Here is a 426,819-nt window from a genome sequence, read left to right on the forward strand (position 1 = left end):
GGACAGCCTGCCCATCCTCGGCGTGCCCGCCGTGCCAGTCACGCTAGAGACGCTGACGATCATCGCGCCCTACGCGCTCGCGATGGCGCTGGTCGGGCTGATGGAATCGCTCATGACCGCCAAACTCGTCGACGGCATCACCGACACCCACTCCGACAAGACCCGCGAGTCCTGGGGCCAAGGCATCGCCAACATCGTCACCGGCTTCTTCGGCGGCATGGGCGGCTGCGCCATGATCGGCCAAACCATGATCAACGTGAAGTCCGGCGCCCGCACGCGGCTCTCGACGTTCCTCTCCGGCGTGTTCCTGCTGGTACTCGTCGTCAGCCTCGGCCACGTCGTCGCGCTCATCCCCATGGCAGCGCTGGTCGGCGTCATGATCATGGTCGCGGTCGCCACCTTCGACTGGCACAGCATCCAGCCCGCCACACTGCGGCGCATGCCCAAAAGCGAAACCACGGTGATGATCTCGACCGTCGCGGTCACCGTCGCCACCCACAACCTCGCCATCGGCGTCACCGTCGGCGTGCTCGTCGCGATGGTGCTCTTCGCACGCCGCGTCGCCCACCTGGTCACCGTCGACAGCGTGCTCGACCCCGACGGCAGCACCACGATCTACCGCGTCACCGGGCAACTGTTCTTCGCCTCAAGCAACGACCTAGTCTTCCAGTTCGACTACGCCAACGACCCCGGCAACATCATCATCGACCTCTCCGACGCCACCATCTGGGACGCCTCCACCGTCGCCGCGCTCGACGCCATCACCCACAAATACGAGACACGCGGCGCCACCGTCACCATCACCGGCATGGACCACACCAGCCGCGAACGCCACCAAGCCCTCGCCGGAACGCTCTCCAGCGGCCACTGACGGCGTGCGGTCTGGGCGCGGATGGTGTCCAGACGGACGCGACGCGCAGCGTGTGGATCTTGAGGCGTTGTGGTGATACGGATCGCCGAAACGCCTCAAGATCCAGTCTGTGCCGGGCCAGTGTGCGCCGCGTTCCGCTTCGCCCGTGCGATATCGCGTATCGCCGCGCTGCCGTAGCGCTGCCGCGCCTCGCTTGGCGTGACGATCTCGTCGCGCAGCGGCGGACGACCGCGCAGCGCGTTCTCCCACACCGGTCGAATCGACGGGGCGACGATGTCTGCGAGGCGCAGGCGGATCGGCAATGGCCTGGTGGACGCCATGGCCGCCTTCATAGCGGGCACAATCGCCGCGTCGGTCACCCGGCTCTGGTCGAGGCCGCTCAGGCAGCGCATCCAGCGCGGGAGCGTGGCGATGACGGCTGGACTCAACCGGCGGGCAGCCAACGCCACCAACCGATTCGTTGTGTCATACGGCGGATAGAGGATCTGGCGCGCGACACGGTCGGCGTTTTCGGACCAGCACAGCCGCGGCCGTTGCTCGGCGAAGTACTGCCGGACGCCGTCTCTGCTGGTCGGCACCGTGGCGGGGTCGCAGGTCTGCAGTTCGGCGGCGATCACGCAGTCGGCCCAGTAGCGGTCCTCATCGGCCGGGCTGAGCGGACCAGGACCGTACTTCTCGTAGCACTTCAACACGGAGTGCCAGCCGGTCAGGTGAATCCACAGCTGGCTGTCCGGGTCGTTGGCGCTGTACCGCCTGCCGCTGATCGGCTCGCTGCCGGTGGCGCGGGCGTGGACCTTCTGGAGCACCTCGGACGACTCGATCGCGGCACGACTGTCACCGATCGCGACGATGGTGAAGTACGTCAGCGTGCTGTCCAAGCGTCCCATCGGGTCGGTGTAGATGCCCTGAGTGTCGCTGACGGCCGCCGTCAGGAACGGATCGAACGCCTCCACCGCGATGGATCGTTGGAACCCGAGCAGGGCCGTCGGACTGGTCCATACCCGCCACGTGGGTGAGTCCGGCCCGAAGAACCCGTGGTCCTCGCGTGCGCGGTCACCATCGAACGGCCAGCCCCGGTTCGCGAGCATCCGTCGCTCAGACATCCGTCGTCCTCCTCACGCCACGCTGAACGCGCGGCAGATCATCCGGCCGTAGAGTTCGCCGAGCTCCTGCGTCGTCCAGTCATCGGGTTGGTCGAGCAGTGACCGCCCCGCCGCTTCGCAGGAGGACATGAACAGTTCGACCAGCACCGGAAGCTTGTGGTCCAGATCGGTGACGCCCCACCACGCGGTCAGCGCGGGACGCAGCCACTGAGTCGCACTCTCGGCCATCTCCCGCCGTGCCCGCTGGAACTTGTCGGCCACAGCGGGGTCGGGGGCGGCGCTGAACAGCAGTCGCCACGCATCGGGCCAGTCGGCCACAACGTCGAGAAACGCCTGGTAGCCGCGCACGAATACCGCTTCAGGGTCGTCGCCACGCGCGCTGTGCAGCGCGGCGAGCGCGCTGGCGAGCAACCGCTCCCCCTCGCGTTCGACCAGCGCCTCGATCAACGCGACCCGATCCCGGAAGCACGAGTAAACGACCGGACGGGTGACACCGAGGTGCTGGGCGACGGCGCCAATCGTCACGGCACCGACGCCGGACTTGACGGCGATGGCCAGCGCGGCGTCGAGCACCTCGGGACGGCGGCGTTCCGGCCCGAGGTGCGCGGCACGTACCCGCCCTGTCCGCACGGCATCGGTCATGCCATCAACGTTACTACAGAGATGTAGGAATTTCCTTCTCCTCTGTAGTAACATCCTCCCACATTCAGCCCGTTGGCCTGATGACCAGGGAGTTCCGATGCGCCATACCGTCGTCGCCGTACTCACGTTCGCGTTACTCGGCGTATTCGCCGTGCCCGCGAGCGCGGCACCGTCCGCCGGCTACAACGACTGGTCATGCCAACCCTCGGCGGATCATCCACGGCCAGTGGTGCTCATCCACGGTCTCGGCGGCAACGGCCAGGGCAACTGGGGCTATCACGGTCCGAAGCTGGCCGACGCCGGGTACTGCGCCTTCTCGTTCACCTACGGCCAGCAGTTCCCCGGCGCGCCCGGCGGCACCCGGCCGGTGAAGGAGTCCGCACAGGAAGTGGGTGCGTTCATCGAGAAGGTGCTGGCCGCGACCGGCAGCGCCAAGGTCGACCTCGTCGGGCACTCCGAGGGCGGCTTCCTGTCGCTGTACGTGCCGAAGGTCGCGGGCTACGCGCCCCAGGTCAGCACCGTGGTCGCCCTGGCGCCGCCGACTCACGGCACGACGGTCAGCGGGCTGGTCACCGTCGGTCAGTTGCTCGGCGGCCAGGACTTCATCGACCTGCTCACCGAGGGTGTGATGTGCTACGCCTGCAGCGACCTCGTGGTCGGCGGCGAAGCGGTCGGTGAGCTCACCGACGGCCCAATCGCGCAGCAGGGCGTCGACTACACCATCATCGCCACGCGCTACGACGTCATCGTCACGCCCCCATCGACGTCGTTCGTCCCCGAGCCCGGCGTGGACAACCAGTACGTCCAGGACACTTGCGCGCTCGATGCGGTCGGCCACGCGGGTCTCGCCTTCGATCCCACCGTGACGCAGCTGATCACCAACGCACTCGACCCGAGCACCGCGGTCGATGTCCGGTGCGGCTTCGGCCCGCCGGTCTGAACAAGCAACATCCGCGAAGAGGCACCGCGAGGTCCCTGATCAGCACGGCACGAGCGCCGACGCCATCACAACCCCGCTGACCGCCTGGCGCGGATCACCACGGCCGTCGCCACCGACGCGTGCTGTTCGGCGGGGATGAGCTTGCGCATCAGCTCGATGACCTCATCGGAGAACAGCGGGTAGAGCGCGCAGTCGTCGATGCTCAACGGCTGGTGGTCGCGGACGTCGACGTCGACGAAACCGACCCGCTCCAGCTTGTGGACGAAGTCGGCCTCCTCGAGCGCGCCCGCGACGCAGCCCGCCCACGCCGCTGGTTGCGTCAGAATCTCTGGCGGTAGGTCCTCCTGCTCGACGGTCAGGTCCGAGACACACAGCTCGCCGCCCGGACGCAGCACCCGGGCGCATTCAGCCATCACCCGCGTCTTGCGTGGTGACAGGTTGACGACGCCGTTGGAGATGATCACGTCCACGCTGGCGTCAGGCAGCGGTATCGCCTCCAACTCGCCTTCGGTCGGCTCGATGGTGTCCACCCCGGCCTCGCGCGCGGCTTCCTCCGTGCGCTGCAACATCTCGGGCAGGAAGTCCAGCGCGATTACCCGCCCGGTCGACCCGGTACGCCGCGCGGCGAGGATGCTGTCGATCCCGCCGCCACAGCCGAGATCCAAGACGACGTCACCGGGCCGGATCTCGGCATGCCGCAGGTGGTTCGCGACACCGAGCGCGCGCCGGATCGCCGAGTCAGGCACCTGCGCCAGCTCGTCGTCGCTGTAGAGCTTGCGCGCCACCGCCTCCGTGGTCGGCGGGACGTGGCGGTAGGCCGCTCGCACCAGGTCTTTCACCTCGGCCGTGTGCATCAGGTCGCGGGTCATCGCTCCAACTCCTCCAACGTGTGCCGCAGCCGTCGCAGCACGTCATCCGGCACGTCTTCCTCCCCTGCGTCCGCCAGCGTGCGGCGCAGTTCCCGCGCGAACTCCAGCTCGCCGCAGCACCGCCTGCACCGGGCGAGGTGGGTTTCGATCGCGGCTCGCTCCCCCGCGTCGACGACGTCGTCGATGTACTCCCACAGCTGGCGCACCGCCTCAGCGCAACTAATCATCGGGCCCCCTCCCGCAGCAGATCGTGTTCCGTGGCGTAGCGCCACATTTGCTGCTCAAACGCCTTTCTACCCCGGTGCAGCCGCGCCAGCACGGTGCCGAGCGGCGTATCCAGCATCTCGGCGACCTCGCGCGTGCGGAACTCGTGCATGTACACCAGCACGACCGGGATGCGGTATAGCTCGGGCAGCCGCAGCAGCACCTGCCGCACGTCGTCGATGCTGAACTCGGCGAGAAAATCGAGGTGCAGCGAGTCCGAGTACGGGAACGGGTCCTCGTAGGCGATCGTGCGGTACAGCGAGAACTCTTCCAGCGCGTCGAGGTCGACGTCCTCCTGGCTGCGTGCCCTGCCCCGGAGCCGGTCCCGGCAGCAGTTGACCAGGATCCGCACCAGCCACGAGGGTGCCGCCGACTCGTCACGGAGCTGGTCAACGTGCTGGTACGCCTTGAGCAGGCAGTCCTGCACCGCGTCCTCAGCGTCGTCGCCAACGATGCGCCGTGCGATCCGGTACAGCCGGGGCAGTTGCTGACGCGCGACATCGCGGAACAGCGCTACCCGAGCCGCATGAGGCTCCGCCGCGCACACTGCGTCCATGTCCCTTCAGACGTCGGCACACCCCCTCCTTAATGCACTCGTTCGCACATTCCCGCGCACTAGTTTCACTTCGTACCCAAACGGCGCAACTATGCAATAACCCGGCGAACCATGGCCGTCTTTCATCGCAGACACCATTCCTGCGACCGGGAGGCAGCCATGACCACCGCGATCGACACCGAACAGCTCGAAGCCAAGGTGCGCCGGATGTACCGGGACGTCGCCGAGCACCCGGAAGGCGCCTACCACTTCGAAACGGGACGCCCGCTCACCGAACGACTCGGCTATGACCCCGACCTGCTCGACCGGATTCCGCAGGCGGCGCTCGACTCGTTCGCCGGAGTCGGGCACTTCTTCGACCTCGCCGCGCTGACCGACGGCGAGCGGGTCTTCGACCTCGGCAGCGGCTCCGGCACGGATTCGTTCCTCGCGGGCGCGCTGGTCGGGCCAACGGGTCTCGTCGTCGGCGTCGACTTCACCCCGGAACAGCTCAGCAAAGCGCGCCGGCTCGCCAGCGAGGCAGGCGTCGACGACCACGTGCAGTTCCGGCACGGCCGCGTCGACTCACTGCCAGGCCCGGATGGCGGCGCGGACTGCGTGATCTCCAACGGCGTCATCAACCTGATCCCCGACAAGGCGGCGGTGTTCCGCGAGGTCGCCAGGGTCCTGCGCCCCGGAGGCAGGCTGGCGATCGCCGACATCGTCACCGAGCGACAGCTCGCTTCGGAGATCGTATGCGACGTCGACCTCTGGGCGTCCTGCATCGGTGGCGCCGCGCAGGAATCCGCCTACCGGCAGGCGATCGAGGACGCCGGGCTGCGTATCCAGCGGGTGCACAGCAACCCCTACGAGTTCCTGTCCAGCGGTGCCCGCAACGCCACCACCACCTACGGCGTCAAGAGCATCTCCCTGCTCGCGACCAAGTAAGAGGAGTCATCATGTCCACCACCGAAGTGCACCCCAACGGCGTCAACGTCACCCAGCTGGTGCAGACCGTCGAAGCGATCAAGGGCGACCCATCGCTGGCGACGTTCCGGTTCCGCGCCAGCAACACCTGGCTCGGCGGCGGGCGGTCCCGCACCAGCATCGACGGCTTCTGGGGCGCTGGCACGGAAGACTCGTCCCGCACCACGCCGTTCACACTGGACGGCGACGAGCCGCCGGTGCTGCTCGGCGAGAACACCGCGCCCAACGCCGTCGAGACGATCCTGCACGCGCTCGCGTCGTGCCTGGCCGTCGGCATCGCCTACAACGCGGCCGCGCAGGGAATCACGCTGCGTAGCCTGGAGTTCGACCTCGACGGCGAGCTGGACCTGCACGGCTTCCTCGGCTTGTCCAACGAGGTGCGCCCTGGCTACTCCGATGTCTGGGTCACCTGCCGCATCGACTCCGACGCTCCCGCGAAACAGATCGACGACCTGTGCGCCTACGCACAACGGACATCGCCGGTGCTCGACATCCTGCGCAGCCCGGTGAACGTGACCGTGACCAGGGCGTGACGCGGTCGTGGCGGCCACGCTCGGCCGTGGCCGCAGCGTCCTCCAGTGACGCCCCAGCCCCCGCTACGCCATCGCGGGGCTGGGGCTCGTCAGTGGGAACCCGTGGCGCCTGCCGTTTACGCCGATCTCGCGTCGGGTAACACTGCGTGGCCGCGGCAAGCACAGCTCGGCGGTCAGCGTCCCCGATCAGGAGCAGCGTCAGATGCCCGAGAACACGCGGATCGGATTCCTGACCGATCCCGATCTTCCGCAGCAGGTCGCCGACCACCTCGCCGACCGGCTCAACCGCGAGGACGAGCATGGCCGCATCGTGCACGTCGAGGTCGATCCCGTCACCGCGGGGCGCGCCACCAGCACGGAGATCCTGGACGCCGCCAACAACCGGCGCGAGCGGGCAGGCTGGGACTACGCGATCTGCGTGACCGACCTGCCGCTGCGAGCGAACGGCGTCCCCGTTCTCGCTGACATCAGCACGAACCAGCGCAGCGCGGTCGTCTCGCTGCCAGCGCTCGGCGGCACCCAGCCACGCCGACGCTCGCGCCAAGTCATCGCGCAGGTGCTGGACGAACTCACCAATCAGGAGTCGCCGGACTCAGGACCGGGTGGCCGCCACGGCTTGCGCAGCTGGCTGACCGAACTCGTGGGCCCGATCCGGCGAAGCGTCCCTGGCGACGGCATCGACGCGCGCTACGCCACCACCCGCACCCGTGGCCGGTTGCGCCTGCTGTCCGGCATGGTCCGCACCAACCAGCCGTGGCGGCTCATCTTCGGTCTGTCGTCCGCACTCGCGGCTGCCATCGCGACGAGTGCGTTCGGGCTTGCTTCGTCCACGGTGTGGCAGATCGGTGACTCGCTGGCCCCCTGGCGTAAATCAGCGTTCGCGATCGTCGCGGTGGCCGTGCTCGTCAGCTGGCTCATCGCGGGTCACGGGCTCTGGGAACGCAGCACCGCCTCCGCCCTCGACCGGGATCAGGCCTGGCTGTACAACGCATCGACCATCCTCACCCTGAGCGTCGGTGTCGGCCTGCTCTACGTAGGCCTCTTCGTGATCAACCTGGCTCTCGCCGTTTTCCTGGTGAGCGAGGAGGTGCTGGTCAGCACGCTCGGGCACGCGGCGGGCATGACCACCTACGTCAACCTCGCGTGGGGGTTCACCACGATGGGCATCATCGGCGGGGCCTTGGGCTCCAGCCTGGAATCGGACGCGGCCGTGCGCCGGGCCGCCTACGGCTACCGCGAGCAGCAGCGCAGGCGGCAGCCCGAGCCCGGGTAGCCGCCCGCGCTCACGCCGCCGGTCGGTACCAGTTCAGCCGTTACCGCGTCCTGCCCGCCTGGCGAAACGCCGGAGCTGGAACATCCTGGCAACGCCCACCAGCGCGACTAGCAGCGCACCGCCGACCGCCGCGAACAGCAGCGCGATGCCCAGCGGCAAGGTGCCAGACGCGCCCAGGTAGTGCACCGTCACCGACGCCGAGTTCTGCAGGATGAAGATGAGCAGGAACACCAGCACGATGACGGCGACGATCACCGCGATCCAGGCGCCACTGATGCGGGTGGGCATGAGCTTCGCGGGACCGCCGGTGTCCGGCCCGCCGGGGCGTGCGGTCTTCTCCGCCGGAGTCGTTGGCTCAGTTGTACGCGGTTCCGTGTGCTCGGCGCCGGTCTTGCCAGGCGTGTCAGCACGTGTCTCGTTGTCTTTGCTCACGCCCCGATTGTCCCGCCATTGTGCGGGTTTCCGCAGGACGCGCCGTAATACGCACTCGGGTTCACCTCACCGGGGGTATCGAGTGGTACCGCTGTCGGCCAAGCGCGGCCGCACGCCATCAGCGCGCCAGCTCCCGGCACTGTTTCTCCGCCAGCGCGGCGGCGTGGGCGTCCGCCTGCGGCAGCGGCCGGTCGAGGACCGCGTCGTCCAACTCGACGTAGCTGGCAGTGGCATCGAACTCCGGCAGCGCGCCGAACGCCGCCTCGTACGGCGTGGTCGAGGGTGGCGCAGTGTGGCTGAAGTGCACCCGGAACCGCGCGTCCGGCTCGGATAACAGCTGCCGCGCGAGATGCACGACCGAGGCGAGTTCGCGCTCGACGAAGAACCGTCGCACCTCGGACGGCACGCGTGAGCCGTCGAACATGAGCCGCGCCGGGGTGTCGGTGTCGTCGCGGTAGATGCGGCACAACGCGAAGGTCAGGTCGACGTAGCGGACGCCGATGGCGATCGCGCTGCGCAACGTCGAACTGCTCGCCAGCGCGAATCCCCAGATCCCATGCGTGGTGAGGTGGTACCGCATACCGGCATCGACGCCGAGCGCGACGTCGTCGGGCACCGCCGCGAGCAGGTTGCCGACGATGCGCATCTCCTGATCGGCGGTCACCTCGGTGGCGGGGTCGTGCAACTGGGCAAGCGTCAGCCGCGCGCCACGCAGGCTGCGCTCAGGGTCGACGTCGTACTCGCGGCCGAGCTGGACCAGCAGCAACGCGCTGGCGGGGCTGCGCGGGAGGTCCCAGTCCGGCATCGAGGTGCTACGCCGCCCTTCGTCCGAGTAGTGTCCGGAAATATTAAATCCGTGGCCTCGGAATGGCTAGTCGCCACCGCGTCGGCCTCCTACTGTCTGACACCAGGCAGCCCATCCGTCGTAGTGGAGATGATCGCCATGCCAGCCACGTTCGACGCTCTGAAGCGCGTCATCCCCGGGTCGGCGCCGATGGCGCCAGCGACCGGGACGGCGCCGCTGGACATCCCGATCCCGGACGTCACCGACCTTGGTTCGAGCATCCACACGCTCGATCGAGTGCACACCGACATCACCGAATCCGGGCCAGGTGCCGCGCTGCGCACCGCCAGGAGCGCAGCGGCGGACTTCCGGCGGGAGTTCGCAGCCACCGGCACTCCGGCGCACGTGTCCACGCATGACCTGGTGACGCTGCCGTACCCGACGAAGTTCGGACTGTGGCGCGCCCCGGCCTCCCCGGTGCCGTTCCTGTTCATCACCAACCGGATGGTCGTCATCCGGTGGCTGGACAGCGACGGCACACCACGCACCCTGCTGTGGGAACCAAGCGACGTCGAACTCGACAGCAACACGCCGTACTTCGCGACGCTGCGCGATGCCACGCCGGGCGCGGTGCAGAACCAGATCGTGCGGGAGCACACCACCGTCCAGCAGGCACTGGCTCGGGAAGGCATCCGGCAGGAGGACGTCGACTACCTGGCGTTCGACCACCTGCACACCCAGGATGTCCGCAGGCTGATCGGGACGACGACGCCACAGGCCGACATCTCCCCGGAGGCCCCGGTGCCCGCCGCGTTCCCCAACGCGCGGCTGGTGGTGCAGCGCGCGGAACTGCTGGCGATGCGCGACCTGCACCCGATGCAGCGCCCGTGGTACCAGCCGGAGACGTTCGTCGACCTCGACCCGGAGCGGCTGCTGCTGATCGACGGCGACCGGCTCCTCGGCCCCGGTGTCGCGATTGTGCGCACGCCGGGTCACGCCACCGGCAATCAGACGTTGGTGCTCAACACGGGCACTGGCATCTGGGCGATGTCGGAGAACGTCGTCGCGACCGAATGCCTCACCCCGGAGCACAGCACGATCCCCGGCGTCGCGGGGTGGGCGCGCAAGTGGGGCCAGGAAGTCGTCATCAACGCCAACACCATCGAAAGCACCGCGACGCAGTACGACTTCTGCGTGCTGGAGAAGACGCTGGTCGACCGGGCGCAGGCCGACGGGCGGTTCCTGCAGTTCTTCCCGACCAGCGAACTGACGCCCAGCGTGTTCGGCCCGGGCACGCGCCCGACGTTCGAGCATCGCGGCCTGCGCCACGACGCCTGATGCGCGTCTTCATCACCGGCGCGCGCGGGTTCATCGGGCGTGCGCTGGCGGCGCGGCTGCGCGCAAGGGGTGACGACGTCTACGGCGTCGACCTGCACGCCGATCCGGCGTCCGGCGTCGTGGCGGGCGACGTCAGCGAGCCGGGCGAGTGGCAGCGCCACGCTGAGGGCGCGGACCTGGTTATCCACACCGCCGCGATCGTGTCCAACGCGGACGACATGGCCGCCCAGTGGCGGGTCAACGTGCGGGGCACCCGGCATGCGCTGGACGCCGCCGTGCGCGGCGGTGCGAGCCGGTTCGTGCCGCTGTCGTCGGTGCGGGCGTTCTCCGACGTGGGGTTTCCGGACGGTGTCACCGAGGATCATCCGGTACGACCGGATGGAAATCCGTATGTCGGCACGAAGATCGCCTGCGAGCAGGTGGCGTTGCAGGCGCACACCGCAGGCGAGATTCCGGTAACGATCGTGCGGCCCGGCGACGTCTATGGGCCCGGCTCGCGACCGTGGACGGTGCTGCCGGTCGAGCTGATCCGACGCAACCGGTTCGTGCTGCCCGCCATGGGCAACGGCATCTTCAGCCCGGTCTACGTCGACGACCTGGTCAAGGGCGTGCTGCTCGCGGCAGCGAGATCAGATGCGGCCGGTCAGGTGTTCACGATCAGCGGTGGCGCCGGAGTGACCTGCCGGGAGTTCTTCGGCCACTACTACCGGATGCTCGGCAAACCGGGACCGATGGTGGTGCCGACCAGCGCCGCGCTAGCGGCATCCGGGGCCATCGCGGGTGTATCGCGGCTGGCGCGAGTCAGGACCGAGATCAACCCGACGTCGATGCGCTACCTCGCGCGCACCGGCACGTACTCCATCGAGAAGGCCCGCCGCATGCTGGGGTACGAACCCGCGGTCGACGTGGCCGAAGGCATGGCGCGCACCGAACGGTGGCTGCGCCAGGAAGGACTGATCGGGCATGGCTGATCCCCGGGGACTCGTTGTCGCCATCACCGGCGGGGCACGCGGCATCGGCGCGGCGACCGCCGCCACGCTGGCCGAAGCGGGTGCGACGGTCGCGATCGGGGACATCGACGGCGAGGCGGCAGCGGCCACGGCGGCAGAGTTGCCCGGCGCGATCGGGCTCCCCCTCGACGTCACGGATGCCGAGTCGCACCAGCGGTTCCTGGACGCCGTGGCGCAGCGACTCGGAGCCGTCGACGTCCTGGTCGCCAACGCGGGGGTGATGTGGGTCGGGCGGTTCGAAGACGAACCGGTGACAGCGACCCGGCGGATGTTCGCGGTCAACGTCGAGGGCGTCATCAACGGCATGCGGCTCGCGACACCGGCGATGCGGAAGCGCGGTCGCGGACAGATCGTGGTGGTGGCATCGGTAGCCAGCAGGCTCGCGCCTCGGGGCGAGGCCAGTTACGCGGCGACCAAACACGCCGTGCTTGGCTACTGCACGGCGGTACGACAGGAGCTGCACCGATCGGGTGTCGACGTCAGCGTGCTGATGCCGACCGTGGTCGAGACCGACCTCGCTGCGGGCACCAGCAGCGGAATCGTCAAGCGGCTCCCGCCGCGGCACGTGGCGGACGCGGTGCTGTCGCTGGTGAGACGGCCCCGGCCGGAGCTGTATCTGCCGAAGCACGTCGGCGTGAGCATCCGGTTCCTCGATCTGGTGCCCGCACGGCTGCGCGGGTTCTGCCAGCGGCTGCTCGTGGTGGACCAGACGTCGTCCGATCCCGGCACGCGGGAGGATTACCAGCGGCGCTCGCTGGAATGAGCACGCGGGCATAACGCTTGCCGTTATTAACGGATTACGTTATGCTCGTGGGGATGCTGCGGTCATTCGCCGACAAAGACACGGAACGGGTATGGCGTCGTGAACGCACGAAGAAGCTGGACCTCAACACGCAACGTGCGGCGTTGCGGAAACTACTGATGCTCGATGCTGCCGACGTTCTCGATGACCTCAAGGTTCCTCCCGGAAACAGACTCGAAAAGCTGCGCGGCAACCGTGCCGGGCAGTACAGCGTGCGGGTGAACCAGCAATGGCGAATCTGCTTCCGATGGACCGCGGCAGGACCGGAAAGCGTCGAAATCGTTGACTATCACTGAGAGGAGGGAGCATATGCCGACGACCGAGATGCCACCCATACATCCCGGCGAGATCCTGATCGAGGAGTTCCTTACGCCCTTGGAGATCACCCAGCACAGGCTGGCGGTCGAGATCAGCGTGCCACCTCGCCGGATCAACGAGATCGTCCACGGCAAGCGGCGCATCAGCGCTGACACCGCGCTTCGGCTCGCCCGGTACTTCGGGACATCGGAGCGGTTCTGGATCAACCTGCAAAGCCGGTACGACATCGAGGTGGAGCGCGACCGGCTCGGGCCAACCCTCGACGCCATCCGCCCGTTGCCGAACGCCTCGTGACAAGTACGTCATCAGGCAGACTCGCACCATGACCACCGATGAGCTTGCCCTGCGGCACGGCCCGCTGCGGGCGACGGTAGATCCCGTCGGCGCTTCGTTGTGTTCGTTCCGTGCCGACGAGGTGGCGCTGATCCGTGAGCTGCCAGCGACGACACGGCGAGCCATGTACGACGGCGCCATCTTGGCGCCGTGGATCGGACGTCTCGCAGGAGGTACATACACCTTCCAGGGCCGAACCCATCGAGTTCCGATCGACGAGCCCGAGCGCGGAACCGCACTGCACGGACTGGTCGCCACGCGCGCATGGGACGTCGTCCAGCACACCAATACCTCGTTGACGCTGCGCATCCGGCTGGCGCTGCCGACGGGCTATCCGTTCGACCTCGATCTCACGGCGACGTACCTGCTCGACGACCCTGGGCTGCGCGTCGAGCTGCTCGCGGTGAACCGCGGTTCGGACGCCGCGCCATACGGCTGCGCGATCCATCCCTACCTGAGCCCGGGTTCCGGTGGCGTCGACGACTGGTCGCTCCAGCTGCCCAGCGACACCTACCTCCGTATGGATCCGCGGCTGCTGGTGCCCACGCACGAGGCACCCACCAGCGACACACCGTTCGACTTCCGGCAACCCACCCCGCTGGCCGGGCTGGAGATCGACAACACGTTCACGGGCCTCAGCCGCGACGCCGATGGCGTCACCGCGGCGACGGTGCGCAACAGCGGTGGCAGCGGTGTCACGCTGACTTGGGATCGCACGCTGCCGTGGGTCCAGGTCTACACGAGCGATCACCCCTCTCCCGCCGTGCACCGCACCGGAATCGCGATCGAGCCAGCGACCTGCCCACCCAACGCGTTCGTCACCGGACGCGACCTGATCGTGCTCGACCCCGGCGAGCAGCACCTCGCGCGGTGGCATCTCGCCGCGTGCTAGCGCAACCGGCACTTCGAGCCGTCCACCGACGACCGCAACCTCTGACATCGGCGGCCCGTGGACGATCTTGATGCGAAATGGTCGCCATGGCGACCACAACGCCTACACGTACCGGACGGTGGACACGCGAGCACGAAGCGGCGTGGCGCCGAGGCCAGGCAAGCGTCACCCCGCGGCAACCGCCGCGCGGGCCTCAGTCGCATCGGCCGCGGCGAGGGCGGCGTCTGCCAGGCGAGCGCAGTCGGCATCGGTGCGGGCAGCGAGCGCCGCCCGCACCTCGGGGAGCGCCCCCGGCGCCATGGACAGGCTGGTCACGCCCATCCCGACCAGCACAGGAGCCAGGAGCGGATCACTCGCCGCCTCCCCGCACACACCGACCGGCTTGCCTAGCTCACGTCCGGCCTGCGCGGTCGTGCGGACCAGCTCCAGCAACGCGGGCTGCCACGGGTCAAGTAAATCGGCCAGCTCCCCCGCCATCCGATCGACGGCGAGGGTGTACTGACCCAAGTCGTTGGTGCCGATGCTGGCGAAGTCGCACCCGGCGAGTACCTGCCGCGCCCTGATCGCCGCCGCGGGCACCTCCACCATCGTTCCCGCAACCGGCAATCCCAGCGCGTGCGCCTGTTCGGCGAATGCGGCGGCCTCCGCAGGGGTGGAGATCATCGGTGCCATCACCCAGACGTCGGCGTCGTGGCGGTCGCGCGCCTCCGCGATGGCGGCGAGCTGGTCAGCGAGCATGTCGGGAGCGCGACGGGCGAGCCGCCAGCCCCGAACACCCAGCGCGGGGTTGGGTTCCTCCCCGTGGTCGACGAACGCCAGCGGCTTGTCCGCACCCGCGTCCAGCGTGCGCACGACAACCTTGCGCCCGGCGAACGCCGCGAATACCGCGCCGTAACTGTCGGCCTGCTCCGCCACGGTTGGTGCGGTCGTCCGGCTCAGGTACAGGAACTCGGTGCGCAGCAGTCCGACGCCTTCACTGTCCACGTCAGCCGCAGTGGCCAGTTCGGCGGAGGAACCAAGGTTGACGAGCAGCTTCACCGGCGTCCCGTCGGCGGTGCGGCCTGGCCCCGAGCTGGCGGCGACGGCTTGTGCCCGCTCCTGGTCGGCCAGCACGGCGCGCTTCGCCTCGCCGGGATCGGGATCGACGTCCACAGTGCCCGCGCGGCCGTCCACCAGCACCTCGACGTCGTCGGCCAGTTCACGCGACGCCGCACAGGCCACGATCGCGGGTATACCGAGCGACTTCGCCAGGATCGCGGTGTGGCTGGTCGGCCCGCCCTGCTCGGTGACGATCGCCAGCACCTGCTTCGGGTCGAGCGTCGCGGTGTCTGCGGGCGCGAGGTCGGTCGCGAGCAGTACGTACGGATGGCCAGGGTCGGGCAGCCCCGGCATGGGCAGGCCGAGCAGCTCAGCGATGGTGCGGTGGCACAGGTCGTCCAGGTCGGCGGCGCGCTCGGCGAGGTAACCACCCGCTGCTTCCAACGCCGCGCGGAACACGCCGAACCCCTCCGCGACGGCGTGCGGCAGCGACCGGCCACCCGCGAGCGCCTTGCCGACCTGTTTGGCCAGCGCGGGGTCGCGCGGCATCATCGACTGCGCGAGCAGGACGTCGGCAGCAGGGCCGCTCGCGTTCGCGGCCCTGACGTCCAGGTCGGCCGCGACCGCGTCCAGCGCCTCGCGCGCCCGAGCGGTGGCCGCGTCCGGGTCCAGCTCTGCCCCCGTGTCGGGCGGCAGCTCGGGAGGGCTGGCCAGCCGGGCCACCGGCCCAGCCGCGATTCCCGAGCTGACTCCGATTCCGGTCAACCTGCTGCTCATCGGCCTCAGCCTTGCGCGTCGTGGTCCGTGGCGACCATGGTGGCGAGTTCGTCCAGCGCGATGTCCGCGTTCTCGCCTTCGGCGCGCAACACGACCTCATCGCCGCCCTTGGCATCCAGACCGATGACGGACAGGATGCTGCGGGCGTCGACGAACTCGCCGCCGTCCTTCCCGATCAACACCTCGACGGACTGCTGGGCTGCCGCCTGCACGAACAGCGCCGCTGGCCTGGCGTGCAGGCCGACGGACGACCCCACGACGACTCGACGTTCTGGCATGATTGCGCTCCTTTTCGGACGACCTCAGGCCGCGACGGCCTGCGGTGCGGTGGTGCTGGACTCGGCCTGCGCGGCCGGCTCACCGGGGCTGCGGCGGACGTACTTCGCGCCGACGACGACGCCGCAGGTCACGGCGGTGCCGACGAGGATCGCCAGCAGGTAGCCGAACGGATTGCCGATCAGCCCGATCACCCAGATACCGCCGTGCGGGGCCATCAGGGTCGATCCGACCGCCATCGACGTCGCCCCAGCGGCGGCGCCACCGGCCACAGTGGATGGAATAACGCGCAGCGGGTCAGCCGCGGCGAACGGGATCGCGCCCTCGGTAATGAACGACAGGCCGAGCAGCCACGCCGCCTCACCAGCCTGACGCTCCGGCTGGGTGAACAGCTTGCGGCGAATCACCGTGGCCAGCGCCAGCCCGAGCGGCGGCACCATCCCGGCCGCCATGACGGCGGCCATCACGGTGAGGTTGTCCGAGGCAAGCGCGGCGGTGCCGAACAGGTAGGCGACCTTGTTGACCGGGCCACCCAGGTCGAAGCCCATCATCGCGCCGAGCAGCGCGCCGAGCAGGATCGCGTTGACGCCAGCCAGGCCGCTGAGCCAGTCGGTCAGTCCGGACTGAACCGTCGCGATCGGACCGCCCACGACGACAAGCATGGCGAACCCGACAACGAACACCGACAGCAGCGGAATCACCACGACCGGCATGATGCCCGCGACACCGCGCGGCACCTTGATCTGCTTGAGGCCAAGCGTGACCGCACCCGCGAGCAGACCCGCGACGAGACCACCGAGGAACCCCGCGCCGATCGCGACGGCGATCAACCCGCCGACGACGCCGGGCGCGATGCCCATCCGGTCAGCCATGCCGAACGCGATGAACCCGGCAAGGATCGGCACCAGCATGGAGAACGCCTCAGCGCCGAGCTTGAACAACACGCCCGCGAAGCCCGCCTCTGCGAACAGGTTGGACAGTTCACTCACGCCGGGGTACTCGGTGCCCTGGAACGTACCGCCGTTGACGATCGCGGCGATCTCCGCTCCACCGAGTACGAAGGACAGCGCGATGAGGATGCCGCCTGCCGCGACGAACGGGATCATGTAGGACACGCCGGTCATCAGCCACTGCCGTAGCTGGGAGCCGAAACTCAGCGCGACGTGCTGGGTGCGCGCTGGCGACGTTGCGACGGGGGCGGAACCGGCGGCCCCGGATGAGGCGGTGCCAGCGCTAACGGCCGTCGCCGCGCTCTCCGCCGAGGCGGCCGCCTCGGTGATCAGCCCAGCCGCGTCATTGATGGCGCGCTTGACGCTGCCGGTGACGGTGGGCTTGCCCGTGAACCGCTCCTTGTCGCGGACATCGACGTCGGCGGCGAATACCACGGCGTCCGCCTCGGCGATCCGCGCGGCGGTCAGCGGGGTGGCGCCAGCGGCGCCCTGGGTCTCCACGCTGATCTCGTGGCCCGCGGCGTCGGCTGCCTGCTCCAGCGCCTCGGCGGCCATGTAGGTGTGGGCGATGCCGGTGGGGCACGACGTGACTGCGACGAGTTTCATCGTCCCAGCACCTCCTTCTCGATGAGGGTGACGACGGCGTCGGCGTCCGGCGCTGTCCTGAGCGCGTTCTTGAAGCTGTCGTGGACGAGCCTGCGCGCGAGCGAGGCGAGGATCGTCATGTGCTCGTCGCCGTTCGGCGCCGCGATGAGGAACACCAGATCGGCGGGACCATCGGCGGCGCCGAAGTCGACACCGCCCGCGCAGCGGCCGAAGGCGAGGCTGGGCTCGGTGACGTGGGCGGATCGGGCGTGCGGGATGCCGATGCCGCCTTCGATTCCGGTCGGCATCTGCTCCTCGCGGGCGCGGACGTCGGTGAGGAAACCCTCGACGTCGGTGACGCGGCCGTGCTTGGCGAGGCGGGTGGCGAGTGCTGCGGTTGCCTGGTGGCGATCCTCACCGGTGAGGTCAAGGTCAACCAGATCCGCGGTGATCAGGTCAGACATGTGCTGCTCCGTGTTACTTCGTCAGGACCCGTGCCGGGTCGATGGATCGCTGCACCTCGGCCGTGACTCGGTCGAGGTCGTTCGGGGTGGGCATGCTGCTGCCCGGCAGGGTGACGGCGGCCGCGCCCCAGGTGACAGCGGCACGCAGGGCGTGGTCGCCGATGCCGCCCGCCGCGAGGTATCCGGCCAGGGTCGCGTCGCCCGCGCCGACGGTGCTGACGGCTGAGGCGTCGAGGCGTGCGGTGGCGTGCCGCGCGCCAGTCGCGTCCAGCAGGATCGCGCCGTCCGCACCGAGGCTGGCCAGCACCGCGCCCGCGCCGCGATCCCGCAGCACCTGCGCGGCCTTGACGGCGTCACCCAGCGTGCGGATCTCGGCGCCAGCACACGCGGCCAGCTCATCGAGGTTCGGTTTGACCAGGTCAGGACCGGCGGCGAGGCAAGCATCGAGCGCGGCGCCGCTGGTGTCGACGGCGACGCTGGCGCCGAGGGCGTGTGCCCGCTCGGTCAGCCGCGCGTAGATGTCGACCGGCATTCCCGGCGGCAGCGAGCCGCAGCCGGCCACCCAGTCGGTCTCGCCGATGACCGCCTCGGTCGCGGCGTCGAGCATGGCGTCCACTTCGGACGTCGAGAGTCGCGGACCTGGCTCGTTCAGCTTGGTGACGGTACCGTCCGGCTCGGCCAGCGTGAGATTACTGCGGATACCTCCGGTCACCGGGACCTCCCGCAGCGGCACTCCGGTCTCGCGCAGCAGCGCGAGCAGTTCCAGCCCCGCGAAACCGCCGCTGCACAGCACGGCACGGGTCGGGCGGCCGTGCGCGACAAGGGCGCGGGAAACGTTGACGCCCTTGCCGCCCGCGTCGACCGACGTCGTCAGCGCCCGCTGTACCTCGCCCCTGCGCAGCTGGTCGACCTCGACGGTGCGGTCGAGGCTCGGGTTGGCGGTCACGGTGACGATCACGCCCGCACCACCCTCGGACCAGCCGCGGACAGTTCCTCGGCGGCGTCGGCGTCCAACCCGGTGTCGGTGATGAGGACGTCGACGTCGGCGAGCGAGCCGAACCGGGCGAGGCAGTCGTTGCCGACCTTGGTGTGGTCCGCGAGCACCACGACGCGTCGGGCGGCAGCCATCATGGCGCGCTTCACGGCGGCCTCCCCGGTATCCGGGGTGGTCAGTCCGCGCTCGACGGACACACCGTTGGCACCGAGGAACGCGACGTCGACGAAGGTGTCGGCCAGCGCTCGCAGCGCCCAGTCGTCGACGGTGGCCATGGTGCGGCCCCTGATCTTGCCGCCGACCATGAGCACGGTGGTCATCGCGTGGCCCGCCAGCGTGGTTGCGATGAGCGGGGCATTGGTGACCACGGTCAGTTCCCGGTCACCGGGCAGGATCTCAGCGAGCCGGGCGGTGGTGGTGCCCGCGTCGATCAGCACGGCACCCTCATCGGGCAGTTCGGCGAGCGCAGCTTTGCCGATGCGCTCCTTCTCGGTGGTCATGACGGCGTCCCGGGTGGCGACGCCCGGCTCGAAGCCGATCCGCTCCACCGGGATCGCGCCGCCGTGCACCTTGCGCACCACGCCTTGGCGCTCCAGCGCGGTGAGGTCCCGCCGGATGGTCTCGGTGGTGACGTCGAAGTCAGCGGCCAGCGCCGTGACGTCGACCCGGCCCTGGGACCGGGCGCGTTCAGCGATCCGTTGCTGTCGCTCCTCCGCGAACATGTTGTTTCACCACCGTTTCGTGTTGGTTTAATTGGTTATACGTGGCAGCGTGTGGCATGTCAAGGGTCACAATGTGTTGATCTGTGTGGTGATCGGCGCCGGAGACAGCGCCCGCGCGTATTCGTCGACGGGCAGGTCGCGGTACTCGACGTTCTTCCCTGCGACACGGCTGACCTCGGCGGCCAGCTCGGACAGTGTGAACGCTTGGTCTCCACCCAGCTCGTAGACCTTTCCGGCGTGGCCGTCGCCGGTGAGCACGGCGGCAGCGGCAGCGGCGTAGTCCGCGCGGCTCGCCGCACTCACTCTGCCGTCGCCCGCGCTGCCGAACACCGCGCCGTACTCGACGTAGGTCGGGAGCTGTTCGGTGTAGTTCTCCAGGTACCAGCCGTTGCGTAGCAGCGTGACCGGCACCCGCGCGTCGCGCAGGATCTTCTCGGTGTCCTGGTGCTCGGCGGCGAGGCGCATGCCGGAGCGGTCGGCGTTGGCGATGCTGGGTCGCCGAACACGCAGAGGAGATCGTGTCCGGCAGCGACTAGAGCTGGGCTCATCGGCCACCCGCGGATCTTGAGGCTTCGTGGCGATCCGTATCGCCACGAAGCCTCAAGATCACCTGCGGGTCACCTCCCCGCCGGGCCATGGCAGCACACGCGGGCCACTCGCCCCCTATTGACAGAGTGACAACAAGCGCCAATGATGGGTCCACGACCGGTGACACGCGGTGCCCCTCGCGGTCGCCACAGCCAATCCGGCAGGAGCATCTATGGCGAATACGGAACACACGCTGCCCGGCACGCTGGTTGAGGCCTTCCAGCGCACAGCGCGCCACGACCCCGATGCCATCGCCGTGCGCACTCCAGGCGATGGTGTGGCGATTACCTGGCGGGAGTATGCCGCCCAGGTGCGACACATCGCCGCTGGACTGTCCGGGCTCGGCGTCAACAAGGGCGACACCGTCGCGATCATGCTGACCAACCGCCCGGAGTTCCATCTGGTCGACACCGGCGCACTCCACGCGGGCGCGACGCCCTTCTCGATCTACAACACGCTCGCACCGGAGCAGATCAACTACGTGCTGACCGACGCCGGTAGCCGCGTCGTGGTGTGCGAGCAGCAGTTCGTCGAGAAGCTCCGTACAGCGGTACGGGGTACCGCGGTCGAGTACATCGTCTGTGTCGATGACACACCGGAAGGCACCATCGGGCTCGACGAGTTGCCAGCGGACACGACGTTCGACTTCTCCGCCACCTGGCGTTCGGTTCGCCCGGACGACGTGCTCACCATCATCTACACCTCGGGAACGACCGGCTCGCCGAAGGGTGTCGAACTGACCCACGCCAACATGATCGCGTCGGTGGACGCGACCCTCGACACATTGCCGATCAACGCGAACGACCGAGTGGTGTCCTACCTGCCGGACGCACATGTGGCCAACCGCTGGGGCGCGCACTACACGAGCATGGTCACCGGCATGCAGATCACCACGGTCGCTGACCCCAAGCAGATGCTCGGCGCACTGACCGACGTCCGGCCGACGTTCTTCGGGGCAGTGCCGCAGATCTGGTACAAGCTCAAAGCCGCGATCGAAGCGAATCTCGCCGCCGAGGAGAACGACACCAAACGGAAGCTGGCGAACTGGGCCTTGCGCGCCGCGCAACGGCAAGCCCGGTTGTCCGCCACGGGCAGGCCGGTCCCGTTGGCCACGAAGCTGCGGGCACAGCTGGCGGACCGGCTCGTGCTGTCCCGTGTGCGCACGGCACTTGGGCTCGACAAGATTCGCATCGCCGCGTCCGGTGCGGCACCGATCGCGCCAGAGGCCTTGGAGTTCGTGCTCGCCCTCGGTATCCCCGTCTGCGAGCTCTGGGGCATGTCGGAGACGTCCGGTGCGGCGACCATGAACCCAACCGACGGGATCCGGATCGGAACCGTCGGCCCACCGGTCAAGCACATGGACGTGAAGCTGGCCGACGACGGCGAACTACTCGTGCGCGGGCCTCTGGTGATGAAGGGCTACCGCAACAACCCGGAGAAAACAGCCGAAACCATCGACTCCGATGGCTGGCTGCACACCGGTGACATCGCGACGATCGACAACGACGGCTACGTGTCGATTGTGGATCGCAAGAAGGAACTGATCATCAACGCGTCTGGCAAGAACATGTCTCCCGCCAATATCGAAAACGCCGTGAAGGTGGCGAATCCGCTGATCGGCTCGGTCGCCGCGATCGGCGACAACCGGCCGTACGTGGTCGCGCTGGTCACCCTCGATCCGGACGCGGCCGCCGCATATGCCGACGCGCACAGCGTGCCGGACACCACGCCGGCGGCGCTGGCAGCCGATCCGGGCATCAACGCCGCCGTAGCGGCCGCGGTCGAGACCGCCAACAGCACGCTGGCCAGGGTTGAGCAGATCAAGAAGTTCACCGTTCTGCCCGCGATCTGGGAACCGGGCAGCGAGGAACTCACCCCGACGATGAAGCTCAAGCGCAAGCCGATCGAGCAGAAGTACGCGAGCGAGATCGACGCCCTCTACGCCACACGCTGACGCCAATACTCCAGGGAGGCACCCATGCCCGCCGTGTTCACCGACGAGCAGCGCGCGTTCGCCGCTGCCATCGACGAGCTGTGCCAGCGCGAGTGCGGCACGCGCGAGCAACGTGATGCGTTGACCGCCAACGGGAAGGAGGCACACAACGCCGAGTTCTACGCCACGCTCGCCGAACTGGGCTGGCTCGGCGTCGGGCTGCCGGAGGAGGACGGTGGCTCCGGCGGCGGAATCACGGAGCAATGCCTCTTCCTCGAGCGGATGGGCTACGGGCTCGCCCCGATGGGCGGGTGGGTCACTACCGTCGTGGTCGCTGGCCCCTACCTCAAGTTCGGTACGGACGACCAGCGCAAGCGAGCGGTCACGTCGATATCCTCCGGTGGCGTGCACGCGATCTCGATGTCCGAGCCGGAAGCGGGGTCGGATGTCGGCGCGCTGAGCTGCCGCGCCGAACCCGTCGAGGGCGGGTTTCTCGTCAATGGCCAGAAGACGTGGTGCTCCAACGCCCATATCGCCGACAACATCCTGCTGGTCGCGCGCACCGACACCACAGGTGCGAAGCACGAGGGCCTGACCATGTTCGAGGTGCCTGCCGATGCCGACGGACTGACCATTCGGCAGATCGACACGATGGGCAGCAACGAGGTCAACGACCTGTACTTCACCGATTGCTTCGTCCCCGCTGACGCCGTGATCGGCCGGGTGAACCAGGCGTGGCCGCAGCTGATGACCGGCCTCAACGGCGAACGGCTCTATCTGGCCTCCGCGATGCTTGGCAGGGCCAAGCGGGCGTTCGACGACACCGTCGCCTACGTCAAGGAACGGACCCAGTTCGGCAAGCCGGTCGGCACCTTCCAGGCGCTGTCCCAGCGCATCGCCGACCTGGCTACCGAACTCGAGTGCGCCGAGCTGCTGGTGTACTCGGTCGCGGCGGCGGTGGACGCCAAGCCGGAGAAGCTCCTGCCCCGCGAGGCGTCGATGGCCAAGCTGAAGGCGACCGAGACCGCCAAGAAGGTCGCGCTCGAAGGCATGCAGATGATGGGCGGCTACGGCTACGCGACCGAGTACGACATGGAAGCGCACCTGCGAGCGACGGTGGTGTCGACCGTCTACGGCGGCACCAGCGAGATCCAACGAGACATCATCGCCACGACGTTCGGGCTGTGACGATCGCTCGCTACGACGTCCCGCAGCGAGTGGATCTTGAGGCGTTGTGGTGATACGTGTCGCCACAACGCCTCAAGATCCACGCACGCCAGCGCGCGAGCCGCCCGCACCACGTGCCATGCACCGAACCCGTAGGAATCTCGCTCTATCGGGCGTACTCTCTGTCGCGCCACACAATGGCGTTGGCGGATGGAGAGGTGATCAGCATGGCTTCAATGGATCGACGTTCGGTGCTGCGCGGGGCAGCCGTCGCCGCTGGCGGGGCGGTATTGGGTGGCCCGTTCGCCGGGTTCCTCGCGCGCGAAGCGGCAGCGGGCCAGCCACCACATCGGGACCTCCGGCCGGTGCCGGACCTGCGTGACGGGACAGTCCGGTTGTGGCTGCCGGAGGGCTTCCAGTACCGCTCGTTCCACGACAAGGACGGCCCGGTCATCACCCTGGACGACGGCACGACACTGCCCGGCCGCCACGACGGTATGGCCGCGTTCCCAGGACCGGACGGGAATGTCTGGCTGGTCCGTAACCACGAGGTCAATGGGAACAGCCCCGGTGGCGCGTTCGGCCCAGGTGATCCCTACGACGGCGCCGCACTCGGCGGCACGACGACAGTGCTGGTCACGCCGTTCGGCGAGGTGGTCGAGTCGTTCACCAGCATCAACGGCACGATGATGAACTGCTCCGGCGGGCCGATGCCGTGGGGCAGCTGGGTCACCTGCGAGGAGACCATCAACGGCCCCGACGTGGGCCCCGACTTCACCGGAACGCCCAACGTGGACCTCGAGCAGCCGCATGGGTTCATCTTCGACGTGCCAGCGGGCGGGCAATCCGACCGGAAGCCGATCCGCAAGGCTGGCCGGTTCGCGCACGAGGCCGTCGCGTTCGACCCGCACGAAGGCATCCTTTATCTCACCGAGGACAACTTCGCCTTCGCGTCCGGGTTCTACCGCTACATCCCGCCGGAACACCCGATGGACGCGGGCAGGCTGCTCGACGGTGGCAGGCTGCAGATGCTGGCGGTGGCTGGCACCCCGAACGCGGATCTGGCGAAGTCCCAGCGGAAACACGCGACCTTCGACGTCACCTGGGTGGACATCGACGATCCCGACCCCGACTTCCCGTACACGCCCGGCGAACCAGCCCCCACCAGCAACGACGAGGCCATCACCTACGTCGGCGAGCAGGGCAGGGCGCGGGGCGCGGCGTGGTTCTCCCGGCTGGAAGGCTGCGTCTACGACCACGGAATGATCTATTTCTGCTCCACCCAAGGCGGCGGCGAGTCCGAGGGTGGCACTGGACCAACCGGCGGTTACGGCAACGGCCACGGCCAGATCTGGGCGTACAACACCCACGCGGGAACGCTGAAGATGCTCTACGAGTCGCCTGGTGAGGAGAAGCTCGACTTCCCGGACAACGTGACGACGTCCGCGCGCGGCACGCTCGTGCTCTGCGAGGACGGCCCCGGCGACAACTACCTGCGCGGGCTGAACCGGGGAGGGCAGATCTTCGACATCGCGCTCAACCGGTTGCGCAGGAACGACCCGCCACACGAACCCCGTTTCGACGAGGAGTTCGCGGGCACCACGTTCAGCCAGGACGGGCACACGCTCTACGTCAACATCCAGTCCTCCGACGGCGTCACGTTCGCCATCTGGGGACCGTGGCAGAAGATCAGGGTGTAGCCAGAGCGGACCGGGCGCTCAACGCAGAGCGCCCGGTCTCACCTCAGCGTTCACATCTTCTCGGCGCCGTCCTTGATCGCCTCGCGGATACGGGCGTAGGTACCGCAGCGGCAGATGTTGCGGATCTCGTCGATGTCCGCGTCGCTGATCTCGTGGCCCTCGTCGCGGGCCTGCCGCACCTTGGCGACGGCGGCCATGATCTGCCCCGGCTGGCAGTAGCCGCACTGGGCGACGTCGCGCTCCAGCCAGGCTTTCTGCATCGGGTGCAGATCCTCGCCGACGGTGTCCGGCAGCCCCTCGATCGTGGTGATCTCGTCGCCGCCCTTGATGTCGCCGACCCGCACCGAGCACGGGTTGAACGCCTTGCCGTTGATGTGGCTGGTGCACGCCTTGCAGACGTTGATGCCGCAGCCGTACTTCGGCCCGTTGATGCCGAGGACGTCGCGCAGCACCCAGAGCAGCCGCACGTCGGCCTCGATCTTCACGTGGACGCGCTCGCCGTTGACGATGAAAGTGTGTGTACGCACGAATGCTCCTTTAGTACGCGAACTTGAGGCCGTTGGTCGGTGACGGCGGAAGCGGCGGCACGGTCGGCTTGGGCGTGAAGCTGAGCGTGTCGTGGTTGATCGGGAAGCTGGTCGGGACCGTCCCGGTCGCGCGGGCATAGGCGCAGGCGACGGCGGCCATCGCCGACGGGACACCGAGCTCGCCAGCACCGCCCGGCTCCCCCGTGGTCGGCGGCATCACGATGACCCTGGTCTCGAACGGCGCGTTCCAGTGCCGGGTGTAGAAGTAGTCGTCCCAGCTGCCCTCGAGCAGCACGCCGTCGCGCAGGTGCAGGCTGGACGTCAGCGCCTGCGCGATGCCGTCCATGATGCCGCCCTGCATCTGGGCTTGCAGTCCACGCGGGTTGATCGCCAGCCCCGCGTCGACCGCCATGACGACCTTGGTCACGCGCGGACCCGTGACAGCGTTGCGGACATCCCGATTGACCGTCTCATCGCGACAGTCGATTTCGACCAGACACGCTGTAGCGCCCTTGTACTCCTTGTGGACGGTGATCGCCTGCGCCGTTCCCGGCGCCATGTCGCGGCCCCACTCGCCTTCCTGCGCGGCCTTGTCGAGTACCGCACGGACCCGGTCGTCGTCGACGAACTCGCGCCGGAACTCGTACGGGTCCTTGCCCATCTTGTCGGCGATCTGGTCGACAATCAGCTCCTGCGCGGTGCGGACGTCGGGGTTGACCAGGTTGCGCACGCTGCCGGTCGGGAACGTGTCGTAGGTGTAGATCTCCTCGAGGCCATGCGACACCGAGCCGAAGTGGTACGGCACGTTGACCGTCGCGTTGAACACCGGCTTCGCATAGCCTTCCTCGTTGGCCATGCCCATCGACGGCACCGTGCCGACCTTCGCGCTGATGATCTCGCCGAAGCCTTGGGTGTAGTCGGTGGCGACGCTGGTGTGCAACTGCTCGAAGGTGAGCACGTTGCCGCCGGAGACGCTGGCGCGCACGCGCGAGGTGCACATCGGGTGCATCCGGCCCTGACGACACTCGTCGGTGCGGTGCCACATCAGCTTCACCGGCTGGCCCATCTTTCGCGACGCCTCGGTCGCTTCGAGGACGACGTCGTTGAACATGCGGCGACCGAACGCGCCACCGGCCTGCTCGACATGCACGGTCACCGCGTCCAGCGGCAGCCCCAGCTGCTCGGCGACCTGCTCCTGACACAGGATTGGCGCCTGCAACGGCGCCCAGATCTCGGCACGATCGGCACGGACGTCGGTGACAGCCGTGTTGGGTTCCAGCGCGGCGTTGTTGCGGAAGTGGAAGACGAAGTCGCCCTCGACGACCTCGCCGGTGTGAAGCAGGCTGAAGTCCGCCTCGGCCTCCCGCAGCGTGGCGAGCACCGTGTCATCGGACTCGCTGTCGACCGTGCCGGGGTTCCAGGTGACATCGAGCGCGTTGACGGCATCGATGCACTGACCGAACGTCTTCGCGCGCACGGCGATGCCGGTGGCGATCTGGACGACGTGGGTGACGCCGGGCATCTGCCGCACCTGGTCGGCGTTCGCCACCGACCGCGGCGTGCCCTTGATCGTCGGCGGGCGGCAGATCATCGTCGGCAACGCATCGGGGACGGCGCGATCCATGGCGAAGGTCTTGCGCCCGGTGATGGCGGCCAGCGCGTCGATCCGGTTGCGCGGCGTGCCGATGACGGTGAACTCGGACGGGTCCTTGAGCGTCGCCTCGACTTCCGTTGTCCGCTGGCTCGCGGCACGCGCGGTCAGTTCGCCATAGGCGACGGCACGGCCGTCAGGTGCGTACACGACACCGGCGCGCACGGTCAGCCGATCGACGGTGACACCGAGCTGGACCGCGGCGGCGCCCAGCAATCGCTCGCGCGCGATCGCGGCAGCCGTCCGAATCGGCTCGTACATGGAGATGGCGGTGTTGGACGCCGCGGTGAACTGATTGAACAGCAGCTCGGGGCGCGCGTCGGCGAGTGTCACGTTGATCTTGTCGAGGGGTAGTTCCAGTTCCTCGGCGATCAGCATGGCCGCCATCGTGGTGATGCCCTGGCCGCTTTCGGCGCGCGGCATGTCGAACGACGCCGTGCCGTCGGAGTTGATCACGACCGCGATCAGGTTGGACGTCGGTCGCGCCGCCAGCGTCAGCAGGTCGTTGAGATCGTAGATCTCCGATTGTTCCGGCGGTGACGGGATCACGGCATCGGCCGCGCGGGGAGCGGTGGTGGACTGACCAAGATGTGCCGCTACCGCCAAGGTCGGTGCGGCGACCAGATACCCGAGGAACCGGCGGCGGCCGACGTTCCTGGCAGGTTCTTGGGGCGCGTTCTCCGAGCTTGGTTCCTCAGACGAACCACGGTGTTCCATCAAGCTGTCCTCTCGAACGACCCAGGCGGACTCACCCGGGCATGGTGATCGACTTCCGCGATCGGGGGTGCGATGCGATAACGACTCACGTTGGGGCGTGATGACGATCTTGATCTAGATGGCGGCCCATCATGCCGTCGTGAGTTCTATTCGCATCCCCCATTCGGATGAGGATTGATCGAGACAGACCATCAGCGGCGCGGTCGGCGGCCGGATGCGGTCAACGACGCCTTCGCTGCGCTGGGCACCGACACGCCAGCGACCACATTGCAGTCTGGCTCGCCTACCAGCCGGAAACGGCGCTCCCAGGCTCCCCACGCCCAGCGAGGTGTGGCTGCGACTGCTGGAGGCCGACCGCGGCCTCGGATAGCGGCGGAACGCTCGTTGCCTGTTCCACGCTGAAGCTTCACCAAAGCTCATCTGACGGCGCTTCGAATTTGCAGTTGCTTACTTTGCTTCGACTAACTCTCGGGCGAATCCGATGAGATCCGCCATGAGCGCAGCGGAGACATCGCCGGACTGCGGATCGACGCTGAGCAACGCTGAGGACCAGTCACCACCGTCCGGCACAACGATAGCGGCGAATGACGATGACGTCGGATCATTGCGGTAGCGGAACTCGATCACTCGTTCCGCAGCTACAACGTCGTCAAAGTCCACTACGTCGATCTCGACGTCGCCGAACGTTACCGCCTCCACTCCAGACCTACCTCACATCGACGAAACCGCCTGCGACAACTCTTGGTGCAAGTAGTCGAGGAATCCCGACAATCCGTCTGGTATTTTCTGCACTCCAGAATCCTCAACGTCATACGTGGAACCGATAAGCGACCCACCGCTGAGCGATAAACCGTATCACCGACGCGGTTCAGCGCAAATAGTCCACCGCCCCCGTCTGACCCGAAAATCGTAATGCAGTCTTCGACGGCTCCGACGACTGCTGTCGGCTGACCACCCTTCGCTCCGTCAACGACAGCCTGCGCCGAATGGATGAACATTCCATTCCCCGCGTCAGGCAACGTGACCTCGTCAACTCGCGAGTAGAAGCCGATAAGGTCGCGATGGACACTGACAATAGAGAGAGCCTGAACTACCTCATCTCCGCGTTCAGGGGTCGCCTTCGATACGGCGTTCTCTCCAGGCGGGCAGCCGGAACTCGCCTCGAAGTCATTCATCAGAATCGAGGCAAGGTCCGACACTTCATCGATCCAACTATCTAGGCTCTCTCCAGAAGTAGGCACCGCATCCCCTATGATTCGCTTCAACTTGTGTCATCACGGTCACGAGCCCACTCTGGGATCGAACTGCTCAGCTCTACCCAGCATTCCCAGAGACCCAGTCGACCAGTTTCTCGAACTCTGCCACCAGGCGGTCGGCATGCACGTCAGGCAAATATTTCTCACGTGGAGAAGGGTCGACATCAAAGTCAATAGCCGACACCTGAACCTCACCTGAATCCCAGACCGTCAGAAAGAACCCTCTTTCCTCCCTCGCTACATAGACCCCGAATGAGTTCTTTTCCTCTCGCTCCGGAGAGTCGAATATCTCAAGCGTGTATCCTGCTCCTTCGAGGTTAGGTCGCGCCTCGTCGACTCGCGCCTTGAGCGCGCCAAGCAGGGGTCTCCCCTCAGAGGGAACGTGGGCGACAGTCACTACACCGGAGAAAGAACTCTCCACTACAACTCGATCACTAGGAGAGTAGATCCAGAACTCTGGAAATATTTCCATAATCCCCGGCAGGTGAGAAACGGAAAATTCGATCCCCATCGCCACACTTGGAACCGTCAAACTACCCCAAAGGAAAACAAGACTCCTAACACTCGGCATGAACTGCTGAATTATGACGCTCAGCTGGAAGGAGTCCGAATCCATCGAGCCGAGCACAAGCCCATCGGGCACCGCACTCCACTGGATCGTGCCGTCCGAGTTGCGCGGGTAACAGTTAAGACTTTCGCTCTCGTAGTGAAGATGCTGATCCACGTTTAGCAACTCCACCTCCGGCTTCCCAACCCAGATCAGCCGTCGATCACCCTGGTTATCTGCACGAGCGACTCGGACCATGGATCGCGGCAGGAGGTCCGGCCTGGTTCCGTATACACCTTCAAGCGTCACGAACTACCACCGAGAATTCTTGCAACATAGCCTCCTAGAATGCAGATTCAGTCAGATTCCCGCCAGCGCGTTATGGCACGCTGACACAGGGACAATGCGAAGGATCCGAAGTCGTCACCGAGCTTTTCCATGCTCTCGCGGTCCACAACTCCGGGATGCCAAACCACGACCGGATACTCACCTTCTTGATCTACTTGGGAAGAAGCTAGGACAACAAGGCCGTCCATTCCATCGAACATCACAACGATCAAATCGGACGGCATTCGGTACTGACTGCGAGCATCCAACGTTTCCGTTACAGAGCCCAGCAGCTTCTGCCCCATCGCGGTCGTCTGGTACAAGCCGAGAAATTCTTCACCAGCGATATCCCAGGTCCCGATCTCCTCAATCATGCGACGGTACGAGGGAGGAATCCCGACACCCAGATCACGCTCGGCAGCCGCTATTTTCCCTGCGTCACAACCCTCAGCGTGGTTCGCGATGTCATCGTTCCCGCGAACCAGTTCAATCAGTCGCTCGCTCGCCTCGACAGCGTTCATCATCCACCAAATCCTGCCGTTCGATCCTTCCAGTACTGGACCTTCCAGGCATCGAAGGAATCTCGATCACTTCCACTGGGGGCTTCGTGCCCGCCTTCCAGTGCAACTGATGTTTTCCAAAGTGTATCGGGTGCCACCTCAGCAATATCTACAGACCTGAAACTGAGAATCTGCAAGAACGACGCCAGCGCGACCTATCCCCACGAAGACGTGCTACTCGCCGGAATCTTATAAGAAAGCGCCAAAGACTTATCAAAGAACACTACAAGAGAATCTGGTGAGTACGTGAATCCAGACCCCTCAGCCTCAGCCTCCCCTAAAGCAACTACCACTCTTGACTCATTGGAGAATTCAAAGCGATACGACCAAGGCATTTCTGGGCACCCCTCATTAGGCACATGCCAGACTGGAGTGATGTTTTCGATTGATTCCCCGGAAAATACTCTCCAATCGACGTGATCGCTCACGTCGATGGCATCTCCCGGCAAGTCGACATCCAGTTCTTCGGGGGGCCTCAATTCGATCGCCAGTCCTTCATTGACACCATCCATAACCCAAGACAGAACCAACGCGGCGCCGCTTGACATGACCAGCACTACCGCCATGTCGACTTCGTGGACGCGATCTTCCCTGTGACCTTCAGGCCACATATCACCTTGCGGTACCACATAGTGGACCGCCCTCACAGCGTCCCTCACGACAGTGTCCCGCATGGCGGCAAGGTCACCGCCCTCATGGTGCCCGCGCGGCCCATGGCTGAACTAACAACATCCCTAATACCGCCCGAAGTACTGAAACACGTCGTCAGCGTCGAATGTCGCTCCAATTCCACCCGGACCAGCAGGATCCGACATGATGTACCGTGTCACGCTGGAAAGTTCCCATATGTTACCGAAGTCGCAACTGTATCCGCCGGAATGAACCTCCGGCCACTGGGGCGAGGGTTCCGCGCTTCACTGGGGTCTTAGCTGATGATCCCTAGCCTCGGCAGATGACCTCAGACAACAAGACCGACACCACGTCGGCCGCCGCCGATGCCGACACTGAGCAGGCAGCCGCAGCGGTAACCGAGGACGACGCCCAGCACTCCGACGCTCCCGACACCGACATCGCACACGACGACGCCTCGGGGACGAGCGAAGCCGAGGGTGACAGCACCCCGGCTGGTGCGAACGCGACGGGTACCAGCGAGGCGAAAACCGCGGACTTCAGCAGCGTTGGAACGGGAGCGATCGCCGTCGTCAGTGCCGGGCTGGGGCTGGCGTCGATCACCGGCACCTCGCTCGGCGACATGCTGCGCTTCCGCAAGGAGATCATCGGCCAGATCGACCTCCGCTCCAGTGGGGGCGGAGACCAGGTTGAGGTCGCATACGGCGCGCCGTGGGACACGCTCTCGCTGGTCAACGGCGTCTTCGCGCTCCTCGCCGTCATCCTCGGCGGTGCGCTTGTCGCCATCTACGCGGGACGGTCGGACGCTCGGCAGTGGGTGAAGGCCGTCGCACTCGGCGGTGCGCTGCTCGGCGTCATCGGTCTCGGGATCGCGGGCGGCATGTATCTCGACCTGTTCGGTTCGCAGCCCGTACTGCCGCAGGCACCGTCCGTTCCAGGCGCTGGCGGCTGACACCGCGTCACGCGGCCTTGGCAACCTGCCGTCGAGGCCGCGTGACCACGCTGACTAGCGCCGGACGGCGTCCGGCATGCGCCACCACTCGACGCGATGGACGTCGAGTGCCTCGTACCGCCGGTGCTCGAGAGGTTGCGCCCGCAGCGCGTCCCGACTCATGCTGAACATCGAGTCGATCAACGGAGGGACGCGGTGGACGCGGACGGCGCGATAACCCCGGAACGCTACAACTACCCCCATTTCGACGACTACATCGCGGCAGGCGGCGAACTGGCCGACGAGGCCAGGTTCCGCGAGTCCTTCCGCATCGGCGAGCGAGCACCCGACTTCACGCTGCACCGGCTCAACACCGGCGAGCAGATCAGCCTCTCGGCGCTATGGACGTCGAAACCACTGGTGATGGAGTTCGGTTCGTTCACTTGACCGTACTGCTCAGCGGAGGGTCCTCTGCTTGACGACGCGGCCGATCGGCATCCCGAGGCCGAGTGGGTGTTCCTCTACACCAACGAAGCGCATCCCGGTGAGCACGTACCGCATCACGACACGTGGGAGCGCAAACTCGCCAATGCGCGCCTGCTGCGCGACGAGGTCGGCATCGGCCGCCCGATCCTGGTCGACGACCTGACCGGCACGGTGCACAGGGCGTTCGGCGGGATGCCGAACATGACCTGGGTGGTCGACAGGGGCGGGCTCGTCGTCTACAAAGCGAACTGGACCAGCGCCGCCAACATCGAGGGCTTCCTCGAGCGTTACCGGACGGGCCGCAAGTCCGGCTCGGCGCGGGTCGCGATGTCCAGGTACGAGACCGAGCAGATCGAGTTCCGGCGCAGCGACCCCGTCCAGTTCCAGCGGGCGTTGGAGCGCAACGGGCCCAGCGCCGTGACCGAGTTCGACAACGCCCACGCGATCTGGGCTCGACGCGACGAGAGCTGAGCCGGTCACGCTTGCGCGGGCCAGCCGAGCCACGGCCGGCACAACCGCGATCGACACTCGGACGCCATTCTCAGCGGTTTCTTGTCTCCCGCTGGCAGGATGGCGGTATGAAACTGCCCAAGGCCGCGAGCGCGATGAACCGGTCGATGAAGCTGCTCGGCGCCGGTTCCGTCGAGGACCTGGCGATCCGCCAGGCGGCCTGGGTCGCGCGCTGCGTCGGCCGTGGGCACGCGGCGCCGTTGACGCAACAGGATCTCACCGCGCTCGCGGCCGGTTTGCACACCGAGACGTTCGAGCCGGGGGCGGTGATCTTCCAGGCGGGCAGCGCGCCACCAGGGGTATGGATCGTGCGCAACGGCAGGGTGGAACTCTCCGTCGGCTCCGGCCGCAAACGCTCGGTGGTGCAACTACTCGGCCCCGGCGACGTCGACGGCGACATCCAGCATCTGCTTGACATGCCACTCCCCTACACCGCACGGGCGGTCGATGAGGCCACGGTGCTGTTCCTCAGCGCCCAGGACTTCGAGGGGCTGCTCGCGTCCCGGCTGACGATCGCGCGGCGCTGGTTGTCCAGCGTCGCCGAGCGATTGGCGGCAAGCCACGAGCGCATCATCGGCATGCTTGGCCGTTCGCTGACCGCGCAGGTCGCGCAGTTGCTACTGGAGGAGTCCGTGCACGGCTCGATCCCGTTGCCGCAGCGCACCCTGGCCGCCATGCTCGGCGTAGCGCGGCCGTCGCTGAACAAGATCCTCAAGGACTTCGAACGGCGCGGCCTCATCCAGTTGCACTACGGCGGCATCGACGTCACCGATGAAGCGGGCATTCGGACACTGGCCGAGTAGATCACGTTGGACACCGTCACGGAATTGGCACAAGATACCTAATTGATGTCTCATGAAGAATTGGCCGATGACGAGCATTACTGCATCTCGGAAGTGGATCTTTTCCGGGACCTTTCTCGCCGCGAAATCGCCGCCATCGGTGCTCGCGCGCCATTGCGCTCCGTCTCATCGGGGCAGGTGATCTACAACCCGGGGCAGCCGGTGACGGTTCTGTTCATCGTCAAACGCGGCAGGGTGCGGTTGTATCGGACGACGTCCGATGGCCGCAGCGTCACCAACGCGATTCTGGAACCAGGCGCGGTGTTCGGTGAAATGGAACCGCTCGGCCTGCGCATGCGCACCAACTGGGCCGACGCGCTCGAGGCGACCGAGCTGTGCTTGATGAGCCGCAACGACGTCAAGGACCTGCTGTTCACCGACCCACGTATCGCGCAGCGGATCGCGGAATCGCTGTCGGCCCGCATCGACGAGCTTGAGCGACGATTGACCGACCTGACCTGCAAGACGCTCGGCGAGCGGCTGTCAGGCACGTTGTGCTCGCTGGCGAGCAAACGTCCTGCCGAGCCGATCCGGTTGACACATCAGCAGCTCGCCGCGCTGGTGGGCGCGAGCAGGGAGCGCACCACGACGGCGCTGAGCGAACTGGTTCGACACGAGCTGATCGTGGTACGGCGCGGCAAGATCACCATCAAAGACCTGGACGGCCTGCGCCGCTACGCCGACGGCGTCCGCTCCGCGCTCTCGTAGCTGGCATCGGACTCTGCGACCGCGCAGGACACGCCGTCGCAGCGCTGCCGCCACCGCACCACGACGGCGGCGACGAGCGCGAGCACGGACACTACCGCGAGCACCGGCTGCACCGGCGCCCAAATACTGAGCGCACCGGACGCACCGAGCAGCGCGAGGATGATCTTGTTGCAGACCGGGCAGGCCACGGCGAACAGCGCGCCGGTGAGCGAGCCGAGCACGCCCGCGTTCGCCCGCGTCCGCACCGCCCGGCGCGGGATAGCGGCCCATACCCCGGCGAGCACGGCGACCACCGGCAACGCGACGTACTCCCACGACCGCACCGGAACCATCCTGCTGAACAGACCGGTGTCGATGACGTCGGACGGAATGCCGATCGCCAGAGCGGTGAGCACGGCGACGCCGAGGCCCTTTGCCCAGTTCCGGGCGTGATGACCGTGCGGCTGCATGCCTCGCACCCTACCGACGTTCCGGCGACCGGCGGCGCGCCGCTCCACCCGCGTCGAACACCGTGGCGAGCGACGCTTCGATGCCCTCACGCGTATCGCCGAGCCCGACAAGCAGGTTGATAATCAGCGGTTGCAGGGTGCGCACCAGGCCGTGTCCCTCGTGGCCGAACACACCCGTGATCTCCAGCAGCACGTAGCCGTGAGCTGCGCTCCAGATCTGCCCCGCGACGGCGACCGGGTCCTCGGCCTGGATGCGGCCGGACTCCGCCGCCCGTGTCACCGCGTCGACGAGGTGGTTGAACGCGCTGATGCCCTCGCTCACCGACGTTGGGCTGCCCTCGGTGGTGAGGTCGCGTTCCTTGGCACGCCGCGTGCCCGGGGTCGTCAGCCCGAACATCAACCGGTAGAGCTGCGGGTTGTCCAGCGCGAACTGGCGATACGCGATGCCGAGCGCGAGCAGGTCGGCGATGGTGTCGTCGCTGCGCGGCACCCGCGCCAGCTCGGCGTCGAACCGCGCGAAGCCCTCGCGGGTGACCTCGTCGAGCAGCTGCGGCATGCCGCCGAAGTGGGTGTACACGGCCATGGTGGACGCGCCGATGTCAGCGGCGAGCGGGCGTGCCTGCAACGCCTCCGGCCCGCTGGCCTCGAGCTTCTCGACGGCCGCCGCGAGCAGGCGGTCCCGCACGGTGCTCTGCCGCGTTGTCTCACTCACGACGCCCATCGTGCCATAACGGAGTTATCAGTCCTCGCGCCGCGCTATTGACCACTACCCATAACCCTGTTATACCTGTGAATAACAACGTTATGGGAGGACGTCATGGCCAACCCTTACCTCGAAGGCAACTTCGCCCCGATCAGCACCGAACACACCGCGACCGACCTGCCGGTGACCGGCACCATTCCGGAGCATCTCGACGGCAGGTACCTGCGCAACGGGCCGAACCCGATCGGCGAGATCGACCCGCGCACCTACAACTGGTTCCTCGGCGACGGCATGGTGCACGGCATCCGCATCCGCGACGGCAAGGCGGAGTGGTACCGCAACCGATGGGTCCGCAACGGCCCCGTCGCGGACGCCCTCGGCGAACCGCGCCATGGCAGGACATCCACCGGCATGGACCTGGCGACCAACACCAGCGTCATCGGCCACGCGGGACGGACGTTCGCGCTGGTCGAGGGTGGCGGGCCGGTGTTCGAACTGGCCGACGAGCTGGACAGCGTCGGCCCGTGCGACTTCGACGGCACGCTGCCCGGCGCCTACACCGCGCACCCGCAGCGCGATCCGGTCACCGGTGAACTGCACGCGGTGTCGTACTACTTCGGCTGGGGCAACCGGGTGCAGTACACCGTGCTCGACCGCGACGCACGGGTGCGGCGCGCGGTCGACATCGAGGTCAACGGCAGCCCGATGATGCACAACTTCTCGCTGACCGAGAACCACGTGCTGATCTACGACCTGCCGGTCACGTTCGACACCGGCATCGCAGCGGCCGCGTCGGTGCCCCGGTTCCTGCGCGGTGCGGCGCGGCTGACGATGTCCGCGCTCATCGGCAACGTCCGCATCCCCGACCCGATGGCGGCGAAGGCGTCCCAGCGGTTCAAGCCGAACGCTCCACTGCCGTACAGCTGGAACCCGCGCTACCCCGCGCGCATTGGCGTACTTCCCCGCGACGGCCAGTCCCGCGACGTCCGGTGGTTCGACATCGATCCGTGCTACGTCTTCCACCCGGTCAACGCCTACGACGATGGCGACACCATCGTCGTCGAGGTACCGCGCTACGACCGCGTCTTCGACCGCGACCTGCGGGGACCGGGCGACGCGCCGCCGCTGCTTGAGCGGTGGGAGATCGACCTGACGGCTGGCAAAGTGCGCACCGAGCGCATCGACGACGTCATGCAGGAGTTTCCGCGCATCGACGAACGACTGCTCGGCCGCAAACACCGCTACGCCTACACCACCGCGGCGCGGGAGGAGAGCTGGTTCGACAGCGTGGTCAAGCACGACGTCGAGCGTGCGGCGTCCACACTGCACACCTTCGGGGAAGGCACCGAGGTCGGCGAGTTCGTGTTCGTCCCATCCAGTGAGGACGCCACCGAGGACGAGGGCGTGCTGATGGGATTCGTGTATGACAAGGCGTCCGACCACAGCGACCTCACGATGCTCGACGCGGCGACACTGGAGACCGTGGCGAGCATCCACCTGCCGACGCGAGTGCCAGCCGGGTTCCACGGCAACTGGGTTCCCGCGGCCGGATAGGCGGTGCCGCGACCCGCGGTGCTTGGCTACCCTGCTGCTCGCTACGACCGTTGCGCGGGCACCGTGGGGATCAGTTCAACAACATCACTGTGGAGATGCGCCATGCCCTGATCGAACGTTGCTAGACGACCACCCTGCTCACGCGCCAACTGCGCCAGATAGGCGTCAGTCACCTGTCGGTGCCCGATCACGCCCTTCATGTCCACCCTGCGGCAACTAATCTGATCGCACCAGAACTCGTGGCGCTCATCCGCTGAGATCTCCGCGATCAGCGCCTGTGCTGTCTCCGCCGTCTGCCCCTCCCGAATCAGCAGCCGGACAAGACTCCCTTCGGTGATCGGGCACGTCGCGAACCGAGACGTGCCCGCAAGCCATTCCTCGGCGGAATCGTGATGGACGTGATCAGCGACCACCAGCGCGATCAGTACATTCGCGTCCAGCAAGGTCGTCACTACTCATCGTCCTCAAGGGAACGCACGTCCTCGGTCGTGATCACTTTGCCGAGGCGAACTACCGGCAGCCCGGTCTTCGCGCTATGCGACGTCTCAACGGGTAGCCCCTGACCAAGCCCACGCCGCATAAGCTCAGCAACGATGTCGCTGAGCGTCCGAGATGTGTCACGCGCGAGTGACTGTGCCTGCCGATGCAGGTCGTCAGGCAGGTCAATGGTCGTCCGCATGGCCTCATCATAGCATCAGTGCATCATGATGCAGTAGCGTTCGCGATGCGAACCATGTCCCGACGAAAGCGAGCACACCGTGTCAGACCAGGACGCCGAGGCCTTCTACGTCCCGCGCGGCGAGGACGTGTTCCTGTCCACCCGGCACACCGCGGGACCGTGGACGACGGACGCACAGCACCTCGGCCCGCCGTCGGCGTTGCTGGTGCGAGCGCTGGAACAGGTCGCCACCGACCGTGAGATGCAGCTCGCCAGGGTGACCATCGAGATCCTCGGGCCGGTGCCGATCGACGAGCTGACCGTGCGAGCACAGTTGGTCCGGCCGGGCCGCTCGGTGGAACTGCTGAACGCCGAGATGTCCGCCAACGGCAGGGTCGTCGCATCGGCGTCCGGCTGGCGCATCGCGAAGGCGGACTCAACGCCGGTCGAGGCTGGCCAGGCTGATCCGCTGCCGACATGGGACGGCATCGAGCCGATGGGCAGGCCGGACGGCTGGTGCCCCGGCTATATCGACGCGATGGAATGGCGCCCGCTGCACGGCGGCCTGCACGTGCCTGGACCGTCGACCGCGTGGGTGCGGCAGCGCATCCCGCTGGTCGCCGGTGAGAAGCCGACCGGAATGCAGCGCCTTTTCACCGTCGCTGACTCCGGCAACGGGTTGTCGAACCGGCTCAACCCGTCGCAGTGGTGGTTCATCAACACCGACCTGACCGTGCACATCCAGCGCGAGCCGGTCGGCGAGTGGATCGGGCTGGACGCGAACACGGTCATCGGCCCGTCCGGCATCGGCACCGCGTCGAGCGTGTTGCATGACGCCGAAGGCCAGGTCGCCGTCGGCGCGCAGGCGCTGATGGTGCGCCCGCGCTGAGAAGGGTCGCGGGCTCGGGCCGACTGCCGCGGGGCGCAGACCGGTCACCGTCATCGGAGAACCTCAGCAGCTGTCCACCTCACGGAGCAGGGCGATGCGCTCGAACGGGATCGTCACCGGACCGTCGGCCGTGTCCAGCCGGACCGTACCGGTGGGTGCGTCACCGAGCTGGCCGCACCATGCCTGACCGGTGGCGTCACGCACCTCGATCGCACCGCCACCGGAGGAATCTGGCCACCACCCGGTCAGGGTGGCGGCGACGACCAGCATCAGCGCAAGAAGGCTGAGGGCGATGCCGCCGCGAAGCTGCCCCGATTTCCGTGACCGCGCGTTGTCACCGGGCGCGGCCGCCAATGCGGTGCCCCGCACCGGATACGCCACCCGTGCCACCAGGAAAATGGCCGCGCTGCCGAGTACGAACGCCAGCGCGGCCAATGCCGCGGCCAGCCACCGCAGCCATGCCGGCCCATCAAGCTCTCCGTTGGCCCACAGGGCACCACAGAGCCCGATGAACCCAACCACCGCGAGCTGCACGCGCAACCAGCCATGAGCCGAATCCGCGAGCTCGCCGCGGGCACGCTCGTCCGCACCGGATGCGGCCGAGCCCCGTGCGGAATCGGCATCGTCGTGCGGCGACATGCTCCTGTCGTACCCCACCGCGGGTTCTCACGCCAGGCGTACCGATTAGCGAGGGCCGGCACGCCACCCAACTGGCGCACACCGAGCGGTGGCGCTCGCGGCACGCGCCTGTGCCACCTCGCGACGTCAGGCTCTGCCAAGGAACGCCAGCACCGTCGCGGCGAACTCCTCCGGTATCAGATCGATCGCGATGTGCTGCTGGCCTTCCAACACGACGACGCGCGCGTCGGGTAGCGCGTCGGCGACATCCTGGTAGCCCGACCGCATTTCCGGCGGGCTCGCGCCGCCAACCAGCATGAGCACGGGCATCGTCACGCGCGCCGCCGCCTCGACGTCCAGCATGTTCCCCCGACAGGCGCGCGTCTCGCGCAATACCGTGTGCACCGCCGCGATCCGCGCCTGCCACGACGGCAACGCCCGGTACCGTGCGAAGTCGTCCTCCCGGATGCCGACGACCTCGCGGAAGAACACTTCCAGCATCGCCTCGGGCTGACCATCGGCGAGGAGGGCGTCCATACGCGCCCAGGTCTCCTGCGCGATACCCGAGCCGCGCGGGTGCGGCGACGGCCAACCCTCGTACAGCACGAGCTTGCGGATGTTCGGCGTCAGTGTGGCCGCGCCGAAGGCGACGTCACCGCCGTAGGAGTGGCCGAGCACGTCGACAGCGGATCCGCTCGCCTCGGCGATCGCGTCGACGACCGCCGCGACGTCCTCGAACTCCCGCGCGAGGTCGTAGTCGGACGCGTCGCCGCTCGCGCCGCGTCCTCTGCGGTCCATCGCGTGGACGGTCGCGTGCGGCTCGAGGTACGGCAGGATGGTGTGCCACCGCGTGTGGTCGGCGGTGGTGCCGTGCACCAGCAGCAGTGGCGGGCCGTCGCTGGATGTGGTGTAGGCGATCTCGGTGCCGTCAGCCGAGGTCACCGTGGTTGTCGTGGTTTCGTCGGTGTGGGTCATCGTGGGCCTCCTTGTCATCGGACGAACCCAGCGTCGCCCGCGACAGCCCCACCGGCATCGGTAGCGCTACCTATTCGCCGGCCGCAGCAACCCTCGCTCCATCGCGAACAGCGCAGCGGCGGCCCGGCTCGACACGCCGATCTTGGTGTAGATGTGCTGCACGTGGTGCTCCGCCGTGCGCCGCGAGATCACTAGATGCTCAGCGATCCGCGCGTTACTGTGGCCGCGGGCGAGCAGGTCGAGGACCTCGACTTCGCGGTCGCTCAGCCCAGCCGGTCGCTCCGGTTTCGTGGCGGCGCACGGTTGTCCCGCCGCGGCGAGGACGGCGCGCACCGCGTCGGAGTCGAGCGCGCCGTTGCTGGCCTCGGCGGTGAGTTCGGTGGCGGCGCGATCCGGGGCGAGCGCATCGCGGTGCGGGCGCGGTTCGGTCATCGCGTGGTAGGCGTCCGCGGCGGCGAGCACTCGAGCGGGTATGCCCAGTTCCGTTCGTGCGCACCCGCGGTGGTAGCCGGAGCCGTCGAGACGTTCGTGGTGCATCCCGGCCAGCCGGGCGAGCGCGGACAGCCGCTCCGAACCGGCCAGGATTCGCTCCGAGTGGTAGGCATGCAGCCGGACCTGCTCCCACTCCCCCTCGCTCAACGGCCCTGGCTTCTCCCAGATCGCGTCGGACACGGCCACGCGCCCGACGTCGTGCAGCAGCGCGGCCACCTCCAGATCGTTCAGGACGTCTGCGGGCAACCCCAGCTCAGCACCGGCGGTTCGCGCGAGCGCGGCAACGCCGGACGAGTGGCCGTGGGTGTATGGCGTTTTGAGGTCGGCGAGCCTGCCGAACACGGTCGCGACCTCGCGCAGTCGCCACTCGGGCAGTGTCACCGGGCTCGGTTCGGCGTCGAGAACGATGGCGCGAACGTCACCGCTGTTGATCTCGCTGAGCAGGTCATGCGCCCGCGCCGCGAAGTGCTCGGTGAGTTCGGGGTCCAGCATCCCGCCGCTGCGACGTCGTATCTCGGCAACCGCCAGATCCGCGTCGCCCAGGTCGTCGTACAGCACCGCGAGCGCGGTAAGCCGTGCGATGCGCGCGGCGATCGGGATGTCGTCGTTGGCGATGCCGTCTGGAGCGCCACCGCCCTGCCAGAACTCGTACAGGTGATAGACCGCTCGCTGCACCGCGCCCGGAAGCCCGAGTGCCCGAGCGGTGTCGCGGCCGACCTCGCACGTCGCGGTCGTGTACGCCTGCCCGAACCGCTTGCCGCTCGTGAGTTCCGCGATGACGAGCCGAGCACGGTCCAGCGGTGATCGTCCCCGCAGCAATGTCGGCAGCATCGTCGATATCAGGTCGCGTGGGTCGGCGATGTTGGTCCGGGTGGCCGCTGAATTGAGGACGAACTCATCGCCGTAGCGGTGCGCGGTCTCATGCGCGTATCCGGTGCAGCCGACGTGGTGCAGCAACGCCGTGTACAGCGCGGTCTGAACGTCGTCGTCGGAAAGGTCGAGCGACGCGGCGAACCGGACAGCGAGCGCTGCCGAGCGCACGGACTCGCCCGGTGGGAAGCCGAACCCGAGGTCGGCCAGCCGGGACAGTCCCGCGAGCAGGTCAGCCAGCCGCACCGTTCGAGAGTAGGTCAGCCGCCCCACAGAAGCCACACGAAAACGGCGAATCAGTCAAGTCAACCGCGCGAACCACCAGCGCTGACCCGCATCGGGTGGCGGCACTCGATGATCGTCTCCCCGGTGTGCGCACGGGCGGCGTGCGCACACCGAGGGACGACGTCATGCCTGGAGGTCGACCAGACCCGCCAGGGTCGCCCGGTGCCCCTCCGCGGTACCGAAGGCGAGCTGGTCCGCCTTGGCGCGCTTGAGATAGAGGTGCGCTGGGTGTTCCCAGGTCATACCGATCCCGCCGTGCAGCTGGACGCATTCCTCCGCCGCATGCACCGCGGCACCAGAGCAGTACGCCTGGGCCAGCGACGTGGCCACCCGGCGGTCCGGATCACCGTCTGCCGCCGTCGCGGCCGCGTAGCGTGCGGCGGCACGGGCGGACTCCACCTCGACCCACAGGTCGGCCAGCCGGTGCTTGATCGCCTGGAAACCGCCGACGATCCGGCCGAACTGCCTGCGCTCCTTCAGGTACGCCACGGTCGACTCAAGGCACCACTCGGCGACGCCCACCTGCTCGGATGCCAACAGCGCCGCACCGAGTTCGAGTGCGTCGCGCACCGCCGCCGCGCCGTCGGTGGCGTCGATGAGCACCTCGCACGGCGCGTCCATGAATTCGATGTCGGCAAGCCGCCGGGTCATGTCCAGCGACACCACGGACGTCATCGTGACCTCGGAGACGTCGACCAGATGCACCTCGAACCCTGCCTCGGTGGGTACCGGAACGAACAGGATGTCGGCGTCGTGCGCGCCGGCGACGTTGGCCACGCTGCCACGCAGCACGTCCTCTTCGGTCCGCAACACGTCGGAGCCGAACGTCGCCGCACCGGAGCTGAACGGCACCGCCAGCGCGGCCGTCGCCGTCCCGGCAGCCAGTTTCCGCACCAGCTCGGTTTCCCGCGCCCGCAGCGCGATCGATGTCGCGATGACAGCGCTGGTCAGGAACGGCACCGGGGCGGCGAACCGACCCAGCTCCTCAAGCACGACGGCGGCCTCACGCGCGCTCGCGCCCTGGCCTCCCATGTCCTCGGGTACCAGCAGCCCGGCGAGGCCGAGGTCGGTCGCCAGTGTCGGCCACAGCTCGGCGCCGAGGTCGTGATCGCCGTCGTAGGCGGCGATCACGCGGTCGGCGGGGCAACGGTCCGCCAGCAGCGACCGCACACTGTCCCGCAGCGAGTCCTCGACGTCGGTGTAGAGCAGATTGACATCGGCGCTGGTCTCACGGCTCTGCGTGCTCTGGTTCATCGTGGCAGGTCCTTCCACGGGACGTCCTTGTCGTCACGGTGTTCTGGCGGCAGGCCGAGCACCCGCTCGGCGATGATGTTGCGCAGCACCTCGGACGTGCCACCCTCGATCGAGTTGCCCTTGGCGCGCAGGTAGCGGTATCCGGCGTCGCGACCGGTGAACTCCACGATCTCCGGACGTGTCATGGTCCAGTCCGAGTAGCGCAGTCCCTCCTCGCCGAGCAATTCCAGCTCCAGCCCGGACAGTTCCTGCGAGAGCCGCGCGAACACCAGCTTCATCGCGGAGCCCTCCGGCCCCGGCTCGCCACTGGCCAGCTTCTGCTGCAGCCGCTTACCAGTCAGTCGCGCCACCTCGGCTTCGACCCACAACCGCATCAGCCGGTCGTGTGTCCCCGGCGTGCGCACTTCGGGCCGCTTGCGCCAGGTGTCGGCGACGACGCCGATCATGCCACTCTCCCGTGGAGCGGACCCGCCACCGATCGCGACCCGTTCGTTCATCAGCGTGCCCATGGCGACGCGCCAGCCGTCGCCGACCGCGCCGAGCCGGTTCTCGTCCGGGATGCGCACGTCGGTCAGGAAGACCTCGTTGAACTCCGCCTCGCCGGTGATCTGCCGCAGCGGGCGGACGTCGATGCCGGGGTCGGTCATGTCGCACACGAAATACGTCATACCAGCGTGTTTCGGCTGGTCAGGGTCGCTCCGTGCGACCAGGATCGCCCAGCGCGCCTTATGGGCCACCGACGTCCACACCTTCTGGCCGTTGACGACCCAGGTGTCGCCGTCGCGCACCGCACGCGTTGCCAGTGCCGCGAGGTCCGAACCGGCGCCGGGTTCGGAGAACAACTGACACCAGACTTCCTCGCCGGTCCACAGTGGACGCAGGAAGCGCTTCTTCTGCTCATCGGTGCCGAACGCGAGGATCGTCGGCGCGGCCATGCCGAGACCGATGCCGATCCGGCGCGGCTCGTTGTCTGGCGCATCGGCTTTCTCGAGTTCCGCGTCGACAACGGACTGCATGGCGCGCGGCAGCCCCAGACCGCCGAGCCCTTCCGGGTAGTGCACCCACGCCAGCCCGGCATCGAACCGTGCGCGCAGAAACTCCAGCCGGTCCGTGGTGGCCGGATCGTGCGCGGCAAGCAGGTCGGCGACCCGTCGCCGCAGGTCGTCGGCGACCTCGTCGTCACTCATCAGTGCGTTCCCCTTCCTTGCTGGCGCTTCAGCTCGGCTTTGGCCAGCGCGTTCTTGTGCACTTCGTCGGGTCCGTCAGCGAAGCGCAGCGTGCGAATGCCCGCGAACAGCCCGGCGAGCGGGAAGTCCTGGCTCAGCCCGCCAGCGCCGTGAACCTGGATCGCCTTGTCCAGAATCCACTCCACCGTCTGCGGGGTGGCGATCTTGATCGCCTGGATTTCAGTGTGTGCGCCCTTGTTGCCGACCGTGTCCATCAGCCACGCGGTCTTGAGCACCAGCAGCCGCAGCTGTTCCACCCGTACCCGTGCTTCGGCGATCCAGTCGCGGACGACGCCCTGGTCAGCGATCGGCTTGCCGAACGCGACCCGCTCGGCGGCGCGGTCGCACATCAACTCGATCGCGCGTTCGGCCACCCCGATGGATCGCATGCAGTGGTGGATCCTGCCAGGACCGAGCCGCGCCTGGGCGATGGCGAATCCGTCGCCCTCGCCGCCGATCAGGTTCTCGGCGGGCACCCGGACGTCGGTGAAGGTCATCTCGGCGTGGCCGCCATGGTCGGCGTCGTCGTAGCCGAACACGGTCATGCCGCGTTTGATCTCGACGCCGGGAGTGTCGCGCGGCACCAGGATCATCGACTGCTGCCGGTGCCGGTCGGCGGCCGGGTCGGTCTTGCCCATCACGATGAAGATCGCCGCGTCCGGGTTCATCGCCCCGGTGATCCACCATTTCCGTCCATTGAGGACGTAGTGGTCGCCGTCCTGTTCGATGCGGGTGCCGATGTTGGTGGCGTCCGACGATGCGACGTCCGGCTCTGTCATCGCGAACGACGACCGGATCTCGCCACCCAGCAACGGCTCCAGCCACTCCTTGCGCTGCTTCTCGGTGCCGAACATCGACAGCACTTCCATGTTGCCGGTGTCCGGCGCCGAGCAGTTCAGCGCGGGCGGCGCGAGCCTGCTGCGACCGGTGATCTCGGCGAGCGGTGCGTACTGCAGGTTGGTGAGCCCGCCACCCTCATCCCCCGGCAGGAAGAGGTTCCATAGCCCCTGCTCACGGGCCTGTTCCCGCAATTCATGCAGCGCTGGCACCCGCGACCAGGCCCAGCGGTCGTCGGCGGCTTCCAGTTGCTCGGAGAACACCGGCTCGGCCGGGTACACCTTCTCGTGCAGGAAGGTCAGCAGCCGCTCCCGCAGCTCTTCGGTGGTGGCGTCTAGCGCGAAGTCCATCGCCTCTACTCCTTCAGTGCGGCCAGTCCGGCGTCGATCAGGGGCACGACGAGGTCGCCGACGGTGTCGAAGCCCTCGCCGACGGTCTGCCCGTGGGTGTGTCTGTAGTGGATTCCTTCGAGGATCACGGCGATCTTGAAATACGCCAGACCCAGGTAGAAGCCCATGGCGGAGAGGTCCCTGCCGCTGTGGGCCGCGTAGCGGGCAAGTAGCTCATCGGCGTCCGCGAATCCCGGCGCGGTGGCGACGTCGGCCACCGCGTCCCCGGCGTCCAGCTCCGCCATCCGCTGGTACACGAGCAGCAGCGCGATGTCGGTGAGCGGATCGCCCAGGGTGGCCATCTCCCAGTCCAGTACCGCCGTGATCTGGTCATTCTCGTCGACCAGCAGGTTGTCCAGCCGGTAGTCACCGTGCACGATGCCCGGCGCCGACTCGCCGGGCACCGAGGCTGACAACGCGTCGTGCAACCGCTCGGCGCCGGGGAGGTCCCGCACATGCGACGCGTCCAGCTGCTTCTTCCAGCGCCGCACCTGCCTGGCGAGGAAACCCTCCGGCCGGCCGAAGTCGGACAGCCCCACCGAGTCCGGATCGACGTCGTGCAGCGTGGCCAGCGTGTCGATCATGCGAAGCGAGATGGCCCGCGTGCGGTCAGGACCGAGTGGCGCCAACTCGGCGGCGTACCGGTACGGCGTGCCCTCCACCTTGGACATCACGTAGAACGGCGCGCCGATGACGTCGGTGTCGTCGCAGTGCGCGTACGTCATCGGCACCGGAACGTCGGTAGGCCCCAGTGCGGTGATGACCCGATACTCGCGGCCCATGTCGTGTGCCGTCGCCAGCACGTGGCCCAGCGGCGGGCGACGCACGATCCAGGTCGACGTCCCGTCGGTGACCTCGTAGGTCAGGTTCGACTTGCCGCCCGCGATCAGGCTGGCGCGCAGCGGGCCAGTGATCGCGCCGGGACGGACACCGTCGAAAAACTCCTGGAAACCGGCTAGGTCCAACCCTGGTGGCCCGGTGTCCGTCCCCGGCATGATCACTCCACCAGCACCGAGAGGACCTCGGCGACGCACGCGGGTTTGTCGCCACCCTCGATCTCGATGGTCACGCGGACCATGGCTTGCGCGCCGTCGTCGCCGCGCTTGAGTTCGACCAGCTCAGCCCCGGCGCGCACCCGCGAGTCGACCGGCACCGGCGCGGGGAACCGCACCTTGTTGGAGCCGTAGTTCACGCCCATCTTGAGGCCGTCGACCTTGTAGATCTGCCACACCAGCATCGGGATCAGCGACAGCGTCAGATAGCCGTGTGCGATGGTGCTGCCGAACGGCCCCTGTGCGGCCTTCTCCGGGTCGGTGTGGATCCACTGATGGTCCCCGGTCGCCTCGGCGAACAGGTTGATCCGCTCCTGGGTGATGGTGTGCCAGTCGCTGTAACCGAGGTGAGTGCCCACTGCCTTCTCGAGCTCGTCGAGCCCGTTGAACGTCTGCATGCCGCTCCTCTCAGTCGCGCGGTCCGCCGGCGACGTAGATGACCTGGCCGGACACGAATCCGGCCTCCTCGCTGACCAGGAACGACGCCGTCGCGGCGATGTCGGCTGGCTGGCCGACCCGCTGCACCGGGATCTGCGCGGCGGCGCCCTGCTTGAACTCCTCGAACGGCACGCCGACCCGCTCGGCGGTCGCCGCGGTCATCTCGGTCTCGATGAAGCCAGGCGCGATCGCGTTCGCGGTGACGCCGAACTTGCCCAGCTCAACGGCGAGGGTCTTGGTGAAGCCCTGCAGCCCTGCCTTGGCGGACGAATAGTTCACCTGGCCCCGGTTGCCGAGGGCGGAAACGCTGGACAGGTTGACGATGCGGCCGTACTTCGCCTCGGTCATGTGCTTCTGCACCGCGCGGGTCATCAGGAACGAGCCGCGCAGGTGGACGTTCATCACCGCGTCCCAGTCCTCGACGCTCATCTTGAACAGCAGGTTGTCGCGGGTGATCCCGGCGTTGTTGATCAGCACGGTCGGCGCGCCAAGCTCGTTCGCGACCCGCTCGACCGCCTTGTCGACGGCCTGCTCGTCGGAGACGTCGACGCCGACGGCCAGCGCGGTGCCACCCGCGCGCTCGATGTCGGCGACGGCCTGCTTGCAGGCCGACTCGTCAAGGTCGAGCACCGCGACGTTGAAGCCGTCGGAAGCGAGGCGCTTCGCCACCGCGGCACCGATCCCCCGCGCTGCTCCGGTGACGATGGCGGTGCGCTTGGTCTGATCGCTCACGTATGTCTCCTTCTCTCGTGTCCCTGGTTTCAGCTTCCCGGTACGACGGCCAACCGGCCAACGGTGACGCCATCGGCGAGCCGCTGCACGCCGCTGGCCACATCCTCCAGCGCCACGCGCTCGCTCACCAGAGGTGAGACCTTCCCAGCCGCCGCGAGCGCGGTGAGGTCGTCGTGGCACTCGCGCACCGCGTCCGGGTCCTTGCCGGTGTAGAGGCCCCAGTGCAGACCGAGGATGGCGTAGTTCTTGATCAGCGCGTGGTTCAGCGCTGCCGACTGGATCTCACCACCCGCGAAGCCGATGATCACGATGCGGCCCTCGAATGCGATGCACTTCGTGGAACGCCGGTAGGTCTCGCCGCCGACCGGGTCGTAGATGACATCAGCACCCTTACCGTCGGTTTCGCGCTTGACGACGTCGACGAAGTCCTCTGTGTTGCGGTCGACGACGACGTCCGCGCCGAGCTCGCGGGCGACGTCGGCCTTAGCGGGACCACCGACAACGCCGATCACGCGCGCACCCGCGGCCTTGCCGAGCTGCACGGCGGCGCTACCAACACCGCCCGCGGCCGCGTGTACCAGCAGCGTCTCCCCTGCCAGCAGTCCGGCGCGGCGGTGCAGCCCGAACCAGCCGGTCTGGTAGCCGATATAGAACGACCCTGCCTGCGCATCGTCCAGCGCGTCCGGGGCGGGGAACGTCGTCGCGTGTTCCATCAGCGCGTACTCCGCGAACGCGCCCGACGGAATCACCGACGCACCGATGACCCGGTCGCCGGGTGCGAAGCCAGACACCTCGGCGCCGGTCGCCACGACCTCGCCACACAGCTCAACGCCCGGTGTAAACGGCAACGACGGCTTGACCTGGTACTCGCCCCGGCACATCAGGACGTCGGGGAAGTTCGCCGCGGCCCCGCGCACCCGCACCAGCAGCTGGGTCGGCGACGGTTCCGGCTGGTCGACGTCGACCAGCCGGAGCACCTTCTCCGGCTCGCCCAGCTCGGCCACCTGCCATGCCTTCATCGCTGACCTCCCGCGTCGTCGAATCCTCGCTGCAGTTCGCGCATCGCCGCATGCCACTTCTCCGGCTTCGCGGCTCGGTACGCGTAGTACTTGGCCGCCTCGGGGTGCGGCAGGACGAGGAATGATCCGTCCGTCATGCCCTGCCACAGCGAGTCGGCGACCTGTTCCGGGGTGAGCGCGGTGTCCTGGCTGAGCATGTCCTTGAACACGCCCGAGTCGTCCAGCATCTGGGTCTGTACCCCTTGTGGACAGACACAGTGGACGGCGATCCCCCGATGTCCATACGTGACGGAGAGCCACTCCGCGAAAGCGACTGCTCCGTGCTTGGTCACCGAGTACGTCGGGCTGCCGAGCATCGTGAGCAATCCTGCCGCCGACGCGGTCACCACGAAGGTGCCGCCGCCCGACTCCAGCCAGCCGGGCACCAGCCGTCGCGCTGCCCGCACGTGCGCCAGAGTGTTGACCTCGATGGCCTTCGTCCAGTCCGACTCCGGCGCGTCCAGGCCAGCGCCGACGGCCACCCCCGCGTTCGCGCAGTAGACGTCGATCGCGCCGAGGTGGTCACGGGCGGCGTCGATGAGCGCGCCGACGCCGTCGTCGCTCGCGGCGTCACCCGGCACAGCGTGTCCGTCTACTTCGGACGCCACGGTCATTGCGGCGTCGGCGTCGATGTCGTTGACGACGACCCGCGCGCCCTCGGCGGCGAACCGGTGCGCGAACGCGCGGCCGATACCGTGTCCCGCGCCGGTGATGACGACGCCCTTGCCTTGAACATCCATGTCAGACGCCACCGGTGAGGGTGACACCGCCATCGATGACGATCGTCTGGCCGGTGAGCCAGCCCGCGTCCTCCGACAGTAGGAAGGCCACCACGCTGCCGATGTCCTCCGGGACGCCGAGGCGCTTGAGCGGATACGAGGCGGCGACCTCGCTCTCGCGACCCTCGTAGAGCGCGGAGGCGAACTGGGTCTTGACCACGGCGGGTGCGACACCGTTGACGCGGATGTCCGGGCCGAGCTCGACGGCCAGTTCCTCGGTGATGTGGGTGAGCATCGCCTTGCTCGCGCCGTAGAAGCCGATGCCGGGCGCGGGCTTCTGCCCTGCGACCGAGGAGACGTTGACGACCGCGCCGCCGTGTTCGCCGAGCCACGCCTTGTGCGCCTGCTGCGTCCATCCCAGCGCGGAGAGGCAGTTGACCTCGACGATCTTGCGCGCCGCGTCGAGGTCCAGCTCGATCAGCGGACCATAGACCGGGTTGATGCCCGCGTTGTTGACCAGCAGATCCAGGCTGCCGAAGGTCTCGATGGTGCGGCTGATCGCCTCGGCCTGGTGATCGGGGTCGTGTGCCTTGCCCGCGACCGCGATGGCGTTGTCCGCGCCGAGCTTCGCGACCGCCTCGCCGAGGGCCTCCTGCTTGCGCGCGGTGACACACACCTTGGCACCGTCGGCGACCAACCGTTCGGCGATGCCGAGCCCGATACCCCTGCTCGCTCCGGTCACTACCGCGACCTTGTCGCGGAACCTATCGCTGATGGCGTTCGGCATGGGCTGATCGTCCTTCCGTATGGTGCTGGGGACCCACCTGAGCTGCACGGCTAAGCGCTTGCTTAGTGGTAAGCGTTCGCTTAGCATGCCGTAAGAACCGCACGCTCGTCAACACCCCTGACGGAACCATCTGACGGGAGCAACGCCATGCCCCCAGCCGCACGCGAGGACACGACGGAAGGAACGCCGCCCATGGCGGGTGCACAACCCAACGCACGCAGCCGTCTGGTCGACGCCGCGATCGAATCGTTCGCGGCGAAGGGCTTCCACGGCACGACGACGCGCGACATCGCGTCGGCTGCCGGAATGAGCCCCGCCGCGGTGTACGTGCACCACAAGTCCAAGGAAGAGCTGCTGTATCTGATCTCCAAGGAAGGGCACGAGCGGACGTTACGACTGGTCGAGGACGGCATCGCCAGCTCGGCGGACCCGGTGGCGCAGCTGCGGGCTGTCATGCACGCGTTCGCGGCACACCACGCGCGCGGGCACACCGGTGCACGGATCGTGAACTACGAACTGGCCGCGCTCAACGACGAGCATCTCGCGGAGATCAGCGAGTATCGGCGCGCGATCGAGCGACGGATGCGCGACGTGGTGACGGCTGGGGTCACGGCGGGGGTCTTCGCGACGTCGAACCCCAGGATGACGGCGCTGGCGCTGTTGTCGCTTGGCATCGACGTGGCGCGCTGGTACCGCGACGAGGGCGACTGGTCACCAGAAGACATCGGCGACCACTACTGCGAACTGGCACTGCGAATGGTTGGCGCCGCCTCACCCTGACGCCGTGTCCGACACTCAGGACGCCGTGTCCGTCATTCGCGACGCCGTGTCATGCAGTCCCGACGCCGTGTCCCGCACTCACGACGTCATGTTCAACGCTCCGAACGCCGTATTGCGCATTCCCGACGCGGCCTTACTCCGGCTTGCGCGCGACCAACCGCTCGACCAAACCGAGCTTGAACCGCTGCACCCACTCAACGTCAAATCCGTGCGCCCGCACCTTGTGCAGCGGACGGCGCAGGAAATGCTCCCCACCGAGTGGCACCGTGATGAGCTCCACCACCCACTGCACGCCGCGGACCAGGCGTGACGAGCCCTCGACGTGGTCCACCAGGATCACCGTGCCACCTGGCCGCAACACCCGAACCATTTCGTCGACGGCAGCGTCCAGATCAGGGATCGCGCACAGCCCCAAGGTGCACACCACGGTGTCGAACGAGGCGTTGTCGAACGGCAGTTGCTGCGCGTTGGCCTGCCGCAGGTTGACCTCGCACCCGAGTTCGTCGGCTCGGGCACAGGCGAGGTCCAGCATCCGCTCGCTCAGGTCGATGCCGGTCAGCGTGACGTCGTCCGGATAGTGCGGGAGGTTCAGACCGGTGCCAATGGCGACCTCGAGCACCTCGCCGCGCGCCTGCGAGCATGCCCATGCGCGGGAGTCGCCGAACAGCCGCTACTCCCACGCGGTCATCTCCTTGTCGTAGGTGCGCGACTTCTTGTCCCAGTACCGGTGCCACCGAGCGGTGCGTTCCGGTGCGTGCGTCATGGGCGATCGTCCCTTCTGCTTGATTCCGGGCACCCAGCTCATCACCCGGAACGCCCAGGACGCATCAGGGTTTCCCCTGATCTGTCGCCGGCCCCGGATCAGGGACGTCGACCTCGACGCCACGAGTGCACGACACAACGTCGAGACTGCACGACACAACGTCGGGAGTGCAGGACACGGCGCACTGGCCCTGGCCGCGGCACATCGATGCGCGACGGACCTCACCCCAACGCCGGTTGCTTTCGTTCACCCGGATAGTTAAGTTTGGTGAGACGAAATTCAGTCTCCGTCGTGAGGAATGGCCAGCTGATGACCGTGCCAGAGTCGCCAGAGCACGACCACTCCCCGCCGTCGCGGCGCAAGTTCCTGCTGGGCGGTGCGCTCGCGGGCACCGCGGGGGCGGCGGCGCTGGGGATCGGCGGCGCGATGACGGCCTCCGCGGACAATGGCGGCCAGCCGGGCCACAGCGGCAGCCAGTCAGGCCATGCCCACGCCCACGGCGGCGGCGCGAAGGGCCCGACGTTCCGCATGGACAGCAGGGTCGACCACGACGCGAACGGCTTCCACCCCACCGACATCCTGCGGGATTTCGACTACGGCACGACGTCGCGCACCGAGGATGGCCGGGTACTGCGCGAGTGGGACGTCTACGCCACCGACGAAGAGATCGAGGTCGCGCCGGGCGTGACGTTCCCCGCCTGGACGTTCAACGGACGCATCCCCGGTCCCACGCTGCGCTGCACCGAGGGCGACCGGCTACGCGTGCGCTTCCACAACGGCTCGAAGCACCCGCACACCATGCACTTCCACGGCATGCATCCCGCCGAGATGGACGGCATCCCCGGCCTCGGCGCGGGCACGATCGAGCCGGGCGGCAGCACGGTGTACGAGTTCGACGCCGAACCGTTCGGCGTACACCTGTACCACTGCCACGTTGGGCCGTTGGCCGAACACATGGCGCGCGGGCTCTACGGGACGTTCATCGTCGATCCGAAGCAGGGCCGCCCCGAGGCCGACGAGCAGGTCATGGTCATGCACGGCTTCAACACGACGTTCGACGGCGAGGGCAACCAGCTTTACGCCGTCAACGGCATCCCGTTCCACTACATGCACGAGCCGGTGCAGGTGAAGCTAGGCGAGCTGGTGCGGATTTACCTGGTCAACACACTGGAGTACGACCCGATCAACAGTTTCCACGTGCACGGCAACTTCTTCGACTACTACCCCACCGGCACGCGGCTGGAACCGAGCGAGTTCACCGACACGATCATTCAGGGCCAGGGCCAGCGCGGCATCTGCGAGATGCGCTTCAAGTACCCCGGCAAGTACATGTTCCACGCGCACAAGACGGAGTTCGCCGAACTGGGCTGGATGGGTTTCTTCGAGGTGACCGAATGACAACAACGTCTAACCCCGTGCGCACCTGGGGCCCCGCGGTCGCCGTCGTCGCACTGATCGCCCTTGTCCTGACCGCGCTGGCGATCTTCGGCGGCAACACGCTGCCCGACCGCACCGGCCCGCCTGCCGAAGAGTTGGCCGTCGAGCAGACCACCTTGACCCCGGGCACGATCACACTGACAGTGCGCAACACCGGCGCCGATCCCGTGCGGGTCGGACAGGTGTTTGTCAACGACGCCTACGTCGACTTCTCCGGCGGCGACACCGCGATCGACCGGTTCGGCACCGAGAAGCTGCGGCTCGACTACCCGTGGCAGGCCGAGCAGCCGTATCACATCTCGATCCTGACGTCGACGGGCGCGGTGATCGAGCACGAGATCGACGCCGCGGTCGCCACCCCGCAGGCCGACGGCGGCTTCTTCGCGCTGATGACGCTGCTGGGCACGTATGTCGGCATCATCCCGGTGGTGCTGGGGATGCTGTTCCTCCCGACGTTGCGCCGCATCGGCAGCCGGGGCGTGCGGGTGCTGCTCGCGGTCACCGTGGGCCTGCTGGCGTTCCTGGCCATCGACGCCACCCTGGAAGGATTCGAGCTCGCCGAAGAAGCGGGCGGCGCGTTCGGCGGCCCAGCGCTGGTGGTGCTGGGCGCGTTGCTGGCGTTCCTGGCTCTCACCGCGCTGGACCACCGGCTCAGCGGGGGCAACGCCGAACGCACCGGGCTTCGTCTCGCGTTGCTCATCGCCATCGGCATCGGCCTGCACAACCTCGGCGAAGGGCTGGCCATCGGCTCGGCCTACGCCGTCGGAGAACTGGCGCTCGGAGTGACGCTGGTCGTCGGCTTCGCCATCCACAACACCACAGAGGGCCTGGCGATCGTGTCGCCGTTGACGCAACGACGTCCCAGCCTCGTGCGACTGCTCGGGCTCGGCGTGATCGCGGGCGCACCGGCGATCCTCGGCGCACTGATCGGCGGCATGGTCACGAACACCGAGCTGTCCAGCTTCCTGCTCGGCATCGGCGTCGGCGCGATCGCGCAGGTCATCGTGCAGCTCGTGCCCGCGGTGCGGGACAAGGCTGGGCGGTTGCTTGACCCGGCCACGGTCGGCGGCGCGACGGCTGGCTTGCTGGCGATGTACCTGACGGGGCTGCTGGTCACGGCCTGAGCAGCGTCACCACCGCGCTGGCAGCGGTGTCCGCAAGCCGTCCGGGGCGGGGGCGCGCATCGCGACCTCGATGGCGCGATGGCGCGATGCGGCGCCCACCGCCTCCGCGACGAACGCGCGCACCATCGCCGTCCAGTCAGCAGAGCGGCGCAGCATGGCGTGGCCGACGCCGCGCACCTCGAACCGGCCCAGTTCATCGGCGACCGGCCGCGCACGCTCGGCGTAGTCGAACGAGGCGCGTGGCATAGTCCAGCGGTCCCTATTGCCGTGCGCGATCAGCACCGATCGTCCAGCGAGCTGGGCCACCGGCTCGCGCGGCTCGATCCACGGCGCTAGGGCACAGATCGCCGTGACGCCATCGGTGCCCGCGACCCGCAGCGCTGCCCTGGCGCCCATCGAGTGTCCGACAAGCACCACCGGCACGCCGGGGTGAGCACTGCGCACCTCGGCTAGTGCCCAGCGGGCGTCGACAACGGCGTCCTGCACGGGTTCGTTCCAGCCGCGCAGCCGGTTGCGCAGCAGCCACACGGCGGCACCGCTGTCCCCTACCGCGCCGTGCAGCGCCTCGGCGATCGGGACCATTCGCCAGTACGACAGCTGGTGCTCGGACGTCGGGCGGCGGCTCGCGGCCTTGCCGCCATGCAGTACGAGGACCACGGCGGTGGTGGCGGCAGCGTTGGAGGCGGCGGGCAGCACCCGCAGTGACGGCCGGGCGATGACAGACGGACCTTCGGCGGAGACGCGGTGTGTCGACACGTTTCTGATTCGGAGCCGTCAGCCGTCCGGTTGGGTGCACAGTGGTGTCATGACAGGAATGTGCACCATGGCGTTTGCGTTGGCCAGGAGCATGACCACCCCTGCTGAATTCTGGCTTTCGCCGTGACAGTCCCCGACGTCACGACGCCCACGACCGCGGCGGTGCAGCGCAACACGATCCGCACGCTGGTCACGGGGCAAGCGCTCGGCGGGCTCGCCGTGACGTCGGGTGCCGCGGTGGCGGTCCTGCTGGCCGAGCAGATCCTCGGCTCGCCCGCGCTGGCGGGCCTCGCACAGACGGCGCAGGTCGTCGGGGCCGCGGGAGGCGCGTTCGTGCTCGCGCGGCTGATGAGCGCGCGGGGCAGGCGCGTCGGGCTGGTCACCGGCTACGGCATCGGGGCGCTGGGCACGGGGTTGTGCGTGCTCGCCGGCGTCATCTCGTCGTTCACCGCACTGCTGGCGGGCACCTTCGCGCTCGGCTGGGCGACGGCGGCCAACAGCCAAGCCCGCTATGCCGCGACCGACCTGGCCGAGCCGGGCAGCCGGGCTCGCGCGCTCGCCACCGTCGTCTGGGCGACGACGCTCGGCGCGGTCGTCGGACCGAACCTCACCGGCCCAGGCGCCGCGGTGGCACGCTGGTTTGGCTTTCCGGAGATCACCGGCATCTTCGTGCTCGCGTTCGCCGCCGCCGCGGTGGGCACCGGCGTGCTGTGGCTGTTCCTGCGACCGGACCCATTGCTGCTCGCCCGCGAACACGCCGCGGCACGCGGCGAGGACACGACGACGCGCGTCGGCCTGCGGCGGGTGTGGTCGGTGGTGTCCGTACGCCCGCAAGCCCTCGCGGCGATTGTCGCGATCGCGGTGTCACACGGCGTGATGCTCTCGGTGATGGTGATGACCCCGGTGCACATGAACGACGGCGGCGCGGCCCTGACCGTGATCGGGTTCGTCATCAGTGTGCATGTGCTGGGGATGTTCGCGTTCTCGCCAGTGGTCGGCTGGCTGACGGACCGGCTGGGCCGCGCGCCGATGCTGGCGGCGGGGTCGGTACTGCTGCTGGCCGCCGTGACGCTGGCGGGCACCGCGCCCGAGGGCCACTCGGTCGCATTGACCGTGGGGCTGTTCCTGCTCGGGTTGGGGTGGTCGTGCAGCCTGATCGGGGGCTCCGCGCTGTTGGTCGACGTCGTGCCGTTCGCGGAGCGGCCCGCGACCCAGGGCGCGTCCGACCTGGTCATGGGCGTGTTCGCCGCCATAGCGGGCGTCGCGGGCGGCGCGGTCGTCGCGTTCTGGGGCTATGCCGTGCTCAACATCGCCGCGGGCGTGCTGGCATTGGTCGTCCTCGGCGCGGCCGTCGTCGCGCGAGTCCCGACACGTGGATCTTGAGGCGTTCTGGTTGCTATGACGACCATTTCGCCTCAAGATCCACGCCCAGCCAGGCACACGACACCGCCCAGCCAGACGACAACGCCCTCATAGCGCCCGCAAAGCCGACGTCGCGGCGTTGTGGCCGCTCATGCCGTGCACCCCGGCGCCAGGCGGGGTCGCGGCGGAGCACAGGTACACGCCGTTGACACCGGTGCGGTACGGGTCGAGCGCGATTCGGGGGCGCATCACCAGCTGCACCGGGGTGTTCGCGCCCGTGATGATGTCGCCACCGACGTAGTTCGGGTTGTACGCCGCCAGCTGCGGTGCCGACCGCACCGAGACACCCGCGATGCGCTCCCGAACGCCAGGAGCGAACCGTTCGATCTGGCGGATCACCGCCTCCGTGGCGTCGCCCGGATAACCGTGCGGCACGTGCGCGTACGCCCAAATCGGATGGACGTCGCCCGCCGAGCGTCCTGGGTCAGCCAGGTACTGCTGCCCGACCAGCACGAATGGACGTTCCGGCAGCCGTCCATCGTGGATGTCACGTTCGGTCTGCACGATCTCCTCGAGCGTGCCACCGAGGTGCAGCGAGCCTGCCTTCCGGCACGCCTCGTTGCGCCACGGCACGCCCTCGTGCACCGCGAGGTCCACCTTGTACGCCGCGGGCGCGCGCCGGAACCGCCGGTAGGCTCGGCGAATCCGTGCGGGTAGCCGGTCACCGAGGATGTCCGCCGCCGCGCCGGGGGCGACGTCGAGCATCACCACATCGGCGGGCGGCAGCTCATCGATCGATCGCACCCGCACGCCGGTCTCGATCGTGCCGCCGTGCTTGCCGAGGATCGCGGCGAGCGCACGAGTGATAGTGGCCGACCCACCTTCTGGCACCGGCCAGCCGTAGCGGTGCGCGATCGCGACCATCATGAGACCGAGCGACGCCATGGCTGGCTGGGTCAGCGGGTGATACACGTGCGCGGCGGCCCCACCGAACAACGCCCTGGCTCGGTCGGTGCGCCACCGCCGCGCCAGCAGCGTCGCGGACTGCAATGCCCGCGGGCCGAACCGGGCAAGCCGGATCGGATGCTTCGGCAGATGTGCCATCGGCCGAAGCAGGTCCGCTGCGAGATCGTCGAAGCCCTCGGCCAGTGGCTCGAACAACGACCGCCAGGCGTCGCCGTCCGGGCCGAGCCCGGCAACGGTGTCGTCGAGGGAACGCACCAGCACCCCCGCGTCACCGTCGTCGAGCGGATGGGCGAGGTCAACCTCCGGCCAGCGCCACCGCACGCCGTAGCGCTCCAGGTCGAGCGAACGCAGGAACGGCGACCCGATGCCCATCGGGTGTATCGCCGAGCAGTGATCGTGCAGCACTCCCGGCAAGGTCAGCTCCCCGGTGCGGGTGCCGCCACCGATCTCGTCAGCGGCTTCAAGCACCGTCACCGACAGCCCGGCTCCCGCCAGCGTCACGGCGGCGGCGAGCCCATTCGGACCGGAGCCCACCACGATCGCCGTGCTCATGACCACACCACCTCACTGATGCATGCTCGTGGCGAACTGGTGCGCGGCGGCGTCCACGATGTCCTGACCACTCGCGGTGATCTCGCCATTCAGCCACGCCACGATCAGTTCCGCGAGCCCGCCGATGAACAGCAACGCATTGATCTCGTCGCGCGGCGACGGCAGCGCGTCCTCCCCGTAAAGCTCCCTCGCCTGAGTGACGACCAGCTCCGCGAACGTCCGCAGGAGCTGATGCCGCTGCTGTCGCATGGCGTCCGTGCTGGCCGACTCAACCAGCGCCGCCATGCCGATGCGGGGATCGCGCTCGATGACCTCGATAAACGCCGCGATCGCCGCACGTCCCTTCGCCGCGGCGTCGCCGGTGGCCCGCTGCAGCGCGTCGAGGACGACGTCGCGGAGTTGGTCGGCGATCCGATCCAGCACGGCGACGAGTAGATCGTCCCGGTTGCGGAAACTCTCGTAGAAGTAGCGCTCGGTGAGCCGGGCGGTCGCACACACGGCCGTCATCGTGGTGCGCCCGCAACCCTGCGTCCCCAGCAGTTCGAGACCCGCGTCGAGTAGCTGTTCCCTGCGCTGGGCCTTGCGGTCGCTCGCACTTACCCCGCGGTAGGGGCGCGTCGGTGTCGGCACGCCCCCATCTTGACAGACGTCCAATAAGAGTCGATGCTGTTTTATTGACAGTGCGCACTGTCAGATTTGGAGACGCCGATGACCACCGTTCTCGCTCCAAGCCCTCCACATAGCGATCTCGCGCCGATTTCCGGCGACCACGGCCTGCCGGTCGTCGGCTACACCGCCCGGTACATGCGCGATCCGGTGGCGCTGTGGCGGGAACGGTACGAGCGCTATGGACCGGTGTCATGGTTCGGCGCGTTCGGCACGCGGTTCGTATCGCTGCTCGGCCCGGACGCGTGCGGCACCGTACTGGCCAATCGCGACCGCGCGTTCGCCAACGGTGAGAGCTGGCGCCACCTGATCGGACCGTTCTTCGACCGTGGCCTGATGCTGCTCGATTTCGACGAGCACATGGCGCATCGGCGGATCATGCAGCAGGCCTTCACCACACAACGCCTCGCGCGGTACGCCGAAGGACTGAACACCGCAATCGAGGCTGGCCTGGCCGACTGGCGGCCGCGGCCCGACTTCCGGGTGTATCCCGCGACCAAGACGTTGACGCTCGATCTGGCGACAAGCATCTTCATGGGCGGCGCGGAAGGCACCACGCGTTCCCAACTCGACCAGGTGAACAAGGCGTTCATCGACTGTGTGCAAGCGGGCACCGCGATCCTCCGATTCCCGATGCCCGGCGGCCGGTGGCGACGCGGCCTGCGCGGGCGGGTGAACCTGGAACGGTTCCTCCGGCAGTACCTGCCCGCGCGTCGCGCGGGCAACGGAAACGACCTGTTCAGCGCGCTGTGTCAGGCGGAATCGGACGACGGTCAGCGCTTCAGCGACGACGACGTCATCAGCCACATGATCTTCCTGCTGATGGCGGCGCACGACACGTCCACCATCACGATCTCGACGATGATGTCCTATCTCGGCCAGCATCCGGAGTGGCAGCAGCGGTGCCGGGAGGAGTCACTGGCGCTCGACGCCTATCCGGATTACGACCAACTATCGCACCTGGAGTCGCTGGACCTGGTGATGAAGGAAGCCATGCGACTGGTGACACCGTTGCCGACGATGGCGCGCAATGCGGTGAAGGACACCGAAGTACTAGGACATTTCGTACCGAAGGGCTCGTTCGTCGTCGCGACGCCAATCTTCACCCATCACATGCCCGAGTACTGGCCAGAGCCGGAGCGTTTCGACCCTGGCCGGTTCGCGCCGGATCGCCGCGAGGACAAGGTGCATCGCTATGCCTGGCAGCCGTTCGGCGGCGGAGTGCACAAGTGCCTCGGCATGCACTTCTCCACGGTGGAGGTCAAGCTGGTCATGCACCACCTGCTCCGGCGGTTCACCTGGGGCGTTCCGCCGGACTACCACGCCCCGATGGATTACACCTCGCTACCGTTCCCGAAGGACGGCCACCCGGTCGACCTCAGGGCGCGGTGACATCAGGCTCGCGCTCAGCGGGTCGGTCGTTGTTGGCGCCCGACCAGTCCCCTACCGGCGAAAGCCCCGCGTAGGCACGGAGATCACGGGCGGCGCGCAGGCGTCCACTGTGGTCGGTGAAAGCGAACGCGCTCAGGTAGCGGGCGGAGATAGCGTTCGAACCACGCCAGCGTGTAGTAGTCGACCTGCGTGGTGCCGTAGCTGGTGGCGGGCAGGCGCGCCGGGTGGCGTCAGCCAACAGCCTCCTTGCGGCGATCGAGGAGGAGACCAAGGGCGAGGCCGTAAACCAGGTGCAGCACCAGCGTCGCCACCGCGACCTTCGGCGTGACGGCCGTGCCGAACAGCCCCCAGCCCAGGTACGGCAGCCACACCAGCCCCATCACCACCCAGAGCAGCGCCCCGTACCCCGCGGCGATCCGGACGCTGACCTGGCGCACCAGCACGGCGAGCAGTGCACCGGCCACCGCGCCATACCCCAGGTGCGCGACGACGGCGAGCACCAGTCGCACCGGTTCCGGCAGCGTTCCGAAGGTTTCCGCGACCAGCGCGGCAGGGATCGGCTTCGGCATCGGCGCGACACCGATAGCCACCCCAGCGAGCATGAGCGCGCTCATCGCCACCGTGGCGACGGCGCCCCAACCAGCACCCGCGGGAACGCGGGACCAGGTGACGGCACGTCGTCCTGAGTTCGTTGTGATCATGAAGGTCACGCTAAGGCTGTACTTCGATACCGGTTTCCACCGCTTGTGACAGAGATCACCACGGCCGCGAGCGTCGCGGGAACCGAGGGTTGCCGCCCGAACCAGCCACCACGAAGCCGTACCCACGTACCGGATTACCCTGGCCGGTCATGGACACCGCGCCGACCACGCTTCGCTCGGGACAGGTCGCCACCGAGGCGGGCGTCAACCCGCAGACCCTGCGCTACTACGAGCGTCGCGGCCTCATCGCCGAACCCACGCGCAGCCCCGGCGGGCACCGGCTCTACCCGTCCGAGACCGTCATGCTGCTGCGAATCATCAAAGCAGCGCAGCGACTCGGCTTCACGCTCGACGAGGTCGCCGAGTTGATCGACGCGGGCGGCATTGGCCTCAGCCGCGACACTGGCCTACACGCCAGGGCCGAGCAGAAGTTGGCCGACGTCGAACGCCGGATCGCCGACCTCGGCGTCATCCGCGACACCTTGCGGCAGGCACTTGATGCGGGCTGCGACGACCTGACCACCTGCGCGAGCGCGTCCGGCTGCCCACTGCCGTTCACCGACATCACACACTGACGCCAAACCCTCAGCGTCCGCTCTGCGACACTTCCGGGTATGACGACGGCGGAAAACGGCAAGCCGCGCGCCACGACCGGCAGGCGCAGAGGTCGGCCCGGCTACGACCTCGATTCGCTCCTGCGGGTGGCGGCCAAGCTGTTCTACGAGCGCGGCTATGACGGCACCAGCATGGACGAACTGGCCCGTAAGCTCGGCATCACCAAGTCCGCGATCTACCACCACGTCTCAGGCAAAGAGGAGCTGCTGCGGCTCGCCGTCGACCGCGCGCTTGATGGCCTGTTCGCCGTCGCCGAGGAGACCGAACAGCTCGACGGCCGCGCGATCGAGAAGCTGGAACACCTGGTCAGGGGCAGTGTGCTGGTGCTGTCCGACCGGTTGCTGTACGTGACGCTGCTACTGCGCGTGCGCGGCAACACCAAAGTGGAGCGCGCCGCGCTGGCCAAACGGCGGGAGTTTGATCACCTCGTCGCGCGGCTGGTGGCGCAGGCGGAGGCCGAGGGTGACATCCGGCCGGACGTCGACCCGGCGATCACCGCACGCCTGCTGTTCGGCATGGTCAACTCGCTGATCGAGTGGTACAAACCGCGCAACGGGGCCAACAGCGCCGCACTGGCCGATGCCGTGACGAAGGTGGCGTTCGACGGCATCCGGCAGCCGAAAAGGTGACACGAGGGGCGTCCTCGTTGCGTGTGGCGCGAGAAGGCAGCCCTTCGTGGCACCCCGCACCTCAACCCAGCAACTCGCCCACGCCGTCCGCGAACGCCGAGGGGTCCTCCACCTGCGGGTAGTGCCCCAGTTGGGGAAGCTCGACGACGCGGGCGGCGGGCCGCAGCTCACGGAGGCCGTCCAGCACGTTCGTCGTGGCGACCGGATCACGCAGACCCCACAGCAGTCCGAGCTCGCCGTCCCAGTCCCGGATCGCGCCGTGCCAGCGTTCGGCATAACGCACCCGCTCCCGTACGTACGCGCACAGCAGGTGCGCGATCCGGTGCCCATCGGCGTTGCTGACCAGGGCCCACTGCGCGACCGCCTCCTCGGACCGCAGCGGGTGCCCCGGCGAGAACAGCCGTGCGAACTCCCTGCGGAACAACGTGGGATTCGCGAGTGACGCCGCCACCGGGCCGAGCGGACTGAGCAGCACCTTCTGGATCGGCCGCAGGCTTGCCCGCGACACGATCAGCCCGCCGTTGGACAGCACGACCCGCCGCAGTGTGAACGGCAAAGCACTGGCCCGGTCCCGCGCCATCAACTCGGTCGCGACCGACGTGCCCATGTCGTGCGCGACGACGTCGACCTCGCGATGTCCCAGCCGGCCGAGCACCTCGGCGAGGACGTCGGTGTGCTCGAAGATCGTGTACCGATGCGGCCTCGGCTTGTCGGAGAGGCCGAAGCCGAGGAAGTCCAGCGTCAGTGTCGCCCTGTCCAGCCGGTCGAGCACCTGGCGGAAGTCGTAGCCACTGGACGGGTAGCCGTGCAGGAACACGACCACCGACCCGTCGCCGTCGGTCTCGCGCACGAAGATCCGACCGGCGGAGGTCGCCAGCCACCGGCCACCGTCGCGCCAGGAGGCCACGGACTCCGGCATCGCACTGCTCATGGCCGACGACCCTAGCCGCGTGGGTGTCCCTGGATCGAGCGAACCCTACTGGCCAGCGGGTCCAAATCCTTCATGACCGGCGATGCCATGTCGATCATGGGGACATGAACGGTCGTCGCGTCGTCGCCAGGGTCGCGTTCGTCCTGATCTTCATCGTTACGGTGGCGCTGCTGCCTCCGCCCTATCTCTTCGCCAAGCCTGCGACGTCCGTGGACTATCCGGAACGCGCGACGGTGACGCACTTCTCAGGGCTGGCGTTCGACACATGCTCCGCGCCGTCGCTGTCGACCATGCGGAAGTGGCGATCGTCGCGCTATCGGGCGATCGGCATTTACATCGGTGGCGTGACACGCGCGTGCAGTCAGCGCCACCTGAACAAGAACTGGGTGCGTGGCGTCACCGCGATGCGCTGGCGGCTGGTGCCGGTCTACACCGGCAAGCAGGCCCCGTGCCGCAATCACGCGAAGAAGTACCTGATCAAGCCGAAGAAGGCCCGTGCGCAGGGACGACGCGCCGCGAAACACGCGGTCAAGCGATCAGCACGGCTCGGCCTGCTACCCGGCAGCGCGCTGTACCTTGATATCGAGTCGTACCCGACGTCACGTAACCGCTGCCGCAAGGCCGTGCTGCGCTACATCTCGGGCTGGACGACAGCGCTACACAAGCGGGGTTACCTCTCCGGGGTGTACGTCGCCGGTGGCTCCGGCGGCATCCATCTCGCCGGGGCGCACGGCTCGCGTGCCTTCGCGCGGCCCGACGCGATCTGGGTGGCGCAGTGGGACGGCAGCAAGAAGCTTTTCACCATGCCCGGTATCTCGGACAGGTACTGGTCGCACGGCCAGCGCGGCAAGCAGTTCCGTGGCCCGCACCGTGAGAAGCACGGCGGCGTCGCGATGACCATCGACAGCAACCGCTTCCGGGCGCCGGTGGCGACCGTGGCCAGACAGTTCCGTGTCACCAGCTCGGTGCCGCTGAAGGGCCGGAACCATCCCACGAAAAAGTCCGCGATCATCACCACGTATCGGCCAGGCTCGACGGTCGGCGTCGTCTGTCAACGACGCGGTGCCAAAGCTGCCGGCACGCGAGTGTGGAACCTGCTCGCCAACGGCACCTACGTCACGAACCGGTTCGTCAACACCGGCGGCGGGTTCCACAAGGGACTGCCACGCTGCGCCTATCCGTACCAGGTCGCACGCACCGACCGGCTGAACAAGCGCGCCGGTCCCGGCACCCGGCACGCGCTGGCAGGCGTGGTGTACGGCGGCGGGCTGGCCAAAGTCGTCTGCCAGCGGCGCGGTTCGAACGTCTTCGGCGACCGGGTGTGGAACAAGCTGGCCAGCGGTACGTGGGTCAGCGACTACTACCTGGCGACGCCGTCACGGCGGGGATTCAGCAAGCCGATCCGGCGGTGCTGAGCCGTCGCGAGGGAGACGCAGCGCTGGCGTCTCCCTCCCGCCGAACTCACTGCTTGTAGCCGTCCAGGAATCGGCCGATGCGGCGGATGGCTGTCTCCAGCTCGTCGGCCGCCGGCAGCGTGATGATGCGGAAATGGTCCGGCCTGTCCCAGTTGAACCCTGTCCCTTGCACCACGTGGATCTTCTCCCGCAGCAGCAGGTCGTAGACGAACTTCTCGTCGTCGTGGATGCGGTGGACGTCCAGGTCGATGCGGGCGAACGCGTACAGCGCGCCGCGCGGTTTCACGCAGGAAACGCCGGGGATCTCGTTGAGCGCCTGCCATGCTCTGTCCCGCTGCTGGGTAAGCCTGCCGTCCGCCGCGACCAATCCGTCGATGGAGTCGTCACCCAGCGCGGCCTCGATGGCGTGCTGCGCTGGGCCGTTCGGGCATAGCCGCATCCCGGCGAGCATGGTCAGGCCCTCGAGGTAATCCTTGGCGTGGCTGCGCGGGCCGGACACCACCAGCCACCCTGACCGGAACCCGGCGACCCGGTGGCTCTTGGACAGCCCGCTGAACGTCAGACAGACGACATCCGGCGCGATGGCACCGAGATGGTGATGCGTGGCGCCGTCATAGACGATGCGGTCATAGACCTCGTCGGCGAGGATCATCAGGTTGTGCCTGCGCGCCAGCTCCGCGATGCCGCGCAGCAGCTCGTCGGAATAGATCGCTCCGGTCGGGTTGTTCGGGTTGATCACGACGATGGCCTTGGTGCGGTCGGTGATCTTGCTGGCGATGTCGGCGAGGTCGGGCTGCCAGTCGGCCGCCTCATCGCAGCGGTAGTGCACCGCGGTGCCGCCAGCCATCCTCGTCACCGCCGTCCAGAGTGGATAATCCGGGCTCGGCACGAGCAGCTCGTCGCCGCCGTCGACCAGCGCGTGCACCGCCATGGTCGCGAGCTCGGACACGCCGTTGCCGAGGTAGACGTCCTCGGTGCCGATGTCACTGAAGCCGCGCCGCAGGTAGTAGTCGGCGATCGCCTGGCGCGCGGAGAGCAGCCCGCGCGAGTCACCGTAGCCGTGTGACGTCGACAGCGCGCTGGTCATGGCGGTCAGGATGGAATCGGGCACCTCGAAGCCGAACGCGGCCGGATTGCCGGTGTTCAGGCGCAGCACCGAGTGACCCGCCGCTTCCAGCGCGTTGGCCTGCTCGACGACTGGTCCCCTGATCTCGTAGCAGACGCCCGCGAGCTTGCTCGACTGCCTGAACTCCATCTGGCCCTCCATGTCGCTGTCGTGGGGGCAGCTTACTTGGTATTTCCAAGCCACTGCTTGGAAGGTCCAACTTCTCGGCTAGCCTGATGCGTATGTCGCGTCGTAGCTATGCGCACTACTGCCCCGTCGCCCGATCGCTGGACGTCGTCGGCGAGCGCTGGACCCTGCTGATCGTGCGCGAGCTGGCGCTCGGACCGCGCCGCTACACCGACCTGCACGCCGACCTGCCTGGCATCAGCACCGACATGCTCGCGGCGCGACTCAAGGACATGGAGACCAACGGGCTCGTCGTGCGGCGCCGGCTGAGCGTCCCCGTCTGGGTGTACGAGCTGACGCCGCGCGGACACGAGTTGGTGCCGGTACTCGCTGGGCTGGCGCGCTGGGGATCCGAGCTACTCGGCGATGACGCCGACCCTACCGACGCACGGCGGGGGCACTGGTTCGCCATCCCGGTCGCGACCGCGCTCCGCCAAGCCGCCGATGACGCCACCGGCACGGTCCGGGTGCGGGTGGATGACCACGGCTGGTGCCTGCGCATCGGTCCGGACGACGTCACGTTCCTCGAAGAAGACGACGCCGCGGACGTCGACGCCCTGGTGCGCCTCGACACCGCCACCGCAACGGGGCTGGCGCGCGGCGACACCCTGCTGGACAAGGCGATCGCGAACGGCGACGTCCGGATCGAGGGCACATCGGCGCTCGCGGCAGCGCTAGCGGGGTGAGGCCGATGTCGCGTCGGCGTGGACAGCTTCACCGGCCGCACGCGAGCACGCCGCGCGCCGCATGTCGATCAACTTGCCCTGGATTACGACCATCAGAAAGGGACGAATCGAGCATTTGATGCTCCTACACCAGGGCAAGTTGATCGACTTCGCAACGGCGGGCCGATCACGCACCGACTTCGCAATGGCCGCCGCTTCGTCGTTGGTCCCGGAGCACAACGAAGTTTGTGCGTTGATCTCTACTGCTGAGCTGATCACGGTGTCACCATGCGAAGTCGGGCAACCGGCAGAAAGGCACGCGGATGGCACTCTCGCGCACAACCCGGGTCGGCAGCCTCGCGGCGACACTCGCTGTGTTGGCTCAAGCGTCGGTGATGGCAGGGACGGTCTCGCCCGCCGCCGCGACCACATCGGACGAGCCATCCTCGCTGCCCACGGTCGAGTCCGGTGCGCGACCTGGCCCCGACGTCCTCTATGCGCCGCCGCCGGACGCACCGATCCTGGCGAACCACGACCCGCGGTTCGACGCCGAGCCGCTGCTGGTGTCCGGCACCGACGCCTACCGCGACGGCGAGTACCTGTACCAGGACTTCCTCTACGACGACTGCGGCGCCAACTCGGATGGCGCCGGCGCGGATTCGCAATCCGCCTGCGCGGGTGACGTCACCTATCCGACTGACGACGCCAGCTACGGTGACAACGCCGCTGATCTGGTGGAGTTCCGCGTCGCCAGCGAGCGGAAACGAGTCACCTACCGCCTCACCTTCAACACGCTGCTGGCGAAGGACTCCACCATCGCCGCGATCGCCTTCGACGTCGACGGCGATGACGCCACTGGGTCCGCCACGCTGCCGCGCGACCCCGGCGCGCCGTTCCCCGGCACGGACGAAGTGATCACCGCGTGGGGCACCGGTGCGGAGCACACGTCGTTCGCCACCGGCGAGACGACGTCGCTGGACATCCGCACCGACATGTCCGCGAACCAGCTGACCATCACCGTGCCGCGCACGGTCAGCGACCCGAGCGGCACCTGGGAGACCACCGTCGCCACCGGGCTGTATGACACCGACAGCGGCGGTTGGCTCCGGCCGCAACCCAGCTCGGACAACGAAACCCCTGGCGGCGCGGGCCCGATCGACCCCGCGCCGTCGGGCGTGCTCAACCTGGCGTTCCGGTTCAACGAGCCGGTACTGGGCAAGAACACGCCGCCGGACACCCGGCAGGCTGCGGCGATCGCGGCGCACGAACCGACCAGGTTCAGCCATCCGATCGACTTCGACGCGCTCGACGCCGGGGTGCGCCGCGACTCGGTGCCCGAGCACGGCACCACGATCCGGATGTTCCCGAGCAGGCTCGATCTGGGCGAGGGCCGCGATCTCGACGGCGGATTCCCGCAGTACCACGGCCAGCTCCAGCCCTACAGCCTCTACGTGCCGGAGAGCTACCAGCCGGGCGAACCGACCGGGCTCACGCTGGCGCTGCACTCGCTGGGCCAGCGGTACTGGCAGTACAACGGCACCACCGGTGTCCAGCAGATCGGCGAGGCCCGCGACAACATCGTCGCCACCAGCTTCTCGCGCGGCCCTGACGGCTGGTACCAGCACGAGGCCGAGTACGACGTCTTCGAGATGTGGAACGACATCGCGCGCCACTTCACGCTTGACCCGGATAAGGCGGCGATCAGCGGCTACTCGATGGGCGGCTACGCGACGTATCGGCTGGGCACGCTGTATCCGGACCTTTTCGGCACGGCGTTCAGCACCGTCGGGCCGCCCGGCGAAGGCATTTGGCTGCCACCAGCCGCGCCGACCGGTGGAGTCGAGACGCTGACGAACTTGTGGCTGGAGAACGCCCGCAACGTGCCGTATCTCAATGTGGTCGCGGGTGAGGACCAGTTGGTGCCGATCGTCGGGCCGCGGGCGCAGAACCTGGGTGCGCCGGAACACGGCATTCGCGGGTTCGATCAGCTCGGCTACCGGTTCCGGTTCGTCGTCTACCAGCCCGCCGACCACTTCACGCTGGCCGCGCTTGGCTACGACATTCCGATGGCGACGGACTTCCTCGGCGAGGCACGGGTCGACCGCAACCCACACCACGTGACGTTCGCGCGCGTGCCCGCCAGCGACGATCCGCCGCTCGGCCTGGTGCACGACCACGCCTACTGGGTCTCAGGGTTGACGCCTGCGGACACGGCGGAAGGCGCGGGGTGGAACAACGGGTCCGACCTGCCCGCGAAGGGTGTCATCGACGCGTTCAGTCACGGCTTCGGACGCGGCGACGCGCCAAGCACGTCCGGGGCCGACGCTGGTGTTGAGCCACTGCCGTACACCGAGGTGAACCGGTCCTGGGGCGAGCATCCTGACATCCCGGTGGCGAACCGGCTTGAGCTTGAGTTGAGCAACGTCGGCTCCGTCGAATTGGACCTGGCACGCGCGCGGCTCGACGCGCGGGAGCCGTTGACGGTGACGACCACTGCCGACAGTGAGGGCGAGGTGCGGCTGGCCGGGCGGTTCATCCCCGCCACGCGGGTGCTGCGCGATGGCGAGCCGATCGACGCCGACGTCCGCCCGCGCACCGCCACGCTGCCGATCGTCCCGGGCAGCCACACCTACACGCTGCTGCCGCCGGGACGCTGATCCGCGCTAGGCGCCGCGAGGCTCGGCATGGCTACTCGCCGAGGGTCGCGGCGCGTTCGGCCGCGGCCCGCTCCGGACCGACGAAGGGAGCGAGCACGCTGTAGAGCAGGTCGGGAAGCAGCTCGGGAAGGCGGGCGGCGTCGCCTTGGTGCACCCGGTTGTAGATGACCTGGAAGACGGCACCGACGACAGTCTCCGCCGTCAGCTCCGGACCCATCGGCGGCCGCGGCATGCCGCGGGAGGACCGCGCGAGTTGGTCGGTCAGCTCGGCGAGTACCCAGCGCAGGCGATCCCGCGCCGCAGCGCCCGCCGACATGACCTCGACGATGATCATCGCCGCCAGCGCGGGGTCACCGGACAGAAAAACGAGACACCGATCAAGGCAGTTCCGCACGCTCGCGATGTAGTCGTCCCCCGCGCGGTAGGCGGCAACCAGCTGCTCGGTCAGGCATTGGACCGCATCGTCGAACGCCGAGAGAAAGACGTCCTGCTTGTTCGTGAAGTGCTGGTAGAAGCTGCGCCGGGACACCCCCGCACGCTCGATGATGGCCGCCACCGTCGCGTCGCCGTATCCGCTGGCGCTGACGACGGGCGCCACCGCGGCGAGGATGCGCGCCCGCTGGTTACTCGCCACATAGTCAGCGGGCAGCCCGTGCCTTCCCGATGGCAGCTGGTGTGGCTGGCGCGACGTCGTTCCCACGTACCTCGTTGCTTATCCGTGCAGGTCTTTCGGCGTAGAGGCCAAGGCTAAGCAATCGTGACCACCATGGGGGACGCAATGCGAGCAGAGCCACACAAGCAGGGCATCCCGGACCCAGCGCCGTGGTTCCGTCGCGCGATCGACGAGCTACACCGGCGGTGCCGCACGGCGTGCTCGGCGCAGGGGACGTGCGAGGACCGGTTCGCAGCGACGGTGACCGCCCTGATCGCGTGGACAACCGACTACCCGGACGCGGCGCGGCTCTACTGGTGTGATGTAGCGCCACACCACGACACCACAATTGTACAAATGGTGCTAACAGCACGAACTCAACTGCCGCGAGTCATTGTGTGGCAACTTTCGCCATATCGGACAACTACTCTTCACGTGGTCATTATCGAATTCATCGCAGGCGTTGTCCGGCAGCAGATGAACGAAGCGTTACTACATGGCGAACCCAATCTCACCCATCTGGCAGAACGCATCACTCAGTTAGCCCCGATACTAACGTCTACCTGGCGCGAGACGTAATTATCTAGTGCTCGTTGACTTCCAGAAACGTCTATGTTTCTATATGTTTTCCCGAACCGGGAAACGAAAGGGGAAACAGTGAAGAAACCGACCAACATGATCTTCGCGGGACTCGCGGTTGCGGCGAGTTTCGTGCTGATCGCTCCCACCGCCGCGGCCGGCTCCACCACGATTCACCGCGACTCGGCAACCGGCGATCCTTATTCCGGTGCCGTGCACGGCGACCTGATCTCAGCAGCCGTGGAGTTCGAAAGTTCCGCTGGAAACGCGACGTGCGATCAGTCCACGCTGGACGGGTCGGTCAACTCAGATGGCACAGATGCTGACATCGCTGACGCGTCCTACAGTGACAGCAGTGCCTCCGATGGGTCGTGCCCCAACGACCAAGGTGGGCGGACCACCATCACGCCGACCGACCTGCCGTGGAGCGGCGGGAACGTCACGTATGCACCGGAAACCGGTGGCCAGGACGGCACGATCACCATCAACAACGTGTCGGCAGAAGTTGATTCCACCAATTCGTGGGGAATGCAGATCACCTGTCACTTCGTCGGCGCAGGGGCCAATGACAGCGTGACCGGCTCGGTGTACAACCCGGACAACGCGAATCGCCCTGTATCGTCCGTCGATGAGGCCCAAGCGGAACTGTCGCAAGTCGAGCTGACATTGACTAGCGGCGATCTCGGCTGCCCGAGCAGCGCCACGATGACGGCGACGTACTCAATTCTCGGCGAAACCGAATCCGGTTCCGGAACGTTCGATCAGACGCTCTACATCACGAGCTGAGCACCAATTTCCGATCCTTCATGCGATGCGTATGCCGACAGTTGCCCTACCACGGTCAACTGTCGGCATACGCCTGCCGGCCCGGTTATCCGGCGGCCGCGAGGTCTTTCTCGATCCGCTCGCAGGCGGCGAGCAGTGGCGGCACCATGTCCCGCCGTAGTACCTCGGCGCTGGTCCTGCTGGCGTGGGTGGAGACGTTGACGGCGGCGATCACCGCGCCCGACCGGTCCCGCAGCGGCGCGGCGATCGACCGCAGGCCCTCCTCAAGCTCCTGGTCGACCATCGCCCAACCCTGCTGGCGAACCCGCGCCACCTCCTCGCGCAGCCGCTCCGGCGAGGTGATGGTCTGCGAGGTCAACGGCTTCAGCGTTGCCTCGGACAAGTAGGACTCCAGCGCGTCGTCGTCGAGCCCGGCGAGCAGCACGTGCCCCATCGATGTCGCGTACGCGGGAAAACGGGTCCCGACCGTAATGCTGACCGTCATGATGCGCGACACCGCGAACCGCGCGACATAGACAACGTCGGTGCCGTCCAGCACCGACACCGAACTGGACTCACCCACCTCGCCGGACAACCGTTCCAGGTGTGGCTGCGCCACCTCGGGCAGCGTCATGCCCGACAGCACCGCGTAGCCGAGTTCAAGCACCCTCGGTGTGAGCGAGAAGTGCTTGCCGTCGGTGCGGACGTATCCCAGGTCAGCAAGGGTGAGCAAGAAGCGCCGGGCGGCGGCCCGGGTCAGTCCGGTCGACTTCGCGACGTCCGACAGCGTTAGTTGCGGCGCATCGGCATGGAAGGCACGGATCACCGCGAGCCCGCGAGCGAGCGACTGCACGAAATGCACGCCGCGCTCGGACTCGTCGTCAACCATGACCGCTCCTTCCCGCACAGATCTGCTGGCGCCGTGCGGTAACCGGTTCCAGCACGTAACCACGCGAGCCTAACTGGCAGCCGGGTCGCCCAGTTCGGCGAGCGTGTGCTTGGCGATGGCGAACGCGGCGTTCGCCCTGGGTACCCCGGCATAGACGCCGGTCTGCAACAGGACCTCACCGATCTCGTCCGCACTCAGGCCGTTGCGCACCGCGGCTCGCACATGCATCGCCAACTCGTTCTCGCAGCCCAGCGCCGTCAGTACCGCGAGTGTGATGCAGCTCCGCGTCCTGCGGTCCAACCCATCGCGGCCCCACACCGCGCCCCATGCGGCGCGGGTGATGTAGTCCTGAAATGGCTGGGTGAACTCGGTGGTACCCGCGATCGCGCGGTCGACGTGCTCATCGCCGAGCACCTCGCGGCGCACCGCCATTCCGTCAGCATACGAGTCGGTCACGACGCCTCCTTGAGGTGGTCAAGCAGCAACGACGTCACCGCCTCCGGTTGCTCGGCGCTGCCGAGATGCGCGGCGTCATCGACCACCTCGAACCGTGCGCCGGGGACGCCGTCGGCTATGCGCCGGCCATGTTCCGGCGGGGTCGCTGGATCCTCGGCACCCGAGATGACCAGCGTCGGTGTGGTGATGGTGCCCAGGACGTCGAGCAGGTCCATCCGCTCGATCGCGCGGCAGCACCCCGCGTAGCCCTCAGCGGGCGTCGCCGCGACCATCCGCTGGTAGAAGTCGATCCGATCGGGATGCGCCGCGGCGAACTCCGGGGTGAACCACCGGGCGACCACAGCCTCCGCGACCGCGCCGGTCCCGTGCTCGGACACCATGCGCGCCCGCTCGGCCCACATCTCCGGAGGACCGAGTTTCGCGGCCGTGCAGCAGGCCGTCAGACTCGCGATCCGATCAGGACTGTGCGCCGCCAGCCACATGCCGAGCATCCCCCCGAGCGAGAGCCCCACCCAGTGCACCCGTGCCACACCGATGGCGTCCAGCAACTCGACCGCGTCGCCGCCGAGGTCATCAAGGCTGTACGGACCGGGCGGCACCGGGGAGCCGCCGTGCCCCCTGTGGTCGTGGCGCACCACCCGGTACCCGGCGTCGGCCAGCGGGGCGACCTGCGGCTGCCACATCCGCACGTCGCTGCCAAGCGACCCGCTGAGCACGACGACGGAGCCGTCCTCGGGGCCGTCGCTGACGTAGTGCGGTTCCATCAACCCTCCTTACGTGCGTGATGTTGGCGCAGTGCTCGCTGAACGAACACCTGGGCGCTGCCCAGATAACTCGCCGGGTCGAGCAGTTCCGCGATGCGCTCCGCGCTGAGGTATGCGCCGACCACCGCATCCGCCGCCAGCGCGTCGACCAACGACTTCCCAGACGCGCAACACGCACTGACGGCGTCGTGCGCCTTCGCCCTATTGACGCCGTGCTCAGTGACGAGCTCGCTGGTGACCTGTTCGGACAGCGCGAATCCGCCGGTCAGTTCGGCATTGGCGCGCATCCGATCGACGTCGACGTGCAGCCGCTCCAGGCTGGTGCGCAGCCAGCGCACCGCGCTCCCCGTGCCGCGCAGCAGCTCCCGCAGCGGACGCCACTCGGCATGCCAACTTCCGGCTGCCCGCTGGTGTTCGTGGGCGGATGCGCTCAGCAGCGTCGCCACCAGGCCGGGTGCCTGCGCAGCGGCGGCAGCGGCCGATACCGCCGCGATCGGGTTCCGCTTGTGCGGCATCGTGGACGACCCACCGGACCCGTCCGGTCCCGGCTCGGCGACCTCGGCGACCTCGGTCTGCGCGAGGAGGGTGATGTCACGGGCGATCTTGGCGACGGACGCCGACACCCCGCCGAACGCACTCGCGAGGGTGGCGACCCTGCCGCGCTCGGTGTGCCACGGCAGGGCGGGCTCGGTGAGGCCGAGGCGCGCGGCGAGGTGGCTGACCACGTCGGGTCCCCGCTCACCCAGGGCGGCCAACGTACCCGCGGCGCCACCACATTGGACGGCGAAAGTGCCGGACAACGACGCGAGCCGGTCGGCCGCGCTATCCATTCCGGACAGCCAGTTCGCCGCGGTCAGTCCAAAGGTGACGGGCACCGCGTGTTGCAGCAAGGTTCGTCCCGGTTGGACGGCATCGACGTGTTCGCTGGCCAGCCGAGCGAGATGCTCACCACACGCAGTGACGTCCTCCGCCAGCACCGCGACCGCATCCCGGGCGATCAGCATCGCGGCGGTGTCCACGATGTCCTGACTGGTCGCTCCGAAGTGGACGTATCCGGCGGCTTCCCCGCCGACCCGAGCGGTGAGCGCACGCACCAGTGGAGCCGCTGGGTTGCCAACCTCGGTCGCCGCGGTACCGATCTCGGCCGCGTCGTAAAACTCCGCACGGCACTGCGCGGCGATGGCCTCGGCATGCACGGCTGGGATCAGCCCGGCCTCGGCCTCGGCGCGAGCGAGCGCCGCCTCGACGTCCAGCATGGCCCGCAGCCATGCCGCGTCGCCGACCAGCTCGGCCACAGGGCCAGCCGCCAGCACGCCGTCGAACAGTCCATCAGACATCGAAGAATACGGTCTCCCGCTCGCCCTGAATTCGCACGTCGAAGCGGTATCCGTCGTCGGTCCGGGTGGCGATGAGCGTGTCGCGCCGGTTCGCGGGCACCGACGACAACACCGGGTCGTCTGCGTGCTGATCGGCGTGGTCCGGGAAGTAGACGCGGGTGACGACGCGGTGCAGCAGCCCCCGCGCGAACACCGAGACGTCGATGTGTGGGGCTTGACCAGGCACCGCGCCTGGCAGGACGGTGTGGATCGCGTAGCCGCCGTCGCGGGTGTCGCTGCGGCCGAAGCCACGCCACCCTTGCGCCGGTCCGCGCGAGTCGTCCGGGTGGTCGAACCGACCGTCGGGGTCGGCCTGCCAGGTCTCGACCAGCGCGTCGGTTATCACCTCACCTGCGCCGTCAAGGACCCTGCCACGCAGCCAGACCGCGCCTTGCATGTCCTTCGGTACGACGTACGGGCCGTCGTCCCACGTCAGCCCGATGTGCAGAAAGGGACCGACGGTCTGCGACGGCGTCGTCGCCAGGTCAGCCATGGTGGTCCTCCAGGGGAGTGGCGTCCCTGCCGCGCAGCACGATGTCGAACTCGAACGCCAGCGCCCATTCCGGCTGAGTGCGGTCCAAGTCGAATCGCGCGATCAGGCGGGAGCGCGCATGCTCGGGCACCGAGTTGAAAACCGGGTCCTGCCCGAACAGCGGATCGTCCGGGAAATACATCTGGGTGACGAGCCGCTGCGTGAACGACCGGCCGAACAGCGAGAAGTGGATGTGCGCTGGCCGCCAGGCGTTGTCATGGTTGCGCCATGGGTACGCGCCTGGCTTGATGGTGACGAACTCGTAGCGGCCGTCCGCGTCGGTGAGGGTGCGGCCGAGGCCGTCGAAGTTCGGGTCGAGCGGGCTCGGCCAGCGGTCCCCGGTGTGCCGATACCTGCCGCCCGCGTTGGCCTGCCATATCTCGATGAGCGAGTCCGGGATCGGGCGGCCGTCACCGTCGAGCACCCTGCCGTAGACGATGATGCGCTGGCCGATCGGCTCGTCCGCGTGCTGCCGGGTGAGGTCGTGATCCAGTTCGCCGACCCGGCCTGGGCCGAGCAGCGGGCCGGTGACTTCGGTGAGCCGGTGCGGCAGCAGCGTCAGCGGCTGCGTGGGATGCCGCAGCGCGGTGGAGCGGTAGCCCGGCGAGTCAAGCGGCGGGTGGCTGTCAGTATCGCGCCGGTAGCCCACCAGCTGCTCTTGGGTCGTCATCAGGCCTCCAACACCACGGCGAGCCCCTGGCCGACGCCGATGCACAGCGCCGCGAGCCCCCAGCCGCCACCGCGACGTCGCAGCTCGCGCGCAAGCTGGGTGATGACCCGGCCACCGGAAGCGCCGAGCGGGTGGCCGAGGGCGATCGCGCCGCCGTTCACGTTGACGATCTCCGGGTCGAGCTCAGGCCAGTCGGCGAGGCAGGCGAGCGACTGCGCGGCGAATGCCTCGTTCAGCTCGACCGCTGCCAGGTCCGACCAGCCGATACCCGCACGGCGCAACGCCGTCTCGGCGGCCCGCACCGGGCCGATACCGAACTCGTGCGGCTCGACACCCGCCGCTCCCCTGCCCGCGATCCGCGCCAGTGGTGTCGCATCAAGCCGGTCGGCGGCGGCCTGATCGCCCAGCAGCAACGCCGACGCGCCGTCGTTCAGCGGGGACGCGTTGCCCGCCGTCACCGTTCCCTGTGGACGGAACGCGGGCTTGAGCTTGGCGAGCTTGTCCGGCGTGGTATCGGGGCGGACGCCTTCGTCGCGGGTCAGCTCGGTGTCCGGCACCGGGACGACGTGGTCGTCGTAGAAGCCGTTGTCCCACGCCTTCGCCGCGAGCTGGTGGCTGCGCAGCGCGAAGGCATCCTGCCGCTCGCGCGAGATCTGGTACTTCTCGGCGATGATCTCGGTGCCCTCGCCGAGTGAGACGGTCCACTGCTCCGGCATGTCCGGGTTGACCATGCGCCAGCCGAGCGTGGTCGAGTGCAGCGTCTCCGAGCCAGCGGGGAATCCCTTGGCGGGCTTGAGCAACACCCACGGCGCGCGGCTCATCGACTCTACACCGCCCGCGACGGCCAGCGAGGCGTCCCCGACCGCGATAGTGCGGGAGGCGTGCATGACGGCGTCCATGCTGGAGCCACACAGCCGGTTGACCGTGGTGCCCGGCACCGACGTCGGCCAGCCCGCGAGAAGCGCGGCCATACGCGCGACGTTGCGGTTGTCCTCGCCCGCCTGGTTCGCATCGCCGAACACCACCTCATCGACGTCCGCCGGGTCGAAGCCGGTGCGCTCGGCCAGCGCGCGCAGCACGTGCGCGCCGAGATCGTCCGGCCGCACGCCAGCGAGCGCGCCGCCGTAGCGGCCGAACGGCGTGCGCAGCCCGTCGAGGATGTAGACGTCGGTCGCGCTCGATGATTCGGACCTGCGAGCAGTCCTCGGGTCTGATGATTCGGACCTGCGAGCAGTCCTCATGATGACGAAGCCTCCTTGAGTGCTCGCAGCGCCGCGAGCTCGTCGGATGTCGGCGTGGGCGTCGTAGCAAGCTCGTCCGCGACCCGCAGTTCCCACCCGGTCGCCTCCCGCACCTGTTCCACGGTTACGCCAGGATGCACGGCGGTCAAGACCAGCTCGTGGGTATCGGGGTCGGGCCGGAACACGCCGAGGTCGGTGATCACCAACGTCGGACCTGCCCCACGCAGGCCAAGGCGTTCACGCTCGCCGTTGCCCCTGCCGTGCCCGTACGACGTCACGAAGTCGACCTGGTCGACAAAACTGCGTTTGCTCTGCCGCACCACGACGTAGACCTCGTGACAGTTGGCGGCGATCTCCGGCGCGCCGCCCGCGCCAGGCAGCCTGACCTTCGGGTTCGCGTAGTCGTCCCCGATCACCGTGGTGTTGATGTTGCCGAACTTGTCCAGTTGAGCGGCACCGAGGAAGCCGACGTCGATCCGGCCCGGCTGCAGCCAGTAGTTGAACACTTCGGGCACGCCGATCACCGCGTCGGCGGTCTCGGCGAGGATGCCGTCACCGATGGATGCCGGTAGCCAGTCCGGTTTGGACCCCAATGCGCCGGACTCATAGATCAGCACCAGATCCGGTGCGTGCGTGCGGCGTGCCAAGTTCGCGGCGGTGGACGGCAGACCGATGCCGACGAAGCACCGCTGGCCGCCGGACAGCGCCCGCGCTGCCGCGACGGACATCATCTCGTCGGCGGTGTACGTGCTCACGATGCCCGCACCACCTCTCCGCTGCGGACGCGCTCGACCCAGCGTTCGAACTCGTCGCGATCGCGGCTGATGGTGTCCCAAGCCGCGTAGTAGGCGTTGTCGCGTTCGGAGTAGCCCTGCGCGTAGGACGGATGCGCGCCACCGGGCACCTCGGCGACCCGGTCCACGGCCCAGGACGGCAGCACCATCCCGCCGGGGACGGGCTCGAGCTCGTCGACAACCTCCTCCACGGTGACCAGGCTGCGTCGGGCCGCCAGTACGGCCTCCTTCTGCACCCCGACCAGGCCCCACATCTGAACGTTGCCCGCTCGGTCGGCGCGCTGGGCGTGCACGATCGCGACGTCCGGGTTGATCGCGGGCACCGCGGTCAGCGTCTCGCCGGTGAACGGGCAGGTGATCGGCTTGATGGTGTCGGTGACGTTCGGCAGGTCGGTACCGACGTACCCGCGCAGCACCGCGAATGGCAACCCGGATGCGCCAGCTACGTAGCGGTTGGCCATGCCCGCGTGGCTGTGTTCTTCGATCTCCAGCGGCACCGGCCAGCCGTGCTGCACCGCGTCCCGGAACCGATGCAGCGAGCCGACGCCGGGATTGCCACCCCAGGAGAAGATCAGCTTGCGCGCGCAGCCCGCGCCGATGAGCTGGTCATAGACGATATCCGGCGTCATCCGGACCAGGGTCAGCTCACGCCTGCGCTGCCGGATGATCTCGTGCCCCGCCGCGACCGGGATCAGGTGCGTGAACCCTTCCAGCGCGACGACGTCGCCGTCGCGCACCAAGTCCGCGACCGCCGCCGACAACGACGCGATCTCAGCCACTGTGCCACTCCATTCCGCACCCCTCACCTGTCCCACGGGCTGACGATTGTTCGTATGCCGCACGCTTGTTCTTTATATGAACTTATCTGAGCGCGGTGGCAGTCGTCAACCGTTGATGGGATGACTGGCCGGTGGAACCACGAACGGCCAGGTGCGGCGACTCGTGAGTGCTGATCCGTGTTCTAACTCTGATGAGCGCTCACGACACCGCGGCGCAGCGAGTACATCCGATGCGGTCGCCCGTACGCGGCTGCCAACCTTCGCGCGTCAAGACGGCCCGTACCTCAGTGGCGACGGCGCACGGATTCTCGTGCACGTTCTGCCAGCCGTAGATCAACCGCGACCTCCCGGCGAGTTCGGCTGCGTTATCGCGGCGCATGTCTCGGAAAGCCACGCCAGCAGTGGCGTGGTACCGCCTGCCGTCAAGTCGCACCGTGAGCGCCACGCCATAGTTGTCGTAGGTGACGTCCTCCCACAACGTCTTTCCATCCACGACGAACGGGACTTGACGTTGCCCTTCAGGCAAGCCGTGACCCTGCTCTACGTTCGTGGCGTACTCAATCTCCAGCGCGGACATCAATCCACCCCGTACCAGCTCAAGTGCGGATGTGATCGCGTGCCGATGACGCCGAGGCGGGCGAACGCGCACGCAGCCGAGCATGGCAGAGAGCGAAACGCGGGTCCGCGAAACCAAGTCGATCACGAGGTACATCGCTTCTCGGTCCGTTCGCTGCGAGACGGCGAGGTCGACAATCGTGTCGGTGAGCCGCGTACGTGGCGGAGACGTCCGCAGCATCGTGTGCCGCAACGCCCGTGACCGATGTACGCGTACGAGCGGCAATTGCGAAACGGCAGAGGACGTGTAGGGCACGGTGATATCTACCGGATGTTCCTTGATCGACAGGATGCCCCATTCCTCAGCTGCCGTGTGATGGCTAAGCACGGCGTGTCCGCCGCCGTAGAGTAGCGCTGCGCTTATGCGGGAGCGCCGGTTCAAGTCCCCGGTAAATGTCGCGTAGACGCGTGGCAGGACACGCCGCCACCGATCAGCGCGTACGTTGGCCTCGACGTCGCCCCAGCTGTGACCGTACGCGCGCAACTGGTCAATGCGCACGATTCCGTACTGCTCAGAGATGAGACGACGCCAGCTCACGACCTGGTCCGAGGGTAGGTCGTCCTCCGACCATCGTGGGTTGATCGGCATGACCACAAGCGTGGGTAACCAGGGCTGGTCGCGGAACCCGCAGTTGTCAGGTGTGGATATCGGTAACCCTGTGGAAGGTGGGCGATTCCCCGAGGTCGTGAGTGCTGATCCGTGTTCTAACTCTGATCAGCACTCACGACACTGCGGCGCTCACCGCTGCCACTCACGCCGTCCCGACGGCGCCACGCGCACGGTGCAACTCGCGCCCGATGCTTGACTCATTGCGCCGCCGGACCGACGTGTTTCGAATCGTGCGCAGCACACGCCGACACGGGTGCTGATCAGAGAACCCCAGGTCAGCGCCATGGTAGCGAAGACCCCGAGGACAGCAGCGGCACAACAAAGAATCTGTAAAGATACATAACATCGAAACGAACAGCCGCATACTCGCGTAGTTGCGCAATGTTTTGGTGTTAGAACCACAAGATTGTGGCGATACCGTGTGCTTCATCAGGGACCCGCTCACTGAGGAGCCGCCGGTGCACATCGCAGTCCACCAAGGTCCGTCCGGTTCGGACGCCATTGGCACGGTCGCAACGACCGTGACCCGTGCGGCGGACTCGGGCGCAGAGCTAGTCGTGTTTCCCGAGATGTTCACGACCGGCTACCACATCGGCGCTGACATCCTCACGCTCGCCGAGCCCACGGACGGCACTACCGCACGGGCAGTCGCGCGGCTCGCCACCGAACACCGCGTCGCCATCGCCTACGGCTATCCCGAACGCGATGGCGACGCGGTGTTCAACGCCGTACAACTGATCGGTCCCGACGGCGCCCGGCTCGCCAACTACCGCAAGACGCACCTCTACGGCGACCTCGACCGCACCCGGTTCACACCCGGCGAGCGCGTCGTGGTGCAGGCCGAGGTGCACGGGCTGCTGGTCGGGCTGCTGATCTGTTACGACGTCGAGTTCCCCGAGGCCGTCAGGGCGCACGCGCTCGCCGGTACCGATCTCCTGCTGGTGCCGACGGCGCTGATGAGCCCGTACGAGACCGTCGCCGACACGCTGGTCCCGGCACGAGCGTACGAGAGCCAGCTCTACCTCGCCTACGCCAACCACACCGGGCAGGAGGGCACGCTGCGCTACTGCGGCCGCAGCTGCGTCGTCGCACCGACCGGGCAGGTGCTCGCCCGCGGCGGGCACGACGATGACCTCCTACTCGCCGACATCGACCCCGCCCTGCTGCGCGCGTCGCGCGCCGAGAACACCCACCTCGCTGACCGCCGCCCTGAGCTGTACACCGCACTCGCGACCCACGAAGGAGCCGCCGCATGACCTCGGCTATGCCGTCGTCGACCCACCACGCCGAGTCCAGCGCCAAGCCGATCACGATGTTCGGACCTGACTTCCCGTTCGGCTACGACGACTACCTCGCGCACCCAGCTGGCATCGGTTCGGTCCCGTCGCGGCATCACGGCACGGAGGTCGCCGTGATCGGCGGCGGCCTCTCCGGCATCGTCACCGCGTACGAGCTGATGAAGATGGGGCTGCGTCCCGTCATCTATGAGGCCGACCAGATCGGCGGCAGGCTGCGCACGGTGTCCTTCGACGGCTGTCCCGACGACGTCGTCGCCGAGATGGGTGCCATGCGGTTCCCGCCGTCATCCACCGCGCTGTTCCACTACATCGACAAGGTCGGCCTCGACACGACACCGTTTCCCAACCCGCTCACACCGGACACCCCGAGCACCGTCATCGACCTCAAGGGGCGCAGCCACTACGCCGAAGTCCCCGATGATCTGCCGCCGGTGTTCGGCGAGGTCTCGCGGGCGTGGGACCGCGCGCTGGCCGACGGGGCCGAGTTCGAGACGATGCAACAGGCCATCCGCGACCGCGACGTCGCCAGGATCAAGCAGATCTGGAACGAGCTCGTCCCCCGGCTCGACGACCAGACCTTCTACGGCTTCCTCTGCCAGTCGCCCTCGTTCGCCTCGTTCGCGCACCGCGAGATGTTCGGCCAGGTCGGCTTCGGCACCGGCGGCTGGGACACCGACTTCCCGAACTCGATCCTCGAGATCCTGCGGGTCGTCTACACCGGCGCCGACGACGACCACCGCGCGATCGTCGGTGGCAGCCAGCAGCTGCCACTGCGACTGTGGGAACGCTCGCCGGACAAGCTCGTCCACTGGCCCATGGGCACCAGCCTCGCCTCACTGCACGACGGCGCCACCCGGCCCGCCGTCACGCGGATCCACCGCACCGCGGGCAACCGGATCACCATCACCGACGCCGACGGCGGCATCCGCACCTTCGACAGCGCGGTGTTCACCGCGCAGAGCTGGATGCTGCTCTCCAAGATCGTCTGCGACGAGTCGCTGTTCCCGATCGACCACTGGACCGCCATGGAGCGCACCCATTACATGGAGTCGTCCAAGGTCTTCGTGCCCGTCGACCGGCCGTTCTGGCACGACATCGACCCGGAGACCGGCCAGCGGGTGATGAGCATGACGCTGACCGACCGGATGACACGAGGTACCTACCTGCTCGACGCTGGCCCCGACCGGCCAGCGGTGATCTGCCTGTCCTACACCTGGTGCGACGACTCACTGAAGTGGCTGCCGCTGTCGGCCAACGAGCGGGTCGAGGTGATGTTGCAGTCGTTGCGCGAGATCTACCCGAAGGTCGACGTGCGCAGGCACATCATCGGCGATCCCGTGACGATCTCCTGGGAGGCGGAGCCCTACTTCATGGGCGCGTTCAAGGCCAACCTGCCTGGCCACTACCGCTACCAGCGACGGCTGTACACCCACTTCATGCAAGACCAGCTGTCCGAGGAGCACCGCGGCATCTTCCTCGCGGGCGATGACGTGTCCTGGACGGCGGGCTGGGCCGAGGGTGCGGTCCACACCGCGCTCAACGCGGTATGGGGCGTGATGCGTCACTTCGGCGGCCAGACCGACCCGACCAACCCGGGGCCTGGCGACGTATTCGACCAGATCGCCCCGATCGAACTCGGCGATACCACGGAGGCACTCCGATGACCACAGCGGACAACCAGCCGATCGGACCTGTCGACGGGACGCGGGTGCCGCGCTATGCGGGCGAGGCCACCTTCGCCCGGCTGCCACGACTGCCCGACCTGGCCGATGCCGACGCGCTCATCTGGGGCGTGCCGTTCGACTCAGGGGTGAGCTACCGTCCGGGCGCGCGGTTCGGCCCGTCGCACGTCAGGCAGAGCTCGCGGCTGCTGCGCCCATACAACCCCGCGCTCGACGTCTCGCCGTTCGCGCGGCAGCAGGTCGCGGACGCGGGTGACGTCGGGGTGAACCCGTTCAACATCCAAGACGCCATCGGCACCATCGAGTCGGCGGCGCGGGAACTCTCCGGCACCAGCAGGCGACTCGTCACCGTCGGCGGCGACCACACCATCGCACTGCCGCTGCTGCGGGTGGCGCACGAGCGGCACGGCCCGGTCGCGGTGCTGCACTTCGACGCGCACCTCGACACCTGGGACACCTACTTCGGCGAGCCCTACACGCACGGCACGCCGTTCCGCAGGGCGTCTGACGAAGGTCTGATCGACTTCGATCACTCGATGCACGTCGGCATCAGGGGGCCGATCTACGCCAAGCTCGATCTCGACGAGAGTGAGCGGCTCGGCTTCGCGGCCATCAACTGCCGCGACTTCGCCCGCAAGTCCCTCGACGAACTGCTCAACCGGATGCGCGAGCGGCTCGGTAATCGTCCGGTCTACGTGTCGATCGACATCGACGTGCTCGACCCAGGGTTCGCGCCGGGTACCGGCACGCCGGAAGCGGGTGGGCTTTCCAGCCGCGAGCTGCTCGAGACCGTGCGCGCGCTCGACGGCCTGAACGTGGTTGGCGCCGACGTGGTCGAGGTGGCACCCGCCTACGACCATGCCGAGATCACCGGCATCGCCGCCGCCCACGTCGCCTATGAACTGCTCAGCGTCCTGCCGGTGCCGGACCGCTCCGGAAGTTGATCGCCCGCTCTCTACGTCTCCCGCTGATCCCAAGGAAGGACCGCCATGACAGGCACCTGGGTATCGATCCTGCCCCCACTGCTCGCCATAGGCCTCGCGCTCCTGACCCGCCAGATCATCCCCGCGCTGTTCGCGGGTGTCTGGCTAGGAACGTGGCTGCTCACCGACCTCTCGCTGCCCGGCGTCGGCGACGCGCTGCTCGACTCCATCGGCGTGCACGTGCTCGAAGCGCTCACCGACGCGGAGCATATGACGATCATCTTGTTCACCCTGATGATCGGCGGTGTCGTCGGCATCATCCGCCGCAACGGCGGCACCGACGGCATCGTCGGGCTGGTCACCAGGTGGGCGAAGACGCGGCGGCGCGGACAGCTCACCGCGGGCGGCCTCGGCGTCGCGGTGTTCTTCGACGACTACGCCAACACCCTCGTCGTCGGCAACACCATGCGCCCCATCACCGACCGGCTGCGCATCTCCCGCGAGAAGCTGGCCTACATCGTCGACTCGCTGGCGGCGCCAGTCGCCACCATCGCGCTCTTCACCACCTGGATCGGCTTCCAGATCGGCCTGATCGGTGACGCGATGGGCACGATCGGCGTCGACAAGTCCGGGTTCTCGGTCTTTCTCGAGTCGCTGAAGTACGCCTTCTACCCGGTGCTCGCGATCGTGCTGGTGTTCGCCATCGCCGCGACAGGGCGAGACTTCGGCCCCATGGCCCGCGCGGAGCGGCGCGCTGCGGGCGGCGAGGTACTGCGGAAGGGCTCGCAGCTCGGCGGCAGCGACGCGCTGGCAGCGGAGCTGCAGCCGAACGACGACACGCCGCGCAGGCTGGTGAACGCCGTGCTGCCGATCCTGGTGCTTGTCGTGACCACGCTTATCGGGCTGCTGGTCACCGGCGAGGGCGACAACCTGCTCCAGGTGATGGGCGACGGCGACCCGTTCCTCTCGCTGCTGTGGGGATCGCTGCTCGCGGTGATCGTCGCGGCCGTGCTGAGCGTCGGCCAGCGAATCCTGACCATCACGCACACCGTCGACGCCTGGTTCAGCGGCGTCAAGTCGGTGCTCTACGTGGTGATCATCCTGACGCTCGCCTGGGCGCTGTCCTCGCTGGCCGAGCAGCTCGACACCGCAGGGTTCATCGCGGGAGCGCTTGGCGACACGATCCCCGGCTGGAGCCTTCCCGCCATCCTGTTCGTGGTCGCGGCGGCTGTCGCGTTCGCCACCGGCACCAGCTGGGGCACGATGGGAATCCTGACGCCGCTGGCGATCCCGCTGGCGTGGGCCGTGCTCCAGGCGCAGGGCGACGCATCGCCTGCCGGCCACCCGATTCTGTTCGCGTCGGTGGCGACCGTGCTGGCCGGTGCGGTGTTCGGTGACCACTGCTCGCCGATCTCGGACACCACGGTGATCTCCTCGCTCGCCTCACAGTGCGATGTGGTCGACCACGTGAACACGCAGCTGCCCTACGCGCTCTACGCCGCCGTCATCGCGGTCGTCGCCGGCCTCGTGCCGATCGGGCTCGGCCTGCCGTGGTGGCTGGCGTACGCGGTCGCCATCGCCGTGCTGCTCGTCGGTGTGCGACTGCTCGGCACGCGCACGCCGGAACCGGCGGCCACCACCGCCGCGCCAAGCGCACCCGAGGAGGAGCGGGAGTCACTCACGATGTCCCCCTAACGCAGGGCACGACCGCCGCTCGACGTGGTCGCACACCCTCGAGACGCGCGGGCACCGCGGGAGCGATGAACCTCGCTCCCGCGGTGCCCGCGCAGCGCTAGTCCGCTACCTCAGCGCACTCCCCAGGAGTAGGTCTGCTTGCGCAGCCGTAGGTAGACGAACGATTCGGTGCTGACCACACCCGGGATGCTGCGGATGCGTTTGGTGAGCACTTCAAGGAGGTGCTCATCGCTCTCGCACACCACCTCGGCGATGAGATCGAAGCTGCCTGCCGTGATCACGACGTAGTCGACCTCGTCCATCTCCGCGAGCGCGTCGCTGATCGGCTCGAGGTCGCCCGTGGCCTTGATGCCGATCATGGCTTGCCGGGCGAAGCCGACCTCAGTCGGATCGGTGACGGCGACGATCTGGATGACGCCGTTGTCGATCAGCTTCTGCACCCGTTGGCGCACCGCGGCCTCGGACAGCCCGACGGCCTTGCCGATGGCGCCGTAGGCGCGGCGACCATCCTGCTGGAGTTGCTCGATGATCGCCTTGGAGGTGTCGTCGAGTAACCCGTTGTGCTCGTTCTTACCTGACCGGGATGGCATACGAGGCATCCTAAGCATCGCGAACCCGATTCAGAGCCGCTGCCACGCCTCGGTCAGTACCTCACGCAGAATCTCTTCCATCTCATCGAAGTGCGACTGGTCGCAGATCAGCGGCGGCGCCAGCTGCACGACCGGGTCGCCCCTGTCGTCCGCGCGGCAGTACAGCCCCGCGTCGAAGAGCGCCTTGGACAGGAAGCCGCGCAGCAGCCGGTCGGACTCCTCGGCGTCGAACGTCTCCTTGGTGCCTTTGTCCTTGACCAGTTCTATGCCGTAGAAGAAGCCGTCGCCACGGACGTCGCCGACGATCGGCAGGTCACGCAGCTTCTCAAGGGTCGCCCGGAACGCGCCCTCGTTATCGCGGACGTGCTCGAAAACGCGCTCGCGCTCGAAGATGTCCAGGTTGGCCAGCGCCACCGCCGACGACACCGGATGTCCGCCGAAGGTGTAGCCGTGCGCGAACATGACGCCGGTGCGCAGGAACGGCTCCACCAGCCGGTCACTGGCGATCATCGCGCCGAGCGGCGCGTAGCCGGACGTGATGCCCTTGGCGCAGGTGATCATGTCCGGCTGGTAGCCGTAGCGCTCGGCGCCGAAGGTGTGCCCGAGCCTGCCGAATGCGCAGATCACCTCGTCGGAGACCAGCAAGACGTCGTGCTCATCGCAGATCTCGCGCACCCGCTGGAAGTAGCCGGGCGGTGGCGGGAAGCAGCCACCGGCGTTCTGCACCGGCTCGAGAAACACCGCCGCGACGGTGTCCGGGCCTTCCTGCTCGATGGCGATGCCGATCTGGTCGGCGGCCCACCGGCCGAACGCCTCGGGGTCGTCGCCGAAGTGCGGCGCGCGGTAGAAGTTGGTGTTCGGCACGCGGAAGGTGCTGGGCACCAGCGGCTCGAACGGCGCCTTCAGACCGGGCAGGCCGGTGATCGACAGCGCGCCCTGGGTGGTGCCGTGGTAGGCGACAGCGCGGCTGATGACCTTGTGCTTGCCAGGCTTGCCCGTCAGCTTGAAGTACTGCTTCGCGAGCTTCCACGCCGACTCGACTGCCTCGCCACCACCCGAGGTGAAAAAGACCCGGTTGAGGTCGCCCGGCGCGGCGTCGGCCACCCGCTCCGCCAACTCGATGGCGGTCGGGTGGGCATACGACCACAGCGGAAAGAACGCCAGCTCGTTCGCCTGTTTCGCGGCCACCTCGGCGAGTTCGGTGCGGCCGTGGCCGAGCTGGTTGACGAACAGCCCTGCCAGGCCGTCGAGGTACCGCTTACCGTCGACGTCGTAGATGTAGGCCCCCTCGCCGCGCACGATGACGGGCATCGGCGCGTCGGGTCCGTAGTCACCCAACTGCGTGAAGTGCGGCCACAGGTGGCCCTGCGCGGACTTCTGCAGCGTCTCGGAGTCACGGTGATGAAGCGTCATGATCGTCCTGTTCGGTTCGGGGCAGCGTGAATGCCAGTCTGCACCGACGATCTGACGTTGCGCAAGCGATTTCGTTGAGTTTTAGTCTCGACTCTTCTAATTTAGTCGCACTAGAGTTAGAGTTCTGCGTGATTCAACGTCGAGTGATGGGACGACGATGCGAGTGCCTTCCCTGACTTCCCCACCGCAGGTCATGCCTGCCGAGTGGACGCGGCACGAACGCACCTGGATGGCGTTCCCGCCCCCGAACGACACCTTCGGCGAGGACGGCTCGCCATCACTGGCGCATGCCAGGCGGCTGTGGACCGAGGTCGCCAACACGGTCGCGCGCTACGAACCGGTCACCCTCGTCGCGGGCATCGGCCACGGTGCCGCGGCCAAGGCGCTGGTGCGCCCCGACGTGACCGTGGTCGAGCTGCCGCTGGACGACGCCTGGCTGCGTGACAGCGGTCCGACGTTCGTGCGCGACTCGGCCAGCTCGACCGGCGTCACCGCCGTGGACTGGGTGTTCAACGGCTGGGGCGGCCAGGACTGGGCGAGCTGGGAGCGCGACGACCAGCTCGCAAGGCAGGTCGCCGAGCTGGCGGGACATCCGTCGCGGCGATCCCGGCTCACCATGGAGGGTGGCGGGTTCCACGTCGACGGCGAGGGCACCGTGCTGTTCACCGAGACCGTCCAATTGGACCCGGGCCGCAACCCGGGTTGGACCGCCGCCGACGTCGAGGCCGAGGTGCACGCCCGGCTTGGCACCAGCACCGCGATCTGGCTGCCGCGTGGGCTGGCTCGCGACTACGACGAGTTCGGCACTCGCGGCCACGTCGACCTGGTCGCATGCTTCGTGCGGCCCGGCACGGTCGCCGTCCACGTGCAACGCGACCGGGCACACCCGGACTACGAACTCACGCACGAGATCGCCGAGCGGCTGCGCACCAGCACAGACGCGCGCGGGCGCAGGCTGGAGGTCATCGAGATCGCGGCGCCCACGGTGATCGAAGACGGCGACGGCCGACCCGTTGACTACTCGTATATCAACCACTACGTCGCCAACGGTGTCGTCGTGCTGTGCGCCTTCGACGACCCGAACGACTCCGCCGCTGCCGAAGCGCTGAGCGCCGCGTACCCAGATCGGACGGTAGAGCTGGTCGACGCGCGCGGCATCTTCGCGTGCGGCGGCGGCATCCACTGCATCACCCAGCAACAGCCCGCCGTCGGCTGACCGCGCCGACGCCTCACCGGCCAGCGATCCCGCACCCGCCGACAGAACCCGAGGATCCCTGAGGAGAACCATGGAACTGATCACCGCGACCGTCCCCGACTCACCGGCGCGGGTGGACGAGCCCACCCGCGACCCGCTGGTCGTGGGACTGGTACAGACCCGCTGGCACGCCGATCCCGACGAGCACGCCGAGGTACTCGCCGACGGCATCCGCACCGCGGCCCGAGCGGGCGCGCGGGTAGTCTGCCTGCCGGAGCTGACGTTGTCGCGCTACCCGGCCGACACCAAGCCCGACGGTGACGCCGCCGCCACAGCGGAGGACCTGGATTCCGGGCCGACCTACGCCTTCGCCGCGAAAGCGGCGGCTGACGCCGGGGTCGCGGTACACGCCTCGTTGTTCGAGCGTGCGGATGGTCCCAGCGGCCCTGATGGCCTGGGCTACAACACCGCGATCATGGTCGGCCCGGACGGCACGCTGCTCGGCCGTACCCGCAAGCTGCACATCCCGGTCAGCGCCGGATACTACGAGGACCACTATTTCCGTGGCGGACCCGCCGCTGGAGATCCGTATCCCGTCGTCGAGCTGCCCGTCCCCGGCGGCACCCCGGCCCGGTTCGGCCTACCGACCTGCTGGGACCAGTGGTTCCCCGAGGTCGCACGGGCGTACTCGCTCGCGGGCACGGAGATCATCGTCTACCCCACCGCTATCGGCTCCGAGCCCGACCACCCGGACTTCGACACCCAGCCGCTGTGGCGGCAGGTGATCGTCGGCAACGGCATCGCGAACGGCACGTTCATGGTCGTCCCGAATCGGTGGGGCGATGAAGGCACGCTGCGCTTCTACGGCTCGTCGTTCATCTCAGACCCGTATGGCCGGGTGCTGGCCTCCGCGCCGCGCGACGCCGACGCGGTGCTGGTCGCACCGCTCGACCTGGACCAACGCCGCGACTGGCTGACGCTGTTCCCGTTCCTGGAGACCCGCCGCCCTGACACCTACGGCTCGCTGAGCGAGGAGACCTGCGCAGGGTCGAACCAAGCAAGGAGGTCTGACGCATGAAACCCGCTGACTTCCGCCGGGAACTGGAACGGCGGCTCGCCATCATCGAAGACCCCGAGCACCGCGACCCCGCCACCGACAACCTGCCCCGGGGAGACTGGATCGCACTGCTCATCGGTTGCGTCGTGCTGATCGGCGCCGCGCTCGCCTGGGGGTACCCATGGTGAAGCAGGAACCCGACGTCACGACGTCTACCGCGGGCGAGTTCACCGAGCTGCCGGTACTGCCGCACGAGCGGCTCTGGGGATTCTGGCAGTTCACCTCGGTCAACGTCGGGCTGGCGATCGCCACCTGGGCGTTCCTGATCGGCGGCAGCATCGCGCTGTTCGCCGGGGTGACGACAGCGATCGCCGCCACGATCATCGGCAACCTGGTCGGCGTCGTGCTGGTCGCCGTCGGCACCTGCCTGCCGTCCGCGAAGTACGGCATCGAGCAGTACACCGCGCTGCGGTCGGTGCTGGGCAGCAACGGCGTTCGAGCGTTGATCGCGATCCTGGTGCCGCTGTCCGGCGCGGGGTGGAACGCCATTCTGGCTATCATGTTCGGCCGCGCGGTGACCAACGTGCTCAACGCGGTCTTCGACGCGGGCTTCGACCCGAACGGCCCGGTGGTCATCGGCATGTCGCTGCTGGCGCTGCTGGTGTCCTGGGCGGTGCTGTCCCGTGGGCCGGTCTCGCTTGAATGGGTGAACAAGATCGTCGCGCCGGTGCTGGTGGTGATGACGCTGGTCATGCTCGGCGTGATCTTGGCCAACCATTCCTGGTCCGAGCTGATGTCGGCCGAGGCGCTGGCGCCGTTCGGCGACCCGAGGCTCGACTTCGCCATCGCGCTCGAGCTGAGCTTCGCTGTCGCCTTCGCGTGGTGGCCGATCACCGGCAACCTGGCCCGGCTGACCAGGACGCAGCGGGTGTCGTTCTGGCCGAACATGATCGGTTTGTTCGGCGCATCGGTTGTCGCGGGCCTGGTCGGCACGTTCGCCGCGCTGATGATCGGCGACGCCGACCCGACCGCGTGGATGGTGCCGCTCGGCGGTGTCGTGCTCGGCGTGCTCGCGCTACTGTTCGTGGCGTTCGCCAACGTCACCAGCATCGTGGCGCAGACGTACTCCGGCGGTCTTGGGTTGATCCGCGCGGGCGGCTCGGTGGTCCGGCGCATCCCGTGGCCGGTGTTCATCGCGCTGCTGTACACCCCACCGGCGATCGTGGTGTTCTGGCCCGCGACGTTCTACGACAACTTCTTCAAGTTCGTCGCCTGGGTCGGCATGGCGATGGCGCCGCTGACCGCCGTCTACCTGACCGACTTCTTCCTGCTGCGACGCGGCAAACTCATGCTGCGCGAGCTGTACGAGCCGGAGGGCACGTCGCGGTACTCGTTCTGGTGGGGGCTCAACCCGGCCGCGATCATCGCGGTCGCGGCGGGGTCGGTGACCTACGTGCTGCTGCTCGACCCGATCACGTTCGAGTCGCATGCGATCTTCACCTACACCACGGCGTCGCTACCCGCGTTGCTGGTGACGGCGGTGGTGCACGCCGTGCTCACCGTGGTGTGGGTGCGCCCGGCGGGTAAGGGCGGCTATCGCGAGCCCCGTGCCACCCGTTCCCCGGAGCCGGTCGAGGAGGCGGTCGGGTGAGGGCGACGCTGTACTCCAACGGACGGCTGTTCACCGGCGACCCGGAACGACCGACGGCGGAGGCGATGGTCGTGCGGGGTGAGCGCATCGACTACGTCGGCGACAACGGCACCGCGCGCACCCGCGCGGGCACGGACGCACTGGAACTCGATCTGGCCGGCAGGACGGTGCTGCCCGGGTTCGTCGACGGCCACGCGCACGTACTGATGACTGGCGAGGCGCAGCTCAAGGCCCACCTCACCGACGCAGCGGACGTCGCGGAGATCCAGCGCCGCGTCGCCGCGTGGGCCGATACCAATCCGGACGCGCCCCGGGTGCTCGGCAGGGGCTGGCTGTTCGGCGCTGTCCCCGGCGGCAGACCGACCAGGCAGCTGCTTGACGCGGTCGTGCCGGATCGTCCGGTCTACCTCGACGCCAACGACTACCACTCGGTGTGGGTCAATACCGCGGCGCTGGCCGAGCTCGGCGTCACGCGCGACACCCCGGACCCGGTGGGTGGCCGGATCGTGCGGGACACGGATGGCGAGCCGACCGGGCACCTGGAGGAGACCGCAGCGATCGAGATCGTGTGGTCGTTCCTCGCAGAAGCGAGCAGCGACACCGACCGGGACCGCGCGCTCATGGCGGCGGCGCACGCCTATCTGTCGTCCGGTGTGACCTCGGCCGTTGACATGGCGCTTGACGAGCGCAACGTGGCGGCGATGGTGCGCGCCGAGCGGGACGGGCGGCTCGACCTGCGCGTCGTCGGGCACTGGCTGATCCATCCCGGGATCGACCACGGCCCGCAGATCGAGCGGGCCGCCGAGCTGGCGCGCACCCACCGCTCGGAACGGCTCCGCGTCACCGGGGTGAAGTTCATCGTCGACGGCGTCATCGACGGCTGCACCGCCACGATGCTCAAGCCGTACGCCGACGGGAGCAACGCCGACCCCATCTGGACCGCCGACGCGCTCGCGCCAGCGGTCGCGGCGGCCGACGCCGCTGGGCTGCAGGTGGCACTGCACGCCATCGGTGACGGCGCGGTTCGGATGGCGCTGGACGCGCTGGAGCACGCCGCCGCGGTGAACGGGCCGCGACCGAGGCGGCATCGGATCGAGCACCTCGAGTATGTCGATCCCGCCGACGTGCCACGGCTGGCCCAGCTCGGCGTGACCGCGTCCATGCAGCCGGTGCACGCCGATCCGGCGATCAGGGACAACTGGGCGGCGATGCTCGGCGACGAGCGCGCGGAACGCGGCTTCGCCTGGCCGGAGTTCTCCGGCGCGGGAGCGAAGCTCGCGTTCGGCACCGATGCGCCAACGGCCCCGCACCCACCGCTACCGAACATCTACATCGCCACCACCCGCAAATCGGCGCTCGATCCCGAGCTGCCCGCGCGGCAGCCGGACCTCGCGATCCCCGCGCCGGACGCTCTCGTGCATGGCACGGCGGACTCGGCGTGGGCCTGCCGCGCCGAGGACGACGTCGGCAGGCTGCGAGCGGGCCTGCTCGCGGATTTCGTCGTACTCGACCGCGATCCGTTCGACCACGCCGACGGCGCTGCGGAAGCCTTGCTGCGGGCACGGGTACTGCGGACCGTCGTCGGCGGCCGCACCGTCTGCCGCAGCTGAGCGTCTCGACAGTGCTTGGCTGGCGGCGCCTAGTTCCACGACGCCCGGCCACATGATGTCGATCAACTTCCTGCGGCGTGTGACCACGTTTGCGCTCGTTTTATCCGTATCGGTAGTCACAGCGCGCAGGGAGTTGATCAACAAGCGGCAGCCAGCGTGCGTATCGACTAGACGGCCCCAGGCGCGACGCGCGCGGCAAAACGTAGCACTCGATCTCTCGTGGCTCCGTTATTAGTCGTGTAAGTCAATTTCTGCAACGGAATCCCTTGTGATCACGCGCAACGTGTGCCAGAGTCGTCGGCACGTGCCCCGAGTCACAACGACCGCCACGGAATGACCACGACCACAACGCAAACCCCACCGAGACACCGCCGAGGAGTGATCTCCAGTGCCCACGCAGGTTCGCCGGCTCAAGAACTTCATCAACGGGGCCTACGTCGACGCCGCCGACGGCCGGACGTCCGAGATCGTCGACCCGGCCACCGGCCACGTCGTCGCCGAGGCGCCGCTGTCGAGCGCGGACGACGTCGATACCGCGTTCCGTGCGGCCGCGGATGCTTTCGAGAACGGCTGGCGCGACGCCACCCCTGGTGAGCGGCAGATCGCGCTGAACAAGTTCGCCGACGCCGTCGAGGACCGCGCCGACGAGCTGGTCGCCGCCGAAGTCGCCAACTGCGGCAAGCCCGCGCAGATGACAAAGGACGAGGAGATCTTCCAGGTCCTCGACGCGCTGCGGTTCTTCGCGGGCGCGTCCCGCAACCTTGAGGGCAAGGCCGCTGGCGAGTACATGGCGGGCCACACGTCCTGGGTCCGCCGCGAGCCGATCGGCCCGGTCGGCCAGATCACCCCGTGGAACTACCCGATGGCGATGGCCGCGTGGAAGATCGGTCCCGCGCTGGCGGCGGGCAACAGCGTGGTGCTCAAGCCGTCCGACACCACCCCGATGTCCACGCTCCTGCTCGCCGAGATCGCGGCTGAGTTCCTGCCTGCTGGCGTGTTCAACGTCGTCACCGGCGATCGCGACACCGGCAGGGCGCTCGTGGACCACCCGACGCCGAGGCTCATCTCGCTGACCGGCTCCACCCGCGCGGGCAAGGAGATCGCCGAGGCTGGCGCCAAGGACCTCAAGCGCCTCCACCTCGAACTCGGCGGCAAGGCGCCGGTCGTCGTCTTCGACGACGCCGACATCGAGGCCGCGGCCGAAGGGATCGCGGGCGCCGGGTATTTCAACGCGGGTCAGGACTGCACCGCGGCAACGCGTGTGCTCGCCGCGCCAGGGATCCACGACGACCTCGCCGCCGCGCTCGCCGAGCAGGCGCGAAAGACCGTTACCGCTGGCCCGGACAACGCCGACGCGGACTACGGCCCGCTGAACAACCCGAACCAGCTCGCCAGGGTGTCCGGATTCATCGACCGCGCGCCCGACCACGCCAAGATCCTCGCCGGGGGCGAGCGGGTCGGCGACACCGGCTACTTCTACGCGCCCACCGTCGTCGCCGGGCTGCGCCAGGGCGACGAGCTGACCACCGACGAGGTCTTCGGCCCCGTCGTCACCGTGCAACGGTTCGACGACGAGGACACCGCCGTGAACTGGGCTAACTCCGTAGAATACGGGCTGGCCTCCAGCGTCTGGACGCGCGACCATGCCAGGGCGCTGCGGGTGTCGCGGCGGCTCGACTTCGGCTGTGTGTGGATCAACACCCACATCCCGCTCATCGCCGAGATGCCGCACGGCGGCTTCAAACACTCCGGGTACGGCAAGGACCTGTCGGCCTACAGCTTCGAGGAATACACCCGCGTCAAGCACGTCATGAGCTACATCGGCTGATGGGAGACCGCATGACAGCCACAACCGAGGCGCCAGCCACCACGGCTGCGGGCACGCCGAGCCTTCCCGCGCCCGCGATCAGCCTGGCGGGCGTCACCAAGAACTTCCAGTCCGGCCGGGAGAGCTTCACCGCGGTCGGCGGACTCGACCTGGACATCCAGGCTGGCGAGTTCTTCTCGCTGCTCGGCCCATCCGGCTGCGGCAAGACGACGACCATGCGGATGATCGCCGGGTTCGAGGAGCCAACCACCGGCGTGGTGCGGCTCGACGGCACCGACGTCACCGGCGTCGCACCGAACCACCGCGACGTCAACATGGTGTTCCAGAGCTACGCCTTGTTCCCGCACCTGAGTGTGGCCGACAACGTCGCGTTCGGTCTCAAGCGCAAGCGAGTCGGCAAGGCGGAGACCGACCGTCGCGTCGCGGAGATGCTGTCGCTTGTCGAGCTGGGCGATCACGGCTCGCGGAAACCGTCGCAGCTATCCGGCGGGCAGCGGCAGCGAGTGGCACTGGCCCGCGCGCTGGTCAACCAGCCCCGTGCGCTGCTGCTCGACGAACCACTCGCCGCGCTCGACCTCAAACTGCGGCAGGCGATGCAGATGGAGCTCAAGCGCATCCAGCGCGACATCGGCATCACGTTCATCTACGTCACCCACGACCAGGGCGAGGCACTGACGATGTCCGACCGGATCGCGGTGATGAACGGCGGCTACGTGGAACAGCTCGGCACACCGGCCGAGATCTACGAGCGCCCGGCGACGCGATTCGTCGCGGAGTTCATCGGGACGTCGAACCTGCTCACCGGCACCGCCGCGGCCACGACGGCCGACGGCACCGACGTGCGGCTGGACTGCGGCCAGCGCGTGCGCATCGCGGAACGGCTCAGCGAGGGCACCCCGGTCGACATCACGGTGCGTCCGGAGAAGATCCAGCTCAGCACCGCGCCACCGGACGACAGCCTGAGCCGGGTGCGCGGCACGGTGTCCGACACCGTCTACCTGGGCTCGTCCACGCATTACACCGTACGACTCGACACCGACACCGAGATCGTCGTCTTCCAGCAGAACGACCGCGACCTGAGCGCGGCCGATGCCATCGCGGGACGCGGCAGCGAGGTCTGGCTGTCGTGGCGTCCCACCCACTCCTACCTCCTGCCGTCCTAGCACGGCCCCACTCCCCCGAATCCCTGCGCAAGGAGGCCCCACCGTGCGTACCAACACCCTGCTGCGCGGCATGACCCAGGCCCGCTACGGCCGCCGCGACATGCTCAAGCTCTCCGCCATGGCCGCAGCTGGCCTCGGGCTGTCCGCCTGCGGCGTGTCCGGTCAGAAGCAGGAAGCCGTCGCCGCCGACGACTTCTGGCAAGGCAAGAAGGAGACCGGCAGCCTCCGGTTCGCCAACTGGCCGCTCTACATCGACTCGAAGCGGACCCAGCTCAAGCAGTTCACCAAAGAAACCGGCATCAAGGTCGACTACCGCGAGGACGTCCAGGACATCGCGGCGTTCGCGGGCAAGCTGCAGCCGCAGCTCGCCAACGGCGACTCGACCGGCTACGACATGTTCGTGCTGACCAACGGCATCGAGCTGGCGCGTTTCCTCGCCCTGGGCTACCTCGCGCCGCTCGACCATGGGCGGATGCCGAACTTCACCGACAACGTCGGCGATGCGTACCGGAACAACTCCTACGATCCGGGTAACAAGCACACCGCGCCGTACGCCTCCGGGATCACCGGCATCGCCTACAACCCGAAGTACGTCGACCGCGAGATCACCAGCATCGCCGACCTGTGGGACCCGAAGTTCAAGGGCAAGGTCGGCATGATGTCCGACCCGCAAGAGATCGCCAACTTCGGCCTGCTGTTGAACGGCGTCAACCCGGCGGAGTCGACCGAGTCCGATTGGCAGGCCGCCGCCGAGAAGCTGAAGCAGCAGCGCGACGACGGCATCGTGCGCTCCTACTACGCGCAGGACTTCGTGCAGCCGCTGACCAACGGCGACGTCTGGTTGTCGATGGCGTGGTCCGGCGACATCTACCAGCAGAACGCCGAGGCGGGCACCGACCTCAAGTTCGTCGTTCCCGAGGAAGGCGCGACGATCTGGACCGACGTCATGTGCGTCCCCACGACGTCGGAAGCCCCTGTCGACGCGCTGAAGCTGATCGACTTCCTGTACCGGCCGGAGATCGCGGCGGGGCTGACCGAGTACATCACCTACATCACTCCGGTGCCCGAGGCGCAGGAGGTGCTGCGCGAGCAGGCGCAGCAGGCGTCCGGCGGCAAGCGCGAGGACCTTGAGCGCCTCGTCGAGAGCCCGCTGGTGTTCCCGGCGGAGGAGGACTACGCCCGGCTGCACAACTATGTCGCGCTCGAGCCGGGCCAGGAGAAGTCGTTCACGTCGAAGTTCCACGCAGTCACCCAGGCCTGAGCCATGCGACGCAAACTCACTCCGTACCTACTCGCCCTGCCCGGCTGGGCGTGGCTGGCGCTGTTCTTCGTCGTGCCGCTGGCCGGGATGATCTCGCTTTCGCTGACCAGCGGGAACGTGATCACCGGCTTCACCCAGACGTTCAACGTCGGCAACTACGTCGAGGCGATCACGACGTACTCCGAGCAGCTCGTCCGTTCGCTGCTCTACGGCCTCGGGGCCACGCTGATCTGTGTCGCGATCGGCTACCCGGCGGCGTATTGGATCGCGTTCCACGGCGGCAAGCACAAGTCCACGTACCTGCTGCTGATCCTGCTGCCGTTCTTCGTGTCGTTCGTACTGCGGACGATCTCGTGGAAATTCACGCTCAGCGACAACGGCGTCGTGCTCGGCACGCTGAAGACCATCGGGCTGCTGCCAGCGGACTTCTCCGTGCTCAACACCGCGCCCGCCGTCGTCCTCGGGCTCGCGTACAACTTCCTGCCGTTCATGGTGCTGCCGATCTACGCGGTGCTGGAACGGATGGACCATCGCGTCGTCGAGGCCGCCCACGACCTGTACGCCAGCAAGCTGCAGGCGTTCCTGCGTGTCGTGCTGCCGATCTCGCTGCCAGGCGTGTTCGCGGGCGGGCTGATGACGTTCATCCCGACCACCGCCGACTACGTCAACGCCTCGGTGCTCGGTGGCCCTGGCAACACCATGATCGGCAGCATCATCAAGACCCAGTACCTGGTGAACAACGACTACCCGATCGCGGCGGCGATCACCTTCGTGCTCATGGCCGTGCTGCTGATCGGGATCTTCAGCTACGCAAGGGCGCTGGGCACCGAGCGCGTGATGGAGGTGCAGGCGAAGTGACCAGCGGCCTCGACACACCCACCAAGGCCCCCGCCGAGGTGCGGGCCCCAACCCGGCCCCGGCGTCGCGTCGACTGGGGCAAGTGGTTCACCTGGGGCGTGCTCGCGTGGCTGTTCGCGCCAATCACGTTCATGATCGCGTTCAGCTTCAACGACATCCAGGGCAGGCACAACGTCACCTGGGAGGGCTTCACGCTCAAGTGGTACGGCCAGGCGTTCGATCACGCGGATCTCACCCAGGCGTTGCTGTACACGCTGGCGATCGGCGTGCTCACCATGCTGATCGCGGGCACGATCGGCAGCTTGCTCGGGCTCGCGCTCGGCAGGCACCGGTTCCGCGGCCAAGGCACGACCAACCTGGTGATGTTCGCGGCGATCTGCGCGCCGGAGGTCGTGCTCGGCGCGGCGTTGCTGTCGCTGTTCCTGCTGGTCGGCATCGCGACCGGCTTCGTGGCGATCCTGCTCGCGCATGTGATGTTCACGGTGTCGTTCGTGGCGATCACGGTGCGGGCCCGCGTGATCACGCTCGATCCGAACCTCGAAGAGGCCGCGCGCGACCTCGGTGCCGGGGCATGGACGACGTTCCGGCTGGTCACGCTGCCGATGCTGCTGCCGGCGATCATGGCTGGCGGGCTGCTGGCGTTCGCGCTGTCGATCGACGACTACATCATCACGTCATTCGTCGCCGGTGAGGTCACCACGTTCCCGCTGTGGATCTGGGGCGCCACCAGGGTCGGCATTCCGCCGCAGGTCAACGTCATGGGCACGCTGATCTTCGGGGTCGGCGTCACGCTGGCGATCATCAACGTGGTCGTGGCGAAGCGGCGGCGGTCATGACGGCGACATCTGACGCGGCTACCGCCGCCGCTTGGGCTGACGCCGCGCCGGTGCCGTTCTGGCTGGACCCGGATGTCCACGACGTGCCGGAACCCGCGCCCGCACTCAGCACGGACGTGACGGCGGATCTGCTCGTGGTCGGCGGCGGTTTCAGCGGGCTGTGGGCCGCGCTGATCGCCACCGAACGCGAGCCCGACCGCGATGTCGTGCTGATCGAGGCGAACACCGCGGGGTGGGCGGCGTCCGGGCGCAACGGCGGGTTCTGCGCCGCCAGCCTCACCCACGGCTACGGCAACGGCGCAGCTCGCTGGCCCGACGAGATCGCCGAACTGGAACGCCTCGGACGGGTCAATCTGGACCGCATCGAGGCCGACATCGAGCGGCACGGCATCGACTGCGAGTTCGAGCGCACTGGCGAGCTGGTGCTGGCCACCGAGCCGTGGCAGCTCACCGAGCTCACCGAGGAAGCCACGGAGCTGCGGCGGCTCGGCTACGACGTCGAGGTGCTGGACGCCGAGCAGGCGCGGGCACGCGTGGACTCACCGACGTACCTCGGCGGAACGTTCACCAGCGACGCGGTGGCGATGCTGCACCCGGCGAAGCTGGTGTGGGGGTTGCGGGAGGCGTGCCTGCGGCGTGGCGTGCGCATCTTCGAGCGCACCGCGGCGCGGCGCATCCGGCGCGAGTCCGACGGACTGCGGGTGGCGACCGACGGCGGCTCAGTACGTGCTCGCCGCGTGGCCTGGGCGACCGGCGCGTTTCCCGGGCCGCTGCGGCGGTTGCGGCACTACCTCGCCCCGGTCTACGACTACGCGCTGATGACCGAGCAGCTCACCGAAACGCAACTGGCCAGCATCGGCTGGCGGGGCCGCGAGGGGCTGTCCGACGCGGGTAACCAGTTCCACTACTACCGGCTCAGCGCCGACAACCGGATCCTGTGGGGCGGCTACGACGTCATCCATCACTTCGGCGGCGCGATCCGCGATGAGTTCGACCAGCGCCCGGCGACCTTCCAGACGCTGGCCGAGCACTTCTTCGCGACGTTCCCGCAGCTGGCGGGGGTCCGGTTCACGCATCGCTGGGGCGGGGTGATCGACACCTGCAGCCGGTTCAGTCCGTTCTTCGGCACGGCGTACGGCGGTCGGCTCGCCTACGCGGCCGGGTACACCGGGCTGGGCGTGGGCGCCACGCGGTTCGGGGCCGAGGTGATGCTGGACCACCTCGCTGGTGAGGAGACCGAACGCACCCGGCTGGAGATGGTGCGCGGCACGCCGCTGCCGTTCCCGCCGGAGCCGGTGCGCTCGCTCGGCATCGCACTCACGCTGCGCAGCACGGCGGCTGCCGACCGCAACGGCGGCAGGCGGAACCTGTGGCTGCGCACGCTCGACCGTCTTGGCCTCGGCTTCGACAGTTGAGCGGGTGGCCCGGCCGGTGCGCACCAAGCCACCGCACCGGCTGGGTCGCACCGTCCGTGCTCGGCCGTGCGCTGCTGGCTACCCCTGATGCCCCGAGCGCATGCCGGGCGACGCGCCGCTCCAGGGCCGTGCATGATGGGGGCCGTCCGTGCGCACGACAGTGGTTCGAGGAGGCACCTGGATGGACGCGCGCATCGTCGTTGCCGGTGAAGCACTGATCGACCTGATGGTCGGCGACGACCCTCGGCACCCGACGGCGTGCCCCGGCGGCAGCCCCGCCAACACGGCGGTGGCATTGGCCCGCCTGGGTGAACCGGTTGCCTTCGCGGGCCGGTTCGGCGACGACCGGTTCGGCGACATGCTCCTGGCGAATCTCTCCGCCAACAACGTCGACCTTGGCTACGCGGTCGAGGCGAACGAACCGGCGAGCATCGCGGTGGTCACCACCGGCACCGACCGTGGCGCGCGGTACCAGTTCCACGTCACCGGCACCGCGGACTGGGCGTGGCGCGAACACGAGCTGCCGACCCGGCTGCCCGACAGCGTCACCGCCGTGCACGCTGGTTCGCTGGCGATGGCGCTGCCACCCGGCGCGGACGTGCTCGCCCGCTGGTTCGCCGACCAGCGCACGCACCGCGTGACCAGCTTCGACCCGAACATCCGGCCCGCACTGGTCGGTCCGCGCGAGCGGTACGTGCCGTGGCTGGAGTCGGTGGTGGCGACCTGCGACGTCGTCAAGGTCAGCACCGAGGACCTGGCCTGGGCCTACCCCGGCGATGACCCGGAGCGAATCCTGTCCCACTGGCACGCCGAACTCGGCGTCACGCTGGCCGTGCTCACCAAGGGCGGTTCCGGCGCGACGGCGATCGCGGCCGGCAGGACCATCACGCGGCCGGCGACGGTCGTCGACGTCGGGGACACCGTCGGCGCGGGCGACGCCTTCAGCGCGGGGCTGCTGCACTGGCTCGCCGAGCATGACCTGCTCACCCAGCGTGCGCTGCCGCGGTTGACCGACGACGACATCAGCAGCGCCCTGGACTACGCGGCCATGGTCGCCGGCCTCGCGTGCGGCAAGCACGGCGCCGACCCACCCACCCGCGACGAGGTCGACGCGGCCTTCGCGGGCGCATGAGCGACAGCGGCTTGGCCGCTGCCCGCGAGTCGCACCTTCCTCGGCGCGAGTCGCACCTTCCTCGGCGCGAGTTGCACCTTTCCGCCCCGCGAGTCGCACTTTCGTGGGAAGAAATCACAATGCGCACCGTTCGCTGCAACGGCGGAGCGACACGAAGGCACGCCTCGTAGTACGCTTAGTGTGGTCGCAGTTTTGAAGTGTTCGTGTCTGAGGCACGCTCGCGCAGAACTCTTAGGTGCGGGCGTCGCTGTTCTCCTAGTAGGGCAGTCGCCGTCTGGTTTACCGGACCGACCAGGCCACACGGTGTGGTCTGCGAAAATCCCTAACAAGGAGAGTTATGACACAGGGAACCGTGAAGTGGTTCAACTCGGAAAAAGGCTTCGGCTTCATCGCGCGGGAGGATGGACCGGACGTCTTCGTTCACTACTCCGAGATTGATGGATCCGGCTTCCGGAGCCTCGAAGAGAACCAGCAGGTCGAATTCGAGCTGACCCAGGGCGCCAAGGGCCCGCAGGCCAGCCGCGTCAGGGCTCTCTGATAGTCGCCTGCTTCAAGCAACACTGCGCCGCGCACCCGCTCATTCGGGCGGGTGCGCGGCGCAGCATTATGAGGATGGTCTATGACAACATCGCACGACACAACTCAGTCCGGCCCCAGCACAGCTGAGGTGCCGACCGTGTCGTTCAGCCACAGCAAACCAGACGATCAGGTCGATTACGACCAGCTCAACGCGGCGGGAGCCCCAGGGGCCGACGAGCTCCACATGCCGTTCACCGCTCCCCCTGCGCACCTCGCGCCCACTGAGCCGCCGGAACCCCGGTCGCCCTCGTCCCGGTCTTCGTCGGGACGGTCTTCGTCGGGACGGTCTTCGTCCGGACACCAGTCACGGCGCGGTGGCGGCTCACGGCACCAGTCGTCGTCTCGCGCACCGCGCCGACGTCACTGATCCCGTAGCTCGAAGTCCGCGAAGTCGAAGCCGGGGCACACCACACAGCTGACCAGCACGTCGCCACGCGCGTGCGCCCGCTGCCACGTGCCAGCCGGGACGACGACTTGCTGTTCGGCGTTCTGCCACTCAGGGCCGCCGAGCAGCCGGGACTCCGGCTCGGGTTCCAGCCACAGCTCAAGCAGGCCAGGACCATGCCACAGCCACATCTCGTCGGACGCGACAACATGCCAGCGTGAGTCCTGACCATCGGGCAGCAGATAGTGGATCGCGCTGGCCGCATCCCGCCTGCCACGCTGGGTGTCGACCATGTGGTCACTGACCCACGTCCTGCGGTACCAGCCACCCTCTGGATGCGGCACGAGGTCGTGCCGCGCAGCCAGCGGCGGTCGCTGGTCGAATCGCAGGAACGTGCCATCGATGTCCCGGCGCGCATAGCGCACGGCAACGAACTCCTCGCACGCGATGGCGTCGTGCGCGGGTGACTCGTGCGGCCCACTGGACTGCCGCGACTCAAGCAGCACGACATCACCCTCGACGTCACGGCAGGTCTCGTTGGCCACGTCGAGCACCGCGTCGGCGGTGCCAGTGACGCGCGCGAGGCAGTGTTCGTCAAGCCAGCGCGCGGACGGCTGATTACCGGTCACGCGATAGGCGTCGAGCGAGAGCAGATACCGCACTGAGGTCATGACTCGGCATCGTATGCGGCAAGCCAGAACAGCTGCCGCATGACACGTTCGTGGGAACTCGGGTGACCGCGGGTCAAGTCCGCCTGTCGCTGCCACCGATAACCGGATGTCCCCGCAGGTCACAATGCAACTGGATCAAGGAGATTCTCCGGTGACGTCACACGGCAAGAAGGTCATCATCAGCTCGGCGATCGTGGCCGCGATCGCGGCGTTCGTGCTCGGCATCCGCCGGTCCCGCGACGCGGAGACGCCGGCTGAGCGGCACGCCGCCTGAATCGACGCTAGTCCGACGCGGCGCTAGCGAGCGCGCCAGCCTAGGTCCAGAACCGCCTGGGTCAGTTCCTGGTAGCCGGAGCGGACGTCCTCGGTGTAGCGGCTGAGTTGCGAGGCGCGGGCGGAGTCGATCGGTTCCGGTTCGGGGCCAACGTTCACCCACGACAACCGAGCCACGTTGTCGAGCGCCATTCGCCACCACCGCTGCGCCTGGGACATCGCCCGTTGCTCGCGCTCGGTGGCGGCCTCGATCTCCTCGCGGGCCGCCACCGTCGCCGACTCGAGTTCGGCCATGCGCGACCGCTCCCACGCTTGCAGGTCCACAGTGGCCTTCCGCGCGAGACCAGCGATCTCCTTGTAGCGCATCGCGGGCGAGACCTCAGCCGCCGACGCCGCTGCCGACCACTTCGCTGTCACGACTCCTCCTCAGCCACCGCGTACGGGATCATGACCTCCGGCGAGCTATGCGTGGTGCGATCGAAGAACAGCGCCCTGCCCGGCCGTGGTGACCAGTGCACCACCTGACCCGCGCAGAATGGCCCGAGATCGCTGCCCTGCACGTCGAGTGCTGCCAACGCGCCGATGTCCTCGGTGCCGCCGAAGCCGAGGGTGTCCTTCAGCCGCGCCACCGAACGCCACCAACCGAACACGTGCACCCCGTGCGATGGCCCCTGCTTGAGCACCGCACGCAGCACGTCGAGCCCGCTCTGCTTGCCAGGCTCCTTCCGTTCCAGCGTGGGCAGCGCGGCATCGACACCGTAGAGCAGCACGATCCTGCGGGCGCCATCCTCACTCATCGCGGCCTGTACGGCGGCCAGCCGCTCCCCCAGCTCATCGCAGGGAAGCAGCTCGGCCTTGTGCCCCTCCCGCTGCAACTGGTCCGTCAGCCGCGCCACGGCGGGCGCGCATGAGTCGACAAGGCAACACGCGACGAACTCGACCTCGCCCTCGTGGAACTGCCGCGCGAGCGAGCGCGCCGCCGAGTCCAGAATGGACATCGCGGGTCGCTGCGCGGCGCCCAGCACCGCGAGGTTGCGTCCTGGCGCACGGGGCAGCTCGACGCCGAAAGCGATGTCGGAGACCGCGATCGCCTGACCGACCAGCGCACGCGGCTGCCCTCCCTTGGCCAGCTCGGCGTACGCGACGCTGTCGGACAGCACAGGGGCGACGGCACCGTCGAATAGCCGGGGGCTGCCGTGCCCGCTGGCGTAGCGCTCCCACAACGACCGCTGCAATCGCGCGAACACCCCTGGCGAGCTGGCGTCCGGGATGTGCGCGACCCGGTTGCCGTGGGCGACGCCGGAGTCGTGGTTGACCACGGCGTGCCAGCGCGGTGCGGTCACAGCGGCCCGGTTCGTCTCGGTGAGCACCCGCCGCGCCTTGGGCATCGCTATCCGCAGCGTGCACTGCTCGAACACGGCCGGCTTTCCCCAGAACGCCTCGATACCGGCGACGTCCTGACTGGCCAGGATCAGGTGGATCCCCTGCGACCGTCCCCTGCGAGCGATGTCCTCCAGCAACGACGTCGCCAGCGCCGTCACGGTGTCACGTCCTGCGAACAGGTACTGGAACTCGTCGATCACCGCGACGATGCGCGGCCACGTGCCGTTCGGATCGGCCTCGCGCAACTCGGCGAGTGTGGTGACCTCATGCTCCTTCGCGGCGGCCGAGCGGCGACGGAGTTCGTCGGCAAGGAACCGCAGCAGCGCCAGCCCAAACTCCCGGTCGGTGTTGACATTGACGCCGATCAGCCGGGCGTGCGGCAGCCAGCTCTCGTCCTTGCGGCCAGGCGCGAGGCCAGCGAACGACACACCTTCCTTGAAATCGAGCAGGTACAGCGCCAGCTCGTCCGGCGAGTACCGTGCGGCGAGCCCACCGAGCAACGCGTAGAGGAAGTTCGTCTTCCCCGATCCACTCGGACCACCGATGAGCGCGTGTGGCGTGGCATCCCCGATGACGACCTCGACTGGGTCGCCCTCGTCGAACCCGACCGGGGTGCGCAGCTCATCGGTGGAACGTTCCCGCCCAAGCTCGGCCGGCACCAGATCGGTGAAGCCGCGCGGGCCGCCCTGCTTCGCCACCAACGCCCGCGCGATCGCCCCGGATGCCGCGCTGACCTGCGCGCCTGGCAGCGGCGGGTCCAGGTCCACCACGAGGTCGCCGCCGGTCATGCTGCAGACGGCGGTGTGCTCGTCGCGCAGCCGAATGGTCTCCACCGATCCGCCGAGCACGGTCGGCACGTCCACCACGATCAGCGAGATCCCAGCATCCAGCGCCCCGCTCGCGATGCGTTTCAGGTCGCGGCGCTGCTCCGGCTCAAGCTCCTCACCGTTGCCGTAGAGCACCGCGATTCGCCACGGCTCGATGCGCGTGCCCTTCGCCTCCCGCATCGCTCGCAGCGACGGGTGCCCGCCCTGCAGCGCGTCGGCGTGAATCCGCCGAATATGGCCGGAGAACTCGTCGAGCAGGTCGGCAAGCCGTGTCGGGTCGTGCACGGTGACCGCGCTGGTCCTACTCAGCGCGTAGAAGTTCGGCAGCACGGCGGTGAGCTGCCCGATGTCCCACAGGTGCACCCGCACCGCGCCCGGCTCGAACGTGCTCAGCACCCGCATCAGCAATGACTCGACCAGCGCGTCCACCGCATGCCGGGTGCCAGGCGCTGACGTGATCGACAGGTGCGACTCGTCAAGCAGCGGCACCGCGACGTCGAATTCCTCGGCGTCGTCAGCGGTGCCGACCGTGCAGGCGCCGATGCGCCACAGCCCTGGTGCGGTGAGGCCCTTATTGGTGCCGACCCTGCCGAGCCAGCGCCCCGGCGGCTGCCCCGCGGCGCCTGGTGCGCTGGCGGCGACCAGCGACCGCAGCCGCGCGGGCCCGTCCGCCCATTCCTGCCCGAACGCGACGCGCACCTGGTCCAGCCGCTGCCACACGGCGGTGGACACCGGATCTCCTGGTCGAGGCGCCAGCGACGGGTCACATCGTGCGCGATCGCACCCCTCGGTGACGATCGCCCGTTCCAGCTCAAGCGTCGCCAGTTCGAACTCCGCGTCCGCACGCGCGTTGCGCGCCGCGCCCATCACGAAGCCAATCCGCGTGCGCAACTCGTCCAGGGCGGCGAGCACCCTGCCGCGCTGCTGCCGTGCCTTTTTGCCGATCACGCGATCACAACCTCGCCTGGTAAGCGTCCAGCAGGTCACCGGCGTCGGCGATACTGCCGCGCTGCCGGTCCAGCTCGTCCAGCGCGGCGTCGAGCTGCTTCGGCAGCCACGGCTCGCTGTCCGAGTGGGCTAGCTGGGCGTCCCGCATCGCACGGCGGGCCTGCTCAAGCAGCCGAGTGGCGCTGGTGAGCTGAGCGCTGGCGTCGCCGAGCCCTGAGTGGACGGCGGCGAGGGCATGATGAAGGCCGTCGAGCGACATCGGCGCTACAGCCGCGCGGAGTAGGCGTCCGCCGAGGACATGCACGCCTGAATCGTGCTCTGTGTCCCGGTGATGCTCTGTAGTGCCTCGGCGAGCAGGCCGTGCGCCTGGTTCACCTCGTCCTGGGAGGAGCCCGATGTGGCTTCCGCGAGCGACTGCTGGGCTTCCTCCAGCGACTGGGCAGCCTGTTGCAGTGCGGCGATACTGGCGGATGCCTTCTCGTTGGCGAGCGCGATGCCCGCGCGGATCTCCTCGACACCGGCCATAGGGCGTACTCCTCGTCAGCGGGATGAATGGGCGGCCGGGAATACCAAGAAGACCGAGAGTAAGTCGGCTGGCACACTCGCTTCGCTGCCAGCTCGGCCTACTGTCGGTCGGATTGGTATCTACCGACACCATAAACGTAGCGTGATCGCTCGACTCCGGAAAGCTCAGGTTGCCCGCGAACGGCACCATCGGCGGGCCAATTCACGATGCGGTGTAGGTTGACCGCCATGACAGCGCAGACCACGCGAGCGCGACAGCAGGAACGTGTGCTTGTCACCGGGGGTTGTGGCTTCATCGGCCGGGCCACCGTCGCCGCGTTCCGCGAGCGAGGCATTCCCGTCACCGTCGCGGACCGTGAGCAGGCGGTCAAACCGCTCGACGGTGTCCGCTACATTCACGGCGACCTCGCTGACCCCGACGTTCGCGACGCGGCGCTGGGCGACGACACCGTCGGGATCGTGCACCTCGCCGCGCTGACCTCGGTGCTCAAGTCCGTCGACCGGCCGGTGCAGACCTACACCGACAACGTCGCCGTCACCCAGGAACTGCTGGAACTCGCCAGGCAGCGCGGCGTCGAGACGTTCCTGCTCGCCTCGACCAACGCCGTGGTTGGCGACATCGGCACCGGCACCATCACCGACGACCTCCCGCTGCGTCCGCTGACGCCGTACGGCGCGACCAAGGCGGCGTGCGAGATGCTGCTGTCGGGGTACGCGGGCGCCTACGGGATGACGACCTGCGCGCTGCGGTTCACCAACGTCTACGGGCCGGGCATGGGGCACAAGGACAGCTTCGTGCCGAGGATGATGCGGGCGGCGTTGTCCGGCTCGGGCGTCAAGGTCTACGGCGACGGCCAGCAGAAACGCGATCTGGTGCATATCGACGACGTTGTCCGGGCAATCCTGTCCGCATGGGACAGCGGCTACACCGGACGGGCGATCGTCGGCGCGGGCAGGTCGGTGTCGGTGCTGGACATGATCGAGGCGGTCAGGCAAGCGACCGGACGTCCGGTACCCACCGAGCATGTGGCGGCGCCAAGCGGCGAGATGCCCGCCGTGATCGTCGACGTCAGCAGAAGTGCGGAGACCATCGGCTACCGGCCGTCTGTCGGCCTGGTCGACGGCCTGGCGAGCACGTGGGAGTACTTTCGGGAGTCGGTGGCAGCGGCGGAGGGAAAGGCGTGACCATCACGACAGAGGCCGAGAGCGAGCGGCCGGGCGCCCGCGAGGCGCGCAGGGGCCTCGCACCGTACCCGGATGACGTCGACGCGCGCGCTTTCGCGGAGTTCCACAGCCGCTACCAGCGCCCTCGGCTGTCCGACCTGGTCGTGGTGATCGCCGCGTTCAACGAGCAGGATGGCCTCGGCCCGGTGCTCGCCGACATGCCGAAGAAGTGCCGAGGGATGGACGTCGACGTCCTTGTCGTGGTGGACGGCGCCACCGACGAGACCGCCGAGGTAGCCCGCGAACAGGGCGCCTATACCTGCGTGGCCGACACCAACCGTGGCCAGGGCGCCGCGCTGCGGCTCGGCTACCACCTCGCGGCCGCGTGCGGCGCGCGCTACATCGTCACCACCGACGCCGACGGTCAGTACGACAACGCCGAGATGGACACCCTGGTCGGCCCGCTGGTCGACGACCAGGCGGACTTCGTGACCGGCTCGCGCAGGCTCGGCCACGAGGAGTCCGACAACCGGGTGCGCTGGGTCGGCGTGCGGGTGTTCGCGTGGCTGGCGTCGCTGCTGACGCTGCGGAAGATTACCGACACCTCGTTCGGGTTCCGCGCGATGCGCGCCGAGCTGGCCTGCTCGGTGACGCTGACCGAGCCGCAATACCAGGCGTCCGAACTGTTGCTCGGCGTGCTGGCGCGCGGTGCGAGACTGCGGGAACTGCCGATGAGCATGCGGCTGCGCAACAGCGGCGCGAGCAAGAAAGGCAAGAGCCTGCGCTACGGCCTGAACTACGCCAGGGTCATGCTTGGGACGTGGGGCCGGGAGTACGTGCGCCGCGGTTCGCGAAGATGAGCCGATCGAACAGCACGAACTTCACGATGAACATAAACCCGTACGTCGCGAGGTAGACCGCGCCGACGAGGATGGTGCGCCAGCTATGTGAGGCGATGTGCGCCTGCGCCCAACTGTCGGCCAGCGTGGTGACGCCGATGGCGGTCACCGCGGTGACGATCACGATGACGACGTAGGGCAGCGTCTCGCGCTTGCGGTCCGCGCGGCCGCGCTGCTGCCACGCCCAATACCGGTTCAGCAGGTAGTTCGGGATCGCGCCCGCGACGAACGCGATCACGCCGGCCACCATGGCCGCGGCACCGAGCCCGTACGCCGTGAGGATCGCGGCCTCGCTGATCACGGCCGCGATGACCGACGCACCGGTATAGCGGCCCCACAGCAGGAACCGCCGCTTCCGACGCGCCGTCAGTGCCAACTTCGTCATCGCCTCATCCGCCAGGGGTTTCCTTGGTCCGCGGGACGCGCGCCACGCACAGCACCGACTGGCCGAACGGTACCCGGACCCACCGTTCCAGTACCCGCGTCACGGGCACGACGAACCGATCATAGATGGCTACCAGTTTCGGGTTGGGCGCGCCACTGCCACCCTTGCGCACGGCCAGCCACCACACGATCCCACCGAGCAGGTTCACCGGCTTGACGAGCTCCAGATCGAGTCCGGCGCGCCCGACGGCCGCGGCGAGCGTGGACGGAGTGTAGCGCCGCACGTGGCCGACCTTGCGGTCAAACTCGCCATAAAGCTGTTGATAACCCGGCACCCAGAGCACGATGCTGCCGCCCGGCTCGACGACCATGGCAAGCGAGCGCAGCGCACCCGCGTCATCCTCGATGTGTTCCAGGACGTTGATCGCGACGACGGACGATACCGGCTTGCCGATGTCCGGTGTGGTGTCCACATCGAACTGTCGGGCCTCCACCTCGGGACGGTCGGCGAACTTGCGCCCCATCACCTCGACGGCCTCGGGATCGACATCGGTGACGACAAGCCGGTCGAGGCCGGTGAACTGCTCCGCGAACTCACCGAGGCCAGCGCCGATCTCGAGCACGGACGGCCCGCAGTGCTCAGAGATCAAATCGAACTGGTAGCGGCGGTAACGCGGCTGATAGGCGCCGGATTCCTCGACGGACCGCCCGGTGGCATTACTGAAGGCGCCAGATTCTTCCGCCACGCTATACATCTCCTTTACTTATTCTTTTGACCAGGTCACGCCATGGTGATCGGCGCCCGTGCCCCGTTCTTCCCATCGGTCGGCGAAGTCATTAACATCGGCGGCCGAAAATCGATAGCATCGGGCTACCTCAACGGTGCCATGGCTAACGTCGGCAGGACTGCACGGGCTGCCGTAGGCGCCACGCGATCTTTCGGGGAGTGGAGCAATTTTGCGAGTCCTAGTCCTAGGCGGAGACGGCTACCTCGGCTGGCCAACGGCACTACACCTGTCCGACCGTGGTCACGACGTCGGCGTCCTCGACAACCTCGTCCGGCGGAACTACGACGAGGAACTCGGGGTCGACAGCCTTGCCCCGATCGAGACCATCGAGACGCGAATCAAGGCGTGGGAGGAGGTCTCAGGTAAGCGCATCGACTGCTACATCGGTGACCTGCTCGACGCCGACTTCGTCTACCGCACACTGCGAGAGTTCCGCCCCGACGCGGTCGTGCATTTCGCCGAGCAACGCGCGGCGCCATACTCGATGATCGACCGCGAGCACGCCGTCTATACCCAGCACAACAACGTCATCGGCAACCTGAACCTGCTGTTCGCCATCGCCGAGATCAACCCGGACATTCACCTGGTCAAGCTCGGCACCATGGGTGAGTACGGCACGCCCAACATCGACATCGAGGAAGGTTGGCTCGAGGTCGAGCACAAGGGCCGCAAGGACCGCGTGCTCTTCCCGAAGAAGCCGGGCTCGTTCTACCACCTGTCCAAGGTGCACGACTCCCACAACATCGAGTTCACCTGCCGCATCTGGGGCCTGCGGGCCACGGATCTCAACCAAGGCGTCGTCTACGGCCAGCAAACCGACCAGACCATGCTCGACGAGCGACTCGTCACCCGGTTCGACTACGACGACGTCTTCGGCACGGTGCTCAACCGGTTCGTCATCCAGGCGGTGCTCGGCCAGCCACTGACGATCTACGGCAGCGGCGGACAGACCAGGGGCATTATCGACATCCGTGACACAGTCGAGTGCATTCGGCTCGCGGTGGAGAACCCGGCTGAGCGTGGCGAGTTCCGGGTGTTCAACCAGATGACCGAGAGCAAGTCGGTGCACGAGATCGCGGAGACCATCGCGGAGGCATTCCCCGGCCCCGTCCAGATCGACCACCTGGAGAACCCGAGGGTCGAGCAGGCCGAGCACTACTACAACGTCACCCACACCGGCCTCGAGGAACTCGGGCTGAAGCCGCACCTGCTGTCGGATACGTTGATCGAGTCGATGTTCGGCATCGTCGAGGCCAACAAGCACCGGGTCGAAATCGAGAAGATGTATCCGAAGGTGCAGTGGAAACGGATCAAGGAATAGCAACCCACGACGCCGGGCTCGTGTCCGGATCGCAGGAACGTCGCGTGCGCGGCATCCTCGCCAAGCACTGGCTGTTCGCCATTGTGCTTGCCGGGGGTGCCGCGCTGCGCGTTCTGGCATGGCTGGCCTACCAGCCAGCGCTGTTGTACTTCGACTCGTTCCGCTATCTCGACAACCTTGGGGTGCACAACCCGGCTGGCTTGCACCCGATTGGGTACGACCTGCTCGTGCTCGAGCCGTTGCTGTCGGTGGGCGGGCTCGACGTCGTGTCGGCGGTGCAGCACGTCGCTGGTCTCGGCTGTGCGGTTGGCCTGTATGCGCTGGCGCTGCGGCTACGCGCGCCGTCGTGGTTGGCCGCGATCGCGGCGGCCCCGGTGCTGCTCGACGCCTACATCGTGCAGATCGAGCAGATGATCATGTCGGACATCTGGCTGCTGGTCGCGCTGGTCGGGATGCTGTGGCTACTGCTCGGCACGAGGTCCACCAGCGGCGCGCCGAACCCGCGCCGGGCCGCGCTTGCCGGGCTGGTGCTGGGTATCGCGGTGGCGATCAGGATGGTCGCGATCTCGCTCGTCGTGCCCGCGGTGATGTACCTGCTCATCGCGGGCGGGGCGTGGCGCGCCTGGCGTGACCGGGACGCGCTGCGGCTGATCGCGCAACGCACCGGTGCGTTCCTCGTGCTGTTCGCGGTCGTCATCGGCTCGTATGCCGGGTACTTCTACACCCAGACCGGCAAGGTCGGGCTGAGCAACACCTCGGCCAACGTGCTCTACAGCAGGGCCGCCGTCGTGGCGGACTGCGACGAGTTGGACCTCGGCCCGATCCTGCGGCTCGCCTGCCCCGCCGAGCCGATCGGGCACCGGGAGCCGGACTATTACGCGCACCGAGGTGCCGATGAGGAATGGGTGGACAGCTTCCCGTCAGGCACCAACATCCCCCGGGTGCAGCACGAGTTCGGGGTGCACGTGCTCACGTCGCAGCCGCTCGACGTCCTCGGCGCCGTCATCGTCGACTTCCTGAAGGGGTTCCGGCCGGAACGCACCGACGCGCCCAACGACGTCAGCGTGGCGCGATGGCATTTCCAGCGCGAGTACCAGTACTACAACCACAAGGACATCACGGTGGCGTACTCCCGCCAGTACAGCGGTGAGGCGCCATCCGACATTCCCGCGATCGGGTCGTTCCTGCGCTCGTACCAACTCAGCGTCGGCTACACGCCCGGTCCGCTACTCGCCGCGTTCGGGGTGCTCGCCATCGCCGCGATGCTCGGCGCCGGACGCGCCCGCACCAGCGGACTCCGCTCCGCGGCGTTGCTGTCCGTCGGCATGGCGGTGACAATCCTGTTCGCCTCGGCAGCGTTCGAGTTCTCCTGGCGATATCAGCTGCCCGGCGTTGTCCTGCTGCCGATCGCGGGGGTGATCGGCATCGTGGCGTTGTGGGGGCGACGGCGGCACATATGGAACTGACGTGGTCGCGGGGCCTCGCCCGCTGGCAGCTCTGCCCCGTCGCCGGTTCCGCTCGCGGCGGGAGCGCCCCAGACGCACCGCGAGCCGCGTAACCTGCCCATCGTGGTGTCCGTGCTGACCTTCGCCGTCGCCTGGTGGCTCGGCTTGTACCTGCTCGCGCGCGACCGGACGAACCCGGTGCTCGTGCTGGCCGGCGGCGGACTACTGAGTTATGGGGCCGCCATCGCGCTCGACGACCTGCCGTGGACCGGTGCGGTCGCCGAAGTGTTGGTGTGGCTGCCCGCCGTGTTGTGGGCGGTTGTGCTGGCGCGGCTGCTGCGGGACAACCGCGCCGCGCGTGAGCGTGGCGAGTCCGGGAACACCGTGGGTCTCGCCGTCGTCTGCGGGCTGCTCGTCGCTCTCGCGGCCGGGTTGGTGCTGCTCGGGACCGGGTTGCTGCCCAGGGAACTGACGCTGGCATCCATCGGGCTCGACTTGATGCTGCTCGGCGGCTGCGTCGCGGTGTTCGACGCCTTCGACGCCGGCGAGTCGCTGCGCGGCGACATGCTGCGCTCGGCGGCCCTGTCCGGGCTGGCCACCGCACTGTTCGGCGGGCAAGTCGCGGTGGTCATCGCGGTCGTTGGGCCTGATCCTGCGCTGACCGCGCTGTTGTACGGCGTCGTCGCGGGTGCGATAGCCCTGCATGTGCTGACGAGTCCGCTCCACTCCCTGGCCGACCGGGCCGCGCTGGCCGTTCCGGTGCGGCAGGCTCGCGCCGAGCTGCGCGAGGTCGCCGACGCGTTGCCGCGCAAGGCGAACTCCGCGCTCGCCGATATCGACGAGGCCGAGTTCGCCCGACTTACCCGCAGGGCCCTCTCGCATTACGGCGACCTCGGCAAGCTGGTGTCCAGCCCGCTGACCGAACTGCCGGAGATCGACAAGCGGCTCACGGAACGCGGCGCGCCAGACACCCCGTTGGAACGCGCCAAGGAACTCAAGGCCGTGCTGCTCGACGCGATCCGCAGGCTCAAACCGGACGGGCGCGAGTTCGGCACCAGCGAGGAGTGGCGGTACTACAACGCCCTGTACTTCTACTACGTCGTCGGGATCCGGCCGTACAGCATGCGGACCAAGGTGACCGAACTCGATGCGACGTCCCGGCAGGCGCTGACGTGGTTCGCCGACCAGGTGCCAGAGCGGACGCTGCACAACTGGCAATCCGCCGCGGCGCGGCTGGTGGCCGCTGATTTGCGCGCCACGTCGGTGCGTGGCTGACGGCGCGTGCCGTCAGCGCCCTCGCCTGCGACTGCCGCGTGGCTGCCTGCTCGTCGCGTCACCTGACCTGCGGTTTCTCAGCGGTGGCAGTGGTTGGCAGGACTTCGCAGTCCGTTTCGTCGCCGTGGCAGTGCCGCCCTTCCTAGCGTCGGCAACGTCCGATCCACAACGGAAGGGAATCCACCATGACCACCGCAACCACTGACCTGACCACCCCGGCCACCGGACGTCTGCTGCGCACGAGTCTCGTCCTCGACGGTGTCGCGACCGGACTCACCGGTGTGCTGCTCGCTGCGCTGTCGGGGGTGCTCGACACGGTGCTCGGCCCGAGTGCGGCGTTCGTGCTGGGCGTCGGTCTGTTCTTCCTCGCCTATGGCGCCACGGTGTTGGCGATCGGCACCCGGCGCACGATCAACCGCGGCGCGGCGGGTGCCGTCGCGGGCGCGAACCTGCTTTGGACCGTGGTCAGCGTCATCGTCGTCATCGCGGGCATGCTCTCGCTGACCACGCTCGGAGTGGTGACCGCACTAGCGCTGGCCGTCGTCACGACGGTGTTCGCGGAACTGCAGATCACCGGACTGCGCCGTTCCTGACGGCACTGGTATCGCGGCTTGACACGCCGGTACCGGAGCAGACGACGCCGACATAGCGGCGATCTTGAGGCGTTGTGGTCGTCCGAACGACCACAACGCCTCAAGATCGCGAGGGGGCAGGTAGGAGGGCCAGCGTCGGCGCCGACGCCGTTCGAACGCCGCGCGCTACGCTGGGCGGACGCGGTTGAATAGCCCTCGCAGCAGCTTCGCGGGAGGGAAGCCGTCGATCGCGCGCTCGACCTGTTCGACGGCGTTGTTCGGCAGCGACAGCAGGAAGATCTTCCGCCACGCCGACGCGACCTGCTTCGGCAACGGTCCCGTGACGTAGTTGAGCTGGTACCGCTCGAACAGGTCACGCACCTTCGGGGCGATCTCCCCATACCGGTTGCTCGGCAGGTCGGGGAACAGGTGGTGCTCGATCTGGTGCGAGAGGTTGCCGGTCATCAGGTGCATGAACGGACTGCCGGAGATGTTGGCCGAGCCGAGCATCTGCCGCAGATACCACTGGCCACGCGTCTCCCCGACGATGGACGACCGCTCGAAAGTGTCCACACCGTAAGGGAAGTGACCGCACATGATCACCGAGTGGGTCCACAGGTTCCGGACGAGGTTCGCGGTGAAGTTGGCCGTGAGGGTGTGCAGCGCGGACGGCCCGGACAGCAGCGGGTGCACCACGTAGTCCTTGGTGGCCTGCCGCCGGATCTTGCGCAGCACCTGCTTGGCTCGCCTGCGGAAGTCGGGGTCGTCGCGCCGCCCTGCTTGCAGGTTCTTGCCCAGCTCAAGGTCATAGGCCGCGATGCCAAACTCGAAGAAGCAGGCGTTGACGAAGTTCCACAACGGCTGGCCCAGGTAGAACGGGTACCACTTCTGGTCGGACGAGACCCGCATGATGCCGTAGCCGAGATCGTTGTCCTTGCCGATCACGTTCGTGTAGGTGTGGTGGATCTGGTTGTGCGAGTGCTTCCACTGATCCGACGGCGAGACGTTGTCCCACTCCCAGGTGGTCGAGTGGATCTTCGGATCACGCATCCAGTCCCACTGGCCGTGCATGATGTTGTGCCCGATCTCCATGTTTTCCAGAATCTTGGCGATCGACAGCCCAGCCGTGCCCGCCAGCCAGGCGGGCGGGAACAGTGAGAACAGCAGCACCGCACGGCTGCCGAGTTCGAGCTTGCGCTGGGCCTCGATGACGCGGCGGATATAGGCCGCGTCACGCTCTCCCCTGCTGGCGATAACCTGCTCGCGCAGCGCGTCGAGCTCCTTACCGATGTTCTCGATGTCGGCGTCGCTCAGGTGCGCCGTGGGATCGGCGGGATCGGCCACGGGACGAACATCGGGGCGCTCGCTGATTACAGCGGTCATCTGTGTATCTCCTAGAGTTCGATGTCGCAGGTGCCCGCCGCGGCGGACACGCAGGTCTGGATGAGGACGCCGTCGCCGGGCGCCGCCATGGTGATCTCGCCGTTGCGCAGGTCGCGCACCGCGCCGTCGCGCAGCGGCGCGACGCAGCCGAAGCAGATCCCCATCCGGCAGCCGGACGGCATCAGTACCCCCGCGCGCTCGCCAGTGTCGAGCAGCGGAGTGGCACCGTCGGCGTCGACGGTGGTGTCGGTCTTGCTGAAGGTCACCTGGCCGCCCTCGCCGGTGACAATGACGCTCGGGCGGAACCGCTCGGTGTGCAGCTGGTCGACGACGCCAGCATCCGACCAGCGCTGTTCCGCCGCGTCGAGCAGGCCGGTAGGCCCACACGCCCAGGTCTCGCGCTCAGCCCAGTCCGCGACGATGCCGTCCAGCTCGGCGAGATCGAGCATGCCCTCGACGTCGGTGTGCCGTTCGACCAGGCGGATCTGGCGGGTCGCGGCCAGCTGCCGCAGCTCACCCCCGAAGATCACGTCGCTCGACCGCGGCGCGGAATGCACCACGACGACGTCGTCCAGCTCGGTGACGGCGTTGCGCAGCATGCCCATGACCGGGGTGATGCCGCTGCCAGCCGTCAGGAACAACGCCTTGCCCGGCCGAGGGGAGGGCAGGGTGAAGTCGCCCTTCGCCTGGTCGAGCTGGATCAGCGTGTCAGGACGAGCACGGCGAACCAGGTAGTTGCTGACCACGCCGTCGGGCATGGCCTTGACCGTGACCGAAATCCTGCCGTCGGTGCTGTCGGCCCGCGACGTGAGCGAGTACGCCCGCCACTGCCGCACGCCGTCGACGTCGACGCCGATCCGCACGTACTGCCCAGGAACGTGGCCGCGCCAGCCCCCGCCTGGCCGGATGACCAGCGTCACGGCATCGGAGGTCTCGGGGTGGATCTCCTCGATCCTGCCCCGCAGATCGGCCGACGCTCGCAGCGGGCTGATCATGTCCAGGTAGTCCGACGGCAACACCGGGGTCGTGACGAATTCCGCGATTCTCGCCGCCCTCGCGCGCAAGGACGCGAACGCGCCGCGCGTAGGACCTGTCAATACCGCCATGGATCTAGCATGTTCTTTTATTGTGCGTAAAGTCCTGACCTGTCGATGTGAATCCGTAACACAATATTGTTCGCGAGGAACAGTCCATGCGAGACCGGAATGAGTCCGTCGCCAGCCGCGCCATCCAGGACGCCGCTGACCTGGACATCGACGCCACCACCATCACCGCCCTGCGTGAACGACTACCCGCCGTCGCGGACGACGTCGTCGCGGCCATCATGGCCGAGGTTCCCAGCTACGCTGGCGCGCTCACCGGCCGCAGAGGCGCCAACATCCGGCACGCCGTGCAAACCACCCTTGACAACTTCCTCGAACTGGCGGGCGGCACGGCATCACAGGTGGCAGACCTCGGTGCGGGCGCCGACGCGGCCTTCGCACTCGGCAGGGGTGAAGCCGCCAACGGCAGGAGCATGGAGGCACTGCTCGCCGCCTACCGCGTCGGGGCACGGGTCGCCTGGCGCGGCTGGTCAGCGGTCGCTGTCGACTTGGGACTGCACGCCGACACCATGGCCAAGTTCGCCGAGCTGGTCTTCGCCTTCATCGACGAACTGTCCGCGACCAGCGCGGCAGGCCACGCCGACGCGCTGGCCATGCAGGACAGGGCACGGCAGCGCCAGCTAGAACGGCTCGGCAGGAGCCTGCTCGACGGCGCAACCGACGACGTTCTGCTCGCCGACGCCGAGCGGGCGGACTGGACCCCGCCGACCATGCTGGTCGCCGTCCTGGTGGCCGAAGCACGGGCCCACGCGGTGCGGCAGCCGCTCGACCCCGCGACGCTGCTGCTCGCCGAAAACCTGCCCAGCGCGCCGACGACCGAGTCCATGACCGTGCTGCTCGTGCCCGCCGACCAGGACACGACCAGGGCGCACCTGCTGCAACTCCTCCGGGGCATGCACGCGGTCGTTGGCCCCGCCCGGCCGTGGCGAGACGTCAAGGCATCCTTCGCCCGTGCGGTGCGAGCCGTCGAGGTCGTACCGGCCACCGGAGAGCCGATCGACACCGAACGTTGCCTCGTCGAGCTGGTTCTCAACGCGGACAGCGACGCCTACGACGACCTGCGGGAACGGGCACTCGCACCGCTGCGTGAACTCCCGCCGACAACGGTAGCGCGGCTCACCGACACGTTGCGGTCGTGGCTACTGCACCAGGGTCGCAGGGACGCCGTCGCGGAGGACTTGTTCGTGCATCCCCAGACCGTGCGCTACCGGATGGGCCAGCTACGCGAGCACTACGGCGAGGCACTGTCGGACCCGAGGCAGGTGCTTGAGCTGACAGTGGCGCTGGCGTTGCGGCGGTAGACGCGCGCTGGCGTCAGGCGAACGCGGCGTGATGTGCTTAAGCGGCACTCACTCGCTGACGACGTCGAGGACGATCTTGCCGACGGCGGTACGCTCGTCCATGCTCGCCAGTGCGTCGGCCGCCTTGTCCAGCGGATACCGCGCGCCGATGTGCGGGTCGAGCTTGCCGGCCTCGAGCAGCGGCAGCAGGTCGTCCCACTGCTCGCGCAAGTACGCCATGCGGTGCAGGAAGAACTCGCCCCAGGCCACGCCGACGACCGAGATGTTGTTCAGCAGCAGCCGGTTGACCTTCACCGTGGGGATCTCGCCGCCGGTGAAGCCGATGACGAGCATCCGCCCCTCCCGCGCGAGGCTGCGCAGCGAATCGGTGAACCGGTCCCCGCCGACCGGATCGACCACGACGTCGACGCCGCGCCCGCCGGTCAGTTCGGCGACCGCGTCCTTGAAACCGTCAGCGAACACCACGTCGTCCGCGCCCGCCGCCCGCGCGAGGTCGGCCTTGGCTTCGGTGGAGACCACACCGATCACCCGCGCACCGAGGGCCTTCGCGAGCTGGATCGACGCGCTGCCGACACCGCCCGCGGCACCGTGCACCAGCACCGTCTCGCCCTCGCTCAGCGCGGCCCGCCGCCGCAGCGCGAAGTGCGCGGTGAGCACATTCATCGGCAGGGCGGCACCGTGGACGAACCTCATCCGATCCGGTAGTGGAAACACGGCGGCCGGGTCGGCGGCGACAGTCTCGCAAAAGCCACCGAAGCCAACGAACGCCGCGACGCGCTGTCCCGGCGTGAAGCCGCTCGCCTCCGGCGCGGCGCGCACGACACCTCCGACCTCAGAGCCCGGGGTGAACGGCACCGGCGGCTTGATCTGATACAGACCTCTGGTTTGCAGCACGTCGGGGAAGGTGACGCCAGCGGCGTGGACGTCGATCAGGACCTTGTCGTCCTCCGGTGTCGGCGCCGGGACGTCGGCGATCTCGACGGCGCGTGGCCCGTCCAGCGAGGTGATTCGCACTGCGCGCATGAGCATCCTTCCCGAGTGATCTCCGTTGTTCTCCGCCACCGTAGCCGCGCTTTCCCGTGCGTGCGGTGTCGCTGTGACTACGGTGCCGCTGCCTGAGCCGCAACGGTGCGGATCGCGGTAGCGACCCCGTCCGGGCGCTCGTACGGCAGCATGTGCCCCGCGCCTGCGAACAGCACGAACTCCGCGTTCGGCAACTGGTTCGCGATGGCGTGGGCGTGCGACAACGGCGTGAGGCGATCCCTGTCCCCGACGAGCACGGCGGTCGGAACGCCCGCGAAGGCGGCCAGTGCCGCTGCCCTGTCGTGCGTCATGATCGACCGGTTGAACCCTGCCGCGCTGCCGCGGTGCGCCCGCGCGCACTGGTCGACGGCGGCGCGAACGTGCGCGGCGTCCGGACTCTCACCGAAGACGGCCGCGCGCAGGATGACGCGCGAGAGCCGCTTGCTCGGCACCGGCAGCGCGCCGCGCCCGGCGGATCGCGAGCGGTTCGGCGCTGGGCCGGTGGTCGCGGAGTTCGTAGCGACGGGTGGCTTCGTCCCGGCAGACGCCGACCCAGTGCGCCCGCCCGATTTCCGACGAGCGAGACGTCGCCGCCACCGGTCGGCCGCCGCGATCGGGGCGGGCATCCGCGACATCACGTCCTGCATCTGCCCCGACGACGTCGCCACGAACACCGCCCCCGATACCCGTTGCTCGACGACGTCCGGATACCGCTCGGCCAGCGCCATCATCGTCATTCCGCCCATGGAGTGCCCCGCGAGCACGATCCGGCTCTCCGGCACCCGCGCGGCGATCAGCTCAACGACGTCGTCCGCGAGTCGATCGAGCGTGGCCGAGCCGCGCGGGGCGGGATCGGAGTCGCCGTGTCCGCGCAGGTCAAGCGCCAGCACGCGCATCGTGTCCCCCAGCCGCGCGGTGACGTCGTCCCACACCGAACCGGCCTCGGTCCAGCCATGCAGCAGCACCGCGCAGGCGTCGGCGTCAGCCCTGCCGCGCTCGGTCACCGCCAGCGTCACGCCGTCCGACGTCGTGAAGTGCGCATTCGTCATGCGGACCCCTCAACCGAGCGATCCGGTCGGCTTGACCTTGCCGCGCAGCAGGTTGTTCGCGATGGTGCGGCGCTGGATCTCGTCGGTGCCCTCGTAGATGCGGGCCAGTCGCAACTCGCGGTACCAACGCTCGATCGGCAGCTCGCGGGTGTAGCCCATGCCACCATGGATCTGCAACACGCGATCGACGATCTCGTTCGCCTTGGTGGCGCCGTAGAGCTTCGCGATCGACTGCGCGTGCCGCGATGCGACCCCGCCGTCGGTGTCGACCAGCCACGCCGCGTGCAGCACCAGCCACCGCAGCGCCTCGATCTCCACCGACGAGTCCGCGATCATCCACTGGATCGCCTGCCGGTCGGCGATCGGTTTGCCGAACGTCTCGCGGGTGTTGGCGTAGTCGATGCCCATCTCAAGCAGCCGCTCGCACGAGCCGAGCGCGCGGGCGGGGATCAGGTACCTGCCTCGGCCGATCCACTGCATCGCGAGCTGGAAACCGTTGCCGACCTCGCCGAGGATCTGCGAGTCCGGCACCCGGACGTTGTCGAAGATCAGCGCGGCGGGCGCCCATTCACCCATGGTGTCGATCGGCTCGGACTTCCAGCCCATGTCGCGGTCGACAAGGAAGCAGGTCACGCCGCCGTTCGCGCCGCGCTCGGGGTCGGTGACGGCGAAGACCATCGCGAAGTCAGCCTCGTTGCCGCCGGTGATGAACGTCTTCTCGCCGTTGATGATCCAGTCGGTGCCGTCCTTGCGGGCGCTGGTGCGGATCGCCTTGGCGTCCGATCCCGCGCCCGGCTCGGTGATCGCGAAGCACGACTTCCGCTCGCCCGCGATGGTCGGCAGCAGGTAGCACTGCTGCTGTTCCTCGTTGGCGTGGTAGAGGATGTTGTCCGCGTCGCCGCCGAACTGGAACGGCACGAACGTCTTGCCGATCTCCACCATGAGCAGCGCCGTCATGACGGCGGACAGCCCCATCCCGCCATGGGACTCCGGGGTCTGCAGGCCCCAGAAGCCCGCCGCTTTGGCCTTGAGCTGGAGTTCGTCGCGCTCGTCCGCCGTGAGCCCCGGCTGCCCGGCGCGTTCCCTGCGCAGCACTTCCTGCTCAAGCGGCATGACCTCGCGGCGGATGAAGGTGCGCACCCAGTCGCGGATCTCGCGTTCCTCTGTGGTCAGTGAGAAGTCCATTGTGGTCCCCTAGAAGGCGTTGATGCCGGTCAGCGAGCGGCCGATGAGCAGTTTCTGGATCTGGGTGGTGCCCTCGTAGAGGGTGAGCACGCGGGCGTCGCGCAGGAACTTGCTGACCGGGTACTCGTCGATGTAGCCGTACCCACCGAACACCTGGATGGCGAGGTTGGACGCCTTCACGGCGGCCTCGCTGGCGTAGAGCTTGGCCATCGACGCCTCGGTCTTGAACGTTAAGCCGCGCTCGATGTAGTCGGCGACCCGCCAGACCAGTAGTCGTGCGGCGTCGGTCTCGACCGCCATGTCGGCGAGCATCTCCTGCACCAGTTGGAAACTCGCGATCGGCTTGCCGAACTGCTCGCGCTCCTTGGCGTACTTGACGCTGGCCTCCAGCGCAGCGCGGGCCAGCCCAACGCACCCTGCCGCGACCGCCATGCGGCCCTTGTCCAGCGCGAACATGGCGATGCTGAAGCCCTGGCCGCGCTCGCCAAGCCGTGCCGAATCCGGCACCCGCACGCCGTCGAGGGTGAGCTCGGCGGTGGCCTGACCGCGCAGGCCGAGTTTGCCCTTGATCTCAGTACGGCTGAAGCCCTCGGCGTCGGTGGGAGCCAGGAACGCCGTGACACCCTTCGGGCCGGGGCCATCGGTGCGCGCGAAGATCAGCGCGACGTCGGCCCAGGTGCCGTTGGTGATGAACATCTTCTGACCGGTGATGATCCAGTCGTCACCATCCTGTTCGGCGCGGGTGGTGAGGTTGCCCGCGTCGGAGCCGGTACCGGGCTCGGTGAGCCCGAAGCAGGCGAGCGACTCGCCGGAGCAGAGCCTGGGTACCCAGTGTCGCTTTTGCTCCTCGGTGCCGTACTTCACGATCTGCTTCGTCACCAGACCGAGTGACACCGACACGATGCCCCGGATGGCGGTGTCACCCCGGCCGAACTCCTCCATGATCAGACAGTAGCTGAGGTGGTCGCCGCCGGATCCGCCGTACTCCTCGGGCACGGTTAAGCCGAGAAACCCCAGTTCAGCGAGCTGCTTGACGATGCCGATGTCGACCTGCTCGGCGCGGTCCCACTCGGCGACGTTGGGCACGACCTCGCGGTCGACGAAATCGCGCGCGAGCTGCTGGACCGCACGTTGCTCGTCGGTGAGGGACAGATCCACGACTACCTCCAAACGAACACTGTTCGCTAACATAGTGGCACGGGTCGCGGCCCACGACAAGCGAGGGCTGGGTGACGGACACGACGCCCTCGACGTAGGACACGGCGGCGCGAGTGCGACACACGACGTCGGGAACGCGGGACACAGCGTCCGGAACGCGGGACACGATGCATACGATGGGCACCGACCTTCGGAGGACGGATGGGACGGCCAAAGACACCGCTGCTGAGCCTGGCTCGCATGGCGTCAGCCGCGCTCGACATCGTGGACACCGACGGCCTCGACGGGCTCTCGATGCGCAGGCTCGCCACCGTGCTCGGCGTGCAGGTCGCCTCGCTGTACAACCACGTCAGGAACAAGGACGAACTGCTGCACGAGATCGGCAACCAGATCATGTCGCAGGTCGACGTCACCGGGTTCCGCGACGGCGACTGGCGGGAGGGCATCGCGACCTGGGCGCGCTCCTACCGCGCCGCGCTGCGCGCACATCCGAACATGGTGCCGTTCCTCGCGACCGGTCCCGGCAGGCGCGAGACCGCGCTGCAACGCGCTAACGCCGTGCATGGCGGGCTGGTCGCGTCGGGCTGGCCACCCCGGCAGGCCACACTGATCGGTGCGTCGACGAAGTACCTGGTTGTCGGCGCGGCGATGACGTCGTTCGGCAGGGGCTTCGACGACGACGTCCAGGTCTACGTCGACCGCTACCCCCACCTCGGTCAGGCGCACAAACTCCGCGCGCACGCCGATGAGATCGACGACGAGGCGTTCGAGCTCGCGCTGCTGTCCTTCCTCGACGGCCTGGAACGCCGGTTCACCGAGCTGCGCGAGGCGCGCTGAATGACGCTTTCGCCGCACTAAGCGGGGAAAGCGTCATTCACTTCAGGTCAGCACGTGCTCTGTGCTGGCTCGCCCGCCATTCTGGCGTCAAGGAAGGCAAGGACGTCGGCGTTGCCGTGGTAGACGGCGTCGATGTGGCCCATGTCCAGCGTCTGCCACGTCAGCGGCACGCCCGCGGCGCAGTAGTCGTCACGCAGCGCCTTCGCCTGTCCGAACTGGACGAGTTCGTCCCGCGTGGCGTGATACTGCAGCATCGGCACGGCAGGTGGGTTCGTGCCGAGGGTGTTGTCCTCGTAGCGGGCGACCCATTCCGGCTGCAGCAACGGGCTGGTGTGGGTGTAGTCCTGGATGCTCTTTCCCGCGTAGTCGATGAGCAGCCGCAACGTGCAGACGGTCGCCATTTCCGCGAACGCCTGCTTGCCCGCGTCGTTGAGGTACGACTCAAGCTTCAGCTCGGGGTAGGCGTTGTCGAACCCGATCAGCGCGTACGCCATCACGCCGAAGCCCTGCTTGCCGTCGAGATGCAGCGCGAGCTGCACCGGATCGGCGGGGATACCGCCCGCCGCGATGCCGACCAGGTTCAGCCCCGGCGCGTAGTCCGGCTGCAGCTCCCCCGCCCAGGCCGCGGCCCCGCCGCCCTGCGAGTAGCCGCGGAAGGCAACCTTCGCGTCAGCGGACAAACCGGCGTCGGTGAGCCGTTGCGCGGCCCGCACAACGTCGATCATGGCGGCACCCATCGACCTGCCGGTGACGTAGGTGGTGGCAGGCTCGGGCCGGTAACCCTCGTAGTCCGGTACGGCGACGGCGTAGCCATCGCGCAACAGGTCGTTGAGCCCGGACTGTTCGTAGAACGCGCCCGAACTAATCATCGTGGACGGCGCGCACCGGAACGCAGGACCCTGCGTGCCGGGCCCGAAGGCGACGACCGGCGCGGTGGCGGGGTCGACGCCCTCGGGGACGAGCACGGTGCCGGTCATGGCGGTTCGTTCTCCGAGCGCGTCGGTGGACAGGTACATCACCTGCCACGCATCGGCCTGCGCACTCGGCCAACCGACTTCGGACGCCCGCGACCGGATGACGTCGCCCGGCTTGCCGTCGGGCAGCGGAGACGGCGGCAGGTAGAAGTCGTCCTGCGCCGCGGCGTACTGCGGTCGCGCCGGGGTCGCCGCCACCGGAGTCGCGACGGCAGCACTCGCGCACAGCAGCGCCACGAGTACAGCGGCAGCCGCGCGGGCTGGGTGTCGCAATGTTATGGGCACCGCTCAACCTCCGAAATAATGGAATTACCGCATCAGATTGCGACTCTCGCAGAATGGCAACGACACGGCGAGAGTCAATTCCGTGTGATGCCATTCTTTGTCACGACCGGATATATGTGCCGCCATAGCGCATAACGAGGAAACACGGTGACACCGCGAAATCTGCGGCCCGGCAAGTTGGGGATCGGTCGTGGGCGCTTTCCGTGGAACACGTCGTTGTGAGCGTGGGAGACGGCGTCTCGACGGCGGAAGTCACCGACGTTGATCAAGTCCCCGCGTGATGTTGCGCGAGTATGTCCGGATTTTCCGGTTCGCCGAACAACACCACGCGGGGACCTGATCAACACGTGCGTCGGTCACCGCGACCGGATCACCGATCTCGCTCACCGGCCGCGAGCGTTAGACGTCCGCGCGACGCCTGCGCAGTAGCACCAGCAGGGCGCCGGTCGCGATCAGGCCGAGCCCGACACCGACTGGAGCGAGCACCGAGACACCGGTAAGCGCCAGACTGTCACTCGCGGCCGGGGTAACACCACCGACGCTGGTGCCGCCGGTGTCACCCGCACTGGTGCCACCGGTGGCTACGCCGCCCGCACTGGTGCCACCGGACGCCGATCCGCCCGCGCTCGCACCTCCGGTGTCCTCGCCACCCGCAGCGGCACCATCCGCGTCACCATCCGCGTCACCATCCGCGTCACCATCCGCGTCACCCCCGGTGTCTCCACCGGTCTCCGTCCCGCCTGCGGCCTCACCGCCTGCGGCTTCACCACCGGTTGCCGCTCCTCCGTCGGCTTCGCCGCCAGCAGCCGCACCGCCATCGGCCGCACCGCCATCAGCGTCGCCACCGTCAGCCGCACCGCCATCAGCGTCACCGCCATCGGCCGCACCGCCGTCAGCGTCACCGCCATCGGCCGCACCACCGTCAGCGTCACCGCCATCGGCCGCACCACCGTCAGCCGTGCCACCCTCGGCGTCGCCACCCTCGGCGTCGCCGCCATCGGCGTCGCCGCCGTCAGCACCGCCTGCTGCCGCACCGCCGCTCGGCAGGATCTCGAAGTCGGCCAATGTGGCGTCCTGCCCCGCGTCCAGCGTGCATTGCGAGTCGAACGTGCCGAGGCCGGTCTCCGAGCCGTCCGCCGTCCTCGGTGTGAGCGTCAGCAGCAGGTCGCCGACCGTGATCGTCGCCCACCCGGCCTCGGTGAACGTCAACGACGGCGCACTGCCGGACGCGTTCACGTCGAAAGCACCGCTCGCGGGAACGTCGGTCTTCTCGACGTCGACCGGCACCTGGACATCGAGTGTCGCCTCCGGCGCGGCAACGGTGGCATCCGCCAGCCCGCTGCCCTCGATCGTCTTCGCTCCGACGAGGCTCAACCCCTCCGTCGCCGTCTCGGGCACCGTGGCCACCGACTCGACGGCGAACTCCGGCGTCGGCTCACCGACGACGGCGGAGCCGGGCACGTCGGCGTTGATCTCGACCTGCATCGACTGTTCCCCGATGAGCGGGAACGGGCAGGTGTAGCTCAGCGTCAGCGAGGCGGGCTCGGCGACGCCGGTACCCGTTCCGACCGCCAGCGTCGCACCTACCAAACCGGCAGCCGAGGCCGCGGTGATTCCCACGGCCCATTTCTTCGATCGACTACGAAAGTGTGTATTCACGTCGTCTCCGCGCAGACAATGCAGAATGGAGCGGCACCGCGTCCCGGTACCGCTGTTCGGACACATAGAAACCCCGACTCGCGGGAAACCTAGCCCCGCGTATGATCCCGGACAATGCCTCCGAGTAACGGGTACACACTCTTGTCAGCAGAATGCGAAACCGCGCCTCTTCATACGCACGAGACAACAACACGGCTTATGCACGTGCAGAAACCCAGAGTGCTCATTACACTACAACAAGTAGCTGGTCAGTGACCGACCGCGCTGTCGGTTTGTTGGCATCTCATGACCCCCGCCGAACCGGACTGTGAGATCGGCGCAAATTTTTGGCAATCTTCGCACTTTGCCGAGGTGTCCGCGGCGAGTAATTGATTACCCGGCACACCGTCCCTATCGTCGTCCGAGCAAGCTCGTGCTCACTGGCGCCGACCGCAGGGCGCTCTTGTCACAGGGGTGACAGCCATGACCACCAGATTCAACCAGCAGGCGGTAGTGCGACCTGCTGCCACGATCCCGGCCGCACGCAACGCACAGTGGCAGGCCGCCGCGAGCGCGAACGGAGTCCGAACAGGGGTGGCCAAGGAAAGCGCGTCCAGTCAGGACATCCTGTCGTCCATTCCGGCGTCGCAGATCAGGGCGATTCTGCGGCCGGTGGCTGGTCGCATGATCAAGGAGATCATCCAGGAGATCCGTGAGGGCGTGCCCGCCTACGCCCAGCCGCTTGAGGGCAACTTCGGCAAGGTCCTCGTCACCAGCGTCGAGAAGGCGGTGCTGCAGGTCGCCGAGGGCATCGGCAAGACAACCGTCGACACGTCAGCATGGGCGGATTGGTTCCGGCACGTCGGCAGGCTGGAGTTCCTGGAAGGCCGCTCGATGGACGCGATGCAGACCGCGGTCCGCATCGGCACGCGCGTCGGCTGGCGCCACATCCGAGCGGCGGGCGTCGCGGTCGGCACGCCGACGAACACGCTGTTCACGTTCGCCGACGCGCTGTTCCAGTACTCCGACGAGCTCTCAAGCGTGGCCATCGCCGGATACACCGAGGCACAGTCACGGGCCAACGGCACCATGGAGCGCCGCCGCCAGCAACTCCTCAAGCTGCTCCTCTCGCCGGAGCCGACGTCGGCGCAGTCGCTCGCCGACCTGGTGGACGCTACCGACTGGACGCTGCCGGAGCGCGTCGCCGTCGTCGCGCTCGAGTACCGCGAAGACCAGCACCAACTCCCCGCATCCACGCTGGGCAACGACGTCCTCGTTGACTTCGAGAGTGCCGAGCCGTGCCTGGTCGTGTCCGATCCGCAGCGCCAGCTCGCCGGGTTCGAGCTGGAACTGTACGGCCGAAAGGCCGCCGTTGGCCCGATGGTGCCGCCCGCCGACGCGCACCGCTCGCTCGCGGTGGCGCGCCGTGCACTCGCTCTCGCGCAACGCGGGGTGTTGCCCGCCGATGACGTCATCGACTGCTCGCAGCACCTGACGACGCTGGCGTTGTGCGCGGACGAGTTCCTGCTCGCCCAGCTCACCACCCGCGCACTCGAACCATTCGAGGGGTTGACGACGAAACAGCGCACCCGGCTGTTCGAGACGCTGCTGGCCTGGCTCGGCACGCGAGGCGGCATCAACGAGATCGCCGCGCGGCTCGGCGTCCACCCGCAGACCGTGCGATACCGGATGAACCAGGTCAACGACATCCTCGGCGATCGGCTCAACGACTCGGACGAACGTCTCAAGCTGGAGATCGCGCTGCGCGCGACGCACCTCATCCACGACGGCACCCGCCGCTAGGCGGCCAACGCCGCCGGCATGCGAGCAGCACAGATCGAGGTCACCAGCCTCGGCAAGCGGTACGGCCAGGTCACCGCGCTCGACGACGTATCGCTGCGGGTGGGACCGGGCAGCGTACTCGGGGTGCTCGGGCACAACGGCGCGGGTAAAACAACGCTGATCGACATCCTCACCACCCGTATCAGGCCGACGTCCGGCACGGCGACGGTGTGCGGCTGGGACGTGGTCCGGTTCGGCGAGCACGTCCGCAGGCAGATCGGCGTGACCAGCCAGTTCGCCGCCGTGGACGAGTCGATGACCGGCAGGCGGAATCTGCTGCTGTTCGCACGGCTGCTCGGCGCGAAACGGCGGCAGGCGAAGGCGCGGGCGGACGAGCTGCTCGCGACGTTCGGGCTCACCGAGGCCGCCAACCGCAAGGTGGCCACCTACTCGGGCGGGATGCGGCGCAGGCTCGATCTCGCGGTGAGTTTGCTCGGCAAGCCGAAGGTGTTGTTCCTCGACGAGCCGACCACCGGGCTCGATCCGGTCAGCCGCACTGAACTGTGGCGCTCGGTCGCTGGCCTGGCCGCAGCGGGCACCACTGTCGTGCTGACCACGCAGTATCTGGAGGAAGCCGACACCCTCGCAGACGAGGTCATGGTGCTTGCCATGGGCTCGATCGTGGCGCAGGGCAGCCCTGCCGAGCTGAAAGCGGGCATCGGCAGCCGCACCGCGACGGTCACCGTCAGTCCTACCGACGCCGAACGCGCCAGGGACGCACTGCTACGCGCGGGCATGCGGGTGCGCTCCCATGACCACGCGCTCAGCGTCGCGCTCGCGGCGGCCACCGACGTCCCCGCGCTGGTCCGCGCGCTCGACCACGCCGGTATCGCGATCATCGACCTGACCATCACCGAACCGTCGCTGGACGACGTCTACCTCGCGTTGCACGCGGGCGGTGGCGCGTGAGCAGGCACGCCCTACGCACCCGGCACCAGGACGACGATGCGCCGACGCTGGTCATCGCCGTCGATCGAGGCTCACTGCGGCTGGCTCCCGACGACGACTCGTGGGGCGGCGCGGGCTTCCTCACGCAGCTGCGGGTGTTGTCGGGGCGGTCGCTGCGCACCGCGTTCAGCGACTATCGGCTGGTGTTCTTCGGGCTGCTGCAGCCGGTGGTGATCCTGCTGCTGTTCAGCCAGGTGTTCGCGGGCATCGGCGATATGCCGGGCGTGGTCGCGTACGACGGCTACATCAACTACCTGATGCCCGCGACGCTGGTGATGATCGCGATGACGACGGCGATGGGCTCCGGTGCCGCGCTGTTGTCGGAGATCTACACCGGGTGGGTGGGCAGGCTGCGCACCATGCCGATCAACCTCGTCGCGGTGCTGGCCGCCCGCACGGTGTCGGACGCGGTGCGGCTGATCGTGCAGCTCGTCGTGGCGTCGGCGGCGGGGGTGTACGTACTCGGGTTCGAGCCAGGCGGCCTCGCGGGGCTTGCTGGGGCGATCGCGGTGGCCGTCGCGATCGGCTGGGGATTGTCGTGGCTGTTCATCGCGATCGCGACCTGGCAGAGCAAACCGGAGCTGATGCAGGCGGCATCGTTCGTGGTGATGTTCCCGTTGATGTTCTCCTCAAGCGCCTACGTGCCCCTTGAGGCGATGCCGACCTGGATCCGCGTGCTGTCCACCGTGAACCCGCTGACGTACGCCATCGACGCGACCCGCGCGCTCGCGGTGGGGATGCCGGTCGGGGGCGCACTGGTCGCGGCACTGGCTCTGGCGGGGGTGACCGCCGTTCTCGGCGGCACACTAGCCACCCGCGCGTTCCGGGCGGGCTGACAGCGACCTGGCGAAGCGCGAGTCGCACCCTAATCACCGCGAGTCGCACCTTGTTCGGCGCGAGTCGCACCCTGTTCGGCGCGAGTCGCACCCTGTTCGGCGCCCCAGAGCCCAAGTTTCGCGTTCAGCCGCCCCAGTAGTCCGTGCCGTAGTCGCCCGACCAGTCGCGGCCGTAGTTGCCGGACCACTGCCGGCCGTAGTCCCCGGACCACTCGCGATAGTCGTCAGAACGGTCACCGCCACCGGAGGGCTCCGACGTGCGGCGCGGAACCTGGCGCGTCGGCTGTGGCGCGGGCGCAGGCTGCGGCGCAGCGGACGTCGTCCTTGGCACTGGGGTGTCCGGGGCCGCGCGGCCTACCGGGGCCGAACGCCTCGCCGCCGATCGCGTATGGGATGCCACGTCCGCGACGTCGATGCCGATCGCCGATGTCTCCGCAGGGCGCGCGGTCCGCTCCCGTGCGGCCGAACGCCCGTCATCGGAGCCCGCCCTGTCGTCGGTGTCGCCACCAAGCACGTGCCCGACAACGGACGCCCCGCCGACGACGACCAGCAGTCCGGCCGCCAGCCCCGCCATTCCCCTGCGCACGGACACCAGCGCATCAGTGAACAGGAAGTCGTGATCAACCGCGAGCGGACGTCCCTCCCTGGCAAGCAGGTCCGCCACCGGGACGACCCGACGTCGCCGCCCGCCAGGTGGCGACGGCAGGACCCGGCGGATGTGCGTGTCGTCCGGCTCAGGGCGTCGCATCCCGCGTCACCGCGCCGCGATAACGCTGTCGATGCCCTCGCACCGCTCGGCGTCCGCGAACACCTGTCGCAACGCCGGATTCGCGCTCAGCTCCCCCGCGGGACCGGCGCCGGTACTCACCTTGGTGAACACCGTGCCGACCCCCGTCAGCGCCTTCCGCAAGCTCTCCCTGTCACGTACCTCAGCGGCACGCAGCCGCGTCGTCGCGTCGTCGACGGCCGAGCTCAAGTCCTCGATCGTCTCCATAGCCGAGCCGTAGGTCGCCATGCCGCCCCTGACCGGCGGCGTCCCCGCGGTGTGCAGGTCGCTCGCCATGTCGTCGAGTGCGGTGGACACCGTGTCCAGGTAGCCGAGGACGTTCCGCTTGCTCTTGACCGGCTTGGCCGGGTCGATGTCCGGCAGCGCGGACAGCGCCTCGCCGCCAGCACGGATGCTGCCGCACACCTGATCGGCCCATGCGATGGCGCGCTCGTGGCGGGACGGCTCATCGCCGGACGAGCAGGACCCCAGCAGTCCTATCGCGACAGTAATCACAACGGCGTGGCGCAAACGTCGCATCATGATTGATTCCTTTGGCTCTACAACGACATCGAAACGCTACTCGTGCGCGATTCGGTCAAACAAGTTTCCCCAGCGGATCGACAGCCCGATTGTGAGCGCATGACAATTGTTCGTTATCTGATTGTCACGCATAGCCAATCCGACGGCTAATCGCTGCTAAGACAACAAAAAAACGCCGACCCGTGATCACCTTCCGTTGACATCGGATCTGGCGGAACAATAACGTTGCCGTGGTTGGGAAAAAAGGGGAGACGGAATGATCAGGGAATCCTATGCGAAGCACAAAACCGTGTCCTGAGCGTATGAATTCGACGACCCATAACGACTCCCGGTGGGCGGGCACGACACTGCAGGTAGTCGAGGACGAGGCGGCCCGTCTCGTCAAGTCGCTGCCGCGTGAGCACGTCGCGAAATTTCTGCCGACGGTCGGCCAGCTCACCGCCGACATGATCACCGAGATCCAGCGGGCCGTTCCCGCGTACGCGCGGCCGCTCGAAGGATATTTCGGCACGATCATGCGGTCCGGCGTCGAGCAGGCGGTGCGCCGGATGCTCGATTCGGTCGGGGTCGGCGGCAGCCCCAGCAGGGACTGGGCGAACTTGTACCGCAAGATTGGCAAGGTCGAGTTCCACGAGGGCCGCAGCCTCGACTCGCTGCAGACCGCGTACCGGGTCGGCGGCAAGGTCGCGTGGCGCCACATCGCCGACTGGGGCATACGGCATCAGCTGCCGATGCGCACGCTGACCGTGCTCGCCGAAGCCATCTTCGTCTACATCGACGAGATCTCCGCGCTGTCCATTGAGGGCTACACGCGGGCGCAGTCGGAGTCGGAGCGTGTCAAGGACCGCAGGCAGCGCAGGCTGTTGCACGCGCTGCTCAACCCGACCCGCACGGCGCGCGAGTCGCTGGCGACGCTCGCCGACAAGGCGGGCTGGCAGCTGCGAGACGAGGTCGCCGCCGTCGCCCTCCAACCAGCCGACGACCTGCAGGAACTGCCGGTTCCCGACCTACCGGACGATGTCCTGATGGACCTCGACGGTCCGTCGCCGTGCCTGATCACCGCGCAGCCGCAGCAGCATCTGGCACACCTGGCACCGCAGCTCGGCGGCAGGCGTGCGGCCGTGGGGCCGGTCGTGGCCATTGGCGACACCGCGACGTCGCTGCGCCTGGCGCGGCGCTGCCTCGACCTCGTCCTGCGCGGCGTTATCGACGACAACCCGCTGACCTGGACTGAGGATCACCTCGCGACGCTGTGCCTGCTCGGTGACGAGTTCTTGATCTCGGAAATACGAAGCCGCACACTCGCACCGCTGGAGAGGCTGACGTCCAAACAACGGCATCGCACCGCGCAAACCACGCTCGCGTGGCTGGAGACGCGCGGCAGCGTCAGCGATATCGCACAACGGCTGGGAATTCATCCGCAAACCGTCCGTTATCGCATGCGGCAGGTCGACAGCATTTTTGGTGACACCCTCGACGACCCCGACCGCAGGCTCGAACTCGAAATCTCGCTGCGCGCGGATCAAGCATTGCGCGGGCAGCAGCCAACCGAGGCAGAACAGTGTCCAACCTGATGAAAACACCCGCCGCGACAACGCGGTTTTCCGCCGCACTCGACGACGCCAGAACGCATTCGACACATCGCGGAACCGGTCCGGTTCCCTCGCTCCCCCGCGACATCGCGGCGTTGTTGCGGCCCGCGCTGACCGACATCACCGCCACCGTGACGTCCGAGGTGCGGCGTGGCGTACCCGCCTTCGCCGCCGAACGGCACGCCGCTACCGTCAGCGACGCCGCGGAGCGCGCGATCCGGCACTTCGTCGACCGCACCGAGGATCCGCGCACCGACACCGGGGCATTCACCAAGTATTTCCACGAACTCGGCGTCCGCGACCTGCACACCGAACGGCCGATCATCGAACCGCTGCAGGCGGCGTACCGGCTCGGCACCCGGGCAGCGTGGCGCAGCGTGGCGCGGCTGGCCCATGACTCCGGCGTCGCCAGCTCCACGTTGTGCCAGCTCGGCGAGGCGGTGTTCGCCTACATGGACGAACTGAGCGCGTTGTCGCTCGCGGGTCACACCCAGTCGCACGCCCGCCACGCGGACAGCGTCGAGCGCTACCGCAAGGAACTGCTCGTCACCCTGGTCAACGCTGCGCATCCAATCCCAGCTATGACGATCCTCCGGCTCGCGCAAGCCGGGCGCTGGCAGGTGCCCCGGCGGGTCGTCGCCGTCGCGGTCGAACCGAGACCAGACGCCGCGATGCCCCCGACGCATGTCTTCGACAACCGCGTGCTCGCGGATTTCGACACCGCGTCGCCGTTCCTGCTCGTCGGTGAGGACGACCTGGTGGTGCTGAACGAACTGACGGCGGCTGTGCCGGGCAGCCGCGCCGCAGTCGGGCCGCCTGCCGCGCTCAGCGAGACGCGAGAGTCACTGCGGTGGGCACGGCACACGCTGCGGCTCGTACAGTGCGGCATCCTTCCCAACGTCGAGGTCACATGGTTCGACCAGCAGCTGTCGACGTTGTGGATGCTGGACGACCCGATGGTGGTCGCCGAGCTGGCCGGACGGGTGCTCGCTCCGCTCGACGCGATCAGCCGCAGGCAGCGCACCAAGCTCAGCGACACGCTGCTGCTGGCGCTGGAGACGCGGCGCGACGTCGCGCGCATGGCGCAGGTGCTTGGCATTCACCCGCAGACCGTGCGCTACCGGCTCCGGCAACTCGACGGGCTTTTCGGCCGTCAGCTAGCCGAGCGGGAGACGCGCTTCGCGATCGAACTGGCACTGCGCGCGGAACGGACGCTCTGGTCAGCGGATTGAGCCTGGCGTCGGGTAGTGGCACGGTGCCCGGCGGGCGGCACCGCTCAGTGTGGATCATGAGGCGTTGTGGTGATACGTGTCGCCATAATGCCTCAAGATCCACAATAGACAGTCGTCAGTAGCAGCTCGCTCGGGCTGTCAGCGACAGCCCGCCTGGGTGTTCAGCGGCGACTCCGACGTCTCAAGGCCGTTGCGGTACTTCGTGCCCTCGTAGCCCGTCGTGCACGGTAGCGGATCGAAGAACGTCGGCAGGAGGCCGAAGCTCGCGCCGTCCTTGGTGATCACCGTCGACCCTGCCGAGACGACCTCGGGCGTGACGACCAACAACCGCTCCAGCCCGTCCCGCTTGGCGAGCACGACGGTGGAGGTGTCGAGCAGGTTGTGCAGCAGCACGCCGAGAGTGGGACCGCTCTCCTCGAGCAGCCGCTTGACCTGCGCGGCGGCCGACGGCGCCTCGGTGAGCACCGCGCGGAAGTCGCCATCCGCACGCCGCAACTCTGCCGCGACTCGCTTGGCGTTGGCGGCGAACGTCGTGATCGCATCGGACGTCGCCAGCTGCGTGTCCAGCACCGTGCCCGCATCCGCGATGAGGCGTGTCGTCTGCGGCAAGTGCTGCTTGGCCTGTTCGGTGAGGCTGGCGGAGGAGTCGAGCAACGCCTGCATGCCCGGCGCGGTGTCGCGCGTCGCGTCGTACAGCTCGTCGACGACGGTGCGCAGGTCATCGCCCGGTACCGACGTGACCAACTCGTCCAGGTTGAGCAGCACCGTCTCCACCGGCAACGGCGTGCTGGTGTCCGCGCGTTCGATCACCGACCCCTCTGCCAGATACGGCGAGCCGGAACGGCGGGGACGGAGGTCGATGTACTGCTCCCCCGCCGCTGACCGGTTCGCGACGACGGCTTCGACGTCGCTGGGCACTCGCGGCGCGTCATCGCGGATTCGCAGCTCCACCTCGATGCCATCGTCGACGAGCCGCAGCTCACCGACCCGCCCAATCGGCACGCCCCGATAGGTGACCTCCGCGTGGGTGAAGATGCCGCCGGAGTCGGCCATCCGCGCGGTGACCACGTAGCCGTTGCCGCCAACGAGCGTGTCGAGGCCGGCGTAGGTCGCGCCGACGTAGCCGACGCCGACCAGTGCGACGATCGCGAACAGGCTCACCTGGATCCGGACCAGCTTGCTCAGCATCAGCGCCCGCCCTTCGCCGCGTGGTGCTCGATGTAGAGATTGATGTAATCGCCCTTGATCGCGGGCAGCGCCGAGTCGGGGAACGGGAACGTCAGCAGCATCTCCATCGCGGCGGGCAGGTCCTCGCCAGCCTCGGCGAGGTTCCGCAGGGTCGGCTCCAGCGCGCGGAGGTCGGCGACCAGATTGTCCCCGCTGCGGTCGACGGTCTCGACGGCCACATCGGACAGTCGATCCAACGACGTCAGCATGGTGGTCAGCTTCTCGCGCTGGTCCGCGAGCACGGCGATGCCCGGCTCGAGGTCCTCGACCAGCGCGGCGATCTTGTCCTTGCGCTCGGCCAGCCGTGCCGCGAGCTTGTCCGTGCCGTGCAGCGCCTTGGTCAGCACGTCGGAGTTCTTATCGAAGCTGGCGGTGAACGTCTCGATGCGCCGCAGCAGCGAGCGGATCTCCCCGGTATTGCCCGCCATCGCCGCGTTCAGCTCGGTGTTGATGTCCTTGAGCTGCGACACCCCACCGCCATTCAGCACCATCGACAGCGCGCCGAGCACCTCTTCGATCTCGGTGTTGCGGCTGGTCCGTGCGACGTCGATCCGAGCACCATCGGTGAGCGTGCCTCGCGGCTCGTCCGGCGCGGCGAGCTCGACGAACTTCTCGCCGAGCATGCTGGACTGCCGTAGCCGCGCGACGGCGTTGGCAGGCAGTGCGACGTCGCGGTTGAGCAGCATGGTGACCTCGGCGGTACGGCCGTCGGTAGACAGCGCGATCGACTCCACCGTGCCAGCGGCAACGTCGTTGACCCGTACACCGGACTGCGGCACCAGGTCGAGCACGTCGGTGAACTCGGCGGTGACCCGGTACGGGTGCTCGCCGAGATCCGCGCCGCCGGGCAGCGGCACGCCGTACAGGCCGCCGAACGTGCCGCACCCGCTGACCAGCGCCAGCACCATGGCCAGCGCGGCGGCCACGCGGACCGGGCGTGGTGTCGCGACCCGTCGCATCAGTCGTCACCCCCGTTGCCGTTCATGCTGAACTCGTTGAGGTTGATCCTGCTGTCGATCGAGCCGCTGTCCGGGTCGTAGGCGCGTAGCAGTCGCCGCAACGCCCTCGGTGCCTCGTCCAACGCCTCCGCCAGCGAATCCCGCTGCTTGGCGAGCACCTTCGCTGTGCTCACCAGCTTGTCCACATTGGCCTTGACGCTGGCGCGGTTCTCCCGGACAAACGTGTCCACCTTGGCAAGCGCGACAGACAGTTCCTTCATCGCCGCGCTGAAATCCCGCCGTTCGGCCGCGAACACCTCGGATACCGTGGCGAGCAGCTGGCTGAACTCGCGCACGGTGTCGTCGTTCTCCGCCAGCATGGTGGTGAACTTCTGCAATCCGTCGATGGTCTTGAACAGGTCCGATTCGGACCCGGACAGCGTGCGGGCCGCCTTGCCCAATTCGCGGATGGCGTCGCCGAACCGCTCACCGTTGCCGTCGAGCGTGCCCGCCGCGCTCCGCAGCAGCTCGCTGAGCGCGCCGTCACCGTTGGCACCGTCAGGGCCGAGCGCGGTGGTCAGGTCGTCCAGGCTGCTCAGCAACTCGTCGATTTCGACGGGCACCACGGTGCGGTCGACGTCGATCACCGCGTCGTCCGCCATCCGCGGCCCACCGTCGTAGACCGGGGCCAGCTGCACGTACCGGTCGCTGACCAGGCTCGGCGTCACGATCAACGCGCCGGCGTCGGCGGGGATCGCGACGTCGGGATCGAGCGACATCGACACCTTCACCCGCTCCCCCTGCGGCTCGACGTTCTCCACGGTGCCGACGACGACGCCGAGCACCCGGACATCGGACTCCGGGTAGAGCCCGACGGTGCCGGTGAAGTACGCGGTGACGTGCTTCGTGCCACCGCCAACGGCCAGCCAGGTGACGGCGGAGGCGAGCAGCACGACGACCGCGCCGAGCGCCACCCAACGTGTGACGCGTCGGCCTCGCGGCTCGGTCTGGGCGAGACCGACGCCCGTGCGGTCCGGCGCGGCGCGCTCCGGCTCGGTACCCATCAACGACCTCCGGTGCGTTTCGGCGGCATGCAGCTCTCGGGCGCGTCGCCCGCTTCGACGATCAGCCCGCACAGATAGACGTCGATCCACGGGCCGTTGCTGACCGCGTCACCGACCAGCCGGTAGAACGGCCCAGCCAGCCGCAAGCTCTCGTTCAGGTTCGCCTGGTTGCGTTCGAGCACAGTGGCGACGTGCTCCAGCCGCCGCAGCGCGGGACGCAGTTGCCGCTGGTTGTCCCGCACCACGCCATCGAGTTCGCGGGCGAGCGCGCGCGTGCCGTCGAGCAGTCGTCCGATGGCGTCCGCACGCTTGTGGATCTCGCTGAGCAGCGTGCGGCCATCGGTGAGCAGCGCGTCGACATTGCCGCGCTGCTCGGCGAGCGTCGTGGTGATCTCGCTGGTGTTGCGCAGCAGTTTCGCGAGCTGCTCGTCGCGGGACGAGATCGTCTTCGACAGCGAGGAGAGCCCGGACAGCGCGGCCTTGACGTTCTCCGGCGTGGTGGCGTCGAACGTCTCGGTAAGCGTGCCGAACGCCTCCGCCAGCGCGTCGGTGTCGATCGCACCGATGGTCCGCGACAACTCCCCGAAGGCGTCGTTGACGTCATACGGGCTCGACGTCCGCGCCAGCGGGATCGGCTCGTCCGCGCTCAGCTCAGTGGTGCCGAACGGCTCCAGCGCGAGGGTTTTCTGCCCGAGCAGGGTCTTGATCTCGATCGACGCGGTCGTCTTGTCGCCGACCCACGCGTCATCGACCCGGAAGCTGACCAGCACCCGGTCACTCGCTAACGCCACGTCGGTGACCGTGCCGACCTTGACGCCGCCGATGCGGACCTCGTTGTCCGGCTTCAGCCCCGCGGCCTCGGCGAACTCCGCCTGATACACCGTGCCGCCGATGACGGGCAGCCGCTCCCAGTTCAGCGCGGCGGACCCGAGCGTAAGCATCACCACGAGCCCGATCAGGCCCATCCGGACGGGGTTACGTTCCCGGAACGACGTCATCGACCACACCTCGCTACCTCGCGCGAGACGCCGACCGGTGGTCCGCCCGGCGGGCGTTGGGCGTCGGAGACGGCACCGCACAGGTAGAAGTTCAGCCAGGAGCCGTACGACGCGGCCCGGCCGATCCGCGTGTACTTCATCGGCAGATTGCCGAGGAACCGCTCGAACTCCGGCGTGTTGTCCACCAGCGTGCCGGTGAGGTTCCGCAGCTCGCGCACGCTCGCCTTGAGCGGGCCGCGCCCCTTGTGCAGCAACGACGCGGTGGACGACGTCAGCGCGGCCATGCCGTCGATCGCCTCGCCGATGGGTCCCGCATCATCGGCGAGGCCGGAGACCAGACGCCGGGTGGTCGCGATGAGCGAGCCGAGCTTGTCGCCGCGCGCGGTCATCTCGTCGAGCACGATGTTGAGGTTGGTGACCACCCTGCCGATGACCTCGTCCTTGTTGGCCAGGGTGGAGGTGAGTGACGCGGTGTGGCGCAGCACGCTGTCGATCGTGCCGCCTTCGCCTTGCAGCACCTGGACGATGTGGAACGACAGTTGGTTGACCTCCTTCGGGGTCAGTGCCTGGAACAACGGCTTGAAGCCGTTGAACAACGCGGTCAGGTTCAGCGCGGGCCGGGTCCGCTCCAGCGGGATCCGCGCGCCGGGGTCGAGAGGTTCGCCGGTTTCGGCGTGTTCCAGCGCGATGTAGCGCTGCCCGATGAGGTTGCGAAACTTCACCGCGGCCGTCGTGGTGGTGTACAGCGGCCGGTCGGCGTCGATGCTGAACGTGACCTCGGCGTCGCGTCGGTCCACGATGCGGATGTCGTCGACCTCACCGATGCGCACACCTGCCATGCGGATGTCGTCACCGGGGTTGAGCGAGGTGACGTCGGTGAACACCGCCCGGTAGCTGGCCGTGTCGCCGTCGCTCTTGTTGGCGATGGTGATCGCGAGCAGCGCGGTGGCCAGCACGGTGACCACCGTGAACACGATGCCCTTGACCAGCGGCCTGATCACTCCGCGCAGCACGTCGCGCCCTCCCTGTGGGTCAGCATGTGGCACCGGCCCGTCCCCCGGGTGCCGTCTTGGTGCCGAGCTTGATGTGCAGGCCTGGCTCATTCGTGCCAGCGCCAAGCGCTTTGTCGACAAGTGGTTTGAGATCGCTCACCGTGCCGAACAGGCAGGGGAACCGGTGGGAATGCTTGGCGATCAGTTCGAGGATCGGCCTGCTGTTCGCCGCGAGCGCGATCAGGTTCTCCTTGTTGGGCCGCAGGAATCCATCCAGTTCGGACGACGCACCCGCCACGGTCACCAACAGCGCCCGCAGATCCTGTCTGCGTTCGGCGATGGTCGTGGTGGTCGTCGCGGCATCCGCCAGCGCGTCGACGACGTCCGGCCCCGCGATGCCATAGGTGTCCAGCAACTTCGCGAACTTCGCGAGATCCTGTTGCAGTCGCGGTAGATGCGGGTTGAGCTCGGCTAGGTAGTCGTTCAGGTCGACCAGCGTGCCGCCGAGCTGCTCGCCCCTGCCATCGAGTGCCTGCGCGACCGAGCCGAGGCTCGCCGCGAGCTTCTGCGGCTGCACCGCGCGCAGCAGCGGCAGCAGGTCGTTGAGCACCTGCTCCAGCTCGATGGAGACCGCGGAGCGGTCCTGGGTGATGACGTCGCCCGCCGCGAGTGGTTCAGCCCCGGGCGTCTCGGGGATCACGAGGTCGACGAACCGCTGCCCGAACACACTCTTCGGTAACAGCCGCGCGGAAACCCCGGCGGGTAGCTCCGCGAGCCGGTCCGGATCGATGGCCAGCGACAGCTCAGCCCCGCCGTCAACGACCCGGATCTCGCGCACCGAGCCGACGACGACACCGCGTGCCTTGACGTCGGCGCCCTCGGCGAGCTGGGTGCCAACCCGGTCGGCGCGCAGCGTGACCGGCACGGCGTCGGAGAACGCCTTGTCGTAGATCGCCACCGAGAGCCAGCCGAGCAGGCCGAGCACGACGAGGAAGACCACGCCGAGCGCCTGCAGGCCGATGCGTTTCCGTGTCGTGCTCATCCGGCGATCCGCACCGTCGTCGTTGAGCCCCAGATGGCGAGACCGGTGAAAAAATTGAGCACGGCGACGAGCACGATCGCGGTCCGCACCGAGCGGCCGACCGCGACGCCGACCCCGGCGGGCCCGCCGCTGGCGCGGTAGCCGTAGAAGCAGTGCGTCAGGATGATCGCGACGCTGAACACCAGCACCTTGGCGAAGGAGTAGAGCACGTCCTCTGGCGGCAGGAACAGATTGAAGTAGTGGTCGTAGGTGCCAGCCGACTGGCCGTACACCCACACGGTCGTCATCCGCGCGGCGAGGTACGACGTCAGCAGCCCGATCACGTACAGCGGAATGATCGCGACGAACCCGGCGATGATCCGTGACGTCACCAGGTACGGCACGCTGCGGATGCCCATCGCCTCCAACGCGTCGATCTCCTCCGCGATGCGCATCGCGCCGAGCTGCGCGGTGAAGCCGGATCCGACGGTTGCCGACAGCGCGAGCGAGGCGACCAGCGGCGCGATCTCGCGGGTGTTGAAGTACGCGGAGAGGAATCCAGCGAACGCCGACGTCCCGACCTGGTCCAGCGCGGAATAGCCCTGCAAGCCGACGACCGTTCCGGTGAACACCGTCAGGCCCACCATCACGCCGATGGTGCCGCCGATGACGGCGAGCGCGCCGCTGCCGAAGCTGACCTCACCGAGCAGCCGGACGATCTCGCGGGAGTAGTGCCGCAGTGTGAACGGCGTCCACAGCAGCGCCCGCAGGTAGAACAGCAGCTGGTCACCGAGGCGTTCCAGCGCGTTCATGCCTTTCTCGACGGTGAGCCGGTGTCTGCCGACCACCTTGAGCACGGTCATCGACATCGCTCAGGCCCCTTTCGGTGGCACGATCTGCAGGTACACCACGCTGATCACGAAGTTCACGAAGAACAGCAGCAGAAACGTGATGACGACCGACTGGTTGACGACGTCGCCGACGCCCTTGGGGCCGCCGCGCGGGTTGAGGCCCCGGTAGGACGCGACGAGCCCGGCGAGGAACCCGAAGATCACCGCCTTGATCTCGCCCACCCACAGGTCGGGCAGCTGCGCCAGCGCGGAGAAGCTGGCGAGGAACGCGCCTGGCGTGCCGCCTTGGACGATGACGTTGAAGAAGTAGCCACCGCAGACTCCCACCACGCTGACCATGCCGTTGAGCAGCGCGGCGACCAGCATCGTGGCCTGCACTCTCGGCACGACGAGACGTTGGATCGGCGAGACGCCAAGCACCTCCATGGCGTCGATCTCCTCGCGGATGGTGCGCGCGCCGAGATCGGCGCAGATCGCGGAGCCCGCCGCGCCGGAAACGACCAGTGCGGTCACGATGGGGCTGGCCTGCTGGATCACGGCGAGCACGCTGGCCGCGCCGTTGAACGACGACGCACCGATCTGGGCGGTCAGCGAGCCGAGTTGGAGCGTGATCACCGCGCCGAACGGGATGGCGATCAGCGCGGCCGGCACGATCGCGACGCTGGCGACGAACCAGAACTGCTGGATGAACTCCCGCACCTGGAACGGCCGCCGGAACATACCGATGAGGACGTCCAGGCCGAGCGCGAACAGTGTGCCGAACTCGCGCAGCGCGCCCCGGCCAAGTGCCACCGGGCTTGCCTTGCCGCTGACCGTGGTCATCGCCACCGTTCCTCGCCTGGGGAGCCGAGGTTTGGGCCGCCCGCGGGCCCCGCGACGCCGTGAGCGGGCGCGGTTTCAGCGGTGCGCGTCGCGCTGGCCGTGTCGAAGCTGGCGAGCACGCTCCGCCGCGCGGCGTCCGGCAGGGTGGGCAGCATCCGCATCACCCGTTCCCTGCGGCGGCGCACCGCGTCGCGCGGCGGCAGGCCGGGTGTCGGCTCGAGCTGCGGCGCCACACCTCGGACGTCCTCGCCGCTCGCCCCGTCGTTGTGGCCGGCGCGGGCCTGCTCCCGCTCGGCGGCCATGGTGGCGGTGTCCTTCTCCTCGCTCATGCCGATCGGGCCGAACCGACGTCCATTGAGGAACTGCGCCACCACGGGTTCGTCACTGGTCAGCAGCACTTCGCGCGGGCCGAACATGACCAGCTCCCTGCGGAAGAGCATGCCGAGGTTGTCCGGCACCGTGCGGGCGACGGTGATGTTGTGGGTGACGATGAGGATGGTGGCGTCGAGTTGCGCGTTGAGGTCGATCAGCAGCTGGCTCAGGTAGGCGGTGCGCACCGGGTCGAGACCGGAGTCCGGCTCGTCACACAGGATGATCTCCGGTTCCAGCACCAGCGCCCGTGCCAGCCCGGCGCGTTTGCGCATGCCGCCGGAGATTTCACCCGGGAGCTTGTCCTCCGCGCCACCGAGGCCGACCAGCTCCAGTTTCTCCCGCGCGATGCGTCGGACTTCGGACTCCGACTCGCGGGTGTGTTCCCGCAGCGGGAAGCACACGTTGTCCAGCACCGACATCGACCCGAACAGTGCACCGTCCTGGAACAGCACACCGAACAGCCTGCGCAACCGGTACAGCGTGGATTCGCGGCAGTGCACCAGGTCAGTGCCGTCGATCACGACGCTGCCCCGCTCCGGCTTGAGCAGCCCGATCAGGCATTTCAGGAACACCGACTTGCCGGTGCCCGACGGCCCGAGCAGCACGCTGACTTCCCCGGCTGGCAGCGTCAATGAGACGTCCCGCCAGATCGGCGTTCGCCCGAACGACTTGCTCAAGCCCTGGACGGCGACTTCGACGCCCATCGCACCTCCCGCACCTTCAGTAGTCGAGGCATCCGATGCACCGCATCTTCAGCCTCGTGACCAGCTCGTTCTCCGGCCCGGACACCAAGCCGGTCAGCAGCGGGTCGAGATCTTCCTTCGTCCCGCAGCCGGTGAACGGCGGAATCGGATACGTCGATTCCAGGACGCTTTCCTCACCTGGCACGAGACTGACGTCGCCTGCCATTCGGATGACCGCGGGAGACGCCGTTGTGCAGTTCTTGCCAATAGCGAGTGGAACGCCGTCTTGTTTCGCGCCGCGAGCGCCGATACGCAGCGGAATGGTCATGTCCACATGCGACGTCTGATTGAGCAGATCGAGCGTCGCGGTACCCCGCGCCTTGCGTTGCTGAGTGAACTCCGTGGTCGTGGTGACCGGCATGAATCCGAATGCGATGAAATAGCCCTGCGACGGTGGCAGCGTCAGGTCGCCCTCCAACCGGAGCGTGCCTGGCGGCAACGACGGGTCCTCGCTGATCTCGCCGTCGAACCTGCCCGGCCCGATGTCCATATCCGACCGCAGGTTCGGATTGGCGATGGTCGTCGTTCCGTTGACGTGGAACGACACTTTGAGCGCGATGCCCTGCTGCAACGCCACGCGCGCCGGCGACGCCTTGGCCACCGCCGGGCGCTGCCCCGGTGCGGCCGATGCGGACAGCACGGGAACGACGGCAACCACGATCGCAATTCCGGCGACGACGGAAACAATTTTCCTCATCGCGGTCCGCAACTCTCGCCGTGCCATCTAATCGCTTTCCACCCACGTTCAGAAATGAGCCATATCGGCGTTACGGCGGGAACACTATCGAGCCGTTATGCCCGCCACAACGATTCATTTCGGACGGCACAAGGGAGGGCGTTTTTGTTGTCTTTCAAGCACGAGGACGGCGTCCGGTTTTATCGCACCCGGAGCATGGTGAGGGTCAGGTTCGGTGCGGGTGACGTCGGCCGGTCCACGCCTGTGCGCTTTCCGCCGCTCCGCGCGATCAGTCGTCCCGGCTCTGGGTGTGGATCTTGAGGCGTTGTGGTTGTCCGGGCGACCACAACGCCTCAAGATCCACACGTTCGCCACGGAAGTCAGAACTCGCGGCACGCGAACACGGAACTCGGGGCGCGCAACCGGGCAACTCGCGGGCGCCCGGCGCGCCGGTCAGGCGGAGGGCGTGTGCGGGTACGCCGTGCCGTCGACGAGGAGGCGCTTGAGGATCTTGCCGGTGGGGTTGCGCGGCAGTTCGGTGACGAAGTGCACGTCGCGCGGCACCGCGAACCGGGGCAGCCGGTGCCGGATATAACGGCGCACCATCTCGGCGTCCAGCCGCGCGCCCTCGCGCACCACGACGTAGGCCACCAGCCGCTGGCCGTACTCGGCATCCGGCGCGCCGACGACGGCGACCTCCTCGACCTGCGGCAGCAACGCGATCGCTTCTTCCACCGAGCGGGGAAAGACGTTCTCGCCCCCTGAGATGATCATCTCGTCCTGCCTGCCGGACACGAACAGCCTGCCATTGGCGTCGAGGTAGCCGACGTCGCCGGTGTCCATCAGCTTGTTCTCGATGTCCTTCGAGCCACCGTCGGTGTAGCCGTCGAACAGCATCTCGTTGCCGACGAAGATCCGCCCGACCGAGCCGTACGGCACTGGCGTGCCGTCGTCGTCGAGGATGCCGACCCTGGTGCCGAGCGGCGGCGTGCCCGCCGTGGTGGGCGCGGCACGCAGATCGGCAGGATCCGCGATGGTGCCCCACGAGACCTCGGTCGAGCCGTAGAAGTTGTAGAGCACGTCGCCGAAGGCGTCCATGAACTCGGTGACCAGCGCCCCTGACATCGCCGACCCGCTGCTCGCGACGACGCGCAGGCTTGAGGTGTCGTAGCGCTCACGCACATCGGCGGGCAGGTTCATGATCCGCCGTAGCATGATCGGGATCGCGAAGAGTGACGTGACGCGGTGCTCTGCGATCGCGCGCAGGCACGCCTCGGCGTCGAACCGCTCCTGCAGCAGCACGGTCGCCCGCAGCGGGGTGCTGATCTGCAGTGCGGCGAGGCCCCAGGAGTGAAACAGCGGCGCGGCGATGAACATCCGCTCGCCCGTGCGCAACGGCAGCCTGGACAGCATGGCCGCGACCACCCCGAGTCCCTTCGGCGTCGGCCGCCGCGCACCCTTCGGCGTACCGCTGGTGCCGGACGTCATCACCACGAGCGTGCCCGGTCGCCGGGGCGGACGCAGGTCGACGTCACGCGCTTCGCGCAGCAGGTCGTCGATGCCCTCGGTCGCGCTGCCCGATTCCGAGACGCGCAGGGATGTGCTGATCCGCAGCACGTCGCCGGGGAGATACCGCAGCAGCGCGTCGAACTCGTCGTCCGCGATGACGGTGTCCGCGCCATGCTCGGTGATGGCGTCGACCAGCTGCTGCCCAGCCAGCCCGACGTTGAGCAGCAACACGTTCGCGCCGAGCTTGCCGCACGCCAGCAGCGTCTCCACCATCACCGCGTGGTTGCGCGCCAGGATCGCGACCGAGCTGCCGTCGTCGATGCCGTGCGTGCGCAGGCCAGCGGCGAGCCGGGTGGACATCGAATGGACTTCGGCGAAGGTGCGGGTGCCGTGTTCGTCGACCACAGCGATGTCCTGTGGCGAACGCGCGGCGGCACCGATGTAGCCGCCGACGAGCGTGTGGCCCCACTTGCCGACGGCCCTGAGCTGCGCGATTCCCTTGTTCGGCTGGGCGAGCGTCAACACACCGGCCGCGCGCAGCGTGCTCGCGACGCTGAGCTGGAACGTCGCCGCGTCGCCCCGATTGGCGATCACCGATGTGGGGGCGCGATCGAGGAAGTCGCAGATCCGCTGCATGCCGTCCCGCGCCCACGCCCGGACCTCGTTCTTGGACCAGCGGGTGTTGTCGTGGTACAGCCCCGGTTTGAAGAATGACAGCGACACCCTGGTGCGGCCGGGCCCGTCGTCGACGAGGTTGACGGAGCACCAGCTGCCGCTGTCCGGATCATTGGCGAGCGCCAGCTTCTGGCTGTGCCGGTTGAGCACCGTTTGCACCGTGTGCTGAATGCTCTTGCCACCCAGCCCGATAGTGAAGCGGTAGCGGGTGGGCACGTTCGGCTCCGACGACCCGATGCGCTGGCAGTCGGTGATACCCAGGAAGAACCTCGGGTACATCTCCGGATCACCAATCAGTTGCCAGACTTTGACCCGGGGATGGCGCACGAGCGCGTCGAAGACAATACAGTCGGATGGCATCGTTGACACCCACCTTCCCTACCAGCACTTGCCCACGCACCTGGCAACGCCCCATTAAGTGACGCGGGTCAAGAGCCGGTCAAGAGGAGGCCCGCGTTCTTGACCGAACACCATGGCGCGCCGCGCGGTTTTTGTCACGCGACGCACAGCTATCGCGTGTCGGGCCGCGCGGGGCCAGCAGGGTTGACGGCGAGTGCCACGAGGTGATCGGCCGCCGCGACCGCACCCCCGGCCGCACGAAATGAGCGCGCGATCCGGCGAGCCGCGACGCGATAGGTGTCCTCGCTGAGCACGGTGTCGATGGCAGCGCCGATGTGGGACGACGTCGCGCGGGCGAACCGCAGCCGGAGTCCCGCGCCGGAACGCACCACCTGCTCGGCCACGATCGGCTGGTCGTCGCGGATAGGTGCGACGACAAGCGGCACGCCCCGCGCGAGCGACTCGCACACGGTGTTATGGCCCGCGTGGCAGAGCACCGCATCAGCGTGGTCGAGCACCGCGAGCTGCGGTACCGACTCCCGGACCACCACGTTCTCCGGGGCGTCCGCGATAACGCCACCCTGGTCCGCCACGACCGCACGCAGCCACGGACGTTCGGCCAGCGCGGCGACGCACTCGTGGAGGAACCGCTCGCCAGCGGCGGCGTTGACGGTGCCGAGGCTGACGTAGACCAGCGGGCGCGCGATGTCGAACGGCAGCTGACTGTCGGGTTCGGACCGTGTCACCGGGCCGACCAGCCGGGTGGTGGCGCCGATGCTCGCGGTGTCGCCGAGCAGGTCGGCGGTGGTGAAGCCGAGCACGAGGTGTGGCGAGTAGCGCAGGTCGCCGGTCTTGTCCGGGTCGCCGTAGCGAACGCGCAGTTCGGTGAGCCACGCGGCGACCCAATCGCGCACTTTGGGCATCGCGGCGAGCGGGTCGGTGAACTCCGAGGACGTCGTGGCCGACGTCGCCCATGGCAGCCTAAAGCGTTCCGCGACCAGCGCCCCAGCGAACGCCTGCTGATCAGCGACGACGACGTCCGGCTGGTCAACGGCGACGGCGTCCTCGACGGCGGGCACCATCTCGGCGGCGAGCGGCACCAGCACGCGCTCCCATAGGAAACGCAGCGCGTCGAAGCCGCGTTGCGGCGCGGGCCGGGCGACCGCGCCGGGCAGCCGGACATGCCGGATCTTCGCGTCGTCCGGCACGAGCCCGGTGAGCACCTCGGCGTCGGCGACCCACGACACGGCGTGTCCACGCGCCGCGAGTTCCGCGGCGACCCCCGCGGCGGGGTTGATGTGGCCCGCGAACGGCGGGACGACGAACAGGAACCGGCTCACGCGACGTCGGCCGCCAGTCTGCCTGCCGGTTGGCTGGCGGATTCGTGCTGGTGCACCCAGTCGAGCACCAGGTCTCGCACGGTGTGGTGCCGTTCGACGAGCACCGAGTGGTTCTGTCCCTCGATCACCTCCGTTGTGCAGTTCGGCAGCGCGGCTTGCAGCGCGAGCGGGTCATCGCGCTGAAAGCCCTCACTGCCCACAATGGACAGCACGGGCACGGCGAGCGCCCGCAGGTCGTCGCTGGTCAGCAGTGGTCCACGCGGCACGTCGGTGACGATGCTGGTTGCCTGGATGATCAGCGCGGCCGCCTTGGCGAGCCGCGCGTGGTGGCTGCCGAAGGTCTCGGCGAGCCAGGCAAGGTTCTCCTCCGCCGACATCTCCTCGACGACGTTGCCGAGCGTGCGATGCATCCGGTCCGCCCACGCCCGCGTCGCCGGTTCCGACTCGATGGAGACGACACTGGCGACGCGCGCGGCATCACGGGCGGCGAAGCTGAACGCGATCGTTCCGCCGAAGCTGTTGCCGACCAGGTGCACGGGTTGGTCGATGCCCAACGTGTCCAGCAGCGCCGCGAGGTCGTCGACGAAGTCCGTGACCTGGTAGCCGACTCGTGGCCGTTCGGAACGGCCGTGTCCGCGCAGGTCATAGGCCAGCACATCGACGCCAGCGGCGGACAGCGGCGCGGAGAGCGTGAGGTAGAAGCTGGCCAGACTGTCGTAGCCGAGCCCGTGCACGCACACGACGACCGGCGCGGCACCGATGCCGTGCCTAGCCCGCATCAGCTGGAAGTGCGTGCGGATGCCGTTGCACTCCACCATGCCCACGCGCTCAGGCCCCCGTTCCCGCCGCGGCGAGCACGAAGTCGACCAGCGTCCCGATGCGCAGGCCGATGACGTCGTCCAGCTCCTTCTCGGCGAGGAACTCCGCGAGGTTGACGCGCTCGCCGTAGCGTTCGGCGAGCAGCGCGCCGATCTCGACCAGGTCGATGCTCTCCAGGCCGAGGTCCTCGTGAAATGTGGTGTCCGCGGTGACCTCGACGTCGAGGCCGCCGTACTCGTCGAGCACGCGTGCGAGCATCGTGGTGATGTCGGCCAGCACGCTGGCCTCGGTGAGCGGGTGGGTGGTGGTCATGGCGTCTCTCCTGTCGTCGGTGCTTGGGTCGCGTCAGTACGCACGGCGACGGCGTACTGCCTGGCCGGAAGCGCATCTGGGTTGCGGATCACATCGGTACGCACGCGGTATTCGCGCTCCGATGTGGCCAGCGTGAGATCTCGGCCGGCAACGTCGCTGAGCACGGCGGTGTCGGCAGTGTCGGCGGTGACCGCCCGGGCCGCGGCGAGCCGCGCGAGCGCGACCGGCAGCGGATCGGACGTCACGTCGCGGAGCCGGTCCAGCAGGGCCTCCTCGGCCGAGGTCATCGCCTGATGCACGGACAGCGAACCCCCGACGACCTCGATGACCGCGATCAGGCGCTCGCCGACGACAGTGATCTCGTGCGTCTGCGCGACGTGCAGATACTGGTGGCCGCGTGCGCTGGTCACGCTGAGGCAGCCCGCCGTGTCCTGTCGCACTCGCAGTTCGGCGGGGAACAGCGGGCCGTGCCCTGCGTCGGCCACACGTCCGCGCGCCGCGTCCTTGGCGGCGATCCGCGCCAGCAGCCAGCGCCGCCGTTCGGTGGGCGCGAGCCGGTCGTACTCCGCGCGTTCGGCCGCGGCGAGGTACTTGTGCCGCAGGAACTCGCGGGTGGCGAGGCTGGTCCACTCGTCGGCGACCGCCCAGCATGCGCTCTGCCTGGCGGCGAGCGTGTTGTGCTGCGGGAAGCGGTGTATGGCGCAGACCCGTTCACCGCCTTCGATGCGGAAGTCCCGCCATCCGGTCACCGAGATCGCCACGCTGCCACCGACGCTGAGCTGCCCGTCGACGACGATCCACTCGTCACGGCAGTCGGTAACAGCGATCGTGGCATCGACCGTGGTGCCCGGCGCGGGTTCCGGCTGGTGGAAGCGGATGCTCGCGATCTCGGCGGGGAACGCGATGCAGCGCTCGGGACGGCGTTCCACCAGCCACTGACCGATGAGCTGGCCGAAGTTGTCCAGCAGGGCGCCGGGCGGGTCGAGCACGGTGATCTCACCACGCATGCCCTGCTCCGCGATCGCGACCGAGCGGGTGATGCCTTGGAACGCCGGGCCGTGGAACATCCAACGCTCGTCGTAGAGACGTCGCGCGGTGAGCCGCGGGGCCCGCTTGTCTGGCCAGGGGCGCCAGGGGTCCGGGGCCGTGTGGGGCACGGCGTCGTGGCTCGGGGCGAGCACGAGTTCGGCGTCGGCGAAGTCCCCGAGGCTGACGGCGAGCATGATTCGCCCGGTGCCGGTGGCGTCCGGGGTGGCGACCGGCCGCACCGTGACGTCGACGCGGGTCGGCGGTGCGGCAACCAGCCAGCGACGTAGCCGCAGGTTGCGCACCTCGATGACGACGTGGCCTCGTACCGCCGCGAGCGCGGCGTCGAGCATGTGGGCGACCATCGTGGTCGCGGGCAAGACCGGCCTGCGATCCGTCTCGTCCTGCCAGTCCTCCCGCTGCGCCGCCATGCAGTGATCCAGCAAGTACGGCATGGCGGCAGTAGAGACGTCCAATGTGGACCGTATGGGCTCGACTGTTGGCCGCACTGCCTGCGGCGCCGCGATCGGCCGCGGCGTTGCGTGGGGCCGCTGGTCTCGCGGCCCCGCGGCCCGCGCCGCCGTCACGACGTCGGCAACCGCATCGGCGGTGTCCGCAAGCAGGCGTCGTAGATCGTCGAGTGCGGGCAGGCTCGTGCTCAGCTCCCGCAGCCGCACCAGCGGGTCGTCCGCGTCCGCCGGCGTAGCGCGCACCGGCCTGCTCGCCGCGTCGTCCCGTTGTGCCTCGGTCGGGTGCACGGCTGGCCCGGCTGCGTCCCGCGCCAGCACGGCGAAGTCCGGTGCACCGCCTTCGACCCAGACAGCCGCGGCCACCCGACGCAGCTGCGCGATCCCGCTGCGATGCGCGGAGTTCGCCGCGATGGTCAGGTGCGGGCTGCCGCGCAGCGTGTCGTCGATCAGCGAACCGAGCTGACCCGGCCCGACCTGCACGAACACCCGTGTGCCCGCGTCGTGCATCGCACGGATGAGCGGGCTGAACCGCACGGGCTCCAGCAGATGCCGGACGCTCAGCTCCCTGATCGCGGCCGGATCGTCCGGGAACGGCCGCGCGGTCGTCGCGGACCAGACCGGCAGCGAAGCCGTGCGCATCGGCAGGCTCGGCAAGCCGTCCGTGAGGAACGGCCCGAGGTACGGCGCCAGCATCGGTGTGTGGAACCCGGAACGAAACGGCAGCGGCTGGCACAGCACACCGGCGGAGCGCAGGTCCGACATGATGTCGGCGACCTCATCGGACGGTCCACAGATCACCGTCTGACTCGGTGAGTTCTCGTGCGAGATGACCACGCCGTCGCGATCCGTGATCGCGTCGGCAGCACGATCCGGAGCGCAGCCGAGCACCACGAACTCCACGCCAGGTATCCGCAGCGCGTCCAAATCGGAGCGCGCGACCATGCCGTCGAAGTCCGAACGCGACACGATGTCGCCCGCGATCATGGCCTGCCACTCTCCCGCGCTGTGTCCCGCGACGGCATCCGGCCGGACGCCGAGCGCCAGTAGCGCGTCCCGGAGCAAGCCGCCGACGGCGAACACCGACGCGGCATGCCTGCCGACGCTGTGCGCACTCAACTCGGGGACCTCGACGTCGAGCAGGGCGGCGATGTCCTCGACCCGCGGATCGAAGTCCGCCTCGAGTCCGGGGAAGACGAACGCGAGACCGCCGGTCGCGAGCAGCGGTTCCGGCGAGAACCAGATATCCCTGCGCCCGCGCAGCGGTGCGCCCTTGGTGACGATCCTGCGGGCCAGCGCGAGCCGTTCCGGTGTCGGGTCGATGACGCCAAGCCGGGGTCCGGACGCTGGTTCGGCCGCGACTCCCTCGCCCGCGCTCGCCGCATCGATCCGTTCCGCCAGCTCAGCGGTGTTCCGTGCGGCGAGCAGGAGCATCCGTTCGGGTTCCCGCGTGGCCGCGGCTGCCCGCGCGCCGCCGTGTGCTGCGACCGTACGCACTACCACTCCGACGCGGTGTAGACGACGGACGTGTCCTGCCGCGATCCCCACGCGAGCTCGCGCAGCAGGCAGGCGACGCCGTCCTCGGCGTCGATGAGGGTGATGCCGCGCTCGGCGTAGTCGCGGGCGAGTTCGGCGCTGACCATGCCGCCGTGCTCCGCGCCGGGTGCCCACGGCCCCCAGTGGACGGTCACGGTGCGCTCGGCCGCCGTTCCTGACGACGCCGTTCCCAGCGTGTCCAGCGCGTCGTTCGCCGAGGCGTAGTCGGCTTGGCCCCGGTTGCCGAAGGTCGCGGCGATGCTGCCGAACAGCACCGCGAACTTCGGCCGCGTCGGCAGTCGCGCCAGCTCACCGAGCAGCACGGCGGCGCCGTCCACCTTGGTCCCGTACACCCTGGTGAACGAGTCGGGGTCTTTGTCCGCGACCAGTCGGTCTTCGATGACACCCGCCGCGTAGACGACGCCGTCGATACGGCCGTGCTCGGCGTGCACCGCCTTGACCAGGTGACGGATCGACTCGGCGTCGCGGGCGTCGACCGTGTGGTACGTGACCTCGCTTCCTGTCGCGCGCAGCTCCGCCAGCGTCGTCGCGACTTCCCGCTGCGCCAGGATGCGCTTGGCGGCACGGTCGATCTCGGCGGGCGTGGTGTCGTTGGTGGCGAGTGCCGTGCGCAGCGAGGGCAGGTCGGTCGCGGCGGCGATCGCCGGGTCCTCCGGTTCGGTGGGCAGCGCCGTGCGGCCCGCCAGTTCGATGCGGCAGCCGGTCGCGGCAGCCAGGGCGGCGGCGACTCGGGCGGTGATGCCGCGTGCGCCGCCGATCAGCACCACCACCGAGTCAGCGTCGAGGCCCATCGCCCGCACCTCGGCTGCGCCAGCGGGATCGGAGCCGGTCGTGCCGAGCGCGGCCGGCACCAGCCGGAACGCGTGTCTGCCGTGTTCGGAATGCGTCACCACCGGCTCATCGTCGTCGCTGAGCAATTCACCGACGAGACCGCGCGCCAGTTCGTCGCGGTCGGCCTCCCGGTCGAACTCGGCAAGCCGGACCGTGGTGTCCGGATACTCCCGTCGCAATGTGCGGGCGAGTCCACGCAGGCCAGCGGCATGCGGCAGCGGGGTGAAGCCGATCCGCGCCGCGGCGAGCAGCCAGCGGGGTTCGCGGAGCGCGGCCGAGCGGAACAGCGGGTAGGTAGCTGGCAACACCGGGTCGCCCTCCAGCGCGGTGGCATGGAGGGAGATCACGCCATCGACAGTGGTGATCACGTCGCTGACCTCGTCCGCGTCGCCGATCACGAACGGCATCGCACCGCGTGCGGACAACTCGGCGGCCACCTCATCCGCGAGCAGGTCATCGCCACCCGCGATGACGATGTTCGCGCCAACCAGCGCAGTAGGGTCTGCCTCCTCGGCCGCGGCATTGGCGAGGTCGAGCACGTAGCGAGCGGGTGAGCCGACGCGGGGTTCGAGGCGAGCCGCTGCCGAGGCTTCCGCGCGGTGCTCGGTTGGAGCCGGTACGGGGTGCGCCTCCGGCCTCGCGCCGTTCCGCGTGGTGCCCGTGTCGGACGGCGCGAGCACGTCCGCCATCGCCGCCGCCGTTCTGGCTTGCGCGAGTTCCTCGATCCTGTCCGCGAGTTGCACCTTATCCGCGCCGAGTTGAACCTTGTTCGCCGCGAGTTCGCCGTTACGGTGCGCGAGTTCTCCCTTCTGGCCGCCGAGTTCGCCGTTACGGAGCCGCGAGTTCAGCTCACCAGCGATCTCGGTGCGCTTGATCGAATCGACGCTCAGGTCGGCTTCCAGGTCCAGGTCGGGGCTGATCATGTCGACCGGGTAGCCGGTGCGCTGCGCGATCACCTCGATGACCGTGGTCAGCACGTCGACACCCCCAGTGCCGTCGGTGCTGCCAGCGCCATCGGGGCTGGTGGGGAGCGCGGACTCAGCAGAATGCTCGTCCGCCGCGGACTCGGCGTGCGGCTCGGGGGCAGCCGTGACTCGCGGCGAAGCTGACACCGGAAGCGGCGGGACGTCCTGCCGTCCAGACGTGCCGAAGTACGACAACAGCACGTCGCGCTGCGCCGCGATCAGTTCCCTGCTGGTGCGCAGGAAGTCGCTGACAAGGGCATCGTCGTCGTTCGCACCGGGGGATGGAGCCGATTGGGTCACCGTGATGTCCTCGATGGGTCGGGCGGGTGCGAGCCCGCCGGGAACGATCTGGCCGTCGGCCGTGCGAACGGTCGCGCCGTTGACGACCCAGCCCGGCCTGCGCGGCGGTGTCACACCGGAGACATCGCGGGCGTCGCGGCCGGTGAACAGCGGGCCCGTGCGCACCGGCACGCCCGCCACCGCGAGCCGGGCCAGCGCTGTCAGCAAGCCGGAAATCCCGTCATGCCCGGGCGTTTCCAGGCTGACGACGGTGTGCGGGCGGTCCCCAAGGGTCGCCGTGACCAGCCCGGACAACACCCGGCCCTGCCCGGCCTCGACGAACGTCCGGACGCCGTCGGCGTACATCGCGTCGATCTGCTCCGCGAAGCGCACCGGCGCGCTGACCTGCGCGGCCAGCTCCGCCGCGACATCAGCGTCCGCCGGGTACGGCGCGGCCGTGCGGTTCGACCACACCGGACGATCCAGCGCGCCGATGTGGTGCTCGTCGAGCACTGCCGCGAATCGCTCGCCCGCGCCGTCGATGACAGGGCTGTGGAACGCACACGCCACGGGAAGCCGTTTCGCGGCGATGCCCTGGTCATCCAACGCGTCGAGCACGGCGGCCAGTTGCTCAGTGGCACCGGAGATGACGACTTGACCTGGCGCGTTGTCGTTGGCGACGACGACATGGCCGGTCGCGCCCGCCGCGTCGATCGCGCGCCGCGCCTCGGCTGACGTCGTGGACACGGCGGCCATCGCGCCGGGGTCGTCGCCCGCCGCCGAGAGGATCGCCTCAGCCCGTGCCGACGACAACGCCAGCAGTGTGTCGACGTCACACGCGCCCGCCGCCCCCAGCGCCACCAGCTCGCCATAGCTGTGCCCGGCGTAGGAGTCGGCGGTGACACCGAGCGTGCGCAGCAGTTCGTGCGCCGCGAGCCCGGTGATGCCGAGCGCGGGCTGCGCCATCCGGGTGTCGCGCAGCCGTTCGGCCTGCTCGCGCGCGGCGTCCTGGCCGAACGCGGCTGGCGGGAACAGCGCGGCCCGCACGTCGGCGTCGTCCCCAGCGAACCGGTGCAGCTCGGGAAACGCGACGAACAGCTCCGCGAGCATGCCGGGCCGCTGGCTGCCCTGGCCGGGGAACAGCATCGCCAGCGCGCCTTCGGGCGCGCCGTCCGCGCGGAACAGCCCGCGCTCCGGGTCCGACTCGCCGCGCAACGCCGCTCGCAGCAGCTCAGCCAGCTCCGCGATGTCGCGGGCGACGACGGCGATCCGCACCGGCGCGGCATCGACACTGGCCTGCGCGGACACGGTCTTCGCCAGATCTCGCAGCGTCCACGGCTCGCCGTGCTCGCTGTTGGTCTCGATCAGCGTCAGCAGCCGTTCGATCCGGCGGTGCGCTGCCACATCATCGGTGCCGGGGAAGGTGAACAGCTCGGCGGGCCAGCGGTGCAGCCCGTGCCGGTTGTCGCGCGCCGATGGATGCCCGCTGACGACGATGTGGAAGTTGGTGCCGCCGAACCCGAACGCGCTGACCCCCGCGTAGCGCCGTTCCGGCTCGACCAACCACGGTGACGGCGTCTCGTGGAACACGAACGGACTGGTGCCGGAGTCCCAGCCGGGGTTCGGCGCGGCGATGCCACGTGTCGGCGGCTTCACTCCGGTGTAGACGGACATGGCGATCTTGATCAGTCCTGCGAGACCGGCCGCGCACTTGGTGTGGCCGATCTGCGACTTCACCGAGCCGAGCACACAGCTCCCCCGCGCGGCACCGGCCGCGTCGAACATCCCGGTCAGCGTCTCCAACTCGGTGCGGTCGCCGACGACGGTGCCGGTGCCATGCGCCTCGATCAGCCCTACTTCCGCGGGCGAGACACCCGCGACGTGGTACGCCCGATCGAGCGCCCTGCGCTGTCCCTCCGGCCGGGGCGCGGTCAGGCCGAGCGCCTTGCCGTCACTACCGCCACCGACACCCTTGATCACCCCATAGATCCGGTCGCCGTCGCGTTCGGCGTCCCCGAGACGTTTCAGCACCACGCACGACACGCCTTCGGACAGCGCGATCCCATCGGCGGTGGAGTCGAACGGTTTGCACCGACCGGTGGGCGAGAGCGCGCCGACCGACGCGAACAGCAGGAAGTCCTCAATCGCGTTGTGCAGGTCAGCGCTGCCGCACACCATGACGTCGCTGTTTCCCGTCGCCAGCTCCTTGCACGCGGCGTCCACAGTGGCCAGTGACGATGCGCAGGCTGCGTCGATGGTGTAGTTCATGCCGCCGAGGTCGAGCCGGTTGGCGATCCTGCCAGCGACGACACTGCCAAGCCTGCCGGGTAGCGAGTCCTCACCGAGTAGCGGCAGTTGTTCGTCCAGCTCAGGTGGAAGTGTGCCGAGGTAGGACGGCAGCACCATCCGCAACGTCTTGGCGTTGGCGAGGTCGCTGCCGACGGCGGCGGCGAACAGCACGCCGGTGCGCTCCCGATCGATGCGTCCGCCCGCGTCGGCCAGTGCCTGGTCAGCGATACGCAGCGCGATGAGTTGCACCGGTTCGATCGCGGCCAGTGCGGACGGTGGGATCCCGTAAGCGAGTGGGTCGAAGTCCAGGTCCGCGAGGAAGCCACCCCATTTGGATGGCGTCCAGTCGCCGCGCGGCGGATCATCCCGCGTGTCCGGTGCGGCGTAGTAGACGTCGGGGTTCCAGCGCTCACGTGGCACCTCGGTCACCACATCGGCGTTGGCGAGGATCTGCGACCAGAACCCGGCGAGGTCGTCCGCGCCGGGATAGGTGCAGGCCATGCCGACGATGGCGATGTCAAGCGGGTCCGGTTCGGACACTCGCGCGCTCTGGCCGAGGTCGCCACGCAACGTCGCGGCCCTGTCATCGAGGAACGCGGCCGCGCCTGAGGTGACCGAGGCATGCAGCGCGTCGATGGTGGTGACGTCGTCACGCAAGGTCGCGACCTGGCCCGCCATGAACAGACCGAGCTCTCGCTGCTCGGCTTCGTCCACAGTGACCAGCTCGTCGCCCTCACGCCACAGTCCCTTGCTCGCGATACGCAGCCGACCGACGTTGAGCTGCTCCAACCGCTCCCAGGCGTCGCGCTGCTCGACACCGTTCGACGAGAGTTCGTCCACTGTGGCGCGAAAGCTCGTCGTGAACGGGCTGGCCACGCAGCGGGTCGCGTGGCCAGGCGCGGTCTCCAGCAGTTCAGTGTGCTCGGCGGCCAGTACTTGCCGCTGGAACACGGTTCCGACCGCGCCATGCGTGACGGCCTCTTCGGTGAAGAGGTACCCAGTACCGAGCAGCACGCCAACCGCGACACCCTGCCGGGCCAGCGGTGCGGCCAGCGCGGACACCATGGCGGCGGAGCGCTCGTCATGGATGCCGCCCGCGAACAGTACCTGCACGTCATCGCCGGTTCCGGTGCGCTCGATGTGGTCTAGCAACACGCCAAGCTGCGCCTCCCACAGCGCGAAACTCGTCCTCGGCCCAATGTGGCCGCCGCATTCGGAACCTTCGAAGACGAACCCGCGCGCCCCGGCGTCGAGGAATTGCGCGAGCAGGCCGGGCGACGGCACATGCAGGAACGTGGTGATGCCTTCGGCTTCCAGTACACGTGCCTGGTCTGGCCTGCCCCCTGCGATGATCGCGCTGGACGGCCGCACCCGCTTGATGACGTCGAGCTGCGCGTTGCGGACGTCTTGCGGGGCAAAACCAAGGACGCCGACGCCCCATGGTTGTTCACCCAGTTCATCGCGAGTGCGTTCCAGCAGTGCGCTGGTCTGCTCTGCGGTGGACAGCGCGAGCGCGAGCATTGGCAGCCCGCCCTCGGCGGCGACTGCGGCAGCGAATCCAGCCTGATCGCTGACTCGCGTCATCGGCCCCTGAACCACGGGCAACTCGGTGCCGAGCGCGGCCGCCATGGCCGACCCCGCGCCAAGATTCGCGTGCTCGCTGGCGACGTCGTGGATCGCGCAGAGCACCGCACGCACCGCTCTGGCCACGGAGCCGTACGACTCGGCGAACCGGCTGGCGAGGAAGGCATCCTGCCCGACAGGCAGGACTCGGCCGTGTCTGCTGATCAACACCCGGACGCCATCGTCGATGGTGGTGTCCGTGCCGTCGCTGGCAGCGATCGCGGCCCGGACATCGTCCGGCAGGTCGGATTCGGGCAGTAGCGCGAGCTGGGTGTCGAGCACGACGCCCGCGGCGCCGCCCGCGACGGCGGCGGCAGCGGTGTGCGACCCGATGCCACCGCACAGCCACACCGGGACGTCGATGCCCTGCCGTAACAGTTGCTGAAGCAGCACGAACGCGCCCGACTCGCTCACCCTGCCGCCCGATTCGACCCCCTTGGCGATGACGCCGTCCGCGCCGCGGGTCACCGCGGCCACCGCATGCTGCGCCGACGTCACCTCGACGAGCACGAGGTAGCGATCGGGGACGTCGGCGAGCTGCCACGAGGAGTCAGCGCCGAGCACAACGGTGTCGATCCGCTCTGCCTTGTCGCCGAGCAGGTCGAGCACGGCGTCGCAGCTCAGCGCGCAGTCACCGGTCACCCGAATGCCGATGGCGCCACCCGCGGGCAGCGACACCGCCCGCAGCAGGGCGTCCCGTGCGTCACGCCCGCCGTCGCCGAGGTCGACGACACCGAGGCCGCCCGCGCCGCTGACCGCGATCGGTACCCGGCTGCCTGGCATCCCGCACGGGCTCATCCCGAGCAACAGGGTGCGGCGCGGGTCCTTGCCCACTGGCGTCGCGTCGTGTTCCGTCGTCATCAGCGGCCCTCTCGTTGCAGTTCGGTCAGCCATCCCTCGGGATCGGCGGCCTTCTTCGCGTACAGCTGCGCGACATCCGGGTGCGGCAGGATCAGGAACCGTTCGGCGTCGATGCCCTCGAGCGCGATGTCGGCGACCTCAGCGGGGTCGAGGATCGGCCCGAAGTCAGCGACGGCCCGTGCGGCGGGATGCCCTGCGGCGAGCGCGGGCATCAGCAGTCCGGTGTGGACGCCGAGCGGGCACAGCGCGCTCACCGTGACCCCCGAACGGCGGTAGGTCGCGGCGAGCCATTCCGCGAGGCCGACCGCGGCGCTCTTGGTGACCGAGTACGGCGCGTCGCCAGGCAGGCCGAGGAGCCCAGCCGCGGAGGCGGTGATCATGACGTGGCCAGAGCCCCGTGCGGCCATCCCGGGCAACACGGCCTGCGCGAGGTGGACGTGCGCCATGACGTTGACCGACCACGCCGCTGACCAGCGTTCTTGCGGAGCGTGGATGCCCATGCCGACGGCGATCCCCGCGTTCGAGCACAGCAGATCGACCTGCCCGAACTCTCGCTCGCTCGCGGCGATCAGCCCGGCGGCCTGCCGTTGGTCACCGAGATCCGCCCGATGCGCCACGGCGGCGACGCCAAGCTCGCGTATCCGCGCCGCGACATCGGCCGCGGCGGGTCCATCGATATCGGACACCACGATTCCGCGCGGTTTCTCGCGCGCGAATCTCACCGCCAGAGCCGCGCCGATTCCACCACCGGCTCCGGTTATGACCACGGTTTTGTCACGCAGTTTCATCAGACTCCTCCGGGCCACGTCCACAACCGGCACCCGTCGCGACGGCAGTGCGATTTCGATACTGCGGGAAAACTAAGTCGCTGCTCCGAAGGCGTCAAGCGATGGGTCATGAATGCGTTCTCAGCACACGGTTGTCACCAGAGAACTTGTGCGCAGTTGAGCACAATCTCATGGCGTCACGGTCAGTGAAATACCTGATAACAGCCTGTCGACATGCGACGAAACCGAGGAAGGACGGCACTTCCTTGTCGTGTGCGTCCAATCACATATCACTGTTGTGTCCGACGCTGACAAGTTCTCACCCCCGTTTGCCAGACGTCGTTTACGAGCCTTGTACACCGCGGCAGCACGCCGTTAGCTTGCTATTTGGAGATAGCGCGAAATAGCTATTTCCAGGAACTGCCTCCTACGTTGATAAAACGTGACAAATGGCGGGACCGACCTTATTCGACCTTCGACTAAGAAGGAACGGAAGGAAGATTTCGTGAGTAGTAAGAGACGCGCAAAGTTGCTGGCCGCGGGGATCGCCGCGACCGGGTCAGCCGGGCTCGTCGCGGCCACCATGGCCGTCGGCGCAGGCATCAGCTCGGCCGACCCCGTTACCAAGACCGTGGAGTACAACTGCCCGTTCCCGTTGATCGGCGAACAGACCGTCAGCGTCACGATCAACACCGACATGCCGTCCTCGATCGAGGTTGGTGAGCCGACCGGGCAGTTCGACATCGTGTCGACCGCCAACGCGGGCACGACGGCGACGGAAGGCCTCAACCTGGTCGACGCGGAGACCATCGAGGGCACCGCGTCGATGGAGTCGACCGTAGAAGCGCCCGGCATCACGCTGCCGGTGACGGTGCCCAATGAGATCCCGGTGACGCCGGTGCCGGAGAACGGCAACGACCTGATCATCGAGAACATCACGGGCTCGACTCCGTCGCTGACCTTCGAAGAACCGGGCCACGCCACGATTTCGCTCGGCAACATGACGATGACCCTGACGCCGCGTAAGGCGGACGGCAGCGAGACCGGGCTCGGCACGTTCGAGTCGGCCTGCACCGCGGTCGAGGGCCAGGACATGGTGCTGCACGAGTTCGAGATCACCGACAGCGGCGGGACTGACGGCGGCACCGACGACGGTGGCGCTGCCGATGGCGGTACTGACGACGGTGGGACCACCGACGGGGGTACCGACGGCGGCACGGACGACGGTGGCGCTGCTGACGGCACCGACGGTGGAACCGACACCGGTGGCACCGACGACGGCGGTGCCGCTGACGGCACCGACGGAGGTACGGACACCGGAGGGACCGACGGCGGCACCGACGACGGCGGCACCGACGACGGTGGCGCTGCCGACGGCGGCACCACGGACGGTGGCACCGACGACGGCGGTGCGGCTGACGGTGGCGCGGCTGACGGCGGAACCGCCGATGGTGGTGGCGACGACGGCGGGGGCGGCGGCCCCATCGACCTCGCCTTTGACCTGAAGGGCGAGTCGCACATCAAGGCAGCGAACGGGACGGTCCCGCTCAGCGGCAACATCGACGTCCTCTTCAACCTGGCCGAGCAGAAATACACCGCCGACCTGACGCTGGACCCGACGCGAGGCGAGTTCACCATCCTCGGCTTCCTGCAGGCGACGGCAGACATCGAGTTCGAGCAGGTCGGCAAGACCACCGGCACGTTTGACGGCAACACGCTCACCTCGCACTCGGAGGCGTACGTCAAGCTGCCCAGCGTGTCCGCGTGGGGCTTCCCGATCGGTGGTGGCGAGAACTGCCAGACCGTCGAGCCCGCGGTGTTCGACATGACCGGTGAGGGCTTCGACCCGTTCTCCGGCGGCACGCTGTCGACGGACGACTACACGCTGCCCGAGCTGGAGGGCTGCGGCCATCTCAACGACTGGATCAGCGCGTTCACCGCTGGTTCGGGCAACACCATCACCATGGACCTGACGGCGAAGTAAAACCCCGACCGGTCCTTTCGATGGCCCCTGCCACCCGGCAGGGGCCATCGTGCTGTCCGCAGCCGACGCGGCCCGCGCGAGTCGCACCCTAATTGGTGCGAGTCGCACCTTGTTGGACACGATTTGCACCGTGAGGATGCGCGAGTCCCAACGTTGTCGTGCCGCGAGTTCTGCGGTGTGGCGTCGCGAGTTTCTACTTCCGTGCCCCCGAGTTCCTTGCTCCAGTGCGACGGATAGCACCGCGGGTGGCTATATGGACCAGCTCCTCATCGCACGACCCAGCAACAGGTCCTCCGGGCGAGAGCTGGCAACCAAGACGCCAGAACCGGAAAGGGAATGCCACAGCACGGCGCTGAACAAGCGCGGCTAAGGAGACTCGGGACTCACGACGACGGACACCAGTGCGACTCGCGCCAGCTAAGGTGCAACTCGCGCCAGCTAAGGTGCAACTCGCGCCAATCAAGGTGCGACTCGCGCCAATCAAGGTGCGACTCGCGGTCAGACGCGATCGAGGGATTCCGCGGGAGTGGCGGTGTCCGAGGTGCGATCGCCCGCCGCCTCCGCGTCGTCAGCGTCCGCTTCAGACTCGGCACGACGCCGCGCCGGACCGCGCCACCGCGCGGACCACCCGCCGACCTTCGCCTCCACCCGGCGCAACAGCGTCGTCGGCAGGAAGATGAGGTCCGCCGAGATAATCGCCAACGAGAAGAACGGCAGCCCGAGCAGGATCGCGATGCCGATGTGCTCCGCGATCAGGCACGCCAGCACGACGTTCTTGATCGGCCGGTTGAACAGCGTGAACGGGAACGCGACCTGCACGATCACCGTGCCGTAGGTCATCAGCAGGATCGGCAGTCCGTAGGCGGACACCGCGTCGGACAGCGCGGGCCACGGCGTGAAGACGTCGACCTGCAGCGGGTAGTACGCGGCCGTGCCGTCTTGCCAGCGGCTGCCCTGCACCTTGAACCAGCCCGCCGTCGCGTACAGCAGGCATACCTGCACGATGATCACCAGCACCGCGCCGTTGTGCACCAGGTTCGTGGTCATGTCGCAGACCGCGCGCGGCTCGCCGCCGGTGAAGCGGTCCACGATCCACCACACGGCATGCACCGCGAGCAGACCCGCGAAGACCAGCAGCCAGCCGCCGCCGAGCACACCGAACGCCCACGCCGTCAGCGCCGCGAGCGCCAGCACCGACCACAGCAGTACACCGGCGACATCCGGGCGACGGCCACGGCGTCCGCCAGCGCTCCCGCCAGCCCGTCGTCGGAACATCGCGTCCAGCGAGAACCGCTCACCACACCGCACGAACACCAGGTAGATCGCCATCAGGTGCAGCACGTTGTCGCCGCCGTCGCTGATGAAGCCATTGCGGTTCTGCACCGACAGCACGCCGATCATGAACAGCACCGACGCCGTCCGCGTCCGCCAGCCGAGCAACAGCATGAGCGACGCCAGGATCGCGAAGACATAGCTCAGCTCGAACCACCACGCGGAGTCCGACCAGAGCAACACCGTGAACGCGCCGTTGTCCTCGACACGCTGCGCGGCCAGATCCGAACTGAGCGGCCCCTCCGGCCCGTACAGCTCGTGCCGGTTCGGCCACTCCCGCAGCAGGAACCCGAGCCAGGTCCCTGCGACGCCGATGCGGACCACCGCCGTCTGGTAGGTGCCGAGCGCGCTGCGCGTGATGCGCTCGTAGCCCATGGCCAGTGCGGCGTCCCAGCTCCGCTGCGTCTCGGTCATCGCCTACTGCCCTCGGGGAAGTCGTGCTCGCTGACCGGCCACCACGGCAGCACGGTGTAGGAGACGTCGTCGGTCGTGGAGCGGTCGCTCCACGCGGGCTCCGGCACGTAGCTGGTGGCCGACCGGAGTTGCACCTCGGTGATCTCGCCGTCGATGTGGTGGCTCATCCGCATCAACGCGACTCGTTTGAGGTACGACTCGATGATCAGCCCGGTCATCGACGTCGCCTCGTGGTCGGCGTTGTGGGTGTTGGTGAAGGTGCGCCAACCTTTGCGCAGCTGGTTGCGGGTGTGACTGGGCAGCAGATTGCCCCTGGTGCCCGCGACGTCGATGGCGGTGAGGTCGATCCACTCCGAGTTCACCGTGCCCTCATCGGTCTTCACCCGGGCGCGGGCATGCAGCGAACGGTTGACGTGCAGCGGCTCCGGCGCGAACAGCGCCCAGTTCTGCAGCAGCTCGGGCGCCATGTAGTCGTAGATCTCGGTCGCGTACTTCTCGCTGACCACGTTCGACGGGGCGATGTAGAAGAACACGATGCCCGTATGGACGAGGACGGCGGTCGCGACGGCACCCGCGACGGCCGCGACGACCGCGCGGGCACGTCGTGACAGCCCGGCGGGCTCACCCGTCGGCTGGCTCTCCGGCTCCATACGCGCTTCTTTCGTCTCGCGCCCGGTCGTGGCGGGTCAATTCTGCCCGCCACGCCGAACGTCTTCGCGCCCACCCGTCGGGATCAGTCCTCCGCCACGAACGCGACCATGATCGACATGGCCACCGGGTCGGCGTGGTCGGTGTCGTAGCGGCTCACCAACTCGATGGTGTCGCCCCGGTTGACGCGCCCGAGGTCGTCCCCGGTGCAGGTGCTCATCGACTCGATGTGTCCCTGGTACGCCGGGTCGGTGCCGTAACCCGCCTCGGACTCGCACAGCGTCTCCCCCGTCGTCCGGTTGTACGCGGTGATCACCTCGCCACCGTCGTGCAGGTGACCGCCAGCGGCCTTCAGCGTGCCGTCGATGGTCGACGTCCACTCCCACGTCGTCGTCGACTCGCCCGCCGGCACCGGGTGGGTGGAGTCGCCGCAGTTGTTGGCGTCCAGCCAGACCGGCGTCGCCTCGGTCATGCCGCTGGTGTGCGCGGGCACATGGGTCATGGTGACGTCGAAGTACACCGCCTGCGACTCGGGCTTCATGTTCATCAGCTCGACCAGCGTCCAGGTCAGCGGCAGCCAGCCGAGCTTCACGCCGGTTCCTGGTGGCAGCTCACCGCCCGTGCGCTCGTTGCCGGAGGCGAACAGCCTGCGACCCGCGAGCCCGAGCGGTTCGTCGTCACACGTGACGTCGCCGCGAGCGCGGTCGAACAACACCGCGTGATGCAGCATGACGCCGGTGTCGTAGTTGGCGCGGGAGCCGTCGGCATAGGTCAGGTCAGGCTGGATCGCCGTGATGTAGCAGTTCACGCACGGCGGGACGAACGGCACCACGACGTTGGTGTGGGTGCCCATGCCGTGTTCACCGTCCCCGTCGCCGGAGTGTGGCTGGGCGATGAGCGGCCCCACTCGTACCGTGGTCGTGGTCGAGCCGTCCGCGTTGCGCTCTGACGCGAGGATCGTGGCGTCGGGACTGGTGGCGTCGGGACTAGTGGGCGCGGCAGCGGCGGTGCTCGGGGCGACGAGCGCCGCCAACACCAGCAACGCGGCACCCACTCGTGCGAAGATCGACATGGGCACTCCCTCCTGCGCGTTTCGCGCATCGGAAGTTACTCAGCCGCCCGATGCCGGTCCAGGCACCACGAAGCGCAACGGGCAGAACCCGTCATCGGCAACAAATCTTTTATCCGGCATACGTACCTCACCTACGTATTCCTCACGACGTGCGAGGACGACGTGATACGACACCGTGATCACCATGACCAACCTCGTCGCATCTCCTGACGTCCCGAGCGCACGCGCGGGCACCGAGGACGCCGCGCGCACCGGCGAGCAACTGCGCCGAGTGCTGCCTCGCGAGATGGTGCGAGGCTTCCGGCCGCACGCGCGTCGTCTGGCACAGTCCATCATCACCGGCGTCAGACAGTCGGTACCGGAGTACACCGAACCGCTCGACGGCCCATTCGCCGAGGTGCTGATCGCGGCGGCGCAGTCGGTGATCCTGCGCGGCATCGACGCGATCCTGGAACCCAAGACGTCCAGCGACGACTGGACGCCGCTGTTCCGCAGCATCGGCACGATCGAGTGCGGTCAGGGCCGCTCGGTGGACGCGCTGCGAGCCGCCTACCGGGTCGCGGCGTCGGTCACCAAGCAGTACGTGACCAGGTACGCGCGGCACTATGGCGTGGCGACTGAGATGCTGACGTCGTTGAGCGCGATCATCGACGCCCAGTGCGAGCGCCTGTGCGTCCTCGCGGCCGAGGGCCACGCCAACGCGGAGTCGGGGATCTCCGGACAGGCAGCACGCAGGCGGGAGCGCGTGCTGCACCTGCTGCTCGCCGAGCCGGTGCCGGACATCGCCGCCGCCACCGAGGAGGCTCGCACACTCCGCTGGCCGATGCCAGACACGCTCGCCGCCGTGGCGCTGCGCCGCACAGACCACGCCGACACAGCCGACGCGAGCTACGGCGACCTCGGCGAGTCCGTGCTCGCCGACCTGCACGGGCCTCGGCCGTGCCTGCTGGTGGCCGCAGACGACCCGGTGCTCGCCGACCTGCCCCGGCGTCTGCCGGGCTGGCAGGCCGCGATCGGGCCAGCGGCACCGTTGACCGACGTCCGGTCGTCGCTGCACGTCGCGCACCGCGCGCTGGACCTCGCTGAGCGGGGCATGCTGCCCGCGGAACACGTCATCGACTGCGCCGAGCACCGCACCACGCTGATGCTGTTCGCGGACGACCTGCTGATCGACAACCTCGTCGAGCGGCGGCTCGCCCCGCTGGCCCCGCTGACCGAACGGCAGCAGGAACGGCTGCTGGTCACGTTGCAGCAGTGGCTGGCCACGCGCGGGCACGCGGGCGAGATCGCGCAACGACTCGCCATTCACCCGCAAACTGTCCGCTACCGCGTGAACAAACTGCAGCAATTGTTCGGCGAACAATTGACCGATCCGCAATCTCGTTTCGAACTCGCGCTGGCGACCAGGGTGAGGTTGCTTCGGTCTGGCGCCCTTCCCGCGCGGTCCCCGGATTTTGTTGCGGAGTAACGACCTTGCCACCTTCGACTGTTGACGGGCACGAAAAACGACACCCGCCTGGGTATATGCCGGCTTCGGCCGTGTGCTCCAGTTGACCCCCCGAACCGGGCTGCTTACCGTCTGGCGAACGAACTCGTTCACCACAACGAGGCCAGAAATCCACCCACTGATGTCACAACGAGGTGGCAGCCATGGCTCGCGAACAGCGATCCACCGAAATTGCGCCGGACCCGGCCGACAACGTTGTCGCGGGCATCGCGACGTCCCCTGCCATTCCCGCCCCGACCAGATCCGATGGCGAGATCACCTGGCATGACATCACCGCAGCCACCGAGGCACAGGCGCGTGCGACGAGCACGATCGAACGCAGGCGGCAGCGACTGCTCCGACTGCTGCTCACCGAGCAGCCCGCCGCGCGGCAGACGCTGGCCGACCTCGCGCACAGCGCCGACTGGGAGCTGCCGGAGCGCATCGCGGTCATCGCCATCGAGTACCGCGAGGATCAGCACCGGTTTCCCGCCAGCGAGCTTGACCGCGACGTCCTCGCGGACCTGGAGAGCGCGCGGCCTTGTCTCGTCGTCGCCGACCCTGACCCGCACCTCGACGTCCTGCGCGGAGAGTTGCGTGGCCGCACCGCCGCCGTCGGCCCGCTGGTGCCGATCACCGAGGCGCACCGCTCGTTCACCGTCGCGCGCCGCGCGCTCGACCTGGTGCGGCGCGGGCTGCTGCCTGCGTGCGACATCACCGACTGCGAGCAACACCTGTCGACCTTGCTGCTGCACGCCGACGAGTTCCTGCTCGACCAGCTCGTCGAGCACGCACTCCTGCCGCTGGCGGCTCTGACGGCGGAGCAGCGCGATGTGCTGTCGGAGACGCTGCTGGCCTACATGGGCAGCACCGGCGGCGTCACCGAGGTCGCGGAGCGGCTCGGTGTCCACCCACAGACCATCCGCTACCGGCTGGACGAGGCGCACGACCTGTTCGGCCCGCAGCTGGCCGACCCGGACGAACGCCTGATGCTGGAGTTGGCACTGCGGGCCGACCGGGTCGTGCGAGCCTGACCGCGAAGCGCAGGACGGCCAGCACGGGCCCGGCCGCCGGGTGCGTGCCTAGCCTGCCGCGACGAAGCCGAGGCCCTTGCCGGACTCCGAGGTCAACGTAAGCCGGTTCGCCTCGATCTCAACCCGCGGCGAGTTTTCCAACACGGCGAGCACGGACCGCTCGATCCGGTCGCGCGGCTGACCGCAGCTCTTGCGGGTCGTGACGATCTGGCTGAAGGTGAGCTGGTCGCCGTCGCGCTCATACCGCGCGCTCAGCTCGTTGCAGCCCGCGTTGCCGCGCACGCTGCCGTCCTCGCTGAACCGCAGGTGCGCCTTCATCTCACCCGGTGCGCTGGATGCGGCCGCGCCCTCGATGATGGTGTCGAGCTGCCAGCGAGTACCCCGGAGGGACTGGTCCGGCTCGGCGACCTGCCGCTCCACCAGCGTGATCGTGGTGTCGCCGCTGGTCAGCACCAGCTTGTCGCCGTCGCGCTGCCAGCTCGGGCCGCTGGTGAAGAACTCGGCCAGCCAGTCGTCCTGCCGCATCAGCGGCTTGGCGCAGCCCATCTCGGTGCCGCCCATGCCTTCGACGACGAGCCTGCCATCGTCGAGCCGCGCGTCGCCGAACAGTGTGTTGCAGCCCGCGTTGATGGTCACCTCGCCCTCGGCGAAGGTCAGCCGGATCCGGGTGTCTGCGACCAGCGGCCGTTGCTCCCCCGCCTCGGTGACCTCGGTCGACAGAAACTCCTGGCCAACCGGCAGCCGGTCGGGAGCCTCCGATGGCTCCGCGCCGCCCTGGCTGCCGCAACCGCCGATCGCGGCGGTCACGGCGGCCAGCAACGTCATGCTCAGAAACGCCCTCATGCTGCCAGGACGGAACGGCGACGCGCGGGGTTGCCTGTCACGGCCGGACTCAACCATTCAGTGCCTCACACGCCGGCGGGCTCGCTCCGCGCTCCTTGCCACGCGTGCCGGACTCACCCCTTCTTCGCCGCCTTAGCCGCGCGCTTGAACTCGCGCACCTCGCGCAGCGTGTCCGGGTCGATGACGTCGGCGATGCTGCGGCGCGCACCGTCGTCGCCGTAGGCCCCAGCGGCCTCGCGCCAGCCGTCCGGGGTGACGCCGAGCTGTTTGCCGAGCAGCGCGAGGAAGATGCGCGCCTTCTGGTCGCCGTAGCCGGGCAGCGCCTTGAGCCTGCGCAGTACGGTCTTGCCGTCCGGGTCGCCGTCGGTCCACAGTGCGGCGGCGTCGCCGTCGTAGTGCTCGACGATGTACTGACACAACGCCTGGATGCGCTTGGCCATCGAGCCGGGGAAGCGGTGCACGGCAGGCGTCTGCGCGCACAGCGCGGCGAACTCCTCAGGGTCGGCCTCGGCGATGGACCGCGCGTCGAATCGGCCGAACCGGTCCTCGATCTTCTTCGGACCGGCGAAGGCGACCTCCATCGCGACCTGCTGGTCCAAGAGCATGCCGGTGAGCAAGGCCAATGGATCGCGAGACAGCAGTTCGTCCGCGGCCTCATCTTGAGTCAGGGTCAGCTTGGGGCTCATGCCATGCAGCATCTCACGATCGGCGTGGCATGCCGCTCGCACGACCAGGTGGCGCGATAGGTTCGTCGGCGTGCCAACCCCCGTCGTGATCGTCACCGGCTTCCTCGGCTCGGGCAAGACGACGCTGCTCAACCACCTGCTGCACAACGACGACGCCGTCCGAATCGGCGTCATCGTCAACGACTTCGGCAGCGTCAACATCGACGCGATGCTGGTCGCCGGGCAGGTGGACGCCATGGTCTCGCTGGACAACGGCTGCCTGTGCTGCGCCGTGGACGCCAGCGGCATGGACGCCATGCTGACCAAGCTCACCCAGCCGGACAGCGACATCGACGTCATCGTGATCGAGGCGAGCGGGCTTGCCGAGCCGCGTGACCTGCTGCGGCTGGTGCTGGCCAGCGAGGAGGCCGACATCTCCCCCGGCGGCCTGGTCGAGGTCGTCGACGCGGCGGAGTTCGAGGCGACCCGTGCGGAGTATCCGCAGCTCGACCAGCACCTCGCTGTGGCGGACCTCGTGGTGCTGAACAAGATCGACCGGGTGGACGCCGCGGTGCGGGATCGGCTCGTCGACACCGTCCGAGGGCTCAGCGACGGCGCGCCGGTGGTGCCAACCGCGCACGGGCGGATCGACCCGCAGCTGCTGTTCGATCCGCCAGAGCAGCCCCGCCCCGACGACGGTCAGCTCAGCTTCGACGAACTGCTCCGCGAGGACGGCCACGACGACGGCTGCTCGGAGCATCTGCACGCCGCGTTCGAGAGCGTGGAGTTCCGCACCGAGGAGCCACTCGATCCCCGGCAACTGATGGCGCTGCTGTCCAACCGGCCGGGCGGGGTGTACCGGATGAAGGGTTGCGTGCACTTCGGTGTGCCCGGGCATGGACAGAAGTTCTGGCTGCACGTCGTCGGCGGATTCATCCAGGTGAGCCGCGACGATTGGCAGCGCGACGAGCAGCCTCACACCCAGCTCGTCGTCATCGGCGCATCGGTCGACGCGTCCGAGGTGCTGGCACGGCTCCGGGCCTGCGAGGCCGGCGGATCCTGCGCACTCGACGAGCAGAGCATGCTGGGTGTCCTCCGCTATCTGGACGCGTGACTGGCATGGGCGTCACGCCGCCGACGGTGGGGTGTCGTGAAGGAGCCCTGCGCGACACCCGGACGGCAACCAGCCCGCCAGCAGCCACTCGCCGAGTGGCGTCAGGTCAAGCAGCGCCCACGGACGGTCGTCGGTGACGCGAGCTCTCAGGTAACCACCGTGCAGCAGGTCCGCCAGCGCGTCGGCCACCCGCGCGGGCACCTCCGCGCCGTACCGCCGCAGCTCACCGGTGGCGATATCCATGCTGACGTCGCCACGCGCGACCTCGCGCAGTGCGAGAAACAGGTAATGATCGAACAACGGCTGGTCCATCACACATCACCTCGAAAGTCTGTGACCAGCCTGAACGACGTCGGGGGCGCGCGAAGCCGCAAATATACGTATCCGTGCACGTAGATCGAGACGACTTGGGCGGCGTCACAGTCGCGGGGTGCCACCACCGCCGCATGGTTACCCTGAGACCCACCTTGAGACGAACCGCGTGAGGAGCAGCTGTGACCGAGTCGTTCAGTACCGCCGATCTCGTCGACGAGTACGGCCCGTCGCTGCGGGTCTGCGACACCCAGTTCCGCCAGTTCGGCAAGCTCACCGCGTTCTCCGGACGGGTGCGCACTGTCCAGTGTCACCAGGACAACGGTCTGGTCAAGCAGTTGCTCAACAGCCATGGCGACGGCTGCGTGCTCGTCGTGGACGGCGACGGCTCGCTGCACACCGCGCTTACCGGCGACCTGATCGCCAAGGCCGCCGTGGACAACGGCTGGGCGGGGCTGGTGCTCAACGGCGCGGTCCGCGACAGCGCCACGCTCGCGACACTGCCGATCGGAATCAAGGCACTTGGCACCAACCCCCGCAAGAGCGCCAAGGACGCCGAGGGCATCGTCGACGAACCGGTCAGCTTCGGCGGGGTCACGTTCCACCCCGGCGACATGCTCTATTCGGATGAGGACGGCATTGTGCTGCTGGCTAGCGGTGGTTCCTCCGAGTGATCACGCGAGCACGATCGGTTGATGCGCAATTGTGAGGTGTAACACCGCGCTTGGCTGCATGACATAACGGGTAGACGGTAGATGTCAGCGGACTACCGGGAAGCTACAGCCGAGAAGCACGCGCGGAGAGCACCCATGAGCACGATCCACGAGCAGCCAGCCGCCCACACCGACAGCGCGATCGCGCCCGCACCACGCCCGCCGGGCCGCGACGAGTTCCGTACGGACCAGTCGGACGTGCCGTTCGGCATCCCGACCCCGCGCGACGACGAGGACTTCGAACCCACCATCATCCGCGGCCGGGAGTAGCACGCGGAACCACTCGGGAGGGTCGTGTCCCCTGCTCCGGACGCCGTGTCCCCCGTTCTCGACGTCGTATTCCTCACTCCGCGGCGGCGTATGCCTTGATCGCGACGGGCGCTGACGTACCGTTGGCATGATCGTGTCCCGAGCCTTGTGAGGACCCATGAGCGAGCGCGTCAGCACCGAGATCCGTGGCTCCATCGCCTACGTGACGATGACCCGTGGCGAGAAGTACAACGGCCTTGACCTGGAGATGTTCCACGCGCTGGTGGCGGCGGCGAAGCGCATCAAGCGCGACCGCGACGTCCGCGCCGTGATCCTGCAGGGCGAGGGCCCCGCGTTCTGCTCCGGCCTCGACTTCGGCTCCGCGGGCAAGCATCCGGTCAAGTTCGCGTTGAACTTCCTGCGCGTGCCCGGTCGCAAGACCAACCTCTACCAGGAGGTCTGCTGGGCGTGGCGTGAGCTGCCGGTGCCGGTGATCGTCGTGATCCACGGCCGCTGCTACGGCGGCGGGCTGCAACTCGCGCTCGGCGCTGACTTCCGGTTCACCACACCGGACTGCGAATTCTCGATCATGGAGGCCCGCTGGGGCCTCGTTCCCGACATGACCGGTTCAGTCACTCTCCGCGAACTCGTGGGCATGGACGTCGCCATGCGCCTCACCATGACAGGTGAGACCTTCAGCGGCGAGCGCGCCGCCGAACTCGGCCTGGCGACCGAGGTCAGCGATGACCCGCTCAAGGCGGCCGAGGCCTTCGCGGAGGAGCTGACCGCACGCTCCCCAGACGCCATCGCGGCAACGAAGGCCCTGTTCCAACGCACCCGGCACCTCTCGCCGCGCGCCGCGTTCCGCATCGAAAGCCGCTGGCAACGCAGGCTGTTGCGGAGCAAGAACCACAAGATCGCGCGCGCGGCGGGCAAGGCGAAGGAGATCCCGCGGTACGTGCGCAGAACGGTGCGCTAGTACTCACCGACATACCGCAGCGGCACCGTACGCCCGATCGGGCGAGAACCTCCCGATCGCGGGCCGACGTCAGTTCGGTCTCACTAGTTGCCCTCGGGCTGCCGTTCGATCACTATTCGAACGGAGACGAAGTTCGGGGAAGGTGGCACACGATGAGTAACGACGCACGGCGAACGCTGACCGAGCGCGTAACCGGAAACCTCCCCGAGGGGATCGCCGCACTCAGCGAGGACGACAAGCAGTTCCTCGCCGACGCGCTCGGCAACGCGAAGCGGGCGCAGCGCGCCGAACTGGCCGCCGCGACCGAGGAAAGCCTTGGCTACGTGCCCAAACTGCTGCGCCGTCCTGTCCGCAAGGCGGTGGGCCTGTGACCGCCACCGAACGTCCGGAGATCCAGCGCATCGCACGGCTGCTGCGGCTGCGAACCGATCAGCTCGGCTTCCTCACCGACGTCGACGACGCCGACCTGATCGCGTTCCGCGGCCAGCTGACCAGCACGCTGTTCGACGCCAACGCTGGCGTGCTGACCCGGCTCGGCTCTGCCGCGAAGCTACTGCCGTCGCCAGTACTCGCCAAAATCGCCGAGCGCGTGTTCGGGCCGCTGCTCTGTGCCCGCGTCGCGGGCGTGATCGACCCGTCGAAGGCGAGCGAGGTCGCGGCGAAGCTGCCGATCGACTTCCTCACCGACGTCGCCGTCGAGCTGGACCCGCGCCAAGTCGATCAGGTCGTCCGCACCCTGCCTGACGACATGATCGCCGACGTCGCCCGCACGCTCGGGCAACGCGAGGACTGGATCACGCTTGGCCAGTTCGTCGGATTCCTCGACGAGAGCCACCTCACCGCGGCCGTCGACGCCCTCGACGACACGCAGTTGCTGCGCACCGCCTACACCGTCGACGACGTCGCCGCCATCCCCGGTGTGATCGACGTCGTGAGCACCACGCGGCTGTCCGCGCTGTTTACCGCCGCCGCGCGGGAGGACCTCTTCGACGCGCTACTGCGGCTGGCAACCCACCTGCGCGACGACCAACTCGGCCCGCTCGCCGACGCGATCATGGCGGCACGGCGCGGCACACTCAACCGGCTGGTCGCTGCGGCCGCGACCTGCGGGCGCTGGAACGCGCTGCTACCGATGGCCGTCGCGCTGCCCGCCGACGCCAAAGCGGGGATCGCGGAATCGGTCCGCGAACTCGCGCCCGAGGTGCGCGCGGACATCGCCGCGCACGCGACGTCCCTCGGGGTGCGCGACGACCTCGGACCGATCGCGGACGCCCTGGCCGAGCAGGCGGCCTGACTGACACCTCGGCCAGCGGCAGTCGCCGACGCTCCAGAGTTGAGCGCGCCAGGCAACAGGGGCGCTCAGCACTCCCGCGCGCCGTTGCGCCAGACCGCGCAGGTCAGCGGCACCCCTGGCCGGTAGGCCAGGTGTGTGACCGAGGGAGCGTCGAGCACGTGCAGGTCGGCGCGAGCGCCGGGCCGCAGCACGCCGACCGCGCCGTCGCCGGTGTCCGCGCGCAGCGCCTTCGCCCCGCCGCGCGTCGCGGCCCATACCGCCTCCTCCACCGACAGCCCCTGCTGCAGCACGGCCGTGGCCACACAGAACGCCATCGACGTCGTATAAGAGCTGCCGGGATTGGCGTTGCTGGCCAGAGCGACGACCGCGCCCGCGTCCAGCAGCCTGCGCGCGGGCGCGAGCGGCTGCCGGGTGGACAGGTCGCAGGCGGGCAGCAGCGTGGCGACGGTGCCCCCAGCCGCAGAGCCGTCTCGCCAGCTCCCGGCAAGCGCGTCGACGTCGTTGTCACTCAGATAGGTGCAGTGATCGACGCTGGCCGCGCCGTGCCGCACCGCCAGCTCGACACCCGGTCCCTCACACAGTTGGTTGCCGTGCACCCGCAGCCCGAGCCCACGTTCGGCCGCCGCGCGCAGCACCCGTTCGGACTGCGTGGCGTCGAACGCGCCCTTCTCGCAAAAGACGTCGACCCAGCGCACCACCGGAGCGACAGCGACGAGCATGGGCCCGGTGACGGTGGCGAGGTAGTCCTCGGCATCGGCGCCGGGGGGCACGATGTGCGCGCCGAGGAACGTCACCTCGTCGACGTGCTTGGCCGCGATCCGCGCGCACCGGGACTCGTCGTCAACGGTGAGCCCGTAGCCGGTCTTGGTCTCCAGGTACGTCGTGCCCTGTGAGACCGCCTCGCGGACCAGCCTGCGCACCGTCTTCGTCAGCTCCGCGTCAGTAGCCGCCCGGGTGGCGTCAACCGTGTGGGCGATGCCGCCCGCCGAGTAGGCCTGTCCCGCCATGCGCGCCTCAAACTCGGCGGTGCGGTCACCCGCGAAGACAAGGTGGGTGTGCGAGTCGACCCAGCCTGGCAACGCCGCCCGCCCGCCGACGTCGACTCGCGCGTCGGTCGGCTCGGCACGCGCTGCCGGGCCCACCCAGCGGATCCGCTCATCCTCGATGATCACGGCGGCGTCGTGCAGCCTGCCCAGCTCATCGTCGTTGGTGGTGAGTTCACCAATACCGGTGATGAGGGTCGCCGTCACCGCAGCAGCTCCTTGATCTCGGCGGCGAGCTCCACTGCCGGGTTCGCCGCGTGCTTGTGCCTCCCGTCGCGCACCAGCCAGCGCCCGGCAACCATGACATCACGAACATCACTCGCGAAAGCGCTTAACGCGATCCCGGCTGGCTCGCTGCCCGCGGTGCGGGGCGTGTCGGTGGCGATGCGCACCAGGTCAGCCTGCGCACCAGGCGCGATGCTGCCGACGTCTTCCCAGCCCAGCGCGCTGTGACGAGTGCCTGCCGCGAGCAATTCCGCTGGCGAGAACACACCACGCGACTGAGTGGCGAGCCGTTCGTGCATCTCGACACCACGCATCTCCTCGAATGGGTCGATGACAGCGTGCGAGTCGGTGCCGATGCTCAGCGACGCTCCGGCGTTCGCGAGCCTGCGACCCGGCCCGATGCCGTCGCCGAGATCGCGTTCCGTCGTGGGACACAGGCAGACGCCAGCACGCGCCGCGCCGAGCAGCCCGATGTCATCACCACTCGGATGCGTGACATGTACGCCAACGAAGTCCGACGTCACCGCGCCCGCCTCGGCCAGCAGCTGGGTGGGCGTGCGGTGGTGCACCGCGAGGCAGTCGTCATGCTCGCTGGTCTGCTCCGACACGTGTGCGTGCAGCGGCGCGCCATTGGCCTTCGCCCACGCAACCGGCACAGCGAGTTGCTCGACTGGTACCGCCCGCACCGAGTGAATGGCGGCGCCGACCCGCACCAGCGGCGAACCAGGCCGGAACGCCGACAGTCGCTCCGCCCAGGCGTCGGCGTCGCCGTCGCTGTAACGCTGCTGCACACCCCTGGTCGGCGCACCGTCCACACCGGATGCCAGGTAGCAGGTGTCAAGCAGCGTGAGCCGGATGCCTGCGTCGCCCGCGGCGGCGACCAGCGAGTGCGACAACGCGTTTGGGTCCGAATAGGATTTTCCGCCCGGACCGTGGTGCAGGTAATGGAACTCGCCCACACTGGTGAAACCCGCGAGCACCATCTCGGTGAACACCAGCCGCGCCAGCCGGTAGTACGACACCGGGTCCAGCCGCTGCGCCACCGCGTACATCCGCTCACGCCAGGTGAAGAACGTCCCGCCGCCGGCATGAGTGCGGCCGCGCAGCGCCCGGTGAAAGGCGTGCGAGTGGGCGTTGGCGAAGCCGGGCGCGACGAGTCCGGCCAGGACGGTGCCCTTGCGCGGCGCGTCCGGCACGACATCGGTGATGCTGTCACCGTCGACGGTGACAGCCACCGCATCCGCGGGGCCGTCCGGGAGCAGGGCGTGTTCACACCAGTACGTGGTCATGCGGCCTCCGTCTCGCGCACGGCACGCCGCGCCAACGCCTTGGCGTCGACCAGCATGGCGCCCAATGATTCGGACCTGCAAGCAGTCCTCGGGTCTGATGATTCGGACCTGCAAGCAGTCCTCATGCCGCCAGCTCCCGGAGCACATCGGCCAGCGCCTCGACACCAGCCTCGCAGTCATCGTTCTCCGCATGTTCCGCCGGAGAGTGTGAGATGCCGGTTGGGTTGCGGACGTAGAGCATCCCGGTGGGCACGTGCGCGGCAAGCACGCCAGCATCGTGGCCGGCGCCGGTCGGCAGCAACGGCGGCTCCCTCAGCGTCGCCAGCAGCCGGTCGCGCAGGTGCGGGTCGAACGACACAGGTCCCGACCAGGACTCCTCGGTGACCTCGACCTGACACCCCTCGTCGTGTGCCGCGGCACGCGCGGCTTCGGTGATCGCGGCGACGGCCTCCCTGGTCGCATCGGTCGCGGTCGCCCGACTGTCCAACCAGAGGTCCACGCGCATGGGGATCACGTTGGTACCGCCGGGCACGGGCACCAGCCTGCCGACGGTGGCGCGGGTGTCGCGGGGGCCGTGGCCAGCAGCCGCACGTGCGGCGAGCACCGTACGTGAGGCGGGGATCATCGGGTCGTTGCGGTCGGCGACGGCAGCGGTTCCGGCGTGATCGCCGCGCCCGGTGAAGCTGAACCGCCACCGGCCGTGCGGATCGATGCCGGTACCCACCGCGACCGGCGAGCCCGCGTCGATCAGTCCCCTGCCCTGCTCGACGTGCAGCTCGACGAACGTCCCGATCCGGGCGAGCGCGGCGTCGTCCTGCCCGAAGTGCGCCGGATCGAAGCCCGCTTTGGTGGCGGCGTCCGCGAGCGTGGTGCCGTCGCCGTCAGTGAGCCGCAGCGCCCGCTCCGGCGGGATCGCGCCGGTCAGCAGCCGCGAGCCGAGGCAGGGCACACCGAACCGGCCACCCTCCTCCTCAGCGAACACGACGACCGCGATCGGCCTGCGCGGCTGAAACCCCTCCCTGCGCAGCCGCGCCACCGCCACCAGAGCGGACGCGACACCGAGCGGGCCGTCGAACGCGCCACCGCCGGGCACGGAGTCCACGTGGCTGCCGGTGACGACCGCACCGTCCGCCGGGGTTCCCCACCACGCCCAGAGGTTGCCGTTGCGGTCCACATCGACGTCCAGCCCGACGCCTTCAGCCGCCGTCGTGAACCACTCCCGGAGTTCTCGCTCGGCGGAGTCGAACAGATGCCGCGAATAGCCGCCTCGAGTGCGATCCATGCCGATCGTCGAGATCTCCGCCATGCGGTGAACGACGCTCTCCCCGTGTCCGGCCTCGGTCACGGCTGCGTCCCCTCCGGGATGCGCACGCCGCGCTCGTCCGCGACCTGGCGGGCCTCGTCGTAGCCCGCGTCGACATGGCGGATGACGCCCATGCCCGGATCGTTGGTGAGCACCCGCTCCAGCTTCTGGGCGGCCAGCTCGGTGCCGTCCGCGACGCACACCTGCCCGGCGTGGATCGAGCGGCCCATGCCGACACCACCGCCGTGGTGGATCGACACCCAGCTCGCCCCGGACGCCGTGTTGACCAGTGCGTTCAGCAGCGGCCAGTCCGCGATCGCGTCGGAGCCGTCCGCCATCGCCTCGGTCTCCCGGTACGGCGATGCCACCGACCCGCAATCCAGGTGATCGCGGCCGATCACGACAGGGGCGGACAACTCGCCGCTGGCGACCATCTCGTTGAACCGCAGGCCAGCCAGGTGCCGCTCGCCGTAGCCGAGCCAACAGATCCGCGCGGGAAGCCCCTGGTAGGACACCCGCTCCCCCGCCATCCGGATCCAGCGCGCCAACCGCTCGTTGTCGCCGAACAATTCCAGCACCGCCCGGTCGGTGGCGGCGATGTCAGCCGGGTCGCCGGACAGTGCCGCCCACCGGAACGGACCCTTGCCTTCGCAGAACAGTGGCCGGATGTAGGCGGGCACGAAGCCCGGGTAGTCGAACGCCCGGTCGTACCCACCAAGCTGTGCCTCGCCGCGCAGCGAGTTGCCGTAGTCGAACACCTCGGCGCCCGCGTCCAGGAATCCGACCATGGCCTCGACGTGTGCGGCCATCGACTCCCGCGCCCGCTCGGTGAACTCCTCCGGCTTGGCTGCGGCGTAGTCCTGCCAGTCCTCGACGGCGACCCCGCTCGGCAGGTACGAGAGCGGGTCGTGCGCCGAGGTCTGGTCGGTGACGATGTCGACGTCGACGCCCCGGCGCAGCAGCTCGGGCAGCACGTCGGCGGCGTTGCCGACCAGCCCGACGGACAGCGGCGTCCGGTCGCGCTTGGCCTCGGTGACCCTTCGGATGGCGTCGTCGATGTCGCTGGCGACGACGTCGAGATATCGCGTCTCGACGCGGCGGGCGGCCCGGCTGGGGTCGCACTCGATCACCAGCGCGACGCCGTCGTTCATGGTGACGGCCAGCGGCTGCGCGCCGCCCATCCCGCCAAGGCCAGCGGTGACGGTAAGGGTGCCTGCCAGCGACCCGCCGCTGGGCTCATGCCCGTCGCGCTGACGCGACCTGGCGAGTTTCTCCGCGACGGCGGCGAACGTCTCGTAGGTGCCCTGCAGGATGCCCTGCGTTCCGATGTAGATCCAGGAGCCCGCCGTCATCTGGCCGTACATGGTCAGCCCAAGCTCGTCGAGCCGCCGGAACTCCGGCCACGTGGCCCAGTCGGGCACCAGGTTCGAGTTGGCGAGCAGCACGCGGGGTGCCCACTCGTGGGTGCGCAGCACTCCGACGGGCTTGCCCGACTGCACCAGCAGCGTTTCGTCCACGCCGAGCGTGCTGAGTTCCCTTGTCAGCGCGTCGAAGCTAGCCCAGTTGCGGGCTGCCTTGCCGGTGCCGCCGTAGACGACGAGGTCTTCCGGCCGCTCCGCGACCTCGGGGTCGAGGTTGTTGTGCAGCATCCGCAGCGCGGCCTCGGCCTGCCAGTTGCCTGCGGTGAGGGCGCTGCCCCGCGCCGCTCGAATCGTCCTGCTCATGGGGTGTCCTCCTGGGGGTTTCCGGCTGTGGATTGCGGGTGCACCTCTCGCACCAGCGCCGACAGCGCGGGCGAGCGGACAAGGTCTTCGGCCTCGGCGATCTCCGGGGCGAGGTGGCGGTCGGGCCCTGGCCCCGCTACTCGCTCCCGCAGCAGCGCCACCGCGCGGGCCGTCGCGGGCGCGGGGGTCAGCGGGGCGCGCAGGTCGAGCGCGCGTGCCGCCGTCAGGTACTCGACCGCGAGCACGGTGGTCAGGCCGTTGACGGCGCGGCGCAGCTTGCGCGCGGCCGACCAGCCCATCGATACGTGGTCCTCCTGCATCGCGGAGCTGGGGATGGAGTCGACCGACGCGGGGTTGGCTAGCCGTTTCAGCTCCGAGACAACACCCGCCTGGGTGTACTGCGCGATCATGTGCCCGGAATCGACACCGGGGTCATCGGCGAGGAACGGCGGCAGCCCGTGCGAGCGGGCGACGTCGAGCAACCGGTCGGTGCGGCGTTCGGCCATGCTCGCGACGTCGGCGAGCGGGATCGCGAGGAAGTCCAGCACATACGCGATCGGCGCACCGTGGAAGTTGCCGTTGGACTCCACTCGGCCGTCGGCCAGCACCACCGGGTTATCGATGGCCGACGCCAGCTCGCGCTGCGCGACCGTGCGCACGTAGGCGAGGGTGTCGCGGGCGGCACCGTGCACCTGCGGCGCGCAGCGCAACGAGTAGGCGTCCTGCACTCGGTGGCAGTCGGGGCCACGGTGGCTCGCCACGATATCCGAACCGTCGAGCAGCGCGAACAGGTTCGCCGCCGACGTCGCCTGGCCAGGGTGGGGCCGCAGCGCTTGCAGGTCGGCCGCGAACACCCGGTCGGTGCCCAGCGAGGCCTCAACGCTCATCGCGGCGGTCAGGTCGGCGACGTCGAGCAGCCGCGCGAGGTCGACGATGGCCAGCGCGAGCATGCCGAGCATCCCGTCGGTGCCGTTGGTGAGCGCGAGCCCTTCCTTCTCGGCGAGCACGACCGGCTCGATCCCGGCGGCGACCAGCGCGTCGGCGGCTGGCATGACCTCGCCTGCCGCGTCGTAGACGTCGCCCTCACCCATCAGCGCGAGCGCGACGGCGGCGAGTGGGGCGAGATCACCGGAACAGCCGAGCGAGCCGTACTCCGGCACCACCGGCACGATGCCCGCGTTGAGCAACGACGCGAGCGTGTGGGCGGTCTCCGCCCGCGCTCCGGTGTGCCCGGTCGCGAGGGTGCTCAACCGCAGCAGCATCAGCGCGCGTACGACCTCGCGCTCCACCGGATCGCCCGCGCCAGCGGCGTGCGAGCGGATCAGGGACTGCTGCAATCGAGCGCGGTTGTCCGGCGGGATATGCCGGACCGCGAGCGCGCCGAAGCCAGTCGAGACGCCGTACGAGGGTTTCGGGTCGGCCGCGAGCGCGTCGACGTGGCCGCGTGCGGTCTCGATGCGGGTGATCGCGTCATCGGTGAGCGCGACCTGGGCGTTGGACCTGGCAACGCTGGCGACCTGCTCGATGGTCAGCGGGCCAGGTCCGATCAGCAAGGTGTCGCTGTTCATGACGCCATTGCACAGCGCATCGCCGCGTCGTTCACCCCGAGAAAGGGGCAAACTGTCTGGCATCTCAGACAGGACGGCGATGGCCCGGCCTGGGAGGCGCTTGGTCGCTCTGACCGTTGGTGTTCTAGGACGGACGCGTGCGGTCAGTTCGCCCTATTGAATGAACAGCTGTGTGGCCCTATCTCCGCGCGAGTTCGGGCTCCAGCCCCAGCATGTCGAGTAGCTCCTTGCATTCGTCGGCGTTGGACGAGTGGCCTGCCACCGTGATGGCCGCTTTGCCCGCCTGTTCATCGCGGCGCTCGCGCTCGGCCGCCCGCGCCTCGGCCGACCAGCCTTGCTCTTCATCAGAACTTGAATGCCTTGCCCACGTCATGTGTAGCTCTCCCTCCGGCTGGCTGCGGTCGACGGTCGACCACCTTCCGGAATGTGAGCATCATGACACCCACTCAGGTTAGTGCGGCGCCCAGGGGTGCCACTGGCGTCACCTCGCCACCGTTTCTAACGCAGTGTTTGCCCTGGAAGGCAGCTTAGTCACGCTGCGTGACCAAATGGTCGGATGGGGTTCAGTCGGCGTGCTGCGGGGAGCTGGAGTTGGCGCTTCCCTGGCCATGCTCGTCCGATTGACCGCGTTCATGCGATTGACCGCGTTCGTCTGGCTGGTTGCCGCGCTGCTCCGATGCGCCACGGTCCTCTGACGCGCTGCCACGGTCTTCTGACGCGCTGCCACGGTCTTCTGACGCGCTGCCACGGTCGTCCGCGTTGCCCTGGCCCTCGGAGTTGCCGTCACCTTCAGGCGCCTGGCTGCCTTGCCCGGACTCGTGACCGCCGGACTCCTCACCGCCATGGCCGTCCTCCGCGCCGCCTTGCGCGGAGCCGCCCTCAGCGCCCCCTGAACCGCCGTTGTCCTGGCTGCCGCTGTCCGCATCGCCATGGCCGCGCTGCGCGTCCTCAGCGTCATCGTGGCCCCCGCGCGACCCCGTATTCTCCGACTGGTCCCGCGACCCGCCGTCGTCCTCAGTGCCACCGGTGTCGTGCTGCCGGTCCCCGGATGTTGTCCGCGGCGCCCGCTCCTCGTGCCCGGAGCCCGCACCGCCAGCGGCGTCGTCCTGGTCGACCGTAGGCCATTGAGACGACGTCCTGTCGGCGGCGACGTCGTCCGAGAGCCAGGTCATCGCTGGCACCCTGCGCTCGGCATCGTCCGAGGTCGCGGACCGCTGCGTGCTCGTCCGAACGAACGGCGTCCCGCCATCGGACCCGGACGTCCTGTCCTCACCACCAAGCGCGACGCCGCCGTCGCTGGAACCATCGTGCTGCGCGGCGCCATCGCCATCCCCGAGATCCGGCGACGTCGACAGCGCCGGAGCGAACCCGATGATGCCGGTCGCGGCAGCGCCGCAGAGCGCGACAACACCAGCGGCCGTCGCCGCGACCCTGCCCCGTTTGCGCGGCTGTTCACTGGGGCCAACGCCTTCCCGGCGCAGCAACTCAGCGACCGAGATCATCCGCTCAGCATCGCCCATGGCAACGAGATACCTTCCACACGACGTCGATTCCCCCGCCCCGCAGGTGTCTATCACCCGATCGGCGTTGCTGGAACGTGCTCGCAAGGCATGTCACACAGATATCGCAATCTGGTGACGATTTTGCTCACATCGTTACCTCGCTGCGTGTGCGGTCAAGCTCGAACAGTGACGGTCGCGGACCACGTCGTCGCCGGTCAGCGTGGCGCGTACTACTCAGCTGTCGGCTCGCCCTTAGAGCCGCAAATGTGCCGGTTCGTGTGTGACGCTCTCGATGTCATCAGCGGTGACGTCGAGCAGCCGGTGCGCCAAATCGGACAGCGCCCGCGAGGCCGCGAGTTCGTCACCGATCTTGGGGACGTTGACGTCCTCAGGATTCAGCCGCGCGAGGCCGACGCCGACGAGGTTGTCCGTACCCGAGGCATGCAGCCGAGCACGGGCACGGGTGCGCGACTCGTGTTCGTCGATGGTGATCTCGACCGTCCAGTGCTTCTCGTGCATGATGACCTCCTCGTTCGCTGTGTCCCGCTGGTTCCACTGTGCGCCTGAACGGCGCGACCGGCCAGAGCAAGAGGTCCTTTCGGGGTGCTCGACGTTCGAGGAGGTGGTGGTCGAGGCACGCAACCCTGGGAGCGCGAAATTTCCACAGCACACAACAAAAAAGGCGAGCACTCCGGGTGAGTGCTCGCCTTTCCTGCGTGGAGGTGCCGGGAATCGAACCCGGGTCCTCTGTCGCCTCAACAGGGCTTCTCCGTGCGCAGTTCGCTGTGTCTCTACTTGGCCCCACCGGTCACGCGAACAAGCCGATGTGACGGGCCCAGCCGCTGTTCGATGTCCCGCCGAGGTCCGCGGCCGACCTCGGCGGTAAGTCCTCCTAGCTGATGCCGGTTACTGGGCCGGAGGCGCTCCCAGACCGACAGACTCGCGCTCGCTTAGGCAGCGAGGGCGAAGTCGCGCTGACTATTCGTCTTGGCGCTTATAAAGTGCGACGACGCTTAACGGTGGTCTCTCGCCTGCACCGGCACGCTTCCCCTGAATCAACGTCCAGAGTCGAAACCGTTCACCCCCTAGCTAGCGGGTTCACTGCATCCAGGATAACGCCTCGGGCAACCGGGTTTGTTCCCGCACGCGATCAGCTGTCCTCCCACCGGAACACCCGCGACGCCACGAACCCGATCACCACCGTGAACCCGATGAGGATCGCGGCGGGCAGCAGGATGGCGTCGATGCCCTGATCACGGACAAGCACCGCACTCATACCTTCGTTCAGATGCCGCATCGGGAACGCAAGAGACAGCGTCTGCAGCCACTGCGGCACCTGGTCGATCGGGAAGAACGCCCCGGACAGGAATGCCATCGGCAGCACGATCAGGTTCGCGGCGCCGGTGGCGGCTTCCTCGCTCTTGGCGAACGCTCCGACCAGCATCCCGACCGCGAAGAACGACAGCGTGCCGAGGAGCAACAGCGGGATCGCCAGCCACCACGACCCGCTCAATCGGAGGCCGAACACCGGCAACATCGCGACACCGACGAACACCGCGCCCTGCAGCACCGCGATGCCCAGCGACACCGTGACTCTGGCACCGAGGATCGTCATCGGCCGTACCGGCGCGAGGCGAAGCCGGCGGAGCACCTGGTTCTTGCGCCACATCACCAGCGTCAGCGCGGCGCCGAACACCGCGGACATCGACACCGCCCAGGCCAGCAGTCCCGGCGTGAGGAACTGGATCGGGCGCAGCGACTCATCCTCCACCCGCGCCGCGTCCAGCGAGAACTGGGGCGGCTGACCGGTGGCCCGCACGTTGGCGTCGCTCACGACGCCGCGCACCAGCCCAACAACGGTTCCGGCCTGCGTCCGGTCGCTCGCGGCGAACCGCAGCCTGATGTCGTCGCCGCGCTGCGCGACATATGCGGGCAGGTCACCCGCTTTCACCTGCTGTTCCGCCTCGTCCGCGCTGGCGACGTCCACCAGTTCGACGGCGTCGGAGCGCTCCAGCGCGGTGAGCACCGGCCCCTGGCCCACCGCGCCGAGCTTGAGCTGCGACGACCCGCCGTCACCGAATAGCAGACCCAAGATGACCAGGAACATCAGCGGGAACAGGATGGTGAAGAACATCGCCGCTTTGTCCCGGACGAAGCCCTTGAACGCGGCGCGGGACAGGCTGACGAACGGGTGCGCGGCGACCGGACGTGACCTCTCGGTGGCCTCGTCGCGCTGGCGCTCATCGACGGCGGTCATGCCCGATACTCCCTTCCCGTCAGCTCGAGGAAGACGTCTTCCAGCGTCGCCGTGCGCACCTGCAGCCCGCTCAGCGCACCCCGTTCCGCCAACGCGGCGAGCACTGGCGCTGGCGTGCGGGTGGCGATGGTCAACGACGCCTCGTCCTCGACGACGTCGTCCACCCCTGGCAGCGCGCGTGCCTCCGCGACAGCGAAGCCGTCGCGTTCCAGGACGACGTGAGTGGCCGAATCGAGGTCGCGAACCAGCGCCGCCGGGGTGTCCAGCGCGAGAATCTGGCCGTGGTCCATGATCGCCACCCGGTCGCACAGCGCCTCGGCCTCGTCCAGGTAATGCGTGGTGTAGACGATGGTCTTGCCGCGCCCCTTGATCTCGGCCAACACATCCCACAGATTGCGGCGCGACTGCGGATCGAGGCCCGCCGTCGGCTCGTCGAGGAACACGATGTCCGGGTCGTGCACCAACGCGCACGCGATCGACAGCCGTTGCCGCTGCCCACCGGAGAGCTGGTTCTCCCTGGTGTCGGCCTTGTCCCGCAGGCCGACGAGGTCGAGCATCTCCGTCGCCCGGTCGCCGCCGACGCCGTACAGCGCGCCAAACGTCTCGAGTTGCTCGCGCGCACTGAGCTTCTCGAAGAACGCCGACGCCTGGAGTTGCACCCCGATCCTCGGCAGCACCGCGACGTTGCGCGGCCACGGCGACGTGCCCAGCAGCCGCACCGACCCCGCGTCTGGCTCGCGCAGGCCTTCCGCGATCTCCAGCGTCGTCGTTTTGCCCGCGCCGTTCGGACCGAGAATCCCGAAGAACTCCCCCTGCCGCACGGAGAACGACACCCCCGCGACGGCCTTCACGTCGCCATAGCTCATGTGGATGTCATCGACATCGAGCGCGGCGTCCCCTGTTGGTCCCATATGCCCGATCCTGTCGCACTGGCACCACATGTGCACCCAGTTTCGTGAATTTTGCTCGCAGACGCGGACGCGGCGAAGTTGATCAGCTTACCCTGCGCTATTACCAAAAGAACCGGACAAATCGGTCACACAATGGTCACAGCGTGGGGTAAGTTGATCGACTTCGCCGTGCGGGGCGCGCCCACGGCGGCGAAGTCGTCCTTCGCCGCGCCCAGCCGGGCGCTACCGCACCCCAAGCAGCCGCGCCGGGGCGTCGTGCAGCACCGCGCGGAGGAAGGCGTCCCCGAGGCGGTCGTCAGCGGCGGCCCAGGAGGCGATCGCGCGGAGTTGGGTCGCGTACTCGTACGGAATGTTCGGGAAGTCCGTGCCGAGCAGCACGCGGTCGGCGACGTCGGCCAGCCGGGCCGGCCAGTCGGGCGGCAACGGGCTCATCGCCTCGCTGAACGGCGTCCCGACCATCGTGGTGTCGATGTACGTCCTGGGATATCGCGCCACCAGCTCCAGTGCGGCGTCGAACTCCGGCATCCCCGCATGCGCCAGCACCGCGGTCAGTCGGGGATGCCGGGCGAGCACCTTCTCGAAGACGTCCAGCCCGGTGTAGTCGCCGGGGACTGGACCGTGGCCGCAGTGCACCACCACCGGCACCCCGGCCTCGGCGAGCAGACCCCACGCCGGGTCGAGCAGGTCGTCGCGTGGGTCGAACGCGCCAACCTGTATGTGCGACTTGAAGCAACGCGCGCCGGAGTCCAGCGCGGACGCGACGATATCCGCCACACCTGGCTCCGGGTAGAGCGTCGCTGTCGGCACCGCCTCGGGCACCCGCGCGCCGAAGTCCAGTGCCCAGGACGTCAGCCACTCCGCCATGCCCGGCTTGTGCGGATACACCAGCGGCGCGTAGGTCAGCACGCCCAGCGAGCGCAGCACCTCGATCCGCTCGTCCTCCGGCAGCCGGTAGGCGACCGGCCACTTGACGCCGTAGTGCCGGGACGCGTCGTCGAAATACGCCCAGACCTTGCGCATCACCCGGTCAGGCAGGAAGTGCACATGGATGTCGACCAGTCCTGGCAGCCCTAGCGAGCGCACCCAGCCAGGTACGTCGGCATCCGTCGCGGGACCAGTTACGGGGCTGGTCACAAGCAGCTCAGACCTTGCCCTTCGCCGCGCGGCCCACCGCGCGCAGGATCTCGCGCTGAGCGTCACGCTTGGCGATGTCACGGCGCTTGTCGTGGATGCGCTTACCCTTCGCCAGCGCCACCTCGACCTTGACCTTGCCGTCGGAGAAGTACAGCGACAGCGGGATCAGGGACAGCCCAGCTTCCTTGGTCTTGCCGATGAGCTTCTCGATCTCCTGCTTGTGCAGCAGCAGCTTGCGGCGTCGCCGTGGCTCGTGATTGGTCCAGGTGCCCATCTCGTACTCGGGGATGTGCAACCCGCGCAGCCACACCTCGCCGCCCTCGACGTACGCGAACGCGTCGGCGAGCGACGCCCTGCCAGCGCGCAGGCTTTTGACCTCGGTGCCGACCAGCACGATCCCCGCCTCGTAGGTGTCCACGATCGAGTAGTCGTGCCGCGCCCTGCGGTTGGTGACGATCACCTTGCGGCCACGTTCCTTGGACATGTCACCCACTTTACGGGCCAGCGCACACCGGTTTTTGGTCAGTGCCTGACGTAGAGCCGCAGCGTCACGTAGCCGACCAGTGAGGAGATCAGCATCGCCGTGAGCAGCAGAATCGGCGAGATCACGAAGGCGGTGTAGAACGTGCCGGGGAACCGCACGACGTTCTCCAACTGATTCGCGAAGCCGGACGGGAGCAGGACCTGCATACTCAGTAGCCCGGTGATCGCGAGCACCGCGCCAATGGCGCCAGCGACCATCGCTTCCAGCAGGAAGGGCAGCTGCGTATACCAGCGCGTCGCGCCGACCAACCGCATGATGCCAACCTCGGTGCGCCGGGTGTACGCCGAAATCTGAATCATATTCGCGATCAACAGCAACGCGGCGAGCAGCAGCACCAGCGACCCGACGAAGGTGACGTTGCGCAGCACCCGCAGCGAATCGACCAGCCGGTCCACCGTCTCCCCGCCGTCGTGGATCAGCGACACCCCTTGCCGCTCAGCGAAGCCCTTCACGATCGCGGCGGACTGTTCTGGCGATTTCAGCCGTACCTGCAGTGAGGCGGGGATAGCTTCCGGCGACGCCAGTTCGAGCATGGTCGGCTCGTTCTTGAACGCCTTCTTGAACACCTCATACGCCTCGTCCTGGTCCCGATAGACGACGGTGTCGACAGCGGGATTGAGCTCGAGGTCCTGCTTCAGCGACGCACACGGCTGCTGTGTGCAGCTCACGTCCTTCTTGCTGATCTCGTCCGTCAAGAACACCGCCACCTCAAGCTCGTCGAGGTAGTTGTCCTTGGTGAGATCCACCGCCTTGACCACCATCAGCCCGATCCCGAACATAACGAGGGAAATCGCGGTGGTCAGGATCATCGCGACGGTCATGGTGACGTTCCGACGCAGGCCGGTCGAGACCTCACTGAACACGAAGCTGGCGCGCATCTGACGAACTGTCCTTGAGTCGGGGTCGGGGGTTGGGTGGCGGGGTTAGCTCTGCCGGTCGGGATCAGTGATCGTAGCCGTACACACCTCGGGCGTCGTCGCGAATCACTCTGCCGAAGTCGAGCTCGACCACCCTTCTACGCATCGAGTCGACGATCGACTGGTCGTGGGTCGCCATCAGCACCGTCGTGCCCGTCCGGTTGATGCGTTCGAGCAGCAGCATGATGTCTTGGCTGGTATCGGGGTCGAGGTTCCCCGTCGGCTCGTCCGCGAGCAGCATCAGCGGCCGGTTGACGAACGCGCGCGCGATCGCGACACGCTGCTGCTCACCACCGGAGAGCTCCCTCGGCATCCTGTCGGCCTTACCGTCAAGACCAACCAGCTCAAGCACCTCGGGCACGACCTTGCGGATGGTGTGCGCCGGCTTGCCGATCACCTCGAGCGCGAACGCGACGTTCTCGAACACCGTCTTGTTGGTGAGCAGGCGGAAGTCCTGGAAGACGCAGCCAATTGTCTGCCGCAGCCGCGGCACCCGCCTGCGCGGCAGCTTCGCGACGTCGTAGTTGGAGACGTACAGCTTGCCCTTGGTGGGCACCTCTTCGCGCAGCAACAGCCGCAGGAACGTCGACTTGCCCGACCCGGACGGACCGATGACGAACACGAACTCGCCCTTGCCGACGTCGACGGAGACGTTTTCAAGCGCGGGCCGGGTCGAGGTCTTGTAGAGCTTGGTCACGTTCTCTAGCCGGATCACATCGCGGAGCCTACCTCGCTGGGATGTGAAGACGCGGTTGCGTCCAGTGCTCGGTGGCGGTACTCACCCCGCACTCACTCCACGGTGGCGCTCAGCCGATGTGCTCGCTCGCGGCGATCTGCTGCTCCTTGCGCCAGCGGATGCCTGCTTCGAGGAAGCCATCGATGTCGCCATCGAGCACCGGCGTCGGGTTACCGACCTCGTGCTCGGTACGCAGGTCTTTGACCATCTGGTACGGGTGCAGCACATAGGAGCGCATCTGGTTGCCCCAGCTCGACCCGCTGTCCTTGAGCGCGTTCAGCTCCGCGCGGTCTTCCTCTTGCTTACGCGCCAGCAGCTTGGCCTGCAGCACCTTCATAGCGGCGATCTTGTTCTGCAGCTGCGACTTCTCGTTCTGACAGGAGACGACGACGCCGGTGGGCACGTGGGTCAGCCGGACGGCGGAGTCGGTGGTGTTGACGCTCTGCCCGCCAGGCCCCGACGAGCGGAAGACGTCGACCCGGATGTCCTTCTCCGGGATGTCGATGTGGTCGACTTCCTCCACCTCGGGGAGCACCTCGACGTGCGCGAACGACGTCTGGCGCCGGTTCTGGTTGTCGAACGGCGAGATACGCACCAGGCGGTGGGTGCCCTGCTCGACCGAGAGCGTGCCGTAGGCATAGGCCGCGCTGACCTTGAACGTCGCCGACTTGATGCCCGCTTCTTCCGCGTAGGAGATGTCGTAGACCTCGACCGGGTAGTCATGCCGCTCAGCCCAGCGCAGATACATCCGCAGCAGCATCTCCGCCCAGTCCGCGGCATCGACGCCACCTGCCTCGGAACGGATGGTGACGACGGCATTACGGTCGTCGTACTCCCCGGCCAGCAGCGTGCGCACTTCGAGCGCGGCAAGCTCGGATGCGAGCTGGGCGCGCTCGTTATCGGCCTCCACCTTGAGGTCGTCGGATTCCTCCTCGGCGGCAAGCTGGTACATCACAGCGAGGTCATCCAGGCGTTGCCGCAGCTCAGAAACCCTGCGCAACTCGCCCTGCCGGTAGGACAGCCTGCTCGTCACCTGCTGCGCGGCGGCAGGGTCGTCCCACAGGTTGGGGCTCGCAGCCTCCTCCTCGAGCGAAGCGACCTCAGCACGCAGCGCTTCGAGGTCCATCACCGACTCGACCTGGGCCAGCGTGGCAGTTAGGTCCTTGAGCTCTGCTTCGACGTCCGCACTCACAACAGTCAAGGTTACCCGCCGAGGGCGGGCGCTATGTCCCTGGCGTGTCGCTGACCGCTCAGCTCCCGGCGATGGTGTCGATGAACTTCAGGGCAGCCTTGACATGGGACTGCCAGAAGGTCGCGATCGCCGTGTCGGCTGGGTTGTCCGCAGCACGCACGGCCGCCTTGGCCTCGGTGAGTTCCTCGTTGTAGCGCTCGCGCGCTTCGCCGATCAGGTTGTCGCGCTGCTTGGCAGTCAGCTTATCCGCATTGACCACCCGCAACAGCAGCGTGCTGCGGATGTGGTCCGGCCCGGCATCGGTGGTCGCCCAGCGCTTGAACTCCTTCTTGCCTGCCGCCGTGATGATGTACTGCTGGCTGGCACGCGGACCCTGCTTTCCGAGGCGGACGAGGCCACGCTCGGCCAGTGCGGGCAACTCGCGGTACACCTGGCTACGGGTGACGCTGAAAAACGCACCGTAGATCTCGCCAGCGGCCGCGACGAGCTGGCCGCCGGTGGCGGGCCCGTCGTGCAGCAAGCCAAGCAGCGCTGCGGAGGTCGCATTCAGCTCAGTCACACTTCCACGGTGCCATTACCAGCCAATTCTGTCCACTGTGGTCACCTGATCTGTCCACAGTGGCGATCTCTACCCGCCGCTCGCAGCCGGGTGGCGCAGGTCAGCCGCTGCCGCGTCGGCCGCGCGCTGCCCCGGGACGTGGGGGCGATAGCCCGCCGCGACCTGCCGCCGTTCCCGCAAGAGGTGATACAGCGCGACGGCGAAGATCACCGACCCGACGACGTTGGCGACGAAGTGCCACCAGATCCGGTACGTCCACAGGCCAGGACCAGGGTCTAGCAGGCCAAACCACGTCGACAGCCCGATCGCCTGGCTCGCGCCGAGCGCCACCGACAACGTCAGAACCAGGTGCTCGATGCCGTGGATGCCCTGCATCAGCACGCCCATCCTGCCCCACTTACGCGCCTTCGTGGCCAACGCGCGACGAGTGATGAGCACGACGCCGACCAGCCCAGCGAGGAAGATGAAGTTCCCGGTCAGATGCAGGATCTCCATGCCGAGCGACGGCGTGTCCGGCGCGACCTGGCCGAGACCGCTTGCCAGGCCAGTGCCGAGCGGCGTCATCCACGCCTTCTCGTTCGGATGAGCCACCCAATACGCCACCTGGGCGATGTGCTCTTGGATATGGCCGAGTTGCCCGATGATGCCGAGCCCGATGACAGCCACCGAGAGGCGGTACCCCCACGGCCGCACCGGTCCCCGATTGGCGTAGGCAAGCACGCCGACCGCCGCCCACATCGCGACGGCCCACAGCACCAGTCCCGCCGCTCCCGCAGACTCCAACGCGGATGCCGTCGTCATGCCCATGCGCGGTCCCTCACACTTCCGGTCGCGTGCCGGTTCGCACGAGCCCCGAGTTAGCGTTCGTGCGCTGCACGAACACCGATACCGCGTCGTCCGCCGCCCCGCAGGGCGAGACATCCCGATCGAGGCACCGCGTCCCGGCACGCCTGGCTGTTCGGGGCACCCAGGACGCCCGCCTGGCCTCGCGAAATACACCTGGTCGGGTGAGCCTCGGGACGGTGCGGCGGGGGCGGAGTGCTGCACTACCTGATCAAGCCGTTCACCTACGGCGCGTTGTACGACCAGTTGCAGCATTTCGCTGGTCTGCATGAGAAGTTGACCGGGATGTCGGCGGCCGCACAGTCCGACGTGGACCAGGTGTTCGGCGGCAGGCCTGGCGGTGCGTCACCGTTGGCGAAGGGGCTGACGGCAGAGACGGCGGAGCTGGTCGAGGGTGTACTGCGCGCGGCCAACGGCTACCTGTCCGCCGCCGAGTGCGCCACCGAGGCTCAGCTCGCCAGGGTGAGTGCCCGGCGATACCTGGAGCATTTCGTCCACACCGGCCGCGCCGAGGTCCGGCTGCGCTATGGCGGCACCGGCCGCCCTGAGCGCCGCTATCGCTGGACCGCGCAGGCGTAGCGCGCGAACAGACGCAAATGCAGAGCATGCACTTGGTCGCGAATCCGGTCACGTGACACGAAAAACGGCCCTCGGAGAGATTCTCCGAGGGCCGTTTTCCCTGGTAGCGGGGACAGGATTCGAACCTGCGACCTCTGGGTTATGAGCCCAGCGAGCTACCGAGCTGCTCCACCCCGCGTTGTGTTGTGACTACAACTCTACACCCCGGCCTGAACCGGGTCGCAGCCGGGGGTCGGTTCTTCAGCCCGACCCCCGGCCGCGGACGCCTCAGCCAGAGTCCTTGGCGTTGTTGTACTTGTCGCGAGCCGCCTCGAGATCCTGCAGCGCCTCAGCCTCTGCCTGGTAGTCACCCTCGCGACGGGCCTCAAACAACTTCTCAGCGGCCTGCTGCATCTCCTCAGCGGCTTCCTGCATCTGCGCGTTGGCATCGCCACCACTGGGCTCAGCAGGCGCCTCGGGCTCTTCCTGGTCAGGCTGCTCGGCCTGTTGGCCATCGCCATCGATGCTTGGGTCGCCCTCGACCTGCTCGGTGGCGGACTCGCCAGCGCCCTCACCGAGCACTTGCTCCAGCGCCCCCTTGAGCGTGGAGTCGTAGCCGACCCGGCCGCCGTGGTACACCAACACGCGGTTGAGCTGCGGGAACGACGATTCCTGCCCGGTCCGCTCAATGTAGACCGGCTCGACGTAAATCAACCCTTCAGCCACCGGCAGTGTCAGCAAGTTGCCGTAGATCACCCGGGTGTTCTGCTGGGTAAGGATGTTGATCTCACTGCTGACCTCAGACGACGACAGGAAGTCGTTCTGCACCAGCTGCGGACCACGCGTCTGCGTCTCACCCGGCAGTCGGCGCACTGTGATCGTGCCGTAGTTCTCCGGATCGGAACTGGCAGACACGAACGCGGACATGAACTGCCTGCGGAACGGCGTCAGCACACTGGTCAGCTGGAACTGCGGCTCGGCCGAGCTCGGGTTCTGCGGGTCGGCCGCCAGGATGTAGTACGGCGGCTGGTTCGCGTCGCCACCAGCGCCCTGCACCGTCGGGTCTGACGGCACGCTCCAGCGGTCCTCGTTGGAGAAGAACGTCCCCGGATCCGTCACGTGGTACTTCGCCAGCAACTCACGCTGCACCTTGAACAGGTCCTCCGGGTACCGGAAGTGTTCGGCCAGATCGTCGCTGATCTCCGACTTCGGCTTCACGGTGCCGGGGAAGATGTTCCGCCACGCGTCGAGTATTGGGTCCTGCTCATCGAACTCGTACAGGTCCACGGTGCCGTCGTAGGCATCCACGGTGGCCTTCACCGAGTTGCGGATGTAGCTGATCTGGGTGTCCGCGATCCGCGGCAGGCCGGACCGGGTGGTCTCGATCGCCTCACCGAGCTGCGTCTTCTGCGCATACGGGAAGTTCTTCGTCGTGGTGTAACCGTCGACGATCCACTTGATCTTGCCGTCGATCACGGCGGGGTAAGGGTCACCATCGACGGTCAGCCACGGAGCCTTCTTCTCGACACGCTCCTTCGGGTCCCGGTTGTACATGACCTTGGAACCGTCACCGATGACGTCGGAGAAAACGAAGTTCCGCTCGCCGTAGTGCAGGGCGAAGACGGCGCGGTCGAAGATGTTGTCGATCGGCACGCCGCCCTTGCCCTGGTAGCGGTGGGTCTGGGTAGCCGTGTCGTACTCGCCCCGGTACTCGCCGTTCTCCTTCGACGGGCTGCCGACGATCGAATAATCAGTGTTCAGCTCGCCGTAATACACCCGCGGCTGATCGACCTTGATGTCGCCCTCGGTCGTGGTGTCGCTGATCGTGTACTGCGGGTAGCCGCCCTGGCCACCTGCTTGCTCCGAAGCCGCCTGCACGGTGTTGGCCGGCGCGGCGATGAAGCCGTTGCCGTGGGTGAATACCAGGTGCTTGGAGATCCAGTTCTGCTGGTTTTCCGCCAGCGCCGAGGTGTCGATCTCCCGCAGCGCGACGATATAGTCCCGCTTCTTTCCATCGACCGTGTAGCGATCGATGTCGAGTTGCTCGGGGAAACCGTAGAAGTTCCTGCGTTGCTGCTGCTGGGTGAATGTCCGGTTCAGCACGGTCGGATCGAGTAGCCGGACGTTCGGCATCGTAGCCTTGTCGTTGGCGGCTTCCTCGGCCGTCACCTCGGCGGAACCCTCGTAATCGATGTACTTGACGTCGGTCTCCGTCAAGCCATACGCATACTTGGTCTCCGCCATGTTGCGCTCAATCGACTGCGCTTCTTTCTGAATGGCGTTCGGGCTGACCGAGAACCGCTCCAGCAGCGCGGGCCACGCCGAGCCGACCAGAATGCCGGACACAATCAGCAGCACCAACGCGATCGCTGGCAACAGCAAGTTACGCAGCACAATGGCCGCGAAGAACGCGAGTGCGCAGAACACCGCGATGCTCATCAGGATCAGCTTGGCCGGCATCACGGCGTTCAGGTCGGTGTAACTGGCACCCGTGAACAGGTCACTGCGGCCGTCGAGCAAGACGTTGTAGCGATCGAAGAAGTAGTCAACGGCCTTGACGAGGATGAACACACCCGCCAGCACGGCGAGCTGCACCCGCGCGGCAGTCGTGAACTGCCCGCCACGGCCAGCGACACGGATCCCGCCGAACAGGTAATGCGTCGCGGCCGCCGCGACGAACGCCAAACCGAACACGACGAAGCCCCAGCCGATCAGCCAGTTGTAGAACGGCAGATCGAACACGTAGAAACCGGCGTCGTTGCCGAACTCAGGATCGGCACGACCGAAGTCCCCGCCGTTCATGAACAGCTGAATGATGCGCCAATCCGCCTGCGCGGTCGCCCCGGCGATAAGACCGATCAGCGCGGGGATACCGATACCGAACAACCGGACCCTGGCGACGACGGTGGAGCGGTAACGCGCGAGCGGGTCGTCCTCACTAGCAACGGGGACGAACACCGGCCGGTTGCGATAGGCGACCGCCAGGCTGGCCGCCACTGCCCCCGCGACGACGATGCCGACGATGAAGAACAGCGCGACCCTGGTCAGCACCATCGTGCTGTAGACATTCGTGGCCTCGACCTCGCGGTACCACAACCAGTTGACGTACGTGCCAACCACTCTGCTGCCTAGTAACAGCGCCAGCAGTGCGAGACCGCCGACGACCAGCAGGATACGACTACGCCGTGTCAGCTTTGGCATACTGACGGGAGGCCGAGTGGCCACTACACACGCTCCTGAGTTCGCACTTTCGTTGGCCTGGCAGTTGGCGGCCTGCATACCGCAACAAACCGCCCCTGTTCAACTCAACTCTACGGATAGGGTCCGAAGTTCCCGATCTGGGCCGCGAGTTCGCCGCAGAGTAGTCCCTGCCGGACCAGACCGCACGGTGCGGTAGTGACAGGGTGATGGCCCTCGCCTGGCACCATGAAGGTATGGAAGATCCCGATTCCGGTCCGGCCGAACCCGCCGCGCACGACAGCGCGAACACTGCCACGGCGAATCTCGCCACCGTCGCCCGTGAGGTCGACGAGTTCGTCGCCACAGCCGGCTGGGACCAGCCGCCACAGCTCTTCGCGCTGGTACCGACCGCGGATCTGCTCGCGAAACAGCCCGAGCTCGCGGACCGGCTCGACGTCGAGTCGCCGTTGACGCCGGTCGCCCAGGAGTCGCTGCCGGAATCCGACCTCGGCGACTCGCTCGCCAAGATCGCCTGGCCGGAGACGGTTGAAGGCTGCGCCCTCGCACACGAGATCGTCGTGCTACCCCCCGGGGCGGAGTCCGAGCTGGAGGAGGCCGCTGGTGAGTCAGGCGATGTGGAACGTCTTCAGCGCGCAGCCGCCAACCATCCGCAACGCACCGAGGCGCGGCTCGTCGCTGCCGTCTCTCGAGACGGCACCCGCGCCTGCGTGATGCGGCTTCGCGGCAAGAGTGAGAACGCCGAGAGCGAGCCGGTCGACGAGGTCGTCGAGCACCCGGATCTCGCGCCGAACCTGCTCGACGCGCTGGCCGCGACGCTGGAGCCCTAACCGCGCGTTCGCTCGCCGTGGGTGGCTGGCGTCGAGTCCCTCAGCGTGTGGCCGACCGTCTGTGGTGCTCGCGTCAGCTCGCCTCGCAGGTGGGGGCGTTACCACCGTCCGCGATCGTCTCCAACGCATTGACCGCGTCGTCCAGTGTGTCCACCCGCACCAGGCGCATCCCATCCGGCGCGGTGCGCACTGCCTCTGCGCAGTTGTCCTTGGGCACGAGGAAAGTGCTCGCACCATCTTCGTTGGCCGCGACCAGCTTGAACGAGATGCCGCCGATCGGGCCGACCTTGCCATCGTGGGTGATCTCGCCGGTCCCGGCGATGTGCTCACCACCAGTGAGCTGACCTGGGGTTAGCCGGTCGACGATCGCCACCGCGAACATCAGGCCAGCCGATGGCCCGCCGATGTCGGCGAGTTTGATGTCGATCTCGAAGTCGACCTTCGCCGTGTCGGTGAGCAGCAGGCCCATGTAGCCCTGCTCTCTGCCGTCCTTCGCGTCGCCAAGGGTGATGGTCTCACCGCGCGTGACCGAGCCGTCTCGCCGATAGCTCACCGAGATGGTGTCCTCCGGCTTGGTGTCCTCCAGGATCTTGTGCACGTCCTGAGTGCTGTCGACCTTGGTGCCGTCAACCGCGACCAGCACGTCACCTGCTTGCAGCACTTGCGCCGACGGGCCGTCCGCGACGACCTCCTTGGCGATGACCCTCGTCGGGTAGTCGAGGTGACTCAGCGCGGCGACCTCCGCGGCGCTCTGCGAGTCCGCGAACTGCCGCGCGTTCTCCTGCTCGACCTCCTGCTCCGTCTCACCTGGCGGGAAGTACAGCTCACGCGGAGCCAGCGCGTAGCGGCCGCTGATCCACATGCCGAGCCCTTCGACCAGCCGCACGTCGTCGGACAGCGACACCGTGGTTAGCCGCAGCTCACCGCTGGTCTGATACGACTCGGTGCCATCGATATTGATGACCGGCCCACCAGCTGTTGACCCCAGCGTGTCGTAGGTCGGGCCAGGTCCCAGCGCCACGTATGGCACCCGGACGAGCATGCCGACCGCGACGAACACCGCCGCCATGACGACGCTGAGCACGATCGTCCAGCCTCGTCGAGACAAGCCCATGCTGGTGGGGCGCTGGCCCGACTGCCAGACGTCGGCGTCGGTCTGCGCCTGCTCGGAGGATGCCTCCACGCGCGAATTGTCCGGTTCGCTCACAACTGAATGCCCTACTACGTCAGATGGACCGCTGTTCAGACGGCTAGGCCTAGGTTACGGGCAGCCTGTCACGGCGCTCGTGCCGCCTCACCACGTCACCCAGTCGGTTCATCCGCGTACCGTAGAGGTATGAGCGACTTTCCGTTCGGATTCGGTCCGCCTGATCCTGACCGCCGCGGCGAGGGCGAGCCGAACGACAAGCAACAGGGCGGTGCGGACGCGTTCAACCAGCTCGGCCAGATGTTGACCCAGCTTGGCCAGATGCTCAGCCAAGCGGGCAGTTCGTCCGGCCCGGTGAACTACGACCTCGCCAAGCAGATCGCGCTGCAACGGCTCAGCAGCGAGGGCGGCAAGCAGGTCGGCTTCGGCAAGCAGGACACGTCCGGCGAGACGGCGGTGCGCGATGCCGCACACCTCGCGGAGCTGTGGCTGGACACCGCGACAATCCTGCCCGCGGGCGCGACGACGTCGGTGGCGTGGACGGCGCGCGACTGGGTGGAGAAAACCCTGCCGACCTGGCAACGGTTGTGCGACCCCGTCGCCACCCGCGTCTCGTCGGCGTGGACCGACGCCCTCCCTGACGAAGCCAAGCAGGCTGCTGGCCCGCTGCTGTCGATGGTCGGTCAGATGGGCGGCATGATGTTCGGCTCCCAGCTGGGCAACGCCCTAGCACAGCTCGGCTCCGAGGTGCTGACATCGACCGATGTCGGACTCCCGCTCGGCCCGGCAGCGACCTCGGCACTGCTACCGGCCAACATCGAGAAGTTCACCGAGGGTCTTGAGCGGCCGAGCAGCGAGGTGCTGGTCTTCCTCGCCGCACGCGAAGCGGCACACCAACGGTTGTTCGCACACGTGCCGTGGCTGCGGCAGCGCCTGCTCGACACCGTGGAGGAGTTCGCCCACGGCATCTCGGTCGACACCAGCGCCATCGAGGACCTCGCCACCAAGATCGACCCGTCGAACCCATCCAGCATCGAGGAGGTCATGTCCTCCGGCCTGTTGGAGCCGAAGCGCACCGACGAGCAGGAAGCGGCACTGACCCGGTTGGAGACGCTGCTCGCGCTGGTCGAGGGCTGGGTCGACGTCGTCGTCGCCGACGCGATCGGCGAGCGGCTCCCCGGCGCTGACGCGCTCCGCGAGACGCTGCGGCGGCGGCGCGCGACCGGCGGCCCCGCCGAGCAGACGTTCGCCACACTGGTGGGCCTTGAGCTGCGCCCCCGCAGGCTGCGTGCGGCCTCATCGTTGTGGAAGCTCGTCGGCGACCAGCACGGTGCCGAGAAGCGCGATGAGTTGTGGTCGCACCCTGACTTCGTACCGACGACCGCGGACCTAGACGATCCACTCGAGTTCGCCGAGCGGCTTGGCAGCGGCGGCGAGATGGACGACATGGACCCGATCGCCGAGATCAGACGGGCCGAACAACGCGAACGTTCGGAGGATGCCGGCGAGACAGGAATGGCCGGCACTGCCGGTTCGGACGAGGATGACGAGCAGGGCAAGCGGAACGACAGCGGCGACGCGTAGCAGTATCTCGGTACCTCACCCGGCGTCGCCGGGGTCGCCGTCTGACTCGCCTGGCTCGCTGTCGATTCCGGTGATGCCGAGGCCAGCGGCGGCGGAGAGCCCCTCGAGGTAGCCAATGGCCCGCTCGGTCTTCTCGTAGCGACGGCACAGCGCCCAGAAGTCGGCGTTGTGGCTGGGCACGAGCAGATGGGTGAGTTCGTGCACCAGGACGTAGTCAAGCACCCATGACGGCACCTCGCGAAGCCGATCACTCACCCGGATAGTGCCCTGCGTGGGCGTCGCCGACGCCCAGCGGGTGCGCATCGGCGGCACCCAGCGCACGGTCACGGGACTCGCCTTACCGTCCAGATACCGTGCGGACAGCTCGGCGCAGCGCGCGAGCAGCGCGTCGTCGGAGCGACGCGCAGGCGACTTCTTCCGCACTTCGGTGCGATGCAGCCTGCGCTCCATCTCAGCCACCCATTTGCGCTCCTCCGCGGCGCTCATGCGGGCTGGTATCAGCACCACCATGGTGTCCCCGTCGAGGTACGCCGAGACGGTGCGAGTGCGGCGTTTGCTTCGCCGCACCTCGACACGCCTGGCCGGGGCACGCTCGGGGGTTTCGAGCATGGCCAGTTGGTCGGTTGCGCGGTTCTTCCGTTGCGGCACGGACCCACCGTAGAGGCAGCGACCGACAGAAGGGACCCCGTTCGGACAAGGTGCCAGCCAGTGGAACCACTCGCGGGACGAGTTGTCCACATTTCGTTCTTCCCGTTCCCCCACTTCCCGCCATCCGGCGACGCTGCTGGCATGACCGTCGACGACGCCACCTCCACCAGCACGGCACGACCCAGGTTGATCTCGGGAGTCATGGCGCTGCAGCGCAACCACACCGACGTGCAGATAGGCCTCGACCCGCAGCATGGCGTCGTGGTCAACAACCTTCCCCCCGTCGTGGCACGCCTCCTGCGGTCGCTCGACGGTACGGCCACCCTGACCGCCCTCGTGGAACGCGCGGGAACACATGCGCCGGTGCTGCGGCGAGTACTCCGCACGCTGGCCTCGCGAGGGCTGCTCACCGACGCCAGAACCATCCCCGACCGGTCGAGCGTGCAGCGCCAAGCTGTCGCACTGTGGGCGATGCGCACCTGCGTGCCCCACGAGGTCTTCATGCAACGTCTCGAGCAGGCATCGGTCACGGTCAACGGTGAAGGCGGACTAGCCGTGGCCGTCGCGCAGCTCCTCGCGGCGTGCGGGGTGGGACACGTCGCCGCCGAGTCAGCGGGCAAGGTCACCCAATCCGAGATCGGCATGAGCTACCAGTGGGACGACGTCGGCAGGCGAAGACGCGACGCCATCGCCACCGCCGTGAGCAGCGCCAACCCTGCCACGGCGACCACGCCGGTGCCATCGGACCGTGGTCCGGACCTGCTCGTACTCACCGACACACTCGTGCTCCCGCCGCACCGCGTCGACCAGCTGATGGGCGAACGACAACCCCACCTGCCGGCGCGGTTCAGAGACGGAGTCGGCGTGGTAGGACCGCTGGTCCTCCCTGGCAGGACGAGCTGCCTACGTTGCGCTGACCTGCACCGATGCGACCTCGACCGAGCCTGGCCTCGCGTAGCCAACCAGCTGATCGGACGCACTGGCCGAGCCGATCCAGCCAGCACACACGCCACGGCGGCGCTGACAGTCGGGCAAGTCCTGCGTGCCGTGCAGGACGGCGGAGAGCACCCACCGTTGTGGAACGCGACGCTGGAGCTTGATCTGGCAAGTGGGAACGTGACACGACGCACATGGCTGCCGCATCCCCGTTGCACCTGCGGCGCACCACCCGGTTAGCGGTGTCTGCGCTGCCACGGCCGCGCCGTGATCTCCTCTTGTTGGCTGGTGTCAGGCAGAATCGAGGCCATGACCGATACCGCTGCCGACGCTGCCGACGATCGCGGCCTGCCGAGCGGAACCGCAGCCCGTACTGCCAAGCTCGCGAGCCTCCCTCTCGGCTTCGCGGGCCGTGCCATGTCGGGGTGGGGCAGGCGGCTGAGCGGGCAGGGCGCGGACGAGGTCAACGCCGAGATGTCGGCGAAGGCCGCTGAGCAGCTCTTCCAGGTGCTGGGCACGCTCAAGGGCGGCGCGATGAAGTTCGGCCAGGCGCTGAGCGTGTTCGAGGCGGCGGTGCCCGAGGAGTATGCCGCTCCGTATCGGGAGGCGCTGACCAAGCTGCAGTCCGCAGCGCCGCCGATGCCCGCCAACCAGACCCATCGGGTGCTCGACGAACAGCTCGGCTCGGCGTGGCGCACCAGGTTCAGCAGGTTCGACGACGAACCGGCGGCGTCCGCCAGCATCGGACAGGTGCACAGGGCGGTCTGGCATGACGGCCGCGAGGTCGCGGTCAAGGTGCAGTACCCGGGCGCGGACGAGGCGCTGCGGAGCGATCTGCGTCAGCTGATGCGGTTCAGCAGGCTGTTCCAGGCACTCGCGCCGGGCACCGAGGTGAAGCCGCTGCTTGCCGAGTTGTCCGACCGCATGAACGAGGAGCTCGACTACCGGGGCGAAGCCGACTACCAGCGCGCGTTCGCGGCCGAGTTCGACAGCGATCCGCGGGTCGTCGTGCCGAAGGTCGTGGCGAGCGCACCGAAGGTCGTCGTCACCGAGTGGATGACGGGCACGCCGCTCGCGTCGATCATCAACCACGGCGACACCGCCACTCGCAACGAGGCTGGCCGGTTGCTGCTTGAGTTCCACTATTCCTCACCGGAACGGGTTCGGCTGCTGCATTCCGACCCGCATCCCGGCAACTTCATGCTGCGCGACGACGGCAAGCTGTGCGTGATCGACTTCGGCGCCGTCGCCCGGCTGCCGCACGGCATACCGCGCGGGCTTGGCGAGATCACCAGGCTCGCGCTGGACGGCAAGCAAGACGAACTGATGTCGGTGCTACGCGAGCACCGATTCATCACGACGACCAGCGTCAAGGCCGAGGACGTGCTGGCCTATCTCGCGCCGTTCACCGAACCGCTCGCGCACAGAACGTTCACCTTCAGCCGTGACTGGCTGCAAAGCCAAGCGGTGAGGGTCGGCGACGTCGGCAGCAAGGACTTCCGCACCGGGCGGCTGCTGAACCTGCCTGCCGAGTACCTGCTGATCCACCGCACCACGGCAGGCAACACCGGCATCCTGTGCCAGCTCGGCGCTGAGGTGGCGGTACGCGAGATCGCCGAGAAGTGGATCCCCGGATTCGCCGACTGAGCAAGGACTCGACGGTCAGTTATCCACAACATCTGGCCGAGAATGTGCCCGGTGAGCCATCGGCACTCGAAGTTGTCCACAGTTTCCACGATCTGCCCCATTCGCCACCGGATATCGCGATGCTGAATGACATGACGAATTCACATCGCACTCTCCGGATCGCTTCCGGCGCCGTGCGGGACGGCATCGTGACCACAGCCGCACTCCACGACGCCGGGCTGAGCAGAGGCATGATCACCACACGGTGCCGTCCCGGTGGGCCGTGGCAGCGTCTGTTGCCGGGCGTGGTGATGCTGGCGAAAGGACCCCCGACACGGCGGCAGCAGTTGCGAGCGGCAGTCGATTACGCCGGGAAGGACTCGGTCATCACCGGCGAGGACGCACTGACTGCCCACGGACTCAGGTTGACGCCACAGCAGCCGGTGCGGTTGCTTGTGCCCACCAGCAAGCGGCTGTCACCCCGTGAGTTCGTGGTGCCAGAACGCAGCACCCGACTGCCACGGCCGATATTCGTCGACGAGCTCCCCTTCGCGCCACCAGCGCGAGCGGCGATCGATGTCGCACGCGCGGCCCCCGACGTCATGGCGCTGCGATCCGTGCTGGCCATGGTCCTAAACGACGGTTTGTGCACGCCGACCGAGCTGTCCGATGAACTCGACGCGGGTAACCAACGCGGCTCCGCTGCCGTCCGTGCCGCACTGCGCGACTCCGATTTGCTCGCGGCGATGTTCCTGCACGCACAAGCCAACCAGGTGCTGAACTCCGCTCCGCTGCCCCGGCCACGCTGGCACGTCACGATCGCCGACCAGAAACAGCACGTCCTTGGCTACGCGGACGCGTGGTGGGACGAGGTCGGCCTCGCCTGGCAGATCGAGCGAACCAAACTGGCTGGGGACGCACCCGAGCATGGCCATCTACCGCTGACAGCGGCGGGCGTGACCGTGGTGCGCACCAGCTCTGAGCAGGTGCTCGGCGCCGAGCACGACGCGGAAACCCGGGGGCGCATCGTGCGTGCGCTCGCGTCCGCGTTCCTGACCGCCGCGAGATGCGGTAGACGACCTAACGTGCAGGCTATGAGCGAGGCGGTGTCGAACGCGGCATGACCGTAGACAGAAAAGCCGGGGTAGGCCCCGTGCTGGGGCCTACCCCGGTCATGATCAGCGTCGTGCCCGCTCCGCCCGCTCGGCTGCCCAGTGAGACAACCGATCCCAGGCGAGCGCTCTCCGACGACGTCGGTATCTCTTGAAGGCGGCTTCGACCTCCGGGCGACGCGCCGCCGAACATGACTCCAGGTCCCGAATCCGGGACCTGGCGAGGTCCTCCGATAAACCTTGCATGGCGAATGCTCCTTGAAGTGCATGTCGTTCACATCAGGTGGTGACGAACGGAATGGCTGTCAAACGCGATCAGGCGGCGCTGCTTCGCTGTTGGGGCACCGTCGCGTTCTTGCGCGGCCGCCCCCGCGGCCGCTTGCGCGCGATGATGGCGCCCCGGTCGAAGATCTCGCCGCCCCAGACGCCCCAGGGCTCGCCCCGCTCGAGCGCCCCGGCAAGGCAGGCTTCCCGGATCGGGCAGGGTGCGCACAACTGCTTGGCGCGTTCCAGGTCGGCGGGCGACTCCGCGAACCACAAGTCAGGATTCCCCCGGTGGCACGGCAAGACACACGCACTCGCCAGCGCGTCGGCCGATTCCACTGACGACACCAACGCCGCCTCTGGCGTTGAGGCGGTTGCCGTTGACATTCTTCGATCTCCCCTATCTCGTTGCGATGTTGTTGGTGCTTCTACTCGGACCGTCGGTCCGCGAAACCTGCCGCTCACAACACGAAGGCCGCGGACCCAAGTGCGGTTCCGCGGCCTCAAAGGGGCTGATCTTCTGACTTACGTCAGATATCGAGCTCTACGAAGAGACTGCGGAAGACGCGCCTGCTTGGCAACGGTCGGCTTGACGACACGCGCACGGCGGAAGGCCTGGTCAATTCCCCAGAAAACGTCATGACGACGCGCCGACGGCGTGGCCGGAGCGCCACGCTCACCGAGGCTGGACATGCCAATACCCCCGCACAGTGGGGAACCGGGGGCCGCATAGGTCGTCATCAACCTCATCGCTAGCCACCTCCTCACTGGTCGGGTTCTGGTACGGGCGTTCAACCTGATATCCGCAGGTTATTCGCCGCAGCCACATGGGCGCAACGTATTTTTCGAAGATCTCGTCAAATTACCGCTGACCTGCGCTTTCGCGCACAACGGCGAGAACATCGGCACCGAAGCGCTCCAGCTTGGTCGCACCGATTCCGGAGATCGACACCAGCGCTGAGTCGTCGACCGGACGCTGCTCGGCGATCGCGATGAGCGTGGCGTCGGTGAAGACGACATACGCGGGCACCCCTAGCTCGCGGGAGCGCCGCACCCGCCACTCTTTGAGCTGGGCGAGTAGATCCTCGTCGATGTCGGACGGGCAGTTCGCGCACCGGGCGAGCTTGACTTCGAGCGCACCGGTCAACCGGGTGCCACAGATTCGGCACTTCGATACCGAGCGATTTTTGTGCTGCGCGGATTTCGCCACCCGCGCCGCGGGATGATCTTCCGGCACCAGCCCGTAGAGGAACCGGCTGCGCCGCCTGCCGCGCCTGCCGCCGGGGTTGCGCGCCAGCGCCCACGACAACCAGATGTGCTCCCTGGCGCGCGTGACTCCGACGTAGAACAGCCTGCGTTCCTCCTCGATCGCGGCGTCGTCCCCGTCGGCGTGCTGGATCGGCATGGTGCCCTCGGCGAGCCCCACCAGGAACACCGCGTCCCATTCCAGGCCCTTGGCCGAATGCAACGAAGCCAGCGTGACGCCCTCGACCGTGGGTGGATGCTGCGCCGCCGCCCGCTGCTCCAGCTCGCCGACGAATCGGGGCAGCGACGCCTCGCTCGCGTCGGCCACGAACTCCTCGGCCAGCTCGACCAGTGAGTTCAGCGCGTCCCAGCGTTCCTTGGCCGCACCCCCGGACGGCGGCTTGTCGGTCAGCCCGACCCGCGCGAGCAGACCGCGCACCACGGCGGGCAGTTCACCCTCCGGTGGGTCGGCAGCGGCCGTGCGCAGCGCGGCCATGGCCTCGCGCACCTCGCGTCGGGCGAAGAACCGCTCCCCACCCCGGATCAGGTACGAGATACCCGCTTCCGACAGCGCCTGCTCATAGGCCTCCGACTGCGCGTTGACGCGATAGAGCACGGCAATCTCACTCGCGGGCGTGCCCGCGTCGATCAGTTCCTTGGCGCGCCGAGCGACAGCGGCGGCTTCGGCTTGTTCGTCGTCGTACTCGGAAAACCGGGGTTCCGGCCCGTCGGAACGTTGCCCGACCAGCCGCAGTCGCGAGCCCGCCGGCCGCGAGCGGGCTGCCCCGATCACCCGGTTGGCCAGCGACACCACCTGCGGTGTGGAGCGGTAGTCCCGCTCTAGTCGGATCACGGCCGCCTCGGGAAAGCGCCGGGTGAAGTCCAGCAGCGGCGCGGGCGACGCCCCGCCGAACGAGTAAATGGTCTGGTTGGCGTCGCCCACGACGGTGAGGTCGTCACGCTCGCCGAGCCAAGCGTCGAGCAACCGGTGCTGCAGCGGCGTGACGTCTTGGTACTCGTCAACGACGAAGCAGCGGTAGCGGTCGCGGAACTCGTCGGCGACCGAACGGTCCTCCTCGATCGCAGCCGTCGTGTGCAGCAGCAGGTCAGCGAAGTCGAGCACCTGCTGGTCGCTCTTCAGCGCCTCGTACGCGCGGTAGACGTCACGTACCCGCTCAGCGGGCTCGCTGGTGTCCCGGTGCAGTCGCGCGGCGGCGGCTGGGTAGTCGTCAATGCCGATCAGCGACGACTTCGCCCACTCGATCTCGCTGAGCAGGTCGCGCACCACCTCGATCTCGGTGCTAGCGCCGACGCGCTGCGCCGCCCTGCCCGCAAGCCGGAACACGCTCTCGGCGAGCGGCCACGGCCTTCCGCCGATCACGCGCGGCCAGAAGTACTGCAACTGCCGCATCGCGGCAGCATGGAACGTGCGGGCCTGTGCGCCCTCGACGCCGAGCGAGCGCAACCGGGCCCGCATCTCACCTGCCGCGCGGTTGGTGAACGTCACCGCGAGCACCTGGCCAGGGGCGACGTGACCCGCCCTGACCAGGTACGCGATGCGGTGGGTGATGGTGCGTGTCTTGCCAGTGCCCGCCCCGGCGAGCACGCACACCGGGCCCCTCGGCGCCGTCGCGGCGGCGCGCTGCTCCGGGTCGAGTCCGGCGAGGAGATCGGCTGTCGACGTGTCACTACCCACGTCCGCATCCTCGCAGACATCGCCGACAGTGCCGCACGTATCCTGGAGGGCATGGCGGCACCCCAAGACAAAGAGGCCAAGAAGGCCGCGAAGCTGGCGAAGAAGTCCGAGCGCAAGGCCAAGCGCACGCAGCTCTTCCAAGCGTTCTCCATGCAGCGCAAGGAAGACAAGGGACTCATCCCGTGGATGATCGCCGTCTTCCTGGTCACCACTGGCGTGTTTCTCGGCATTGGCTTCCTCATCGGCATGCCGTGGCTCACGCTGCCGCTCGGTATCCTCGCCGGTGCGCTCGGCGCGATGATCACGTTCGGCCGCAGGGTGCAGCGCACCGTGTACGCCAAGGCAGAGGGTCAGCCCGGCGCCGCGGCGTGGGCGCTGGACAACCTGCGCGGCAAGTGGCGGGTCACGCAGACCGTCGCTGCGACGACGCAACTCGACGCGGTGCACCGGGTGCTCGGCGGCCCTGGCGTCATTCTCGTCGCGGAGGGCGCACCGCACCGCATCAAGGGCCTGCTCGCACAGGAGAAGAAGCGCATCGCGCGGCTCATCGGCGACGTGCCGATCTACGACATCGTCATCGGCAACGACGAGGGTCAGGTGCCGCTCCGCAAGCTGCAGCGTCACCTGATGAAGCTGCCTCGGAACCTCAAGGCGAAGCAGGTCGACGCGCTGGAGGCGAAGCTGTCAGCACTGGGTAACAAGGGTGCCGCGATGCCGAAGGGCCCGATGCCACAGGGCGCCAAGATGCGCAACGTTCAGCGGACCATCCGGCGGAAGTAGACCGGCGCAGGCGGGTCTGACGGCGTCCCTCGCACGTCACGCGTACGTCAGGCCCAGCGAAGGCGTCAGCGCATCCGGACGACGATGGTGCCGGTCGCGCGGTCGTGCCAGCCCCGGCCGTCGACGTTGCGCACGGCCGCTGGAATGAGCAAAACCGTGAGTACACAGCGCACCGCGGCGCGCCAGAGTCCGACGGAGTTCGCGCCGTCGAGCCTGCCAACCCGAATACCCAGCAGCGCCATGCCGGGTGTGAAGCCGAAGAACGCCGCCGACGGCACGGTCAGCACCACCCACGCCAGGATCGCCGCCGAGTTGAACGAGCGCATGACCTCGACGTCACCGACGTCCGGCCGCAGGAACAGCGCCGTGATCAGCGAGGCGGCAATGAGGTCGACCGCGAACGCGGCGAACCGCCGAAACCCGCCGGCTACACTGCCCGGCCCCGATTCCGGCAGGCCGAACTTCTCACCGGGCCATTTGGGCGGCGCCTGGGAGTCGTCCGTGTCGGCACCCGTGAGCCACGTCTCTGTCCATCTCGCCACACTCTCAGGGTATGCGGAGTTCGCCGTTATACCGCCAGCTACCCCACAATCAGCAGGTCACACCGGATTTCACTCGTTGAGGCGTAACGGCGGGCCCACCACGCGCGAGTCCGTTAACATCGGCGAAACATACGGGTGACGGTGGGGCAACACCTCGCTCATAGCGTGACGCAGAACCGCGACAACGGGGCGGCGGCGATCCTGCCTGACCGCAGGGCTTCAGTGCCTCGCAAGCGACCGCAACATAAGGAGCAAACAAGCGTGTTCAACTCCCCACAAGAGGTCCTGCGCTTCATTTCCGATGAGGGAGTGAAGTTCGTGGACGTGCGTTTCTGTGACCTTCCCGGCATCATGCAGCACTTCAACGTGCCAGCGTCCTCCTTCGACGAAGATTCGTTCATCGACGGTCTCGCGTTCGACGGCTCATCGGTGCGTGGTTTCCAGGAGATCCACGAGTCGGACATGCTGTTGCTGCCTGACCCCTACACGGCGCGTCTCGACCCGTTCCGGATCGAGAAGACGCTGATCATGAACTTCTTCGTGCATGACCCGTTCACGCGCGAGCCCTACAGCCGTGACCCGCGCAACATCGCGCGCAAGGCTGAGGAGTACCTGTCCGAGTCCGGCATCGCCGACACCGCGTTCTTCGGTCCCGAGGCCGAGTTCTACATCTTCGACTCGGTCCGCTTCGACAGCACGGAACGCGGCACCTTCCACGAGATCGACTCGGTCGAGGGCTGGTGGAACACCGGCCGCGACGAAGAGGGCGGCAACCGTGGTTACAAGACCCGCTACAAGGGCGGCTACTTCCCCGTCCCGCCGGTTGACCACTACGCCGACCTGCGTGACCAGATCTCGCTGAACCTCGCCGACGCCGGTTTCTCCGTCGAGCGTGCCCACCACGAGGTCGGCACCGCTGGCCAGGCCGAGATCAACTACAAGTTCAACACGCTGCTGCACTCCGCCGACGACCTGCAGCTGTTCAAGTACATCGTGAAGAACACGGCCTGGCAGGCTGGCAAGACCGCGACGTTCATGCCGAAGCCGCTCTATGGCGACAACGGCTCTGGTATGCACTGCCACCAGTCGCTGTGGAAGGACGGCCAGCCGCTGTTCTTCGACGAGTCCGGCTACGCGGGCCTGTCCGACACCGCCCGCCACTACATCGGCGGCATCCTGGCCCACGCGCCGACCCTGCTGGCGTTCACCAACCCGACCATCAACTCGTACCACCGGCTCGTGCCGGGCTTCGAGGCCCCGGTCAGCCTGGTGTACTCGCAGCGGAACCGGTCGGCGTGTGTCCGTATCCCGATCACCGGCAACAACGCCAAGGCCAAGCGCATCGAGTTCCGGTGCCCGGACTCCTCGGGTAACCCGTACCTCGCGTTCTCCGCGATGGTCATGGCCGGTCTCGACGGCATCAAGAACAAGATCGAGCCAGCCGACCCGATCGACAAGGACCTCTACGAGCTGCCGCCGGAGGAGCTGGCGAACGTGGCCCAGGTCCCGGCCGACCTCGGTTCGGTGCTCGACAACCTGGAGCGCGACCACGACTTCCTCCTCGAGGGCGGCGTGTTCACCTCCGACGTCGTCGAAACCTGGATCGACTTCAAGCGCGAGCACGAGATCGACCCGATGCGGCTGCGCCCGCACCCGTACGAGTTCGCCCTGTACTACGACTGCTGAGGCAGCCGTGTAGCGAGCGGTAACAACGCTGACTGGGCGGGAGTCACGATGTGGCTCCCGCCCAGTTTTGTGTCGCGGTACCGACGGTCACGCAGCGCCGCGCCTGCTTCGCGCATTCGGCTGGGGTTCAACCCGCCAGCGCGAACCCCGCGCTGCGGAACTGTTCCTCCGGCTCCCCGACCAGCTTGCGCTTGTCCAGGTCCATCAGGCCGAGCACGCATTCCACCTCGGCGGCGACGGTACCGTCGAGCTTACGGATCTCCGAGTACATCTCGAACGTCTTGCTCCCGCCGAAGCTCACGTCGCAGGTGACGTCGACAGTGTCGCCCTCGCGCAGCTCGCGGCGGAACTTCACGCGGGTCTCCAGCAGCACCGGCGCGATGTTGCGATCCGCGAACCCGTTGCCCTCGCCACGCGCCTGATAGAACCACTCCAGCCGCGCGACCTCGGCGTACTGGTGATACACGGCGTGGTTGACGTGGCCCAGGGTGTCCAGTTCGTAGTGCCGCACCTTGATCCGGACCGAAAACTGCTCAGGTTCACTCACCCGGCCACCCTAACCCCGTGCCTCCACTACCCCGTGCACCCAGGTGACGCGCTACACAGGGCAGCCAGCGGCACTCAGGCGTCGTAGAACAGCCGATCCACGACGGCGCGTGCCCTGCGGGCGGTGCGGCGATAGGCGTCCAGGAACTCGCCGGGATCCTCGTCGGCCTCGTAGCCGAGGATGCGCGCCACCGCGACCAATTCCTTTCCCGACGTCGGGATCTGATCCACCGGTTTGCCACGCACCAGCGTCGCGGCGTTGCGCACCTTGGTGGCCAGTAGCCATGCCTCGGTGAGTGCGTCGGCGTCAGCCTGCTCCACCAGCCCAGACTCCGCCAGTGCGGCGAGTGCGTCGAGGGTGGACGTCGTCCGCAGCGTGGGCACCTCGTGCGCGTGCAGCAACTGCAGCAGTTGCGCCGTCCACTCGACGTCGCCGAGCCCGCCGGTGCCCAGCTTGGTGTTGGTGCGCGGATCGGTGCCCCTCGGCAACCGCTCGGTATCGACTCGCGCCTTGATCCGGCGCACCTCCCGCGCCTGCGTCGCTGAGATCCCACCGCCGGGGTACCGCACTGGGTCGATCATCTCGACGAACCGGTCGCACAAGTCGGGATCGCCCGCGACCGGCCGGGCGCGCAGCAGCGCCTGGGCCTCCCAGACCTCACTCCAGCGCTGGTAGTACGCGCGGTAGGACTCCAGCGTCCGCACCAGCGGCCCCTGGCGGCCCTCTGGGCGCAAGTCTGCGTCCACCGTCAGCGGCGGATCCTGGCTGGGCGAACCGAGCAACCTGCTGACCATGCTGGCCACCTCGGTGGCATAGCGGACGGCCTCCCCCTCACTGACGCCCTCGCACGGTTCGCACACGAACAGCACGTCAGCGTCGGAGCCGTAGCCCAATTCGCTGCCGCCGAGCCTGCCCATACCGACCACGGCCACCCTGGCGACATCCTCGCCCTTGCGGCGTTGCGCGACGTCGAGAGTCGCCTGCAGTACGGCGGCCCATACGCTCGACAGCGCCGCGCACACCTCGGGCACCGGCATCAGCCCAAGCAGGTCGGCGCACGCCACGCGGAGCATCTCGTGCCTGCGCAGTGAGCGTGCGGTCGGCACCGCGCTGTGCACGAAGGTGTGCCGCGCGACCGCCTTGCGCAGCGAGACCGCGACCTCGTCCGGGTCCTTGCCGGTCAATTCGGCAGGTTTGCCGAGCAACCGCAGCACCTCGGGTGCGCGCATCAGCAGCTCGGGAATCAGCTTCGACGTCCCGAGCACCGTCGCGAGGTTGTCGACGACGGCACCCTCGTCACGCAGCACCCGCAGATACCATGGGGTTTCCGCCAGCGCCTCGGATACCTTGCGGTAGGCAAGCAGGCCACCATCCGGGTCGGGGGTATCGGCGAATCGGTCCAGCAGCACCGGCAGCAACGTCTGCTGGATCGAGGCGCGCCGCGACATCCCGGAGGTCAACGCCTTGATGTGGTTCAGCGCGCCGTCCGGTGCCGTGTAACCGAGCGCGGCGAGTCTGCGTTTCGCCTCGTCGGTGGTTAGCCGCAGCGCTTCGGTCGGCACCCGCGCCACGGACTCCAACAGCGGACGGTAGAACAACTTCTCGTGCAGCCGCCGGACCGCCTGCATTTTCTTGCGGAACTCGCCGAGCAGCACCTCCCCTGCCGACCGGCCACGCTGCGGTTTCAGGCCGATGGAGCGCGCGAGCCACCGCAGCTCGTCGACGTCGTCCGCATCGGGGAACAGGTGGGTGCGGCGCAGCCGGTGCAGCTGCAGCCGGTGCTCCAAACTCCGCAGGAACCGGTATGCCGACTCCAGCTCAGCGACGTCCGACCTGCCGACGTAACCGCCGCTACCCAGGGCTTCCAGCGCCTCCATGGTCGATGGCGACCGCAGCTCTGGATCCGCCCTGCCATGCACGAGCTGCAGTAACTGCACGGCGAACTCGACGTCCCGCAAGCCGCCGCGACCGAGCTTGAGCTCCCGATCCGCGATGTCGGCCGGCACGTGGTTCTCGACCTTGCGCCGCATGCTCTGCACGTCGACGACGAAATTCTCCCGTTCGGCCGCCGACCACACCAGTGGCGTGACGATCTCGGCGTACTGCGCGCCCAGTTCCTCGTCGCCCGCGACAGGGCGGGCCTTCAGCAACGCCTGGAACTCCCAAGTTCGCGCCCACTTCTTGTAATAGGCCGCGTGGCCGTCAATGGTGCGCACCAACGCGCCCGCCTTGCCCTCCGGCCGGAGCGCGGCGTCCACCTCGAAGCACGACGCGCCGACCAGTCGCATCATCCCGCTCGCTACCCGCGTGGCCAGCGCGTTGTCACCCTCGCCAACAAAGATGATGTCGACGTCGCTGACGTAGTTGAGCTCGCGTCCACCGGTCTTACCCATCGCGATGACGGCCAGGCGGGTGGACCCGTCGTCACCACCGCACTCCAGCCAGGCGACGTCGAGCGCGACACGCAGCACCGCCTCGGCGAGTTCGGTCAGCCAGGTGGTGACCTCGGTGTAGCTGGGCTGGCCGAGGTCGGGCTCAACGAGGAACGCCAGGTCGGCCGCCGCGATCTCCACCAGCAACCCTCGATAGCCCTGCCGCAACGCCCTCACCGCGTCCTTGCCTTGCAGCAGCGATCCATCGTCGCGCAGCGCTTCACGCAACCGTGCTGTGTAGCTTTCAACGCCTGCCCGCGCGGGTTCGACGAGCCCACGCCACGCGCCGGGGTTGCTCACCAGGAAGTCGGAGAGCGTGGTGGAACCACCCAGAATGGCAAGCAGCCGGGCGCGCAGGCCCGCGTCGGTGTGCAGTGCGCTGTTCAGCTCACTCCAGCTCGCCTCATCGACCTCGCGCATGCGTTCGATGCTGAGTAGGGCAGCGTCCGGGTCCGGCACCCGCGAGAGGGCAAGCAGGATAGGCACGCTCGCTTCGACGGGTCCGGTGGTGTTCCACCAGCCCGCCGCGACGAGCTGCTCCTGTGCCCTGTCTCCGGTGAGCCCGAACCGGCCGGGCTTCGGCGCTGCACGGTCCCACGATGTCACCTGCGCCAGCCTAGTTGCTCACGCTGGCCGAACCCTGCTCACCAGGCGGTATCACCCCGATGCGCGCGGATACGCATTCCCCTAATGATGCGTAGCAGTGTGGGTAGCTTCCCCGATGAGGGGTGGTTTGTCGCGGCGCATGCTGAATCTCACGAGGAAAAGAGGTGCGCCATGACTGACCGAGAGATGCAACGACTGTACGACGTCGCCGAGGGAAACCTCCTGTTCCACACCGGCCGCTGGGGCGGGCCTGCCGGGTATCGCTGGCGGGGCCCGGACGGCACCGAAGCCGGCACAGTCCCGCCGTGGCTGGAAGAAGAACTCGACCGGCTCCACGACCTCGGCCTCATCGCGATCGAGACCCGCAGAGGACCGTTCGACCGAGTCGTCACGATCACGTCGCGTGGGCTCAGCGCGCTCCACGTCGCGAACGCCGCCTGACCGTCCTAGCTGAAGCGGTGGTCGATCGCGTCGAGCACCGGCACGTACCCGAGCTTCTGATAGATCGCGTTCGACGTCGGGTTCGAGAGATCAGTGAACAGCACGACGTCGGTGGCACCGTTGTCCAGTGCCCACTGACTCACGGCAGCCGTCACCGCGGCCCCATAGCCGCGCCCCCGATACTCCCTCGGCGTGTAGACCGAACCAACCCGCGACATCCCGTTCCTGGGCACAGACGCAGCCGCATACGAGACCGGCACACCCGACACGCGCCACATGCCGTGTGCGCTGCCTGCCGCGAGCTCGCGGCGCAGGTTCCCTTCCGGCCAGTCCGGATCGGCCGTCGGCATGTGGGCATCCTCGACGAACCCGCGCCGCCACGTCACCAGCAACGGGACATCGGACTCAGTGGCACGCAGCCAGTCGCCCTCGACGGCAGGCGGCCGTAGCGAGTCGAGCCGGTACTGCCGTTGCAGCATCCCTTGCGTGGACCTCTGGCCCGTCGCCGACACCCAGAGTTCGGCGAACCGGTCGGCTTCCGGCCGTGGACCGCTCACTCCACTGACTTCGTACCCGGCATCGGTCAGGAACTCGACCAAAGCCGGCATCGCACGTTCCGGCACGCCGCTCACTCCGATCGGCCATGGCGGCGTACGGAAGGCCGCGCCGATCAGTTCGCCGTCGTCGTGGACTGTGATCAGCAGCGGGCGCCGTGTTCCCGACGACGGAGCCGCCGCGATCTGCCGCAGCACGGTTAACGCAATCGTGTGCCGAACCGGATCGGATTCGTACAGCGTCCCGGCGACGTCCAGGAACTCGGTCACGTCGTCGTAAGTCACGAACTCCATCGTGGAATGATCCGCCCGTGGCGGGCACCGGTCCACCGGATTTCGCGCTCGCCGACGGCGGATGCCCTTACCAAAACGCACCTGAAAAAGACTGAGGCCCCGGGAGAACGGAAAATCGTTCTCAACCGGGGCCTCAGTTAAATGATGTTCGGCGGTGTCCTACTCTCCCACACCCTCGCGAGTGCAGTACCATCGGCGCTGGCAGGCTTAGCTTCCGGGTTCGGAATGGGTCCGGGCGTTTCCCTGCCGCTATAACCGCCGTAACTCTGTCCACCAGCAACAGGGTGTTCTGTGTGTGGTGGCATTCCCCGGAACCGTGTGGTTGGCGGGGAATGAAAGCCTGACGATGTGTGTCGTATTCAGTTTGTGTGGTGTGGTGTTTCAGAGTTGTAGAGTGGATGCGTAGCATGTTTGTGGGCAAGTCCTCGGCCTATTAGTACCAGTCAACTTCACACATTGCTGTGCTTCCATTTCTGGCCTATCAACCCACTGGTCTGGTGGGGGCCTTAACCCATGACGGGTGGGAGACCTCATCTAGGAACAGGCTTCCCGCTTAGATGCTTTCAGCGGTTATCCCTTCCGAACGTAGCTAACCAGCCGTGCCCCTGGTGGGACAACTGGCATACCAGAGGTTCGTCCGTCCCGGTCCTCTCGTACTAGGGACAGCCTTCCGCAAGTCTCCTGCGCGCGCGGCGGATAGGGACCGAACTGTCTCACGACGTTCTAAACCCAGCTCGCGTGCCGCTTTAATGGGCGAACAGCCCAACCCTTGGGACCAACTCCAGCCCCAGGATGCGACGAGCCGACATCGAGGTGCCAAACCATGCCGTCGATATGGACTCTTGGGCAAGATCAGCCTGTTATCCCCGGGGTACCTTTTATCCGTTGAGCGACACCCCTTCCACCAGGTGGTGCCGGATCACTAGTCCCGACTTTCGTCCCTGCTCGACCCGTCGGTCTCACAGTCAAGCTCCCTTGTGCACTTGCACTCAACACCTGATTGCCAACCAGGCTGAGGGAACCTTTGGGCGCCTCCGTTACTCTTTGGGAGGCAACCGCCCCAGTTAAACTACCCACCAGGCACTGTCCCTGAACCAGATCATGGTCCGAGGTTAGATTTCCCATTCGACCAGAGTGGTATTTCAACGATGACTCCACCCACACTAGCGTGTGAGCTTCCCAGTCTCCCACCTATCCTACACAAGCCGAACCGAAAACCAATACCAAGCTATAGTAAAGGTCCCGGGGTCTTTCCGTCCTGCCGCGCGTAACGAGCATCTTTACTCGTAGTGCAATTTCGCCGGGCCTGTGGTTGAGACAGCCGGAAAGTCGTTACGCCATTCGTGCAGGTCGGAACTTACCCGACAAGGAATTTCGCTACCTTAGGATGGTTATAGTTACCACCGCCGTTTACTGGCGCTTAAATTCTCAGCTTCGCCCCGAAGGGCTAACCGGTCCTCTTAACGTTCCAGCACCGGGCAGGCGTCAGTCCGTATACATCGAATTGCTTCTTCGCACGGACCTGTGTTTTTAGTAAACAGTCGCTTTCCGCTGGTCTCTGCGGCCAACCCACGCTCCCACCGCGAGGGTGTTCACGTGTTTTGGCCCCCCTTCTCCCGAAGTTACGGGGGCATTTTGCCGAGTTCCTTAACCACAGTTCACCCGATCGCCTTGGTATTCTCTACCTGACCACCTGTGTCGGTTTGGGGTACGGGCCGCACATGCACTCGCTAGAGGCTTTTCTCGGCAGCATAGGATCACTCACTTCCCCTCATACGGGTACGCATCACGTCTCAGCCCCGTGAGTGGCGGATTTGCCTACCACTCGGCCTACACGCTTACACCAGTCATACCACTTACTGGCGGAGCTACCTTCCTGCGTCACCCCATCACTTGACTACTACAGGATCAGGTCCCACGCTCCACCCCCCACCTTCCCGAAGGAAGTTAAGGGAGCTTCGGGTGGTTAGTCTCACCTGCCTCATCAGGGACGCACACACGCGGGTACGGGAATATCAACCCGTTATCCATCGACTACGCCTGTCGGCCTCGCCTTAGGTCCCGACTTACCCTGGGCGGATTAGCCTGGCCCAGGAACCCTTGGTCATCCGGCGGCAGAGGTTCTCACTCTGCTTTCGCTACTCATGCCTGCATTCTCACTCGACCACCCTCCACCATTAGCTTCCGCCATGGCTTCCCTGGATGATCGACGCTCCCCTACCCATCAACACGACTGCACCCACACCCGAAAGCATGGGCGGATCTCATGTGTCAATGACACAGCTTCGGCGGTGTGCTTAAGCCCCGCTACATTATCGGCGCAGGACCACTTGACCAGTGAGCTATTACGCACTCTTTCAAGGATGGCTGCTTCTAAGCCAACCTCCTGGTTGTCTGGGCAATCCCACATCCTTTTCCACTGAGCACACACTTAGGGGCCTTAGCTGGCGTTCTGGGCTGTTTCCCTCTCGACGACGAAGCTTTTCCCCCGCCGTCTCACTGCCGCACTCTCACACACCCGTATTCGGAGTTTGGTTGACTTCGGTAACCCGGTAAGGCCCCTAGGCCATCCAGTAGCTCTACCCCAGGTGTGAAACATACGACGCTGCACCTAAATGCATTTCGGGGAGAACCAGCTATCACGGAGTTTGATTGGCCTTTCACCCCTACCCACAGCTCATCCCCTCAGTTTTCAACCTAAGTGGGTTCGGGCCTCCACGCCGTCTTACCGGCGCTTCACCCTGGCCATGGGTAGATCACTCCGCTTCGGGTCTAGACCACGCGACTCACACGCCCTATTCAGACTCGCTTTCGCTACGGCTACCCCACACGGGTTAACCTCGCCACGCAGCACTAACTCGCAGGCTCATTCTTCAAAAGGCACGCCATCACCAAACCCGAAAGTTCAGCTCTGACGGCTTGTAAGCACATGGTTTCAGGTACTCTTTCACTCCCCTCCCGGGGTACTTTTCACCTTTCCCTCACGGTACTCGTCCGCTATCGGTCACCAGGAAGTATTTAGGCTTACCGGGTGGTCCCGGCAGATTCACAGCAAATTCCACGAGCTCGCTGCTACTCGGGAACACCAACAAGACATGCCAACACAGTTTTCACGTACGGGACTCTCACCCACTACGGCGCACCATCCCAGGCGCTTCCGCTAACCATGCAACACATCCCAGAGAATGGCAGTCCTCTGACGCTAGGTCCCACAACACCACACACACAACCCCTGCCAGGTATCACATGCATGCGGTTTAGCCTCCTCCGCTTTCGCTCGCCACTACTCACGGAATCACAATTGTTTTCTCTTCCTACGGGTACTGAGATGTTTCACTTCCCCGCGTTCCCTCCACACACCCTATATATTCAGGTGCGGGTAACACTCCATCACGAGTGCTGGGTTACCCCATTCGGACACCCTCGGATCTCAGCTCGGTTGACAGCTCCCCGAGGCTTATCGCAGCCTCCCACGTCCTTCATCGGCTCCTGATGCCCAGGCATCCACCATGTGCTCTTAATAACTTGACCACAAAGATGCTCGCATCCACTCTACAATTCTCAAACACCACACCCAAAACAACACTCACGTGTTGCCTCAGGACCCAACAGTGTGCCTCATCCACAACCACCACCAACCAGCAAACCAGGCCCCTTCCACGCCAACCCCACAACAGGAGGCTCGCAGTACTAAACACCCAGCCACCAACCAGCAGCAGCCCTCACCAGCAGTTCCACAATTCCTCGAGCAACCAGGCAACACCACACTCGGATGTTCCACCCAGCCACCCCACCAACCACAACAGCAGCTGATGGACGTGATGTGCTCCTTAGAAAGGAGGTGATCCAGCCGCACCTTCCGGTACGGCTACCTTGTTACGACTTCGTCCCAATCGCCAGTCCCACCTTCGACCACTCCCTCCCCACAAAGGGGGTTGGGCCATGGGCTTCGGGTGTTACCGACTTTCGTGACGTGACGGGCGGTGTGTACAAGGCCCGGGAACGTATTCACCGCAGCGTTGCTGATCTGCGATTACTAGCGACTCCGACTTCACGCAGTCGAGTTGCAGACTGCGATCCGAACTGAGACCGGCTTTAAGGGATTCGCTCCACCTCACGGTATCGCAACCCTCTGTACCAGCCATTGTAGCATGTGTGAAGCCCTGGACATAAGGGGCATGATGACTTGACGTCATCCCCACCTTCCTCCGAGTTGACCCCGGCAGTCTCCCACGAGTCCCCACCATTACGTGCTGGCAACATAGGATAAGGGTTGCGCTCGTTGCGGGACTTAACCCAACATCTCACGACACGAGCTGACGACAGCCATGCACCACCTGCACACAGGCCACAAGGGAACCGACATCTCTGCCGGAATCCTGTGCATGTCAAGCCCAGGTAAGGTTCTTCGCGTTGCATCGAATTAATCCACATGCTCCGCCGCTTGTGCGTGCCCCCGTCAATTCCTTTGAGTTTTAGCCTTGCGGCCGTACTCCCCAGGCGGGGCGCTTAATGCGTTAGCTACGGCACGGACAACGTGGAATGTCGCCCACACCTAGCGCCCAACGTTTACAGCGTGGACTACCAGGGTATCTAATCCTGTTCGCTCCCCACGCTTTCGCTCCTCAGCGTCAGTATCGGCCCAGAGTCCCGCCTTCGCCACCGGTGTTCCTCCTGATATCTGCGCATTTCACCGCTACACCAGGAATTCCAGACTCCCCTACCGAACTCAAGTCTGCCCGTATCGACCGCACGCTGAAGGTTAAGCCTCCAGTTTCCACGGCCGACGCGACAAACCGCCTACGAGCTCTTTACGCCCAATAATTCCGGACAACGCTCGCACCCTACGTATTACCGCGGCTGCTGGCACGTAGTTAGCCGGTGCTTCTTCTCCAGGTACCGTCACCCCAAAAGGGCTTCGTCCCTGGCGAAAGAGGTTTACAACCCGAAGGCCGTCATCCCTCACGCGGCGTCGCTGCATCAGGCTTGCGCCCATTGTGCAATATTCCCCACTGCTGCCTCCCGTAGGAGTCTGGGCCGTGTCTCAGTCCCAGTGTGGCCGGTCGCCCTCTCAGGCCGGCTACCCGTCGTCGCCTTGGTAGGCCATCACCCCACCAACAAGCTGATAGGCCGCGGGCCCACCCCATACCGCCGGAGCTTTCCACCACCACCCATGCAGGCAATGATGCGTATCCGGTATTAGACCCCGTTTCCAGGGCTTATCCCAAAGTACAGGACAGGTTACCCACGTGTTACTCACCCGTTCGCCACTCATCCACCACCCGAAGATGGCTTCAGCGTTCGACTTGCATGTGTTAAGCACGCCGCCAGCGTTCGTCCTGAGCCAGGATCAAACTCTCCAACAATGAACAAAATTGAAGAGAATCATCGACTCTTAAAAAAAACTCAAAAAAGAACCAACAAAGGTTCAAAAAAATCTACTGGCTTAGTAAACAAAGCACACTGTTGAGTTCTCAAACAACACGCACCGCAAATCACTCTAAGTTTAGAGAAATCCTTGGTAGTTGCTGCCCTTAGCGAAGCCTCAACCCCGGACAGTAGTCTCATCGACTTTATCAGGGGTCTCGGCCCAACCTTGGGCCGTCGCAGTACGTTACCCGGTCCGTCTCGCGGTGTCAACCCGCTCGGCCCGGGTGGGTTCTTGCTGACTGGGTTAAACCCTATCAGCCGTCTCCCTACCGGTCCTTCAGGGGGTCTTTCTCCCCGTCGGCCCGGCGTTCCTGGCGACATGGAGAACATTACACGTCCCCATGATCGCCAAAAACGGGGGGTCCCTTTCTTCGAAAGCGCAGGTCAACGCGGTACGCCCGGCGAGGGGGCGTGTTAGGCCCCCGACGCGAGCAACGCGGCGAGCTCACCGACGGCCCGACGAAGCTCGCGACCGAACGCGTACATCGGCTCCGCGACAGGGCGCGGCGTACTGAGATAGATCGCCAGTCGCTCCGGCAGCAACACGTAGCCGACGCCGATGCACTTGCCACTCGTCGACCCAAAGCCGAAGTACCGGATGTTGACCGACGGTGCGGAACTCGTGCTGAGGTAGTCGTCGCGCATCCGAAGCCACCCCGGCGACTCGTACAGCGCGAACGGCTCGGTCACACCCAACTCCGCCCCACGTCGCTGCTGGATCAGTTGCAGCTCCCACAGGTGTTGCTCGGGCGCCTGTCCGGTCTGGCATTCCTTCGCGCGCGCGACGTGCTTGTCCGCCGCGGCCCGGAACGCGTCGCGACGAGCTACCTCGTCGACGTCGTCGTCGGTCATCGCGGCGACGAACCGTTGCAGCTCGGGCGTGACCACCCGCATCGCCTCGGTCCTGCCCCGCCGGTACTGCCGGGTCGCGATCGACTCGTACGTCGCGCCCTGCAAGCCCTTCGCCCGATAGTGGGCCAATTGGTACGCGCATTGCATGAACGCGTCCGGCGAGACCCCGAGCTTCTTAGCGGTGTTAGCGCCGAAGTCGTCGAAGGACAGCAGGGACGTCGCGGTGTCTGCGGCTTGCGCGGCGAACGACTCCGCCGCCGAGGTGATGTCGGCCCGCAGCGCGTCCGTGAGCGTGAACTCGATCGGCGCGACGGCGGGTTTGCCCTGCGCTACCGCGCCCGACCGCGCCGAGTGGGATTCTGCGGTGTCGTCGAACAGCGCGTCCACGAACCGCAGGACGGTGGTGCCGTCCAGCTCGCAGTGCTCGACATTGATGCCCGCCGTGCCATCAGCGAACACGATGAACGAGACCGCCTTGTCGAACCAGCGGTTGGCGCTGTCACCGTGCAGCAGCTGGTCACAGGTTTGGTGGGCATCGTCAGGCACGAGGTCGTCGAGGCAAACACAGAACAGTGCCCGCTCGACCTCGTCGAGCAACGCGGAGTTGCCAGCATCGGCGGCGAGCAAATCCTGCCTGGTTGCTGCCCACTCAGCCCGCGCCTTGGTGGTGAGGTGTCCCACGGACGTCCCTGACGCGGCCGGTATGGCACCGGCGTCCATCACCGCCCGCATACCGTCCGCGAGTTCGTCGAGCGTGTGTGGTGTGCCCTGCTCGCCGAGGACGTCCATCCGGAACATGTTGCCCCGGTAGAACACCAGGATGTGTCGCTCGGTCGACGGCCCTGGCCACTCGTCGCTGTACGGTGCGCGGACCGTGTCCTGCACCTCACCGGGGATGCGCGTCGTCGAGAACAGGAATTTGTTCTGATCCATCGACTGCGGCACACCGCGTTGCACAATCGGCGGCACGCGTTCCTCATCGAGCAACGACTTGTAGTGCAGCGCGGACGCGATCAGACCCGCCGCCCGTTCGGCTTGACCGGCGGCGACGTCGTTGAACAGAAAGAAGAAGTTCGCGTTGAGCGCGATGCGGTCTCGGCGGCCAAGGTAGCGGTATGGCCAGAAGGTGTCGAGCCAACTGTGTACGCCCTCGGTGGCGTCGTACTCGGCCAACGCGGCGTGCAGGGTGTGCGCCGCGCTGCCCTCTCGCTGGAACTCCTCGACCGCGGCCTTCGTCTCGGCCAGTTCGTCCTCGGTCAGCAGCGGTGTGCACCACTCAAGAAACCGTTCGCAGCTCTCCGCCACGCTCGGCAACGGCACCCTGGGCAGGTCGTCATCGTTGCCGAAGGTCCGGGTGGACAGGTTTTCGCTACCGCTCACGCTCAATCCTCACGTCACTGCTCGGGTACGTCGATGGTGCTGCGCTCCCCGCGTGGCACGGAGAGATAGAGCTGGGCATACAGCCAGCCGTCGGTTTCAAGGCCCTCGGGATCGACGCCGTGCGCCGTCAGTGTGTCGACCATTCGGACCTGCTCATGCTCGTCAGCGAACCGCCGTTGCTTGAACACGCCGTCGACCGGAATGGTGTCGTAACCCAGCCGCGTGAGCATGTCGGCAACCGGGCCGAACGGGAACATCCGGAGCACGAAGTGCGCCAGCCACGGCCTGCGCTCCCCCGCGGCCGTGATGACACGTTCCAGTGTCGTGCCTGTGACATAGCCCAGGCAACCAGTGGAAATCACCAGGTCGGTGCCCGCGATCCTGGCGCGCTGCTGCTCGGTTGGCTCCCGCGACTCCAGGTCGGCGTGGACGTCGGCGTCGAGGAATCCGGCCTCTCGCGCGTAGGCGAGCGCGGGTTGGGCGGCGTCCAGCCCGACGAAGCGGTGCCGATCCAGCCCGCCGCGTGCCCGCACCAACTGGCGGTCCTGCCGCAGCAGCTCAGCGCGCGACACCGACATCACCGCGTCGTCGCAGTACCGGTCGTAGAGCTCGTCCATCGTCAGATCGCAATTCAGCAGCGCGGCGTTGATACCGTACGAACAACCGATATCAACAATCTGACACGTCGTCACCCCACGCGCCTGCCGATAGTCGTCGACTAATTTCGCGAAGTACGGTTTCGCGAGTTGCGGAATGCAGTAATCGAGCTCCCGCAGCGTGCGAAAGTACGCACGGGGATCTGATTGCGCGTAAATGTGATCGAGCGACACTTTCCCGGTGGCGTCGAACCCCACGGACCGGGCCTCCTTCTTAGTCGAGAAGTTGATCGACCCGCACCGCGTGCGCGGCGGCGGCATGGTGTTCCGGCAGCACCCTGCCAAAAAGCTGCTTGGTGCGAGCCGGTGTGCCAATGACTCCGTCGCGCTCACTGTAGGCGAAGATCGCCGTGTGCCGCGCGCGTTCGCCCTGGACAGCGCTCACCCGGTGCAGCGCGTAACGACCCTTGAACAACTGCAGGTCGCCCGGCCGTAGTTCGAGCGTGCGGATCAGGTGTTCGCCGTCGCCAGCGAGGACCGCGTTGACGTCGTCGAAGTTCTCCGACTCCGCTGAGCGGATGTTGGGGCAGTACTCGAAGGTCCCGCCGGCTTGCGACTCCTGGGTGAGCATGGTGACGGTGAACTCGTTGGTGTCGAAGTGCCACGGGTGCTCCTTGCCCGGCGACACGACGTTGAGCACCAGCCCGGCGAGCGGGTCGGCCAGCGGATGGATCTCGGTCAACTCGAAGCAGTCGGCGAGGAACCGCTGGAACAACGTGCTCAAGTAGAGCCGGTGGATGATCGTGTCGGACGGGATGGCGTCCCGCGGCACGAAAGCGTTGCCGCGCTGCATCGGCGTCCTGCCTGGATGGTCGTCCGGCAGGTCGGCGTCGGTGTCGACGTTGTATGCGTTGACCGTCTCCGCGTCGTAGTACGCGCTCGGCGCCATCTCGGCGCCCTCGCTCCGCAGCACGTCGCGCAGCTCCGGCCGGACGAACTCGGCCAGGACACTGCAGCCGTCGTCGCGCAGTTCGTCGCGGATGGTGGCGACGGTCTCGCGCCACCGGTCGCTTCCTGGGTCCGATAACGGGTACCTCTCGGTATTGACCAATTGCTCAACGACCTGAGTTCCCGAAGCGTCCATTCACAGCCCTTTCCGTGGAGCGAATTAACCAGGAAGCTCGCAGCAGATTACCAGAATTAATGCGGCGAAATCAGTGCTTCAAATTGAGCTGTGAGGACGGACACACCGCCGGGATAACGCGGCCGAACAGCGTACCAATCGCGCTGGGACGACACTAGAGGAATGGGGGAATTCATGGCACACGAACAACGCGAAATGTGAAAATCCGCGTTGTTCGCGTACCAGTCGCAGACATCAGACGACAGGAAGCAGCGTCCGCAGCTCGTACGGTGTGACCTCGCTGCGGTAGTTGTCCCATTCGACTCGCTTGTTGCGCAGGAAGAAGTCGTAGACATGCTCGCCAAGCGCGTCCGGCAACAACTCGGAGCGCTCCATCTCGGTCAGCGCCTCACCGAGGTTCTGCGGCAGCTGCTTGTAGCCCGCCGCCCTGCGCTCGGTTTCGCTCAGCGTCCAGATGTTGTCCTCGGCCGCGGGTGGCAGCTCGTAGCCCTCGCTGATGCCCTTCAATCCAGCGGCCAGGATCACCGAGTACGCCAGGTACGGGTTACACGCCGAGTCGAGTGAGCGCAGCTCAACCCGGCGAGAGGATGCCTTGCCCGGCGAGTACATCGGCACCCGCACCAGCGCGGAACGGTTGGCCCTGCCCCAGGACACCGTTGTCGGGGCCTCGCCGCCGACGATCAGCCGTTTGTAGGAGTTCACCCACTGGTTGGTGACACCCGAGATCTCCCGCGCGTGCGCCAGCAGACCCGCGACGAACGCCTTACCCGTCTTGGACAGCTCGTCGGGGTCCTCCGGGTCGTAGAAGGCGTTCTGGTCGCCCTCGAACAGGCTCAGGTGGGTATGCATCCCGGAGCCGGGCTGGTCGGAGAACGGCTTGGGCATGAAGGTGGCCCGCACGCCCTGGGTCAGTGCGACCTCCTTCACCACGTAACGGAACGTCATCACGTTGTCGGCCATGGTCAGCGCATCGGCGTAGCGCAGGTCGATCTCCTGCTGGCCGGGCGCGCCTTCGTGGTGACTGAACTCCACCGAGATGCCCATCGCTTCCAGCGTCTCGATGGCATGCCTGCGGAAGTGTGCCGCGGTGGCGTGGCTGGCCTGGTCGAAGTAGCCGCCGTTGTCGGCGGGGATGGGTGGTGCGCCGTCCGCGGGGGCGTCGGCGAGCAGGAAGAACTCGATCTCCGGGTGCACGTAACAGGTGAAACCGGCCTCACCCGCCTTGGACAGCTGCCTGCGCAGCACATGGCGAGGATCAGCCCAAGACGGCGAGCCGTCCGGCATCGCGATGTCGCAGAACATCCGCGCCGAGTAGTGCCCGCCTTCCGGCGTCTCCCACGGCAGCACCTGGAACGTCGCGGGGTCCGGCTTGGCCACCATGTCCGACTCGTAGACCCTGGCGAAGCCCTCGATGGCGGAACCGTCGAAGCCGATGCCCTCGGTGAAGGCTCCCTCCAGCTCGGCGGGCGCGACAGCCACCGATTTCAGGAACCCGAGCACGTCGGTAAACCACAGCCGGACAAAGCGAATATCGCGTTCTTCAAGCGTGCGCAGCACGAACTCCTGCTGGCGATCCATGCAGGGAGACTAACTGCAACGCACGTGCGCCCGCATGTGACATGCCCTACCGTGACGGCCCGTCTTCGGCGGCGGCCAGCGGCTCATCGCTCGGCGCACGGCGGATGCGCAGCGACATCACCGTGGCAAGCACGCACAATCCACCCGCGCCGTACCAGGCAACGTCGTAGCTGCCGAGTTGGTCGCGCGCCGCGCCAGCGGCGAATGCGGCGATGGCCGCACCGACCTGGTGCGACGCGAACACCCAGCCGAACACGATCGGGCCAGCGGCAGGGCCGAACCAGTGCCGGCACAGCGCGACCGTCGGCGGCACGGTCGCCACCCAATCGAGGCCGTAGAAGATCACGAACGCCCACATGGGTGGTTCCGTCGTCGGGGCGAACAGCTGTGGCAGCAGTACCAGCGCGCCACCGCGCAGCGTGTAGTAGACGCCGAGCAGCAAACGCGGATCCACCCGATCGGTGAGCCAGCCGGACGCGACCGTGCCGACGATGTCGAAGATGCCGACCAGCGCAAGCAGGCTGGCCGCCGTCGTGTAGGGCATACCGTGGTCGTGTGCGGCTGGCACGAAGTGGGTGCCTATCAACCCGTTGGTTGACGCGCCGCAGATCGCGAAGCCACCCGCGAGCAGCAGGAACGTCCGGTTGCGAATGACGTCGGCTAGCACCCGAACCGCTCGTGCCGCGCTGCCGCCTGCCCGCACCGGGGGTTCGTCGTGTGGCGTCGCGCTATCCGGGACGACGTCTGTCGCGCCGTAAGCCGTCGTAGCGACGTCGCGAGGGTGGTCCCGCAGGAAAGCGAGCACGAGCGGGACGACGCCGAGCGCGGCGAGCGCCACCGCGAGCGAGGCCTCCCGCCAGCCGTAGCGGGTCGCGAGCATGGCCACCAGCGGCAGGAACACCAGCTGCCCCGCCGCGCTGCCCGCGGTGAGCAGCCCGCTGACCAGTCCCTTGCGCGCGACGAACCAGCGGCTGGTCAGCGTCGCGACCAGGGTCAGCGCCATCGCGCCTGTCCCCGTGCCGACCAGCACGCCCCAGAGCAGTAGCAACTGCCAGCTCGACGTCATGAACACCGTAAGGCCGCTTCCGGTGCCGACGAGCAGCAGTGCGCACGCGACGACACGGCGCATGCCGAAGCGTTCCATCAGTGCGGCGGCGAACGGCGAGATCAGGCCGTAGAGCACCAGATTGATCGAGACCGCGGCCGAGATCGTGCCGCGCGACCAGCCGTACTCGGCGTGCAGCGGATCGATGAGGACGCTGGGGGCCGCCCGGAATCCTGCCGCCCCGACCAGCGCGATGAAACCAGCGAAGGCCACCAGCCAGGCCCAGTGCGGCCGCCGTCGCATTGCGCGCGGCCGCTGCGAGAGATCGACGAGAGTCACCCGTCCAGGTTCGCCGGGCGGTCACCGCCGTACCAGTGGCAAGATTGCCACTATATGAGAAAATCTTGCCATGGCTCATCGCGTCGCGGTGCTGGCGATCGGGGAGGTCGTCGGCTACGACATGCACATCCCGCCGCAGATCCTGGCCGAAGCGCACCAGGACGGTGTCCCGCTTTACGACGTCAAACTGTGCGGCGTCGACGACCGCCCGGTGCGCGTCAGCGCCGGGTATGAAGCCCAACTCGATCACGGACCGGAGATCCTGGCCGACGCCGACACCGTGATCATTCCTGGCACCCGCACACCGGGACCGAGGCATCGGGGCGTGTTGACCGATGACATCGCGGCCGCGCTCGCCCTGGTCCGGCCCGGCACGCGGGTGATGTCGATCTGCACTGGCGCGTTCGTCCTCGGCGCGGCTGGGCTGCTGGACGGCCGCACAGCCACGACGCATTGGGCGTACGCCGCCGACTTCCGGCGGCTGTATCCGCGGGTCGAGCTACACGAGGACGTGCTGTTCGTTGACGATGGCGACGTGCTCACCTCGGCGGGGCTCGCTGCTGGCGTCGACCTGTGCCTGCACGTGCTGCGCTCCGATCACGGCAGCGAGGTCGCCAATCACGCCGCCCGCTTCTGCGTGGTGCCGCCGTGGCGAGACGGTGGCCAGTCGCAATTCATCGAGGCCCCGCTGCCGCAACAGGGCATCGGCAGCACGGCGGCGACGCGGACCTGGGCGCTCGCTCGGCTCGGCGAACCGCTCACCCTCGGGATGCTCGCAGCGCACGCCATGATGAGCGAGCGCACGTTCAGCAGGCGGTTCCGCGCGGAGACCGGGCTACCGCCGCACGCCTGGTTGACCAGGCAGCGGGTGGACCATGCCCGCAGACTGCTCGAATCCACCGACCTGCCGGTGGATCAGGTCGCGGCGGAAGCGGGCCTCGGCAGCGCGGCGTCGCTGCGCAAACACTTCAGCGCGGTGCTCGGCGTGCCACCGCTGGCATACCGGCGAACGTTCGCCACCGGCGCGTGAGCTGGACGCCAGACCCAGTCGAACGGGCAACGGGCAAGGCCATCGTGCGGTCTGGCCAGCGCGGGTTCAGCCCGAGCAGCGCAGGCCCTTCTTCGGCAACGTGCCGTCGATGAGGTAGTCGATACCTGCCTGATCCACGCACTGTTTGCCCTGCGCGAACACGGTGTGCTGAGTGCCTTCGTAGGTCAGCAGCCTGCCGTCCATCGCGTTCGCGAGTTGCACGCCCGCCTTGTATGGCGTCGCCGGGTCGTTCGTCGTCGAGATGACCAGCACGGGCGGCACACCCTCGACATCGGGCAGGTGCGGTTCGGAGGTGTTCGGCACCGGCCAGAACGCGCACGCGTCGCGGGCATCGCTGATCGGACGGCCGCTGTCAAGGAAAGGCGCGACCTTCGCATAACGGCGTTGTGCTGCGAGGATCTTGTCGCGGTCGGTCACCCTCGGGTCGTCGACGCAGCGGATGGCGGCGAAAGCGTCCTGCGTGCTGGAGTACTCACCGTCCGGGCCACGCTCGTTGTACTGGTCCGCGAGCGCCATCAACGTCTCGCCCCGGCCCCGCCGCAATTCGTTGAGCCCGGTGTTGAGCTTCTCCCACAACTGACGCGAGTACAGCGCCTGCACGGTCGCCGTGGTGGCGTCCTCGAACGACAAGTCCCTGCCGTCGCCGATGGTGACCGGGTTGTCTATCAGTGGCTGAACCAGGTCCTGGTAGCGCTCGGTGGCCTCGCCCTGGTCGTCGTCGAGGGCGCAGTCTTGCCGCTTCCCGCACCACTTGACGAACTCAGCGAAGGCGTCACCGAAACCTTTGCCCTGCGCGACCAGCGAGTCGACGATGTCCTGCTCGGGGTCGAGCGCGCCGTCGAGCACCATGGCGCGCACGTTGTCCGGGAACTGCTCGGCATAGGTGTAGCCGATCCGGGTGCCGTAGGAATAGCCAAGGTAGGTGAGCTTCTCGTCACCGAGCACCGAGCGGAGGACGTCCATGTCCTTGACGACGTCGCGGGTGCCGATATTGGCCAGCATCTCCTCGCCGTGCGTTGTCCGCTTCGCGCACTTGCGCGCGAACGCCCGCTCCTCGGCTTCCTGCTCCTTGACGCCCTGCGGGGTGCCGTCGACCTCGCTGTCATCCGCGCGGTCCGCGTCGCGTTCAGCGTCGGTAAGGCATTCGATGGTGGGGGTGCTCGCGCCGACGCCGCGTGGGTCGAAGCCGACGATGTCGAACCGCTCCCCCAGCTTGCTGATGGTCGGTGAGAACCGCAGGCTGGCGGCGGCCTCCATGCCGGACACCCCTGGGCCGCCGGGGTTGACCAGCAGTGAGCCGATCCGGTCGCCCTGCGCGCGGGTGCGCAGCACACCGACCTCGATGGTCTCCGCGTCCGGGTTCTCGTAGGACAGCGGCACCGAAAGCCGCGCGCACTCCACTTCCTGTGCGGCGAAGGTCTGCTCCGCGATCGCGGTGGTCGCGTACGGCGCGCAGTCGCCCCAGTCCAGTCGCTGCCCGTAGTAGTCCTCGAGACCGTCGGGCACCGGTCCGACGGGCCCAGCTGGCGCGCGCTCGTCGCCCCGAGGGTCGCCGTCTTCGAGGGCGGTACAGGCGGTCGCGGCCACAAGAACGGCGCCGACCAGGGCGAGGAGTTTACGAGAAGAAGGTGGCACGCTGCGATCGTGCCATGAAACGACGGAACCCGAAGGAGTCATATGCCGTTGGACCGGGCGGTGCTTGCCGCCGAGCCGGGAGACTGGGCACGATCCGGTCCCGTCGGTCACGCTGAGCATACGGCGGTTCAGGGATGATGGCAGGCATCAGGCGCAGAGGACGAGGAGACGGTTGAATGGCGCTCGGGCGAGCCCCCATGCGGACGCGGGTAGGCAAACGGCTGCGCAGGATCATCGAACGGCCTGCGAGCGTTGAGCTGACCAAGTACGAGAAGCTGCTGCCCGCCATCGGAGAGCGCGAGGACGACCTGCGGGATCGCTCCGACGATGACCTCGGCCGGGCAGCGCGGGAACTGCGCACCGACGGCGACTTCAGCACCGAGCAGCTGATCGAGTTCTGCGCGCTCGGCAGGGAGGCGGGTCGGCGCGCGCTTGGGGAACGTGCCTTCGACGTCCAGATGCTCGGGGTCATGGGGCTGCTCTCGCAGCACGTGGTGCAGATGGCCACCGGCGAGGGCAAGACGCTGGTCGGTGCGCTCGCCGCGTGCGGGCACGCGCTACAGGACAAGCGCGTGCACCTCATCTCGGTCAACGACTATCTCGCCAAACGCGACGCCGAGTGGATGCGGCCGGTGTTCGAACTGCTGGGAGTGTCCGTCGACTGGGTGGAGCCCGCCACGACGCACGCCGAGCGCAAGGATGCCTACGGCTGCGACGTCACCTACGGCGCGGTCAGCGAGATCGGCTTCGACATGCTCCGCGACCGGCTGGTGACGAAGGCGGATGACCGGGTGCTCCCTCGGCCAGAGGTGGCGATCGTCGACGAGGCCGACTCGGTGCTGGTCGACGAGGCGCGAGTGCCGCTGGTGATGGCGGGCTCGGTAGACGCGGGCGTCGTCGACGAGGAGGTCGCCAAGATCGTCCGGCGACTGCGCCTCGGGCTGCACTACGAGACCGACTCCGACGGCAAGAACGCCTGGCTGACCCCTGCTGGTTCGTCCGTCGTGGAGAAGGCGCTCGGCGGCATCGACCTCTACGACGAGTCCGGCGCCGAACGGCTCGCCGCCGTCAACGTGGCGCTGCATGCGCACGCGCTACTCGCCCGCGACGTCGACTACCTGGTGCGCGACGGCAAGGTGCAGCTCATCAACACATCCAGGGGCCGCGTCGCGGAGCTGCAGCGCTGGCCGGACGGGCTGCAGGCCGCCGTCGAGGCGAAGGAGCAGTTGCCGCCGTCGGATCGCGGCGAAGTGCTCGATTCGATCACGGTGCAGGCGCTCATCGCGCGGTATCCGGTGGTGGCTGGCATGACCGGCACGGCGGTGGCCGTCGCGGAGACGCTACGGGAGTTCTACAAGCTGGAAGTGGCCGTCATCCCGCCGAACACCCCGAACATCCGCGTCGACGAGCCGGACCGGATCTTCACGTCGCCATCGCAGAAGCTGCGCGCGATCGTCGCGGAGATCAGCCAGGTCCACGAGGAGGGCAGGCCGATCCTGGTCGGCACCCAGGACGTCGCGGAATCGGAGGAGCTGGCGGAGAAGCTGACCAAGGCCGGGCTGACCTGCACCGTGCTCAACGCGCGCAACGACGCGGAGGAGGCCGAGATCATCGCCGAGGCGGGCAAGCCGGGCACGATCACGGTTTCCACACAGATGGCGGGCCGTGGCACCGACATCAAGTTGGGCGGCAGCGCGGTCGACGCAGCCGAACGAGACAAAGCGGTCGAGCTGGGCGGGTTGTATGTCATCGGCACCGCGCGGTACCCGAGCAGCCGGCTGGACGACCAGTTGCGGGGCCGTGCGGGACGCCAGGGCGATCCCGGCGGTTCGGTGTTCTTCGCGAGTCTGGAGGACGACCTGGTGATGGCCGGTGCCCCCGACGTACCGGAGGGTCTCGCCGCCGATGACGACGGCGAGATCACCGACCCTGCGGCCCTGCGCCACCTCAACCACGCGCAGCGCGTTGTCGAGGGCGCCAACCAGGAGATTCACCGCAACACCTGGCGCTACACCCGGCTGATCGAGCGGCAGCGCAGCGACCTGCTGACATTCCGCGACGAGGTCCTGCTCACCGACACCGCGGCGGAGCACATGCGGGCAGAGGAGCGGGAACGCTACGACGAGCTCGCCGAGCAGCTGTCCGAGGAGACGCTGGCGCAGATGTGCCGGGAGATCATGCTGTTCCACCTCGACCAGCTGTGGTCCGATCACCTGGCGTTTCTCGCGGACGTGCGAGAGAGCATCCACCTGCGTGCGCTGGGCAAGGAGACGCCGATCGACGAGTTCCACCGCGCGGCGATCCCGGAATTCCACAAGATCATCAACGAGGCGAAGGACAGCGCGGTGAAGACGTTCGCCGACACCGAGGTCACCGATGACGGCGTCGATCTGGCTGGCGCCGGGGTGAAGCGACCGACGTCGACGTGGACGTACCTCGTGCACGACAACCCGTTCGACTCCGACGCCGAGCAGGCGTTGAAGAAGATCCGAGGGACGTTGCGGAAGAAGCGGCGGTAGAAACCGTGGGTGGCCGGTGCAGAATGGGCGCATGGCTCAACTGCGGATGGCGCTGGCTCAGCTCAACCCGACCGTCGGTGATCTGACCGGCAACGCCGACCTGATCGTCGAGGCGACCAGGAAGGCCGCCGACGAAGGCGCGCACGTCGTCGTCACCGGTGAAATGGCGCTGACCGGCTATCCCGTCGAGGATCTTGTGCTGCGCGACACGTTCGTGCGGGCATCAGCGGCGGCGCTTGAGTCACTGGCGACACGGTTGCGGGACGAAGGCTGCGGCGACGTGCTCACCTACGTCAGCTACCTGGACACCGACGACGTCGGCCCGCGCGATGCCGCCGCCGCGCTGTACCAGGGCGAGGTCGTCGCACGGCAATTCAAACACCACCTGCCGAACTACGGCGTGTTCGACGAGTACCGCTACTTCAAACCGGGGCAAACGCTCGACGTCGTCCGGCTGCACGGCATCGACATCGGCATGGTGATCTGCGAGGACATCTGGCAGGACGGCGGCCCGATCGCCGCGCTGGGCGAGGCGGGTGTCGATCTGGTGGTGGTGCCGAACGCTTCGCCCTACGAGCGATCCAAGGACGAGCAGCGACTGCCGCTCGCCGCGCGGCGTGCGGCGGAGGCTGGTGCGCCGCTGGCGTACTGCAACCAGGTCGGCGGCCAGGACGACCTGGTCTTCGACGGCGACTCTTTCGTCGTCGACGCCGACGGCACCGTACTGGCCCGTGCGCCGCAGTTCACCGAGCACCTGCTGATCGTCGACCTCGACCTTCCGGCAGGCACCTCGCACGCCACCGGCGTCTTCGCGGGACTGGACGTCCGCCGCATCGTGCTGTCGGATGCCCAGCTGCGCGTGTACGAGCCACAACCGGCACCACCGCTGGCCGAGCCGTTGTCCGATCCGGCCGAGGTGTGGACGGCACTGGTCATCGGCCTTCGCGACTACGTGCACAAGAACGGCTTCCGTTCGGTGATCTTCGGTTTCTCCGGTGGTATCGACTCCGCCGTGTCGGCCGCGATCGCCGTCGACGCACTCGGCGCGGACGCGGTGCATGGGGTCTCGATGCCGTCGAAGTACTCCTCGGAGCACTCACAGTCCGATGCGTCCGAGCTGGCGCGGCGGCTGGGCTGCCACTTCCGGGTGGAGCCGATCGCCGACATGGTGCAGTCCTACGTCGGTCAGCTGGAATTGTCCGGGCTTGCCGAGGAGAACGTGCAGGCCAGGGTGCGTGGTGTGCTGCTGATGGCACTGTCCAACGCCGAAGGCCACCTGGTGCTTGCCACCGGTAACAAGACCGAGATCGCCGTCGGCTACTCCACGATGTACGGCGACGCCGTCGGCGCGTTCGCCCCGATCAAGGACGTCTTCAAAACACATGTGTGGGAGCTGGCGCGCTGGCGCAACGACGTCGCGGCGCAGCGCGGTGAGACCCCGCCGATCCCGGAGAACTCCATCACCAAGCCGCCGTCGGCGGAGCTGCGCCCGGACCAGCTCGACACCGACTCACTGCCGGATTACTCGCTGCTGGACGACATCCTCGACGACTATGTCGAGGGCGATCGCGGTTTCGCGGACCTGCTGACGCAAGGCTTCGACCCGGCGCTCGTCGACCGAGTCGTGCGGATGGTCGACATCGCGGAGTACAAGCGGCGGCAGTACCCACCAGGGACAAAGATCACGTTCAAGGCGTTCGGGCGGGATCGCAGGCTGCCGCTGACCAACCGCTGGCGCGAGACGCACTGAGGCGCTCCGGTCCCGCCGCTAGCGGGACGCCGCACCTGCATGCGATGTGACCCTCGTCGCACCATTGCTGCACACCGGGTCGTGCGGTGCCACGCTTGGCGTGCACACCCCGCGACTTCGGCCGTCCACTCGCGCAGTCGACCGCACTACGGCGACGAGCGCATACGAGGGGCCACGGCGCGAGCACGGGCAACACCCACTGCCCGGGGACCCGGATCGGGCCCCGAGGAAGGACGGTCGATGATGTCAGCAGGCTCCCCCGGCGCGGAAGAAGCCGCTCCGTACGGCTCCGGCAGCGCACAGCAGTCGAAGCCACCGAAGAAGGTACGGGTCCACCACCTGCGTGAGATGAAGGAACGCGGCGAGGCGTGGCCCATGCTCACCGCCTACGACATGTACACCGCGCAGTTGTTCGACGAGGCCGGCATTCCGGTGCTGCTCGTCGGAGATTCCGCGGCGAACAACGTCTACGGCTACGAGACGTCGATCCCGGTGACGGTCGATGAGCTGTTGCCGCTGGTCCGTGCGGTCACCCGGTCGGTGCAGAGGTCGCTCGTGGTCGCTGACCTGCCGTTCGGGTCGTACCAGCTCTCGCCGGAGCAGGCGCTGGAGACGTCAGTGCGGTTCATGAAGGAAGGCCTCGCACACGCCGTCAAGCTGGAAGGCGGACGAAAGTTCGCGCCGCACGTCGAGGCGCTGACGTCGGCCGGGATTCCCGTGATGGGCCACATCGGCTTCACACCGCAGAGTGAGCACAACCTCGGTGGGTACCGGGTGCAGGGCCGGGGCGAGGCGGGCCAGGAACTGCTCGCCGACGCGCTCGCGCTGCAAGAGGCCGGTGCGTTCGCCGTCGTCATGGAGATGGTGCCCGCCGAGGTCGCGAAGCAGATCACGCATGAACTGACGATTCCGACCGTGGGCATCGGGGCCGGTCCAGACTGCGACGCGCAGGTGCTGGTCTGGCAGGACATGGCCGGGCTGCGGCGCGGCAAGTCACCGCGGTTCGTCAAGCGCTACGCCGACATGGCTGGCGTGCTGTCCGAGGCGGCGGCGACGTTCGCGGCCGAGGTTCAAGCCGGGGAATTCCCAGGACCGGAGCACGCCTTCCACTAAAGCGGCAGGCGCGGTGAGACTCGCCGCGGCTACGGTGAGACTCGCGGGGCGGCGATGGCGGCGGCCAGTTCGCGGTTGGCGTCCACAAGGGACGGTCCGTACCAGGTGAGATAGCGGCCGGAGACCAGCACGTACGGCACGCCAGGGAAGGCATCGGGGCCGTCGGCCTCGGTGAACTCCCACGGCTCGTCCGGCAGCACCAGCAGCTCGGCCTCGCCCCCGTCGAACCGCGCGGCGATCTCATCGCGCTTCGGCCTCGGGTACCGCTCGGCGTGGTCGGCATAGACGTTGGCCACGCCCAGCCGGTGCAGCACGTCGCCGCCGAAGGTGTCGCGGCCGATCACCACCCACGGTTTACGCCACACCGGAACCACGGCATGTACCCGCGGGGGCAGCGTCTCCGACCAGGCGTGTTCGGCATCGACCAGCCATTGCGGCTCATCAACGCCGAACGCCTGGGTGAGCAGCCTCCGCAGCGAGCCGAGCGCGTCGGGCACGGTCGCGGGCGCGGCCATCACCCACACCGGGATGCCGTCGGCGCGCATTCGCTCGACGTCTTCCTTGCGGTTCTCCTCGGAGTTAGCCAGCACCAGATCGGGCCGTAGCGCGAGGACTTCGTCGACTTTCGGGTACTTCGAGCCACCAACCCGGGTCACGTCGAGGTCAACCGGATGGGTGCAGTAGTCGGTGGCACCCACGATGGTGCCGTCAAGACTGACCTCGACCGCCTCGGTCAGGCACGGCACCAGCGACACCACCCGCTCGGGTGTCCCTCGTAGCGGCACCTCTTCGCCAAGATCGTCGATCAAGTGCATCCTGGTCACGGTACCGGCTCCAGGGTGACCGTCCGCGCGGTCGTGTCGACCGCCGTGAGCCGGACGGTGACGCGCTGCCCCTCGGCGAGGTCGGTGCCGTCGCAGCTGGCCAAGACTGGCGGGTCGGAAATCAGCACCTCAACCTGCTCGCCGCCGCCGCGCAGCACCACGGCGTCGAACGTCTCACCGACCCGGTCCGCGAGCACCCACGACTCGACCTGGTCGAGGCAGGCGCGCTCCACCTTGGCGGCGAGCGCGTCGGACGTGCCCATCGCCGACGGCAGTTCAGCCAGCCCGGCGCGGGTCCACTCCGGAACCTCCGTGCCAGCGCAAACGGCGAGGCACACCTCGGTGGCATAGCGGTCGACCAACCGCCTGATCGGTGCCGTGACGTGCGTGTACGGGCCACCGATCCCAGCGTGCGATGACGCGCTGGGTGGCGCACCGTCGAACGTGGTGTAGCCCGCGCCACGCAGCAGTCGGGTGCTGTCGGCGTAGAAGGCCAGCGACTCGGGCCGCGCCGGATCGAGGCCGCTGAGGACATCGGCGACACCGGTGCCGTGCGGCCAGTCGATGCCCAGCGCCTGTGCGGACTCCCGTAACCAGCAGTGCGCGTCCTCGTCCGCCTCGACGACAGTGCGCAGGATGCCCACCCCTGCCTCCAGCATCAGCTCCGCCGCACACATGCCGGTGAGCAGCGAAATCTCGGCGTTGAACGCGTCGATTTCGGTGCGCAGCCGCAGCGCGAGCCGCCAGCCGCCGTTGCCGTCGGAAGTCACCTCCTGTTCGGGCAGTTGCAGCTCGATCGCGCCGCGCTGAGCGGCGAGCCGTCGCCGGAGCGTGCCGAACTCCGGCAGCGTGGCCAGCGAAGGGTGCACCTCACCGCGCGCGACGTCGTTGACGACGCCCTGATAGTCGAACCGGCCAACGGAGCGCACGATCGCTCTGCGGACGTCGATGTCGACTGGGTTGCCCTCGTCGTCGGTGTCGATGGTCCACAGCACGGCCGGGCGGACCTCGCCAGGCAGCAGGCTCGCGGCTCGCTCGGAGAGCACCGGCGGATGCAACGGCACGGTGCCGTCCGGGAGGTAGAGCGTCTGGCCCCTGGCGGTGGCTTCCCGGTCAACGGCGCCGGACGGCGTGACGAACGCGCCGAGGTCAGCGATGGCATACCGAACCCGGTAGCCGTGGGACAGCCGCTCGACGCGCATCGCCTGGTCGAGATCGCGCGCGCCGGGTGGATCGATGGTGACAACGGGAATGTCGGTGGCGTCGTAGCGGTCGCCACTCAACTCGCGGGCGCGTACCACGGCGTCCTCCGCTTCCGCGAGGGTATCGGGAGCGAAGCCGTCTGGCAGATCGAACTCGGCGCGGACGGCGGCGAAGTCCCATCGCCGCCCTGACGTCCGCGCCGGGGGTAGCGGGTCGCTACTCATCCGAATCCCGATTGCCCCATTCCCGGTCGGCTCGGTCGGCCTCCTCGGTGCGTTGCCTGGCGATTTCGAGGGCGCGCCGCGCGGTCGCCTCGTCGGGATAAGGCCCGAGCCGGTCAATCGCCCGGGACACCTCGAGGTGCTCGACCTCACCGGTCTTGGTGTTGTAATACCAACCTTTGTCCGGGTTCGGGTCCTTCTTCTTGCGCCACAGTGCCATACCCCCAGTCTGGCCCAAGAATGGCTGGGAGCACATATGCCAGCGCGGCACACCGCCCAGTTAGCCGCCGTACCGGTAGGGGCGCTCGATCGGGTCACCGGTCGGCCCGAAGTCACCGCCTACGGGCTCCGCGCCACTCGCCGGAGCCGTGCCGGTTGCCGGGCTGGGCCAGTCCATCGCGGCGTCTTCCACCGGATCGGGCATCGGCGTGCCGCGTGCGGGAGTCTCCGGCTCCGCCAGTGAGGCGGGCGGTGGAGACTGCGGGCGCTGCTGCGCGGGAACGGCGTGGCCACCGGGCTGCTCGGCACCAGGCACCGGCTGCCACACGGGTTGCGGACCGATGTTCATCGGGGCCGCGCGTTGCGGCGCTGGCTGCTGCGGCTGTTCCTGCGGTGCGGGTGCCGGTTCGGCGGGAGCCTGCTGCTGCCGCCGCACGCTCCTCTCGGAGACCACCGGGTCGAGGCACGTCACCAGCACCGTGGTCTCCTCTGGCTCGTCAACCCTACGGCCGCTGCGTTCTCGGTAGACGAGCTCACCGTCATCGTCCATCTCGACGGTGTATCCCGCTTCGGCGAGCTGTTCCTCATCCAGGTCGGTGAGCTTCTCCTCGCGGGAGGGCAGCACGCGGTACTTCGGCCATGACAAGTCCCGGTGCATGTGGTGGAACTGCTCGAGCACACTGGCGATCTGCCGCTGCCACGGCAACGGCATGTCCTCTGCGATGGAGCGGGGCAGCACGACGTACTCGGCGGTGACGCCGGGGCCGCCCCTGGCAAGCTGGTCGGCCAGCGGCGTGCTCGACGCGGGCGGCCCGGCATGCCGGGGCAACGGCGCGGCCGCGAACGAGCTGCGCGGGTCCTGCTCCTGTTCCTCGGGCGCTTGCTTGCCCCTCTTGCCAAGGCGTTTCACGGCACCGCTCCTTCCTCACACCCCTGGCCGGACGGCTACCGGCAGCATCTCGGGCTCGCCGAACGTGACGTCCCTGGTGTGCACCGGCACGCCGGACTGCTGCGCTTCGACGATCTGGCCGTCGCCGATGTACATCGCCACGTGGTGGATCGTGCTCGGGTCAGACTCGTCATAGGCCCAGAACAGCAGGTCTCCCGGTTTCGCCTTCTCCACGGGCAGCTTCGCTCCCGCGTGGTACTGGTCGCGAGACACCCGCGGCATGATGATCCCAGCGGACTCGAACGCTCGCATCAGCAAACCGGAGCAGTCGTAGGCGTCCGGCCCTTCCGCGCCCCACACGTACGGTTTGCCGCGCTCACCCATGGCGAACTCGATCGCCTTGGCGGCCGCCTTGCTCGGCGGCAGCGCGAGCCCGACACCCTCACCACAACCCGCCGCGTCGGCGACATCGCCGATGTTCTCGACGAGGTGGACGGCCATGGCTTCCCACCGGTGGTAGCGATCGGGAAAGGCCGAGCGCTCGACCGCCTGCGCGGCATCGCCTGGCCGCATCGCCTGCCAGTTCGGGATCTGCTCAAGGACGTCGTAGAACTTGTTGACCTGGTACGGCGGGTCCGTCACCTCCGAGACCGTGCCCCAGCCCATCGACGGACGCATCTGGAAAATGCCGAGCGAATCGCGGTCGCCGTAGTACAGGTTGCGCAACCCGGACTCGGTCATGCCAGCCTGGATCGCGACCTGCCACGCGCGGGGCGGCAGCTTGCGCTTCTTGCCGATGGACACGATCAGCCCAGCCGTATCGAGCTGGTCCCGGGTCAGGTTGGCGGCGTCGGTCGCGCCGACTCGGGGAGCACCAGGTTGGCTTGGCCCGATCATCGCCTCGCAGCTGACGCGATCGACGTCCATCAGCTGCGCGCGCTCGCCCGCGTTGATCACATTGACCACGGTCGTCGCGGCGACGACAAGGCCGAACACGCTGGCCAGGGCAAAGCTCACCACGATGCCAAGCCGCATGACTCAGGCCGCCTTGCCGTAGTTGGAAACGCGCCAACCCGCGTCGGTCTTGACCACCGTGATGCTCAGCCTCGGGCCGTCTGTGGGCACCTCAGCGGTGACCGAGGCGGTGTAGGACTCGACGACTTTCGGTTCCCCGGTGACCTTGGTCGCCGGGATGTTGTCCGGCTCGACGGACTCCATCACGGGTAGGTACTCCTCCGTGGTGAATGGGGCGAGACCGCGCAGCCATTTCTTGTTCGAGATGCCGTCTGGGTGGGTGACCCATGCCCGCGCCCACTTGCGGACGACCTGGAGCGCGGCGGGCTCCGGGGCTGCCGAGGTGCGGGTCATCGGCGGTTCGGTCAGCCGGGTCTCGGTGAGTTCGGTCGGCTGCGTCGTGGGGACGGCGTCCTCGGTATCGGTCTGGGTGGTACGGGACGCCGCACTTGAGATGCTGCCCTGGTCGACGCCGGGCAGGAGCTTCGGCACCAGGAATCCGATACCGGTCACGATCGCCACGAGGATCATCACCGTCACGATCAGGTGCTTCGGGGAACGCAGCGGCGCGCCCCAGATACGCCGGTACACCGCAGCGCGGCCTCTGTGGGTACGGATCGGCATGCCCGCGTCACCTCACCACGGGGTCGGTGTCACGGATGCCCGCGTCTTGTCGCACCTCGAGCCCGCGCGACGGCCGGTACAGCACGAACACCGGTTTTCCGTTGATGACCTCAGCCTCCGCGCGCCGGGGACCCGAGGTCTCCGTGCGCCAATGCGGTGCGGAATCGACGGTCGAGCGGGCGGTGCCGTGGTCCGGAGCGGGTCCTGACATGCGGGACGGCACGACATAGTGGGAGTCGGAACTGTCGCCGTAGCCAGCGCCGCCGGCGCGCGCCGTGCGCGGGAACGACCCGCTCCGGTGCGTCGTGCCGGCGGACCTGCGTTCGTCCCGCCGCTGGTAGGCGCGATCCGGTGCCGACGCGCCGCCGATGCCGCCCGCCGGATTGAAGCCGAGATGGGCCGGGTTCGGTGTGCCGGACGCGGGCAGTGTCCGCTGTTGCCCACTGCCCGCACCGATGACCTGCGGTGACTGCCGGTCGAGACGTTGCGCCGACGCGGCGATGGTCCGGGCCTCCGGCCGGACCCTGCGGTCGGACATAGTGGCGGTGCCCAGCTGGCCCGGTCGAGCGTCGGCGTCGCTGTCGCTGTTCGCGACGTTGCGCCAGAACTGGTCCTGCTGGGTGTCCTCCTGTGGCTTGCCGCGGAACCGAGAGAACAGTCCCGGCGCGGCAGGCAACGCGGCACCCACTGTTCGGGTCGACATGTCGACCATCTGCCAGAGCCTGCGCACCGGCCTACCGACCACGAACATCAGGATGGTCACCAGCCCAGCCATGGTCATCTGCGTCAGCATCGACAGCGCGCCCGACGCGGCGAAGATGGCGTTGAGCAGCAGGGCATGCACACCAGCGAGTACCGACAGCACAATGAGGTTGAACCCGACGGTGCCAGCCACCTTGGCGACCCTGCGCAGGACGTCGTGATGCAGCAGCGCAACGAGGCCGATCAGCGGCGCGGTGAGCGCGAGCAGCCGGACCAATACCTGAGCGAGTAGCACGGCCGTCTTGGCGAGTAGCTGGAACAACGAGTACACCAGCGCCTGCAGGGTGGCGATGAACCCAGCGCCGGTGCGACTGCCATCCTCGCCGGTGAAATAGCCAGCCGACGGGCCGAGCTCAGCCGCGATGCGCTTGTACTCGGCCTTCTTCTCGTTGATGACCTTCTCGTCACCGTCATCGCCGTTGGCCATCTGTTCCCAGGTGAACGCCTGCGCGTCGAGCAGGTCCCTACCGTGCTCCTCGGCCTCGCTGGCGTCGGCGGAGCCGAACTCACCGCGCAGCCAGTTCTTGTAGACGATCTCGTCGTGCAGATTCGACGGCAGGATGTGGCGCACTACCCTGTCCTCGGACTCATCCACGAACCCGGCCTGGATGTTCGTCGTCGTCTGCACGATGGCCCGGTCGATGGTGTCGAAGTAGCGCAGCAGCGCGAACGACGACGCCGCCAGCCACACCGCAGCGAGTGCGAACAGCGCGCGCTTGCTGACCGAGGGCAGATCACCACGCCAGATGTGGCGGAACATCAGGATCGCCAGCAACAGCGCCGCGAGGCCGAACAGCTGGGCGTAGATGTTGTTGTAGACCTTCTCGGTGCCGGTCTCGATCGCGTCGTAGATTGGGGTGAACAGCCCACCTTCGAGCACCGTGTAGTGCAGCGCGTTGGTCGCGCCGGTGATGGTCTTGCCGATGTTGAACAGCTGGTTGCCCGCCCAGGTGTCCAGCGTGGTGTTGGCGTCGGTGACCCCGGACAGGCCGCCACACTCCGACTCCGGGGTATAGGTGTGCCACACCATGCCCGCATAGCCATAGTCGCTGTACGGGGTTCCCGCCTCGCCGCGAGCTTCCGCGGCGTCGAGTGCGCCGACCATGCCAGTGCCCGGCCGTTCCGGGTTGGGGGCCTCACCGCATTTGGCCGCCGACGCCATGGGAGCACCGATAAGCAGTTGGAACCCGATAATGGCGGCGACGGCCAGCACAACGCGTGATCTCGTCGTACCGGGTCGTCGCAGACGGTGGCGGACGGCCTTGCCTAGACCGACCACCGCGATGATCATCGCGACGATGAGCAGCGCGTTCATGCCGCGTCCCGCCCCGTGCCACGCTTTCGGCCGGATCCGGCACGCTCAGGCTCGGCCTGAGCGTCCTCGCTGAGCCCGAGTTCCCGGTCCGCCGCCAGCTCGAAGTCGATGTCGTCGTCCGGCAACAACGGCTCCTCCAGCGGCGTATCCCCGGACAGCGTGTCCTCCGCTGGCGAGCTGACGGTGCTCCGCGCCGGCGAACCGGAGGTGTCTGCTTGCGGGCTCAAAGCATGCTGCGGCGCCCTCGCCCGCTGGTCGATCCCCGTCTCGTCCAGCTCCCGGTCCTGCTCGTCACCCGCGCGCTGCTTGTCCGCCCCGCTGGAGCCAGCGGCACCCGGCGTGGTGTCCAGCACGTCACGTAGGTGCGCGAGGTGGTCACCGGAGAAGTCCACCCGGATACGCTCGACCCCGCCAGCGCCATCGGCGAAGATGAATTGCCTCGGCTCGCGGTCACGCTCGACGCCGTGCTCGGCACCACGTTCGGCGCCGGGCCGCCTGCCGAGCGCGGCCACCACCTGCTCGTAGCCGACGCCTACCGGAACCTTCAGCAGCCGCAGCGCGTCTTCCTGCGCATTCTCATCGTCGAGCCTCCCGACAAACACCGAGTCCAGCAGCGAGACGAAGCCCTGGATGCGCAGGAAGTCAGCGGGGATCTGTGACGACAGCAACACCCGGACGTTCCACTTCCGGGAGTCACGGGCGAACCGGTTCATCAGCACCCGGCCGGTGGGCACCTCGGAGAGGAAAAAAGCCTCGTCGATCCAGACGCCCTTGCGTTCCTCCTTGGGCCGTTCGTAGACCGAGCGCTGCGTCAGCCAGGCCGCGAGGTTGAGCATTTCAACGCCGAGTGCCTCGGCGTCAGTCCAGTGTTCCCGGCTGACGCCATCCTTGGGCAATGTCAGCCCGGCCATGGTCAGCACGGTGAGGCGGTCGTCGCGGCTGTCCCGGTACGGGTCGGCGTCCGCCTCCGGAATGAGCAGCGACATCCGCTCGCGCATCTCATCGAGGAAGTCCGCGACGACGACGGCGTGCTCGTGGTGTTCGCTGGCGTCGCGGCGCAGCGCATCGATGACCTGGCCCGGATCAGCGTCGTACCGGCCGCCGACGGCGCGGACGGCGCGCAGCAGCACGATTCTGGTCTGCGGCAGCCGGGACACCTCGTACGGCAGGATGCCCGACAGCACATCGAGCACGAGACGACGACGGGTGGCACCAGCCAGCGCTGATTCCCTGCGCCACGCGCGTTCCGGGTCATCCTCGTCGAGGAAGTGCTCCAGCTGCGGCTCGGCGACCACGCGGTATGGGTTGAGGATGCCGGGCTGGGCGTTGAGCAGGTTGATCGGCCGGGCGTACGGCCGTAGTTCCGGCAAGTCACACAGCCGCGACAGCGGACCGGATGGGTCGAGAATGGTCCAGCTCGCACCGGAACGCAGTGTTTTGTAGACGATGCCGCCGCCGAGGAAAGACTTCCCGCCACCGAGGCCGGCGACCATCGCGGTTAGACCCGAGCCATCGCGGATCTCCTGCGCCATCCACGGGTCCCACGCGACGGGACGCCTGGTGGCGGTGCAGGTCTCGCCGAGCAGGATGCCCCTGCGGTCACCCACGTCGGCGGTCGCGGTCGGCACGGCCGCCGCGGCCCAGACCACGGAGCCGCGGCGCTTATAGGCGCCGGAGGCGACCGGTTCGCCGGGGATGAACTCCCTGGCCAGCGCGTACTGCGCCTCGGGGTGTTCGATGGCGATCTTGGGTTTGTACAGCTCGAGCAGTTGCTGCGCCGACCGCAGCGCCTCCCGCTCGGTCGGACCGGACACCGCCAACCGCCACCAGGAGTAGACCCGCGTGGCCAGCGCGGTGAAACCGGTGGTCATCTCGTCATCGATCTCAAGCACCCGGGACGCCTGCCGCGCCAGCGACTGCGGCGGCTCAAGGTCGTGCTCGTCGGTGTAGTGCTTGACCTGCGAGCGGACCTTGTTCATCTGCCTGCTCAGCTCGCCAGCCACCTCTTCTGGGCGGCGAACATAGATCCGGGCGGACCACTCCACCGCGCCCGGCAGCCGGTCGGCGTGCTGCATCCACGGGTCGTCGACCTCGGGGATCTGCAGGCCGTGCATCTGGCCCATGGTCAGCACCGCGACATGGCTGGTGATACCCGCGTTGGAGCCGGTGCGGCCCCGCACGGTCACGGTCGGAGCGTAGGGCTCGGCGTGGAAGTCGGCAGCGTCGGTGAAGCTGGCCAGGTCTTCCGGCTCCCAGTTGGAGCCGGGCACGGCAGGCATGGTCCGCGGCGCTGGCAGACCGAGCGCACACGAGCGGTGCATCAACCAGGACATCTCGGTCGCCTCGGCCGGCCTGCCGTCGAGACCGGCGGCGGACATCACCTGGTCCAGGTGCTCCACCTCGGAGTCGATCGCGGTCAGTTCGGCATCGACCGCCTCGGGCAGCATCTTGCGCAGCAGCGGCGCTGCCCGCTCGACCGCGCGGTCCACCGCGTTACGGGTCTGCACCTGAACGCCGAGATAGACCTCCTTCTCCGCCATCGACCGGCCCATGAGCTGCTGCTGCTCGCCGATCAGGTAGTCGTCGAAAGACAGCGCGCCCTGGGCGTCGGGGAGCCGGTTGTACGCGTTGTGGACGTGCGCCTCGGCCCACATCCGAATCGGGTACGGGCGACTGGTGACCCGCAGGTGCAGCCAGCGACCCTGCAGTTCGGCGTACTGACCCGCGATGGCCGCGATGAGGTCTCTGCGCTGCGAATCGGATCGGAACGACCAGCGCTGGGTCGAGAGCCGGTACCAGGCGTAGATCTCCTGTCCGGTACGCAGCAGATGTCCGTCGATGCTGCGGGCCGCGATCGACGGGATGTACGAGGGCACGGCCTGCTCACCAGGCAGGCGCCGACCCCTCCTGCTGGCACGTACGGTGCGCCCCGCGCTCCCGCCGGAGCCCACCCGCTCCGGCTGGCTGTGGCTTGCGCCGCGACCGAACAACGACTACCTCCTGGCCTGCATAACGCGCTGACGTGCTGGTGCTGGTCCCGGTGGCCGCCCGTTGTCCACGGGCTGCCGCTGCCTGACCGCGCTGTGCGACTCGCGTGGCGCTGTATCGAGCGACGTGCTCGTTCTCGCTCGGTGTGTCCCTTTCGGTCGTGGCCGTTCAGTACGCACCCGCAGCTTGGCCGCGCTCACCGCCCCGCCGTCCCCGGTCTGCTGCTCTCTCGGAGTAGTCAGCTCGCGAAACCACATCGCGAGCACCGAGCCGAGCGGACGCTCGTGGTTGATCCGCGAGGTGATCAACCGGGTCACGCCGATGGTGATGACGAACGCCCACGCCGTGCTGAAGAAGCCGAACGAGATACCGAGCTGCCGCTCAATGGTGAGCACGAGCAGAAAAACGGCGAATCCAACGCCCCACGCCACGTAGCGGGCACGCCAAGGAAACGTGGCCTTGGGCGGGCCGAGCCACACGGCGTCGACGCGGTACACATCGTCGTCAGTGCGGATGCGCAAAGCGGTCCCCGAACCTCAGCCCGTGAACAAGCTGGAAATCCAGGTGCCGACCTCGACCCCGGCCCCGCTCACGGCAAGCCCGATGACAGCGAGCGCGATGACCACACCACCGAGGCGGCGCATCACACCGGCGTTGTCACCTCTGCCGCCACCGAGCCACAACAGCAGTACCGCGACGGTCAGCAGCAACAGCGGAATGACGTTGTTCTGCAGCCAGGTCTGCAACCCTCCTGTCGTGATCTCCCCCTGCTGCGCCAGGGAGGTGAGGGCCATCATCGTGCTCATCGTGTACTCCCGAGTGCGAGGAGTGTTGCCGATCGGAGCATCGCACGTACTCCGTCATTGGTCCAGGTCATCTGTACCGTCACTAAAGGTAGCCTTCTCAACCCGTTCTGTTAAGTATGGTCACGGCCCGTGCCGACCAGGTCGCCTACCGACAGGGGCCAGAACCCATCATGCGGGTAACCACGCCGCGACCCAGCACCACCCTGAGAAACCACCGGAACGGAGCAGCATCGACCCCTGCCAGTGGACCACTCGTGCTGTTTCCTCTCGGTAAGAAGCTCGCTCAGCGAGCGTCGGGCACGACCGCGACGGCGTGGCGCACGCCACCAAAGCCTTGCGGTCGACCACAAGATGTCATCAAGAATTCACCCAAAGTTACGGGCCGCTCGGGCGTGGCGGCCGGTGACACGGACGAGTTGGCGTGTAAGCCGGATCCTGTACCCGGCACGCCTCACGGCATGCCGGGCGGCGACCATCCATCTAGGCCCGCCGTCGCCGACGGGCTCAAGCGGCCTACCCGCGAGCAGGACGGGCCGCCCTCTCGCTCGCGCAGGCGCGTGCAGCGCCCTCTTGGCCTTGCTCCGGGTGGGGTTTACCGAGCCACCCCGGTCACCCGGGGTGCTGGTGGTCTCTTACACCACCGTTTCACCCTTACCGCGTCGCCGCGGCGGTCTGTTTTCTGTGGCACTTTCCCGCGGGTCGCCCCGGGTTGCTGTTAGCAACCACCCTGCCCTGTGGAGTCCGGACTTTCCTCGAGCGGTGCCGAGCACCGCTCGCGGCCGCCCCGCCAACTCGTCCGTGCGTATCCAGGATACCGGGCGGGTCCGGCGGTAACGCCGGCCTGGGGTGTCGCGATGAAGCCCTTCACGGCATATCGAGGTGCGCGGTGTCGTTCACCAGGCGAACCGAGGCGTTGCCGTCAGGGTAGAACTCGACGACAGACAGCGACGCCAGGTCGAGGTGGAGCCGGAACAAGAGCTCCGGGCCAGCCGCAAGACCCATCCGCAGCAACGCCTTGATCGGCGTAACGTGGGAGACCACGACGACATCGCGGCCGCCATACTCGCTGAGGATGTTGTCGCGCGCCCTGCGGACTCGCTGGTGCACCGCTTCGAAGCTCTCCCCAGCCGGCGGCGCGACCGAGGTGTCGCTGATCCAGGCGCGGTGCAGCTCGGGGTCGCGACGGGATGCCTCGCCGAAAGTCAGACCTTCCCACTCACCGAAGTCGGTCTCGATGAGCCCGGTGTGGGTGCGCACTTCACTGCCCAGCAGCGCCGCGACCTCCCGCGCGGTGTCGACAGCACGGTGTAGTGGTGAGGACACCACCGGCAGCGGGCCAGCCGCGTCCTCCCGCGCGCCGACGAACGCCGCTACTCGCTTGGCGGCGGCGGCTGCCTGCCATCTGCCGTGGTCTGTGAGCTCGACATCGCCTCGGCCGGAGTACCGCCGGTCGATCGACATCGGGGTCTGGCCGTGGCGCAGCAGCACCAACCGGGTCGGCGCACCCTGGGCGCCGGTCCACGACGCGGGCACACCTCGATCCGCCTGCCGCGTGCCGGGTGCTGGGTCGCTCACGAAGTCGTCCGTGCCGGTCGCGGCGGCGGTTCCGGACACGGTCTGGCGAGCGGTGCCCGACGCTGACCTGCTGGCAGCGTCATCCGCGCTGGCAGTGTCCTGACTGGCCGGTTCGGGGTCGTCGGACTCCTCGGCGGCCGCGTCCATCGCCTCGTTCGCGAGACGATCGGCATGTGAGTTCTGCGCGCGGGGAATCCAAGTGTAGCTCACCCGGTCGAGTTGCAGTGCCAGGTCACGTGCCTGTCGCGCGAGCGGCTGCAACGCCGCGTTCTTGATCTTCCAGCGACCGCTCATCTGCTCGACGACCAGCTTGGAGTCCATCCGCACCTCGGCGGTGCTCGCGCCCAGCTCGGTGGCGGCGCGCAGGCCTTCGACCAGGCCGGTGTACTCCGCGACGTTATTGGTCGCGATGCCGAGAGCAGCCTTACGCTCGGCGAGTAACTCACCGGTGTCCGCGTCCCGGACCAGCGCACCGTACCCGGCAGGCCCAGGGTTCCCTCGCGAACCGCCGTCCGCCTCGATGATCACCTGCGGCCCCACGCCGCTCCCTCCGTCGTGAATGACGCCTTCCCCGCGTCGGGCGCGGTGCATGACGCTTTCGCCGCACCCAATGCAGTGACAACGTCATTCAGCACACCATGCCTCACAGGCCGGACTCCTCGGTGCGCACGAGAATCGCGCCGCAGTTCTCGCAGGTCACGACGGCGTCCGGGGCGGCGTTCTTGATATCGGACAACGCGGTGTGGTCCAGTTCCAGCTGACAGGTGCCGCAGCGGCGCGACCGCAGTAGTCCTGCGCCGCGCCCCCGTGCGGCACGCACCCTCTCGTACTGCGCGAGCAGGTCGGCCGGCAGCGGCGCGACCAGCCTCGTCCGCTCCTCCTCCTTACCCGCCTGCTGGCTGTCGAGATCGGCCATCGCCTCGTCACGACGCCGCTGGGCCTCGGCGAGTTTGCGTTCGGCTTCGTCGACCTCGGCCGCCGTTCGCTGCTCATCGATCGCGACGGCTTCCCTGCGCTCCATCAACTCAAGCAGATCGTCCTCGAGGGCGCTCTGCCGCCGCTTCAATGTCTCCAGTTCGTGCTCGAGATCGGTCAGCTGCTTGGCCGACACCGACCCGGAAGCCATCAGCGAGCGATCCTTGTCCTCCCTGGCCCGCACCGACTCAATTTCCCGCTCCTGCCGTGTGACCTCGCGATCGAGGTCGGACGCCGAGGTCTGCACCGCGACGAGAGCGTCCCTGCCCGCCCGGAGGTCCTTCTCGATAGCGGCGATCTCTTCCAGCTCGGGCAGCTTCTTGCGCCGGTGCTCGATGCGGCCGAGCTCCGCGTCGACATCGGCCAGTTCGAGCAGTTGCCGTTGTACCTCAGGGTCGACCTTCACTGTGGACTTCCTTCGTGTGTGCTGGTGGGGACGTTCCACGGGTCGGTGCACCGATGGGAGACGTGAACTTCGACCGTACCCGCGTTCACCGCGCCGATGACGCCGGCCGCCTGCTCACACCACGGCCATTCGCTAGCCCAATGGGTGACACCCACAAGAGCGGGTGGCGAGCCTTCCGCGACGGTGACCGCTTCCACATGCTCGCTCGCGGGATGGTGCCGCAGATCGGCGGTAACGTAGGCGTCCACCCCGGCGCCAGCGGCGGCGGACAGAAAGCTGTCACCCGACCCGCCCGACACCGCTACCGTCTTGATCAGACGGTTCGGATCGCCCGCGCCAGACACGCCCGGCACGGTGGCGGGCAACGCTGTACTCACCCGGTCGACGAACGCGGCGAAGGGCTCCGGCTCGGTCAGCACGCCGATACGACCGAGCCCGGTCTCCGGGTTGTCCGCGTGCGGCGCGAGCGGGCGCTCCACCGTCAACCCAATGGCGGCGGCAAGCGCGTCGGACACACCGGGATTGGCGGAGTCGGCGTTGGTGTGCGCACAGAACAGCGCGACGCCGGAACGGATCAGCCGGTGCACCACCCTGCCCTTGCTGGAATCGGCAGGCACACCGTGCACCCCGCGCAGTAGCAGCGGATGGTGCGCCACGATCAGCTGCGCGCCCAAGTCGAGCGCCTCGGTGACCGTCTCGTCAACGACGTCGACGCACACCAGCGCGCGCTCCACCGGTTCGGCGGGGTCACCGCACACCAGGCCGACGGCGTCCCAGGATTCGGCGAGTTCACGCGGGTAAGCGGCGTCGAGTGCCGCGATGACGTCGCCAACGGTCGCAGGTGACATGGCGATGATCCTCGCACAACGCGACGGCCCGGACGTCGAGACGTGGCCGTCGCCCATTTAGGCTAGTGCACGTGCACGTCTCGTTCATCTGTACCGGAAACATCTGCCGCTCGCCCATCGCCGCAGCGGTGTTCCGCAGTCATGTCGAGGACGCGGGCATCGCCGGCAAGGTCAGGGTCACCAGCGCGGGCACGGGGAGCTGGCACATCGGTGAGCCCTGCGACCCGCGCGCCGCGGCGGTGCTGCGAGCGAACGACTACTCGGTCGATCACGTCGCGGCCAGGATCAACGATGAGCACCTGAACGCCGACCTGCTGCTCGCGGCCGATGCGGGCCACCTCGACGTCCTCATCGGGCTCGGCGTGCCACCGGAGCGGGCGCGGCTGTTGCGCTCGTTCGACCCTGACGCCCCGCTCGACGCCGAGGTCCCCGACCCGTACTACGGCGCGGACGGCGGATTCGACGAGGTGCTTGCCATGATCGAGGCCGCGATGCCCCGCCTGCTCGACTGGGTGCGCGAGCGACTGTGACGGGCGCGCGGGACGCCGTGCGGCACCTGCTCGGTGCCGAGCCGACGTCGGTCGGCACTGGCGTAGTGACCCTCGATGACGGCAGGCGCGTGCTGGCCAAGCGCGGTGCGGGCCCCCGCGCGAACGCGGCGGAAGCCGCCGGACTGCGCTGGTTGGCGACCGGCGACGTCCCTGTCCCCGAGGTCTACGCCTACGACGAGGACTGGCTGTTGATGACGTACGTCCCCGCCGCCCAGCCGACGCAGGAGGCGGCGAGGGCGTTCGGACACGGCCTCGCGGCACTGCACTTGCGCGGCGCGCCCGCGTTTGGGTCTCCCCCACCGGACGGGCCGCGCGAGGCGTGGATCGGCCTGGCCCCGATGAACAACACCGAGGAACCCGACTGGCCGACGTTCTACGCCACCCACCGGGTCGAGCCGTACCTGCGGAATGCCACCGACCAGGGGATGCTCGACGCGCGGGAGGCGGGCGTCATCAGCCAGGTGTGTGAGCGCATGGCGGACCTGGCGGGACCCGCCGAGCCGCCCGCGCGGCTGCACGGGGACGCCTGGAGCGGCAACCTGCACTGGGCATCCGACGGCTTGTGGCTGATCGACCCAGCGGCGCACGGCGGCCACAGGGAGACCGACCTCGCCATGATGCGGCTGTTCGGGGCACCGCTACTCGATGTGATCCTGGACTCGTATGCCGAAGCGGCGGCGGAGGCGGGCGCGCCGCTCGCCGACGGCTGGCGGGAGCGCACCGGGCTGCACCAACTGTTCCCGCTGCTGGTCCACACCGTGCTGTTCGGCGGCGGCTACGCGCGGCAAGCCGTCGCGGCGGCCCGCTCGGCGCTCGCGCTGGCTTAACGGGCTCTGCGCGAGTCGTCGCGCGCGAGTGACTTACCGTTGAGGGGTGCGGTTGAAGTTCCTGCTGCGGCCGAACTGGCTCACGTTGACGCTGGTGGTGTTCTTGTTCGCCACCGCGTGCTTCCTGCTGCTCTCGCCATGGCAGTGGGGCCGCCACCACGAACGCGACGCGCAGAACGAGGCCATCGAGCGGTCGCTGTCATCACCGCCGCGCCCGATTGAGCAGGTGCTGCCGGATGGCACGGCGCCCTCGGCGGACACCGTGTGGTCGCGGGTGGAGGTGACCGGGACCTACCTGCCGGACGATGAGGTCGTCGCGCGGTTGCGCAGCGTCAACGGCGAGCCGGCGTTCGAGATCCTGACGCCGCTGCGTACGACGTCCGGCGACGTCGTGCTGATCGACCGTGGCTACGTCGCGCCGAACGACCAGGTCGGCGTCCCGGAGTACGCCCCGCCACCGGACGGCGAGGTCACGGTGGTCGCGCGGGCCCGGACCGACGAGACCGACCCGAAGAGCCGCGACGCGTTCACGCCGAGCGACGCCGAGGCCCCGCACATCTACGCCATCGACTCCTCGGTCGTGGCGGACGAAACCGGGCTGGACCTGCGACCGGGCTATTTCCAGCTCACCCCTGACCAGCCAGGCGTACTGAACCCGCTGCCGTTGCCCCGTGTCGACGCGGGCCCGTTCCTGTCGTACAGCATGCAGTGGATCGCGTTCGGGATCATGGCGCTGGCCGGCTGGTTGTACTTCACGGTTCGGGAGTCGAAACCGGGCGGGGCGCTGCACGACAGCGCGCAACGCGCGGCCAACGAGGGCAGCGACAGCGCTGACGCCCGGCGAACGAAGAAACCCCGTCGCAAGTCGGTCGCCGAGCAGCTCGCCGAGGACGAGGCCGCCGAGCGGCCGCTGTCCGTGCCGGGGCGAGCGGCCGAGCAGCAGCACGACCGCTGAAGCCCGGTCCGGGCCAATCCGCCGCGGCTCAGGCCAGGATGGCGCAACCCGCGCCCCGGCCAGACCCACGCACCTGATGTCAGGTACTCGCCCGCGCCCACGCCTGCAGCATCACCCGCGCGATGGACGAGTTACCCGGCAACCGCAGTACACCCGGCTCTGGCTCGCCCCGCTGCTCCCCGCGCGCGAACGCTGCCCTGATCTCATCCCGGGAGTACCACCGGGCCTCCGCGATCTCGCCGTCCGCGGGCCGCAGCGGCTGGTCGCGGCTTGCCCGCGCGGCGAAACCGAGCATGATCGAGCGCGGGAATGGCCACGGCTGGCTGCCGAGGTAGCGCACGTCGTCGACGTCGACGCCGACCTCCTCGAAGATCTCCCGCCGCACACACGCTTCAAGCGACTCGCCTGCCTCGACGAATCCGGCGAGCACCGAGCGCGCGCCTTCTGGCCAGCTCGCACCGCGCGCCAGCAGCACGTGTTCGCCATTGACGCCGACATCGTCGTGCACAAGGCAGATCACGGCCGGGTCGGTACGCGGGTATTCCTCACGCTGGCAGGATGAGCACCGCGACACCCAGCCGAACTGCACGATGCGGGTCCCGGCCCCGCACTTGGCGCAGAACCGCGCGCGACGATGCCAGTTCCGCAGGGCCAGTGCTGTGGTGAACAGGCCAGCGGCCGCGTCGTCGATCCGGTCGCCGTGCTCGCGCAGCCCGACCCACATCTCGCCATCAGCGACGACCGCCTCCACGATCGCGCCGAACCGGCCGGGCAGCTGGAGCGTCTCACCCTCGGCGACCTCGGCGTCCAGCAACGCCCAATAGTCGCCGTCGTCGGTGCTGCCGAGGAACACCATGCCGTCCGGCGGCTCCTCACCGAACGTCGCCGCGTCCCGCACCGCGAGGCTCGGCGACGTCCGCTCCCCGTCATACGGGACGGGGGTGCGGCCCCGGATGTCCAGCACGACGACCTTCGCCTTCGGCCACCGGGCACGCAGCCGCTCGATGTCGGCGCGCAGTGCCTCCGCACGGTCGACGTCGGAACGCGACAGCGCTGGCACGTCCGACAGCTGGAACGGCGTGCTCACGGCGCCACGACACCGCCGAGCACCGACAAGCCCTTGCCAACCACATCGGGATCGCCAACGACGACGCCGGTGAACCGGGTTGGCGCGAAGAACTCAAGCGCGGCTTCCGCGATCTGCTCCGCGGTCACGTCCGCCAGTCGGCCGGGGTGGGTGGCGAGCCAGTCGGCGTCGAGGCCTGCGCTTGCGAGCGCGGCGAGCTGGCTGGCAAGCCCGACCTGCGAGGACGTCGAGATCAGCAGCGAGCCGATCGCGTACTGCCGCACCGACTCCAGTTCGGCGTCGGTGGGCGGCATGAGGCCGAGCCGTGCCAGCTCGTAACGGGTCTCCAGCAGCGCGGCAGCGGTGACCTCGCTCGCGGTGTCGGCTTGGACGACCAGCGTCGCCGAATCGCCCGCGAAGTCGAAGCTGGACTGGGCGCCGTAGGTGTAGCCCTTGTCCTCCCGGATGTTCTCCACCAGCCGAGAGGAGAAGTACCCGCCGTAGGCGAGGTTGGCCAGTTGCAGCGCGGCGTAACGCGGGTCGGTGCGGCCGATGGCCTGCGCGGACAGCCGCAGCTGCGACTGCACCGAGCCGGGCCGGGCGATCAAGTGCAGATCGCCGCCAGTGACGTCGGGCAGCTCGATCAGCGGCGTCGCGGCGGCATCGGCTGACCAGCCCCGTAGCCCGCGCTCGACGTCATCGATCACGGTGTCCGGGTCGATGTCGCCGACCAGCACCAGCACCGAGCCGCGTGGCAGCACGGCGGCCTGGTGCAGCGCGCGGACGTCCTCCGGCGTCACCTGGGCGACGTCCTCAGCCTGCGGCACCTCGCGGGTGGTTGGATGGTCGCCGTAGCGCCTGCGCTGCAGCGCCTCCCTCGCGATCACGCCCGGCTGGGTGCGGGCCACCGCCAACCGCTCGACGAGGCGTTCCCGCTCACGGGCGACTTCGGTGTCGGCGTAGGCGGCGCCGGTGAGCGCGTCGGCGAGGACGTCGAGCAGCGTCGGCAGCCCACTGGAGAGCGCGCTACCCGAGATGGCGAGGTGTTCCGGGTCGACGACGGTGCCCAGCTCGCCGCCGATCAGCGCCAGCTCGGTGTCGATGGCGACGCGGTCGCGGCTCGCGGTGCCGGTCAGCAGCGTCTCCGCGAGCACCTCGGCGCGGGCGCTGTGCATCGGGTCGGTGCCGCCGAACGGGATGCGCAGCCGCAACTCGACGGTCGGCACTGTCGCCTTGCGCACCGCCAGCACGCGTAGACCGTTGCCGAGTTCAGTGTCCGCGACGCTGAGGTCGGCGACCTTGCGCTGGTCACCCAGTTCGGGTAACGGCCGGGGGCCCTGCGGTGTCCTGCCGATCTCCTCGGCGCTGCGGTGTGCTGCGTTGACGGTCACTGCGCTCCCTCCGACTGGTCCGGTGTGCTCGGCTCGATGGTCAGCACCGCCCGCGCCCCTTCCCGCAGCGCCTTCGCGGCGGCGGAGACGTCGTCAGCTGTTACGGCGCCGATGCGTTCCGGCAGCTCGAACAGCAGCTCCGGCGCGCCGTAGAGTAGTTCGAGCGAACCGTAGCCGAGCGTGCGGGAGACCAGCCGGTCGTGCTCGGCGTACAGGTTCGCGGTCCAGCGCGCGGTGACCTTGGCCAGCTCCTCGGCGTCCGGCGGGGTGGTGACGAGCTTGTCCAGCTCGTCATCGAGCGCTTCTAGCACCTGCTGCTCGCTGACCTCGGCGGGGTGGATGGCGGTAACGGCGAAGGTGTCCGGGTCACGCGCCTCGAACGGCCCGAACAGGCCAGCGCCCGCACTGATGTCGCTGACCAGCGCGTCCGTGTGGACGAGGCGCTGCTGCAGCCGGGAACCGTCGCCGTCCGCGAGCACGCTGGCCAGCACCAGGTTGGCGAGGTAGCCGTCCAGTTCGTTGATCGGGTCAGGCATCCGGTAGCCGACCGCGAGCGCGGGCAGCGGCGCGTGCGGGTCCTGGTGCGTGTCGTGGCGGTCCTCGGTGGGCAGTGGCTCGGCGAACGACCGCCTCGGGGGCGCGGGCCGCGCTGGCACGTCGCCGAAATGCTTGTCGATGAGCTGCTTGGTGCGCTCGATGTCGATATCGCCCGCGACGGTGAGCACCGCGTTGGCGGGCGCGTAGTAGGTGTCGAAGAACTCGGCGCAGTCGTCGACGCTGGCCTGCTCGAGATCGACGAAGTCGCCGTAGCCGTTGTGAGCGTTCGGGAACGTGTCGTAGAGGACCGGCGGCAACAGGATCCACGGGAACCCGCCATATGGCCGGTTCAACACGTTGAGCCGGATTTCCTCTTTGACAACGTCGATCTGGTTCGCGAGGTTTTCCTCGGTGAGCTTCGGCGCCCGCATCCGGTCGGCTTCCAGGAACAGCGCCCGCTCAAGCGCTGCCGACGGCAGCACCTCGAAGTAGTCGGTGTAGTCCGGGTGGGTCGAACCGTTGAAGGTGCCACCGCTGCCCTGGATGTGCCGGAAGTGCGCCAGCTTCTCCAGGCTCTCGCTGCCCTGGAACATCAGATGCTCAAACAGGTGCGCGAACCCGGTGCGCCCTTCCGGCTCGGAACGAAAGCCCACGTCGTAGTGCACGCTCACGCCGACGACGGGAGACGTCGTGTCCGGGGCGAGCACCACGCGCAGACCGTTGTCTGTGACGTAGCGATGGATTTCCGGTGCGGCCATGCCAGCCACTGTATCCGTACCCGCATCACTCTCACGGTCCCCACACGTCTCACCGCGGCAGGTGACAACAGGCCCCATCGCGATGATCGCTATGCTGAAGACCCAGCCGGTCTGCCCCAGGGACGACGACTTCGATGACACCATCGCCGCACGAGCAGCGGCCGGATTCTCCGGCGCACCCCGAACCCGCCTGCGCCGCCAAGTCGCCACGGACACATCTCATCGCCATAGTCGTGACGTGCGCGGCGGTCATCACCCTGCTGGCGACCGGAGTCGCGGTGCTCATCGCCGCGCTATCCACCGACGACGACACCGACACAACGGCGCAGGAGCAGTCCACCCAGGCGCAACCGAATGGGCAGGGATCGGCAGCGGGTGCGCGGCCGCCATCGGAGACGACGCCGAACGTCATGCCGGGCAAGGTGCTCGAGCTCGCCAGCCATCCGCTGTTGCAGTCCAGCGACGTCGGCCTGCCCAACAGGGCCTGCCAGCTACCGCCGTGGGGCACCACGGAGAAAGCGGCACGCGCCTTCTTCCGTTCCGCGACGACCTGTCTCAACGACGCATGGGCGCCACTACTACGGTCGCACAACCTCCCGTTCACCCCGCCCCGGCTGTACTTCCCTGCTGGCGAAACGTTCGACAGTGACTGCGGGCGCATCGAGGTCGGCCTCTCGACGGCTGCCTACTACTGCGAGGGCGAGCTATTCCTGCCGTTCAACGGGCTGCAGATCGACCAGTACGAGGACAGCCCCGGCGTGTACCTCGCACTGATCGCGCATGAGTACGGCCACCACGTGCAGGAGTTGGCCGGGATCATGGACGCGGCCTGGCGCAAGATCTACCGGGTCGGCGAGGACTCCCCCGCTGGCCAGGAGATGTCGCGCCGCAAGGAGCTGCAGGCACAGTGCTTCTCCGGCATGTTCCTCGGTTCGCACGTCAACCGGGGCGGCTCTATTACCCGCGAGATGTACGACCAGGCGTGGCACGACCAGGAAACCAGGGGCGACGACACCTCGGGCGGCCACAAGCATGGCAGCAACGAGAACTACGCGATGTGGTGGCGGGTCGGCGCGCTGGACAACCGCATCTCCGACTGCAACACCTTCAAAGCCAGCACCGGCTCGGTGCGCTGACCGGCTTCCGGCGGCCTTCTTCACCCACGATGTGGTGAGCTGGACCAGCCACCGCAGCGGCTACACCGGCAGGAGGCTGCTTCGCCGGGAGTCGCCACGCATCACAAGCAGGGAGTATGTCGCACCGCCAGCACAGGACAGCGCGACCAACAGCAGCCCGACGGACTGCCGCAGGTTGCTGTGCCCAATCGACGTGTCGGCGCTGTACACGGTCAGTTCACCGGTCCCCTGCTCCTCGGGGAGCACGACCTGGATCCGCTCACCCTTGTTGTGGCCGCACGCACGCAGCCGCGCCTTCTGCTTGCCGCTCGCGTCGGTGAAGGTGACGGTCTCGACCGGCGTCGTCGCCGTGCAATCGGCCGGTTTGACCACCGAAGCGGTCACGATGCGCGCCGGTTCGTCTCTGCCGGAGAACAGGCCCGGTCCAACCCACCAGGCGAACAGCAGCACGATGAATCCGACGAGGCACGCGACAAGGATCGCGCGCACGCGCGGGGTCAGCTGTGCGAGAAGCCTGGCCACACCCTGATCGTCGCAGATCCCACCGACGAATACACGTCCTGCCGCAGCACGTCCGAGGTGGCGTCAACCACCAGACGCGGCACGCGGCTGGACCGATCGGAGCAGCTCTCGCAGGCCGTCGGCGTCAAGCAGGTCGGCAGGGCGCGCGGTGTAGTCATGGCGCACGTAGTGGAAGGCGGCCCGCACCCGCTCGAGCGGGACGTCTCGCAGCGCGGCCCAAGCCACCCGGTACGCGGCAAGCTGCACGGACACCGATGTCATGGCGTCCTCGCCCGGCACAGCGCCGGTCTTCCAGTCGACGACGGTCCATCCGCCATCCTGGTCAGCGAACACCGCGTCCATCCGCCCGCGCAGCGTCATGCCGTCCAGCTCGCACACGAACGGGACCTCGACGTCGTAGGGCGTGCGCTCGGCCCACTCGCTCGCCTCGAACTTGCGCCGCAGCTCCTCGGCATCCGAGTCGTGCTGGGCGTTGGTGTCGGCCGCGCCGGGCAGGTCGTCGAACTCAAGCAACCGGGCACTGCCGAACCGGCGCTCCAGCCAGGCGTGGAACGCGGTGCCCCTGCGGGCGACGGTGTTGGGCGGTTGCGGCAACGGCCTGCGCAGTTTCCGCGCGAGCGCGCTCGGATCAGCCGCCAGCTCGACCAATTGGCTCACCGAGAGCTGCGCGGGCAGGGCGACCTGCTCCGGCTCGGAGCGCGCCCGCGCCCGCTCAGCGAGCAGGACATCGGTGTCCTCGGCCCACCCGTCGGGGTCCTCATCGGTACCCAGACCCTGCTCGGCGTACAGATCGTCCGCGCCGACCCGCTCGTTCGTAGTGGCACCAGCAGCGGAGACCCCCTCGGCGAGGGCGGCGCGCACCAGCTCGGCACCCTCGGTTACGGCCTGCCTGCGCTCACCGAGCGGATCGGCGGGCCAGTGCCCCTCGCGGGCGGTGGCGAGGTACGGGTTGTCACCGTCCGGCTCCGCCGCCCAGTGCACCACCCTGCCCAAACCGGGATCGGACTCAATCAGCTCGGCCAACTCGGTCAGGAATTCAGACGGCCCTGCGGGCTTGGCCCCGGTCTCGCGCCACCAGTGCCCCGAAACCAGCAGCGTCTCCTCTGCTCGGGTCAGCGCGACGTAGCAGAGCCTGCGCTCCTCTGCCGCGTGCCGCTCAGTGAACGCCTCCTTGTGTTCCTTGACGGCATCCAGCATCTCCTTGCGATCCATCCCCGGGCTCACCCGCAGCTCTGGGAGGTCCTCGGCGTCGCCGCGCAGCACAGCGGGCAGCTCGGTCAACGCCGTCAGCCAGCAACCGCCGCGCCGATCACCGGGGAAGACAGAGCGCACCAGGTGCGGCACCGCGACGACCTGCCATTCAAGGCCTTTCGCGGCGTGCACGGTCAGCACCTGCACCCGATCCGCGGCCACCTCGACCTCACCGGGTTCAAGGCCATCCTCGGCGTGCTCCGCGGTGGCGAGGTAGTCCACGAACGACAGCAACGTCGGGTTCGCCGAGCTCTCCGCGAACTCGGTGACGACATCCGCGAAGGCGTCCAACTGCACGCGACCTGTCGGCCCTTGCCGCGCGGTGGCCTCGACGTCAAGCAGCATGGTGCGCTCGATGTCGGCGATCAGCTCAGGCAGCGACTGGTCGATACGACGGCGCAACGCGGCCAGTTCCGCTCCGAGTGTCCTGATCCGCCGGTAGCCCTCCGCCGAGTAGTTCGCCGCGTCGCCGGGGTCGTCCAGCGCGTCAACCAACCCGGCCAGCTCGGCGCGCTCCGGAACGACGATCGCGGTGAGGTCGTCCTGGCTGCCGCCCTTGTCCTCGGCGGACAGCTCCCGCGCCCGTCGCCACAACGCGGCGATGTCAGCGGCGCCGAGGCGCCAGCGTGCGCCAGTCAGCAGCCGCGCGGCAGCCGAGCCGGACATCGGATCGGCCAGCACCCGCAACGTGGCGACCAGATCAGCGACCTCCGGCTCGGCGAGCAGTCCGCCCAGGCCGACGACCTCCACCGGGACGCCGCGTTCCCGCAGCGCGCTCGCGATGGGCGCCATGTCGGCACGACGGCGCACCAGCACCGCCGTCGTCGGCGGGCCGACGTCAGCACTGTCGCTGTCGGTATCCGCATCGGCATCGCCTGGGAACCACCGGGCGGCGATCTCGTCGGCGACCCACTCTCGTTCCGCGGCGACGTCGCTGTGCAGGGCGCACCGGACGTCGCCAGGTGGCGCGCCGTCGCGGGGGCGCAGCTCAGCGGCATCGTCCCGCAACGGCTCGGAGACGGCGTTAGCCAGCGTCAGCACCTCAGGCGGGTTGCGGAAGCTAGTGAGCAGGCCATACTCACGGGCTGGCACCGACGTGCCGCCCTTGACGCACGGGAAATCGGTGGTGAACCGGGGCAGGTTGGCCGCGCTCGCGCCCCGCCAGCCATAGATCGCTTGTACCGGGTCTCCCACCGACGTCACCGGCATCGGCGGTCGACCGCCAGTACCGAACAGCGAGCGCAACAGCACCCGTTGCGCGTGCCCGGTGTCCTGGTACTCGTCCAGCAGCACCGCGCCGTAGCGTTCCCGTTCGATGTCGATGACCTCGGGGTGCTCAGCACCGAGCCGGGCGGCGAGTGCCATCTGGTCCGCGAAGTCCAGCGCACCTTCGGCGCGTTTGCGGCGCTGGTACTCGGCGACCAGCGGTAGCAGCCGCACCCGGAACCGCTGCGCGTCGATCACCTTGACCAGATCCTGCTGCAGCTCCTGCCTGCCGCCCTTGGCGCGCGGAGCGTTCTCGATGAGGCTGGTCAGCTGCTCGGTGTGGGCCTCGAGCCGCTCAGGAGTGAGCAGGTGTTCTCCCAGCTCGCCCGCCAGCTTCAGCACCGACTCCGTGATGGTCATCGGCACGTAGTCGGTCTCGATGTCTTCGTCCCATGTGGACACAACACGGTGGGCGAGCTGCCAGGACGCCGTCTCGGAAAGCAGTCGCGCGCCCGGCTGCACCGGCAACCGCAGCCCGTGCTCGGAGAGCAGTCTGCCCGCGTAGGCGTGGTAGGTCAGCACGGTCGGCTCTCCCGCGGCGATACTGGCCCTGCGCTGCCCACTGGGGTCCAGTTCATCGAGCAGCCGCGACCCGGCGAGCACCCGCAGCCGAGCCCGCACCCGCTCCGCGAGCTGCCGCGCCGCCTTGCGGGTGAAGGTCAAGCCGAGCACGCGTTCCGGGGCGACGATGCCGTTGGCGACCAGCCACACCACACGGGCGGCCATCGTCTCGGTCTTGCCCGCCCCGGCACCAGCGACGACCAGCGCAGGCTCCACCGGCGCGGCGACGACCGCGGCTTGCTCCGGCGTCGGCGGGTGCAGGCCAAGCGCCTCGGCGATGCGTGCGGGGGTGGCGATGGTCGTCATGACGTCACCTGCCTGCCCTCAAGTTGCAGCGGGCAGCACGCGCGGGCAGGGCACCGGCCGCAGTCGGCACTCTCGCGGGCGAGATAGTCGGGGCCGAGGCTGTCCAACGCGGCGGCCTGCACCTCGGCCAGCCACTCCTTGCTGGCGTCGTCGTCCAACGCGTCCTGCCGCAGTTCCTTCGCGGCACCGGTCTTCTTCACCGCGTCGGCGACGTAGACCAGCCTGCCACCGCCGGGCTGCACGCCCGTGCCCGCCGCGCCGAGCCAGACCGCGAGTTGGTACGTCGCGAGCTGTGGATGTTCCGCTGCTTCCGCCTTGGTGACGGCCTTCTTGCTGGTCTTGACGTCGACGATCACCAGCCTGCCATCGCGGTCAGCCTCCAGCCGGTCGATCCTGCCGCGCAGCCGGACACGACGGTCGCCCGCAGGAAGTTCGACGTCGATGTCGCGCTCGACGCCCAACTCGGTCAGCTCGTCCCTGCTGGTGGTCAGCCACGTCAGGAACGCTTCCACCATCTGACTCATCCGGCGCCGTTCGCTGCGGGTGTACCAGGGTGCGCCCACGTCGATCTGCTTCAACGCGACGTCGAGCGCCTCCGCCAGTTCCTCCCTGGTGGCGCCCTCGGCCGCGGACTGCGCGAGCGCGTGAATGACGGTCCCCGCGATGGCGGCGAGCTGCGGCGGATCGGCACCACCGTTGCGTTCAAGCAACCACCGCAACGGACACCGCCGCAGCATGTCCACTGTGGAGGGTGAGACCGAGATCGGCTGATCGTCACCAAGCAGCGGGGCATCGCTGGAGACATCGACGAGGCCGTACCACGAATCCGGGTGCGCGCCAGGTACACCCGCCTCAGCCAGCCGCGCGAGCTGCCGCGCGGCACGACGGCGACGTTCTGGGTCGGTGGTGGCGTCGCACACGGCGGCGCGCAGGTCGCCGACAAGCCGCGACAGCACCAACGGTCGTTCCGGTTCCTGCTGCGTGGGGATACGGCGCGCATCGTCGTCATCACCCGCGACGTCGGCAAGCTCCTCGATGAACCGAGACGGCTGCTCGTCCTCGCCCTCCACCGCGCTGACCAGCAGACGACTGCGCGCGCGGCTGACCGCGAGATAGAACAGCCTGCGTTCCTCGGCAAGCAGCGGCGCGATCGCTGAGACTTCGTTGGCCTCCACCCCGGAGACGATGTCGACCAGCCGCTCCACCCCAAGCAGCGAGCCGCGCGGGCGCAGGTCGGGCCAGCTGCCCTCCTGCACACTCGCGATCGCCACCACTGTCCACTCTCGGCCAGCAGCGCCGTGTGCCGTCACCAGCTCGACACCGTCCGAGCGGGCGGCGGTTGGCGCGAGGCTGTCGCCCGCGATCCGTTGTGACAGCAGATATTCCGCGAAGCCGCCGACCCCCGCTTGTGGCAGTCTGTCGACATAGGACCCAGCGGCGTGGAAAAGCGCGACGACGGCGTCGAGATCAGCGTCGGCCTGCCTGCCGAGCGAACCGCCGCGCTCGGACAGCGCAAGCCAGCGGCGTTGCAGCCCACTGGCGCGCCACAGCTCCCAGAGCACCTGCTCGACCCCTGCGTTGCGCGCGATGGCTTTCCTACCAGCGGCGAGAACATCGGTAATGCGACGCAGCGGGGCGACCTCGGAGTCCGCGAGACCGGTGAGCGGATCACCGGTGCGCAGCGCCTCCACCAGCAGTTCGTCACTCTGCCGCTGGCCGCCGCTCGTATGCTCCAACCTGCGCAAACCGCGCCGTAGCCGCCGCAGCGCGAGCGGGTCGGCCCCGCCAAGCGGCGAGGACAGCAGGTCCTCGGCGAGCCTCGCATCCAACAGGTGCGGGTCGGCGGCGACGCGCAACGCCGTCAGCAGCGGGCGCACAGCGGGGTTGCGCGCCAGCGGCAGCTCGTCGGCCGCCGCGGCGATCGGCACGCCAGCCGCGCGCAACGCCCGTTGCAGGACAGGGAACGTCCGGCCCGCCGAGCGCACGACGATAGCCATCTCCGACCACGGCACGCCGTCCATGAGGTGGGCGCGACGCAGCCGGTCGGCGATCCAACCCGCCTCGACCGACGCCGTGGCGAATTTGCGCACCACGACAGTGGCGTCACCCGCAGGGCTGACATCGGTCTGCCTCGGACCCGGCATACCCGCCGCGACCCGCGAGGCCGCACGCGCGACGTCCGCGCCCATGCGGTGCCCGGTATCCAGCACGACGGTGCGCTCGCCATCGGCGTCGGCATCGTTGAGTACCCGCGGGTCGGCGCCTCGGAACGAGAACACCGCCTGCTCGGGGTCACCCACCAGCAGGAACTGTTCAGCGCCCTCCCCGATGAGCTGGAGCAGCCGCCACTGCAGCGGGTCAAGGTGCTGGCCGTCGTCAACGAGCAGATGCCGGATGCGGCGGCGTTCCCGTTTCAGCAGGTCGTCGTCGCCGTGCAGCGAGAGCAGCGCCGAGGACACCAGCTCAGCGGCGTCCAGCGCCTCTGCCGCGGGTGTGGCCAGCGCGCCGCCTCCCGCGCCCTGCAGCAGCGTGACCTGCTCGTACTGCTTCCAGAACGTGCCTGCCGCCACCCATTCCTGACGGCCGCGCTGCCTGCCGAGCCGGGTCAGGTCCTCGGGTCCGAGCCCACGTTCGGCCGCACGCAGCAGCAGATCCCGTAGTTCCTCTGCGAAGCCGGGAACGGTCAGCGCGGGCCGTAGGGCTTCCGGCCAGTACTCGGCGTCGATCTCCTCGACGTCGCCGACGAGCAGTTCGCGCACAACGGCGTCCTGTTCCGGGCCGGAGAGCAGCCGGGGCGGCGGCAGTCCCCGATTGGTCGCTTGCACCCGCAACACACCGAAGGCGTATGAGTGGACCGTGCGCACGAGCGGTTCGCGCACCGTGCGCGGCGCTTCCGTCGCGGGCCCGTCGGTGAGCAGCCGCGCGATCTCGGTGCGCAGCGCATCGGCCGCGTGCCGGGACGCGGTGAGCACGAGCACCTGCTCCGGATCCGCGCCGCCGAGGATACGCCGGGCCGCCGCTTCTGCCAGCAACGTCGTCTTGCCGGTGCCTGGACCGCCGAGCACCCGCACGAACCCGGTGTCGCCGTCGAGCAGTGGCCGCACCGCCTGCGGCCACTGCCTCGGTTCGCCGGGCGTGACGGGGTCGCGGACCAGCATTGGCCCGCTCTGTTCCGCACTCCGGCTCATGGTTTTTATGCAATCACGCCACCCCGACATCGTGCGCCGCCGCCTCGCCGGAGTGTCGGTGCTCCTCGCTACGGTGTCGGCGTGGACGAGGAACTGCACGAACGGGTGCGGGACACGGTCGCGGCGATTCCCGAGGGATCGGTCGCGACCTATGGCGATATAGCGGCGCTGGCTGGGGCGTCGACGCCGAGGTTGGTTGGCCGGGTGCTCGGTGAGGACGGCCAGGATCTGCCATGGCACCGGGTGCTGCGCGCGGACGGCACACCCGCCAAGCACCTACGTGCGGAGCAGTGCGCGCGACTGCTCGCGGAGGGGGTGATGTCGAGGAACGGGCGGGTGGACCTCAAGCGGTACCGGTGGCAGCCGGAGCGGCGGTGAACGCTTCGCCACGCACCTCGCCGTCGTAGCCGCCCGCCGGATCGCCCAGGCCGAACAGCGCGCCGACGGTCGGGGCGACGTCGACGGTGTGCGCCTGCGCGGAACTGGCGTGCCCGCTGCGGATGACCGGGTCACCGCCCGCGATCAGGAACGGAATGGGTTCGGTCGCGGGGTGACCGTGGTTGCCAGGGATCGGGTTGGACCACGGCTTCGGATCGCTGAACCGCCAACCTGCCTGGCAGTAGACGACGACCTCTCCCGCTTCCTTACCGAGCCCGAGCTCGCCCGGCCGGTGTGCGGACAACACGCCAGGGACGTCGGTGACGACGTCACGCAAACGCCGGATCGCCGCCGCCCGCTGGGGCGTGGGGCCGGTCCAGTAGAGCAGGTCCGCGCCGCCGTTCTGCGCGATGACGACGTTGCCCGCCAGCATCGGATCGGCGTCGATCATCGGTTGGAGTGAGACCAGCTGCCACGGCAGCGACCAGTCCATCGAATGATCCGCGAGCACGAACAGGACCGAGTTCTGCCAGCGTCCGGTGTCCTTGAGGTGGGAGACGATAGCGCCGAGCCGGTCGTCGGAGGTGCGCACCGCGCCAGTGCGGGCGAGCGCGAGCGTGGTGCCGGTCAGGTCGGAGTGGCCAACGCGGTCGCAGTCCCCGAGGTTGCAGAACAGCAGGTCAGGATCGGCCTCGTCGATCATCGCGATGGCCGCGTCGGTTGTGAACGCGTCCGGCGCGTGCCCGCTGATCGGCACGATCGGCCCCGGCTCCCAGCGGTAGGTCGCGCGCTCACCAAAGACGCCGTACAGGTACTCCTTCGACAACACGGTGCCGGTACGCAGGCCGTGTTCGCGGAGCCGGTCGAGCACGGTCGGCCCGCGCAGGTCGGACGGCCGATCCAGGTCGCGTATGACCTGCTCATCGCGGTCGTAGACGGAGTTGGCGGGCACGCGGGAACGATCGGGCCGCACCCCGCTCATCATCATGACGTGATTGGGAATGGTCTCCATGACCGGCAGCGAGCGAGCGTTGCCGAACCAGGTGCCTTCGGCCTTGAGCGCGGTGAGGTTCGGCGTGAGGCTGGGCGACACCTCGTCAGGGCGCAGGCCGTCAAGCACGACGACGTACACCCGTCTGCGTTGCTCCCCTGCCTGGGCGAAGCCGGTGCCCGCCGCGGCGGACAGCAACACCGTGCCGCCCGCGACCGAGGCGCGCAGGAACGTCCGCCGAGCCACACTCATGAATGATCCTCACTTTCACCGTGATCGCGGTGACCTTACCGCGTTTGGGTGAAGCGGACGAGACGTGCGGGCGAGCTGGTGTCGACTACTGGCTGACCGTGACGTCACCTTCTCGCCTGGGCACGCGCGGGCAACTCGGCCGAGATGAGCTTGACCAGCGCGCCGAGACGCTGCCGCTCCGGCTGGACCACTGGAACCTCCTGGTCAACCAGCGGCGCGGCGGTGACCGGACCGACGCACGCGCACAGCACGCGCTCCCGCATCGCGACCAGCAGCGAGTCGCGCCTGCCGTGTTCGCCCGCCAGAGCGAGCAGGTTCGCGGCCGCGGGCGCACTGGTGAACGCCAGCGCGTCGACGTCCCCGGCGATGGCGGCGTCGACCAGCCGGATCACGGCGTCGACGTCAACCGGCGGCAGCCAGCGATACGGCTGCGCCTGGACCACCGACGCACCCGCATCGGTCAGCGCACCGACGAACTCCGGCAGCGGTGCGCCATGCAACTGCACCGCGATCCGCAGTCCGGCGACCCCACGTTCCAGCAAGTAGTCGAGCACCTCGGCGTTGGTCTCGTCAGGAGCGGACCACTCCTCAGTCAGGTCCTCGGCGCGCGCCGCACCCTTCGCCTTCGGGCCGCGCACGACTAGCCGTGCCGCGCCGAACCGGCCTAACAGGGCCTCACTGACGCCCCACTCCCGCGCGGCGTCGATCCAGCCACGGAAGCCCTGGCCGGTCGTCATGACGGCGAGGTCGATCGGCTCGGCGAGCACGGCGTCGGTGGCGGCGCGGAGCTCGTCGTCGTCGACGAGCGGCACGATACGGATCGTCGGGGCGTGCCGCACCGTCGCGCCCCGACGTTCCAGCGCGGTGATGAAGTCGTCCGCGCGCCGTTCCGCCGTCACCCCGACGGTGTAACCGGCGAGCGGGTCCTGCTGGTCAGTCATAGATCGCACCCATTGTCCTGATCGCGTCGGCGACCTCGCGCCGCAAGTCGACGGGCTCCAACACTTCCACGTTCGGCCCGAACCGCAACAACTCCCCCAGCGCGGGCGCGCCCGCCTCCACCGGCAGTTGCACCTGCTGCCAGCCGTCGGCGTCAACCGGCGCGGTCGCGTCCCGGACGGCGGCCGCCCCGATCGCGCCGAGATAGAACGCCGCGTGGGTGCGTGCGAAAGGCGACATCCGCACTGTCGCGATCCTGGGGTGCATCCGGCGTTCGAAGTCGGCCGACCAGTCCCGCCAGTACGCGGCGATGTCGAAGTCGGCCGGCCGTTCGAAGCGCTGCCCCGTATCGGTGAAGTCGCTGATCCGGGCGACGCGGTACGTCGCGACGCGCCCGGACAGGCTCCTACCCGCGAGATACCACCTGCCCGCCTTGAAGATCAGCCCGAGCGGGTCCAGTGTGCGCTCGACGTCCTCGTCTCCCCATTTGCGGTAGGCGACGACGATCGTCCGGTCCCGCCACACCGCATCGGCCAGCGCGGCGAGATGGCCGGGGCGTTCGACGCCACGAAACCAGCCGGGGACGTCGAGGTGGAAGCGCTGCGCCACGGCATCGGCTCGCTCACGCAGCTCGGCGGGCAGCGCGGCGGTCACCTTCTGGCGGGCGGCGGCGAGCACCGCCCCGAGCCCGAGTTCGGCGGCGGCCTCAGGTAATCCCGCCAACGCGAGCGCCTGCGCCTCAGGTTCGGTCAGCCCGGTCAGCCGAGTGCGGAAACCGTCGACGAGCTGGTAGCCGCCAGCCCTGCCGCGATCGGCGTATACCGGGATCCCCGCCGCCGATAGCGCGTCGATGTCCCGGTACACGGTGCGCACCGACACCTCCAGCTCCGCGGCCAGCTGCTCAGCCGTCAGTCGGCCCCGGTTCTGCAACAGCAGCAACACCGACAGCAGCCTGCTCGCGCGCATGACCTGATTCTCCCAGAAAACCTGCCAATAGCTGTCAGGTAACGCGACGACGATGGCGCCATGAGCGAGAACATCTTCACCATGCGCACCTGGCAGGAAGACCTCGTCAGCGGCGCCGAGGACGGGCCACGCTACGCCCATGCCCACGCGACGTTCACCTATTCCGGGGTTATCGACGGCACCTCGACGTGTGACTACCTGCTGTACTACCCCGGCGTCGGGACGACATCGCCAGGTCTTGAGCGAATCGAGGGCAGTGTCGACGGCCGCAGCGGCAGTTTCGTGATCAAGCACGACGTCGGGTTCGACGAGCATGGCGTCACCGGCACCTGGCGCGTGCTGCCCGGCTCCGGCACCGGCGAGTTGGCGGGATTGTCCGGAACCGGCACGATCTACGGTGCCTCGGAGACCATGAGCTACACCTTCGACTACGACCTGGCGGGATAGTGACGTGAGCATGCTGAGCGTCGATCGGGCGCAGGTGATGGCGTATCGGGTAGCCGCGCAGGAACTGCACCGACCGCACGGCGACGTCGGGTCGTTGACGGTGCTCGGCCTCGGTGTGCAGGACGCCCAGCGGGGATCGGCCCGGCTGGCGCTCGCGGCACGGCTCGACGTCGACCCAGGCGTGCTGAGCGGCGAGTCGTTCCGGGACACCCTGGATGCGGCGGACGTAACGCTGGCGTGGACGCACCGGGGCGCGCCGCACCTGCACCACGCGGCCGAGCTACCCGCCGTAGCCGCGTCGCTGGTGCCGCTGACCGACGCCGACGCGCAAGCACGGCTGGCCTGGCAGCGCGGCGACGTCGCCAAGGCGGGCATGCCGCCGACGGAGGCGCTGCGCACGGCGGCGTCGGCGCTGCATGACGTCGTGGACGCCACGATGACCAAGGGCGCGGCCAGCGAACGGGTGACCGCGCGAGTGCCGGAGGGGCTGGCGCGGTGGTGTCGTCCGTGCCAGGCGACACACATCCATGAACAGGTCATGCGGCTGACGACGTTGCGGGCAGGGCTGCGGCTAGAGCCGGACGTCTTCCCCGCGACGTTGACTCCGTTGGGTGGTGGGCTGTTGGCCGAGGAGCCCGATCCAGTCGCGTGCACCGGGGTCGCCGCGCGGTACCTGCACCTGCACGGGCCCGCGACGACAGCGGAGACGGCGGGCTTCATCGGCACCACGAAGCGGGTCGCTGGCGAGATCTGGCCGGACGACCTGGTTGAGGTGGAGTTCGAGGGGAAGCGAACGTGGCTCGCGCGCGAAGACGTCGCGATGCTGGAGAACCCACCGGAGCCGGACGCCGTGCGGTTGCTACCGCCGTCCGACCCGCTGCTGCAGGCACGAGACCGGCGCACGCTCGTGCCGGACGAAGGCCGCCACAAGCAGGTGTGGCGGGTGCTCGGCAATCCGGGCGTGCTGCTAGCCGCGGGAGAAATCGTGGCGACCTGGCGAGCGAAGGCCGCTGGCCGCAACCGCCTCGACGTAACTCTCGACCCCTTCCTGCCGCTGCGCCACGCTGACCGCACCGCCGCCGAGGATGAGGCGGCACGGATCGCCGCCGTGCGCGGCTTCCCTGACGTGCGCGTGACCGTGTCCTGAGCAGGGGACATGGCGTGGCGAGCGGGGAACACAGCGTCGGGAACGTCGAATACAGCGTCTGGAACGCAGGACACGACGTCGGGAACGCAGGACACAACGCGGTGGGGCGGCTCACGCGGCCACGAAAGCACCGACGGCAGCCTGATACCTGCGGATGATGAGGTCGACGACGCGAGGGTGAGCACCGAGCGGGTTGGCGGTGACATCCGCCCCCGCGTCGTCGAGTCTGCGCTGGAAAAGACCGGGCGCCAGCAGCCAGGACGCCACCGCGACCGGGACGTCAGGACGCGCCGCGCGAAGCGAAGCGACCGCATCGGACACCGACGGTCGCGCCGTCGCGGCGAAGCCGATCCGCACCGGCGCGCCGAGCCGGACGCTGAGGGCATACGTCGCGTCGTGGACGTCAACGAGCGCACGGGGGTCGCTGGACCCCGCCGCGGCGAGGACGACACCGTCACCCGTGCGGTAGCCACCGTCCACCAGGCGTTCGATCAGCACCGCGACCAGCTCCGGCGCGGGGCCGAACGCATCGGCCAGCACCGTGCGGGGATGCCCACTCGTGGCGATCTGCTGTGGGATATCCGTCCGGACGTGGTACCCGGCGGCGAGGAACGCTGGCACCACAACGGCCCGCTCGCCGAGGTGTTCGGACAAGACGTCGGCCACGCTGGGAACACGGACGTCGGCGTAGGCGACGCGCACGGCCTCGCCAGGTAGCGCCGCCCGCACCCCGTCCGCCAGTGCCTCGATCACCGCGGGGCCAGCCGGGTCACGCGTGCCATGCGCGGCCACCACAATCACGAGACCGCACCCGCCCGGCGGAACGACACGACCTCGGCCTGGTCAACCGGCAGCCGATAACCGCGCTTCACAACGGTCTGCACCAGCTTGCTGTCGCCCAGCGCGGAGCGGAGCCTGCCGACCGCGGTCTCCACCGCATGCTCCTCCCCGCCACTGGGCAAGCACCCGGTCAACTCCTTGCGAGACACCACCGTGCCCGGCCGATGCGCCAGCGCACGCAGCACCGCCATCGGCGCTGGTGCCAGCTCGCGCAGCTCGCCGTCGACGAGCACCGCCTGTCCGCGCAGCTCAACGCTGTGCCCGACCGCGCGCAGGCGAGGCGTGCGCTGCTCAAGTGCCTCAGCCACCACCCGGGCGAGCGCACCGATCCGCGCGCGCTCCGGCTGCACCGTCGGCACCCCCACCGAATCCAGCGGGCCCGCCGTGATCGGCCCGACCGCCGCGACAAGCACCCGTTCCCGCATCGCGGCGACCAACGCGTCGTGTCGTCCGGTGCGCTTGGCCATCGCCAGCATGCTCGCGACAGCGGGGGCGCTGGTAAACGGCAGCGCGTCGATACCACCATCGAGTACCGCGTCAATCAGTCGATCGAGCGGACCGGGATCCGCGGGGCCGACCCAGCGGTACACCGGAACTTCGATCACCTCCGCACCCGCGTGCCGCAATGACTCCACGAAGTACGGCAATGGCTCGCCGTGCAGCTGCACCGCGACCCGCAGCCCGTCCACACCGCTGCTGAGCAGGTGGTCGAGCACCTCGGCGCTGGACTCCGATCCCGGCGAGAACGCCTCAGCCAGCCCGGCCGCCCGCACCGCGCCTTTCGCTTTCGGTCCCCTGGCGAGTAGTCGCGCTGAGGACAGCCGAGCAAGCAGCTCGTCGCCGAGTCCCCACCCTTCAGCGGCCTCCAGCCACCCTCGGAATCCGATACCGGTGGTCAGCACGGCGACATCGAGCGGAGCGTCGAGCAGCCGGCGGGTGGCAGCATGCAGCTCGGTGTCGTCGGCGAGTGGCACGATACGGATCGACGGTCCATATCGGACGGTCGCGCCCTTGCGGACGAACAGCGCACCTAGCTCGTCGGCACGGCGCGCCGCCGTCACACCGATGGCGTATCCCGCCAGCGGTAGCACCGGGCTCACACCGACCCGACGTGGACCACACCGTCGGTGACGCGCACCGGATATGTGGGCACGCTCGCGTCGCCGTCAAGGCACTCGCCGGTGCGGAGGTCGAACCGCTCCTTGTACAGCGGAGATGCGACCACCGGCTGGCCACCCGCGTCCCCGACGATGCCGCGCGAGAGCACGGCGGCGCCGCCGATCGGGTCAATGTTGCCGATGGCATACACCTCGTCGCCCGTGGTGCGGAACACCGCGACTTGTTCGCCGCCGGGCAGGAGAGCGGCGACCCCGGCAGCCACCGGAATCCGAGCCAGCTCACACACTGCGGTCCAGATCCGCGCGTCGGTCATGGTCATCAGGAACTCCCTTCGGCACCGGCGATGGCGGGAATACCCAGCGGTACCGGCACCTGCTGCTCGCGTTCCTCGCGGAAGGAGATCGTCGGGTCCGGCGTGCCCGGCGCGTTGACGAACGACGTGAACCGCGCGAGCTTGTCCGGGTCGTCCAGCACGCCCTTCCACTCGTCGGCGTAGTTCGCGACGTGCGCGGCCATCGCGGCCTCCAACTCGTCGCAGATGCCGAGTTTGTCGTCGACGATCACGTCGCGCAGGTGATCGAGGCCGCCCTCCAGCTCCTCAAGCCAGGACGCCGTGCGCTGCAACCGGTCCGCCGTTCGGATGTAGAACATCAGGAACCGGTCGATCAGCCGGATCAGCGTCACGTCGTCCACATCGGATGCGAGCAGGTCGGCGTGGCGCGGCGTCATGCCGCCATTGCCGCAGACGTAGAGGTTCCAGCCCTTGTCGGTGGCGATGATGCCGAAGTCCTTGCTGCGCGCCTCGGCGCATTCGCGGGCGCAGCCGGACACCGCCGACTTGAGCTTGTGCGGCGAGCGCAGCCCCCGGTAGCGCAGTTCGAGCGCCACCGCCATGCCGACCGAGTCCTGCACGCCGTAGCGGCACCACGTCGATCCGACGCACGACTTCACGGTGCGCAACGCCTTGCCGTAGGCATGCCCTGACTCGAACCCGGCGTCGACCAGGCGTTTCCAGATGTGCGGTAGCTGGTCCACAGTGGCACCGAACAGGTCAATGCGTTGGCCGCCGGTGATCTTGGTGTAGAGGCCGAACTCCTTCGCGACCTCACCGAGCACGATCAGCTTGTCCGGCGTGATCTCCCCGCCGGGCACGCGCGGCACGACCGAGTAGGTGCCGTTGCGCTGCATGTTCGCCAGGAACCGGTCGTTGGTGTCCTGCAGGCCTGCCTGATCGTCCGACAAGATATGCCCGTCCGCGCCAATCACCGGGGCGATGGACGCCAGGATCGAGGCGACAGCGGGCTTGCAGATCGCGCAGCCGGACCCCGAGCCATGCTTGGCGATCAGCTCGCTGAACGTCGTGATGCCCGTCGCGGCGATGATCTCGAACAACTCGGCACGCGATTGGGTGAAGTGCTCGCAGAGCGATTTCGAGACTTCGACGCCGCACGACGTCAGCAGTTTCGGCAGCATCGTCACGCACGAGCCACAGCCGGTGCCGGCGTTGGTGCACGCCTTGAGCTTAGGAACCGTGTCGCAGCCCTGCTCGGTGATGGCGCCCTTGATCTGGCCCTTGGTGACGTTGTTGCAGGAGCAGATCTGCGCCTCGTCCGGCAGCGCATCCACGCCGATGCCGCCGCCATCGCCCCCGGCTGGCGCGATGATCGACGCCGGGTCACCGGGCAGCTCGCTGCCGACCATCGGCCGCAGCGTGTTGTACTCGCTCGCGTCGCCGACCAGGATGCCGCCGAGTAGCGTTGTGCTGTCGTCCGAGACGACGAGTTTCTTGTACGTACCTGCCACGGCATCGTTGACGACGACCTCGAGCGAGCCCTCCGTGGTCGCGTGGGCGTCGCCGAAGCTGGCGACATCAACGCCGAGCAGCTTGAGCTTGGTCGACAGATCCGCGCCGGGGAACGCCGCCGCAGTGTTGCCAGCCGCGAGCTGGGCGGCGACGATCTCGGCCATGGTGTAGCCGGGCGCCACGAGCCCGTAGCAGGTGCCCTCGACGGCGGCGACCTCGCCGACCGCGTAGATCGCCGGGTCGCTGGTGCGGCAGCCGTCGTCAACAACCACGCCGCCGCGCTCCCCGACGTCGAGCCCCGCGTCGCGGGCGAGCTGGTCGCGCGGGCGGATGCCAGCGGAGAACACGATCAGGTCGAGGTCCAGCTCGGTGCCGTTGCCAAGCTTGGCGAGCAGCCGCTCCCGATCCTCGACGATCTCGCTGGTGGACGTACCGGTGTGCACGGTGACGTCGAGATCTTCGACCAGCCGTTTGAGCAGCGCGCCGCCACCCTCGTCGACCTGGATCGGCATCAGCCGGGGCGCCATCTCGATGACGTGCGGCGACATCCCCATGTCGCGCAGCGCCTTGGCGGCCTCCAGACCAAGCAGCCCGCCACCGATGACCGCGCCAGCGGCACGGCCCCGGTTCGACCGTGCGTGGTCGGCGGCGGCCCGGATGGCGTCGAGGTCTTCGATGGTGCGGTAGACGAAGCAGCCGGGCAGGTCACGGCCGGGCACCGGCGGCACGAAGGGGTATGAGCCGGTGGCCAGCACGAGCGCGTCGTAGGCTTGCTCGAACCCTGCTTCGGTGGTGACGACCTTGGCCTCACGGTCGATCCGCGCGACCGGGTCACCGAGGCGCAGTTCGACCAGCTCGTCGCCGTCATAGCTCGATCCGGCGAGCTCCAACGCCGACGCATCCCAGTTTCCGACGTAGGACGACAGCCCGACCCGGTCGTAGGCGGGCCGGGACTCCTCGGCGAGCACGACGACCCGCCAGGCGCCGTCGACGTCTTCCGCGCGGACGGCCTCAACGAGGCGGTGGCTCACCATCCCGTTCCCGACGACTACCAGCGTGCGACTCATCAACTACCTCCGTAACGCGGACGAGTCCATGCTGGGCGCGGGCAATGTCGGTACCGCTTCCCTCGTGTTTCGCAGGCGTTACCAAACGCTCTCCGCACAGGTCAGCCAGGTCAGATGCCGGGCGGCCCGCGCGACGGGCACCGCGACTCACGAGCGGTTTCGCCGCGCTGGACGCGGTTAAGCAAGCCGTAACGCTCCAGTGTGAACCTGCTTACGACCAAGCGGCCCCACGGCGATAACCGCCGTGGGGCCGCTTGGTCCCGCTCGCGCGACGTCGATGAGGTCAGATGTCGGCGTAGGCCAGGCTGGGCGCGCGTCGGATCGCGAAGCTCTTGCGGAGGTAGCACCACCAGGTGACGCCGGCACAGACCACGAAGTACGCCGCGATCACCGCGAGGCCCACCGCCAAGGTTCCGGTGCCTTCCAGCGAGAACTTGAACGACAGGTTGATCAGCACGCCGCCGAACGCGCCACAGGCACCGACGATGCCGAGCACCGCACCTGCCTGCCGCTTGGCCGCCTTCAGCGCGGCATCGAGGTCACCGCCGTCCTTGAACACGGTCGCGCGGGTCTGCGCCGCGAAGATCATCGGGATCATCCGATACGTCGAGCCGTTGCCGATGCCGGTGAGCACGAATAGCGCGATGAACGAGACGAAGAACAGGGCGAAGCTGTCAATATCCACCGCGACGAGCACGCTGATGGTGAACGCCGTCTGCGCGATGAAGTTCCACATCGTGATCTTGGCGCCGCCGATCTTGTCCGCCAGCCAGCCGCCGAACGGCCGCGAGATCGAGCCGATCAGCGCACCGAGGAACGCCAGCGCGACGAAGCCCTTGAAATCGACGAAGGTCTCCTTGATCAGCGTGGGGAACGCGAACGAGAACCCGATGAACGATCCGAACGTGCCGATGTAGAGGAACGCCATCACCCAGGTCTGGTTGTTGCGCAGTGCGACGCCGTAGGACTCACCGTCCGGTTTGGCCGATGTCAGGCTGTCCATGAAGAACCACGAGCACAGACCGGAGATCACAATGACGGGCAACCACATGATGCCCGCGTAAGCCAGGTTGATCCCGGTGCCGATGCTGATGACGATCGGCACCAGCAGCTGCGTCACGGCCACGCCGATGTTGCCGCCCGCCGCGTTCAACCCAAGCGGAAGACCCTTCTTGCCTTCGGGGAAGAAGAACGAAATGTTCGTCATCGACGACGAGAAGTTCCCGCCGCCGAACCCGAGTGCGGCAGCGGTGAGCAGGAAGAACCAGAACGGCGTTCCCGCACTGGTCGCCGTCGGCGCGTTGCTCACCGCGATGATCAGCATCACGCACGGAATCGCCAGCAGGGACGCGCTGATCGTCGTCCAGGCCCTGCCACCGAACTTCGGGATCGCGAACGTGTACGGGATCCGCAGCGACGCCCCGACCAGGTTCGGCAGGATCAGCAGCCAGAACGTCTGGCCGATGCTGAAGGTGAACCCGATGTCGCCGAGGAAGGCGACGATCATGCTGTTCAGGATCCAGACGTTGAACCCGAGGTGTTCCGCGAATACCGAGAACGCCAGGTTCTTCCAGGCGACGCGCTTGCCCGTGCGTTCCCAGAACGTCGGGTCCTCCGGCTCCCAGTGGTCGATCCAACGACCTTTCCGCACCTGCGGTTCTTCGGTCGTTTTCTCGGCTACGGCAGTCATGTCCTACCTCCTGCTCTCCGGCACGATGTCGACGTGCTGGAGGCACCGTAGGAATCCGCCGTTTCGGCTGCGCTGTCACACGATCGCGGTCGTGCTAACGTCCGCGCACTACCAGCTGCGTCACCAGTGAGGGTTACTGCGCTGGCAGTCCGGCGTGCAGTGTGGCCAGCGCGTCCCGGACGTACTCGCGCGTCGCGGGACCGCCGTAGAACCGCTCGTCGCGGCCCTCGCCGACGTTGTAGGTGAGGAAGTGGCCCCAGTCCAGCTCGGCGATGTGCAGCGGCTGGTGGGTGTAGTGGTGCTTGCCTATGCCATCGCGGACGCCGACCGCGATCTCGATGGCCGGGCCGACGACAGGGCGGGTCAGCAGCGTGCGGAGCTGCGTGAGTTCCTGGCTCGGCGGCTGGTCGCTGGTGGCGTCGCGGTGCTGACGGGCTTCAGTGATCGCGACGCTGATCAACTTGCCCGCGCCTGGCCGCAGGCTCAGCAGGTCGAGCAAGGCATCGAGGAGTTGGTCGACACCGATCTCCCGGAATCGGACGACGTCGGTGTCGCCGTCCAGGTCCCGCTCACGCACCGCGAAGACCGCGGCGGTTCCGGTCGACGCGGCCAGCGCGGTGTACTTCCGGTTGTCGACGCGAAAGTCCGCGACGTACTCCAGCCGCGCGGCGCACAGTGGCGGCAGCAAGTCGAGCAAGGCGTCGCTGACCCGGCCTTCCCGCTGGGCCAGCTCCGCTTCGCGCAGCTCGGCGGCGGGATCGGGTGCCTCGTCGTCCGGGCCGTAGAAGACGTCGATAGAGCGCAGCACCGGGTTGAGCGGTCCGGCTTTCTCCCACTCGGCGGCCAGTTCGAGGGCACGCGGCGACGCCGTGAGGATCGGCCCGTACACCAGGGGTTAGCCCTTCCCGCCGTCGTCGGTGTCGCCGATAACCGGCGGCACAACGGTGGTGCCGGTCTGGTCGTCGACGACCTTCTCGCCGAGTTCGTCGACTTCGGTGTCCAGACCCGCGTCCAGTTGCTCCTTGATGGCGTACTTGTCCTTGTGTTCCTTCTCGTCGTCGTTACCTTGGCCGCGTCCACCACCGCCGCCCGCCATGGCGCCTGGTGCGCCGCGACCGACGCCGGTCGCGCCCTTCGCGGCGGCCGCCGTCGATCCGCCGCCAGCCGGGCCCGCGACTCCCGCGCTCTTGCCCGGCTGGGGGCTGCCACCGCTGTACCTGGCCGCCGCATCCGGACCGCGCTGAATCCGGCCTGCCGCGCTGTCGGACTTCGGAGTGCCGCCCGAAGTCATCCGCGAGCCCGCACGGGAGCTTCCGGCGGGAGGCCGGGCTGCGATCGTGCCGCGGCCACGCGGAGCCCTCGTGGTGTCGTTGCCGCCGCCAACTGGGGTAGCGAGCGGGCCGCCGGCGACCGGTGTGCCGGTCACCGGGCGGGGCGTCGGGGCTGTAGTACCCGAAGTTCCCGGCGGGGCCACGGTGGGCTGCTGCACCCCGGACGTCGTGCCACCGCCGAGCGGCGTCGCGGTGCCGGGCGCACCAGTGGTGGGGCTGCCGGTGTAGCCGCCGCCTGCGGCCGGTGTCCCAGCCCCCGTCGCGCCGGGCGCGCCGCCAAGGCTCGGGCCCGCTGCCGTCGGGCTGGCGACCGCGTTGGAGGCGCGGGTCTCGACGTTGATCACGGCACCGTCGTTCTCGATGATGCCGAAGTCCGAGGGCAAAGCGCTGCGCGTGCCGTCCGTGCTCGCCTTGTACTGCTCCATCACCCGCACGTTGTTGGCGTTGGCTTCTTCGTGTTTTGCCATCCCGTCGCGGTAGGACTGGACCTCGTCGGCGTAGCCGGTACCGGGCGCGATTGTTCCGGCGAACTTGGCGAACGCGCTCGGCTCGGCGGGCTCGTCCGGGACGGGAACGACGCTGTCTTTCGACTGCGAGAACGAGTCCGCCTGAGCAGCGATCGACCGGCTGGCATCGTCGATCAGCGGAGCGTTTTGGGCATGCGCCTCGATAAGGGGGGCGATGCCTTTGCCCGCCGCGTCAGCCGAGTCGCCTTCCCAGTACTCCATCATCTGATCATGGGAATTCTTGAGTTCTTCTGCCTCAGCCTCAAACTCCTGAGAAAGCTTCTCGACGATCTCGAATGCGAACTCAAGCGGCTCGATTTGTCCCGCTTGGAACATCCTATAAATCTCGGAGCCCGACGACATGGTTCAATTCCCCTCCTTGAGTGTGTCCAGTGCTGATGCGGCGACTTTCAAGGCTGACGGACATGCTTGGTTCGGGTTCTCCCAGTTAGTGAAATGAACACTGAACAAGAAGTTATTGGTGATTCCGACGGCAAGCGAGCACTCACCCTTGTCTTGATCATCTTTCGATCCAGAGAACGCAGCTGGATAACCGGCATGTCCCGGTATATCCACGGGCTCAACGTAGTCGGTCAACCCAACTTCTTTGCCCTTGTAGACACCTTTGATCCCACCGGTTCCGTTGTCTCGATGAACCGTCTCGAACAAAAGACTGAACTGAACTCGCTCGTTTCCCTTGGGAAACCAGCCACAACTAGGACCTGTCAGTTTCTTCGCAGTGTCACTGTTTACGTCCGGCTCCCCAGGACGCATGTTCCCGACACTATTGATGACACTATTCGCAATCACATCACATGGGCGCTTAAGGTACGGCCCTGCGTCCAACGGTTCTTTCACCTGTGGGACGTCTGGACTACCAGCACCAGAATCCCCACTCGTCGAGCCACCTTCCTGCCCCGACACAGAAGGATCCCCGGCAGTTCTATCCGAACACGAGGCGACCATAACGATCGCAATAGCAGCACCGAGAGCAAGGACCCGCCTTCGCATTAATTGGCACCCCCGGAGCGGTCAAACGTGTTGCTAATCTCTTCTTCATCGTTCATTTTCGAGCGTTTTATACTCTCAATTTTGTCAACATAGTTGTCGACATACTTCAACGCCGAGTCGTTGAGTTCCGCCAACTTCTCAAGAGAACCTCGCGCCCGATCAATATAACTGACACTCGCCGGGTCTTCGGCAAACGGCCGGTCCAGGATGGCATACGCCTCAGCTATCAGCTTTTTTCGCTTCTCAATACTTTCCTGACGATCTTTGAAGCTGTTGATGATCTTGTTCGCGTCCTCGACGCTGGGAAACCGGAAGCCTTTGCCAATGCCGAGCGCACCGAACGTACCTTCCGCCAAGGAGGCACCGCCGTAAACCGTGCGCTCCTTATCGAAGAGGTCTTCCAACGACTCCACGACGCCGGTGACAGCCCGATTGACCGCATCGGCGCTCTCTTGCCAGTCGTCCGCCATCGCCCCTCGTCCTCCAGTTCGCTACCGGCTGCCTCCGGTTGACTACGGTAACGGACACCGCAGGTGCTACGGGCGTGATCCAGCGAACTCCACACGCCTGGCACCGGCCATTCCGACATCGTTACCGCGCGACTGGTTCCGCTGGCGGCCTAATCCGTACTGGCGAGCCAGGTCGCGATGCCGTCAACAACATCGCGGCACCCGCCACACCCCGTCGTCGCGCGCGTGGCACCGGCAAGGTCAGCCGTGCTGCGTGAACCCGAGCGCCATGCGTCGACCAGCGACGACTTAGTGACGTTGTTGCATTTGCAGACCGTGACCGAGCCGGGCATCGTCGCCGGGTTCTCAGCGGGCGCCGCCTCGACTGGCAATGCCCTGCCCAGCAAAAACGCCAGCCGATCGCTGGGCGCGGGCGTGCCGTTGTCGAAGTGGTGCGCCACCGTGGCCGCGGCGTCGGGAAAGCCGAGCAGGATCGCGCCGCGCACCCTGTCGTCGCGCAGCACGAGCTTGGCATAGCGGCCACGCTTCGGATCCGTCAGGCACACGACCTCGTCGTCGGACGAGTCCGTCTCGGCGTGGACGTCGCCAAGCGCCGAGAGGTCGATGCCACGTGCCTTCAACCGGGTGACCACCGATGTACCCCGGTAGCGTGACGACGTGTCAGCACCCGCGAGCAGATCCGCGACCACACTCGACTGCTCCCACGCGGGCTGCACCAAGCCGGTCGGCGCGCCGGGATGCTGCGCGACGTCGCCGATCGCGTAGATGCGCTGGTCGTTGGTGCGCAGCGAATCGTCAACGACGATGCCCCGGTCCACGCTCAGCCCAGCAGACTCGGCCAGCCCGGTCTCCGGCCGCACCCCTGCCGAGACGACGACCAGGTCAGCGGGCAGGTGGCTACCGTCGTCCAGCTTGAGCCCGTCGCCAGGCACGTACCGCGTCGCCAGCTTGCCGAGCGCGAACTCGATGCCATGCTCTGTGAGCGCCGTGGCGAGCACGCCACCCGCGCCAGGGTCGAGCTGTCGCTCCATCAGGTGGCCAACCGGGTGCACCACGGTCACGTTGCTTCCCTGACCGGCGAGCCCCCGCGCAGCCTCCAGCCCGAGAACGCCCCCGCCGATCACGACGACCGGCGCACCCGCCCGCGCGTGCGCGAGGATTCGCTCGCAGTCATCAAGGGTGCGGAACGGCACGACGCCCTCCGCAAGTTCGCCGTCATCGTCCAACAGCCCCTCGGTCGGGGGAATCCACGCGCGGCTGCCAGTAGCGAGCACCAGCGCGTCATAACCCACCTGAGTGCCGTCATCGAGCGCGACGGTGCGGGTATCCCTATCGATGGCGGTGACGGCGGTACCTGTGCGCAGGTCGACATCGTTGAGCTCGGCCCACGACTCATCGTGCAGGTGCACGCTGCGCTGCGACATCGTGCCCGCGACGACGTTGGACAGCAGAATCCGGTTGTAGGCGTGGTGCGACTCGCCGCCGACGACGGTCACACTCACCCGCTGGCCACGCGGGTCGCGGGCACGCAGGTCCTCGGCGAGCCGAGCGCCCGCCATGCCGTACCCCACGATCACGACCCGGCGCGGGCCTGCATGGTCACCTGTCGACATGGGCACCGCTCCTCTCGGCGGATTCGACCCGCACGGCACACACCTTGAACTCGGGCATGCGGCTCACGGGGTCGAGCGCGGGATTGGTCAGCAAGTTGGCGCGTTGCGCGCCGGGGAAGTGGAACGGCAGGAACACGGTGTCCTGCCGTGCCGTCGACGTCAGCCGGACGGGTGCCTCAACCTCACCCCGCCGGGAGACGACGCGGGCGGTATCGCCCGCCGCGAGGTCGTGACGTTCGGCGGTGTCCGGGTGCATCTCAACGAACACCTCCGGTTCAACGGAGCTAAGTTCGTCGATGGCACGGGTCTGCGCGCCGGACTGGTACTGCGCGAGCAGTCGCCCGGTAGTGGCGATCAGCGGGTAGTCGGCGTCGACCGGCTCCGCAGCGCCGTGGTACATCACCGGGCTGAACCTGGCTCGGCCGTCCGGGTGGTGGAAGCGGTCCAGGAACGGCCGGGGCGTGCCGGGGTGGGTTTCCGCAGGGACGTCGATCGTCGTTTCTCCTGCCGCCAAGGGACCATCGGACACGCTCGGCACCGGCCAGTGCAACGCCTCGCCGTCGCGGAGCCGCTGGTACGTGACGCCGGAGTAGTCCGCGATGCCGCCACGCGATGCCTCACGCAGTTCGGTGAATACCGCTTCCGGGTCAGCCGGGAATCGCTCGGACGGCTGACCGAGCCGGACCGCGAGGCCGTGCAAGACGTCGAGGTCGCTCCGCACGCCGTGTGGCGGATCGAGGGCCTTGCTGCGCAGCAGAATCCGGCCTTCGAGGTTGGTCATGGTGCCGGATTCCTCCGCCCACTGCGTTACCGGCAGCACGACGTCGGCCATGGCAGCGGTCTCCGACAGCACGATGTCCGCGACGACAAGGAAATCCAGCGACGCCAGCCGTTCGGTGACATGGCCCGCTCGGGGGGCAGACACCGCCGGGTTACTACCGAACACCAGCAGTGCCTGCGGACCATCGTCGGTGCCGAGGACGTCGAGCAGTTCGTACGCCGACCGTCCTGGCCCCGGCAGCGAGTCGGGGTCGACGCCCCACACGCTCGCGACGTACTCACGGGCGGCAGGGTCATCCAGCTTGCGGTAGCCGGGTAGCTGGTCGGCCTTCTGGCCGTGCTCCCGTCCACCTTGGCCGTTGCCCTGGCCGGTAAGGCAGCCGTACCCGGAGCCGCGACGACCAGGCAAGCCCAGCGCAAGCGCCAGGTTGATCCACGCGCTGACGGTGTCCACGCCGTTGGCGTGTTGCTCGGTCCCGCGCGCGGTGAGCACGTACGCGTTGTTCGCGGCAGCCAGGGTCGCGGCGACCTTGCGCTGGTCGCCGGCGGCAACACCGGTGACGCGCTCCACTCGTTCGGGCCACCAGCTCGCGACCACACGCCACGTCTCCGAAAAGCCGGCCGTACGGCTGTCGACGTATGCCTGATCGAGGTGGCCATCGGCGACGACGGCGTGCAGGATGCCGAGCGCGAGCGCCATGTCGGTGCCGGGCGCGGGTTGCAGGTGCAGCTCAGCGCGCTCGGCTGTCGGCGTGCGGCGCGGGTCGACGGCGATCAGCCCGTCTGACGGTAAGTGCTGCACGAACGGCGGCATCGTCTCCGCCGGGTTGGACCCGACCAGCAGGATCGCGTCCGCCTCGGCGAGGTCGGTGACCGGGAACGGCATCCCCCGATCCATGCCGAACGCCTTGATGCCCGCCGCAGCGGCCGACGACATGCAAAACCGGCCGTTGTAGTCGATCTGCGAGGTCTGAAGCGCCACCCGCGCGAACTTGCCGAGCGCGTAGCACTTCTCGTTCGTGAGACCGCCGCCGCCGAACAGCCCGACGGCGTCCGCGCCGCGTCGCTCGCGAATGTCACGCAGCCGGGTGGCGATGACGTCGAGGGCGTCGTCCCACGTCGCGGGGGTCAGCTCGCCGTCGACACGGATTAGCGGCGCCGTCAGCCGTGCGGGCGACGTCAGCAGGGCCCCGGACGTCCAGCCCTTCTGGCACATGCCGCCGCCGTTGGTGGGGAACTGCCGGGATTCGATGGTGGCGCCGTGCTCGGCGGGCGTCACCCTCATGCCGCACTGCAGCGCGCAATAGGGGCAGTGCGTCGCCGCGCCGGTGGTCGTCGCTGCGGCCGCTGCGGCTGTCGCTGTCACCGGTTACCTCCGTTCGCCGTCCATTGACGGTAGGAAGGCGTTGTTACCGGCAGGTGCAGCGATGTTTCATGCGTTTGACATTGTGCGCACACAGCGCACGTATGCCGAGGTGAGCGGCCCGTCCGGTGAGGCACGCCACGCTCAGACGTACCGGCTGACCGTGCTCGCCGCGTGCCGCAGCTTTTCCAGCGTTTGTTCGTCGGCGCCCGGATCGAGCGCGCCCGCCGCGAGCCGGAACAGCACCGCGCGCAGCAGCATCTGCCGCCACGCGGGGATGTGCTCCCACCGCTCCATGACGTCGATGTCCGCGGTGCCGTCGGCGATGGCGTCCACGACGACCAATGCGGCGGACCACTCTGGCGGGCGGAAGAACGGACGGAAGTCCACGACGGCGGGCGCGGCGTCGGTGTAGAACAGCACGCTGCGGTACAGACTGGCGTGCACCACCTGGTCTTTCAGCAAGACGGGTTTGGCCGCGCCGAGTAGCAGGTCGAACCAGCGAGTACAGCTGGAATCGTCGAGGTCGACCTCATCCTCGCCCCATGCCATCCGGTCGGCGCGGGCGAGGACGTCGTCACGTTTACTGATGAAGTGCGGTCGCGGCAGGTGCTCCAGCGCCTGGTGCAGTTTGACCGACACCAGCACAAGGTCATCCACTGTGGACGCTTCAGTGCCAGCTGGTTCGCCGTCGAGTGCGCGCAACGCCATCCAGCCACCGACCACCTGACGCCCGTCCGTGGCGCGCGCGGGGCGTGCGATCCGCAGGTCAGGCAGGCTGACGTCGTCCAACGACTTGGCGAGCCACAACGCCTGCTCGGAGTCGGTGACGGGCAGCAGCGTCAGCTTGCCGGTACGCCACCCCAGCCCGCAAAACGGCTCCAGCTCTCCCTCGTCGACGCCGAACGCCGAGCACACCCGGCCGGGCGGACACTCCACGATAGTGGACACACGCGGAGATTACCGTCAAACCGGTGATGCAGGAATGGGGTGTCGTGAAGGGCGTCTCCACACCACAGCGAAGACGCCCTTCACCACCTCAGTACGTCGGCAGACTTGGGTCCACCTGGTTCGCCCAGGCGAGGACGCCGCCGCCGAGGTGAGTGGCGTCGGAGAAGCCCGCCTTGTGCAGTGCCGCGAGCGCCTCCGCCGAACGCGCACCGGACTTGCAGTGCAGCACGATCGGCTTGTCCTGCGGCAGCTCGGACAGCGCCTCACCGGAGAGAATCCGGTCCTTCGGGATCAGCTTCGCGCCCTCGATCTTGACGATCTCGTACTCGTGCGGCTCCCGGACGTCGATGAGCTGGAAGCTCTTGCCCGCGTCGAACATCGCCTTGAGCTCGTCCGGGGTGATCGTCGCGTCGGCAGCCGCCTCGGACGCCTCGTCGCTGACCACGCCGCAGAACGAGTCGTAGTCGATCAGCTCGGTGATCTTCGGCGTCTCCGGGTCCTTGCGGATCTTGACCTCGCGGTAGCGCATCTCGAGCGCGTCGTAGCTGATCAGACGGCCGAGCAGCGGCTCACCGATACCGGTGATGAGCTTGATCGCCTCGTTGACCATGATCGAGCCGATCGACGCGCACAGCACGCCGAGCACGCCACCCTCGGCGCACGACGGCACCATGCCAGGAGGCGGCGGCTCGGGGTAGAGGTCGCGGTAGTTCAGGCCACGGCCGTCCGGCGCGTCCTCCCAGAACACGCTGACCTGGCCTTCGAACCGGAAGATCGAGCCCCATACGTACGGCTTGCCGAGGATCACGGCGGCGTCGTTGACCAGGTACCGAGTGGCGAAGTTGTCCGTGCCGTCCAGGATGAGGTCGTAGTCCCGGAAGATGTCCAGCGCGTTGTCGTTGCTGAGCTGTTCCTGGTGCACGACGACGTTGACGAACGGGTTGACCTCGGCGACCGACTCCTTGGCCGACTGCGCCTTCGGCTTACCGATGTCGGACTGGCCGTGGATGATCTGGCGCTGCAGGTTCGACTCGTCGACGATGTCGAAGTCGATGGTGCCGAGGGTGCCCACCCCCGCCGCGGCGAGGTAGAGCAGCGCGGGGCTGCCGAGGCCGCCCGCGCCGATCACGAGGACCTTGGCGTTCTTCAGCCGCTTCTGCCCCTCGACCCCGACGTCCGGGATGATCAAGTGCCTGCTGTACCGAGCGACCTCATCCTTGGTGAGTTCGTCGGCGGGCGCAACGAGCGGCGGCAGTGCCCCGCCTCGTGTGTCTGACATTGTGGCGTTCCTCCATCTACGCACCGTGGGCGACGCTCAAATCACGTCACGACTGGTGTCAACGCAGGTGCGGCTCGGTCTCTTCCATCGTTCTACGTCAGCCCCGCGTAGTCCACATCATGGTGGTCATGTCCACATGTTGGACGACCACAGCAGGGCCCCCGCGTGCTACGGCTGGGGGTTCGGCCAGGCATTGGGCTTGCACACCTTGCCGTCCCGTGGCACCGACGCGTGGTCGGTGCGGTTGAGCTTGGCGACGTAGTCGTTGGACACGCCGAACGTCTGCTGCATCATCACCGGCGCGAGCGCGCCGTCCTTGGCACAGCCGACGTGACCGATGCCGAGCGCGTGCCCAACCTCGTGGTTGATCGCATACTGCCGGTACAGCCCCAAGTCGCCGTTGAACGCCTTCGCGCCACGTACCCAGCGTGCCAGGTTGATGACGACCTTGCCGATGTCGCTGCGCCAGCAGGACGCCTCGAACTTGATGGTGTAGCCGCAGACGTCGGGGCCGTGGTTGGTCTCTGGTGTGGTGAGGCTGACGGCGAAGTCGGCCGCGGCGGGATCGTTGATTCGCTGGAACGACACCGTGCCGTCGAAGGTCCAGCTCCTCGGGTCGGACAGCGTCGCCTCGACGGTCTTCGCGAACGCCTGGTCGCCGCCGTAGCTGCCCGGGTTGATGCCGTCCTCCACTTCGATGACGTACTTGTACAGCCTGCCACCGGAGCCGACTCGCTTGCTCTTTCCTGGGATGACGTGCCAGGTGCCCTTACCGCTCTTGGTGAAGCCGCCGCCCTTGGGCAGCTTCGCGGTGGGAATGTCGAGCTGGATCGGATCGACAGGGTTCTCAGTCACGATGGGCGGTTCCATCGCCCTGCCGCCGACCTCGGGTTCCTGCGGGACGGTGGCCCCCGCCCTGACCCCCTCATCGGCCGGGCTGCCACCGCTGAGGTCGAACACGACGATCACGGTCAGCACGAGCAGTATGGGTAAGGCATAGATCCGCCAGCCGTAGGTGCCGATAATCCTGCGCGGCAACGACTTTGCCTTCTGCGGTGGCGGCGCGGCGGGCTGCTCACCGGTATTCGGCCGCCACGACGCCCGCAACGGTTCGGCGCTGCGCCGGGGAGGCGGTGGCCTTTCGGGAGGCGACATACCGGGCGGCGGCATCAGCCGTTCCCTTGACGGAACCGGCCCTGGGCCATCACCCCTGCCAAGGCCAGTGGTAGCGGTACGAGCAGGGTGACGCACTCGCTCGCGTCGCGCTCGTCCTGTCCGCTGGTCCACGCACCAAGCGTGCCACATCCGACCTCGCCACGGTCACCGACAGGCTGGACCAGGCGAGAGTAGGCGCTCACTCAGATGGCCCAGCGCGATCACGAACCGCCAGTGCCCGCCGACCGCCACAGCTCCAGAACCGCCTGTGCCACTGCCGTGGGCCGCTCCATCTGAGCGACGTGACCCACTTCCGGCAGCATCAGCAACGTGCCGTTGCGCAACATCCTCGCGGTGCGCTGCGCCTTACGTGCCGAGATCACCTTGTCCTTGTCGCCCCACACCACGAGCGACGGCGCGGTCACCGCACGCAGCGCCGACCAGATCGAACTCGGTCCGCGCGCCAGCCAAACACGGAAGATGTCCGCGGTGCTACGGCTCATCGCGGTCATCGCCCAGGGCAGATGCAGCCGCGAGCCGTGTTCCTCAGCGAGCTCGGCCAGCCGGGACTCGGGGAACGACGACGGGTCGGCGAAGCACAGCTCGATCACCCGCTCGGCACGTTCTCGTGGTGTCAGGGCGGCGAGCTGCTTGCGGGCGGTGCGTCCGACGACTGGCAGATACGCCAGCGCCATCCGGGGATCGGACAGCCGCGACGGCAGCGGCCGCAGGTCAGGAACCGCTGGCGAGATCAGCGTCAGCGTCTTGACCAGCTCCGGCCTGCTGCCCGCGAGCAACGCCGTGATCGCGCCGCCCATGGAGTTGCCGAGCAGATGTACTGGCCCGGTACCGAGGCCCTCGATGTAACGGGCGAGCTGGTCGGTGTGCGCGGCGAGCGTGAAGTCGAAGTCAGGCTCCGGCTCGGAGAAGCCGAACCCCGGCAAGTCGACGGCGATACCGCTGCCCCACGGTGCGAGCAGTGCACCCAGGTCGGTCCAGTTCGTCGATGAGCCGCCAAGGCCGTGCACATAGACCGCGGTGTCAGCGCCGTTCCGCGACGACGCGGGCTCGGTGCGGCGGACGTGCAGCCGCACCCCGCTTGCCTCTTCATAGTCGCCAGGCCACGGCGGTAGTGTGCGGTCCAGCGGCGGCAACTCGGCGCTGAACGTGCCGACGTCGTCTCCGGGCGGCTCGGGTGAGTGGGTACCTGCTGGCGTCACGTATCAAGCATGACCCACCGAGCCCCACGACGCCCATGCCGGGCCCGGCCACGCGCTCGTGGAAGGGCACACGAAGCCAAGGCTTGCCAACCCGGTATTACCGGCGGGTAGTCTCAACCACACGCGACCGCGCACATTACGCGGCCGTGACTGGCCTGACGGGGGCCTACAAGCTACACAGGAGGAAGCATGACCGAAGCGGCGAGGCTGCCAGCAGCGAGCAGGCTCCGGCAGCTGGGTCGAGGCGTCCGGCTGCCCAAGCGCAAGCGACGCGAGCAACTGCTCGCCGTCGCACAGGACGTCTTCGCCGCCAACGGCTACCACGCCACGGCGATGGACGAGATCGCCGAGCGCGCCGGTGTCTCCAAACCCGTCCTCTACCAGCACTTCCCAGGCAAGCTCGACCTCTACAGCGCGTTGCTCGACGTCCACGTCGATGAGCTGATCGTCGCGGTCAAGGAAGCCCTCTCGTCCACAACGGATAACAAGCAGCGGGTGAAGAACGCCGTCGGCGCGTTCTACGACTTCGTCAACAGCGAGACCGGCGCGTACCGGATGGTGTTCGAGTCGGACCTGCGGGGCGAGCCAGCGGTACAGGCCGCCGTCGACCGCGCGACCGAGGCCCCGGTCGACGCCATCACGAAGACCATCACCTCGGACGCGGGCCTGAGCGAGGACAAGGCGCGGCTACTCGCGTCCGGACTCGTCGGGCTGAGCCAAGTAAGCGCGCGGTACTGGCTGGACAACCACAACTCGATCAGCCGCGACGACGCCGTCTCGTTGATAGCGACCCTGGCGTGGCGCGGCATCGGCGCGGGGTTCCCGCTGCAGCCGTGACGGCTACTCGCCGGGCTTCTCGCGGCCTTCCCGCCTGGTCCCGGCGTCGGCGTCGCCCTGCACGTCGTCCTGGTCCTCGTCCTCATCATCGGGTGGCGCCTGCTTGCGCGCGACGACGATCAACACGCCGATGATGATCAGCGGGCCGAGTACGAGCACGATCTCGTCCCAGCCGCCCTGATGCATCAGGATGACGCGCTCTGCCAGGGTCTGTGTCGTCGTCTCTGCCGGCGCCATTTCGCTCACACTCCCGCGACGAGGGCGATACCCGTTGCGGTGTAGGCGACCATCACTGCGAGCATCGGGTACTGTCCCACCTTCACATATTTCGGTCGTAACACGCCGATCGCCCTGTCGTGCGCCGACGTCACGCCGAGAATGTGACCGACCACGATGCCCGCGACCTGCACGAACGCGATGGTGGCCGCACCAACGACGGTGTAGTCGATGCTGGCCTCAGCCGTGCCGAACAGATCCCAGCCGAGCCCGAACGGGTCCGACGCGAGCAACAGTCCCGCCTGGCCCTGGAACACGGCGAACGAGAAGTAATGCGCGACGGTGTAGCCGATCATGATCGGCACGAGCGAGTGCGCGAACGCGCTGTACGGCTCGAATGCCTGCCCGTCGGAGTTCCTACGCAGGTACGGTCGTGTCAACCAGATGCCGCCGGTGTAGATGCCCGCGATCGCGATGATCGCACCGGCCAGCCCAGCCGTGCCGAGCAGCGCCAGCATGACGCCTTTCGAGCCCTCGGTGACGTCGCCCCACAGCGGCAACCGGGTGAGCCCGTCGAACGCCGTCGAGCCGAGCACGACAAGCACTACCGGCGTCAGTCCCTCCGAGCGCTGGATCGTCAACAGCCCGTCAAGCGGGTTGCGCACGACCAGTGCGCCGTCGTCGCGCCGCCCGAACGGCGACAGCGCCGCGATCAGCCCGAAATAGACTTCGAACGACTCGCCGTGGTCGAACCACTTGCGACCGAACACCGACCCTGCCGCGACGTGCACCAGCACGTAGGCGGTGACGAACACGGCGATAGCGCGCGGCGAGTCCGACTCGCCATAGACGAGCTCAAGCCACAAGAACGCCAGCAGCCCGACCGTGGCGGGCCAGTAGCCGACCCGCTCCGGCAGCGCGCGCCGCCAGCGTCCGCCATCCCGCAATGGGGGCAGCGCACGCAGACCCGCGGCCAGCGTGCGCAGTGGATTGAGCCGCCGCCAGATTGGGCCAAGTGCCAGCGACAGCGGCACCAGCGCCACCCAGAACCACACGTAGAACCAGGTCGCGGCGGGGTTGGAGGCCGAGCTGTCTGTACCGAACCATGCGGTCGCCAGCAACAGCGCGAGCAACAGCACGCCGATGAGCTGGAGCAGGACGCGGGTGGCCCGCGCGTCGACAACGCGGGCGATACCCGCTGGCAGCGGCGTACCGGCCCGCGACCCGCGCAGCTTCGGCTCCGTCCAGAGCGCCGCCAGCGCGAAAAACGACACCAGCACCGCGAGGACACCGGCGAACAGCGCCAGCCACGTCGGCACCGGCAGGTCGGCCCTGCCGCCGAGGCCATGCGCGAGGATCGCCTCGCTCGTCACGGCGTCACCCTGAGCTCGGTGAGCAGGTTGCCGCTGTCGTGCAGCTCGATCTCCCACACACCCGCGATACCGGCCTCGAACTCCAGCGTCGCGGGTTCGCCCGGCGTCAGGGCGACCGTCTTGTTGTAGCCGTGGACGTGCAGTTCATCGGCGGTGTCCGAGGTGACGTCGATGGCGACCGTCTCGCCGACGGCGACCTCGATCCGCTCGGGGCCAGCCACCCGCTCGCCACCTTCGACGGTGAAGCTCACCGCGTCAGAGCCGGTCTCTGCTGAGTCACCCGCGCCCTCAGCGTCCTCGCTGGCGTGTGGGGCGGTCGACGTCGTGGCGGCGTCCGCGGCGTTCTCGTCGCCGGAATCGGCCGTGCCGCACCCCGTCAGCACCAGCGTCAGGGCAGCGAAGATGGCAACAATGTCCATGCCTCGGACCTGCGAGCAGTCCTCGGTGTGTTTGAGCATGGTTTCCCCTCGTCTGAGCGTCGCTGTTTTCGACTGTCCGGGGCCACTAGCGTCCCCTGCGGCAGCATGAGAACTACCCCCGGTACCTGATGCGGACCGAGGGTAGCCTTACCCAGCGCGTCAGCGCGTGGGAATCGCCCTGTACAGCAACGAAAGTATCCTCGCGTTGACCTCGACTGAGCGTTCGTACATCAGCATGTGGCCCGCGCCCGGGTAAAGCACGAAGTCAGTCGCGGGCAACTCGTCCGCGATCACCTTGGCGTGTGCGACGGGGCAGAGCCGGTCCCGGTCACCAACGAGCACCACGGTCGGCTTGTTCCGCAGCGCGCCGAGGGCGACGCGCCGGTCGTGGGCGAAGATCGCGTCCATGAACCCGCCGATGCTGGCCGGGTGCGCGCCGAGCGACTGCCGCACGGTCTCGATGACGTGCTCGCGCCGTGCCTTCTTGCCGAACACCAGCCAGCGCGCGGCCGGGGTGAGTAGCCGGGGGTTACCGGGGAGGGTGCCCTTCTTACGGCGTTCGAGCAACGAGCGCAGCACCGGTTCGACGCGCGGCACCGACCGACCGAGCGCACCCTTGAGGCCGAGGCTGATGCGGTGCATATCGCCGGACGACGTCGCGACGAACGCGATGCCCGCGATCCGCGACTCCACCAGCGACGGGTGCCGCTCGGCGAGCGCCATCAGCGTCATGCCGCCCATGGAGTGCCCGACGAGCACGATCCGGCCCGTCGGTACGACGCCATCGATGACCTCGGCGAGGTCATCGGCGAGTTGCTCCAGCGTCCGGGTACCGGAGCGGGCTGGCGCTGAGCCGCCGTGACCTCGGTGGTCGTAGCGAACCACCCGCACGTCGTCCGGCATCGCGGCGGCCGCGATGTCCCAGCAGGTGCTGTCCTGAGTCCAGCCGTGCACGAACAGCACGGTGGCAGGGGCGTCCGCCGGGCCAGTGTCCCTGACGTGCAGGGCTGTGCCGTCACTTGTCACGAACCGGTCGCCGCTGCCAGTATCAGCAGTCACCATGTCCTGTCGTTCGGATACCGTCGATCCCATCGAGCCGCGCTGCTCAATGATGCTCACGTGCACCACCGTTTTCGTCGATCCTCAACCTGTAACCGATGGTAACGGTTACCAATTGGTAGCATGAAGTCCATGCCCGACCGTGTCAAGAGCAGCAGCAAGCAGCCTGCAAGCACCGGCGACGCCCGTCGTGACCGGTGGAAGCAGCACCGCATCGCGCGCCGCGCGGAATTCGTCGAGGCTGCGCTGCGTGCGCTCGACAAACACGGGACCGACTTCGGCATGGAGGATGTCGCCGCTGAGGCGGGCGTCACAAAGCCGGTGCTCTACCGACACTTCACCGATAAGGCTGACCTACATCTCGCACTCGGGCAGTACGGCACGAAGATCCTTTTCAACCGGCTGATGCCCGCGCTGAACGACGAGTTGGCGCCGGTGCCGAGGATCCGCAGCGTCATCAACGCCTTCTTCACCACGATCGACGAATACCCGAACCTCTACCGGCTGCTGGTGCACCCCAGCCACTCCGGCGACCGGCTGCCGGACTCCGACATCGTGCATGAGGACAAGGAGATGATCGCGACGTCGGTCACCGCCGTCCTCGGCGACTACATGCGGGCGTTCGGACTGGACTCCGGGGCAGCGGAGCCGTGGGCGCACGGCGTCGTCGGCCTGGTGCAGAACATCGGCGCATGGTGGCTTGACCGCCGGTCCATGGGCCGCGACAGCATCGTGGAGTACACCACCGAGATCATTTGGGGCGCGATCGACGGCATCCTGCGGCAGAAGGGCGTCGTGGTCGAGCCGAACAAGCCGCTGGAGATCAACAAGGTGGTGCGCATGCGCAACGTCTGGAGCGAGGCCGAGCGCAAGGCAACCGGCGAGGGCGCCTGAGCGGCTCCCCGCACACGACCGTCACGACAAGGCAGCGCGAACGGCCCCAGACACGCCCGCGGGGCTTGGCGCACCATTCAGCGCGCCAGGCCCCGTGGCAAACAGACGTCTAGCTGGCGAAGCCGACCTTGCGCGCGTCGGACGGCGCGATCTCGACGTAGGCGATCCGACCGGAGGGCACCAGGTACCTGCGGCCCTTGTCGTCGGTCAGCCGGAGGAGGCCGTCGTCGGAGTCGAGCGCCTTCGAGATCAACGCATCCACCTCGTCCGGCGTCTGACTACTCGACACGACGAGCTCGCGGGGAGTCTCCTGAATGCCGATCTTGATCTCCACGCGCGTCCTCCTGGTTCGCGATTGGTTCCTTCTCGCCGCAAGGCTATCCCACCCCGATAGCCGCGGCGTGCTTGCCGGGCCCGTCGTTCGGCGGTTACCCCAACCCGAGCGCCTGCATCCGCTTGTGCTGCTTCTGTTGCAACCGCCGGAGCAGGCCGGCGATTCCCGAGAGGTCACCCGTGCCGGTCACGATCAACTCCGCGAGGCCATCTCGCTCGGCGACGACGTACTGTGCCTGAGTCAGCGCCTCGCCGAGCAGCCTGCGACCCCACAACGCGAGCCGGTCCCTGACCGTCGAATCCGCCGCGATGGCCTGCGCGACTTCGCGCTCCGCGAACGCCGAGTGCCCGGTGTCCGACAACACCGCGAGCACCAACTCCCTGGTCGGCTCGTCCAGCCAGGTGGCGACCTCCCGGTAAAGATCGGCCGCGAGCCCATCCCCCACATACGCCTTGACCAGCGACTCCAGCCATGACTTCGGCGCCGTCGACGCGTGGAAGGCGTCGATGTGGCTCATGAACGGCGCCATCGCGTCCTCGACGTCGACCCCGCGCTCAGCGAGATGCCGCTCCAGCATCGTGTAGTGGCCGATCTCGGCGGCTGCCATCGACGCGAGCGCGGCCCTGCCAGCCAGCGTCGGCGCGGTTCGCGCGTCCTCCGCCATCCGGTCGAATGCCGACAACTCGCCATAAGCGAGCACGCCGAGCAGATCAACGACCCCCGCGCTCACCGATTCCTGACTGCTGACTTCGCGCACGTCACCCACCTCTACCACTTTAGGGTGTCGTCGCTCATCATGTGCATGGCCTGCGCGTCAGGTCAGAAGAAGATGCGCTACCTCACCGAATCGCTGACAGCGGAACCGCACCAGGTAGACTACGTAGTGATGACCATCGCATCGCCTCCGCGAGATGGTCGCAGGGTGCGCATCGGCCAAGTTTCGACGGCAACGATTCCACCCGGCCGGGAACCGAATCACGCATCTAAGACTTTGAACCCGGCTGACCGTGTTTCCACGGGCGCGCTCCGCGTGGAGGCTGGTGCGAGGAAGTGTGCGCGCACACCTTGGATCCCAGTGCGGTTCCCCACAACATCGACTGTGCGCGCTGGATGAGAGAGGCGATCACGCTGACAACCGAGACCAACCACGACGACGCACTAGATCCGGTGACACTCGAACATAGCGAAGCAGGGGTTCCCGACACCGACCCGTCGCACCCGCTGCAGGCAGGCGCCCCGGTCAAGCCGGAGGCGCCGCTCTTCACCGACTTCGACATCCGTCCGGAGATCGTGCGTTCCATCAACGAAGCGGGCATCGAGCGCACCTTCGCGATCCAGGAGATGACGCTGCCGCTCGCCCTCAAGGGCGAGGACATCATCGGCCAGGCCCGCACCGGTACCGGCAAGACGCTCGGCTTCGGCGTCCCGATACTGCAGCGGCTCACCCTTCCGGGTGATGGCACGCCGCAGGCGCTCGTGGTCGTGCCGACCCGCGAGCTGTGCCTGCAGGTCACCCACGACCTGCACGACGCGGGCAAGCACCTTGGTGTGCGCACGCTCTCCATCTACGGCGGCAGGCCGTACGAGCCGCAGATCGAGGCGCTGCGCACCGGCGTCGACCTGGTGATCGGCACCCCTGGCAGGCTGCTCGACCTCGCCGAACAGCGCCATCTCGTGCTGGGCAAGATCAACGCTCTGGTGCTCGACGAGGCCGACGAGATGCTCGACCTCGGCTTCCTGCCCGACATCGAGCGCATCCTGCGGATGGTGCCCGAGCGGCGGCAGACCATGCTGTTCTCGGCGACCATGCCCGGCCCGATCCTCACGCTGGCGAGGACGTTCCTGCACCAGCCGACGCACATCCGCGCCGAGCAGGTCGACGACACCGCGATCCACGAGCGGACCGCGCAGTTCGTCTACCGCGCGCACGCGCTCGACAAGGCGGAGATGGTCGCGCGGGCACTGCAGGCCGAGGGCCGAGGCAGGACGATGATCTTCACCCGCACCAAGCGCACCGCGCAGAAGGTGGCCGACGACCTCACCGAACGCGGTTTCGCCGCTGGCGCGGTGCACGGCGACCTCGGCCAGGGCGCGCGGGAGCAGGCGTTGCGGGCGTTCCGGTCAGCCAAGATCGACGTTCTCGTCGCCACCGACGTCGCGGCGCGCGGTATCGACGTCACCGACGTCACGCACGTCATCAACTACCAGACGCCGGACGATGAGAAGACCTACGTGCACCGGATCGGCCGCACCGGCCGCGCGGGTAAGACCGGTGTCGCGATCACGCTGGTGGACTGGGACGAGACGCCGCGGTGGAAGCTGATCTCGGACGCGCTGAACCTCGGCGCCGACGAGCCGCCAGAGACATACTCGACATCGCCGCACCTGTTCGCGGACCTGGGCATCCCCCAGGACGCGACCGGCAGGCTGCCGCTGTCGGAGCGTAAGCGCGCTGGCCTCGCCGCGGAGCAGGAAGAGGACTTCGGCGGCAAGCGCAAGTCCAGTTCGTCGCAGTCCCGGTCCTCGCAGCAGCGCACGCCGCGCAAGCGCACGCGGAGTGGGGCGCGGTCGACGTCGTCCGGCGAGTCGACGTCGACGAGCACGCAGAACAGCTCTGGCCCGAAGCAGGAAGGCCCCAGCCACGGCTCGGCCGATGGTCAGCGCGGCAACAGGCGGCGCAGGACACGCGGCGGTCGCGGGCGCGGTCGCAGCACCAACGGCGCGGGCAACGCCAAGGCCAGCGACACCAGCAGCCAGTGAGCACGCGGTGAGTTCTGCCAGCAGGAACGAGCCACCGAACGGGGGCAGCAAGCCGACTCGGCGCTCACCGTGGACGAGCACCCGCGACAGGGCCATCGCAGTCATTCTCACGCTCGCCGTGGTCGGTGCCGGCCTGCTGATATGGCTCACCAGTGACAGCAGGGCGACCCACGCCGAGACGGCTGACGGCGCCCCTACCCCACCGGCCGCGCCGAGCGAGGTGCCGGACGGCCTCGAGGAAGTCTGGCGAGCGCCGAGCGCGGCGACGCCGAGGCCGGTCACCGACGGCGCGTCCGTCGTGACCGGCGATGGCGGCGCGGTCATCGGGCGCGATCCGCTGACCGGACGGGAGCGCTGGCGTTACGAGCGCGACCGTGAGCTGTGCACGGTGTCAGACGCGTGGTCGACGGCGATGGCGCTGTACGCGAGGCACAGCGCCGCCGGTAACTGGTGTAGCGAGGTCACCCAGCTCGATATGGGCACCGGCGAGCGCACCGCGCAGCGCAATGGCAACGCCGAGCTGGGCACCCAGCTGATCGATGATGGCTCGCACGCCGTCACGACCGGCAAGAACCTGCTCAACGTCTGGTCGCAGAACCTGGTCCGCACCATGGAGTACGGCGAAGTGCCAGCGCCAGTCGAACCTGGTCGGCAGCCTCGGCCCGGCTGCGACTACGGCTCGGTGGCCGTCTCGTCTGGCAAGATCGGCGTGATCGAGCGTTGCGACGACGACGCCACCGACCGGCTCACGGTGTTCGGCACCACCAACACCGTGGACGGCGAGACCAAGAGCGATCAGCCCAAGGTGTTCTTCACGACGCTGCTGGACAGCGAGAACGCCAGGGTGGTCGCGCTCGTCGACCGGCACGAGTCCGCCGAGAGCGACTACCTCGTCGCCGTGGCGTTCGGCGACGCCAAGAAGCTCGCCGTCTACGACGCCGACGGCAACAAGACAGCCCAGTACGCGCTCGACCTGCCCGCCGCCGCGTTGACCAGCGACCCTGAGGGCCGCGTCGAGCCAATCGCGCGCACCGGCAGCGGCCTGTACTGGTCCACCGGCGCGAGCACCATCGCGCTCGACGCCGGCGACCTGCGGCCGCGTTGGACGCTGCACGGCACCACCGGCACCGGAACGATGTTCGCCGGTGAGCTAGTGCTGCCGGTCAGGGGCGGGCTCGCGGTGATCGACGAGAAGTCCGGCGAAGTGGAGCGGACGCTCTTCGTCGAAAGGGGCGATCACGACGGCCCTACCCGCCTCGCCACGGCGGGTCCGGTCCTGCTTGAGCAACGCGGCGCGACGCTGGTTGCGCTGCGGTAGATACGTATCGGCTTTCGTAGTTTCCCGGCTTCGCGCGATGTGACGGAGCTGACAGTGTTCACGCTGCGCCCGGTTCGCTACCTCGCACCATTCCTGCAGCCGAGGGTCTGGCGAACCGGGCGCCCAACGACGAATTCCGTATCCGATTTCATGTTTGAGTCGTTGGTGTCCTGAACGCTTCCGCATAACCTGCGAAGAAACGAAGGGGATCTCCATGGGTGGAATTTCCAGACCGGTGCGTGCCGCGCTGACGGCGGTGGCCGCGGCGGCCATCGCCGTCACGATGATTGACACCGGACAGGCGCCTGCGCACGCGACGACGTCGGACTTCCCGGTGCAGCTCGTCACCGTCGACACGCCGACACGCGCGGACAAGGAACTGCTGCAAACCCTCGGGCTCGACCTGACCGAACACGCCGGTCACGACTTCATCGAGGTCGTGCTGCACAGCGCCGAGGAAGAGGACGCGCTCCGTGAAGCCGGTCTGACCTGGGACGTCCGCATTTCCGACCTGGCGATGCGCACCGCGGAAGTCAATCAGATCAACGAGGAGTACGCGGCGTCGACCGAGGAGTCACCGCTGCCGAGCGGCCGGACGACGTATCGCACACTGGCCGATTACAACACCGACATGACGAAGCTGGCCGAGATGCGGCCGGACATCGTCAAGGAATTCGAGCTGCCGCACACCTCACTCGAGGGCAAGACCGTGCGCGGCATCGAGATCAGCCGCGACGTCCACGAAGCGGAGGACGGCAGGCCGGTGTTCGCCATCATGGGCCTGCATCACGCGCGCGAATGGCCATCCGGCGAGTTGACCATGGAGTTCGCCTACGACCTCGTCACCAACTACGGCAGCGACCAGCGGATCACCAACCTGCTCGACAAGGCCCGCGTGCTGGTCGTCCCGGTGACCAACCCGGACGGCTTCGAGAAGTCGATCAACGACGGCCTGCTGCTCGACCTGCGTGAGCTGGACGACGGTGGACTGGTGTCGATCCTCGGCACGCCGGGCAACGCCTACAAGCGCAAGAACTGCCGCATGCTCGACGGCCAGGAGCCACTGGCTGGCGAGTGTGCCGCGGCGACGAGCAACGGCGGCTTCGGCGTCGGCATCGACACCAACCGCAACTACGGCGGCCTGTGGGGTGGCCCTGGTGCGGGCACGGAGTTCTTCGGGCCGACCTACCGGGGACCGGCACCGTTCTCCGAGCCAGAAACGCAGAACATCCGCGAGATGGTCAGCAGCAAGCAGGTGACCACGCTGATCACCAACCACACGTTCTCGAACCTGGTGCTGCGGCCCAACGGCGTCAAGCCGGACACCATCGGCCCGGACGGCAACCCGATCGGGCAGCCGCACGACGAGGAAGCCATGAAGGCGCTCGGCGCGAAGATGGCCGCGCAGAACGGCTACCGCAACATCCACGGCTGGGAGCTCTACGACACCACCGGCACCACGGAGGACTGGTCGTACAACGCCACCGGCGGCTTCGGCTACACCTTCGAGATCGGTGAGCACGAGTTCCACCCGCCCTACCCTGAGGTCGTCGACGAGTACGTCGGCGCGGGCGAGCACGAGGGCAAGGGCAATCGGGAGGCGTTCCTGATCGCGCTGGAGAACGCCATCGACCCGCAGGCGCACTCGGTCATCGCGGGCAAGGCACCGGCCGGTGCGACGCTGCGGCTGACGAAGTCGTTCGCGACGCCGACCTGGGAGTCGTCCATTTCGGACACGATCGAGACGACGATGCGGGTCGGTGAGAAGGGCAAGTTCGAATGGCACGTCAACCCGTCGACGCGGCCGATCGTGATGGACAGGCAGTACGAGGTGCTGGCCGAGGAGCCGCTGCGCTCGGAGAGCTTCGAGGGCACCACTCCGGCGCCGACCGAGCACGTCGACCACGAGTTCACCGTGACGGAGTCCGATGTGGACCTGCTTGAGGTGAAGCTGGACTGGGCGACGCCGGACGACATGGACCTCGAGGTCTACTACCGCGAGGCCGACGGCAGCCTCACCCAGGTCGCCTCGTCCGGTCAGTTCGTCGGCGAGAAAGAGCGGGCGCTGGTGCAGCAGCCGCAGCAGGGCACCTACGTGTTCCGCGTGATCAACTACGCCTCGACGGCGCCGAGCTACACGGTGACCGGCTCGCTGTACGCGACCGAATCGGAGACCGTGCCGAGGCAGCTGATCGAGAACTACACGCTGACCTGCGAGAAGGACGGCCAGGTGCTGGAGCAGATCCCGGTCGTCGTCGACCGGGGCCAGCAGGTGAAGGCGAAGCTGCGCGACTGCCTCTCCCGCTGGTGATCACCGAAGGCCATCGGCACACTGCCCCTCGGTGTGCCGATGGCCTTCGGCAACCGCAACGTGGATCTTGATGCGTTGTGGCGATACGGATCGCCACAACGCATCAAGATCCACGTCATCTCGGCACGACGGCGCCGCCGCTACGACGTCCTACGACAGCCAGAACCACCAGAGCGTGATCGTGGCGATCGTCAGCGCGCCGACCACGCCGATGAAGGCCAGCAGGCCCCGTGTCCGATCCGCCAGGACCGCCGCGGCGACGGCGAAGACGGCGGCGACGACGTGACCCGCCAGGACCACGCCGCCAGGACCACGCACACCGAACTCCGGCGCGAACGCCGTCAGCGCGAACAACGCGATAGCGAGCAGCATGAGCCCCGCGGACACGGCGCCAGCCAAGCCGCGCCAGAACCCGCCCGCACGGACATCGCCCTGCGGCTCATACATCGGCCACTCCCGCTCGGCCGTCATCGCACCCATTCCCCGCTCCACCCCCATCCGGTTCGGCACGCAAGCGTAACGGCCCCCGTGACGCCTCCGGCACGGGCACGCCGACGACTCTAGCCGCCCGCGATGAACCCGCGCACCGAATCGGCGACAAGCTGCACAGCGATCGCGGCGAGCAGCAGACCCGCGACCTTCGCGACCAGCGTGATGCCGCTTTCCTTGATCAGCCGGATCACCACGCTCGCGTACCGCAGGGACAGGAACAGTGCCAGGTGCACCAGCAGGATCGCCGCCGCGATGGCGAGGTACGCGCCGATGTCGCCACTGGCCTCCCGCACGAACACGATGGTCGCCGCGATCGCGCCAGGCCCGGCGAGCAGCGGCGTGCCGAGCGGCACCAGCGCGACGTTGACGTCTTCTGCCGCCTCCGGTGTCGCGCTCTCCCGTCCGGTCAGCAGGTCGAGCGCGACCAGCAACAGCAACAGCCCGCCGGCGCCCTGCAGTGCGGGAATACCGATACCGAGGTAGGTCAGGATCGCCTGGCCTGCTACCGCGAAAACCGTGATGACCAGCAACGACACCAACACTGCCTGCCGGGCCGCCTTCGCCCGTGCCGACGGGGCACGCCGCCCGGTGAGGCTGAGGAACACCGGAACCGTGCCGGTCGGATCCATGATGACCAGCAACGTGACCGTCGCCGACAGGAAGACGCCGGCGTCGAAGTACTCGCTCACCCGGCCACCCCCGCCACGATCTCACAGCCGCTCGCTCGCGAGACCAGGTCGACGAACACGTCGGGATCGGTCGTCTCCGCGCCGATCGGGATGTCCTTGTTCGTGCCGTGGTAGTCGCTGGACCCGGTGGGCAGCAGGTCCAGCTCATCCGCGAGCGCCCGCAGCTTCTCACGGGTCGGCTGATCGTGGTTGGGGTGGGCGACCTCGATGCCGGTGAGCCCGTGCGCGGCCATCTCCGCGATGGTCGACAGGCTCACCGTCGGCCCGCGCTCGTACGCGAGCGGATGCGCGAGCACGGTGACACCGCCCGCGTCGTTGATCATGTCGATTGCCCGCATCACGGGCGTGTCGCCGCGCGGCACGTAGTATCCCCGCCCGCTGCCGAGGTAGGTCGCGAACGCCTCGTCGACGCTGCGCGCCAGGCCCGCGTCCACCAGTGCCCGCGCCAGGTGCGGACGTCCGGCCGGCGCGTCGGCTGGCAGCGCGCCGAGCAGTTCGTCGGGATCGATGGGGACGCCATCCTCGGCCATCCGCTCCGCCATCCACCGCAGCCTGCTGCGCCGCTCCGCGCGGAGTCTGCTTTGCTCCGCGACGACGCTCTCGGCGTCCGGATCGAACAGGTACGCGAGCAAGTGCACGCTGATCGGCCTGCCTCTGCCGTTGTCGGACACGCAGGACAACTCGGCGCCGGGCACGAGCGTCATGCCGACAGGCAACGCCGCGCTGGCCTCCCGCCAGCCCGCCGTGGTGTCGTGGTCGGTGATCGCGAGGACGTCGAGACCGGCGTCAGCGGCGGCACCAACCAGCGCTGTCGGACTGTCGGTGCCGTCGGACGCGGTGGAGTGCGTATGCAGGTCGATGCGAAGACTCACAACGACCAGTGTCGCTGATGCGGTCCCGTGCTATCACTTCACGGCACGCTTACCCCGCGCCGCCCGCTGCGCCTTGATCATCGAGAACCGCTCGGCCTGGGCTTTCTTGTCGCCGAAGACCAGTTCCGAGATGGTGTCGTAGAACTGTTCCGGTTTGGGCAAGTAGTCGATGTGATTCAGAGCTTGGATCTGACCGGCCGACTCGACGATGATGGTGCCGTAGCCCAGCATCCTGCCGGCAGCGGTCCGCTTGTAGGTGAGGTCGGTGACCTTGCTAATGGGCATCATCAAGACTTTCGTCGTGAAAATGCCCTTGGTCATGATGAACCGTTTGTCGGTGACGACGAGAGTCTCGACCCACCACTCCATCACGATCCAGATGAACCGCAGGATGACCAGCAACGCCGCGTACCAGAGCACGTTCTGCAGCACCCACAGCGATGGGGGCAGCAGATACGACACCATCACCGCGATGGCGAGCAGGGCAGCCGTCTCGAAGCTGTCCCACAGCAGCGTGGCCCAGTGCCGTCTGATCCTGATCACACGGCGTTCGGTATCGAGCAGATACTCGTCCGGATCGCGCGGCGCGAAGAGACTCAATGCGACACCGTTAGGCTTGGAACACGTTGCTGACGAATGTGATCAGCGACTCGGCTGCGTCTCTGAGCATGCCGAGAATGTTCTGTACGAGGGCGGCTGAAGTTCCTGGCTGCGTGATGACGAAAAACAGCACGAGTAAGGTACCGGCCACGATGGCCAACTTCTTCACGTCCACGACGATCAGACCCCGTCTCTCCGTAGTACCTGTGGGCTAACCACTATTCGTTGTACCGCACTGAGCGCTGAGAACCGAGCAAAGTCCCGCGCTTGGGGCAGCACTCAACGGATATGCTACCGAACAACTACTCTCTGTGGCTATGCCTCGTGAGCAATCCATGGTCCGTTGTGTTGGCGGCATCGTCCACGATGCCACCGGCAGGATCCTGCTGGTGCGGCGGGGCCATCCCCCGGCGACCGGCAAATGGTCGCTGCCAGGCGGCAGGCTGCTCGCGGGTGAGTCGCTGACCGACGCTGTGGTTCGTGAGCTGCGAGAAGAGACCGGACTGACGGTCCAGCCACGCTCGCTTGCCGGGATCGTCACACGCGGCCGGTACGAGATCCATGACTACTTCTGCACGGTCGTCACCGGTGCGCTGCGAGCCGGTGACGACGCCGCCGACGCGCGATGGATTGACCGGGATGACTACGACGCTCTCGACCGAAATGACGACCTCGTCGACGGGCTGACCACAACGCTACGTAACTGGCGGGCGCTCCCGACCGGACCACGACCGACCTGAACGGCCCTGCGGCCGGCCTGCGATCACGACACTGTGGTGCTTCTCACGCCACCGAGTGTCGCCATTTCGTGTGACAGGACGAGTTCTGCCGGGCGTAGCTGGCGGGATACACATGGTCGTGACCCGACGAACACCGAGTGACGCGGCGCGCGGAGGTCGACGCCGGCCGGCCAGCGCGCCTCAGTCGAGCCAGGCCATCCGGCCACCGTGCAGGTCGGTGGTAGCCAGCACCGTCACGTCGGGCTTGCCGCCAGACCAGCTTGCGATGCTGAGCACCCCGAACCGCGACTGTCCCGCCCCCGGCGTCAGATCGTCGCGGCCGGGCAACACCTCGGCGAGGCCCACGTCGTATGGCTCGTGGCTGACCCACCACAGCGGGCGCTGCTCGGCCAACGCCGCCAGCGCCGCGACGTACGCCGTGCGGCCCTGCGCGCCCATGTGCGCCATGGTGTTGCTGTTCATGACCACCAACGGCGCGTCGGACGGCAACCGTTCCGCCACCGAGGCGAGGTCGGTCGCGCCGTCACCGGCGACGACCTCCTGCGGGTTCTTGGCCTGGGCAGCCGCGGCGGTACGCAGCAGCCGGACGCGTTCCGGCTGGTCGGCCCAGATGCAGGCGTCCAGCCAGGCCAGCTCATCCTCGTCGGAGAGGTCCACCGGCGCGGGGTCGAGTCCCAGGCGCTCGCCGAGCGGCAGCTTCTTCCTCGGCCCGCTGAACCCTGGCCCTTCGACCGCGCAGTGCAACCCGACGGCGGTCTTGGTCGGTCCTGCCGTGAACTGCTCGCCGCCGTCGCAGTGGTAGCGGTAGCCGAACTTGTCCAGTCCGAGCAACAGCCCAGCACACGCGCCGACCTCGATGAGGCCAAGCGTGCCCTTGGCCTGCTTCGCCACCACGCTCAACGCCGGATACAGCAGCGTCGCGCGCTGGACGTCGTTATTGCGGACGGTGCACGACGTCAGCAGCTCCCGTGCCCGATCGGCGCGCTCCAGCAGGAAGGTGCGGAACATCGGCCAGGTCTCCGCGTCGACGCCGTCGAACCCGCCGAGCGTCGGGTAATACCTGGTCAACGGGTGGATCGGGTCGGCCTGCAGCAGCCGGTGCGCCACCGCGAGCAGCAGCTCGCCGTCCGGCTCGGGCGCGTCAGCGAGCAGGCCAGCGACCTCGTCGTCTTCTGCTGCCTTGCTGGCGAGGTGGGTGTACAGCGGCGAGGCCCCCTCGGCACGGCCGGCGAAGTCCGCCAGGCCGCGCCGAGCCGCCTCGAGGCTGTGAGCTGGGCTATTCATGGGGCACTGGGCGCCCGGGCTGCTCGCCACCGCGCGCATCGCCGTAGGACTGCTTGGGCACCATGACCTTGCGCCGGAACACGCAGACGACCGTGCCGTCCTGGTTGTACCCGCGGGTCTCGACGTACACGACGCCCCGGTCGTCCTTGGACTTCGACGGCGTCTTGTCCAGCACCTCGGTCTCGCCGTAGATGGTGTCGCCGTGGAACGTCGGCTTGACGTGCTTGAGCGACTCCACCTCGAGGTTGGCGATGGCCTTGCCGGAGACGTCAGCGACGGACATGCCGAGCAGCAACGAGTAGATGTAGTTGCCGACGACGACGTTCTTGCCAAAGTCGGTGGTCTCGGCCGCGTAGTGGCTGTCCATGTGCAGCGGATGGTGGTTCATGGTGAGTAGGCAAAACAGGTGGTCGTCGTACTCGGTCACCGTCTTGCCAGGCCAGTGCTTGTACACCGCGCCGACCTCGAACTCCTCGAAATAGCGGCCGAACTGCACTCTCGCTCCTCCTTGTGTCGCGCGAGCAACGTCCGTGCGAAGATCACACGGGGTCACCCGCTGTCGGCACCCGCCTGTCTCTGCCAGACATCATGCACTGTGGCAGGAGTAGGCTCGATGATCGGTGCCCATGAAATGCCGAAGAGACCGAAAGCGGGCCGACGAGATACCGTCGCTGGCCTAGGCGTCGGGACGTTTTCGGTCACCGTGGTATTTGCCGACACAGTAACGAGGAGTGCGGTTGGAGGGAGTATGGCGGCGATTCGTCCGTTCGGCGGCCTGCGCGGTCGCGGTTACGGCCGGTCACGAACACCCGCGCGGCAGCCGGATCCCGTCCCGCTCTCCGCGTCCGTCGTTGACTGCGGGGTCTATGTCGACGGCGAGCGACTCCCTGGCAAGTGGGCGCACGGTGACGCGATCGCCGAAGCCCGTGCGCGGGACAACGCGTTCGTCTGGATCGGGCTACACGAACCGGACTCCGCACAAATCCAGGGCATAGCGGATAACTTCGGTCTGCACGAGCTGGCCGTCGAGGATGCGGTCCACGCGCATCAGCGCCCCAAGCTCGACCGCTACGAAGACACGCTGTTCATGGTGCTCAAGACGGTGCGCTACATCGCGCACGAGTCCCCGACGACGGCCAACGAGATCGTCGAGACCGGCGAGCTGATGGCCTTTCTCGGCAAGGACTTCATCGTGACGGTGCGTCACGGCCAGCACTCCGGGCTTGCCCGGCTGCGCAGGGAACTGGACAACGACCCCGAACGGCTGCGACTCGGACCGTCGTCGGTGCTGCACGCCATCGCGGACACCGTCGTCGACCACTACCTCGACGTTTCAGAGCGCATCGAGCACGACATCGACGATATGGAAGCCGAGGTGTTCGCGCCGAGGTCGCTGGTCACCGCGGAGCAGATTTACCTGATGAAGCGCGAGGTGCTGGAACTGCGGCGGGCAGTACTACCGCTGGCCACCCCACTGCGGCGACTGGCCGAGGGCTACAGCCGCCTCGTGCCGGAGGACGTGCGCTCGTACTTCCGCGACGTCGACGATCACCTCACCACGGTGTCCGAGCGCATCGGCAGCGCGAACGAACTGCTGACCACGCTGGTTGACGCCACGGTCGCGAAGATCTCACTGCAGCAGAACGTCGACATGCGCAAGATCACCGCGTGGGCGGCGATGTTCGCCGTGCCAACCGCGATCGCGGGGATCTACGGGATGAACTTCGAGTACATGCCCGAACTGCAATGGCGCTACGGCTACCCCGCTGTGCTCATCGGCATCGCGATGTTCTGCTACCTGCTGTTCCGCGTCTTCCGCAGAAACCACTGGTTGTAGCACGGCCGGGACACACCTGCCGACAGCCGACCGAGGATCAGCCCGGCCGCTGTCGGCAGGTGCACCGTCGAGGAGACGGCTATCCCTTCACCGAGCCCGCGGTGAGGCCACGGACGAAGTAGCGCTGCAGCGAAAGGAACACGATCATCGGCACGATCATCGTGATGAACGCCGCCGCCGTGAGCAGATGCCAGTCCGAGCCAAGCGTGCCGACCAGCGTGCTCAGGTTGACCGTCACGACCTCGTTATCGCCCGGGCCGAGGAAGATCAGCGCGACGAGCAGGTCGTTCCACACCCACAGGAACTGAAAGATCGCATACGCCGCCAGCGCGGGGGTGGACATCGGGATGATCAGCCGCCAGAACGTGACGAAGTGGCTGGCGCCGTCGACCTTCGCCGACTCGATGACCTCGCCTGGCAGCCCTTCCATGTAGTTGCGCAGCAGATACACCGCGAGCGGCATCCCGAAAGCTGCGTGGGCGAGCCACACCGCGGGGAACGTCCCGACGATGCCGATCTCGCCGAAGATCTGCAGCAGCGGGATGAACGCGACCTGCAGCGGGACCACAAGCAGGCCGACCAGCACGATGAAGAAGACGTCCCTGCCGGGAAACTTCATGAACGTGAACGCGTACGCCGCGAAGGCCGCGACCAGAATCGGAATCACCGTGGCGGGAATGGTGACGACGAGGCTGTTCAAGAAGGCATTGCCCATGCCTCTGGCCGTGAACACCTCTTCGTAGTTCTGCGCTGTCCACTGCGTGAAGTCGAGCGGCGAGGACAGCACGCTCCACCAGCCGGAGTTCGACACGACCTCCGGCTCCCGGCCCGAGGTCACCAGCAGCCCGATCGTGGGGATCGTCCACACCAGCACCATGACCAGCAGGGCGATCCGGACGATGATCGTGCTGACGCCGCGACGCGGCTTGCCGCCGCTTGGCTTCGCCGGGGGTTCGGGCTCGGTTTCCGGTGCGAGCGGCGGTGTCGTCGTGGTCATCGCGTCGCCTCCATCTGCCGGAACTGGCGCACCTGGTAGATCATCACGGGGATCACCGCGATCAGCAGCATCACCACGATGGCCGATGCTCTGCCGTCCCTGCCAAAGTTGATCAGCTCGGTGATGAACCGGTTACCGATGACGTCGGTGTTGAACCGGCCACCGGTCATGACATAGATGATGTCGAAGATCTTCAGGGTCAGGATCAGTACGGTGACGAACACCGTGATCACGGTCGACCAGATCTGCGGCACCACGACCTGGAAGAAGGTCTGCACCTCGGACGCGCCGTCGATCCTTGCCGCCTCCACCGTCTCCGTCGGCACGTTCTTGATCGCCGCGGACAGCAGCACCATGGCGAACCCGGTCTGCAGCCAGATCATGATCACCATGAGCAGGAACGAGTTCAGCCGGAACGAGTCGGACTGAATCCACGCGACCGGATCACCGCCGAAGAACGTCCACACCGCGTTCAGCAGCCCGATCTGCGCCCTGCCTTCCGGCTCGAAGGCGTAGACGAACCGCCAGATCGTGCTCGCGCCAACGAAGCTGATCGCCATCGGCAGGAAGATGAACGACTTCACGGTGTTCTCGCCACGCGTCGACAGCTGGTCGGCGAGCACCGCGACGATCAACCCGGCGACCACCACGCCAGCGGGCACCACGATCAGCCACAGCAGGTTGTTGAACAATGCGTTGAGGAACGACGACTCGGCGAGCAATTCGACATAGTTCGCCAGTCCGACGAACTCCTCGCCGTCGTCGTCGAAGAAGCTCAGATACGCCGTCCGCAACGCCGGGTACACCAGGAAGATCGTGACGAACACGATCGCGGGCCCGATGAAGATGTACGGCTTGATCCGGTCTTCCCACCGGCCGGGTAACCGCTCAACCAGCCAGTTCAGGATCAGATACAGCGCGAATCCCCCGCCCACTCCGGCGAGGATCGCCAGCAGCGCGTTGATCGCCTTGAGCATCGTCTCGCTACCTTCCCGCCAGTGGCGGGGCGCCGGGCTACCTCACCCGGCGCCCCGCACAGGCAGCCGCGCTGGTCAGCTACTCGGCCAGCTCTCGTCGATGTCGGACAACACGGCGTCGAGGTCCTTCCGGCCGCCGATCCAGTCGACCATTCCGGTCCAGAAGCTGCCGGTGCCCACCTCGGCAGGCATCAGGTCGGAACCGTCAAACCGGAACACGTCCGCCTCGTTGACCTGAGTCGCGATCTCCTTGGTGACCTCGTCCGGGTACTTCTCGACGTCGAACGTCGTGTGCGGCGAGAGGATGCCGCCCGCCTCGTAGCGCGGTGTGCCGAACTTGTCGGAGATCAGGTACTCCATGACCTTGACCGCGTTCTCGTTCTCCGAGTTCAGCAGCGCGGCGAAGTTACCGCTGCCGAGGATCGGCGTGCCGTCGAAGCCATCCTCGACCGGCGGCAGCACGAACACGCCCGCGTTCTCATCAAGGTTCTCCTGCACCTTGTCCGGGAAGAAGCTGGTAATGAAGCTCGCCTGCCGGTGCAGGTAGCACCCCGGCGGGTCCTCGAACATTCGCTCCGACGACTCACCGAACGGGGTGTTGACGATGGCCTTCCCGCCACCTTGCACATTGCCCTCGGTCAGCATGACCTCGCCCATGGTCTCCGCCGCCTCGGTGATCTCCGGGCTGCTGAACTTCAGCTCCCCGTTGACCCACTGGTCGTAGGCGTCCGGACCAGCGGTACGCAGCACGTAGTCCTCCAGCCAGTCGGTCGCCGGCCAGCCGGTGTCCGGCCCGGACTCGATGCCGATGCACCACGGCGTATCGCCGTCGTCCTTGATCTGCTCGGTCAGGTCGAGCAGCTCCTGGTGCGTGGTCGGCACCTCGTAGCCCGCCTTCTCGAACGGCTCCTTCGGATACCAGACGAGGCTCTTCGGCGCCTGGTCGATCGGCGCACCGTAGACCTTGCCGTCCTTGGTCGCCGAGTCGAGGAAGCCGGGGATCAGCGTCTCCCTTGCCTCGTCAAGACCGACGTCGACGTCGTCGAGCGGGGTGATGTCGCTGGACATGTCCAGCAGCAGCCCCGGCTGTGGGTACAGGGCGATGTCCGGCGCGTCGCCGCCGCGTACCCTGCTCCGGATGATCGTGGTGAAGTCACGGGATGGCTGGTACTCGACGTCGACGCCAGTCGCTTCCTTGATCTCCGCGACCGCATCCTCGACGAGCTTGGCCTCCTCCGTTCCGGTGATGCCACCGAAGATCTGGACCGACTGCCCCCCGTCGCCGTCGTCCCCTTGTTCCGCGCCGAGGCACCCGCTCAGCACGAGGGAGCTGGCGAACACAAGTGCGCCGAGCCTCAGTGTGTTTCGTGATCGCATACGCGCTCCTTCTCTTGCTCCAACCCGCGGTACTTCCGAAGCGGGTGCGTCATGGCTGGGCTCTTGACCTAGCCGTCGTGTTACGTCGGCAACCGGTCACCGGTCGCCACGGAGAAGACATGCCGCTGATCGGGGCGGATTCTGAGATTGATCGTGTCGCCCTTCGCTGGCACATCGCGCGGCTCGACCCGTGCGATGATGTCGGGGGAGGACATCTCCGCCCCAGCCGGATCGGTGAGCGCACCGTAGACGTAGGCTTCCGCGCCCAATTCCTCGATGACGTTGACGACGACCTCGAATGACTGGTCGGTACCCGCGGGTACCACGTCAAGGGACTCCGGCCGGAACCCGACGGTGACCCGGTCCGCGGCGTCCTCGGTCGCGATGGCATCGAGGGTGACACGGGGCAGCGGGACCGTCGCCTGGCCGATGCGAGCGCCACCGCCGGCGATCGGCAGGTCCCCGATGTTCATCGCGGGCGAGCCGATGAATCCCGCGACGAAGACGTTCTCCGGATGTTCGTACAGCTCACGCGGGGTATCGACCTGCATCAACCTGCCCTTGTCGAGCACACACACCCGGTCGCCCATCGTCATAGCCTCGACCTGGTCGTGGGTGACGTAAACCGTGGTGACGCCTAGTCGCCGTTGCAGCGCCGCGATCTGGGTGCGGGTTGACACCCGCAGCTTGGCGTCCAAGTTAGACAGTGGCTCGTCCATGAGGAACACCTGCGGCTCGCGCACGATCGCGCGTCCCATCGCGACCCGCTGCCGCTGCCCGCCGGAGAGCGCCTTGGGTTTGCGGTCGAGGTACTGCTCAAGATCGAGCAGCTTCGCCGCCTCAGCGACCCGACGCTTGATCTCTGGCTTCTTCTCCCTGGCGATCTTGAGCGCGAAGCCCATGTTGTCCGCGACGCTCATGTGCGGGTAGAGGGCGTAGCTCTGGAACACCATCGCGATGTCGCGATCCTTTGGGGACAGCCCACTGACATCACGGTCACCGATGCGGATGGCGCCTTCACTGACCTCTTCCAGACCGGCGAGCATGCGCAGCGACGTCGACTTGCCGCAGCCCGATGGGCCGACAAGCACCAAAAACTCCCCGTCGTCGATCGACAGGTCGAGTGTGTCCACGGCGCGTACTCCGCCCGAGTACACACACGACGCTTTGTCGTAGGTCACCGGCGCCATCGCCAGCCTCCTCTTCGTTGAGGTTGCCAACAAATAGTGAGCCGGAACCATACTCCTGCCCGCAAGACTTGTGGACAGACGCGAGCCTGACCGATTAAGACTCGTGACCTTCGTGCTCCTTACGGAGTAGAAGGCGGCGCTGACTGGTTCGACTGGCCTAGTGCGAGTCGCGCGAGCAGATCCCTGCCACGCTCGGCGTTACGCGGCAGGCACAAGACGTCATAGCGGCCGGCGACGAGCTGACTCGTTGAGCTGAACGACCGCTTGCTCTTGGTCATGCCGAAGTTCGCGGCGGCGAGCACGATGCCGAACACGGTGCCAGCGGCGATGCCGAACACGATCGGCCCGTAGACCAGCCCCTCCCCCTCGCTGAACAAGCTCAGCAGCAGTCCCATGAGCAGGCCGAACCACGCGCCGGGCACCGCGCCTGCCGCGAGCACTTTGCCCCAGGTCAGCTTCGCCATCACACGCTCGACCAGCATCAGGTCGACGCCGACGATCGTGACGTCGGAGATCGGGAAGTCGTCACCGGCGAGGTAGTCGACAGCGCGTTGCGCCTCTTCGTAGGTGGGGTAACAGCCGATCGGCCAGCCGCTCGGCGGGGTTGGCAGCTTCGGCTGCCCCCCTTGGCGCGCGGACATCGAAAACGGACTCGTCACGTGATCACCTCTCGTGAACAGGCCACAGCACCATCCTGCCAAATCCGGACATCAATGGCGCTGTAGCTTGCCACGGAGGTGATTACCGCGTTCGGCGCGGCCTCAGCCTTTCGAGCGGTAGTCCCGGAGCAGGCCGCGGCTAATGATCGTCTTCTGGATCTCGCTGGTGCCCTCACCGATGAGCAGGAACGGCGCCTCGCGCATCAGCCGTTCGATCTCGTACTCCTTGGAGTAGCCGTAGCCGCCGTGAATGCGGAACGACTCCTGGGTGACCTCGGCGCAGTACTCCGATGCGATCAGTTTGGCCATGCCTGCCTCGACATCGTTGCGCGCGCCGGAGTCCTTTAGTCGCGCGGCGTTGACCATCATCAGGTGGGCGGCTTCGACCTTGGTGCCCATCTCGGCCAGCTTGAACGCGATCGCCTGGTGCTCGGCGATCGGCTTGCCGAACGTCTTGCGCTGCTGGGCGTACTCAGCGGCCAGCTCGAACGCCCTGATCGCGATGCCACACGCCCGCGCGGCGACGTTGACCCTGCCGACCTCGACACCGTCCATCATCTGCGCGAAACCCTTGCCGGGCGCGCCACCCAGCACGGCATCCCCACCGATGCGGTAGCCGTCGAACACGGCCTCGGTCGTGTCGACACCCTTGTAGCCCATCTTGTCGAGCTTGCCGGGGATGGTCAGGCCCGGCGCCACCTCGCCGAAGCCCTCCGGCTTCTCCACCAGGAAGGTGGTGAGGTTCTTGTGCGCCTTGTCGGCGCCCTCGTCCGTCTTGACCAGCAGCGCGATCAAGTTCGACGTGCCACCGTTGGTCAGCCACATCTTGCTGCCGTCGATCACGTAGTCGTCACCATCAGCCTTGGCGCGGGTCTTGATCGCGGCGACGTCCGAGCCGAGATCCGGCTCCGACATCGAAAAGGAGCCCCGGATCTCGCCGGTGGCCATCTTCGGCAGGTAGTACTGCTTCTGCGCCTCCGTGCCGTGTTGTTTGATCATGTGCGCCACGATGAAGTGGGTGTTGATCACGCCGGAGACGCTCATCCAGCCACGCGCGATCTGCTCGACGACCAGCGCGTACGTCAGCAACGACTCGCCGAGACCGCCGTACTCCTCGGGAATGGTGAGGCCGAACAGCCCCATCTCCTTCATGCCCTCGACGATCTCGCTCGGGTAGGTGTCCGCGTGCTCAAGCTCCTGCGCGTGCGGAATGATCTCCTTGTCCACGAAGTCACGGACAGTCGCCAGGATCTCCGACTGCACATCGGTCAATCCGGCGGTCTGGGCAAGGCGGGCCATCGGCGCTCCTCTTGAGCTCGCGGGCGGGTGGTTACCCAGCAGTATCCAACGGATGATGCCCGCCTTGCCAGTGTGACGGCGGCAACGCCTTTCTGCTCGGCCGCCCTTCGGGTAGCTGGCCGCGGTTTCGGGAAGCCGGGCTGCCCTACTCAGCTGTTACCTGGTCAGCTCGGTGTGGTCGCCATCAGCTCGCGAGCAGTTCGAGTTCGGCACCACACTCACGGCAGCTCGTCGCGAGAATATAGACGTTCTCACCGCAGTCCTCGCACGCCCGAAAACTGCGTGCGAGCAACGAGTCGGGACCGCTGTCGTCGCCGAACCAGATCTCCCGAACTCGATCTTGCAGGCTGGCAAAACGCTTTCGCATAGCCCCAGCATCACTCGACCAGGTATGCCCAGCGCAAGTTCTGTTCGTTATCTGTGTGTTACTTCACCGTGGACGTTCTGTCTCTTGATCATCTTTAGCGGTTGTTTCCGCAGGTAGTTGCCCATCGAGCGATTCGACTTCAGACGTTTCAGTTTTGTGCTCGCCCTCACCCTGAGATTTCGGTTGCATCCCTTTTCGCGTCACGGTGCTGGCTTCGAGGAAACGCAATAGCTCGACCGGGAACGGCAACACCAGTGTCGAGTTCTTCTCCGCGGCGACTTCCACCACAGTTTCCAGCAAACGCAATTGCAGCGCGGCGGGAGTATTCGCCATACGCTCCGCCGCTTGCGCCAGCTTCTCCGACGCCTGCAGCTCGCCCTCGGCGGAAATCACCCTGCCCCGGCGTTCCCGTTCGGCCTCGGCCTGCCGCGACATCGCGCGCTTCATCGCTTCTGGCAGCGCGACGTCCTTGATCTCCACCCGATCGATGTGAATCCCCCACCCGACGGCGGGACTGTCGATCATGATCTCCAGGCCCTCGTTGAGCCGCTGCCGGTTCGACAGCAGGTCATCGAGGCTGCTTTCCCCGATGATCCGGCGCAAGCTGGACTGCGCGACCTGCAGCATCGCGAAGCGGTAGTTCTCCACCCCAACGATGGCCTGCACCGGGTCGATGACCTTGAAGTACACGACGGCGTCCACCCGCACCGTCACGTTGTCCCTGGTGATGCCGTCCTGACCAGGCACAGGCAGCGTCACCACCTGCATGTTCACTTTCCGCATGTGGTCGACGCCAGGGACAATGAACTTCAGGCCCGGCTCCCTCGGCGCCCGGTGGACCCTGCCGAAGCGCAGCACGAGCCCTCGTTCGTACTGCCGCACCACCCGCAGACCCGCGCCGACGTAACCAACCGCCGCCAGCACGAGGGCGAGCACGACGTAGAGCACGATCTCCATTCGGATCACCCGGGTTCGATGCTACGCCGCGAGACCGACAAGAACAGGGCCAGCGACAAGTTCGTGACGACTCAGCCAGGCGCGAACACGGCGTCCGACCGCCCACCCGTAGCATGGTTGGAGAAGGACATACCCCCTCACGAAGGTCGGTGCGCAAGCGTGACAAGCACCCAGCAGACGCAGGGCGTTCCCAGCGACGAGGCCGTGCGCGACGCCCTCTCGGGTGTCAAGGACCCGGAGATCGGTAAGCCGATCACCGAGCTCGGCATGGTCAAGGACGTCGAGATCGGCGAGGACGGCGTCGTCAAGGTCGGCATCTACCTCACCATCGCTGGCTGCCCACTCAAGGAGACCATCACCAACAACACCAAGGAAGCGGTCGGCACGCTCGACGGCGTCCGTGAGGTGCAGGTCGAACTGGACGTCATGAGCGACGAGCAGCGGACCGAGCTGCGCAAGTCGCTGCGCGGCGACGCCAAGGAGCCAGTGATCCCTTTCGCGCAGCCAGGGTCGCTGACCAGGGTGTACTGCGTGGCATCCGGCAAGGGCGGGGTCGGCAAGTCCAGCGTCACGGTGAACATGGCCGTGTCGATGGCCGAGCGCGGGCTGTCCGTTGGCGTTGTCGACGCCGACATCTACGGCCACTCGGTGCCCCGCATGCTCGGCGCGAGCGAGAAGCCGACCAAGGTCGAGGAAATGATCATGCCGCCGCAGGCGCACGGCGTGAAGGTCATCTCGATCGGGATGTTCACGCCTGGCAACACCCCGGTGGTATGGCGCGGGCCGATGCTGCACCGCGCGTTGCAGCAGTTCCTCGCCGACGTCTTCTGGGGCGACCTCGACGTCCTGCTGCTCGACCTGCCACCCGGCACGGGTGACATCGCGATCTCGGTGGCGCAGCTGATCCCGAACGCGGAGATCCTGGTGGTCACGACGCCGCAGCAGGCCGCGGCCGAGGTGGCCGAGCGCGCGGGCGCGATCGCGTTGCAGACGCGGCAGCGGGTGGCCGGCGTCATCGAGAACATGTCCTGGTACGAGACACCGGACGGCTCGCGCGTCGAACTCTTCGGTTCCGGTGGTGGGCAGCAAGTCGCTGACTCGCTGTCGAAGTCCGTCGGCGCCGAGGTACCGCTGCTCGGTCAGGTCCCGCTCGACCCCAGGCTGCGTGAGCAGGGCGACGAAGGCACGCCGCTGGTGCTGACGGCGCCCGACGCCCCGGCCTCCGCCGTGCTCCGCGAGGCAGCGTCAAAGCTGTCCGTCCGTGCGCGTGGCTTGTCCGGCATGATGCTGAACGTCACCCCCGCCGGGCGGTAAACCGTCCGGCGGTGCGGGGTCGTTCGCATCGTTTCCCGCGTTCAGGACGCCACAGGTGCGACTCGCGACCTCGCAAGGTGCAACTCATCGCCCCGAACGTGCGACTCGCGCGATCTAAGGTGCGACTCGCGGTTTTACGTCGCGTCAGGGTCAACCGGAGGCTTCTCGCCTGCGATGAGGGGATCCTGGACGCGGCCGCCAGCGGCGGCAGTCCCGCGCGTGGCGCCGTTGCTTCCGGCACCGCCAGACCCGGTCCCAGCTCCGCCAGCACCAGCGCCGCGGGCGCTACCGTCATCGTTCAGGCCGAGCGGGTCCTCGTCGCCGTCGAACAAGTGCTGCGTCACCGCACGCTTCGGGTCGAAATTGCGCAGGCTGCGCAGGTCCTCGATCGGCTTACGGAACTCATCGAACTCGGGGCCCATCTCATCGCGCAGCTGGTCCCGTGCGCCGGTGGCGAACTCCCGCACCTTGCGGACGCTGCGGCCGACCCACGCCATAGCGTCCGGCAACCGCTCAGGGCCGAGGATGAACAGCGCCGCGATGAGCAGCACGAGGATCTCCCACATGCCAATGCTGTCGAACATACGGCCCCTCCATCACTCGGACGCCACCAGCTTACCGGCAGGCACCAAGCTCAGTCAGACCCCAGCTTGACGTCGACGACTAGTTCCCTACCGCCGCGCACCAGCTTGACACGGGTGACCTCGCCGACGTCGTGTTTGCGCACCGCGACCGTGAGCTCGGCGGCATTGCGCACCGTCCGATCACCGACCTGCACGATGACGTCGCCCTCCTTGATGCCAGCCTCCTGCGCGGGCCCACCAGGAGCGACGTTGTTCACCCGCGCGCCACGCGAGGAGTTCGCCGCGACGGATGCCGCGCTGACGCCGAGGAAAGCGTGCGACACCGAACCGTTGGCAATCAGCGACTCGGCGATCTTGACGACGTCGTCTACCGGGATGGCGAAGCCGAGCCCGATGCTGCCGCCCTGCCCCCTGGCGTTGCCGACGGTTCTGATCAGCGAGTTAACACCGACGAGCAGGCCGTTCTTGTCGACGAGCGCGCCGCCGGAGTTGCCGGGGTTGATCGCGGCGTCGGTCTGGATAGCGTCGTAGGTGACCTGCTCACCGCCGGTCTCAGCGGGCGCGGTAACCGGCCGGTTCACCGCACTGACGATGCCGACGGTCACGGTGTTTTCCAGCCCGAACGGCGAGCCGACGGCGATCACGGTATCGCCAGGCTGGAGCTGTTCGGACTTCCCGAGCTGCAGCACCGTCGGGTTCCTGACGTTGACCTTGAGCACCGCGAGGTCGGTCTTCGGGTCGGAACCGACCAGCTTCGCCGTTGCTCTGCTTCCGTCGGTGAACACCGCCGTGATCTCGGCGTCGTCGTCGGCTTGCGCCGAGGCGACGACGTGGTCGTTGGTGACGATATAGCCGTCGCGGTCGATGACGACGCCGGACCCGACGCCGCCGCTCTGCCCCGATGTGACCTCGATCGACACCACGGCCGGGGCGACTTTCGCGACAGTGCCTGCCACCGAGCCGGGAGGGCGTTCCACCGCTTCGTCCACCTGCGCCAACGTGACGTCCCTTGTCAGCTGGTTGCCCTGCTGCGCGAGGAACCAGCCGAGCGTACCGCCGAGCGCGCCGACGATGAGCACCGCGACCGCGAGGATGACCAGTGCGCTGGTCCGAAGCCTGCCGCCGAAGATCACCTCGGCGAGGCTGAACACCCTCTCCTGCTGTTTAGGTTGCTCCTCCGGCTCATCCGCGTCCTGCGCGAGCGCAGGAGTGCCCAGCACCGCGCCAGAGCCAGGGTTGCGCCACGGATCGGTGGCCGACGACCACAGCGGGTCCGCGCCGTTGCCACTGGCGCCATCGGGGATGTCCCCGCCCGGCGGTCGCTGCAGCACCACGCCCGCGTCAGCGGTGTCCCTGGAGAACGCCTCGACCAGCGAGGCGGGCGGCTGAGCGGGTCGCGACGGCTGAGCGGCAGCGGAGTCGTCCCGCTGCCGGGTGTCGAAAGCCCCCTCAACGCCAGGCGGGCGGCCGAACACGGCAGCCGCGGCATCGACCGCTGGCTGCTGCGCCTCCCGTGAGGCTCCCTGCTCGCCCTTCCCGTCGCCGGGCCGGGCGGGCTGCTGCGAGTTGTCGCTCATCGCTCCCCGAAGATGCGGCGGTTACGCGCGACCGGCTCGTGACGCACGTGTCTCGTCCCCAGTGTGCCGCTGACGTGGTGAAGTCGGCGTTGCGGTTAACCCGCGAGCCTCAGCGGACCAAGCCGCTGGATACGGTGACCGGCGTCGAGGTGGTCGGCGCGGTGGTGGTGCTCGACGTCGTCGCGGTGCCGGTGTAACCGGCGGGCACGACGCCGGAATCGCCGCCGGAGCGCGCGGGGGCACCACCCTCCTCGACGGTGAGCGCGAAGGCCAGTGCGGTCAGCACCAGCCCTGAGACCACGACGCCCGCACCCTGCGCGGTGCGCTTGCCGTGCTTGCGGCCGAAACCGACGGCGCCGAGCGGAGTGCTGGAACCCAGCCGCGCCGCGCCGAGCGTCGCGCCCCGCTGTGGGCTCTCCGGCCGCTGCACCGCGACGAGCTGACCGTCCGCGGTCATGGCGAGGTTGTCCGGCCCTGACGAGATCTCAGTGGTTTGTGGAATGGAGCTCAGCGAGGCGAGCAACCCAGCCGGCATGGCAGGCACCTGTGAGTCGTGCACGGCCTCCCTCGCCTGCCGCTGCGCCGTGACGTCCGCAGCGCAGGCCGAGCACCGCATGAGGTGGATCGCGGCGCGTTCCCTCGCGCCCGGCGACAGTTCGCCATCCACGAACGCGACGATCGCGTCGGGCAGCAGATGCGACTCAGGCAGCTGCCAGTTACCCGACGTCCGCCCGCTGTGCCACTGCCCTCCGGGACCCTCGGCACGCGAGTGCGTCATGCCTTCGTCCTCATCGTTTCCCCTTGCGACTCCTTGCGACGCTCAAGCGACGCACGCAGAGCCTGGCGGCCACGGTGAATCCTGCTGCGTACGGTACCAAGTTTCACCCCGAGGGTGGCACCGATCTCCTCGTAGGACAGCCCCTCGACGTCGCACAGCACGACAGCGGCGCGGAACTCAGGCGGCAGTTCGTCGAGCGCGGCCTGCAGGTCAGGGTCAAGGTGCGTGTCTGAGAAGACCTGCTCTGGACTCGGGTCGTCGCCGACGATGCGGTCGGTGTCGTCGGGCAGCCCCTCCATGCGCACACGCTGCCGCCTGCGCGCCATATCGAGGAACAAGTTCGTGGTGATCCGGTGCAACCAGCCCTCGAACGTGCCCGGCTTATACGACGAGAGGCTGCGGAACACCCGGATGAATGTTTCCTGGGTGAGGTCCTCCGCGTCGTGCGGGTTGCCGGTGAGCCGGTATGCGAGCCGATACACCCGGGATGCGTGAGTACGCACGATCTCGTCCCACGACGGCGGTGTCCAGGCAGCATCGTCCGCTGCCACGGCAGCGGCGTCGGTAACCTGCGCCATCGTCGCCGGCATCTGACTCCTTTTCGCCTCCGGATTCGCCTGCATCGGCGATCTCCCAACTACTCCACACAACGCGGATTCCTTCCCCGTTGTTCCCAACACGGGATGCGACCACTCTGCGGCACGTACTTACGGTTTTAGTGAGACTGCCCTGAGAGCAACCTGAGAGCTTGTCCTGACTTTGTCGAGGGACCTCTGGCCCCTGTTACGGCCCTGCCTGCCCGACCGTCGCGGCGTGCGGGTCTAATCTGCCCCTGTGAGCTCAGAGACCGAACCGACCGCGCCGCCGACGTTCGCCGAGTACCTCGACGGGTACCTTCCCGACGACGAGGCGCTGCTCACGGCGCGCACCCGAGCCGATGAGCTCGGCTGCCCGACAGTGGTGCCGTCCGTCGGGTGCACATTGCGCTTCCTGACCGCGGCGCTGAGCGCCCGCGCCGTGGTCGAGATTGGCACCGGCACCGGGGTCAGCGGCCTCTACCTGCTGCACGGCATGACCAAGGACGGTGTGCTGACCTCGATCGACATCGAGCCGGAGTTCCACCGCGCCGCCCGCGCCACGTTCGCCGACGCGGGTTTCGGCGGCAGCAAGACCCGGCTGATCATGGGTCGCGCCGTCGACGTCATGCCCCGGCTCACCTCGGGCGGCTACGACCTGGTGTTCGTCGACGCCGCGAAGGCCGAGTACCCGCACTACTACGAGCAGGGTGTCGAGCTGCTGCGGCCGGGCGGAGTGATCGCGTTCAACGGCATCCTCGCCAACGGCGGCCTATCCGATCCGGCACGCCGCGACCAGGACACACTTTCGCTGCGAGAAGTCGCCAGGTCAGTGGCCTCCGACGATCGGCTCATGCCCGCGATGCTGCCGGTCGCGGGTGGCCTGCTCGCTGCGGCGCGCCTGGCGTAGCGCTGGGCTCCTTGCCGCGCACCACGAGGACACCGATGCCAGCGATGGCGAGCCAGGCGGCGACGAGACCGACAACGGCACCCCAGCCAGCAGCGGCGTAGACCATGGTGCCTGCGGTGCCGCCGACGCTGCTGCCGACGTAGTAGCCAAGCGTGTAGAGGCCAGATGCCTGCGCCCTGCCCGTCGGGCTCGCCGCGAACGCCGTCCAGCCGCTCGACACCGCGTGTGCCGCGAAGAACCCGCCGGTCAGCACCACGAAGCCAGTTACGACCAGCCACAACGTCGTGGACAGCGTGAGCGCCGAGCCACCCGCCATCACAGCCAGCGCGCCGATCAGCGATCGAATCCTGCCGAACGCGCCGATGAGGCGACCCGCGAAAGACGACGACACCGCACCCATCGCGTAAGCGAGGAAGACCAGCGAGGCCACCGCGGGCGTGAGGTTCAACGGTTCGGCGGTCAGCCGGAACGCCGCCGCGTTGTAGAGCGCGACGAACGAGCCCATACCGAGCAGCGCGACGCCGTACTGGGCGAGCAGCAGCGGCTGACGCAGCGCGGTCGCGATGCCGATGAGCGCGCCACGCCCACTGCTGCGCACCCGCTGGCACGGCTGCGACCTGCGGCGTTGCGCCCGCAGCGAGAGCAACGCCACCGAGGCGCAGACCAGCGAGAGCACGGCGGACGAGCCGAGCGCGGCCTGCCAGCCAAGCCGGTCGGTGGTGAAGCCGGTGGCGAGCCTGCCGAGCATGCCGCCGATGGTGTTGCCAGCGACCATCGCGCCCACCGCGCCCGCGACACCACGTGCGCCGAGCTTCTCGACGAGGAAGGCGGCGGCGACGCCGGGGAAACCCGCGATCGCCGCGCCCTGCAGCGCACGCAGCACGAGCAGCACCGGATAGTTCGGTGCGAACGGGATCAACAACCCAAGCAGTACCGAACACACCAGCGACGTGATGATCACCCGACGTCTGCCGATGATCTCGGACAACGTGGCGATCGGCAGCACCGCGATGGCGAGTCCAGCGGTGGCGACGCTGACGGCGAGCGAGGCGGTGCCTGGGTCGATGCGATAGGTGTCCGCGATTTGCGGCAGCACCGGTTGCGGCGCGTAGAGCAGCGCGAACGAGGCGATGCCCGCCGCGGCGACCGCCAGCGTCAGGTACCGGGCAGCGGCACCCGTGGCAGGGGCATGCTCATCGGACGGCGCGCTGGTGACCACGCGCAGCGATACTACGCATTGCTAACGACTTGGTCCGCTGGGTGTGTCGCAGCAGACACCGGAACGGCGAACTCGCGGCCCCGCAACGCGGAACTCGCGGCGCCGACGGTGCAACTCGCGCGGAATAAGGTGAGACTCGCGAGTCAGGCGTTCGCGTAGGCAGCGACGAACTCGACCAGCGTGCGGGCCGCGAACCCGGTGCCACCCGGCGTGACCTCGTTGTACGTCTTGTCCGCCCGCGCGGGCCCCGCGATGTCCAAGTGCGCCCACGGCAGCCCGCCGGTGAACTCGCGCAGGAACAGCGCCGCCGTGATGCCGCCTGGACCGTCCGGTGTCTGCCGGACGTCGGCGAGCCGCCCGCGCACCGCGTCCTCGTGCGCGGCGAGCAGCGGCATCCGCCACCAGGCTTCCCCGACTCGCTCACCGGCCGCGCTCAGCACGTCCGCCAGCTCGTCGGTCGTGGCGAAGAACCCGCCGGTGCGCAGGCCGAGCGCCATCTTCATCGCGCCGGTCAGCGTGGCGACGTCGACGACAGCGTCCGGCGCGAACCGCTCGACGCCATACGCCAGCGCGTCGGCCATCACGATCCTGCCCTCGGCATCGGTGTTGCCGATCTCGGTGGTCTTCCCGCCGTAGTGGCGCACGACGTCGCCCGGCCGGTATGCGGAGCCGGAGACGTGGTTCTCCGCGGCTGGGATCAGCGCCCGCACCGCGATGTCCGGGCCGCGCTGCGCGATGGCCCGCATCGCGCCAGCGACGGCGGCGGCGCCCGACATATCGGTGCGCATCAGGTGCATGCCGTCGGACGGCTTCAGCGAGATGCCGCCGGTGTCGAAGGTGATGCCCTTGCCGACCAGCAACAGTGTGCGCGTCGCGTCCTTCGGCTGGTAGTTGATCTCGATCAGCCTCGGCTCGCTGGCGGAGCCACCGCCGACGGCGAGCAGGCCGCCGAAGCCGTTCGCCGTGAGCCAGCCGAGGTCGCGGACCTCGACGTCGAGGCCGACCACGTCGGCGAGGACATCGCTGACCGTGCTGGCGAGCCAGTCGGGGTTCTTGACGTTGGAGGGAGTATTGGCGAGGTCGCGAGCGAGCGACGTCGCCTCGGCCAACTGGCGCGCGGCACCGGCCACGTCGGTCAGCTCGGCGAGCCGATCGTCCCCGACGACCAGCCGGACGGTCGCCAGGCGCGGCGACTGCTGCTGCTCGGTCACGGTGAGCCGGTAACCGCCGAGGCAGACACCGAGCACGAAGCCGGTCACACAGCGCGGCTCGACGTCGCCCGGCAACTCCACCTGCACCGTGTCCGGCGCGGTGGCACCGGCATCGTCGCGCGCAGCGAGATCGGCGTTGATCGCCCGCACAAGCGCGGCGCCCGCCGAACGCCAGTTGTTCGCGTCCGTCTGATCCGCGCCGAGCCCGAGGAGCCAGCGCGTCGCACCACGGAGTGGATGAATCTCGCCTGCCTTGCCGGTCACCACACCGGGAGGCAGCGCCGATTCCGGGAGCGGCGTACCGTACGCCGAGAGCGCCGAGTCACCGTTGACCGATGTCCGCTCGCCGTGCACCGTGGCATCGAAAGGCACCGTGAGCAGCGCGATCGGAGCCCCGCGCCGCACACTGGAAGCAATCTCGACATCTGGCACCGTGCTCGGCAGCGACGGCACGGGGGTTCGCACCATCGAAACCTCAATTCGACCCGTTGGGTTGGGTCAGCTCGTTGCCTCCTGCAGGGCTACGCCCAGGTCCTTGGCCTCCTCAGCGGTGAGCTCGACGACGAGCCGTCCGCCACCCTCGAGCGGTACGCGCATCACGAGGCCCCTACCCTCCTTCGTGACTTCGAGGGGACCATCTCCGGTCCGGGGCTTCATGGCCGCCATAGCGTGCTCCCTCCATATCAACCAGCGTCACCGGTCGTGCTCGTTCGGCTCAGCGTGCTCCGACACGGACAATGCGTATCTGGTTAAGCCCTGAGCCGAACCCTGCAAGCCCAAACCGGGTCTCACGCGTCCATTCTCCCCTATCGCTGATCTCGTCGTGTACAGGAGGTCGCGTTTCCCGAAGCATCAACGCTGGTATGCGGACCGCAGCAGGGCCAGATTCGCGGGATCGAGCGCACCGTCTGCGAGCCTGCACACGCCCCGCTACCCGGCCCGTGACAGCCGGTGTCCGATGCGTGTAGAACGAGCACGACACCTACGACCAGGAGGCAAGCAGTGCCGAGCACATCCGAGCAGCAGACCGCGACCGACGATGTCGTGCTCGTCGAGGACGCCGACGGCGTCAGGACCATCACGCTGAACCGGCCCGCTGCTTACAACTCGCTCAACATCGAGTTGAAGAACCGGCTGGTCGAGACACTGCGGGACGCGGCGGCCGACGACGACGTGCGCGCTGTCGTGCTGACAGGGGCAGGCAAGGCGTTCTGCGCGGGCCAGGACCTCAAGGAACACGTCGGGCTGCTGCTCGACAACGATCCCTCGCCACTGAGCACGGTCGAGGAGCACTACAACCCGATCGCGACGTCGATCGCGGAGATGCCGAAGCCGATCATCGCGGCGGTGAACGGGCCAGCCGCCGGAGCGGGGGCCGCCTTCGCCTACGCCGCCGACGTGCGAATCGCGGCCAGCTCGGCGAACTTCCTGATGGCCTTCGCCAACGTCGGCCTCGGCCCCGACTCCGGTGCGTCGTGGACGCTGCAGCGGCTGATCGGCTACGGCAGGGCGCTTGAGCTGATGATGCTGCCGCGCAAGGTGCAGACCGACGAGGCGCTGCGGATCGGCCTCATCAGCGAGGTCGTCGAAGACGGCGAGGCGCTGGCGCGGGCGCAGGAGCTAGCGGCGAAGCTGGCGGCGGGGCCGACAGTGGCGTACCAGAAGATCAAGCAGACGCTCTCGGCCGCGACGTCGTCCAGCTTCGGCGAAGCACTGGCCGCGGAGCAGGTGGCGCAGAACGAGCTTGGCGCGACGTCCGACCATCATGAGGCGGTCGATGCCTTCGTGAACAAGCGCGCCCCGAAGTTCACCGGCTCCTGACGACGGCCACGCCGGGTGTCGCGATCGGCGCACCCGGCGTTTCCCGGTGCGCGGCGCCAGGCTCCAGCGTGCGGCACTGGGTGCGGCGTGCGGCTCAGGTGGCGCGCCAGCAGCTCGCGATGTGGTCGTCGACCATGCCAGTGGCCTGCATCAGCGCGTAGCAGGTCGTCGGGCCGACGAAGCTGAACCCGCGCCGCTTGAGTTCTTTGGCCATGGCCTTCGACTCCTCGGAGGTCGACGGCACGTCCTCCACCTTCTCCGCCCGCGGCCGGTTCGCCGACTCCGGCGCGAACGACCACAACAGCTCGTCGAGCGGGACGTCCAGCCGGACCACCTTACGAGCGTTGTTGATCACCGCGTTGATCTTCGCTCGATTGCGGACGATGCCGGTCGTCTCCAGCAGCCGCTCGACATCGAAGTCGTCGAAGTCGGCGACGAGGCCAGGGTCGAACCCGGCGAAGGATTCCCGGAACGCCTCGCGCTTGCGCAGGATGACCAGCCACGACAGCCCGGACTGGAACGATTCCAGACTGAGTCGTTCGAACATGGCCATCTCGCCGTAGAGCGGCACGCCCCACTCGGTGTCGTGGTACTCGGCGTAGTCATCGGCGGTCGTTGCCCAGTCGCACCGCTTCCTACCGTCACCGACCGAGGTCATGACCTTCCGCCCTGGTGTTCGCTCAGCTGCTGTTCAAGAGTGGCCACTCTAGCGCGCAGCTGGTCTACCTCCGCTCCGAGCCGCTGCATCACCCAGTCGACCTCGGACATGCGGTAGCCGCGCAGCACCAATTGAAACCGGACTTGCGCGATATCCGATGACGTGATCTCAGCGGCCGGCAGCCGCGTCGGGGACGCCCCCGGCGGCAGCGGTTCCAGCTCCTCCCCTCTGCCGAAGACCATCGAGGCGATGAGGAATACGACCGCCGCGACCAGCAGCATGACGAGTAGGTAAATCAACGCGGTGCCCACGTCCCGATCGTTCCACACGCCCGATGTGAGCAGCGACGCTACGGGTGGCTCGATGCAGTGAATGCGTCACTAGCCGGACGGCCGTGCGGCCAGTACCTCGCGCATCGGTGGCCGGTCGGCGACGAACACCTCGGACGTCTCCGGCAGCCACTCCCCAGCGACCTGCGTGAACTGGGTGAATACCGGGGAGTCCGCCGCGTCGACCCCGCAACGGTCGAAGATCGTGCCGAGCAACTGCCGCGCCATCACGCCGAGTTGCAGCAACGAGCGGTTGCGGTGCTTCCGCACACCGAGGTTGACCTGCGCCAGCGCGTCGACGCCGTAGCGCGCCTCAGCGTCGAGCAGCAGCCCGATGTCCACGCCATAGCCCGCCGCGAACGGCACCGACTCCAGGAACTCGCGGGTGCCCGCGTACTCGCCGCCGATCGGCTGCACCACGCCGGACAGCGCGGGCCGTAACGCGGCGAGCACCGGCCGCGCCAGTAGCTCGGTCACCCTGCCGCCACCGGTGTTGGCGACCTCGGTCTCCAGCCGCAGCGGGCGCTGATAGAAGCCCTTCACCAGGTGGACGCCCTCAGCAAGCAGCAGCGGTCCGAGCAGCCCTGGCACGAATGACGAGTCCGGGTCGACCAGGTCGGAGTCGAGGAAGACGACGATATCGCCGGACGTCGCGGCGAGGGAGCGCCACAGCACCTCACCCTTGCCCGGCCACGGCGATAGCTCAGCGAGGACGTCGTCGCGGCGCACCACCCGTGCCCCTGCCTCGGTCGCACGGGCGACGGTGTCGTCGGTCGAGCCGGAGTCCGCGACGACCACCTCGTCGACCAGCCCGCCGAGGTGGGGCCGCACCGACGCCACGACGCCGCCGACGGTGTCCTGCTCGTTCAACGCGGGCAGCACGACGGAGACCGTGCGTTCACCCTTGGCGCGCAGCAGGTCGGTTTCCGTCCAGTCCGGGTACTGGTGGGTGCGCGACAAGAAGCCGCTCGAATCAGGCCCGCCCGAGTCAGGTGCCGTCATGCCAGCGCCCTCCTGACCCGTGCCGGTTGGCGGGTCCCGGCGATGCTGGCGATCATGTCCACCGTCCTTCTCGTCTCAGTCACGCGTGTCGTGCGCACGATCCGCACTCCCGCCATCGCGGCGAGCGCGGCGGCAGCGATGGTGTCCGGAGCGATAGCGGAGTCACCCGGCTCGCGGGCGTCCGACTCCCCGCCACCACCGGGCTCCGGGCTGCCGGACACCGTCAGCAGCACAGACCAGTCGGCGGCCAGCTCCCTGCCTCGGCGCAGCGTAGTGGGGTCCTGTCGCCACCCGGGTGTGACGAACACCCGCACCATGCCCTCGGTTCGAAGCCGCTCGGCCTCTCCCACCGAGCACACCACAGCGGCGCCTGACTCCGCAGCGAGCGCCGTTAGCTCCCGCTCAGTGGACCCGGCGGAGTCATAGAGCAGGTCTGCCCCGATACCGGCCAAATCACGCGCCCCACCTGCGACGTCGACGGCGATCGGGACACCAGTGTGGGTGTGACGTACTTCATGAACGAACGTGCCGCTCGCACGGCGCAGGTCCACGATGTCGGCACCCTCCCGCAGTACACGCGCGACCTGAGCGGCATCCGTAACGACGCCCATGACGAGGGGAGATTGCTCCACCCAGGTAAGGGTTGTGTTTCCAACCGGCATCACAGGCTCAGATCGTGCCATGCTGAATGGCGGCACCTTTCTTGCCGACCTTCCTCGAGGCTGACCGAGAGTGATCTGCCGTGTTGAACGCACTGATTCGCTGGGTTCTTGCTCCGCTTGCTCGCTTGCTGTACCGCCCGAAGGTGATCGGGGCACAGCACGTGCCGCTCGACGGCCCCGTCATCATCGCGGCCAATCACCTCTCCGCCGTTGACACCGCCGTGATTCCGCTGGTGACGCCGCGCAAGGTGGCGTTCCTCGGCAAGGCGGAGTACTTCACCCAAGGCGGCATCAAGGGCAAGTTCGCCGCCGCGTTCCTGTCCGCGCTGGGCTACGTGCCGGTGGACCGGGGGAACGCCCATGCCGCACTGGCCGCGCTCAGCGCGGCGCGAAAGGTGCTCGACGAGGGTGGCGCGTTCGGCATCTACCCGGAGGGCACCCGCTCGCTGGATGGCAAACTCCACCGGGGCCACACCGGGGTCGCGCAGCTCGCGTTGTCCACCGGTGCGGTGGTAGTGCCAGTGGCGCTGGTCGGCACCGATCGGATGCAGCCGATCGGCACCCGCATCCCGCGCCCTGTCAAGATCGAAGTCCGGTTCGGCAAGCCACTGGACTTCTCCCGCTACCACGGGATGGACGCCTCGCCCGCGATCCGCCGGTCGGTCACCGACGAGATCATGTACGCGATCTTGGAGCTGTCCGAGCAGACCTACGTGGATCATTACCACGAGCGGCCGAAGGCGGCCTGAGCGCTCAGCCAGCCCACTTGTCCACCCTCGGCAGCTGGTGCTCGGCCAGTCCCCGCAGCAGCCGCGCGGGGTCGGTGTCGAACAGCAGCGTGTCACGGTGACTTGGGCGCAGGAAGCCCTCGTCGACCATGTGGTCGGTCATCACGCGCAGCGGCTGGTAGAAGCCGTCGATGTCGAGCAGGCCGATCGGCTTGGCGTGCAGGCCGAGTTGTGCCCACGTCCACACCTCGAACAGTTCCTCAAGCGTGCCCGCACCGCCCGGCAGTGCGATGAACGCGTCCGCGCGCTCCGACATCAACGCCTTGCGCTCGTGCATATCCGCGACGACGTGCAGCTCGGTCAGCCCCGTGTGGGCGATCTCCCGCTCCACCATGCCTTCCGGGATGATGCCGACGACCTCGCCACCGGCGGCCAGCGCGGCGTCCGCGAGCACACCCATGGTGCCGACGTGCGCGCCGCCATAGACCACCCGGACGCCTGCGCGTGCCAGGTGCTCACCCAGCGCGGTCGCGGCGTCGACGTAGCGGCTGCCCGTGCCGCTCGACGACCCGCAGAAGACGCAGATCGACCCGATCCCGCCGTGCTGTGTGCCGCTCACTGCGCCACTCAATGGGTGTCTTCCCATGCCTGGTACGCCTCCTGCACCACCTGCATCGCCTCGTCGATGTCGTCGGTGAGGTGTAGCAAGTTCATGTCCGCCTCGTTGATCTTGCCTTCGCGCCGGACGCTGTCGTTGATCCACTCGTAAAGGCCGCGCCAGTAGTCCTTGCCGAACAGCACGACAGGGAATTTGGTGACCTTCTTGGTCTGGACGAGGCACAACGCCTCGAACAGCTCGTCCAGCGTGCCGAACCCGCCTGGCAAGCAGATGAACGCCTGCGAGTACTTGACGAACATCGTCTTGCGGGTGAAGAAATACCGGAAGTTGACGCCGAGGTCGACCCACGGGTTCAGGCCCTGCTCGAACGGCAGCTCGATGCCGAGCCCGATGGAGAGCCCACCCGCCTCGGAGGCGCCACGGTTGACCGCCTCCATCGCACCCGGCCCGCCGCCGGTGATCGCCGCGAAACCAGCATCGACCAGCGCGGCACCGATCTTGCGGCCGAGCTCGTACTCGGCGTGTTCGCGCTTGGTACGCGCTGAGCCGAACACCGTGACCGCGCGCGGCACCTCAGCCAGCGCGCCGAAGCCCTCGACGAACTCCGCCTGGATACGCAGCACTCGCCACGGGTCGGTATGCACCCAGTCCGACGGCCCACGCGTGTCGAGCAGTCGCTGATCGGTCGTGCTCGTCTCGTCCCGGCTGGACCGGCGCAGCACGACTGGCCCGCGGTGCTTCTCCCGTGGGTGTTCGGGGTAGGTGTGGTCGATGTTCGTTCCTGGTTCTGCCACGCCCGCGAGCCTATCCCGCCGCACACGCCGACACGCCAGAACCGGTTCAACCGCCGCGACGCTCAGCTCAGGAACGCGCGCAGCACCTCGGCCACCCGGCTGATCTCGGCGGCGGCGACGTGTTCCTGCTTGGTGTGCGCCAGCGTCGGGTCGCCAGGCCCGAAGTTCACGGCGGGCATGCCCAGCGCCGCGAACCGCGCGACGTCGGTCCAGCCCAGCTTGGCGACCGGATCGCCGCCGGACGCGCGCACCAGCTCCGCCGTCGCCGGTTCGGACAGTCCTGGCAGCGCGCCGCCAGAGATGTCCTGCACGGTCAGCTCGTAGCCGTCGAACACCTCCCGCAGGTGCGCAAGCGCCTCCTCCGGCGAGCGGTCCGGCGCGAACCGGTGGTTGATGACCAGCGTCGCCTCGTCGGGGACGACGTTGCCCGCCACCCCGCCGCCGATGCGCACCGCCTGCAGGCCTTCCCGGTAGGTGAGTCCGTCGATGTCGACGATCCTCGGCTGGTATTCCGTCAGCCTGCGCAGCGGCTCGCCGAGCGCGTGGATCGCGTTGGCGCCCATCCAGGCCCGTGCGGTGTGGGCGCGCGTGCCGTCGCAGCGCAGTTCAACGCGGATGGTGCCCTGGCATCCCGCCTCGATCACCGCGTTCGACGGCTCGCCAACCACGGCGAGGTCGCCGCGCAGCCAGTCAGGCAGGTTCTGCTCGATGCGACCTAGGCCGTTGCGGGAGGCGTCGACCTCCTCGCAGTCGTAGAACACGAAGGTGACGTCGTGCCGTGGCTCGGTGACGGTGGCGGCCAGCGAGAGGAAGACCGCGTCACCGCCTTTCATGTCGACCGCTCCAAGGCCGTGCAACACCTCGTCCATCCCGGAGCCGGTGCGGCGCAGCGGCAGGTTGTCGTTGACCGGCACGGTGTCGAGGTGGCCAGCGAACACCACCCGCGACGCCCTGCCAAGCGATGTCCGCGCCAGCACCGCGTTGCCATCGCGGATCACGTCGAGGTGCGGCGCCTGGCTACGCAGCGCGTGCTCGACAGCGTCCGCGAGCGGCTTCTCCTCACCGGACTCGCTGCGGATGTCAACCAGGGCCGCTGTGAGGTCAACGGGGTTGTCGTGCAAGTCCAAGGCAGGTCGCTCCTGCGGGTGGGGCGCTGTCATAGCCGAGACCGTACCCAGTGCGGGCGATGAGTACCGTTTGCGGTGTGCGCATCAGCGAAGGCATGACGTCCCAAGGCAGGACCATCGGCATCGTCCTCAGCGCGGTGACGATCGCCCTGCTTGCGGCGTGTGGCATCGGCGGCGACGGGGGACGCGATGTCCGCGACACCATCCACGTCGAGACGCTGCGGGTGAAGCTGCGCGCGCTGACGACGGACGCCTGCCACAGCGACCCGGAATCGCGCGAGCCGTGGCAGTGTGAGAAGTACGTCACCCAGCTGGCGAACGCGGCGACCACCATCGAAGCGGCAGCCGAAACCGGCTACCCGCGGCTCGCGGAGCCAGGACGACGGATGACGGCGGCCGTCGCCGCCTACCGCGACGCGGGTTGCGCGCAGCAGAACGCCGCCGAGAAGCAGGAGTGCGTCACGGCCCTCAACGACCTCGCCGAGGCGGTCACGTCCGCCGAGCAGCTCCTCGGCTCGTAGCCGAGACTGCCAGGGCCACGCGGCAGGCGTGTCGGTCGTAACGGTTACGGTGATAAGCGTGAACAGCGAGCAGATCCCCAACCCCGAGACCACCGGCGCGACCGGAGTCGGGCTTGCCACGATCACGACCGACGGCACCGTGCTCGACACCTGGTTCCCGCACCCCAAGCTGACCAGCACCAGTGGGCAGGCCGGTGAGCAGGCAGGTACGACCAAGCTGAGCGACGACGAGGCCGCCGCGGCGCTCGGCAAGGCGGCGACAACGCTGCTCGGCTCGGACACCGACCGGGGCGTCGAGGTGATCGCCGTGCGCACCACGATCGGTTCGCTCAGCACGGCGCCGCAGGACGCCCACGACGTCTACCTGCGGCTGCACCTGCTCTCGCATCGCATGGTGCGCCCGCACGGCCAGAACATGAACGGCGTGTTCGGGCTGCTCAGCAACGTCGTGTGGACCAACTTCGGCCCCTGCCCCGTCGAGGGCTTCGAGGCGACCCGGATGCGGCTGCGGTCGCGCGGTCACGTCACCGTCTACAGCATCGACAAGTTCCCCCGCATGGTCGACTACGTCATCCCGAGCGGCGTCCGCATCGGCGACGCCGACCGGGTGCGGCTCGGCGCGCACCTCGCCAGCGGCACCACCGTCATGCACGAGGGCTTCATCAACTTCAACGCGGGCACGCTCGGTGCGTCCATGATCGAGGGCAGAATCTCGGCTGGCGTCGTCGTCGGCGATGGCACCGACCTCGGCGGCAGCGCCTCGGTGATGGGCACGCTGTCCGGCGGCGGCAAGGAGGTCATCTCGGTCGGTGAGCGTTGCCTGCTCGGCGCGAACGCGGGCATCGGCATCTCGCTCGGTGACGACTCCGTCGTCGAGGCCGGGCTCTACGTCACGGCCGGGACCAAGGTCAGCGTCGAGGGCACGCTGCGCAAGGCGAGCGACCTGTCCGGGATCTCCGGCGCGCTGTTCCGCCGCAACTCGGCGACCGGCGTCGTCGAGGCCGTGCGCAGGGAAGGCACCGGCATCGAGCTGAACGCGGAGCTGCACAAAAACGACTGACACGGCTCATGCCCTACCCTCGTGGTGATGACGTCGGCACGAGGACAGCGTCGCGCTCCAGCACCCGCTGAGGTCGGGCTGGGTGAGCAGCCGCAGGACGTGTCGGCCTCGACCACCACCGCCGAGCATGCCCGTGCCCGGATCGACCAGCAGCTCCGCGCCCTGCTCAGCCACCAGGACGGTGCCCGTGCGGGCACGGACCCCGAGGAGCTGCACCAGTTCCGTGTCGCCATCCGGCGGCTGCGGAGCGTGTTGAAGACCGTGCCGTCAATGACCGGTGAGGTGCGCCTCGCCACTGACACGCCGCCCGAGCAGTCCCCCGCCGACCTGCGGGATGAGCTGCGCTGGCTCGGCGACGTCACCAGCCCGGTGCGCGACCTCGACGTCCTGCTCATGCGGCTGCGGGAGGAGACGGCCGGGTTCGACGAGGACGAGCTGGCCGCCGCGGAACAGCTGATGTCCGCGCTCGTCAAGGAACGCGGCACTCACCGCATCGCGCTGGGCAGGGCGTTGTCCAGCGCGCGCTATCAGGGCTTGCTGACCGGGCTCGCCGCGCTCGCGAACGGCGATGGCGACGGCGCGCAGGCCCCGATGACCGGAACGAAACTGGTCAGCTCGCTGCGCAAGCCGTACCAGGCGCTGCGTAAGGCCATCGACGAGCTGGGCGACGATCCGGAAGACGACCAGGTCCACGCGCTGCGGATCAAGGGCAAGCGACTGCGGTACGCGGCGGAGACGGCGCTGCCAGCGGCGAAAAAGTCCGACGTCAAGCAGCTCGGCAAGCTGATCAAGGCGGCGAAGCGGCTGCAGGACGTCCTTGGCGAGCATCAGGACGCCGTCGTCGCCGCCCAGCGAGTGCGGGAGTTGGGCGCGGCGCAGGAGAAGCCGCTGCCCGCGTTCGTGGCCGGCAGGCTGGTGGAGCGGGAGATGGCGCGGAAGGCTCAGGCCCGCGCGAACCTCCCCGGTCGCTGCCGGAAAGTGTTGAAGCAGGCCCGTCCGCTGGTGTGACGGCGCTAGAAATCCGACGTGCACCGAGCGGTCGCGTACCTGAGTGGGAGGTAGTCCGCCTCAGGCATCCAGCCGGGTGGCGGCCTCGCGTACCCGCTCGTCGGTCGCAGTGAGCCCGACGCGCACGTGCTTGCCACCAGCGGGGCCGTAGAACGTACCCGGCGCGACCAGAATGCCCCGTTCGGCGAACCAGTCGACGGTCTGCCAGGCGTCCTCGTCACGAGTCACCCACAGGTACAGTCCCGCTTCGGAGTGGTCGATGCGGAATCCCGCCGACTGCAACACCTTGCGCAGCGTGTCCCGCCGCGCCGCGTACTTCCCCTGCTGCGCGGCGAGTGCGTCGTCGGCGCCGAGCGCGGCCGTCATCGCGGCCTGCACCGGGCGCGGCACGATCAGCCCCGCGTGTTTGCGCACCGCGAGCAAGTCGGCGACCAGCCTCGGGTCGCCGGTGACGAACCCGGCGCGGTATCCGGCCAGGTTGGCGGACTTCGACAGCGAGTGCACCGCGAGCAGCCCATCCAGGCTGCCGCCGTTGACGTCGGGGTGCAGTACCGACACCGGCTCGCTATCCCAGCCGAGGGCGAGGTAGCACTCGTCCGAGGCGACGACGGTGCCGCGCTCGCGCGCCCACTCGACGACTTTGCGCAGGTGCTCGACGCCGAGCACCCGTCCGGTCGGGTTGGACGGCGAGTTCAGCCAGAGCAGCGCGGGCCGTTCCGGGCCAAGCTGGGTGAGGCTGTCCGCCCTGCGGACCTCGCCACCGGCGAGCAGCGCACCCACCTCGTAGGTGGGGTACGCCAGTTCGGGGATGACGACGACATCGCCGTCACCGAGGCCGAGCAGCCGCGGCAGCAGCGCGACCAGTTCCTTGGAGCCGACCGTCGGCAGCACGGCATCCGGCTCGATTTCCGCCGCACCGTGCCTGCGCACCAGGGCGTCACGGATAGCGGCGCGCAGTTCGGGCGTGCCGTGCGTCGCCGGGTAGCCGGGGACCTCCGCGACCGAGGCCAGCGCCTGCTGGATCTCGGGCGCGACGGGGTCGACCGGCGTTCCAACGGACAAGTCGACGATCCCGCCTGGGTGGGAACGCGCTTTGTCGCCGTAGGGCGTCAGCGAGTCCCACGGAAAGTCAGGCAGCGCGCTCCGCGCGCGGGCCATCAGCCTTCTTCGCCCATCGGGGGCAGGTCCTTGATCCACTGCGGGTCGGCAGGGACCTTACCCACCTTGGCGGCGCCACCGGGCGAGCCGAGCGGGCCCTCGCCATTGACGTCGATCTCGAAGAAGTCGACGTTGGCCTTGGTGTAGTTGGTTGGCTCGTTCGCCCACTCGTCCGGGACGTCGTCCTCGTAGAAGATGGCTTCGACCGGGCAGACCGGCTCACACGCACCACAGTCCACGCACTCGTCGGGGTGGATGTAGAGCATGCGCTCGCCCTCGTAGATGCAGTCAACGGGGCATTCGTCGATGCACGCCTTGTCGAGAAGGTCGACGCAGGGCTCGGCGATCACGTAGGTCACTGCGCTCTCCTGAGATGTCCTCTTAGCTGTGGTGGCTACCCCGCACAGTACGCCGAACGTACCGGCGAGGGATCGTGAGGCCACCCTTATTCCACGCGATGAGACATCCGTAGCGGGGTTGATGTGGCGAACGACGCATTTACTTGCGGCCGACGAGGCGAATGACGCTCTCCCTGCGCCCGCAGGTTGTCACGGCCGATCCCGCCTCCGCTGAGTTGATCACCGTCCCTGCCCGTAGGCCCATGAGTGTCGGACAAAACGGGCACGATCTGGTTCTGCGAGCAGGGTCGGTGATCAACTTACCGCTGCGCCGCACCCGTGACAGCTGTCACACAGCCGTCGCCGTCGTGGTGGCGATTGTGCGCCGACACCGATCCGCCGGACGCCGCGCAACAGCACCACCGGCACCGGTACTGGGTGCCCGCCGACGTGGGGTGAATGACGCTTTCACCGCACTGGGCGCGGGGAAAGCGTCATTCGCCGCGGTCAACGCAGACAAGGCGTCGTGCGGCGTGCAAGCAGGCACATGGGAGAATCAGGACTCGTGAAGGTAGTTGTGCTCGCGGGCGGTGTCGGCGGCGCCCGGTTCCTGCTCGGTGTCAAGGCCGCACTGGGTATGCCGGCCATTGGCGCGGCCCCCGACGACAGCGCCCACGACGTCACCGCGCTGGTCAACACCGCGGACGACGTCTGGCTGCACGGGCTGCGGATCTGCCCCGACCTCGACACCTGCATGTACACCCTCGGCGGCGGCATCGACACCGAGCGCGGCTGGGGTCATGCGAACGAGACGTGGACCGTCTCCGAGGAACTCAAGGCCTACGGCGCGGATCCGACGTGGTTCGGGCTCGGCGACAAGGACATCGCCACCCACCTGATCCGATCCAGGATGCTGCGCGCGGGCTACCCGCTGTCGGCGGTCACCGAGGCGCTGTGCCACCGCTGGCAACCGGGCGTCACGCTGCTGCCGATGAGCGACGACCGGGTGGAGACGCACGTCGTCGTCGACGACCCGGACGAGCCCGCGCAGCAGAAGGCGCTGCACTTCCAAGAGTGGTGGGTGCGCTACCGCGCCGGGCTCCCGGCGCACTCGATCGTGCCGATCGGCGCGGACGAGGCGAAGCCGGCTCCTGGCGTGACGGAGGCGCTCGCCGAGGCGGACGTCGTGCTGATCGCGCCGTCGAACCCGGTGGTCTCGGTGGGCACGGTGCTAGCCGTTCCTGGTATCAAACCTGCGCTGCAAGCGACGAAGGCCAAGGTCGTCGGGGTGTCGCCGATCATCGGCGATCGGCCGTTGCGCGGGATGGCCGACGCATGCCTGTCCGCGATCGGCGTCGAGACCACGGCCGAGGCCGTCGGCAGGCACTACGGCGCGCGCAAGGCCGACGGCATTCTGGACGGCTGGCTGATCGCGGCCGGTGAGTCCGCCGATGTGCCTGGGATCGACGTGATGGACGTCCCCCTGCTGATGTCCGATGTGGATGCCACGGTCGCGATGGTGCGGGCGGCATTCGAACTGGCGGGAACGAGCGTTGACTGACCACGCCGCGCCCAGGGTAGACATCCGCGCCGTCGACGGGCTCCCCGCTTTCCACGAGGGCGACGACCTCGCCGTCGCGATCGCCGACGCCGCACCGTGGCTGACGTCTGGCGACGTCGTCGTGGTGACGTCGAAGATCGTGTCCAAGGTGGAGGGCAGGATCCGGCGCGTGCCCACCGACGAGGCCGCGCGGGATGCCGCGCGACGCCGGTACGTCGACGAGGAGTCGGTACGGGTGCTCGCGAAGATACATGCGACGTTGATCACGGAGAACCGGCTCGGCATCGTGCAGGCGGCGTCCGGGGTGGACGCGTCGAACGTCGCTGGCGACCAGATCGCGCTGCTGCCGGAAGACCCGGACACCTCGGCCGCCGCGCTGCGGGCCGGGTTGCGTGACCGGCTCGGCGTCGACGTTGCCGTGGTCATCACCGACACCATGGGCCGCGCATGGCGCATCGGGCAGACCGATGCCGCGATCGGCGCGAGCGGCCTGCGAGTGCTGCACTCCTACGCGGGCGAGGTGGACTCCGAGGGCAATGAGCTCGAGGTGACCGAGGTGGCCGTCGCGGACGAGATCGCGGCGGCGGCGGACCTGGTCAAAGGCAAGCTCGGCGGCACACCCGTCGCCGTGATCCGAGGACTGACCGTCGATGCTGACGGCTCGCGGGCGCGGGACCTGATCCGGCCGATCGAGGAGGACCTGTTCCGGCTCGGCACCGCCGAAGCCATCGCGCAGGGGCGGTCGGAAGCCGTGCTGCTGCGCCGGTCGGTGCGCGCGTTCAGCGACGAGCCGGTGGACGCCGATGCACTACGTCGAGCCGTCGGTGTCGCGCTCACCGCGCCAGCGCCGCACCACACCAAGCCGGTGCGGTTCGTGTGGCTGCGCGAGGCGGCCCGGCGCAAGGACCTGCTGGAAGCGATGCGGCAGGCGTGGCGCGCCGACCTGGCCGACGACGGACTCTCCCCTCAGCGGATCGAACGCAGGGTGCGGCGCGGGCAGTTGCTGTTCGACGCGCCCGAGCTAGTGGTGCCCTTTCTGGTAGCCGACGGCGCGCACGACTACCCGGATCAGCGCCGTCGCGAGTCCGAGCGCACGATGTTCACGGTCGCTGGCGGGGCCGCGGTGCAGGGGCTGCTTGTCGCGCTCGCCGCGGAAGGGCTCGGCTCCTGCTGGGTTGGCTCGACGATCTTCGCACCCAACGTCGTCCGCGAGACACTGGATCTACCGGGCGACTGGCAGCCGCTCGGCGCGATCGCCATCGGACACCCGGCGGACGGTACCCTCGCGCCCCGCCCGCCGCGCGAGCTGGGAGAGGGACTGACGGAACTGTGAGCCTGCACGCCGAGGCCACCGACACGCTCAGCGCGTGGCGACCGTCCACGCTGGAACAGGAGTCGCTGCGCCAGGCGTACCTGTCCTATCTAGACGCTCGGGCTGATGCCTGTGAGCGCGCCTGCGCGCCAGGGCACCTGACGGCGTCCGCGCTGGTACTGGACAGCGCGGAACGACATGTCTTGCTGACACTCCACCCCAGGATCGGCCGCTGGCTGCAACTCGGGGGGCACTGCGAGCCAGCGGACGTCTCACTGCGTGCGGCCGCACTGCGAGAGGCCACCGAGGAGTCCGGAATGGATGGTCTGTGCATCGACCCGCTTCCGGTGCACCTTGACGTCCACCCAGTGACCTGCTCGCTCGGCGTCCCGACGCGACACTTCGACGTCCGGTTCGTGGTCCGGGCGCCTGCTGGGGCGGAACCGGTACGCAGCGAAGAGTCAGACGACCTGCGCTGGTGGCCGATCGACGCGCTACCCGAAGGCAGTGATGATCTCGTGCCGCTGATCGCCGCGGTCCACTCCCAGTACGAACCGCAACGATGAACTGGCCCCGTCGTTAGCCCAGACGTGTTAATGGCCCCCTGCCTTGCATTCACCATCGGCGACGAGCGCGGCATACTCGACCAATGATCGTCAGCATCGATACGGGATCTCGACTGTCACCGTACGAGCAGGTGCGATCACAAGTCGCCGAGCAGATCAACGCAGGCGACTTGCCCGTGGGGAGCAAACTGCCAACGGTACGCAACCTGGCAACCCACCTCGGGATCGCACCGAACACCGTCGCGCGGGCATATCGGGAGCTCGAAGCGGCCGGTTTGCTCGAAACCAAGGGCCGCGCGGGCACGTTCGTCGCGGCGGGCAGCGACAAGACCCGGCGCAGGGCCGCGTCCGCGGCCAAGGCCTACGCCAGAACCGTCACCGGCCTCGGTATCAGCGATGACGAAGCGCTCGCGATCGTGCGTGCGGCGCTGACCGCCGAAACCCGGTAACAAGCCAGGGCTAACGACGGACCGCTAGGCGTCCGTGGAGAACCGCACCCCACCGTCCGGGAGCACGACGCCGGGCCAGAGCCGGGCGCCGTCGAGCAGTTCGCAGCCAGCGCCAACCTGGACGTCGTCGCCGAGGACGACGCCGCGCAGGACCGTGCCAGCGCCGACGCGAGCGTTGCGGCCAACGACGGAGTCCTCGACCACCGCGTCGCGCTCGATCCGGGCGCCGTCGAAGACAACCGACCCTGACACCCGCGCGCCAGCCTCGACCGACGCCGACACGCCGACGGACGTGCCACCGTCCACACTGGCCTCCGGCGAAACCGACGTCCCGCCGAGTACCAGCCGTTCGCCTGGCTCGCCTGGCAGCGCGTGCGTCGGTGCGATGCCTCGCACCAGGTCGGCCGATCCCCGCACGAACGCGGCGGGCGTGCCGACGTCGAGCCAGTAGGACGAGTCGACGAACCCGTGCAGCGTCGCGCCGGACTCCAGTAGCCCTGGGAACGTCTCGCGCTCCACCGACACCGGTCTGCCAGCGGGAATAGACTCGATGACGTCGCGGCGGAAGACGTAGCAGCCCGCGTTGACCTGGTCGGTCGGCGGGTTCGGCGTCTTCTCGAGGAACGCCGTCACTCGCCCGGACGCGTCGGTGGGCACGGAGCCGAACCGGCTCGGGTCGGCAACCTTGACTAGGTGCAGCGTGACGTCGGCGTCGGCGTCAGTGTGCGCATTCAGCAGCGCGGCTGGGTCGGTGCCGGACAGGATGTCGCCGTTGAACACCACGGCGTGCTCGCCGCGCAGCCGGTCAGCGACGTTGCGGATGGCCCCAGCGGTGTCGAGCGGTTCGGTCTCGACGACGTACTCCATCTCCAACCCGAGCTGGGAACCGTCACCGAAGTACTCGGCGAACACCTCTGCCTGATAGGACGTCCCTAGGACGACATGGCGCATACCGGCAGCCCTGATGCGCGAGAGCAGATGCGTGAGGAACGGCACGCCAGCCGTGGGTAGCATGGGCTTCGGTGCGGTCAGCGTCAGTGGCCGCAGCCTCGTCCCTTTCCCACCGACAAGGACGATCGCATCCGCGTTGGCAGTCATGCGCTGCTCAGATCGAGACTCCGGCATGGTCCACATACTCTCATTCGTCCGGCTCACTCCACATGGATGGGCGACAGACCGCGTGACTACCTGACGTCACGCGCCACGAAGGCATACCCTGGACGGTGCACGGGCGAAAAGGGAATGTGGCCCGGTGAGACCGGGGAGGTCGGAGATGGATCCTCTCGACAGGGCGGATGCGCTGCTGTCACGAGCACAAGCGCGCGGGACGTTCGTCGTAACACCGAACAGCGCCGTCTCACCGATGGACGCGTCGAGTACCGTGCAGATACCCCGCACCATGGTCACCAGTGCCGAGGACGACATAGACCCGGACGCCACCACCGTGCTGTCCGACGAGCAGATCCGTGAGAACGACGAGCGCAGGCACCCGCGCGCGGAGCGCGACAGGGCGCGGCAGCCACCGCATGCCCGGGGCGCCGGTCACCGGTACGGCACCCTCGAAGAGCAGGCGCAACGCGAGGCGGACGAGGTGGAGACCGAGGAGATCACCGGCCTCATCCCGACGACGACACAGCGGAGGAAGTCGAACCTCTCCCGCCGCCTGGACGGCTAACGCCAGGCGGCGGCGCTGTCTGACCTGAGCACCTACGCCACGCTGGACTGGACGCCGAGCCGCGACTGGTGCCGTTTCAGGAGTCCCACCGGGTCGCCAGCTTCAGCCGCAGCGTGAGGCCGAGGCGAATCACCCCGAGCATCGGCTTGGCGGCGAGGCTGGTGTAGCGGTCGGCAAGGTAGCGGTACGCGCTGTCGTGGTGTACCGCGAGCATCCGCGCCGACTCCTTGCCGGTGGCATGCCCCTGGATGTGCATGACGGCAGCGGAAGGCACGTAGACGTTCTGCCAGCCTGCCCTGCCGAGCCGGTCGCCGAGGTCGACGTCCTCGAAGTACATGAAGTAGCGCTGGTCGAAGCCGTCGACGCCATCGAACGCCGCCCTACGCAGCAGCAGGCACGAGCCGGACAGCCACTCGGCCGTGCGCTCGGTCGGTGTGCCGGATTCCTGCCGGTACGCGCGGGTCCAAGGATTGCGCGGCCAGACCTTGCCGAACAGCGCGTGACCGATGCCTCTGCCGATCGACGGCAGCAGGCGCGCGGACGGATAGACGGTGCCATCCGGCTCCTTGATCAGCGGCCCGAGCGAGCCAGCCTCCGGCCAGCGCTCGGCGGCCTCGAGCAGCGTGTCCAGCGCGCCCGGCTCCCACTCCAGGTCGGGATTGCAGACGACGACCCAGCCCACGCTGTCGTCCAGCTCGGCGACGCCGACGTTGGCGCCGCTGCCGTAGCCGAGGTTGCCGCCGGTGGCCACCAACCGGACGCCATCGCGCTCGGCGGCCTTCTCCGGGGCGCCGTCGGTGGAACCGTTGTCGGCGAGGATCACCCGCACCGAGCGAGTGGTGGCCTTGGCCAGCGTGTCAAGGAACCGTTCGAGCGTCTCGCCCGGTGAGTAGGTGACGGTCACGACGGCGAGCTCGTCGCCGTAGGTCCGCTGCTGTGACGTCGATCGCGTGGGCACGATGCTTATTGTGCCCGTTCCGTCACCCGGCGAGAGGGCGGGGCATGACCCGGCGTCGCGGCACGGCTCACTCCCGCGCCCGCACGGTCTGCCTGCTGACCTCGTAGCCCTCGACGTGCAGCTGCCACATCGCCTCGGCGGCGCTGCGCCACGTGAACTCCGCTGCCCGACGACGCCCGGCGGCCGCGAGCTGTGCGGACCAAAGCGGGTCGCCGAGCAGGTCGCGCAGCGCGTCGGACAGGGCGGTCACGTCGCCGCGCTGAACGGTCACCCCGGCCCGGCCCGCGACCTCGACCAGCGCGGGCGCGTCGGAATGCACCACGGGCACGCCAGCCGCCATCGCCTCAAGCACTGGCAGCCCGAAACCTTCGGCGTGGCTGGGCGCGGCGAGCACGGCTGACCTCCGCATGACCTCGGCCAGTTCGAGATCGGACAGCTTGTCGAACACCCGGACCACGTCCGGTGCCAACCCGTGCTCGGCCGCCAGCGCCGCCGGGTCCATGCCAGCCTTCGCCTGTTGGCCGACGAGCAGCAGGTGTGGCGCGAACATGGTGTTCTGGTGCAGTTGGGCCACGGCTTCGATCAGGACGTCGAGGCCCTTGCGCGGTTCGAGGGTGCCGACGGCCAGCACGTACCGGTCCGGCAGGTTGAGGTGGGAGACGTCGACGCGGACCTGCGCGTCCTCGGCCGCGTTGAACACCTGGGCGACACCGTGCGAGATGACGCGCACCGAGCTGGTGCCTGGCACGTAGCGGCGCAGGTCGTCCGCGACGGACTGAGTGGGCACCACGACGACGTCCGCCCGCCGCATCGCCCTCGCCACCATCGAGCGGTGCCAGTTCGCGCCGCGCGGGGTCAGGGTGTGCGGGTGGGTCCACGGCACGGTGTCGTGCACCGTGACGGCGAGTGTGCCCTTGGCGTACTTGCCGGCGACGGGCTTGCGCGGCGGAGCGAATGGCGTCGGAGCGTGCACGGCATCACCGCCAGGCCAGTACGGGACGCCCGCCTGCCAGGCGGCGAGCAGCGCCTTGCGCGGCATCGGCAGCACACGGGGTCCGTTGACGCCCTCGATCATGGCCGGCCGGACGTCGGAACGTCGGCACACGACGCTGGTAACGACCCAGTCGTCGGGCGCGGTCGTCGCGAGGGCGCGCAGCAGCTCACCGGTGTAGCGCCCAGTTCCGCCTGGCACTGGCGCGAAGAGTTGATCCGCGAGAACGACGAGCTCAGGCACGCTTCCATTGTGCTGGTCGTGCCAAGAGCCTCGCTGTCGCGAGTCGCGATCATCACTCGGTGTATCGGGCGGTGTCGCGGCGCGTGTGCGGATGCTGTGGTGCACGTCTCGCGTCCACATCGGATGGCGGTGGCGCGGCGTGTTCCCGGGGCTTGTCTGGGTTGACTGTCAGCTCGGCGATGGCACCCCGCGCAAGATCGCTCACCTGACGGAAACGCCCTGTACGCTGCGGAAACATCGATGGCTACTGGTTGCGCTCGTTGCGGTCGACGTCGCCGTCGGCAGATCCCCGATTACGCCGTCTGCAGTTGGCAGATGACGTCGATGGCCGGGCTGGGTCGCGGTGGGCTGGCCAGCCGTGATGGCCGTGCGGTCGGCCCCGTGCAGGCTCCCCCGCGCCCGCCGAGCGGCGGCAGAGTGCCCGAACAAGCCCCCGGATTCGACCCGAATGGAGTAACGCGACCGGGCGACGCCACAGCGCGCGGCGGCGTGCTAGCGGCACAGGAAGCCATCACCATCAACATGCGCACGGCAAATCGACGCTCCGGGTGGTGTGGACTACCCGAGCAGCCTACGACCTCCACCGATACGCTGACACGTCGTACCGCGCTCGGTATCGTGTTGAGCGGTGCGGACCTGTCAAGTTCAGGGGGAGATCATGGCTGGTGAAGACGAGAACCGCCTCGACTACGAGAGCCCGAATGAGAAGGCTCTCGAGACAGTGGCAGGTTTTGTGCCCCACGTCAGGCTTGCCCAGCGGCTGTACGACAAGCTCTCGGCTCCCAGCGGCGTGGACAGTGGCAAATTCGAGTTCAGCGTCGAAGAGATGAAACAACTCAAGAAGGAGTTCGAGGCGGAGCGAGACGCCTTCGAGCGCATCGCCAGAAAAAACGACCAGGCCGCAGTACAGCTACAGCCGATGGCCAATGACCCGGCGAGCAAAATGCACTACGAAGCGGCGAAGGATCATTACGAGAAAACATTCGCTCAGGCGATTGAAGATCAGTACTCCTATGCGAATGCGTACTGTTATGCCATTGAAAAAGCCATTCTCACCAAAGAACACGGGGAGCAGGCGGCCGAAGAAATGATGCGTGATAGGGAACGAGGTCTGGAGTGAAACTGTCCACCGTGTCCGCTGCCGTGGCGGCAACGGCGTTGCTGCTCGCGGGATGCAGCAACGGCGAAGCTGGCGAGCCAACGTCGAACGGCGAAACCCAGCCAACTGTCGATGTCGGCCCGAGAACGACGACGCCGCAGGTATCAGCACCACAGGTGACAGACCCGATCGAAAACCTCGACAAATACAACGAGGATCCCTGTGCCATGCTCACCACGCAGCAGGCCAAGAAGATCGGTTACGCCGCTGACATTCGGCGACCACCCGACCAGGACAACGGCCCTGAATGCGAGTGGCGCGGCAAGGATTCGAGCAATTTCACCATTGTATTGCTGAACAAACAGCCGCTCGGCATCACGGGGGTCTACCAGAACAAGTCAGACTTGGGGTACTTCGAACCCGTCGATATCAACGGTTACCCCGGCGTGTTTGGCGGTGCCATCGACAATCGCGACAACGGGGCGTGTGCGTTGAGCGTGGGCGTGACCGACGAGCAAGTCATCAACGTTGGCGGGCGTTTCCACCTCGGTTCGCCAGACCGAGACCGCCCATGTGAAGTCATGAAGCAGGCCGCCGAAATGGCGTTGAAGACCATGAGTTCGGTGAGATAGTGGGGGCACACCATGGGCTACACGGCGCAGCAAATCGCTGACATGCTCCAAGGGGGCAGCGGCCCCACGAGCTACCACGACTCAAGCGCTACGTCCCGCGACCTGGTCAAGGACTACAAAGAGCGGCAGATAAGCTTCGCCAGGCTAGTGGGCAGGCTTGAAACCGCCTGGGTCGGCGAGTCCGGTGACGCTGCTCGAGGCGCCGTGAAGCCGCTCTCGGACGCCTCCGAGGTCTCGTCCGAGAACCAGAACAACGTGTCCATGCAAATGGACACCCAGGGCGAGTCATTCAACACGGTCAAAAATACCGCTGGCACCGGACCTGGCGAGAAGCCGGAGTCGACCTTCGCGTCGGACTGGGCCCCGATCCTCACCGACCGCGATGAGGAGATCGAGAACTGGAATGCCAGGGCGCAGGAGATCGTCGACGCCTACAACACCTACTACAACGGCACGAAGCAGAACGCGGGCGTCTTCCCGTCCAGCTACGGCACGCTGACCGGCGACCCCACGGCCATCGACTTCAACGTCAGCTCATCGGGCGGCACAGGAACCGGTGGTGGCGGCACTACGGGACCGTCCGTCGGCTCCCCCACGGCATCCGGTGGTGGCGGCGCCTGGACCGCGCCGTCCAGCGGCGGAACGACCGCGCCCACGACCGGCTCGCCCGGCAGCTACGGAAACACCGGCACGGGTCCGGGCAGCTACGCGAGCGGCGGCGGCACGACATCGACCGGCCTGCCGCCCGGCGCCACCCGCCTGCCGGACGGGTCGGTCCGCATGCCGGACGGCAGCATCCACTATCCCGACGGGTCCATCCGCTACCCGGATGGCCGGCTGCGCAGGCCAGACGGCAGCATCGTCATGCCGGACGGGACAGTCATCCCACCAGGACACACCTCGACGGCTGGCCTCTCCGGCCCCGGCAGCGGCGGCTACGGCGGTGAGTTCGGACCGCACGGCAGCGGGGCCGTCTCCGGTGGCGCTGTCGCTGGCGGCGGCTTCGCGGGCGCGGGTGCCGGTGCTGGCGCTGCGGGCGGCTACGGCCCTGGCGGGCCCGGCGGCGCTGGCAGGACGAGCGGCGCGGCGCCGTTCGGTCCCGGCGGCAGCGGAGCCTCCCAGGCCGCGGCGGGCAAGGCAGGCGCCGGATTCGGCCCACGCGGCGGGATGGGCGGCATGATGGGCGGAGGTGCCGCCGGTCGCGGTCAAGGTAGCGGCGAGGACGAAGAGCACAAGGACCGCTACTACATCAAGCAGGAGATGGACTCCGGCCTTGAAGTCGAACACGACGAGCAGGGTGAGAAGCTCATCGATGACCAAACCGGTAACCTCGTCGTCCGCCCGGTGATCGGCGAGTAGAGCACAAGGGGCATAACGACCGTGCTGCTCCCACAAGACGTGTGGTTGACGTCGTCGGCGCTGGATTTCCTCGCGTCGCGGCAGGGGCTCACCCTGCCCGCCACGCTGCGTCCGGAGCCAATCTGGCGCGACGAGAACGAACTGGCCGAGCTGTCCGACGCGGCACACGCCGAACTCGCTCGCCAGAACCTGCTCGACAGGGGCGCGCCCAGCATCGAAGTCGTCATCGCGTTGCGCGCGCTGTGCGCGGGCGAGCAAGAGTGCTTCGCCTACATCGGCACCGAGGAGAAGTCCTGGCGCGCGCACACCGGCGTCAGCGGCTCCGACGCCGTCTACGCCGAATACACCGAGGGCAGCGACCAAGTCGTACTGCATGACGTCGCTCCGGACCACTTGCCGCACGCGATCGTCGACGCGATTGGCGAGTGCCAGCCCGCAACCGAGCGCACCATCACCTGCGCGGTCAGCGACCTCACCGCACCCACGTCAGGCATCGCGGTCGAGCGCACCGTGCCGCGCGAAGCCAAGCGGATGAATGCACTGCACGACCCCGAGCAGCGGCTACGGGAAGCGAAGCTGATGGTCGCGGTCAGGGACCGAAACGGTCGCCGTCACACCAATGGCCGCCGCGCGCCCGTCGTCCTCGATGTCCAGCCCGGCGCCCGCTGGATCACCTACCTGACCGGCTCCCCCGACGCCCCGTACCTCAACGCGCGGGGCGCGGACCGAGCCGTGATCGTCGAGCGGATCGAGCAGGAGCTCTCGGCGTTGGCCGAGCAGCACTGAGTGGCCCGAGCAGCCACAACAAACCCTCCTGAACCGGCATAACGGCACAACGGCAGCCTCAATCCCCACCGCATTGCCCTGGCGGACTACTCTCAGGGCTCGTGGCGACAAGGGCTCAGGCGAAGGAGGACTGCCTAGTGCCAACGGGGGACCCGTTCATCTCGGTGATCGTGGTCAACTACGTAGGTGCTGACGATGCGATCACGTGCCCGCGGTCTTACGCGGACCCCCTCGACCGCTCCCGTGCACACCGCAGGCAGGCAAGGATGGTGAGGGGAGGCAACCGTGGCTGACCGGCCGCTTCGCGTACTGTTCGACGGCACGCCGCTGTTGGGTGAGCGCACCGGTGTCGGGCGTTACACGGCGTCGCTTTCCGAAGAACTCGCGTCCATGCCCGAGGTGGACACCCGATCGGTCGCCTTCACGCTGCGTGGCTGGCGCAAGCTCCGCCACGTCCTGCCGCACGGGGTGCGGGCGCGCGGCATGCCTGTCTCCGCGCGGGCACTACGCGCGGCCTGGCTTCGCGGCCGCTTCCCACCGGTCGAGCTGTTCGCGGGACGCACCGACGTCGTCCACGGCACCAACTTCGTGCTGCCTGGTACCGCACGGGCCGCTGGTGTGCTGACCATCCACGACCTCACGTTCCTCGACGCCCCCGATGAGCTCGCGCCGAGCGACGTCCGGCTGCCCGAGCTGACGCGGGTCAGTGCGCAGCGCGCCGATGCCATCTGCACGCCGACCGCTGCCGTTGCCGACCGCGTGGCCGAACGGCTTGACGTCGACCGCGAGAAGATCATGGTGACGCCGCTGGGGGTCGATCCGGCGTGGTTCACCGCTCTCCCACCCAACAACGACCTGCGCTCGAAGTTCGGCCTGCCTAGCGAATACCTGCTGTTCGTCGGGGCTTCCGGGCCGCGCAAGGGGCTGGAGTGGCTGGCCCGCGCGCACGAGCTCAACCCGGACCTGCCGCCACTGGTGTTTATCGGACCAGGCCCGTTCCTGGTCAACGACCGCTCCCAGCACGCTGGGTATGTCTCGGACGTCGACCTGCGGCACGTCGTCGCCGGGGCGAGCGCGCTGGTGCTGCCGTCGCGCGACGAGGGCTTCGGGTTGCCGGTGCTCGAGGCGATGGCCTGCGACGTCCCCGTGGTGTGCACCGACGTTCCCTCGCTGCGCGAGGTCGCGGGCGGGTTCGCGGAGCTGGTGCCGTTCGGTGACGTCGAGGCGCTGGCGGTGGGCATGGCCACCGCAGTTGGTGACTCCCATGCGGCATCCATCTCGCAGGCCCGCCGCGCCCACGCCGCGAGCTTCACCTGGCGCCGCTGCGCGGAGCTGACGGTGGACGCGTACCGGTTCGCGCGGGGGTGAAGGGAGTTACGAAGGACTGCTTACGTGCGTCAGACACACGAGGACGTCCTTCGTAGCCGCGCATCGATAGATAAGTCCGGTTTGCGTGAATCCTGACTTATAGTTGCTCGCAACGTGACCCACAATGGTGGGGACAACCCGTCAGGGAGCGACGATGACCAACCCACCCGAGGGCGAACCAGCGGAGCACACCCCGTACTCCCCGCCCCGTCAGCCAGCACGCACCAAGAGCACAACGAAAACGCTCGCGATCATGGTGGCGGTCGTGCTCGGGATAGCCGCGCTCGGCCTTGCGGCGTTGTTCATCTACACCCGCTTCTTCACCCTCACCGGCGCCGAGGTGGGCGACTGCCTCGCGGGCGACATCAACAAGCCGTACTCCATCGCGATCACCGACTGCGGCACGCCGGACGCTACCTACCAGGTCGTTGGCAGGGTCGAGGACAAGACCATGGCGGAGTTCGAAAGCAAGGAAGGCAAGAAGGCGTGCGCCCCCTTCAAGGATGCGGAGTTCCTCTACTTCGAGGGCTTCGGCGACGACGCGGAGGCGTCCGGCGCGATCCTGTGTCTCACGCGAGCGAGCTGACCCGCTGTGGATCATGCGACGTTCCGGCGAACCATATCGCCACGACGCATCAAGATCCACCGGCCCGAAGCGACGTCCGCGCTCACACCTCGGCGCGCTGCGCCGCCATGAACGCTGTCAGGCCCTCACGCCAGTCGCGGAGCGGAGTCAGGCCCGCCGCACGCCACGAGGCGTTGGAGAGAACGCCGTAGGCGGGCCGAGCGGCTGGACGCGGAAACTCCGCCGTCGTGCACGGCTGCACCCGCTCCGGGTCGGCGCCCAATTCCTCGAACACCGCCCGGGCTAGCCCGTACCAGGTCGTCTCGCCGCCCCCGGTGCAGTGCAACGCCTGCGGTTCCGGCGCACGGCCGTCCACGATCGCGCCTGCCAGCTCGAGTAGTCCGTCCGCCAGGTCGGATGTCCAGGTTGGCGAGCCGTGCTGGTCGTTGACGACGGACAGCGTGTCGCGCTCGGCCTCCAGCCGCATCATCGTGTTGACGAAGTTCTTCCCGCCAGCGCCATACACCCACGCGGTACGGACCACCCACGCCCGCGCGCCGGACGCGAGCACCGCCGCCTCCCCCGCGGCCTTGGTACGGCCGTACGCGCTGCGCGGCGAGAGCGCGTCGTCCGGCTCGTACGGCCGGTCGGTCTCGCCGGAGAAGACGTAGTCCGTGGAAAGGTGCACCAGCGGCACCTTCGTCGTCGCACACGCCGCCGCGAGCCCGCGCGGCCCGTCGGCGTTGACAGCGAACGCCCGCTGCTCGTCAGTCTCGGCGTCGTCCACGGCGGTGTAGGCCGCCGCGTTGATCACCATCGGCTGGTGGCCCTCGTCCTTCGCCAGTGCGGCGAGTTCCCGCACGGCGGCGATCACCTGTCCGGCCTGCGTGACGTCGAGGTCACCAGAGCCAGGCGCGCGGACAACAGCGCCCGCCTCGCTGGCGCGCCGCGCGATATCACCCCCCAGCTGGCCACTACCTCCGGGTACGAGCAACGCCAACGCCATAATCAAGCCTCGTTCTTCAGCGGTTCCCACCAGTCACGGTGTTCGGTATACCAGCGCACAGTCTCGGCGAGTCCGTCGTCGAACGCCACCCGCGGCCGGTACCCAAGTTCGGTACTGATCTTGGTGATGTCCACCGAGTAACGCCGATCGTGACCCTTGCGGTCCTCGACGGGAGTGACCATGTCCCAGTCCGCGCCGACGGCGGCGAGCAGGCGTGTGGTGAGTTCCTTGTTGCTCAGTTCGGTGCCGCCGCCGATGTTGTAGATCTCGCCCGGCCTGCCGTCGTCCGCTACGAGCTGGATGCCCCGGCAGTGGTCGTCGACGTGCAGCCAATCCCGCACGTTCAGCCCATCGCCGTACAGCGGAACCGGTTTGCCGTCGAGCAGGTTCGTTACGAACAGCGGGATGACCTTCTCCGGGTACTGGTACGGGCCATAGTTGTTGGAGCACCGCGTGATACACACCGGCAGCTCATACGTGCGGTAAAACGAGCGCGCGATCAGGTCCGAGGATGCTTTGGACGCCGAGTAGGGCGAGTTCGGCTCAAGCGGGTGGTCCTCTGGCCACGAGCCGTCCGCGATCGAGCCATATACCTCGTCGGTGGACACGTGCACGAACTTGCCGACCTCGGCGTCGAGCGCGGCCTGCAACAGCGTCTGCGTACCCAAGACGTTGGTGAGCACGAACTCCGACGAGCCGAGGATGGAGCGGTCGACGTGCGACTCCGCCGCGAAGTGAACCACGAGGTCGGTGCCGCGCATCAGGTCGGCGACCAGCGCGCCGTCGCGGATGTCGCCCTTGACGAAGCGGTAGCGCTCCGCGTCGGCGACCGGGGCGAGGTTAGCTTCGTTACCCGCGTAGGTGAGGTTGTCCAGCACCACGATCTCGGCGTCGGCCAGCGTGGGATACGAGCCCGACACCGCTTCCCGCACGTAGTGCGAGCCGATGAACCCGGCCCCGCCCGTCACAAGCACCCGCATGGCGCACCTCCGTTTGCCCCAGTTCGCCACCGGCAAGTCTAGGGATTTCGCTCTGACAACTGTCGCGACGGCCCGACATGATGCCCCTCGTGACGATTCGGTGATGATTCACTGACGACTCACGCTGACACCCGGACAATACGGACAGAAGGTGGCTTAGCCTGTTGTCACGGTTTTGCGGGAGGGAATCCAGGTGCACGCGGGGAAGCCGCAATCACGAACGAGAAGGCTAGCGGCACTCGCCCTCCGCACCTGCGTCGCGTTGCTGTCGCTCACGGTGCTCGCGGTGGCCGGTTACGCCGACGTCATACTGGGTTCCCTCCGCGAGAGCGTCACCAGTACCCCGGCGCTCGACCGCGTGCCGGACACACCGACCAAACCCGACGACGCCATCGACATCCTGCTGGTCGGCACCGACTCCCGTACCGACGCCCAGGGGAACCCGCTACCGCCCGAGACGTTGCAGAAACTACGCACGGGAAATGAAGCCGGCGTCCGAACCGACACCATCATCATCCTGCGGCTGCCCGGCAACGGCGATCCGGCGCACGCGGTGTCCATCCCGCGCGACAGCTGGGTCGACGTGCCGACCGGCGGCAAGGCCAAGATCACCGCCGCGTTCAACCTCGCCAAGCAGGCCGAGATCCAGCGGCTGCGCGACGAGGGCATCGAAGACCAGGCGTTCGTGGAGCGCCAGTCGGACGAGGCGGGGCGGCAGGCGCTGGTGCGGACCGTGCAGAACTTTGTTGACATCCGCATCGACCACTACGCCGAGGTCAGCCTGCTCGGGTTCTACCTGCTCACCGAGGCCATCGGCGGGGTCGACGTCTGCCTGAAGAACCCCGTGCACGACCCCAAATCCGGCGCGAGTTTCCCCGCGGGGCACCAGACGATCAGCGGCAGCGACGCGCTCGCGTTCGTGCGGCAGCGCCACAACCTGTCCCGTGGTGATCTGGACCGGATCGTCCGTCAGCAGGTGTTTCTCGGATCCGCGCTGAACAAGGTCCTCTCGGCAGGGACGCTGACCAACCCGGCCAAGCTGAGTCAGCTGCTGGCGGCCGTCCGGCAGTCGGTCGTGCTCGATGAGGATCTGGATGTCCTTGAGTTCGTCCAGCGGCTGCGCGGGCTCGCTGCGGGTGACGTCGAGTTCGTGACGATTCCCGTCGTGACGATCACTGGCCGCAGTCCTGACGGGCAGAGCATCGTGGAGGTCGACGTCGAGGAGGTGCGGGAGTTCGTGCATGGGCTGGTGGACGGGCCACCGGAGTCGGTGCCTGGGGAGGACGGCGGGGACGCCGACGCGGAGCCAGGCAACGACGTCGACGCCACCACTACTCCCGCCAACCCCGACGCACCAGCTTCGCCCGCTGCGACCGCTGCGACCGCCACTCCCGACGCGCCCGCGCCGGCCGACAGCAGTTCGCCCACCGGCCAGAGCACGCAACCAGCGGAACCGATCAGCGCTGACGACGTCCCGTGCGTCAACTAGCGCCTCCCCGAACCCCGCCTGCCAACGGGCGCACGGATAGGGTCCAGGCGTGAGCATCACCGAGACGTTGTTGCGCCCGCTGCTCGCCACGGCAGCCGCGAAGCCCGCGATCACGCACTACGACGACGCGACCGGCGCGCGCATCGAGCTGTCAACGACGACACTGGCGAACTGGGCGGCCAAGACGGCCAACTGGTTGGTCGAGGAGTTCGACGTCGAACCGGGCGACCCGGTGTGCGTGCGGCTGCCCGCGCATTGGCAGACGGCAGGCGTGCTGCTCGGCGCGTTCTGGTGCGGGGCGCACGTGGTCAGCGACGACAAGGGCGCGGCGGTGGCGTTCGTACCGCGTGACGAGACGTCCGAGGCGGCCGAAACCGCCATCGTCGCCTTCGACCCGCTCGGACAAGGGCTGCGCACCCCACCGCCGGACGGCGCGTTCGACTACCTCTCTGATGCCAAACTCGCCGCGGACGACTTCTCGCCGATGCTGCCGATCGACGGCGACACACCCGCACTGGCCTCCGCCACGGTCGACGAAGTGCTGGCCACCGCCCGCACACGCGCGGAGGAACTCGGCATCAGCGCGGGCGACCGGGTGCTCGCCACTCGCGAGTGGACGTTGCCCGACGGCGTGATCGACGCGCTCCTCGCACCGTTGTCCGCGGGCGCGTCGATCGTGCAAGTCTCCAACGCCGACCCGACGAAGCTCGCCGACCGCCGCACGACGGAACGCACGACGGTCGACCTGCTGGGTTAGCCCGAACGCCCGCCACCTCGCGTGGCAGGCCTGCCGCGTTGTTGATGTATTTCCTGCGCCACGACCACCCGGTGACCGATCAACCCGGTCGCAGCGCGAGGTAAGTCCCTAACGAACCGCACGCGCCTCGGTATTGGCGATTTCCCCTGCCATTGGTACCACTCGCAGGCATTTTGGGCGGCGCGAGTGCCACCACGGGTTCTAAACTCAACGCAGATGCTCTACACGGGAGGCGATAAGGCACGTGGCTGATGCACGAAAACGAAGCGACGACGCTGGCGACGAGCACGACGCAATCACTGCCGCACTCACGCGCAGGTACAAGGCGGGCGCAAGCATTCACGAGCTCGCTGAATCTACTGGCAAGTCCAGCGCGTTTATCCGCCGTATTCTCACTGATGCGGGTGTGCCACTGCGAAGCGCCGATCACACACCACCAGAGGATGCGAAACGCGCGGAAGCACATCGACTCCTTGACCAAGTACCCGAAGAAAGAATTCCCGACGCAACCGAGTTCCTTCGCGCGCTTACCAGGCGAGAAACAACGCGGCCGACCCGGCGACGTTTTCGCACGGTCGGCGTCTTCGACGGTGAACCCAACCTCGGCAGGCGCGCCAAAGAAATCGCACGCCAGGAAATTGGTCGAGACTCGGGCAAAACGGCGTGATCATCGTTGATACCGGCCCCATCGTTGCCATGGGGAACCGCCGGGACAACGATCACGAAGCGTGCACTGATCTACTGACAGCCACGCTCGAACCCTTGATCCTACCCGAGCCACTGCTCGTTGAGATCGGCTACATGCTGGGGTCACGCGCCAGCCCATTGGCAGAGGCGGGTTTCCTATACGACGTCGCTGACGGCATCTACACCGTCGAATCGATGTATCGCACCGACATCGAAAGAGCGGCCCACCTGGTCGAGAAGTACGCAGACCTGCCACTCGGCACGGCGGACGCATGCGTGGTGGCGCTGGCAGAACGACTCGGCGTCACCCGTATAGCAACCCTGGATGCTCGACATTTCGAGGTCGTGAAGCCGCGCCACACCTCCGGCTTCACGCTCCTGCCGTAGCATGATGCCCCAGGAACCCGGCAGCGTTGTTGATCTACTTTCTCTCCGAAGCAGCACCAGCCCCTGCCCGCAGGCCCAGCAAACTCGGGCTAACGAGCAGGGTGACTAGCCGACTCGACAGAAAGCCTGGCGGACAGCTCCGCCGAGCCGTAGCTCACTTCAGCAACTGCCGCGCCATCACCATGCGCTGGATCTGGTTGGTGCCCTCGTAGATCTGCGTAATCTTGGCGTCACGCATCATGCGCTCGACCGGGAAGTCGCGGGTGTAGCCCGCGCCGCCGAACAGCTGCACGGCGTCGGTGGTGACCTCCATGGCCACGTCGGAGGCGAACGTCTTCGCGGCGCTGGAGGCGAACGACTTGTCCGCGTCGCCGCGCTCGACCTTGGCCGCCGCCGAGTACACCAGGTGCCGCGCGGCCTCCACCTTCATCGCCATGTCGGCGAGCATGAACTGCACGCCCTGGAACTCGGCGATGGCCTTGCCGAACTGCTGGCGCTCCTTGACGTAGTCGATCGTCGCGTCGAGCGCGCCCTGCGCGATGCCGAGCGCCTGCGCGCCGATCGAGTGACGGGTGTGGTCCAGCGTGCTGAACGCGAGCTTGAGTCCCTGGCCTGGCTCACCGATGATCCGGTCACCGGGAATGGTGCAGTTCTCGAAGTAGATCTCGCGGGTCGGCGAACCCTTGATGCCGAGCTTGCGCTCCTTGGGACCGACGACGAAGCCGGGGTCCTCAGCATGCACCGCGAACGCCGAGATGCCAGCCGCCGGGTTCTTCGCGTCCGGGTCGGTCACGGCCATCACCGTGTACCAGCTCGACTCACCGGCATTGGTGATCCAGCACTTGGTGCCGTTGAGCACCCAGTTGTCGCCGTCGCGGATGGCCTTGGTGCGCATCGACGCCGGGTCGGAACCGGCCTCCCGCTCGGATAGCGCGTAGGACGCCGTCGCGCCGCCCGCGACGTCACCGAGCACCTTGTGCTTCAGCTCCTCGGACCCACCAAGGATGACGTTCATCGTGCCCAGCTTGTTCACCGCCGGGATCAGCGAGGACGACGCGCACACCCGCGCGACCTCTTCGATCACGATGTCGGTGGCGATCGCGTCCGCGCCCTGGCCGCCATACTCGTCGGGAATGTGAACGGCGCTGAAGCCGGCCTTGTTCAGTGCTTCCAGTGCCTCGACGGGGTAGCGCTCGGTCTCGTCGACCTCCTCGGCGTGCGGAGCGATCTCCTTCTCCGCCAGAGCACGCACCGCCGCACGGAGCTCCTCGTGTTCCTCTGCGAGCTGGTACAAGCCGTCGGACACCAGTGTCACCTCATTCGAGTCAGGGCAGCTGCAATCCCCGCCATGTTATCGCTCGTTCACATTATTGCGGAGTTGCGATTCGTCACATCACCTACCGCGGGCGACGCAGGTCACCGCTTTCCCGCGCGGTCACGCAGTGCTTCGTCCTTGGCCAATACCAGGTCCGAGAGCTCGGCTTGGAATCTCGCCATGCGGTCACGCAGCCCGGCGTCGCTCGCCGCGAGTATCCGCACCGCGAGCAGCCCGGCGTTACGCGCGCCGCCGACCGAGACCGTGGCGACCGGCACCCCGGCTGGCATCTGCACGATGGACAACAGCGAGTCGAGACCGTCGAGGTGCTTCAGCGGCACCGGCACGCCGATCACCGGCAGCACCGTGGCGGAGGCGACCATGCCGGGCAGATGCGCGGCACCGCCAGCCCCCGCGATGATCACCTGAATGCCCCGCTCAGCGGCGGTGCGGGCGTAGTCGAGCATCCGCTGCGGCGTGCGGTGCGCCGAGTACACGCCCACCTCGTAGGCAACGTCGAACTCGTCAAGTGCCTGCCCCGCGGCCTCGAGCACGGGCCAGTCCGAGTCGCTGCCCATGATCACGCCGACCCGAGCATCCGTCGTCATGAAAGCTCCTTAGTGGATCTCGTACCCGTCGAGCCATTCCGCGTGCGACAGCCAGTGCGCCGCGAGACGTCCCCGCTCAACGAGGTCGGCGAAGCTGTCGGCGAGGAAGTTCACGTGGCCCAGCTTGCGGCCCGGCCGCTCCTCCTTGCCGTAGAGGTGCACGTGCGCGTCCGGATATCGCGCGAACAGGTGATGCAGCCGCTCGTCCGGGCCCATCGCGGGCTTCTCCGGCGCGCCGAGCACGTTCGCCATCACGCAGGCGGGCGCCAGCGGGTCCGTCGCGCCGAGTGGGTAGTCCAGCACCGCACGCAGGTGCTGTTCGAACTGCGACGTCCGCGCGCCGTCCATGGTCCAGTGCCCCGAGTTGTGCGGACGCATCGCCAGCTCGTTGACCAGCACGCCGTCTGGCGTCTCGAACAGTTCCACCGCGAGCACCCCGACGACGTCGAGCGCGTCCGCGATACGCAGCGCGAGTTCCTGCGCGTCGTGCGCCGCATCCTCGGACAGCTTGGGCGCGGGCGCCAGCACCTCGGTGTTGATGCCGTCGCGCTGCACCGTCTCCACGACCGGCCACGCCGCTCCCTGCCCGAACGGCGAACGTGCCACCAGCGCGGACAACTCGCGCACCATGGTGACCTTCTCCTCGGCGAGTAGCGGCGTCCCGGCGTCCAGCAGCGTCGTGTCCAGTGACGTCACCTCGTCCGGCGAGTCCACCATCCACACGCCCTTGCCGTCGTAGCCGCCGCGCGCCGCCTTGAGCACCACCGGCCAGCCGTGCGTGTCACCAAACGCGATGAGGTCCTCGGGCTTCTCAATCGGGGCGTAGGCCGGTACCGGGCAGCCGATGTCGGACAACCGCCTCCGCATGACCAGCTTGTCCTGCGCGTGCAGCAGGGCGTCCGGGCCAGGCCGCACCACGACGCCGGACGCCGCGAGTGCGTGCAGATGGTCAGACGGCACGTGTTCGTGGTCGAACGTCAGGACGTCGACGCCCGCCGCGAACGACCGCAGCGCGTCGAGGTCGGTGTGATGGCCAGTCACGACCTTGCCCGCGACGAGCCCTGCCGAGTCCAGCTCGCCTGCCGCGAGCACATGCAGCGACTGGCCGAGCGCGATCGACGCCTGGTGCGTCATCCTGGCAAGCTGACCGCCGCCGACCATGCCGACGATCGGGAGACCGGTGTGTGCGTCCATGTGTGCGGGCGAATCCCCTGGTTGTGGCGGTGCGTACGGCTTACCAGCCTAGCCGGTGACCTCGCGCACGCCCGTCGGCGGTCGTCGCGCCTGCGGTCTGCGCCACTCCTTGACGAACGCGGCGGCGCCCAGCGCCAGCGGCACGTACAGGTAGGCATTGCCCAGCACGTGGTCCAGCACCGACCAGCCGTCCGGGTCCCGGCCGCCCGGGAGGATCAGCAAGACGTAACTGCCGAACACGACGAGAACGGCGGCGAGGGTGGCGAGCCGCTTCGGCGCGGCGGTGACGGGGCTCTGCACCCCAGCGAGCAGCGTGACCAGCAGCGGGATCACCCACACCCAGTGGTGCGTCCAGGACACCGGCGAGATGAGCAGTCCGTATCCCGCGGTGACCAAAACGGCGCGCAGCTCGTCGCCGCTGCGGTGGTAGCGCAGCATCAACCACACGGCAGGCGGAGCCAGTAGGGCACCGATGCCGAGCGCGACCGTTATGGACCACGGCGCTTGCTCGGTGAGCCGCAGTGCGAGGCCGTTGAGCGCCTGGTTGTCCGACCAGTGGATGGTGCCGATGCGGGTGGGGTCGGAGACGGCCCGCGTCCAGTAACGGACGACATCGTGCGGGATGAGCGCGAGCATCGCCGCCTGCAGGGCCACGAACGTGGCCACCGCGCGCAGCGCGTCCCGCCAACGGCCGGTGAAAAGCAGGTGCGGCACGAAGATCAGCGGTGTGAGTTTCACGGCGGCGGCGACACCGATCAGCACGCCCCCCGCGCGGTTGCCGCGCGCGGTGAGCACCAGAACATCCACCAGGATCAACGCGAGCAGGATCAAGTTCACCTGGCCGAGTGAAACCGTGCGCCAGACGGGTTCCAGCAGCAGCACCGCCACCGTGATGGCCACGACCACAAGCGGCCCCCCGCCGAGCACGCCGGGCGCCCGGGTGCCGTGGGTGGCGCGGGCAGCTCGGATCGAGAGCACCACCACGAGACCCGCTGCGACGATGGAGATCGCGCCGAGCATGCCCCAAGCAACCGGCGCCGCGAACGCCGCCAGCGGAACGAACAGCAGCGCGGCGGCGGGCGGGTAGGTGAACGGCAGCTGCGCCCACTCCGGCTCGAACGCCAGTGTGTCGGTGTCGTAGAGCGGGTCGCCGTGCAGCAACGTCAGCGCACCTGCCCGATAGACCGCGCTGTCCATGCCGAGCGGCCAGTCGGCAAGCCAACCGAGGACGCCGACGACGAGTGGCACGGCCGCCAGCGCCCCGAACAGCGCGACCGCACCCCCGCGGAAGCTCAGATGATGCACGCGACCCAGTGTCGCAGGCGGGGCGGCCGAGCGTTCCCCCGACAGGTGGTGCGTGCGGCGCTACCGCCGCGCGATCCGGCGCAACAGCGCGCAGGACTCCTCAAACGTCGGGTGAAGCCGCACGAGGGAGATCGCGGGGCTGCTGACGTCGCCGAGCTGCGGGTCGGCGTGTATCCGCTCGGTGATCTCCCGTCGCAGGGCGACGGCATGAGCGGCGATGTCCATGTCGCGGTCGACAAGCACGGCGAGCACGGATGGCCCGAGCGCTGCCGACGTCTCCGGCCCGTCGAATACCGACCGCAGCGCGTCGCCAGCGAGGATCATCGCGGCCAACCGCGACCAGCTGCCCATGCTTCCGAGGTCGAAGGACACGGTGAGCAGCAGCGCGTGCTCTGTGGGGCAGCGCCCGTCCCGCGCCGCACCCCGGTACACCTCGGCCAGCCTGGTGCGCAGGTAGGACGCACTCGGCAACCCGGTGAGTGGATCGGTGACCTCGGTGTGCGCGTAGTTGTCCAGCGCGACGTCCGCCCAGGCGAGCGCGGTGACCCGCACCAGGCGGGACGGCGTGGCGTCGATGTCCGGCACGACGAACCCGCCGTGACGGTCACCGTCCGCGACGACGGCGTGCAGCGCGGCGAGATCGGTGAGCGTCTCGTCCAGCCCCGCGCCGGAAGCGGCGCGGGCTCTGCCCAGTCCGGACACGGCAGCCTCGCTCGAGCCGTTCGCGCTCAGTGCGGCGCAGACGGTGTCCACTTCGGGTAGTCCCCAGTCGCTAGGGAAGCGCCACCCTGCCGCGAGGCTCGCGCTCCGCCACTTCGCACGTAGTGTCCGCGCGGTGCTGTCGAGCGAACCGCCGTCGCCGCGCTCGGCGCTATCGACGTCCGGTACGGCGGTCACGCCACCGTCGAACGGATGCTCCTCGTCCTCCGAGTGAGCACCGGCGGCTGGCCCATCCACCACAGTGCGACCCTTCATGTTGACTTCGACGCCGCCCGCGCCTGCACGCTCCGTGAAAGCGAAGGCGGTAGCTCATAAGGAACTCGTCTCTGGAGACGCCAGGCATCGGCCCACGTGACGGCGACGATCAGGAAACTTCCGTCTCGGACACCCCCGATAACCATTACTGCGGGTAACACGGATGATGTGTTTCCGGCCCGCGTTTCGGGCCGTATCCAGGTATTCTGCGAGACCGTTATGCCAGATGTAACCGACCCACATCGTGACTGAACCATGGTTCTCAGTCACACTGTGGACTTGGCGCCGTCGCGCTACCAGCGGCTGCGCCAGGCTGGCACGTCGAGCCAGCGCAAGCCAGGAGGAGCCCAGTGTCGACCGTCCCCGCCACACCTGATGGCAACAGCGACGCCGAACTGATCGCCGCTGTTCGCGACGGCGACCTCGCCGCATACGGCACGCTCTACGAGCGGCACGTCTCCGCCGCGTACAACCTCGCCCGGCAGCTCGCACGCTCAAGCTCCGAGGCGGACGACCTGGTCAGCGAGGCGTTCGCGAAGGTACTCGACACGCTGCGCGCCGGGAAGGGGCCCGACAGCGCGTTCCGCGCGTACCTGCTCACCGCGCTGCGGCACACCGCATACGACAAGACCCGCAAGGACAAGCGCGTCGACCTCAACGAGGACATGAGCGAGGCGACCGGCGCGCTCGGCGGAGCGCTGACGGTGCCGTTCTCCGACACCGCCGTCGCTGGGCTGGAACGGTCCATGGCGGCCAAGGCGTTCGCCAAGCTGCCGGAACGCTGGCAGGCGGTGCTCTGGCACACCGAGATCGAGCAGCAGTCACCCGCCGAGGTGGCCCCGATCCTCGGGCTGACGCCGAATAGCGTTTCCGCGCTCGCCTACCGTGCGCGGGAAGGGCTGCGGCAGGCATACCTGCAGGTGCACCTGGCCGAGACGACGGAGAAGCGGTGCCGCGCGACGGCCGACCGGCTCGGCGCGTGGACCCGCGACGGGCTGTCCAAACGCGAGCGCGCGCAGGTCGAGGCGCACCTCGACGAGTGCGAACGGTGCCGTGCGCTCGCCGCTGAGCTGGCCGACGTCAACGGCGCGCTGCGCGCGGTCATCGCACCGCTCGTGCTCGGCGGCGCGGCGCTGGCCTACCTCGCGACGGCGGGCGCGGGCAAGGCAGCCGCCGCGACTGCCGGGGCGGCTGCGGCCGGTGCCGCGGCGACTACGGGCGCCGCCGCGTCGTCGTCAGGTGGCGCCGGTGGCGCTGCTGGTGCGGCCGCTGGCGCTCCTCGGCAGTTCCTCGGCGTCGCGGCGTCCGGCGTCGCGATCGCCGCCGCCGTCGCCGTCGGTCTGACCGCTGGCGGCGGGCAACAGGTCCCGCAGGCGATCCAGCCGCAGGCTGACGCGCCCACGACGAGCGAGCCCGCGCCTGAGTCTCCGAAGCCCGCACCGGAGTCACCGGCGGAGGATCCAGCCATTCCCCCGGCGCCGCCACCCGTCCAGCCGCAGACCGTGCCAGAGCGGGCACCCGCGCCCCCTGCGCTGCCCGCGCCGCCGGAACTCGTGGTGACCACCCCGGACGACGGCATCCAGCTTGAGCCGGGCGGTGGTCCGGTGGACTTGCCGATCACGGTTCGCAACGAGGGCGAAACCAAATCCGATCCGGTCGTGGTGACCCTCGATCTACCCCAGGGTGTGCGGGCGATCCCGCCACCCGGTGGTGGTGGCGGCGCGCCAATGTCGGCCCAGACGGCCCAGCGCCGCGACACCGCCGCGCCGCGGTCGGGGCGCACCGTGCGCTGCCCCGGCGGCAAGGGCAAGGTCAGCTGCAGTTCCGGCAGGGGTCTGGAACCAGGCGAGTCGGTCACGCTGCTGTTCCGGCTGATCGCGGACAAGCGCGCCGATCCAGGCAAGATCAGGGGAACGGTGTCGAGCGGCAACGCGCAGCCGCTGGTGATCACCGTGCCGTACGAGGTGCCCCCACCCCCGCCACCGCCGCCGCCCGCCGACGGCGTCGAGCTGGACGTCCACAACGTCGGGCGAGTCCTGAAGATCGGTGTCACCAACACGGGCGAGACGACCAAGCGCGCCGTCGTCGTCATCGACCAGCCGATGTTGGCGCACGGCGGGCACGGCAAGGCCAGCTGCACCGACGACGCGGAGAGCACCACCTGCCGTACCAACGAACCGCTCGCGCCGGGTGACGACGTGCACTTCCACACCGTGATGTCCGGCTTCCCCGAGAACGAGAAGATCGTGGTGACCGCGCGCATCGGCAAGGGTTCGGACACCGAGGAGGTCTCGGTCCGCTGCATTGGTGGCAAGGTCTGCGCGCCCGACGACACCAAGCCGCCGCTCCCCGCGGAGCAGAGCGAGAACGGCCCGCCGAGCACGACACCGTCCGGGCCACCAAATACGACACCGCCGTCCAACGGGCCAGGCCGCAGCGGGGACGCCCCCGGTCACGAGTCCCGCTCCGGCAAGGACTCCGGGCCGCGTGGCCTGCGAAGTCTGCTGGTTTCGCTGCTCAACTACCCCTAGCGCAGCCGGCCAGTAAGACAGTTCCGACCGACCGCGGTATCGCGCGCAAGTACACTCCGCCCCGTGGCTGTAGTCGAGAATCTGCTGACCGTCGTGCCCGAGCCGTTCCGCTCGATCATGATCAAGCATCGGGAGCTGCTGAAGTTCGGCATCGTCGGCGGTACGGCGTTCGTCGTGGACAACGGTGTCTGGTACCTGCTGAAGCTGACGGTGCTCGCGGACAAGCCGACAACGGCCAAGGGGATCGCGATCCTGGTCGCCACGATCGTCTCCTACATCCTCAACCGTGAGTGGTCCTTCCGCACACGCGGTGGCCGGGAGCGCCACCACGAGGCCGCGCTGTTCTTCCTGGTCAGCGGCGGCGCCATCGTCATCAACCTGATCCCGCTGTACACCTCGCGCTATATCCTCGACCTGGAGGTGCCGCACGTCTCATTGTGGGTGCAGGAGGCCGCCGACTTCACCAGCGGGTCGATCATCGGCATGGTGCTGGCGATGCTGTTCCGCTTCTGGGGGTACCGGAGGTGGGTTTTCCCGGATGAGCTGCGGTGAAAGCGCCGATCAGCGCGGGGAGCCCGCTGTCGAGAGCTCCCCGGACGTCAGGTCCGTTGGGCGCGGCACCAGCAGAAACACGCTGAACGTCGCTGGCCGCTGCACGGACAGTTCCAGCCTGCCGCCATCGGCCTCCACCAGCGCGCGAGCGAGCGCGAGTCCGACACCGGTCGACCCGGCACCGGAGACACCCCGGTCGAAGATGTGCGGCGCGAGGGCGTCCGGCACCCCTTGACCGTGATCGGCGACCGTCACGACGACCGTGCCGTCGGTGTCGCCGCCCCGGGCGGCCATGGTCACGGTGCCTTCGCCGTGTTTGCGCGCGTTGTCTAGCAGCACCCCGACCACCTCCCGCAGCCTGGCAGGGGTGACCCGCGCGATGAGGCCCTTGCTGATGCGCAGCCGCAATGTGCGGCCCTCGGCATTGAAGATCTGCCGCCACTCGATCGCGATCGTTTTGAGCACGGCGGACAGGTCGACCGGCTCCGCACCCGCTTCCCGCGCCGCCCTGGCCGCCGCGAGTAGTTCGTCCAGCACGGCGGCGAGCTGGTCGGCCTGCTCCTGCGCGGCCACCGAGTCCTCAGCGACCTCGGGATCGGAGTGCGTCGTCAGCGGGTCAAGCCGGAGCTGGATGGCCGTCAGCCTGCTGCGGAGCTGGTGCGAGACATCACCGACGAACTGCCGCTCGCGACGCACCAGCGCGGACAACGCCTCGGCCGAGGTGTCCAGCGCCTCGGCGACCATGTCCAACTCGCGCATGTTGTAGCGACTGGTGTCCGGCCGGAAGTCACCCGCGCCAAGCCGCGCGGCGCGGTACGAGATGTCCCGCAACGGCCGTGCGAGCCGTCGTGCGGTCACTGTCGCCACCACCATGCCGGTGCCCACCGACAACACCGCGAGCAGCAGCACCGCGACGGTCACCTGCGACTGCCGCTCCCGCAGCGGTTCGGACGGCACTGACAGCCGCACCTCGCCGGTCCCGGCAAGGTTGGCTTCTTCGGTGAGGCTGCCACCCTCCGGTTCGACGCCCTCGCGGTAGACCCGGCCACCTGGCCCGCGCACCACGAGGTAGCCGTCAGCGGGAATCGCCAAGTGGACCCGATTGGTGTCGATGCCATCGCCTGCGGCGATGTCACTGTCGAGCTGCTTGACGATCCGCTGCGCGCGGTCCTTGAGATCCTCGCTGGCCAGACTGCTAACCAGCAACGACGCCGTAATTCCCAGCGGAATGCCCAACGCGGCGCCGGTGACGGCTACCGCGAGCAGAATCGCGAGGAGGATACGGCGATGCACTGAAGCGGCTCCTGCTGCTAGTCGACGTTGAAGCGAAACCCAACGCCGCGCACCGTGGCGATTCGCCGCTCCGCATCCGCGTGCGGGGTACTCGACGGCTTGCTCCCGGTGCCGTCGATGTCACCCGCCGCGATCGCGAGCTTGCGTCTCAACCACGACATGTGCATGTCCAGCGTCTTGGTGGTCTTGGCGTCGAGGTCGTTCCACACCTCCGCGAGGATCTCCTCCCTGCTGACGACCTGACCGGCCCGGGTGAGCAGCACCCGCAGCAGCTCGAACTCCTTGTTCGCGAGCTGCACCTCGGCACCCTCGACGGTGACCAGCCTGCCGCCGACGTCCATCCGCACCCCGGCGGCTTCCAGGATGTCGGGGGCCTGTCTGCGCAGCAGGGCTCTGATCCTGGCCAGCAGCTCCGCCAACCGGAACGGCTTGGCCACGTAGTCGTCCGCGCCCGCGTCGAGCCCGACGACGAAGTCCACCTCGTCGGTGCGCGCGGTGAGCATCAGCACCGGCAGGTCGGCGCCGCTCGCACGCAGCCGTCGGCACACTTCGAGGCCATCCATGCTCGGCAGCCCGAGATCGAGCACCAGCAGGTTCACTTGCTGTCGCTGGGTCGCCTCAAGAACGCTCGGCCCATCGGCGACGACCTCCACCTCGTAGCCCTCACGATGAAGCGCACGAGAGAGTGGGTCAGCGATCGCCGGGTCGTCCTCGGCGAGTAGAACCATGTTCACCTGGCTCACTCTACGACTCCAGTACGTGAAAACATCGTTGTCTGTGACCCGCAATTATCTCGCAGACTACGCAATCGCCGCACAACTCGCAGACGTCGCTGACGCGATCACGACTGATCGGTTCACCTCGACCGACCTTAAAGTCACGAGCAAGCCCGATCGCACCCCGGTCACCGACGCCGATGTCGCCGTCGAAGACGCGATCCGCGAGACGCTGGCGGCCGAGCGCCCCGGCGACGCGATCGCCGGCGAGGAGCGGGGCGGGTTCAATGCCGATGAGCTCGACGGCAGGACGTGGATCCTCGACCCGATCGACGGCACCAAGAACTTCCTGCGTGGCATCCCGGCATGGGCGACGCTGATCGCGCTGGTCGAAGACGGTATCCCTGTGGTGGGCATGGTCAGCGCGCCCGCGCTCGGCAAGCGCTGGTGGGCGCATCGCGGCGGCGGGGCGTTCACCTCGGACGCAGCTGGCGGCGAGCGGCGGATCGACGTCTCGGGGGTGTCCGATCTCGGGGACGCCTACCTGTCGACGACGAACCTCACCACGTGGTCGGAGTATCACAGCCTGCCCGCCTACCTCGCGCTCGTCGAGGCGTGCTGGGAGAATCGGGCGTTCGGCGATTTCTGGTCACATTGTCTCGTCGCGGAGGGTGTGATCGACATCGCGGCCGAACCGATCGTGAACCCGTGGGACGTCGCGCCGATGCAGGTGCTGGTCAGCGAAGCCGGTGGGCGGTTCTCGGACCTGTCCGGCGCGGAGCGGTTCGACGGCGGCAACGCGTTGTCGACCAACGGTGTCCTGCACGACGCGGCGCTGCGGGTGTTGGGTCAGGACGGCCTCGTGTAGTACGTCGCTCTGCGTTCACCATGCCTGTGGAGTTTGCCTTCATTAACGAGACGGCTAAGCAAACGTGTGGCCTGTTTCGGTGACATGGTGCAAAGTTCAGCGACCTGAGATCGGGTTACCTGGCCATGAGCGTCAACGTACGAGAGCACCATCTGCTCTTGTTGTAATGGCTCGAACCCGCGCACGCGGACGTAGCCTGCCGACGAATCAAGTGCGCGGTACACGGCTGCCGACAAATGCCAGGTGCGACCTTTGCGTTCGCCACGCGCTTCAACCCAGCCGCGATCGACCATACGAGCCAGTTGAGTGCGAGTTTCATTCTCGGTTCGCTGCAGCAGATGGGCAAGCTCGCCGGTAGTAGCACGTCGTTCGCGTAGCAGGTCGGAAAGAATTTGCAGTTCAGGCACGGTGAGTGGCCGATCACCCTGCTGTTCTTGTTCCAACACCCATCGAGTCATCGCCAGATTGGCAGGGCCACCAGGAAGCACTGCGGTCACCTGGTATGCCGTAGTACGGCCGTAATCGGGTGCGGGGCGTCCTACACGGAGTTGCTCAGCGAACATCCGATTGATGCCACGCCCAGTGCGCTCAACGAGACCAACACGTTTGAAGGCGTCTGCAAGTAGCGGGCTCCGCGGATGCGGTGCTGCGACCAGGATGTTGCTTACGTCGATTCCTTCCGGGAATCCTCCAGGACTCGAGATTTCCAGTTGATCATCAGTCCACTGCACGTGGACGGCACCTCGCCGCGTGTAGTCACGATGGGTTAGCGCGTTAGCGAGGGCTTCCCGGAATGCCGTCTCTGAGTAAGCAGGTATCGCGACGCGAAACATGCCGACCTGCAACTCTTCCTCATCATTGCGCGCGCGGAAGCGATTGAACATCTCATCAGCGAGACGTAAGAGCGGCAAGGTGAAAAAATCGTTGGTCTGCACCTCTTCGCCGCGCATGACTTGAAACGCGGCTTCGTGCGTCGGGATGAAACGCCGGATCGCATCGGCGCGGCCGAACAGCAGCAATGCTCCCGTGGTGACCTCGTCGTCAGCACGCGCCACGCCCAATGCACGTGCGATCTCGAGATCTGCCAAATCAGCAAGAATCTGGTCTGCCCGGTTCCCCGACTCACGTACGAGCCGCCGAACTCGCTCAAACTCAATCGGGTCTAGATCCGTCCACGCCGCACCCCGGGCAGGCAATGACGCGAAGTCGACAGCGCCGTAGTCGATCTGGTGCGCAAGCATTTCGTGCGCATAGAACGGCATGCAGCGGGGCCTGCCATCAGCCCCGATTGTGCGGCGGAGGTAAGTCCCCTTTGTCGTGCCAACTACTTGCGAACTGTCAGGTACCTCGACCACCAGAACGCTGACTCCGTCGACGTCAACGACGTTGACGACGGTCGACACCGGTGGCTGTGTGTTGTTCGCAACCACAGCCTGAACGCGGAGCGGATCGGTGCTCTCACCTTGCCGAGGACGAGCACCTGTCAGCTTCCCATCGTCCTCAACACCAACCAACAGAACGCCACCTGAGCCGTTCGCCAGGCATGTCACAGCCTCGATGAGGTCGTGATCGTTCAGCGGTTTCCGCTGCTCGCTCTTGAATTCGACGTCGTAACGCTCACCAGCGGCTGCCCACGACCGGATGCGCTCAGCGAGCGCACCTGACCCATGCTCGTCCATAACCGTCCTTGTTTGACCCATGTCTCATAGTTATGGGACATGGGTCAAAGCATATCCACTATGGGTCATAGTTTATGGGACATATCGGCGTGTCATCCGTCGGCATGGCGCTGCCTTAGCTCGACTGGTTCTCCTTCGCTGGCAGCAGTCCGACAGCTCCCCTGGCGACCTGAGTCCAGGCGAGACGTCCGAACAGGTAGTTGCAGGCGACCTGCTCGTTGCTGAAACAGGCCCAGTCGTAGCGGTTGCCCTGCTCACGCCAGAACACCTCCCACGCGGCTTCCTGCCGGAGCTGGTCCTCACCCACTGGGACCTGCCGTTCGACGCGCAGCACACACCAGGCGTTGTCGGCCTCCGCTCCGACGGAGATCACCTCGGGCGGGACACCGATGGCGGTCAGCCATTTCGCGATCGACTCGACGTTCATGCGCCCTCTCCTGTCTCAGGTGGTTCGGGTGTCATCTCCGCGAGATAACCCAGCGCGAGGAGGTCCGTCGCCGGATAAACGGCGCGGTAGCGTAGGCCGCCGCCTGGCTGGCCGAACCAGCTCGCGGTCTCGGCCGCCCACACCGGTAGCTCACGCAGCACCCGGTAGCGGTGGTAGCCACTGTCCAGCCGAGTAGGCGGCAGCGACCGCGCGGCGTATGGCGTGCGGTCGGCGGCGAACACCCGTCCGTGTTCATCCCCGAATCGGTCGAGCACCGTGCCCGCCGGCAGCACGATCGGCTCGCCGTGCTCACGACAGCCCTCCGGATACAGCTCTCCTGGTGGCCACACGTAGGCCACACGAGTGCTGTCACGGGCCACGACGTAGCGCCGGTGCCAGTCCTGCCCGTTGGTCGCCGCGAGCGGATCGTCATCGCAGAGGTCCGCGACGGCGGGATGCTCGGCTGGCAGTCCGCGCACCGCTTGATCCGTACCCGCGTCGGGTTCCGGCGGGTCGCCAGGGTCAATGAGGTGCGACTCGGGGTGGTCATGCGGCGGAAACCGCAGACCGGTGGCGAAGTCGGCTTCGTCGTCCCGCGGCGGGAGTTGATACGCCGGTGCGCTCGCCGGGACCGGCAGATGACCGATCGGGAACATGTGCACGAGGAACAGGGCGACAACGCTGTCCCTGTCCTGCCGGGGTGTGCCGGTGGTGTGCGGTGCGGGTTGTGACTGCGACGGCTCGTGCCCCACGTGTGGGGCCGGTTGCGGTGCGGCCCGTTGCGATGGCTGGTGCGTCGCGTGCTGCGACTGGTGTGGTGGCGGCGGCTGGCTCGGCGCTGGGCTCCTGGGATGTCGGGGTGCGCTCTCAACTGGACCGAACGTGCGACCCGGTTGCCGGTCCTGACGCGGGGCTTGTTGTGCCGGTTGGTGCGAGCCCTGTCCCGGCTGCGCTGCCGGTGCCTGTCCGGCGGCGTGCCCCTGCGCAGGTTGTGCGGCGCCGCCACCGAGCGGAGCCGCGCCCATGCCCGCGCCCGGTGCGTTGTAGCCCGCCGCTGGTGGCCCGCCGACTGGACCAGGACCTGCGGACGGCACTGCCGGAGCAGGCGGCGGCGCGGCAGGGACGTCAGCGTAACCGGCGAGTCCGGTGCTGCCGTCGATCGGCGGCACGGGCTGGCCGCCCGGGTAGCCGCCGCGCGGGGGCACACCGGGTGAGCCGGATCCGGCCGGGTACCCCGACGGCGGAGTTGGCACGTCGGCGTACGGGTCACCCGCGATCGGCACGCCAGACGGCAGTGTCGGCGCGGTGGGCGAAACGTCGTCGAGCGCGCCGTCGGGAGGGTTGCCAGGCGCGCCAGTCGCATCACCCACGGAATCCCGCGTGCCGCCCACGACGTACTCGTCCGCGCCACTCAGGTCCGCGTCGCCTGGCGTCCGCCCGAGCACGTCGGACGCACCACCGGGGACGTCGCCCGCCGTGTCGCCTACGACATCATCAGCGCCACGTGGTCCCGCATCCGTCAGGGTGCTCACCGTGTCCCCGACGTCGTGGCTCGCCTGGCCGGGCGCGTCCACAGCGGGCCCGCCCGGAGCTGCCGGGACGGCGTCCACCCCACCCTGAGCGCCGCGCACCGGATCGGCCACCGCGCTGGCCAGGCCGTTCGCGGTGACATCGAGGTTCGCCGACGTCTTGCCGAGCAGCGTCGGCACCCCGGCCAACGCATCGGGATGGCCGCCACCGGCCGCCGCGTTCGCGGCGTCGACCTGGCGGGCAGCCTCGGTCAGCTGCCGCACCATCTCCACTTTGGTCTCCGCGATCCTGTCGGCCGCGTGCTCCAGCCGGTCGGCTGCCTCGGTCGCGCCTCGGGCCGCCTGCCCCAGCTCCCCGCTGTCGGTGTCGACGACGCGAGACCACGACGTCCGCGCCGCCGTGGCGCCCTCGCCGGACATGCCGTCGAACGCGGCGTTGGCGGACGCATCGGCGTCACCCGCGAGCGTGATGAGCTGGGTGGCCGCATCGCGCCAGGCGCGTGCTTGCTCCCGCATGGCGTCCTCGTCCGCTTCCGGCCAGCGCGCGCTGGTACGGGCGGCGATGTCGGCCAGCTCACTCGGCAGTTCGATCCCCATGGCGACCCCTATGCCTCATCGAGCCTGCGCGCGATGCGGCCGATGTCGTCCGCGCCCGCGTCGTCGCTGGCCTCGTAGGTCGTCGCGGCATCAGCCAGCCGGGCGCCCATCCGACCGAGTGTGTCGCCCAGTCCAGTGATGAGCGCCAGCGCGGAGTCCGCCGCCGCACGGTGGGTGGCATCGAAGCTGCTGCCGACCTCGTCGGCTCCCCATGGCGCGCCGGTGGCGTCCAGCGCGTCCCGGAGCGCGTTCGCGACGCGAGTGGCGCGTTCGGCGTGCGTGTCGAAGTCGCGCGCATGCTTGGCGACGCGGTCGACGTCGGCGGACCAGCCGTCGGTCATGAGCGGTCCCGCCGCCCTTCTGCGACCCAGTTGGTGTCCGCGAAATCCTCGTCCTCGGCGTCCGTGGGATCCGCACGTGGGGTCGGACGCGAGGCTGGCGGGATTTCGTCCGGCGTGAGGTCGGCGGTGCCGAGCAGCGTCGCCTTCGGGTCGGTGTCCGCTGGCAACGTCGGCGCGAGAACGTCGGCCGCTTCCGCAAGTGCACGCTGGGACGCCGACGTCACCAACCGCAGGATCTCGTTCGCCAGTTCGGACGGCCGGTACGCGCGGTAGGCGTCGTCGGCCAGGGTGAGGCCGGTCAGCGTGCCGCGCGACCCCACGGTGACGGTGATGCTGCCGTCCACGCTGCGCTCGGTCGCCGTGATCGCGGCGAGTCGCTGGTGCGCCGTCGCGAGCAGTTCCCTGCTCCTGGCGTAGTCCGCGAGCAGTTGGTCGACCTGCGCGCGATGGTCGGTCACGGCGTCCTCCGGTCCCTGCTGGATGTCGGGTCGGCAGTGCACTGAGACGTTAACGCCCCAGCATCGGTTCCCCGTGCCGCGAAAAGGCGCATGGGGAGCACCCCGCGTGATCAGCCGCCGGACAGCGCGCGGACCACTCGCGACGGCGCTGGCCTGCCGAGCTGCTGGGACATCCACACGCTGGTGTCGACAAGCTTGTCCAGGTCGGCACCGTGGTCGATGCCAAGACCGTCGAGCAGCCACACCAGGTCCTCCGTGGCGAGGTTGCCGGTCGCGGACTTCGCGTACGGACAGCCGCCGAGTCCGCCAGCCGATGCGTCGACACACCGCACACCCTGCCGCAATGCGGCGTAGGTGTTGGCCAGCGCCTGGCCGTAGGTGTCGTGGAAGTGCACCGCGAGCTGGTCAACGCCGACCCCGGCGGCGGCGAGTTCACGCAGCAGTTGCTCCACCTGTCCCGGCGTGGCGACGCCGATAGTGTCGCCGAGCGAGAGCTGCGAACACCCCAGATCGATCAGCCGCGCACCGACGCGCGCCACCTGTGCGGGATCGACCGCGCCCTCCCACGGGTCGCCGAAGCACATCGACAGGTAACCCCGCACATCCAGCCCTTCGGAGCGCGCCCGCCGCACCACCGACTCGAACATGGCGAACTGCTCGTCGAGCGTGCTGTTGAGGTTGCGGCTGGCGAACGTCTCGGTGGCGCTGGCGAACACCGCGATGTGGCGCACACCGGATTCCAGCGCCCGGTCGAGCCCGCGCTGGTTCGGCACGAGCACCGGATATCGGACATCGTCACGCGGCTTCAGGCCAGCGAGGACCTCGGCGGCGTCCGCGAGCTGCGGCACCCACTTCGGGTGCACGAAGCTGGTCGCCTCGATCGTGGTCAGTCCGGCGTCAGCGAGCCGTTCGATGAACTCGATCTTGACGCCGACGTCGACGATGTCGGACTCGTTCTGCAGCCCGTCGCGCGCGCCGACCTCCCAGATCGTGACGCGCTCCGGCATGTCGCTCGCGGTGACCGTCGCGGGCAATCCCAGTTCCCTCGCGCTCACGTGTCACCAACCCCGCCGTGACTCGCGCTCCGGCGTGAAGTCTTCCTCGTCGGCGCGGCCGTCGTAATAGTCGTCGTACGGATTGTCGTTGAGGTGCTGGTAGATATAGGTGTGCACCTTCTCGACGCCGGGGATGTCGTCGAACCGCAGCGCTTCCTCGGACGCCGACTCGATGAACAACGTGCCGCAGCCGAAGATCCGGTCGAGCAGGCCGTGCTCGAAACGCACGCTGTGGATGCGGCGCATCGGAATGTCGATGCCCGTCCGGGTGATGATGCCTTCGCGGGCGATCACCCGATCCGTCGTCACCACGAAATGGGTCGTGCGCCACCGCATGAGCGGCGCGAAGACACGCAACACCAGCACGAGCACCACGATGACGCCGATCACTACGCCCGCCACCAGGTCCCACGGCGGCGAGAACTCGGCCGCGAGCACGATCCCCCAGATGCCAGCGGCAACCGCGATGAGGAACGCGAAGATGGGAAGGATCAGCATCTTGAAATGCGGATGCTTATGCACGATGACCTGCTCGCCCGTGCTGAGCAGGTCCTTGGGGTAAGCCACCTCGCCACGCTCCCGTGTCGTACTCGATATCGGCGCAGCCAACCGTACCGACAGCGGCCGTCACCACCGTGTGAACGCGCCGCCGTGTCAGCGGAGATGGATGACGTCTCCCGCGAGCACGGTGGTGCGCTGCCCATTGTCGTCCTCGATGGTGAGCCTGCCAACGTCATCGACGTCGACGGCGGTGCCGGTGTGCGTTTCCCCTTGTGGCAGCGACACCGTGACGGTCCGGCCGAGCGTGCCGCACACCCCGCGGTAGTCAGCCAGCAACCCGGCCTGCTCGAGATCGCCGTGCGCCGCCCGCCACGCACGCTCCCGCTCGGCGAACGCGCGCAGCAGCGTCGCCGCGATCTCGGTGCGGTCCGTGGTGCGCGCCCCGTGCTCGGCCAGCGACGTCGCCGCGAGCCCGCCCGGACCCGGCTCGACGTCGCCAAGTGGCGTGATGTTGAGACCGATGCCCAGCACAACGGCCCGCTGGGGCACCAGCTCGGCGAGCACCCCTGCCAGCTTGCCGTTCCCGACGAGGACGTCGTTGGGCCACTTCAAGGTGGCGCCGACACCGAGGTCGTCGCACAGGTCGGTGAGCGCGAGTCCCGCGACGATCGCCAGCGAACCGGTGGCTTCCGGCGGCACCTCTGCAGGGCGCAGCAGCACGCTCAGATACAGGCCAGCGCCCGCGGGCGACACCCAGGTGCGCGCGAGCCTGCCGACGCCCGCGGTTTGTTCTTCGGCGATGAGCACAGTGCGATCGGCCGCGCCGGTGCGGGCGGTCTCGATCAGGTCGGCATTGGTGGAGCCGGTGCTGGCGACGACGTTGAGCGCGGTATAGCCCGTTGACGTGACAAGTTCCGTGCGCAACCGGTCGGCATCGAGTGCGGTCATGCGGCCTCCTTAATCGCGCGCGGCACGCCGCGCCACCATCTCAACGTCGGCCTGCATGGTGTCCGACATTTCGGACCTGCAAGCAGTCATCATGTCACTACCCTAAAAGGCCAGCGGTGATATTGCTGACGTCACACCACACGCGCGCGCGAGGTGGCTTAGGCTGCGGGTTTATGAGTAGCGCAACGGAGCCGCTGGGGGGCCAGCACGGTTCGGCGGAGGAGTCGATCGACATCCACACCACCGCGGGCAAACTCGCTGACCTGTATCGCCGCAACGATGAGGCGGTCCACGCGGGTTCGGCGCGCGCGGTCGAGAAGCAGCACGCGAAGGGCAAGAAGACTGCCCGGGAGCGCATCGACATGCTGCTTGACCCGGGTTCGTTCGTGGAGCTGGACGAACTCGCACGGCACCGTTCCACCAACTTCGGCCAAGACGCCAACCGCCCGTACGGCGACGGCGTTGTGACCGGCTACGGCACCATCGACGGCCGCCCGGTGTGCGTGTTCTCGCAGGACGTCACCATTTTCGGTGGCTCACTCGGTGAGGTGTACGGCGAGAAGATCGTCAAGGTGATGGACCTGGCGATCAAGACTGGGCGCCCGATCATCGGCATCAACGAGGGCGGCGGCGCTCGGATCCAGGAAGGCGTCGTCTCGCTGGGGCTCTACGGCGAGATCTTCACCCGCAATGTCAAGGCGTCCGGTGTCGTCCCGCAGATCTCGCTGATCATGGGCGCCAACGCTGGCGGCCACGTCTACTCCCCCGCCCTCACCGACTTCGTGGTGATGGTGGATCAGACGTCGCACATGTTCATCACCGGCCCGGACGTGATCAAAACCGTCACCGGTGAAGAGGTCACCTTCGAGGAACTCGGTGGTGGCCGGTCGCACAACACCAAGTCGGGCAACGCGCACTACCTCGGCGCCGACGAAGAGGACGCGATCTCCTACGTCAAGGAACTGCTCTCGTTCCTGCCGCCGAACAACCTCGCCGAGCCGCCGGTGTTCGAAGCCCCACCTCACACCGGCAACTCGGTCGCCGACGACATCACCGACGACGACCGCGAACTCGACACCCTCATCCCCGACTCGCCCAACGTGCCCTACGACATGCACGAGGTCATCACTCATGTCGTCGATGACGGCGAGTTCCTCGAGGTCCACGAACTGTTCGCCCCCAACGTGCTCGTCGGCTTCGGCCGCGTCGATGGCCAAAGCGTGGGGATCGTGGCCAACCAGCCCACCCAGTTCGCCGGGTGTCTGGACATCGACGCCAGCGAGAAGGCCGCCCGGTTCGTGCGCACCTGCGACGCGTTCAACGTCCCCGTGCTCACTTTCGTCGACGTCCCCGGCTTCCTGCCCGGTACCGATCAGGAATGGAACGGCATCATCCGCCGCGGCGCGAAACTCATCTACGCCTACGCCGAAGCCACCGTCCCCCTGGTCACCGTGATCACACGCAAGGCCTACGGCGGCGCCTACGACGTCATGGGCTCCAAACACCTCGGTGCCGACATCAACCTCGCCTGGCCAACCGCCCAGATCGCGGTCATGGGCGCCCAAGGCGCGGCGAACATCGTCTACCGCAAAACCCTCGCCAACGCCGAAGCCGAAGGCCAAGACATTGAGAAACTGCGCGGCGAGCTCATCCAGGAGTACGAAGACACCCTCTGCAACCCCTACGTCGCCGCCGAACGCGGCTACGTCGACTCCGTCATCCCGCCGTCACACACCCGCGGCTACGTCGCCCGCTCGCTGCGCATCCTCGGCGACAAGCGGGAGAACCAGCCGCCCAAGAAGCACGGCAACATTCCGCTATAACGGGTGCAGGAGGTTGCGATGAGCGACGAGGAGACACCGCGTCCGCTGCTGCGGGTCGTCCGGGGCGAGCCGGACGACGTCGAACTGGCGGCGCTGACCAGCGTGATCGCCGCCGCGGCGTCGCGAGGTGGCGGCGATGCCAACGGCACGTCGAAGCGCCGCTCGCTGTGGGGCGAACCCGCCGCGCAGCTGCGGACGCCGATCCAGCCGGGTCCGGGCGCGTGGCGCGCGTCAAGCTTGCCGCGATGACGAATCCGGCGACGTCTTCCAGCGCGCTTCCCGGTGCGGGCGTGATGCTCAGCGACGAGCGGGCGTCGCTGGAAGGCTTCCTCGACCACTACCGCGCGGTCCTGGTGACCAAGGTACGCGGGGTGTCCGATGCTGATGCCCGGCGGCGGCTGGTGCCATCGGCAACCACGCTCGGCGGGCTGCTCAAGCACGTGGCCTGCGCGGAGCAGCGCTGGTTCGAGTACGCGCTACCCAGGGTTCCGTTCGAGCCGAAGAGCGAGGCAGAACGGCTGGCCGAGTTCGGCATGACCGAGGACGAGACGGTCGACGGGCTGATCGAGGCGTACGAGGAGCAGTGCGCGCGGTCGCGCGAGATGGCTGCCCGCTACCAGCTGGACGACCGGGGCCACCGCTTCGGCACGGACATGACGCTGCGCTGGATCTACCTGCACATGATCGAGGAGACGGCCCGCCATGCGGGCCACGCCGACATCCTGCGGGAACAGCTCGACGGCGCCACGGGCGACTGAGGACTGCTGGCAGGTCCGAAGCACCAGGCACTGAGGACTCGCGAGCCGAGTTGCTCGATGGTGGGCATCGTTCTCCGAAGTTGATCACGCTCCCTGCTGGTAGTACCACCAGTGCCGGACATAACGGACACAATCTGGGCCTACCAGTAGGGAGCCTGATCAACTTCGCCGCAGGAAGTCGTCCATCACCGAACCATCCGGGTTCGGTAGCGACCGATCTCCCGTCTATCAAGGGTGTCGACATACTCCGTGCTGGGTTGGTACCTCCGGCCTCATACACTCATGGCCGTGGATTTCGTACTGGCTTCAGCGTCCCCCGCTCGGCTCGCGGTGCTGCGCGCCGCAGGGATCGACCCGGTCGTGCACGTCTCCGGTGTCGACGAGGACGCCGTCGCAGCAGAGCTGACCGACCCCACACCGGAACAGCTCGTGCTCGCGCTCGCCCGAGCGAAGGTCGACGCGGTCGCTGCGGCTGTCGCGGAGTCGCACCCGGACGCCGTGGTCGTCGGCTGCGACTCGATGCTCTCGTTCGATGGCGAGGTCGTCGGCAAGCCCGGCACGCCCGAGGTCGCCCGCGAACGCTGGTTGCGGATGCGCGGCGGCACCGGTGAGCTGCTGACCGGGCACGTCGTCGTCCGGCTCGACGGCGGTGCTCGCACCAAGGACTCCGGCGCGACCGAGACAACGACCGTGCGGTTCGCCTCGCCCAGCGAGCACGAGATCGACGCCTACCTCGCCACCGGCGAACCCCTCAACGTCGCGGGCGGCTTCACCCTCGATGGCCTCGGCGGCTGGTTCGTCGACGGCATAGACGGCGACCCGTCCAGCGTCATCGGCATCAGCCTGCCGCTGACCCGCACGCTGCTCACCGACGTCGACGTCAGCGTGGTCGACCTCTGGTGGTGAGGCACTTATTGCCGCTGGAGCACACGCTTGCCACGCAGGCGAATCCACAGCAGCCACGCCTGGACGAAGCCCCCGAGCATGAGGAGCAGCACAAACGCGATCCCCTCAGCCGGAATGAACTGCACCACCAGCGAGCTGGGCAAGGTGGCCAGGAACAGCCACATAGCGGCGATACTTCCCGGCTTCAGGGAACCCGCGACGACAACGAACACGGTTACGCCAATCACAATCAGCGCGTAACCGCCGGCAATCGCCAGCGCAGGTGTTCCTCGGCTATACCGCGCGACGACGTTACGCAGAAGCTGTACCGGCTGTAATCGCATTCTTGCCTTCCTGACGCGCAAGGCCCAGCGCAGTCAAAGGATGCAGTTCGTGTCGAAGGAGCAGTCGAGTCATCACGGATCGCAGTGTCGTGCAGGAAAGATCAAACGGCAAACGGGCAGGGCACCACTGATCGGACGTGGGTGACCTTGGTCAACACTGCTCCTACTTCACCCTTCGTTGATCACCGACACTCCCCGGGCCGACTACCCGTCCACCGACAACTCAACGAATGCGGCAACAATTCGATCGCTATGCCCTGCGTAATCCATTCCCCTCATTCTGAATCTCAGAAAATGAATGCCCTAATCCACACCGGAGCGATGGTGTGCCTACACTTCACCATGCTCCAGCATGACCATTATCAAACGATCCGGTTATCGCGACCGCCCCGCATAGTTCTCCGTCCGCTTCATTACAGCATAGCGGCGCACGTGGATCCCAACCCCACAAACCGAACACTCTAAATGGTCGTAGGTCTTTTCATCCGGACCCTGGTGTTCGTCGTAAGCGAAGACGGTCTCCTTCCGGCATGCGGGGCAGGCGCCACCTTTCCTCGAAACTGGTCGACTACGAACACGCGGGACAACTGGCCGCTCGAAGGCATGGACACTCGACCATTCGTACTCAAGTAGGCCATCTTTTTCCCCTTGCTCAACCATTTTCTCCAGGGCTTCAATATCACCACCGGGAGGAACGTTAACAGCGTAATCACGATCGCCATTTACCTCAAATTTAAGGCCCAGCCTATCTAACTCATCATTAACCGCCTCAATAAGTTTCGTGGACCTAGCGTTCGTTTCAGGTGAATCAATTACCAAAAAACGAAAGACAGCATTTCCGGACTTTGTAACTACGTTGCCCACGAAGCAGTCGTTTTCACGCAACTCAACTTCATCGCCTAACGCAAGACCATAGGCACAATTTGAAATGCAACAGACTCTGAATTTTGGCGTGCCCGACGAATTCCGTTGAGTTTCACCGTCCAGCCATACCTGCTCGACTTGGCCACTTAGTTCATCCGGACTCAAGTCGACATATGCCAATAGGGCTACATCTGGAACAACAGAAGGAGCGGCATGTTCCACTACTGTGAATTTATCATACAGATCCGAAGTTGTCGGCCCGGCCAACAGAACCTCCACCGCATAAAAGATGACTTACTTGCCACAAGCCTACCGCCATGCCTCACAGCAGCGTGACGACATGCCTCCTAGCACGTCAGTGATCACAAGAAGAAGCTCTTGAACCAAAAGGACATGAAGTTTGGCCACCAGACCGGGGCCACTCGCCAGAGTAGCCCGATGGAGAACTCTTCGGAGCGACGTGATCTCGCTTGGAGAAATTACAGTGAGTGCACGCTGGTGTCGTATTCTGAGAGGTCAGGTTTTCATCTTTTTTCCGCGGAACTACGTGATCAACTGACGTGGCCGGATTAGTACGGCAATAAGAACAGAGCGTCGTCGGCTTGTTCTCAATCTTTGTTTACCCCGAAATTATACTTCTGGCGCATCTTGGCGGTAATCTTTTTCCTTGCGGTCTCACCACCCGAAGATCCCTTTGGAATGGGATAGGCGATTCCATCTCCAACATCACATGGTTCCCCACCGTTCGTGTTGTGGACGAGGACGTCGGCTTCGTCTGCCCTGACGTAGTAGGTGTGGATGCCTTCGACGGTGAGGTTGTGCACAGTAGCGACCGCGCCGTAGGCGGCAACAGCCAGGACGGTGACCCGTGACCCATCCGGTGCGAGGAGATGGTCTTCCTTCTCGAGTTCGATCGCGTCGAACCACTCACGCTCGTCATCGACCCAGAACGGGTGCTTGTCCGTCGCCGTCAGCCTCCCGTCCGCGATACCGTCACCGTCTTTTATCGACAGTGATCTCAACGAGAACCTTCTCGCCGTCCCCAGTGATGGTGGCCGTCACCGGGCGCGCGCCGACTTCCCCAGTTTCGGGGGCCGCAGCCACACCAGATCACCGACTTCGAGATCCTCAATCGGCACGTAGGATCCATCGACCATCAGCACCAGCGTGCCAGGAACGAAACTGTTCCTGATCGGACAACTGCCTCCACCGCTCTTGCGTCCGTTACCCGCCGCCAAAGACACGCCGCGCCACCCACGAGCTCCACGAACCCGCAGTTCACAGCCCCACTTCACGACCTTGCCGGATCCCTGCACGAGTTGCGACGCATCTTTTGTCTTATGCGTGATTCGCCAGGTGTATCGCTATTTCAGCGGCATTTCGAAGTAATTCACTTTATCAAGTTTGTGATGGGCAATCTTCTCGTCGACCAATCGCTGCAACTCTTCACGATTATCCGCACGCCTAGCTAAGCTGTTCAGCCATCCAGGACCTGCATGTTCCACTCCTTCAAATACAGGATCTTCCCACCAATTCTTTCCCCATGAAGACGACACTTCGCGAGCCAGTTCAAGACCTTTTTCTACATTCTCGTCGTCACCCATTAATGCAGGTAGCAACACCATATCTTCCAACGCGGAATATTCATGGATATGGCGATCTAATTCAAGCGCATTACGATAGGCATTCAACGTGTCTTGCAGGGTAGGAACCGCATCCAACGGCAAGACCACACCCTGACGCACGGTCTCCACCGCGTCGGGAAATTCTTGGTCATGCCAACGGACATCCAGCCGCAACTCACCACCAGGAGTCTGGATCCTATCTGAGAGAACACCACCAAAAACGTCCGGACCATCCTCGGTCACGAAACGATTCAGCAACACATCGACATGCACAACCGGCCAGTAAGCCTGCGGATCAAAATGGGAGCTCTCTAACTGGATCGCCTGGACGATCGGGCCAACGCGACGCGCTAGTCGCTTCGACTTCCACACCGACAAGGCCGGGAATGCCGCCGCCCATTGCTTAGTGAGCCACTTCGCCTTACCTCGGACCGTCGGCTGATCACCTGCCATCAACGCCGCGACCTTTCAAGTTCGACAAGTAGCACATCTGCCACTATAGCGAAGTCAGGGATCTATAACGTATCAACTGCGCCCGCACAATGCGCGCAGAGGTAAACTGCCCGTCGAAAGAACTATTCATCCCGGAGAAACCTCCGTCGTCGAACGCGCCGCCGCACGACCCGTCCACGACCCTTCAGTCGCGGAACAGCATAATAACTAGTTCCTTCCAAAGAAAGTAATTCGCATCGACGGTCGGCGTCTCGGTGAAGAATCGCGAGACCCGTAAGAAAGTTTCGAACATCAGCAACAAACTCTACTGTTTCGAAACTACAGCAGCGCAACTTGATAGACCTACAGCCAACGCGGGAAATGGAAAGTGTCGCGTACACATCACCGAAATACGACCGGTGCACAATTCGCGTGTCCTTATCCCAGGGATACCGTTCACGCCCCACCTGGACGACGATGCCATCCCCCTCTCTATTGACGTACCACGCCACGAACCGACCACAACACCGAACACCACCCCCAGCGTTATCCGCACCACCGCGCAAGGTGAGCTCCTGGCACACCCGGCCTGACCTGGTGTCGTACTGGTACACGACACCATACGACGACCCAGCAATCCAGATCATGTCATCGCTGTCACTCACGCCGTCGGCCAATATTCCTCCTCACCAGCGTCGTCTACCAGCCACATCCCCATGCCCGAACCCCAGACCCCGCACGTACGGCAATCCGGCAAGCGAAACCCGGCCCCAGGCCACAAGGTGAAGCAGCTCAACCAAGCGGCCCTCGGACGAAAGAACGCTAGCCTAACCAGAACTTCAGCGGGAATGAACCAAGCCCTACCCGCCGCTCGGCCCAGTACAGGGCCGACTCGGTCGGCCCGCCAGTATTCACCAGCGACCTCCTGACCTTGCAGTCCTTCTGCTGCACGAACTTGCTGCCGCCCTTCCCCATGTGACCGGCTTTCCCGGCCTCGGAGTACTACGACGGCTCCGCCCGATCCGGCACCTTCGGCCGACGACGTGCCTATCCCACGCACCGGTCTGGATGACCGGCCAGGGGAGCAACACCGGATCGTTCCCACGTTCACTGATGACCACTTGATGGACGAGGTGTCCGGCTTTGCCCCTGCGGCCTCGCTGCGGGTACGCCGTAGACCTTCCCCGCAGCCTCCCTGCCGGACGGCCACGACCGGCTCCAGGAGTTCCCCGCCCACGCCACGTGCGAGCGGGTACGCACCGCCAACCCAGGCCATATCCGCCAGATTTGACCTGGTGATCACCTTGAGGAGTTTTACAACACCGATTCCTCACGTACACCGTTCCATCTCGCAAGCCGGACCCGCGCCATCTGGCAGTCCTGCCACGTCCCGGCCTCGTCAAGGCTGCTTCCCACCCTCACCCACGTCTCCGGGATCAGGCTGCCTTCCACTTCAAGCCGCCCGCTACGACGAGCCACCGGCAACGGAATCTCACCGCTGCAAGGTCATCCAGCGCCTCGTGGCGCACTAGCCGAGGTGCTCGGTCATCTCCGCCTCCAACGCGGTCTCGAGCACCTGCTTCGTCAACCCGGTCAACACCCCGTCCGGGCCGACCAACTCCACGCCCTCACTCCGCGCGGACTCCACAAGCTGCTGCGCCAACTGCTGTTGATCAATCCGAGCCGACATCGGCCCGATCGTCTCGTCCACGACTGGTCCTTTCCCCGAGCCAAGCTCGGCGTGTCGGGACCAGATACACCGCTCACCGGACAGACCCCTGGAGATGGGGAAAGTGCCTGCTCTGTAGGGGAAACTGGGCTTGTTCAGGGTCCAGGTTCGCCGTATGGAGAGGCACTTTCTGAGTGAAGGCTACAAGGTCGGGTCGGTCGTTGCCGGTAGTGACGGTCGATGGCACGGGTGTGGTGTCGCATGCCGGTACTGCGCTGCTTCGGGAACTGGCTGACCGTGTCGGGTTGACCAGCGAGGTCTCGACCGCGCTGGCAAGTGTGCGGTCTCGTCGTGGTGGCCATGATCCCGGGCGCGTCGCCGTTGACGTCGCCGTGATGATCGCTGACGGCGGTGAGGTGATCAGCGACCTGCCCAGGATCATGCCCACCACCTCGGCGCCGCGACCGCGCCAGCGCGGTCGAGAACCCGCCCGTGAGCCCGACCCGATCGGCCAACTCCCGCAGCAGCGCCGTGCCCGCATGCGACACCACACCCCTGCCATCCACCGTGACAACCGGCAACGGCCGGTCCGATCTTGTACGCTTCACCGAGAAAGTGCCTCTCCATACGGCGATCTTGGACCTTCAGCAAGCCCATTTTCGCCTATAGAGCAGGCAATTTCTTCATCTTCAAGCCCGTGTCGCCCCGCGATCATGCAACAGTCGGGTTAGTGCCTCTCAACTCGAGGCTTTGCCCAGGCCGTGGACGGAGTCCGACGACCACGACCACTGAATGACCTTCAACTGCGGCGGCTAGTTCGTCGAATCCGCCGCCGTACTACCCGACCACGACCCTTAAGCCTCGGAACAGCACCGTAGCTACGATCTTTCCGGACTACGTTACGTAAATCTACATCCTGGTGCAGTACCGCAAGATAGGTCAGGTAATTCCATTCTTCTATGTCTGAAGTTGCCGGGACAAGGCTCCAGCAGCGTAGCTTTATGGATCTACACTTCGCACGAGAAATCGATAGCGTTGCGTACACGTCGCCGAGGTATGAATGGTGCACGATCTTCGTGTTCTGGTCCCACGGGTACTTCTCACGTCCCACCTGGACGACGATGCCATCCCCATCCCTGTTGACGTACCATGCGACGAATCGACCGCAACACTGCGCACCACCCCCGGCCGTTTCAGAGCCACCGCGCAGCGTGAGTTCTTGGTGTACTCGTCCCGCCGTAGTGTCGTACTGATACACGACACCATACGGCGACCCGGCAAGCCAGATCGTTTCTTCGCTGTCATTCTCACGCTCGGCCAATTTCACCTCCTCGTGGGTGGCTCCATACCGACCTCAACTCCAAAGCGCTAGTACAGACCCCGCACATACGATTATACAGTAAGGATAGTCCGATCCCGGGGCTGCATCATAGATGCGACTCGGCCACATGGACCGTGGTGGCAGTACGCTAGTTTCGCCAGAACATGAACCAGGAGAATTTCAGAGGGAACGGGCCAAGTCCAACGAACCAGTTAATCCAAGGGTTGGTTTTTGCAGCCTTATTTATAATCTGCCAATCTGACGTCAGCTTCTCCTCCTTCTTGTAATAGCTTCGGCCGGGCCCGACTGGATTGCCATACACTTCATTGTTCCGCTTCTCGAAACGCCGCACCAGCGGAGCTGGGGTCTTCTTACGACTCGCCAATTTCTGCTTATTTCGCTCTGCGATCGCATTACGTGCTATAGCGGCAGTCCTGTCGTCATCAACAGCACCGGGCTTCAGTCCAGCCGCCTCCCAACGCGCGATTGCCTCGTCACGAATGGCTCGGTCGTTCTCAAGGTATTCTTTCCTGGTATCCCGAAGGCGCTTCCAGGGGTTACTGCAGTTGTGGGCGAGGACGTTGGTCTGGCCGGTGTCGACGTAGTAGGTGTGGATGTCGTCGACGGTGAGGTTGTGCACCGTCGCGACCGCGCCGTAGGCGGCCACAGCCAGGACAGTGACGCGTGCACCGTCCGGGGCGAGGAGATGGTCGCCCTTCTCCAGTTCGATCGCGTCGAACCACTCGCGTTCGTTGTCGACCCAGAACGGGTGCTGGTCGGTGGCGGTGACGCTACCGTCGGCCTCCCCATCACCGTCGGCGTCAACGGTGATGTCGACGAGCACCTTCTCGCCGTCCCCGGTGATAGTGGCCGTCACCGGGCGCGCACCGACCTTCCCAGTTTCGGGGTCCGCGGCCCACACCACATCCCCGACCTCGAGATCCTCAATCGGCGCGGAGGACCCATCAGCCATCAGCACCGGCGTACCCGGAACGAAACTATTGCGGCTACAGGCGGACCGGGCCGTGCGCGCCACCGCGCCTACACCGCGCGCTGCGGCCTTGGCGAGTCGACCACCGGGGACCATGCCGCTGGCACAACCCCCGAGATCACCGCTGGTGCACGACTGCGCTGTCGCGATCGCGCCAGCCCCCACAGCGACCGCACCAGCGGCAGCCGCGATCGGCTGGGCACCAGGGATAACCGAAGACACCGCGGCGACACCGCTGGCCACCGTCGAAATCGTGTCCGCGTTCTCCTTGACATAGTCCACAGTGCTTTCCGCTGCGCTCTTGACCGCGCTACCGACAGAACTGACAGCACCCGTGACGTCATCCAAACTTGGCCACTCCCCGTTCGGATCAGTGAGAGTCAGCGGTGCGTTCCCGGCGTAGGCGTAGGGATGCATCAGCTGGGGCTGATACTCGTCGGTCTTGGGATCGACCGCGAGGAACATCCCCAACTGCGGGTCATACGGGCGCGCGCCGAGTTGGACGAGCCCGGTGGGATCGTCGACACCGCCGACAAAACTGCGCTGTCCGCCTGGCCAGAGGCTTGGTGCGTCGTGACCCCTGATGCCGCCGAACGGGTCGCGCCGTTTCACCGACGAGTTCATCGTGACGGAGTTGACGGCCCAATCCGCAGTGCCGTGATGGTCGCTGGCCAGCCAGACCAGGTCTGCGCCAGAGGTGCGGGTCGCGATCAGCGAGTTGCCATGGCTGTAGTAACGAGTGGCCGTTTCCGTGCCATCAGCCGCGACGGTCAACTCGTGTCCGAACACGAACGCCGTCACGCCGCCGTCGGCGTCCTTGCGCACCAACCGTTCGCCGCTGGCGCCGTAGTACATCTCCGCAGTGCCATCCGGTGTCTCGATCGACGTCGGCTTGCCGACCGCGTTCCACGAGAAAGTGTCCGTCTTACCGCCACGGGTACGGGACTCCAGGTTGCCAGCGGCGTCCCAGTCATACGTCTCCGTCTCCGTACCGGTGGTCACCGACTTCACCGCACGCGGCTGGGGCTCGCCCGCAGCGGGATAGTTGTACGTCGACGTGACGTTAGTGCCGTCCGTCTGGTGCTCAACGACCTTGGCCCGCGAGCCATCCTTGCGGTACTCGTACGAGTTCCAGTACGGCTCAGCGCCACCCATCGCCGACGTCGACGGCGCATCAGCACACTGTCCCGATCCCTGCGACCACGCCTCGGTCATCCGCCGCAGGTAGTCATAGGAGAAGCACTGCACATCGGCCTTGGCCGGCTGGTCCTCCGGCGTGTCGGCCACCGACAGCACGTTCCCGACCGAGTCATACTTCCACCGCAGGGTTGCCACGTTCGGCACCGTGGTGCCGTCGCGGTCGAATAGGAACTCCGACAACCTGCGAGTGTCTTGTTCGTACTTGTAGGTGTGCTCCACCTGTGGCCTGGCGGAGTCACCCAGTGTGCGCTGCGCGATCTCCCCGAATTTGGTGTAGGTCGCGTTGTCCAGGTAAACGGTCGGATAGCTGCTGCTTGGCGTCAGCGCGGTGATTCGGCTGACGTTGCCCCAGTCGTCGTAGGCGTGAGTCAGCTTCTCCCGCTCCAGATCACCAATCGCGGGCATCCGCCGGTAACGCAACGACCCATCGTCGTTGTACCAAGCGGTCGTTTCGTACTTACCCGCCACAGCCTCCAAACCCGGCATGGCGGGAACTTCCATCCCAACCCGGACAGGCTCGTAGCGGTCGTCGTACTTCATCACGAGCTCGTAGAACTCGTGGCCATCAACGAAGCTCGATGTGCGAGTGACGTGGCCCTTCTCGACCGTGTCGTAGACCCAGGCGGCGAGCTTCGTCCCAGTTTCCGGACTGCCTTCGTAACGCGCGGTCGGCCGATCGAGCGCGTCGTAGGTCGTCGAGACCGTCCGCCCTCTGGAATCGGTGGACCGGACGACCTGATCAGTGGCGTCGTAGGCGGTAGTGACGGTGCCCTTGTCCGGGTCTTCCACCTTCGTTTCGCGACCGCGCAGATCGTAGTGATAGCGCCACGTGTGGCCCATCGCATTGACTACGGTCTTCAGGTCACCGCGCGGCGTGTAGGTGTACTTGGTGGCGTCATATGTGCCCGACGGCGCTTCGCCATGGAATTCCCGTAGTTCGACCACGTCACCTTGCGCATCACTGATCTCCGCGGTCGCGGTGCCGCCCTCAGGTGGGTCAACCGCGACCTGCCACCCGTCCGGATTGCCGCCGTACGTGGTGGTGGTGCGATGCCGCTCTATGTCGCCGGAGAAGAATGCCTTGACACGTTCCCGGCCGACGTTGTCGTAGGTGTATTCGGTACGGGCCCGGTCGTTGTCGCGGGTAAAGGTGATGAGCGATGTCGACGGCGGACCATCGGTGTAGGTCGGCCCGGCTTCGGTCGCGACCTCGCCACGCTCGTTGTAGACGGTGTGCGTGACAAGGCGTCCACCACCGACAGCGGGTTCCTGGGTCTGCACCGGCCGATACAGCGAGTCGAACAGCCCGATCTCGGTCGAGTAGTTGCCCTTCGGCTGCAACTGCTTCGTCGTGACCGCCAGCGGGCCGTCGTTGCGGACCAGATAGGAGAATTCCATGTTCGGGCTCTCGCTGCCCTTGGTCCGGCCTGGCAGCCACACCTTGCGCAACCTGCCCATCGGGTCGAGCGTCAGGTCGGTGCGCTTGCCGTTGGCGTCGACTACAGCCGTCGGCTCCGCATACGCCGGGTTCTGGTGTGTCGTCACCGTGTGACCCAAGGGGTTGGTCGTCACCGTCTTGGTCACGGGCCCGGCACCGGTCGGCGTGAAGTCGGTGGTCGACTTGCGGTTCTTGGCGTCGTACTCCGTAACGACGCGGCCGAGCTTGTCGTACTTGGTGCGCTCAACCGTGAGGTAGACCGGGCCGTTGTTCCACTTGTTGATCTCGTCTACCCGTGTCGCCCTGCCCCTGATCGGGGTCGAACCGTGCGTGGTGGAACCGTCATAGAACGTTTTGGTGTCCGAGACGACATCGTCCGGACGGGACGGTGTGGCTCCACAGGACACCGAGACCGTCTCGGCGCGCGAGATCAGCCCCCGCAACCACTTACTCGTGTTGCCTACGAAGGTGTTGCGGGTGCACTCCCCGTCGCCAGACTTGCCGATCTCGCCCAGATCGTTGATCTTGATCGGCTGGCCTTCGTCATTGAACGTGGTACGCACTTCGGTGCGTTGCCATGCACCCGCCGCGAGCCGCTTCCGCGTCTTCGACACCGACTCGCCGGTCAAGAACGCGCGATGTGTCACACCCGCGCGGCTCCGGATCGCAGTGCGCTTCTTCCAGTATCGATGGGTCGCAGCGTCCACCAACGTGGAGCCGTTGAAGGACGCCTGCTCCCACGGAAGTCCAGCAAGCGCGCGGTGGTCCGTGACCGTATTGCCCTCGGAGTCGGTCACGCTCACCGAGCGAGTGCTCCCGTCGGGCATCGGCTGACCGTGCATCCCGCGGTAGTAACGGCTCCTTGTCTTCAACCGTCCTTTGACCGGGTCACCGGTCAGCTTCGTGACCTGTGGATAACCACGCCAAATGCTGTAGGTGCGGTGCTTCTTCTTGGTGAACTCGTTGTCGTCGTGCGCCCACAGCTGCGAGGTCCCGCCGCCCGCGGTCGAGTACTTGAAGGTGTGCTCGATCGGATCGCCACTCGCGGTGAGGTCGTTCTCCGTCACCGTGGTGACCACGTACTTGTGGAACCAGTCGAGCAACGGGTCCGGTTGCCCCTTAGGCGTCCAGTACACCGGGTAACATTTCTTCGAGTTCGCCGACGGTTTCGGTGTCGAACCGGGGGTGCACTCCTCGCCGGAGTACTTGACCGTGATCCTGGCACCGGACTCCGTCCGAATCGACGCGATACGCAGCCGGTACATCGGGTCGTCGTATCTCGCCGCATCGACTCGGTTCGGCAACTTGATCGAGCTGAACGTGATCGGCGCCGAGGTCAGCGTGCCGCCGACATGTGCGGCGTGCGTGATCGACCGCAGCCACAGAATTTTCGTTGTGCCATCACCGGGCTTGCGGAACTCGTGCTTTAACGTCCACGATTCGACATCGGAGAAGCTCGACCCTCGCCACACCTGCGTAGTGACCTTCGCCAGCCGCTTCGCCGTCCAGAACGTCGGCGCCCGCTGATCCGTACACGGCGTGGCGTCACAGTCCTGGTCCCACGGCACATCCGGCCAGCTCGACGGCTTCGGATCACCATCAGCGTCGTAACAATCGCTGAAGCAGCGCTTCTTCGGCGTGAACAGCACCCGTGCCGTCGCCGGGGTGTCCAGCTCCGAGTGATGCTTGCCGTATGCGATCCGCTTCAGAAAGCCACCGCGGTTGTAGGTGACCCGGTTGTTCTCGTCGCCAGCGGCACCGTAATGGCCGAACTCCCGTTTGTAGTAATAGCGGGTGAAGTTGCCGTTCGCGTCGACGGCCTTGTCCAGCATCCACCGCCACGCTCGCTTACACATGGAGTCCTTGAAGGACGTCGCATGACAGGGCTCACCCGGGTGGTTACCGAATACCGGTGCCTTCCACGTCGACTTCGACGCGCCTGCCTTGCGGCCGAAGAAGTACTTCGTACCGTCCGGCGTCGTCACCTTCCAGTACTCGCCGAACTTGTCGAAGTTGGTCAGACTATCGCTGGTGAGCTTCTGCACGCGCCAGTTGCTATCCGAACTGACCCGCCACTTCCCGGTTGTCTTGTCCTTGACCAATGTGGCGTGCGTGCCGTTCAGCGAGATGGTCGCGTTGTCGCCTGACCAGCACAGATCGGCTGTGTCCTTGTTGGCGTTGTTCGGCGTATTGCCATCCACAGCGGACTGATCGTCGAGGCACGTCTTGTACGACCGCTCAATGAAACCGGGCGAGTAATTCCACCCTTCACCGGTCCACGGCGCCTGATTGTTCTTACCCGACGTCTTGCCATCGATCGCCTGCGAGTTGTAACGCAATCCAAGCTGCGGCGCCGGGCCCTCCGCCGGCGGCGTCCGCATCGGCACGGAGTACGTGAACGCACCCGAAGAGCCACCGGCTTCCCACGAGCCCGCAGCCGACAGGTCGGTGGCCTTGTAGTCGCCGTCGGGGGACTGATCATCCGACGACACCGCCACGAAAGTCGCGCTCGTCGTACTGAGCGTCGCGGAACCACCCCCCGAATGGTGCTCATCCTGAGTTCGTTCGGTTCGCGCGGTTCCCTTAACCGGCACGCGTGCGGACAACGTGCGGCCCTTGAGATCGTTCTCCGACGTCAACGGCCGGTCTTCGCCGCACTCAGTTGAGTCGCAGTCGAGGCTGATCAGCCGAATCCGCTTGGACCACTCCGCGCCGTACAGTTCCGTGAAAGCTGAGTAGTCGATATCCAGATCAACCTCGCCACTGGTGCCGTCAAGGCTGGACACGGCGAACACCGGACCGCTGACACCCAACTCCTCGGACTTCGCGCGGTCCAGGAGCCGGACCCGGACCGCCGTCGGTGCTCCTTTCGCCGCCCTGACGGCCACCGGTACGTCCCCGGCGTTCGCCTTAGCCAGCGGCAATCGTTGTGCGACCTTCGATGTCCGGCGCTGGCCATTCCTGGTCGGCACGGCGATATTCACCGCGCCCGTCGAGGGCCACGACGCCTTCGCCTGCGACGACTGCCACCCAGCACCGTCACCGCGCGGCACTGGCGGAACATTCACCGACGCCTTCGTGTGCGGTGCTGGCTCAGCTTTCGGCACCTGTCGGTCGGTACCTTCCTCGTTGACCGCGCTCGCGGTCGGCGGCAGCACCGACGACAACGTCACCGCCATGACAAGCGCCATCAGCGTCGCGCAAGCCGATCGGAGCACCACAACGAGGCGCGTAGCACCGCTTCTGGACATCACGACATCGCCTTTCGTCACGAGAATCAGCAGGGATTCAGCAGCTAGTGCTACGCGGACCCGGTGCTAGCGACGTCGAGAATCCGATCGTCATGCACCGTTGACTTCCACACCTGCGGGTCATCAACCACGCCACCGAGTCCTGCGCCACGGGTTCCGTCGGTCTGACCGACACACCCGGCAAGGAATCGCCCATCGATGTGCCACGGAGATGGCGGGCCCTCGGCAGTTCCTTCAAGTTCTCCGTCGACGTACAGCCGCACCTCGCCATGTTCGAGGTCGAAGACGCCCGTGAGATGTGTCCACTCCCCGACCGCTGGTGTCGACGTCGACGTAGCGCTGGCCGACTCCGCTGGCTCCGCGTCAGTCAGCGGCATGTCGAAGCTCCATCGGTCGAGGCCTGAGTCATACCGCAGCACAAAACCTTGCTGATGAACGGCGGCCTGCGACATCACAACCTGAGAGCCGGACTTCTCATCCAGGTTGACCCAGGCCATAACGGTGAACGACTCGTCAGTTCGCACCAGCGGACCTGTCGTTTCCGAACAGGCGCCCGCCGTCGAGGGCAACTGCAAGGCCGCGTCGGCATCGGCATAGCGGTCCACCCAAGAGTAGGTCGCGGGCTCTGACAAATGGTTGTCGCTCACGGTGTCGTCGAACAATTCCGGGTCACCATCACCCCAGTAGTCCGGCCCCTGCAACGGCCACCGGGCTAGGTGTTTCACACCGGGGTTGGACACCAGCCGGGCGACCTGGGCACCGGTCAGCGCACCGCGATAGACGGCGATCTTGGACAGCTTGCCTGGGAAATGATTCCACCGCCCACCATCGCTGGTCCTGCCCTCGCAGCCGACAAGAAGCGGGCCCGCCGCGGGGTCCTCCCACAGCGGGTAGGCGAAAGACTGGGTGCCCGAAAGCTCGCCGTTCACGTAGATCCGGCCGACCTGATCTGTCGCGTCGATCACGGCGGCGAGATGAGTCCATTCATTCTTGACCGCCGGGATGTCGGCCTGTGTGGCGAGCAGAACGTGTTCTCCGTTGCCCTTGTCGGCCATGACGAACATCAACCAGGTGTCCAGCGATTCCGAATACCGCAGGACTAATCCGGGCTGATCACCGCCGGCCTGCGCGACCACGACCGCATTACCGGAGCCGCTGTTGAGCTTCGCCCACCCGGCGACTGAGAAAGAGCGACCGGTTCGCACAATAGAACTCGAACTCTCCAAACAGGACCCGGCTTGGCCATCCAGCTCGATGGCTTTGTTGAGGCGGCCGTACTCATCGTCGGTCCATCCAGTCGAATCTGGCACCGTCAACGCGCGGTTGAACGTCGAGGTGTCGTCGCCACTACCGTCCAACGACCAGTAACCGGTAGTCCCAGCAGGAAGTTCGGTAGCCGCCCTGGTGATCTCCTCCGGTTTCAGCAACCCCTGCCACACACCGACGTGGTCGATTGCACCGTCGAAACGGTTCCACCGCAGGTCATCACTCGTCCGGCCTTCACAGCCAACCACCAGCGGTCCGTTGGCGTCCCACATAGCCCATGGCAGCTCCCCTTCGGCAGCGAGCGAACCGTCGACGTAGATGCGGAATAGGCTGGCCGGCATATCGAACGTCGCCGTAAGATGGGCCCACTCACCAGCGGTGACGTCGCTCGACGTTCTCACCACTGCCCAATATGAGCTGTCGTTGTCGGATTCGGATACATAAGCCACCCAGCGGTTCGTTCCCTGATCGTGCCGCAGCACGAACGATCCCCGGTTCGTTCCGGTCTGGGACAACACAACGCCGTTGTTCTCAACCGAATCAGGCCGGACCCATGCCGCGACAGAGAACGATGCGGAAGTGTTCACCAGACCGGAATCCGTCTCAAGGCACGACCTCGACTGGCTATCAACCTCTACGGCACTGTTGCCCATACCGTTACGGTCGGCGACCCAGGTTGCCGCATCGGGCACAGCGAGATTCTGCCCCTCGCCGGAATCGTCAATGCCATCGCCGTCCAGCCGGAACGCGCCGTTAGCCGTCGCTGGGTACTCGCCACCAACGCGGATCGTGTGATGTTTCTGGCCATCCGGCTCAACACCGCCATTACCGGCCGCATCGATAGCACGCACATAGATGATGTGCCGCCCCTTGGGAAGGTCCGACCACGTAATCGTCGCTGAATTGCCCGTGGCGGCAACGCTGTGATCGAGCCGTTCGTCGGTGTACCCGTACTTGAACTTCTTGATGCCGTTCTTGTCCGTGGCCGACACGTTGAGCGTCAGCGTGTCACCGACATTCAGTGGCTCGCTTCCCACTTCTTCGATCACTAGATTGCGCGGCGGAGTGGCATCGATACGGAAGTGACACCAGCTGGTGAAAGAACTCGACAAATCGCCGTCGTAGCTCTTCATGCGCCAGCGATAGGCGCCATCGGACAGCGTTCTACCGGGCGTCCACTCCACCCGGTCACCGCTCGTTGCGAAGCCTGATACGTGCTTCTGGAGAAACGTCCAGCCCGAATCAGAATCGTAATGCTGGAGTCTGAAGTCGCCCTTCACTGAGCCCTCCGCATCGTAGACTCGACCGGACAGTTCCACCTTGCGCGAAGTGATCCAGGGCCGGGAGTCATGCGGCTTGCAGTGCTTCCCGTCGTTCTTCAGCCACTTCGGGGTCCCTGGCTTCGTATTGTACCGAAGCGTCAATTTCGCCTTACTGGCGTCGTATCGTTTCCAGTGCGCCACTCTCGACTCATCGAGAGCACGCATTCCGAAGAACGACGAGTACCTTTTACGATCCTTTGCCCACTTAACGATGTTCCACGCACGGAAGATCGCTTGCGCTGGACCACCGCTGCACGCCGCGCCATGATTGGCGTTCTCCAGGGTTCGCCCCGACTCCTTATACCACGACGGCTGGTTGTTCCAGGTGTGCGAGGATTTCGGGATACTCGTGCGCTCCACCCTTGCCTTCGACAGTGGGCTAGAGTCATGGCAGACCCACGCATGTTTCTGAAGGATTTTGAACTTCGCGGCCTTCAGCACCCGATCATCGTTGCGGGTCACGAACGCGGTGTTCATGCGGAAGAACGAACGCATCCGATACGAAGGCGTGTGGCAGGTGAAGTTGTACGATTCATCGCACACCCGGCCGACACCCGCGCCACCGAAATCCGCCTTGTTGTACAGATGACTGGTCTTCCAATACGACCGGTTCGGATACTTCTCCGACACAGTCGCCCACTCACCGTTGCGCTTGTATCCGGTCCACACCGGATCGATCACCACCGGGTACTCGGTGTCCTCACCTCGGAGGACATCCTGATCAGGCACCAGCGTCAACCCATCGGCGCTTACCTCAGCCGCCATCTCCGCTTCTTTCGCGCCACCCGCACTCGGCGCGCCAGGGCGGCCAGAATCGTCGGTCGTAGCCATCCGCGCATTGCGCTTCGGGGAGTCCCACATGCGCGGAACCGGGCTGGTCAACCACGGCTCATCACCGGCAAGAACATCGACACCACCACCGGCGTTTTCCCGCATCGCCACGCCGTCGGTAGTCACGCCAAAACGGACCCGTTCCAGCGCCTGGCTTCGCGCGGCATCGCGGTTCTTTACGACAAGGTTGTGCGAGAACCCCATCGCGTGCGCTGTCACCGTCAAATCCACACCGGGTAGTACTTCGGCGTAGGTAGCGGTGTCTCCGTCGATACTCGGCTCGGGAAGCCGGCCAGGCCATGACAAGCCAAAACGCTTGCCATCCCGCTCGACCCGAGCGAAATCGCCGGTGCCGCCACCGGAAACCTGGACCGGCACAACAGTGTTGCCCGGCTCGATGGCACCGTCGTCCCGAACTCGCAACGCCGTATCGATCGGTGCCCAGTCACCCTGCTCGTCGCGCGCCCGGACTGGTTCCACGTGCGCTGTGAACTCACCGGTCCCGTCCGGCCGCATCACCGCGTCGGAGAACTCCGTCCGACCCTCCGCTACCGCGACTTCGCGGTTACACCGCCGCGCTACGGCCGTCGCAAGCTCGTCGGACTCCGCGCCTTCGTTGAAGTCGAACTCCGCACACGGGTCCGTCGGCTCGTCCACCGCTGCTTCGGCTGCCTTCGCAGTTGGCAGCGCTGGCATCACGACTAATGCCAACGTCAACACCAGCAGCATCACCAGAGTTGCGCGGAGCCAGTCCAGATCGAGAACCGACCTGCGGACAGTCGCCACGATGCTCCTCCCCCTTTAGCACCAAGCACCCCGGTACCCGACCGCAAGCAGTCACGATCAGCAACATACCGAGTGCGTTACGTAGTTCCTTTAGACGCGGCGGTAGAAGTACGTAGAAAGTACGAATCCCCCAGATCTGCCTTGAGTGACTAAGGCGGACAACAACGTAAAAAACTCAACTCGACTGAGTCAAGTCTTCAGACAACGACCTCTGTGCAGCACGCACCGGTTTGGAGCGCACCTCGAACCGAGGTCATTTCGAATCGAATGGTCACGTTGATCAGCGCTAACAGCCCCGCATCCATTCGCTGTATGTCCGAGACGCAGCCGTCGTCGACCAACAAAACCAAAGCCTTTCGTCGTACGTCGAACGGCTGTCCCGACTGCTCGCTACGGCCTACGCTCAAGTGGGTGGGCAAGACTGGCACAACACTCATCACCGCGCTTGCGGTTGGCCTCGCACTCGCAGGATGCGACCCGGCTTCGCCCACACCAACCATGACCGCGACACCACCGACGGCCGTTCCGACGGGCGAACGCGGCGCGACAACCGAGAACCCGACGGGCGTCGCACCTCCCGCTCAGCTCCCGGACACCACCACACCCCGCGCGCTGGCCACGCTTCTCACCCGCGCCGAGCGCGCCCTCGCGAACAAGGCGACGCCGGACAAACACCGCACCGGGTGGGCGCGCATCCAGCAACAGGCCTACCGCGAGCTCGCCGACCGCCCCCGCTGGCGCTCCGCCGCCCGCGACCACGTCCCCCGCCGGTTCCGCGCCGCGTACGACCTCACGCTGCGCGCCGCCACCGCACTCGGACAGCTCAACTCGCCACGCGCGGGACCGCCGGACGACTGGCGCATCCGCCGTCCGCTCCCGGTCGCCAAACTGCGCGGCCACTACCGCGCGGCGCAGAAACAGTTCGGCGTGCCGTGGCAGATCCTGGCGGCGATCAACTTCGTGGAGACCCGGTTCGGCCGCATCCATGGCGACAGCCACGCCGGGGCACAAGGCCCGATGCAGTTCATGCCGAAGACGTGGGACGCCTACGGCAAGGGCGACGTCACCAACCCGCGTGATGCGATCCTCGCGGCGGCTCGGTACCTCTCCGCCAGCGGCGCGCCCGCGGATATGCGCGGCGCGCTCTACGCCTACAACCACAGCGACCACTACGTCGACGCCATCCTCGCCTACGCCGATGCGATGCGGCGTTACCCGCACTACCTCGACGTCTACCACCGGTGGCAGGTCTACTTCCGCACCCCAAAGGGCGACGTCCTACTCAAGGAGGGCTACGGCTCCTGAGCCGCACTCACCCACACGGACGCAGTGCGTCATCGTCCAGATTCACGTCCGGCCAGTCGGGGAGCCGGGACAGCGCGCGGTAGCTGCGGGTGCAACCGCGTGAGGTGCCGTCGAGCTCGAAGACCCGCAGCGCGACGGACGCACCGGCGCAGTCATCGGCGTTGCCTGTGCAGTCCGGATACGTCGCCAGCACGATCTCCGGCGAATCGCGCCCGGCGGGAACCAGATCGAGGTATCCGGCATTCGACACATAGGGGCGCTCGACGGCTTCCCATTTGTCATCCCGCGCGACAAAAACTTCTCCCACGACAGCGTCGTCCCGATCGCCTCGCACCAAACACGCACTGGTGTCACCTTCCGTACACACCAGCGACCGTTGCGTCAGTGTCACCCCGAGGTCCGCGAGGGCCGTTTCGAGCACGATGTCCGATCCGGGGGCCAACACCCGAACCGTGCCGTGCTCGCCACCGTCACCAGCGAGCAGTTCCACCGTCGCGTCGCCGACCGGCAGGCTGGTCAACACCCCACACGGCGCATCCCCGCAGGTCAGCTGGCCAGAACCGGCCGCTGCGGCAGGGGGCCCGACGTGTCCGGCCGCACTCGCGGTGTCCCGCTGGATCCGCAGCACCACCGCCGACGCGAGCGCGAGCATGGTGACGACGAGCGCGACGACGGCCGTGACGACGACCGGCCGCGATGCCCGCACGGCCACGACATCCTCCTGCGCTCGCTGTATCGTTCGACCACAGACTGTAGTCTTGACAGCTCGGATACGCCGCAGACACGGCCGACGACAACGAATACGTCCAGCCAAACGTGAGACGGCTCTCCTCACACAGCCGCGCGGAATCCGTAAACTGCCCCAAGGCCATGTTTACCCGCAACGACGCCGGTAGGCCGTGGCGGCCCGTCGAGAAGGAGGTAGGTGTGCCCGAGACAGCATCGGCGACCGGTTCCGAATCCCTGACCAAGATCCTGATCGCGAACCGGGGCGAGATCGCCGTCCGCGTCATTCGCGCCGCGAAGGACGCTGGAATCACCACTGTCGCGGTCTACGCCGACCCCGACCGGGACGCCCCCTTCGTCCGGCTCGCCGACGAGGCATTCGCCCTCGGCGGGGAGACGGCAGCTGAGTCGTACCTGGTCTTCGACAAACTGCTCGACGTCGCCAAGCGCTCCGGCGCCGACGCCATCCACCCCGGCTACGGCTTCCTGTCCGAGAACGCCGACTTCGCCCAGGCCGTCATCGACGCGGGGCTGAACTGGATCGGGCCGTCGCCGCAGGCCATCCGCGACCTCGGTGACAAGGTCACCGCCCGCCACATCGCCGAGCGCGCGCAGGCGCCGCTGGTGCCCGGCACCAAGGACCCGGCCAAGTCCGCCGATGAGATCGTCGAGTTCGCCAAGCAGCACGGCGTGCCGGTCGCGATCAAGGCGGCGTTCGGTGGTGGCGGACGAGGGATGAAGGTCGCACGCACCATCGAAGAGATCCCCGAATTCTTCGAGTCGGCGACCCGCGAAGCGGTCGCGGCATTCGGACGCGGCGAGTGCTTCGTCGAGCGCTACCTCGACCGGCCACGCCACGTCGAGGCGCAGGTACTCGCCGACAAGCACGGCAACGTCATCGTCGTCGGCACCCGCGACTGCTCGCTGCAGCGCAGGCACCAGAAGCTGGTCGAGGAGGCGCCCGCGCCGTTCCTCACCGACGACCAGCGCAACCGCATCCACGAGTCGGCCAAGGCCATCTGCAAGGCAGCTGGCTACTCGGGTGCCGGCACCGTCGAGTACCTGGTCGGCCAGGACGGCACGATCTCCTTCCTCGAGGTCAACACCCGGCTGCAGGTCGAGCACCCGGTCTCCGAGGAGACCACCGGCATCGACCTGGTCCGCGAGCAGTTCCGCATCGCTGCGGGGGAGAAGCTTCGGTTCACCGCCGATCCCGAGCCGCGTGGCCACTCGATCGAGTTCCGCATCAACGGCGAGGACGCGGGCCGCAACTTCCTGCCCGCGCCCGGTACGGTCACCCGATTCGTCGCGCCGAGCGGGCCCGGCGTGCGGGTGGACGCCGGTGTCGAAGACGGCAGCGTCATCGGCGGACAGTTTGACTCGATGCTCGCCAAGCTGATCGTCACCGGCTCCGACCGGCAGAACGCGCTGGAGCGCAGCCGCCGCGCGCTGGACGAGATGGTCGCCGATGGCCTGGCGACAGTGCTGCCGTTCCACCGCGTGATCGTGCGCGACCCGGCGTTCACCGCCGAAGACGGCTTCACGGTGCACACCCGCTGGATCGAAACCGAGTGGGAGAACACCATCGAGCCGTTCACCGGCGGCGAGCCCGCCGACGAGGAACAGGCCGAGCGCCAGACCGTTGTCGTCGAGGTCGGCGGCAGGCGACTTGAGGTGTCGCTGCCGGGTGACCTGGCGCTCGGTGGCGGCAACGGCAACCCCGGCGCCGCGAAGGCCAAGCCACGCAAGCGAGCTGGCGGCAAGAAGGCCGCCGTGTCCGGGGACGCGGTGACCGCGCCGATGCAGGGCACCATCGTGAAGCTGCCGATCGAGGACGGCCAGCAAGTCGAGGAAGGCGAACTGGTCGTCGTCCTCGAAGCAATGAAGATGGAGAACCCCGTCAACGCGCACAAATCCGGCACCATCACCGGACTGTCCTGCGAGATCGGCTCCTCGGTGAGCCAGGGTGCGGTGCTGTTCGAGATCAAGGACTAACGTCCTGACGCGCTGAATGACGCTTTCGCTGCCGTTGGGTGCGGTGAAAGCGTCATTCGCCGCGGGGGCTGGGCTCCTGCGCGGAAAGCCGTACCATCGAGGTGTGACCGTAGAACGTCCCGAATTCCGGATCAGCGACGCCGAGCGCGAGGAAGCGATCGAAGCGCTCGGTGAGCACATGCGGGACGGCAGACTAGACATTGACGAGTACGGCGACCGCACCGCGCGCGTCACCGCGGCAAAGACTCGCGGCGAACTGATCACGCTGTTCAGCGACTTGCCAGAGCCGCGCCCCGAGATGCTGCGGGAACAGCTGCCAGCCCCACCACAACGCGAGCGACCGGAGCGGAGACGGGGTCATGAGCCGCGACGTCAGCACTCAGGGCGGCGCACACTGGGCGCCGTGCCGATCGCGGCGATCGCGATCATCGGCGTGCTGGTACTCAGCAAGGGGGCCGGGATGATGTTTCTGCTTCCCATCGCGGTCCTCGTATTCGCCGTTATCGCCTGCGGCAATCTGTTCGGGCCGGGCAGGGGCTGAGTGGAACCCATCGAGATCAACGCGGGCACGCACTATCTGCGTCAGTTTCGCGCCGATGACCGCATGGACGACCGGCCCGCCCTGTTAGCCGCACTCGCCGACCCTGGCATCCAGCGCGCTTTCCCGGATCGCGACGTGCGCACCTCCGAGCACGCCAGCGACTACATCGACGCCCGCGCGGCTGGCTGGCGCGACGATGACCACTACACCTGGGTCATCGCGGAGTTGACCACCGGCACGCTGCTCGGTGAGATCCGCTTGGAGTTTCGCGAGGGGGCGGCCGCGGGCATAGAGACCGGCGGTGACGCCGACCGAGTCGCGGCGGACGACGGCGAGCCGACCACCGCGCACCTGACGGTGTGGACGCACCCCGACGCGCGACGCGGCGGTGCCGCCAGCACCGCCGTGGGCACCGTGCTCCGGTTCGGCTTCGGCGCACTCGACCTCGTACACGTCGACGCGGCCTGTGCCGAGGACAACGTCGCCGCTGTCGCGCTGGCCAAGCGTTGTGGCTTCACCAGCGACGGCACCGCTGACGCTCCTGGCGTCCTGCGCTGGACGGCGCGCGGCTGACCACACGCAACACCGGCCTCATTCCTCCGCCGAGACGATGCCCGTCCTGGCGTCCGGTGCCGCACGACGCCGCTTGTCGGCTCCTTCGTCGCTCAGCTGCTGTTGCGCCTCACGTTCGGCGGCGACCCGCGCCGTGTAGACGTCGACCTCGCGCGCGATGGTCTCCTCGGACCAGCCGAGCACCCCGCCGACCAGATCCGCCACCTCGCTGGCGCAGTCGACGCCCCGATGCGGATACTCGATCGACACCCGCATCCGCCGCGCGAGGACGTCGTCCAGATGCAGCGCGCCCTCGTGGCTGGCCGCGTACACCGCCTCGACGCGCAGGTAGTCCGGCGCACCCGCGATCGGGCGCAGCAGGTCGGGCCGGTCGTCGGCCAGCGCGAGGACCTCGTGCACCAGCGAGCCGTACCGGTTGAGCAAGTGTCGTAGCCGGTACGGGTGCAGCCCATGCCTGCCAGCCAGGTGGTCGGCCTGGTTGACCAGCGCGTGGTACCCGTCAGCGCCGAGCAACGGCACCTTGTCCGTGATCGACGGCTGTGCCCGGCCGGGCAAATCGATCGCCGCCGCGTCGACGGCGTCGGCCGCCATCACCCGGTACGTGGTGTACTTGCCGCCCGCGATCGCGACCAGTCCCGGCGCGGGCCGCGCGACGGCATGTTCCCGCGACAGCTTCGACGTTTCCTCGCTCTCCCCCGCCAGCAACGGGCGCAGGCCCGCGTAGACGCCTTCGATGTCGTCGGGGGTCAGCGGCGTGGTCAGCACGGAGTTGACCTTGTCGAGCAGATAGTCGATGTCGGCCTTGGTAGCGGCGGGATGGGCGAGGTCGAGATTCCAGTCGGTGTCGGTGGTGCCCACGATCCAATGGGCGCCCCACGGGATGACGAACAACACCGAGTTCGAAGTACGCAGGATCAGCCCCGAGTCCGACACGATCCGGTCGCGCGGCACGACGACGTGGACGCCTTTGCTGGCCCGCACCCGGAACCGGCCCCTGCTACCGGACAACCCCTGCAACTCGTCGGTCCACACCCCGGTGCAGTTGATCACCGCGCCAGCCGAGACGTCGACCTCGCGGCCGTCCTCCACATCGCGCACCCGCACCCCGGACACCCGATCCGCCTCGTGCCGGAAGCCCACCACCTGCGTCGACGTGCGGACCACCGCGCCGTAGTGCGCCGCGGTGCGGGCGAGCATCATCGTGTGCCGCGCATCGTCGGCCTGCGCGTCGTAGTACCGGATGCCGCCGATCAGGGCGTCGCGCTTGAGCGCGGGCACCATCCGCAACGCTCCGGCTTTGGTCAGGTGTTTCTGGCCAGGCACCGAACGCGCACCGCCCATCCGGTCGTACAGAAACAGCCCGGCAGCGGTGTACGGACGTTCCCAGATCCGGCGGCTGAGCGGGTACAGGAAGCTGACCGGCTTCACCAGGTGTGGCGCGAGCCTGGTCAGCATCAACTCCCGTTCGGCGAGGGCTTCGCGCACCAGCGAGAACTCCAGCTGCTCCAGGTAGCGCAGCCCGCCGTGGAACAGCTTGCTCGACCGGCTCGACGTGCCCGCGGCGAGATCGCGCGCTTCCACCAGTGCCACGCGCAGTCCGCGCGTCGCCGCGTCGAGCGCGGTCCCCGCGCCCACGACTCCGCCACCGATCACGACGAGATCGAAGTTGACCGTATCGAGGCGCTGCCACGCCTGCTCTCGATCGGCCACACCAAGACGGCCGATCGTCGGACTTTCACCGGGCACCAGACCCTCCTCTCACCGTGGGATCCAGCCACTGCTGCCACGGTATCGGCTACCCGGAGGCGCAGCCGCTGATCACCAGCCTGCCATGCGGTGGGTCGATCGGCTCGCGGTGCACGTAGCTCGTCATCGGAAGCCGCTACGTGAACGGCCTTGGATTAATCGAGGTCGTCGTGGCGCATCAGCTGGCGCCCGGCCTCGGTGATCGAGCCGGACAGCGACGGATACACCGAGAACGTCAGCGCAAGGTGGTCCACGGTGAGCTGGTGCTGCACCGCGAGTGCAATGGACAGGATCAGCTCGCTCGCGGTCGGCGCGACCACGACACCACCGATAACCACGCCGGTGGCCGGTCGGCAGAACAGCTTCACGAAGCCGTGCCGCACGCCCTCCATCTTCGCCCTGGCGTTGGTCGACAGCGGCAGCATGATGGTGCGCGCGGGCACCTCACCAGCGTCGATCGCGGATTGGTTGATACCGACCGTGGCGATCTCCGGATGGGTGAACACGTTCGCGGCGACGGTCTTCAGCTTGATCGGGCTGACGCCCTCGCCGAGCGCGTGCCACATCGCGGTGCGGCCCTGCATGCTCGCTACCGACGCGAGCGGCAGCACACCGGTGCAGTCTCCCGCCGCGTAGATGCCGGACACCTTGGTGCGAGACACCCGGTCGACCGGGATGTGGCCGCTCTCGGTGGTCTCCACGCCCACGGTGTCGAGGCCGATGTCCTTGGTGTTCGGCACCGAACCGACGGTCATCAGCGCGTGGCTTGCCTCGATCGTGCGCCCGTCGGTCAGGTGAACAACGACACCGTTGTCAGTACGGTCGACGCGGTCCGCGCGGGCGTGCTTGGCGAGCGTCGCGCCGTGGTGGCTGAAGACCTCTTCCAGCACGGCGGCGGCGTCGGCATCCTCGTGCGGCAAGATGCGGTCGCGGCTGGAGACCACGGTGACCTTCACCCCGAGCTCGGTGTAGGCGGAGGCGAACTCGGCGCCGGTGACACCCGAACCGATGACGACCAGGTGTTCCGGCAGCTCAGGCAGGTCGTAGAGCTGACGCCAGTCGAGGATGCGCTCGCCGTCCGGCACCGCGCCGGGCAGCACCCTCGGCGTCCCGCCGGTCGCGACCAGCGCGACGTCCGCGATCAGCACCTCCTCGGTGCCGTCCTCCTTGGTGACGGCGACCTGGTGCACCGCGAGGCCGGGCTCGGGGTCGCAGAACCGCGCTGTGCCGGGGATCACCTGGACGCCTTCGCGCTGCACCCGCGCGCGGATGTCGGCCGACTGCGCGAGGGCGAGACCCTTCACCCTGCCGTGTACGGTGCGGTTCTCAACCCGCACCTTGTCGTCGTCGATGCCGACACCCAGCTCGGCCATGCCATGCAGGCTCGCCCGCGCGCCAGACGAAGCGATGAATGTCTTCGAGGGCACACAGTCGTAGAGCACACAGGCCCCGCCGAGGCCGTCCCGTTCAACGACGGTGACATCTGCTCCGTGCTGAGCCGCGACCAAAGCCGCCTCGTAGCCGGCTGGGCCACCACCCAAGATCACGATCCTCGTCACCCGTCGCCTCCTCACTGTGTTACCGCGCGGACAACGTTACTATCTCGGACGTGCCCATCTATGCTGCCTACGGCTCCAACATGGACCCCGACCAGATGGCCGAGCGCGCGCCGCACTCGCCGATGGCGGGGACCGGCTGGCTCGAAGGCTGGCGACTAACCTTCGGCGGAGAAGACATCGGCTGGGAAGGCGCGCTGGCCACCATCGTCGAGGATTCCGACTCGCGGGTGTTCGTCGTGCTCTACGACGTCAACGCCGCCGATGAGAAGGGTCTCGACCGCTGGGAAGGCGACGAGCTGTTCCTGCACAACAAGATCAGACTGCGGGTGCAGACGCTGGAAGGTCCTGTCCTGGCGTGGCTGTATGTGCTGGACGCCTATGAGGGCGGGTTGCCCTCGGCGCGGTATCTCGGTGTGCTGGCGGATGCCGCCGAGGCCGCCGGTGCGCCTGCCGACTACGTCAACGACCTCCGCACCCGTCCCTGCATCGGGATCGGCCCCTGACGCCACGTCCGTTCGCAGGGTGCCGATGGCACCACCAGCGGGTGTCTTGTGTCCTGCATTCCCGACGCTGTGTCATGCGCTCGCGCCGTCGTGTCCGACGTTCCCGACGCCATGTCTGGCAGTCCTGACGTTGTATTTGGCATTCCCGGCGCCGTATTCGGCACTCGCGATCCCCGCCGAGTTATCCACAGCTTCAGATCGTCCACAGCTTTGCTGGCGTGGTTCCCTCGGTCACCTCGTAGAGCCACAGTTTTGAGAATGGACGTCTTACCCGAGGGCCTGCATGGTGCCTACACCCGCGTCGGACTCGCTCAAGAGATCGGACCGAAAGCCATGCGCACGGCTGTCCGCTGCGGACGCTTGAAGGTGTACTCCCGCGACGTGCTGGTCGATCCGCGACGAGCGACCGAGTTCCGTTGCCGTGCTGCTGCTGCGCTGCTCATGGCAGGGCCAACCGCCGCGTTGAGCAGTCACAGCGCGCTGATCATCAGGGGCATAAGCGCTGCGGAGCTCGCCCCGATTCATGTCTTACTGCCGTATCCTCGTACGCTGCGCCGGCGCAAGGACGTTGCCGTCCATTACAGCCACCTGATCGACTTCGACACCGAGCATGTCGTCCGGTTGCGCACGGTCACGATCCCGCACGCGCTCGTCGAAGTACTGTGCTGCGGTTCGCGCCGCACGGCGATCGCCTGTGCGGACCAGGTGCTAGCGAGCGTTCCGCGTGACCAGCGCGATGAGCTACGCGCAACCCTGAGCGAACGAATCCGTTCACGTCGCGACCGTCGGGGCACGCTGCGAGCGACTGAGCTGCTCGACCTAGCACGCGGCGACTCGGAGTCGCCTGCCGAAAGCTGGACGTTGCTCGACCTCGTGGACGGCGGGCTGCCGATCCCCGAACAGCAGGTCAGCATCACGGACATCGACGGCAACGAACTCTACCGGCTCGACTTCGCCTGGCCGGAGTTCCGCGTCGCAGTCGAATACGACGGTTATGCGGCACACGTCCAGCGCGCTGACCGCGATGCCGTGCGGGAAGCCGACCTCCGGCGTCGGGGCTGGATCGTCATCCACGCCACCGCCGATGATCTCCGCGATCCGTCTCGGTTGATCACCGCGGTGACCGAGGCGATGCGGTCACGCGGCTACGTCGTCGCCGCGGCCTGAACGGGGAGCACAGCGTCCCCACTGCCAAACACGGCGTCCGGAGTGCACGACACGACGTTCTGAGTGTCGGACACGACGTCCTGAATGACGGACACACGTGCACGAGCGTCGGACACGACGTGCCCCACGTCCCGCGCTCAGCTCAACGCGGCCAGGGCGATGTGGACCATCAGCCGGACACCGACCGGGAGGGCGCGTTCGTCCAGCTCGAAGGTGCCCTGGTGCAGGTCGCGCTGCGGACCCTCGCCGGGCCAGACGCCCAGCCGGGCGAACGCACCGTCGACGTGCTCCAGGTACCAGCCGAAGTCCTCCCCACCGGAGGACTGCTCCGTGCTGGCGTTGGCATCCTGCCCCAGTGCCGCCGATACCGCATCGCGCAGGAAACCGGTGCTTTCCGCGTCGCAGACGACGGGCGGCACGCCGCGCCGGTAGTTCAGCGAGTACCCGACGCCTGTCGGCGCGAGCAGCGACTCGATCGACGCCCCGACCAGCGGTTCCAATTCGCGCCAGACGTCGATGTCCGCCGTGCGAAGCGTGCCGAGCAGGGTACCGTCTTCCGGCACCGCGTTCGCCGCCTCGCCCGCGTGCACCGCGCCCCAGACCAGCACCGTGCCCGAGCGGGGGTCGACCCGGCGCGAGATCAGTGCGGGCAGCCCGGTGATGACGCTGCCGAGCGCGTGCACCAGGTCGGCGGTCAAGTGCGGCCGCGAGGTGTGCCCGCCTGGCGAGGTCAGGCTCAGCTCGACCAGGTCGGCGGCCGAGGTGATCGCACCGATCCGGGTGCCGACCTTGCCGACGGGCAGCCGCGGGTCGCAGTGCAGGCCGAAGATCCGCTCGACGCCCTCGAGCGCGTCCGCCGCGATGGAGTCCAGTGCGCCGCCGGGCATGACCTCCTCCGCTGGCTGGAACAGCAGCCGCACTCGCCCGGGCAGCGAGGGCGCTGCGACCAGCGCGGATGCCGTGGCCAGCAGGATCGAGGTGTGCGCGTCGTGGCCGCAGGCATGCGCCACACCATCGACCGCCGAGGCGAACGGCAACCCGGTGGCCTCGGTGATCGGCAGCGCGTCCATGTCCGCGCGCAGCGCGACGCATCGCTCGCCCTCGCCGACGTCGCACACGACGCCGGTGCCGTGCGGCAGCACCCACGGCTTCAGCCCGAGCGAGCGCAACGTGCGCACCACCAGTTCGGTCGTGCCGTATTCACGTCGGGCCAGCTCAGGGTTGGCGTGGATGTGCCTGCGCCATGCCACCACGTCGGCGGAGTTCGTCGCGAGCCAGTGGTCCAGCCACTCGGGCCCGCGTCCAGCGCCGATGTCAGCCACGGACGACATGGTGACCCCGTCCGGGGTGATCAGCCCGTCGAGTTCGGCGTCCGAGATCGTGTGCAGCGCGGCACCGTCGCCGGTCACCGAGGACGTGGCCGGCAACAGCGGACCACGGTCGGCGAGGCTGCCGGTGATGCTGTCCGGTACCGCGTGCGCCGCCATACCGGGGCGCGTGTGCGGAGACGTCGTCATGCGCCACCCCCGACTCGCTCAGGGACAGCCTGTATCGCGAGAGGAAAAGAACTCATAGCCATTTGTGATCATTCTTGCACTCCACTCCCCATTCAGAGTAGCGGAGTGGGTCGTCAAGAGACGGCCGGTCGACTTCCATCGACAAGCGGTTACCCACAGTTCGGTTTCGCTGAACTCATCGAGCGACCGAACGGTACCCCCAGCGGTGCCAGCGCAGCGGCGACACGTCAACCATGCCCGCTCCGCGACGCGCTACGACCCAGGGTTCCGCCGCTTCGAGCGCACCCTGCGGCCCCACAGCACGATCAGCAACAGCACGACGGCGACGCCGCCCACGACGAGCTTGTTCTGCCGCAGCTCGTCGTTGGCCTGCTTCTTACGCTCGTTGATGTTGGGTCCATCGCCCTGCGCGGTGCGCGACGGCGACGCGGTGGGCTGTTTCCGCTGCTGCGTGGTTTCCTTGGCCTGCTGCGCCTTGTCGGGCTTCGCGGCCTTGGTGTCCGTCGTCGTCGCGACGGCGGCGACCGGCTGTCCGACGACCGACACCTGGGTAGGACCAGCGACCCCGAACGCAGGCACCAGCGCGGCGGCGATGCCACCGAACACCAGCGTCAGCGCGACACCACGCAACTTCGTCATCGCCTCACTCACCATCCCAGCACGCAAGATGACCAGGCTACTCGCCGAAGGCGTCCAGTATGCGCTGCGCCGCGAGTGTCGGGGTGATCTCACCCCCGCGAACCAACTCCTCGACCTCGCCGACTACGGCGCGTACACCGGAGTGCCGTTCCAGCCGGAGCAGCAGCTGCTCCCGCACCATGGCCCACATCCAGTCGACCTGCTGTCGGCTGCGCTTGGCGGCCAGTTCGCCAGAGGCTGCCATGGCATCACGGTGCTTGCCGATCTGCTGCCACACCGTGTCCAACCCGGCGCCGGACATCCCGCTGCAGGTCAGCACGGGTGGCGTCCAGCTCGCGTCCGGCCCGTACAGCAGCCGCAACGCACCGGACAGCTCCCGTGCCGCCTTGCGCGCTTCCCGCTCGTGCTCACCGTCGGCCTTGTTCACCGCGATGACGTCGGCGAGTTCCAGCACGCCCTTCTTGATGCCCTGCAGCTGGTCACCGGTTCGGGCGAGCGTCAGGAACAAGAAGCAGTCGACCATGTTGGCCACGGTGACCTCGGACTGCCCGACCCCGACCGTCTCCACCAGCACGACGTCGTAGCCCGCGGCTTCCATCAGCACGATGGTCTCGCGGGTGGCACGCGCGACACCGCCCAGCGTTCCCGATGTGGGTGATGGTCGGATGAACGCGTTGGGGTCGGTGGCCAGCTTCGCCATGCGCGTCTTGTCACCGAGGATGCTGCCACCCGACCGGGTGGACGACGGGTCGACGGCCAACACCGCAACCCGATGCCCCTGCGAGGTCAGCGTGGTGCCCAGCGACTCGATGAATGTCGACTTGCCGACGCCTGGCACCCCGGTGATGCCCACCCGCGCGGCGCCACCTGACTGGGGCAGCAACTCGACCAGCAACCGCTGCGCCTGCTCCCTGTGGTCGGCACGCGCCGACTCGACCAGGGTGATCGCCCGCGACAGCGCTCCCCGCTCCCCCGCGAGCACTCCTTTGGCGTAGGCGGCGATGTCGATGGTGCGTCGCGCCATCAGGACCCGTCGGGGCGGTGGGTCGGAGACACACCGCGGGAGTGGTCGGGGGAGGCACCGTCGTCGGAGTGGCCCGAATGCACCGCGTTGAGCTGGTCGAGCAGGCCGATCGCGGCCTCGGCGATGACGGTGCCCGGCGGGAAGATCGCGGCGGCACCGGCCTCGCGCAGCGCGTCGAAGTCCTGCGGCGGGATGACCCCGCCGACGACGACCATGATGTCGGAGCGGTCGAGCTCGGCCAGCTCGGCGCGCAGCGCGGGCACCAGCGTCAGGTGGCCCGCCGCGAGCGAGGACACCCCGATGACGTGCACGTCCGCCTCGACGGCCTGCCGCGCGACCTCGGCAGGGGTCGAAAACAGCGGGCCGACATCGACGTCGAACCCGATGTCCGCGAACGCCGTCGCGATCACCTTCTGGCCACGGTCGTGGCCGTCCTGGCCCATCTTGGCGACCAGGATGCGCGGGCGTCGGCCCTCTTCCTCGGCGAACTCGTCGACCTTCTCGCGCGCGGTCTCGACGGCGGGCGATTGGCCAACCTCATTGCGGTACACACCGGAAATGGTACGAATCTGGCCAGCGTGGCGGCCCCACACCTGCTCCAGCGCGTCCGAGATCTCGCCGACGGTCGCCTTGGCTCTTGCGGCGTCGATGGCCAGCTCGAGCAGGTTCCCGTCACCGTCAGCGCCCGCGGTCAGCGCTCGCAGCGCCGAATCCACCGTGCCCTGGTCGCGCTCCTCACGCAGTCGGGCGAGCTTGTCCAACTGCTCCGCCCGGACATCGGCGTTGTTCACCTGGAGGACGTCGATCTGCTCCTCCTGCTCGACGCGGTAGGTGTTGACGCCGACGACAGGCTGCCGCCCGGAGTCGATGCGCGCCTGCGTACGGGCGGCGGCTTCCTCGATACGCAGCTTCGGGATGCCCGCGTCGATCGCACGGGCCATGCCACCGGCCGATTCGACCTCGCTGATGTGTGCCCATGCCTTGCGGGCCAGGTCGTAGGTCAGCTTCTCCACGAACGCCGAGCCGCCCCACGGGTCGATCACTCGCGTGGTGCCGGACTCCTGCTGCAACAGCAATTGCGTGTTCCGCGCGATGCGAGCGGAGAAGTCGGTCGGCAGCGCCAGCGCCTCGTCGAGCGCGTTGGTGTGCAGCGACTGGGTGTGGCCCTGCGTGGCCGCCATCGCCTCAACGCAGGTGCGCGTCACGTTGTTGTAGACGTCCTGCGCTGTCAGCGACCAACCGGACGTCTGGCAGTGGGTGCGCAGCGACAACGACTTCTCGTTGCGCGGCTCGAACTGTTTGACCAGCTTCGCCCACAGCAGCCGGGCGGCGCGCATCTTGGCGACCTCGGTGAAGAAGTTCATCCCGATCGCCCAGAAGAACGACAGCCTCGGCGCGAACGCGTCGATATCCAGCCCGGCGTCCAGCCCGGCGCGGATGTACTCGACGCCGTCCGCGAGCGTGTAGGCGAGCTCAAGATCAGCGGTCGCCCCTGCCTCCTGCATGTGATAGCCGGAGATCGAGATCGAATTGAACTTCGGCATCCGTCGCGAGGTGTACGCGAAGATGTCGGAGATGATCCGCATCGACGGCTGTGGCGGGTAGATGTAGGTGTTGCGGACCATGAACTCCTTGAGGATGTCGTTCTGAATGGTCCCCGCGAGCTGTTCCGGCTTGACGCCCTGCTCCTCGGCGGCGACCACGTAGAGCGCCATCACCGGCAGCACCGCGCCGTTCATGGTCATCGACACCGACATCTTGTCCAACGGGATGCCGTCGAACAGCTGCCGCATGTCGTAGATGGAGTCGATCGCGACACCCGCCATGCCGACGTCGCCGGACACCCGCGGGTGGTCGGAGTCGTAGCCGCGGTGGGTCGCGAGGTCGAACGCGACCGACAAGCCCTTCTGGCCCGCGGCGAGGTTGCGACGGTAGAAAGCGTTGGACGCCGCGGCGGTGGAGAAGCCCGCGTACTGCCGGATGGTCCACGGCTGGTTGACGTACATCGTCGGGTACGGGCCGCGCAGGAACGGCGCGATGCCGGGGTACGTGTCGAGGAAGTCCAGCTCAGACAGGTCGTCGGCGTCGTAGAGCGGCTTGACGCCGATGCCCTCCGGCGTCTCCCACTCCAGTGCGTCGGTGCTCTTGCCGGTGTTCGCCTGCAGGGATGCAACCCACTCCGCCTTGTCAGCGGCGCGCGGCGTGCCGAGATCGACACCGGTGAAGTCGGGGATGCTCATGAGTGTTCAACTCCCAGCGTGTCCAGCGTCGTTGCCAGTACGTCGAGCACGTCGCAGCCGGAGTGGACGAACCCGGTGATGCCGTCGTAGGCGTCGGTAGGTTTGCCAGCGAGTAGCACGGCCTTCGCGCCCGCCTTGCGCAGCGCGGCGGCGACCTCGTCGGCCTGCTCCGCGTAGGCCATGTCGGTGCCGCACAGGCAGGCGACCGTGGTGTGACTGCCGACGAACGCGGCGAGCACGTCGGCGACGGTGTCGGTGGCGCCGGGGTTGACCGGCTCGATCCCGCCGGCGGCGAACAGGTTGCTCGCGAACGTCGCCCGCGCGGTGTGCGCGGCGACAGGACCGAGCGTGGCGAGGAAGACCTTCGGCCGCTTGCCGTGCTTGGCGACATGCGCGTCGGCCCGGTCGCGCAGCCGTTCGTAAGCCTGCGGGTAGCGCACGCGCGGCAGCCCGCCGGTGCGGTCCTCAGGCGGCAGCGGCGCACGCTCGAGCGGCTCCTCGTCGAACTGCGGGAACTCGCTGATGCCAGTGAGCGGGTCCTTGCGGGTGGCGAGACTGGCCTCGCGGGCGCGCCAAGTCGCTTCCAGCCGCGCGGCGATGCCACCGGATGCCAGCTCGGCGTCGATGCCGCCAGCTGCCTCGATGGCCTGGAACTCACGCCACGCGGTGCGCGCCAGGTCGTCGGTCAACGTCTCGACGTACCAGGACCCGCCAGCCGGGTCGATCACGCCGGCGATCTTCGATTCCGACTCCAGGATCGAGCTGGTGTTACGGGCGATACGGCGGGCGAAGGCGTCGGACTGCCCGATCGCGGCGTCGAACGGCTGCACCGTGATGGCGTCCGCGCCACCGGCCGCCGCGCCGAAACAGGCGAGCGTGCCGCGCAGCATGTTCACCCACGGATCACGGGTGCTGAGCATGGCCGAGGACGTCACAGCGTGCTGGCGTTGCGCCGCGCGGGCCGCGTCGGCGTCGCTGACCCCGGACGCCTCACACACCCGTGCCCACAGCCGTCGCGCGGCGCGCAGCTTGGCGATGGTGAGGAACTGCTCGGCGGTGGCGGCGTAGCGGAACTCGATCTGCGCCGCCGCGTCGGCGACGCTGAGGCCCTGCGCGGTCAGCGCCCGCAGGTAGGCGACTCCCGCCGCGATCGAGGCGGCGAGCTCCTGGGCGTCGGAGCCGCCCGCGTCGTGATACGGCAGCGCGTCGACGACGATGGTGCGCAGCTTCGGGTGGCTGGCGCTGATCCGCGCGGCCAGTTCGGCGGCCGGTTCGACGTCCTGGCGCTGGCCGGTCCGCGCATGCAGCCCGATCGGGTCGGCGCCGAGCGTGCCGATGGCCTCGCTCGGCGCGATGGACTTGGCGGCGAAGACGTCGAGCAGCTGCTCGGCAGCCGCCGCGTACTCCGCGCCCGCGTCGAGGACAACCGGCGCGAGATCGGCGTAGACCCCGCCGAGGACGTCGGACAGCGCGTCGACCGGCAGCCCGTTCCCGCCGAGACGCAGCCAGACCGAGTTCGCGCCGTTCTCCAGGTCGGTGACCACGGCATCGGCGGTGGCGGCGACGTCGGGACCGGCGTGGCGCACTCTCGTGTCCCAGCCGCTGGCGACCGCGCCTTCCGGCCGGTTGCCCCGCACGAACGGGGCGAGACCGGGCAGCCCGGCGGACGGCAGTTCGGCGGCATCGTCAGCGGTATAGAGCGGCCGCAGCTCGATCCCGTCGTAGGTAGTACTCGCGAGCAGGCGTTCTGGCGCTGGCAATTCGTCGTCGGCTCCGAGCGCGCCGGTCTTGCGGAGCACACCGGCGACGCGGTCCCGCCACTGGCTCAGGGTCGCGTCGTCGAAGTCCGCGGCGAGCGTGAGCCGCTCTGGCTGGGACAGCTCTGTCATACCTAGCCATGCTAAGGGTTGTGGCGCGGTCGATCATGTGAAGTTGGTCGCCGCCGTCCGTGGTACTTACTCGCCATGCCGGAATGCCTCTCGGCACGTCGTCGGTGAGAATGACTCCGTGGCAGCCGGAAGTAACCAACCAGGTGACGAGGCCGAAAGCCAACCCGACGACCAGGCCAGTGATCAGGGCCGTCTCGTCGCTGGCCGGTACCGGCTCAGCACCGAGCTTGGCGCCGGTTCGATGGGCACCGTGTGGGCAGGCTACGACGAGTTCCTGCATCGGCCCGTCGCGGTGAAAGGCATCAAGCTGCCGCCGGGCTTCCCCGCCGCGCAGGCCGAGGAGCAGCGGGAACGAGCGCTCCGGGAGGCCCGCGCCATCGCGTCGCTTTCCCACCCGAACGTGATCACCCTCTACGACGTCGTGCGCGAGGAGGGCGAGCCGTTCGTGGTGATGGAACTGCTCACCGCGCGCAGCCTGGCTGGGCTGATCGCGGACAACGGCCCGCTCAGCCTGGCGCAAGCCGCCGAAGTGGGCGATGCGGTTGCCGCCGCGCTGGAGGCCGCGCACGCCGCAGGCATCACGCACCGCGACGTCAAGCCGGGGAACGTGCTGGTCTCCAGAGACGGCCGGATCAAGCTGACCGATTTCGGCATCGCTCGCAACGTCTCGGACATGACGCTGACGAAGTCCGGGCTGATGCTCGGCTCGCCCGCCTACATGGCACCGGAACTCGCCTCGGGAAAGAAGGTCAGTCCCGCCGCCGACCTGTGGGGGCTGGGCGCGACGCTGTTCACCGCACTGGAGGGCGACCCGCCCTACGACGCCGACGGCGATCCGATCGCCACCGCGACCGCCGTCGTGCACGACGCGGTGCCGCAGCCGTCGCCGGGCCCGCTCGCATCGTTGATCAGCGGTCTGATGTCGAAGGACCCTGCCCAGCGACCTGACCTGGTCACGGTGCGCGACACCCTGTTCGACCTGCGCCCGCAGCCGGGCAGGCCACTGTTCGACCCCGCGCTGTTCGACACCGATGCCGGAGCGGAACCGGAGCACGAACCCGCCGAGGCGGCGCCCAGCGCCGAGGCCGAGAAGGAGTCGACGTCGACCGGCGGCACCGCGCCGCTGGCCGCCGACCCCGGCCCGTTGCCGTTCGCGTCCGCGACACCGCGTCACGACCGGCACCGGTCGGTGCGGCTGGCCCTGTTCGCCGTCCTCACCGTCGTCGCGTTCCTCATCGCCGGTGCGGGCGGGTTCGCGCTGACCCGCACGCTCGCCGGGGTGACCGTGCTGCCCGCGGCCAGCGAGCAGCGGTTCGACGGCTCCGCGGCGATCGGGCCGCTCATCACACAGCGCGGCGACGCCACGGTGCTCAACGGCGACACCGCGGGCCGGTTCCAGATCGACGTCCCGGCTGGCTGGACCAAATTCGTCACCCAGCAGCAGGCTGGCACGTTGCCCGCGAGCACGTTGGTGCAGTTCGTGTCAGCCAACGGTCACCTCATGGTCGGAGTGGAACGCTTCGCGGAGTACTTCCCCGACAACGACGCGGACGACTACCTCAACGGGCTGCGGTCGTTCTGGCCAGCGGACGGCTTCGTACTCGTCGACCGCGCGGAAGGCACCACGCTGGATGGGCCGCTCGACGTCACCTACCGCACGATCGAGACGCAGACCGCGCCAGAGCAGTCGGCGCAGACGGGTCAGCCGAACCCGACGAGCCAGCCGACGACGAAGGTCATCGGTCGCACGACATACGCTCGCCTGAGCCGGATGGACTCGAGCCTCTGGGTGGTGCGGGTAACGGTGCCGACCGAGCAGGAGTCGCGCGGCAGGACCGAGTTGTTCGAGCGGATCGTGCCGACCTTCGACATCGGCTGAACGGCCTAGCCCTGCCCGCCGGAGGACGGAGAAAGCGAACGCCGTTCGATTTGTTATCGGACCGTTATCTCAGTCGCGACAAGGCGACTACTACGGCAAATAGGGCGCTCATCCGCGAAGTTCGCAAAGGTACGTAAGGCACTCAGCGTAATCAGACATCGGGCGGCCAGCCGATCGCGGCCACCCACATGGACTTTCCGTGATCCACATCACATCATTCTCCGCGTAACCTGCCCAACGACCGGATATCGGTCTTTGGTGCCGTCACCCCGATGTCGCAACGTCGCGATGGAGGCTATGGGGCCGTGGGGCTGGGGCGGAACCACGGGCGAAGCAGCACAACAGGCGAGGGATCACGTCAGTGGCGGGAAGACACAGCAAGGCGGCGGCAGACGCACGCGCACCCAAGCGCAAGGGGTTGTTCACGTTCGCAAGTGCGTTCGTCGTGACGACGCTGGTTGCGGTGCTGGCGGTTCGCTGGATCACCCAGGCCGCGGAATCCTGCGGCGAGGAAACCACGTTCACCGTCGACGCCGACCCCAGTATCGCGCCCGCGCTGACCGAGTTCGTCACGGAAGAGCTGCCCACGCTGCAAGGCCCAGCTCGATGCGTCCGGCCCCACATCAGGGCCGTGAAGTCGCATAAGGTCGCTGGCAACGTCCGCGACAAGGCCGAGCGGCCGGACGTCTGGATTCCTGACTCGACGCTCTGGCTGCGGCGCGCCAACGCGAAGACCGCGGCCGTGCCGAGCGACGGCACCTCCATCGCGAGCAGCCCGATCGTGCTCGCCTCGACCGAGAACGCGGCGAGCGATGCGGGCTGGCCGGAACGCAACCCGACGTGGTCGGAGCTGCTGAGCGGCACCGGCATCGCGGGCACGCCCGATCCGTCGCGGGACACCGCCGCTGTACTCGCGCTGATGGGTATCGAGAAGCTCGCCTGGAACGAGACCGAACGCACCAAGGCGATGCAGCTACTGACGAAGAACACCTTCGGCACGAAAGGCGACCCGTATCGCCACCTGCCGGACGGCGGCACCGACCCGATCGTGGCGTCGTTCCCGTCATCGGAACAGGCGGTGTTCCACCACAACGAGAGCACCGATGCGGGGTCGGGCACGACGGGCTCCGTCGTCGCCGCGTACCCCGAAGTGCCGACGGCGTGGCTGGACTACCCGTTCGTGGTGCTGGAGGGCACCGGCGCCAAGCAGCGGGAGGCCGCGTTCGCGCTCCAGCAGGCGCTGGACAAAAAGGCGGCGCGCACCGTGATGTCGCGGCACGGCTTCCGGGGCAGCAACCGCAAGCTGACCGGTCCTGGCGCCGCCGACAAGCGGATCAGCGCCGATGCCGGCAAGCCACTGGACACCCCCGGCGCCAAGGCCGCGACCAAGGTGCTGCAGAAGTGGGCGACGCTGTCCTCCGCGGCGCGGCTGCTCGTCGCACTCGACGTCTCCGGCTCGATGGAGAAGATGGTGCCCGGCACGCCGCTGACCAGGATGCAGGTCGCGGAGAACGTGCTGTCCGAGGCGATGCGGCTGCTGCGGCCGAACACCGAACTGACGCTGTGGGAGTTCTCCACCAACCGCGACGGCGAACTGCCGTACCGCGAGGTGGCGCCGTGGAAGCCGGCGTCGCAGCACATCGCGGACGGCCTACCGGACAAGGTCGATGACCTCACCTCGGGGCCGGAGGGCAACACCGGGCTGTACGACACCACGCTCGCAGCGGTCAAGGAGGTGAAGCGCGGCTGGGACCCGGCGATGCTGAACCTGGTGCTGGTCGTCACCGACGGCAAGAACTACTACGAGAACGGCCTCACCAGGGAGAAACTGCTCGCCAAGCTCGGCAAGGTCGCCGACAGGAGCAAGCCGACACCGGTGATCTTCGTCGGGCTCGGCACCGAGATCGACGGCAGCGAGTTGCAGGACATCGCGAAGGCGACCGGAGGGCAGGTACATGTCAGCGAGGACATCAAGAAGGCGAGAGAGCTCTTCTACACCGTGCTGCAGAACATGAGCAGGGGCTGACCATGCTCGTGCAGATCGTCACCGACCGCTTAGGCTTTTCGACGTGACTGCGGATCTTGCTGCGAACGCCGCCGCTGCCATTGCCGAGCGGACCGGTTTCGGCGCCCATGACATCGCGCTGGTGCTCGGCTCCGGGTGGCGCGGCGCGGCGGACGTGATCGGACAACCCGATGCGGAACTCGACCTCGGCACGCTGCCCGGGTTCGCCAAACCCGCTGCCGAGGGACACGGCGGCACCGCACGTTCGGTCGCTGTCGGCGACAAACGGGCACTCATCCTGCTCGGGCGCAGCCACATCTACGAAGGCCTCGGCGTGGACGCCGTGGTGCACGGAGTGCGCACGGCAGCGGCGGCGGGTGCGAAGGCGGTGCTGCTGACCAACGCCGCCGGTGGGCTGCGGGAAGGCTTCCAGGTGGGCCAGCCTGTGCTGATCAGCGACCACCTGAACCTGACTGCGCGGTCCCCGCTTGTCGGCGCGACGTTCGTGGACCTGACCGACCTGTACTCGCCCCGGTTGCGCCGTATCGCGACCGAGATCGACCCCACGCTTGCGGAGGGTGTCTACGCGGGACTGTACGGGCCGCACTTCGAGACGCCAGCAGAGATCAGGATGCTGCGCACGCTCGGCGCGGACCTGGTGGGGATGTCGACCGTGCTTGAGGCGATCCAGGCCCGTGCGCTCGGCGTCGAGGTATTCGGGCTGTCGCTGGTCACCAACCTGGCTGCGGGACTGTCCGGACAGCCGCTCAACCACGAGGAAGTCCTCGAAGCGGGCCAGGCGGCGGCGACGCGCATGGGTGCCCTGCTGCGGGACCTGATGGCGCGGGCATGAGGACCGCTGGCGGGTCTGAATCATGGGACCCGAGGACCGCTGGCGGGTCCGAATCATGGAACTCGAGGACCGCTGGCGGGTCCGAATCACGGCACCCGAGGACCGCTGGCGGGGTGCCGGGCTCACGGGTGCCGCCCGAGCTGCGGGACGCCGCGTTCCGCTGGATCGCGGACGATCTCGACGAGTCCGATCGCGACGAGTTGCAGGCGGTGCTCGCCGCCGCGCTCGGGGGCGACGCCCACGCGGTCGATGACTTGGCCGATCGGATGGCCGGTCAGTTGCGCTTCGGCACGGCAGGGCTACGCGGGCCGGTGCGCGCGGGGCCGAACGGGATGAATCGCGCGGTGGTCGTGCGGACGACGCACGGCGTCGCCCAGTGGTTGCGGGATTCCGGCTGCGCTGGCGGGATCGTGGTGATCGGCCGTGACGCCCGGCACGGCTCGGACGTGTTCGCGGCGGACGCCGCAGGGGTGCTCGCGGCGGCTGGGTTCGACGTCCGGCTGTTCGCCGAGGCCCTGCCGACTCCGCTACTGGCGTTCGCGGTCCGGGAGTTGGGCGCGGTGGCTGGCATCCAGCTCACGGCGTCGCACAACCCCGCGCCGGACAACGGCTACAAGCTCTACGACGGCAGCGGAGCACAGATCGTGCCGCCCGCCGACACCGACATCGAGGCCACTATCGGTGAGTCCCCCGCCGCACTCGCCGTGCCGAGGACGGAGACCTGGCGGGAGCTGTCTGCCGACGTGCTGCGGGCGTACCTGGACCGGGTCGCGTCGCTGCCCCGCGGCAGCGCGCGCGACCTGCGGATCGCGCTGACGCCGCTGTACGGGGTCGGCGGGCAGGTGGCGGTCGACGCGTTGCGTGAGGCAGGTTTTGCCGACGTCGTCGTGGTGGAGGAGCAGTTCGCGCCCGACCCGAACTTCGGCGGCATGGCTTTCCCGAACCCGGAGGAGCCCGGCGCGTGCGATCCGCTGCTCACGTTGGCCGAGGGCACCGGCGCCGATCTGGCGGTCGCATTGGACCCGGACGCCGACCGGTGCGCCATCGGCATCCGCGACGGCGAGCGGTTCCGAATGCTGCGCGGCGACGAGACCGGCGCGCTGCTCGGCGAGTACGTGTTGGCCACGCTGGACCGCACGACGTGTCCGAAGCCGTTAGTAGCGACGACGATCGTGTCGTCGTCGATGCTGGGGTCGATCGCGGCGGCGCACGGCGCGGAGTACACGGAGACGCTGACCGGGTTCAAGTGGCTCGCGCGAGCGGAAGCCGCCGACGGCGCGCGGCTGGTGTTCGCATACGAGGAAGCGCTCGGACTGTGCGTCGACCCCGGTGCCGTGCGCGACAAGGACGGCATCTCCGCCGCCATACTCGCCGCCGACCTGGCTGCCACGCGGAAAGCGGCCGGGTCCTCGCTCGCTGATGCGCTGTCCGAACTGGACCACGCACACGGCGTGCACCTGACCGACCAGGTGTCGATCCGGGTGACCGACCTCGACGTCATCGGCACCATCATGGCGCGGCTACGCACCGCGCCGCCTGAGGAACTCGCCGGGGTTCCGGTCACCACGGAAGACCTGCTGCCTGACGCCGACGTCCTCCGGTTCATCGGGCACGGCGTCCGGGTGGTGATACGACCGTCTGGCACAGAACCGAAGCTCAAAACCTATCTGCAGGTGGTGCGCCCGGCGGACGTCAACGACGCGGACGACGCGGTCGACCGCCTCCGAGTCGACGTCAGGGAACTGCTCGCGCGGGGAATGTCATAGCTGGCTCGGCTAGTTCATCGCCAGGCGCTCAACCGGCTGGCCGGTGATCTCGGCAACGAGTTCGAAGTCTTTGTCGAAATGCAGGACTGTCAGGCGCGCCAGCTCGGCAGTCGCCGCGATCAACACATCCGGTATCGACGGGCCCCTGTGGTGTCCTCGCTCGGCGAGCAGGGCGAGGACGTCGACAGCGCGGTCTTCGATGGCCGGTGTCGCGTACTCGACCGGCATCCGCGACAGCGGTGGATTGCGTAAGCCGGCGCGCAGATCGGACGCCGACCGTGCCGAGTAGCCGACCTCGAGCCGGGTCACGGTGGTGATGCGCACGAGTCCGCGCTCGATCCGGTTCGCCCAGAGTTCCGCGTCGGAACTGGCGCCGATGCGCACCAACGCGGACTTGTCGATCAGCCAGTGCGTTGTCACGCGCTCACTCCCACGCCCGCTCCATCAGGTCCACGTCGGTCAGGTCGCTGAACGCATCAGCGAACTGCCGCAGATCGTCCGTCGTGACTGGGGAGGCGGAACGTTGCGCGACGTGGCTCAACTCCCGGCGAACGTACTCGTTGCGCGACACGCCGAGCCGCGCGGCATGCGCGTCGATAGCAGCGAGCACATCCTCAGGGACATCGCGAACCAAAAAATCCGACACGGCCCACCTCCTAGATATCCAACGATATCACCGATGCCGGGTGGCGCGACCGGCTCATGCGCGGTTCAGCCCGCTGATGGCTCGCCACCGGGCCGGTTGAGGAAGTCCGCGATCCGGGCGTTGACCTGGTCTGGCTGCTCCAGGTGCAGGAAATGCCCAGCGTTCGCCACGACGTCCACTTCGCTGCCGTCCGGGAGATGGCGCGCCGCGCGCTCGGCGAAGCCAGGGCTCATGCAGCCGTCGTCCGCGCCGTGCAAGTAGAGCGTCGGTACCTGGGGCGAGTCGAGCCAGGCGCGGTGGGCGACGTCGTAGCGTCGCGAGGTGCCGCGCGGCAGCAGCGTATGCCGGTAGTAGGTCAGGGCAGCTTTCCGATGCGCACGGTCGGGCATCGCCTCGGCGAGCCGCGCTAGGTCGTTCGTCCCGTCATAGCCGGGCGACCAGCGCCGCCACAGCAGCCGCACCAGCCGGTCGAAGAGCCGTTCCGGCACGGCGGGCAATTGATTGAACATCGTGTACCAGCTGCGCAGTACCTGCGATCCCGCGATGCGCCAGTTCCCGCGAACGGTCTCGGTGATGGCGCCGATCGGTGGCACGGCCATGGCGACGAGCTGGCCGAACATCTCCGGCTCGTGCGCCGCCATCCCGTACCCGGTCAGGGCGCCCCAGTCGTGACCGATGAGGACCGTGCGGTCGTCCGAGCCAAGGGCACGGCAGAGATCGAGCGCATCGGTGATCAGCGCACCCACCCGGTAATCGCCGTCCGGCGCGGGTCCGGTCGGCGCGTATCCCCTGGTGAACGGCGCGACCACGCGCCAGCCACGCTCGGCCAGCTCCGGCCCGAGGTGGCGCCAGGTCCACGCGGTGTCAGGGAAGCCGTGCAGACACAGCGCAAGCGGCCCATCCTCCGGACCCCATGCCAGCGCGGACACGGTCAATGCGGGCAGTTCGACGGTCAGTTCTCGTGGCTGCGGCATACCTCACGGTAACGACGGCACGCTATGCGGCACCCTGGAACCATGCCGACGCTGTTGATCGTGCACCACACGCCGTCGCCGAACGTGCAGTCGATGTTCGAGGCCGTCGTCGACGGTGCGACTACGGACGAGATCGAAGGTGTCGACGTCGTGCGCAGGCCCGCGCTGGCGGCAACGCCGTCCGACGTGCTCGCCGCCGACGGTTACCTACTCGGCACCACGGCCAACCTCGGCTACATGTCCGGCGCGCTGAAGCACTTCTTCGATCAGGTGTACTACCCGTGTCTGGACGCGACGAAGGGCAGGCCGTACAGCTACTACGTGCACGGCGGCAGCGACGTCTCCGGCACAACGCGCGGCATCGAGCGCATCGTGACCGGCCTCGGCTGGGAGACGTCGGCGGCACCGGTCACTGTCACGGGCGAGCCGTCGAAGGAGGACCTGGAGGCCTGCTGGGAGCTGGGCGCGACCCTGGCTGCGAGCCTGATGGAGTAGCGCGAACGAGCTGATCTGAACTACTTCAGATATCATGACGACATGGCAGTACGTCGTTTCCCCTACTCGGACTTTCTCCGCGGCCCCAGCAAGGTGCTTCCAGCCCTGGACAGCGCCGACGTTGTCCTTGAACGTCGAGATGACGACGACCTCGTACTCAGCCGGGCTGAGCGTTTCGATGCGACGCGCTCCGGCATGGCGGTCGCGACACGCGCCCTCATGGCGCTGGTCAAGTACGACCGTAGCCTCGCGGAGGACATCCTGGCCGAGCAACTGCCTTGGTTGCACTGGCTGCCGCCGGACGAACGAGATGACTGCATGAAGGATCTCCTCGCGCATCTCGCGGCCGGAGCCGACACGGATTCCCTGATGCCCTTCGCACGTGCGCTCGCGGCGTGGCAGTCAACGGCCGAAGTGTGGAGCGACCCCGAGCTGGCCGAGCGATTGAGCACCGACTTCTCGGGCACCGGCACCACCATCGATCGGCCGCAGCACTCGGCATGACCAAGCGGGGCGAACACATCGACCGGCCAAAGCCCCGAATAGACGCTATCCCCGGCCGATGTAGGGCATGGTCGTCGCGGTGAGCGTGAGGAACTGCACGTTGGCTTCCAGCGGCAGGTTCGCCATGTAGCGCACGGCCCTAGCGGCATGCTCGGCGTCGAAGGTGGGCTCCGGTTTCACGGAGCCGTCGGCCTGCCGCGCCCCGGTGGCGATTCCGGCGGTCATGTCGGTGGCGGCGTTGCCGATGTCGATCTGTCCACACGCGATGCCGTAGTCCCTGCCATCGAGCGAGATCGACTTCGTGAGCCCGGTGATGGCGTGCTTGGTCGCGGTGTAGACGACGCTGGCGGGCCGGGGGCTGTGCGCGGAGATGGAGCCGTTGTTGATGATCCGCCCGCCCCGCGGATCCTGGGCCTTCATCACCCGTACCGCGTGGTGTGCGCAGAGGAACGCGCCGGTGAGGTTGACGTCGACGACCTGCTGCCACTGCTCGGGCGAGAGTTCGTCGACGGCACCGGCGGGCCCGAACGTCCCCGCATTGTTGACCAGGACGTCTACCCTGCCCCACTCGTTCAATACCGCGTCAAAGGTCGTCGCAACGGCGGCGGCGTCGGTGATGTCAGCAGGCAGCACGAGGGCGCGCTCCGCCGGGATGTCCGCCGCCGTCTCGCGTAGCGCCTCCGCGCGCCGTCCGATGAGGACGACGCGGTAGCCGTCGTCCGCCAGCGCGCGAGCGATGTGGCGGCCAAGTCCTGATCCGGCGCCGGTGACCACGGCGACGGGGTGGGTGTCCGTCATAGCTTCTCCGTCAGAGCCTCGTCCCAAGGCCGTCGAGGTCGGCAGTCAGCGGGCACGGTTCGGATACCGTGAAGCGGCCTTCGGCTCGCTGGGACTCCTCGTATGCGCCGTCGATCAAGTGGTAGACGGTCGCGGTGACCGGCGGGTTCGGATCGATGACCCAGTAGTGCGGGATGCCAGCGTCGGCGTACTCCATCGGCTTGATCGCCGTGTCCATGTGCCCGGAGCCGGGGGAGACAATCTCGATGGCCAGCAGGACATCCGCCGCCTTCGCGATCCGTGCCGCCACGACCGATTCGCGCGCGATCACGAGGTCAGGAACGCGGACTACCGGGGAACTCAGCTGCAAGTCGACGTCGACCTCGTTGAGCAGCACGAGTCCCTCGGGAATCTGACTGTCGAGCAACGCGATGAGCCCGGTCTTAGTCCGCGAATGCAACGGGGTCGGCCGGGGGCTCATCACGACTACGCCGTCCTGCAGCTCGTAGCGGGCGCTGGTGTCCTCGGGCAGCGCGGCGAACTCCTCGACGGTGTAGTAGCGCCGAGGGTCGTAGAACAGCGCGCCGGTCATGCCGTCACCGTACCGCCGCGACGTCCGATGTCTCGCCAGGCGCGCCAGCCTCTCACCAGCGCTGCGGGTCGGTTGACTTGGTCGAAGCGCGAATCGCGCGGCACCCCTGCAGAACTACCCACGCGCCCGCCAGCTCGATTTGAGTGATCCACCCGATGTGGGGTGCCTCTTCTCTTCGTAACGTTGGCTCTGAGGCGCGAGCAGCGGCAGAACGGGATGCGAAGGAACCCAACGCCGCCCTGTCCCCACCCTCGACCCGGCCAACCAAGGAGGAACCCATGAGCACCCAGACAATTGCCACCGCCCAGGAAACCGATCTCCCGCACGTGGTCGACACGCTGACGGAAGCGTTCCTCGACGACCCGGTTTTCAACTGGTTGTGCCCCGATCCCGAGCGTCGGAGGTCCACGTACTCAGGGTGGTTCTCGGTGATCACCCGTGCGATCCTCCCCCGCGAGAGCATCTTCACGACCGACGACGGTGGTGGAGCCACCGTCTGGGTGCCGCCGGGTCAGCCCATCGCCGACGACATGGAGGCATTCGCGAGTTCGATGATGGCCGTCTCACCAGAGGATGCCGAACGCTTCGGCACCCTCCTGGGCATCTCCGAGGAGTACAAGCCGGAGGACTCGCACTGGTATCTGTTCTTCATCGGCGTTGTCCCAGACCGGCAGGGTCAGGGACTCGGCTCGGCACTCCTCCGTGACGTGCTGGATCAGTGCGACCGCGACGGCATCCCCGCCTACCTGGAAGCGACCTGCGTACAGAACCGGCGGCTCTACGAGCGCCACGGCTTCACGGTTACCGCCGAGCTGAATCTGCCCGACGGGCCTACCGGCTTTGCCATGTGGCGAGACCCGGCCTGACCCGAACGACCCGGCAACGTCGGCTGCGCAAGCGGTTCCGGGCCCAAAGAATGTTCGCCACGATGGTCCGTGCCTGGGTGATCTCGCCCAGGCACGGTGCTCAGACGAGATCGTGCTCGTAGGCGTACGCCGTCGCCGCCGAGCGCGTCGCCACGCCGAGCTTGGCGAGGATGCTGCTGACGTGCCGGTCGACCGTGCGCTCGCTGAGCACCAGTTCGGCAGCGATGGCCCGGTTGGTCTTGCCGGTCGCCAGCAGCCGCAGCACCTGCAGTTCACGAGGGGTCAGCCCTCGGGTATCACCGCTCCCGGTGAGGCCTCGTAGTCGCGCCAGGTCCGATTCGGCACCCAGCCGGGTGAACACATCGTGCGCCGCGGTCAGCTCGAACTCCGCCGTGTCGTGGTCGGCCATGGCCCGGCAGGCGAGCCCGAGCAGCACGCGGACCCTGGCCCGCTCGTACGGGACGTTGAGTTCCTGCCAGGTCTGCGCGGCGCGTCGTAGCGGCCCGAGCGCGGCCTCGGCGTGGTCTTCCGCCAGGGCGACAGCGCCTGCCGCCGATGTGGCGACAGCCATGAGCATGTCACGGCGGAACGTCTCCGAGATGGCAGCCAGCTCCTCGCTGGCCTCGCGCGCGGCCCCGACGTCGTCGGTCGCCAGCATGATCTCCACGTACGCGGGCAGGTAGTGCGACCGGCTCACGACGTCCTCGGCCTCGGCCAACACCCGTCTGATCGCCGCGACGGCGGCGTCCGCACGTCCTTGCGCCAACCGGAGCCGCGCGAGGCCAGGTTGCGGCTCGCATCCCCACTGGCTCGCGTCCCGGTAGGCCGATTCCGCCTGCTCGAACTCGCCGCGCAGCCGGTGCAGCTCCGCCTTCTGATAGAAGGCCGCTCCGGCAGCTGCCTCTGCGCTCGGCTCGGCAAGCCACTCGCAGACTCGCCGCGCCTCCGCCATGGCCTCATCCCACTGCCCGCGCAGCCGCAGGATCTCGGCGCGATGCACCAGGCACTGACCGCGATACGGCACCATCGACGGCTGGCTGTCACACCAGCGGCGCAGCGCCTCGGTCCACGTCTGCGAGCGGCGCAGCTCGAAGACCTCCCAGCAGCCCTCGATCACCGTGCAGTAGGCGTCACCGACGATCACGGGGGAGAGCTCTCCCTCGGTGACCGCCACCATGGCCTCGTCGAGCAGCGCGAGACCGTCGTCGATCGCCGACTGATAGATCCGGCATCGGCCGAGCCCGATCCTGGCCAGGGTGGTCAGCTCCACGTCGCCCGAGTCCTCGCCCAGCGCCGCCGCCTCGGCGAACGCCGCCGCAGCTGCCGCGGCGTCGCCCTCGAATGTGCGGCGCAAGCCGGTCAGGTAGCGGAGCAAGCCCTGCTCGGCACCACTCGAGCCGCTGCTGTCCGCGAGCCGTTGCGCCGTGTCGATCCAGCCACCCGCTCGCACCAGCTCGCCGCTGTTCAGCAGCCCGAATGCCAGCCAGAAGGCAGCCCGGACCGCGCGATCCGTCTCCCCTGCCGCCGACCACGCCCGGTACGCCCGTGCCCACAGCTCGGTGCTCTCGCTGGCCCTGCCAACGAGGGCGGCCGCGTGCGCGAGCCGTTCGAGATCTGTCCCGGCCAGTGGCTCGGCGGCGTCCGCCGCAGTCAACAGGGAGTACGCATCCGACCACACACCACGGTCGAAGCACTCCCTGCCCTCGGCGAGCTCAGCTGACACAGCACCAGTTTCACGCCCAGCGCTGTCAACTGCCAGCCCGTCACACCCCCATGGGGTGCCAGACCGTCTTGTCCTCCAGGTAGGCGCGCATCCGCCCGATGCCGGGTGACGACGTCCAGTCCGGCTCGTCCTCCGGTGCTCGCAGCACCCGCTTCACGGTGTCGGCGGCGGATCGGGCTAGTTCCGTCCGGTGCTCGGCGTCGGCGCCGGTGAGGTCGAGCGCGTTGACGTCGGCGTGCGAGGCTAGCCACGAACCCAGCTCGGCAGCGTGTCCGGTCAGCAGGTTCACCACCCCGCCGGGGATATCGGACGTCGCGAGCACCTCCGAGAGCGTGATCGCGGGCAATGGCCGTGCGGCGCTGCTGACCACCACGGCGGTGCAGCCGGTCGCCAGCACCGGGGCAAGCACGCTCACCAGCCCGAGCAGCGACGACCGCTGCGGCGCGAGCACACCGACCACGCCGGTCGGCTCCGGCACGGTGAACGAAAAGTACGGCCCCGCGACCGGATTCGTGCCACCGAGCACGGCGGCGAGCTTGTCGGTCCAGCCCGCGTACCAGACCCACCTGTCGATCGCGGTGTCCACAAGAGACTCAGCGGTGCGGGGGCGGACGTTCTCGGCGTCACGCACCTCCGCGATGAACTGCTCCCGCCTGCCTTCCATCACCTCGGCGACCCGGTACAGCACCTGGCCCCGGTTGTACGCGGTCGCGCCGGACCAGCCGCCGAACGCCGAACGCGCGGCGACCACCGCATCGCGCAGGTCCTTGCGGGATGCCTGTGACGCGTTGGCCAGGAACGCGCCGCTTTCCGACGTCACCGGATACGAGCGACCGGACTCAGAGCGCGGGAACTTCCCGCCGATGTAGAGCTTGTACGTCTTGGCCACGCTGACCCGCTCAGACTTCGCCATCGTCCGCCCCCTTCAAGTACGCCGCCAGGCCGGACCGGCCACCTTCGCGGCCGAAGCCGGACTCCTTGTAGCCGCCGAACGGCGCGGATGGGTCGAACCGGTTGAACGTGTTGGCCCACACCACCCCGGCACGCAAGGCATTGCTGAGCCACAGGATGCGCGAGCCCTTCTCGGTCCACACCCCGGCCGACAGCCCGTACGGCGTGGTGTTCGCCTTGGTCACGGCCTCGTCGGGGGTGCGGAACGTCTGCACCGACAGCACCGGCCCGAAGATCTCCTCCCGCGCGATCCGCATCGACGACTCCACCCCGGAGAACACCGTCGGCGCGAAGAAGTAGCCCTTCTCAGGGACAGGGCACGAGCTGGTCCACCGCTGCGCGCCCTCGTCCTCGCCGGAGGCGACCAGCTCCCGGATCTTGGCCAGCTGCTCGGCGGAGTTGATCGCACCGATATCGGTGTTCTTGTCCAGCGGATCGCCGAGGCGCAACGTCTCCACCCTGGCACGCAGCTTGGCCAGCACCTCGTCGGCGACCGACTCCTGCACCAGCAGCCGGGAGCCCGCGCAGCAGACGTGCCCCTGGTTGAAGAAGATGCCGTTGACGATGCCCTCGATCGCCTGATCCAGCGGAGCGTCGTCGAACACGACGTTGGCCGCCTTGCCGCCTAGCTCCAGCGTAAGCCGGGTGCGAGTACCGGCGAGCTGCCGTTGGATCAGCTTGCCGACCTCCGTCGATCCGGTGAACGCGACCTTGTCGATGCCGGGGTGGGTCACCAGCATCTCGCCGACGTCGCCGGCGCCGGGCACGATGTTGACCACCCCGGGCGGCAGCTCGGCCTGCTGGCAGATCTCGGCGAACACCAGCGCGGTCAGCGGCGTCGTCTCAGCCGGTTTGAGCACGACTGTGTTGCCGGTGGCCAGCGCGGGCGCGATCTTCCACGCCAGCATGAGCAGCGGGAAGTTCCACGGGATGACCTGGCCCGCGACGCCTAAAGGCTGCGGAGGCCCGGCGGTGCTGGTCGAAAACCCGGCGTAGTCGAGCTTGTCCGCCCAGCCCGCGTGGTAGAAGAAGTGCGCGGCAGCCGTCGGGATATCGGCGTCGCGGGACTCCTTGATCGGTTTGCCGTTGTCGAGACTTTCCAGCACGGCCAGTTCGCGGGCACGTTCCTGGATCAGCCGCGCGATCCGGTAGATGTACTTCGCGCGTTCCGCGCCAGGCATCGGCGACCAGACGCGCTCGAACGCCTTCCGCGCGGCCGTCACCGCGCTGTCCACATCGGATGACGCCACCGTGGACACTTCAGCGAGCACCTCGCCGGTGGCCGGGTTGAGTGTCTTGAGTGGCTCGCCTCCACCGTCGACGAATCCGCCGCCGATGAACGGCTGGTAGTACTGCTTCACCCGCGCGATCTCGCGGTTCTCCGGCGCGGGCGCGTAGTCGAACACCGGCATGTCAGCGCCTCGGTGTCCATTGCGGTCGGATCATGTCGTCCCCTCACTCGGGCAGGTAGTTCGCGCCACTGTAGTGGCCGTCCTGTTTGGCGCGTCGTTGCAACAGCAGGTCGTTGAGCAAGCTCGACGCACCGAATCGGAACAACGACGGCGTTAGCCACTGTTCCCCCGCGACCTCGTTGACCGCGACCAGGTACCGGATCGCGTCCTTCGTGGTGCGGATGCCGCCCGCCGCCTTGACGCCGCGCGGCTCACCGGTCGCCTCGTAGTAGTCCCGCACCGCCTGCAGCATGACGTGCGTGACCGGCAACGTCGCGGCGGGCGAGACCTTGCCGGTGGACGTCTTGATGACATCCCCGCCCGCGAGCAGCGCCAGCCAGGACGCCTTGCGGACATTGTCGTACGTCGCCAGCTCGCCGGTCTCCAGGATGACCTTCAGATGTGCGGCCCCACAGGCTTGTTTGACCGCGACGATCTCGTCGTAGACGTCGCCGTAGCGGCCTTCGAGGAACGCGCCCCGGTCGATCACCATGTCGACTTCGGCCGCGCCGGACTCGACCGCGAGCGCGGTGTCGGCCAGCTTGACCGCGCGATTGGAGCGACCGGATGGGAACGCGGTGGCGACGCTGGCGACCGCGACGTCGGTGCCCGTCAGGGCCTCGACGGCGGTGGCAGCGAGGTCGGGATAGACACAGACGGCGGCGACGCTCGGGGTGTCAGGACGCTGCGGGTCCGGCCGCACGGCCTTCGCGCACAGCGAGCGCACGGCGCCCCTGGTGTCGGCACCTTCGAGGGTGGTCAGGTCGACCATGCTGATGGCGGTGTCGATCGCCCAGCGTTTGGCGTCCTGTTTGATACTGCGGGTGGCCAATCCGGCCGCCCGCTGTTCCAGGCCTACCTGGTCGACGCCGGGCAGGCCGTCGAGGAACCGACGCAGACTCGATTCGTCGCGGGTGGCGTCGTCGAGCCGATCGGCTAGAGCTACGGACATAGGGCAAGTCTAGGCGGTTGATCCCGTACGCCGGGTGAGTTCGTGCCGAATCCGGAACTCGCCGCACCGTAAGCCGGGACTCGCGGGGCCCGGGGCGCACGGGATCAACCGCTAGTGTCGCGTGTCGATAGTGGTTTGACGGTTCGGTGAGTGTCAGAATGCGGCATGGCGAATCGTGCTGCGGCTGCTCTGGTGTTGCGTGATGGTGATCGTGAGCGGCTGGTGTCGTTGACGCGGAGTTCATCGGTGCGTGCTGGGCTGGTGCAGCGGGCTCGGATCGTGTTGCTGGCCGCCGAGGGGGTGTCGAATACGGCGATCGCCGAGCGGGTGGGGGTGTCGCGGCCGACGGTGATCAGTTGGCGGGAACGCTACGAGAGTTTGGGTATCGACGGTTTGCACGATGAGCCGCGCTCGGGTCGGCCGCGGGCGATAGATCATCGCCAAGTCGTGGCGGCGACGTTGAAGCCGCCACCGAAGAAGCTCGGGGTGACGCACTGGTCGAGTCGGCTGTTGGCTGCCCGGCTGGGAATCAGCAACGGCACGGTGGCCCGGGCGTGGCGCGCGTACGGCGTGCAGCCCTGGCGGGCCGGGACGTTCAAGTTCTCCACCGACCCGGAGCTGGTCGCCAAGGTCACCGATGTGGTGGGGCTGTATCTGGCGCCTCCGGAGAACGCGATCGTGCTCTGCGTCGATGAGAAGTCGCAGGTCCAGGCGCTGGATCGGACTCAGCCGATGCTGCCGATGCCAGCGTGTCAAGATTTTTGTGGATGTTTGGGCCTGTTTATCCTTTTCGTTGCTTTTGATGAGTGGTCGAATCCGTCACTGTGTGTGACGGCGCGTTAGAGGACGAGCCGGTCGCCGAAGAGGACG

The 426,819-nt window shown here is 67.8% G+C and carries 385 protein-coding genes, 1 tRNA gene, 3 rRNA genes, 2 other RNA genes and 5 pseudogenes (1 of these 396 running past the window's edge); 143 read left to right on the forward strand and 253 right to left on the reverse strand.

From position 1 onward, the window contains the following. On the forward strand, window positions 1–871 hold the 3' portion of the coding sequence (locus AMYHA_RS23450) for a SulP family inorganic anion transporter (RefSeq protein ID WP_034274623.1). Its footprint begins 620 nt before the window's first position; the window shows 871 of its 1,491 coding nt (coding positions 621–1,491); its start codon lies off the left edge, out of view; its stop codon occupies window positions 869–871. Between the two features lie 95 nt (window positions 872–966). On the opposite strand, the gene AMYHA_RS23455 is transcribed toward AMYHA_RS23450, so the two are convergent. Both AMYHA_RS23455 and AMYHA_RS23460 read right to left on the reverse strand, forming a co-directional pair. Next, entirely contained in the window at window positions 967–1,974 is a 1,008-nt protein-coding gene (locus AMYHA_RS23455; protein WP_051400237.1) for an oxygenase MpaB family protein, read from the reverse strand. 12 nt (window positions 1,975–1,986) lie between these two features. Beyond that, on the reverse strand, window positions 1,987–2,616 hold the full coding sequence (locus tag AMYHA_RS23460; protein ID WP_034274625.1) for a TetR/AcrR family transcriptional regulator: 630 nt from the start codon (window positions 2,614–2,616) through the stop codon (window positions 1,987–1,989). Between the two features lie 97 nt (window positions 2,617–2,713). Here AMYHA_RS23460 and AMYHA_RS23465 point away from each other — a divergent pair, with 97 nt between their 5' ends. Further along, the gene (locus AMYHA_RS23465) at window positions 2,714–3,556 is read left to right on the forward strand and encodes an esterase/lipase family protein (protein ID WP_034274627.1); all 843 of its coding nucleotides are present in this window, start codon (window positions 2,714–2,716) and stop codon (window positions 3,554–3,556) included. Between the two features lie 65 nt (window positions 3,557–3,621). Here the strand turns inward: AMYHA_RS23465 and AMYHA_RS23470 are convergent, their stop codons facing one another. From AMYHA_RS23470 to AMYHA_RS23480, 3 genes are read right to left on the reverse strand one after another with little or no spacing between them, the layout of a single operon-like run. Beyond that, entirely contained in the window at window positions 3,622–4,425 is an 804-nt protein-coding gene (locus AMYHA_RS23470; RefSeq protein ID WP_034274629.1) for a methyltransferase domain-containing protein, read from the reverse strand. After that, window positions 4,422–4,652: a CATRA system-associated protein gene (locus tag AMYHA_RS23475; protein WP_034274631.1), complete on the reverse strand. Its 231-nt coding sequence runs from the start codon at window positions 4,650–4,652 to the stop codon at window positions 4,422–4,424. The genes AMYHA_RS23470 and AMYHA_RS23475 overlap by 4 nt, the downstream gene beginning before the upstream one ends. Continuing rightward, window positions 4,649–5,245: an RNA polymerase sigma factor gene (locus AMYHA_RS23480; RefSeq protein WP_051400238.1), complete on the reverse strand. Its 597-nt coding sequence runs from the start codon at window positions 5,243–5,245 to the stop codon at window positions 4,649–4,651. Before AMYHA_RS23480 ends, AMYHA_RS23475 begins: the two co-directional genes overlap by 4 nt. A 159-nt stretch (window positions 5,246–5,404) precedes the next feature. Here AMYHA_RS23480 and AMYHA_RS23485 point away from each other — a divergent pair, with 159 nt between their 5' ends. From AMYHA_RS23485 to AMYHA_RS23495, 3 genes are all read left to right on the forward strand, one after another. After that, the gene (locus tag AMYHA_RS23485) at window positions 5,405–6,172 is read left to right on the forward strand and encodes a methyltransferase domain-containing protein (RefSeq protein ID WP_034274633.1); all 768 of its coding nucleotides are present in this window, start codon (window positions 5,405–5,407) and stop codon (window positions 6,170–6,172) included. Window positions 6,173–6,183: 11 nt separating this feature from the next. After that, complete coding sequence (locus tag AMYHA_RS23490; protein ID WP_034274635.1) at window positions 6,184–6,744, forward strand: OsmC family protein; 561 nt, start codon at window positions 6,184–6,186, stop codon at window positions 6,742–6,744. 202 nt (window positions 6,745–6,946) lie between these two features. Next, window positions 6,947–8,017, forward strand: coding sequence for a hypothetical protein (locus tag AMYHA_RS23495; protein ID WP_034274637.1), 1,071 nt, complete (start codon window positions 6,947–6,949; stop codon window positions 8,015–8,017). Window positions 8,018–8,050: 33 nt separating this feature from the next. Here the strand turns inward: AMYHA_RS23495 and AMYHA_RS28120 are convergent, their stop codons facing one another. Together AMYHA_RS28120 and AMYHA_RS23505 are read right to left on the reverse strand one after the other, a co-directional pair. Beyond that, a complete protein-coding gene (locus tag AMYHA_RS28120) occupies window positions 8,051–8,449 on the reverse strand; it encodes a LapA family protein (RefSeq protein ID WP_231104875.1) in 399 nt (132 codons plus the stop codon). Window positions 8,450–8,567: 118 nt separating this feature from the next. Then, a complete protein-coding gene (locus tag AMYHA_RS23505) occupies window positions 8,568–9,254 on the reverse strand; it encodes an AraC family transcriptional regulator (protein WP_034278584.1) in 687 nt (228 codons plus the stop codon). A gap of 138 nt (window positions 9,255–9,392) precedes the next feature. On the opposite strand from AMYHA_RS23505, the gene AMYHA_RS23510 reads away from it, so the two are divergent. From AMYHA_RS23510 to AMYHA_RS23535, 6 genes are read left to right on the forward strand one after another with little or no spacing between them, the layout of a single operon-like run. Further along, entirely contained in the window at window positions 9,393–10,571 is a 1,179-nt protein-coding gene (locus AMYHA_RS23510; protein WP_196776956.1) for an MBL fold metallo-hydrolase, read from the forward strand. After that, entirely contained in the window at window positions 10,571–11,542 is a 972-nt protein-coding gene (locus tag AMYHA_RS23515; RefSeq protein WP_034274640.1) for an NAD-dependent epimerase/dehydratase family protein, read from the forward strand. Before AMYHA_RS23510 ends, AMYHA_RS23515 begins: the two co-directional genes overlap by 1 nt. Continuing rightward, window positions 11,535–12,344, forward strand: coding sequence for an SDR family NAD(P)-dependent oxidoreductase (locus AMYHA_RS23520; protein WP_034274642.1), 810 nt, complete (start codon window positions 11,535–11,537; stop codon window positions 12,342–12,344). Before AMYHA_RS23515 ends, AMYHA_RS23520 begins: the two co-directional genes overlap by 8 nt. Window positions 12,345–12,397: 53 nt before the next feature. Further along, on the forward strand, window positions 12,398–12,679 hold the full coding sequence (locus AMYHA_RS23525; RefSeq protein WP_034278588.1) for a type II toxin-antitoxin system RelE/ParE family toxin: 282 nt from the start codon (window positions 12,398–12,400) through the stop codon (window positions 12,677–12,679). Between the two features lie 13 nt (window positions 12,680–12,692). Further along, window positions 12,693–12,995 (forward strand): HigA family addiction module antitoxin, encoded by a 303-nt coding sequence (locus AMYHA_RS23530; RefSeq protein ID WP_034274644.1) that lies wholly within the window; start codon window positions 12,693–12,695, stop codon window positions 12,993–12,995. A gap of 28 nt (window positions 12,996–13,023) precedes the next feature. Continuing rightward, window positions 13,024–13,926 (forward strand): aldose 1-epimerase family protein, encoded by a 903-nt coding sequence (locus AMYHA_RS23535; RefSeq protein ID WP_034274646.1) that lies wholly within the window; start codon window positions 13,024–13,026, stop codon window positions 13,924–13,926. A gap of 165 nt (window positions 13,927–14,091) precedes the next feature. Here the strand turns inward: AMYHA_RS23535 and ptsP are convergent, their stop codons facing one another. The 7 genes from ptsP to AMYHA_RS23570 form a co-directional block, all read right to left on the reverse strand. Then, the gene (gene ptsP, locus AMYHA_RS23540; protein ID WP_034274649.1) at window positions 14,092–15,741 is read right to left on the reverse strand and encodes a phosphoenolpyruvate--protein phosphotransferase; all 1,650 of its coding nucleotides are present in this window, start codon (window positions 15,739–15,741) and stop codon (window positions 14,092–14,094) included. A 5-nt stretch (window positions 15,742–15,746) separates the two neighbouring features. Then, window positions 15,747–16,019 (reverse strand): HPr family phosphocarrier protein, encoded by a 273-nt coding sequence (locus tag AMYHA_RS23545; protein ID WP_034274651.1) that lies wholly within the window; start codon window positions 16,017–16,019, stop codon window positions 15,747–15,749. A gap of 24 nt (window positions 16,020–16,043) precedes the next feature. Then, the gene (locus AMYHA_RS23550; RefSeq protein ID WP_034274653.1) at window positions 16,044–17,573 is read right to left on the reverse strand and encodes a PTS fructose transporter subunit IIC; all 1,530 of its coding nucleotides are present in this window, start codon (window positions 17,571–17,573) and stop codon (window positions 16,044–16,046) included. Continuing rightward, window positions 17,570–18,016 (reverse strand): PTS sugar transporter subunit IIA, encoded by a 447-nt coding sequence (locus AMYHA_RS23555; RefSeq protein WP_034274655.1) that lies wholly within the window; start codon window positions 18,014–18,016, stop codon window positions 17,570–17,572. Before AMYHA_RS23555 ends, AMYHA_RS23550 begins: the two co-directional genes overlap by 4 nt. A 13-nt stretch (window positions 18,017–18,029) precedes the next feature. Continuing rightward, window positions 18,030–18,974: a 1-phosphofructokinase gene (gene pfkB, locus AMYHA_RS23560; RefSeq protein WP_034274658.1), complete on the reverse strand. Its 945-nt coding sequence runs from the start codon at window positions 18,972–18,974 to the stop codon at window positions 18,030–18,032. Beyond that, window positions 18,971–19,732 (reverse strand): DeoR/GlpR family DNA-binding transcription regulator, encoded by a 762-nt coding sequence (locus tag AMYHA_RS23565; protein ID WP_034274660.1) that lies wholly within the window; start codon window positions 19,730–19,732, stop codon window positions 18,971–18,973. The genes pfkB and AMYHA_RS23565 overlap by 4 nt, the downstream gene beginning before the upstream one ends. 66 nt (window positions 19,733–19,798) lie before the next feature. Continuing rightward, window positions 19,799–20,197, reverse strand: a complete 399-nt coding sequence (locus AMYHA_RS23570) for a Rossmann-fold NAD(P)-binding domain-containing protein (RefSeq protein ID WP_051400239.1) — start codon at window positions 20,195–20,197, stop codon at window positions 19,799–19,801. Between the two features lie 295 nt (window positions 20,198–20,492). Here AMYHA_RS23570 and AMYHA_RS23575 point away from each other — a divergent pair, with 295 nt between their 5' ends. The 3 genes from AMYHA_RS23575 (at window position 20,493) to AMYHA_RS23585 (ending at window position 25,120) form a co-directional block, all read left to right on the forward strand. Next, entirely contained in the window at window positions 20,493–22,274 is a 1,782-nt protein-coding gene (locus AMYHA_RS23575) for an AMP-dependent synthetase/ligase (RefSeq protein ID WP_034274662.1), read from the forward strand. A gap of 24 nt (window positions 22,275–22,298) precedes the next feature. Next, complete coding sequence (locus AMYHA_RS23580) at window positions 22,299–23,441, forward strand: acyl-CoA dehydrogenase family protein (protein WP_034274664.1); 1,143 nt, start codon at window positions 22,299–22,301, stop codon at window positions 23,439–23,441. Window positions 23,442–23,656: 215 nt separating this feature from the next. Next, on the forward strand, window positions 23,657–25,120 hold the full coding sequence (locus AMYHA_RS23585) for an alkaline phosphatase PhoX (RefSeq protein ID WP_034274666.1): 1,464 nt from the start codon (window positions 23,657–23,659) through the stop codon (window positions 25,118–25,120). Window positions 25,121–25,170: 50 nt separating this feature from the next. On the opposite strand, the gene AMYHA_RS23590 is transcribed toward AMYHA_RS23585, so the two are convergent. The 6 genes from AMYHA_RS23590 to AMYHA_RS27265 all read right to left on the reverse strand — a co-directional run bounded on the left by AMYHA_RS23590 (window position 25,171) and on the right by AMYHA_RS27265 (window position 31,271). Then, on the reverse strand, window positions 25,171–25,647 hold the full coding sequence (locus AMYHA_RS23590) for a (2Fe-2S)-binding protein (RefSeq protein WP_034274669.1): 477 nt from the start codon (window positions 25,645–25,647) through the stop codon (window positions 25,171–25,173). Between the two features lie 10 nt (window positions 25,648–25,657). Beyond that, entirely contained in the window at window positions 25,658–28,015 is a 2,358-nt protein-coding gene (locus tag AMYHA_RS23595; RefSeq protein ID WP_034274672.1) for a molybdopterin cofactor-binding domain-containing protein, read from the reverse strand. 447 nt (window positions 28,016–28,462) lie between these two features. After that, complete coding sequence (locus tag AMYHA_RS23600; protein WP_034274674.1) at window positions 28,463–28,714, reverse strand: hypothetical protein; 252 nt, start codon at window positions 28,712–28,714, stop codon at window positions 28,463–28,465. Window positions 28,715–29,329: 615 nt separating this feature from the next. After that, complete coding sequence (locus AMYHA_RS23605) at window positions 29,330–30,127, reverse strand: hypothetical protein (protein WP_157362360.1); 798 nt, start codon at window positions 30,125–30,127, stop codon at window positions 29,330–29,332. Between the two features lie 47 nt (window positions 30,128–30,174). Beyond that, window positions 30,175–30,669, reverse strand: a complete 495-nt coding sequence (locus tag AMYHA_RS23610) for an SMI1/KNR4 family protein (protein ID WP_034274678.1) — start codon at window positions 30,667–30,669, stop codon at window positions 30,175–30,177. A gap of 191 nt (window positions 30,670–30,860) precedes the next feature. After that, on the reverse strand, window positions 30,861–31,271 hold the full coding sequence (locus tag AMYHA_RS27265) for a hypothetical protein (RefSeq protein WP_157362363.1): 411 nt from the start codon (window positions 31,269–31,271) through the stop codon (window positions 30,861–30,863). A 386-nt stretch (window positions 31,272–31,657) separates the two neighbouring features. On the opposite strand from AMYHA_RS27265, the gene AMYHA_RS23615 reads away from it, so the two are divergent. From AMYHA_RS23615 to AMYHA_RS23635, 4 genes are all read left to right on the forward strand, one after another. Continuing rightward, window positions 31,658–32,287 carry a hypothetical protein gene (locus AMYHA_RS23615; protein ID WP_034274681.1) on the forward strand — a complete coding sequence of 210 codons (630 nt, stop codon included), beginning with the start codon at window positions 31,658–31,660 and terminating at the stop codon, window positions 32,285–32,287. A gap of 213 nt (window positions 32,288–32,500) precedes the next feature. Beyond that, window positions 32,501–33,223, forward strand: a complete 723-nt coding sequence (locus AMYHA_RS28320) for a TlpA family protein disulfide reductase (RefSeq protein ID WP_330760654.1) — start codon at window positions 32,501–32,503, stop codon at window positions 33,221–33,223. A 107-nt stretch (window positions 33,224–33,330) separates the two neighbouring features. Continuing rightward, on the forward strand, window positions 33,331–34,065 hold the full coding sequence (locus AMYHA_RS23630) for a Crp/Fnr family transcriptional regulator (protein WP_034274687.1): 735 nt from the start codon (window positions 33,331–33,333) through the stop codon (window positions 34,063–34,065). A gap of 45 nt (window positions 34,066–34,110) precedes the next feature. Continuing rightward, window positions 34,111–34,812 (forward strand): Crp/Fnr family transcriptional regulator, encoded by a 702-nt coding sequence (locus AMYHA_RS23635; protein WP_034274689.1) that lies wholly within the window; start codon window positions 34,111–34,113, stop codon window positions 34,810–34,812. On the opposite strand, the gene AMYHA_RS23640 is transcribed toward AMYHA_RS23635, so the two are convergent. Then, window positions 34,779–35,261 carry a hypothetical protein gene (locus tag AMYHA_RS23640; protein WP_196776957.1) on the reverse strand — a complete coding sequence of 161 codons (483 nt, stop codon included), beginning with the start codon at window positions 35,259–35,261 and terminating at the stop codon, window positions 34,779–34,781. The two genes, AMYHA_RS23635 and AMYHA_RS23640, sit on opposite strands and share 34 nt — an antisense overlap. A 10-nt stretch (window positions 35,262–35,271) precedes the next feature. Then, a complete protein-coding gene (locus AMYHA_RS23645) occupies window positions 35,272–35,973 on the reverse strand; it encodes a TetR/AcrR family transcriptional regulator (RefSeq protein WP_034278593.1) in 702 nt (233 codons plus the stop codon). A 105-nt stretch (window positions 35,974–36,078) separates the two neighbouring features. On the opposite strand from AMYHA_RS23645, the gene AMYHA_RS23650 reads away from it, so the two are divergent. Beyond that, window positions 36,079–37,518: a carotenoid oxygenase family protein gene (locus AMYHA_RS23650; RefSeq protein WP_034274691.1), complete on the forward strand. Its 1,440-nt coding sequence runs from the start codon at window positions 36,079–36,081 to the stop codon at window positions 37,516–37,518. 41 nt (window positions 37,519–37,559) lie between these two features. Here the strand turns inward: AMYHA_RS23650 and AMYHA_RS23655 are convergent, their stop codons facing one another. Together AMYHA_RS23655 and AMYHA_RS23660 are read right to left on the reverse strand one after the other, a co-directional pair. After that, window positions 37,560–37,970 carry a TA system VapC family ribonuclease toxin gene (locus AMYHA_RS23655; protein ID WP_034274693.1) on the reverse strand — a complete coding sequence of 137 codons (411 nt, stop codon included), beginning with the start codon at window positions 37,968–37,970 and terminating at the stop codon, window positions 37,560–37,562. Further along, the gene (locus tag AMYHA_RS23660) at window positions 37,970–38,197 is read right to left on the reverse strand and encodes a hypothetical protein (protein ID WP_034274695.1); all 228 of its coding nucleotides are present in this window, start codon (window positions 38,195–38,197) and stop codon (window positions 37,970–37,972) included. The genes AMYHA_RS23655 and AMYHA_RS23660 overlap by 1 nt, the downstream gene beginning before the upstream one ends. 79 nt (window positions 38,198–38,276) lie before the next feature. Here AMYHA_RS23660 and AMYHA_RS23665 point away from each other — a divergent pair, with 79 nt between their 5' ends. After that, window positions 38,277–39,065 (forward strand): thioesterase family protein, encoded by a 789-nt coding sequence (locus AMYHA_RS23665; RefSeq protein WP_034274697.1) that lies wholly within the window; start codon window positions 38,277–38,279, stop codon window positions 39,063–39,065. A 63-nt stretch (window positions 39,066–39,128) separates the two neighbouring features. Here AMYHA_RS23665 and AMYHA_RS23670 read toward each other — a convergent pair whose 3' ends face one another. The 12 genes from AMYHA_RS23670 to AMYHA_RS23725 all read right to left on the reverse strand — a co-directional run bounded on the left by AMYHA_RS23670 (window position 39,129) and on the right by AMYHA_RS23725 (window position 50,797). Then, a complete protein-coding gene (locus AMYHA_RS23670; protein ID WP_034274699.1) occupies window positions 39,129–39,704 on the reverse strand; it encodes a hypothetical protein in 576 nt (191 codons plus the stop codon). Window positions 39,705–39,830: 126 nt separating this feature from the next. Further along, window positions 39,831–40,658, reverse strand: coding sequence for an alpha/beta fold hydrolase (locus tag AMYHA_RS23675; protein ID WP_034274701.1), 828 nt, complete (start codon window positions 40,656–40,658; stop codon window positions 39,831–39,833). A 66-nt stretch (window positions 40,659–40,724) separates the two neighbouring features. Further along, window positions 40,725–42,266 (reverse strand): HD domain-containing phosphohydrolase, encoded by a 1,542-nt coding sequence (locus AMYHA_RS23680; protein WP_157362365.1) that lies wholly within the window; start codon window positions 42,264–42,266, stop codon window positions 40,725–40,727. Between the two features lie 162 nt (window positions 42,267–42,428). After that, window positions 42,429–43,559 carry an acyl-CoA dehydrogenase family protein gene (locus AMYHA_RS23685; RefSeq protein WP_051400242.1) on the reverse strand — a complete coding sequence of 377 codons (1,131 nt, stop codon included), beginning with the start codon at window positions 43,557–43,559 and terminating at the stop codon, window positions 42,429–42,431. After that, complete coding sequence (locus AMYHA_RS23690; protein ID WP_034274703.1) at window positions 43,556–44,746, reverse strand: acyl-CoA dehydrogenase family protein; 1,191 nt, start codon at window positions 44,744–44,746, stop codon at window positions 43,556–43,558. The genes AMYHA_RS23685 and AMYHA_RS23690 overlap by 4 nt, the downstream gene beginning before the upstream one ends. Continuing rightward, window positions 44,746–45,972 carry an acyl-CoA dehydrogenase family protein gene (locus tag AMYHA_RS23695; RefSeq protein WP_034274705.1) on the reverse strand — a complete coding sequence of 409 codons (1,227 nt, stop codon included), beginning with the start codon at window positions 45,970–45,972 and terminating at the stop codon, window positions 44,746–44,748. Before AMYHA_RS23695 ends, AMYHA_RS23690 begins: the two co-directional genes overlap by 1 nt. 5 nt (window positions 45,973–45,977) lie before the next feature. Then, on the reverse strand, window positions 45,978–47,006 hold the full coding sequence (locus tag AMYHA_RS23700) for a phosphotransferase family protein (protein WP_034274707.1): 1,029 nt from the start codon (window positions 47,004–47,006) through the stop codon (window positions 45,978–45,980). A 2-nt stretch (window positions 47,007–47,008) separates the two neighbouring features. Continuing rightward, the gene (locus tag AMYHA_RS23705; protein WP_034274709.1) at window positions 47,009–47,461 is read right to left on the reverse strand and encodes a MaoC family dehydratase; all 453 of its coding nucleotides are present in this window, start codon (window positions 47,459–47,461) and stop codon (window positions 47,009–47,011) included. Window positions 47,462–47,471: 10 nt separating this feature from the next. After that, window positions 47,472–48,233 carry a 3-oxoacyl-ACP reductase FabG gene (fabG, locus tag AMYHA_RS23710; RefSeq protein ID WP_034274711.1) on the reverse strand — a complete coding sequence of 254 codons (762 nt, stop codon included), beginning with the start codon at window positions 48,231–48,233 and terminating at the stop codon, window positions 47,472–47,474. Window positions 48,234–48,262: 29 nt separating this feature from the next. Continuing rightward, window positions 48,263–49,252 carry an NADPH:quinone oxidoreductase family protein gene (locus AMYHA_RS23715; protein ID WP_034274714.1) on the reverse strand — a complete coding sequence of 330 codons (990 nt, stop codon included), beginning with the start codon at window positions 49,250–49,252 and terminating at the stop codon, window positions 48,263–48,265. Further along, window positions 49,249–50,031 carry an SDR family oxidoreductase gene (locus tag AMYHA_RS23720; protein ID WP_034274717.1) on the reverse strand — a complete coding sequence of 261 codons (783 nt, stop codon included), beginning with the start codon at window positions 50,029–50,031 and terminating at the stop codon, window positions 49,249–49,251. The genes AMYHA_RS23715 and AMYHA_RS23720 overlap by 4 nt, the downstream gene beginning before the upstream one ends. A 1-nt stretch (window position 50,032) precedes the next feature. Further along, complete coding sequence (locus AMYHA_RS23725; RefSeq protein ID WP_196776958.1) at window positions 50,033–50,797, reverse strand: SDR family oxidoreductase; 765 nt, start codon at window positions 50,795–50,797, stop codon at window positions 50,033–50,035. A 192-nt stretch (window positions 50,798–50,989) separates the two neighbouring features. Between AMYHA_RS23725 and AMYHA_RS23730 the strand changes: the two genes are divergently transcribed. Continuing rightward, a complete protein-coding gene (locus tag AMYHA_RS23730) occupies window positions 50,990–51,577 on the forward strand; it encodes a TetR/AcrR family transcriptional regulator (RefSeq protein WP_034274720.1) in 588 nt (195 codons plus the stop codon). 133 nt (window positions 51,578–51,710) lie between these two features. On the opposite strand, the gene AMYHA_RS23735 is transcribed toward AMYHA_RS23730, so the two are convergent. Beyond that, on the reverse strand, window positions 51,711–52,244 hold the full coding sequence (locus AMYHA_RS23735; protein ID WP_456236146.1) for a class I SAM-dependent methyltransferase: 534 nt from the start codon (window positions 52,242–52,244) through the stop codon (window positions 51,711–51,713). A gap of 405 nt (window positions 52,245–52,649) precedes the next feature. On the opposite strand from AMYHA_RS23735, the gene AMYHA_RS23740 reads away from it, so the two are divergent. Both AMYHA_RS23740 and AMYHA_RS23745 read left to right on the forward strand, forming a co-directional pair. Beyond that, window positions 52,650–53,738 carry a multicopper oxidase domain-containing protein gene (locus AMYHA_RS23740; protein ID WP_034274722.1) on the forward strand — a complete coding sequence of 363 codons (1,089 nt, stop codon included), beginning with the start codon at window positions 52,650–52,652 and terminating at the stop codon, window positions 53,736–53,738. Beyond that, window positions 53,735–54,901, forward strand: coding sequence for a ZIP family metal transporter (locus AMYHA_RS23745; protein WP_034274724.1), 1,167 nt, complete (start codon window positions 53,735–53,737; stop codon window positions 54,899–54,901). Before AMYHA_RS23740 ends, AMYHA_RS23745 begins: the two co-directional genes overlap by 4 nt. 6 nt (window positions 54,902–54,907) lie before the next feature. Here AMYHA_RS23745 and AMYHA_RS23750 read toward each other — a convergent pair whose 3' ends face one another. Then, complete coding sequence (locus AMYHA_RS23750) at window positions 54,908–55,657, reverse strand: alpha/beta hydrolase (RefSeq protein ID WP_231104877.1); 750 nt, start codon at window positions 55,655–55,657, stop codon at window positions 54,908–54,910. Between the two features lie 123 nt (window positions 55,658–55,780). Between AMYHA_RS23750 and AMYHA_RS23755 the strand changes: the two genes are divergently transcribed. Continuing rightward, entirely contained in the window at window positions 55,781–57,040 is a 1,260-nt protein-coding gene (locus AMYHA_RS23755) for an MFS transporter (RefSeq protein WP_034274726.1), read from the forward strand. A gap of 87 nt (window positions 57,041–57,127) precedes the next feature. On the opposite strand, the gene AMYHA_RS23760 is transcribed toward AMYHA_RS23755, so the two are convergent. Further along, on the reverse strand, window positions 57,128–58,537 hold the full coding sequence (locus tag AMYHA_RS23760; protein WP_034274728.1) for a phytoene desaturase family protein: 1,410 nt from the start codon (window positions 58,535–58,537) through the stop codon (window positions 57,128–57,130). A gap of 12 nt (window positions 58,538–58,549) precedes the next feature. Continuing rightward, window positions 58,550–59,167: a TetR/AcrR family transcriptional regulator gene (locus AMYHA_RS23765; protein ID WP_034274730.1), complete on the reverse strand. Its 618-nt coding sequence runs from the start codon at window positions 59,165–59,167 to the stop codon at window positions 58,550–58,552. 78 nt (window positions 59,168–59,245) lie between these two features. Between AMYHA_RS23765 and AMYHA_RS23770 the strand changes: the two genes are divergently transcribed. Beyond that, window positions 59,246–60,595 carry a cytochrome P450 gene (locus AMYHA_RS23770; RefSeq protein WP_034274732.1) on the forward strand — a complete coding sequence of 450 codons (1,350 nt, stop codon included), beginning with the start codon at window positions 59,246–59,248 and terminating at the stop codon, window positions 60,593–60,595. A gap of 230 nt (window positions 60,596–60,825) precedes the next feature. On the opposite strand, the gene AMYHA_RS23775 is transcribed toward AMYHA_RS23770, so the two are convergent. Continuing rightward, window positions 60,826–61,296: a hypothetical protein gene (locus tag AMYHA_RS23775; RefSeq protein ID WP_051400501.1), complete on the reverse strand. Its 471-nt coding sequence runs from the start codon at window positions 61,294–61,296 to the stop codon at window positions 60,826–60,828. A gap of 149 nt (window positions 61,297–61,445) precedes the next feature. On the opposite strand from AMYHA_RS23775, the gene AMYHA_RS23780 reads away from it, so the two are divergent. Together AMYHA_RS23780 and AMYHA_RS23785 are read left to right on the forward strand one after the other, a co-directional pair. After that, on the forward strand, window positions 61,446–61,871 hold the full coding sequence (locus tag AMYHA_RS23780) for a MerR family transcriptional regulator (protein ID WP_034274735.1): 426 nt from the start codon (window positions 61,446–61,448) through the stop codon (window positions 61,869–61,871). Between the two features lie 39 nt (window positions 61,872–61,910). Next, window positions 61,911–62,540: a TetR/AcrR family transcriptional regulator gene (locus AMYHA_RS23785; RefSeq protein ID WP_034274737.1), complete on the forward strand. Its 630-nt coding sequence runs from the start codon at window positions 61,911–61,913 to the stop codon at window positions 62,538–62,540. Window positions 62,541–62,601: 61 nt separating this feature from the next. Here the strand turns inward: AMYHA_RS23785 and AMYHA_RS23790 are convergent, their stop codons facing one another. Further along, a complete protein-coding gene (locus AMYHA_RS23790) occupies window positions 62,602–63,471 on the reverse strand; it encodes an alpha/beta fold hydrolase (protein WP_196776959.1) in 870 nt (289 codons plus the stop codon). 104 nt (window positions 63,472–63,575) lie between these two features. On the opposite strand from AMYHA_RS23790, the gene AMYHA_RS23795 reads away from it, so the two are divergent. Continuing rightward, complete coding sequence (locus tag AMYHA_RS23795) at window positions 63,576–64,886, forward strand: glycoside hydrolase domain-containing protein (RefSeq protein WP_034274741.1); 1,311 nt, start codon at window positions 63,576–63,578, stop codon at window positions 64,884–64,886. A 46-nt stretch (window positions 64,887–64,932) separates the two neighbouring features. Here the strand turns inward: AMYHA_RS23795 and AMYHA_RS23800 are convergent, their stop codons facing one another. Beyond that, entirely contained in the window at window positions 64,933–66,141 is a 1,209-nt protein-coding gene (locus AMYHA_RS23800) for a pyridoxal phosphate-dependent aminotransferase (RefSeq protein WP_034278605.1), read from the reverse strand. Between the two features lie 92 nt (window positions 66,142–66,233). Between AMYHA_RS23800 and AMYHA_RS23805 the strand changes: the two genes are divergently transcribed. Both AMYHA_RS23805 and AMYHA_RS23810 read left to right on the forward strand, forming a co-directional pair. Then, the gene (locus AMYHA_RS23805) at window positions 66,234–66,863 is read left to right on the forward strand and encodes a winged helix-turn-helix transcriptional regulator (RefSeq protein ID WP_034274743.1); all 630 of its coding nucleotides are present in this window, start codon (window positions 66,234–66,236) and stop codon (window positions 66,861–66,863) included. Window positions 66,864–67,219: 356 nt separating this feature from the next. Then, window positions 67,220–69,499, forward strand: a complete 2,280-nt coding sequence (locus AMYHA_RS23810; RefSeq protein ID WP_231104878.1) for a hypothetical protein — start codon at window positions 67,220–67,222, stop codon at window positions 69,497–69,499. Between the two features lie 31 nt (window positions 69,500–69,530). Here the strand turns inward: AMYHA_RS23810 and AMYHA_RS23815 are convergent, their stop codons facing one another. Continuing rightward, a complete protein-coding gene (locus AMYHA_RS23815) occupies window positions 69,531–70,199 on the reverse strand; it encodes a TetR/AcrR family transcriptional regulator (protein ID WP_034274747.1) in 669 nt (222 codons plus the stop codon). A gap of 609 nt (window positions 70,200–70,808) precedes the next feature. Here AMYHA_RS23815 and AMYHA_RS23820 point away from each other — a divergent pair. Beyond that, window positions 70,809–71,516 carry a hypothetical protein gene (locus AMYHA_RS23820; RefSeq protein WP_034274749.1) on the forward strand — a complete coding sequence of 236 codons (708 nt, stop codon included), beginning with the start codon at window positions 70,809–70,811 and terminating at the stop codon, window positions 71,514–71,516. A gap of 85 nt (window positions 71,517–71,601) precedes the next feature. Here the strand turns inward: AMYHA_RS23820 and AMYHA_RS23825 are convergent, their stop codons facing one another. The 10 genes from AMYHA_RS23825 to AMYHA_RS23870 form a co-directional block, all read right to left on the reverse strand. After that, the gene (locus AMYHA_RS23825; RefSeq protein WP_034274751.1) at window positions 71,602–72,384 is read right to left on the reverse strand and encodes an IclR family transcriptional regulator; all 783 of its coding nucleotides are present in this window, start codon (window positions 72,382–72,384) and stop codon (window positions 71,602–71,604) included. A gap of 69 nt (window positions 72,385–72,453) precedes the next feature. Further along, on the reverse strand, window positions 72,454–72,840 hold the full coding sequence (gene pcaC, locus AMYHA_RS23830; RefSeq protein ID WP_084037468.1) for a 4-carboxymuconolactone decarboxylase: 387 nt from the start codon (window positions 72,838–72,840) through the stop codon (window positions 72,454–72,456). Next, complete coding sequence (gene pcaD / locus AMYHA_RS23835; protein WP_034274753.1) at window positions 72,837–73,604, reverse strand: 3-oxoadipate enol-lactonase; 768 nt, start codon at window positions 73,602–73,604, stop codon at window positions 72,837–72,839. Before pcaD ends, pcaC begins: the two co-directional genes overlap by 4 nt. Further along, window positions 73,604–74,941 carry a 3-carboxy-cis,cis-muconate cycloisomerase gene (pcaB, locus tag AMYHA_RS23840; RefSeq protein ID WP_034274755.1) on the reverse strand — a complete coding sequence of 446 codons (1,338 nt, stop codon included), beginning with the start codon at window positions 74,939–74,941 and terminating at the stop codon, window positions 73,604–73,606. Before pcaB ends, pcaD begins: the two co-directional genes overlap by 1 nt. After that, window positions 74,934–75,473 carry a protocatechuate 3,4-dioxygenase subunit alpha gene (gene pcaG / locus AMYHA_RS23845; protein ID WP_034274757.1) on the reverse strand — a complete coding sequence of 180 codons (540 nt, stop codon included), beginning with the start codon at window positions 75,471–75,473 and terminating at the stop codon, window positions 74,934–74,936. Before pcaG ends, pcaB begins: the two co-directional genes overlap by 8 nt. Beyond that, window positions 75,466–76,182: a protocatechuate 3,4-dioxygenase subunit beta gene (gene pcaH / locus AMYHA_RS23850; protein ID WP_034274759.1), complete on the reverse strand. Its 717-nt coding sequence runs from the start codon at window positions 76,180–76,182 to the stop codon at window positions 75,466–75,468. Before pcaH ends, pcaG begins: the two co-directional genes overlap by 8 nt. After that, the gene (locus tag AMYHA_RS23855) at window positions 76,182–77,423 is read right to left on the reverse strand and encodes a thiolase family protein (RefSeq protein WP_084037469.1); all 1,242 of its coding nucleotides are present in this window, start codon (window positions 77,421–77,423) and stop codon (window positions 76,182–76,184) included. The genes pcaH and AMYHA_RS23855 overlap by 1 nt, the downstream gene beginning before the upstream one ends. Further along, complete coding sequence (locus AMYHA_RS23860) at window positions 77,420–78,154, reverse strand: CoA-transferase subunit beta (protein ID WP_051400502.1); 735 nt, start codon at window positions 78,152–78,154, stop codon at window positions 77,420–77,422. Before AMYHA_RS23860 ends, AMYHA_RS23855 begins: the two co-directional genes overlap by 4 nt. A 20-nt stretch (window positions 78,155–78,174) precedes the next feature. Continuing rightward, entirely contained in the window at window positions 78,175–78,996 is an 822-nt protein-coding gene (locus AMYHA_RS23865) for a CoA transferase subunit A (protein ID WP_034274761.1), read from the reverse strand. A 199-nt stretch (window positions 78,997–79,195) separates the two neighbouring features. Continuing rightward, window positions 79,196–80,200, reverse strand: coding sequence for a hypothetical protein (locus tag AMYHA_RS23870; RefSeq protein WP_034278613.1), 1,005 nt, complete (start codon window positions 80,198–80,200; stop codon window positions 79,196–79,198). A gap of 479 nt (window positions 80,201–80,679) precedes the next feature. On the opposite strand from AMYHA_RS23870, the gene AMYHA_RS23875 reads away from it, so the two are divergent. From AMYHA_RS23875 to AMYHA_RS23890, 4 genes are read left to right on the forward strand one after another with little or no spacing between them, the layout of a single operon-like run. After that, window positions 80,680–81,477 (forward strand): carbon-nitrogen hydrolase family protein, encoded by a 798-nt coding sequence (locus AMYHA_RS23875; RefSeq protein WP_034278616.1) that lies wholly within the window; start codon window positions 80,680–80,682, stop codon window positions 81,475–81,477. Continuing rightward, window positions 81,474–83,183 carry a flavin monoamine oxidase family protein gene (locus tag AMYHA_RS23880; RefSeq protein ID WP_034274764.1) on the forward strand — a complete coding sequence of 570 codons (1,710 nt, stop codon included), beginning with the start codon at window positions 81,474–81,476 and terminating at the stop codon, window positions 83,181–83,183. Before AMYHA_RS23875 ends, AMYHA_RS23880 begins: the two co-directional genes overlap by 4 nt. Next, window positions 83,180–84,145, forward strand: a complete 966-nt coding sequence (gene speB / locus AMYHA_RS23885; protein WP_034274766.1) for an agmatinase — start codon at window positions 83,180–83,182, stop codon at window positions 84,143–84,145. Before AMYHA_RS23880 ends, speB begins: the two co-directional genes overlap by 4 nt. Window positions 84,146–84,190: 45 nt before the next feature. Continuing rightward, a complete protein-coding gene (locus AMYHA_RS23890) occupies window positions 84,191–85,819 on the forward strand; it encodes a Na+/H+ antiporter NhaC family protein (protein WP_084037470.1) in 1,629 nt (542 codons plus the stop codon). Window positions 85,820–85,929: 110 nt separating this feature from the next. On the opposite strand, the gene AMYHA_RS23895 is transcribed toward AMYHA_RS23890, so the two are convergent. Further along, window positions 85,930–86,409, reverse strand: a complete 480-nt coding sequence (locus tag AMYHA_RS23895) for an Lrp/AsnC family transcriptional regulator (RefSeq protein ID WP_051400243.1) — start codon at window positions 86,407–86,409, stop codon at window positions 85,930–85,932. A 30-nt stretch (window positions 86,410–86,439) separates the two neighbouring features. Next, entirely contained in the window at window positions 86,440–87,822 is a 1,383-nt protein-coding gene (locus tag AMYHA_RS23900) for an aspartate aminotransferase family protein (RefSeq protein WP_034274770.1), read from the reverse strand. Between the two features lie 163 nt (window positions 87,823–87,985). Between AMYHA_RS23900 and AMYHA_RS23905 the strand changes: the two genes are divergently transcribed. The 13 genes from AMYHA_RS23905 to AMYHA_RS23960 all read left to right on the forward strand — a co-directional run bounded on the left by AMYHA_RS23905 (window position 87,986) and on the right by AMYHA_RS23960 (window position 102,366). Beyond that, the gene (locus AMYHA_RS23905) at window positions 87,986–89,038 is read left to right on the forward strand and encodes an agmatine deiminase family protein (RefSeq protein ID WP_231104879.1); all 1,053 of its coding nucleotides are present in this window, start codon (window positions 87,986–87,988) and stop codon (window positions 89,036–89,038) included. Between the two features lie 70 nt (window positions 89,039–89,108). After that, complete coding sequence (locus AMYHA_RS23910) at window positions 89,109–90,095, forward strand: nitrilase-related carbon-nitrogen hydrolase (protein WP_034274773.1); 987 nt, start codon at window positions 89,109–89,111, stop codon at window positions 90,093–90,095. Continuing rightward, a complete protein-coding gene (locus AMYHA_RS27270; protein ID WP_157362367.1) occupies window positions 90,092–90,262 on the forward strand; it encodes a hypothetical protein in 171 nt (56 codons plus the stop codon). Before AMYHA_RS23910 ends, AMYHA_RS27270 begins: the two co-directional genes overlap by 4 nt. Beyond that, the gene (locus tag AMYHA_RS23915) at window positions 90,256–91,725 is read left to right on the forward strand and encodes a purine-cytosine permease family protein (protein WP_051400244.1); all 1,470 of its coding nucleotides are present in this window, start codon (window positions 90,256–90,258) and stop codon (window positions 91,723–91,725) included. The genes AMYHA_RS27270 and AMYHA_RS23915 overlap by 7 nt, the downstream gene beginning before the upstream one ends. After that, entirely contained in the window at window positions 91,722–93,335 is a 1,614-nt protein-coding gene (locus AMYHA_RS23920; RefSeq protein WP_034274775.1) for an amidohydrolase, read from the forward strand. The genes AMYHA_RS23915 and AMYHA_RS23920 overlap by 4 nt, the downstream gene beginning before the upstream one ends. A gap of 388 nt (window positions 93,336–93,723) precedes the next feature. Continuing rightward, on the forward strand, window positions 93,724–95,163 hold the full coding sequence (locus AMYHA_RS23925) for a gamma-aminobutyraldehyde dehydrogenase (RefSeq protein ID WP_034274777.1): 1,440 nt from the start codon (window positions 93,724–93,726) through the stop codon (window positions 95,161–95,163). Between the two features lie 11 nt (window positions 95,164–95,174). After that, a complete protein-coding gene (locus tag AMYHA_RS23930) occupies window positions 95,175–96,326 on the forward strand; it encodes an ABC transporter ATP-binding protein (RefSeq protein ID WP_034278620.1) in 1,152 nt (383 codons plus the stop codon). A 43-nt stretch (window positions 96,327–96,369) separates the two neighbouring features. Next, complete coding sequence (locus AMYHA_RS23935; protein ID WP_196776961.1) at window positions 96,370–97,587, forward strand: ABC transporter substrate-binding protein; 1,218 nt, start codon at window positions 96,370–96,372, stop codon at window positions 97,585–97,587. A gap of 3 nt (window positions 97,588–97,590) precedes the next feature. Further along, the gene (locus AMYHA_RS23940; RefSeq protein WP_034274779.1) at window positions 97,591–98,445 is read left to right on the forward strand and encodes an ABC transporter permease; all 855 of its coding nucleotides are present in this window, start codon (window positions 97,591–97,593) and stop codon (window positions 98,443–98,445) included. After that, on the forward strand, window positions 98,442–99,281 hold the full coding sequence (locus tag AMYHA_RS23945; RefSeq protein ID WP_034274783.1) for an ABC transporter permease: 840 nt from the start codon (window positions 98,442–98,444) through the stop codon (window positions 99,279–99,281). Before AMYHA_RS23940 ends, AMYHA_RS23945 begins: the two co-directional genes overlap by 4 nt. Then, complete coding sequence (locus AMYHA_RS23950) at window positions 99,278–100,696, forward strand: NAD(P)/FAD-dependent oxidoreductase (protein WP_034274785.1); 1,419 nt, start codon at window positions 99,278–99,280, stop codon at window positions 100,694–100,696. The genes AMYHA_RS23945 and AMYHA_RS23950 overlap by 4 nt, the downstream gene beginning before the upstream one ends. A gap of 181 nt (window positions 100,697–100,877) precedes the next feature. After that, window positions 100,878–101,828 carry a carbohydrate kinase family protein gene (locus AMYHA_RS23955; protein WP_034274788.1) on the forward strand — a complete coding sequence of 317 codons (951 nt, stop codon included), beginning with the start codon at window positions 100,878–100,880 and terminating at the stop codon, window positions 101,826–101,828. A 337-nt stretch (window positions 101,829–102,165) separates the two neighbouring features. Next, on the forward strand, window positions 102,166–102,366 hold the full coding sequence (locus AMYHA_RS23960) for a cold-shock protein (RefSeq protein WP_034274790.1): 201 nt from the start codon (window positions 102,166–102,168) through the stop codon (window positions 102,364–102,366). Between the two features lie 401 nt (window positions 102,367–102,767). Here the strand turns inward: AMYHA_RS23960 and AMYHA_RS27680 are convergent, their stop codons facing one another. Beyond that, complete coding sequence (locus AMYHA_RS27680; RefSeq protein ID WP_084037471.1) at window positions 102,768–103,463, reverse strand: cupin domain-containing protein; 696 nt, start codon at window positions 103,461–103,463, stop codon at window positions 102,768–102,770. 151 nt (window positions 103,464–103,614) lie between these two features. Here AMYHA_RS27680 and AMYHA_RS28250 point away from each other — a divergent pair, with 151 nt between their 5' ends. After that, a complete protein-coding gene (locus AMYHA_RS28250; protein WP_269189771.1) occupies window positions 103,615–103,737 on the forward strand; it encodes a hypothetical protein in 123 nt (40 codons plus the stop codon). 23 nt (window positions 103,738–103,760) lie between these two features. Here the strand turns inward: AMYHA_RS28250 and AMYHA_RS23970 are convergent, their stop codons facing one another. From AMYHA_RS23970 to AMYHA_RS23985, 4 genes are read right to left on the reverse strand one after another with little or no spacing between them, the layout of a single operon-like run. Continuing rightward, on the reverse strand, window positions 103,761–104,153 hold the full coding sequence (locus tag AMYHA_RS23970) for a hypothetical protein (RefSeq protein WP_330760638.1): 393 nt from the start codon (window positions 104,151–104,153) through the stop codon (window positions 103,761–103,763). Continuing rightward, window positions 104,150–106,891: an FtsK/SpoIIIE domain-containing protein gene (locus AMYHA_RS23975; RefSeq protein WP_034278630.1), complete on the reverse strand. Its 2,742-nt coding sequence runs from the start codon at window positions 106,889–106,891 to the stop codon at window positions 104,150–104,152. The genes AMYHA_RS23970 and AMYHA_RS23975 overlap by 4 nt, the downstream gene beginning before the upstream one ends. Before the next feature lie 7 nt (window positions 106,892–106,898). Next, window positions 106,899–107,153 carry a hypothetical protein gene (locus tag AMYHA_RS23980; RefSeq protein WP_034274792.1) on the reverse strand — a complete coding sequence of 85 codons (255 nt, stop codon included), beginning with the start codon at window positions 107,151–107,153 and terminating at the stop codon, window positions 106,899–106,901. Between the two features lie 5 nt (window positions 107,154–107,158). Then, window positions 107,159–107,419, reverse strand: coding sequence for a hypothetical protein (locus AMYHA_RS23985; protein WP_034274794.1), 261 nt, complete (start codon window positions 107,417–107,419; stop codon window positions 107,159–107,161). A 228-nt stretch (window positions 107,420–107,647) separates the two neighbouring features. Between AMYHA_RS23985 and AMYHA_RS23990 the strand changes: the two genes are divergently transcribed. Continuing rightward, window positions 107,648–108,604: an NAD-dependent epimerase/dehydratase family protein gene (locus AMYHA_RS23990; protein WP_051400245.1), complete on the forward strand. Its 957-nt coding sequence runs from the start codon at window positions 107,648–107,650 to the stop codon at window positions 108,602–108,604. Further along, a pseudogene (locus tag AMYHA_RS23995) lies at window positions 108,586–109,443 on the forward strand (glycosyltransferase family 2 protein); the annotation flags it as partial. The gene AMYHA_RS23990 and the pseudogene AMYHA_RS23995, both read left to right, overlap by 19 nt. Here the strand turns inward: AMYHA_RS23995 and AMYHA_RS24000 are convergent. Together AMYHA_RS24000 and AMYHA_RS24005 are read right to left on the reverse strand one after the other, a co-directional pair. Beyond that, window positions 109,391–109,867, reverse strand: coding sequence for a GtrA family protein (locus AMYHA_RS24000; RefSeq protein WP_034274796.1), 477 nt, complete (start codon window positions 109,865–109,867; stop codon window positions 109,391–109,393). The pseudogene AMYHA_RS23995 and the gene AMYHA_RS24000 sit on opposite strands and share 53 nt — an antisense overlap. Window positions 109,868–109,871: 4 nt before the next feature. Next, on the reverse strand, window positions 109,872–110,612 hold the full coding sequence (locus AMYHA_RS24005; RefSeq protein ID WP_231104880.1) for a class I SAM-dependent methyltransferase: 741 nt from the start codon (window positions 110,610–110,612) through the stop codon (window positions 109,872–109,874). A gap of 211 nt (window positions 110,613–110,823) precedes the next feature. On the opposite strand from AMYHA_RS24005, the gene AMYHA_RS24010 reads away from it, so the two are divergent. The 4 genes from AMYHA_RS24010 to AMYHA_RS24025 all read left to right on the forward strand — a co-directional run bounded on the left by AMYHA_RS24010 (window position 110,824) and on the right by AMYHA_RS24025 (window position 115,288). After that, entirely contained in the window at window positions 110,824–111,975 is a 1,152-nt protein-coding gene (locus tag AMYHA_RS24010) for an NAD-dependent epimerase/dehydratase family protein (protein ID WP_034274800.1), read from the forward strand. Continuing rightward, the gene (locus AMYHA_RS24015; protein ID WP_157362369.1) at window positions 111,954–113,441 is read left to right on the forward strand and encodes a DUF3488 domain-containing protein; all 1,488 of its coding nucleotides are present in this window, start codon (window positions 111,954–111,956) and stop codon (window positions 113,439–113,441) included. Before AMYHA_RS24010 ends, AMYHA_RS24015 begins: the two co-directional genes overlap by 22 nt. Window positions 113,442–113,543: 102 nt before the next feature. After that, window positions 113,544–114,695 (forward strand): hypothetical protein, encoded by a 1,152-nt coding sequence (locus tag AMYHA_RS24020; RefSeq protein WP_051400247.1) that lies wholly within the window; start codon window positions 113,544–113,546, stop codon window positions 114,693–114,695. A gap of 185 nt (window positions 114,696–114,880) precedes the next feature. Beyond that, window positions 114,881–115,288 carry a hypothetical protein gene (locus AMYHA_RS24025; RefSeq protein WP_051400248.1) on the forward strand — a complete coding sequence of 136 codons (408 nt, stop codon included), beginning with the start codon at window positions 114,881–114,883 and terminating at the stop codon, window positions 115,286–115,288. Window positions 115,289–115,453: 165 nt separating this feature from the next. On the opposite strand, the gene AMYHA_RS24030 is transcribed toward AMYHA_RS24025, so the two are convergent. Both AMYHA_RS24030 and AMYHA_RS24035 read right to left on the reverse strand, forming a co-directional pair. Beyond that, window positions 115,454–116,650 (reverse strand): fatty acid desaturase family protein, encoded by a 1,197-nt coding sequence (locus tag AMYHA_RS24030; RefSeq protein ID WP_084037473.1) that lies wholly within the window; start codon window positions 116,648–116,650, stop codon window positions 115,454–115,456. Between the two features lie 11 nt (window positions 116,651–116,661). Continuing rightward, window positions 116,662–117,756 (reverse strand): ferredoxin reductase, encoded by a 1,095-nt coding sequence (locus tag AMYHA_RS24035; protein WP_051400249.1) that lies wholly within the window; start codon window positions 117,754–117,756, stop codon window positions 116,662–116,664. An 86-nt stretch (window positions 117,757–117,842) separates the two neighbouring features. Between AMYHA_RS24035 and AMYHA_RS24040 the strand changes: the two genes are divergently transcribed. Beyond that, complete coding sequence (locus tag AMYHA_RS24040) at window positions 117,843–119,054, forward strand: PucR family transcriptional regulator (protein ID WP_034274804.1); 1,212 nt, start codon at window positions 117,843–117,845, stop codon at window positions 119,052–119,054. A gap of 48 nt (window positions 119,055–119,102) precedes the next feature. Here AMYHA_RS24040 and AMYHA_RS24045 read toward each other — a convergent pair whose 3' ends face one another. The 4 genes from AMYHA_RS24045 to AMYHA_RS24060 all read right to left on the reverse strand — a co-directional run bounded on the left by AMYHA_RS24045 (window position 119,103) and on the right by AMYHA_RS24060 (window position 123,469). Beyond that, window positions 119,103–120,077: an NADPH:quinone oxidoreductase family protein gene (locus AMYHA_RS24045; RefSeq protein WP_034274807.1), complete on the reverse strand. Its 975-nt coding sequence runs from the start codon at window positions 120,075–120,077 to the stop codon at window positions 119,103–119,105. A 77-nt stretch (window positions 120,078–120,154) separates the two neighbouring features. Further along, the gene (locus AMYHA_RS24050) at window positions 120,155–121,126 is read right to left on the reverse strand and encodes an alpha/beta fold hydrolase (protein WP_034274810.1); all 972 of its coding nucleotides are present in this window, start codon (window positions 121,124–121,126) and stop codon (window positions 120,155–120,157) included. A gap of 9 nt (window positions 121,127–121,135) precedes the next feature. Next, the gene (locus AMYHA_RS24055; protein WP_034274813.1) at window positions 121,136–122,311 is read right to left on the reverse strand and encodes an acyl-CoA dehydrogenase family protein; all 1,176 of its coding nucleotides are present in this window, start codon (window positions 122,309–122,311) and stop codon (window positions 121,136–121,138) included. A gap of 9 nt (window positions 122,312–122,320) precedes the next feature. After that, on the reverse strand, window positions 122,321–123,469 hold the full coding sequence (locus tag AMYHA_RS24060) for an acyl-CoA dehydrogenase family protein (RefSeq protein WP_196776962.1): 1,149 nt from the start codon (window positions 123,467–123,469) through the stop codon (window positions 122,321–122,323). 201 nt (window positions 123,470–123,670) lie between these two features. On the opposite strand from AMYHA_RS24060, the gene AMYHA_RS24065 reads away from it, so the two are divergent. Further along, complete coding sequence (locus AMYHA_RS24065; RefSeq protein WP_034274817.1) at window positions 123,671–124,306, forward strand: TetR/AcrR family transcriptional regulator; 636 nt, start codon at window positions 123,671–123,673, stop codon at window positions 124,304–124,306. A 47-nt stretch (window positions 124,307–124,353) separates the two neighbouring features. On the opposite strand, the gene AMYHA_RS24070 is transcribed toward AMYHA_RS24065, so the two are convergent. Both AMYHA_RS24070 and AMYHA_RS27280 read right to left on the reverse strand, forming a co-directional pair. After that, entirely contained in the window at window positions 124,354–125,565 is a 1,212-nt protein-coding gene (locus AMYHA_RS24070) for a lipase family protein (RefSeq protein WP_034274819.1), read from the reverse strand. A gap of 399 nt (window positions 125,566–125,964) precedes the next feature. Continuing rightward, on the reverse strand, window positions 125,965–127,185 hold the full coding sequence (locus AMYHA_RS27280) for a DUF6801 domain-containing protein (protein ID WP_157362371.1): 1,221 nt from the start codon (window positions 127,183–127,185) through the stop codon (window positions 125,965–125,967). A gap of 501 nt (window positions 127,186–127,686) precedes the next feature. On the opposite strand from AMYHA_RS27280, the gene AMYHA_RS24080 reads away from it, so the two are divergent. The 3 genes from AMYHA_RS24080 to AMYHA_RS24090 are packed head-to-tail and all read left to right on the forward strand — an operon-like array spanning window position 127,687 to window position 130,829. Then, the gene (locus tag AMYHA_RS24080; protein WP_084037474.1) at window positions 127,687–129,006 is read left to right on the forward strand and encodes a helix-turn-helix domain-containing protein; all 1,320 of its coding nucleotides are present in this window, start codon (window positions 127,687–127,689) and stop codon (window positions 129,004–129,006) included. Window positions 129,007–129,024: 18 nt separating this feature from the next. Next, window positions 129,025–129,954, forward strand: coding sequence for a daunorubicin resistance protein DrrA family ABC transporter ATP-binding protein (locus AMYHA_RS24085; protein WP_034274821.1), 930 nt, complete (start codon window positions 129,025–129,027; stop codon window positions 129,952–129,954). 47 nt (window positions 129,955–130,001) lie between these two features. Beyond that, on the forward strand, window positions 130,002–130,829 hold the full coding sequence (locus tag AMYHA_RS24090) for an ABC transporter permease (RefSeq protein ID WP_051400504.1): 828 nt from the start codon (window positions 130,002–130,004) through the stop codon (window positions 130,827–130,829). Between the two features lie 124 nt (window positions 130,830–130,953). Here AMYHA_RS24090 and AMYHA_RS24095 read toward each other — a convergent pair whose 3' ends face one another. After that, the gene (locus AMYHA_RS24095) at window positions 130,954–131,577 is read right to left on the reverse strand and encodes a hypothetical protein (RefSeq protein WP_034274823.1); all 624 of its coding nucleotides are present in this window, start codon (window positions 131,575–131,577) and stop codon (window positions 130,954–130,956) included. Window positions 131,578–131,583: 6 nt separating this feature from the next. After that, the gene (locus AMYHA_RS24100) at window positions 131,584–132,138 is read right to left on the reverse strand and encodes a hypothetical protein (protein ID WP_034274825.1); all 555 of its coding nucleotides are present in this window, start codon (window positions 132,136–132,138) and stop codon (window positions 131,584–131,586) included. A gap of 302 nt (window positions 132,139–132,440) precedes the next feature. Between AMYHA_RS24100 and AMYHA_RS24105 the strand changes: the two genes are divergently transcribed. Both AMYHA_RS24105 and AMYHA_RS24110 read left to right on the forward strand, forming a co-directional pair. After that, entirely contained in the window at window positions 132,441–133,712 is a 1,272-nt protein-coding gene (locus AMYHA_RS24105; protein WP_231104881.1) for a PucR family transcriptional regulator, read from the forward strand. Then, window positions 133,712–134,962: a helix-turn-helix domain-containing protein gene (locus AMYHA_RS24110; RefSeq protein ID WP_157362373.1), complete on the forward strand. Its 1,251-nt coding sequence runs from the start codon at window positions 133,712–133,714 to the stop codon at window positions 134,960–134,962. Before AMYHA_RS24105 ends, AMYHA_RS24110 begins: the two co-directional genes overlap by 1 nt. Before the next feature lie 138 nt (window positions 134,963–135,100). Here AMYHA_RS24110 and AMYHA_RS24115 read toward each other — a convergent pair whose 3' ends face one another. The 17 genes from AMYHA_RS24115 to AMYHA_RS24195 form a co-directional block, all read right to left on the reverse strand. Beyond that, entirely contained in the window at window positions 135,101–136,150 is a 1,050-nt protein-coding gene (locus tag AMYHA_RS24115) for an MCE family protein (RefSeq protein ID WP_034274826.1), read from the reverse strand. Beyond that, window positions 136,150–137,148 carry an MCE family protein gene (locus tag AMYHA_RS24120; protein WP_051400251.1) on the reverse strand — a complete coding sequence of 333 codons (999 nt, stop codon included), beginning with the start codon at window positions 137,146–137,148 and terminating at the stop codon, window positions 136,150–136,152. The genes AMYHA_RS24115 and AMYHA_RS24120 overlap by 1 nt, the downstream gene beginning before the upstream one ends. Continuing rightward, window positions 137,148–138,191 (reverse strand): MCE family protein, encoded by a 1,044-nt coding sequence (locus AMYHA_RS24125; RefSeq protein ID WP_084037475.1) that lies wholly within the window; start codon window positions 138,189–138,191, stop codon window positions 137,148–137,150. Before AMYHA_RS24125 ends, AMYHA_RS24120 begins: the two co-directional genes overlap by 1 nt. Continuing rightward, entirely contained in the window at window positions 138,191–139,189 is a 999-nt protein-coding gene (locus AMYHA_RS24130; protein WP_034274828.1) for an MCE family protein, read from the reverse strand. The genes AMYHA_RS24125 and AMYHA_RS24130 overlap by 1 nt, the downstream gene beginning before the upstream one ends. Then, the gene (locus AMYHA_RS24135; RefSeq protein WP_034278660.1) at window positions 139,186–140,199 is read right to left on the reverse strand and encodes an MCE family protein; all 1,014 of its coding nucleotides are present in this window, start codon (window positions 140,197–140,199) and stop codon (window positions 139,186–139,188) included. The genes AMYHA_RS24130 and AMYHA_RS24135 overlap by 4 nt, the downstream gene beginning before the upstream one ends. 22 nt (window positions 140,200–140,221) lie before the next feature. Continuing rightward, window positions 140,222–141,223 (reverse strand): MCE family protein, encoded by a 1,002-nt coding sequence (locus tag AMYHA_RS24140; protein ID WP_051400252.1) that lies wholly within the window; start codon window positions 141,221–141,223, stop codon window positions 140,222–140,224. Next, on the reverse strand, window positions 141,220–142,065 hold the full coding sequence (locus tag AMYHA_RS24145; protein ID WP_231104980.1) for an MlaE family ABC transporter permease: 846 nt from the start codon (window positions 142,063–142,065) through the stop codon (window positions 141,220–141,222). The genes AMYHA_RS24140 and AMYHA_RS24145 overlap by 4 nt, the downstream gene beginning before the upstream one ends. Window positions 142,066–142,074: 9 nt before the next feature. Continuing rightward, window positions 142,075–142,875 (reverse strand): MlaE family ABC transporter permease, encoded by an 801-nt coding sequence (locus tag AMYHA_RS24150; RefSeq protein ID WP_034278664.1) that lies wholly within the window; start codon window positions 142,873–142,875, stop codon window positions 142,075–142,077. Then, window positions 142,872–143,951, reverse strand: a complete 1,080-nt coding sequence (locus tag AMYHA_RS24155) for an ABC transporter ATP-binding protein (RefSeq protein WP_084037476.1) — start codon at window positions 143,949–143,951, stop codon at window positions 142,872–142,874. The genes AMYHA_RS24150 and AMYHA_RS24155 overlap by 4 nt, the downstream gene beginning before the upstream one ends. Window positions 143,952–143,967: 16 nt before the next feature. Next, a complete protein-coding gene (locus AMYHA_RS24160) occupies window positions 143,968–144,687 on the reverse strand; it encodes a hypothetical protein (protein ID WP_157362375.1) in 720 nt (239 codons plus the stop codon). Window positions 144,688–145,119: 432 nt separating this feature from the next. Next, the gene (locus tag AMYHA_RS24165; protein ID WP_034274832.1) at window positions 145,120–147,210 is read right to left on the reverse strand and encodes an AMP-binding protein; all 2,091 of its coding nucleotides are present in this window, start codon (window positions 147,208–147,210) and stop codon (window positions 145,120–145,122) included. A gap of 149 nt (window positions 147,211–147,359) precedes the next feature. Beyond that, window positions 147,360–148,529: a glycosyltransferase gene (locus AMYHA_RS24170; protein ID WP_034274834.1), complete on the reverse strand. Its 1,170-nt coding sequence runs from the start codon at window positions 148,527–148,529 to the stop codon at window positions 147,360–147,362. Next, complete coding sequence (locus AMYHA_RS24175) at window positions 148,526–149,347, reverse strand: alpha/beta fold hydrolase (RefSeq protein WP_051400254.1); 822 nt, start codon at window positions 149,345–149,347, stop codon at window positions 148,526–148,528. The genes AMYHA_RS24170 and AMYHA_RS24175 overlap by 4 nt, the downstream gene beginning before the upstream one ends. Window positions 149,348–149,357: 10 nt before the next feature. Continuing rightward, entirely contained in the window at window positions 149,358–149,660 is a 303-nt protein-coding gene (locus AMYHA_RS24180) for an acyl carrier protein (protein WP_034274836.1), read from the reverse strand. Then, complete coding sequence (locus AMYHA_RS24185) at window positions 149,657–152,650, reverse strand: acyltransferase domain-containing protein (protein ID WP_051400255.1); 2,994 nt, start codon at window positions 152,648–152,650, stop codon at window positions 149,657–149,659. The genes AMYHA_RS24180 and AMYHA_RS24185 overlap by 4 nt, the downstream gene beginning before the upstream one ends. Beyond that, the gene (locus AMYHA_RS24190; protein ID WP_157362377.1) at window positions 152,650–159,558 is read right to left on the reverse strand and encodes a type I polyketide synthase; all 6,909 of its coding nucleotides are present in this window, start codon (window positions 159,556–159,558) and stop codon (window positions 152,650–152,652) included. Before AMYHA_RS24190 ends, AMYHA_RS24185 begins: the two co-directional genes overlap by 1 nt. Further along, window positions 159,558–160,346, reverse strand: coding sequence for an SDR family NAD(P)-dependent oxidoreductase (locus AMYHA_RS24195; protein WP_034274838.1), 789 nt, complete (start codon window positions 160,344–160,346; stop codon window positions 159,558–159,560). The genes AMYHA_RS24190 and AMYHA_RS24195 overlap by 1 nt, the downstream gene beginning before the upstream one ends. Window positions 160,347–160,830: 484 nt before the next feature. Here AMYHA_RS24195 and AMYHA_RS27685 point away from each other — a divergent pair, with 484 nt between their 5' ends. Beyond that, entirely contained in the window at window positions 160,831–162,309 is a 1,479-nt protein-coding gene (locus AMYHA_RS27685; protein WP_196776963.1) for a DUF6801 domain-containing protein, read from the forward strand. A 498-nt stretch (window positions 162,310–162,807) separates the two neighbouring features. Here AMYHA_RS27685 and AMYHA_RS24205 read toward each other — a convergent pair whose 3' ends face one another. The 3 genes from AMYHA_RS24205 to AMYHA_RS24215 all read right to left on the reverse strand — a co-directional run bounded on the left by AMYHA_RS24205 (window position 162,808) and on the right by AMYHA_RS24215 (window position 165,775). Then, the gene (locus AMYHA_RS24205; protein WP_051400256.1) at window positions 162,808–164,055 is read right to left on the reverse strand and encodes an HTTM domain-containing protein; all 1,248 of its coding nucleotides are present in this window, start codon (window positions 164,053–164,055) and stop codon (window positions 162,808–162,810) included. Further along, window positions 164,052–164,705: a DUF5819 family protein gene (locus AMYHA_RS24210; protein ID WP_034274840.1), complete on the reverse strand. Its 654-nt coding sequence runs from the start codon at window positions 164,703–164,705 to the stop codon at window positions 164,052–164,054. The genes AMYHA_RS24205 and AMYHA_RS24210 overlap by 4 nt, the downstream gene beginning before the upstream one ends. 83 nt (window positions 164,706–164,788) lie before the next feature. Beyond that, window positions 164,789–165,775: a hypothetical protein gene (locus AMYHA_RS24215; protein WP_034274842.1), complete on the reverse strand. Its 987-nt coding sequence runs from the start codon at window positions 165,773–165,775 to the stop codon at window positions 164,789–164,791. A gap of 184 nt (window positions 165,776–165,959) precedes the next feature. On the opposite strand from AMYHA_RS24215, the gene AMYHA_RS24220 reads away from it, so the two are divergent. Together AMYHA_RS24220 and AMYHA_RS24225 are read left to right on the forward strand one after the other, a co-directional pair. Beyond that, a complete protein-coding gene (locus tag AMYHA_RS24220) occupies window positions 165,960–167,243 on the forward strand; it encodes a PucR family transcriptional regulator (protein ID WP_157362380.1) in 1,284 nt (427 codons plus the stop codon). Window positions 167,244–167,425: 182 nt separating this feature from the next. Continuing rightward, on the forward strand, window positions 167,426–168,295 hold the full coding sequence (locus AMYHA_RS24225) for a helix-turn-helix domain-containing protein (protein WP_051400257.1): 870 nt from the start codon (window positions 167,426–167,428) through the stop codon (window positions 168,293–168,295). Between the two features lie 48 nt (window positions 168,296–168,343). On the opposite strand, the gene AMYHA_RS24230 is transcribed toward AMYHA_RS24225, so the two are convergent. Both AMYHA_RS24230 and AMYHA_RS24235 read right to left on the reverse strand, forming a co-directional pair. Beyond that, complete coding sequence (locus AMYHA_RS24230) at window positions 168,344–169,138, reverse strand: META domain-containing protein (protein ID WP_034278683.1); 795 nt, start codon at window positions 169,136–169,138, stop codon at window positions 168,344–168,346. 113 nt (window positions 169,139–169,251) lie between these two features. After that, on the reverse strand, window positions 169,252–169,824 hold the full coding sequence (locus tag AMYHA_RS24235; protein WP_034278685.1) for an HhH-GPD-type base excision DNA repair protein: 573 nt from the start codon (window positions 169,822–169,824) through the stop codon (window positions 169,252–169,254). A 70-nt stretch (window positions 169,825–169,894) separates the two neighbouring features. On the opposite strand from AMYHA_RS24235, the gene AMYHA_RS24240 reads away from it, so the two are divergent. Beyond that, entirely contained in the window at window positions 169,895–170,917 is a 1,023-nt protein-coding gene (locus AMYHA_RS24240; RefSeq protein WP_034274848.1) for a CobW family GTP-binding protein, read from the forward strand. A 12-nt stretch (window positions 170,918–170,929) separates the two neighbouring features. On the opposite strand, the gene AMYHA_RS24245 is transcribed toward AMYHA_RS24240, so the two are convergent. After that, window positions 170,930–171,229: a hypothetical protein gene (locus AMYHA_RS24245; RefSeq protein WP_034274851.1), complete on the reverse strand. Its 300-nt coding sequence runs from the start codon at window positions 171,227–171,229 to the stop codon at window positions 170,930–170,932. Window positions 171,230–171,411: 182 nt separating this feature from the next. Between AMYHA_RS24245 and rraA the strand changes: the two genes are divergently transcribed. The 5 genes from rraA (at window position 171,412) to AMYHA_RS26100 (ending at window position 174,464) form a co-directional block, all read left to right on the forward strand. Next, window positions 171,412–171,903 carry a ribonuclease E activity regulator RraA gene (gene rraA / locus AMYHA_RS24250; protein WP_034274854.1) on the forward strand — a complete coding sequence of 164 codons (492 nt, stop codon included), beginning with the start codon at window positions 171,412–171,414 and terminating at the stop codon, window positions 171,901–171,903. 135 nt (window positions 171,904–172,038) lie between these two features. After that, window positions 172,039–172,212: a hypothetical protein gene (locus AMYHA_RS27285; RefSeq protein WP_157362382.1), complete on the forward strand. Its 174-nt coding sequence runs from the start codon at window positions 172,039–172,041 to the stop codon at window positions 172,210–172,212. 157 nt (window positions 172,213–172,369) lie between these two features. Next, window positions 172,370–173,170 carry a crotonase/enoyl-CoA hydratase family protein gene (locus AMYHA_RS24255; RefSeq protein WP_034274856.1) on the forward strand — a complete coding sequence of 267 codons (801 nt, stop codon included), beginning with the start codon at window positions 172,370–172,372 and terminating at the stop codon, window positions 173,168–173,170. Between the two features lie 152 nt (window positions 173,171–173,322). Continuing rightward, on the forward strand, window positions 173,323–173,541 hold the full coding sequence (locus tag AMYHA_RS24260; protein ID WP_034274858.1) for a hypothetical protein: 219 nt from the start codon (window positions 173,323–173,325) through the stop codon (window positions 173,539–173,541). After that, on the forward strand, window positions 173,538–174,464 hold the full coding sequence (locus AMYHA_RS26100; protein ID WP_051400259.1) for a hypothetical protein: 927 nt from the start codon (window positions 173,538–173,540) through the stop codon (window positions 174,462–174,464). Before AMYHA_RS24260 ends, AMYHA_RS26100 begins: the two co-directional genes overlap by 4 nt. A gap of 65 nt (window positions 174,465–174,529) precedes the next feature. Here AMYHA_RS26100 and hutI read toward each other — a convergent pair whose 3' ends face one another. The 18 genes from hutI to AMYHA_RS24350 form a co-directional block, all read right to left on the reverse strand. Next, window positions 174,530–175,714, reverse strand: a complete 1,185-nt coding sequence (hutI, locus tag AMYHA_RS24270; protein WP_034274860.1) for an imidazolonepropionase — start codon at window positions 175,712–175,714, stop codon at window positions 174,530–174,532. After that, complete coding sequence (locus tag AMYHA_RS24275; protein ID WP_034274862.1) at window positions 175,711–177,021, reverse strand: formimidoylglutamate deiminase; 1,311 nt, start codon at window positions 177,019–177,021, stop codon at window positions 175,711–175,713. Before AMYHA_RS24275 ends, hutI begins: the two co-directional genes overlap by 4 nt. Window positions 177,022–177,142: 121 nt before the next feature. Continuing rightward, window positions 177,143–178,327, reverse strand: coding sequence for an allantoate amidohydrolase (locus AMYHA_RS24280; RefSeq protein WP_034278689.1), 1,185 nt, complete (start codon window positions 178,325–178,327; stop codon window positions 177,143–177,145). Window positions 178,328–178,362: 35 nt separating this feature from the next. After that, window positions 178,363–180,048 (reverse strand): urocanate hydratase, encoded by a 1,686-nt coding sequence (gene hutU, locus AMYHA_RS24285; RefSeq protein WP_034274864.1) that lies wholly within the window; start codon window positions 180,046–180,048, stop codon window positions 178,363–178,365. Continuing rightward, the gene (gene hutH, locus AMYHA_RS24290; RefSeq protein WP_034274866.1) at window positions 180,045–181,616 is read right to left on the reverse strand and encodes a histidine ammonia-lyase; all 1,572 of its coding nucleotides are present in this window, start codon (window positions 181,614–181,616) and stop codon (window positions 180,045–180,047) included. Before hutH ends, hutU begins: the two co-directional genes overlap by 4 nt. A gap of 178 nt (window positions 181,617–181,794) precedes the next feature. Beyond that, window positions 181,795–181,989, reverse strand: a complete 195-nt coding sequence (locus tag AMYHA_RS24295; RefSeq protein ID WP_034274869.1) for a hypothetical protein — start codon at window positions 181,987–181,989, stop codon at window positions 181,795–181,797. 190 nt (window positions 181,990–182,179) lie between these two features. After that, the gene (locus AMYHA_RS24300) at window positions 182,180–183,136 is read right to left on the reverse strand and encodes a hypothetical protein (RefSeq protein WP_034274872.1); all 957 of its coding nucleotides are present in this window, start codon (window positions 183,134–183,136) and stop codon (window positions 182,180–182,182) included. A gap of 234 nt (window positions 183,137–183,370) precedes the next feature. Then, complete coding sequence (locus tag AMYHA_RS24305) at window positions 183,371–183,637, reverse strand: DUF1876 domain-containing protein (RefSeq protein ID WP_034274874.1); 267 nt, start codon at window positions 183,635–183,637, stop codon at window positions 183,371–183,373. A 195-nt stretch (window positions 183,638–183,832) separates the two neighbouring features. Continuing rightward, window positions 183,833–184,204: a transfer-messenger RNA gene (gene ssrA / locus AMYHA_RS26665) on the reverse strand. Window positions 184,205–184,268: 64 nt separating this feature from the next. Beyond that, entirely contained in the window at window positions 184,269–185,375 is a 1,107-nt protein-coding gene (locus tag AMYHA_RS24310; RefSeq protein WP_034274876.1) for an ABC transporter permease, read from the reverse strand. Then, entirely contained in the window at window positions 185,372–186,286 is a 915-nt protein-coding gene (locus AMYHA_RS24315) for an ABC transporter ATP-binding protein (protein ID WP_034274878.1), read from the reverse strand. Before AMYHA_RS24315 ends, AMYHA_RS24310 begins: the two co-directional genes overlap by 4 nt. A 222-nt stretch (window positions 186,287–186,508) precedes the next feature. After that, window positions 186,509–187,420 carry an amidohydrolase family protein gene (locus AMYHA_RS24320; protein WP_034274880.1) on the reverse strand — a complete coding sequence of 304 codons (912 nt, stop codon included), beginning with the start codon at window positions 187,418–187,420 and terminating at the stop codon, window positions 186,509–186,511. Window positions 187,421–187,427: 7 nt separating this feature from the next. Next, window positions 187,428–187,904: an SsrA-binding protein SmpB gene (smpB, locus tag AMYHA_RS24325; RefSeq protein ID WP_034278691.1), complete on the reverse strand. Its 477-nt coding sequence runs from the start codon at window positions 187,902–187,904 to the stop codon at window positions 187,428–187,430. Between the two features lie 38 nt (window positions 187,905–187,942). Beyond that, window positions 187,943–188,842: a permease-like cell division protein FtsX gene (gene ftsX / locus AMYHA_RS24330; protein WP_034274882.1), complete on the reverse strand. Its 900-nt coding sequence runs from the start codon at window positions 188,840–188,842 to the stop codon at window positions 187,943–187,945. Window positions 188,843–188,906: 64 nt separating this feature from the next. Beyond that, window positions 188,907–189,596: a cell division ATP-binding protein FtsE gene (gene ftsE / locus AMYHA_RS24335; protein ID WP_034274884.1), complete on the reverse strand. Its 690-nt coding sequence runs from the start codon at window positions 189,594–189,596 to the stop codon at window positions 188,907–188,909. A gap of 91 nt (window positions 189,597–189,687) precedes the next feature. After that, window positions 189,688–190,809, reverse strand: a complete 1,122-nt coding sequence (gene prfB / locus AMYHA_RS24340) for a peptide chain release factor 2 (RefSeq protein ID WP_034274885.1) — start codon at window positions 190,807–190,809, stop codon at window positions 189,688–189,690. 58 nt (window positions 190,810–190,867) lie between these two features. After that, a complete protein-coding gene (locus AMYHA_RS24345; protein WP_034274887.1) occupies window positions 190,868–191,368 on the reverse strand; it encodes a PadR family transcriptional regulator in 501 nt (166 codons plus the stop codon). A gap of 69 nt (window positions 191,369–191,437) precedes the next feature. Continuing rightward, entirely contained in the window at window positions 191,438–192,169 is a 732-nt protein-coding gene (locus AMYHA_RS24350) for a DUF6008 family protein (protein ID WP_157362386.1), read from the reverse strand. A gap of 231 nt (window positions 192,170–192,400) precedes the next feature. Between AMYHA_RS24350 and AMYHA_RS24355 the strand changes: the two are divergent. After that, a pseudogene (locus AMYHA_RS24355) lies at window positions 192,401–192,790 on the forward strand (two-component system response regulator); the annotation flags it as partial. 101 nt (window positions 192,791–192,891) lie between these two features. On the opposite strand, the gene AMYHA_RS24360 reads toward AMYHA_RS24355, so the two are convergent. Next, window positions 192,892–192,968 (reverse strand) — tRNA-Met (locus tag AMYHA_RS24360). 89 nt (window positions 192,969–193,057) lie between these two features. Further along, window positions 193,058–196,048 carry a UPF0182 family protein gene (locus tag AMYHA_RS24365; RefSeq protein WP_330760639.1) on the reverse strand — a complete coding sequence of 997 codons (2,991 nt, stop codon included), beginning with the start codon at window positions 196,046–196,048 and terminating at the stop codon, window positions 193,058–193,060. A 155-nt stretch (window positions 196,049–196,203) separates the two neighbouring features. Here AMYHA_RS24365 and AMYHA_RS24370 point away from each other — a divergent pair, with 155 nt between their 5' ends. Continuing rightward, window positions 196,204–196,797 (forward strand): PPA1309 family protein, encoded by a 594-nt coding sequence (locus AMYHA_RS24370; protein WP_051400262.1) that lies wholly within the window; start codon window positions 196,204–196,206, stop codon window positions 196,795–196,797. 73 nt (window positions 196,798–196,870) lie between these two features. Here AMYHA_RS24370 and AMYHA_RS24375 read toward each other — a convergent pair whose 3' ends face one another. Next, complete coding sequence (locus tag AMYHA_RS24375; protein ID WP_231104883.1) at window positions 196,871–197,980, reverse strand: YlbL family protein; 1,110 nt, start codon at window positions 197,978–197,980, stop codon at window positions 196,871–196,873. Between the two features lie 153 nt (window positions 197,981–198,133). Here AMYHA_RS24375 and AMYHA_RS24380 point away from each other — a divergent pair, with 153 nt between their 5' ends. Continuing rightward, the gene (locus tag AMYHA_RS24380) at window positions 198,134–199,528 is read left to right on the forward strand and encodes a zinc-dependent metalloprotease (RefSeq protein ID WP_034274893.1); all 1,395 of its coding nucleotides are present in this window, start codon (window positions 198,134–198,136) and stop codon (window positions 199,526–199,528) included. 15 nt (window positions 199,529–199,543) lie between these two features. Here the strand turns inward: AMYHA_RS24380 and AMYHA_RS24385 are convergent, their stop codons facing one another. Continuing rightward, window positions 199,544–200,137, reverse strand: coding sequence for a M48 metallopeptidase family protein (locus AMYHA_RS24385; protein WP_034278701.1), 594 nt, complete (start codon window positions 200,135–200,137; stop codon window positions 199,544–199,546). Between the two features lie 99 nt (window positions 200,138–200,236). Between AMYHA_RS24385 and AMYHA_RS24390 the strand changes: the two genes are divergently transcribed. The 4 genes from AMYHA_RS24390 (at window position 200,237) to AMYHA_RS27290 (ending at window position 204,005) form a co-directional block, all read left to right on the forward strand. Beyond that, window positions 200,237–201,352, forward strand: coding sequence for a TOMM precursor leader peptide-binding protein (locus AMYHA_RS24390; RefSeq protein WP_051400263.1), 1,116 nt, complete (start codon window positions 200,237–200,239; stop codon window positions 201,350–201,352). Between the two features lie 69 nt (window positions 201,353–201,421). Further along, window positions 201,422–202,759: an ABC1 kinase family protein gene (locus tag AMYHA_RS24395; RefSeq protein WP_034274895.1), complete on the forward strand. Its 1,338-nt coding sequence runs from the start codon at window positions 201,422–201,424 to the stop codon at window positions 202,757–202,759. A 131-nt stretch (window positions 202,760–202,890) separates the two neighbouring features. After that, window positions 202,891–203,862 carry a hypothetical protein gene (locus tag AMYHA_RS24400; protein ID WP_034278706.1) on the forward strand — a complete coding sequence of 324 codons (972 nt, stop codon included), beginning with the start codon at window positions 202,891–202,893 and terminating at the stop codon, window positions 203,860–203,862. After that, window positions 203,859–204,005: a hypothetical protein gene (locus AMYHA_RS27290; RefSeq protein ID WP_157362388.1), complete on the forward strand. Its 147-nt coding sequence runs from the start codon at window positions 203,859–203,861 to the stop codon at window positions 204,003–204,005. The genes AMYHA_RS24400 and AMYHA_RS27290 overlap by 4 nt, the downstream gene beginning before the upstream one ends. Window positions 204,006–204,165: 160 nt before the next feature. Here the strand turns inward: AMYHA_RS27290 and AMYHA_RS24405 are convergent, their stop codons facing one another. Continuing rightward, window positions 204,166–204,501, reverse strand: coding sequence for a WhiB family transcriptional regulator (locus AMYHA_RS24405; RefSeq protein WP_034274897.1), 336 nt, complete (start codon window positions 204,499–204,501; stop codon window positions 204,166–204,168). A 475-nt stretch (window positions 204,502–204,976) separates the two neighbouring features. Beyond that, entirely contained in the window at window positions 204,977–207,055 is a 2,079-nt protein-coding gene (locus AMYHA_RS24410) for an ATP-dependent DNA helicase UvrD2 (protein WP_034274899.1), read from the reverse strand. Window positions 207,056–207,106: 51 nt separating this feature from the next. Here AMYHA_RS24410 and AMYHA_RS24415 point away from each other — a divergent pair, with 51 nt between their 5' ends. Then, complete coding sequence (locus AMYHA_RS24415) at window positions 207,107–207,835, forward strand: DUF4191 domain-containing protein (RefSeq protein WP_034274902.1); 729 nt, start codon at window positions 207,107–207,109, stop codon at window positions 207,833–207,835. Between the two features lie 65 nt (window positions 207,836–207,900). Here the strand turns inward: AMYHA_RS24415 and AMYHA_RS24420 are convergent, their stop codons facing one another. Then, window positions 207,901–208,377 (reverse strand): RDD family protein, encoded by a 477-nt coding sequence (locus tag AMYHA_RS24420; protein ID WP_034274905.1) that lies wholly within the window; start codon window positions 208,375–208,377, stop codon window positions 207,901–207,903. Window positions 208,378–208,638: 261 nt separating this feature from the next. Between AMYHA_RS24420 and glnA (AMYHA_RS24425) the strand changes: the two genes are divergently transcribed. Beyond that, entirely contained in the window at window positions 208,639–210,063 is a 1,425-nt protein-coding gene (gene glnA / locus AMYHA_RS24425; protein ID WP_034274909.1) for a type I glutamate--ammonia ligase, read from the forward strand. A gap of 127 nt (window positions 210,064–210,190) precedes the next feature. Here the strand turns inward: glnA (AMYHA_RS24425) and AMYHA_RS24430 are convergent, their stop codons facing one another. Both AMYHA_RS24430 and AMYHA_RS24435 read right to left on the reverse strand, forming a co-directional pair. After that, window positions 210,191–210,610, reverse strand: a complete 420-nt coding sequence (locus tag AMYHA_RS24430) for an acyl-CoA thioesterase (protein ID WP_034274911.1) — start codon at window positions 210,608–210,610, stop codon at window positions 210,191–210,193. A gap of 74 nt (window positions 210,611–210,684) precedes the next feature. Then, entirely contained in the window at window positions 210,685–213,648 is a 2,964-nt protein-coding gene (locus AMYHA_RS24435) for a bifunctional [glutamine synthetase] adenylyltransferase/[glutamine synthetase]-adenylyl-L-tyrosine phosphorylase (RefSeq protein ID WP_034274913.1), read from the reverse strand. Between the two features lie 171 nt (window positions 213,649–213,819). Between AMYHA_RS24435 and AMYHA_RS24440 the strand changes: the two genes are divergently transcribed. Continuing rightward, window positions 213,820–214,089, forward strand: coding sequence for a hypothetical protein (locus tag AMYHA_RS24440; protein ID WP_034274915.1), 270 nt, complete (start codon window positions 213,820–213,822; stop codon window positions 214,087–214,089). A 5-nt stretch (window positions 214,090–214,094) separates the two neighbouring features. Here the strand turns inward: AMYHA_RS24440 and AMYHA_RS24445 are convergent, their stop codons facing one another. From AMYHA_RS24445 to AMYHA_RS24485, 9 genes are all read right to left on the reverse strand, one after another. Then, a complete protein-coding gene (locus tag AMYHA_RS24445) occupies window positions 214,095–214,937 on the reverse strand; it encodes a GNAT family N-acetyltransferase (protein WP_034274917.1) in 843 nt (280 codons plus the stop codon). A gap of 146 nt (window positions 214,938–215,083) precedes the next feature. Then, window positions 215,084–215,200, reverse strand: a 5S ribosomal RNA gene (rrf, locus tag AMYHA_RS24450). Window positions 215,201–215,350: 150 nt separating this feature from the next. Then, a 23S ribosomal RNA gene (locus AMYHA_RS24455) occupies window positions 215,351–218,468 on the reverse strand. Window positions 218,469–218,771: 303 nt separating this feature from the next. Further along, a 16S ribosomal RNA gene (locus tag AMYHA_RS24460) occupies window positions 218,772–220,303 on the reverse strand. Together the 16S, 23S and 5S rRNA genes form the textbook arrangement of a ribosomal RNA operon. A gap of 478 nt (window positions 220,304–220,781) precedes the next feature. After that, on the reverse strand, window positions 220,782–222,599 hold the full coding sequence (locus AMYHA_RS24465; protein ID WP_407919894.1) for a choline/carnitine O-acyltransferase: 1,818 nt from the start codon (window positions 222,597–222,599) through the stop codon (window positions 220,782–220,784). 14 nt (window positions 222,600–222,613) lie between these two features. Continuing rightward, a complete protein-coding gene (locus AMYHA_RS24470; protein WP_051400265.1) occupies window positions 222,614–223,453 on the reverse strand; it encodes a hypothetical protein in 840 nt (279 codons plus the stop codon). A 16-nt stretch (window positions 223,454–223,469) separates the two neighbouring features. After that, entirely contained in the window at window positions 223,470–224,339 is an 870-nt protein-coding gene (locus AMYHA_RS24475; protein ID WP_034274919.1) for a HalD/BesD family halogenase, read from the reverse strand. Window positions 224,340–224,573: 234 nt separating this feature from the next. Next, on the reverse strand, window positions 224,574–225,917 hold the full coding sequence (glnA, locus tag AMYHA_RS24480; RefSeq protein WP_034274921.1) for a type I glutamate--ammonia ligase: 1,344 nt from the start codon (window positions 225,915–225,917) through the stop codon (window positions 224,574–224,576). A 46-nt stretch (window positions 225,918–225,963) separates the two neighbouring features. Next, window positions 225,964–227,265 (reverse strand): MFS transporter, encoded by a 1,302-nt coding sequence (locus tag AMYHA_RS24485; RefSeq protein ID WP_034274923.1) that lies wholly within the window; start codon window positions 227,263–227,265, stop codon window positions 225,964–225,966. 106 nt (window positions 227,266–227,371) lie between these two features. Here AMYHA_RS24485 and AMYHA_RS24490 point away from each other — a divergent pair, with 106 nt between their 5' ends. Next, window positions 227,372–228,331 (forward strand): GlxA family transcriptional regulator, encoded by a 960-nt coding sequence (locus AMYHA_RS24490; RefSeq protein ID WP_034274925.1) that lies wholly within the window; start codon window positions 227,372–227,374, stop codon window positions 228,329–228,331. A 66-nt stretch (window positions 228,332–228,397) separates the two neighbouring features. Here the strand turns inward: AMYHA_RS24490 and AMYHA_RS24495 are convergent, their stop codons facing one another. Further along, window positions 228,398–229,987, reverse strand: coding sequence for an alpha/beta hydrolase (locus tag AMYHA_RS24495; RefSeq protein WP_051400266.1), 1,590 nt, complete (start codon window positions 229,985–229,987; stop codon window positions 228,398–228,400). Window positions 229,988–230,184: 197 nt separating this feature from the next. Between AMYHA_RS24495 and secA2 the strand changes: the two genes are divergently transcribed. The 3 genes from secA2 (at window position 230,185) to panB (ending at window position 235,369) form a co-directional block, all read left to right on the forward strand. Next, window positions 230,185–232,506, forward strand: a complete 2,322-nt coding sequence (secA2, locus tag AMYHA_RS24500) for an accessory Sec system translocase SecA2 (RefSeq protein WP_034274928.1) — start codon at window positions 230,185–230,187, stop codon at window positions 232,504–232,506. A 31-nt stretch (window positions 232,507–232,537) separates the two neighbouring features. Then, window positions 232,538–234,256 (forward strand): NAD+ synthase, encoded by a 1,719-nt coding sequence (locus AMYHA_RS24505; protein WP_034274931.1) that lies wholly within the window; start codon window positions 232,538–232,540, stop codon window positions 234,254–234,256. A gap of 243 nt (window positions 234,257–234,499) precedes the next feature. Then, complete coding sequence (panB, locus tag AMYHA_RS24510) at window positions 234,500–235,369, forward strand: 3-methyl-2-oxobutanoate hydroxymethyltransferase (RefSeq protein ID WP_034278714.1); 870 nt, start codon at window positions 234,500–234,502, stop codon at window positions 235,367–235,369. A gap of 29 nt (window positions 235,370–235,398) precedes the next feature. On the opposite strand, the gene AMYHA_RS24515 is transcribed toward panB, so the two are convergent. The 14 genes from AMYHA_RS24515 to AMYHA_RS24575 form a co-directional block, all read right to left on the reverse strand. Further along, on the reverse strand, window positions 235,399–236,184 hold the full coding sequence (locus tag AMYHA_RS24515; RefSeq protein ID WP_034278716.1) for a helical backbone metal receptor: 786 nt from the start codon (window positions 236,182–236,184) through the stop codon (window positions 235,399–235,401). A 5-nt stretch (window positions 236,185–236,189) separates the two neighbouring features. Continuing rightward, window positions 236,190–237,620, reverse strand: a complete 1,431-nt coding sequence (locus AMYHA_RS24520; protein WP_051400267.1) for an RNB domain-containing ribonuclease — start codon at window positions 237,618–237,620, stop codon at window positions 236,190–236,192. After that, window positions 237,613–237,837 (reverse strand): hypothetical protein, encoded by a 225-nt coding sequence (locus tag AMYHA_RS24525; RefSeq protein ID WP_034274933.1) that lies wholly within the window; start codon window positions 237,835–237,837, stop codon window positions 237,613–237,615. Before AMYHA_RS24525 ends, AMYHA_RS24520 begins: the two co-directional genes overlap by 8 nt. A gap of 60 nt (window positions 237,838–237,897) precedes the next feature. Then, a complete protein-coding gene (locus tag AMYHA_RS26670) occupies window positions 237,898–238,746 on the reverse strand; it encodes a hypothetical protein (RefSeq protein ID WP_034274935.1) in 849 nt (282 codons plus the stop codon). 15 nt (window positions 238,747–238,761) lie between these two features. Then, window positions 238,762–239,760, reverse strand: a complete 999-nt coding sequence (locus AMYHA_RS24535; protein WP_034274937.1) for a C40 family peptidase — start codon at window positions 239,758–239,760, stop codon at window positions 238,762–238,764. A gap of 3 nt (window positions 239,761–239,763) precedes the next feature. Continuing rightward, window positions 239,764–240,363, reverse strand: coding sequence for a hypothetical protein (locus AMYHA_RS24540; protein WP_034274939.1), 600 nt, complete (start codon window positions 240,361–240,363; stop codon window positions 239,764–239,766). 7 nt (window positions 240,364–240,370) lie between these two features. Continuing rightward, the gene (locus AMYHA_RS24545; RefSeq protein WP_034274940.1) at window positions 240,371–242,440 is read right to left on the reverse strand and encodes a magnesium transporter; all 2,070 of its coding nucleotides are present in this window, start codon (window positions 242,438–242,440) and stop codon (window positions 240,371–240,373) included. Beyond that, window positions 242,437–245,430 carry an ATP-binding protein gene (locus tag AMYHA_RS24550; RefSeq protein ID WP_034274943.1) on the reverse strand — a complete coding sequence of 998 codons (2,994 nt, stop codon included), beginning with the start codon at window positions 245,428–245,430 and terminating at the stop codon, window positions 242,437–242,439. Before AMYHA_RS24550 ends, AMYHA_RS24545 begins: the two co-directional genes overlap by 4 nt. Before the next feature lie 3 nt (window positions 245,431–245,433). Next, window positions 245,434–245,949, reverse strand: a complete 516-nt coding sequence (locus AMYHA_RS24555) for a hypothetical protein (RefSeq protein WP_051400268.1) — start codon at window positions 245,947–245,949, stop codon at window positions 245,434–245,436. 15 nt (window positions 245,950–245,964) lie between these two features. Then, window positions 245,965–246,225 (reverse strand): hypothetical protein, encoded by a 261-nt coding sequence (locus AMYHA_RS24560; protein WP_407919914.1) that lies wholly within the window; start codon window positions 246,223–246,225, stop codon window positions 245,965–245,967. A gap of 417 nt (window positions 246,226–246,642) precedes the next feature. Next, window positions 246,643–247,029, reverse strand: an RNA gene (gene rnpB / locus AMYHA_RS26115) — RNase P RNA component class A. A gap of 69 nt (window positions 247,030–247,098) precedes the next feature. Continuing rightward, window positions 247,099–248,349 carry a bifunctional RNase H/acid phosphatase gene (locus AMYHA_RS24565; protein ID WP_169732975.1) on the reverse strand — a complete coding sequence of 417 codons (1,251 nt, stop codon included), beginning with the start codon at window positions 248,347–248,349 and terminating at the stop codon, window positions 247,099–247,101. A gap of 103 nt (window positions 248,350–248,452) precedes the next feature. Beyond that, window positions 248,453–249,190 carry a zinc ribbon domain-containing protein gene (locus AMYHA_RS24570; RefSeq protein ID WP_034274947.1) on the reverse strand — a complete coding sequence of 246 codons (738 nt, stop codon included), beginning with the start codon at window positions 249,188–249,190 and terminating at the stop codon, window positions 248,453–248,455. Continuing rightward, entirely contained in the window at window positions 249,187–250,038 is an 852-nt protein-coding gene (locus AMYHA_RS24575) for a Nif3-like dinuclear metal center hexameric protein (protein WP_034278723.1), read from the reverse strand. The genes AMYHA_RS24570 and AMYHA_RS24575 overlap by 4 nt, the downstream gene beginning before the upstream one ends. Window positions 250,039–250,109: 71 nt before the next feature. Here AMYHA_RS24575 and AMYHA_RS24580 point away from each other — a divergent pair, with 71 nt between their 5' ends. From AMYHA_RS24580 to AMYHA_RS24590, 3 genes are read left to right on the forward strand one after another with little or no spacing between them, the layout of a single operon-like run. Then, on the forward strand, window positions 250,110–250,568 hold the full coding sequence (locus tag AMYHA_RS24580; RefSeq protein WP_034278725.1) for a low molecular weight protein-tyrosine-phosphatase: 459 nt from the start codon (window positions 250,110–250,112) through the stop codon (window positions 250,566–250,568). Further along, the gene (locus AMYHA_RS24585) at window positions 250,565–251,416 is read left to right on the forward strand and encodes a fructosamine kinase family protein (protein WP_034274948.1); all 852 of its coding nucleotides are present in this window, start codon (window positions 250,565–250,567) and stop codon (window positions 251,414–251,416) included. The genes AMYHA_RS24580 and AMYHA_RS24585 overlap by 4 nt, the downstream gene beginning before the upstream one ends. 46 nt (window positions 251,417–251,462) lie before the next feature. Next, complete coding sequence (locus tag AMYHA_RS24590; RefSeq protein ID WP_051400269.1) at window positions 251,463–252,371, forward strand: SURF1 family cytochrome oxidase biogenesis protein; 909 nt, start codon at window positions 251,463–251,465, stop codon at window positions 252,369–252,371. 79 nt (window positions 252,372–252,450) lie between these two features. Here the strand turns inward: AMYHA_RS24590 and nudC are convergent, their stop codons facing one another. From nudC to AMYHA_RS24605, 3 genes are read right to left on the reverse strand one after another with little or no spacing between them, the layout of a single operon-like run. Further along, window positions 252,451–253,458: an NAD(+) diphosphatase gene (gene nudC, locus AMYHA_RS24595; RefSeq protein ID WP_034274950.1), complete on the reverse strand. Its 1,008-nt coding sequence runs from the start codon at window positions 253,456–253,458 to the stop codon at window positions 252,451–252,453. After that, window positions 253,455–254,828, reverse strand: a complete 1,374-nt coding sequence (locus AMYHA_RS24600) for a M16 family metallopeptidase (RefSeq protein WP_034274953.1) — start codon at window positions 254,826–254,828, stop codon at window positions 253,455–253,457. The genes nudC and AMYHA_RS24600 overlap by 4 nt, the downstream gene beginning before the upstream one ends. Continuing rightward, on the reverse strand, window positions 254,825–256,123 hold the full coding sequence (locus tag AMYHA_RS24605) for a M16 family metallopeptidase (protein ID WP_034274955.1): 1,299 nt from the start codon (window positions 256,121–256,123) through the stop codon (window positions 254,825–254,827). The genes AMYHA_RS24600 and AMYHA_RS24605 overlap by 4 nt, the downstream gene beginning before the upstream one ends. Before the next feature lie 134 nt (window positions 256,124–256,257). Between AMYHA_RS24605 and AMYHA_RS24610 the strand changes: the two genes are divergently transcribed. Continuing rightward, window positions 256,258–257,259 carry a neutral zinc metallopeptidase gene (locus AMYHA_RS24610; protein WP_084037483.1) on the forward strand — a complete coding sequence of 334 codons (1,002 nt, stop codon included), beginning with the start codon at window positions 256,258–256,260 and terminating at the stop codon, window positions 257,257–257,259. Window positions 257,260–257,319: 60 nt separating this feature from the next. Here AMYHA_RS24610 and AMYHA_RS24615 read toward each other — a convergent pair whose 3' ends face one another. The 3 genes from AMYHA_RS24615 to AMYHA_RS24625 all read right to left on the reverse strand — a co-directional run bounded on the left by AMYHA_RS24615 (window position 257,320) and on the right by AMYHA_RS24625 (window position 264,353). Further along, window positions 257,320–257,781, reverse strand: coding sequence for a hypothetical protein (locus AMYHA_RS24615; protein WP_051400270.1), 462 nt, complete (start codon window positions 257,779–257,781; stop codon window positions 257,320–257,322). 63 nt (window positions 257,782–257,844) lie between these two features. After that, window positions 257,845–261,165, reverse strand: a complete 3,321-nt coding sequence (locus tag AMYHA_RS24620) for an ATP-dependent helicase (protein WP_034274957.1) — start codon at window positions 261,163–261,165, stop codon at window positions 257,845–257,847. Continuing rightward, entirely contained in the window at window positions 261,162–264,353 is a 3,192-nt protein-coding gene (locus AMYHA_RS24625) for an ATP-dependent helicase (RefSeq protein ID WP_034274960.1), read from the reverse strand. Before AMYHA_RS24625 ends, AMYHA_RS24620 begins: the two co-directional genes overlap by 4 nt. A gap of 81 nt (window positions 264,354–264,434) precedes the next feature. Here AMYHA_RS24625 and AMYHA_RS24630 point away from each other — a divergent pair, with 81 nt between their 5' ends. Beyond that, window positions 264,435–264,731: an MGMT family protein gene (locus AMYHA_RS24630; protein ID WP_034274962.1), complete on the forward strand. Its 297-nt coding sequence runs from the start codon at window positions 264,435–264,437 to the stop codon at window positions 264,729–264,731. Here the strand turns inward: AMYHA_RS24630 and AMYHA_RS24635 are convergent. From AMYHA_RS24635 to AMYHA_RS24645, 3 genes are all read right to left on the reverse strand, one after another. Further along, window positions 264,697–265,974, reverse strand: coding sequence for an alkaline phosphatase family protein (locus AMYHA_RS24635; RefSeq protein ID WP_034274964.1), 1,278 nt, complete (start codon window positions 265,972–265,974; stop codon window positions 264,697–264,699). The genes AMYHA_RS24630 and AMYHA_RS24635 overlap by 35 nt on opposite strands. 104 nt (window positions 265,975–266,078) lie before the next feature. After that, window positions 266,079–266,915: a uroporphyrinogen-III synthase gene (locus AMYHA_RS24640; protein ID WP_034274967.1), complete on the reverse strand. Its 837-nt coding sequence runs from the start codon at window positions 266,913–266,915 to the stop codon at window positions 266,079–266,081. Then, window positions 266,908–267,879, reverse strand: a complete 972-nt coding sequence (locus AMYHA_RS24645; RefSeq protein ID WP_034274969.1) for a helix-turn-helix transcriptional regulator — start codon at window positions 267,877–267,879, stop codon at window positions 266,908–266,910. Before AMYHA_RS24645 ends, AMYHA_RS24640 begins: the two co-directional genes overlap by 8 nt. A gap of 60 nt (window positions 267,880–267,939) precedes the next feature. Between AMYHA_RS24645 and AMYHA_RS24650 the strand changes: the two genes are divergently transcribed. Next, complete coding sequence (locus AMYHA_RS24650; protein ID WP_034274970.1) at window positions 267,940–268,326, forward strand: DUF3224 domain-containing protein; 387 nt, start codon at window positions 267,940–267,942, stop codon at window positions 268,324–268,326. A gap of 10 nt (window positions 268,327–268,336) precedes the next feature. Beyond that, entirely contained in the window at window positions 268,337–269,473 is a 1,137-nt protein-coding gene (locus tag AMYHA_RS24655; protein ID WP_034278733.1) for a DNA glycosylase AlkZ-like family protein, read from the forward strand. Between the two features lie 111 nt (window positions 269,474–269,584). On the opposite strand, the gene AMYHA_RS24660 is transcribed toward AMYHA_RS24655, so the two are convergent. From AMYHA_RS24660 to AMYHA_RS24725, 15 genes are all read right to left on the reverse strand, one after another. Then, window positions 269,585–270,274 carry a sirohydrochlorin chelatase gene (locus AMYHA_RS24660; protein ID WP_034274972.1) on the reverse strand — a complete coding sequence of 230 codons (690 nt, stop codon included), beginning with the start codon at window positions 270,272–270,274 and terminating at the stop codon, window positions 269,585–269,587. Continuing rightward, a complete protein-coding gene (locus AMYHA_RS24665) occupies window positions 270,271–271,413 on the reverse strand; it encodes a uroporphyrinogen-III synthase (protein WP_051400272.1) in 1,143 nt (380 codons plus the stop codon). The genes AMYHA_RS24660 and AMYHA_RS24665 overlap by 4 nt, the downstream gene beginning before the upstream one ends. After that, the gene (gene nirD / locus AMYHA_RS24670; protein WP_034274974.1) at window positions 271,410–271,751 is read right to left on the reverse strand and encodes a nitrite reductase small subunit NirD; all 342 of its coding nucleotides are present in this window, start codon (window positions 271,749–271,751) and stop codon (window positions 271,410–271,412) included. Before nirD ends, AMYHA_RS24665 begins: the two co-directional genes overlap by 4 nt. Next, window positions 271,751–274,303, reverse strand: coding sequence for a nitrite reductase large subunit NirB (nirB, locus tag AMYHA_RS24675; protein ID WP_034274978.1), 2,553 nt, complete (start codon window positions 274,301–274,303; stop codon window positions 271,751–271,753). Before nirB ends, nirD begins: the two co-directional genes overlap by 1 nt. 283 nt (window positions 274,304–274,586) lie before the next feature. After that, complete coding sequence (locus tag AMYHA_RS24680) at window positions 274,587–275,993, reverse strand: MFS transporter (RefSeq protein WP_034274980.1); 1,407 nt, start codon at window positions 275,991–275,993, stop codon at window positions 274,587–274,589. Between the two features lie 133 nt (window positions 275,994–276,126). Continuing rightward, window positions 276,127–276,882 carry an ESX secretion-associated protein EspG gene (locus AMYHA_RS24685; RefSeq protein ID WP_034274982.1) on the reverse strand — a complete coding sequence of 252 codons (756 nt, stop codon included), beginning with the start codon at window positions 276,880–276,882 and terminating at the stop codon, window positions 276,127–276,129. A 6-nt stretch (window positions 276,883–276,888) separates the two neighbouring features. Continuing rightward, the gene (locus tag AMYHA_RS24690; protein WP_169732976.1) at window positions 276,889–278,166 is read right to left on the reverse strand and encodes a hypothetical protein; all 1,278 of its coding nucleotides are present in this window, start codon (window positions 278,164–278,166) and stop codon (window positions 276,889–276,891) included. A 30-nt stretch (window positions 278,167–278,196) separates the two neighbouring features. Beyond that, window positions 278,197–278,841 (reverse strand): DUF3558 domain-containing protein, encoded by a 645-nt coding sequence (locus tag AMYHA_RS26675; RefSeq protein WP_084037485.1) that lies wholly within the window; start codon window positions 278,839–278,841, stop codon window positions 278,197–278,199. Then, window positions 278,841–279,311, reverse strand: coding sequence for a hypothetical protein (locus AMYHA_RS24695; RefSeq protein WP_034274986.1), 471 nt, complete (start codon window positions 279,309–279,311; stop codon window positions 278,841–278,843). The genes AMYHA_RS26675 and AMYHA_RS24695 overlap by 1 nt, the downstream gene beginning before the upstream one ends. Window positions 279,312–279,460: 149 nt before the next feature. Next, window positions 279,461–280,924: an FAD-dependent oxidoreductase gene (locus AMYHA_RS24700; RefSeq protein ID WP_034274988.1), complete on the reverse strand. Its 1,464-nt coding sequence runs from the start codon at window positions 280,922–280,924 to the stop codon at window positions 279,461–279,463. Beyond that, window positions 280,911–283,070: a molybdopterin oxidoreductase family protein gene (locus AMYHA_RS24705; protein ID WP_034274990.1), complete on the reverse strand. Its 2,160-nt coding sequence runs from the start codon at window positions 283,068–283,070 to the stop codon at window positions 280,911–280,913. The genes AMYHA_RS24700 and AMYHA_RS24705 overlap by 14 nt, the downstream gene beginning before the upstream one ends. A gap of 141 nt (window positions 283,071–283,211) precedes the next feature. Continuing rightward, the gene (locus AMYHA_RS24710) at window positions 283,212–284,018 is read right to left on the reverse strand and encodes a TIGR02569 family protein (RefSeq protein WP_034274992.1); all 807 of its coding nucleotides are present in this window, start codon (window positions 284,016–284,018) and stop codon (window positions 283,212–283,214) included. A gap of 88 nt (window positions 284,019–284,106) precedes the next feature. Then, on the reverse strand, window positions 284,107–285,297 hold the full coding sequence (gene moeZ / locus AMYHA_RS24715; RefSeq protein WP_034274994.1) for an adenylyltransferase/sulfurtransferase MoeZ: 1,191 nt from the start codon (window positions 285,295–285,297) through the stop codon (window positions 284,107–284,109). 168 nt (window positions 285,298–285,465) lie between these two features. Next, window positions 285,466–286,467 (reverse strand): DUF3152 domain-containing protein, encoded by a 1,002-nt coding sequence (locus AMYHA_RS24720; RefSeq protein ID WP_231104885.1) that lies wholly within the window; start codon window positions 286,465–286,467, stop codon window positions 285,466–285,468. Between the two features lie 206 nt (window positions 286,468–286,673). Continuing rightward, the gene (locus AMYHA_RS24725; RefSeq protein WP_407919895.1) at window positions 286,674–287,672 is read right to left on the reverse strand and encodes an alpha/beta fold hydrolase; all 999 of its coding nucleotides are present in this window, start codon (window positions 287,670–287,672) and stop codon (window positions 286,674–286,676) included. A 189-nt stretch (window positions 287,673–287,861) separates the two neighbouring features. Between AMYHA_RS24725 and AMYHA_RS24730 the strand changes: the two genes are divergently transcribed. Then, window positions 287,862–288,509: a TetR/AcrR family transcriptional regulator gene (locus AMYHA_RS24730; protein WP_034274998.1), complete on the forward strand. Its 648-nt coding sequence runs from the start codon at window positions 287,862–287,864 to the stop codon at window positions 288,507–288,509. A gap of 3 nt (window positions 288,510–288,512) precedes the next feature. Here AMYHA_RS24730 and AMYHA_RS24735 read toward each other — a convergent pair whose 3' ends face one another. The 4 genes from AMYHA_RS24735 to AMYHA_RS24750 form a co-directional block, all read right to left on the reverse strand. Beyond that, window positions 288,513–288,746: a hypothetical protein gene (locus AMYHA_RS24735; protein ID WP_034275000.1), complete on the reverse strand. Its 234-nt coding sequence runs from the start codon at window positions 288,744–288,746 to the stop codon at window positions 288,513–288,515. Window positions 288,747–288,751: 5 nt separating this feature from the next. Further along, window positions 288,752–290,098 (reverse strand): hypothetical protein, encoded by a 1,347-nt coding sequence (locus AMYHA_RS24740; protein ID WP_231104887.1) that lies wholly within the window; start codon window positions 290,096–290,098, stop codon window positions 288,752–288,754. Next, a complete protein-coding gene (locus AMYHA_RS24745) occupies window positions 290,095–290,556 on the reverse strand; it encodes a cupredoxin domain-containing protein (protein ID WP_051400274.1) in 462 nt (153 codons plus the stop codon). Before AMYHA_RS24745 ends, AMYHA_RS24740 begins: the two co-directional genes overlap by 4 nt. Before the next feature lie 120 nt (window positions 290,557–290,676). Continuing rightward, entirely contained in the window at window positions 290,677–291,579 is a 903-nt protein-coding gene (locus AMYHA_RS24750) for an alpha/beta fold hydrolase (protein ID WP_407919915.1), read from the reverse strand. 129 nt (window positions 291,580–291,708) lie between these two features. On the opposite strand from AMYHA_RS24750, the gene AMYHA_RS24755 reads away from it, so the two are divergent. Beyond that, entirely contained in the window at window positions 291,709–292,470 is a 762-nt protein-coding gene (locus AMYHA_RS24755) for a TetR/AcrR family transcriptional regulator (protein WP_407919896.1), read from the forward strand. Window positions 292,471–292,579: 109 nt separating this feature from the next. On the opposite strand, the gene AMYHA_RS24760 is transcribed toward AMYHA_RS24755, so the two are convergent. After that, window positions 292,580–292,804: a DUF3107 domain-containing protein gene (locus AMYHA_RS24760; protein ID WP_034275004.1), complete on the reverse strand. Its 225-nt coding sequence runs from the start codon at window positions 292,802–292,804 to the stop codon at window positions 292,580–292,582. A gap of 94 nt (window positions 292,805–292,898) precedes the next feature. Next, on the reverse strand, window positions 292,899–293,561 hold the full coding sequence (locus AMYHA_RS24765; protein WP_034278747.1) for a ferritin-like fold-containing protein: 663 nt from the start codon (window positions 293,559–293,561) through the stop codon (window positions 292,899–292,901). A 353-nt stretch (window positions 293,562–293,914) separates the two neighbouring features. On the opposite strand from AMYHA_RS24765, the gene AMYHA_RS24770 reads away from it, so the two are divergent. The 3 genes from AMYHA_RS24770 (at window position 293,915) to AMYHA_RS24780 (ending at window position 299,193) form a co-directional block, all read left to right on the forward strand. Then, window positions 293,915–295,564, forward strand: coding sequence for a DEAD/DEAH box helicase (locus AMYHA_RS24770; protein WP_084037487.1), 1,650 nt, complete (start codon window positions 293,915–293,917; stop codon window positions 295,562–295,564). Between the two features lie 7 nt (window positions 295,565–295,571). Further along, window positions 295,572–296,882, forward strand: a complete 1,311-nt coding sequence (locus tag AMYHA_RS24775) for an Rv3212 family protein (protein ID WP_051400276.1) — start codon at window positions 295,572–295,574, stop codon at window positions 296,880–296,882. A gap of 214 nt (window positions 296,883–297,096) precedes the next feature. Then, window positions 297,097–299,193: a M14 family zinc carboxypeptidase gene (locus AMYHA_RS24780; RefSeq protein ID WP_034275006.1), complete on the forward strand. Its 2,097-nt coding sequence runs from the start codon at window positions 297,097–297,099 to the stop codon at window positions 299,191–299,193. A 150-nt stretch (window positions 299,194–299,343) separates the two neighbouring features. Here AMYHA_RS24780 and AMYHA_RS24785 read toward each other — a convergent pair whose 3' ends face one another. The 5 genes from AMYHA_RS24785 to AMYHA_RS27480 form a co-directional block, all read right to left on the reverse strand. Further along, window positions 299,344–299,673, reverse strand: coding sequence for a hypothetical protein (locus AMYHA_RS24785; protein ID WP_051400277.1), 330 nt, complete (start codon window positions 299,671–299,673; stop codon window positions 299,344–299,346). A gap of 80 nt (window positions 299,674–299,753) precedes the next feature. Continuing rightward, complete coding sequence (locus tag AMYHA_RS24790; protein ID WP_034275008.1) at window positions 299,754–300,374, reverse strand: MarC family protein; 621 nt, start codon at window positions 300,372–300,374, stop codon at window positions 299,754–299,756. Then, window positions 300,371–301,255 carry a PHP domain-containing protein gene (locus tag AMYHA_RS24795; RefSeq protein ID WP_034275012.1) on the reverse strand — a complete coding sequence of 295 codons (885 nt, stop codon included), beginning with the start codon at window positions 301,253–301,255 and terminating at the stop codon, window positions 300,371–300,373. The genes AMYHA_RS24790 and AMYHA_RS24795 overlap by 4 nt, the downstream gene beginning before the upstream one ends. Window positions 301,256–301,279: 24 nt before the next feature. Then, complete coding sequence (locus AMYHA_RS24800; protein ID WP_034275014.1) at window positions 301,280–301,846, reverse strand: PH domain-containing protein; 567 nt, start codon at window positions 301,844–301,846, stop codon at window positions 301,280–301,282. Between the two features lie 10 nt (window positions 301,847–301,856). Then, window positions 301,857–302,015 carry a hypothetical protein gene (locus AMYHA_RS27480; RefSeq protein WP_169732879.1) on the reverse strand — a complete coding sequence of 53 codons (159 nt, stop codon included), beginning with the start codon at window positions 302,013–302,015 and terminating at the stop codon, window positions 301,857–301,859. 148 nt (window positions 302,016–302,163) lie between these two features. On the opposite strand from AMYHA_RS27480, the gene AMYHA_RS24805 reads away from it, so the two are divergent. Next, complete coding sequence (locus AMYHA_RS24805) at window positions 302,164–302,586, forward strand: NUDIX hydrolase (RefSeq protein ID WP_034275016.1); 423 nt, start codon at window positions 302,164–302,166, stop codon at window positions 302,584–302,586. 180 nt (window positions 302,587–302,766) lie between these two features. Here AMYHA_RS24805 and AMYHA_RS24810 read toward each other — a convergent pair whose 3' ends face one another. Then, entirely contained in the window at window positions 302,767–303,870 is a 1,104-nt protein-coding gene (locus AMYHA_RS24810; RefSeq protein ID WP_034275018.1) for a DUF2332 domain-containing protein, read from the reverse strand. Continuing rightward, window positions 303,863–304,366, reverse strand: coding sequence for a MaoC family dehydratase (locus tag AMYHA_RS24815; protein ID WP_034275020.1), 504 nt, complete (start codon window positions 304,364–304,366; stop codon window positions 303,863–303,865). Before AMYHA_RS24815 ends, AMYHA_RS24810 begins: the two co-directional genes overlap by 8 nt. A gap of 252 nt (window positions 304,367–304,618) precedes the next feature. On the opposite strand from AMYHA_RS24815, the gene corA reads away from it, so the two are divergent. After that, window positions 304,619–305,707, forward strand: coding sequence for a magnesium/cobalt transporter CorA (gene corA / locus AMYHA_RS24820; protein WP_034275022.1), 1,089 nt, complete (start codon window positions 304,619–304,621; stop codon window positions 305,705–305,707). Between the two features lie 79 nt (window positions 305,708–305,786). Here corA and AMYHA_RS24825 read toward each other — a convergent pair whose 3' ends face one another. The 8 genes from AMYHA_RS24825 to AMYHA_RS24860 form a co-directional block, all read right to left on the reverse strand. Then, window positions 305,787–306,704, reverse strand: coding sequence for a carbohydrate ABC transporter permease (locus tag AMYHA_RS24825; protein ID WP_051400278.1), 918 nt, complete (start codon window positions 306,702–306,704; stop codon window positions 305,787–305,789). Then, complete coding sequence (locus tag AMYHA_RS24830) at window positions 306,701–307,681, reverse strand: carbohydrate ABC transporter permease (RefSeq protein ID WP_034275025.1); 981 nt, start codon at window positions 307,679–307,681, stop codon at window positions 306,701–306,703. Before AMYHA_RS24830 ends, AMYHA_RS24825 begins: the two co-directional genes overlap by 4 nt. Window positions 307,682–307,756: 75 nt before the next feature. Continuing rightward, window positions 307,757–309,058 carry an ABC transporter substrate-binding protein gene (locus AMYHA_RS24835; protein WP_034275027.1) on the reverse strand — a complete coding sequence of 434 codons (1,302 nt, stop codon included), beginning with the start codon at window positions 309,056–309,058 and terminating at the stop codon, window positions 307,757–307,759. A gap of 80 nt (window positions 309,059–309,138) precedes the next feature. Beyond that, window positions 309,139–310,248, reverse strand: a complete 1,110-nt coding sequence (locus AMYHA_RS24840) for an ABC transporter ATP-binding protein (RefSeq protein ID WP_034275029.1) — start codon at window positions 310,246–310,248, stop codon at window positions 309,139–309,141. 119 nt (window positions 310,249–310,367) lie between these two features. Continuing rightward, window positions 310,368–310,889: a general stress protein gene (locus AMYHA_RS24845; RefSeq protein ID WP_034275031.1), complete on the reverse strand. Its 522-nt coding sequence runs from the start codon at window positions 310,887–310,889 to the stop codon at window positions 310,368–310,370. A gap of 120 nt (window positions 310,890–311,009) precedes the next feature. Then, window positions 311,010–312,206, reverse strand: coding sequence for an acyl-CoA dehydrogenase family protein (locus tag AMYHA_RS24850; RefSeq protein WP_034275033.1), 1,197 nt, complete (start codon window positions 312,204–312,206; stop codon window positions 311,010–311,012). A 184-nt stretch (window positions 312,207–312,390) separates the two neighbouring features. Continuing rightward, the gene (locus tag AMYHA_RS24855) at window positions 312,391–312,573 is read right to left on the reverse strand and encodes a hypothetical protein (RefSeq protein WP_034275036.1); all 183 of its coding nucleotides are present in this window, start codon (window positions 312,571–312,573) and stop codon (window positions 312,391–312,393) included. Between the two features lie 63 nt (window positions 312,574–312,636). After that, on the reverse strand, window positions 312,637–313,530 hold the full coding sequence (locus AMYHA_RS24860) for a slipin family protein (RefSeq protein ID WP_084037488.1): 894 nt from the start codon (window positions 313,528–313,530) through the stop codon (window positions 312,637–312,639). Window positions 313,531–313,689: 159 nt separating this feature from the next. On the opposite strand from AMYHA_RS24860, the gene AMYHA_RS24865 reads away from it, so the two are divergent. Then, a complete protein-coding gene (locus tag AMYHA_RS24865) occupies window positions 313,690–314,844 on the forward strand; it encodes an Mrp/NBP35 family ATP-binding protein (RefSeq protein ID WP_034275038.1) in 1,155 nt (384 codons plus the stop codon). Window positions 314,845–314,978: 134 nt separating this feature from the next. Here AMYHA_RS24865 and tatB read toward each other — a convergent pair whose 3' ends face one another. The 4 genes from tatB to sigE form a co-directional block, all read right to left on the reverse strand. Next, the gene (gene tatB, locus AMYHA_RS24870) at window positions 314,979–315,428 is read right to left on the reverse strand and encodes a Sec-independent protein translocase protein TatB (RefSeq protein WP_034275041.1); all 450 of its coding nucleotides are present in this window, start codon (window positions 315,426–315,428) and stop codon (window positions 314,979–314,981) included. Window positions 315,429–315,478: 50 nt separating this feature from the next. Next, window positions 315,479–317,005, reverse strand: a complete 1,527-nt coding sequence (locus AMYHA_RS24875) for a S1C family serine protease (protein ID WP_084037489.1) — start codon at window positions 317,003–317,005, stop codon at window positions 315,479–315,481. Between the two features lie 109 nt (window positions 317,006–317,114). Beyond that, window positions 317,115–317,783, reverse strand: coding sequence for an anti-sigma factor family protein (locus AMYHA_RS24880; RefSeq protein ID WP_157362390.1), 669 nt, complete (start codon window positions 317,781–317,783; stop codon window positions 317,115–317,117). Continuing rightward, window positions 317,780–318,406, reverse strand: a complete 627-nt coding sequence (gene sigE, locus AMYHA_RS24885; protein ID WP_034275043.1) for an RNA polymerase sigma factor SigE — start codon at window positions 318,404–318,406, stop codon at window positions 317,780–317,782. The genes AMYHA_RS24880 and sigE overlap by 4 nt, the downstream gene beginning before the upstream one ends. Before the next feature lie 211 nt (window positions 318,407–318,617). Here sigE and AMYHA_RS24890 point away from each other — a divergent pair, with 211 nt between their 5' ends. Next, complete coding sequence (locus AMYHA_RS24890) at window positions 318,618–319,268, forward strand: O-methyltransferase (RefSeq protein WP_034275045.1); 651 nt, start codon at window positions 318,618–318,620, stop codon at window positions 319,266–319,268. Here the strand turns inward: AMYHA_RS24890 and AMYHA_RS24895 are convergent. The 3 genes from AMYHA_RS24895 to AMYHA_RS26680 form a co-directional block, all read right to left on the reverse strand. Beyond that, window positions 319,210–320,427 carry an MFS transporter gene (locus AMYHA_RS24895; RefSeq protein ID WP_034278759.1) on the reverse strand — a complete coding sequence of 406 codons (1,218 nt, stop codon included), beginning with the start codon at window positions 320,425–320,427 and terminating at the stop codon, window positions 319,210–319,212. The genes AMYHA_RS24890 and AMYHA_RS24895 overlap by 59 nt on opposite strands. Before the next feature lie 203 nt (window positions 320,428–320,630). Continuing rightward, on the reverse strand, window positions 320,631–322,166 hold the full coding sequence (locus tag AMYHA_RS24900; RefSeq protein WP_034275048.1) for a leucyl aminopeptidase family protein: 1,536 nt from the start codon (window positions 322,164–322,166) through the stop codon (window positions 320,631–320,633). A 30-nt stretch (window positions 322,167–322,196) separates the two neighbouring features. Then, window positions 322,197–322,364: a DUF3117 domain-containing protein gene (locus tag AMYHA_RS26680; RefSeq protein WP_084037490.1), complete on the reverse strand. Its 168-nt coding sequence runs from the start codon at window positions 322,362–322,364 to the stop codon at window positions 322,197–322,199. Window positions 322,365–322,700: 336 nt separating this feature from the next. Between AMYHA_RS26680 and AMYHA_RS24905 the strand changes: the two genes are divergently transcribed. Further along, window positions 322,701–323,519, forward strand: a complete 819-nt coding sequence (locus AMYHA_RS24905) for an enoyl-CoA hydratase-related protein (protein ID WP_034275051.1) — start codon at window positions 322,701–322,703, stop codon at window positions 323,517–323,519. A gap of 94 nt (window positions 323,520–323,613) precedes the next feature. Here AMYHA_RS24905 and AMYHA_RS24910 read toward each other — a convergent pair whose 3' ends face one another. From AMYHA_RS24910 to AMYHA_RS24925, 4 genes are all read right to left on the reverse strand, one after another. Next, window positions 323,614–324,177, reverse strand: coding sequence for a DNA-3-methyladenine glycosylase I (locus tag AMYHA_RS24910; RefSeq protein ID WP_034275053.1), 564 nt, complete (start codon window positions 324,175–324,177; stop codon window positions 323,614–323,616). Then, on the reverse strand, window positions 324,174–324,488 hold the full coding sequence (locus tag AMYHA_RS24915) for a DivIVA domain-containing protein (RefSeq protein WP_034275055.1): 315 nt from the start codon (window positions 324,486–324,488) through the stop codon (window positions 324,174–324,176). The genes AMYHA_RS24910 and AMYHA_RS24915 overlap by 4 nt, the downstream gene beginning before the upstream one ends. A 69-nt stretch (window positions 324,489–324,557) precedes the next feature. After that, window positions 324,558–325,508 carry a glucosyl-3-phosphoglycerate synthase gene (locus tag AMYHA_RS24920; protein WP_034275057.1) on the reverse strand — a complete coding sequence of 317 codons (951 nt, stop codon included), beginning with the start codon at window positions 325,506–325,508 and terminating at the stop codon, window positions 324,558–324,560. Continuing rightward, window positions 325,505–326,140 (reverse strand): hypothetical protein, encoded by a 636-nt coding sequence (locus AMYHA_RS24925; protein ID WP_157362392.1) that lies wholly within the window; start codon window positions 326,138–326,140, stop codon window positions 325,505–325,507. Before AMYHA_RS24925 ends, AMYHA_RS24920 begins: the two co-directional genes overlap by 4 nt. A gap of 110 nt (window positions 326,141–326,250) precedes the next feature. Between AMYHA_RS24925 and AMYHA_RS24930 the strand changes: the two genes are divergently transcribed. Then, window positions 326,251–326,919: a lysophospholipid acyltransferase family protein gene (locus AMYHA_RS24930; protein ID WP_034275062.1), complete on the forward strand. Its 669-nt coding sequence runs from the start codon at window positions 326,251–326,253 to the stop codon at window positions 326,917–326,919. 4 nt (window positions 326,920–326,923) lie between these two features. Here AMYHA_RS24930 and AMYHA_RS24935 read toward each other — a convergent pair whose 3' ends face one another. From AMYHA_RS24935 to dapE, 3 genes are all read right to left on the reverse strand, one after another. Beyond that, window positions 326,924–327,493: an LOG family protein gene (locus tag AMYHA_RS24935; protein ID WP_034278761.1), complete on the reverse strand. Its 570-nt coding sequence runs from the start codon at window positions 327,491–327,493 to the stop codon at window positions 326,924–326,926. A gap of 32 nt (window positions 327,494–327,525) precedes the next feature. Continuing rightward, complete coding sequence (locus AMYHA_RS24940; protein ID WP_034278764.1) at window positions 327,526–328,290, reverse strand: LOG family protein; 765 nt, start codon at window positions 328,288–328,290, stop codon at window positions 327,526–327,528. Between the two features lie 83 nt (window positions 328,291–328,373). Continuing rightward, window positions 328,374–329,471, reverse strand: coding sequence for a succinyl-diaminopimelate desuccinylase (gene dapE / locus AMYHA_RS24945; RefSeq protein ID WP_034275065.1), 1,098 nt, complete (start codon window positions 329,469–329,471; stop codon window positions 328,374–328,376). 44 nt (window positions 329,472–329,515) lie between these two features. On the opposite strand from dapE, the gene AMYHA_RS24950 reads away from it, so the two are divergent. The 3 genes from AMYHA_RS24950 to AMYHA_RS24960 are packed head-to-tail and all read left to right on the forward strand — an operon-like array spanning window position 329,516 to window position 332,027. Further along, window positions 329,516–329,959 carry a hypothetical protein gene (locus AMYHA_RS24950; RefSeq protein WP_051400281.1) on the forward strand — a complete coding sequence of 148 codons (444 nt, stop codon included), beginning with the start codon at window positions 329,516–329,518 and terminating at the stop codon, window positions 329,957–329,959. A gap of 52 nt (window positions 329,960–330,011) precedes the next feature. Then, complete coding sequence (dapD, locus tag AMYHA_RS24955) at window positions 330,012–331,019, forward strand: 2,3,4,5-tetrahydropyridine-2,6-dicarboxylate N-succinyltransferase (RefSeq protein ID WP_196777037.1); 1,008 nt, start codon at window positions 330,012–330,014, stop codon at window positions 331,017–331,019. A 27-nt stretch (window positions 331,020–331,046) separates the two neighbouring features. After that, window positions 331,047–332,027 carry a CHAD domain-containing protein gene (locus tag AMYHA_RS24960; RefSeq protein WP_051400282.1) on the forward strand — a complete coding sequence of 327 codons (981 nt, stop codon included), beginning with the start codon at window positions 331,047–331,049 and terminating at the stop codon, window positions 332,025–332,027. Window positions 332,028–332,087: 60 nt separating this feature from the next. On the opposite strand, the gene dapC is transcribed toward AMYHA_RS24960, so the two are convergent. Together dapC and fdxA are read right to left on the reverse strand one after the other, a co-directional pair. Beyond that, window positions 332,088–333,185: a succinyldiaminopimelate transaminase gene (gene dapC / locus AMYHA_RS24965; protein WP_034275069.1), complete on the reverse strand. Its 1,098-nt coding sequence runs from the start codon at window positions 333,183–333,185 to the stop codon at window positions 332,088–332,090. Next, entirely contained in the window at window positions 333,185–333,544 is a 360-nt protein-coding gene (gene fdxA / locus AMYHA_RS24970; protein ID WP_034275072.1) for a ferredoxin, read from the reverse strand. The genes dapC and fdxA overlap by 1 nt, the downstream gene beginning before the upstream one ends. Before the next feature lie 544 nt (window positions 333,545–334,088). Here fdxA and cofD point away from each other — a divergent pair. The 4 genes from cofD (at window position 334,089) to AMYHA_RS24990 (ending at window position 337,411) form a co-directional block, all read left to right on the forward strand. Beyond that, on the forward strand, window positions 334,089–335,084 hold the full coding sequence (cofD, locus tag AMYHA_RS24975) for a 2-phospho-L-lactate transferase (RefSeq protein WP_034275074.1): 996 nt from the start codon (window positions 334,089–334,091) through the stop codon (window positions 335,082–335,084). Then, the gene (locus AMYHA_RS24980; RefSeq protein WP_034275076.1) at window positions 335,077–336,417 is read left to right on the forward strand and encodes a coenzyme F420-0:L-glutamate ligase; all 1,341 of its coding nucleotides are present in this window, start codon (window positions 335,077–335,079) and stop codon (window positions 336,415–336,417) included. The genes cofD and AMYHA_RS24980 overlap by 8 nt, the downstream gene beginning before the upstream one ends. Continuing rightward, window positions 336,414–336,962 (forward strand): NUDIX hydrolase, encoded by a 549-nt coding sequence (locus AMYHA_RS24985; RefSeq protein WP_034275078.1) that lies wholly within the window; start codon window positions 336,414–336,416, stop codon window positions 336,960–336,962. The genes AMYHA_RS24980 and AMYHA_RS24985 overlap by 4 nt, the downstream gene beginning before the upstream one ends. An 83-nt stretch (window positions 336,963–337,045) precedes the next feature. Beyond that, the gene (locus AMYHA_RS24990) at window positions 337,046–337,411 is read left to right on the forward strand and encodes a GntR family transcriptional regulator (RefSeq protein WP_034275081.1); all 366 of its coding nucleotides are present in this window, start codon (window positions 337,046–337,048) and stop codon (window positions 337,409–337,411) included. Between the two features lie 24 nt (window positions 337,412–337,435). Here AMYHA_RS24990 and manB read toward each other — a convergent pair whose 3' ends face one another. Beyond that, complete coding sequence (gene manB / locus AMYHA_RS24995) at window positions 337,436–338,509, reverse strand: mannose-1-phosphate guanylyltransferase (RefSeq protein WP_034278770.1); 1,074 nt, start codon at window positions 338,507–338,509, stop codon at window positions 337,436–337,438. A 175-nt stretch (window positions 338,510–338,684) separates the two neighbouring features. Here manB and AMYHA_RS25000 point away from each other — a divergent pair, with 175 nt between their 5' ends. After that, window positions 338,685–339,086, forward strand: a complete 402-nt coding sequence (locus tag AMYHA_RS25000) for a hypothetical protein (RefSeq protein ID WP_034275083.1) — start codon at window positions 338,685–338,687, stop codon at window positions 339,084–339,086. 76 nt (window positions 339,087–339,162) lie between these two features. On the opposite strand, the gene AMYHA_RS25005 is transcribed toward AMYHA_RS25000, so the two are convergent. Next, a complete protein-coding gene (locus AMYHA_RS25005) occupies window positions 339,163–340,044 on the reverse strand; it encodes a glycosyltransferase family 2 protein (RefSeq protein ID WP_034275085.1) in 882 nt (293 codons plus the stop codon). Between the two features lie 67 nt (window positions 340,045–340,111). Then, window positions 340,112–341,278, reverse strand: a complete 1,167-nt coding sequence (locus AMYHA_RS25010; RefSeq protein WP_034275087.1) for a glycosyltransferase family 4 protein — start codon at window positions 341,276–341,278, stop codon at window positions 340,112–340,114. Window positions 341,279–341,936: 658 nt separating this feature from the next. On the opposite strand from AMYHA_RS25010, the gene AMYHA_RS25015 reads away from it, so the two are divergent. From AMYHA_RS25015 to AMYHA_RS25040, 6 genes are all read left to right on the forward strand, one after another. Then, window positions 341,937–342,398 (forward strand): hypothetical protein, encoded by a 462-nt coding sequence (locus AMYHA_RS25015; protein WP_157362394.1) that lies wholly within the window; start codon window positions 341,937–341,939, stop codon window positions 342,396–342,398. Continuing rightward, entirely contained in the window at window positions 342,395–343,009 is a 615-nt protein-coding gene (locus AMYHA_RS25020) for a DUF3558 domain-containing protein (protein ID WP_034275091.1), read from the forward strand. Before AMYHA_RS25015 ends, AMYHA_RS25020 begins: the two co-directional genes overlap by 4 nt. Window positions 343,010–343,021: 12 nt before the next feature. Then, on the forward strand, window positions 343,022–344,368 hold the full coding sequence (locus AMYHA_RS25025) for a hypothetical protein (RefSeq protein ID WP_051400283.1): 1,347 nt from the start codon (window positions 343,022–343,024) through the stop codon (window positions 344,366–344,368). Window positions 344,369–344,389: 21 nt separating this feature from the next. After that, complete coding sequence (locus tag AMYHA_RS25030) at window positions 344,390–345,154, forward strand: ESX secretion-associated protein EspG (protein ID WP_084037491.1); 765 nt, start codon at window positions 344,390–344,392, stop codon at window positions 345,152–345,154. Window positions 345,155–345,439: 285 nt separating this feature from the next. Next, entirely contained in the window at window positions 345,440–346,522 is a 1,083-nt protein-coding gene (locus AMYHA_RS25035; RefSeq protein ID WP_034275095.1) for a glycosyltransferase family 4 protein, read from the forward strand. Between the two features lie 154 nt (window positions 346,523–346,676). Further along, complete coding sequence (locus AMYHA_RS25040) at window positions 346,677–347,108, forward strand: LppU/SCO3897 family protein (protein WP_034275097.1); 432 nt, start codon at window positions 346,677–346,679, stop codon at window positions 347,106–347,108. Between the two features lie 82 nt (window positions 347,109–347,190). On the opposite strand, the gene rfbD is transcribed toward AMYHA_RS25040, so the two are convergent. Further along, window positions 347,191–348,093 carry a dTDP-4-dehydrorhamnose reductase gene (gene rfbD / locus AMYHA_RS25045; RefSeq protein WP_034275100.1) on the reverse strand — a complete coding sequence of 301 codons (903 nt, stop codon included), beginning with the start codon at window positions 348,091–348,093 and terminating at the stop codon, window positions 347,191–347,193. A 2-nt stretch (window positions 348,094–348,095) separates the two neighbouring features. After that, entirely contained in the window at window positions 348,096–349,073 is a 978-nt protein-coding gene (rfbB, locus tag AMYHA_RS25050) for a dTDP-glucose 4,6-dehydratase (protein WP_034275103.1), read from the reverse strand. Between the two features lie 193 nt (window positions 349,074–349,266). On the opposite strand from rfbB, the gene AMYHA_RS25055 reads away from it, so the two are divergent. The 4 genes from AMYHA_RS25055 to AMYHA_RS25065 all read left to right on the forward strand — a co-directional run bounded on the left by AMYHA_RS25055 (window position 349,267) and on the right by AMYHA_RS25065 (window position 352,393). Further along, the gene (locus tag AMYHA_RS25055; protein WP_051400284.1) at window positions 349,267–350,562 is read left to right on the forward strand and encodes an LCP family protein; all 1,296 of its coding nucleotides are present in this window, start codon (window positions 349,267–349,269) and stop codon (window positions 350,560–350,562) included. A 49-nt stretch (window positions 350,563–350,611) separates the two neighbouring features. Continuing rightward, window positions 350,612–351,319 (forward strand): TIGR03089 family protein, encoded by a 708-nt coding sequence (locus AMYHA_RS25060; protein WP_034275105.1) that lies wholly within the window; start codon window positions 350,612–350,614, stop codon window positions 351,317–351,319. Between the two features lie 244 nt (window positions 351,320–351,563). Further along, the gene (locus tag AMYHA_RS28125) at window positions 351,564–351,986 is read left to right on the forward strand and encodes a helix-turn-helix domain-containing protein (protein WP_231104891.1); all 423 of its coding nucleotides are present in this window, start codon (window positions 351,564–351,566) and stop codon (window positions 351,984–351,986) included. After that, window positions 351,983–352,393: a type II toxin-antitoxin system VapC family toxin gene (locus AMYHA_RS25065; RefSeq protein ID WP_034275108.1), complete on the forward strand. Its 411-nt coding sequence runs from the start codon at window positions 351,983–351,985 to the stop codon at window positions 352,391–352,393. The genes AMYHA_RS28125 and AMYHA_RS25065 overlap by 4 nt, the downstream gene beginning before the upstream one ends. 154 nt (window positions 352,394–352,547) lie before the next feature. Here the strand turns inward: AMYHA_RS25065 and AMYHA_RS25070 are convergent, their stop codons facing one another. The 5 genes from AMYHA_RS25070 to AMYHA_RS25090 all read right to left on the reverse strand — a co-directional run bounded on the left by AMYHA_RS25070 (window position 352,548) and on the right by AMYHA_RS25090 (window position 357,790). Beyond that, window positions 352,548–353,699 carry an acyl-CoA dehydrogenase family protein gene (locus AMYHA_RS25070; protein WP_456236144.1) on the reverse strand — a complete coding sequence of 384 codons (1,152 nt, stop codon included), beginning with the start codon at window positions 353,697–353,699 and terminating at the stop codon, window positions 352,548–352,550. A 110-nt stretch (window positions 353,700–353,809) separates the two neighbouring features. Continuing rightward, window positions 353,810–354,316 (reverse strand): 5-(carboxyamino)imidazole ribonucleotide mutase, encoded by a 507-nt coding sequence (gene purE / locus AMYHA_RS25075; protein WP_034275110.1) that lies wholly within the window; start codon window positions 354,314–354,316, stop codon window positions 353,810–353,812. Window positions 354,317–354,325: 9 nt separating this feature from the next. Then, window positions 354,326–355,510, reverse strand: coding sequence for a 5-(carboxyamino)imidazole ribonucleotide synthase (locus tag AMYHA_RS25080; protein WP_034275111.1), 1,185 nt, complete (start codon window positions 355,508–355,510; stop codon window positions 354,326–354,328). A gap of 48 nt (window positions 355,511–355,558) precedes the next feature. Continuing rightward, entirely contained in the window at window positions 355,559–356,815 is a 1,257-nt protein-coding gene (locus tag AMYHA_RS25085; RefSeq protein WP_231104892.1) for a glycosyltransferase 87 family protein, read from the reverse strand. Window positions 356,816–356,875: 60 nt separating this feature from the next. Then, entirely contained in the window at window positions 356,876–357,790 is a 915-nt protein-coding gene (locus AMYHA_RS25090) for a GGDEF domain-containing protein (protein WP_231104893.1), read from the reverse strand. Window positions 357,791–358,140: 350 nt separating this feature from the next. Here AMYHA_RS25090 and AMYHA_RS25095 point away from each other — a divergent pair, with 350 nt between their 5' ends. Continuing rightward, the gene (locus AMYHA_RS25095) at window positions 358,141–360,321 is read left to right on the forward strand and encodes a sigma-70 family RNA polymerase sigma factor (RefSeq protein WP_051400286.1); all 2,181 of its coding nucleotides are present in this window, start codon (window positions 358,141–358,143) and stop codon (window positions 360,319–360,321) included. A gap of 63 nt (window positions 360,322–360,384) precedes the next feature. After that, window positions 360,385–360,873 carry a GtrA family protein gene (locus tag AMYHA_RS25100; RefSeq protein ID WP_034278782.1) on the forward strand — a complete coding sequence of 163 codons (489 nt, stop codon included), beginning with the start codon at window positions 360,385–360,387 and terminating at the stop codon, window positions 360,871–360,873. A gap of 9 nt (window positions 360,874–360,882) precedes the next feature. Here AMYHA_RS25100 and AMYHA_RS25105 read toward each other — a convergent pair whose 3' ends face one another. Together AMYHA_RS25105 and AMYHA_RS25110 are read right to left on the reverse strand one after the other, a co-directional pair. Beyond that, on the reverse strand, window positions 360,883–362,166 hold the full coding sequence (locus AMYHA_RS25105; protein ID WP_034275112.1) for an ATP-binding protein: 1,284 nt from the start codon (window positions 362,164–362,166) through the stop codon (window positions 360,883–360,885). A 17-nt stretch (window positions 362,167–362,183) separates the two neighbouring features. Next, a complete protein-coding gene (locus AMYHA_RS25110; RefSeq protein WP_034275114.1) occupies window positions 362,184–362,894 on the reverse strand; it encodes a response regulator transcription factor in 711 nt (236 codons plus the stop codon). A 43-nt stretch (window positions 362,895–362,937) separates the two neighbouring features. Here AMYHA_RS25110 and hisN point away from each other — a divergent pair, with 43 nt between their 5' ends. Beyond that, the gene (hisN, locus tag AMYHA_RS25115; protein WP_231104983.1) at window positions 362,938–363,750 is read left to right on the forward strand and encodes a histidinol-phosphatase; all 813 of its coding nucleotides are present in this window, start codon (window positions 362,938–362,940) and stop codon (window positions 363,748–363,750) included. Here the strand turns inward: hisN and AMYHA_RS25120 are convergent. The 8 genes from AMYHA_RS25120 to AMYHA_RS25155 form a co-directional block, all read right to left on the reverse strand. Continuing rightward, window positions 363,732–365,429 (reverse strand): DNA glycosylase AlkZ-like family protein, encoded by a 1,698-nt coding sequence (locus AMYHA_RS25120; RefSeq protein ID WP_051400287.1) that lies wholly within the window; start codon window positions 365,427–365,429, stop codon window positions 363,732–363,734. The genes hisN and AMYHA_RS25120 overlap by 19 nt on opposite strands. A 115-nt stretch (window positions 365,430–365,544) precedes the next feature. Continuing rightward, a complete protein-coding gene (locus AMYHA_RS25125; RefSeq protein ID WP_034275117.1) occupies window positions 365,545–365,856 on the reverse strand; it encodes a hypothetical protein in 312 nt (103 codons plus the stop codon). Next, entirely contained in the window at window positions 365,853–367,982 is a 2,130-nt protein-coding gene (locus tag AMYHA_RS25130; protein ID WP_034275119.1) for a TNT domain-containing protein, read from the reverse strand. The genes AMYHA_RS25125 and AMYHA_RS25130 overlap by 4 nt, the downstream gene beginning before the upstream one ends. A gap of 8 nt (window positions 367,983–367,990) precedes the next feature. Beyond that, the gene (locus AMYHA_RS25135; RefSeq protein ID WP_034275122.1) at window positions 367,991–368,323 is read right to left on the reverse strand and encodes a hypothetical protein; all 333 of its coding nucleotides are present in this window, start codon (window positions 368,321–368,323) and stop codon (window positions 367,991–367,993) included. Further along, window positions 368,320–368,781 carry a YbaB/EbfC family nucleoid-associated protein gene (locus tag AMYHA_RS25140; protein WP_034278791.1) on the reverse strand — a complete coding sequence of 154 codons (462 nt, stop codon included), beginning with the start codon at window positions 368,779–368,781 and terminating at the stop codon, window positions 368,320–368,322. The genes AMYHA_RS25135 and AMYHA_RS25140 overlap by 4 nt, the downstream gene beginning before the upstream one ends. A gap of 110 nt (window positions 368,782–368,891) precedes the next feature. After that, the gene (locus AMYHA_RS25145; RefSeq protein WP_034275124.1) at window positions 368,892–369,836 is read right to left on the reverse strand and encodes a hydroxymethylglutaryl-CoA lyase; all 945 of its coding nucleotides are present in this window, start codon (window positions 369,834–369,836) and stop codon (window positions 368,892–368,894) included. A gap of 3 nt (window positions 369,837–369,839) precedes the next feature. Continuing rightward, on the reverse strand, window positions 369,840–370,403 hold the full coding sequence (locus AMYHA_RS25150) for a PH domain-containing protein (RefSeq protein WP_157362403.1): 564 nt from the start codon (window positions 370,401–370,403) through the stop codon (window positions 369,840–369,842). 87 nt (window positions 370,404–370,490) lie between these two features. Beyond that, window positions 370,491–371,285, reverse strand: a complete 795-nt coding sequence (locus tag AMYHA_RS25155; RefSeq protein ID WP_034275127.1) for a biotin--[acetyl-CoA-carboxylase] ligase — start codon at window positions 371,283–371,285, stop codon at window positions 370,491–370,493. 173 nt (window positions 371,286–371,458) lie between these two features. Between AMYHA_RS25155 and AMYHA_RS25160 the strand changes: the two genes are divergently transcribed. The 4 genes from AMYHA_RS25160 (at window position 371,459) to AMYHA_RS25175 (ending at window position 374,772) form a co-directional block, all read left to right on the forward strand. Then, complete coding sequence (locus AMYHA_RS25160; protein WP_034275130.1) at window positions 371,459–373,108, forward strand: acyl-CoA carboxylase subunit beta; 1,650 nt, start codon at window positions 371,459–371,461, stop codon at window positions 373,106–373,108. A gap of 18 nt (window positions 373,109–373,126) precedes the next feature. Further along, window positions 373,127–373,357, forward strand: coding sequence for an acyl-CoA carboxylase subunit epsilon (locus tag AMYHA_RS25165; RefSeq protein WP_034275132.1), 231 nt, complete (start codon window positions 373,127–373,129; stop codon window positions 373,355–373,357). Beyond that, window positions 373,354–373,866 carry a DinB family protein gene (locus AMYHA_RS25170; protein WP_034278797.1) on the forward strand — a complete coding sequence of 171 codons (513 nt, stop codon included), beginning with the start codon at window positions 373,354–373,356 and terminating at the stop codon, window positions 373,864–373,866. The genes AMYHA_RS25165 and AMYHA_RS25170 overlap by 4 nt, the downstream gene beginning before the upstream one ends. A gap of 288 nt (window positions 373,867–374,154) precedes the next feature. After that, the gene (locus AMYHA_RS25175; RefSeq protein ID WP_034278800.1) at window positions 374,155–374,772 is read left to right on the forward strand and encodes a Maf family protein; all 618 of its coding nucleotides are present in this window, start codon (window positions 374,155–374,157) and stop codon (window positions 374,770–374,772) included. A 5-nt stretch (window positions 374,773–374,777) separates the two neighbouring features. Here the strand turns inward: AMYHA_RS25175 and AMYHA_RS25180 are convergent, their stop codons facing one another. The 6 genes and pseudogenes from AMYHA_RS25180 to AMYHA_RS25190 all read right to left on the reverse strand — a co-directional run. After that, window positions 374,778–375,095: an SCO4225 family membrane protein gene (locus tag AMYHA_RS25180; protein WP_034275135.1), complete on the reverse strand. Its 318-nt coding sequence runs from the start codon at window positions 375,093–375,095 to the stop codon at window positions 374,778–374,780. A gap of 375 nt (window positions 375,096–375,470) precedes the next feature. Continuing rightward, complete coding sequence (locus AMYHA_RS26690) at window positions 375,471–376,238, reverse strand: DUF4265 domain-containing protein (RefSeq protein ID WP_169732977.1); 768 nt, start codon at window positions 376,236–376,238, stop codon at window positions 375,471–375,473. 76 nt (window positions 376,239–376,314) lie between these two features. After that, window positions 376,315–376,572 (reverse strand): HNH endonuclease, encoded by a 258-nt coding sequence (locus AMYHA_RS28475; protein WP_084037673.1) that lies wholly within the window; start codon window positions 376,570–376,572, stop codon window positions 376,315–376,317. Then, window positions 376,568–376,981: a polymorphic toxin-type HINT domain-containing protein gene (locus tag AMYHA_RS25185; RefSeq protein ID WP_034275138.1), complete on the reverse strand. Its 414-nt coding sequence runs from the start codon at window positions 376,979–376,981 to the stop codon at window positions 376,568–376,570. Before AMYHA_RS25185 ends, AMYHA_RS28475 begins: the two co-directional genes overlap by 5 nt. Window positions 376,982–377,323: 342 nt before the next feature. Further along, complete coding sequence (locus tag AMYHA_RS27295) at window positions 377,324–378,037, reverse strand: hypothetical protein (RefSeq protein ID WP_157362405.1); 714 nt, start codon at window positions 378,035–378,037, stop codon at window positions 377,324–377,326. A gap of 1,510 nt (window positions 378,038–379,547) precedes the next feature. Beyond that, window positions 379,548–379,706: pseudogene (locus AMYHA_RS25190) on the reverse strand (IS256 family transposase); the annotation flags it as partial. A 173-nt stretch (window positions 379,707–379,879) separates the two neighbouring features. On the opposite strand from AMYHA_RS25190, the pseudogene AMYHA_RS28480 reads away from it, so the two are divergent. Then, a pseudogene (locus AMYHA_RS28480) lies at window positions 379,880–380,116 on the forward strand (IS1380 family transposase); the annotation flags it as partial. Window positions 380,117–381,154: 1,038 nt separating this feature from the next. Here AMYHA_RS28480 and AMYHA_RS25195 read toward each other — a convergent pair. Together AMYHA_RS25195 and AMYHA_RS25200 are read right to left on the reverse strand one after the other, a co-directional pair. Further along, window positions 381,155–387,814: a polymorphic toxin-type HINT domain-containing protein gene (locus tag AMYHA_RS25195; protein WP_169732979.1), complete on the reverse strand. Its 6,660-nt coding sequence runs from the start codon at window positions 387,812–387,814 to the stop codon at window positions 381,155–381,157. A 122-nt stretch (window positions 387,815–387,936) separates the two neighbouring features. Continuing rightward, complete coding sequence (locus AMYHA_RS25200; RefSeq protein WP_034275143.1) at window positions 387,937–392,091, reverse strand: LamG domain-containing protein; 4,155 nt, start codon at window positions 392,089–392,091, stop codon at window positions 387,937–387,939. A 498-nt stretch (window positions 392,092–392,589) separates the two neighbouring features. On the opposite strand from AMYHA_RS25200, the gene AMYHA_RS25205 reads away from it, so the two are divergent. After that, window positions 392,590–393,396 carry a lytic transglycosylase domain-containing protein gene (locus AMYHA_RS25205; protein ID WP_084037496.1) on the forward strand — a complete coding sequence of 269 codons (807 nt, stop codon included), beginning with the start codon at window positions 392,590–392,592 and terminating at the stop codon, window positions 393,394–393,396. Window positions 393,397–393,403: 7 nt separating this feature from the next. On the opposite strand, the gene AMYHA_RS26110 is transcribed toward AMYHA_RS25205, so the two are convergent. After that, a complete protein-coding gene (locus AMYHA_RS26110) occupies window positions 393,404–394,108 on the reverse strand; it encodes a hypothetical protein (RefSeq protein WP_051400288.1) in 705 nt (234 codons plus the stop codon). 215 nt (window positions 394,109–394,323) lie between these two features. On the opposite strand from AMYHA_RS26110, the gene AMYHA_RS25215 reads away from it, so the two are divergent. The 3 genes from AMYHA_RS25215 to AMYHA_RS25225 all read left to right on the forward strand — a co-directional run bounded on the left by AMYHA_RS25215 (window position 394,324) and on the right by AMYHA_RS25225 (window position 397,231). Beyond that, window positions 394,324–396,117 (forward strand): acetyl/propionyl/methylcrotonyl-CoA carboxylase subunit alpha, encoded by a 1,794-nt coding sequence (locus tag AMYHA_RS25215; protein WP_034275146.1) that lies wholly within the window; start codon window positions 394,324–394,326, stop codon window positions 396,115–396,117. A gap of 103 nt (window positions 396,118–396,220) precedes the next feature. Then, a complete protein-coding gene (locus tag AMYHA_RS25220) occupies window positions 396,221–396,658 on the forward strand; it encodes a DUF1707 SHOCT-like domain-containing protein (protein WP_034278812.1) in 438 nt (145 codons plus the stop codon). After that, window positions 396,659–397,231 (forward strand): GNAT family N-acetyltransferase, encoded by a 573-nt coding sequence (locus AMYHA_RS25225; protein ID WP_034275149.1) that lies wholly within the window; start codon window positions 396,659–396,661, stop codon window positions 397,229–397,231. It begins immediately after the preceding gene. A gap of 18 nt (window positions 397,232–397,249) precedes the next feature. On the opposite strand, the gene AMYHA_RS25230 is transcribed toward AMYHA_RS25225, so the two are convergent. Then, window positions 397,250–398,977, reverse strand: a complete 1,728-nt coding sequence (locus AMYHA_RS25230) for a glycerol-3-phosphate dehydrogenase/oxidase (RefSeq protein ID WP_034275151.1) — start codon at window positions 398,975–398,977, stop codon at window positions 397,250–397,252. 155 nt (window positions 398,978–399,132) lie between these two features. Next, window positions 399,133–400,536 (reverse strand): NAD(P)H-quinone dehydrogenase, encoded by a 1,404-nt coding sequence (locus AMYHA_RS25235; protein WP_034275154.1) that lies wholly within the window; start codon window positions 400,534–400,536, stop codon window positions 399,133–399,135. Window positions 400,537–400,586: 50 nt separating this feature from the next. Here AMYHA_RS25235 and AMYHA_RS25240 point away from each other — a divergent pair, with 50 nt between their 5' ends. Continuing rightward, entirely contained in the window at window positions 400,587–401,039 is a 453-nt protein-coding gene (locus tag AMYHA_RS25240) for a gamma-glutamylcyclotransferase (protein ID WP_034275156.1), read from the forward strand. Window positions 401,040–401,297: 258 nt separating this feature from the next. Further along, complete coding sequence (locus AMYHA_RS25245; protein WP_084037498.1) at window positions 401,298–402,206, forward strand: endonuclease domain-containing protein; 909 nt, start codon at window positions 401,298–401,300, stop codon at window positions 402,204–402,206. A gap of 137 nt (window positions 402,207–402,343) precedes the next feature. On the opposite strand, the gene AMYHA_RS25250 is transcribed toward AMYHA_RS25245, so the two are convergent. The 5 genes from AMYHA_RS25250 to AMYHA_RS25270 all read right to left on the reverse strand — a co-directional run bounded on the left by AMYHA_RS25250 (window position 402,344) and on the right by AMYHA_RS25270 (window position 409,515). After that, on the reverse strand, window positions 402,344–403,723 hold the full coding sequence (locus AMYHA_RS25250) for an amidohydrolase (protein WP_231104894.1): 1,380 nt from the start codon (window positions 403,721–403,723) through the stop codon (window positions 402,344–402,346). Between the two features lie 252 nt (window positions 403,724–403,975). Then, window positions 403,976–404,362, reverse strand: coding sequence for a hypothetical protein (locus tag AMYHA_RS25255; protein ID WP_157362413.1), 387 nt, complete (start codon window positions 404,360–404,362; stop codon window positions 403,976–403,978). 37 nt (window positions 404,363–404,399) lie between these two features. Continuing rightward, a complete protein-coding gene (gene meaB, locus AMYHA_RS25260) occupies window positions 404,400–405,386 on the reverse strand; it encodes a methylmalonyl Co-A mutase-associated GTPase MeaB (protein WP_034275160.1) in 987 nt (328 codons plus the stop codon). After that, complete coding sequence (gene scpA / locus AMYHA_RS25265; protein WP_084037500.1) at window positions 405,386–407,626, reverse strand: methylmalonyl-CoA mutase; 2,241 nt, start codon at window positions 407,624–407,626, stop codon at window positions 405,386–405,388. The genes meaB and scpA overlap by 1 nt, the downstream gene beginning before the upstream one ends. Continuing rightward, window positions 407,623–409,515, reverse strand: coding sequence for a methylmalonyl-CoA mutase family protein (locus AMYHA_RS25270; RefSeq protein WP_034275162.1), 1,893 nt, complete (start codon window positions 409,513–409,515; stop codon window positions 407,623–407,625). The genes scpA and AMYHA_RS25270 overlap by 4 nt, the downstream gene beginning before the upstream one ends. Window positions 409,516–409,633: 118 nt before the next feature. On the opposite strand from AMYHA_RS25270, the gene AMYHA_RS25275 reads away from it, so the two are divergent. The 4 genes from AMYHA_RS25275 (at window position 409,634) to AMYHA_RS25290 (ending at window position 416,018) form a co-directional block, all read left to right on the forward strand. Continuing rightward, a complete protein-coding gene (locus AMYHA_RS25275) occupies window positions 409,634–411,394 on the forward strand; it encodes a serine/threonine-protein kinase (RefSeq protein ID WP_034275164.1) in 1,761 nt (586 codons plus the stop codon). 361 nt (window positions 411,395–411,755) lie between these two features. Beyond that, window positions 411,756–413,420, forward strand: a complete 1,665-nt coding sequence (locus tag AMYHA_RS25280; RefSeq protein ID WP_034275166.1) for a substrate-binding domain-containing protein — start codon at window positions 411,756–411,758, stop codon at window positions 413,418–413,420. 43 nt (window positions 413,421–413,463) lie between these two features. Continuing rightward, window positions 413,464–414,252: a purine-nucleoside phosphorylase gene (locus tag AMYHA_RS25285; protein ID WP_034275169.1), complete on the forward strand. Its 789-nt coding sequence runs from the start codon at window positions 413,464–413,466 to the stop codon at window positions 414,250–414,252. Window positions 414,253–414,365: 113 nt separating this feature from the next. Beyond that, window positions 414,366–416,018 carry a phospho-sugar mutase gene (locus tag AMYHA_RS25290; RefSeq protein WP_034275171.1) on the forward strand — a complete coding sequence of 551 codons (1,653 nt, stop codon included), beginning with the start codon at window positions 414,366–414,368 and terminating at the stop codon, window positions 416,016–416,018. A 9-nt stretch (window positions 416,019–416,027) separates the two neighbouring features. Here the strand turns inward: AMYHA_RS25290 and AMYHA_RS25295 are convergent, their stop codons facing one another. From AMYHA_RS25295 to AMYHA_RS25305, 3 genes are all read right to left on the reverse strand, one after another. Then, on the reverse strand, window positions 416,028–416,438 hold the full coding sequence (locus AMYHA_RS25295) for a PIN domain nuclease (RefSeq protein WP_034275173.1): 411 nt from the start codon (window positions 416,436–416,438) through the stop codon (window positions 416,028–416,030). Between the two features lie 4 nt (window positions 416,439–416,442). Then, on the reverse strand, window positions 416,443–416,664 hold the full coding sequence (gene vapB / locus AMYHA_RS25300) for a type II toxin-antitoxin system VapB family antitoxin (RefSeq protein ID WP_034275176.1): 222 nt from the start codon (window positions 416,662–416,664) through the stop codon (window positions 416,443–416,445). A 65-nt stretch (window positions 416,665–416,729) separates the two neighbouring features. After that, window positions 416,730–417,638 carry an alpha/beta fold hydrolase gene (locus AMYHA_RS25305; protein ID WP_034275179.1) on the reverse strand — a complete coding sequence of 303 codons (909 nt, stop codon included), beginning with the start codon at window positions 417,636–417,638 and terminating at the stop codon, window positions 416,730–416,732. Window positions 417,639–417,680: 42 nt separating this feature from the next. On the opposite strand from AMYHA_RS25305, the gene AMYHA_RS25310 reads away from it, so the two are divergent. Together AMYHA_RS25310 and AMYHA_RS25315 are read left to right on the forward strand one after the other, a co-directional pair. Further along, window positions 417,681–418,133: a flavodoxin family protein gene (locus AMYHA_RS25310; RefSeq protein ID WP_034278823.1), complete on the forward strand. Its 453-nt coding sequence runs from the start codon at window positions 417,681–417,683 to the stop codon at window positions 418,131–418,133. 42 nt (window positions 418,134–418,175) lie between these two features. Next, a complete protein-coding gene (locus AMYHA_RS25315; RefSeq protein ID WP_034275182.1) occupies window positions 418,176–418,637 on the forward strand; it encodes a hypothetical protein in 462 nt (153 codons plus the stop codon). A gap of 45 nt (window positions 418,638–418,682) precedes the next feature. Here the strand turns inward: AMYHA_RS25315 and AMYHA_RS25320 are convergent, their stop codons facing one another. Beyond that, a complete protein-coding gene (locus tag AMYHA_RS25320) occupies window positions 418,683–419,435 on the reverse strand; it encodes an SDR family oxidoreductase (RefSeq protein WP_034275185.1) in 753 nt (250 codons plus the stop codon). Between the two features lie 10 nt (window positions 419,436–419,445). Next, entirely contained in the window at window positions 419,446–420,006 is a 561-nt protein-coding gene (locus tag AMYHA_RS25325; RefSeq protein ID WP_034275188.1) for a Uma2 family endonuclease, read from the reverse strand. 278 nt (window positions 420,007–420,284) lie between these two features. Between AMYHA_RS25325 and AMYHA_RS25330 the strand changes: the two genes are divergently transcribed. After that, window positions 420,285–420,872, forward strand: a complete 588-nt coding sequence (locus AMYHA_RS25330) for a GNAT family N-acetyltransferase (protein WP_034275191.1) — start codon at window positions 420,285–420,287, stop codon at window positions 420,870–420,872. Between the two features lie 100 nt (window positions 420,873–420,972). Here the strand turns inward: AMYHA_RS25330 and AMYHA_RS25335 are convergent, their stop codons facing one another. The 4 genes from AMYHA_RS25335 to deoC are packed head-to-tail and all read right to left on the reverse strand — an operon-like array spanning window position 420,973 to window position 425,949. Then, a complete protein-coding gene (locus AMYHA_RS25335; protein WP_034275193.1) occupies window positions 420,973–422,595 on the reverse strand; it encodes a helix-turn-helix transcriptional regulator in 1,623 nt (540 codons plus the stop codon). A 40-nt stretch (window positions 422,596–422,635) separates the two neighbouring features. Continuing rightward, the gene (locus tag AMYHA_RS25340) at window positions 422,636–423,508 is read right to left on the reverse strand and encodes an aldehyde dehydrogenase family protein (protein WP_034275195.1); all 873 of its coding nucleotides are present in this window, start codon (window positions 423,506–423,508) and stop codon (window positions 422,636–422,638) included. Further along, window positions 423,495–424,958 carry an aldehyde dehydrogenase family protein gene (locus AMYHA_RS25345; RefSeq protein WP_034275197.1) on the reverse strand — a complete coding sequence of 488 codons (1,464 nt, stop codon included), beginning with the start codon at window positions 424,956–424,958 and terminating at the stop codon, window positions 423,495–423,497. The genes AMYHA_RS25340 and AMYHA_RS25345 overlap by 14 nt, the downstream gene beginning before the upstream one ends. 43 nt (window positions 424,959–425,001) lie before the next feature. After that, a complete protein-coding gene (gene deoC, locus AMYHA_RS25350) occupies window positions 425,002–425,949 on the reverse strand; it encodes a deoxyribose-phosphate aldolase (protein ID WP_034275199.1) in 948 nt (315 codons plus the stop codon). 165 nt (window positions 425,950–426,114) lie between these two features. On the opposite strand from deoC, the pseudogene AMYHA_RS25355 reads away from it, so the two are divergent. Then, a pseudogene (locus tag AMYHA_RS25355) lies at window positions 426,115–426,693 on the forward strand (IS630 family transposase); the annotation flags it as partial. Window positions 426,694–426,819 lie beyond the last annotated feature (126 nt).

Source organism: Haloechinothrix halophila YIM 93223 (assembly GCF_000504245.1).
GTDB lineage: Bacteria > Actinomycetota > Actinomycetes > Mycobacteriales > Pseudonocardiaceae > Haloechinothrix_A > Haloechinothrix_A halophila.

Bases quoted from the DNA above. Each gene is read 5' to 3' on its own strand.
- AMYHA_RS23455 (WP_051400237.1), bottom strand. From the start codon at position 1,974: ATGTCTGAGCGACGGATGCTCGCGAACCGGGGCTGGCCGTTCGATGGT.
- AMYHA_RS23460 (WP_034274625.1), bottom strand. From the start codon at position 2,616: ATGACCGATGCCGTGCGGACAGGGCGGGTACGTGCCGCGCACCTCGGG.
- AMYHA_RS23465 (WP_034274627.1), top strand. From the start codon at position 2,714: ATGCGCCATACCGTCGTCGCCGTACTCACGTTCGCGTTACTCGGCGTA.
- AMYHA_RS23470 (WP_034274629.1), bottom strand. From the start codon at position 4,425: ATGACCCGCGACCTGATGCACACGGCCGAGGTGAAAGACCTGGTGCGA.
- AMYHA_RS23475 (WP_034274631.1), bottom strand. From the start codon at position 4,652: ATGATTAGTTGCGCTGAGGCGGTGCGCCAGCTGTGGGAGTACATCGAC.
- AMYHA_RS23480 (WP_051400238.1), bottom strand. From the start codon at position 5,245: ATGGACGCAGTGTGCGCGGCGGAGCCTCATGCGGCTCGGGTAGCGCTG.
- AMYHA_RS23485 (WP_034274633.1), top strand. From the start codon at position 5,405: ATGACCACCGCGATCGACACCGAACAGCTCGAAGCCAAGGTGCGCCGG.
- AMYHA_RS23490 (WP_034274635.1), top strand. From the start codon at position 6,184: ATGTCCACCACCGAAGTGCACCCCAACGGCGTCAACGTCACCCAGCTG.
- AMYHA_RS23495 (WP_034274637.1), top strand. From the start codon at position 6,947: ATGCCCGAGAACACGCGGATCGGATTCCTGACCGATCCCGATCTTCCG.
- AMYHA_RS23505 (WP_034278584.1), bottom strand. From the start codon at position 9,254: ATGCCGGACTGGGACCTCCCGCGCAGCCCCGCCAGCGCGTTGCTGCTG.
- AMYHA_RS23510 (WP_196776956.1), top strand. From the start codon at position 9,393: ATGCCAGCCACGTTCGACGCTCTGAAGCGCGTCATCCCCGGGTCGGCG.
- AMYHA_RS23515 (WP_034274640.1), top strand. From the start codon at position 10,571: ATGCGCGTCTTCATCACCGGCGCGCGCGGGTTCATCGGGCGTGCGCTG.
- AMYHA_RS23520 (WP_034274642.1), top strand. From the start codon at position 11,535: ATGGCTGATCCCCGGGGACTCGTTGTCGCCATCACCGGCGGGGCACGC.
- AMYHA_RS23525 (WP_034278588.1), top strand. From the start codon at position 12,398: ATGCTGCGGTCATTCGCCGACAAAGACACGGAACGGGTATGGCGTCGT.
- AMYHA_RS23530 (WP_034274644.1), top strand. From the start codon at position 12,693: ATGCCGACGACCGAGATGCCACCCATACATCCCGGCGAGATCCTGATC.
- AMYHA_RS23535 (WP_034274646.1), top strand. From the start codon at position 13,024: ATGACCACCGATGAGCTTGCCCTGCGGCACGGCCCGCTGCGGGCGACG.
- ptsP (WP_034274649.1), bottom strand. From the start codon at position 15,741: ATGAGCAGCAGGTTGACCGGAATCGGAGTCAGCTCGGGAATCGCGGCT.
- AMYHA_RS23545 (WP_034274651.1), bottom strand. From the start codon at position 16,019: ATGCCAGAACGTCGAGTCGTCGTGGGGTCGTCCGTCGGCCTGCACGCC.
- AMYHA_RS23550 (WP_034274653.1), bottom strand. From the start codon at position 17,573: ATGAAACTCGTCGCAGTCACGTCGTGCCCCACCGGCATCGCCCACACC.
- AMYHA_RS23555 (WP_034274655.1), bottom strand. From the start codon at position 18,016: ATGTCTGACCTGATCACCGCGGATCTGGTTGACCTTGACCTCACCGGT.
- AMYHA_RS23565 (WP_034274660.1), bottom strand. From the start codon at position 19,732: ATGTTCGCGGAGGAGCGACAGCAACGGATCGCTGAACGCGCCCGGTCC.
- AMYHA_RS23570 (WP_051400239.1), bottom strand. From the start codon at position 20,197: ATGCGCCTCGCCGCCGAGCACCAGGACACCGAGAAGATCCTGCGCGAC.
- AMYHA_RS23575 (WP_034274662.1), top strand. From the start codon at position 20,493: ATGGCGAATACGGAACACACGCTGCCCGGCACGCTGGTTGAGGCCTTC.
- AMYHA_RS23580 (WP_034274664.1), top strand. From the start codon at position 22,299: ATGCCCGCCGTGTTCACCGACGAGCAGCGCGCGTTCGCCGCTGCCATC.
- AMYHA_RS23585 (WP_034274666.1), top strand. From the start codon at position 23,657: ATGGATCGACGTTCGGTGCTGCGCGGGGCAGCCGTCGCCGCTGGCGGG.
- AMYHA_RS23595 (WP_034274672.1), bottom strand. From the start codon at position 28,015: ATGGAACACCGTGGTTCGTCTGAGGAACCAAGCTCGGAGAACGCGCCC.
- AMYHA_RS23610 (WP_034274678.1), bottom strand. From the start codon at position 30,669: ATGATGAACGCTGTCGAGGCGAGCGAGCGACTGATTGAACTGGTTCGC.
- AMYHA_RS27265 (WP_157362363.1), bottom strand. From the start codon at position 31,271: ATGGCGGTAGTGCTGGTCATGTCAAGCGGCGCCGCGTTGGTTCTGTCT.
- AMYHA_RS23615 (WP_034274681.1), top strand. From the start codon at position 31,658: ATGACCTCAGACAACAAGACCGACACCACGTCGGCCGCCGCCGATGCC.
- AMYHA_RS23630 (WP_034274687.1), top strand. From the start codon at position 33,331: ATGAAACTGCCCAAGGCCGCGAGCGCGATGAACCGGTCGATGAAGCTG.
- AMYHA_RS23635 (WP_034274689.1), top strand. From the start codon at position 34,111: ATGTCTCATGAAGAATTGGCCGATGACGAGCATTACTGCATCTCGGAA.
- AMYHA_RS23640 (WP_196776957.1), bottom strand. From the start codon at position 35,261: ATGCAGCCGCACGGTCATCACGCCCGGAACTGGGCAAAGGGCCTCGGC.
- AMYHA_RS23650 (WP_034274691.1), top strand. From the start codon at position 36,079: ATGGCCAACCCTTACCTCGAAGGCAACTTCGCCCCGATCAGCACCGAA.
- AMYHA_RS23660 (WP_034274695.1), bottom strand. From the start codon at position 38,197: ATGCGGACGACCATTGACCTGCCTGACGACCTGCATCGGCAGGCACAG.
- AMYHA_RS23670 (WP_034274699.1), bottom strand. From the start codon at position 39,704: ATGTCGCCGCACGACGATGCCGATTCCGCACGGGGCTCGGCCGCATCC.
- AMYHA_RS23675 (WP_034274701.1), bottom strand. From the start codon at position 40,658: ATGACCCACACCGACGAAACCACGACAACCACGGTGACCTCGGCTGAC.
- AMYHA_RS23685 (WP_051400242.1), bottom strand. From the start codon at position 43,559: ATGAACCAGAGCACGCAGAGCCGTGAGACCAGCGCCGATGTCAATCTG.
- AMYHA_RS23690 (WP_034274703.1), bottom strand. From the start codon at position 44,746: ATGAGTGACGACGAGGTCGCCGACGACCTGCGGCGACGGGTCGCCGAC.
- AMYHA_RS23695 (WP_034274705.1), bottom strand. From the start codon at position 45,972: ATGGACTTCGCGCTAGACGCCACCACCGAAGAGCTGCGGGAGCGGCTG.
- AMYHA_RS23700 (WP_034274707.1), bottom strand. From the start codon at position 47,006: ATGCCGGGGACGGACACCGGGCCACCAGGGTTGGACCTAGCCGGTTTC.
- AMYHA_RS23705 (WP_034274709.1), bottom strand. From the start codon at position 47,461: ATGCAGACGTTCAACGGGCTCGACGAGCTCGAGAAGGCAGTGGGCACT.
- AMYHA_RS23715 (WP_034274714.1), bottom strand. From the start codon at position 49,252: ATGAAGGCATGGCAGGTGGCCGAGCTGGGCGAGCCGGAGAAGGTGCTC.
- AMYHA_RS23720 (WP_034274717.1), bottom strand. From the start codon at position 50,031: ATGGATGTTCAAGGCAAGGGCGTCGTCATCACCGGCGCGGGACACGGT.
- AMYHA_RS23725 (WP_196776958.1), bottom strand. From the start codon at position 50,797: ATGCCGAACGCCATCAGCGATAGGTTCCGCGACAAGGTCGCGGTAGTG.
- AMYHA_RS23730 (WP_034274720.1), top strand. From the start codon at position 50,990: ATGGCGGGTGCACAACCCAACGCACGCAGCCGTCTGGTCGACGCCGCG.
- AMYHA_RS23740 (WP_034274722.1), top strand. From the start codon at position 52,650: ATGACCGTGCCAGAGTCGCCAGAGCACGACCACTCCCCGCCGTCGCGG.
- AMYHA_RS23745 (WP_034274724.1), top strand. From the start codon at position 53,735: ATGACAACAACGTCTAACCCCGTGCGCACCTGGGGCCCCGCGGTCGCC.
- AMYHA_RS23760 (WP_034274728.1), bottom strand. From the start codon at position 58,537: ATGAGCACGGCGATCGTGGTGGGCTCCGGTCCGAATGGGCTCGCCGCC.
- AMYHA_RS23770 (WP_034274732.1), top strand. From the start codon at position 59,246: ATGACCACCGTTCTCGCTCCAAGCCCTCCACATAGCGATCTCGCGCCG.
- AMYHA_RS23775 (WP_051400501.1), bottom strand. From the start codon at position 61,296: ATGATCACAACGAACTCAGGACGACGTGCCGTCACCTGGTCCCGCGTT.
- AMYHA_RS23780 (WP_034274735.1), top strand. From the start codon at position 61,446: ATGGACACCGCGCCGACCACGCTTCGCTCGGGACAGGTCGCCACCGAG.
- AMYHA_RS23785 (WP_034274737.1), top strand. From the start codon at position 61,911: ATGACGACGGCGGAAAACGGCAAGCCGCGCGCCACGACCGGCAGGCGC.
- AMYHA_RS23790 (WP_196776959.1), bottom strand. From the start codon at position 63,471: ATGAGCAGTGCGATGCCGGAGTCCGTGGCCTCCTGGCGCGACGGTGGC.
- AMYHA_RS23795 (WP_034274741.1), top strand. From the start codon at position 63,576: ATGAACGGTCGTCGCGTCGTCGCCAGGGTCGCGTTCGTCCTGATCTTC.
- AMYHA_RS23800 (WP_034278605.1), bottom strand. From the start codon at position 66,141: ATGGAGTTCAGGCAGTCGAGCAAGCTCGCGGGCGTCTGCTACGAGATC.
- AMYHA_RS23805 (WP_034274743.1), top strand. From the start codon at position 66,234: ATGTCGCGTCGTAGCTATGCGCACTACTGCCCCGTCGCCCGATCGCTG.
- AMYHA_RS23825 (WP_034274751.1), bottom strand. From the start codon at position 72,384: ATGGTTGACGACGAGTCCGAGCGCGGCGTGCATTTCGTGCAGTCGCTC.
- pcaD (WP_034274753.1), bottom strand. From the start codon at position 73,604: ATGGAACCGCACTACGTCAGCGACGGCCCCGAGGACGGCTCCGTCGTC.
- pcaB (WP_034274755.1), bottom strand. From the start codon at position 74,941: ATGTCTGATGGACTGTTCGACGGCGTGCTGGCGGCTGGCCCTGTGGCC.
- pcaG (WP_034274757.1), bottom strand. From the start codon at position 75,473: ATGGCTGACCTGGCGACGACGCCGTCGCAGACCGTCGGTCCCTTTCTG.
- pcaH (WP_034274759.1), bottom strand. From the start codon at position 76,182: ATGACGACCCAAGAGCAGCTGGTGGGCTACCGGCGCGATACTGACAGC.
- AMYHA_RS23855 (WP_084037469.1), bottom strand. From the start codon at position 77,423: ATGAGGACTGCTCGCAGGTCCGAATCATCAGACCCGAGGACTGCTCGC.
- AMYHA_RS23860 (WP_051400502.1), bottom strand. From the start codon at position 78,154: ATGATGTCCGTCGCGGCAGCGCGGGCGCTGTCCGGCGGCCAGCGGTGC.
- AMYHA_RS23870 (WP_034278613.1), bottom strand. From the start codon at position 80,200: ATGCCGATCAACCCACGATGGTCGGAGGACGACCTACCCTCGGACCAG.
- AMYHA_RS23880 (WP_034274764.1), top strand. From the start codon at position 81,474: ATGACCTCGGCTATGCCGTCGTCGACCCACCACGCCGAGTCCAGCGCC.
- speB (WP_034274766.1), top strand. From the start codon at position 83,180: ATGACCACAGCGGACAACCAGCCGATCGGACCTGTCGACGGGACGCGG.
- AMYHA_RS23890 (WP_084037470.1), top strand. From the start codon at position 84,191: ATGACAGGCACCTGGGTATCGATCCTGCCCCCACTGCTCGCCATAGGC.
- AMYHA_RS23895 (WP_051400243.1), bottom strand. From the start codon at position 86,409: ATGCCATCCCGGTCAGGTAAGAACGAGCACAACGGGTTACTCGACGAC.
- AMYHA_RS23900 (WP_034274770.1), bottom strand. From the start codon at position 87,822: ATGACGCTTCATCACCGTGACTCCGAGACGCTGCAGAAGTCCGCGCAG.
- AMYHA_RS23910 (WP_034274773.1), top strand. From the start codon at position 89,109: ATGGAACTGATCACCGCGACCGTCCCCGACTCACCGGCGCGGGTGGAC.
- AMYHA_RS27270 (WP_157362367.1), top strand. From the start codon at position 90,092: ATGAAACCCGCTGACTTCCGCCGGGAACTGGAACGGCGGCTCGCCATC.
- AMYHA_RS23915 (WP_051400244.1), top strand. From the start codon at position 90,256: ATGGTGAAGCAGGAACCCGACGTCACGACGTCTACCGCGGGCGAGTTC.
- AMYHA_RS23930 (WP_034278620.1), top strand. From the start codon at position 95,175: ATGACAGCCACAACCGAGGCGCCAGCCACCACGGCTGCGGGCACGCCG.
- AMYHA_RS23940 (WP_034274779.1), top strand. From the start codon at position 97,591: ATGCGACGCAAACTCACTCCGTACCTACTCGCCCTGCCCGGCTGGGCG.
- AMYHA_RS23950 (WP_034274785.1), top strand. From the start codon at position 99,278: ATGACGGCGACATCTGACGCGGCTACCGCCGCCGCTTGGGCTGACGCC.
- AMYHA_RS23955 (WP_034274788.1), top strand. From the start codon at position 100,878: ATGGACGCGCGCATCGTCGTTGCCGGTGAAGCACTGATCGACCTGATG.
- AMYHA_RS23960 (WP_034274790.1), top strand. From the start codon at position 102,166: ATGACACAGGGAACCGTGAAGTGGTTCAACTCGGAAAAAGGCTTCGGC.
- AMYHA_RS27680 (WP_084037471.1), bottom strand. From the start codon at position 103,463: ATGACCTCAGTGCGGTATCTGCTCTCGCTCGACGCCTATCGCGTGACC.
- AMYHA_RS23980 (WP_034274792.1), bottom strand. From the start codon at position 107,153: ATGTCGCTCGACGGCCTTCATCATGCCCTCGCCGCCGTCCACTCAGGG.
- AMYHA_RS23985 (WP_034274794.1), bottom strand. From the start codon at position 107,419: ATGGCCGGTGTCGAGGAGATCCGCGCGGGCATCGCGCTCGCCAACGAG.
- AMYHA_RS23990 (WP_051400245.1), top strand. From the start codon at position 107,648: ATGACAGCGCAGACCACGCGAGCGCGACAGCAGGAACGTGTGCTTGTC.
- AMYHA_RS24000 (WP_034274796.1), bottom strand. From the start codon at position 109,867: ATGACGAAGTTGGCACTGACGGCGCGTCGGAAGCGGCGGTTCCTGCTG.
- AMYHA_RS24025 (WP_051400248.1), top strand. From the start codon at position 114,881: ATGACCACCGCAACCACTGACCTGACCACCCCGGCCACCGGACGTCTG.
- AMYHA_RS24030 (WP_084037473.1), bottom strand. From the start codon at position 116,650: ATGACCGCTGTAATCAGCGAGCGCCCCGATGTTCGTCCCGTGGCCGAT.
- AMYHA_RS24035 (WP_051400249.1), bottom strand. From the start codon at position 117,756: ATGGCGGTATTGACAGGTCCTACGCGCGGCGCGTTCGCGTCCTTGCGC.
- AMYHA_RS24040 (WP_034274804.1), top strand. From the start codon at position 117,843: ATGCGAGACCGGAATGAGTCCGTCGCCAGCCGCGCCATCCAGGACGCC.
- AMYHA_RS24045 (WP_034274807.1), bottom strand. From the start codon at position 120,077: ATGCGCGCAGTGCGAATCACCTCGCTGGACGGGCCACGCGCCGTCGAG.
- AMYHA_RS24050 (WP_034274810.1), bottom strand. From the start codon at position 121,126: ATGACGAATGCGCACTTCACGACGTCGGACGGCGTGACGCTGGCGGTG.
- AMYHA_RS24055 (WP_034274813.1), bottom strand. From the start codon at position 122,311: ATGGACTTCTCACTGACCACAGAGGAACGCGAGATCCGCGACTGGGTG.
- AMYHA_RS24065 (WP_034274817.1), top strand. From the start codon at position 123,671: ATGGGACGGCCAAAGACACCGCTGCTGAGCCTGGCTCGCATGGCGTCA.
- AMYHA_RS24080 (WP_084037474.1), top strand. From the start codon at position 127,687: ATGACCACCAGATTCAACCAGCAGGCGGTAGTGCGACCTGCTGCCACG.
- AMYHA_RS24085 (WP_034274821.1), top strand. From the start codon at position 129,025: ATGCGAGCAGCACAGATCGAGGTCACCAGCCTCGGCAAGCGGTACGGC.
- AMYHA_RS24095 (WP_034274823.1), bottom strand. From the start codon at position 131,577: ATGCGACGCCCTGAGCCGGACGACACGCACATCCGCCGGGTCCTGCCG.
- AMYHA_RS24100 (WP_034274825.1), bottom strand. From the start codon at position 132,138: ATGATGCGACGTTTGCGCCACGCCGTTGTGATTACTGTCGCGATAGGA.
- AMYHA_RS24105 (WP_231104881.1), top strand. From the start codon at position 132,441: ATGAATTCGACGACCCATAACGACTCCCGGTGGGCGGGCACGACACTG.
- AMYHA_RS24110 (WP_157362373.1), top strand. From the start codon at position 133,712: ATGAAAACACCCGCCGCGACAACGCGGTTTTCCGCCGCACTCGACGAC.
- AMYHA_RS24115 (WP_034274826.1), bottom strand. From the start codon at position 136,150: ATGCTGAGCAAGCTGGTCCGGATCCAGGTGAGCCTGTTCGCGATCGTC.
- AMYHA_RS24120 (WP_051400251.1), bottom strand. From the start codon at position 137,148: ATGCGACGGGTCGCGACACCACGCCCGGTCCGCGTGGCCGCCGCGCTG.
- AMYHA_RS24125 (WP_084037475.1), bottom strand. From the start codon at position 138,191: ATGGGTACCGAGCCGGAGCGCGCCGCGCCGGACCGCACGGGCGTCGGT.
- AMYHA_RS24130 (WP_034274828.1), bottom strand. From the start codon at position 139,189: ATGACGTCGTTCCGGGAACGTAACCCCGTCCGGATGGGCCTGATCGGG.
- AMYHA_RS24140 (WP_051400252.1), bottom strand. From the start codon at position 141,223: ATGAGCACGACACGGAAACGCATCGGCCTGCAGGCGCTCGGCGTGGTC.
- AMYHA_RS24145 (WP_231104980.1), bottom strand. From the start codon at position 142,065: ATGACCGTGCTCAAGGTGGTCGGCAGACACCGGCTCACCGTCGAGAAA.
- AMYHA_RS24150 (WP_034278664.1), bottom strand. From the start codon at position 142,875: ATGACCACGGTCAGCGGCAAGGCAAGCCCGGTGGCACTTGGCCGGGGC.
- AMYHA_RS24155 (WP_084037476.1), bottom strand. From the start codon at position 143,951: ATGGGCGTCGAAGTCGCCGTCCAGGGCTTGAGCAAGTCGTTCGGGCGA.
- AMYHA_RS24160 (WP_157362375.1), bottom strand. From the start codon at position 144,687: ATGAGGAAAATTGTTTCCGTCGTCGCCGGAATTGCGATCGTGGTTGCC.
- AMYHA_RS24165 (WP_034274832.1), bottom strand. From the start codon at position 147,210: ATGCCATCCGACTGTATTGTCTTCGACGCGCTCGTGCGCCATCCCCGG.
- AMYHA_RS24175 (WP_051400254.1), bottom strand. From the start codon at position 149,347: ATGGTGGAGTGCAACGGCATCCGCACGCACTTCCAGCTGATGCGGGCT.
- AMYHA_RS24180 (WP_034274836.1), bottom strand. From the start codon at position 149,660: ATGACCACCACCCACCCGCTCACCGAGGCCAGCGTGCTGGCCGACATC.
- AMYHA_RS24190 (WP_157362377.1), bottom strand. From the start codon at position 159,558: ATGACGACGGAACACGACGCGACGCCAGTGGGCAAGGACCCGCGCCGC.
- AMYHA_RS24195 (WP_034274838.1), bottom strand. From the start codon at position 160,346: ATGAAACTGCGTGACAAAACCGTGGTCATAACCGGAGCCGGTGGTGGA.
- AMYHA_RS24205 (WP_051400256.1), bottom strand. From the start codon at position 164,055: ATGACCGAGACGCAGCGGAGCTGGGACGCCGCACTGGCCATGGGCTAC.
- AMYHA_RS24210 (WP_034274840.1), bottom strand. From the start codon at position 164,705: ATGGAGCCGGAGAGCCAGCCGACGGGTGAGCCCGCCGGGCTGTCACGA.
- AMYHA_RS24215 (WP_034274842.1), bottom strand. From the start codon at position 165,775: ATGTCGATCTTCGCACGAGTGGGTGCCGCGTTGCTGGTGTTGGCGGCG.
- AMYHA_RS24220 (WP_157362380.1), top strand. From the start codon at position 165,960: ATGACCAACCTCGTCGCATCTCCTGACGTCCCGAGCGCACGCGCGGGC.
- AMYHA_RS24225 (WP_051400257.1), top strand. From the start codon at position 167,426: ATGGCTCGCGAACAGCGATCCACCGAAATTGCGCCGGACCCGGCCGAC.
- AMYHA_RS24230 (WP_034278683.1), bottom strand. From the start codon at position 169,138: ATGAGGGCGTTTCTGAGCATGACGTTGCTGGCCGCCGTGACCGCCGCG.
- AMYHA_RS24235 (WP_034278685.1), bottom strand. From the start codon at position 169,824: ATGAGCCCCAAGCTGACCCTGACTCAAGATGAGGCCGCGGACGAACTG.
- AMYHA_RS24245 (WP_034274851.1), bottom strand. From the start codon at position 171,229: ATGGACCAGCCGTTGTTCGATCATTACCTGTTTCTCGCACTGCGCGAG.
- AMYHA_RS27285 (WP_157362382.1), top strand. From the start codon at position 172,039: ATGAGCACGATCCACGAGCAGCCAGCCGCCCACACCGACAGCGCGATC.
- AMYHA_RS24255 (WP_034274856.1), top strand. From the start codon at position 172,370: ATGAGCGAGCGCGTCAGCACCGAGATCCGTGGCTCCATCGCCTACGTG.
- AMYHA_RS24260 (WP_034274858.1), top strand. From the start codon at position 173,323: ATGAGTAACGACGCACGGCGAACGCTGACCGAGCGCGTAACCGGAAAC.
- AMYHA_RS24275 (WP_034274862.1), bottom strand. From the start codon at position 177,021: ATGACCACGTACTGGTGTGAACACGCCCTGCTCCCGGACGGCCCCGCG.
- AMYHA_RS24280 (WP_034278689.1), bottom strand. From the start codon at position 178,327: ATGGCGGAGATCTCGACGATCGGCATGGATCGCACTCGAGGCGGCTAT.
- hutU (WP_034274864.1), bottom strand. From the start codon at position 180,048: ATGAGCAGGACGATTCGAGCGGCGCGGGGCAGCGCCCTCACCGCAGGC.
- hutH (WP_034274866.1), bottom strand. From the start codon at position 181,616: ATGAACAGCGACACCTTGCTGATCGGACCTGGCCCGCTGACCATCGAG.
- AMYHA_RS24295 (WP_034274869.1), bottom strand. From the start codon at position 181,989: ATGACGTGGGCAAGGCATTCAAGTTCTGATGAAGAGCAAGGCTGGTCG.
- AMYHA_RS24300 (WP_034274872.1), bottom strand. From the start codon at position 183,136: ATGGGCGATGCTGAGCGGATGATCTCGGTCGCTGAGTTGCTGCGCCGG.
- AMYHA_RS24305 (WP_034274874.1), bottom strand. From the start codon at position 183,637: ATGCACGAGAAGCACTGGACGGTCGAGATCACCATCGACGAACACGAG.
- AMYHA_RS24310 (WP_034274876.1), bottom strand. From the start codon at position 185,375: ATGACCGCCGTCGATGAGCGCCAGCGCGACGAGGCCACCGAGAGGTCA.
- AMYHA_RS24315 (WP_034274878.1), bottom strand. From the start codon at position 186,286: ATGGGACCAACAGGGGACGCCGCGCTCGATGTCGATGACATCCACATG.
- smpB (WP_034278691.1), bottom strand. From the start codon at position 187,904: ATGTCCAAGGAACGTGGCCGCAAGGTGATCGTCACCAACCGCAGGGCG.
- ftsX (WP_034274882.1), bottom strand. From the start codon at position 188,842: ATGCGCGCCAGCTTCGTGTTCAGTGAGGTCTCGACCGGCCTGCGTCGG.
- AMYHA_RS24350 (WP_157362386.1), bottom strand. From the start codon at position 192,169: ATGACGACGGCATCCGCGTTGGAGTCTGCGGGAGCGGCGGGACTGGTG.
- AMYHA_RS24365 (WP_330760639.1), bottom strand. From the start codon at position 196,048: ATGCAGGCCGCCAACTGCCAGGCCAACGAAAGTGCGAACTCAGGAGCG.
- AMYHA_RS24370 (WP_051400262.1), top strand. From the start codon at position 196,204: ATGGAAGATCCCGATTCCGGTCCGGCCGAACCCGCCGCGCACGACAGC.
- AMYHA_RS24380 (WP_034274893.1), top strand. From the start codon at position 198,134: ATGAGCGACTTTCCGTTCGGATTCGGTCCGCCTGATCCTGACCGCCGC.
- AMYHA_RS24385 (WP_034278701.1), bottom strand. From the start codon at position 200,137: ATGCTCGAAACCCCCGAGCGTGCCCCGGCCAGGCGTGTCGAGGTGCGG.
- AMYHA_RS24395 (WP_034274895.1), top strand. From the start codon at position 201,422: ATGACCGATACCGCTGCCGACGCTGCCGACGATCGCGGCCTGCCGAGC.
- AMYHA_RS24400 (WP_034278706.1), top strand. From the start codon at position 202,891: ATGACGAATTCACATCGCACTCTCCGGATCGCTTCCGGCGCCGTGCGG.
- AMYHA_RS27290 (WP_157362388.1), top strand. From the start codon at position 203,859: ATGACCGTAGACAGAAAAGCCGGGGTAGGCCCCGTGCTGGGGCCTACC.
- AMYHA_RS24405 (WP_034274897.1), bottom strand. From the start codon at position 204,501: ATGTCAACGGCAACCGCCTCAACGCCAGAGGCGGCGTTGGTGTCGTCA.
- AMYHA_RS24415 (WP_034274902.1), top strand. From the start codon at position 207,107: ATGGCGGCACCCCAAGACAAAGAGGCCAAGAAGGCCGCGAAGCTGGCG.
- AMYHA_RS24440 (WP_034274915.1), top strand. From the start codon at position 213,820: ATGACTGACCGAGAGATGCAACGACTGTACGACGTCGCCGAGGGAAAC.
- AMYHA_RS24445 (WP_034274917.1), bottom strand. From the start codon at position 214,937: ATGGAGTTCGTGACTTACGACGACGTGACCGAGTTCCTGGACGTCGCC.
- AMYHA_RS24475 (WP_034274919.1), bottom strand. From the start codon at position 224,339: ATGGACGCTTCGGGAACTCAGGTCGTTGAGCAATTGGTCAATACCGAG.
- glnA (WP_034274921.1), bottom strand. From the start codon at position 225,917: ATGGATCGCCAGCAGGAGTTCGTGCTGCGCACGCTTGAAGAACGCGAT.
- AMYHA_RS24485 (WP_034274923.1), bottom strand. From the start codon at position 227,265: ATGCGACGGCGGCCGCACTGGGCCTGGCTGGTGGCCTTCGCTGGTTTC.
- AMYHA_RS24490 (WP_034274925.1), top strand. From the start codon at position 227,372: ATGGCTCATCGCGTCGCGGTGCTGGCGATCGGGGAGGTCGTCGGCTAC.
- secA2 (WP_034274928.1), top strand. From the start codon at position 230,185: ATGCGGACGCGGGTAGGCAAACGGCTGCGCAGGATCATCGAACGGCCT.
- AMYHA_RS24505 (WP_034274931.1), top strand. From the start codon at position 232,538: ATGGCTCAACTGCGGATGGCGCTGGCTCAGCTCAACCCGACCGTCGGT.
- panB (WP_034278714.1), top strand. From the start codon at position 234,500: ATGTCAGCAGGCTCCCCCGGCGCGGAAGAAGCCGCTCCGTACGGCTCC.
- AMYHA_RS24515 (WP_034278716.1), bottom strand. From the start codon at position 236,184: ATGCACTTGATCGACGATCTTGGCGAAGAGGTGCCGCTACGAGGGACA.
- AMYHA_RS24520 (WP_051400267.1), bottom strand. From the start codon at position 237,620: ATGAGTAGCGACCCGCTACCCCCGGCGCGGACGTCAGGGCGGCGATGG.
- AMYHA_RS24525 (WP_034274933.1), bottom strand. From the start codon at position 237,837: ATGGCACTGTGGCGCAAGAAGAAGGACCCGAACCCGGACAAAGGTTGG.
- AMYHA_RS24535 (WP_034274937.1), bottom strand. From the start codon at position 239,760: ATGCGGCTTGGCATCGTGGTGAGCTTTGCCCTGGCCAGCGTGTTCGGC.
- AMYHA_RS24540 (WP_034274939.1), bottom strand. From the start codon at position 240,363: ATGCCGATCCGTACCCACAGAGGCCGCGCTGCGGTGTACCGGCGTATC.
- AMYHA_RS24545 (WP_034274940.1), bottom strand. From the start codon at position 242,440: ATGAACGCGCTGCTCATCGTCGCGATGATCATCGCGGTGGTCGGTCTA.
- AMYHA_RS24560 (WP_407919914.1), bottom strand. From the start codon at position 246,225: ATGATGGCCCTCACCTCCCTGGCGCAGCAGGGGGAGATCACGACAGGA.
- AMYHA_RS24575 (WP_034278723.1), bottom strand. From the start codon at position 250,038: ATGTCACCTGCGACCGTTGGCGACGTCATCGCGGCACTCGACGCCGCT.
- AMYHA_RS24605 (WP_034274955.1), bottom strand. From the start codon at position 256,123: ATGGCCGCACCGGAAATCCATCGCTACGTCACAGACAACGGTCTGCGC.
- AMYHA_RS24610 (WP_084037483.1), top strand. From the start codon at position 256,258: ATGACACCATCGCCGCACGAGCAGCGGCCGGATTCTCCGGCGCACCCC.
- AMYHA_RS24620 (WP_034274957.1), bottom strand. From the start codon at position 261,165: ATGACGACCATCGCCACCCCCGCACGCATCGCCGAGGCGCTTGGCCTG.
- AMYHA_RS24625 (WP_034274960.1), bottom strand. From the start codon at position 264,353: ATGAGCCGGAGTGCGGAACAGAGCGGGCCAATGCTGGTCCGCGACCCC.
- AMYHA_RS24635 (WP_034274964.1), bottom strand. From the start codon at position 265,974: ATGAGTGTGGCTCGGCGGACGTTCCTGCGCGCCTCGGTCGCGGGCGGC.
- AMYHA_RS24640 (WP_034274967.1), bottom strand. From the start codon at position 266,915: ATGACTGACCAGCAGGACCCGCTCGCCGGTTACACCGTCGGGGTGACG.
- AMYHA_RS24645 (WP_034274969.1), bottom strand. From the start codon at position 267,879: ATGCGCGCGAGCAGGCTGCTGTCGGTGTTGCTGCTGTTGCAGAACCGG.
- AMYHA_RS24650 (WP_034274970.1), top strand. From the start codon at position 267,940: ATGAGCGAGAACATCTTCACCATGCGCACCTGGCAGGAAGACCTCGTC.
- AMYHA_RS24655 (WP_034278733.1), top strand. From the start codon at position 268,337: ATGCTGAGCGTCGATCGGGCGCAGGTGATGGCGTATCGGGTAGCCGCG.
- nirD (WP_034274974.1), bottom strand. From the start codon at position 271,751: ATGACCATGACCGACGCGCGGATCTGGACCGCAGTGTGTGAGCTGGCT.
- nirB (WP_034274978.1), bottom strand. From the start codon at position 274,303: ATGAGTCGCACGCTGGTAGTCGTCGGGAACGGGATGGTGAGCCACCGC.
- AMYHA_RS24680 (WP_034274980.1), bottom strand. From the start codon at position 275,993: ATGACTGCCGTAGCCGAGAAAACGACCGAAGAACCGCAGGTGCGGAAA.
- AMYHA_RS24690 (WP_169732976.1), bottom strand. From the start codon at position 278,166: ATGTTCCAAGCGGGACAAATCGAGCCGCTTGAGTTCGCATTCGAGATC.
- AMYHA_RS26675 (WP_084037485.1), bottom strand. From the start codon at position 278,841: ATGCGAAGGCGGGTCCTTGCTCTCGGTGCTGCTATTGCGATCGTTATG.
- AMYHA_RS24695 (WP_034274986.1), bottom strand. From the start codon at position 279,311: ATGGCGGACGACTGGCAAGAGAGCGCCGATGCGGTCAATCGGGCTGTC.
- AMYHA_RS24700 (WP_034274988.1), bottom strand. From the start codon at position 280,924: ATGTCGACAGGTGACCATGCAGGCCCGCGCCGGGTCGTGATCGTGGGG.
- moeZ (WP_034274994.1), bottom strand. From the start codon at position 285,297: ATGTCAGACACACGAGGCGGGGCACTGCCGCCGCTCGTTGCGCCCGCC.
- AMYHA_RS24720 (WP_231104885.1), bottom strand. From the start codon at position 286,467: ATGCCGCCGCCCGGTATGTCGCCTCCCGAAAGGCCACCGCCTCCCCGG.
- AMYHA_RS24730 (WP_034274998.1), top strand. From the start codon at position 287,862: ATGACCGAAGCGGCGAGGCTGCCAGCAGCGAGCAGGCTCCGGCAGCTG.
- AMYHA_RS24735 (WP_034275000.1), bottom strand. From the start codon at position 288,746: ATGGCGCCGGCAGAGACGACGACACAGACCCTGGCAGAGCGCGTCATC.
- AMYHA_RS24745 (WP_051400274.1), bottom strand. From the start codon at position 290,556: ATGCTCAAACACACCGAGGACTGCTCGCAGGTCCGAGGCATGGACATT.
- AMYHA_RS24750 (WP_407919915.1), bottom strand. From the start codon at position 291,579: ATGGTGACTGCTGATACTGGCAGCGGCGACCGGTTCGTGACAAGTGAC.
- AMYHA_RS24755 (WP_407919896.1), top strand. From the start codon at position 291,709: ATGCCCGACCGTGTCAAGAGCAGCAGCAAGCAGCCTGCAAGCACCGGC.
- AMYHA_RS24770 (WP_084037487.1), top strand. From the start codon at position 293,915: ATGAGAGAGGCGATCACGCTGACAACCGAGACCAACCACGACGACGCA.
- AMYHA_RS24780 (WP_034275006.1), top strand. From the start codon at position 297,097: ATGGGTGGAATTTCCAGACCGGTGCGTGCCGCGCTGACGGCGGTGGCC.
- AMYHA_RS24785 (WP_051400277.1), bottom strand. From the start codon at position 299,673: ATGGGTGCGATGACGGCCGAGCGGGAGTGGCCGATGTATGAGCCGCAG.
- AMYHA_RS24805 (WP_034275016.1), top strand. From the start codon at position 302,164: ATGCCTCGTGAGCAATCCATGGTCCGTTGTGTTGGCGGCATCGTCCAC.
- AMYHA_RS24810 (WP_034275018.1), bottom strand. From the start codon at position 303,870: ATGAATAGCCCAGCTCACAGCCTCGAGGCGGCTCGGCGCGGCCTGGCG.
- corA (WP_034275022.1), top strand. From the start codon at position 304,619: ATGGCGGCGATTCGTCCGTTCGGCGGCCTGCGCGGTCGCGGTTACGGC.
- AMYHA_RS24825 (WP_051400278.1), bottom strand. From the start codon at position 306,704: ATGACCACGACGACACCGCCGCTCGCACCGGAAACCGAGCCCGAACCC.
- AMYHA_RS24830 (WP_034275025.1), bottom strand. From the start codon at position 307,681: ATGCTCAAGGCGATCAACGCGCTGCTGGCGATCCTCGCCGGAGTGGGC.
- AMYHA_RS24835 (WP_034275027.1), bottom strand. From the start codon at position 309,058: ATGCGATCACGAAACACACTGAGGCTCGGCGCACTTGTGTTCGCCAGC.
- AMYHA_RS24840 (WP_034275029.1), bottom strand. From the start codon at position 310,248: ATGGCGCCGGTGACCTACGACAAAGCGTCGTGTGTGTACTCGGGCGGA.
- AMYHA_RS24845 (WP_034275031.1), bottom strand. From the start codon at position 310,889: ATGTCCGCGCGCCAAGGGGGGCAGCCGAAGCTGCCAACCCCGCCGAGC.
- AMYHA_RS24850 (WP_034275033.1), bottom strand. From the start codon at position 312,206: ATGGCCCGCCTTGCCCAGACCGCCGGATTGACCGATGTGCAGTCGGAG.
- AMYHA_RS24855 (WP_034275036.1), bottom strand. From the start codon at position 312,573: ATGCGAAAGCGTTTTGCCAGCCTGCAAGATCGAGTTCGGGAGATCTGG.
- AMYHA_RS24860 (WP_084037488.1), bottom strand. From the start codon at position 313,530: ATGGAGATCGTGCTCTACGTCGTGCTCGCCCTCGTGCTGGCGGCGGTT.
- tatB (WP_034275041.1), bottom strand. From the start codon at position 315,428: ATGTTCGACAGCATTGGCATGTGGGAGATCCTCGTGCTGCTCATCGCG.
- AMYHA_RS24875 (WP_084037489.1), bottom strand. From the start codon at position 317,005: ATGAGCGACAACTCGCAGCAGCCCGCCCGGCCCGGCGACGGGAAGGGC.
- AMYHA_RS24880 (WP_157362390.1), bottom strand. From the start codon at position 317,783: ATGACGCACTCGCGTGCCGAGGGTCCCGGAGGGCAGTGGCACAGCGGG.
- sigE (WP_034275043.1), bottom strand. From the start codon at position 318,406: ATGCAGGCGAATCCGGAGGCGAAAAGGAGTCAGATGCCGGCGACGATG.
- AMYHA_RS24900 (WP_034275048.1), bottom strand. From the start codon at position 322,166: ATGGTGCGAACCCCCGTGCCGTCGCTGCCGAGCACGGTGCCAGATGTC.
- AMYHA_RS26680 (WP_084037490.1), bottom strand. From the start codon at position 322,364: ATGGCGGCCATGAAGCCCCGGACCGGAGATGGTCCCCTCGAAGTCACG.
- AMYHA_RS24910 (WP_034275053.1), bottom strand. From the start codon at position 324,177: ATGACCTCGGTCGGTGACGGTAGGAAGCGGTGCGACTGGGCAACGACC.
- AMYHA_RS24920 (WP_034275057.1), bottom strand. From the start codon at position 325,508: ATGACGGCACCTGACTCGGGCGGGCCTGATTCGAGCGGCTTCTTGTCG.
- dapE (WP_034275065.1), bottom strand. From the start codon at position 329,471: ATGACAGCGCCCCACCCGCAGGAGCGACCTGCCTTGGACTTGCACGAC.
- AMYHA_RS24960 (WP_051400282.1), top strand. From the start codon at position 331,047: ATGACGTCGGCACGAGGACAGCGTCGCGCTCCAGCACCCGCTGAGGTC.
- dapC (WP_034275069.1), bottom strand. From the start codon at position 333,185: ATGGCCCGCGCGCGGAGCGCGCTGCCTGACTTTCCGTGGGACTCGCTG.
- AMYHA_RS24990 (WP_034275081.1), top strand. From the start codon at position 337,046: ATGATCGTCAGCATCGATACGGGATCTCGACTGTCACCGTACGAGCAG.
- manB (WP_034278770.1), bottom strand. From the start codon at position 338,509: ATGACTGCCAACGCGGATGCGATCGTCCTTGTCGGTGGGAAAGGGACG.
- AMYHA_RS25000 (WP_034275083.1), top strand. From the start codon at position 338,685: ATGGATCCTCTCGACAGGGCGGATGCGCTGCTGTCACGAGCACAAGCG.
- AMYHA_RS25015 (WP_157362394.1), top strand. From the start codon at position 341,937: ATGGCTGGTGAAGACGAGAACCGCCTCGACTACGAGAGCCCGAATGAG.
- AMYHA_RS25025 (WP_051400283.1), top strand. From the start codon at position 343,022: ATGGGCTACACGGCGCAGCAAATCGCTGACATGCTCCAAGGGGGCAGC.
- AMYHA_RS25040 (WP_034275097.1), top strand. From the start codon at position 346,677: ATGACCAACCCACCCGAGGGCGAACCAGCGGAGCACACCCCGTACTCC.
- rfbD (WP_034275100.1), bottom strand. From the start codon at position 348,093: ATGGCGTTGGCGTTGCTCGTACCCGGAGGTAGTGGCCAGCTGGGGGGT.
- rfbB (WP_034275103.1), bottom strand. From the start codon at position 349,073: ATGCGGGTGCTTGTGACGGGCGGGGCCGGGTTCATCGGCTCGCACTAC.
- purE (WP_034275110.1), bottom strand. From the start codon at position 354,316: ATGACGACGGATGCTCGGGTCGGCGTGATCATGGGCAGCGACTCGGAC.
- AMYHA_RS25080 (WP_034275111.1), bottom strand. From the start codon at position 355,510: ATGGACGCACACACCGGTCTCCCGATCGTCGGCATGGTCGGCGGCGGT.
- AMYHA_RS25090 (WP_231104893.1), bottom strand. From the start codon at position 357,790: ATGAAGGGTCGCACTGTGGTGGATGGGCCAGCCGCCGGTGCTCACTCG.
- AMYHA_RS25110 (WP_034275114.1), bottom strand. From the start codon at position 362,894: ATGGTTCTACTCGCCGAGGACGACCCGGCGATCGCTGACCCACTCTCT.
- AMYHA_RS25120 (WP_051400287.1), bottom strand. From the start codon at position 365,429: ATGGACGAGCATGGGTCAGGTGCGCTCGCTGAGCGCATCCGGTCGTGG.
- AMYHA_RS25125 (WP_034275117.1), bottom strand. From the start codon at position 365,856: ATGAACGTCGAGTCGATCGCGAAATGGCTGACCGCCATCGGTGTCCCG.
- AMYHA_RS25130 (WP_034275119.1), bottom strand. From the start codon at position 367,982: ATGGGGATCGAACTGCCGAGTGAGCTGGCCGACATCGCCGCCCGTACC.
- AMYHA_RS25135 (WP_034275122.1), bottom strand. From the start codon at position 368,323: ATGACCGACGGCTGGTCCGCCGACGTCGACCGCGTCGCCAAGCATGCG.
- AMYHA_RS25155 (WP_034275127.1), bottom strand. From the start codon at position 371,285: ATGACCGCACTCGATGCCGACCGGTTGCGCACGGAACTTGTCACGTCA.
- AMYHA_RS25160 (WP_034275130.1), top strand. From the start codon at position 371,459: ATGAGTAGCGCAACGGAGCCGCTGGGGGGCCAGCACGGTTCGGCGGAG.
- AMYHA_RS25165 (WP_034275132.1), top strand. From the start codon at position 373,127: ATGAGCGACGAGGAGACACCGCGTCCGCTGCTGCGGGTCGTCCGGGGC.
- AMYHA_RS25170 (WP_034278797.1), top strand. From the start codon at position 373,354: ATGACGAATCCGGCGACGTCTTCCAGCGCGCTTCCCGGTGCGGGCGTG.
- AMYHA_RS25180 (WP_034275135.1), bottom strand. From the start codon at position 375,095: ATGCGATTACAGCCGGTACAGCTTCTGCGTAACGTCGTCGCGCGGTAT.
- AMYHA_RS27295 (WP_157362405.1), bottom strand. From the start codon at position 378,037: ATGGCAGGTGATCAGCCGACGGTCCGAGGTAAGGCGAAGTGGCTCACT.
- AMYHA_RS25195 (WP_169732979.1), bottom strand. From the start codon at position 387,814: ATGGCGGTGACGTTGTCGTCGGTGCTGCCGCCGACCGCGAGCGCGGTC.
- AMYHA_RS25205 (WP_084037496.1), top strand. From the start codon at position 392,590: ATGACCGCGACACCACCGACGGCCGTTCCGACGGGCGAACGCGGCGCG.
- AMYHA_RS25245 (WP_084037498.1), top strand. From the start codon at position 401,298: ATGGACGTCTTACCCGAGGGCCTGCATGGTGCCTACACCCGCGTCGGA.
- AMYHA_RS25250 (WP_231104894.1), bottom strand. From the start codon at position 403,723: ATGACGACGTCTCCGCACACGCGCCCCGGTATGGCGGCGCACGCGGTA.
- AMYHA_RS25255 (WP_157362413.1), bottom strand. From the start codon at position 404,362: ATGACGAAGTTGCGTGGTGTCGCGCTGACGCTGGTGTTCGGTGGCATC.
- meaB (WP_034275160.1), bottom strand. From the start codon at position 405,386: ATGGCGCGACGCACCATCGACATCGCCGCCTACGCCAAAGGAGTGCTC.
- scpA (WP_084037500.1), bottom strand. From the start codon at position 407,626: ATGAGCATCCCCGACTTCACCGGTGTCGATCTCGGCACGCCGCGCGCC.
- AMYHA_RS25270 (WP_034275162.1), bottom strand. From the start codon at position 409,515: ATGACAGAGCTGTCCCAGCCAGAGCGGCTCACGCTCGCCGCGGACTTC.
- AMYHA_RS25305 (WP_034275179.1), bottom strand. From the start codon at position 417,638: ATGCCGCAGCCACGAGAACTGACCGTCGAACTGCCCGCATTGACCGTG.
- AMYHA_RS25310 (WP_034278823.1), top strand. From the start codon at position 417,681: ATGCCGACGCTGTTGATCGTGCACCACACGCCGTCGCCGAACGTGCAG.
- AMYHA_RS25315 (WP_034275182.1), top strand. From the start codon at position 418,176: ATGGCAGTACGTCGTTTCCCCTACTCGGACTTTCTCCGCGGCCCCAGC.
- AMYHA_RS25320 (WP_034275185.1), bottom strand. From the start codon at position 419,435: ATGACGGACACCCACCCCGTCGCCGTGGTCACCGGCGCCGGATCAGGA.
- AMYHA_RS25325 (WP_034275188.1), bottom strand. From the start codon at position 420,006: ATGACCGGCGCGCTGTTCTACGACCCTCGGCGCTACTACACCGTCGAG.
- AMYHA_RS25330 (WP_034275191.1), top strand. From the start codon at position 420,285: ATGAGCACCCAGACAATTGCCACCGCCCAGGAAACCGATCTCCCGCAC.
- AMYHA_RS25340 (WP_034275195.1), bottom strand. From the start codon at position 423,508: ATGGCGAAGTCTGAGCGGGTCAGCGTGGCCAAGACGTACAAGCTCTAC.
- AMYHA_RS25345 (WP_034275197.1), bottom strand. From the start codon at position 424,958: ATGCCGGTGTTCGACTACGCGCCCGCGCCGGAGAACCGCGAGATCGCG.
- deoC (WP_034275199.1), bottom strand. From the start codon at position 425,949: ATGTCCGTAGCTCTAGCCGATCGGCTCGACGACGCCACCCGCGACGAA.